Annotated in this window: 473 protein-coding genes, 10 tRNA genes, 3 rRNA genes, 1 other RNA gene, 2 pseudogenes, 2 riboswitches and 2 other annotated features (2 of these 493 only partly in view); of the genes and pseudogenes, 372 read left to right on the top strand and 117 right to left on the bottom strand. The window is 40.5% G+C overall.

Annotated elements, in window-relative coordinates; genetic code table 11:
• The 7 genes from ACZ5AE_RS21250 to spo0A all read left to right on the top strand — a co-directional run.
• Window positions 1–9: the 3' end of a polyprenyl synthetase family protein gene (locus ACZ5AE_RS21250; protein ID WP_464566553.1), read on the top strand. It extends 885 nt beyond the left edge of the window; only the last 9 of its 894 coding nucleotides appear in the window; its start codon lies beyond the left edge, outside the window; it ends in the stop codon at window positions 7–9.
• Window positions 10–167: 158 nt separating this feature from the next.
• The gene (gene dxs, locus ACZ5AE_RS21245) at window positions 168–2,063 is read left to right on the top strand and encodes a 1-deoxy-D-xylulose-5-phosphate synthase (RefSeq protein ID WP_464566552.1); all 1,896 of its coding nucleotides are present in this window, start codon (window positions 168–170) and stop codon (window positions 2,061–2,063) included.
• A 3-nt stretch (window positions 2,064–2,066) separates the two neighbouring features.
• A complete protein-coding gene (locus ACZ5AE_RS21240) occupies window positions 2,067–2,897 on the top strand; it encodes a TlyA family RNA methyltransferase (RefSeq protein WP_464566551.1) in 831 nt (276 codons plus the stop codon).
• Window positions 2,898–3,041: 144 nt separating this feature from the next.
• Window positions 3,042–3,491, top strand: coding sequence for a transcriptional regulator AhrC/ArgR (gene ahrC, locus ACZ5AE_RS21235; protein WP_464566550.1), 450 nt, complete (start codon window positions 3,042–3,044; stop codon window positions 3,489–3,491).
• Window positions 3,492–3,507: 16 nt separating this feature from the next.
• Window positions 3,508–5,196: a DNA repair protein RecN gene (gene recN, locus ACZ5AE_RS21230; RefSeq protein WP_464566549.1), complete on the top strand. Its 1,689-nt coding sequence runs from the start codon at window positions 3,508–3,510 to the stop codon at window positions 5,194–5,196.
• A 122-nt stretch (window positions 5,197–5,318) separates the two neighbouring features.
• On the top strand, window positions 5,319–6,608 hold the full coding sequence (gene spoIVB, locus ACZ5AE_RS21225) for a SpoIVB peptidase (protein ID WP_464566548.1): 1,290 nt from the start codon (window positions 5,319–5,321) through the stop codon (window positions 6,606–6,608).
• Between the two features lie 271 nt (window positions 6,609–6,879).
• Window positions 6,880–7,674 (top strand): sporulation transcription factor Spo0A, encoded by a 795-nt coding sequence (gene spo0A / locus ACZ5AE_RS21220; RefSeq protein ID WP_464566547.1) that lies wholly within the window; start codon window positions 6,880–6,882, stop codon window positions 7,672–7,674.
• Between the two features lie 130 nt (window positions 7,675–7,804).
• On the opposite strand, the gene ACZ5AE_RS21215 is transcribed toward spo0A, so the two are convergent.
• Complete coding sequence (locus ACZ5AE_RS21215; RefSeq protein ID WP_464566546.1) at window positions 7,805–7,945, bottom strand: YycC family protein; 141 nt, start codon at window positions 7,943–7,945, stop codon at window positions 7,805–7,807.
• Between the two features lie 36 nt (window positions 7,946–7,981).
• Here ACZ5AE_RS21215 and ACZ5AE_RS21210 point away from each other — a divergent pair, with 36 nt between their 5' ends.
• Entirely contained in the window at window positions 7,982–8,710 is a 729-nt protein-coding gene (locus ACZ5AE_RS21210; protein WP_464566545.1) for a glycerophosphodiester phosphodiesterase, read from the top strand.
• A gap of 10 nt (window positions 8,711–8,720) precedes the next feature.
• Here ACZ5AE_RS21210 and ACZ5AE_RS21205 read toward each other — a convergent pair whose 3' ends face one another.
• Window positions 8,721–8,969 carry a DUF2627 domain-containing protein gene (locus tag ACZ5AE_RS21205; protein ID WP_464566544.1) on the bottom strand — a complete coding sequence of 83 codons (249 nt, stop codon included), beginning with the start codon at window positions 8,967–8,969 and terminating at the stop codon, window positions 8,721–8,723.
• Window positions 8,970–9,138: 169 nt separating this feature from the next.
• Here ACZ5AE_RS21205 and ACZ5AE_RS21200 point away from each other — a divergent pair, with 169 nt between their 5' ends.
• From ACZ5AE_RS21200 to ACZ5AE_RS21125, 16 genes are all read left to right on the top strand, one after another.
• Window positions 9,139–11,214 (top strand): sigma-54 interaction domain-containing protein, encoded by a 2,076-nt coding sequence (locus ACZ5AE_RS21200; protein ID WP_464566543.1) that lies wholly within the window; start codon window positions 9,139–9,141, stop codon window positions 11,212–11,214.
• Window positions 11,215–11,345: 131 nt separating this feature from the next.
• Complete coding sequence (gene yqiS, locus ACZ5AE_RS21195) at window positions 11,346–12,251, top strand: phosphate butyryltransferase (RefSeq protein ID WP_464566542.1); 906 nt, start codon at window positions 11,346–11,348, stop codon at window positions 12,249–12,251.
• A gap of 28 nt (window positions 12,252–12,279) precedes the next feature.
• The gene (gene bcd, locus ACZ5AE_RS21190) at window positions 12,280–13,383 is read left to right on the top strand and encodes a branched-chain amino acid dehydrogenase (protein ID WP_464566541.1); all 1,104 of its coding nucleotides are present in this window, start codon (window positions 12,280–12,282) and stop codon (window positions 13,381–13,383) included.
• 94 nt (window positions 13,384–13,477) lie between these two features.
• Window positions 13,478–14,581 (top strand): butyrate kinase, encoded by a 1,104-nt coding sequence (buk, locus tag ACZ5AE_RS21185; protein ID WP_464566540.1) that lies wholly within the window; start codon window positions 13,478–13,480, stop codon window positions 14,579–14,581.
• Window positions 14,582–14,602: 21 nt separating this feature from the next.
• Window positions 14,603–16,024, top strand: coding sequence for a dihydrolipoyl dehydrogenase (lpdA, locus tag ACZ5AE_RS21180; RefSeq protein ID WP_464566539.1), 1,422 nt, complete (start codon window positions 14,603–14,605; stop codon window positions 16,022–16,024).
• Window positions 16,025–16,067: 43 nt separating this feature from the next.
• The gene (locus ACZ5AE_RS21175) at window positions 16,068–17,072 is read left to right on the top strand and encodes a thiamine pyrophosphate-dependent dehydrogenase E1 component subunit alpha (protein ID WP_464573694.1); all 1,005 of its coding nucleotides are present in this window, start codon (window positions 16,068–16,070) and stop codon (window positions 17,070–17,072) included.
• 11 nt (window positions 17,073–17,083) lie between these two features.
• Window positions 17,084–18,067: an alpha-ketoacid dehydrogenase subunit beta gene (locus tag ACZ5AE_RS21170; protein ID WP_464566538.1), complete on the top strand. Its 984-nt coding sequence runs from the start codon at window positions 17,084–17,086 to the stop codon at window positions 18,065–18,067.
• 14 nt (window positions 18,068–18,081) lie between these two features.
• Window positions 18,082–19,395, top strand: a complete 1,314-nt coding sequence (locus tag ACZ5AE_RS21165) for a dihydrolipoamide acetyltransferase family protein (protein WP_464566537.1) — start codon at window positions 18,082–18,084, stop codon at window positions 19,393–19,395.
• A gap of 141 nt (window positions 19,396–19,536) precedes the next feature.
• Window positions 19,537–21,393 (top strand): methylmalonyl-CoA mutase family protein, encoded by a 1,857-nt coding sequence (locus ACZ5AE_RS21160; protein ID WP_464566536.1) that lies wholly within the window; start codon window positions 19,537–19,539, stop codon window positions 21,391–21,393.
• A gap of 37 nt (window positions 21,394–21,430) precedes the next feature.
• The gene (gene scpA / locus ACZ5AE_RS21155; RefSeq protein WP_464573693.1) at window positions 21,431–23,572 is read left to right on the top strand and encodes a methylmalonyl-CoA mutase; all 2,142 of its coding nucleotides are present in this window, start codon (window positions 21,431–21,433) and stop codon (window positions 23,570–23,572) included.
• Complete coding sequence (gene meaB / locus ACZ5AE_RS21150) at window positions 23,573–24,697, top strand: methylmalonyl Co-A mutase-associated GTPase MeaB (protein WP_464566535.1); 1,125 nt, start codon at window positions 23,573–23,575, stop codon at window positions 24,695–24,697.
• Window positions 24,698–24,804: 107 nt separating this feature from the next.
• The gene (locus ACZ5AE_RS21145) at window positions 24,805–25,242 is read left to right on the top strand and encodes a BrxA/BrxB family bacilliredoxin (RefSeq protein ID WP_464566534.1); all 438 of its coding nucleotides are present in this window, start codon (window positions 24,805–24,807) and stop codon (window positions 25,240–25,242) included.
• Between the two features lie 255 nt (window positions 25,243–25,497).
• Complete coding sequence (locus ACZ5AE_RS21140; RefSeq protein WP_464566533.1) at window positions 25,498–26,274, top strand: transporter substrate-binding domain-containing protein; 777 nt, start codon at window positions 25,498–25,500, stop codon at window positions 26,272–26,274.
• 44 nt (window positions 26,275–26,318) lie between these two features.
• Window positions 26,319–26,978 (top strand): amino acid ABC transporter permease, encoded by a 660-nt coding sequence (locus tag ACZ5AE_RS21135; protein WP_464566532.1) that lies wholly within the window; start codon window positions 26,319–26,321, stop codon window positions 26,976–26,978.
• Window positions 26,971–27,693: an amino acid ABC transporter ATP-binding protein gene (locus tag ACZ5AE_RS21130; RefSeq protein ID WP_464566531.1), complete on the top strand. Its 723-nt coding sequence runs from the start codon at window positions 26,971–26,973 to the stop codon at window positions 27,691–27,693. Before ACZ5AE_RS21135 ends, ACZ5AE_RS21130 begins: the two co-directional genes overlap by 8 nt.
• 70 nt (window positions 27,694–27,763) lie before the next feature.
• The gene (locus ACZ5AE_RS21125) at window positions 27,764–28,276 is read left to right on the top strand and encodes a L,D-transpeptidase (RefSeq protein WP_464566530.1); all 513 of its coding nucleotides are present in this window, start codon (window positions 27,764–27,766) and stop codon (window positions 28,274–28,276) included.
• A 150-nt stretch (window positions 28,277–28,426) separates the two neighbouring features.
• Here ACZ5AE_RS21125 and prli42 read toward each other — a convergent pair whose 3' ends face one another.
• Entirely contained in the window at window positions 28,427–28,525 is a 99-nt protein-coding gene (gene prli42 / locus ACZ5AE_RS21120; protein ID WP_464566529.1) for a stressosome-associated protein Prli42, read from the bottom strand.
• Window positions 28,526–28,802: 277 nt separating this feature from the next.
• Between prli42 and mce the strand changes: the two genes are divergently transcribed.
• From mce to ACZ5AE_RS21100, 4 genes are all read left to right on the top strand, one after another.
• Window positions 28,803–29,216, top strand: a complete 414-nt coding sequence (gene mce / locus ACZ5AE_RS21115) for a methylmalonyl-CoA epimerase (protein WP_464566528.1) — start codon at window positions 28,803–28,805, stop codon at window positions 29,214–29,216.
• 4 nt (window positions 29,217–29,220) lie between these two features.
• Entirely contained in the window at window positions 29,221–30,768 is a 1,548-nt protein-coding gene (locus ACZ5AE_RS21110) for an acyl-CoA carboxylase subunit beta (protein WP_464566527.1), read from the top strand.
• 100 nt (window positions 30,769–30,868) lie between these two features.
• Window positions 30,869–31,990, top strand: coding sequence for a tripeptidase T (locus tag ACZ5AE_RS21105; RefSeq protein ID WP_464566526.1), 1,122 nt, complete (start codon window positions 30,869–30,871; stop codon window positions 31,988–31,990).
• A 74-nt stretch (window positions 31,991–32,064) separates the two neighbouring features.
• Window positions 32,065–33,333: a DNA polymerase IV gene (locus ACZ5AE_RS21100; RefSeq protein ID WP_464566525.1), complete on the top strand. Its 1,269-nt coding sequence runs from the start codon at window positions 32,065–32,067 to the stop codon at window positions 33,331–33,333.
• Between the two features lie 34 nt (window positions 33,334–33,367).
• On the opposite strand, the gene zwf is transcribed toward ACZ5AE_RS21100, so the two are convergent.
• Window positions 33,368–34,861, bottom strand: a complete 1,494-nt coding sequence (gene zwf / locus ACZ5AE_RS21095; protein WP_464566524.1) for a glucose-6-phosphate dehydrogenase — start codon at window positions 34,859–34,861, stop codon at window positions 33,368–33,370.
• Between the two features lie 169 nt (window positions 34,862–35,030).
• Here zwf and rnz point away from each other — a divergent pair, with 169 nt between their 5' ends.
• Window positions 35,031–35,972, top strand: a complete 942-nt coding sequence (gene rnz / locus ACZ5AE_RS21090) for a ribonuclease Z (protein WP_464573692.1) — start codon at window positions 35,031–35,033, stop codon at window positions 35,970–35,972.
• Between the two features lie 88 nt (window positions 35,973–36,060).
• On the opposite strand, the gene namA is transcribed toward rnz, so the two are convergent.
• The 3 genes from namA to proC all read right to left on the bottom strand — a co-directional run bounded on the left by namA (window position 36,061) and on the right by proC (window position 39,206).
• Window positions 36,061–37,080, bottom strand: coding sequence for an NADPH dehydrogenase NamA (gene namA, locus ACZ5AE_RS21085; RefSeq protein ID WP_464566523.1), 1,020 nt, complete (start codon window positions 37,078–37,080; stop codon window positions 36,061–36,063).
• 75 nt (window positions 37,081–37,155) lie between these two features.
• Complete coding sequence (locus ACZ5AE_RS21080) at window positions 37,156–38,304, bottom strand: glycosyltransferase family 2 protein (protein ID WP_464566522.1); 1,149 nt, start codon at window positions 38,302–38,304, stop codon at window positions 37,156–37,158.
• Window positions 38,305–38,366: 62 nt separating this feature from the next.
• Entirely contained in the window at window positions 38,367–39,206 is an 840-nt protein-coding gene (gene proC / locus ACZ5AE_RS21075; RefSeq protein ID WP_464566521.1) for a pyrroline-5-carboxylate reductase, read from the bottom strand.
• A 495-nt stretch (window positions 39,207–39,701) separates the two neighbouring features.
• On the opposite strand from proC, the gene ACZ5AE_RS21070 reads away from it, so the two are divergent.
• Both ACZ5AE_RS21070 and ACZ5AE_RS21065 read left to right on the top strand, forming a co-directional pair.
• Complete coding sequence (locus ACZ5AE_RS21070; protein ID WP_464566520.1) at window positions 39,702–40,664, top strand: MBL fold metallo-hydrolase; 963 nt, start codon at window positions 39,702–39,704, stop codon at window positions 40,662–40,664.
• A gap of 35 nt (window positions 40,665–40,699) precedes the next feature.
• Window positions 40,700–41,494 (top strand): SDR family NAD(P)-dependent oxidoreductase, encoded by a 795-nt coding sequence (locus ACZ5AE_RS21065; RefSeq protein WP_464566519.1) that lies wholly within the window; start codon window positions 40,700–40,702, stop codon window positions 41,492–41,494.
• A gap of 39 nt (window positions 41,495–41,533) precedes the next feature.
• On the opposite strand, the gene ACZ5AE_RS21060 is transcribed toward ACZ5AE_RS21065, so the two are convergent.
• Complete coding sequence (locus ACZ5AE_RS21060; protein WP_464566518.1) at window positions 41,534–41,725, bottom strand: YqzH family protein; 192 nt, start codon at window positions 41,723–41,725, stop codon at window positions 41,534–41,536.
• A 158-nt stretch (window positions 41,726–41,883) separates the two neighbouring features.
• Between ACZ5AE_RS21060 and ACZ5AE_RS21055 the strand changes: the two genes are divergently transcribed.
• Together ACZ5AE_RS21055 and ACZ5AE_RS21050 are read left to right on the top strand one after the other, a co-directional pair.
• A complete protein-coding gene (locus ACZ5AE_RS21055) occupies window positions 41,884–43,143 on the top strand; it encodes a Y-family DNA polymerase (RefSeq protein ID WP_464566517.1) in 1,260 nt (419 codons plus the stop codon).
• Window positions 43,144–43,205: 62 nt separating this feature from the next.
• On the top strand, window positions 43,206–43,541 hold the full coding sequence (locus ACZ5AE_RS21050) for a YolD-like family protein (protein WP_464566516.1): 336 nt from the start codon (window positions 43,206–43,208) through the stop codon (window positions 43,539–43,541).
• A 42-nt stretch (window positions 43,542–43,583) separates the two neighbouring features.
• On the opposite strand, the gene ACZ5AE_RS21045 is transcribed toward ACZ5AE_RS21050, so the two are convergent.
• The gene (locus ACZ5AE_RS21045; protein WP_213120283.1) at window positions 43,584–43,790 is read right to left on the bottom strand and encodes a CDGSH iron-sulfur domain-containing protein; all 207 of its coding nucleotides are present in this window, start codon (window positions 43,788–43,790) and stop codon (window positions 43,584–43,586) included.
• A 275-nt stretch (window positions 43,791–44,065) separates the two neighbouring features.
• Here ACZ5AE_RS21045 and ACZ5AE_RS21040 point away from each other — a divergent pair.
• Window positions 44,066–44,272: pseudogene (locus tag ACZ5AE_RS21040) on the top strand (iron-sulfur cluster biosynthesis family protein); the annotation flags it as partial.
• Between the two features lie 21 nt (window positions 44,273–44,293).
• Here the strand turns inward: ACZ5AE_RS21040 and ACZ5AE_RS21035 are convergent.
• From ACZ5AE_RS21035 to ACZ5AE_RS21025, 3 genes are all read right to left on the bottom strand, one after another.
• Window positions 44,294–45,214 carry an alpha/beta hydrolase gene (locus ACZ5AE_RS21035; RefSeq protein WP_464566515.1) on the bottom strand — a complete coding sequence of 307 codons (921 nt, stop codon included), beginning with the start codon at window positions 45,212–45,214 and terminating at the stop codon, window positions 44,294–44,296.
• Window positions 45,215–45,302: 88 nt separating this feature from the next.
• The gene (locus ACZ5AE_RS21030) at window positions 45,303–45,443 is read right to left on the bottom strand and encodes a hypothetical protein (protein WP_464566514.1); all 141 of its coding nucleotides are present in this window, start codon (window positions 45,441–45,443) and stop codon (window positions 45,303–45,305) included.
• A 61-nt stretch (window positions 45,444–45,504) separates the two neighbouring features.
• Window positions 45,505–46,410, bottom strand: a complete 906-nt coding sequence (locus tag ACZ5AE_RS21025; protein ID WP_464566513.1) for a hydroxymethylglutaryl-CoA lyase — start codon at window positions 46,408–46,410, stop codon at window positions 45,505–45,507.
• A gap of 127 nt (window positions 46,411–46,537) precedes the next feature.
• Here ACZ5AE_RS21025 and ACZ5AE_RS21020 point away from each other — a divergent pair, with 127 nt between their 5' ends.
• Both ACZ5AE_RS21020 and ACZ5AE_RS21015 read left to right on the top strand, forming a co-directional pair.
• Window positions 46,538–47,725: an acetyl-CoA C-acetyltransferase gene (locus ACZ5AE_RS21020; protein ID WP_464566512.1), complete on the top strand. Its 1,188-nt coding sequence runs from the start codon at window positions 46,538–46,540 to the stop codon at window positions 47,723–47,725.
• A 106-nt stretch (window positions 47,726–47,831) separates the two neighbouring features.
• The gene (locus ACZ5AE_RS21015; RefSeq protein ID WP_464566511.1) at window positions 47,832–48,080 is read left to right on the top strand and encodes a YqkE family protein; all 249 of its coding nucleotides are present in this window, start codon (window positions 47,832–47,834) and stop codon (window positions 48,078–48,080) included.
• A 788-nt stretch (window positions 48,081–48,868) separates the two neighbouring features.
• Here ACZ5AE_RS21015 and ACZ5AE_RS21010 read toward each other — a convergent pair.
• Both ACZ5AE_RS21010 and mciZ read right to left on the bottom strand, forming a co-directional pair.
• Entirely contained in the window at window positions 48,869–49,780 is a 912-nt protein-coding gene (locus ACZ5AE_RS21010) for an aldo/keto reductase (protein WP_464566510.1), read from the bottom strand.
• 64 nt (window positions 49,781–49,844) lie between these two features.
• Window positions 49,845–49,976 (bottom strand): Z-ring formation inhibitor MciZ, encoded by a 132-nt coding sequence (mciZ, locus tag ACZ5AE_RS21005; protein ID WP_464566509.1) that lies wholly within the window; start codon window positions 49,974–49,976, stop codon window positions 49,845–49,847.
• Window positions 49,977–50,050: 74 nt separating this feature from the next.
• Between mciZ and ACZ5AE_RS21000 the strand changes: the two genes are divergently transcribed.
• The 18 genes from ACZ5AE_RS21000 (at window position 50,051) to lysA (ending at window position 66,782) form a co-directional block, all read left to right on the top strand.
• Window positions 50,051–50,602, top strand: coding sequence for an NUDIX domain-containing protein (locus ACZ5AE_RS21000; protein WP_464566508.1), 552 nt, complete (start codon window positions 50,051–50,053; stop codon window positions 50,600–50,602).
• A complete protein-coding gene (locus ACZ5AE_RS20995; protein WP_464566507.1) occupies window positions 50,602–51,768 on the top strand; it encodes an endonuclease Q family protein in 1,167 nt (388 codons plus the stop codon). Before ACZ5AE_RS21000 ends, ACZ5AE_RS20995 begins: the two co-directional genes overlap by 1 nt.
• A 1,008-nt stretch (window positions 51,769–52,776) precedes the next feature.
• Window positions 52,777–53,418 (top strand): stage II sporulation protein M, encoded by a 642-nt coding sequence (gene spoIIM / locus ACZ5AE_RS20990; protein WP_464566506.1) that lies wholly within the window; start codon window positions 52,777–52,779, stop codon window positions 53,416–53,418.
• A 111-nt stretch (window positions 53,419–53,529) separates the two neighbouring features.
• The gene (gene fur, locus ACZ5AE_RS20985) at window positions 53,530–54,021 is read left to right on the top strand and encodes a ferric iron uptake transcriptional regulator (protein WP_464566505.1); all 492 of its coding nucleotides are present in this window, start codon (window positions 53,530–53,532) and stop codon (window positions 54,019–54,021) included.
• A gap of 221 nt (window positions 54,022–54,242) precedes the next feature.
• Window positions 54,243–54,470, top strand: a complete 228-nt coding sequence (locus ACZ5AE_RS20980; RefSeq protein ID WP_464566504.1) for a YqzK family protein — start codon at window positions 54,243–54,245, stop codon at window positions 54,468–54,470.
• A 4-nt stretch (window positions 54,471–54,474) separates the two neighbouring features.
• Complete coding sequence (xerD, locus tag ACZ5AE_RS20975) at window positions 54,475–55,368, top strand: site-specific tyrosine recombinase XerD (protein ID WP_464566503.1); 894 nt, start codon at window positions 54,475–54,477, stop codon at window positions 55,366–55,368.
• Window positions 55,369–55,631: 263 nt separating this feature from the next.
• Window positions 55,632–56,816, top strand: a complete 1,185-nt coding sequence (deoB, locus tag ACZ5AE_RS20970; RefSeq protein ID WP_464566502.1) for a phosphopentomutase — start codon at window positions 55,632–55,634, stop codon at window positions 56,814–56,816.
• 32 nt (window positions 56,817–56,848) lie between these two features.
• Complete coding sequence (locus ACZ5AE_RS20965; RefSeq protein WP_464566501.1) at window positions 56,849–57,667, top strand: purine-nucleoside phosphorylase; 819 nt, start codon at window positions 56,849–56,851, stop codon at window positions 57,665–57,667.
• 25 nt (window positions 57,668–57,692) lie between these two features.
• On the top strand, window positions 57,693–58,997 hold the full coding sequence (locus ACZ5AE_RS20960) for a pyrimidine-nucleoside phosphorylase (protein ID WP_464573691.1): 1,305 nt from the start codon (window positions 57,693–57,695) through the stop codon (window positions 58,995–58,997).
• Window positions 58,998–59,119: 122 nt separating this feature from the next.
• The gene (locus ACZ5AE_RS20955) at window positions 59,120–60,310 is read left to right on the top strand and encodes a D-alanyl-D-alanine carboxypeptidase family protein (protein ID WP_464566500.1); all 1,191 of its coding nucleotides are present in this window, start codon (window positions 59,120–59,122) and stop codon (window positions 60,308–60,310) included.
• Window positions 60,311–60,440: 130 nt separating this feature from the next.
• Window positions 60,441–60,791: an anti-sigma F factor antagonist gene (gene spoIIAA / locus ACZ5AE_RS20950; protein WP_213144969.1), complete on the top strand. Its 351-nt coding sequence runs from the start codon at window positions 60,441–60,443 to the stop codon at window positions 60,789–60,791.
• Window position 60,792: 1 nt separating this feature from the next.
• On the top strand, window positions 60,793–61,233 hold the full coding sequence (gene spoIIAB / locus ACZ5AE_RS20945) for an anti-sigma F factor (protein ID WP_213144970.1): 441 nt from the start codon (window positions 60,793–60,795) through the stop codon (window positions 61,231–61,233).
• 12 nt (window positions 61,234–61,245) lie between these two features.
• Window positions 61,246–62,004 carry an RNA polymerase sporulation sigma factor SigF gene (sigF, locus tag ACZ5AE_RS20940; protein WP_464566499.1) on the top strand — a complete coding sequence of 253 codons (759 nt, stop codon included), beginning with the start codon at window positions 61,246–61,248 and terminating at the stop codon, window positions 62,002–62,004.
• Between the two features lie 188 nt (window positions 62,005–62,192).
• Window positions 62,193–62,813, top strand: a complete 621-nt coding sequence (locus tag ACZ5AE_RS20935; protein WP_464566498.1) for a stage V sporulation protein AA — start codon at window positions 62,193–62,195, stop codon at window positions 62,811–62,813.
• Window positions 62,803–63,225, top strand: a complete 423-nt coding sequence (locus ACZ5AE_RS20930) for a stage V sporulation protein AB (RefSeq protein WP_464566497.1) — start codon at window positions 62,803–62,805, stop codon at window positions 63,223–63,225. Before ACZ5AE_RS20935 ends, ACZ5AE_RS20930 begins: the two co-directional genes overlap by 11 nt.
• A gap of 28 nt (window positions 63,226–63,253) precedes the next feature.
• Window positions 63,254–63,859 carry a stage V sporulation protein SpoVABEA gene (gene spoVAEA / locus ACZ5AE_RS20925; RefSeq protein WP_464566496.1) on the top strand — a complete coding sequence of 202 codons (606 nt, stop codon included), beginning with the start codon at window positions 63,254–63,256 and terminating at the stop codon, window positions 63,857–63,859.
• A complete protein-coding gene (locus ACZ5AE_RS20920) occupies window positions 63,816–65,303 on the top strand; it encodes a spore germination protein (protein ID WP_464566495.1) in 1,488 nt (495 codons plus the stop codon). The genes spoVAEA and ACZ5AE_RS20920 overlap by 44 nt, the downstream gene beginning before the upstream one ends.
• A gap of 174 nt (window positions 65,304–65,477) precedes the next feature.
• Window positions 65,478–66,782 carry a diaminopimelate decarboxylase gene (gene lysA, locus ACZ5AE_RS20915; protein WP_464566494.1) on the top strand — a complete coding sequence of 435 codons (1,305 nt, stop codon included), beginning with the start codon at window positions 65,478–65,480 and terminating at the stop codon, window positions 66,780–66,782.
• Between the two features lie 424 nt (window positions 66,783–67,206).
• Here lysA and ACZ5AE_RS20910 read toward each other — a convergent pair whose 3' ends face one another.
• Window positions 67,207–68,073 (bottom strand): DUF1002 domain-containing protein, encoded by an 867-nt coding sequence (locus tag ACZ5AE_RS20910; RefSeq protein ID WP_464573690.1) that lies wholly within the window; start codon window positions 68,071–68,073, stop codon window positions 67,207–67,209.
• Window positions 68,074–68,543: 470 nt separating this feature from the next.
• Between ACZ5AE_RS20910 and ACZ5AE_RS20905 the strand changes: the two genes are divergently transcribed.
• Entirely contained in the window at window positions 68,544–68,894 is a 351-nt protein-coding gene (locus ACZ5AE_RS20905; RefSeq protein WP_464566493.1) for a GNAT family N-acetyltransferase, read from the top strand.
• A gap of 22 nt (window positions 68,895–68,916) precedes the next feature.
• On the opposite strand, the gene ACZ5AE_RS20900 is transcribed toward ACZ5AE_RS20905, so the two are convergent.
• Together ACZ5AE_RS20900 and ACZ5AE_RS20895 are read right to left on the bottom strand one after the other, a co-directional pair.
• Window positions 68,917–69,555 carry a DUF309 domain-containing protein gene (locus ACZ5AE_RS20900; RefSeq protein ID WP_464566492.1) on the bottom strand — a complete coding sequence of 213 codons (639 nt, stop codon included), beginning with the start codon at window positions 69,553–69,555 and terminating at the stop codon, window positions 68,917–68,919.
• A gap of 129 nt (window positions 69,556–69,684) precedes the next feature.
• A complete protein-coding gene (locus ACZ5AE_RS20895) occupies window positions 69,685–69,786 on the bottom strand; it encodes a YjcZ family sporulation protein (protein ID WP_464566491.1) in 102 nt (33 codons plus the stop codon).
• 196 nt (window positions 69,787–69,982) lie between these two features.
• Between ACZ5AE_RS20895 and ACZ5AE_RS20890 the strand changes: the two genes are divergently transcribed.
• From ACZ5AE_RS20890 to ACZ5AE_RS20805, 18 genes are all read left to right on the top strand, one after another.
• Window positions 69,983–70,756: a segregation/condensation protein A gene (locus ACZ5AE_RS20890; protein WP_464566490.1), complete on the top strand. Its 774-nt coding sequence runs from the start codon at window positions 69,983–69,985 to the stop codon at window positions 70,754–70,756.
• Window positions 70,743–71,330 carry an SMC-Scp complex subunit ScpB gene (gene scpB / locus ACZ5AE_RS20885; RefSeq protein WP_464566489.1) on the top strand — a complete coding sequence of 196 codons (588 nt, stop codon included), beginning with the start codon at window positions 70,743–70,745 and terminating at the stop codon, window positions 71,328–71,330. The genes ACZ5AE_RS20890 and scpB overlap by 14 nt, the downstream gene beginning before the upstream one ends.
• Window positions 71,331–71,422: 92 nt before the next feature.
• Window positions 71,423–71,842: a hypothetical protein gene (locus tag ACZ5AE_RS20880; RefSeq protein WP_464566488.1), complete on the top strand. Its 420-nt coding sequence runs from the start codon at window positions 71,423–71,425 to the stop codon at window positions 71,840–71,842.
• Window positions 71,843–71,859: 17 nt separating this feature from the next.
• Entirely contained in the window at window positions 71,860–72,348 is a 489-nt protein-coding gene (locus ACZ5AE_RS20875) for a YpuI family protein (RefSeq protein ID WP_464566487.1), read from the top strand.
• 111 nt (window positions 72,349–72,459) lie between these two features.
• The gene (locus ACZ5AE_RS20870; protein WP_464566486.1) at window positions 72,460–73,356 is read left to right on the top strand and encodes a superoxide dismutase; all 897 of its coding nucleotides are present in this window, start codon (window positions 72,460–72,462) and stop codon (window positions 73,354–73,356) included.
• Window positions 73,357–73,548: 192 nt separating this feature from the next.
• Window positions 73,549–74,694 carry a D-alanyl-D-alanine carboxypeptidase family protein gene (locus tag ACZ5AE_RS20865; protein ID WP_464566485.1) on the top strand — a complete coding sequence of 382 codons (1,146 nt, stop codon included), beginning with the start codon at window positions 73,549–73,551 and terminating at the stop codon, window positions 74,692–74,694.
• On the top strand, window positions 74,687–75,274 hold the full coding sequence (locus tag ACZ5AE_RS20860; protein ID WP_464566484.1) for a nucleoside recognition domain-containing protein: 588 nt from the start codon (window positions 74,687–74,689) through the stop codon (window positions 75,272–75,274). The genes ACZ5AE_RS20865 and ACZ5AE_RS20860 overlap by 8 nt, the downstream gene beginning before the upstream one ends.
• A gap of 4 nt (window positions 75,275–75,278) precedes the next feature.
• Entirely contained in the window at window positions 75,279–75,815 is a 537-nt protein-coding gene (locus ACZ5AE_RS20855) for a spore maturation protein (RefSeq protein WP_464566483.1), read from the top strand.
• 486 nt (window positions 75,816–76,301) lie between these two features.
• On the top strand, window positions 76,302–77,045 hold the full coding sequence (rluB, locus tag ACZ5AE_RS20850) for a 23S rRNA pseudouridine(2605) synthase RluB (protein ID WP_464566482.1): 744 nt from the start codon (window positions 76,302–76,304) through the stop codon (window positions 77,043–77,045).
• A gap of 98 nt (window positions 77,046–77,143) precedes the next feature.
• Entirely contained in the window at window positions 77,144–77,668 is a 525-nt protein-coding gene (gene resA / locus ACZ5AE_RS20845) for a thiol-disulfide oxidoreductase ResA (RefSeq protein ID WP_464566481.1), read from the top strand.
• 21 nt (window positions 77,669–77,689) lie between these two features.
• Window positions 77,690–79,309, top strand: coding sequence for a cytochrome c biogenesis protein ResB (gene resB / locus ACZ5AE_RS20840; RefSeq protein ID WP_464566480.1), 1,620 nt, complete (start codon window positions 77,690–77,692; stop codon window positions 79,307–79,309).
• Window positions 79,310–80,494, top strand: a complete 1,185-nt coding sequence (ccsB, locus tag ACZ5AE_RS20835; protein WP_464566479.1) for a c-type cytochrome biogenesis protein CcsB — start codon at window positions 79,310–79,312, stop codon at window positions 80,492–80,494.
• 183 nt (window positions 80,495–80,677) lie between these two features.
• Window positions 80,678–81,394 carry a response regulator transcription factor gene (locus ACZ5AE_RS20830; protein WP_464566478.1) on the top strand — a complete coding sequence of 239 codons (717 nt, stop codon included), beginning with the start codon at window positions 80,678–80,680 and terminating at the stop codon, window positions 81,392–81,394.
• Complete coding sequence (locus ACZ5AE_RS20825) at window positions 81,391–83,172, top strand: ATP-binding protein (protein ID WP_464566477.1); 1,782 nt, start codon at window positions 81,391–81,393, stop codon at window positions 83,170–83,172. The genes ACZ5AE_RS20830 and ACZ5AE_RS20825 overlap by 4 nt, the downstream gene beginning before the upstream one ends.
• Before the next feature lie 278 nt (window positions 83,173–83,450).
• Window positions 83,451–84,023, top strand: a complete 573-nt coding sequence (sigX, locus tag ACZ5AE_RS20820; RefSeq protein ID WP_464566476.1) for an RNA polymerase sigma factor SigX — start codon at window positions 83,451–83,453, stop codon at window positions 84,021–84,023.
• On the top strand, window positions 83,998–85,176 hold the full coding sequence (locus ACZ5AE_RS20815) for a negative regulator of sigma-X activity (RefSeq protein WP_464566475.1): 1,179 nt from the start codon (window positions 83,998–84,000) through the stop codon (window positions 85,174–85,176). Before sigX ends, ACZ5AE_RS20815 begins: the two co-directional genes overlap by 26 nt.
• A gap of 169 nt (window positions 85,177–85,345) precedes the next feature.
• Window positions 85,346–86,095, top strand: coding sequence for a peptidoglycan DD-metalloendopeptidase family protein (locus tag ACZ5AE_RS20810; protein WP_464566474.1), 750 nt, complete (start codon window positions 85,346–85,348; stop codon window positions 86,093–86,095).
• A 123-nt stretch (window positions 86,096–86,218) separates the two neighbouring features.
• Window positions 86,219–86,351, top strand: a riboswitch (FMN riboswitch).
• A 166-nt stretch (window positions 86,352–86,517) separates the two neighbouring features.
• A complete protein-coding gene (locus ACZ5AE_RS20805) occupies window positions 86,518–87,081 on the top strand; it encodes an ECF transporter S component (RefSeq protein WP_464573689.1) in 564 nt (187 codons plus the stop codon).
• A 112-nt stretch (window positions 87,082–87,193) separates the two neighbouring features.
• Here ACZ5AE_RS20805 and ACZ5AE_RS20800 read toward each other — a convergent pair whose 3' ends face one another.
• On the bottom strand, window positions 87,194–87,442 hold the full coding sequence (locus ACZ5AE_RS20800; protein ID WP_042355233.1) for a ferredoxin: 249 nt from the start codon (window positions 87,440–87,442) through the stop codon (window positions 87,194–87,196).
• A gap of 247 nt (window positions 87,443–87,689) precedes the next feature.
• Here ACZ5AE_RS20800 and ACZ5AE_RS20795 point away from each other — a divergent pair, with 247 nt between their 5' ends.
• The 5 genes from ACZ5AE_RS20795 to ACZ5AE_RS20775 all read left to right on the top strand — a co-directional run bounded on the left by ACZ5AE_RS20795 (window position 87,690) and on the right by ACZ5AE_RS20775 (window position 92,107).
• On the top strand, window positions 87,690–88,736 hold the full coding sequence (locus ACZ5AE_RS20795) for a YpbB family protein (RefSeq protein WP_464566473.1): 1,047 nt from the start codon (window positions 87,690–87,692) through the stop codon (window positions 88,734–88,736).
• Entirely contained in the window at window positions 88,727–90,235 is a 1,509-nt protein-coding gene (locus ACZ5AE_RS20790; protein ID WP_464566472.1) for a RecQ family ATP-dependent DNA helicase, read from the top strand. The genes ACZ5AE_RS20795 and ACZ5AE_RS20790 overlap by 10 nt, the downstream gene beginning before the upstream one ends.
• Entirely contained in the window at window positions 90,232–90,843 is a 612-nt protein-coding gene (locus ACZ5AE_RS20785) for a lysostaphin resistance A-like protein (RefSeq protein ID WP_464566471.1), read from the top strand. Before ACZ5AE_RS20790 ends, ACZ5AE_RS20785 begins: the two co-directional genes overlap by 4 nt.
• Window positions 90,836–91,561 carry a LysM peptidoglycan-binding domain-containing protein gene (locus tag ACZ5AE_RS20780; protein ID WP_464566470.1) on the top strand — a complete coding sequence of 242 codons (726 nt, stop codon included), beginning with the start codon at window positions 90,836–90,838 and terminating at the stop codon, window positions 91,559–91,561. The genes ACZ5AE_RS20785 and ACZ5AE_RS20780 overlap by 8 nt, the downstream gene beginning before the upstream one ends.
• A 90-nt stretch (window positions 91,562–91,651) precedes the next feature.
• Window positions 91,652–92,107: a DUF2663 family protein gene (locus ACZ5AE_RS20775; protein ID WP_464566469.1), complete on the top strand. Its 456-nt coding sequence runs from the start codon at window positions 91,652–91,654 to the stop codon at window positions 92,105–92,107.
• A 29-nt stretch (window positions 92,108–92,136) separates the two neighbouring features.
• Here the strand turns inward: ACZ5AE_RS20775 and ACZ5AE_RS20770 are convergent, their stop codons facing one another.
• The 3 genes from ACZ5AE_RS20770 to ACZ5AE_RS20760 are packed head-to-tail and all read right to left on the bottom strand — an operon-like array spanning window position 92,137 to window position 93,246.
• Window positions 92,137–92,706: a manganese catalase family protein gene (locus ACZ5AE_RS20770; protein WP_464566468.1), complete on the bottom strand. Its 570-nt coding sequence runs from the start codon at window positions 92,704–92,706 to the stop codon at window positions 92,137–92,139.
• A gap of 52 nt (window positions 92,707–92,758) precedes the next feature.
• Window positions 92,759–93,019, bottom strand: a complete 261-nt coding sequence (locus ACZ5AE_RS20765) for a spore coat protein CotJB (protein WP_464566467.1) — start codon at window positions 93,017–93,019, stop codon at window positions 92,759–92,761.
• The gene (locus ACZ5AE_RS20760; protein ID WP_464566466.1) at window positions 93,016–93,246 is read right to left on the bottom strand and encodes a spore coat associated protein CotJA; all 231 of its coding nucleotides are present in this window, start codon (window positions 93,244–93,246) and stop codon (window positions 93,016–93,018) included. Before ACZ5AE_RS20760 ends, ACZ5AE_RS20765 begins: the two co-directional genes overlap by 4 nt.
• 146 nt (window positions 93,247–93,392) lie before the next feature.
• Here ACZ5AE_RS20760 and ACZ5AE_RS20755 point away from each other — a divergent pair, with 146 nt between their 5' ends.
• From ACZ5AE_RS20755 to fni, 15 genes are all read left to right on the top strand, one after another.
• On the top strand, window positions 93,393–94,025 hold the full coding sequence (locus ACZ5AE_RS20755; protein WP_464566465.1) for a CBS domain-containing protein: 633 nt from the start codon (window positions 93,393–93,395) through the stop codon (window positions 94,023–94,025).
• Window positions 94,026–94,088: 63 nt separating this feature from the next.
• The gene (locus ACZ5AE_RS20750; protein WP_464566464.1) at window positions 94,089–94,448 is read left to right on the top strand and encodes a hypothetical protein; all 360 of its coding nucleotides are present in this window, start codon (window positions 94,089–94,091) and stop codon (window positions 94,446–94,448) included.
• A gap of 21 nt (window positions 94,449–94,469) precedes the next feature.
• On the top strand, window positions 94,470–95,258 hold the full coding sequence (locus ACZ5AE_RS20745; RefSeq protein ID WP_464566463.1) for a metallophosphoesterase: 789 nt from the start codon (window positions 94,470–94,472) through the stop codon (window positions 95,256–95,258).
• A gap of 152 nt (window positions 95,259–95,410) precedes the next feature.
• Window positions 95,411–95,992, top strand: coding sequence for an adaptor protein MecA (locus ACZ5AE_RS20740; RefSeq protein WP_464566462.1), 582 nt, complete (start codon window positions 95,411–95,413; stop codon window positions 95,990–95,992).
• Between the two features lie 226 nt (window positions 95,993–96,218).
• Window positions 96,219–97,496, top strand: coding sequence for a Glu/Leu/Phe/Val family dehydrogenase (locus ACZ5AE_RS20735; RefSeq protein ID WP_464566461.1), 1,278 nt, complete (start codon window positions 96,219–96,221; stop codon window positions 97,494–97,496).
• A 102-nt stretch (window positions 97,497–97,598) separates the two neighbouring features.
• Window positions 97,599–98,570: a YpdA family putative bacillithiol disulfide reductase gene (locus tag ACZ5AE_RS20730; protein ID WP_464566460.1), complete on the top strand. Its 972-nt coding sequence runs from the start codon at window positions 97,599–97,601 to the stop codon at window positions 98,568–98,570.
• Window positions 98,571–98,577: 7 nt separating this feature from the next.
• On the top strand, window positions 98,578–99,534 hold the full coding sequence (locus tag ACZ5AE_RS20725) for an asparaginase (RefSeq protein WP_464566459.1): 957 nt from the start codon (window positions 98,578–98,580) through the stop codon (window positions 99,532–99,534).
• A gap of 83 nt (window positions 99,535–99,617) precedes the next feature.
• Window positions 99,618–100,307 (top strand): glutamic-type intramembrane protease PrsW, encoded by a 690-nt coding sequence (prsW, locus tag ACZ5AE_RS20720; protein ID WP_464566458.1) that lies wholly within the window; start codon window positions 99,618–99,620, stop codon window positions 100,305–100,307.
• A 203-nt stretch (window positions 100,308–100,510) separates the two neighbouring features.
• Window positions 100,511–101,266: a spore cortex-lytic enzyme gene (gene sleB / locus ACZ5AE_RS20715; RefSeq protein ID WP_464566457.1), complete on the top strand. Its 756-nt coding sequence runs from the start codon at window positions 100,511–100,513 to the stop codon at window positions 101,264–101,266.
• A 12-nt stretch (window positions 101,267–101,278) separates the two neighbouring features.
• Window positions 101,279–102,628: a germination protein YpeB gene (ypeB, locus tag ACZ5AE_RS20710; RefSeq protein WP_464566456.1), complete on the top strand. Its 1,350-nt coding sequence runs from the start codon at window positions 101,279–101,281 to the stop codon at window positions 102,626–102,628.
• Window positions 102,629–102,731: 103 nt separating this feature from the next.
• Entirely contained in the window at window positions 102,732–102,911 is a 180-nt protein-coding gene (locus ACZ5AE_RS20705) for a DUF5359 family protein (protein WP_464566455.1), read from the top strand.
• A gap of 199 nt (window positions 102,912–103,110) precedes the next feature.
• The gene (gene cmk / locus ACZ5AE_RS20700) at window positions 103,111–103,785 is read left to right on the top strand and encodes a (d)CMP kinase (RefSeq protein ID WP_464566454.1); all 675 of its coding nucleotides are present in this window, start codon (window positions 103,111–103,113) and stop codon (window positions 103,783–103,785) included.
• A 1-nt stretch (window position 103,786) separates the two neighbouring features.
• A complete protein-coding gene (locus ACZ5AE_RS20695) occupies window positions 103,787–104,368 on the top strand; it encodes a lysophospholipid acyltransferase family protein (protein ID WP_464566453.1) in 582 nt (193 codons plus the stop codon).
• 121 nt (window positions 104,369–104,489) lie between these two features.
• Entirely contained in the window at window positions 104,490–105,629 is a 1,140-nt protein-coding gene (rpsA, locus tag ACZ5AE_RS20690; RefSeq protein ID WP_464566451.1) for a 30S ribosomal protein S1, read from the top strand.
• Window positions 105,630–105,641: 12 nt separating this feature from the next.
• Entirely contained in the window at window positions 105,642–106,694 is a 1,053-nt protein-coding gene (fni, locus tag ACZ5AE_RS20685) for a type 2 isopentenyl-diphosphate Delta-isomerase (protein ID WP_464566450.1), read from the top strand.
• Between the two features lie 160 nt (window positions 106,695–106,854).
• Here fni and ACZ5AE_RS20680 read toward each other — a convergent pair whose 3' ends face one another.
• On the bottom strand, window positions 106,855–107,001 hold the full coding sequence (locus tag ACZ5AE_RS20680; RefSeq protein ID WP_464566449.1) for a YpzI family protein: 147 nt from the start codon (window positions 106,999–107,001) through the stop codon (window positions 106,855–106,857).
• A gap of 106 nt (window positions 107,002–107,107) precedes the next feature.
• Between ACZ5AE_RS20680 and ACZ5AE_RS20675 the strand changes: the two genes are divergently transcribed.
• From ACZ5AE_RS20675 to ACZ5AE_RS20530, 30 genes are all read left to right on the top strand, one after another.
• A complete protein-coding gene (locus ACZ5AE_RS20675) occupies window positions 107,108–107,716 on the top strand; it encodes a YphA family membrane protein (protein WP_464566448.1) in 609 nt (202 codons plus the stop codon).
• Window positions 107,717–107,876: 160 nt separating this feature from the next.
• Complete coding sequence (gene der, locus ACZ5AE_RS20670) at window positions 107,877–109,187, top strand: ribosome biogenesis GTPase Der (protein WP_464573688.1); 1,311 nt, start codon at window positions 107,877–107,879, stop codon at window positions 109,185–109,187.
• Window positions 109,188–109,207: 20 nt separating this feature from the next.
• On the top strand, window positions 109,208–110,254 hold the full coding sequence (locus ACZ5AE_RS20665; protein ID WP_464566447.1) for an NAD(P)H-dependent glycerol-3-phosphate dehydrogenase: 1,047 nt from the start codon (window positions 109,208–109,210) through the stop codon (window positions 110,252–110,254).
• Window positions 110,255–110,687: 433 nt separating this feature from the next.
• Window positions 110,688–110,873, top strand: a complete 186-nt coding sequence (locus ACZ5AE_RS20660; RefSeq protein WP_464566446.1) for a DUF2768 domain-containing protein — start codon at window positions 110,688–110,690, stop codon at window positions 110,871–110,873.
• 28 nt (window positions 110,874–110,901) lie between these two features.
• The gene (locus ACZ5AE_RS20655; protein WP_464566445.1) at window positions 110,902–111,609 is read left to right on the top strand and encodes a hypothetical protein; all 708 of its coding nucleotides are present in this window, start codon (window positions 110,902–110,904) and stop codon (window positions 111,607–111,609) included.
• A 306-nt stretch (window positions 111,610–111,915) separates the two neighbouring features.
• Complete coding sequence (gene spoIVA, locus ACZ5AE_RS20650; protein WP_464566444.1) at window positions 111,916–113,394, top strand: stage IV sporulation protein A; 1,479 nt, start codon at window positions 111,916–111,918, stop codon at window positions 113,392–113,394.
• A 342-nt stretch (window positions 113,395–113,736) separates the two neighbouring features.
• A complete protein-coding gene (locus ACZ5AE_RS20645; protein ID WP_213120357.1) occupies window positions 113,737–114,009 on the top strand; it encodes an HU family DNA-binding protein in 273 nt (90 codons plus the stop codon).
• A 259-nt stretch (window positions 114,010–114,268) separates the two neighbouring features.
• On the top strand, window positions 114,269–114,835 hold the full coding sequence (gene folE, locus ACZ5AE_RS20640; RefSeq protein ID WP_464566443.1) for a GTP cyclohydrolase I FolE: 567 nt from the start codon (window positions 114,269–114,271) through the stop codon (window positions 114,833–114,835).
• Window positions 114,836–114,863: 28 nt separating this feature from the next.
• Window positions 114,864–115,100 carry a trp RNA-binding attenuation protein MtrB gene (gene mtrB, locus ACZ5AE_RS20635; protein ID WP_464573687.1) on the top strand — a complete coding sequence of 79 codons (237 nt, stop codon included), beginning with the start codon at window positions 114,864–114,866 and terminating at the stop codon, window positions 115,098–115,100.
• 223 nt (window positions 115,101–115,323) lie between these two features.
• On the top strand, window positions 115,324–116,130 hold the full coding sequence (locus tag ACZ5AE_RS20630; protein WP_464566442.1) for a heptaprenyl diphosphate synthase component 1: 807 nt from the start codon (window positions 115,324–115,326) through the stop codon (window positions 116,128–116,130).
• Window positions 116,131–116,133: 3 nt separating this feature from the next.
• Window positions 116,134–116,838: a demethylmenaquinone methyltransferase gene (locus ACZ5AE_RS20625; RefSeq protein ID WP_464566441.1), complete on the top strand. Its 705-nt coding sequence runs from the start codon at window positions 116,134–116,136 to the stop codon at window positions 116,836–116,838.
• 38 nt (window positions 116,839–116,876) lie between these two features.
• Window positions 116,877–117,839, top strand: a complete 963-nt coding sequence (gene hepT / locus ACZ5AE_RS20620) for a heptaprenyl diphosphate synthase component II (protein ID WP_464566440.1) — start codon at window positions 116,877–116,879, stop codon at window positions 117,837–117,839.
• A 99-nt stretch (window positions 117,840–117,938) separates the two neighbouring features.
• A complete protein-coding gene (gene ndk, locus ACZ5AE_RS20615) occupies window positions 117,939–118,385 on the top strand; it encodes a nucleoside-diphosphate kinase (protein WP_464566439.1) in 447 nt (148 codons plus the stop codon).
• 163 nt (window positions 118,386–118,548) lie between these two features.
• A complete protein-coding gene (gene aroC, locus ACZ5AE_RS20610) occupies window positions 118,549–119,721 on the top strand; it encodes a chorismate synthase (RefSeq protein WP_464573686.1) in 1,173 nt (390 codons plus the stop codon).
• Window positions 119,721–120,791, top strand: a complete 1,071-nt coding sequence (gene aroB, locus ACZ5AE_RS20605; protein ID WP_464566438.1) for a 3-dehydroquinate synthase — start codon at window positions 119,721–119,723, stop codon at window positions 120,789–120,791. Before aroC ends, aroB begins: the two co-directional genes overlap by 1 nt.
• Window positions 120,792–120,811: 20 nt before the next feature.
• Complete coding sequence (gene aroH, locus ACZ5AE_RS20600; protein ID WP_464566437.1) at window positions 120,812–121,186, top strand: chorismate mutase; 375 nt, start codon at window positions 120,812–120,814, stop codon at window positions 121,184–121,186.
• Window positions 121,187–121,231: 45 nt separating this feature from the next.
• Entirely contained in the window at window positions 121,232–122,320 is a 1,089-nt protein-coding gene (gene hisC / locus ACZ5AE_RS20595; RefSeq protein WP_464566436.1) for a histidinol-phosphate transaminase, read from the top strand.
• A gap of 83 nt (window positions 122,321–122,403) precedes the next feature.
• Window positions 122,404–123,510 (top strand): prephenate dehydrogenase, encoded by a 1,107-nt coding sequence (locus ACZ5AE_RS20590; protein WP_464566435.1) that lies wholly within the window; start codon window positions 122,404–122,406, stop codon window positions 123,508–123,510.
• Between the two features lie 26 nt (window positions 123,511–123,536).
• Window positions 123,537–124,826, top strand: coding sequence for a 3-phosphoshikimate 1-carboxyvinyltransferase (aroA, locus tag ACZ5AE_RS20585; RefSeq protein ID WP_464566434.1), 1,290 nt, complete (start codon window positions 123,537–123,539; stop codon window positions 124,824–124,826).
• A 104-nt stretch (window positions 124,827–124,930) separates the two neighbouring features.
• Window positions 124,931–125,830, top strand: coding sequence for a hypothetical protein (locus ACZ5AE_RS20580; protein ID WP_464566433.1), 900 nt, complete (start codon window positions 124,931–124,933; stop codon window positions 125,828–125,830).
• Between the two features lie 23 nt (window positions 125,831–125,853).
• A complete protein-coding gene (locus tag ACZ5AE_RS20575; protein ID WP_464566432.1) occupies window positions 125,854–127,119 on the top strand; it encodes a tetratricopeptide repeat protein in 1,266 nt (421 codons plus the stop codon).
• Between the two features lie 42 nt (window positions 127,120–127,161).
• Entirely contained in the window at window positions 127,162–127,728 is a 567-nt protein-coding gene (locus ACZ5AE_RS20570; RefSeq protein WP_464566431.1) for a ReoY family proteolytic degradation factor, read from the top strand.
• A gap of 14 nt (window positions 127,729–127,742) precedes the next feature.
• Entirely contained in the window at window positions 127,743–127,892 is a 150-nt protein-coding gene (locus tag ACZ5AE_RS20565; RefSeq protein WP_464566430.1) for a hypothetical protein, read from the top strand.
• Window positions 127,867–128,331: a YpiF family protein gene (locus ACZ5AE_RS20560; RefSeq protein ID WP_464566429.1), complete on the top strand. Its 465-nt coding sequence runs from the start codon at window positions 127,867–127,869 to the stop codon at window positions 128,329–128,331. Before ACZ5AE_RS20565 ends, ACZ5AE_RS20560 begins: the two co-directional genes overlap by 26 nt.
• 140 nt (window positions 128,332–128,471) lie before the next feature.
• The gene (locus tag ACZ5AE_RS20555; RefSeq protein ID WP_464566428.1) at window positions 128,472–128,975 is read left to right on the top strand and encodes a QcrA and Rieske domain-containing protein; all 504 of its coding nucleotides are present in this window, start codon (window positions 128,472–128,474) and stop codon (window positions 128,973–128,975) included.
• 3 nt (window positions 128,976–128,978) lie between these two features.
• Complete coding sequence (gene qcrB, locus ACZ5AE_RS20550) at window positions 128,979–129,653, top strand: menaquinol-cytochrome c reductase cytochrome b subunit (protein ID WP_213120374.1); 675 nt, start codon at window positions 128,979–128,981, stop codon at window positions 129,651–129,653.
• Window positions 129,654–129,715: 62 nt separating this feature from the next.
• On the top strand, window positions 129,716–130,492 hold the full coding sequence (locus tag ACZ5AE_RS20545; RefSeq protein ID WP_464566427.1) for a c-type cytochrome: 777 nt from the start codon (window positions 129,716–129,718) through the stop codon (window positions 130,490–130,492).
• An 88-nt stretch (window positions 130,493–130,580) separates the two neighbouring features.
• The gene (lhaT, locus tag ACZ5AE_RS20540; RefSeq protein WP_464566426.1) at window positions 130,581–131,174 is read left to right on the top strand and encodes a lipoprotein heptaprenylglyceryl N-acetyltransferase LhaT; all 594 of its coding nucleotides are present in this window, start codon (window positions 130,581–130,583) and stop codon (window positions 131,172–131,174) included.
• A gap of 77 nt (window positions 131,175–131,251) precedes the next feature.
• Entirely contained in the window at window positions 131,252–132,046 is a 795-nt protein-coding gene (gene ypjB / locus ACZ5AE_RS20535) for a sporulation protein YpjB (RefSeq protein ID WP_464566425.1), read from the top strand.
• 61 nt (window positions 132,047–132,107) lie between these two features.
• Window positions 132,108–132,785, top strand: coding sequence for a zinc metallopeptidase (locus ACZ5AE_RS20530; RefSeq protein WP_464566424.1), 678 nt, complete (start codon window positions 132,108–132,110; stop codon window positions 132,783–132,785).
• Window positions 132,786–132,819: 34 nt separating this feature from the next.
• Here the strand turns inward: ACZ5AE_RS20530 and ACZ5AE_RS20525 are convergent, their stop codons facing one another.
• The gene (locus ACZ5AE_RS20525) at window positions 132,820–133,692 is read right to left on the bottom strand and encodes a YitT family protein (protein ID WP_464566423.1); all 873 of its coding nucleotides are present in this window, start codon (window positions 133,690–133,692) and stop codon (window positions 132,820–132,822) included.
• Window positions 133,693–133,910: 218 nt separating this feature from the next.
• Between ACZ5AE_RS20525 and ACZ5AE_RS20520 the strand changes: the two genes are divergently transcribed.
• The 16 genes from ACZ5AE_RS20520 (at window position 133,911) to ACZ5AE_RS20445 (ending at window position 149,002) form a co-directional block, all read left to right on the top strand.
• A complete protein-coding gene (locus ACZ5AE_RS20520) occupies window positions 133,911–134,237 on the top strand; it encodes a nucleotide pyrophosphohydrolase (RefSeq protein WP_464566422.1) in 327 nt (108 codons plus the stop codon).
• A 5-nt stretch (window positions 134,238–134,242) separates the two neighbouring features.
• Window positions 134,243–135,046, top strand: a complete 804-nt coding sequence (dapB, locus tag ACZ5AE_RS20515) for a 4-hydroxy-tetrahydrodipicolinate reductase (protein WP_464566421.1) — start codon at window positions 134,243–134,245, stop codon at window positions 135,044–135,046.
• Window positions 135,047–135,070: 24 nt separating this feature from the next.
• A complete protein-coding gene (gene bshB1 / locus ACZ5AE_RS20510) occupies window positions 135,071–135,778 on the top strand; it encodes a bacillithiol biosynthesis deacetylase BshB1 (RefSeq protein ID WP_464573685.1) in 708 nt (235 codons plus the stop codon).
• A 3-nt stretch (window positions 135,779–135,781) separates the two neighbouring features.
• Entirely contained in the window at window positions 135,782–136,909 is a 1,128-nt protein-coding gene (gene bshA, locus ACZ5AE_RS20505) for an N-acetyl-alpha-D-glucosaminyl L-malate synthase BshA (protein WP_464566420.1), read from the top strand.
• Window positions 136,910–136,921: 12 nt separating this feature from the next.
• Entirely contained in the window at window positions 136,922–138,136 is a 1,215-nt protein-coding gene (locus ACZ5AE_RS20500; protein ID WP_464566419.1) for a CCA tRNA nucleotidyltransferase, read from the top strand.
• On the top strand, window positions 138,106–139,083 hold the full coding sequence (locus tag ACZ5AE_RS20495; protein WP_464566418.1) for a biotin--[acetyl-CoA-carboxylase] ligase: 978 nt from the start codon (window positions 138,106–138,108) through the stop codon (window positions 139,081–139,083). Before ACZ5AE_RS20500 ends, ACZ5AE_RS20495 begins: the two co-directional genes overlap by 31 nt.
• A 250-nt stretch (window positions 139,084–139,333) precedes the next feature.
• On the top strand, window positions 139,334–140,170 hold the full coding sequence (gene panB / locus ACZ5AE_RS20490; protein ID WP_464566417.1) for a 3-methyl-2-oxobutanoate hydroxymethyltransferase: 837 nt from the start codon (window positions 139,334–139,336) through the stop codon (window positions 140,168–140,170).
• The gene (panC, locus tag ACZ5AE_RS20485; RefSeq protein WP_464566416.1) at window positions 140,167–141,015 is read left to right on the top strand and encodes a pantoate--beta-alanine ligase; all 849 of its coding nucleotides are present in this window, start codon (window positions 140,167–140,169) and stop codon (window positions 141,013–141,015) included. The genes panB and panC overlap by 4 nt, the downstream gene beginning before the upstream one ends.
• Window positions 141,016–141,044: 29 nt before the next feature.
• Complete coding sequence (panD, locus tag ACZ5AE_RS20480; protein ID WP_464566415.1) at window positions 141,045–141,428, top strand: aspartate 1-decarboxylase; 384 nt, start codon at window positions 141,045–141,047, stop codon at window positions 141,426–141,428.
• Window positions 141,429–141,562: 134 nt separating this feature from the next.
• Window positions 141,563–144,364, top strand: a complete 2,802-nt coding sequence (gene dinG, locus ACZ5AE_RS20475; RefSeq protein ID WP_464566414.1) for an ATP-dependent DNA helicase DinG — start codon at window positions 141,563–141,565, stop codon at window positions 144,362–144,364.
• A 48-nt stretch (window positions 144,365–144,412) separates the two neighbouring features.
• On the top strand, window positions 144,413–145,264 hold the full coding sequence (locus tag ACZ5AE_RS20470) for a ComEC/Rec2 family competence protein (RefSeq protein ID WP_464566413.1): 852 nt from the start codon (window positions 144,413–144,415) through the stop codon (window positions 145,262–145,264).
• Between the two features lie 140 nt (window positions 145,265–145,404).
• Window positions 145,405–145,881 carry a cell wall elongation regulator TseB-like domain-containing protein gene (locus ACZ5AE_RS20465; protein ID WP_464566412.1) on the top strand — a complete coding sequence of 159 codons (477 nt, stop codon included), beginning with the start codon at window positions 145,405–145,407 and terminating at the stop codon, window positions 145,879–145,881.
• A gap of 29 nt (window positions 145,882–145,910) precedes the next feature.
• Window positions 145,911–147,098 carry a pyridoxal phosphate-dependent aminotransferase gene (locus ACZ5AE_RS20460; RefSeq protein WP_464573684.1) on the top strand — a complete coding sequence of 396 codons (1,188 nt, stop codon included), beginning with the start codon at window positions 145,911–145,913 and terminating at the stop codon, window positions 147,096–147,098.
• 123 nt (window positions 147,099–147,221) lie between these two features.
• Complete coding sequence (locus ACZ5AE_RS20455) at window positions 147,222–147,920, top strand: DnaD domain-containing protein (RefSeq protein ID WP_464566411.1); 699 nt, start codon at window positions 147,222–147,224, stop codon at window positions 147,918–147,920.
• A 67-nt stretch (window positions 147,921–147,987) separates the two neighbouring features.
• The gene (nth, locus tag ACZ5AE_RS20450; RefSeq protein WP_464566410.1) at window positions 147,988–148,650 is read left to right on the top strand and encodes an endonuclease III; all 663 of its coding nucleotides are present in this window, start codon (window positions 147,988–147,990) and stop codon (window positions 148,648–148,650) included.
• Complete coding sequence (locus tag ACZ5AE_RS20445) at window positions 148,643–149,002, top strand: YpoC family protein (protein WP_464566409.1); 360 nt, start codon at window positions 148,643–148,645, stop codon at window positions 149,000–149,002. Before nth ends, ACZ5AE_RS20445 begins: the two co-directional genes overlap by 8 nt.
• A gap of 18 nt (window positions 149,003–149,020) precedes the next feature.
• Here ACZ5AE_RS20445 and ACZ5AE_RS20440 read toward each other — a convergent pair whose 3' ends face one another.
• Window positions 149,021–151,621, bottom strand: a complete 2,601-nt coding sequence (locus tag ACZ5AE_RS20440) for a transglycosylase domain-containing protein (protein ID WP_464566408.1) — start codon at window positions 151,619–151,621, stop codon at window positions 149,021–149,023.
• A 36-nt stretch (window positions 151,622–151,657) separates the two neighbouring features.
• A complete protein-coding gene (gene recU / locus ACZ5AE_RS20435) occupies window positions 151,658–152,272 on the bottom strand; it encodes a Holliday junction resolvase RecU (RefSeq protein WP_464566407.1) in 615 nt (204 codons plus the stop codon).
• 191 nt (window positions 152,273–152,463) lie between these two features.
• On the opposite strand from recU, the gene ACZ5AE_RS20430 reads away from it, so the two are divergent.
• From ACZ5AE_RS20430 to ACZ5AE_RS20420, 3 genes are all read left to right on the top strand, one after another.
• On the top strand, window positions 152,464–153,441 hold the full coding sequence (locus ACZ5AE_RS20430) for a DUF2515 domain-containing protein (RefSeq protein WP_464566406.1): 978 nt from the start codon (window positions 152,464–152,466) through the stop codon (window positions 153,439–153,441).
• A gap of 341 nt (window positions 153,442–153,782) precedes the next feature.
• Window positions 153,783–154,055, top strand: coding sequence for a hypothetical protein (locus tag ACZ5AE_RS20425; RefSeq protein ID WP_464566405.1), 273 nt, complete (start codon window positions 153,783–153,785; stop codon window positions 154,053–154,055).
• A gap of 191 nt (window positions 154,056–154,246) precedes the next feature.
• The gene (locus ACZ5AE_RS20420) at window positions 154,247–154,621 is read left to right on the top strand and encodes a DUF1798 family protein (RefSeq protein ID WP_464566404.1); all 375 of its coding nucleotides are present in this window, start codon (window positions 154,247–154,249) and stop codon (window positions 154,619–154,621) included.
• 16 nt (window positions 154,622–154,637) lie between these two features.
• On the opposite strand, the gene yppF is transcribed toward ACZ5AE_RS20420, so the two are convergent.
• Window positions 154,638–154,850: a YppF family protein gene (gene yppF, locus ACZ5AE_RS20415; protein WP_464566403.1), complete on the bottom strand. Its 213-nt coding sequence runs from the start codon at window positions 154,848–154,850 to the stop codon at window positions 154,638–154,640.
• A gap of 186 nt (window positions 154,851–155,036) precedes the next feature.
• On the opposite strand from yppF, the gene ACZ5AE_RS20410 reads away from it, so the two are divergent.
• Complete coding sequence (locus ACZ5AE_RS20410; RefSeq protein ID WP_464566402.1) at window positions 155,037–155,576, top strand: YppG family protein; 540 nt, start codon at window positions 155,037–155,039, stop codon at window positions 155,574–155,576.
• Window positions 155,577–155,629: 53 nt separating this feature from the next.
• On the opposite strand, the gene ACZ5AE_RS20405 is transcribed toward ACZ5AE_RS20410, so the two are convergent.
• Window positions 155,630–156,124 carry an Hsp20/alpha crystallin family protein gene (locus tag ACZ5AE_RS20405; protein WP_464566401.1) on the bottom strand — a complete coding sequence of 165 codons (495 nt, stop codon included), beginning with the start codon at window positions 156,122–156,124 and terminating at the stop codon, window positions 155,630–155,632.
• Between the two features lie 221 nt (window positions 156,125–156,345).
• A complete protein-coding gene (locus ACZ5AE_RS20400; protein WP_464566400.1) occupies window positions 156,346–157,044 on the bottom strand; it encodes a Crp/Fnr family transcriptional regulator in 699 nt (232 codons plus the stop codon).
• A 140-nt stretch (window positions 157,045–157,184) separates the two neighbouring features.
• Here ACZ5AE_RS20400 and ACZ5AE_RS20395 point away from each other — a divergent pair, with 140 nt between their 5' ends.
• The 8 genes from ACZ5AE_RS20395 (at window position 157,185) to ACZ5AE_RS20360 (ending at window position 166,366) form a co-directional block, all read left to right on the top strand.
• Window positions 157,185–159,464 (top strand): DEAD/DEAH box helicase, encoded by a 2,280-nt coding sequence (locus ACZ5AE_RS20395; protein WP_464566399.1) that lies wholly within the window; start codon window positions 157,185–157,187, stop codon window positions 159,462–159,464.
• A 14-nt stretch (window positions 159,465–159,478) separates the two neighbouring features.
• Window positions 159,479–160,747 carry a ribonuclease H-like domain-containing protein gene (locus ACZ5AE_RS20390; RefSeq protein ID WP_464566398.1) on the top strand — a complete coding sequence of 423 codons (1,269 nt, stop codon included), beginning with the start codon at window positions 159,479–159,481 and terminating at the stop codon, window positions 160,745–160,747.
• 378 nt (window positions 160,748–161,125) lie between these two features.
• Window positions 161,126–161,485, top strand: a complete 360-nt coding sequence (locus ACZ5AE_RS20385) for a CotD family spore coat protein (RefSeq protein ID WP_464566397.1) — start codon at window positions 161,126–161,128, stop codon at window positions 161,483–161,485.
• Window positions 161,486–161,608: 123 nt separating this feature from the next.
• A complete protein-coding gene (locus ACZ5AE_RS20380; protein ID WP_464566396.1) occupies window positions 161,609–162,169 on the top strand; it encodes an SLOG family protein in 561 nt (186 codons plus the stop codon).
• 137 nt (window positions 162,170–162,306) lie between these two features.
• On the top strand, window positions 162,307–162,609 hold the full coding sequence (gene gpsB / locus ACZ5AE_RS20375) for a cell division regulator GpsB (protein ID WP_464573683.1): 303 nt from the start codon (window positions 162,307–162,309) through the stop codon (window positions 162,607–162,609).
• 80 nt (window positions 162,610–162,689) lie between these two features.
• Window positions 162,690–163,082: RNase P RNA component class B (rnpB, locus tag ACZ5AE_RS20370), an RNA gene on the top strand.
• A gap of 158 nt (window positions 163,083–163,240) precedes the next feature.
• The gene (locus ACZ5AE_RS20365; RefSeq protein ID WP_464566395.1) at window positions 163,241–164,392 is read left to right on the top strand and encodes a THUMP domain-containing class I SAM-dependent RNA methyltransferase; all 1,152 of its coding nucleotides are present in this window, start codon (window positions 163,241–163,243) and stop codon (window positions 164,390–164,392) included.
• 48 nt (window positions 164,393–164,440) lie between these two features.
• On the top strand, window positions 164,441–166,366 hold the full coding sequence (locus tag ACZ5AE_RS20360; protein WP_464566394.1) for an ATP-dependent DNA helicase: 1,926 nt from the start codon (window positions 164,441–164,443) through the stop codon (window positions 166,364–166,366).
• A gap of 46 nt (window positions 166,367–166,412) precedes the next feature.
• Here the strand turns inward: ACZ5AE_RS20360 and ACZ5AE_RS20355 are convergent, their stop codons facing one another.
• From ACZ5AE_RS20355 to ACZ5AE_RS20340, 4 genes are read right to left on the bottom strand one after another with little or no spacing between them, the layout of a single operon-like run.
• Complete coding sequence (locus ACZ5AE_RS20355) at window positions 166,413–166,712, bottom strand: metal-sulfur cluster assembly factor (RefSeq protein WP_464566393.1); 300 nt, start codon at window positions 166,710–166,712, stop codon at window positions 166,413–166,415.
• A 14-nt stretch (window positions 166,713–166,726) separates the two neighbouring features.
• Window positions 166,727–167,971 carry a hypothetical protein gene (locus tag ACZ5AE_RS20350; RefSeq protein WP_464566392.1) on the bottom strand — a complete coding sequence of 415 codons (1,245 nt, stop codon included), beginning with the start codon at window positions 167,969–167,971 and terminating at the stop codon, window positions 166,727–166,729.
• A 13-nt stretch (window positions 167,972–167,984) separates the two neighbouring features.
• Complete coding sequence (locus tag ACZ5AE_RS20345; protein ID WP_217033501.1) at window positions 167,985–168,191, bottom strand: DUF2249 domain-containing protein; 207 nt, start codon at window positions 168,189–168,191, stop codon at window positions 167,985–167,987.
• Window positions 168,192–168,215: 24 nt separating this feature from the next.
• Window positions 168,216–168,452, bottom strand: coding sequence for a DUF2249 domain-containing protein (locus tag ACZ5AE_RS20340; RefSeq protein WP_464566391.1), 237 nt, complete (start codon window positions 168,450–168,452; stop codon window positions 168,216–168,218).
• 226 nt (window positions 168,453–168,678) lie between these two features.
• On the opposite strand from ACZ5AE_RS20340, the gene ACZ5AE_RS20335 reads away from it, so the two are divergent.
• Entirely contained in the window at window positions 168,679–171,042 is a 2,364-nt protein-coding gene (locus ACZ5AE_RS20335) for a nitric-oxide reductase large subunit (protein WP_464566390.1), read from the top strand.
• 20 nt (window positions 171,043–171,062) lie between these two features.
• On the opposite strand, the gene ACZ5AE_RS20330 is transcribed toward ACZ5AE_RS20335, so the two are convergent.
• Window positions 171,063–171,212, bottom strand: a complete 150-nt coding sequence (locus tag ACZ5AE_RS20330; RefSeq protein ID WP_464566389.1) for a hypothetical protein — start codon at window positions 171,210–171,212, stop codon at window positions 171,063–171,065.
• A 117-nt stretch (window positions 171,213–171,329) separates the two neighbouring features.
• Here ACZ5AE_RS20330 and ACZ5AE_RS20325 point away from each other — a divergent pair, with 117 nt between their 5' ends.
• The 3 genes from ACZ5AE_RS20325 (at window position 171,330) to ACZ5AE_RS20315 (ending at window position 174,151) form a co-directional block, all read left to right on the top strand.
• Window positions 171,330–171,563 (top strand): DUF2249 domain-containing protein, encoded by a 234-nt coding sequence (locus ACZ5AE_RS20325; RefSeq protein WP_464573682.1) that lies wholly within the window; start codon window positions 171,330–171,332, stop codon window positions 171,561–171,563.
• Window positions 171,564–171,755: 192 nt separating this feature from the next.
• Window positions 171,756–173,258 (top strand): carboxypeptidase M32, encoded by a 1,503-nt coding sequence (locus ACZ5AE_RS20320; RefSeq protein ID WP_464566388.1) that lies wholly within the window; start codon window positions 171,756–171,758, stop codon window positions 173,256–173,258.
• Window positions 173,255–174,151: a DMT family transporter gene (locus ACZ5AE_RS20315; protein WP_464566387.1), complete on the top strand. Its 897-nt coding sequence runs from the start codon at window positions 173,255–173,257 to the stop codon at window positions 174,149–174,151. Before ACZ5AE_RS20320 ends, ACZ5AE_RS20315 begins: the two co-directional genes overlap by 4 nt.
• Window positions 174,152–174,364: 213 nt before the next feature.
• Here the strand turns inward: ACZ5AE_RS20315 and ACZ5AE_RS20310 are convergent, their stop codons facing one another.
• From ACZ5AE_RS20310 to ACZ5AE_RS20300, 3 genes are read right to left on the bottom strand one after another with little or no spacing between them, the layout of a single operon-like run.
• Window positions 174,365–176,020, bottom strand: coding sequence for a b(o/a)3-type cytochrome-c oxidase subunit 1 (locus ACZ5AE_RS20310; protein WP_464566386.1), 1,656 nt, complete (start codon window positions 176,018–176,020; stop codon window positions 174,365–174,367).
• Window positions 176,020–176,496, bottom strand: coding sequence for a cytochrome c oxidase subunit II (locus ACZ5AE_RS20305; RefSeq protein ID WP_464566385.1), 477 nt, complete (start codon window positions 176,494–176,496; stop codon window positions 176,020–176,022). Before ACZ5AE_RS20305 ends, ACZ5AE_RS20310 begins: the two co-directional genes overlap by 1 nt.
• Window positions 176,497–176,518: 22 nt before the next feature.
• On the bottom strand, window positions 176,519–176,668 hold the full coding sequence (locus ACZ5AE_RS20300) for a cytochrome c oxidase subunit 2A (protein WP_464566383.1): 150 nt from the start codon (window positions 176,666–176,668) through the stop codon (window positions 176,519–176,521).
• 656 nt (window positions 176,669–177,324) lie between these two features.
• Here ACZ5AE_RS20300 and ACZ5AE_RS20295 point away from each other — a divergent pair.
• The 9 genes from ACZ5AE_RS20295 (at window position 177,325) to ACZ5AE_RS20255 (ending at window position 190,892) form a co-directional block, all read left to right on the top strand.
• Window positions 177,325–178,416 (top strand): type III polyketide synthase, encoded by a 1,092-nt coding sequence (locus ACZ5AE_RS20295; protein ID WP_464566382.1) that lies wholly within the window; start codon window positions 177,325–177,327, stop codon window positions 178,414–178,416.
• A 26-nt stretch (window positions 178,417–178,442) separates the two neighbouring features.
• Window positions 178,443–178,982, top strand: a complete 540-nt coding sequence (locus ACZ5AE_RS20290; RefSeq protein WP_464566381.1) for an isoprenylcysteine carboxyl methyltransferase family protein — start codon at window positions 178,443–178,445, stop codon at window positions 178,980–178,982.
• An 887-nt stretch (window positions 178,983–179,869) separates the two neighbouring features.
• Window positions 179,870–180,808 (top strand): group II intron reverse transcriptase/maturase, encoded by a 939-nt coding sequence (gene ltrA, locus ACZ5AE_RS20285; RefSeq protein ID WP_464566380.1) that lies wholly within the window; start codon window positions 179,870–179,872, stop codon window positions 180,806–180,808.
• A 749-nt stretch (window positions 180,809–181,557) separates the two neighbouring features.
• Window positions 181,558–185,235, top strand: a complete 3,678-nt coding sequence (locus ACZ5AE_RS20280; RefSeq protein WP_464566379.1) for a dynamin family protein — start codon at window positions 181,558–181,560, stop codon at window positions 185,233–185,235.
• 21 nt (window positions 185,236–185,256) lie between these two features.
• A complete protein-coding gene (locus ACZ5AE_RS20275; protein ID WP_464566378.1) occupies window positions 185,257–186,084 on the top strand; it encodes a sulfurtransferase in 828 nt (275 codons plus the stop codon).
• 69 nt (window positions 186,085–186,153) lie between these two features.
• Entirely contained in the window at window positions 186,154–187,047 is an 894-nt protein-coding gene (locus ACZ5AE_RS20270) for a 5'-3' exonuclease (protein WP_464566377.1), read from the top strand.
• A gap of 101 nt (window positions 187,048–187,148) precedes the next feature.
• Window positions 187,149–187,886 carry a protein kinase domain-containing protein gene (locus tag ACZ5AE_RS20265; protein ID WP_464566376.1) on the top strand — a complete coding sequence of 246 codons (738 nt, stop codon included), beginning with the start codon at window positions 187,149–187,151 and terminating at the stop codon, window positions 187,884–187,886.
• A 26-nt stretch (window positions 187,887–187,912) separates the two neighbouring features.
• Window positions 187,913–188,488: a serine/threonine protein kinase gene (locus ACZ5AE_RS20260; RefSeq protein ID WP_464566375.1), complete on the top strand. Its 576-nt coding sequence runs from the start codon at window positions 187,913–187,915 to the stop codon at window positions 188,486–188,488.
• An 85-nt stretch (window positions 188,489–188,573) separates the two neighbouring features.
• On the top strand, window positions 188,574–190,892 hold the full coding sequence (locus ACZ5AE_RS20255) for a YheC/YheD family endospore coat-associated protein (protein ID WP_464566374.1): 2,319 nt from the start codon (window positions 188,574–188,576) through the stop codon (window positions 190,890–190,892).
• 18 nt (window positions 190,893–190,910) lie between these two features.
• On the opposite strand, the gene ACZ5AE_RS20250 is transcribed toward ACZ5AE_RS20255, so the two are convergent.
• Window positions 190,911–192,077, bottom strand: a complete 1,167-nt coding sequence (locus tag ACZ5AE_RS20250; RefSeq protein WP_464566373.1) for a glycosyltransferase family 4 protein — start codon at window positions 192,075–192,077, stop codon at window positions 190,911–190,913.
• Between the two features lie 136 nt (window positions 192,078–192,213).
• Between ACZ5AE_RS20250 and ACZ5AE_RS20245 the strand changes: the two genes are divergently transcribed.
• Window positions 192,214–193,296, top strand: a complete 1,083-nt coding sequence (locus ACZ5AE_RS20245; protein WP_464566372.1) for a YheC/YheD family protein — start codon at window positions 192,214–192,216, stop codon at window positions 193,294–193,296.
• Window positions 193,297–193,341: 45 nt separating this feature from the next.
• On the opposite strand, the gene sspL is transcribed toward ACZ5AE_RS20245, so the two are convergent.
• Window positions 193,342–193,482: a small, acid-soluble spore protein L gene (gene sspL, locus ACZ5AE_RS20240; RefSeq protein WP_213120425.1), complete on the bottom strand. Its 141-nt coding sequence runs from the start codon at window positions 193,480–193,482 to the stop codon at window positions 193,342–193,344.
• 85 nt (window positions 193,483–193,567) lie between these two features.
• On the opposite strand from sspL, the gene ACZ5AE_RS20235 reads away from it, so the two are divergent.
• Together ACZ5AE_RS20235 and ACZ5AE_RS20230 are read left to right on the top strand one after the other, a co-directional pair.
• Window positions 193,568–194,059, top strand: a complete 492-nt coding sequence (locus ACZ5AE_RS20235) for a divergent PAP2 family protein (RefSeq protein WP_464566371.1) — start codon at window positions 193,568–193,570, stop codon at window positions 194,057–194,059.
• 41 nt (window positions 194,060–194,100) lie between these two features.
• Window positions 194,101–194,370 (top strand): DUF6123 family protein, encoded by a 270-nt coding sequence (locus ACZ5AE_RS20230; RefSeq protein ID WP_464566370.1) that lies wholly within the window; start codon window positions 194,101–194,103, stop codon window positions 194,368–194,370.
• A 110-nt stretch (window positions 194,371–194,480) separates the two neighbouring features.
• Here the strand turns inward: ACZ5AE_RS20230 and ACZ5AE_RS20225 are convergent, their stop codons facing one another.
• Entirely contained in the window at window positions 194,481–195,401 is a 921-nt protein-coding gene (locus ACZ5AE_RS20225) for a DMT family transporter (protein ID WP_464573681.1), read from the bottom strand.
• Window positions 195,402–195,577: 176 nt separating this feature from the next.
• Between ACZ5AE_RS20225 and ACZ5AE_RS20220 the strand changes: the two genes are divergently transcribed.
• Together ACZ5AE_RS20220 and ACZ5AE_RS20215 are read left to right on the top strand one after the other, a co-directional pair.
• Window positions 195,578–196,234: a reverse transcriptase-like protein gene (locus ACZ5AE_RS20220; RefSeq protein ID WP_464566369.1), complete on the top strand. Its 657-nt coding sequence runs from the start codon at window positions 195,578–195,580 to the stop codon at window positions 196,232–196,234.
• Window positions 196,155–196,442 carry a zinc-finger domain-containing protein gene (locus tag ACZ5AE_RS20215; RefSeq protein ID WP_464566368.1) on the top strand — a complete coding sequence of 96 codons (288 nt, stop codon included), beginning with the start codon at window positions 196,155–196,157 and terminating at the stop codon, window positions 196,440–196,442. Before ACZ5AE_RS20220 ends, ACZ5AE_RS20215 begins: the two co-directional genes overlap by 80 nt.
• 43 nt (window positions 196,443–196,485) lie before the next feature.
• Here ACZ5AE_RS20215 and cspD read toward each other — a convergent pair whose 3' ends face one another.
• A complete protein-coding gene (gene cspD / locus ACZ5AE_RS20210; RefSeq protein ID WP_023627628.1) occupies window positions 196,486–196,686 on the bottom strand; it encodes a cold-shock protein CspD in 201 nt (66 codons plus the stop codon).
• A gap of 286 nt (window positions 196,687–196,972) precedes the next feature.
• On the opposite strand from cspD, the gene ACZ5AE_RS20205 reads away from it, so the two are divergent.
• From ACZ5AE_RS20205 to mntR, 3 genes are all read left to right on the top strand, one after another.
• On the top strand, window positions 196,973–197,236 hold the full coding sequence (locus ACZ5AE_RS20205) for a hypothetical protein (protein WP_464566367.1): 264 nt from the start codon (window positions 196,973–196,975) through the stop codon (window positions 197,234–197,236).
• Window positions 197,237–197,398: 162 nt separating this feature from the next.
• A complete protein-coding gene (locus ACZ5AE_RS20200; protein WP_464573680.1) occupies window positions 197,399–199,561 on the top strand; it encodes a DNA topoisomerase III in 2,163 nt (720 codons plus the stop codon).
• A gap of 94 nt (window positions 199,562–199,655) precedes the next feature.
• Window positions 199,656–200,078, top strand: coding sequence for a transcriptional regulator MntR (gene mntR / locus ACZ5AE_RS20195; RefSeq protein ID WP_464566366.1), 423 nt, complete (start codon window positions 199,656–199,658; stop codon window positions 200,076–200,078).
• A gap of 109 nt (window positions 200,079–200,187) precedes the next feature.
• Here mntR and ACZ5AE_RS20190 read toward each other — a convergent pair whose 3' ends face one another.
• On the bottom strand, window positions 200,188–200,436 hold the full coding sequence (locus ACZ5AE_RS20190) for a DUF3892 domain-containing protein (RefSeq protein WP_464566365.1): 249 nt from the start codon (window positions 200,434–200,436) through the stop codon (window positions 200,188–200,190).
• A gap of 36 nt (window positions 200,437–200,472) precedes the next feature.
• A complete protein-coding gene (metA, locus tag ACZ5AE_RS20185; RefSeq protein WP_464566364.1) occupies window positions 200,473–201,381 on the bottom strand; it encodes a homoserine O-acetyltransferase MetA in 909 nt (302 codons plus the stop codon).
• Window positions 201,382–201,609: 228 nt separating this feature from the next.
• On the opposite strand from metA, the gene ACZ5AE_RS20180 reads away from it, so the two are divergent.
• The 16 genes from ACZ5AE_RS20180 to ACZ5AE_RS20105 all read left to right on the top strand — a co-directional run bounded on the left by ACZ5AE_RS20180 (window position 201,610) and on the right by ACZ5AE_RS20105 (window position 217,291).
• Complete coding sequence (locus ACZ5AE_RS20180; protein ID WP_464566363.1) at window positions 201,610–203,292, top strand: formate--tetrahydrofolate ligase; 1,683 nt, start codon at window positions 201,610–201,612, stop codon at window positions 203,290–203,292.
• A gap of 17 nt (window positions 203,293–203,309) precedes the next feature.
• Entirely contained in the window at window positions 203,310–203,843 is a 534-nt protein-coding gene (locus tag ACZ5AE_RS20175; protein WP_464566362.1) for a hypothetical protein, read from the top strand.
• A 14-nt stretch (window positions 203,844–203,857) separates the two neighbouring features.
• On the top strand, window positions 203,858–204,337 hold the full coding sequence (locus ACZ5AE_RS20170) for a glutathione peroxidase (protein ID WP_464566361.1): 480 nt from the start codon (window positions 203,858–203,860) through the stop codon (window positions 204,335–204,337).
• Between the two features lie 116 nt (window positions 204,338–204,453).
• Entirely contained in the window at window positions 204,454–205,302 is an 849-nt protein-coding gene (locus tag ACZ5AE_RS20165; protein ID WP_464566360.1) for a DegV family protein, read from the top strand.
• Between the two features lie 98 nt (window positions 205,303–205,400).
• Window positions 205,401–206,051 (top strand): HD domain-containing protein, encoded by a 651-nt coding sequence (locus tag ACZ5AE_RS20160; RefSeq protein WP_464566359.1) that lies wholly within the window; start codon window positions 205,401–205,403, stop codon window positions 206,049–206,051.
• Window positions 206,048–207,940 carry an ABC-F family ATP-binding cassette domain-containing protein gene (locus ACZ5AE_RS20155; RefSeq protein WP_464573679.1) on the top strand — a complete coding sequence of 631 codons (1,893 nt, stop codon included), beginning with the start codon at window positions 206,048–206,050 and terminating at the stop codon, window positions 207,938–207,940. Before ACZ5AE_RS20160 ends, ACZ5AE_RS20155 begins: the two co-directional genes overlap by 4 nt.
• A 248-nt stretch (window positions 207,941–208,188) precedes the next feature.
• On the top strand, window positions 208,189–209,316 hold the full coding sequence (locus tag ACZ5AE_RS20150) for a conserved virulence factor C family protein (RefSeq protein ID WP_464573678.1): 1,128 nt from the start codon (window positions 208,189–208,191) through the stop codon (window positions 209,314–209,316).
• Window positions 209,317–209,352: 36 nt separating this feature from the next.
• Window positions 209,353–209,787 (top strand): BrxA/BrxB family bacilliredoxin, encoded by a 435-nt coding sequence (locus tag ACZ5AE_RS20145; protein WP_464566358.1) that lies wholly within the window; start codon window positions 209,353–209,355, stop codon window positions 209,785–209,787.
• A 65-nt stretch (window positions 209,788–209,852) separates the two neighbouring features.
• Window positions 209,853–210,626, top strand: a complete 774-nt coding sequence (locus ACZ5AE_RS20140; RefSeq protein WP_464566357.1) for a class I SAM-dependent methyltransferase — start codon at window positions 209,853–209,855, stop codon at window positions 210,624–210,626.
• Between the two features lie 84 nt (window positions 210,627–210,710).
• A complete protein-coding gene (locus ACZ5AE_RS20135) occupies window positions 210,711–211,298 on the top strand; it encodes a YpjP family protein (RefSeq protein WP_464566356.1) in 588 nt (195 codons plus the stop codon).
• A gap of 86 nt (window positions 211,299–211,384) precedes the next feature.
• Window positions 211,385–211,966 carry a TerD family protein gene (locus ACZ5AE_RS20130; protein ID WP_464566355.1) on the top strand — a complete coding sequence of 194 codons (582 nt, stop codon included), beginning with the start codon at window positions 211,385–211,387 and terminating at the stop codon, window positions 211,964–211,966.
• 78 nt (window positions 211,967–212,044) lie between these two features.
• On the top strand, window positions 212,045–212,818 hold the full coding sequence (locus tag ACZ5AE_RS20125) for a TerC family protein (protein WP_464566354.1): 774 nt from the start codon (window positions 212,045–212,047) through the stop codon (window positions 212,816–212,818).
• 77 nt (window positions 212,819–212,895) lie between these two features.
• Window positions 212,896–214,092: an HpcH/HpaI aldolase/citrate lyase family protein gene (locus ACZ5AE_RS20120; protein ID WP_464566353.1), complete on the top strand. Its 1,197-nt coding sequence runs from the start codon at window positions 212,896–212,898 to the stop codon at window positions 214,090–214,092.
• The gene (locus tag ACZ5AE_RS20115) at window positions 214,034–215,398 is read left to right on the top strand and encodes a phosphoribosyltransferase family protein (RefSeq protein ID WP_464566352.1); all 1,365 of its coding nucleotides are present in this window, start codon (window positions 214,034–214,036) and stop codon (window positions 215,396–215,398) included. The genes ACZ5AE_RS20120 and ACZ5AE_RS20115 overlap by 59 nt, the downstream gene beginning before the upstream one ends.
• On the top strand, window positions 215,379–216,500 hold the full coding sequence (locus ACZ5AE_RS20110) for a cysteine protease StiP family protein (RefSeq protein ID WP_464566351.1): 1,122 nt from the start codon (window positions 215,379–215,381) through the stop codon (window positions 216,498–216,500). Before ACZ5AE_RS20115 ends, ACZ5AE_RS20110 begins: the two co-directional genes overlap by 20 nt.
• The gene (locus ACZ5AE_RS20105) at window positions 216,497–217,291 is read left to right on the top strand and encodes an HAD family hydrolase (protein WP_464566350.1); all 795 of its coding nucleotides are present in this window, start codon (window positions 216,497–216,499) and stop codon (window positions 217,289–217,291) included. The genes ACZ5AE_RS20110 and ACZ5AE_RS20105 overlap by 4 nt, the downstream gene beginning before the upstream one ends.
• Here ACZ5AE_RS20105 and ACZ5AE_RS20100 read toward each other — a convergent pair.
• Window positions 217,288–217,533 carry a hypothetical protein gene (locus tag ACZ5AE_RS20100; protein WP_464566349.1) on the bottom strand — a complete coding sequence of 82 codons (246 nt, stop codon included), beginning with the start codon at window positions 217,531–217,533 and terminating at the stop codon, window positions 217,288–217,290. The genes ACZ5AE_RS20105 and ACZ5AE_RS20100 overlap by 4 nt on opposite strands.
• A gap of 217 nt (window positions 217,534–217,750) precedes the next feature.
• On the opposite strand from ACZ5AE_RS20100, the gene ACZ5AE_RS20095 reads away from it, so the two are divergent.
• The 7 genes from ACZ5AE_RS20095 to ACZ5AE_RS20065 all read left to right on the top strand — a co-directional run bounded on the left by ACZ5AE_RS20095 (window position 217,751) and on the right by ACZ5AE_RS20065 (window position 223,961).
• Window positions 217,751–219,388: a YceG family protein gene (locus tag ACZ5AE_RS20095; protein WP_464566348.1), complete on the top strand. Its 1,638-nt coding sequence runs from the start codon at window positions 217,751–217,753 to the stop codon at window positions 219,386–219,388.
• Between the two features lie 3 nt (window positions 219,389–219,391).
• Window positions 219,392–220,498 (top strand): toxic anion resistance protein, encoded by a 1,107-nt coding sequence (locus tag ACZ5AE_RS20090; RefSeq protein ID WP_464566347.1) that lies wholly within the window; start codon window positions 219,392–219,394, stop codon window positions 220,496–220,498.
• 21 nt (window positions 220,499–220,519) lie between these two features.
• A complete protein-coding gene (locus ACZ5AE_RS20085; protein ID WP_464566346.1) occupies window positions 220,520–221,134 on the top strand; it encodes a TerD family protein in 615 nt (204 codons plus the stop codon).
• 18 nt (window positions 221,135–221,152) lie between these two features.
• Complete coding sequence (locus ACZ5AE_RS20080; protein ID WP_464566345.1) at window positions 221,153–221,731, top strand: TerD family protein; 579 nt, start codon at window positions 221,153–221,155, stop codon at window positions 221,729–221,731.
• A 196-nt stretch (window positions 221,732–221,927) separates the two neighbouring features.
• Window positions 221,928–222,623, top strand: a complete 696-nt coding sequence (locus ACZ5AE_RS20075) for an anthrax toxin lethal factor-related metalloendopeptidase (protein ID WP_464566344.1) — start codon at window positions 221,928–221,930, stop codon at window positions 222,621–222,623.
• A gap of 58 nt (window positions 222,624–222,681) precedes the next feature.
• Complete coding sequence (locus tag ACZ5AE_RS20070) at window positions 222,682–223,476, top strand: thymidylate synthase (RefSeq protein WP_464566343.1); 795 nt, start codon at window positions 222,682–222,684, stop codon at window positions 223,474–223,476.
• On the top strand, window positions 223,473–223,961 hold the full coding sequence (locus ACZ5AE_RS20065; protein ID WP_464566342.1) for a dihydrofolate reductase: 489 nt from the start codon (window positions 223,473–223,475) through the stop codon (window positions 223,959–223,961). Before ACZ5AE_RS20070 ends, ACZ5AE_RS20065 begins: the two co-directional genes overlap by 4 nt.
• A gap of 63 nt (window positions 223,962–224,024) precedes the next feature.
• On the opposite strand, the gene ACZ5AE_RS20060 is transcribed toward ACZ5AE_RS20065, so the two are convergent.
• Complete coding sequence (locus ACZ5AE_RS20060) at window positions 224,025–224,267, bottom strand: hypothetical protein (protein WP_464566341.1); 243 nt, start codon at window positions 224,265–224,267, stop codon at window positions 224,025–224,027.
• 298 nt (window positions 224,268–224,565) lie between these two features.
• On the opposite strand from ACZ5AE_RS20060, the gene ACZ5AE_RS20055 reads away from it, so the two are divergent.
• Together ACZ5AE_RS20055 and tatC are read left to right on the top strand one after the other, a co-directional pair.
• Window positions 224,566–224,760 carry a twin-arginine translocase TatA/TatE family subunit gene (locus ACZ5AE_RS20055; protein ID WP_213145112.1) on the top strand — a complete coding sequence of 65 codons (195 nt, stop codon included), beginning with the start codon at window positions 224,566–224,568 and terminating at the stop codon, window positions 224,758–224,760.
• 109 nt (window positions 224,761–224,869) lie between these two features.
• Complete coding sequence (tatC, locus tag ACZ5AE_RS20050) at window positions 224,870–225,601, top strand: twin-arginine translocase subunit TatC (RefSeq protein ID WP_464566340.1); 732 nt, start codon at window positions 224,870–224,872, stop codon at window positions 225,599–225,601.
• Between the two features lie 33 nt (window positions 225,602–225,634).
• Here tatC and ACZ5AE_RS20045 read toward each other — a convergent pair whose 3' ends face one another.
• On the bottom strand, window positions 225,635–226,534 hold the full coding sequence (locus tag ACZ5AE_RS20045; RefSeq protein ID WP_464566339.1) for an MBL fold metallo-hydrolase: 900 nt from the start codon (window positions 226,532–226,534) through the stop codon (window positions 225,635–225,637).
• A gap of 179 nt (window positions 226,535–226,713) precedes the next feature.
• On the opposite strand from ACZ5AE_RS20045, the gene ACZ5AE_RS20040 reads away from it, so the two are divergent.
• The 9 genes and pseudogenes from ACZ5AE_RS20040 to ACZ5AE_RS20000 form a co-directional block, all read left to right on the top strand.
• Window positions 226,714–228,228, top strand: coding sequence for a spore germination protein (locus ACZ5AE_RS20040; RefSeq protein ID WP_464566338.1), 1,515 nt, complete (start codon window positions 226,714–226,716; stop codon window positions 228,226–228,228).
• Window positions 228,229–228,240: 12 nt separating this feature from the next.
• Entirely contained in the window at window positions 228,241–229,362 is a 1,122-nt protein-coding gene (locus ACZ5AE_RS20035; RefSeq protein ID WP_464566337.1) for a GerAB/ArcD/ProY family transporter, read from the top strand.
• A complete protein-coding gene (locus ACZ5AE_RS20030) occupies window positions 229,346–230,503 on the top strand; it encodes a Ger(x)C family spore germination protein (RefSeq protein WP_464566336.1) in 1,158 nt (385 codons plus the stop codon). The genes ACZ5AE_RS20035 and ACZ5AE_RS20030 overlap by 17 nt, the downstream gene beginning before the upstream one ends.
• A gap of 78 nt (window positions 230,504–230,581) precedes the next feature.
• The gene (locus ACZ5AE_RS20025; protein ID WP_464566335.1) at window positions 230,582–231,160 is read left to right on the top strand and encodes an SCO family protein; all 579 of its coding nucleotides are present in this window, start codon (window positions 230,582–230,584) and stop codon (window positions 231,158–231,160) included.
• Between the two features lie 104 nt (window positions 231,161–231,264).
• Window positions 231,265–232,095 carry an SGNH/GDSL hydrolase family protein gene (locus tag ACZ5AE_RS20020; RefSeq protein ID WP_464566334.1) on the top strand — a complete coding sequence of 277 codons (831 nt, stop codon included), beginning with the start codon at window positions 231,265–231,267 and terminating at the stop codon, window positions 232,093–232,095.
• A gap of 5 nt (window positions 232,096–232,100) precedes the next feature.
• On the top strand, window positions 232,101–232,685 hold the full coding sequence (locus ACZ5AE_RS20015) for a YpmS family protein (RefSeq protein WP_464566333.1): 585 nt from the start codon (window positions 232,101–232,103) through the stop codon (window positions 232,683–232,685).
• Between the two features lie 141 nt (window positions 232,686–232,826).
• Complete coding sequence (gene msrA, locus ACZ5AE_RS20010) at window positions 232,827–233,363, top strand: peptide-methionine (S)-S-oxide reductase MsrA (RefSeq protein WP_464566332.1); 537 nt, start codon at window positions 232,827–232,829, stop codon at window positions 233,361–233,363.
• Window positions 233,363–233,794, top strand: a complete 432-nt coding sequence (msrB, locus tag ACZ5AE_RS20005) for a peptide-methionine (R)-S-oxide reductase MsrB (RefSeq protein ID WP_464573677.1) — start codon at window positions 233,363–233,365, stop codon at window positions 233,792–233,794. The genes msrA and msrB overlap by 1 nt, the downstream gene beginning before the upstream one ends.
• Before the next feature lie 186 nt (window positions 233,795–233,980).
• Window positions 233,981–234,941 (top strand): annotated as a pseudogene (locus ACZ5AE_RS20000) (IS1182 family transposase); the annotation flags it as partial.
• Window positions 234,942–235,099: 158 nt separating this feature from the next.
• On the opposite strand, the gene ACZ5AE_RS19995 reads toward ACZ5AE_RS20000, so the two are convergent.
• Window positions 235,100–235,699 (bottom strand): DUF502 domain-containing protein, encoded by a 600-nt coding sequence (locus ACZ5AE_RS19995; RefSeq protein WP_464566331.1) that lies wholly within the window; start codon window positions 235,697–235,699, stop codon window positions 235,100–235,102.
• A gap of 119 nt (window positions 235,700–235,818) precedes the next feature.
• Between ACZ5AE_RS19995 and ACZ5AE_RS19990 the strand changes: the two genes are divergently transcribed.
• Window positions 235,819–235,962: a YjcZ family sporulation protein gene (locus ACZ5AE_RS19990; protein ID WP_464566330.1), complete on the top strand. Its 144-nt coding sequence runs from the start codon at window positions 235,819–235,821 to the stop codon at window positions 235,960–235,962.
• 46 nt (window positions 235,963–236,008) lie between these two features.
• Here the strand turns inward: ACZ5AE_RS19990 and ACZ5AE_RS19985 are convergent, their stop codons facing one another.
• Window positions 236,009–237,370 carry a TrkH family potassium uptake protein gene (locus ACZ5AE_RS19985; protein WP_464566329.1) on the bottom strand — a complete coding sequence of 454 codons (1,362 nt, stop codon included), beginning with the start codon at window positions 237,368–237,370 and terminating at the stop codon, window positions 236,009–236,011.
• A 161-nt stretch (window positions 237,371–237,531) separates the two neighbouring features.
• Between ACZ5AE_RS19985 and ACZ5AE_RS19980 the strand changes: the two genes are divergently transcribed.
• The 10 genes from ACZ5AE_RS19980 (at window position 237,532) to ACZ5AE_RS19935 (ending at window position 246,957) form a co-directional block, all read left to right on the top strand.
• Entirely contained in the window at window positions 237,532–238,875 is a 1,344-nt protein-coding gene (locus tag ACZ5AE_RS19980; protein WP_464566328.1) for an aspartate aminotransferase family protein, read from the top strand.
• A 17-nt stretch (window positions 238,876–238,892) separates the two neighbouring features.
• Window positions 238,893–239,585 (top strand): CoA transferase subunit A, encoded by a 693-nt coding sequence (locus ACZ5AE_RS19975; protein WP_464566327.1) that lies wholly within the window; start codon window positions 238,893–238,895, stop codon window positions 239,583–239,585.
• A complete protein-coding gene (locus ACZ5AE_RS19970; protein WP_464566326.1) occupies window positions 239,570–240,235 on the top strand; it encodes a 3-oxoacid CoA-transferase subunit B in 666 nt (221 codons plus the stop codon). The genes ACZ5AE_RS19975 and ACZ5AE_RS19970 overlap by 16 nt, the downstream gene beginning before the upstream one ends.
• A 32-nt stretch (window positions 240,236–240,267) precedes the next feature.
• Window positions 240,268–241,536 (top strand): peptidase, encoded by a 1,269-nt coding sequence (locus ACZ5AE_RS19965; RefSeq protein ID WP_464566325.1) that lies wholly within the window; start codon window positions 240,268–240,270, stop codon window positions 241,534–241,536.
• A 99-nt stretch (window positions 241,537–241,635) separates the two neighbouring features.
• Window positions 241,636–242,490, top strand: a complete 855-nt coding sequence (gene ablB, locus ACZ5AE_RS19960) for a putative beta-lysine N-acetyltransferase (protein WP_464573676.1) — start codon at window positions 241,636–241,638, stop codon at window positions 242,488–242,490.
• Window positions 242,491–242,553: 63 nt separating this feature from the next.
• Window positions 242,554–243,945 (top strand): sigma-54 interaction domain-containing protein, encoded by a 1,392-nt coding sequence (locus ACZ5AE_RS19955; protein ID WP_464566324.1) that lies wholly within the window; start codon window positions 242,554–242,556, stop codon window positions 243,943–243,945.
• Window positions 243,946–244,110: 165 nt separating this feature from the next.
• Window positions 244,111–245,544 (top strand): lysine 2,3-aminomutase, encoded by a 1,434-nt coding sequence (gene kamA / locus ACZ5AE_RS19950; RefSeq protein WP_464566323.1) that lies wholly within the window; start codon window positions 244,111–244,113, stop codon window positions 245,542–245,544.
• A 12-nt stretch (window positions 245,545–245,556) separates the two neighbouring features.
• Window positions 245,557–245,838 (top strand): YokU family protein, encoded by a 282-nt coding sequence (locus ACZ5AE_RS19945; RefSeq protein ID WP_464566322.1) that lies wholly within the window; start codon window positions 245,557–245,559, stop codon window positions 245,836–245,838.
• Between the two features lie 74 nt (window positions 245,839–245,912).
• Window positions 245,913–246,155 (top strand): YozE family protein, encoded by a 243-nt coding sequence (locus ACZ5AE_RS19940; RefSeq protein WP_464566321.1) that lies wholly within the window; start codon window positions 245,913–245,915, stop codon window positions 246,153–246,155.
• Between the two features lie 106 nt (window positions 246,156–246,261).
• Entirely contained in the window at window positions 246,262–246,957 is a 696-nt protein-coding gene (locus ACZ5AE_RS19935) for a hypothetical protein (RefSeq protein WP_464566320.1), read from the top strand.
• A gap of 3 nt (window positions 246,958–246,960) precedes the next feature.
• On the opposite strand, the gene ACZ5AE_RS19930 is transcribed toward ACZ5AE_RS19935, so the two are convergent.
• Window positions 246,961–247,125, bottom strand: coding sequence for a hypothetical protein (locus ACZ5AE_RS19930; RefSeq protein ID WP_464566319.1), 165 nt, complete (start codon window positions 247,123–247,125; stop codon window positions 246,961–246,963).
• 170 nt (window positions 247,126–247,295) lie between these two features.
• On the opposite strand from ACZ5AE_RS19930, the gene ACZ5AE_RS19925 reads away from it, so the two are divergent.
• The 4 genes from ACZ5AE_RS19925 to ACZ5AE_RS19910 are packed head-to-tail and all read left to right on the top strand — an operon-like array spanning window position 247,296 to window position 249,420.
• Entirely contained in the window at window positions 247,296–247,469 is a 174-nt protein-coding gene (locus tag ACZ5AE_RS19925; protein WP_213120491.1) for a YozD family protein, read from the top strand.
• A gap of 38 nt (window positions 247,470–247,507) precedes the next feature.
• Window positions 247,508–247,849, top strand: a complete 342-nt coding sequence (locus ACZ5AE_RS19920; RefSeq protein ID WP_464566318.1) for a hypothetical protein — start codon at window positions 247,508–247,510, stop codon at window positions 247,847–247,849.
• On the top strand, window positions 247,842–248,663 hold the full coding sequence (locus ACZ5AE_RS19915; protein ID WP_464566317.1) for a serine/threonine-protein kinase: 822 nt from the start codon (window positions 247,842–247,844) through the stop codon (window positions 248,661–248,663). Before ACZ5AE_RS19920 ends, ACZ5AE_RS19915 begins: the two co-directional genes overlap by 8 nt.
• Window positions 248,650–249,420: a sporulation protein gene (locus ACZ5AE_RS19910; RefSeq protein ID WP_464566316.1), complete on the top strand. Its 771-nt coding sequence runs from the start codon at window positions 248,650–248,652 to the stop codon at window positions 249,418–249,420. Before ACZ5AE_RS19915 ends, ACZ5AE_RS19910 begins: the two co-directional genes overlap by 14 nt.
• A 54-nt stretch (window positions 249,421–249,474) precedes the next feature.
• Here ACZ5AE_RS19910 and ACZ5AE_RS19905 read toward each other — a convergent pair whose 3' ends face one another.
• A complete protein-coding gene (locus ACZ5AE_RS19905) occupies window positions 249,475–249,603 on the bottom strand; it encodes a hypothetical protein (RefSeq protein WP_213120496.1) in 129 nt (42 codons plus the stop codon).
• 178 nt (window positions 249,604–249,781) lie between these two features.
• Here ACZ5AE_RS19905 and deoD point away from each other — a divergent pair, with 178 nt between their 5' ends.
• The 3 genes from deoD to ACZ5AE_RS19890 all read left to right on the top strand — a co-directional run bounded on the left by deoD (window position 249,782) and on the right by ACZ5AE_RS19890 (window position 253,149).
• Window positions 249,782–250,486, top strand: coding sequence for a purine-nucleoside phosphorylase (gene deoD / locus ACZ5AE_RS19900; protein ID WP_464566315.1), 705 nt, complete (start codon window positions 249,782–249,784; stop codon window positions 250,484–250,486).
• 214 nt (window positions 250,487–250,700) lie between these two features.
• A complete protein-coding gene (locus tag ACZ5AE_RS19895; RefSeq protein WP_464566314.1) occupies window positions 250,701–252,200 on the top strand; it encodes a lmo1851 family serine protease in 1,500 nt (499 codons plus the stop codon).
• 127 nt (window positions 252,201–252,327) lie between these two features.
• On the top strand, window positions 252,328–253,149 hold the full coding sequence (locus ACZ5AE_RS19890; protein WP_464566313.1) for a hypothetical protein: 822 nt from the start codon (window positions 252,328–252,330) through the stop codon (window positions 253,147–253,149).
• Between the two features lie 54 nt (window positions 253,150–253,203).
• Here the strand turns inward: ACZ5AE_RS19890 and ACZ5AE_RS19885 are convergent, their stop codons facing one another.
• Window positions 253,204–253,449 carry a DNA alkylation repair protein gene (locus ACZ5AE_RS19885; RefSeq protein ID WP_464566312.1) on the bottom strand — a complete coding sequence of 82 codons (246 nt, stop codon included), beginning with the start codon at window positions 253,447–253,449 and terminating at the stop codon, window positions 253,204–253,206.
• A 95-nt stretch (window positions 253,450–253,544) separates the two neighbouring features.
• Between ACZ5AE_RS19885 and ACZ5AE_RS19880 the strand changes: the two genes are divergently transcribed.
• Window positions 253,545–254,021 (top strand): FixH family protein, encoded by a 477-nt coding sequence (locus tag ACZ5AE_RS19880; RefSeq protein ID WP_464566311.1) that lies wholly within the window; start codon window positions 253,545–253,547, stop codon window positions 254,019–254,021.
• A 25-nt stretch (window positions 254,022–254,046) separates the two neighbouring features.
• On the opposite strand, the gene ACZ5AE_RS19875 is transcribed toward ACZ5AE_RS19880, so the two are convergent.
• The 5 genes from ACZ5AE_RS19875 to ACZ5AE_RS19855 all read right to left on the bottom strand — a co-directional run bounded on the left by ACZ5AE_RS19875 (window position 254,047) and on the right by ACZ5AE_RS19855 (window position 255,955).
• Complete coding sequence (locus ACZ5AE_RS19875; protein WP_464566310.1) at window positions 254,047–254,406, bottom strand: hypothetical protein; 360 nt, start codon at window positions 254,404–254,406, stop codon at window positions 254,047–254,049.
• Between the two features lie 6 nt (window positions 254,407–254,412).
• On the bottom strand, window positions 254,413–254,877 hold the full coding sequence (locus ACZ5AE_RS19870) for an Hsp20/alpha crystallin family protein (RefSeq protein ID WP_464566309.1): 465 nt from the start codon (window positions 254,875–254,877) through the stop codon (window positions 254,413–254,415).
• Window positions 254,878–254,947: 70 nt separating this feature from the next.
• Window positions 254,948–255,424 carry an Hsp20/alpha crystallin family protein gene (locus ACZ5AE_RS19865; protein WP_464566308.1) on the bottom strand — a complete coding sequence of 159 codons (477 nt, stop codon included), beginning with the start codon at window positions 255,422–255,424 and terminating at the stop codon, window positions 254,948–254,950.
• Window positions 255,425–255,452: 28 nt separating this feature from the next.
• The gene (locus tag ACZ5AE_RS19860; protein ID WP_464566307.1) at window positions 255,453–255,695 is read right to left on the bottom strand and encodes a spore germination protein; all 243 of its coding nucleotides are present in this window, start codon (window positions 255,693–255,695) and stop codon (window positions 255,453–255,455) included.
• Between the two features lie 17 nt (window positions 255,696–255,712).
• A complete protein-coding gene (locus ACZ5AE_RS19855; protein ID WP_464566306.1) occupies window positions 255,713–255,955 on the bottom strand; it encodes a spore germination protein in 243 nt (80 codons plus the stop codon).
• Window positions 255,956–256,134: 179 nt separating this feature from the next.
• Between ACZ5AE_RS19855 and ACZ5AE_RS19850 the strand changes: the two genes are divergently transcribed.
• Together ACZ5AE_RS19850 and ACZ5AE_RS19845 are read left to right on the top strand one after the other, a co-directional pair.
• The gene (locus ACZ5AE_RS19850) at window positions 256,135–256,908 is read left to right on the top strand and encodes an SDR family oxidoreductase (RefSeq protein WP_464566305.1); all 774 of its coding nucleotides are present in this window, start codon (window positions 256,135–256,137) and stop codon (window positions 256,906–256,908) included.
• Window positions 256,909–257,020: 112 nt separating this feature from the next.
• On the top strand, window positions 257,021–257,179 hold the full coding sequence (locus ACZ5AE_RS19845) for a hypothetical protein (protein ID WP_464566304.1): 159 nt from the start codon (window positions 257,021–257,023) through the stop codon (window positions 257,177–257,179).
• A gap of 71 nt (window positions 257,180–257,250) precedes the next feature.
• Here ACZ5AE_RS19845 and ACZ5AE_RS19840 read toward each other — a convergent pair whose 3' ends face one another.
• Both ACZ5AE_RS19840 and ACZ5AE_RS19835 read right to left on the bottom strand, forming a co-directional pair.
• A complete protein-coding gene (locus ACZ5AE_RS19840; protein ID WP_464566303.1) occupies window positions 257,251–257,808 on the bottom strand; it encodes a GNAT family N-acetyltransferase in 558 nt (185 codons plus the stop codon).
• Between the two features lie 311 nt (window positions 257,809–258,119).
• The gene (locus ACZ5AE_RS19835; RefSeq protein WP_464566302.1) at window positions 258,120–259,247 is read right to left on the bottom strand and encodes an amidohydrolase; all 1,128 of its coding nucleotides are present in this window, start codon (window positions 259,245–259,247) and stop codon (window positions 258,120–258,122) included.
• A 167-nt stretch (window positions 259,248–259,414) separates the two neighbouring features.
• Between ACZ5AE_RS19835 and ACZ5AE_RS19830 the strand changes: the two genes are divergently transcribed.
• From ACZ5AE_RS19830 to dapF, 4 genes are all read left to right on the top strand, one after another.
• Window positions 259,415–259,738, top strand: coding sequence for a DUF4870 domain-containing protein (locus ACZ5AE_RS19830; RefSeq protein WP_464566301.1), 324 nt, complete (start codon window positions 259,415–259,417; stop codon window positions 259,736–259,738).
• Between the two features lie 123 nt (window positions 259,739–259,861).
• On the top strand, window positions 259,862–260,716 hold the full coding sequence (locus ACZ5AE_RS19825; RefSeq protein ID WP_464566300.1) for a patatin-like phospholipase family protein: 855 nt from the start codon (window positions 259,862–259,864) through the stop codon (window positions 260,714–260,716).
• 121 nt (window positions 260,717–260,837) lie between these two features.
• Window positions 260,838–261,629 carry a hypothetical protein gene (locus tag ACZ5AE_RS19820; protein WP_464566299.1) on the top strand — a complete coding sequence of 264 codons (792 nt, stop codon included), beginning with the start codon at window positions 260,838–260,840 and terminating at the stop codon, window positions 261,627–261,629.
• 80 nt (window positions 261,630–261,709) lie between these two features.
• Window positions 261,710–262,693, top strand: coding sequence for a diaminopimelate epimerase (gene dapF, locus ACZ5AE_RS19815; RefSeq protein WP_464566298.1), 984 nt, complete (start codon window positions 261,710–261,712; stop codon window positions 262,691–262,693).
• A gap of 608 nt (window positions 262,694–263,301) precedes the next feature.
• On the opposite strand, the gene ACZ5AE_RS19810 is transcribed toward dapF, so the two are convergent.
• Window positions 263,302–265,149 carry a DNA ligase D gene (locus ACZ5AE_RS19810; protein ID WP_464566297.1) on the bottom strand — a complete coding sequence of 616 codons (1,848 nt, stop codon included), beginning with the start codon at window positions 265,147–265,149 and terminating at the stop codon, window positions 263,302–263,304.
• 221 nt (window positions 265,150–265,370) lie between these two features.
• Here ACZ5AE_RS19810 and ku point away from each other — a divergent pair, with 221 nt between their 5' ends.
• A complete protein-coding gene (gene ku, locus ACZ5AE_RS19805) occupies window positions 265,371–266,207 on the top strand; it encodes a non-homologous end joining protein Ku (protein ID WP_464566296.1) in 837 nt (278 codons plus the stop codon).
• 230 nt (window positions 266,208–266,437) lie between these two features.
• Here the strand turns inward: ku and ACZ5AE_RS19800 are convergent, their stop codons facing one another.
• From ACZ5AE_RS19800 to ACZ5AE_RS19790, 3 genes are all read right to left on the bottom strand, one after another.
• The gene (locus tag ACZ5AE_RS19800) at window positions 266,438–266,725 is read right to left on the bottom strand and encodes a DUF6509 family protein (protein ID WP_464566295.1); all 288 of its coding nucleotides are present in this window, start codon (window positions 266,723–266,725) and stop codon (window positions 266,438–266,440) included.
• Between the two features lie 100 nt (window positions 266,726–266,825).
• Window positions 266,826–266,917: transfer RNA gene (locus ACZ5AE_RS19795), tRNA-Ser, on the bottom strand.
• A gap of 8 nt (window positions 266,918–266,925) precedes the next feature.
• Window positions 266,926–266,999 (bottom strand) — tRNA-Gly (locus ACZ5AE_RS19790).
• Between the two features lie 212 nt (window positions 267,000–267,211).
• Here ACZ5AE_RS19790 and ACZ5AE_RS19785 point away from each other — a divergent pair.
• The 3 genes from ACZ5AE_RS19785 to ACZ5AE_RS19775 are packed head-to-tail and all read left to right on the top strand — an operon-like array spanning window position 267,212 to window position 270,749.
• The gene (locus tag ACZ5AE_RS19785; RefSeq protein WP_464566294.1) at window positions 267,212–267,961 is read left to right on the top strand and encodes a DeoR/GlpR family DNA-binding transcription regulator; all 750 of its coding nucleotides are present in this window, start codon (window positions 267,212–267,214) and stop codon (window positions 267,959–267,961) included.
• Window positions 267,958–268,872 carry a 1-phosphofructokinase gene (gene pfkB / locus ACZ5AE_RS19780; RefSeq protein ID WP_464566293.1) on the top strand — a complete coding sequence of 305 codons (915 nt, stop codon included), beginning with the start codon at window positions 267,958–267,960 and terminating at the stop codon, window positions 268,870–268,872. The genes ACZ5AE_RS19785 and pfkB overlap by 4 nt, the downstream gene beginning before the upstream one ends.
• Window positions 268,873–268,886: 14 nt before the next feature.
• Window positions 268,887–270,749 (top strand): PTS fructose transporter subunit IIABC, encoded by a 1,863-nt coding sequence (locus ACZ5AE_RS19775; RefSeq protein ID WP_464566292.1) that lies wholly within the window; start codon window positions 268,887–268,889, stop codon window positions 270,747–270,749.
• A gap of 30 nt (window positions 270,750–270,779) precedes the next feature.
• Here ACZ5AE_RS19775 and ACZ5AE_RS19770 read toward each other — a convergent pair whose 3' ends face one another.
• Window positions 270,780–272,057 (bottom strand): MFS transporter, encoded by a 1,278-nt coding sequence (locus ACZ5AE_RS19770; protein ID WP_464566291.1) that lies wholly within the window; start codon window positions 272,055–272,057, stop codon window positions 270,780–270,782.
• Between the two features lie 189 nt (window positions 272,058–272,246).
• Window positions 272,247–272,503 (top strand) — a binding site (T-box leader).
• A gap of 35 nt (window positions 272,504–272,538) precedes the next feature.
• Window positions 272,539–272,788: a binding site (T-box leader), on the top strand.
• Between the two features lie 61 nt (window positions 272,789–272,849).
• Between ACZ5AE_RS19770 and trpE the strand changes: the two genes are divergently transcribed.
• The 12 genes from trpE to odhB all read left to right on the top strand — a co-directional run bounded on the left by trpE (window position 272,850) and on the right by odhB (window position 287,498).
• Window positions 272,850–274,241 (top strand): anthranilate synthase component I, encoded by a 1,392-nt coding sequence (trpE, locus tag ACZ5AE_RS19765; protein ID WP_464566290.1) that lies wholly within the window; start codon window positions 272,850–272,852, stop codon window positions 274,239–274,241.
• Entirely contained in the window at window positions 274,238–274,849 is a 612-nt protein-coding gene (locus tag ACZ5AE_RS19760) for an anthranilate synthase component II (protein WP_464566289.1), read from the top strand. Before trpE ends, ACZ5AE_RS19760 begins: the two co-directional genes overlap by 4 nt.
• A complete protein-coding gene (gene trpD / locus ACZ5AE_RS19755) occupies window positions 274,821–275,846 on the top strand; it encodes an anthranilate phosphoribosyltransferase (protein WP_464566288.1) in 1,026 nt (341 codons plus the stop codon). The genes ACZ5AE_RS19760 and trpD overlap by 29 nt, the downstream gene beginning before the upstream one ends.
• On the top strand, window positions 275,847–276,638 hold the full coding sequence (gene trpC, locus ACZ5AE_RS19750; RefSeq protein WP_464566287.1) for an indole-3-glycerol phosphate synthase TrpC: 792 nt from the start codon (window positions 275,847–275,849) through the stop codon (window positions 276,636–276,638).
• Complete coding sequence (locus ACZ5AE_RS19745) at window positions 276,635–277,243, top strand: phosphoribosylanthranilate isomerase (protein ID WP_464566286.1); 609 nt, start codon at window positions 276,635–276,637, stop codon at window positions 277,241–277,243. Before trpC ends, ACZ5AE_RS19745 begins: the two co-directional genes overlap by 4 nt.
• Before the next feature lie 12 nt (window positions 277,244–277,255).
• Window positions 277,256–278,461: a tryptophan synthase subunit beta gene (gene trpB, locus ACZ5AE_RS19740; protein ID WP_464566285.1), complete on the top strand. Its 1,206-nt coding sequence runs from the start codon at window positions 277,256–277,258 to the stop codon at window positions 278,459–278,461.
• Window positions 278,458–279,237 (top strand): tryptophan synthase subunit alpha, encoded by a 780-nt coding sequence (gene trpA, locus ACZ5AE_RS19735; RefSeq protein ID WP_464566284.1) that lies wholly within the window; start codon window positions 278,458–278,460, stop codon window positions 279,235–279,237. Before trpB ends, trpA begins: the two co-directional genes overlap by 4 nt.
• A 136-nt stretch (window positions 279,238–279,373) precedes the next feature.
• Window positions 279,374–279,781 (top strand): hypothetical protein, encoded by a 408-nt coding sequence (locus tag ACZ5AE_RS19730; RefSeq protein WP_464566283.1) that lies wholly within the window; start codon window positions 279,374–279,376, stop codon window positions 279,779–279,781.
• A 171-nt stretch (window positions 279,782–279,952) separates the two neighbouring features.
• Window positions 279,953–281,023, top strand: a complete 1,071-nt coding sequence (gene mnmH, locus ACZ5AE_RS19725; protein WP_464566282.1) for a tRNA 2-selenouridine(34) synthase MnmH — start codon at window positions 279,953–279,955, stop codon at window positions 281,021–281,023.
• Between the two features lie 689 nt (window positions 281,024–281,712).
• Window positions 281,713–283,146, top strand: coding sequence for a group II intron reverse transcriptase/maturase (gene ltrA, locus ACZ5AE_RS19720; protein ID WP_464566281.1), 1,434 nt, complete (start codon window positions 281,713–281,715; stop codon window positions 283,144–283,146).
• A gap of 226 nt (window positions 283,147–283,372) precedes the next feature.
• Window positions 283,373–286,219 (top strand): 2-oxoglutarate dehydrogenase E1 component, encoded by a 2,847-nt coding sequence (locus ACZ5AE_RS19715; RefSeq protein WP_464566280.1) that lies wholly within the window; start codon window positions 283,373–283,375, stop codon window positions 286,217–286,219.
• Complete coding sequence (odhB, locus tag ACZ5AE_RS19710) at window positions 286,212–287,498, top strand: 2-oxoglutarate dehydrogenase complex dihydrolipoyllysine-residue succinyltransferase (protein ID WP_464566279.1); 1,287 nt, start codon at window positions 286,212–286,214, stop codon at window positions 287,496–287,498. Before ACZ5AE_RS19715 ends, odhB begins: the two co-directional genes overlap by 8 nt.
• 55 nt (window positions 287,499–287,553) lie before the next feature.
• Here the strand turns inward: odhB and sda are convergent, their stop codons facing one another.
• Complete coding sequence (gene sda, locus ACZ5AE_RS19705) at window positions 287,554–287,679, bottom strand: sporulation histidine kinase inhibitor Sda (RefSeq protein ID WP_372447641.1); 126 nt, start codon at window positions 287,677–287,679, stop codon at window positions 287,554–287,556.
• Window positions 287,680–287,935: 256 nt separating this feature from the next.
• Between sda and ACZ5AE_RS19700 the strand changes: the two genes are divergently transcribed.
• Window positions 287,936–289,573, top strand: coding sequence for an AMP-binding protein (locus tag ACZ5AE_RS19700; protein ID WP_464566278.1), 1,638 nt, complete (start codon window positions 287,936–287,938; stop codon window positions 289,571–289,573).
• Between the two features lie 80 nt (window positions 289,574–289,653).
• Window positions 289,654–289,857: a DUF6501 family protein gene (locus tag ACZ5AE_RS19695; protein WP_213145171.1), complete on the top strand. Its 204-nt coding sequence runs from the start codon at window positions 289,654–289,656 to the stop codon at window positions 289,855–289,857.
• Between the two features lie 28 nt (window positions 289,858–289,885).
• Here ACZ5AE_RS19695 and ACZ5AE_RS19690 read toward each other — a convergent pair whose 3' ends face one another.
• The 3 genes from ACZ5AE_RS19690 to ACZ5AE_RS19680 all read right to left on the bottom strand — a co-directional run bounded on the left by ACZ5AE_RS19690 (window position 289,886) and on the right by ACZ5AE_RS19680 (window position 292,578).
• Window positions 289,886–290,464, bottom strand: a complete 579-nt coding sequence (locus ACZ5AE_RS19690) for a YhcN/YlaJ family sporulation lipoprotein (protein WP_464566277.1) — start codon at window positions 290,462–290,464, stop codon at window positions 289,886–289,888.
• A gap of 249 nt (window positions 290,465–290,713) precedes the next feature.
• Window positions 290,714–291,490: a membrane protein insertase YidC gene (gene yidC / locus ACZ5AE_RS19685; RefSeq protein WP_464566276.1), complete on the bottom strand. Its 777-nt coding sequence runs from the start codon at window positions 291,488–291,490 to the stop codon at window positions 290,714–290,716.
• A 629-nt stretch (window positions 291,491–292,119) separates the two neighbouring features.
• Window positions 292,120–292,578, bottom strand: a complete 459-nt coding sequence (locus ACZ5AE_RS19680; RefSeq protein ID WP_464573675.1) for a cupredoxin domain-containing protein — start codon at window positions 292,576–292,578, stop codon at window positions 292,120–292,122.
• 217 nt (window positions 292,579–292,795) lie between these two features.
• Here ACZ5AE_RS19680 and mprF point away from each other — a divergent pair, with 217 nt between their 5' ends.
• Window positions 292,796–295,336 carry a bifunctional lysylphosphatidylglycerol flippase/synthetase MprF gene (gene mprF / locus ACZ5AE_RS19675; RefSeq protein ID WP_464566275.1) on the top strand — a complete coding sequence of 847 codons (2,541 nt, stop codon included), beginning with the start codon at window positions 292,796–292,798 and terminating at the stop codon, window positions 295,334–295,336.
• A gap of 129 nt (window positions 295,337–295,465) precedes the next feature.
• The gene (locus tag ACZ5AE_RS19670; RefSeq protein ID WP_464566274.1) at window positions 295,466–296,617 is read left to right on the top strand and encodes a D-alanyl-D-alanine carboxypeptidase family protein; all 1,152 of its coding nucleotides are present in this window, start codon (window positions 295,466–295,468) and stop codon (window positions 296,615–296,617) included.
• 45 nt (window positions 296,618–296,662) lie between these two features.
• Here ACZ5AE_RS19670 and modB read toward each other — a convergent pair whose 3' ends face one another.
• Together modB and ACZ5AE_RS19660 are read right to left on the bottom strand one after the other, a co-directional pair.
• Window positions 296,663–297,325, bottom strand: a complete 663-nt coding sequence (gene modB, locus ACZ5AE_RS19665) for a molybdate ABC transporter permease subunit (protein WP_464566273.1) — start codon at window positions 297,323–297,325, stop codon at window positions 296,663–296,665.
• 104 nt (window positions 297,326–297,429) lie between these two features.
• Window positions 297,430–297,702, bottom strand: a complete 273-nt coding sequence (locus ACZ5AE_RS19660) for a hypothetical protein (protein WP_464566272.1) — start codon at window positions 297,700–297,702, stop codon at window positions 297,430–297,432.
• A gap of 148 nt (window positions 297,703–297,850) precedes the next feature.
• On the opposite strand from ACZ5AE_RS19660, the gene ACZ5AE_RS19655 reads away from it, so the two are divergent.
• Window positions 297,851–298,342, top strand: coding sequence for an Hsp20/alpha crystallin family protein (locus ACZ5AE_RS19655; protein ID WP_464566271.1), 492 nt, complete (start codon window positions 297,851–297,853; stop codon window positions 298,340–298,342).
• A gap of 85 nt (window positions 298,343–298,427) precedes the next feature.
• Window positions 298,428–298,844, top strand: coding sequence for a hypothetical protein (locus ACZ5AE_RS19650; protein WP_464566270.1), 417 nt, complete (start codon window positions 298,428–298,430; stop codon window positions 298,842–298,844).
• A gap of 150 nt (window positions 298,845–298,994) precedes the next feature.
• Here the strand turns inward: ACZ5AE_RS19650 and ACZ5AE_RS19645 are convergent, their stop codons facing one another.
• The gene (locus tag ACZ5AE_RS19645; protein WP_464566269.1) at window positions 298,995–299,237 is read right to left on the bottom strand and encodes a YkuS family protein; all 243 of its coding nucleotides are present in this window, start codon (window positions 299,235–299,237) and stop codon (window positions 298,995–298,997) included.
• Between the two features lie 100 nt (window positions 299,238–299,337).
• Here ACZ5AE_RS19645 and ACZ5AE_RS19640 point away from each other — a divergent pair, with 100 nt between their 5' ends.
• Complete coding sequence (locus ACZ5AE_RS19640; protein ID WP_213120545.1) at window positions 299,338–299,478, top strand: YuzL family protein; 141 nt, start codon at window positions 299,338–299,340, stop codon at window positions 299,476–299,478.
• Between the two features lie 44 nt (window positions 299,479–299,522).
• Here the strand turns inward: ACZ5AE_RS19640 and ACZ5AE_RS19635 are convergent, their stop codons facing one another.
• Entirely contained in the window at window positions 299,523–301,142 is a 1,620-nt protein-coding gene (locus tag ACZ5AE_RS19635) for an ABC-F family ATP-binding cassette domain-containing protein (RefSeq protein WP_464566268.1), read from the bottom strand.
• Between the two features lie 228 nt (window positions 301,143–301,370).
• Here ACZ5AE_RS19635 and ACZ5AE_RS19630 point away from each other — a divergent pair, with 228 nt between their 5' ends.
• A complete protein-coding gene (locus ACZ5AE_RS19630) occupies window positions 301,371–301,508 on the top strand; it encodes a hypothetical protein (RefSeq protein ID WP_464566267.1) in 138 nt (45 codons plus the stop codon).
• Window positions 301,509–301,563: 55 nt separating this feature from the next.
• Here ACZ5AE_RS19630 and ACZ5AE_RS19625 read toward each other — a convergent pair whose 3' ends face one another.
• Window positions 301,564–302,166: an SCO family protein gene (locus ACZ5AE_RS19625; RefSeq protein WP_464566266.1), complete on the bottom strand. Its 603-nt coding sequence runs from the start codon at window positions 302,164–302,166 to the stop codon at window positions 301,564–301,566.
• Window positions 302,167–302,590: 424 nt separating this feature from the next.
• Here ACZ5AE_RS19625 and ACZ5AE_RS19620 point away from each other — a divergent pair, with 424 nt between their 5' ends.
• Window positions 302,591–304,516 carry an endonuclease MutS2 gene (locus tag ACZ5AE_RS19620; protein ID WP_464566265.1) on the top strand — a complete coding sequence of 642 codons (1,926 nt, stop codon included), beginning with the start codon at window positions 302,591–302,593 and terminating at the stop codon, window positions 304,514–304,516.
• A 64-nt stretch (window positions 304,517–304,580) separates the two neighbouring features.
• On the opposite strand, the gene ACZ5AE_RS19615 is transcribed toward ACZ5AE_RS19620, so the two are convergent.
• Window positions 304,581–304,718: a hypothetical protein gene (locus ACZ5AE_RS19615; RefSeq protein ID WP_464566264.1), complete on the bottom strand. Its 138-nt coding sequence runs from the start codon at window positions 304,716–304,718 to the stop codon at window positions 304,581–304,583.
• Window positions 304,719–304,768: 50 nt separating this feature from the next.
• Here ACZ5AE_RS19615 and ACZ5AE_RS19610 point away from each other — a divergent pair, with 50 nt between their 5' ends.
• Complete coding sequence (locus tag ACZ5AE_RS19610; protein WP_464566263.1) at window positions 304,769–304,987, top strand: cold-inducible protein YdjO-related protein; 219 nt, start codon at window positions 304,769–304,771, stop codon at window positions 304,985–304,987.
• A gap of 62 nt (window positions 304,988–305,049) precedes the next feature.
• Here the strand turns inward: ACZ5AE_RS19610 and ACZ5AE_RS19605 are convergent, their stop codons facing one another.
• The 4 genes from ACZ5AE_RS19605 to yhfH (ACZ5AE_RS19590) all read right to left on the bottom strand — a co-directional run bounded on the left by ACZ5AE_RS19605 (window position 305,050) and on the right by yhfH (ACZ5AE_RS19590) (window position 305,914).
• Complete coding sequence (locus ACZ5AE_RS19605) at window positions 305,050–305,235, bottom strand: hypothetical protein (RefSeq protein WP_464566262.1); 186 nt, start codon at window positions 305,233–305,235, stop codon at window positions 305,050–305,052.
• Between the two features lie 104 nt (window positions 305,236–305,339).
• On the bottom strand, window positions 305,340–305,474 hold the full coding sequence (gene yhfH, locus ACZ5AE_RS19600) for a protein YhfH (RefSeq protein ID WP_464566261.1): 135 nt from the start codon (window positions 305,472–305,474) through the stop codon (window positions 305,340–305,342).
• An 85-nt stretch (window positions 305,475–305,559) separates the two neighbouring features.
• The gene (gene yhfH / locus ACZ5AE_RS19595) at window positions 305,560–305,694 is read right to left on the bottom strand and encodes a protein YhfH (RefSeq protein WP_213120552.1); all 135 of its coding nucleotides are present in this window, start codon (window positions 305,692–305,694) and stop codon (window positions 305,560–305,562) included.
• A gap of 85 nt (window positions 305,695–305,779) precedes the next feature.
• A complete protein-coding gene (yhfH, locus tag ACZ5AE_RS19590) occupies window positions 305,780–305,914 on the bottom strand; it encodes a protein YhfH (RefSeq protein WP_213120552.1) in 135 nt (44 codons plus the stop codon).
• Window positions 305,915–306,185: 271 nt separating this feature from the next.
• Here yhfH (ACZ5AE_RS19590) and ACZ5AE_RS19585 point away from each other — a divergent pair, with 271 nt between their 5' ends.
• From ACZ5AE_RS19585 to ACZ5AE_RS19575, 3 genes are all read left to right on the top strand, one after another.
• Entirely contained in the window at window positions 306,186–308,363 is a 2,178-nt protein-coding gene (locus ACZ5AE_RS19585; protein WP_464566260.1) for a PAS domain-containing protein, read from the top strand.
• A 134-nt stretch (window positions 308,364–308,497) separates the two neighbouring features.
• A complete protein-coding gene (fdhF, locus tag ACZ5AE_RS19580) occupies window positions 308,498–310,558 on the top strand; it encodes a formate dehydrogenase subunit alpha (protein ID WP_464566259.1) in 2,061 nt (686 codons plus the stop codon).
• 221 nt (window positions 310,559–310,779) lie between these two features.
• Window positions 310,780–311,628 (top strand): 3D domain-containing protein, encoded by an 849-nt coding sequence (locus ACZ5AE_RS19575; RefSeq protein WP_464566258.1) that lies wholly within the window; start codon window positions 310,780–310,782, stop codon window positions 311,626–311,628.
• Window positions 311,629–311,889: 261 nt separating this feature from the next.
• Here the strand turns inward: ACZ5AE_RS19575 and ACZ5AE_RS19570 are convergent, their stop codons facing one another.
• Window positions 311,890–313,197: a NarK family nitrate/nitrite MFS transporter gene (locus ACZ5AE_RS19570; protein WP_464566257.1), complete on the bottom strand. Its 1,308-nt coding sequence runs from the start codon at window positions 313,195–313,197 to the stop codon at window positions 311,890–311,892.
• Window positions 313,198–313,492: 295 nt separating this feature from the next.
• On the opposite strand from ACZ5AE_RS19570, the gene ACZ5AE_RS19565 reads away from it, so the two are divergent.
• Window positions 313,493–314,854 (top strand): IS1182 family transposase, encoded by a 1,362-nt coding sequence (locus ACZ5AE_RS19565; RefSeq protein WP_464566256.1) that lies wholly within the window; start codon window positions 313,493–313,495, stop codon window positions 314,852–314,854.
• 141 nt (window positions 314,855–314,995) lie between these two features.
• Here ACZ5AE_RS19565 and ACZ5AE_RS19560 read toward each other — a convergent pair whose 3' ends face one another.
• Window positions 314,996–316,486: a nitrate/nitrite transporter gene (locus ACZ5AE_RS19560; RefSeq protein ID WP_464566255.1), complete on the bottom strand. Its 1,491-nt coding sequence runs from the start codon at window positions 316,484–316,486 to the stop codon at window positions 314,996–314,998.
• Between the two features lie 455 nt (window positions 316,487–316,941).
• Here ACZ5AE_RS19560 and ACZ5AE_RS19555 point away from each other — a divergent pair, with 455 nt between their 5' ends.
• The 3 genes from ACZ5AE_RS19555 to ACZ5AE_RS19545 all read left to right on the top strand — a co-directional run bounded on the left by ACZ5AE_RS19555 (window position 316,942) and on the right by ACZ5AE_RS19545 (window position 319,001).
• Window positions 316,942–317,091, top strand: a complete 150-nt coding sequence (locus tag ACZ5AE_RS19555; protein WP_464566254.1) for a hypothetical protein — start codon at window positions 316,942–316,944, stop codon at window positions 317,089–317,091.
• Between the two features lie 36 nt (window positions 317,092–317,127).
• Window positions 317,128–317,781 carry a potassium channel family protein gene (locus tag ACZ5AE_RS19550; protein WP_464566253.1) on the top strand — a complete coding sequence of 218 codons (654 nt, stop codon included), beginning with the start codon at window positions 317,128–317,130 and terminating at the stop codon, window positions 317,779–317,781.
• 71 nt (window positions 317,782–317,852) lie between these two features.
• A complete protein-coding gene (locus tag ACZ5AE_RS19545) occupies window positions 317,853–319,001 on the top strand; it encodes an acyl-CoA dehydrogenase family protein (RefSeq protein ID WP_464566252.1) in 1,149 nt (382 codons plus the stop codon).
• 70 nt (window positions 319,002–319,071) lie between these two features.
• Here ACZ5AE_RS19545 and ACZ5AE_RS19540 read toward each other — a convergent pair whose 3' ends face one another.
• Window positions 319,072–319,233, bottom strand: a complete 162-nt coding sequence (locus ACZ5AE_RS19540) for a hypothetical protein (RefSeq protein ID WP_464566251.1) — start codon at window positions 319,231–319,233, stop codon at window positions 319,072–319,074.
• A 41-nt stretch (window positions 319,234–319,274) separates the two neighbouring features.
• A complete protein-coding gene (locus ACZ5AE_RS19535; RefSeq protein WP_464566250.1) occupies window positions 319,275–319,454 on the bottom strand; it encodes a small, acid-soluble spore protein, H family in 180 nt (59 codons plus the stop codon).
• 415 nt (window positions 319,455–319,869) lie between these two features.
• On the opposite strand from ACZ5AE_RS19535, the gene ltaS reads away from it, so the two are divergent.
• The 3 genes from ltaS to ACZ5AE_RS19520 all read left to right on the top strand — a co-directional run bounded on the left by ltaS (window position 319,870) and on the right by ACZ5AE_RS19520 (window position 326,755).
• Window positions 319,870–321,828, top strand: a complete 1,959-nt coding sequence (gene ltaS, locus ACZ5AE_RS19530; RefSeq protein WP_464566249.1) for a lipoteichoic acid synthase — start codon at window positions 319,870–319,872, stop codon at window positions 321,826–321,828.
• A 155-nt stretch (window positions 321,829–321,983) separates the two neighbouring features.
• On the top strand, window positions 321,984–325,388 hold the full coding sequence (locus tag ACZ5AE_RS19525; RefSeq protein ID WP_464566248.1) for a hypothetical protein: 3,405 nt from the start codon (window positions 321,984–321,986) through the stop codon (window positions 325,386–325,388).
• Window positions 325,389–325,594: 206 nt separating this feature from the next.
• Window positions 325,595–326,755, top strand: a complete 1,161-nt coding sequence (locus ACZ5AE_RS19520) for a cation:proton antiporter (RefSeq protein ID WP_464573674.1) — start codon at window positions 325,595–325,597, stop codon at window positions 326,753–326,755.
• Between the two features lie 38 nt (window positions 326,756–326,793).
• Here the strand turns inward: ACZ5AE_RS19520 and ACZ5AE_RS19515 are convergent, their stop codons facing one another.
• Window positions 326,794–328,272, bottom strand: a complete 1,479-nt coding sequence (locus tag ACZ5AE_RS19515) for a cbb3-type cytochrome c oxidase subunit I (protein ID WP_464566247.1) — start codon at window positions 328,270–328,272, stop codon at window positions 326,794–326,796.
• The gene (locus tag ACZ5AE_RS19510; protein WP_464566246.1) at window positions 328,269–328,811 is read right to left on the bottom strand and encodes a cupredoxin domain-containing protein; all 543 of its coding nucleotides are present in this window, start codon (window positions 328,809–328,811) and stop codon (window positions 328,269–328,271) included. Before ACZ5AE_RS19510 ends, ACZ5AE_RS19515 begins: the two co-directional genes overlap by 4 nt.
• A gap of 234 nt (window positions 328,812–329,045) precedes the next feature.
• On the opposite strand from ACZ5AE_RS19510, the gene ACZ5AE_RS19505 reads away from it, so the two are divergent.
• The 8 genes from ACZ5AE_RS19505 to ACZ5AE_RS19470 all read left to right on the top strand — a co-directional run bounded on the left by ACZ5AE_RS19505 (window position 329,046) and on the right by ACZ5AE_RS19470 (window position 337,365).
• Entirely contained in the window at window positions 329,046–329,177 is a 132-nt protein-coding gene (locus ACZ5AE_RS19505) for a hypothetical protein (RefSeq protein ID WP_464566245.1), read from the top strand.
• Between the two features lie 221 nt (window positions 329,178–329,398).
• Window positions 329,399–330,397 carry an ABC transporter substrate-binding protein gene (locus tag ACZ5AE_RS19500; protein ID WP_464566244.1) on the top strand — a complete coding sequence of 333 codons (999 nt, stop codon included), beginning with the start codon at window positions 329,399–329,401 and terminating at the stop codon, window positions 330,395–330,397.
• Between the two features lie 246 nt (window positions 330,398–330,643).
• Window positions 330,644–331,675, top strand: a complete 1,032-nt coding sequence (locus ACZ5AE_RS19495; protein ID WP_464573673.1) for an ABC transporter permease — start codon at window positions 330,644–330,646, stop codon at window positions 331,673–331,675.
• A complete protein-coding gene (locus ACZ5AE_RS19490) occupies window positions 331,650–332,444 on the top strand; it encodes an ABC transporter ATP-binding protein (RefSeq protein WP_464566243.1) in 795 nt (264 codons plus the stop codon). Before ACZ5AE_RS19495 ends, ACZ5AE_RS19490 begins: the two co-directional genes overlap by 26 nt.
• Window positions 332,445–332,669: 225 nt before the next feature.
• On the top strand, window positions 332,670–333,782 hold the full coding sequence (hppD, locus tag ACZ5AE_RS19485) for a 4-hydroxyphenylpyruvate dioxygenase (protein ID WP_464566242.1): 1,113 nt from the start codon (window positions 332,670–332,672) through the stop codon (window positions 333,780–333,782).
• A gap of 40 nt (window positions 333,783–333,822) precedes the next feature.
• A complete protein-coding gene (locus ACZ5AE_RS19480; RefSeq protein ID WP_464566241.1) occupies window positions 333,823–334,986 on the top strand; it encodes a homogentisate 1,2-dioxygenase in 1,164 nt (387 codons plus the stop codon).
• A gap of 111 nt (window positions 334,987–335,097) precedes the next feature.
• Window positions 335,098–335,718, top strand: coding sequence for an NUDIX hydrolase (locus tag ACZ5AE_RS19475; RefSeq protein ID WP_464566240.1), 621 nt, complete (start codon window positions 335,098–335,100; stop codon window positions 335,716–335,718).
• A gap of 285 nt (window positions 335,719–336,003) precedes the next feature.
• On the top strand, window positions 336,004–337,365 hold the full coding sequence (locus ACZ5AE_RS19470; RefSeq protein WP_464566239.1) for an aspartate kinase: 1,362 nt from the start codon (window positions 336,004–336,006) through the stop codon (window positions 337,363–337,365).
• 33 nt (window positions 337,366–337,398) lie between these two features.
• On the opposite strand, the gene ACZ5AE_RS19465 is transcribed toward ACZ5AE_RS19470, so the two are convergent.
• Both ACZ5AE_RS19465 and ACZ5AE_RS19460 read right to left on the bottom strand, forming a co-directional pair.
• Window positions 337,399–337,977 (bottom strand): DUF2238 domain-containing protein, encoded by a 579-nt coding sequence (locus ACZ5AE_RS19465; RefSeq protein WP_464566238.1) that lies wholly within the window; start codon window positions 337,975–337,977, stop codon window positions 337,399–337,401.
• A gap of 10 nt (window positions 337,978–337,987) precedes the next feature.
• Window positions 337,988–338,560 (bottom strand): DUF2238 domain-containing protein, encoded by a 573-nt coding sequence (locus ACZ5AE_RS19460; RefSeq protein ID WP_464566237.1) that lies wholly within the window; start codon window positions 338,558–338,560, stop codon window positions 337,988–337,990.
• A gap of 154 nt (window positions 338,561–338,714) precedes the next feature.
• On the opposite strand from ACZ5AE_RS19460, the gene ACZ5AE_RS19455 reads away from it, so the two are divergent.
• Window positions 338,715–339,332, top strand: coding sequence for a GntR family transcriptional regulator (locus ACZ5AE_RS19455; RefSeq protein WP_464566236.1), 618 nt, complete (start codon window positions 338,715–338,717; stop codon window positions 339,330–339,332).
• Window positions 339,333–339,449: 117 nt separating this feature from the next.
• Here ACZ5AE_RS19455 and ACZ5AE_RS19450 read toward each other — a convergent pair whose 3' ends face one another.
• Window positions 339,450–341,006, bottom strand: coding sequence for an ABC transporter permease/substrate-binding protein (locus tag ACZ5AE_RS19450; protein WP_464566235.1), 1,557 nt, complete (start codon window positions 341,004–341,006; stop codon window positions 339,450–339,452).
• Window positions 341,006–342,130, bottom strand: coding sequence for an ABC transporter ATP-binding protein (locus ACZ5AE_RS19445; RefSeq protein ID WP_464566234.1), 1,125 nt, complete (start codon window positions 342,128–342,130; stop codon window positions 341,006–341,008). Before ACZ5AE_RS19445 ends, ACZ5AE_RS19450 begins: the two co-directional genes overlap by 1 nt.
• A gap of 190 nt (window positions 342,131–342,320) precedes the next feature.
• On the opposite strand from ACZ5AE_RS19445, the gene ACZ5AE_RS19440 reads away from it, so the two are divergent.
• The 4 genes from ACZ5AE_RS19440 (at window position 342,321) to ACZ5AE_RS19425 (ending at window position 346,299) form a co-directional block, all read left to right on the top strand.
• Window positions 342,321–342,998, top strand: coding sequence for a M50 family metallopeptidase (locus ACZ5AE_RS19440; protein WP_464566233.1), 678 nt, complete (start codon window positions 342,321–342,323; stop codon window positions 342,996–342,998).
• A gap of 113 nt (window positions 342,999–343,111) precedes the next feature.
• Window positions 343,112–344,365 (top strand): DHH family phosphoesterase, encoded by a 1,254-nt coding sequence (locus ACZ5AE_RS19435; protein WP_464573672.1) that lies wholly within the window; start codon window positions 343,112–343,114, stop codon window positions 344,363–344,365.
• A 260-nt stretch (window positions 344,366–344,625) separates the two neighbouring features.
• Window positions 344,626–345,633 (top strand): acyltransferase family protein, encoded by a 1,008-nt coding sequence (locus tag ACZ5AE_RS19430; RefSeq protein ID WP_464566232.1) that lies wholly within the window; start codon window positions 344,626–344,628, stop codon window positions 345,631–345,633.
• A gap of 195 nt (window positions 345,634–345,828) precedes the next feature.
• On the top strand, window positions 345,829–346,299 hold the full coding sequence (locus ACZ5AE_RS19425; protein ID WP_464566231.1) for a GreA/GreB family elongation factor: 471 nt from the start codon (window positions 345,829–345,831) through the stop codon (window positions 346,297–346,299).
• 78 nt (window positions 346,300–346,377) lie between these two features.
• Here ACZ5AE_RS19425 and ACZ5AE_RS19420 read toward each other — a convergent pair whose 3' ends face one another.
• Entirely contained in the window at window positions 346,378–346,899 is a 522-nt protein-coding gene (locus tag ACZ5AE_RS19420) for a MerR family transcriptional regulator (RefSeq protein ID WP_464566230.1), read from the bottom strand.
• Window positions 346,900–346,986: 87 nt separating this feature from the next.
• Window positions 346,987–347,904, bottom strand: coding sequence for a MerR family transcriptional regulator (locus ACZ5AE_RS19415; RefSeq protein WP_464566229.1), 918 nt, complete (start codon window positions 347,902–347,904; stop codon window positions 346,987–346,989).
• Between the two features lie 245 nt (window positions 347,905–348,149).
• Between ACZ5AE_RS19415 and ACZ5AE_RS19410 the strand changes: the two genes are divergently transcribed.
• From ACZ5AE_RS19410 to ACZ5AE_RS19400, 3 genes are all read left to right on the top strand, one after another.
• The gene (locus tag ACZ5AE_RS19410; RefSeq protein ID WP_464566228.1) at window positions 348,150–348,884 is read left to right on the top strand and encodes a polysaccharide deacetylase family protein; all 735 of its coding nucleotides are present in this window, start codon (window positions 348,150–348,152) and stop codon (window positions 348,882–348,884) included.
• Between the two features lie 122 nt (window positions 348,885–349,006).
• A complete protein-coding gene (locus tag ACZ5AE_RS19405) occupies window positions 349,007–349,354 on the top strand; it encodes a hypothetical protein (RefSeq protein ID WP_464566227.1) in 348 nt (115 codons plus the stop codon).
• A gap of 127 nt (window positions 349,355–349,481) precedes the next feature.
• The gene (locus ACZ5AE_RS19400; RefSeq protein ID WP_464566226.1) at window positions 349,482–350,984 is read left to right on the top strand and encodes an aminotransferase class V-fold PLP-dependent enzyme; all 1,503 of its coding nucleotides are present in this window, start codon (window positions 349,482–349,484) and stop codon (window positions 350,982–350,984) included.
• 50 nt (window positions 350,985–351,034) lie between these two features.
• On the opposite strand, the gene ACZ5AE_RS19395 is transcribed toward ACZ5AE_RS19400, so the two are convergent.
• A complete protein-coding gene (locus tag ACZ5AE_RS19395) occupies window positions 351,035–351,568 on the bottom strand; it encodes a YceI family protein (RefSeq protein WP_464566225.1) in 534 nt (177 codons plus the stop codon).
• A gap of 376 nt (window positions 351,569–351,944) precedes the next feature.
• Between ACZ5AE_RS19395 and helD the strand changes: the two genes are divergently transcribed.
• The gene (gene helD, locus ACZ5AE_RS19390; RefSeq protein ID WP_464566224.1) at window positions 351,945–354,266 is read left to right on the top strand and encodes an RNA polymerase recycling motor HelD; all 2,322 of its coding nucleotides are present in this window, start codon (window positions 351,945–351,947) and stop codon (window positions 354,264–354,266) included.
• Window positions 354,267–354,302: 36 nt separating this feature from the next.
• On the opposite strand, the gene ACZ5AE_RS19385 is transcribed toward helD, so the two are convergent.
• Window positions 354,303–354,437 (bottom strand): BA3454 family stress response protein, encoded by a 135-nt coding sequence (locus tag ACZ5AE_RS19385; RefSeq protein ID WP_464566223.1) that lies wholly within the window; start codon window positions 354,435–354,437, stop codon window positions 354,303–354,305.
• A gap of 161 nt (window positions 354,438–354,598) precedes the next feature.
• Here ACZ5AE_RS19385 and ACZ5AE_RS19380 point away from each other — a divergent pair, with 161 nt between their 5' ends.
• Window positions 354,599–355,066, top strand: a complete 468-nt coding sequence (locus tag ACZ5AE_RS19380; protein ID WP_464566222.1) for a GNAT family N-acetyltransferase — start codon at window positions 354,599–354,601, stop codon at window positions 355,064–355,066.
• Window positions 355,067–355,091: 25 nt separating this feature from the next.
• Here ACZ5AE_RS19380 and ACZ5AE_RS19375 read toward each other — a convergent pair whose 3' ends face one another.
• Entirely contained in the window at window positions 355,092–355,322 is a 231-nt protein-coding gene (locus tag ACZ5AE_RS19375; protein ID WP_464566221.1) for a hypothetical protein, read from the bottom strand.
• Window positions 355,323–355,646: 324 nt separating this feature from the next.
• On the opposite strand from ACZ5AE_RS19375, the gene asnS reads away from it, so the two are divergent.
• Window positions 355,647–357,038 carry an asparagine--tRNA ligase gene (gene asnS, locus ACZ5AE_RS19370; protein ID WP_464566220.1) on the top strand — a complete coding sequence of 464 codons (1,392 nt, stop codon included), beginning with the start codon at window positions 355,647–355,649 and terminating at the stop codon, window positions 357,036–357,038.
• Between the two features lie 58 nt (window positions 357,039–357,096).
• Here asnS and ACZ5AE_RS19365 read toward each other — a convergent pair whose 3' ends face one another.
• A complete protein-coding gene (locus ACZ5AE_RS19365) occupies window positions 357,097–357,270 on the bottom strand; it encodes a hypothetical protein (RefSeq protein WP_464566219.1) in 174 nt (57 codons plus the stop codon).
• A gap of 216 nt (window positions 357,271–357,486) precedes the next feature.
• Between ACZ5AE_RS19365 and ACZ5AE_RS19360 the strand changes: the two genes are divergently transcribed.
• From ACZ5AE_RS19360 to ACZ5AE_RS19350, 3 genes are read left to right on the top strand one after another with little or no spacing between them, the layout of a single operon-like run.
• Window positions 357,487–357,858, top strand: coding sequence for a DUF2089 family protein (locus ACZ5AE_RS19360; protein WP_464566218.1), 372 nt, complete (start codon window positions 357,487–357,489; stop codon window positions 357,856–357,858).
• A complete protein-coding gene (locus ACZ5AE_RS19355) occupies window positions 357,859–358,245 on the top strand; it encodes an SHOCT-like domain-containing protein (RefSeq protein ID WP_464566217.1) in 387 nt (128 codons plus the stop codon).
• A 2-nt stretch (window positions 358,246–358,247) separates the two neighbouring features.
• Complete coding sequence (locus ACZ5AE_RS19350; protein WP_464566216.1) at window positions 358,248–358,517, top strand: hypothetical protein; 270 nt, start codon at window positions 358,248–358,250, stop codon at window positions 358,515–358,517.
• Between the two features lie 32 nt (window positions 358,518–358,549).
• Here ACZ5AE_RS19350 and ACZ5AE_RS19345 read toward each other — a convergent pair whose 3' ends face one another.
• Complete coding sequence (locus ACZ5AE_RS19345) at window positions 358,550–360,031, bottom strand: amino acid permease (RefSeq protein ID WP_464566215.1); 1,482 nt, start codon at window positions 360,029–360,031, stop codon at window positions 358,550–358,552.
• A gap of 103 nt (window positions 360,032–360,134) precedes the next feature.
• A riboswitch (Lysine riboswitch) is annotated at window positions 360,135–360,324 on the bottom strand.
• Window positions 360,325–360,592: 268 nt separating this feature from the next.
• Here ACZ5AE_RS19345 and ACZ5AE_RS19340 point away from each other — a divergent pair.
• The gene (locus tag ACZ5AE_RS19340; RefSeq protein WP_464566214.1) at window positions 360,593–361,408 is read left to right on the top strand and encodes a YitT family protein; all 816 of its coding nucleotides are present in this window, start codon (window positions 360,593–360,595) and stop codon (window positions 361,406–361,408) included.
• Window positions 361,409–361,484: 76 nt separating this feature from the next.
• On the opposite strand, the gene ACZ5AE_RS19335 is transcribed toward ACZ5AE_RS19340, so the two are convergent.
• Complete coding sequence (locus ACZ5AE_RS19335; protein WP_464566213.1) at window positions 361,485–362,099, bottom strand: PH domain-containing protein; 615 nt, start codon at window positions 362,097–362,099, stop codon at window positions 361,485–361,487.
• A gap of 216 nt (window positions 362,100–362,315) precedes the next feature.
• Between ACZ5AE_RS19335 and ACZ5AE_RS19330 the strand changes: the two genes are divergently transcribed.
• Window positions 362,316–363,284, top strand: coding sequence for a DMT family transporter (locus ACZ5AE_RS19330; RefSeq protein ID WP_464566212.1), 969 nt, complete (start codon window positions 362,316–362,318; stop codon window positions 363,282–363,284).
• Between the two features lie 37 nt (window positions 363,285–363,321).
• Here ACZ5AE_RS19330 and ACZ5AE_RS19325 read toward each other — a convergent pair whose 3' ends face one another.
• Genes ACZ5AE_RS19325 through ACZ5AE_RS19315 form a run of 3 tightly spaced genes read right to left on the bottom strand, consistent with a single transcriptional unit; the run spans window position 363,322 to window position 364,666 of the window.
• Window positions 363,322–364,182, bottom strand: a complete 861-nt coding sequence (locus ACZ5AE_RS19325) for a DUF421 domain-containing protein (RefSeq protein WP_464566211.1) — start codon at window positions 364,180–364,182, stop codon at window positions 363,322–363,324.
• 16 nt (window positions 364,183–364,198) lie between these two features.
• Window positions 364,199–364,405, bottom strand: coding sequence for a DUF1657 domain-containing protein (locus tag ACZ5AE_RS19320; protein ID WP_464566210.1), 207 nt, complete (start codon window positions 364,403–364,405; stop codon window positions 364,199–364,201).
• 57 nt (window positions 364,406–364,462) lie between these two features.
• Complete coding sequence (locus ACZ5AE_RS19315; protein WP_464566209.1) at window positions 364,463–364,666, bottom strand: DUF1657 domain-containing protein; 204 nt, start codon at window positions 364,664–364,666, stop codon at window positions 364,463–364,465.
• Between the two features lie 169 nt (window positions 364,667–364,835).
• Here ACZ5AE_RS19315 and ACZ5AE_RS19310 point away from each other — a divergent pair, with 169 nt between their 5' ends.
• Window positions 364,836–365,174: a YmaF family protein gene (locus tag ACZ5AE_RS19310; protein WP_464566208.1), complete on the top strand. Its 339-nt coding sequence runs from the start codon at window positions 364,836–364,838 to the stop codon at window positions 365,172–365,174.
• Window positions 365,175–365,284: 110 nt separating this feature from the next.
• Window positions 365,285–365,887, top strand: a complete 603-nt coding sequence (locus tag ACZ5AE_RS19305) for a hypothetical protein (RefSeq protein WP_464566207.1) — start codon at window positions 365,285–365,287, stop codon at window positions 365,885–365,887.
• 266 nt (window positions 365,888–366,153) lie between these two features.
• Here the strand turns inward: ACZ5AE_RS19305 and ACZ5AE_RS19300 are convergent, their stop codons facing one another.
• Window positions 366,154–366,300 carry a hypothetical protein gene (locus ACZ5AE_RS19300; protein ID WP_464566206.1) on the bottom strand — a complete coding sequence of 49 codons (147 nt, stop codon included), beginning with the start codon at window positions 366,298–366,300 and terminating at the stop codon, window positions 366,154–366,156.
• Window positions 366,301–366,454: 154 nt separating this feature from the next.
• On the opposite strand from ACZ5AE_RS19300, the gene ACZ5AE_RS19295 reads away from it, so the two are divergent.
• Complete coding sequence (locus ACZ5AE_RS19295; RefSeq protein WP_464573671.1) at window positions 366,455–367,381, top strand: YitT family protein; 927 nt, start codon at window positions 366,455–366,457, stop codon at window positions 367,379–367,381.
• Between the two features lie 107 nt (window positions 367,382–367,488).
• Window positions 367,489–367,740, top strand: a complete 252-nt coding sequence (locus ACZ5AE_RS19290; RefSeq protein ID WP_464566205.1) for a hypothetical protein — start codon at window positions 367,489–367,491, stop codon at window positions 367,738–367,740.
• 90 nt (window positions 367,741–367,830) lie between these two features.
• Here ACZ5AE_RS19290 and ACZ5AE_RS19285 read toward each other — a convergent pair whose 3' ends face one another.
• The 3 genes from ACZ5AE_RS19285 to ACZ5AE_RS19275 form a co-directional block, all read right to left on the bottom strand.
• Window positions 367,831–368,082, bottom strand: coding sequence for a sigma-G-dependent sporulation-specific acid-soluble spore protein CsgA (locus tag ACZ5AE_RS19285; RefSeq protein ID WP_464566204.1), 252 nt, complete (start codon window positions 368,080–368,082; stop codon window positions 367,831–367,833).
• Window positions 368,083–368,220: 138 nt separating this feature from the next.
• Entirely contained in the window at window positions 368,221–368,469 is a 249-nt protein-coding gene (locus ACZ5AE_RS19280; protein ID WP_464566203.1) for a hypothetical protein, read from the bottom strand.
• A 148-nt stretch (window positions 368,470–368,617) separates the two neighbouring features.
• Entirely contained in the window at window positions 368,618–369,328 is a 711-nt protein-coding gene (locus tag ACZ5AE_RS19275; RefSeq protein ID WP_464566202.1) for a class I SAM-dependent methyltransferase, read from the bottom strand.
• A gap of 117 nt (window positions 369,329–369,445) precedes the next feature.
• On the opposite strand from ACZ5AE_RS19275, the gene ACZ5AE_RS19270 reads away from it, so the two are divergent.
• On the top strand, window positions 369,446–370,018 hold the full coding sequence (locus ACZ5AE_RS19270) for a YkoP family protein (protein ID WP_464573670.1): 573 nt from the start codon (window positions 369,446–369,448) through the stop codon (window positions 370,016–370,018).
• A 105-nt stretch (window positions 370,019–370,123) separates the two neighbouring features.
• Window positions 370,124–370,489 carry a hypothetical protein gene (locus tag ACZ5AE_RS19265; protein ID WP_464566201.1) on the top strand — a complete coding sequence of 122 codons (366 nt, stop codon included), beginning with the start codon at window positions 370,124–370,126 and terminating at the stop codon, window positions 370,487–370,489.
• A 38-nt stretch (window positions 370,490–370,527) separates the two neighbouring features.
• Here ACZ5AE_RS19265 and ACZ5AE_RS19260 read toward each other — a convergent pair whose 3' ends face one another.
• Window positions 370,528–371,409, bottom strand: coding sequence for a VanW family protein (locus ACZ5AE_RS19260; protein ID WP_464566200.1), 882 nt, complete (start codon window positions 371,407–371,409; stop codon window positions 370,528–370,530).
• 171 nt (window positions 371,410–371,580) lie between these two features.
• Between ACZ5AE_RS19260 and ACZ5AE_RS19255 the strand changes: the two genes are divergently transcribed.
• The 19 genes from ACZ5AE_RS19255 (at window position 371,581) to ACZ5AE_RS19165 (ending at window position 390,721) form a co-directional block, all read left to right on the top strand.
• The gene (locus tag ACZ5AE_RS19255; RefSeq protein ID WP_464566198.1) at window positions 371,581–372,117 is read left to right on the top strand and encodes a helix-turn-helix domain-containing protein; all 537 of its coding nucleotides are present in this window, start codon (window positions 371,581–371,583) and stop codon (window positions 372,115–372,117) included.
• Window positions 372,118–372,789: 672 nt separating this feature from the next.
• A complete protein-coding gene (gene ltrA / locus ACZ5AE_RS19250) occupies window positions 372,790–374,223 on the top strand; it encodes a group II intron reverse transcriptase/maturase (RefSeq protein WP_464566197.1) in 1,434 nt (477 codons plus the stop codon).
• A gap of 199 nt (window positions 374,224–374,422) precedes the next feature.
• Window positions 374,423–374,617, top strand: a complete 195-nt coding sequence (locus tag ACZ5AE_RS19245) for a hypothetical protein (RefSeq protein ID WP_213120614.1) — start codon at window positions 374,423–374,425, stop codon at window positions 374,615–374,617.
• A gap of 357 nt (window positions 374,618–374,974) precedes the next feature.
• Window positions 374,975–375,727 (top strand): SDR family NAD(P)-dependent oxidoreductase, encoded by a 753-nt coding sequence (locus tag ACZ5AE_RS19240; protein ID WP_464566196.1) that lies wholly within the window; start codon window positions 374,975–374,977, stop codon window positions 375,725–375,727.
• 72 nt (window positions 375,728–375,799) lie between these two features.
• Window positions 375,800–377,413, top strand: a complete 1,614-nt coding sequence (locus ACZ5AE_RS19235; RefSeq protein WP_464566195.1) for a long-chain-fatty-acid--CoA ligase — start codon at window positions 375,800–375,802, stop codon at window positions 377,411–377,413.
• A 336-nt stretch (window positions 377,414–377,749) separates the two neighbouring features.
• Window positions 377,750–378,319: a TetR/AcrR family transcriptional regulator gene (locus ACZ5AE_RS19230; protein ID WP_464566194.1), complete on the top strand. Its 570-nt coding sequence runs from the start codon at window positions 377,750–377,752 to the stop codon at window positions 378,317–378,319.
• Window positions 378,320–378,504: 185 nt separating this feature from the next.
• On the top strand, window positions 378,505–378,906 hold the full coding sequence (locus tag ACZ5AE_RS19225; RefSeq protein WP_464566193.1) for an acyl-CoA thioesterase: 402 nt from the start codon (window positions 378,505–378,507) through the stop codon (window positions 378,904–378,906).
• Window positions 378,907–378,961: 55 nt separating this feature from the next.
• Complete coding sequence (locus tag ACZ5AE_RS19220) at window positions 378,962–380,038, top strand: phosphotransferase family protein (protein ID WP_464566192.1); 1,077 nt, start codon at window positions 378,962–378,964, stop codon at window positions 380,036–380,038.
• 17 nt (window positions 380,039–380,055) lie between these two features.
• A complete protein-coding gene (locus ACZ5AE_RS19215) occupies window positions 380,056–380,796 on the top strand; it encodes a 2-phosphosulfolactate phosphatase (RefSeq protein ID WP_464566191.1) in 741 nt (246 codons plus the stop codon).
• 30 nt (window positions 380,797–380,826) lie between these two features.
• Entirely contained in the window at window positions 380,827–381,597 is a 771-nt protein-coding gene (locus tag ACZ5AE_RS19210) for an SDR family NAD(P)-dependent oxidoreductase (RefSeq protein ID WP_464566190.1), read from the top strand.
• Window positions 381,598–381,639: 42 nt separating this feature from the next.
• Window positions 381,640–382,422 carry an enoyl-CoA hydratase/isomerase family protein gene (locus tag ACZ5AE_RS19205; protein WP_464566189.1) on the top strand — a complete coding sequence of 261 codons (783 nt, stop codon included), beginning with the start codon at window positions 381,640–381,642 and terminating at the stop codon, window positions 382,420–382,422.
• 176 nt (window positions 382,423–382,598) lie between these two features.
• Window positions 382,599–383,294 (top strand): winged helix-turn-helix domain-containing protein, encoded by a 696-nt coding sequence (locus tag ACZ5AE_RS19200; protein WP_464566188.1) that lies wholly within the window; start codon window positions 382,599–382,601, stop codon window positions 383,292–383,294.
• Entirely contained in the window at window positions 383,272–384,696 is a 1,425-nt protein-coding gene (locus ACZ5AE_RS19195) for an ATP-binding protein (RefSeq protein ID WP_464566187.1), read from the top strand. Before ACZ5AE_RS19200 ends, ACZ5AE_RS19195 begins: the two co-directional genes overlap by 23 nt.
• A 140-nt stretch (window positions 384,697–384,836) precedes the next feature.
• A complete protein-coding gene (locus tag ACZ5AE_RS19190) occupies window positions 384,837–386,135 on the top strand; it encodes a S1C family serine protease (protein ID WP_464566186.1) in 1,299 nt (432 codons plus the stop codon).
• 42 nt (window positions 386,136–386,177) lie between these two features.
• On the top strand, window positions 386,178–386,594 hold the full coding sequence (locus ACZ5AE_RS19185; protein WP_464566185.1) for a hypothetical protein: 417 nt from the start codon (window positions 386,178–386,180) through the stop codon (window positions 386,592–386,594).
• Window positions 386,595–386,707: 113 nt separating this feature from the next.
• On the top strand, window positions 386,708–388,033 hold the full coding sequence (locus ACZ5AE_RS19180; protein WP_464566184.1) for a Na+/H+ antiporter NhaC family protein: 1,326 nt from the start codon (window positions 386,708–386,710) through the stop codon (window positions 388,031–388,033).
• Window positions 388,034–388,143: 110 nt separating this feature from the next.
• Window positions 388,144–388,731, top strand: coding sequence for a YitT family protein (locus ACZ5AE_RS19175; protein ID WP_464566183.1), 588 nt, complete (start codon window positions 388,144–388,146; stop codon window positions 388,729–388,731).
• Between the two features lie 96 nt (window positions 388,732–388,827).
• On the top strand, window positions 388,828–389,505 hold the full coding sequence (locus ACZ5AE_RS19170) for a response regulator transcription factor (protein WP_464566182.1): 678 nt from the start codon (window positions 388,828–388,830) through the stop codon (window positions 389,503–389,505).
• The gene (locus ACZ5AE_RS19165) at window positions 389,498–390,721 is read left to right on the top strand and encodes a sensor histidine kinase (RefSeq protein ID WP_464566181.1); all 1,224 of its coding nucleotides are present in this window, start codon (window positions 389,498–389,500) and stop codon (window positions 390,719–390,721) included. Before ACZ5AE_RS19170 ends, ACZ5AE_RS19165 begins: the two co-directional genes overlap by 8 nt.
• A 22-nt stretch (window positions 390,722–390,743) precedes the next feature.
• On the opposite strand, the gene ACZ5AE_RS19160 is transcribed toward ACZ5AE_RS19165, so the two are convergent.
• From ACZ5AE_RS19160 to ACZ5AE_RS19145, 4 genes are read right to left on the bottom strand one after another with little or no spacing between them, the layout of a single operon-like run.
• On the bottom strand, window positions 390,744–391,304 hold the full coding sequence (locus ACZ5AE_RS19160; protein ID WP_464566180.1) for a ferric reductase-like transmembrane domain-containing protein: 561 nt from the start codon (window positions 391,302–391,304) through the stop codon (window positions 390,744–390,746).
• Window positions 391,305–391,308: 4 nt separating this feature from the next.
• The gene (locus ACZ5AE_RS19155; protein WP_464566179.1) at window positions 391,309–392,187 is read right to left on the bottom strand and encodes an FAD:protein FMN transferase; all 879 of its coding nucleotides are present in this window, start codon (window positions 392,185–392,187) and stop codon (window positions 391,309–391,311) included.
• A gap of 28 nt (window positions 392,188–392,215) precedes the next feature.
• Complete coding sequence (locus tag ACZ5AE_RS19150) at window positions 392,216–392,464, bottom strand: hypothetical protein (RefSeq protein WP_464566178.1); 249 nt, start codon at window positions 392,462–392,464, stop codon at window positions 392,216–392,218.
• A gap of 16 nt (window positions 392,465–392,480) precedes the next feature.
• Complete coding sequence (locus ACZ5AE_RS19145) at window positions 392,481–393,119, bottom strand: copper amine oxidase N-terminal domain-containing protein (RefSeq protein WP_464566177.1); 639 nt, start codon at window positions 393,117–393,119, stop codon at window positions 392,481–392,483.
• Between the two features lie 116 nt (window positions 393,120–393,235).
• On the opposite strand from ACZ5AE_RS19145, the gene mug reads away from it, so the two are divergent.
• The gene (mug, locus tag ACZ5AE_RS19140) at window positions 393,236–393,742 is read left to right on the top strand and encodes a G/U mismatch-specific DNA glycosylase (protein ID WP_464566176.1); all 507 of its coding nucleotides are present in this window, start codon (window positions 393,236–393,238) and stop codon (window positions 393,740–393,742) included.
• 31 nt (window positions 393,743–393,773) lie between these two features.
• Here the strand turns inward: mug and shc are convergent, their stop codons facing one another.
• Complete coding sequence (shc, locus tag ACZ5AE_RS19135; RefSeq protein ID WP_464566175.1) at window positions 393,774–395,639, bottom strand: squalene--hopene cyclase; 1,866 nt, start codon at window positions 395,637–395,639, stop codon at window positions 393,774–393,776.
• 82 nt (window positions 395,640–395,721) lie between these two features.
• Between shc and ACZ5AE_RS19130 the strand changes: the two genes are divergently transcribed.
• From ACZ5AE_RS19130 to ACZ5AE_RS19110, 5 genes are all read left to right on the top strand, one after another.
• A complete protein-coding gene (locus ACZ5AE_RS19130) occupies window positions 395,722–396,840 on the top strand; it encodes a DUF2515 domain-containing protein (protein WP_464566174.1) in 1,119 nt (372 codons plus the stop codon).
• The gene (locus ACZ5AE_RS19125) at window positions 396,773–397,219 is read left to right on the top strand and encodes a CBO0543 family protein (protein WP_464566173.1); all 447 of its coding nucleotides are present in this window, start codon (window positions 396,773–396,775) and stop codon (window positions 397,217–397,219) included. The genes ACZ5AE_RS19130 and ACZ5AE_RS19125 overlap by 68 nt, the downstream gene beginning before the upstream one ends.
• A gap of 325 nt (window positions 397,220–397,544) precedes the next feature.
• Complete coding sequence (locus ACZ5AE_RS19120; RefSeq protein ID WP_464566172.1) at window positions 397,545–397,985, top strand: peptidylprolyl isomerase; 441 nt, start codon at window positions 397,545–397,547, stop codon at window positions 397,983–397,985.
• Between the two features lie 103 nt (window positions 397,986–398,088).
• Window positions 398,089–398,874, top strand: coding sequence for a divergent polysaccharide deacetylase family protein (locus ACZ5AE_RS19115; RefSeq protein ID WP_464566171.1), 786 nt, complete (start codon window positions 398,089–398,091; stop codon window positions 398,872–398,874).
• Between the two features lie 126 nt (window positions 398,875–399,000).
• Window positions 399,001–399,753 carry an exodeoxyribonuclease III gene (locus tag ACZ5AE_RS19110; RefSeq protein ID WP_464566170.1) on the top strand — a complete coding sequence of 251 codons (753 nt, stop codon included), beginning with the start codon at window positions 399,001–399,003 and terminating at the stop codon, window positions 399,751–399,753.
• Between the two features lie 61 nt (window positions 399,754–399,814).
• Here ACZ5AE_RS19110 and ACZ5AE_RS19105 read toward each other — a convergent pair whose 3' ends face one another.
• Window positions 399,815–399,952 carry a hypothetical protein gene (locus ACZ5AE_RS19105; RefSeq protein WP_464566169.1) on the bottom strand — a complete coding sequence of 46 codons (138 nt, stop codon included), beginning with the start codon at window positions 399,950–399,952 and terminating at the stop codon, window positions 399,815–399,817.
• 488 nt (window positions 399,953–400,440) lie between these two features.
• Between ACZ5AE_RS19105 and ACZ5AE_RS19100 the strand changes: the two genes are divergently transcribed.
• The 19 genes from ACZ5AE_RS19100 (at window position 400,441) to dacB (ending at window position 417,861) form a co-directional block, all read left to right on the top strand.
• Window positions 400,441–401,990 (top strand): 16S ribosomal RNA (locus tag ACZ5AE_RS19100).
• 202 nt (window positions 401,991–402,192) lie between these two features.
• A 23S ribosomal RNA gene (locus ACZ5AE_RS19095) occupies window positions 402,193–405,127 on the top strand.
• Together the 16S and 23S rRNA genes with 8 tRNA genes alongside form the textbook arrangement of a ribosomal RNA operon.
• 340 nt (window positions 405,128–405,467) lie before the next feature.
• Window positions 405,468–405,554 (top strand) — tRNA-Leu (locus ACZ5AE_RS19090).
• 13 nt (window positions 405,555–405,567) lie between these two features.
• Window positions 405,568–405,642, top strand: a tRNA-Gly gene (locus tag ACZ5AE_RS19085).
• A gap of 5 nt (window positions 405,643–405,647) precedes the next feature.
• Window positions 405,648–405,736 (top strand) — tRNA-Leu (locus ACZ5AE_RS19080).
• A 99-nt stretch (window positions 405,737–405,835) separates the two neighbouring features.
• A tRNA-Ala gene (locus ACZ5AE_RS19075) sits at window positions 405,836–405,911 on the top strand.
• Window positions 405,912–405,932: 21 nt separating this feature from the next.
• A tRNA-Met gene (locus ACZ5AE_RS19070) sits at window positions 405,933–406,006 on the top strand.
• Between the two features lie 23 nt (window positions 406,007–406,029).
• Window positions 406,030–406,114 (top strand) — tRNA-Tyr (locus ACZ5AE_RS19065).
• A 5-nt stretch (window positions 406,115–406,119) separates the two neighbouring features.
• Window positions 406,120–406,190, top strand: a tRNA-Trp gene (locus tag ACZ5AE_RS19060).
• A 15-nt stretch (window positions 406,191–406,205) separates the two neighbouring features.
• Window positions 406,206–406,279, top strand: a tRNA-Ile gene (locus tag ACZ5AE_RS19055).
• Between the two features lie 105 nt (window positions 406,280–406,384).
• Entirely contained in the window at window positions 406,385–407,191 is an 807-nt protein-coding gene (locus tag ACZ5AE_RS19050; RefSeq protein WP_464573669.1) for an Fpg/Nei family DNA glycosylase, read from the top strand.
• 166 nt (window positions 407,192–407,357) lie between these two features.
• Complete coding sequence (locus ACZ5AE_RS19045; RefSeq protein ID WP_464566168.1) at window positions 407,358–407,993, top strand: helix-turn-helix transcriptional regulator; 636 nt, start codon at window positions 407,358–407,360, stop codon at window positions 407,991–407,993.
• Window positions 407,994–408,015: 22 nt separating this feature from the next.
• Complete coding sequence (locus ACZ5AE_RS19040; protein WP_464573668.1) at window positions 408,016–408,831, top strand: pyruvate, water dikinase regulatory protein; 816 nt, start codon at window positions 408,016–408,018, stop codon at window positions 408,829–408,831.
• 3 nt (window positions 408,832–408,834) lie between these two features.
• Window positions 408,835–411,504, top strand: coding sequence for a pyruvate, phosphate dikinase (gene ppdK, locus ACZ5AE_RS19035; protein WP_464566167.1), 2,670 nt, complete (start codon window positions 408,835–408,837; stop codon window positions 411,502–411,504).
• A 220-nt stretch (window positions 411,505–411,724) separates the two neighbouring features.
• Window positions 411,725–411,916 (top strand): YbxH family protein, encoded by a 192-nt coding sequence (locus tag ACZ5AE_RS19030; RefSeq protein ID WP_464566166.1) that lies wholly within the window; start codon window positions 411,725–411,727, stop codon window positions 411,914–411,916.
• A 106-nt stretch (window positions 411,917–412,022) separates the two neighbouring features.
• On the top strand, window positions 412,023–412,106 hold the full coding sequence (locus tag ACZ5AE_RS19025) for a putative holin-like toxin (RefSeq protein ID WP_423802648.1): 84 nt from the start codon (window positions 412,023–412,025) through the stop codon (window positions 412,104–412,106).
• Window positions 412,107–412,310: 204 nt separating this feature from the next.
• Entirely contained in the window at window positions 412,311–414,896 is a 2,586-nt protein-coding gene (locus ACZ5AE_RS19020) for a DEAD/DEAH box helicase (RefSeq protein WP_464566165.1), read from the top strand.
• Window positions 414,897–415,042: 146 nt separating this feature from the next.
• Entirely contained in the window at window positions 415,043–416,311 is a 1,269-nt protein-coding gene (locus tag ACZ5AE_RS19015; RefSeq protein ID WP_464566164.1) for a LysM peptidoglycan-binding domain-containing protein, read from the top strand.
• Window positions 416,312–416,421: 110 nt separating this feature from the next.
• Window positions 416,422–417,861 carry a D-alanyl-D-alanine carboxypeptidase/D-alanyl-D-alanine endopeptidase gene (dacB, locus tag ACZ5AE_RS19010; protein WP_464566163.1) on the top strand — a complete coding sequence of 480 codons (1,440 nt, stop codon included), beginning with the start codon at window positions 416,422–416,424 and terminating at the stop codon, window positions 417,859–417,861.
• A gap of 47 nt (window positions 417,862–417,908) precedes the next feature.
• On the opposite strand, the gene ACZ5AE_RS19005 is transcribed toward dacB, so the two are convergent.
• From ACZ5AE_RS19005 to ACZ5AE_RS18995, 3 genes are all read right to left on the bottom strand, one after another.
• A complete protein-coding gene (locus tag ACZ5AE_RS19005) occupies window positions 417,909–418,094 on the bottom strand; it encodes a cysteine-rich CWC family protein (RefSeq protein WP_464573667.1) in 186 nt (61 codons plus the stop codon).
• An 83-nt stretch (window positions 418,095–418,177) separates the two neighbouring features.
• Window positions 418,178–418,660 (bottom strand): HIT family protein, encoded by a 483-nt coding sequence (locus ACZ5AE_RS19000; protein ID WP_464566162.1) that lies wholly within the window; start codon window positions 418,658–418,660, stop codon window positions 418,178–418,180.
• A gap of 150 nt (window positions 418,661–418,810) precedes the next feature.
• Window positions 418,811–419,467: a CPBP family intramembrane glutamic endopeptidase gene (locus tag ACZ5AE_RS18995; RefSeq protein ID WP_464566161.1), complete on the bottom strand. Its 657-nt coding sequence runs from the start codon at window positions 419,465–419,467 to the stop codon at window positions 418,811–418,813.
• 159 nt (window positions 419,468–419,626) lie between these two features.
• On the opposite strand from ACZ5AE_RS18995, the gene ACZ5AE_RS18990 reads away from it, so the two are divergent.
• Window positions 419,627–420,355, top strand: a complete 729-nt coding sequence (locus ACZ5AE_RS18990) for a CBS domain-containing protein (protein WP_464566160.1) — start codon at window positions 419,627–419,629, stop codon at window positions 420,353–420,355.
• A 36-nt stretch (window positions 420,356–420,391) separates the two neighbouring features.
• Here ACZ5AE_RS18990 and ACZ5AE_RS18985 read toward each other — a convergent pair whose 3' ends face one another.
• Window positions 420,392–421,105 carry a hypothetical protein gene (locus ACZ5AE_RS18985; RefSeq protein ID WP_464566159.1) on the bottom strand — a complete coding sequence of 238 codons (714 nt, stop codon included), beginning with the start codon at window positions 421,103–421,105 and terminating at the stop codon, window positions 420,392–420,394.
• A 132-nt stretch (window positions 421,106–421,237) separates the two neighbouring features.
• Here ACZ5AE_RS18985 and ACZ5AE_RS18980 point away from each other — a divergent pair, with 132 nt between their 5' ends.
• The 3 genes from ACZ5AE_RS18980 to ACZ5AE_RS18970 all read left to right on the top strand — a co-directional run bounded on the left by ACZ5AE_RS18980 (window position 421,238) and on the right by ACZ5AE_RS18970 (window position 428,488).
• Window positions 421,238–422,224 carry a helix-turn-helix transcriptional regulator gene (locus ACZ5AE_RS18980; RefSeq protein WP_464566158.1) on the top strand — a complete coding sequence of 329 codons (987 nt, stop codon included), beginning with the start codon at window positions 421,238–421,240 and terminating at the stop codon, window positions 422,222–422,224.
• A 119-nt stretch (window positions 422,225–422,343) separates the two neighbouring features.
• Window positions 422,344–425,292, top strand: a complete 2,949-nt coding sequence (locus tag ACZ5AE_RS18975; RefSeq protein WP_464566157.1) for a PD-(D/E)XK nuclease family protein — start codon at window positions 422,344–422,346, stop codon at window positions 425,290–425,292.
• Window positions 425,285–428,488 (top strand): UvrD-helicase domain-containing protein, encoded by a 3,204-nt coding sequence (locus ACZ5AE_RS18970; RefSeq protein WP_464566156.1) that lies wholly within the window; start codon window positions 425,285–425,287, stop codon window positions 428,486–428,488. Before ACZ5AE_RS18975 ends, ACZ5AE_RS18970 begins: the two co-directional genes overlap by 8 nt.
• Before the next feature lie 78 nt (window positions 428,489–428,566).
• Here ACZ5AE_RS18970 and ACZ5AE_RS18965 read toward each other — a convergent pair whose 3' ends face one another.
• Entirely contained in the window at window positions 428,567–428,995 is a 429-nt protein-coding gene (locus ACZ5AE_RS18965; protein WP_464566155.1) for an acyl-CoA thioesterase, read from the bottom strand.
• Between the two features lie 268 nt (window positions 428,996–429,263).
• Here ACZ5AE_RS18965 and eutL point away from each other — a divergent pair, with 268 nt between their 5' ends.
• The 11 genes from eutL to ACZ5AE_RS18910 all read left to right on the top strand — a co-directional run bounded on the left by eutL (window position 429,264) and on the right by ACZ5AE_RS18910 (window position 437,756).
• Window positions 429,264–429,920: an ethanolamine utilization microcompartment protein EutL gene (eutL, locus tag ACZ5AE_RS18960; protein ID WP_464566154.1), complete on the top strand. Its 657-nt coding sequence runs from the start codon at window positions 429,264–429,266 to the stop codon at window positions 429,918–429,920.
• A 33-nt stretch (window positions 429,921–429,953) separates the two neighbouring features.
• Window positions 429,954–430,253 carry a BMC domain-containing protein gene (locus ACZ5AE_RS18955; RefSeq protein WP_464566153.1) on the top strand — a complete coding sequence of 100 codons (300 nt, stop codon included), beginning with the start codon at window positions 429,954–429,956 and terminating at the stop codon, window positions 430,251–430,253.
• 22 nt (window positions 430,254–430,275) lie between these two features.
• Complete coding sequence (locus ACZ5AE_RS18950) at window positions 430,276–431,049, top strand: hypothetical protein (RefSeq protein ID WP_464566152.1); 774 nt, start codon at window positions 430,276–430,278, stop codon at window positions 431,047–431,049.
• Entirely contained in the window at window positions 431,046–431,321 is a 276-nt protein-coding gene (locus ACZ5AE_RS18945; protein WP_464566151.1) for a EutN/CcmL family microcompartment protein, read from the top strand. The genes ACZ5AE_RS18950 and ACZ5AE_RS18945 overlap by 4 nt, the downstream gene beginning before the upstream one ends.
• 21 nt (window positions 431,322–431,342) lie before the next feature.
• Window positions 431,343–431,681, top strand: coding sequence for an ethanolamine utilization microcompartment protein EutS (eutS, locus tag ACZ5AE_RS18940; RefSeq protein WP_464566150.1), 339 nt, complete (start codon window positions 431,343–431,345; stop codon window positions 431,679–431,681).
• A complete protein-coding gene (locus ACZ5AE_RS18935; RefSeq protein WP_464566149.1) occupies window positions 431,678–432,118 on the top strand; it encodes a EutP/PduV family microcompartment system protein in 441 nt (146 codons plus the stop codon). Before eutS ends, ACZ5AE_RS18935 begins: the two co-directional genes overlap by 4 nt.
• 49 nt (window positions 432,119–432,167) lie before the next feature.
• Window positions 432,168–433,592, top strand: coding sequence for an ethanolamine ammonia-lyase reactivating factor EutA (locus ACZ5AE_RS18930; protein ID WP_464573666.1), 1,425 nt, complete (start codon window positions 432,168–432,170; stop codon window positions 433,590–433,592).
• Window positions 433,593–433,775: 183 nt separating this feature from the next.
• Window positions 433,776–435,137 (top strand): ethanolamine ammonia-lyase subunit EutB, encoded by a 1,362-nt coding sequence (locus ACZ5AE_RS18925; RefSeq protein ID WP_464566148.1) that lies wholly within the window; start codon window positions 433,776–433,778, stop codon window positions 435,135–435,137.
• 57 nt (window positions 435,138–435,194) lie between these two features.
• A complete protein-coding gene (eutC, locus tag ACZ5AE_RS18920) occupies window positions 435,195–436,007 on the top strand; it encodes an ethanolamine ammonia-lyase subunit EutC (protein ID WP_464573665.1) in 813 nt (270 codons plus the stop codon).
• A gap of 52 nt (window positions 436,008–436,059) precedes the next feature.
• On the top strand, window positions 436,060–436,197 hold the full coding sequence (locus ACZ5AE_RS18915; RefSeq protein WP_464566147.1) for a hypothetical protein: 138 nt from the start codon (window positions 436,060–436,062) through the stop codon (window positions 436,195–436,197).
• Window positions 436,198–436,220: 23 nt separating this feature from the next.
• Entirely contained in the window at window positions 436,221–437,756 is a 1,536-nt protein-coding gene (locus ACZ5AE_RS18910; RefSeq protein ID WP_464566146.1) for an amino acid permease, read from the top strand.
• 104 nt (window positions 437,757–437,860) lie between these two features.
• Here ACZ5AE_RS18910 and ACZ5AE_RS18905 read toward each other — a convergent pair whose 3' ends face one another.
• Window positions 437,861–438,205 (bottom strand): CotG/ExsB N-terminal domain-containing protein, encoded by a 345-nt coding sequence (locus tag ACZ5AE_RS18905; protein WP_464566145.1) that lies wholly within the window; start codon window positions 438,203–438,205, stop codon window positions 437,861–437,863.
• Window positions 438,206–438,399: 194 nt separating this feature from the next.
• On the opposite strand from ACZ5AE_RS18905, the gene ACZ5AE_RS18900 reads away from it, so the two are divergent.
• The 5 genes from ACZ5AE_RS18900 to ACZ5AE_RS18880 all read left to right on the top strand — a co-directional run bounded on the left by ACZ5AE_RS18900 (window position 438,400) and on the right by ACZ5AE_RS18880 (window position 443,939).
• Window positions 438,400–439,491 (top strand): CotH kinase family protein, encoded by a 1,092-nt coding sequence (locus ACZ5AE_RS18900; protein WP_464566144.1) that lies wholly within the window; start codon window positions 438,400–438,402, stop codon window positions 439,489–439,491.
• A gap of 620 nt (window positions 439,492–440,111) precedes the next feature.
• Window positions 440,112–440,723, top strand: a complete 612-nt coding sequence (locus ACZ5AE_RS18895) for a DedA family protein (protein WP_464566143.1) — start codon at window positions 440,112–440,114, stop codon at window positions 440,721–440,723.
• 307 nt (window positions 440,724–441,030) lie between these two features.
• Window positions 441,031–441,960 carry an alpha/beta hydrolase gene (locus ACZ5AE_RS18890; RefSeq protein ID WP_464566142.1) on the top strand — a complete coding sequence of 310 codons (930 nt, stop codon included), beginning with the start codon at window positions 441,031–441,033 and terminating at the stop codon, window positions 441,958–441,960.
• Between the two features lie 181 nt (window positions 441,961–442,141).
• Window positions 442,142–442,996, top strand: a complete 855-nt coding sequence (locus ACZ5AE_RS18885; RefSeq protein ID WP_464566141.1) for an ABC transporter permease subunit — start codon at window positions 442,142–442,144, stop codon at window positions 442,994–442,996.
• Window position 442,997: 1 nt separating this feature from the next.
• The gene (locus tag ACZ5AE_RS18880; RefSeq protein WP_464566140.1) at window positions 442,998–443,939 is read left to right on the top strand and encodes an ABC transporter permease subunit; all 942 of its coding nucleotides are present in this window, start codon (window positions 442,998–443,000) and stop codon (window positions 443,937–443,939) included.
• Between the two features lie 147 nt (window positions 443,940–444,086).
• Here ACZ5AE_RS18880 and ACZ5AE_RS18875 read toward each other — a convergent pair whose 3' ends face one another.
• Window positions 444,087–445,016, bottom strand: coding sequence for an endonuclease I family protein (locus ACZ5AE_RS18875; RefSeq protein WP_464566139.1), 930 nt, complete (start codon window positions 445,014–445,016; stop codon window positions 444,087–444,089).
• 351 nt (window positions 445,017–445,367) lie between these two features.
• Here ACZ5AE_RS18875 and brnQ point away from each other — a divergent pair, with 351 nt between their 5' ends.
• The 7 genes from brnQ (at window position 445,368) to ACZ5AE_RS18840 (ending at window position 454,319) form a co-directional block, all read left to right on the top strand.
• Window positions 445,368–446,738: a branched-chain amino acid transport system II carrier protein gene (gene brnQ / locus ACZ5AE_RS18870; RefSeq protein WP_464566138.1), complete on the top strand. Its 1,371-nt coding sequence runs from the start codon at window positions 445,368–445,370 to the stop codon at window positions 446,736–446,738.
• Window positions 446,739–447,072: 334 nt separating this feature from the next.
• The gene (locus ACZ5AE_RS18865) at window positions 447,073–448,512 is read left to right on the top strand and encodes a GntP family permease (protein ID WP_464566137.1); all 1,440 of its coding nucleotides are present in this window, start codon (window positions 447,073–447,075) and stop codon (window positions 448,510–448,512) included.
• A gap of 20 nt (window positions 448,513–448,532) precedes the next feature.
• Window positions 448,533–449,318: a 3-hydroxybutyrate dehydrogenase gene (locus tag ACZ5AE_RS18860; RefSeq protein ID WP_464566136.1), complete on the top strand. Its 786-nt coding sequence runs from the start codon at window positions 448,533–448,535 to the stop codon at window positions 449,316–449,318.
• Between the two features lie 143 nt (window positions 449,319–449,461).
• On the top strand, window positions 449,462–450,892 hold the full coding sequence (locus tag ACZ5AE_RS18855; protein WP_464566135.1) for a sigma-54 interaction domain-containing protein: 1,431 nt from the start codon (window positions 449,462–449,464) through the stop codon (window positions 450,890–450,892).
• 220 nt (window positions 450,893–451,112) lie between these two features.
• A complete protein-coding gene (locus ACZ5AE_RS18850) occupies window positions 451,113–451,985 on the top strand; it encodes an SDR family oxidoreductase (RefSeq protein WP_464566134.1) in 873 nt (290 codons plus the stop codon).
• Window positions 451,986–452,133: 148 nt separating this feature from the next.
• Window positions 452,134–452,715 (top strand): N-acetyltransferase family protein, encoded by a 582-nt coding sequence (locus tag ACZ5AE_RS18845; protein ID WP_464566133.1) that lies wholly within the window; start codon window positions 452,134–452,136, stop codon window positions 452,713–452,715.
• 341 nt (window positions 452,716–453,056) lie between these two features.
• Window positions 453,057–454,319 carry an MFS transporter gene (locus tag ACZ5AE_RS18840; protein ID WP_464566132.1) on the top strand — a complete coding sequence of 421 codons (1,263 nt, stop codon included), beginning with the start codon at window positions 453,057–453,059 and terminating at the stop codon, window positions 454,317–454,319.
• 60 nt (window positions 454,320–454,379) lie between these two features.
• Here ACZ5AE_RS18840 and ACZ5AE_RS18835 read toward each other — a convergent pair whose 3' ends face one another.
• On the bottom strand, window positions 454,380–456,059 hold the full coding sequence (locus ACZ5AE_RS18835; protein ID WP_464566131.1) for a multicopper oxidase family protein: 1,680 nt from the start codon (window positions 456,057–456,059) through the stop codon (window positions 454,380–454,382).
• A 217-nt stretch (window positions 456,060–456,276) separates the two neighbouring features.
• Between ACZ5AE_RS18835 and ACZ5AE_RS18830 the strand changes: the two genes are divergently transcribed.
• Window positions 456,277–457,059 (top strand): HAD family hydrolase, encoded by a 783-nt coding sequence (locus tag ACZ5AE_RS18830; protein WP_464566130.1) that lies wholly within the window; start codon window positions 456,277–456,279, stop codon window positions 457,057–457,059.
• A 154-nt stretch (window positions 457,060–457,213) separates the two neighbouring features.
• Here ACZ5AE_RS18830 and ACZ5AE_RS18825 read toward each other — a convergent pair whose 3' ends face one another.
• Complete coding sequence (locus ACZ5AE_RS18825; protein ID WP_464566129.1) at window positions 457,214–457,525, bottom strand: hypothetical protein; 312 nt, start codon at window positions 457,523–457,525, stop codon at window positions 457,214–457,216.
• Between the two features lie 117 nt (window positions 457,526–457,642).
• On the opposite strand from ACZ5AE_RS18825, the gene ACZ5AE_RS18820 reads away from it, so the two are divergent.
• The 3 genes from ACZ5AE_RS18820 to ACZ5AE_RS18810 form a co-directional block, all read left to right on the top strand.
• Entirely contained in the window at window positions 457,643–457,810 is a 168-nt protein-coding gene (locus ACZ5AE_RS18820) for a hypothetical protein (RefSeq protein ID WP_464566128.1), read from the top strand.
• A gap of 132 nt (window positions 457,811–457,942) precedes the next feature.
• Window positions 457,943–459,172: a DUF438 domain-containing protein gene (locus ACZ5AE_RS18815; RefSeq protein ID WP_464566127.1), complete on the top strand. Its 1,230-nt coding sequence runs from the start codon at window positions 457,943–457,945 to the stop codon at window positions 459,170–459,172.
• 666 nt (window positions 459,173–459,838) lie between these two features.
• Window positions 459,839–461,373: ribosomal RNA gene (locus ACZ5AE_RS18810) — 16S ribosomal RNA — on the top strand; it runs 15 nt beyond the window's last position.

Raw genomic sequence — 461,373 nt, 5'->3', positions numbered from 1 at the left:
AACCATTGAAAAACAGTGATTTGAGGCAATAGATTAAGTATGTTATAATTGTTTCCATGTGGAAAACGTTGTCATTCTGCCGTTATCACGATTGTGTTAGCGGCTATTTTATCATTATCTGTAAAGACACCTTAGAACGAAAAAGTATGAAAGTGAGTGGTCCATAAATGGATCTATTATCAATAAAAGACCCAGCCTTTTTAAAAGGGATGTCCAATAAAGAGCTGGAGGCTTTAAGTCAAGAAATTCGACAATTCTTGATTGAAAAGCTGTCTGTCACTGGTGGGCATATCGGTCCAAATCTTGGGGTAGTTGAATTAACCATTGCTTTACATAAATGCTTCGACAGCCCGAAGGACAAAATTATTTGGGATGTCGGTCACCAATCCTATGTTCACAAAATTCTAACTGGAAGAGCCTGTGAATTTGATACGTTAAGACAATTTAAGGGCTTATGCGGCTTTCCGAAACGGATTGAAAGCGAGCATGATGTGTGGGAGACGGGACATAGTTCTACATCTCTTTCGGCGGCTATGGGAATGGCAATTGCAAGGGACTTAAAAAAGGAAAAGAACTTTGTCTTACCAGTGATTGGTGATGGGGCCTTAACAGGAGGAATGGCGCTCGAGGCATTGAATCATATTGGCCATGAAAAAAAGGATATGATCGTTATTTTAAATGATAATGAGATGTCCATCGCCCCGAATGTCGGCGCGCTTCATAACATCCTTAGTCAATTGCGGACAGCGGGCAAATATCAATGGGTCAAGGATGAGCTTGAAGTCCTTTTGAAGAAGGTGCCTGCAGTCGGCGGAGTGCTGGCTGCGACAGCGGAACGCATTAAGGACAGCCTAAAATATTTACTGGTTTCCGGTATGTTTTTTGAAGAACTTGGTTTTACGTATCTTGGTCCAATTGATGGCCATAATTTCGAAGATTTATTTGAAAACTTCAGCTATGCCAAAAAGACCGAAGGACCTGTACTTCTTCACGTCATAACAAAGAAGGGGAAGGGGTTTAAACCGGCAGAGACCGATAAAACAGGAACATGGCATGGGACCGGCCCATATAAAATGGATACCGGCGATTTTGTTAAACCGAATAAAAAACAGCCGCCAGCCTGGAGCAGTCTTGTCAGTGAAACTGTGCGCAGGATGGCACGAAGCGATGAAAGGATAGTCGCGATTACACCGGCCATGCCTGTCGGCTCAAAGCTTGAAGGTTTTGCAAAGGAATTTCCAGACCGAATGTACGATGTTGGAATTGCCGAACAGCATGCCGCAACTGTCGCTGCAGGCCTGGCAACCCAGAATATGAAGCCGTTCTTAGCCATTTACTCGACCTTCCTGCAGCGGGCTTATGACCAGGTGGTCCATGATATTGCCCGGCAGAAATTAAATGTTTTTATCGGTATTGACCGAGCTGGCCTAGTCGGTGCAGATGGTGAAACCCATCAAGGTGTGTTTGATGTTGCCTTCCTAAGACATATTCCAAACATGGTGCTAATGATGCCAAAGGACGAAAACGAAGGCCAGCACATGGTTTATACGGCATTGACCTATGATGACGGTCCAATTGCTATGAGATTCCCACGCGGCAATGGTTTAGGGGTTCCGATGGACGAGGAATTACGGCGCCTTCCAATCGGGTCCTGGGAGGTTTTAAAAGAGGGCGATGACGCTGCTATTTTGACTTTTGGCACGACTGTTCCAATGGCCATGGCAGCGGCTGAAATTCTTGGAAAGCAAGGAATCTCAGTTAAGGTAGTAAATGCTCGTTTCATTAAACCAATGGATGAAAAAATGCTAAGCGGCATCTTGAACGAAAATATCCCTATTCTCACCATTGAAGAGGCGGTTTTACAGGGCGGATTTGGCAGCGCGGTCCTTGAATTTGCACACGATAAGGGATATTATTATTCGCAAATTGACAGAATGGGTATCCCTGACCAGTTTATTGAACATGGGGATGTAGGCTCCCTTCTTGAAGAAATTGGGTTAACAACAGAAGAAGCTGTTAAACGGGTTTCCGTTTTGGCTAGGAAAAAACAACAAAGGGCATAAACAATGAAAAACAAAGAGCGTTTAGATGTATTATTAGTGGAAAAAGGTTTATTTGAAACTCGTGAAAAAGCCAAAAGGGCCATAATGGCAGGTCTCGTTTATGGAAATGAAGAGAGGCTTGATAAGCCGGGTGAAAAAGTAAAAATCGATATTTCACTAAGTGTAAAGGGAAATGTGCTCCCATATGTTAGCCGAGGCGGGTTGAAGCTGGAAAAAGCCCTCAAGGTTTTTGATGTAAGTGTCAACGACAAGGTTCTGATTGATATTGGGGCATCAACTGGGGGATTTACTGATTGTGCCCTGCAAAATGGAGCCAAGATGTCATATGCCTTGGATGTCGGTTATAATCAGCTGGCGTGGAAGCTGCGCCAGGATGAACGGGTCGTTGTGATGGAAAGGACGAATTTCCGCTATGTCACCCCTGCTGATTTAAGCAGGGAAATGCCCAATTTTGCCGTAATCGATGTATCTTTTATTTCTCTAACCTTAATTTTGCCAGTATTGAAAACACTTTTAGTTCCAGAGAGCGACATTATTGCGTTAATTAAACCCCAGTTTGAGGCGGGCCGTGAACAGGTAGGTAAAAAAGGAATCGTACGTGATGAAAAGGTCCACTTACAGGTTATTGACAAAATTATTGATTTTTCGATAACTCAAGGCTATACGGCGGCCAATTTATCCTTCTCACCGATTACTGGCGGGGATGGAAACATTGAATTTCTTCTTCACCTTAAATGGGAAGGCGAACGGGGGGCGGGCGTTAACTCTCTGCCTGCAGACCCCGAGACAATAGTTAAAGAAGCACATAAAGAATTTCATACAAAAAAACAATAAAAGGATGGGCATTTGCTTATCCTTTTTCAATGCAGTTTTTGCATATTAATGTATTTTTATAAAAGAAAAAATGTACAAGTTTTTAAAAATGGGCTAACATATGAGTAGAAGTGCTCATTTTGTATTTTAAACAGGAGTGGAAGAATGAATAAAGGCCAACGTCACATTAAAATAAGAGAAATTATTGCGGGAAATGATATTGAAACGCAGGATGAGCTAGTCGAGGAACTAAGAAGTGCTGGTTATAACGTAACCCAGGCAACAGTATCTCGTGATATAAAAGAATTACATTTGGTTAAAGTTCCATTAAGTGACGGGCGTTATAAATACAGCCTGCCTGCGGACCAAAGGTTTAACCCGCAGCAAAAGTTGAAACGGGCTTTAATGGATGCTTTTATCCGCGTTGATTCGGCAGGGCATATGCTCGTAATGAAATGTCTGCCCGGCAACGCTATGGCAATTGGCGCGTTAATAGATCACCTCGATTGGGATGAAATTCTTGGAACCATCTGCGGTGACGATACAATGCTGATTATTTGCCGGACACCGGAGGATACAGAGGTTATTACAAAGCGGTTCTTAGATATGCTTTGATTTGGGGGAGAGTCTCTTGTTGTCAGAACTATCGATTAAAAATTTCGCGATTATCGAAGCCTTAACGATTTCTTTTGAAAAAGGTTTAACTGTTTTAACGGGGGAAACGGGCGCGGGAAAATCGATTATTATTGATGCCATTCATTTGCTGGCAGGAGGTAGAGGGTCGGCTGAATTTGTCCGGCATGGTGAAGATAAGGCAGAAATTGAAGGTTTGTTTCAAATTGACGAACCTCAGCACCCGGTCTACTTAAAGGCGCTTGAATTTGGTATTGATATAGAGGAAGGTATGGTCATATTGCGGCGGGATATTTCCCGCTCTGGAAAAAGCGTCTGCCGTGTAAATGGTAAGCTCGTAACCATTTCAACACTTAGGGAAATCGGTTCCGCTCTTGTTGATATCCATGGTCAGCATGAACATCAGGAACTGATGGATGAAACGAGGCATCTGCCGCTTCTCGACCAATTTGGAGCTGAAGAAATTGCTTCTTCTTTAGAAGAGTATCAGGAGGTTTTTGCGCGCTTTGAGAGGACGCGCCAGAAACTTAAAGCGTTAAGTGAAAACGACCAGCAGATGGCCCATCGTCTGGATTTGATCCTTTTTCAGCTAAACGAAATACAAAAAGCTGATTTAAAGCTTCACGAAGATGAAGAATTAGCTGAGGAAAAAAGGAAATTGGCGAATTTCGAGAAGGTCTATGGGGCTTTTCAATTATGTTATTCCGCATTAAACGGCGAGCAAAAAGGACTTGACTGGATTGGCATGGCCATGGGCCATCTCGAAGATGCCGCTTCCCTTGATACCAGCTATAAAGAATTATATGAACTAGTGTCCAATTGCTATTATCAGCTGGAAGATGCCGCCCAGTCCTTAAGAAATAAAATGGAAGATATGGAATTTGACCCGCAAAGATTACATGAAATCGAAGACCGCTTGAATGAAATCAACCAATTAAAACGAAAATACGGCAGAAGCATTAAGGAAATATTAGAATATGCGGCAAAAATAGAAGAAGAAATTGAAACATTGCAAAATAAAGAAACGCATATCAGTGAATTGGAAAAAGAGTTGGCCTCCATCAATAAGGATTTAATTCTTGAGGCAAAGGAATTATCAGCCCTTAGGCAAAAGTGGGCTAAGAACCTTACCGGTCTTATACATACAGAGCTAAAGGAATTGTATATGGAAAAAACTGTTTTTGAAATACGAATTGAAACGGAGCCTCAGCCTTTTTCAAAAACGGGAATAGACCATGTTCAGTTCTATATTTCCACCAATCCCGGCGAGCCGCTAAAGCCACTCTCAAAAGTGGCATCCGGCGGGGAACTGTCACGCATCATGCTGGCGTTAAAAAGTATTTTTTCCAAACATCAGGGCGTTACTTCAATTATTTTTGATGAAGTGGATACGGGTGTAAGCGGAAGGGTTGCTCAAGCGATTGCTGAAAAAATTTATAAAGTATCAGTTAATTCACAGGTTTTATGTATTTCTCACCTGCCGCAAGTTGCAGCGATGGCAGACACTCACCTATTTATTTCGAAACTGATTAAAGGCGGAAGGACGACCACTTCGGTTAAGCCGCTAAATGAACAGGAAAAAATAAAAGAGGTTGGCCGCATGATTTCGGGGACCGAAATTACTGAGTTAACGAAACAACATGCGAAAGAATTACTGCAAATGGCAGAAGAAAATAAAAAAATTTGAAAAGCTATCCAACTTGGGTAGCTTTTTTATATAGAACAAAGTTATAAATGATTGTCAAGGAGGCAAAATTAAAGATGTAGCCATTTCAATTGCAGAAAAAGAAGCGAGGAGAGTGAAAAGATTTGAAATTAGAAATCGTTAGAAAAATAATTGGTGGAATTCTCCTTGTTTCATTATTCAGCCTTATTTTTTTTCAGCCTATGCGTGAATATTTAAGTGTTCCGAAGAATATTACCCTTTTTGAGGGGCAGGATTTTAGCTTTAAAAAGGCTGCATTTGTTTCAGCTTCGGTCCAATCACCCAATTCTAATATCACACTTGAACAGGAAAATGACTCAGTTGCTGTAAAAGCATCGGAAAATGGTAAGAACGAAATGCTATTAGAATTTGCAGGTATCCCCATTAAAAAGGTCGATGTAAATGTCTTAAAGGACTTTCGGGTGATTCCCGGCGGACAGTCAATAGGTGTAAAATTAAATACAGTTGGCGTATTAGTGGTTGGTCACCACCTAGTCAATACTGAAAACGGAAAGAAATCTCCAGGTGAAATTGCAGGAATAAAAGTTGGCGATATCATTACAGAAATTAATGGAAATAAGATTGAAAAAATGGCCGATGTTGCGCCATTCGTTCAAAGTGCTGGGCAGGATGGAAAACCGCTTGAAATGGCAATCAGCCGAGAAAGCGGTAAATTTACAACAAAATTGACTCCTTTGAAGGATAAAGGAGAAAACAGCTATAAACTTGGTTTGTATATTAGGGACTCGGCTGCGGGCATCGGAACGATGACATTTATTCACCCTCAATCGAAGAAATATGGTGCGCTTGGTCATGTCATATCGGATATGGATACAAAACAGCCAATTGTTGTTGAAGATGGGCAAATTGTTCGCTCTACGGTTACTTCCATTGAAAAAGGGAGCAACGGTGACCCCGGTGAAAAACTGGCCCGTTTCTCATCAGATCGTGAAATTGTAGGAAATATTAAAAAGAATAGTCCGTTTGGAATTTTTGGTGAGTTGAACAAAGAATTAAAAAATGGAGTATTGGATAAGCCGCTGCCAATTGCCCTATCCCATCAAGTAAAAGAAGGGCCTGCTAAGATTTTGACAGTGGTCAATGATGACAAAGTAGAAGAATTTAATGTAGAAATTGTCAGTACAATTCCGCAAAAGTTTCCGGCGACAAAAGGCATGGTCATCAAAGTGACCGACCCGAAACTGCTTGAAAAAACAGGTGGAATCATCCAAGGAATGAGCGGCAGTCCAATAATTCAGGATGGAAAATTAATCGGCGCTGTCACTCATGTGTTTGTGAATGATCCGACCTCCGGTTACGGTGTTCACATTGAATGGATGTTAAATGAAGCCGGAATTAACATATACGAAATGCCGAAAAATAAGGCAAGTTAAATTATAAGCAAAATAGGATAATTTACCTATTTTGCTTTTTCTTTGGTATAGATTTTTCGACAAAACTTAGTTATAATTTGGAAAAATAGCGTTTTTCGTCGAATTAATGAGAAAAATTAAGAAAAGATAAGATTTTATCACTATTTTAAGAAATATTAAAAAAATGAGAGGAATTTTTGTTGCATTGTCGAATTTCTAATTTAGAATAGAATTAGAGGATTTTTGACATTTACGAAATAGAGAATTGTGATAAATTGAGGAGGAACCGGAGTTGAAGAAGATAAAAGTATGTGTCGTGGATGACAATAGAGAACTTGTAGGGTTATTGGAGGATTACATTTCTTCTCAAGATGACATGGAAGTGGCAGGTGTAGCCCATAATGGCCAGGAATGCCTGGATATGTTAAATAATACTGACCCGGATGTACTTGTTCTTGATATTATCATGCCTCATCTTGACGGGCTGGCAGTACTTGAGCGCCTTCGCGACTTGAAAAAGGGAGTATTGCCAAATGTCATTATGTTAACAGCTTTTGGCCAGGAAGATGTTACGAAAAAAGCCGTGGAGCTTGGCGCCTCCTATTTTATTCTAAAGCCTTTTGATATGGAAAATTTAGGGAGCCACATTCGTCAGGTCAGCGGCAGCAGAAGTTCATTCTCCTCACGGAAAGTTTCCGCCTCCACCTATCGTACACAGCCAGATGCAAAACCAAAGAATCTCGACGCCAGCATCACAAGCATTATCCATGAAATTGGTGTACCTGCTCACATTAAAGGGTACTTATATTTGCGGGAAGCTATTGCGATGGTATTTAATGATATTGAACTGCTTGGCTCAATTACAAAAGTGTTATATCCTGATATTGCAAAAAAATATAATACAACCGCAAGCCGCGTGGAACGTGCCATTCGGCATGCCATTGAAGTAGCGTGGAGCCGCGGAAATATCGATTCCATTTCATCCCTATTTGGCTATACCGTCAGCATGTCCAAGGCAAAGCCAACCAATTCTGAATTCATTGCGATGGTGGCTGATAAGCTGCGTCTGGAGCATAAGGCCTCTTGAAAGGAATAATAATAAAAAAGCCTCATAATTGAGGCTTTTTATTATGCAATTTTTTAGCTAATAGGAATGCATAAATTCAACTACGCCTCATGAACCGTCCTGCCGGACTTGCCAATCAGCGAGTTTTTATTTACTTTGCATTATCTTTTTCCAATTCTATTAATTTTTGAATGAGAATATGCTGTGGCATATGCATAATCTGTTCTAGTGGGACTTTTAGTTTTTCGGACAGTTTGACAGCAGTTTCAGGTGATATTTGTAAAGGTTTCATATATGACCCTCCAATCTAGTTTAAGGAAGTGAAAAAATGACACAAATATTTGCTCACCGCGGTTTTTCAGCAACGCATGCTGAAAATACAATGAGTTCCTTTATTGCGGCTGAAAAAGCGGGTGCTGACGGGTTAGAGCTTGATGTCCAATTAACAAGTGATGGCGAAATCGTTGTCATTCATGATGAAAAAGTTGATCGCACTACAAACGGGAATGGCTTTGTGAAAGACTTTTCATACAAAGAGATCAGAAAATTTAATGCCAATAACAAAGGGTTTAAAAAAGAACCAATTCCTGCTCTGGAAGAAGTTTTGGAATGGATGAAAACTAATAAGCTCTTATGCAATATTGAATTTAAAAATGGTCTTATTCCATATGAAGGAATGGAACAAAAGGTGATTGATATGGTCAGAAAATACGATCTATCAGATCGAATCGTCATCTCTTCTTTTAATCATTATAGCATTGTCAACAGTTATAGAATGGCTCCTGAAATCGAAACAGCTCCCCTTTTTATCGAAAGTATTTATATGCCATGGGTGTACTCACAATCGATAAGGGCCAAGGGAATTCATCCTAAGCATTCGACGATACCGGATCATATTATTAAAACGACGATGGAGAACGGCATTGCCGTCCGCCCCTATACCGTTAACCGGGAAGCGGATATGCGCCGGTTCTTTCAAGTTAATTGCAGTGCTATTATAACAGATAATCCGGCTAGAGCCTTAAAGGTAAGAAAACAATATGAAAAGAGACCGTAAAAGGTCTCTTTTATTTTTTTATTCTCGTATCCTTAAATCGTGTTTGCACCTTATTTCGCTTTCTGTCGCGATATAGAATAAAACCGGCCACAAAACCTAAACCGCCCAAAAATAAGATTAAACCAACGATAAATTGCAGCCATAATCTCGGGAATGGCGCCTGCAGGACCCCAAAGGTCATATCACGCATTAATTTAATTCCAACCGCTGCAAAAAATCCAGGGATGACTAAAATGATGAGGGCAATAATCCGCTTCATAAAAATATCCTTCCGCTTTTTATTTAAGCATATCACATAAAAATAATAGTACATGGTTTTAATTTGTCAAGATGCGGGTTACGGTTTACAATTAATCTGAAAAAAATTGCATAATAAACAATCTAGAATAGAAAAATTTTGCGTACTTTTATATATAGGGGCTGTTTTCATGCAAAATATCATGATAGTCGGGGCCGGAAAAGGCGGAAGTGCCATTTTAAAAATTTTAAAAGAGTCGGAAGTGCTTAATGTCTCTGTTGTAATTGATCGGAACTTAGACGCGCCCGGTATCCTTTTAGCCCAAAAGGAAGGAATCAAAACTGGTACGGATTGGCGTCCATTTTTAACGGAAAACCTTGACATCATCATTGAAGTAACAGGAGATGAGCATGTTTTTCAAAAATTACGAAACGAAAAAAGTCAAAAAACGATCTTAATCCCAGGCAGTGTCGCCTTTCTTGTCTCTAAGTTAATGGAGGAAAAAGAAGAGCTAATTGAAAAACATCAATATGAATCCTATCTTCAGGAGCTTATTTTTAATTCGACCAATGATGGAATGGTGGTTATTGACCATCAAGGATATATCATTTTATTTAATCGAAGGGCCGAAGAAATGATGGGGATCGACAAAGAGGAGACAATCGGACAATATGTCACAGAGATCATTCCCCATAGCCGGCTGCCGATTATTTTGCAAACTAGAAGAATCGAAACAAATCAGGAAATGGTACTGGGAAATGGCCGCAAAATTATCACAACTAGGATACCTATTGTTGAGGAAAATGGAACTTTAATCGGTGCTCTCGCTGTATTTAAGGATATAACCGAAGTGGTAAAGCTTGCCGAGGAAATCACCGATTTAAAAGAGATTCAGACTATGCTCCAAGCGATTATTCATTCTAGTGACGATGCTATTTCCGTCGTGGATGAAGAGGGCAGGGGAATTCTTATTAATCCCGCCTACACAAGGTTAACAGGACTCACACAGGAGGAAGTAATCGGAAAACCTGCAACAGCTGATATTTCCGAAGGTGAGAGCATGCACATGAAGGTGCTGCAAACGAGAAGGGCTGTAAGAGGAGTGCCAATGAGAGTAGGACCCAACAAACGGGAAGTCATCGTCAATGTGGCGCCGATTATCGTAACCGGGAAATTGAAAGGCAGTGTTGGGGTCATTCATGATATGTCAGAAATGAAATCGCTTAGCAGGGAATTGAACAGGGCCAGGCAGTTAATTCGTAAGCTTGAAGCAAAATATACATTTGAGGATATTATCGGAAAATCGGATGAAATGATGCTTGCCATTGAGCAGGCCAAATTGGGAGCAAAAACCCCGGCGACAATTCTTCTGCGCGGTGAATCAGGTACAGGTAAAGAATTGTTTGCCCATGCGATCCATAATGCGAGCGAAAGAAAGTATAACAAGTTTATCCGTGTGAATTGCGCGGCCATTTCCGAATCGCTGCTTGAAAGTGAATTGTTTGGCTATGAAGAGGGGGCATTTTCGGGAGCGATAAGGGGAGGAAAGCGTGGGCTGTTTGAGGAAGCAAATAACGGAAGTATTTTTCTTGATGAAATAGGCGAGCTGTCCGCCAATACTCAGGCAAAGCTCCTCCGAGTTCTGCAGGAAAATGAAATTATCCGTGTAGGTGGAACTAAACCAATTACTATCAATGTACGAATCATTGCAGCCACTAATGTCAATTTAGAAAAGGGTATTGCGAAGGGTAGCTTTAGGGAAGACTTATACTATCGTTTGAATCGTATGCCAATTCACATTCCCCCATTGAGAAAACGGAAAGAGGAGATCCCCTCGTTATCAGAACGGTTGATTCAAAAAATTAACCGTGATTACGGACGGAACGTAGAAGGAATTACGCAGGCTGCTTTACATTTTTTGATGGAATATAATTGGCCGGGGAATGTCAGAGAATTGGAGAATATACTTGGCAGAGCGATTATTTTTATGAACTATTCCGAAACGTTCATTGATGTCCCTCATTTGCCGCAATTAACAAGTAATAAGATACATAATGATTATTTCGATGATCGGATACCGGATTCAATCTCTTTAGAGGGCACATTATCAGAAATGATTGAAAAGCATGAGGCAAAGATTATCCAGAAAACATTGGCCAGCCTCAACGGAAATAAAACACAAACTGCCAAAGCCCTTGGACTTTCAGTGAGAAACTTATATTATAAGCTAGAAAAATACAACCTTGAAAAAAATAGCATGCAATAAATTTCAAGGTGTGAAATTTATTGCATGCTTGTGATCTTTAAAATAAAGCGTTTTCATAAAGAGAACTTTGGCATGATTATTGCATATTAAATATATGGAATTGCAGGAAAGGTGAAAGGGTTGATGATAGTTTGCTACTTGAAACATTGATTGACAAAGCAACCCAAAATGGTGCTAAAACAGTTGCAGTTGCGGCTGCAGAAGACGAGGAAGTAATTGATGCAGTCCTTGATTCGCTAAATTGTAACTTGGCTCATTTTTTACTATTTGGTGATCAAGAAAAAATCAAGCCCATCCTTCAATTGAAAGGAATAGATGAAAATAGCGAGACTCGTCTTACGATTATCCATACTTCCTCATTAGCGGAAGCTGCTGATTCCGCTGTTAAAGCTGTCTCAAGTAAAGAGGCTCATGTGTTAATGAAAGGGAATCTTCCTACTAATATTATTTTAAAATCTGTTTTAAATAAGGAATTTGGCTTACGGACAGGGAATGTATTGTCGCACACAGCAGTATTCGAAGTACCAGGATTTACACGCTTTATTATCGTAACAGATGCCGCTATGAATATTGCTCCAGATTTACAGCAAAAGGTTCAAATCACCAATAATGCCGTTTCTTTGGCGAAGGCTATTGGGATTGAAACACCAAAGATCGCACCGATTGCGGCTGTCGAAGAAGTAAACCCTGCCATGCAGGCAACCTTGGATGCTGCTGCCTTAACCATGATGAACAGAAGGGGACAAATAAAAGGCTGCCTTATTGATGGTCCGCTTGCCTTGGATAACGCCATTTCGGCGCTTGCTGCAGAGCACAAAGGAATTCAGAGCGAGGTTGCAGGGGAGGCTGACATTCTTTTAGTACCTGCAATTGAAGTCGGAAACGCCTTATATAAATCATTAATTTATTTTGCAAATGCCAAAGTGGGTGCTGTCATCTCAGGAGCAAAAGCACCAATCGTTTTGACTTCAAGAGCCGATTCGGCTGAGAGCAAGCTGTATTCTCTGGCATTGGCGATATGTTCGATACAACAATAAAAGGTTTATTTTAAGAGGAGGAATTAACATGGAAATTTTCAAGTACTTAGAGACTTATGACTATGAGCAGGTAGTATTCTGCCAAGATAAACAATCTGGATTAAAAGCGATTATCGCCATTCATGATACAACCTTGGGACCAGCACTTGGCGGTACACGGATGTGGACATATGAATCAGAAGAAGCAGCAATCGAAGATGCGTTAAGACTTGCTAAAGGAATGACATACAAAAATGCGGCAGCAGGTTTAAATCTTGGCGGAGGTAAAACGGTAATCATCGGCGATCCGCGTAAGGATAAAAACGAAGAAATGTTCCGTGCTTTTGGGCGATATGTTCAAGGTTTGAATGGACGCTATATTACAGCGGAAGACGTTGGAACAACTGTTGCAGATATGGACTTGATTCATGAAGAAACTGACTATGTTACTGGTATTTCTCCCGCATTCGGTTCATCGGGAAATCCTTCTCCGGTAACGGCATATGGTGTATACCGTGGAATGAAAGCCGCAGCAAAGGCGGCATTTGGATCTGATTCCCTTGAAGGAAAGGTAGTTGCAATTCAAGGGGTTGGAAATGTAGCTTATAGTCTTTGCCGTCATTTACATGAAGAAGGTGCCCAGTTAATCGTTACAGATATAAATAGGGATGCCGTTAACCGTGCAGTAGAGGAATTTGGCGCCCGTGCAGTGGACCCAAATGAAATCTATGGAGTAGAGTGTGATATTTATGCTCCATGTGCTCTAGGGGCAACGGTTAATGACGATACCATCCCACAACTGAAGGCAAGAGTAATTGCTGGTTCTGCTAATAACCAATTAAAGGAAACCCGTCATGGCGACCTCATTCATGAAATGGGAATCGTATATGCACCTGATTACGTCATAAATGCAGGCGGAGTCATCAATGTTGCAGATGAATTGTATGGATATAACTATGAGCGGGCTATGAAAAAAGTAGAAACCATCTATAACAGCATTGAAAAAGTGATTGAAATTTCTAAGCGGGATGGCATTCCAACCTACGTTGCGGCAGACCGTATGGCAGAGGAACGGATTGAAAGAATGCGCAATTCTAGAAGCCAATTCCTGCAAAATGGACACAACATCTTAAGCAGAAGAAGAACCAGATAGCAAGATTTGGCAAAGCGCTGAATGGGAAAATTCAGCGTCTTTGCCTTTAATATTCGAAAGCAAGTGTTTCAGAAGTAAATTGGAGGTTTATCCGTTGTCAAATAAAGAATATCGAATTCTCGTCATTAACCCCGGTTCCACCTCCACAAAAATTGGAGTATTCGTTAATGAAAATTCCATTTTTGAAAAAAACCTTCGGCATGACATAGAGTGTCTTAATACTTTTGCTAATATTATTGACCAGTATGAATTCAGAAAGAATATGATTTTGGAGACCCTGGATCATGAAGGAATCAATATTTCGAAATTAAACGCTGTCTGTGGGCGGGGAGGCTTGCTTCGTCCAATCGAGGGCGGAACATATGCAGTTAACAACCAAATGCTAGAAGACCTTAGGAAAGGTTATTCCGGTCAGCATGCATCTAATCTCGGCGGTATCATTGCCTTTGAAATAGCTTCAGGACTGAATATTCCTTCATTTATCGTCGACCCGGTTGTAGTCGATGAGCTTGACCCCATCGCCAGAATTTCAGGCTTTTCATTAATTGAAAGAAAAAGCATTTTTCATGCTTTAAATCAAAAAGCTGTCGCCAGACGGGCTGCCAAAAAGCTTGGAAAAAAATACAACGAATTAAATTTGATTGTTACACATATGGGTGGCGGTATTACCGTCGGAGTACATAAACAGGGCAGGGTCATCGATGTCAATAATGGCCTGCATGGTGATGGTCCCTTCAGTCCCGAGCGTGCCGGAACGGTTCCGGCTGGTGATTTAGTAGCTTTATGCTATTCAGGTGAATATTTCAGGGAAGAAATTATAAAAAAGCTGGTCGGCCAAGGCGGGCTTGTCGGGTATCTTGGTACAAATGATGCGCTGGAGGTTGAGCAACGAATTGCGGCCGGAGACCAAGAGGCAAAGCTCATTTATAAAGCGATGGCGTACCAGGTGGCAAAAGAAATCGGGGCAGCGAGCGCTGTGCTCTCAGGTAAAGTGGATGCGATTATCTTTACAGGCGGTCTTGCATATGGTAATGATTTTGTAAATTCAATCATCGACCGGGTCAAGTGGATTGCGGATTGTATCGTCCACCCCGGTGAAAACGAGCTTCAGGCATTAGCGGAAGGCGCGCTAAGGATTTTACGAGGGGAAGAAGAGGTCAAGGAATACCAAGGGGATTTTAAAACAGTGAAAATTTAGGTGAATATTGGAGGGAACCAAATGGCACAAGAATATGATTTAGTCATACTTGGCGGAGGGACTGGCGGCTATGTAGCGGCGATCCGCGCCTCACAGCTTGGTTTGAAAACCGCAATTGTTGAAAAAGGCAAACTAGGAGGTACCTGTCTTCATAAAGGCTGTATTCCCAGTAAGGCACTGCTCAGGAGTGCGGAAGTGTTTGCAACGGCAAGCCGCAGCGATGAATTCGGTGTGATCACTGGAGAAGTTTCGGTTAATTTTGGCAAGGTTCAAGAACGAAAAAACAAAATTATTGACCAGTTGCATAAAGGTGTTCAGCATCTAATGAAGCAGGGGAAAATCGATGTTTATGAAGGAATTGGCAGGATATTAGGACCTTCGATTTTTTCGCCGATGCCAGGCACTATTTCCGTTGAAATGAACAATGGATCTGAAAATGAAATGCTTATCCCGAAAAATGTCATCATTGCAACCGGGTCAAGACCGAGGACATTGCCAGGCCTTGACATTGACGGCGAATATGTCATGACCTCTGATGAAGCTCTTCAGCTTGAATCCCTTCCCAGCTCAATCATTATTGTAGGTGGTGGAGTAATTGGAATTGAGTGGGCCTCAATGCTTTCTGATTTTGGCGTAGAGGTGACAGTTCTTGAGTATGCAGACAGAATAATACCGACAGAGGATCACGAGATTTCAAAAGAAATGCAGCGATTGATGAAGAAGCGGAAGATTAATATTATTACAAGCGCCAAAGTTCTTTCTGAAACATTGGTGAAAGATAATGGCGTGGCAATCTCGGCAGAAGTAAAGGGTTCAGTGAAAGAGTTCAAAGCAGAAAAGCTGCTTGTTTCTGTAGGGCGGCAGGCCAATATAGAAGGCATTGGACTCGATAATACAGAGATTCAAATTGAAAAAGGTTTTATTAAAACGAATGAGGTTTTTCAAACAAAAGAATCCCATATATATGCCATTGGTGATGTAATTGGGGGGCTGCAGCTTGCCCATGTTGCCTCACATGAAGGAATAATTGCCGTAGAACATATTGCCGGCGAAAAAACGTCACCGCTTAATTATGATCTAGTTTCCAGATGCATATACAGCAGTCCGGAGGTTTCCAGTGTTGGCATTACAGAGAATCAAGCAAAGGAAAATGGGCATAAAGTAAAAGTGGGGAAATTTTCTTTCCGTGCCATTGGGAAAGCCCTTGTATTTGGTGAAGCAGATGGATTTGTTAAAATTATTGCCGATGAGGAGACCGATGATATATTAGGGGTGCATATGATTGGACCTCATGTTACTGATATGATTTCGGAAGCTGGTCTTGCGATGGTGCTTGATGCTGTACCATGGGAAATTGCCCACACCATTCATCCTCATCCAACCCTTTCGGAAGCAATTGGTGAGGCGGCATTGGCTGTTGATGGGAAAGCCATACATGGATAGGTTTTTTGGAAGAGAAATGATTTTAAGCGAACAAACGGGAGGAATGAAGTTAATGGTGGAAAAGCGTCATGAAGCTTTAGGCTTAAGCGATGAAAAAGTGCTGGAAATGTTTGAAACGATGCTTTTGGCCCGCCGTATCGATGAGCGGATGTGGCTGTTGAACCGTGCAGGTAAAATACCATTTGTTATTTCCTGCCAGGGGCAAGAGGCTGCGCAGGTTGGTGCTGCCTTTGCTCTAGACCGGGAAAAAGACTATGTATTGCCATATTACCGTGATATGGGTGTGGTATTAACGTTTGGAATGACTCCAAAAGAGTTGATGCTGTCAGGTTTCGCCAAAGCTGAGGACCCTAACTCGGGAGGACGGCAGATGCCAGGACATTTTGGGCAAAAGAAGAATCGGATCGTTACCGGTTCATCGCCGGTCACAACGCAAGTTCCGCATGCAGTGGGTATTGCTCTTGCCGGAAAAATGGAGAAAAAGGACTTTGTTTCTTTTGTGACCTTCGGGGAGGGTTCCTCGAACCAGGGTGATTTTCATGAGGGTGCTAACTTTGCTGGTGTTCATAAACTTCCGGTCATTTTTATGTGTGAAAATAATAAATATGCGATATCTGTGCCAATTGAAAAACAATTGGGTTGTGAGAAGGTTTCTGACCGTGCCATTGGTTATGGCATGCCCGGTTTTACAGTTGATGGCAATGACCCATTAGAGGTTTATAAAGTTGTAAAGGAAGCGGCCGAGCGCGGGCGCCGCGGCGAAGGTCCGACCTTAGTTGAAACTGTTTCTTATCGTTTAACTCCGCATTCTTCTGACGATGATGACCGCTCATACCGGGCGCCTGATGAGGTAGCAAAAGCAAAATCCCAAGATCCAATCATCACCTTTGGTGCATATCTGAAGGAAACCGGTGTGTTGAATGATGTGTTAGAGCAGGCAATCAATGACCGCGTCATGCAAATCGTCAATGAAGCCACTGATTATGCAGAAAATGCACCTTATGCAGCGCCTGAGGATGCACTGAAATATGTATACGGGGATCGTTAGGGGGAAGAAATATGGCAGTTATTTCATATATTGATGCAGTTACAATGGCCATTCGCGAGGAAATGGAGAGAGACTCACGAGTTTTTGTTCTTGGCGAAGATGTGGGTCGAAAAGGCGGCGTTTTTAAAGCAACACAAGGATTGTATGAACAATTTGGTGAAGAACGCGTTATTGATACGCCGCTGGCAGAATCAGCAATCGCCGGTGTCGGAATCGGGGCCGCTATGTACGGAATGCGGCCAATCGCGGAAATGCAGTTCGCTGATTTTATTATGCCCGCAGTAAACCAAATTATTTCCGAGGCGGCAAGGATCCGCTATCGTTCTAATAACGATTGGAACTGTCCGATTGTCATCCGCGCCCCATATGGCGGCGGTGTTCATGGCGCCTTATATCATTCACAATCAGTTGAGGCCGTATTTGCCAATCAGCCAGGCTTAAAAATTGTGATGCCCTCCACCCCATATGATGTAAAGGGACTTTTAAAAGCGGCGATTCGCGATAATGACCCAGTGCTATTTTTCGAACATAAGCGGGCCTACCGCCTAATTAAAGGTGAAGTGCCTTCTGAAGACTATACTCTGCCTATTGGTAAGGCAGATGTAAAGCGTGAAGGAGAGGACATTACTGTAATTACTTACGGGCTTTGCGTGCATTTTGCCCTCCAAGCCGCAGAAAAGTTAGCCAAAGACGGCATTTCTGCCCATATTTTAGATTTACGTACCGTGTATCCGCTTGATAAGGAAGCGATTGTCGAAGCAGCATCGAAAACAGGCAAGGTACTGCTCGTAACAGAGGACAATAAAGAAGGCAGCATAATGAGTGAGGTTGCCGCCATTATTGCCGAGAACTGTCTATTTGAACTGGATGCTCCGATAAAAAGGTTGGCCGGTCCGGATGTTCCAGCAATGCCATATGCGCCAACAATGGAAAAATTCTTTATGGTCAATCCTGATAAGGTCGAAAAAGCAATGCGCGAGCTTGCGGAGTTTTAGGAGGTCAGAACACATTGGCGATCGAACAAATTAAGATGCCGCAGTTGGGCGAGAGCGTAACAGAAGGCACTATCAGCAAATGGCTTGTCTCTGTTGGAGATAAGGTAAATAAATACGACCCTTTGGCAGAGGTCATGACAGATAAGGTTAATGCGGAAGTTCCTTCTTCTTTTTCAGGCGTGATTAAGGAACTCATTGCTGCTGAAGGCGATACAATGACTGTTGGAGAAATTATCTGTACGATTGAAACAGGAAGTGGAGCTAATGTTCCGGAGTCAGCTGTTTCTGTACCTGAACAAAAACCAATTGCAGGGACCGGTACTGGTAATGGTAATGCTGTTCCTGCGGATCAGGGGAATCGGGCCAGGTATTCACCTGCTGTCCTTAAATTGTCGCAGGAGCACGGCATCGATTTGATGCAAGTATCAGGAACCGGTGCAGGAGGACGGATCACTCGTAAGGATTTGCTGCAAATAATTGAATCAGGAAATATTCCTGCAGCTGGACAGAAGGCTTTAGTGTCAGTTCATGCTGCTGCAACACAGCATGTTAAACAGGAGACTGTTCAAACTGCGGCTTCGAGTCAGCCAGCAGCGGCCCCAGCTCCTTCGGTTCGTGTAGCATCGGGGGACATAGAAATTCCGGTTACCGGCATTCGCAAAGCGATTGCCACAAACATGCTGCGCAGCAAGCATGAAATACCGCACGCCTGGACAATGGTGGAAGTGGATGCCACAAACCTTGTTGACTTCCGCAATTCTATAAAAGATGAATTCAAGAAAAAAGAGGGCTTCAATCTAACGTTCTTTGCTTTCTTTGTTAAAGCTGTTTCACAGGCTCTAAAGGAATACCCGCAGATTAATTCGATGTGGGCCGGCGACAAGATTATTCAAAAGAAGGATATTAATATTTCGATTGCTGTGGCCACAGACGATGCCTTGTTCGTTCCGGTTATCAAAAATGCCGATGAGAAAACGATTAAGGGTATTGCCCGTGAAATCTCTGATCTTGCTGTGAAGGTGCGGTCCGGAAAGCTTCGTCCGGAGGATATGCAGGGTGGTACGATAACAGTCAATAACACCGGTTCTTTTGGTTCTGTCCAGTCAATGGGCATCATTAACTATCCGCAGGCCGCGATTCTTCAAGTCGAATCGATTGTGAAACGTCCAGTTGTCATGAATAACGGGATGATTGCGGTTCGTGATATGGTTAATCTTTGTATGTCATTAGATCACCGTATTCTTGACGGGCTTGTTTGCGGCCGCTTCCTGGCTCGGGTGAAAGAAATCATCGAGAACATGTCAAAAACAACAACCTCTATTTACTAAAAATTTGTCGGAATTTGGCCGCCATTCGAGTTTTGATTGGCGGCTGTTTATTTTTTATGATTTTAAAATGTTTGCCTGAATCGAGGTTCTACCCTAAAATAGAAATAATTGAATATTAGTTCAATAATATGCGGAAGGGGGATGAGTAGTTTGGAAAATATACGTAATCAATCTTTCCCTGTAAAAACAATAGATGATTGGAAGGAACAGGCCGAGAAATCATTAAAAGGGAAAAAGGTTGAATTATTACAAAGTGCCACCTATGAAAATATTGTTTTGAAACCGCTTTATACTGAGCAGGACGAACAACAAGTACCTGACTTTCCTGGAGGACCTGATTTTAGAAGGGGAATTAACCCATTAGGATATGTAACAGACGAATGGAAAGTTGCCCAGAAAATATCTTCTCAAACACCCGAGAAAATTAAACAAAAGCTTCAAGAGGCCGTTAAAAAGGGACAAACTGCACTGTCCTTTGAAGTTTTGAAAAACAACAGTTTTCCAGATTTATTGACAGGTTTAGAGAAAGAATACCCATTTGCTATTAACGCAAGATGGGAACTGAATGACATTTTAAAAAATCTAGCCGACCAGTATAGTGATGGGACAAACCTGACAGGCTACATAGGCAATGACCCTGTTTCCCTATTTGCAGAAGTTGGAGCAATCCAAGAGGAATTACTAAAAGAACGGACCAGTCAAATCATTCAAGTAGATGGAAAGTTTCCTGATTTACGTACTGTTCTTGTCGACACCACTCCGTACCATAATGGCGGAGCTAACGCTGTTCAAGAGATCGGGATCGCCGCAGCCACAGGAGTCTATTACTTGCAGGAGCTTCTGGATAATGGCATGACCATTGAAAGAGCTCTATCAAAAATGATTTTCCAATTTTCCATCGGCAGCAACTTTTTTATGGAACTCGCCAAGCTTAGAGCAGCCCGCGTTCTCTGGAAGCGGATAGCAGAACTTTACGGTGCCGAAGCGGAGGCAGGGGGTATGCAAGTTGCTGCAGCAACGTCTACCTTTACGAAGACGGTCTTTGATCCTCATGTTAATATCCTTCGTTCCGCCAACGAAGCATTTGCCGCCGTTTTAGGGGGGGCCCAATATTTGCATGTGGAGCCATTTAATGAATTGACCGGGCCTACTTCTTTCTCTGAGCGGATTGCTCGCAACATCCAGCTAATTTTAAAAGAAGAAGCGCACTTGCAGAAGGTGGTTGACCCTGCAGGCGGCTCTTGGTATGTGGAGACGCTGACCAATCAGCTGGCGGAAAATGCATGGGAGTTTTTTAAGGAAATTGAGGCTTCGGGAGGCATTTTGGAGGCATTAAAGTCTAACTGGCTTCAACAACAAATCGCTGCTGTTTATGAAAAAAGGACCCTCGATATTCAAATAAGAAAGCAAAGTATCGTCGGCACAAATGTTTATGCGAAATTGGATGAAGCGGTACCTAGCCCAAAGCTGCCAATGAAAATTGCCGCAGCCACCATGGACTTCGAGGCCATTCCTCAGCACAGATTAGCAGAACCATATGAGGAGCTTCGCTTCAAGGCAAACCAATTACAGGAAAAGACAGGTACTGCACCTTCAGTCGGCATGCTATGTCTTGGCGAACTAAAGAAGCATAAACCAAGGCTTGATTTCATCAAGGGCTTCCTTGCCGCCGGAGGAATCCATCCCGCTGAAAGCAAGCCGGTTCACACGATCGAGGATGCCAGACAATTTATCGAAGCCTTAAAAACTAAGTTTGTCTGCATTTGCGGAACAAATGAACAGTACGAACAAATCGGACATGAAATGCTGACAGCGTTAAAATCTGAATTTCCAAACCTAATCTTCCTTCTGGCTGGGCTTCCTGAAAAAGAACTGCAGTCCCAGTGGGTTGAAGAAGGGCTTAAGCGGTTTATTCATCTAAAAAGCAATTGCTGTGAAATCATCGATGAAATTTTATCTGACATGGAGGTGAACTCTCTTGAACAAACAAAAGCCTGATTTTCAAAACGCGAAACTATTTGAGAGCCATAATTTTATCTCGGAAGAAGCATGGCGGGAAAAAGTTGATAAAGAGATTGCCTCCTCCCTAGATGATTTACTGTTCGAAACCAATGAACAAATTGTGTTAAAACCGATTTATACAAAGGAAGACCGAGAAGGGACAGAACAGCTCGGCAGCCTGCCGGGGCTTCCTCCATATACAAGGGGACCATATCCAACCATGTATGTAAACCGTCCTTGGACAGTCAGGCAGTATGCCGGCTTCTCCACTGCAGAAGAAAGCAACGCCTTTTACCGCCGTAATCTTGCGATGGGACAGAAGGGATTATCGGTTGCTTTTGACTTGGCTACCCACCGCGGCTATGACTCCGACCATCCGAGGGTAGTCGGGGATGTTGGGAAGGCAGGGGTTGCCATTGATACCGTACTTGACATGAAAACCCTTTTTGATGGGATTCCTCTTGATCAAATGTCCGTTTCCATGACCATGAACGGCGCCGTTCTTCCCGTTCTGGCTTTCTACATCGTTACGGCAGAAGAGCAGGGAGTCAGCCAGGAAAAACTGTCCGGAACGATCCAAAATGATATTCTAAAAGAGTACATGGTCAGGAATACGTATATTTATCCTCCGGAAATGTCGATGAAGATCATTGCCGATATCTTCGAATATACGTCCAAATACATGCCTAAGTTTAATAGCATCAGTATTTCCGGCTATCATATGCAGGAGGCCGGCGCCCCTGCGGATATTGAACTAGCCTACACTTTGGCAGATGGATTAGAATATGTCCGTACTGGATTGAAAGCCGGTATAGATATTGATTCGTTTGCTCCAAGGCTGTCTTTTTTCTGGGCTATCGGTATGAACTACTTCATGGAAGTGGCCAAAATGCGAGCAGCTAGATATATTTGGGCAAAAATGATGAAATCATTCCATCCGAAAAACGAAAAATCAATGGCACTTCGCACCCATTCGCAAACATCTGGCTGGAGTTTAACTGAGCAGGATCCGTTCAATAATGTGACCCGCACGCTGCTTGAAGCGCATGCGGCGGCAATGGGCCACACCCAATCCCTGCACACAAATGCGTTGGATGAAGCGATTGCCCTGCCGACAGACTTTTCAGCGCGGATTGCCCGTAATACGCAGTTATTCTTACAAGAAGAAACTGGCATAACCAAAGTTATCGACCCTTGGGCAGGCTCCTATTATGTGGAGAAACTGACTGATGAATTAATCAAGCGGGCTTGGACGCATATCGAGGAGATTGAAAATCTCGGCGGAATGGCGAAGGCTATTGAAACCGGACTGCCGAAGATGAAAATTGAAGAGGCGGCAGCAAGACGACAGGCACAAATCGACTCTGCAAAAGAAACGATTATTGGCGTCAATCGTTACCGGCTTGAAAAAGAAGAGCCTATTGATATTTTGGACATAGATAATACTGCAGTCCGTTTAATGCAAATCGAAAAACTAAATTCCTTAAAAGCAAATCGGGACGCACAGAAAGTGGAAGAGGCTTTAATAGCTTTAGCCAATGCGGCAGCTTCAGGTGAAGGGAATCTATTAGAACTTGCCGTCAGGGCAGCCCGAGCCCGAGCCACTTTAGGGGAAATCTCTGATGCAATTGAAAAAGCGGCGGGCCGGCACAAAGCAGTCATCCGTTCTATCAGCGGCGTCTACAGTACCTCTTTTACGAATGAAGAAGAAATTGCCGAAGTTCAAAGGATGACCGAAGAATTCCTTGAAAATGAAGGCAGACGGCCGCGGATTCTGATTGCGAAAATGGGCCAGGACGGCCATGATCGCGGTGCAAAGGTCATTTCCACGGCATTTGCGGATCTTGGCTTTGATGTTGATATCGGTCCGCTCTTCCAGACACCGGAGGAAACAGCCCTGCAAGCAGTGGAAAATGACGTTCACGTGATCGGAATGAGTTCACTAGCTGCTGGTCATAAGACGCTCCTCCCGCAGCTTATTGCTGAATTGAACAAGCTCGGCCGCAAGGATATATTGGTTGTAGTCGGCGGCGTTATTCCAGCACAGGATTATCAATTCTTATATGACAATGGAGCGGCGGCCATCTTCGGTCCTGGTACGATAATTCCAGTAGCTGCGCAAAAGGTAATCAAGGAGATATATAGACAGCTTGGTTATGAGGAAGTGGGAAATTAAATGACGGGTGAACAAAGACCGGAATGGGCAAACCCCGAAGAGCCGGATAAATTTTCAACTGTCATCAGGAAAGGCAAGGAGCAGGAAACGGGAGAAGTGACTTTTCAAAAAAATGTCCGTTTTCAAAAGCGCACGTCGACTGAGCCCTCGCTAGATGAATTGTATGAAGGGGTCCTTAAAGGTGATCGAAGCCTGCTCGCCCGGGCAATAACCCTTGTGGAAAGTAACGCCGAGCAGCATTTTCAAAAAGCGCAGGCGCTCCTTCATAAGCTGTTGCTTCATTCCGGCAAAGCGATACGCATCGGCATTACCGGGGTCCCGGGGGCGGGCAAAAGTACCTTTATCGAGGCATTTGGAACGTATCTTTGTGAGCTCGGTTTAAGAGTCGCCGTTTTGGCGATTGACCCGAGCTCCAAAATAAGCGGAGGGAGTATCCTAGGTGACAAAACAAGAATGGAGAAATTGGCCCGAAACCCAAACGCGTTCATCCGCCCTTCTCCAACGGCTGGAAAGCTTGGCGGGGTTCACAGAAAAACTCGGGAAGCCATGCTGATTTGTGAGGCGGCTGGTTTTGATGTCATCTTAATCGAAACGGTCGGCGTGGGCCAAAGTGAAGTAATCATCCGTGATATGGTCGACTTTTTCATGCTGCTTGTCCTGACGGGTGCCGGTGACGAACTGCAAGGGATGAAAAAAGGCATTATGGAACTTGCCGATTGTCTCATTGTCCACAAGGCGGACGGGGCAAATAAGCAAAATGCCGAGAAAACGAAAAAAGAATATAACCGTATCCTGCATTTTCTCCAGCCGGCTACAAAGGGCTGGCAAACAAAAGCCTATACCTGCTCTTCGTTAACGCATGAGGGAATCAGCGATATTTGGAAAGTCATTCAAACCTTTGGAGAAACAGTAAAAGCATCGGGAGTCTATGATGACAGAAGGAAGAGCCAGTCCAGGGAATGGCTGTATTCTATGATTACCGATACTCTTCACTACCATTTCTTTCACCACTCAGGTGTAAAGAACCTCCTTCCGAAATTTGAAAATGAAGTGGTCACCGGAGATACGACAGTGGCAACGGCCGTCGAAAAGCTATTCCAGACATTTTTTAACCAAAACTATTAGCTGCCGATTCGTCGGCAGTTTTCTTCTTAACAGCAGGAATAATCATTTGAAATAAATACATTTTAACTGTTATGATGTAAGTATGTAAGACATAAGGAGTGAATTCAATGAGCATGGATTTTAATATTTTTATGAATGATGTTGTCCGCCAGGCGCGTCAGGAAATCTCCGCTGCCGGATACCAAGAGCTAAAGACAGCCGATGAGGTTGAAGAGGCTTTAAATCAAAAGGGTACAACTCTAGTCATGATTAACTCTGTTTGCGGCTGTGCAGGCGGTATTGCCCGTCCAGCGGCAGCTTACTCCGTTCATTATGATAAGCGCCCAGATCACCTAGTAACGGTTTTTGCCGGTCAGGATAAAGAAGCGACAGAAAAGGCAAGAAGCTATTTTACAGGTTATCCGCCATCCTCTCCTTCCTTCGCTTTATTAAAGGACGGAAAGATTTGTTCTATGATTGAAAGACATCAGATTGAAGGTTATGACCCAGCAACAGTGGTTGCCAAGCTTCAGCAGGAATTCGATAAATATTGCGAAGAAATATAATAATTTAACCCAAGAAAGGTTAAATATCTCTATTAAACACCTCTTCATACAAGAGGTGTTTTTTTATGGAAAATACACATAAAAAGATGGTTTTTGCCTATTTTAACTAGTATAAAAGGTTGGTTTAATTTTTTGAATATTTTTATATTAGAAAAATATCTTTTCAAAAACTCGGTGCTGTGTTAATATCCATTTTGTTGAATAAAAATTCAAGTCATTATATAATTTCAAATTTTAATAATCAGGAGGGACATCATGAAAAAGACATTTTTATTTCTAACTATTATTTTTTCATTAGTAGTTATGGCTGCTTGCGGCCAAAGTGATAAGGACGGAGCTAACGGTGAAAAATCGTCGGACAAAAAAGTATTAACAATGGCAACATCGGCTGATTTTGCTCCATTTGAATCTAGAAATCCATCAGGTGACATTGAAGGCTTCGATATTGACCTGGCAAATGCGGTTGCTGACGAATTGGGATATAAACTTGAAATTAAGGACATGAAGTTTGATGGCTTAATCGGAGCATTGCAGGCAAAACGTGTTGATATGGTCCTTGCTGGAATGTCAGCAACTGAGAAGCGTAAAAAGAATGTAGATTTTTCAACCGAATATAATCGTTCAGGTGAAATGTTCATTACTTTAAAGGATTCTAACATAAAAACAGTAGATGATTTAAAAGGAAAAACACTTGGTGTTCAATTAGGAACCATCCAAGAAGAAGGGGCTAAAGAACTTCAAAAGAAGATTAACTTTACAGCAAAGCCATTAGACAATGCTACAACTTTAATTCAAGAACTATTAACTAAGCGAATTGATGCAGCTTATTTAGATAAGTCAGTGGCTACAGGTTATATTAAAGAGCAAAATTTAGCGGGATTTGATGATCCTACCAGCAGTTCACCAGGAATGGCCATCGCTTTTCCTAAAGGCAGTGCGCTTGTAAAGGATGTTAATAAGGCACTTGACAAATTGGAACAAAATGGAAAGTTGCAAGAATTGAAAGATAAATGGTTAAAAGACCAACAATAATAGCATTTTTTTTAAAAGAAAATATTTGAGGTGAGGTGTAAGGCATGAATTTGGATTTTAGCCAAATTGTGCCTTATATTCCTTTTATACTAAAAGGAATATGGGTAACATTAAAATTTGTCGTTGTCGCCATTATATTTGGATTTGTTCTCGGTACCATTCTAGCATTATTGAAAATTTCCAGAGTCAAGGCATTAAATTGGCTTGCAGATATATATACATCCATTTTCCGCGGAACGCCATTGATTTTACAACTAATGTTAATTTATTTTGCGGTTCCGCAATTAACAGGTTACGATATCAATCCATTCCTATCGTCCATTCTGGCATTTGGGCTAAATTCATCTGCGTATGTGTCAGAGATTATCAGAGCGGGCATTCAAGCCGTGGATAAAGGTCAGACAGAAGCAGCCTTGGCGCTTGGTGTTCCTTATCGCCTGATGATGAAGGACATTATTTTGCCGCAGGCGTTAAAAAATATTTTACCGGCCCTTATGAATGAATTTGTTACCTTAACAAAGGAATCGGCGCTTGTATCAACAATTGGCTACTTGGATTTAATGCGCCGTGCTCAGGTTGTGGGAGCAGATACGTATCATAATTTTGAACCATTAATTTTTGTCGGATTGATATATTGGGTCCTCGTTTTCGTTTTAACAACTGCTGGCAAACTGGTTGAAAGGAGGCTGAAATATAGTGATTAAAGTAGAGAACCTCTATAAACAGTTTGGCACTAATGAAGTCTTAAAAAATATTTCAACCAATATCGAAAGCGGTGAGGTAGTCTCCATTATCGGACCATCAGGGTCAGGAAAATCAACCTTTCTTCGCTGTTTGAATTTGTTAGAGGAACCGACAAAAGGGAAAGTGTGGATAAATAATCAAGACATTACCGACCGAAAAACGGATATTTCGAAAGTTAGACAAGAAATCGGCATGGTCTTTCAGCATTTCTATTTATTCCCGCATATGACTGTTTTGCAGAACTTAACGTATGCACCGATGAGAGTTAAAGGTGAATCCAAGGAAACTGCTGAGAAAAAAGGCCGCGAGCTATTAGCCAAAGTGGGACTGTCTGAAAAAGAATCAGCCTATCCTAATAATCTTTCAGGGGGGCAGAAGCAGAGGGTGGCCATCGCCCGTGCCCTTGCCATGGAGCCAAAATTAATGCTATTTGATGAACCCACATCTGCCCTTGACCCGGAAATGGTCAAGGAAGTTCTTAATGTTATGAAGGGCTTGGCCCATACAGGTATTACGATGGCAATTGTTACACATGAAATGGGATTTGCGCGGGAAGTTTCCGACCGGATTATGTTTCTTGATGAAGGGAAATTGTTAGAAGAAGGCTCACCGGAAGAGTTTTTCAAAAATCCAAAGACCACTCGTGCAAAGGACTTTTTAGAAAAAGTTTTATAAATTAATTGTGGAAAATGAATGAAGAATGATAGATTGATGCAAACTATGGAAAAACGGCAGGAGGATGATTATGATTAAAATCTTTTCGTCAATCCTGATGGTATTTTCTCTTTCCCCCCTCTGGCCATTGGGTCCGAACCCATTGCCAGGGGATCCATTTGTGATCGTGAATAAAAGTAATAATGAACTTGCCTTTATTAATGAGAATAGAGTCCAAACAGTTGTCAGTGTCGGCACAGGCAAGACGGAGGAAATGACCCCTGAGGGACTGTTTTCTGTCACAGTAAAAGCAAAAAATCCTTATTATCGCCGCAGTGACATTCCAGGAGGCGACCCGAAGAATCCGCTTGGGTCTAGATGGATAGGTTTTGACGCAAGGGAAACAGATGGCAGAATCTACGGCATTCATGGCACCAATCAGCCGGCATCTGTTGGAAAATATGTTTCTCAAGGCTGTATCCGCGCCCAGAATGAGGTTATCACCTCATTATTCCCACTGATTCCGCTTGGGACAAAAATTTTAGTAACATCATCCAACAAATCATTTGAAGCACTGGCGGAGGAAGTCGGTGCTATCAAATAAGTGAAAGGGACTGTTCGAATTCGAACAGTCCCTTAATTGTTTAGCTAATAGGAAATTGTAAATTTACTCTAAAAAATATATTTCCTCCCGTATAATTGCAGCTGCGCCTTATGGACCGCTCTTAGGGTCTTGTCAATCGACGAGTTTTCTTTATGATAAGAACTGGGCAATTCCAATTAGAAGAGTGGAAGCCAGCATAGCAAAGAGCATTAAATAAACAATAATTTTTCTGGACTTTTTTTTATTCAAAATGAATGCCTCCTTTTGGTTAAAAGGTTTTATCTACATTGTACTTGGAAAAGCCCAAAAGGACAACGGAACAACACAGCAATTCAGGAAGGATTTATGAACTTTCTCACGAATAATGTTATTGTCGAATTTATGTTAAAATTAAATGAAAACTCGGCGATTGGCGAGTCCGATAGGACGAAGACAGAGGCGTAGTTGAATTTATGCGTTAAGAAAGTATAAAGCTTTCGACAGAAAGTTTATACTTTCTTATTGGCTGAAAAAAGGGGGATTAGTAATGATTAAAAAAATCGATCATATTGGAATTGCTGTGAAGTCTTTGGAGGCGGTCCTTCCCTTTTATACGGAAGTGTTAAAGCTCCCGCTGTTAAAGATTGAAGAAGTGGACAGCCAAAAGGTTAAGGTGGCATTTTTGAAGGCCGGCGAGACTAAGCTTGAGCTTCTCGAGCCAATGTCAGAGGAGAGCACGATTGCCAGCTTCATTGAAAAACGAGGCGAAGGTATTCACCATGTGGCGCTTGGGGTGGAATCAATTGAAGCGAGAATTGCCGAAATGAAGGAGCATGGTATTCGGATGATTGATGAGGTGCCGCGGCCCGGGGCAGGCGGGGCAGACATTGCCTTTATGCATCCAAAATCGGCGTCGGGCGTATTATTTGAGCTTTGCGAAAAGAAACAGACAAAGGGGTAACAAAATGGATATCTATGAAGTGTTAAACGATCTGTATGACAAGCGCCGGGAGGTAGAACTCGGCGGCGGTGATGAACGGATTGAAAAGCAGCATGAAAAAGGGAAGCTGACAGCCCGAGAGAGGATTGACCTTTTAGTCGATAAAGGGACATTTGTGGAATTAAATCCATTTATTGAGCACCGCACAAACGATTTTGGAATGGAAGACCAAAAGGGACCTGGCGATGGCGTTGTGACCGGCTATGGAAAAGTCAACGGCCGCCCGATCTATTTATTTTCTCAGGATTTTACCGTTTTTGGCGGTGCTTTAGGGGAAATGCACGCTAAAAAGATTGCCAATGTAATGGATTTGGCTGCCAAAAATGGCACACCGTTTGTCGGCCTGAATGATTCCGGCGGTGCCCGCATCCAAGAAGGGGTTGTATCCTTAGACGGCTACGGACAAATCTTTTACCGCAATTCCATTTACTCTGGTGTCATTCCGCAGATTTCTGTCATCATGGGCCCATGTGCCGGCGGTGCAGTTTATTCACCCGCAATTACCGATTTTGTGTTCATGGTGGAAAAAACGAGTCAAATGTTCATTACCGGGCCGAAGGTTATTGAAACCGTTACAGGGGAGAAAATTTCGGCAGAGGACTTGGGCGGTGCCGGTGTACATAATACCATCAGCGGGAATGCTCATTTCCGCGGTGCAACCGAGGAAGAGGTTTTAGAGGATGTCCGAAAGCTGCTGAGCTACCTGCCGCAGAATAATGAAGAAAAATCGCCAAAAGTCGAAGTGAAAGAAGAAGAGGATTACCGTCCTGATTTGACGGATGTGATTCCCTTCGATGCTGTCCGCCCATACGACGTACGAAAAGTAATTGAACAGGTTGTTGACGTGGATTCCTTCATGGAAATTCACAAGGATTTTGCAAAAAATATAGTTGTTGGGTTTGCGAGAATTAAAGGGGAAACAGTCGGACTTGTCTGTAACCAGCCAAAAGTAATGGCCGGCGGTCTTGACATCGATTCTTCCGACAAAGCAGCGCGATTCATCCGCACCTGCGATTCTTTTAATATTCCGATTATCACTTTTGAAGATGTAACCGGATTCTTCCCTGGTGTTAAGCAGGAGCATGGCGGCATCATCCGCCACGGGGCGAAAATTTTATTTGCATATTCAGAAGCGACTGTTCCGAAGTTGACGGTTATTCTGCGTAAAGCCTACGGCGGTGCGTATGTGGCGCTTAACAGCAAGTCAATCGGCGCGGACCTTGTCTTTGCTTGGCCGAATGCGGAGATTGCCGTCATGGGCCCGCAGGGAGCAGCCAATATTATCTTTGCAAAGGAAATCCAAAACAGTGATAACCCTGAACAGACCAGGCAGCAAAAAATAGAGGAATACCGTGAGAAATTTGCGAACCCTTATGTAGCGGCATCAAGGGGAATGGTAGATGACGTCATCGACCCGCGCGAAACTAGAATCAAGTTGATTCAAGCCTTAGAAATGTTAAGGACGAAGAAAGAATCGAGACCATATAAAAAGCACGGAAATATTCCGTTGTAAATTTTGGGGGGGACCATTTTTAATGGTCCTTTCATTTGTAGACTCGTTTTAAAAAAAGTATACTGAAAAAGTAAAGTACATATATTGGAGGGTTCAGCAAATGATTAATCAAGAACGTCTTTTAAATGAATTTTTAGAGCTGGTCCAAATTGATTCGGAAACTAAACATGAGGCCGAAATTGCTAAGGTGTTAAAGAAAAAGTTCAGCGAATTGGGGCTTGACGTATATGAGGATGATACAACTTCTATAACTGGACATGGCGCCGGCAATTTGGTCTGCACCCTCGATGCAACGAAAGAAGGGGTAGACCCAATTTATTTTACCTCCCATATGGACACTGTTGTGCCTGCAAAGGGAGTAAAGCCTTCGATTAAAGACGGTTATATTGTGACCGATGGAACGACTATTCTTGGAGCAGATGACAAAACAGGTTTGTCCGTAATGCTAGAAGTGATTCGAGTCTTGAAGGAACAAAACATAGAACATGGCCAGATCCAATTTGTGATTACCGTTGGGGAAGAATCCGGACTTGTTGGGGCAAAAGCCCTTGATCGTTCGTTAATGAAGGCAAAATATGGCTACGCGCTTGACAGCGATGGTTTGGTAGGAAACGTAGTTGTAGCCGCACCGACCCAGGCGAAGGTTAAAACGGTTATCTATGGAAAAACTGCCCATGCGGGGGTTGCACCTGAAAAAGGTGTTTCAGCAATTACGATTGCGGCAAAGTCTATTGCGAGAATGCCGTTAGGTCGAATTGACCACGAGACAACTGCCAATATTGGACGCTTTGAAGGCGGCCAAGCGACAAACATTGTCTGCGACCGGGTTGATATTCTAGCTGAAGCCCGTTCGTTAATTCCTGAAAAAATGGAAGCGCAAGTTGCGAAAATGAAGGAAGCCTTTGAAACGGTTGCTTCAGAAATGGGAGGCCGCGCTGAGGTGGATGTGCAAGTTATGTATCCGGGCTTCAAATTTGGCGAAGGTGACCAGGTCGTAGAAATCGCTCGTAAAGCAGCTGCTAAAATTGGCCGCAGCTGCGAGCTTCAACATAGCGGCGGCGGCAGCGACGCCAACGTAATCGCTGGCTTCGGCATTCCAACCGTGAACCTGGCAGTCGGTTACGAAGAAATCCACACTACCAATGAGCGCATGCCGATTGAGGAGCTTTACAAGCTTGGGGAAATGGTACTGTCGATCATTGATGAAGTGACGAATCAATAAGCTTTGTGTAGGGGGAACCTGATTTTTATGGGTTCTCCTTTTTGATATACTATAGTCAAAGGGGGTGGCTTTCAATGAAGGAAATGTACCCAAAAAACGGGCGGGTCATTTTACATGTCGATATGAATAGCTTTTACGCCTCCGTAGAGATGGCGTACGATCCTTCGCTAAAAGGAAAGCCGCTTGCCGTCGCCGGCAACGTTGAGGAGCGAAGAGGGATTATTGTCACCTGCAGCTATGAAGCAAGAAAATTTGGCGTGAAAACAACGATGCCCCTTTGGGAAGCGAAAAAGCTTTGCCCGCAGCTGATTGTCAAATCGCCCAATTTTGACCGTTACCGGGCGGCCTCGATGGGCATGTTTGCGATCCTCAGACAGTACACAGATCTAGTTGAGCCTGTATCCATTGACGAGGGCTATATGGATATTACCGAAAGCTTTGAGTTCGGCAATCCTATCGAAATCGCCCAAACCATTCAAAAAAGAATCCTTGAGCAACTCGATTTACCCTGCAGCATCGGGATTGCTCCTAATAAATTTTTAGCAAAAACAGCTTCAGATATGAAAAAACCGATGGGGATCACGATTCTTCGCAAGCGTGATATTCCCGCCAAACTCTGGCCTTTAAATACGAACGAAATGCACGGTGTGGGCAAAAAGACGGCAGAAAAACTGAAAACCATCGGCATTCATACCATTGGCGAACTGGCAAAAGCCAATGATATTCAGCTAAAGACACTGCTTGGCATCAATGGTATTCGTTTAAAAGAGCGGGCAAATGGAAATGACCACCGGCCTGTCGACCCAGAATCGATTGATGAATTTAAAAGCATCGGCAATTCCACCACCTTGCCACGAGACGTTAGTAACCAGCAGGAGCTATATCATGTTTTGGAATCGCTTGCGGAAACTGTATCAGTTCGGCTGAAACGAAAAAATGTCCTAGCGACCACCATCGGTATAACCATTCGTTACAAAGATCGAAAGACCATCACCCGAAGTAAGAAACTTGCGAATCCAATCAGTCAAAAAGAGGAACTTGCTTCATTAGCCAAACAGCTTTTTTTAAAACATTGGAGCGGAGACCCGGTTAGATTGTTAGGAATCACCGGAACTGACCTAGTGGAACATGACAACGCCTATAAACAGCTGGATTTGTTTTCCTATGAAAAGGACGCCAAAAAAGAACCGCTTCTTAAAACACTTACAAATCTTCGAGATAAATATGGAAAAAATATTATCGAAACGGCAGGCACTCACCAGCCCGATGCTAACGAAAACCGAGGTACTGCGACTAGCTTTAATAAAGATTTTTTACAAAAAAACAAAGAAAGCTCCCCTTAGCCATATAAGAAGCCAAGTGGAGCTTTTGTTTTCATTACTTACAGATATCAACATACATATCGGACACTGGCCACCAAAAAAATCCATCCTTTTCCAACAGCTCATCTGCGGCTTTAGGTCCCATTGATCCAGATTCATAATTTGGATATTCTGCTTTCTCATTTTCCCAAACTTGAGAGATTTTATCGACAAACGCCCAAGAGTAGGCAACTTCATCCCAATGAGTGAAGTTTGTGGCATCACCGCGCATACAATCGTAGAGAAGCTTCTCGTAGCCCTCCGGCGTGTTCATGGCGTGAATACCGGTATTGGCAAAGCTTAGTTTTACTTCTTGAGCATCCAAGTGGCCGCCCGCTTTTTTAGCATTCAGATGCAGGGTAATTCCTTCTTCCGGCTGAATGTGAATGACTAAAAGGTTTGGATTTAGGATTTTTTCCGTCTGATAATACAAATTCATCGGGATATCTTTAAATTGAACAACAATTTTAGTTGTTTTGGAAGTCATTCTTTTTCCAGTTCGAATGTAAAAAGGAACACCTGCCCAGCGGAAATTGTCAATCATGATTTTCCCGGCAACGAAGGTTTCGGTGTTGGACTCCGGATCCACATTTGGTTCATCACGGTACCTAGGTACCGACTTATCGGCAATTGTTCCCTCACCATACTGCCCGCGAACAAAATATTCTTTTACCTGCTCACCCTCAACGGACCGGAGTGCCCGGAAGACGCGGACCTTCTCAGACCGAATTTCATCTGTCGTTAATTTGATTGGCGGTTCCATTGCTAGTAATGCGACCATTTGCATCATATGGTTTTGTACCATATCCCTTAGTGCGCCGCTTGATTCATAATAGCGGCCCCGTTCCTCGACACCAAGCGTTTCGCTGGAGGTCACTTGAATATTGGATATATAGCGGTTATTCCAAAGCGGTTCAAAGATAGCATTGGCAAAACGAATTACCTCAATATTGCGGACCATTTCTTTGCCTAAATAGTGGTCAATCCGGTAAATTTCATTTTCAGAGAAAGCGGTTCTTATTTGCTTGTTTAATTCCTTTGCAGATTCGAGGTCATGTCCAAACGGTTTCTCAATGACAAGCCGCTTGTAGCCTTTTACATCGGTAAGGCCGTCGGACTTTAAATGAAGCGCAATTGGTCCGAAAAACTCAGGTGCCATAGCCAGATAGAATATCCGGTTGCCTTCAAGGCCGTAGTGACCGTCTATTTCATCCGCCAGTTTTTTTAAAGCGGCATATGAATTGGAATCCGCTACATCGTGACTTTGATAGTAGAAATGGGACACAAACTCATCAAGGTTTGGCTTCTCTCCTAATGCAGCAATGACAGAATCCTTAACGGACTGCTTGAATTTTTCATGTGGCTGCTGGGTTCTAGCAATCCCAATCACGGCAAATTTGTCTAAACGGCCACGTTCGAATAATCGATAAAGGGATGGAAACAGTTTTCGTTTGGATAAATCCCCGGTTGCTCCAAAAATCATGATTAATGATGACAGATTTTGATCCATTATGTATAAACCTCTTTCCTAGCGATAATAGCTTTTATATAATCTTAGATTTCGCTAATATCTAAAATAGCATGTATCATTTTTGGAGGAAACAAATAAGCATTGGTTTACACTTTATGATATAGTAACGATAATGAAAAGTGGTACGGAGAAGAGAGGAGTTTTTACTTTGGATGTCTTTTTCTTAGGAACAGGGGCAGGAATGCCGGCCAAGCTTCGCAATGTGACATCAATTGCCCTCAAGCTCTTGGAGGAGCGCGGCTCTGTCTGGTTGTTCGATGCGGGCGAAGCAACCCAGCACCAAATCTTACATACCTCCATCAAACCGCGGCGAATTGAAAAAATATTTGTTACCCATTTGCACGGTGATCATATTTACGGATTGCCCGGACTGTTATCGAGCCGATCTTTTCAAGGCGGAGAAACGGAGGTTACAGTTTACGGACCGAAAGGAATTCAAGACTTCCTTCAAGTAAGTCTTTCTACCAGCCAAACCTATTTAAAGTACCCGTTAAAAGTGGTCGAAATTGAGGAAGGAATTGTTTTTGAAGATGAGCAATTTTCGGTGGAAGCCCGCCTGCTAGACCATGGGATTATGTCTTTCGGATATCGGGTGGCTGAAAAAGACAGACCAGGAACCTTGCTGGCAGATAAATTGAAGGAAGCTGGCGTAAAGCCAGGACCAATTTTTAAAAAAATTAAAGATGGGGAAACCGTTATGCTTGAAGACGGGCGGTTGATTGAACCTAACCAGTTTCTCGGCCCTGCTCAAAAAGGCCGGGTTGTGACGATTCTTGGTGATACAAGATTCTGCAAAAATGCGATTTTCTTGGCTAAAGGGGCTGACCTGTTGGTTCATGAAGCAACGTTTGCAAAAGGGGAAGAGCAGCTGGCATCTGATTACTTCCATTCAACAACTCATCAGGCGGCCGAAGTGGCGAAATTAGCGGAAGCAAAGCAGCTCTGTCTGACGCATATCAGTTCGCGTTATGACCGGCATGCGTGGCGGGAATTAGTCAAAGAGGCAGCCGAAATCTTTCCAAATACGGATATTGCCGAGGATTTTAAGGAAATTAACATTCCATTAAAAGGAGAAAAGCACTTACTATAATCGGTAAGTGCTTTTTCTAGTGGTCTAGGAAATTTTAGATTAATCCATTGTGGGCAACTCGCTGCCAAGGCGCTTGTGCTTTTGTTCCTTAAATCCAGCCGCGTTCATACTGCTTTGGAGCATCGATGGGGACTCCGAGCTCTTTGGCTGCTTTTCTTGGCCAGTATGGATCACGCAGCAATTCGCGGGCTAAAAAGATCAGGTCAGCCCGTTCGTTTTGTAAAATTTCCTCGGCATGGAGCGGTGAAGTGATTAATCCGACCGCGCCTGTTTGGATGTTGGCACCATTTTTAATGGTTTCTGAATATTTTACTTGATAGCCCGGGTAAACATTAATCCGCGCTGGAACCACTGCACCAGAGCTGACATCGATTAAATCAACATCCTGCTCTTTCATCCAACGGGCGAATGCAATGTAATCTTCCGGAGTTAACCCGTCTTCATGATAATCATGGGCAGAAACACGGACAAACAGCGGACCTTCCCAAACGGTTTTAACCGCATCAATCACCTCGCGCAAGAAACGGTAGCGGTTTTCGGCGGATCCGCCATATTCGTCCGTCCGTTTATTGGAAAGCGGGGATAGGAATTCATTAATCAAATAGCCATGGGCCCCGTGAATTTCAATGACATCAAATCCGGCTTTTTTAATTCGCTCTGCACCTTTTTTAAAGGCTTCTACAGTTGATGCAATATCTTCTTTTGTCATTTCCTTCGGCGTTTTTGATGCCTCATTAAAAGCGAGGGCGGAAGGGGCCAATATTTCACCTTCTAATACCGCCTTTCTTCCGGCATGGGCAAGCTGGATGCCGATTTTGGCGTCATGTTCTTTAACAAGTCCGGCCAGCTCCTGGAAGCCCGCGATATGCTCATCGCTCCAGATTCCCAAATCCTGCGGCGAAATCCGTCCCTCCGGACTGACTGCGGTGGCCTCGACAATGATAAGGCCGGCCTGCCCGACGGCTCTAGATGTATAGTGGGTGCGATGCCAGTTTTGCAGATGACCATCTTCATTATTGCTGGAATACATGCACATCGGCGCCATGACAATCCGATTTTTAAAGGTAACCCCCTTAACGGTATAAGGAGAAAATAATTTTGCTGCCATTTGCGAACCTCCTATTTTTCAATAATAAGCCACTATTAGTATAGCAAATACTGGTTATTTCATGAAAAATACTGCTTACTCATGGTCCTTCAGCTTGTCTAATGGATAAATCGTTCCCCTCCAAACAATCCCGCCTCGTTTGAAGGTCAGCCAGCTTGCCCGAATGATGGAATAAATAAACAATAAGGCCGTAAGGGGCAAAACGAGAAACAAGGCAGGGGAGAATACCGTCATTCTTCTGATAATCATAAAGTAATGAAAGCCGCTGAGCAGTATATTTCCGAAACTGAGAAGGGCAATCGTTTTATTTTCGTGAAAAATGGTAATGAAGGGCAGGACATTAGTGGTAAAGACACCGAATACCGCGAAAAACACCATGCTGATCCGATAGTTTAATCCGGCAAATGTATTTTTTTCAAGACCAATGAACGCATCGTGAAGGCTGCCGTACCACTCTACTTCGATTAGTTGGAGAGCTGTAACAATTCTCTGCCGATAACCCTCCTTTTTTAAAAGCATCCCCAGTTGCAGGTCATCGTCGGGCCGCATCTTGATCCGTTCATGTGTGCCAAATGTTTCGTAAGCTTCCTTGCAAATAAGGTTAAAGGCGCCAATGCCTGTTCCGGTTTTCGATTTCGGATTATTCGCAAGCCACGGGCGTTTAAAATAGGAAAACCCAAATAGGAAAAAGGCGACGAAGGTTTTCAGCCAGAAGCTTTTTGCGGATAAATTCGGTGCGGCGGTTAAATGGTCAAGCTGGTGTCTTTCTGCATAATGGAGCGCCTTGGCGAATGCTTCCATTTCGTATTTGATATCAGCATCGGTGAACAACAGCCATTTCCCTTGTGCATTTTGCGCACCAGTGAATAAGGCGTGGTTTTTGCCAAGCCAGCCATCGGGGAGGTCGTGAACATGGATGACCTTTATTCTTGAATCCTGGTGTGCCAATTGCTCCATTGATTTTCCGGTTTCATCAGTGGAGCGGTCGTTCACCAGGATCCACTCGACGTTTTTATAGGTCTGGTCAAGCTGGCTTAAAATACTTGCTTCAATATGTTTCTCTTCATTCCGAGCTGCAACAACGACCGATAATAATGGCCCGTATTCAAGCGGCTCCTCCCGCTCTAACGAATCTAATTTTCTTAAGCCGATTATGGCATCTAAGAGAAAAACAAGCCAAACGAAGAGGCCTAATGAAAACAATAGAATAAGTATGTTTTCCATTTCCACAATCCTTTGTTTTGCGTCTTACTCTTAGTTTACCAAAATTTTAAAAAAGTCTCTTCCTAACGTTTCCCAACCTGCAGCTGGCTGCACAAGGCATCTCCCATTCTTTTAGATTGGGCTGCTGCTGCTTTAATACAAGAAATGAATGCTTGTTGTACGCCATTTTCCTCAAGGACGCTAATGCCCGCCTCAGTGGTTCCGCCTGGGCTTGTTACTTCCCGACGTAATTGCCCCGGTGATTTGGAAGAGTTTTTGACCATTTCCGCGGCGCCGATTAATGTTTGTACAATCAACTGCTTCGCCATTTCTTTTTCTAGGCCGATTTCGACTGCACTTTTTTCCATCGTTTCAATTAGGTAATAAATATAGGCTGGGCCGCTTCCGGACAGGCCTGTTACCGCATCAAGCTGGACTTCCTCTACAAACTCCGCCAATCCGACGGTCCCGAAAAGTTGTCGGGCTGTCTCAAGCTGTTCTTCTGAAACACGACCATTTACTGCAATCGCCGTTGCGGATTTCCCGACTGCTGCCGATGTATTTGGCATTGCCCTTGCTATCGAAAGCGGCTTCCCGGCAAGTGCCTCAATTGTATCCATTGAAACCCCTGCAAGAACAGATACAATCAGCATGTCACCACGCAAATGGTCACGAATATAATCGATCGCATTCGCCGCATCCTTCGGCTTCATCGCCAGCATGACAATGTCTGCCCCTGAAAAAAGAGCATTTAAATTGTACGTTCCAACTACACCATAACGATTCTCCAAGTCATTTAATCTTTCTTGGTTTGAGTTGTTGGTCACCCAAACATTTTTCCGTTCCATTAAACCATTTTCAAGTATTCCTGAAATAAAGGCTTCCGCCATCGACCCTGCACCGACAATCGCCATCTTCTTCATGAAAAAACTCCCCCTTTTCACTGTGAATAAAATAAAAAAGACCCTTCATCCGTAAAGGACGAAAGGTCTTTGCTTCCGTGGTACCACCTTCATTTGCCCGGCTGCTAGTTTTGGCAGTTGGGCTTACTCAACACCGTTAACGCCGGGATACGTTAGGTTTGCCTAAATGCTCATAAGGTAGGTTCGATGTTCAAGTGGGCGGTAAAGTCTTTCAGCCTCCGGACTTCACTCTCTTTCGCCGTTTTCCATCTACTGGCCTTAATCATTGCATGTCAACGAATCAAATTTTAATAGTGATTATGCAGGAAAAATGGCTTGTCTGTCAAGAGGTAAATTTACATAATCTTTTGTTTTTTTAAAAAAGTTATGTAAAAATAATGACAAGGGTAATAAAAATGGGTACACTTTATTTCATATATTAGACAATTTATAACTATATACAAATTATGTATATTAATTCTTTTTAGTTAAAAATAACGTTAGGGGTTTTATCAAATGACAGAATGGAAAGACGGGATTGTCAAAATCTCATTGCCGACTCCTTTTCCAGTAGGGGATGTCAATGTGTATTTAATTAAAGGAGAGCAGTTGACGTTAGTGGATGCGGGGCCAAAAACAAAAGAAGCATGGGACGCCCTTACCCAGCGGCTAGCTGAATTAGACTTGCAGCCTCAAGATATTGAACAGGTAATCCTTACTCATCACCACCCGGACCATTGCGGCCTTCTTGATTTTTTTCCGGAATCCATCGATGTGTACGGCCATCCGTTGAATGAGCGCTGGATTCAGCAAACGGAAACATTTTTACAGGAACAAGAGGCATTTTTCAAAGAGCTGTTTGAAGAGTTTGGGCTGCCAAATGAGTATGCTCCGTTGACATCTTTTTTCAGGGAAAGCCAAAAATACTTATGCAATCGACCGTTGACTGGGCGGCTTGTGGAAGGGATGAGACCGCTGGGCCTTTCTGAATGGCAAGTCATTGAAACACCTGGACACGCCCAGAGCCAGATTGCCCTTTATCGGGAGAAGGATGGCATTTTGATTGGCGGCGATTTAATCATCGCTCATATTTCCCCAAATCCATTGCTCGAACCGCCAGCACCAGGGGAAAAGGAGCGGCCAAAGCCGCAGCTGCAGCATAATCATTCGATGCAAAAGCTATTGTCATACCCGATTAACGTGGTCAAATCCGGGCATGGCGAAGATGTCCACGAATTAGCAGAGCTTATTGAGAAACGGCTCATCCGCCAGCACGAACGGGCGATGACTGTCAACAATTGGCTGAAGGAAGAGCAGTTGACCGTTTTTGACATCTGCAAACGGCTATTCCCGAGTGTTTATAAACGCGAATTGATGCTCACGATATCGGAAACCGTCGCCCAGCTTGACTATTTGGCATCCATCGGAGAAATTAGTAGTAACGATACTCATCCCGTTCTTTATTACGCCAACCTTTAAGGAGGACGGGATTTCCTTGATGAGGTGTTTAATTGATGAACGGACGATTAAAAGATAGAAATATTATAATAACTGGTGCTTCTGGTGGAATTGGGGCGGAAATTGCCAAGCTTTGTGCCGCCGGCGGCGCTAATCTTGTTTTGCTGGCACGAAGCCTCGATAAGCTCCAGCGGCTTGAAACAGAGCTTGAAAAAAAGTATTCCGTAAAGGTTGAAGTGTTTCAACTGGATGTTGCGGATACGGATCAAGTGGAGAAAGTATTTGAGCACATTTTTGAGAGATTAGGCCATGTCGACATTCTCGTCAATAATGCTGGATTTGGGGTTTTTCGCGAAGCCCATGAGGCATCGATTGATGAAGTAAAAGGCATGTTTGAGGTGAACGTCGTTGGTTTAATGGCGTGCACTAGTATGGTGCTGCCAAAAATGCGCGAGAGACGCTTTGGTCATATTATCAACATTGCTTCTCAAGCCGGAAAAATTGCCACTCCGAAATCGAGTGTTTATTCGGCTACCAAGCATGCGGTTCTTGGCTACACGAACGCGTTAAGGATGGAGTTAGATGACTTTAATATCCAAGTGACTTCGGTGAATCCAGGACCGATTGCCACGAACTTTTTTAACATCGCCGATGAACAGGGCACCTATGTAAAAAACGTCCAAAAATTTATGCTCCAGCCGGAATTTGTCGCTCAGAAAGTTGTTGGCAGCATGCTGACGAAAACGAGGGAAATCAACCTGCCCCGCTGGATGAATATGGGCAGCGTTGTTTATGTCCTGTTTCCACGGCTGTTTGAAAGGATTGGGAAGAGGATGTTAAATAAAAAGTAGATTTGTTTGGCCTCTATTGAATCAGAGGCTTTTTTTATTTTAGCCCGTTAAAAACTCATACACCACGTCATTTACAACCTCATATAAATCCACATCTGGATCTTCGTCCTTCGTTTGGAGAATCCAGTGTGTGAGCTCTTCCAATTCTTTATCGCCAATCGGTGTAGAATCCGCTTCGTAATACTGTTTAAAACAGTTCTTGATCATTTTCACAATCAGCTTTTTATCCATTCACATGCACCTCATCCTCATTATATCGTTTTTTGAACCTTAGCCATATTTGGTAAGCCTCAAAAAATTTCCATTGAATGCGAACGCATATTCGCTTAAGATAATAGATATAATATTAAAGAACAAATGTTCGAATTTTGAAACTGTGAGGGATAATCATGGTTGATTACAGCACGCTGCCGCACAATAAAATTTTATGTGTCGACATGAAGAGCTTTTATGCAAGTTGTTCGGCTGTCATGGAGGGGCTTGACCCGCTGGATTGTTATATTGCTATTGTCGGCGACAAAAAACGGCAGGGGAGCGTCGTGCTTGCCGCTTCCCCAAGATTGAAAAAAGAATTTGGCATCAAGACGGGCTCACGGCTGTTTGAAATTCCAAACGATCCGCGGATTCGGCTGGTCGAACCGAAAATGGCCACCTATTTACGTATTTCGACAGAAATTTCCCGCGTCTTTAACCGCTATGTGCCAAAGGAAGCCATTCACGCCTACAGCGTCGATGAAAGCTTTATTAAAGTGGACGGCGCTCTGCATTTATGGGGTGATGCCCAGACGATTGCGAAAAAAATAAAGGACGATATCGAGCGGGAATTCCAGCTCCCATGCGCGGTCGGAATCGGCCCCAATATGCTGCTGGCAAAGCTCTGCCTTGATTTAGAGGCTAAGAAACACGGGGTTGCCGAGTGGACCTATGATGATGTGCAGACAAAACTTTGGAAGGTGTCGCCGCTTCGGGAAATGTGGGGAATCGGCAGGCGGGTTGAAAAAACGCTCAACGGCATGGGCATTTTCACAGTCGGCCAGCTCGCCCGCTATGACTTAGAACAGCTGGAGAAGAAATTCGGCATCATGGGCAACCAGCTTTATCATCATGCCTGGGGAGTAGACCTTTCCGATTTGGGCGCGCCAATTATTGAAGGGCAAATCAGCTTTGGAAAAAGCCAAATCCTGCTGCGTGATTATAAAGATGAAGAAGAAATTAAGCATGTCATTTTGGAAATGTGCGAGGAGGTTGCCAAGCGAGCGAGAACACGGCGGAAAGCGGGGCGGACGGTCAGCCTTGGCGTCAGCTACAGCCAGGATGAATTCGGCGGCGGCTTTAACCGTTCCAGAACCATTGGGCAGCCGACCAATGTCACGATGGACCTTTACCGTGTCTGCCTCGAACTATTTCACGAGCATTATAACGGCAAGACGGTTAGGCAGATTTCCATTGCGCTTAGCAATATTGAGGACGACTGTGAGCTTCAGCTTGATCTGTTTGACATGAAGGCTTACAAGCGGCGTGAGCTCGGTTATGTAGTGGACTCGGTCCGCAGACGCTTTGGTCCGGGTTCACTGCTGCGCGCTGTGTCCTATACCCCAGGAGGAACTGCTAAACATCGGGCCACGCTTGTGGGCGGGCATAAGATGTAAAATAATCGGTTATCCGCAAGTAAAGTTCACTGAACAGTAATAAGAGAAAGAAGGCGGGGCAAATGATTCGGGACCGTGGCAGAATTAAATGGACGTCGATGATGCTGCCTGAGCATGTGAAAATGCTCAGGGATTGGGTGAAGGAAGATCAGTATGAACAGAAAAAAGAAATGGATGAGCAGCAGCTTGAGCTCATGAACGAAATCTTGGCAGAGGCCATCGAATTTAACCAGAACGTGACAATTACCCATTATCGGAACCGAAATTATGAAATTGTCATTGGAAAAATCCATTATTGGAACGAAATCGAGCACAGGCTGCATGTGATTGACCGCTTTCAAGAAGTGCATCGCATTCCCATCGATACTATTGCTGACGTTCGAATGACGGACATATAAAAGAGCGACTCCAACTAGAAAGCCGCTCTTTCTTCACCTTATTTATTCTTCCTTAGGCACCCGAACCTGAGATTCGAAATTTCCTTTATGCGAACCATCGCAGAAAGGTTTGTTTTTACTCATCCCGCACCGGCAAAGAGAAAAGGATGGTTTCGTCGTATACACATTCCCTTCTCCATCCAGCAATTCCACATCACCTGTAATTCTAAGTGACCCATTATCGTTAACTTTAATTGTAACCTTTGACATCAGAGAAGCACTCCTTTAAAAATATTCTTATTATCCATGAGAATAACTGGTTTAATAGGAAAATGCAACCAAATGGCGGCAAGCAAAATAAAAACAGCCCAAACCAACATATGCTACAATCATCATATGCCTAGATGAGGAGAGTGTTAAACGTGGAAATCATCATAACCGAAGAGGCTGCCAAAAAAATAAATGAGCGGGCTGCGGGGCGTGAAGGCTATTTAAAGCTTAAATACGATACGGATGGCTGCGGCTGAGCAGTCAGTGGTGTTGCCGCTCTGTGGTTCACAGGCGAATTAGACGGTACTGAAGTTGAAATTGAAACGAATGACAGGTCAGTGTATATCGAAAAACACAAAATGGTGTTCTTCGACGAACAAATGAAGATTGATTTTTCAAAAGAGAGCAATTGCTTTCAATTAAAAAGTCCGCAGCAAATCCTGAACGGACGGATGAGCCTCGTCCTAAAAGAAACAGACTGATCCATTATGGACAGTCTGTTTTTAGCTTAGGTAAGCATGGTGGACATATTTTTCCAAAAATTCATCCACGACCCGCTTATAGTCATCCGGGTTTTCGTTAAAGGATTGAGCATGGACACCTTCTTCTGCAATATATAGCATTTTTGGGCCCTTTTTTTGTTCGAATAAATCATGAGTCATCGATGGCAGAATATAATCATCCTTCTGGCTATGGATAAACAAAACCGGATGCTTGATGTTTTCGATAACGGAAATCGGTGAAACATGGCGGATGGAATACTTATCGCGCAGGCGAAGGAAAGCATCCCCAATCGGAAGCAACAGCCCTGGAAAAATTTTAAAATCCCTTTTAATGAGATGGGCAACCTGCTCTTTAAAGTCAGAAAATGGACAGTCGGCAATGTAAAAATCGGCCCCATCTCCAAGGAGTCCGGCATACAGCAGCATCGTTGCTGCCCCCATTGATTCCCCGTGAATCCCAAGTAGCAAGTCTGGTCCCTTTTCTTGTTTAAGCCAGTCGACCACTGCTTTTAAATCAAATTTTTCGTAATGTCCATAGCTAGTGGTTTTGCCGCCGGACTCACCGTGGCGGCGATGGTCGTAAATCAGAGTATTAAAACCGCGTTCGAGGAACAGGTTCATGTATTTCACAGAATTCATTTTGTTTTCGGTTACGCCGTGCGATATGATCACATAGCGGTTGGTCTGATGGGGTTCCACAAGCAAGGCTTTAATCGCATAGCCGAACGGTGAGGGGATATCCACATCCCGTTTAGGCAGGGACTCAAATTCATCGGGATTGAACCTGCCGGCCTCCTTTTCCCGCTTTAAAATGAAATCCTCATCTTTCTTCTTCATATACATTATTCGGTTGGTAAAAAACAAACCGATCGCGAGCCAAAAAAATAACAAAATAAACAGGGTTCGAAAGGCCTTTTTCAAACGGGGCACCTCCAGATGGTTGGTAATCCATATTTTAACATAAGAAAAGCCGCGGCATCTAATGGGCGGCTTTGAATGAAAGGCATGATTACGATTCTGCGTTTTGGCGCTTTGTTGGATGAAGGGCTTTTTCCATTTCTTCTGCCGCAATCATCCGCTTGCCGCCTCCTGCAGTGTCTGCGTAGTTTTTCCCTCGCATGCTGTTCCCTTTATCGCGCTTTTGGCTCATGAACAAATCTCCCTTCAATGGTCTTATCATCTATAAGATGCTTAAACACAGGGGCGATTATTCACGAGACGGTTTGGCTATGGAGACTGAAATAGCCGCTTGTGATTTCCCTGGAGATATAAGGACGGACGATTTCGATGGCATCGACAAGCTTTTGGAGACCAATTCCCGTTTCAATTCCCATCCGCTCCAGCATGTAAACAACATCCTCTGTCGCAGTATTGCCGCTCGCACCAGGGGCAAATGGGCATCCGCCAAGACCGCCGGCAGATGTATCAAAGCGGTCTACGCCTGCTTGGAGGGAAGCAAGGATATTAGCCAGCCCTAGTTTTCTGGTGTCATGGAAGTGGGCAGTAATAAGGGTTTCAGTAAACTCCGCTTTAATTTTTGAAAATAACGAGTAGGCTTCCTGTGGAGCGGCCATTCCAATCGTATCGGCAACGCTTAGTTCATCGGCTCCGGCCTCGACAAATTCCCGGCATAGCTTCAATGTTTCTTGCTCTTCGATTTTACCTTCATATGGGCAATAAAAAGCGGTCGAAATGCAGGCGCGGACAAAATAATTCTTTTCTTTAAGCTCTTTGATAATCGGCTTTAATTCGGCCATGCTGTCAATAGTCGATTTGTTAATATTTTTTTGGTTAAAAGTGTTGCTAACGCCAACAAATACAGCAACCGCTTGACAATCGGTGGAGTAGACCCGGTCGATTCCCCGGCGGTTTGGGGCGAGGACAATGTTTCTAGTTGTATCATCAAGGCTGTCGGCCGCAATTTCAGCTGCATCGCCCATTTGCGGCACCCACTTCGGCGATACAAAGGAGGTCAATTCCATTTCTTTAAGTCCCGCGTTTCTCAATGCGGCAATAAATTGTTTCTTAATTTCTGTTGGTACAAACAATTTTTCATTTTGCAGGCCGTCGCGCGGCCCAACCTCAATAATTGTTACTTTTTTCGGTAAAGTCAGCATTTCCTTCCTCCTCGTCCTGTCATAATTTCATTGTACCGGGGTCGATTTTTTAAAAGCAAGAATTTTAACAAAAATGATAATTTTCTGTGTTAAAATAAGTTGAGAAATTCCATAAGGGGGAGAGTTCATGAGTCAAACTGAAGTTGTAATTGTTAGCGCTGTCAGAACCGCGCTTGGCAGTTTTAATGGTGGATTAAAAAGTGTAAGTGCACCGGAGTTAGGAGGAGTAGTTATCAAGGAGGCACTTCAGAAGGCGGGCGTGAAACCAGAGCAAGTCGATGAAGTGATTATGGGGAACGTCCTTCAGGCTGGCCTTGGGCAAAATCCTGCCAGGCAGGCGGCGTTTAAAGCAGGAATCCCAGAAACTGTTTCCTCGATGACTATTAACAAAGTTTGCGGATCAGGTTTAAAAGCTGTGCATTTAGCGGCACAGGCGATTTTGGCAGGAGATGCTGAAATTGTGGTCGCCGGCGGAATGGAGAATATGAGTCAAGCACCGTACATATTAAAAAATGCCCGTGAAGGCTTTAAAATGGGTGACCAAAAGCTGATTGACACAATGACATCAGACGGACTTACTTGTGTATTTAATGACTATCATATGGGGATCACAGCGGAAAACCTAGCGGAAAAATATTCAATTACTAGAGAAGAGCAGGATCACTTTTCAGCATGGAGCCAGGAAAAAGCGGTAAAGGCGATAGAAGAAGGACGATTTAAAGACGAAATCGTTCCGGTTGTCATTCCACAGCGTAAAGGCGAACCTGTTGTGTTTGCCGTGGATGAATACCCTAAAAAAGGTACCACTGCGGAAAAATTGGCCGGGCTTCGTCCAGCGTTTAAAAAGGATGGGACGGTAACAGCGGGGAATGCATCTGGCATTAATGATGGTGCCGCAGCCTTAGTGGTGATGAGCAGGCAAAAGGCGGAGGAACTAGGGTTAAAGCCGCTTGTAACGATTAAGGCCAATGCCAGCGCTGGGGTCGATCCAAGCATCATGGGTATCGGACCTGTTCCTGCTGTTAAGAAAGCATTGGAGAAGGCGGCCGTTTCTTTGGAGCAGGTAGAACTGATCGAAGCAAATGAAGCATTTGCGGCACAGTCGCTGGCAGTGGACCGTGAACTTCAGTTTAATAAGGAAATCTTGAATGTAAACGGCGGTGCAATCGCGCTCGGTCATCCAATTGGCGCCAGTGGGGCGAGGATTCTCGTTACTCTTATCCACGAAATGAAGCGGAGAAACGCTCAGTTGGGTCTGGCAGCATTGTGTATTGGCGGCGGCCAAGGAGTGGCAACAGTCGTGGAATTGGCGTAATATAGTAAAGCAGGCTGACCTAAGAGGGGGCCTGCTTTTTATATGATTTTTGAAATAGCGGGTTGTATAATGGAATAAAAGTAGTTTTTGAAGGAGCATCAAACCTATGAAGAAAAGACAACAACCTAAACGTCAGCCGAAAAAAGACGATGCTGCAGTTACGCTTAAAGACATGATGAATCCCGATTTAATAAAAAAATTAAAAGAGCAGCAGGAGCAATTGAAGGCGGAAGAAGATAGAAAACGAGAGGAAGAAGAGCAGAGAAAGCGGGAAGAAAGAAGATTGAAAGAAAAGAACAAATCCTTTGAAGAGCTGCTAAATGAGAGCGGCATGAATTGGAAGGAATTTAAATAGAAAAGAAATATCAATTTGAAAATTCGGATAGGCTGCTATTGGTGCACAAAGCTCCGGAAATATCAAAAGTTAGGTAACCAATAAGACTTATTGGGGCCCGAAACCCGATAGATTTCAAAAGTTGGGAAGCCAATAAGCCTTATTGGCGCCCGAAACCCGATAAATTTCAAAAGTTGGGTAACCAATAAGCCTTATTGGCGCCCGAAACCCGATAAATTTCAAAAGTTGGGTAACCAATAAGCCTTATTGGCGCCCGAAACCTGATAAATTTCAAAAGTTGGGTAGCCAATAAGCTTTATTGGGGCCCGAAACTCCGGAAATGACAAAGGTAGGGTAACCAATAAGCCTTATTGGCGCCCGAAATCCGATAAATTTCAAAATTTGGGTAACCAATAAGCTTTATTGGGGCCCGAAACCCGATAGATTTCAAAAGTTGGGTAGCCAATAAGCCTTATTGGGGCCCGAAACCCGATAGATTTCAAAAGTTCGGTAGCCAATAAGCTTTATTGGTGCCAGAAACTCCGGAAATGCCAAAGGTAGGGTAGCCAATAAGCCTTATTGGCGCCCGAAACCCGATAAATTTCAAAAGTTGGGTAACCAATAAGCATTATTGGTGCCAGAAACTCCGGAAATGCCAAAGGTAGGGTAGCCAATAAGCCTTATTGGCGCCCGAAACCCGATAGATTTCAAAAGTTGGTAACCAATAAGCATTATTGGTGCCAGAAACTCCAGAAATGCCAAAGGTAGGGTAACCATTCCCCCCCTGGCACATCCCCTCCAGAAAAGAATTACCGATGCTCCAAATAAACACTACCCTTAGTCAGTTCTTTAATTACCGAAACTTCCTCATCGGTCAGCGGCTGACTCCTAACCGCAGCAGCATTGCTCCTAATCTGTTCCACACTGCTCGCACCCGCCACAACCGAGGCAACCGCAGGATTAGCCAGATTATACTGCACCGCCACCTCTGTAAATGACCGGCCAGCACCTGCTTTTTCCTTCAAAAGAGCCAGTACTTCACTCAATTCACCTAAACTATAATTGAGATACCCTTTCCCTGAAGCCTTGTCTAGCAGCTTGTCACTCAACAGCCCTTTGGCCAGCGTTCCGCGTGTGACAACGCCCACGTCATGTTCAGCCAATAGCGGCAATGCCTCTTCCTCAGGACGGCGGTCAAGGATACTGTACTGCATCATCACAGAAACAATATGTGATTTCTCCACATATTCACGGATGACATTCGGCCGGATGGAGGAAATTCCGTAATTGCGGATTACTCCTTCAGAAACTAGTTCCTCAAACGCTTCTATTGTTTCATCAATCGGGTCATCAATCGTCCCGCCATGTAATTGATAGAGATCAATATAGTCTGTTCCGAGCCGTTTCAGACTGTTTTTTACCGCTTCTTTGATATAGACCTTTGAAGGATCCCAGGTCCAGCTAGAATGATCCGGCTTCCAGCGGTTCCCGACCTTCGTAGCGATAATCACCTTGTTGCGAACACTTTTTAACGTCTTCCCAACAATTTCTTCATTAACCCCGAAATCATATAAATCCGCTGTATCGAAATAATTGATCCCTTCCTCAAGAGCCGCTTCAATAATTTCTTGGGCCGCTTTTTCATCTGTTCCAATTGACATACAGCCGAGCCCTAGTTCCGTTACATACAAATCAGATCTGCCCAATCTTCTCTTCTTCAAAAAAATCCCCCCTCATATTTCTATAATTTTAATCAAGAACGGGGGAGACTACAAACAACAGGATTCATTTTTGCTTGACGTTTTGCACCCAGTCGGAAACATTCTCAAACTCTTTCCGATATTCCTTTAGCTTTCGCAGCACTTCCCAGCCTTTGCCAACAAGGATAATCCCCTTTTCATGCACATACACCTTCATCCCATACTCCTCCCAATTAAGTATGGTAAAATGTATGACGGGAATTAACCGGACTAGAACAGGAGTTGACGATAATGAGCAAGCTTGAGGAAAAAACACTTAAAAGCGAAGAAATTTTTTCAGGGAAAATCATCAGCCTTCACTTACAGGAAGTGGAACTGCCGAACGGAAAAACATCGAAGCGGGAAATTATCAAGCATCCAGGGGCGGTAGCCATTTTAGCTGTTACCCCTGATAATAAAATCATCATGGTCGAGCAATATCGTAAAGCACTGGAACGAACAATCGTCGAAATCCCCGCTGGAAAGCTTGAAAAAGGTGAAGAACCAGCCGGCTGTGCCCGCAGAGAATTGGAAGAAGAGACAGGGTATGAGTGCGAGAGCCTTGATCTGCTGACATCTTTTTATACCTCGCCGGGTTTTGCCGATGAAATTGTCCATGTTTATCTCGCAAGAGGCTTAACGAAAAAAGAAGATTCAGCAGCTCTTGATGAGGATGAGTTTGTCAATTTGGAGGAATTGACGCTAGAAGAAGTCCTTCAATATATAAAAGAACAAAAAATATATGACGCAAAAACCATTTACGCAGTCCAATACTTACAACTACAAGAGGCGTTGAAGAAATAATGAACCGCTATTATGTCGATTTACATATTCATATTGGCCGGACCTGGACAGGCAAGCCAGTTAAAATAACCGGCGCCAAATCTCTTACATTTACAAATATAATTGAACATGCACGCCATGTAAAAGGGCTGAACATGGTCGGAATCATTGACAGCCATTCTCCGGAAGTCATTTTGGAAATGGAGAGCTTAATTCAAAGTGGAGAGGTATACGAGCATGAGGATGGGGGCTTGATATTTGGCGATTTGACTGTCATTCCGGGCTCGGAATTGGAAATTTATGATGAAAACTGCCACGGCCCGATTCATCTTCTTTGCTACTTCCCAACGCTCGCTGTCATGAGGGACTTTTCTAATTGGCTGTCGGGACATTTGAAAAATATACAGCTAAGCTCGCAAAGGATTTATATCACTGGCATGGAGCTGCAGAAAAAGGTCAAAGAAATGGGCGGTATATTTATTCCGGCGCATGTGTTTACACCTTTTAAAAGCCTATATGGAAAAGGGGTTAAAAAGTCTCTCACAGAGGTCCTTGATCCGAACTTGATAGACGGAATTGAGCTTGGTTTAAGCTCTGACACACAAATGGCTGACCAGTTAGGCGAACTGCACAATTATACATTTGTGACTAACTCGGATGCCCATTCTCTTGCAAAAATTGCCCGTGAGTATCAAGTGATGGCGATGGAGGAACCAACCTTTAAGGAATTACAAAAAGCCCTTAATGGAGAGGACGGACGCAAAATTATTGCCAACTTCGGATTGGATCCACTGCTCGGCAAATACCATAAAACCGTTTGCGCCGAGTGTCTGAATCCGCTTCAGGAAGATGACCAAATTTGTGATTTGTGTGGTCATAGAAAAATCATTAAAGGAGTGGCCGACCGAATCCTTGAACTAAAAACGGCTGAAACAAGCCCGCCAGGACGCCCGCCTTATGTTCATCAGGTGCCGCTCGAATTTATCCCAGGGCTTGGACCGCGCATGCTGGAAAAACTCGTCAACCACTTCGGCAGCGAAATGGCCATTTTACACGAGGTACCTTTTGAGGCATTAAAAGAGGTTGTTCCCGAGAAAATCGCCGACCTCATCATGAAGGCAAGAGAAGGAAAAATAAACCTAGCAGCCGGCGGCGGGGGAAAATACGGAAAAATTGCGGATCAATAACTGCAATATTGCATATGAATAATCTTTTAAGCTCGCCAATAGGCGAGCTTTCTTTTATGCAGGATTTTAACGCTCGAACGATTGAAAAAATGAAGTACCCGGTCGTTATGGGGAGCACATAACGCCCGAACGGCGGAAAGACCAAGCGCTCGGTAGTTATGAAGGGTTCATAACGCCAGAATGGCTGAAAAAATCAAGTGCCCGGTCGTTATAAAAGGTCTCATAACACCCGAACAATGGAAAAAATGAAGCGCTCGGTAGTTATGAAGGGTTCATAACGCCCGAACGGCAGAAAAGACCAAGCGCTGGGTAGTTATGAAGGGTTCATAACGCCAGAATGGCTGAAAAAACCAAGTGCCCGGTCGTTATAAAAGGTCTCATAACACCCGAACAATGGAAAAAATGAAGCGCTCGGTAGTTATGAAGGGTTCATAACGCCAGAATGGCTGAAAAAACCAAGTGCCCGGTTGTTATAAAAGGTCTCATAACACCCGAACAATGGAAAAAATGAAGCGCTCGGTAGTTATGAAGGTCTCATAACGCCCGAACGGCAGAAAAGACCAAGCGCTCGGTAGTTATAAAAGGTCTCATAACACCCGAACAATGGAAAAAATGAAGCGCTCGGTAGTTATGAAGGTCTCATAACACCCGAACGGCAGAAAAGATCAAGCTCTCGGTAGTTATGAAGGTCTTATAACACCTGAACGGCAGAAAAGACCAAGTGCCCGGTCGTAATAAAAGGTCTCAAAACACCCGAATAATGGAAAAAATGAAGTGCTCGGTCGTTATTAAGAGCTCATAACAACCGAATGTCTAAAAAACATTTACCCGGTTGTTATAAAAAATTCTACTTGCACAAATAGTTCAAGATTTTTTGCTGTTAAGGTTATAAAATAGTTTTTCCTATTTAAAAACTAAATTTTTTATCGAATCTATCAATTTTAATCATAGAAAAGCTAGACTGGCATAGAATGTATTATCATTAGCAAATGCCAGGAGGAACCGCAAATGAAAAAACGTTTGTACCCATCCAATGCAGTAAGTTTCCGTGAGCATTCCTCAATTTTCTTATTTATTGTTGTGCTGTTTTTTATGGGTGTTATTTTTGGTGCAATTGTCGTCAACAGTATGAGCTTTATGCAAAAGGAAGATCTATTCTATTATTTATCGCAGTTCTTTGGACAAGTCTCCACAGAAAAAGCAGGCGAGAACAGTGATTTGTTCTTGCAAAGCTTCCTTCATAATAGTAAATTCATAGGATTAATTTGGATTTTGGGGATTTCTATTATCGGGCTTCCTGTTATTCTTATTCTTCTGTTTGTCAAAGGGATGGTGGTAGGATTTACAGTTGGGTTCCTTGTCAGCCAAATGGGCTGGAAAGGGTTTTTGCTGGCGGTCTCCTCGATTCTGCCACAGAACTTGATTATCATTCCGGTCTTTATTATTATGGCGGCCTTGTCAGTCATTTTTTCATTGAGAATGATTAAGAAGCAATTTATGAAGCAGTATGCAAAGCCTTTAGCGCCTTTACTGAAGGGATATATTTTCGCACTCATAGCGGCGGTCGTGTTTATTTCAGCAGCGTCAGTTGTTGAAGCGTATTTATCACCATGGCTGATGAAAACAATGATTACATCAATCAGTGTATAATAATTATTAAATAATAATATGTATAAACTCCACTTTATAATAATTTTATTTTGAATCTCCTTCCTCATCTGTTATAATGTGAATTAACAGTAGCGTGGGAGGGGCTTCAGGATGGAAACTAGAATTGAGAGAATAAAGAAGCAGTTGCATTCAGCAAGTTATAAGCTAACACCTCAGCGTGAAGCAACCGTCAGAGTTTTATTGGAAAATGAAGAGGATCATTTAAGCGCGGAAGATGTGTACCTCCTCGTTAAGGAAAAATCGCCAGAAATAGGCTTGGCAACTGTTTATCGGACTTTAGAATTATTAACGGAGCTAAAAATTGTCGATAAAATAAATTTTGGTGACGGTGTGTCCCGTTACGACCTCCGTCAGGAAGGTGCAGCCCATTTTCACCACCACCTTGTTTGTATCGAATGTGGTGCTGTTAGCGAAATTCAGGAGGACTTACTGGAAGATGTCGAAGCAGTTGTAGAAAAGAGATGGAACTTTAAAATAAAAGACCATCGTCTTACCTTTCATGGTATCTGCCATCGCTGCCAGGATAAAGTCAAAGACGGAGAACAAACCAAACAGAATAAAATCAAACAGTCCTTTGAATGAAAAGGGCTTTTTTTTTAGCTAATTAAGAAAGTGTAGAATTCTTCAAATTTTACACTTTCTTAACGCATAAATTCAACTGCGTCTCTGTCTTCGACCTAACGGACCCGCCAATCGGCGAGTTTTTATATAAATGAGCATGCTAAAACCCGATGCAGCAAGGTATAAAACCTGTCCATTTTGGCATACCTTGTTAATAGAAAACTAATTTGGGGGAACGTAACATGCTCTCGTTTATGAAAGTCATTCTGCAAACCGTAAAGGTATTTATCATATTCACAGGGTGCACGATTCTTTTTTATTATGGTATCATGTGGGTATCTGAAGAATATCAAAACTATCACCGCTACGACGAACCGGAAGGAACGGCGCTTAAGGTCTCCAATACAATGAGTGAAAGCGATTCTTCTCTAGTAGACCGGCTGATATTTTTTTATTTAAATGGGGAGTAAGGCAATGGAACAGCATTTACAGGAATTCAAGCAATATATGGGCGTTGAAAAAAGACTGGCCCTAAATACGTTGCTGTCATATGAGCGCGATTTAAAAAGCTACCTGGACTATTTAACCAAGGTAGAACTGCTTCCTTCATTAAATGATGTTCAGCGTGTACATATCATTCATTTTTTGGAGTATTTAAAGGAGCAGGGAAAGTCTGCTAAAACATTGGCAAGACACATTGCTTCCATTCGCTCATTTCATCAGTTTTTATTAAGAAGTAAAGTGGTTGAAGATGACCCTTCCGTGCAGATCGAAACACCGCGGATGGAACGTTCGCTTCCGAAGGTGTTAACTCTTAAAGAAGTGGAACAGCTGTTAGATACTCCTAAAACCAATGATCATTATGGTTTAAGGGACAAGGCCATGCTCGAGCTTCTTTATGCGACAGGAATTCGCGTAAGCGAACTGATTGACTTGGATATTGAGCATGTCCAATTGACGATGGGGTTTATCCGCTGCAGGGGAAAAGCGGATAAAGAGAGGATCATCCCAATTGGCAAAACGGCTGCGGACGCCGTCAAACACTATCTTGAACAGGGAAGACCCCATTTTGTCTCCCTAAAACATGCCGTTAATGCCTTATTTTTAAATCATCAAGGAAAGCGTCTCTCTCGTCAGGGTTTTTGGAAAATTTTGAAAAAATTGGCGTTTGAAGCAGGTATTGATAAAGAGCTAACACCGCATACACTGCGTCATTCCTTTGCAGCCCACTTGGTTGAAAACGGGGCTGACCTAAGAGCTGTCCAGGAAATGCTCGGTCATGCCGATATCTCGACAACACAAATTTATACTCAAGTTACGAAGCCTCGTTTGAATGATGTTTATCGGAAATTTCACCCAAGAGCTTAATAGATTGATAGTTTCATACAATTGTCATAAGCTGCCGAAAAAATAGGCAGCTTTTTCCTTGTAATTTTCTCTGCGTTTAGTAAAATAAAAGAGGTCAGACTTCTGACGAATACTTGGTTACTTTTTAGAGTAATAGAGCCTAAGTAGGACAACATATAGTTGTGAATTGCTTCTTTTTTTGAAGATGTGTAAACGTTATCAATCCTGTGTGGCCAGTTAACAGGCGGCCATATCCGGTGAACATTAAGGAGGAAAAGAGTAAAATGACGGCTAATACATATAATCGTATTTTTATTGTCGTGATGGACTCTGTCGGTATTGGTGAAGCCCCTGATGCCGAAAAATTCGGCGACAAGGGTGCCGATACGCTTGGACATATCGCGGAAAAAATGAACGGGCTCGACATGCCCAATATGGGCAAGCTGGGGCTGAGCAATATTCGTGAACTAAAAGGAATTCAAAAGGCGGAAAAACCTCTTGCCTTTTATACAAAAATGAAGGAAGCCTCCAACGGGAAAGATACCATGACAGGGCATTGGGAAATCATGGGTTTAAATATCAAGACACCATTCCGTGTCTTCCCAGATGGATTTCCAAAGGAGCTTGTTTCAGAACTCGAACAGCGGTCAGGAAGAAAAGTTATCGGCAATAAACCGGCAAGCGGAACGGCAATCATCGATGAACTAGGCGAGGAGCATATGAAAACAGGCGCATTAATCGTCTATACGTCGGCCGATTCCGTCCTGCAAATTGCGGCCCATGAAGAAATTATTCCGATTGAAGAGCAATATCGAATTTGTAAAATAGCGCGAGAATTAACCCTTGATGAAAAATATATGGTTGGAAGAGTCATTGCGCGGCCGTTTGTAGGAGAACCGGGCAGTTTTAAACGGACGCCGAACCGCCATGACTACGCCTTAAAGCCTTTTGACAGAACCGTTATGAGTGAATTAAAGGATGCCGGCTTTGATGTGATAGCAATTGGAAAAATATCCGATATTTATGATGGGGAAGGTGTAACCAAAGCATTAAGAACGGTCTCAAATATGGACGGCATGGATAAATTGATTGAAACCATTGACATGGACTTCACTGGAATCAGCTTTTTAAATCTTGTAGATTTTGATGCCCTGTATGGCCACCGCCGGGATCCAGAAGGGTATGGCCGTGCCTTGGAGGAATATGATGCCCGTCTTCCTGAGGTGTTCGCGAAAATGAAGGAAGATGACCTGTTAATTATTACGGCGGATCATGGAAATGATCCTATTGCCCCTGGAACAGACCATACCCGTGAATATGTGCCCCTCCTTGTCTACTCGAAGGGTAAACAAACAGGCCGAGAACTTCCTTTACGGGAAACCTTTGCCGATATAGGCGCAACCGTTGCCGAGAACTTTAACGTGAAAATGCCGAACTATGGGAAAAGCTTCTTAAACGAATTGAAATAATCCATTGAATGCTTCTAAGAGGGTGAATAAGGATGAATTACCAAAATACTCAAAAGGCAGTCAGCTTTTTAAAAGAAAAATATGTGAATGTCCCGAAGATAGGTCTTATTCTAGGATCAGGTCTCGGTGTACTGGCTGAGGAAATCGAACAGCCGGTCAAAATACCATATAATGAAATTCCAGATTTTCCAGTTTCTACAGTCGAAGGCCATGCCGGCCAGCTCGTGTTTGGCTTGCTGGGCGGTGTTGAGGTTGTCGCGATGCAGGGGCGGTTTCACTTCTACGAAGGCTATAGCATGGATAAAGTAACCTTTCCAGTAAGGACGATGAAGGAACTGGGGGTCGAGATATTAATTGTCACAAATGCCGCCGGCGGGGTAAATGAAAGCTTTACGCCGGGCGACTTAATGATTATTACTGACCATATAAATAATATGGGAACAAACCCGCTGATTGGCCCAAATGACAGTCATTTCGGCGTCCGCTTCCCAGATATGTCGGAAGCCTATACAAAGGAATTGCGGACAATGGCTAAGGAGATTGCTTCCCGCTTAAACATTGATGTGAGGGAAGGTGTTTATTTCGGTAATCCCGGACCTGTTTATGAAACACCTGCTGAAATCCGAATGGTTCGGACCCTTGGCGGGGATGCGGTTGGAATGTCAACTGTGCCGGAGGTCATCGTTGCTCGTCATAGCGGCATGAAAGTGCTTGGAATTTCCTGCATTTCCAATATGGCAGCAGGGATCCTTGACCAGCCTTTGACCCATGACGAGGTTATCGAAACAACGGAAAAAGTAAAAGCAAATTTCCTTCTGTATATTAAAGAAATTGTAAAAAGTCTTGCTTAATTTTGATGGTAAAGTGGTGAGTAAAATGAGAATGGTTGATTTGATTGAGAAGAAACGTGACGGACATGAACTGTCTACTGAAGAGATTAATTTTATCATTCAAGGATATACCGAGGGAGCCATCCCGGATTATCAAGTAAGTGCTTTTACCATGGCGGTTGTTTTTCAAGGTATGACGGAAAAAGAACGGGCCGATTTAACGATGGCCATGGTGAAATCAGGTGATCAGATTGATTTATCGCAAATCGAGGGAATCAAAGTTGATAAGCATTCAACTGGAGGAGTGGGCGATACGACGACACTAGTTCTCGGCCCGCTTGTGGCATCAGTCGGTGTTCCGGTTGCAAAAATGTCCGGACGGGGGTTGGGGCATACTGGGGGAACCATTGATAAACTAGAATCAGTGGCAGGCTTCCATGTGGAAATTGACAGTTCAGAATTTACCGAGCTGGTGAATAAAAATAAAATTGCAGTCATTGGTCAAAGCGGGAATTTGACACCCGCTGATAAGAAACTGTATGCGCTGAGAGATGTAACGGGAACTGTTGAAAGTATTCCGTTGATTGCCAGCTCGATTATGAGCAAAAAAATTGCCGCTGGTGCGGACGCAATTGTTCTTGATGTAAAAACAGGAGCAGGCGCATTTATGAAGACCCTTGAGGATTCAAGGGAATTAGCTCGGGCAATGGTCGGAATCGGCAACAAGGTCGGCCGGCGAACCATGGCGGTGATTTCCGATATGAGCCAGCCGCTCGGGTTTGCCATCGGGAACGCTTTAGAAGTTAAGGAAGCAATTGACACCTTAAAAGGGGAAGGTCCGGAGGATTTAACAGAGCTGTGCTTAACCTTAGGAAGCCATATGGTGTACTTAGGAGGAAAGGCACCTTCACTAAAAGAAGCGCGCTCCTTATTAGAGGAGGCAATCCAAAATGGGGCGGCTCTTGAAACATTTAAGATATTCCTAAGCTCCCAAGGTGGAGATGCAGCTGTAGTCGATAATCAGGCAAAGCTGCCACAAGCAAAATATACATTTGAACTAGAAGCCAAAGAGGACGGTTATGTTTCCGAAATTGTTGCTGATGAAGTGGGGACGGCAGCCATGCTTCTAGGGGCAGGCAGGGCAACAAAGGAATCTGTAATTGACCTCGCAGTTGGCCTCGTCCTTAGAAAGAAAATCGGTGACCAGGTAAGCAAAGGTGAATCCCTAGTCACCATCTACAGCAATTTCGAGGATATCAAAGAAGTATCAGAAAAGCTTTATGAAAATATTAAAATCTCTTCGTCCAATGTGGAAGCACCGACCCTTATTTACGAAGAAATAACGGAATAATTAAAGTCTTAGGCGGGTGTCAGGCACCATGTGAAATTTTCACGTGGTGCCTGACACCTTTTTATGTATAAAGTTGGTAATTTTGGAAAAAATGTTGGCTATAAAGATTGGAGGGTTTTGCGATGAAGCGTCGTTTAGTCTATTTAATAGTTATGCTATTTATGTTTACAAGTTTAGGGGGGCCTCGTGCCTTTGCGGCGGAGGAGAAAAAAGCGGAGGAAAAGCAAGGGACTGAGATTGTCACGGGTGTCCGTTCTGCTATATTAATGGAAAGAGATACCGGAAAAATTCTTTATGATCAAAATGGCAGCGAGAAGTTACCTCCTGCTAGCATGACAAAAATCATGACCATGTTATTAATCATGGAGGCGATTGACAAAGGAAAGCTGAAGTGGGATGAAAAAATCCGCACAAGTGAGTATGCCGCCTCAATGGGTGGCTCACAAATTTTTCTTGAACCGGGCGAGGAAATGACCGCCAAGCAAATGCTGCTAGGGATTGCCATCGGTTCAGGCAATGATGCTTCTGTTGCAATGGCTGAAAGAATTGGCGGTTCCGAAGAAGCATTCGTTGACATGATGAACGCAAAGGCGAAGGAACTTGGCTTAAAGCAAACTTTCTTTAAAAATACGACTGGCCTGCCAGAAAGCGGTCATTACAGCTCTGCACATGACATGGCCGTCATGGCAAAAGAATTATTAAAATATGAAGACATTACGAAATTCACGGGATTGTATGAAGCTTATCTCCGTGAAAATACGGATAAAAAATTCTGGCTGGTTAATACAAATAAATTAGTTCGTTTCTATCCAGGAGTGGATGGCTTAAAAACTGGATTTACGGCTGAAGCAAAATACTGCTTAACAGCAACGGCACAAAAGGATGGGATGAGAGTCATTGCTGTAGTTTTTGGGGCTCCGACATCCAAGGACCGCAATGCCCAAGTCACAAAAATGCTTGACTATGCGTTCAGCCAATATCAAACACATCCAGTCTACAAGCGGAATCAAATTATTGGTGAAGCAAAAGTGAGTAAAGGCCAGGACAAAAAAGTCGAGGCCGTAACAAGCGAACCGCTTTCTCTTCTAACGAAAAAGGGTGAAAAGACCGAGGATGTGAAGCAAAAGATAACTCTTGAAAAGAAACTAAAGGCTCCCATTCAAAAAGGTGATCGAGTAGGAACCATTAAGCTAATTAAAGATGGCAAGATTGTTTTGGAAAGCCCGCTGGTTGCCAAAAGGACTGTTAAAGAGGCAGGGTGGTGGACCCTATATAAACGTTCCTTTGGCATGTTTACAAAGGCTGGAAAATAAATGGAATGTCGAATCCCAAAACGTAATCACTACTTTTAGCGAAAATCGTCTAGTTTTGTATGTTGAGAAGGAAATGAACGGACAAAAGGCGAATTGACTCACTATACCTGAATAAGGAGGACGAAGGATAGTGAGTCTAAACATTGAACTAGAAACAAAACACGATGTTTTGCTGATTCGTTTAAGCGGTGAATTGGACCACCATACAGCTGATGAGCTTCGCGAAAAAGCCTCAAGCGTAATTGAAAACAATGGAATCCGCCACATTGTCTTAAATCTAGCACAGTTAACCTTTATGGATAGCTCTGGGCTTGGTGTTATATTAGGCAGATATAAGCAAATTAAACAGGTGCACGGTGAAATGGTTGTTTGCGCAATTTCCCCTGCAATCCAAAGATTATTCGATATGTCGGGAATGTTTAAAATTATCAAAATGGAACCGACTGAGGAATTTGCATTGCAAAGATTGGGGGTGGCCTAACGTGAAGAACGAAATGACTCTTCAGTTTAGCGCATTAAGCCAGAATGAATCCTTTGCCCGTGTAACCGTTGCTGCCTTTATCGCCCAGCTTGACCCGACAATGGATGAGCTGACTGAGCTAAAAACGGTTGTTTCAGAGGCAGTTACAAATGCAATTATTCATGGGTATGAAAATGACCCGAATGGAATTGTTTATATTCATGTTTCAATAGAGGATAGTTTCATTGAATTGTCCATTAAAGATAATGGATTAGGTATAGCGGATGTGGAAGAAGCTCGTCAGCCATTATTTACAACAAAGCCGGAACTCGAAAGATCCGGAATGGGCTTTACCATCATGGAAAATTTTATGGATGAGTTAGAGGTCTTCACACAGCCTGGCAGCGGGACCGAGGTTAGACTACGAAAGCATTTAAAATCTAGCAAAATGCTTTGCAATTAAGGAGACTTGCCGATGGATGTGGAGGTCAAAAACGACAAAAATCAAACGTATTTAAAGGATCATGAAGTCAAGGAGCTCATTCAAAGAAGCCAAGACGGGGATCAGGAAGCGCGCGATTTAATCGTTGAAAAAAATATGCGGCTTGTTTGGTCTGTTGTCCAAAGGTTCCTGAATAGAGGCTATGACCCGGATGACCTATTTCAAATCGGCTGTATTGGTCTATTAAAATCAGTTGATAAGTTTGACCTATCTTATGATGTCAAGTTTTCTACGTATGCTGTCCCGATGATCATTGGAGAAATCCAGCGGTTTATCCGCGATGATGGTACGGTTAAGGTCAGCCGATCGCTGAAGGAAATGGGGAACAAAATCCGAAAGGCCAAGGATGAGCTGTCGAAAACACTTGGTAGAATTCCAACCGTTAATGAAATATCAGAATACCTTGAGATATCACCTGAGGACGTCATACTTGCCCAGGAAGCAGGCAGGACACCTTCATCTATTCATGAAACAGTCTATGAAAATGACGGGGATCCCATTACCCTGCTAGATCAAATTGATGATGGGAACGACAGCAAATGGTTTGATAAAATCGCTTTAAAAGAAGCCATCCGCGAGCTTGATGAGAGGGAGCGGCTAATAGTCTATTTGCGCTATTATAAGGACCAAACCCAATCAGAAGTGGCGGTAAGACTGGGAATTTCCCAGGTTCAAGTTTCGAGGCTTGAAAAAAAGATACTTCTGCAAATGAAGGACCGAATGGATCTCTAATCCATTTGGTCTTTTTTTTGGGCTAATAGAAAAGTATAAATTCAACTACGCATCTGTCTTCGTCCTATCGGACTCGCCAATCGGCGAGTTTTCATTTAAGAAAAAAGCATTCCATTTTTTGTTTTCATAAAAAGGCAGTTTTTACCCATACTACTTATACGAGAAATCTTTGTGTGGGAAGTGATGTTTTGGAAAAAACAATCTACATTCGCATGCGGAATCGTGTTCAAGTCCCTCCGGAGGGAAAGGTTTTATTAAAAGATGCTGCTCAGATGATTGCCACTGAAGAGGTCCTTCATGATTTACAATCGATGGAGATTTACCAATTAAAAAAAGAGGACGGAAATATTGTTGTGATCGATATCATGAAAGTCATTCGGTTAATTACGGCCAGGTTTGAGGATGTTGAGGTCCAAACAATCGGACCGGCGCAGACGATTATTGAAGTAGTAGCCAAGAAAAAAGGAGTTTCGATTCCTTTTTTTCTTTTAATATGGTTTCTTTTATTTTTCGGTTCGGCCATGACACTGATGAATTTTCATGATGATGTCAGTATGAAAAGTGTGCAGGAGAAAATCTACACAATCATTACTGGTAAGAAGGAAGCAAAACCGCTGCTTTTTCAAATTCCCTATTCAATTGGCTTAGGGCTTGGCATGATTCTCTTTTTCAATCATGTCTTCAAGAAGAGAATTAATGATGAGCCAAGTCCGCTCGAGGTTGAGATGTTTAATTATCAGATGGATTTAGATAATTACGTCATTCTCCATGAAAATAAAGAAAGTATGAAACGGGTTCATGACGATTAAAATTATTGCCGTTATGTTTTTGGGAATTGCCAGTGGGTTGGCCGTTGGCTCGGGATTTGTTGCATTTCTTACCGTTCTGGGGGTTATCCCCAGATTAACGCAGCTTACCAAAACGATGAAAATGATTTATCAGTATGAATGGGGAGTCGTTATCGGGGCATTAACGGGAGTTTTTGCCAGCCTAAGAGACCCCATATTAGAAATATCCGCTTATTTCTTAATTCCCTTGGGGCTTTGTGGCGGTGTTTTTGTTGGGATGCTGGCTGCAGGTCTTACAGAGGCTTTAAACGTTTTCCCAATCCTTGCTAAACGAATTCATTTAGATGGAAAGATTGTCATTTTAATAATGGCAATTGTTTTAGGGAAAATATTTGGTTCTATCTTTCAATGGCTTTACTTTGTCCATCATTAAAATTTTTAAAAGGGAAGGACATCAAAGTATGAGCAACAAAAGGAATGTTATTTTAGTAACAGATGGCGATGAACACACCAGGAGGTCTTTAGAGCAAGTTGCCAAGACCATAGGCGGACGCTGTATTACACAGTCCAAGGGAAATCCCTCCAAAATGTCGGGGCCGGAGCTTGTCAAACTTATTAAGAAAGCACCCTACGATCCGGTTCTTGTTATGTTTGATGACAGCGGAATTGTTGGAGAAGGCGCCGGGGAGAAGGCCTTAAAATATGTGGCGGAACATGATGACATCAATGTTCTCGGCGTCGTTGCTGTTGCAGCCAAATCTAGGCACGAGGAATGGACCAGGGTAGATATAAGTATTGATCGGGACGGGGAATTAACACCATACGGAGTAGATAAATATGGTATACCTGAACTGGAAATTGGGAGACTAAATGGAGATACCGTTTATTGCTTGGATCAATTAAATGTACCGATTATTGTAGGTATAGGGGATATCGGCAAAATGGCGAGACACGATTCCTATAAGCTTGGTGCACCGATAACAGAAAAAGCTGTTGAACTTATCCTTGAAAGGAGTGGTTTTTATGACGACGACACAATCCAAAGTGGAACATTGGCCGATTCCTGAATCAGTGCATGAAGTGGAAAATTACATGAAGCAGAGTGTCGGCTTAGGGATAAGCTTTGATTTGGGTGTCAGGAAATTAACAATCTTAAAGAAAGACATCCAAATCTACTATGTAAATGGTTTGTGCGATACAATGTACATTATTCAATTGATCAAAGAGCTGGTCGGCATCAATAATCGGGAAAAGCTTTCTACGGACCTTTTTAAGGTCATTGAAAATAGATTAGTAAACCAATCGGTGGAGCATATTACCCAGCTTGATCAATTGGTGGATAAGGTCTTATCCGGTTTAATCGCGATTGTCATTGACGGTGAAAGTACGGGGTTTGCGATTGATGTCAGGAGTTATCCTGGACGGTCGCCTCAAGAGCCTGATACAGAAAAGGTTGTGAGAGGCGCCCGTGATGGATTTGTTGAAAATATTATTTTAAATACAGCTTTAACAAGACGGAGAATTCGTGACGAACGGCTCCGTTTTGAAATGATTAAGGTAGGAAGGCGCTCAAAAGCAGACATTGCTTTAGGCTATCTGGAGGATGTGGCCGACCCTGATTTACTAAATATTCTAAGAAAAGAATTAAAATCAATTGATATTGATGGAATTCCCATGGCAGATAAAACGCTAGAGGAATTTATCGTAAAACAAGGATTTAATCCATTTCCGATTGTCAGATATACGGAGCGGGCGGATGTTGCTGCCGCCCATATATTAGAGGGGCATGTAATAATTTATTGTGACACCTCACCAAGTGTCATTATTACACCTACTACATATTTTCATCATGTCCAGCATGCAGAGGAATTTCGAGAATCACCTGCAATGGGAACCTTCGTCCGTTGGATGAGGTTTTTAGGAGTTTCAGCATCCATTTTTTTACTTCCGTTTTGGCTGTTAATGGTCTTAGAACCATCCTTGCTGCCGGAGAAAATTGCCTTTATTGGTCCAAATGGGCAGACTAATATTCCATTAATTGTCCAACTGTTTTTGGCGGATTTTGGGTTAGAATTTTTGAAGCTGGCTGCCATACATACACCAACACCGTTGTCAACGGCTATGGGCTTAATTGCAGCAGTGCTAATTGGACAAATTGCCATTGATGTCGGACTTTTTGTACCTGAAGTCATCCTTTATGTTGCGGTTGCCGGCATCGGAACATTCACCACACCAAGCTATGAATTAAGTGTAGCTAATAAAATTGCCAGAATGCTCTTGATGTTAGCGGTAGCATTTTTCCATGAACCAGGTTTTATCATTGGCTCAACCATCTTTTTTATCTTTCTTGTTCATATGCGGGCGCTCAACACCCCTTATTTATGGCCGTTTCTTCCGTTCGAACCAAAAGGATTTTTACAAATTGTCTTCCGGCGAGCCATCCCGGGTGCTGTGCTTAGGCCAAGTATTGTTCATCCGAGAAACCGTTACCGTCAGCCTCCAAATGGGTAAGTTTTTTCAAAACAAATTGCAGAATGTGCATAATTATGCTAAAGTGTTTAATTAAATAAAGGATTAAAGAAATAAAAATAGGCAGTTTCGAATGCGGATTCTGTCTATTTGTTTATTATTTTTACTCATTGTCTACATAGACTGTAGTGAGTCGTTACGGAGAGAGGGAAGGGAATGTATTTTTACGGTACAACAGGTGTAAATAACAATGGGCATCTGGAAATTGGCGGTGTCGACGCTGTCGAGCTCGCGAAAAACTTTGGAACTCCCTTGTATGTTTATGATGTTGCTTTGATCAGGGAACGGGCAAGGGGATTTAAACAAACCTTTGAACAACAAAATGTAAAGGCTCAAGTTGCATATGCCAGCAAGGCATTTTCGACTATGGCAATGGTGCAGCTCGCGGAGGAAGAAGGTCTATCATTGGACGTTGTTTCCGGCGGTGAATTATTTACAGCCATAACAGCTGGTTTCCCTCCCGAGAAGATTCATTTTCATGGAAATAATAAGAGCAGGGAAGAATTAGAAATGGCAGTGGACCAAAAAATTGGCTGCATTGTCGTTGATAATTTTTATGAAATGGAACTGTTAAAAGCAATCTGTTTGGAGAAACAGGTGAAGACAAATATTTTGCTGAGAGTCACTCCTGGCATCGAGGCCCATACCCACGATTATATATTGACCGGTCAGGAAGATTCAAAATTTGGATTTGACTTGCAAAATGGCCAAGCGGAAAATGCATTAACCTCCGCTCTTCCGTTTGACCATTTTAATGTTCTTGGGATCCATTGTCATATTGGTTCGCAAATTTTTGAAACAACCGGATTCATCTTAGCAGCACAGAAAATAGTTGAAAAGCTGGCAGAATGGAAAGATCGTATTGGCTTTGAGTCAGAAGTTTTAAATCTTGGCGGCGGTTTTGGAATCCGCTATACAAAAGAGGACGAGCCAATTCCACCGTCGCAATATGTCAGCGAAATCATTAAAGAGGTTAAAAAGCTGGCTGGCGAATATTCACTAAAAATGCCAGAAATTTGGATTGAACCAGGCCGCTCTCTTGTAGGAGATGCCGGAATTACTCTTTATCAGGTCGGAGCTTCCAAAGATGTTCCGGGTGTCCGGAAATATTTGGCGGTTGATGGCGGGATGAGTGATAATATCCGACCGGCACTCTACCAGGCAAAATACGAGGCAGTTTTTGCCAACAGACCGCTGGCACAAGCATCTCAAACTGTCTCGATTGCCGGCAAATGCTGTGAATCAGGAGACATGTTGATTTGGGATTTGCCATTACCGGAGCAAGAGGATGAGGATATTTTAGCCGTATTCTGTACTGGCGCTTACGGCTATTCCATGGCCAACAACTATAACAGGATTCCACGTCCGGCAGTAGTTTTCGTCGAAAACGGAAAAGCCACCCTCGTCGTGAAAAGAGAAACATACGAAGATCTTGTAAGATATGATTTACCATTAAAATAATAAAAGAAACTGACCCAAAAAGTGTTGCATAACGACTCTTTTGGGTCAGTTTTTTAATGCCAAATGGAATGATTTTCTTATTTTATTGTACAAAGTCGTTAATTAATTTTTCACTCTGTTGATTGGAGAGGAAGGGGCGACGACTCCTGCGGGAGTACGGGGCTGGGGAGACCCCGCAGGCGCTTTAGCGCCGAGGCTTCCCGGCACGCCCGCGAACCGCTCGCCCCTGGAGCGGAAATCAACAGACAAATTTAATGGAGCTATACATAAAAAAGGGGCTGCACCTAAAAGTTACACTTTTGGGACAGCCTCTTTTTGTTTGTATACATTCAACTACGCCTCATGAACCGTCCTAACAGATAATATACATGTTCTACCTCAATCCACTTTCTGAAAAATTCGTGTTTTCATTTATAGAAAAAAACTATGAGAAAAGTGCCTTAATTGTGTCAATAAGCCAAATGAAGAATTGTTTGACCTTCTCCAGAAACCCCTGCCCTTCCTCAGATTGCAGGAATTTGGAAATACGGTCTTTTGCTTTGTTCAACTGGTCACTTACCTGATTCCAGTCTATGTTCAAGCTTTTTAATTTATTAAATAAGTCAATCAGCCTTTGAATCTGGTCCTCGGTAAGTGTAACATTCAGTTCTTTTGCGGCCTGCTCGATAATGGCTCGCAATTCCTGATCATTTTTCGGCTGGTTTTTGGCAATTTCCTCTTTTATTTTTGCGATTAGGGCAGCAGCATTTTCTGCACCGATTGCGTCGCCAAGCTTGGCTGTTTCTACCATTTCCTGATTTGCCGCCTGCTTTATATCCTCAGGGATTGTTTTATCTGCGGAAATCTCATAAGCTTTAATAATCCCTGTCAGCGCTGCGGTGCCGGAAACAGAGATGGGAGCAGTTATATAGATGTCAGCATCCTTCACGCCAGCCGTGATCAGAGCATTCACATACATTTCATCTGTAACCCAGTTAATGTTTTTCGTTTTAACTTTTATGCCAGAACCGCTTGGTGCAATTGTAATCGCTGATGAAGAAATTGCCTTCGTCCCAATCAATGATATAGAGACATATTTCCCTAAATATTGATGCTCTTCTTGATTGGATACAGTCACAATTTGAACATCCTTCGGTGCGCCCATTTCCTCCAACAATTGATTTTTTTGCGTTTCTGTTAAATTTTCTCCTAATGTTACAATCATATCTCCCTCAGCCATGTCTGCAAAACTGCGGACAGGAACAAGAAATAAACAGACAGCCGTGAGGAGTATCAATAATTTTTTCATAATAGCCTCCTTGAAATAAAACGCTTTTGACAATAAAAAAAATCTTCTTTAATAATATAACCGATTCCATTATTATATAACGATAAAAACAAATTAGAAGTTTCATAGGTTCAAATTATTCATGAAAAATTAACTGATTTAGGAGAAATGGATTATTTTTGTATTTTGGTGTAGAATGTAGGACAGGTAAGTAAGTCTAATGGGGGATTTTGTATGAATAGAAATAACTGGGCATTATTTGGTATTCTTATTGCCATTTCAATTATTTGGGGAATTATCTATTGGATGTTCATTGCGCCAGGCAAGTAGAGATTTTCCATTGAAGAATGATGACGAATTCGGTATGATTGTGGTTAGTGAACATAAAGATTTTCAGATACATATACTGCATAAAGAAAATCAGTAAACCAGTTTGAAAAATACACTATTGTTAAACCAAACCATTGGTTTATTGAAAATAATGAGGGATACGTATGTTAATTCGCTATAAGAAAACATTCGAAAAAATTGCGATGGGGTTAATGTCTTTTATGCCAACCGAAAAAGATCTAAAGAAACTCCAGCAAACCATGAAGGAATACGAGACAGAAGAGAATCACAGGCTTTTCCTTTGGAAGGAAGAAGATATTATTGGACTGATTGGGGCGATTTATCATCAGGATACCAATTCTTTGGAAATTCAACATGTTTCTGTTAATCCCTCACACCGCTTCCAAGGAGTAGGCAAAAGAATGGTTAAAGCTCTAAAGGAAATGTATCCGGATAAAAATATCATTTCGAACGCGCACACAGCTTCTTTTATTGAGAAATGTGATGTTTGCTAAATATAGAAAAAAGGCAGCGGCCTTAAGCCCCGCTGCCTTTTTTTAATATTGCGTTGTTTCTTTCTGCAATGACACTTGACCGGTCCCGTAATTTGTGGCGGTGGATGATCTCTAGATCTGACAAATCACTTTCCCTTTGCCAGTTAAACCCTTTTTCATCACACAATTTAATACACGCTTGAAGCAATTCAGGATCGCTTATGGGCAGATTCATATCTTCATATTCTTTGCGATTTCTCAAACGTATTAACTGTTCATTTATGGTCTGAAGGAAAAGCTGGCCATCCAAACCCAGATCTGGCAGTAAGGAAGATTGGTTAGAAATGATGGTTATCGCCTTATTCAATGTTCTTTGTGCACCGTTAAAATTTTTGCGCCGATGGTGGTATGCTGATACCGCCAATAATATAAACCCCACCCAAATAGACTCTTTGTTGCCAGGGTCAGATCCTTTCCAAAAGTCTTCAAGTATTTCATGGCACTCAAAATAATCCCTATCGCCATGAAAATGACTTAAAAATTCGATATATTCTTTTGGGTACAAGCATTTCCCCTCCAGTTTCTTTATATATGTACAGTTTAACACATTCGGCAATTGAAGGTCATGACCTAGCTGCAAAACAATAGACCCGTTAAAAACGGGTCCTTTCTCAGTTATCAAATTGTCCAGCTCCAGCGCGGCTAGAGGCTCGGGGTCATAAGCCAATCCGTCCCGAAGGTTAAAAAGCACCTTTCATGCCGGCTTGTCTTATGTCTGTCGCCTCTGGGCAAGGCGCTTCCGCTTTTCTGTTTACCAAACCCAGGAAGCACCGATGATAATTAATAAAATGAACAGTACGACGATTAACGCAAAGCCGCCGCCGATTCCGAAGCCTGCTGCTCCATCAGCCATAATTATTACCTCCCGTCAATTTTTCTCTTTCAATGTCATCATATGTGATGAATTTGTCCATTGTTATTGGCGAACTTACCAGTATTTGGGGAAGGACAGAGTATTCGGTTGATTTTTCTATTGGATAACCATCCTGAATCCTCTATACTATTAATAGTCGTTTGTATAATATGATTTTAGAATTTTGGTGAGATGAATGCCTTATCAGGTGAAAATTGATGCATTTGAAGGGCCGCTTGATTTGCTGCTCCATTTAATAAACGGGCTTGAAATTGATATTTACGATATTCCCGTGGCACAGATAACGGAACAATATCTAATCTATATTCATACCATGAAGGAATTAAAATTGGATGTTGCCAGTGAATATTTGGTAATGGCTGCAACACTGCTGGCGATAAAAAGCAAGATGCTTCTTCCTAAGCATGAGGAAGAGTTTGAAGACGTTGACCCACTCGAAACAGCCTACGAGGAAGACCCGAGGGACGAACTGGTTGAACGATTGATAGAATACCGAAAGTACAAGGAAGCTGCTCACGATTTAAAAACGATGGAAGAAGAGCGATCCCTTATGTATACCAAACCGCCAAGTGATTTATCAGACTTTACGAAGGAAGTACAGCCTGGGAAAAAAGATATGAATGTTTCCCTTTACGATATGCTAGCTGCATTCCAAAAACTTATGAGAAGAAAGAAACTGCAGCGGCCAATGGTGACGAAAATTGCCCGGCAGGAAATTTCCATTGAGACAAGAATGACCGAGATTATGGAAGAATTAAAGCATCTTAAGGGTAAGAGAAATTTTAATGAATTATTTCCTTATCCGGCAAAGGACCATATCGTTGTTACTTTTCTAGCTATATTAGAACTGATGAAAAGAAAGGAAGTTAACGTCCATCAACAAGAAAACTTTGGGGACATTTTAATTGAAGCTGTAATAGAAGGAGCAGATGTTGTTGGATATCATTAATTGGACGAGTATATTGGAAAGCCTGTTGTTCGCCGCAGGAGACGAAGGGCTCTCCCTTAAACAAATCGCCGAGGTTCTAGAAGTGGATGAGTTTCATGCAAATGAGATTATTGAGAATTTAAAACAAGAGTATGAAACGAATGAAAATCGCGGAATTATGATGGTTCAACTGGCCGGGACGTTTCAGCTTGCGACAAAGAAAGACAACGCCCACTACTTAAAAAAGCTTGTTGATTCTCCACATACATCGACATTGTCGCAGGCTGCTTTGGAGACTTTGGCGATTATCGCGTATAAACAGCCAATCACCAGGGCTGAAATTGAGGAAATCCGAGGTGTCAAAACGGAACGGCCGTTAAACACGCTTATGGCAAAGGCCCTGATTAAAGAAGCCGGCCGTGCCGAGGGGACAGGACGCGCCATTTTGTATGGTACTACCAAAGAGTTTCTTGATTATTTTGGTTTGAAGAACTTGAAGGAACTGCCGCCTCTTCCTGAAAAAGTGGAGGATGATGTTGTTCAGGAGGAAGCCGATTTATTTTTTGAAAAATTTCAAGAAACATTGAACTCTTAATATCAGCACCGAGAATATATGATAAAATAGAGCTATCTATATTTTTTTATGCAACAATGGTTTAAGCATATTTACAAGGAGCGGGATTTAAGTTGCTGATTAAAGAATGTAAAGGGTATGAATTAGAAAAAGAAAAGTCCAATACTTCAGAGGATTTCTTTAACAGAAGTGAGATAACATTTATGGAAGATGGGATTGAAAAAACATTGCATGTTTTGTATGTCCGTTATTTTGATTCTATTTTTCAAGAATTTACTCCATTTAAGCAAGATCCCATTTTTGTCCAAGATGGACTTGAGGTGAGCTTTAAAGATATTGTTGCCCTAGTTTGTTTGTTGAAAAATCCAGGCTTACGCGGGCGTAAACGGCTTTATATTAATTCCAAGCAAGAATTTGCTGCTTATTTTCAAGGTATCAATTTTGAAAAATTGCCGGAAGTCTTTTCAAGCCTAAACCAAAAAAACGGCTATCAGCTGCATTCGCCGCTAGAGTTTATCTTGCAGCCTAATTAAACACAGGAGGGGTTAAGATGGGGAATTCATTAGTTCAATCACAATTACAAGATGTTAAAAATTTCCTTGCAAAAACTATTACAGCAATTGGGGATTTTTTAAATGAAACAACGATTTCGCAATTGCAAGTAGAAAATGATGAAGACGTTAACTATCATAAATTAATCTTTTCAACTTTAAGAAAGCTTGCTGTGTACAGCGATGAGGGTTTCGAAGCATGTACGGTTATTTTGCAGGGAGATCCATTTCAAAAAGCTGCAGCCGAGAAAACCTTGTATAAGATTTATCATCAATGCATCGAGGAATTCTTCTCACCCAAAAATGATGCCTGGTTTGAAAACAGCCGTTCTGCTTATACCGGGAAAAATTCTATCAAGTTTTACCGGACTACAGCCGAGCAAATCCAGCAATTGGTTAAAGGCTTAGAAGGTGAGTTTCAGCGTATAAGAGAAGAACTGGAATATTATGAAACAGATTATCGCACGAAAATGTTACAATCCAAATAATTATTATTTTACGGCTGTCCTTGCAAAGGTCAGCCTTTTCTCTTGTTCTTACCAGCCTTTTTTCCTCATACCTTTTAGGGAGACTCGTGCAGCGGAAAGGAAGGGGAGAAAATGAGCCGGTTTAGCGGGTATGTAAATGAATTATTTAAATGGAATGAGCAGATGCGGCAGTTCCTGCAGTCTGAACGGGTCAGCCAAAACTCTGAATTATGGGATGAACTTGATGAATTTACGAATATGATTGAAGGTTCAAGAAAAGAGCTTACAAATGAAGAACTGATCGGTCTTCAAGCAAGAGCTGAGCAAATCCACGGTAAATTGGAAAATTATTTTAGCCGAAAACGTGACCAGGAAATAGGGACCATTTGGGCCATTGAAAAACAAATCCCACCGGGAGGCCATAAACTACCTGAGCTGCCCTATCCTTATAACGCGTTAGAGCCATATATCTCTGAGGATATTATGCGGCTTCACCATGATAAGCATCACCGTGCATATGTTGAGGGCATAAACAAGGCAGAGCTAAACCTAAAATCAGCAAGGGAAAGAAACGATTTTTCCCTCGTAAAGCATTGGTCCCGGGAGCTCGCATTCCACGGATCGGGTCATTATCTTCATTCGATATTTTGGAAAAACATGAGTCCAAATGGCGGAGGAAACCCGTACGGATTAGTGCAAAAGGAAATCACCAATTATTTTGGAAGCATTACGGCATTTAAGAACCATTTCACCGAGGCTGCCAAACAGGTTGAAGGGTCAGGCTGGGCGTTATTGGTTTGGTCGCCAAGAGCACGTCATTTGGAAATTTTACAAACGGAACGGCACATGCTGCTGACACAGTGGGATACCATCCCACTGCTCGTCCTCGACGTATGGGAGCATGCTTATTATCTTCAATATAAAAACAACCGGGCCGAGTACATCAATAACTGGTGGAATGTCGTAAACTGGCACGATATAGAAATGAGATTTGAAAAAACAATTGACACAAAATGGTCTACCTTTTGACAAGGAAGCGGTGCCCCCGCTTCCTTTTTGTCCAGCTTCAGCTCCTAGGGGGCTTGCAGGGCTGCAGCCTTCTCATCTGCTTGTCTAGAGCCTTGAGCGCCCCTGTTCAAGGCGCTTCTCTTTTCTTTTTGTCATATCACACCTTGTCCTGCATAAAATTTACTAAATAAAGAGGAGGACGAGGTATATCTAATGAGAATTTTTTTAAAAATAGCCTGTTTTTGCCTCATAGTCTCACTATTTGCCGCTAATCATCCTCAGAGAGCCGAGGCTTCCTTTGATGTTAGTGCTGCTAGTGCGGTTTTAATTGAGCAAAATTCCGGCCGCATTCTTTATGAAAAAGATGCTTTTACGAAAAGACGAATCGCCAGCATTACGAAAATTATGACCGCGATTCTAGCAATCGAATCTGGAAAACTAGATCAATATGTAAAGGTAAGTGAACAAGCTGTGCGTGCAGAGGGCTCATCGGTATACTTAAAGCCTGGTGAGAAAATAAAACTTGAGGATTTAGTCTATGGGTTAATGCTGCGGTCCGGAAATGATACAGCTGTTGCTATCGCCGAATATGTCGGTGGAAGTGTCGATGGCTTTGCTTTTTTAATGAACCAAAAGGCAAAGGAAATTGGCATGTTAAACACTCATTTTGCGAATCCACATGGCTTGGATGATCATGAAAACCATTATTCAACCGCTTATGATATGGCCATTCTGACACGTTATGCAATGCATAACAAAATCTATCAAAAAATTTCCGGCACAAAGGTGCATCGGGCTCCTAATCCAACCGAAAGCTGGGACAGGGTATGGAAAAACAAAAATCGGTTATTAACAAAGTATAAATATACAACCGGTGGTAAGACAGGCTATACAAAACGGGCCAAGCGGACTCTGGTAACGACAGCGTCAAAAGGTGATATGAGTTTAATTGCAGTTACCTTGAACGACCCAAACGATTGGGATGATCATATCTCCATGTACGAAAACGGATTTAAAAATTATGATATGGCAGAAGTCTTAACAAAAGGAAAAATTGATATCAAAAGTCCGAAATATTATCAAAACCATTTGTTCTTAAAGAAATCAATTGTTTACCCGGCAACCAGTCAAGAGATGGACTTATTCAGCATTAAGTATAAGTTAACTAAGCCTGATAAAAAGTGGGATGATGAGAGTAAACAAGAGAGAGTAGTCGGAAAAGCTATTGTTTATTTGGATGGAAGGTCCGTTAAAGAATCACCTATTTACTATCAAAGCTTACCGAAAAAGGACAATAGTTTGTTTGAAAGTGTTAAAAAAATATTTTTTTCACTAATAGGTGTGAACGCGCATGGTTAATTATATCTGGGTTGGAATGACCGTTATTGGGATTGTGTTTGCCCTGTTTAATGGGACCATTGAGGATGTAAACAGGGCGGTATTTGATGGGGCAAAAGAAGCGGTTACTTTATGTATTGGCCTAATCAGCGTGCTTGTCTTTTGGCTTGGAATGATGCGGATTGCGGAAGAATCAGGACTTCTTGAAAAACTAGCTAAATTATTTCGCCCGCTTGTAAAGATATTGTTTCCGGAAGTACCAGTCCAACATCCAGCTATGGGATATATGCTGTCGAATATGATTTCCAACATGTTTGGCCTCGGGAATGCCGCGACGCCGCTAGGCATCAAAGCAATGGAGGAGCTAAAAAAGTTAAACGGCGGAAAAAACTCGGCTTCAAGGTCTATGGTCACTTTTTTGGCGATTAATACCGCGAGCATTACCATTATCCCAACAACCGTCATTGCTATCAGAATGACGTATCATTCAACATCCCCTACCGAAATTGTTGTTCCAACCATTATTGCCACTATCCTTTCGGCGATAGGGGCCGTTCTCATCGATCGTTATTTCTATTATCGTAGACGCCGAAAAGGATGATATTATGGAATTCATTTCATTGATTTCTCTGACATTTATACCATTATTAATAGGCTTTATCCTGATTTATGGCACCATTAAACAGGTGCCTACCTACGAAAGCTTTGTTGAGGGCGGTAAGGAAGGGATAAAAATCGCTGTTTCGATTATACCTTTTTTAGTCGGTATGCTGGTGTCCATTTCCATATTCCGGGCATCAGGTGCACTTGATGCCATCATGGATTGGTTTCGTCCATTTATGAAAATGATTGGCATTCCCGCGGAAATCGTCCCATTATTATTGATTCGGCCTATATCCGGTACGGCAGCCTTGGGTATGACCAGTGACTTAATCGCGGTGTACGGACCAGATTCTTTTATTGGCAGATTGGCATCGGTATTGCAGGGGAGCACCGACACGACCTTCTATGTTTTAACTGTTTATTTCGGAGCAGTCGGCATTAAAAAAATGGGTGATGCCTTAAAAGTAGGCCTCTTGGCGGACGTAGTCGGTATCATCGTATCCATCCTCGTCGTCGCCTTTATTTTCGGAACAAAATAACAAAAAGCAGGTTCTTAACAGAGCCTGCTCAGGCTGTCGAAAGCATTCGACAGCTTTTTATTTTACTCATTTTCTTTAATTATTAGTAATTAAAGGCATTCCACAAGTCTGTTGATTGGCGCTCCACTAAGGAAAGCTTCCTTGAATAATCATCGCAGGGACAGGCTGCTCTTTGCCTGTCCCGAGGCGCTTCGCTTTCCGCGGGCGTGCCAGGACCTCCCCGCGGAAAGCGAGTGCCCGGAGCGGAAATCAACAGGCCCAAAAGCATGGACAATCAAAAAAATAACCCAGATACAACAAAAAGCAGGTTCATATCTGAGCCTGCTTTTTGTATTTTATCAGGCATGCCGCTTAGACTTTGAAAAGTGGAGAATTTGTGTCATAATTCAGTAGGATAGAACAAATGCATTTTTAAAATAAGAATTATTACTATAGCGAAATTATATTTGTTCCCTATACTATTGATTGATTTTTTGAGGTGAAAGAATGGAAAGATTGCAGAAAGTAATTGCCCGCGCCGGAATTGCGTCCAGAAGGAAAGCTGAAGATTTGATCAAAGAGGGCAGGGTAAAGGTAAACGGAAAAGTTGTCACTGAGCTAGGTGTAAAGGTGTCACCATCCGATAAAGTCGAGGTAAATGAAATTCCGCTTGAGAAAGAAGAGTCTGTTTACTTCCTTTTATATAAACCAAGAGGGGTCATTTCAAGTGTAAGTGATGAGAAAGGCCGAAAGGTAGTAACTGATTTCTTTCCTGCCATAAAAGAAAGGATCTTCCCTGTAGGGCGTCTTGATTATGATACTTCCGGACTATTGCTGCTAACCAACGATGGCGAATTCGCCAATTTGCTTATGCATCCAAAGAACGAAATCGAAAAGGTTTACGTTGCAAAAGTAAAAGGTATTCCTTTAAGGGAAAATCTTAAAAAGCTAGAAAAGGGAATTCGTCTGGAGGATGGAAAAACAGCGCCGGCAAAAGTGAAGCTGCTGTCAGTAGATAAGAAAAAACAAACCTCTATCGTTGAGATTATTATTCACGAAGGCAAAAACCGTCAGGTAAGGAGAATGTTCGAGGCAATCGGCCATGAAGTTTTGAAGCTAAAGAGGGAACGTTATGGGTTTTTAACTTTAACAGGGCTAAAGGCTGGAGAAGCTAGAGAACTTACAACCCATGAGATGAAGCAGATAAGGGCACTTGCTTTAGACGTATCGAAGCGGCGAAAAAATTCATAGAATCGTCACAATTAAATAATGTGATAAACACTGTCGGTACATTGATAAATGATATAATTTGGATTAACTGTGCTCAGTAGTAAATGGAGGAGATTCAAATGAAAAAACGGCGATTGGTGATGAGAACGATTATTCTGCTTATTCTCGGTGCTGCCGTTGCTTATAGCCTATATGCCAATTTGACAAAGGATACAAAACAAAAGGTAGCAGTTGGGGAACAAGCTCCTGATTTTGTACTAACGGATATGGACGGGAATAAACATCGTTTATCCGATTACCGTGGTCAGGGAGTTTTCTTAAACTTTTGGGGAACATGGTGTCCACCTTGCAAGAAAGAGATGCCATATATCAATAACCAGTACCAGCAATATAAAGACAAAGGGGTTCAAGTTTTATCAGTTGATATACAGGAATCCGAGCTGCAAGTAAACCAATTTGCTGAGCACTATAAGCTGGATTTTCCGATTATGATCGATACCGATAAAGAAGTCATGACAGCCTATGGTATTAACCCGCTGCCAGCAACATTTTTAATCGATAAAAACGGAGAAGTTGTGAAATATCATACCGGTGAAATGACGGAAAAAATGGTAAGGGAGTTTATGGAGAAAATTAAACCTTAATGGTTGTTGGGAGTTTTTTTAATGAAAGATGTAAAATGTGAATGCGGGCATGTAAATCCGCACGGCACTGTGTTATGTGAGGCCTGCGGAAAGGTACTGGATGAAACAGACAATAAGAAAGAACTTCTTGATATGCGCTATGAAGGCAGTGCTCGCCGCTCGCAAACCTATAACAAAACTATCATTGATAAAATATGGAACTTCTTTTCCTCTGTAAAGGTCGGCGTCTGGCTGATAATTATCACGCTGGTTGCTTCTATTCTAGGCACGATTTTACCTCAGGAAATGTATATTAATCTGCCGCCGGATGTGTATTACGAGCAGGAATACGGCTGGTTTGGAAAGTTGTACTACCAGCTCGGCTTTCATGATTTGTATGGGTCATGGTGGTATTTATTATTAATCGCCATGATTGGCATTTCCCTCGTTATTTGCAGCCTTGACAGGGTAGTACCTTTGTATAAGGCATTAAAAGCACAAAGGGTCACAAGACATGAGGGATTTCTCAAGCGCCAGCGGGTGTTTGGCACCACTTCCGAGGCTGAGCAAGCGGACCTTGAAACGGTCAAAAAACATTTGCAGGCAAAACGATATCATGTCCGTGAAGAAAATGGCGATATTCTTGCAGAAAAAAATCGTTTTTCCCGTTGGGGTCCATATGTAAACCATATCGGTTTAATTATTTTCCTATTTGGCGGAATGCTCCGGTTTATCCCCGGCTTTTATGTGAATGAGGACCTATGGGTTCGGGAAGGGGAAACCGCTTTAGTTCCTGAAACGAATGAACAATATTATATTAAAAACAATCAATTTATATTAGAGAATTACGATAAAAACAATAAGACTTTCGAAAAGGCACTTAAAAGGGCAGGCGAGGTTGTGAAGAACTATCAATCAAACGTTGTTCTGTACCAGCGCGAGGGAGAGAAAATACCGGGAGAAAAGCCCAAGCTAAAGAAGTTGGAGGAATATAAGATTAGAGTAAATCAGCCGCTTTCCTTCGATGGTTACTCAGTCTTTCAATCTTCCTTTAAAACTGAATTTAAAGCGATGACTTTTTCTCTTACCAATAAGAGCACAAATCAAACCTTTGGAGATGTAAAGGTTGACTTAACAGACCCGCTGGAGAAGTACGATCTAGGTAATGGGTACTCGGTGGAACTTTTAAACTATTTCCCAGATTTTGAATTTGACGATAATGGTGAACCATCTACAAAATCGCGGGTACCAAATAACCCGGCCTTCATTTTCCGGATGAATACACCGGACAAGCCAAAAGGGGAAACCAGTTTTGTAGCCATCAGACAGACCATTGAACCGTTCGGTGATAATGCCTATAAATTGGCCTTCAAGGGAATTGAAACAAAAAATGTTTCCGGGTTTATTGTTAGAAAGGATTCCTCTTTATGGGTGTTCATTATTGGCGGAATCATTTTTATGATTGGGGTTATTCAAGGTGCCTACTGGAACCACCGTCGTATTTGGGTTCAACGCAAAAACGGGCAGGTCTGGATTGCCGCCCATACAAACAAGAATTGGTACGGCATGAAACGGGAGCTTGAAGCGATTTTAGCAAGCACCAAATTGACAATGCCGGAGGATCAGCTTCAAAGGGACAAAGAGGTTAAGGAGGTAGTATAGTTGGCAGCATTAAGCAGTAATCTATTGTTTATCGCTTTTATACTATATTTAATAGCGACGCTGTTTTTCGGCGGTTCTATCAAGGAGAAAAAAGGTACTGAAAAGAAAGAAACGAATAAATGGGGGAAAATTGCTGTATTTCTAACGATTGTGGGCTTCGTTTCCCAGCTTGGCTATTTTATCACCAGATGGATTGCGGCCGGACACGCACCGGTCAGTAATATGTTTGAGTTTACGACATTCTTTGGAATGGCCCTTGTCGGCGCGTTTATCGTGATTTATTTTATTTACAACACTACGCTGCTTGGTCTGTTTACAATGCCCGTAGCCATCCTGGTCATCGCGTATGCTAGTATGTTCCCTAGGGATATTACTCCATTAATACCTGCACTGCAAAGCTATTGGCTGCATATTCATGTTACCACTGCTGCAATTGGGGAAGCCATTTTGGCAATAAGCTTTGCCGCAGGTCTTATCTATTTAGTAAAAGCCATTGATCAAACTAAATCTAGTAAACGAACTTTTTGGCTCGAAGTGGTAATGTTTTCTTTAGTCACAGTTTTGGGCTTTGTTGCCGTTTCATCAATCTTCTCCGGAATTGGGTACCAAGAGAAATTTAATTGGGTTGATAAGCACGATAACGAGGCAGTTGTCGAATATACGATGCCTGCCATTACAGGACCTCACGAAGGGGAACTGTTGACAAAGGATGGCTTTAAACCATTTGTTGAGATGCCAGCTATTGTTAATGCCAAAAAACTAAATACGGTCATTTGGTCATTGATCGGTGGAATTATCCTATACGGGCTCATTAGACTGATTATTAGAAAGCGAATTTCTGCCGCACTTAAACCGTTAGTTAAAAATATAAACCTTGATTTTGTTGATGAGATTAGCTATCGTTCAGTTTTAATTGGATTCCCTGTTTTTACACTGGGAGCATTGATCTTTGCGATGATTTGGGCGCAAATGGCTTGGTCCCGTTTCTGGGGCTGGGACCCTAAGGAAGTATGGGCATTAATAACCTGGTTATTTTATGCCGCATTCATGCATCTTCGTCTGTCAAAGGGCTGGCATGGAGAGAAGTCCGCATGGCTTGCCGTAATCGGCTTTGTTATTATCATGTTTAACCTTGTCGCCGTCAATCTCATCATCGCTGGACTCCATTCATATGCTGGATCATAACTGCTGCCAAAATATAGCCTTCACTTTCGATAAAGTGAGGGCTTTTTTCTAATAATAGGAATAACATTTTGTCATTTATTTAGATTGTCAAATTATTGACACTTTTTAGCGGGTTTATTAGCTTTCAACATATAGCAAAAATGGAGACCATTTTGTAAAATAAACAACATGGGGGGATTAATAATGGATCAGGACGTTAAAATCTTAGTTGTAGATGATGAAGAAAGAATTCGCAGATTATTAAAAATGTATTTAGAGCGGGAAGATTTTATAATTGATGAAGCGGAGGATGGCAATCAAGCATTAGCAAAGGCATTGGCTAACGATTATGATGTCATTCTTTTGGATTTAATGATGCCTGGCAAGGATGGCATTGAGGTTTGCCGTGAATTAAGGGAGAAAAAGGCGACTCCTGTTATCATGTTAACGGCAAAGGGTGAAGAGGTAAACCGGGTACAGGGCTTTGAAGTAGGTACGGATGACTATATCGTTAAACCATTCAGCCCGCGTGAGGTAGTACTAAGGGTAAAGGCATTATTAAGACGATCATCACAAACTACCTTCCTGCAAACAGAGACAACAACCAAGGATGTCATTGTATTTCCTCATTTAACAATAGATAATGATGCCCACCGGGTATCTGCTGATGGAAAAGAGGTCAGCTTAACGCCTAAAGAATATGAACTGTTATATTTTCTTGCCAAAGCACCGGACAAAGTATTTGACCGTGAGCAGCTGTTAAAAGAAGTATGGCATTATGAATTTTTCGGAGACCTAAGGACAGTTGATACGCATGTAAAACGTCTTCGCGAAAAACTAAATAAAGTTTCCGAAGATGCTGCTAGAATGATTGTTACCGTTTGGGGAGTAGGTTACAAATTTGAGGTAGTAAATGAATGACCTTCTTAAGAAGTGTAGTCGGTAAGCTTTGGTTTACCATCATTTTATTAGTGTCATTTGTCCTGTTTATTTTAACAGTGATGCTCCTTGAGTTTTTTCAAAACTATAATATTAATGAAACAAAGAATGATTTGACCCATACAGCTGAAAAAATCGCCGCTGTGTTGGAGGAGCATCCAGCAGATAAATGGCCGCTGGGTTTGGAAATCTCGTGGGAAATCATTGATGATGTTACAAAAGTAGTCATTATAAAAGGTGAAGATGTTTATTATTCTCCAAACACAAAGGGAGGAAATAAATTATCGATAGATGATATTCGGAACGATCCTGAGTTATCAAATGTATTAGATAAAAATAAACGGGTTGAGAAAATCTCCGATCTTTCATCCGAAAAAAATAGCGCTGGGACTGCCGCAAATTATTCAATCATCGGTGTGCCGCTTATACTCTCTGGAAATCAAAATGGAGCAGTATTCATTTACCAATCCTTAAGGGTCATGCAGGAAACATCCCGGTCAGCAACCAAATTTATCTTGCTTGTGGCTGGTGTTGCCATTATTCTTACTACCATTTTCGCATTCTTTTTGTCCACAAGAATAACCGCCCCGTTAAGGAAAATGCGGGAAGCTGCATTTGAGGTGGCAAGAGGGAAATTTGACACAAAGGTCCCTATTTTGACCCATGATGAAATTGGTGAACTTGCTACTGCCTTTAATCAAATGGGCCGGCAATTAAAGTTTAACATGAACGCGCTCAGCCAGGAAAAAGAGCAGCTCGCGAGCATCCTAAGCAGCATGGCAGATGGGGTTATTACCTTCAACCGGGATGGAACGATTTTGATCACAAATCCTCCGGCAGACCGCTTTCTTCAGTATTGGTATTATGAGAAAGGGATTATCTCCGGATCAGAGGCCATCCCCTCTCAAGTCATGAATCTTTTTCAAAAAGCAGTTGATACAGAAAAAGAGCAGATTGGGGAAATCTCCCTGCAAGGGCGCCATTGGGTCATACTGGTTAGCCCGTTGTATAGCAATCGATTTATTCGTGGGGCAGTTGCAGTCTTAAGGGATATGACCGAGGAGCGGCGATTGGAGAAAATGAGAAGAGACTTCATTGCCAATGTTTCACATGAATTGAGAACACCAATATCCATGCTCCAGGGCTATAGCGAAGCAATTGTTGACGATATTGCCGAAACCCAGGAAGAGAAAAAAGAAATGGCAAAGGTTATTTATGATGAATCGCTAAGAATGGGTCGACTCGTCAATGAATTGCTGGACTTGGCGAGAATGGAAGCAGGTCATATTCAATTAACAATGGAAGAGGTTAATATCTCTACTTTCATCAAACGGATTATCCATAAATTCCAAGGGTTAGCCAAAGATAATGGAATTCAATTACTGGCTGAAATCGACAACGACATATCAACCTTTATAATGGACCCTGATCGAATTGAACAGGTACTTACGAATTTAATTGATAATGCGATTAGACATACGCCGAAAGATGGTTCTGTTACCTTAAAAGTGACTATCGAGGACAAAGGGGTCAGAATGGATGTTGTGGACTTAGGAACAGGGATTCCTGAGGAAGATTTACCGTTTGTTTTTGAACGGTTTTATAAGGCTGATAAGGCACGAACCCGCGGCAGGTCTGGAACAGGTCTTGGACTGGCTATTGCCAAAAATATTATTGATGCCCATCGTGGACATATATCCGTTCAAAGTAAAGTTGGGCAGGGAACGACATTTTCCTTCATACTCCCACGAAAATCGTAAAATGACCATAGATTTTGCCGATTTCTATTGATTCACAAGGAACATTTTAAGAGGCTGGCTGCTCGTGCCAGTCTCTTTTTAGCTAATTGAAGAGTATGAATATCAAACTTCATACTTGCCTATCGCATAAATTCAACTACGCCTCATAAACCGTCCAATCGGACAATCCAATCGGCGGGTTTTCATTTACTATTTCCATCAAATGCCTTTCTTTTCATCCCAAAACAGTCTATATTTAAGAAAGTGTAACCTTTTATACATAAACATCGACTAATATTTTGAACGGGGAGGGGAAAAAGTTGGACTCCGTTTTCGATGAACTTTATCAAAAATATCACCATGATGTGTTTCAATTTCTTTTTTATATGGTTAGAAACAGAGAGCAGGCGGAGGATCTTGTTCAAGAGGTTTATATTAGAGTGTTTAAGTCCTATAACCGCTTTGAGGGAAAAAGCAGTGAAAAAACCTGGCTTTTTTCGATTGCGAGAAATGTTGCCATTGATTATTTTCGAAAGCAAAAGGGGTGGAAAGAGAGAATCCTTGAGAAATTTGATTGGTCTTCAAATCAAGTAAAGGACGACCATCCCATCCCTGAGGAAATGGCAGTTCATAGAGAAGAAATTAAATGGGTATATAAATGCTTGGAATATTGTACCGTAGACCAAAGGGCAGTCGTTATATTAAGATTTATTCACGATTTGTCAATAGCGGAAACAGCAGAGGCTCTAGGGTGGACAGAAAGTAAAGTCAAAACTACGCAGCATCGCTCATTGAAGGTTTTAAAAAAGCATATGGAAACATTTTACGCGAAGGAGGAGGGAACTAGTGAGAAGGTCAGAGTGGAGCGATAAAGAGCTCATAGAATTGTTAAAACAAATGCCTAAAATAGAAGACTATCGCCATCCTCGTGACATTTACCAAAACCTTTCACGTAAAAAACGGAAACCTGTTTCATGGGTCCTGCCGGGTGTTGCCGCCGCAGCGGCACTATTTTTATTTTTGATTTTAGCTCCTAAGTTTATGGATACGAACCATTATTCAATCAATAATGCCAAACAAGAGTCAACAAAAGAGGCGAAAATTGCCAAGGATAATAGCGATGCGAGCGGTATGGCCAATCAGAGTTCGCAAACGGGTCAAATTTCAACATTAAAGAAAGCCGAAAAACAAAATGATTATGCGGGGAAAACAGCTGTTTATTATGACGAAATAAAAGACGGCGTCGTGCTGACCTATTGGGTCCCCGATAATCAGGCGCTAAATCTAGTACCGGTATCAACTATGGTCAAAAATACCGAAGGAAAAGACTGGCTTACTCTATTTAACGAACATATGGTAAATTTAAACGAATCTGAATGGGGCCTAAGTGAATTTTATCCGCTCCAGGCAACATTGCATTATGATAATGCTAATAAAACTGTTACTGTCGATGTACCTTCGGACCATCCATACCGCCAAGGCAGTGCTACAGAACAAATTTTTCTCGATGCGTTAAAAAATGATATTTCTTCCAATAGTAACATCAAAACACTTAAGTTTACTACAAATGGCGAACCAGGAATCGAGCTAAGCAATGACTTTTTGGAAAAATTGACCATCACTGATGTGAAAAAACACGCTTACCTGCTTTACTATCCTAATGGCAGTGACGTTCCGTTCTTGGTGCCAACTCCTGAATCATATAAGGATATTAAGGCTGCATTTGATGCGATGAAGTCAGTAATAGAGGAATATCAATTACAAAGATCTTTGTTGCCAAATTTGGCAATTCAGGATGCATCAGCAAATGATAACACGTTAACCATCACTTTTGCGAAAGATTCCCGTATAGAAGATGAGCGGTTGGCCGTCTGGTCGATGGAGGCCATCCTATTAACGGCAAAAGAATTCGGATTTGAAAAAGTGGTCGTGAGCAATCCTCCTGCTGCAAATATTGGCCCGTTTGAATTAACAAAAGAAATCAAGGTGCCAGCGGCGCCAAATCTTCGGACAATCGAGAAATGATAAAGAAATCAACCAAATCGGTTGATTTTTTTATGCATAAAATAGCAATTGACTCCAAATTATAACAAATATGGTCAGGCCGTCCCATGCTTCACCAAATGTTCTAAACTCGAGTGCAAGAACATATTGTGAGAGGTATGGACAAGATGTAAGGAGGATTAATAGTGAAATGCGTGACTATATAAAGAGGTTTTTTATTGCCATTATAATGGCGATTTGTGTAGGTTTGTTGTTTCTCGGAGGGAGACACTCGGAAGCTGCAGGATTGCCAGAGGCGAAAACGGAGAAGGAGAGATGGATTTGGCCGGCGGATGGCGTTATATCTGATACGTATGGGACAAGACAGGGTAAACATAAAGGAATCGATATCGCCGGAAAATACGGCACCCCGGTCTTGGCAGTTGAAGATGGGGCTGTGATAAAGTCATATTATTCCAATACATATGGTCAAGTTATATTTATCAAGCACCCAAGCAATTTCGTTACGGTTTATGCCCACTTAAGTAAGCGGGCGGTTGTGCCTGGTCAAATGGTTAAGCGTGGGGAGACTATTGGAACAATGGGAAGGACAGGTCAGGCTACCGGTACCCATCTTCATTTTGAATCACATCAATTAGAATGGAGATATGACAAAAGATTTGCCATTAATCCGGAACTGCTTTTAGGAGATGCCGATGTTGGCGAAGCGGTTCAAGGCGGAATTGCATCCAGTAGCAAGGATGTTTTGGAGGTAAGTACCCATCCGCAAAATATTTCTGAACCCATCGTGCTGCCGTTTGTAAACCAATATATTGTAATAAAGGGTGACAACTTGTCCTCCATAGCCAGAAAGTTTAATGTGACAGTTGAAAGATTAAAGGAAATCAACAACCTTAACACGGATGAAATCAAGCCTAATCAAGTCTTATTCGTCCAGTAAATTAAATTTTTTAACCCGCAGCCTATTGTTGCGGTTTTTTTATCTAAATATTTTAAAAACGGAAAAAACTTTAACTTAACAAAGTTTCTGATTTTCAGTATAATAAACTTATAATTTTATAAGATCTATCTTCGGGGCAGGGTGAAATTCCCGATCGGCGGTATTAGAGTATAACTCTTTAGCCCGCGAGCCTTATTAGGCAGGATTTGGTGTGATTCCAAAGTCGACAGTATAGTCTGGATGGGAGAAGATGGAGGTTCTGCATGCATTCGAAAAATTTCTTTAATCGAATGCTTATTAAGCGTACCTAAATTTACTCCCTCAAACTTCAATCTTGAGGGAGTTTTATTTTGAGCGCCTATGAAAGCTGAATCTCTCTTCCTAACGTGATGGATCAAAAAGGAGAGAGGAAGATGAAGAAAATGAAGAACACAAAGGTAAAGGCAATGGTTTCAATCGGGATGCTGAGCAGCATCGCTTATTTATTAATGCTTTTAAACTTTCCGCTGCCGATGTTCCCCAATTTTTTGTTTGTTGACTTTAGCGATATTCCAGCTTTGGTTGCTGCGCTGATTTTCGGACCAGTGGCAGGAATTTTAGTAGAGTTGTTTAAAAATATGTTGAATTATTTTGCAATGGGAAGCCCGACAGGCATTCCTGTTGGCCACCTTGCCAATTTTGCTGCAGGGATAGTATTTATCCTGCCGACTTACTATGTGTATAATAAACTGAAATCAAAAAAGGGAATGACACTTGCTCTGGTAGCTGGAACAATGATCATGGCTGTTGTGATGAGCATCGCCAACTACTTTATCATACTACCCGCCTACACGTCTTTAATGGGGTTCCCGGATATGCGGAATCTTGTCGTACCTGCGATTTTGCCATTTAATATCTTAAAGGGCGTAATGATGTCTATTATTTTCATGCTTTTATTTATACGTATGCAGGCATGGCTAAATAAATTTTCAATAAAAAATGCTTAAAACGAAACAGAGGCCCCAATTAATTGGGCCTCTGTTTTTTTATAGAAAAAAATAACCCCCCAGCTTAAGAAAAGGAGGAGGGTAGCAGCTTAAGAATATCTTCAGTCAAAGATTATTCAAATTTTGTTGGGTTACCGTCGAAAGGCTCGTCAGCGACTTTAATAGAATCTGTTGGGCAGCCTTCGAAAGCGTCCATCATGTCATCGATTAAAACATCTGGAATTTCAACGATACCTTCGTTATCGTCTAGTGTTACGAATGCGATACCTTCATCATCGTAATCATAGATATCTGGTGCAGCCGCGCCGCATGCGCCACAGGCGATGCAAGTTTCCTTGTCAACAATTGTGTACTTTGCCATGAAAAAAACCTCCCAGTAAAATAACAAGTAATATTCTTACTTATTTTCCGTTTGTGATGGAAAATACAATTCACATATCTATTGTAAAGCTGTATGAATAACTTTTCAATAGAAATTTGATTTTGGTACCTTTGGTCCCATTATTTCTTAAACTTCCACATTTTTGGACAACACAATACCTGTTTCATGTTAAAATATAATATAATTTAACTGTTTTTGTCGAATCGGGATAAGTGGTGAATCTAAAATGGAATGGGTAGAATCAGTTATTCTTTATTGTTTGAAAAAAATTAATAACGAAAGAACTATTTATTCAGTTTACCACATTTTAAAAGGAAAGAAATCGTCGCAAACCATTCAGGATATTCATTTGTATTCATTAAAAAGATTATTTGGAGTACTTGAACCGCTGACAAGAGACTCCTTTGAAGCCATAATTAATAATTTGAGAGACGACGGGTGCATCATTAAGCATGGTGAGCAAAAATACCTCCTCAGTTCTTCAGGGGAGCAACGCTTGAAAAATATCGGTATACCAATCTTTCTCAATGGCTGGAGTTATCACCAACAGACCACTATAGTTTGGGAACGGCTCTCTTTACTAGTGCAGGTAGTCTCTAACCTCATCAATCAGGAATCAAGCTATATACCGATTCAAAAAAATAAGAAGGTTCTAATCTGGGTTAAAGGTGTTCTAAAAGAAAGCCATCTCTCAAGAAACGAAATTGGCGAAAAATTATATAGAGAATTGAACCTATGTTTCGAAGGTGGGAAGGAAATTGATCCGTCTATCCTTGTCTTCCGCTTAACTGGATTCCGGCAAATTGGATTAACTGCCCAGCAAGCATCCAAAAAAATGAATGTTAATATTTACGATTATCATCTTACATTTACTAATACTCTGCATTATTTGATTGAAAAAATAGAAACAAGGGGTGCTGAATATCCGATATTAACCCATTTGCTAAAGGGCTTGGAGCATGGGGATGAATTAACCATTACGGCGCGAAAAACATGGAAATTGCTATCGCAGGGATATTCGATACAGATGATAGCCAAAAGCAGAAATTTAAAAACAAGCACCATTGAAGATCATTTAGTGGAATTTGCGCTGCAAATAGACCGGTTTTCAATCGATGCTTTTGTTGATAAAGAATTACAGTTGGAAATTTTGCAAATTGCCAATCAAGCCGCAACAAAGCAATTAAAATTAATAAAGGAAAAAGTCAGTCGTGCCAGTTATTTTCAAATCAGGTTAGTGCTGGCGAAGTATGGTGATCGGCAATGGAATTAGAAAATCTATTAAAAATGCATTTTGGCTATTTATCGTTTAAAACAGGGCAAAAGGAAGCCATTTCGGCCATCATAAATGGACAGCATACCCTGGCCATGCTCCCGACCGGAACGGGCAAATCCTTATGCTACCAGCTTCCTGGTTATGTTTTTGATGGATCAATATTAATCGTATCCCCGCTCCTATCCCTTATGCAAGATCAGGTGGAACAATTAGGGCGATTGGGCGAGAAAAGGGTTATTGCTTTAAACTCCTTTCTCTCCTTGGAGGAAAAAAATTTTGTTCTGGACCGGCTGCAGAACTATAAATTTATCTTTATATCACCGGAGATGCTTCAGTCCTCTTTCATCTTGCAAAAGCTTCGAAACCTTGCCATCTCCTTATTTGTAGTGGATGAAGCGCATTGCATTTCTCAATGGGGATATGATTTCCGGCCGGATTACTCTAAATTGGGTGAAATAAGGAAAAGCTTAGGCTGCCCCCTTACACTAGCTTTAACCGCAACCGCTACAAGAAAAGTCCGGGAGGATATTATCCAATCATTAGGCATAGAAGATGCTGTTAAAGTGGAATCGACGATTGACCGGCCTAATATAGCCATACGGATCGAGGAAATAGAAGAATATCAGAAAAAGTCAGACCGGGTTTTGGAGCTTGCAGCAAAGCTTGAAAAACCTGGAATCATTTACTTTTCAAGCAAAAAAATGGCCGAACAAATGGCTTTATTGCTAGAGGAAAAGAATATTTGCAACGCAAGTGCTTACCACGGGGGATTGGATCAGGATACAAGAATATTAATCCAGCAACAATTTATTCATAATCAGCTAGATGTTATTTGTGCTACAAGTGCATTCGGGATGGGAGTGAATAAGGAAAATATCAGATTTATTATTCATTTTCACATGCCGATGCAAATCGAGTCCTATCTTCAGGAAATCGGCCGGGCAGGACGCGATGGTCTGCCGAGTATCGCCTATCTCTTGTATTCACCCGGAGATGAACAGCTGCCTTTTCAGCTTGCAGAAAGTGAACTCCCGTCTGAACAGCAAATTGACTGGCTGTTTCATGAATTGGAATATGGACAGGGAATAAAAGGCGTTGCACTTCCATTCAATCAGGACACCCAGGAAAGAGGAGGTTTTTCAGAGGTTCAGTGGAGATTAGTGGAGAATCTTCTCCTGAAAGAAGCCAATCAAAAAAGTTCTCTTCTTGACTGCAAAGAAAGCATTAAAAGATTTGTTAATGAACGCATAACAATGAAGAAAAAAAATATTTACCAAATGTTACAATGGATTTTGTCTAATCGGTGCCGGCGCGAATTCCTTTTGACTTATTTTGAGGAACAAGTGACAAGCAGAATTGAGCAATGCTGTGATATTTGCGGAATAGATGAAAAAAACTATTCAGTCTCCCATAAAATGAGCAAGAATCATTTATGGGAAATTGAGTGGAAGGAATACCTGGCCGGATTATTACTTAATAGTGAGTTGAGGGAATGAAAAAGAAATATAATGAACTAATTAGCAGTTTAACGGATAAAGATTTACTTTTTCACTTATATATGACACAGGTTATATTGCTTGTGATTTCACTCATTTTGGGCTTGCTCCTATTTGACCATTTCTCGTTTTTAAAATCAATCGATGTAAGGGATGTTAAGATTATTTCCTTAGGCTTGCCATTGGGGATAGCGGTTGTCATCATTGACGTAATCCTAATGAAATGGCTGCCTGCATCTTTTTATAATGATGGCGGCTTAAATGAACGAATTTTTCAAAAAAGGAATATATTCCATATATTTATTATTGCCGCGATTGTTTCCTTTAGCGAGGAATTATTATTTAGAGGGATCATCCAAACGAAGGTCGGTCTTATTTCGGCTAGTTTTATCTTTGCGGTAATCCACTACCGCTACCTTTTTAATGTGTTTTTATTTATCAATATTATTACGCTTAGTTTTGTTATTGGAGCAGTCTATGAATCGACGAATAATCTGGCCGTCACAATAATGATGCACTTTATTATCGATTTCTTATTAGGTATTTATATAAAGTATAAACAATCTTCGGCAGATGATCAGCAAGGAGGGGGAGGGCGTCATGAATAGAGAAGAACCATATAGAGAGCAAGCCGAAAGATTAAAACAACGAATACAAAAGGTGAATGAAAATATTGAAGTTAACGATGAATTGCCGCCAAGGGAACTGGTCCATCGGGAAAAAAAGAAAAAGGTTAAATGGAAAATCAAATATCCAGTTATTCGCATCCTGGTATTATTCTTTATTCTTCTTCCTGTGATTATATTCAGTGTTATATCTTATCTTGATGGAAAACAAATAAATGGTTCTAAGAAAGCCTCGACGGATCATGTTGGTTATGAAACTATTAATCTAAAAAAATCAACTTCAGAAGAAGCTGACAAGGTGGAGGAAGAACAATCCGTAGATGCCGATGGAGCTGAGGCGACGAACAGTTCGGAAAGTGTAGAAGCGGGCACCTCTTTAACCCCACCTGCCGAAGAACAGCCGAATGTCATTACGGAAAAAAATGTGTCCACGGAAAGTCCTGTTTTACCTCAAGCGGCTGAAGGCAATAATGCACCAGTGCAAACTCAGAATCCACCATCACAAACAGATACAAGTAAAAGGGAACCAGCACAACAGACAATCATTCGTCATAAGGTTCAGCAGCAAGAAACATTATTTAGTATTTCGATGAAGTATTATAAATCACAAAAAGGGATGGACATTATTAAAAAAGCAAACAACATGTCCAATGAAGAAATCTATGTTGGTCAGGTATTAAAAATCCCGATAAACAACTAACCGATCGTTTTTAGGTCGGTTTTTTTGTATTTTAAATCATAAGTTTACGGACAAGTTCATATTTATTAATGGAGAAATGGAGGGATGGATATGGATTCTCCGATTAGGGAGCTTAAGCATACGGATGATGCGACCAAGCAGGTTCTAGAAAATGTCCGGAAAAAGAAGGAAAAATTTGATAAAGCAGAAAAGTTACATTATCTTTCTATCTATTCGACACTTTTATTGGCAGCCATCTTTTTTTGTTATTTTTATTTTACCATTGCGAAATATTATTCTTATTCCTTTTTTGCCATGTTTTCTGCATCGTTAAATGATTCGGTTATCATATTTTTAATGGGGATTACGATTATTGGCTATGGTTCAATGAATATTTTGAAGCAGCAAAAGGATAAGAAGGAAAAGGAATATCAGGAGTTAAGAGCTGAGATCGCGGACCGGAGTAAAGATTATTGGAAGAAAGAAGAAGAGTGGAAAAACCGCCATATCGTTTTTGCAATGATGAAAAAAAATTACGATATCAATTTATATCATGAAAAAAAATAAAGAAGCAGAATCTCTCTGCCTCTTCCTAATTAAAAAATCTTCTTCTTTCCTTTTTCTTCTTTTAAAATTTCGACCGCTTCACGGAAGCGTTGGGAGTGGATGATTTCTCTTTCACGCAGGAAACGAAGTCCGTCATTTAAGTCGGGGTCATCGCTCATATTGATAATCCATTGGTAGGTTGCTCGTGCTTTCTCCTCTGCGGCAATGTCCTCATAAAGGTCCGCAATTGGATCACCTTTTGCTTGAATATATTTGGCAGACCATGGTTCTCCCGCAGCGTTATGATAAAACAGGGCTTTATCATGATCGGCATAGTGGTCACCTAGTCCGGCTGCTTTCATCTGGTCAGGTGTAGCATCCTTTGTCAGTTTATAGACCATGGTGGCAATCATTTCAAGATGAGCAAATTCTTCGGTTCCAATATCAGTCAATAGGCCAATGACCTTGTCGGGAATCGTGTATCTTTGGTTCAAATATCGGAGCGCTGCAGCTAGCTCTCCATCTGCACCGCCATATTGTTCTATTAAAAATTTGGCTAACATCGGATTGCAGGTGCTTACACGGACAGGGTATTGCAGTTTCTTTTCATATATCCACATTATCTTTTATCCCTCCCATTGAACGTTCACTACTGCTGATCTTTATGTGAATTTATACCTGCCATGGCCAAGGTGAATCGTCCCAATTCCAAGGATGGCTCGAATAGCTGTTGCCAAACTGCTGAAGGGGACCAAATTGGCTCTCGAACGCTTTTTTTATTCTCTTTCTTTCTTTTACATAATGGTTGAATTGGTTTATTGCTTCAAGGTCATCATTGTGGGTATCCAAATAAAGGGTCAGTTCCACCAGCACAAAGTCGACGGCTTGGAGCTGTTCCATCAATTGATAATACTCGGCAGGAACTTGCTTCATGAGGGGATACCCCCTTTTGCTTTTTCATAAGGACTGTACCAGGGATCATAGAAATCTTTCCATAATGTGCCTGCTTTAAGTGCCTCAAATGGAGAAAATTGCGGGAGATTTGGGGGTTGAAACCCCATATATAAATGAGGCGGTGTGGAATATTTTTTTTCTAGAATCGGCTTACAGGGGTCGAAAGGACTTACATACGGATGAAAGGTCTTGAGATGAGTGTTCATGGTAACCCTCCCTTTATTTCAGCATCAGTTAATAATATGATAATATTCTTATGACATGACATAAAAGTTTAATAAATGAAAGGTTTTTGAGCGCTGACATAGAATTATAATGTAGTTGAAGTATTAACCTTTGAGGTGATAAGAAAATGTTCGTAAAAAATATGATGATTCCAAAGCATGCCTGTTTTACAGTTCAGGAAAACGAATCGCTTAAAGCGGCCTTGGATCGATTGGAAGAACAGCAAATTGATGGCCTTCCTGTTTTACAAGGTGATAAATATGTTGGTGTTGTGACCAGATATGGGATTTATGAAAATTATTTCCATTCAAATAAAGAAAAGGATAAGTATTTAACCGAGACGACTGTGAAAGACATCGCAACCCATCAGGAACAGTTTTTGATGGGTACCGAGCTATTTGAAAGAACGATGCTTGATTTAAAAGATTTCCCTTTGCTTGCAGTAATAGATGAGGACCGCAGTTTTCATGGGTTGGTAACCCGCTCAGATGTTCTAAGTTTCTTTGAGAGTGCTTTTGGAGTCAATCGCCCCGGGGTGAGGATTGCCTTTACATCCGTTGAGACGGAAGGACGGATCGCCCGCTTATCGGAAATCGCCCATCAATTTCACGAGCATATCATATCCCTGGTCACCTTTGACGAAACAGATAAGCTGGTCCGTAGGATTGTCATGAAAATTGAAAAGAAAGATAACATTGAGAAATTTACGAAAAAGCTTGAAGAACATGGATTCCGTATTTTAAGCATTGAAGAAGTGTAAAAATTTTGAACCGCGGAAATAATACCAATCCCTCTCATACATTGTTATGGGGGGGATTTTTGCATGCTTGCAGCAGGGAGGATTCTGTTTATATATTTATTCGGGTATTTATTCAGTATTTGGGTTTGGATTCCGAATCCATTTGTATTGGCTGATTTTTTTATCGGTTTGATTACACACCCGCTTGAGTTTTTGGCTGCTTCCTTAGCTCTGTTTTTTGGTGTGCTTCTTTCGGGTGGTTTAATGAAGGGATTCATACATACGCTAAGAGATGCACGGAAGAAACAGCTTCTCCTCTTGAAGATGTTTGAATTGGTGATTCTAATTATGGTATTTTTGATGCTTTTTCGTATTGGCTGGGAGCAGGCACTTGTCTTTTTTAGTTTAAGTATCGTTTATGGTACCATTTCATTAGAATCTTAATGTTTTAAAGGAGTATGTCAAATGGATTTAATCCCTATTATCCTGCTTGTTGTTCTCATCATTGGATTATGTCTCCTTATATATATGCTGCGAGAAGCCTTTTTAAATGATGTGGTCAGTCATGAATTACTTTTTGAGGATTTTCCTGAATCGTTTGGAAGAATGTCCATCTTTTTTATCTCCGATATTCATAAACGGACCATTTCAGATAAAGTTATTCAAATGGCAATTGGAAATGCAGATTTTGTTGTGGTTGGAGGAGATTTAACAGAAAGAAATGTGCCTTTACAAAAAGTTAGGGCCAATTTAATGAAGTTAAGACAAATTGGTCCCGTTTATTTTGTATGGGGAAATAACGATTATGAGGCCAATTTGCATCAGTTACATACGGTGTTTCAGGAAACAAATATAAATGTCTTGGATAACTCAGGCGTCTGCCTGCAGTCTAACCAAGGAGAAAAGATTATTTTACTGGGTGTTGATGATTTCACTTTAGGAAGGGATCGGCTTGAGTTGGCCATAGACGGAGCAGAAGCTAATACCTTTAAAATCTTGGTCAGCCATTCCCCGGATATTATCAAAAAAGTTGAGCCAAAGCATAATATCCGGCTCATTTTAAGTGGGCATACACACGGTGGTCAAATCCGTCTTTTTGGATTCAGTCCCGGGGAAAAAGGGGGGATAAAAAGGGTTCAGCAAACACTTCTTTTCATTAGCAACGGTTATGGAACAACTGCCATCCCCCTTAGATTGGGAGCCCCGGCACAGTGCCATTTGATTTCCGTCAGAAAAGGAACTGATGATCTTTAATTAACAAATAAGCAAGTATAAATTCAACTACGTCTTATGAACCGTCCAATCGATCTTGCCAATTTGCGGGTTTTCATTTAAGGAAGACAATTCACAACCGCCTTTCTGCTTTCATACTCTAACATAAGAGATGTCTAGCAGGGGGCAAAAACATGCGCTTAGAACGCTTAGCAGCAAACAAAATAAAAATTATTTTAACGTCCGATGACTTGTTTGAAAGAGGACTTTCCAAAGAGGATATTTGGAAAGAATCCGGTAAATGGAATCAGCTCTTTCATGATATGCTTGAAGAGGCAAGTGAAGAATTCGATGTTGATATAAGGGGTTCGGTAGCGGTTGAAATTTTCTCCCTTCATGCTCAAGGAATTATCATGATTATTACCGTCGACCATACTAGGGAAGATGAGGAAGCATTGGATGATGGTTTAATTGAAATGCAGGTAAGAGTAGGGGGCTGTGAGGACTTTTTATATGAATTTGAAGAATTTGAAGATATAATTAGTCTCGCGAAACGGCTTTCCTTATTAGGTATTTATGGTGGGAGTCTATATGTATATCGCAGCCGCTACTTTCTTTTGCTGACAAAAATAGAAACCGAACAAAGCTCTATTACCGCCTCATTGATGTCAGAGTTTGGCAATGCATCCATATTAAGTCCGTATGTCCTTAAAGAATACGGAAAGCTCATAGTCGGTCACGTAGCGATCGAAACCCTTCTCCACTATTTCAAATGAATAATACACATATCTAATAAGGAGGGGGGAAAACCGCTCCTTAAGTTTTTTCACAATGTTATTGGTTATTTTAAAATAGCAAATAATTGCGAATGGCCGCCTTTGCATAGTCACATTATATAAAAAGAAAGGTGGATTTTTGTTCTTGCATTAATTGCCTAAAGGTGTATACTTGTGACTGATAGCGGACATTAATCGTTTTAGTATTTTCTTAGGAGGTTTATAAATGTCTACCGAAAAAGGTAATGAAAAGACTAATCATGAGGGTAAGCATGATGTGTTAAAATCAACACAGACCGTTATACATAAAGCCCTTGAAAAATTAGGTTACCCTGAAGAGGTATACGAGCTCTTAAAAGAGCCGCTAAGAATGATGACAGTCAAGATTCCAGTTAGAATGGATGATGGATCTGTAAAAATATTTACTGGATACCGTGCCCAACATAATGATGCAGTAGGCCCAACAAAGGGAGGAATCCGCTTCCATCCTGGTGTAACAGAGACAGAAGTGAAAGCCCTTTCAATATGGATGAGTTTAAAATGCGGAATCGTCGATCTTCCATATGGCGGCGGTAAAGGCGGGATTATCTGTGACCCGCGCGATATGTCATTCCGTGAGCTTGAAAGATTAAGCCGTGGATATGTAAGGGCAATTAGCCAAATCGTTGGCCCAACAAAAGATATTCCTGCTCCTGATGTATTTACAAACTCGCAAATAATGGCTTGGATGATGGACGAGTACAGCCGGATTGATGAATTTAACAATCCTGGTTTTATCACTGGCAAACCGCTCGTACTTGGAGGTTCCCATGGTCGTGAGTCGGCAACAGCAAAAGGGGTCACGATTTGTATCCGCGAAGCAGCGAAAAAGAGAGGCATCAATATCGAAGGAGCTAGAGTCGTTGTCCAAGGTTTCGGCAACGCCGGCAGCTACTTGTCAAAATTCATGCATGATGCAGGTGCCAAAGTAGTAGGGATTTCAGATGCATACGGTGCACTTTATGATCCGAATGGACTCGATATCGATTACCTGCTTGACAGAAGGGATAGTTTTGGAACTGTAACAAAGCTATTCAATAATACAATAACTAATAAGGAACTGCTTGAGTTGGAATGTGACATCCTCGTTCCGGCAGCAATTGAAAATCAAATTACCGAAGAGAATGCCCACAATATTCGTGCCAGCATCGTGGTTGAGGCCGCAAACGGACCTACAACATTAGAAGCAACGGAAATTCTAACTGAGCGCGGAGTTCTACTTGTACCTGACGTATTAGCCTCTGCAGGCGGCGTAACTGTTTCCTATTTTGAATGGGTGCAAAACAACCAAGGTTACTATTGGTCAGAAGATGAAGTAGAAGAAAAGCTTGAAAAAGTAATGGTCAAATCCTTTAGAAATATATATGATACAGCCCAAACTCGCCGTGTCGATATGCGTCTTGCCGCATACATGGTCGGTGTAAGAAAAATGGCTGAAGCAAGCCGCTTCAGAGGCTGGATTTAAGTTGTTACCATTGAAATATGTACTCAAAACTCCTATCATTAACAGGTAGGAGTTTTTTATATAATAATAAAGATGCATGAATGTTTTAAGGAGTGTTCCATTGTGCAAATAGAAGACGTAATTATTATTGGCGGGGGACCGTGTGGAATGGCGGCTGCGATCGCCTTACAGGAAATCGGAAAAAGCCCGCTTATCATCGAAAAGGGCAACATTGTAAACTCTTTATATAACTATCCAACCCATCAAACATTTTTTAGTACTAGTGAAAAATTGGAAATTGGTGACGTCGCTTTTCTAACCGAAAATTATAAACCAAAAAGAAATCAGGCACTTGTCTATTATAGAGAGGTTGCAAAAAGAAAGAATCTTCGTATTAATCCCTTTGAAAAAGTGACGCAAGTGACGAAAGACAATCATTTGTTTACAATTGTAACAGAAAAAAATACTTATCATGCCAATTATGTTGTCATCGCCACCGGCTACTACGATAACCCCAATTTTATGAAGGTACCAGGTGAGGCGCTGCCTAAAGTGTTTCATTACTTTAAAGAAGCGCATCCCTATTTTGACCAGGATGTCTGCGTAATAGGCGGGAAAAATTCCAGCGTAGATGCGTCCATTGAGCTTGTAAAGGCGGGTGCGAGAGTAACTGTTTTATATCGTGGAAATGAATACTCTCCAAGTATCAAGCCGTGGATACTCCCGGAATTTGAATCCTTGGTCCGGAATGGAATCATTCACATGGAGTTTAATGCAAATGTTAAAGAAATAACAGAAAATGAAGTCATTTATGTAAAAGAAGGCCAAGAAAAGTCTATAAAAAATGACTTTGTATTTGCCATGACTGGGTACCACCCTGATCATCAATTTATTAAAAATATGGGAGTAATTATCGACCAAGAATCAGGAAGGCCGATTTTTAACTCTGAAACGATGGAAACAAACATAGAGGGGATTTATATTGCAGGGGTACTAGCGGCGGGTAACAATGCAAATGAAATCTTTATCGAAAATGGAAGATTTCATGGCGGACAAATTGCAGGTTCAATCTTAGAGAAAGAATCAAAAGGGTGAGATTACTATGAAAAAAGTCGTTTTGTTAACTACAGGCGGTACAATTGCAAGCAAGCCAAATAAAGATTCTGGAAAACTTGCATCTGGTGCATTGACAGGTGAAGAACTTACCGCTATGTGCCAATTGCCAAATGATATTGAAGTCATTGTTGAATCTGTCTTTCAAAAAGCCAGTATTCATATCACTTTTGATGATTTAGTTTTATTAAAATCAAAAATTGAGGGCTATTTTAAAGATGATACGGTTTGTGGAGTGGTCGTCACACACGGGACAGATACAATGGAAGAAACAGCCTACTTCCTTGATTTAACAATTGCCGATTCCCGTCCAGTTGTAGTAACCGGATCACAGCGTTCCCCAGAAGATTTGGGGAGCGATGTCTACATTAACCTCAGGCATGCCATCTATTCAGCCTGTTCTAAGGATTTGCGAGACGCCGGGGCAGTTGTTGTTTTTAATGAACGGATTTTTGCAGCAAGATACGTCAAGAAGGAACACGCATCCAATATTCAGGGGTTTAACTCCTTTGGATTTGGCTATCTGGGAATCATTGATAACGACCAGGTTCATATTTTTCAAAAGCCTATAAAACGGGAGTTTTATAAAGTGTTTACAGCTATCCCTCAGGTTGAAATTATTAAATGCTATATTGGTGCCGATGGAAAGTTTATTAAGGCTGCAAGAGAAGCGGGAGTAAAAGGAATCATCCTCGAGGGGGTAGGCCGTGGCCAGGTTGCTCCCAAAATGGTGGAAGAGATAGAACTATCGATAAAAGCTGGAATTAAGATGGTTGTTACAACCAGCGCTGAAGAGGGCTCTGTTTACACAACCTATGATTACGAGGGCAGTGCATATGATCTTTATAAAAAGGGAGTCATCCTTGGCAGCGATAATGACTCCAAAAAGGCCAGAATTAAACTTGCTGTTTCACTTGCAAGCGGCTTAGAGAATATCCAATTTTAGTGGAAGCTGGAATAAATCTTTCATTTTCCTTACGTCCATTTCCATGTTAGACTTAAGAAAATGGAGTTGAAAAGAGGTTCATCATGCTGGGAATCTTATCTGCCGGGATCGCCCCCGGCTTGGCCTTGCTAAGTTATTTTTATTTAAAAGATGAATATGAATCAGAGCCTATTCCCCTTGTTCTTAGAACATTTTTGTATGGTGCGCTGTTGGTATTTCCAATTATGTTTATCCAGCATGTCCTAAAGACTGAGCAATTGCTTGACTCAAGCATGATTAATGCATTTATCAGTACTGGTTTTCTAGAGGAATTTTTTAAATGGTTTATTGTTTTTTATGCCATTTATCAACATGTCGAATTTGATGAACCATTTGATGGAATTGTCTACGGTGCGGCAGTGTCCCTTGGATTTGCTACCGTTGAGAATATTTTTTACCTGATTGCCAACGGCATTGAACATGCCATATCCCGGGCTCTGCTCCCGGTTTCCAGTCATGCACTCTTTGGTGTAATAATGGGATTTTATTTTGGCAAGGCAAAGTTTACAGAAGGCAATAAAGCAAAATGGCTTTCTTTGTCATTGTTACTCCCGTTTGTTCTGCACGGTTTCTACGATTTAATCCTGCTATCTTTAGAAAATTGGCTGCTTATCATTTTTCCTTTCATGATCTTTCTATGGTGGTTTGGACTTAGAAAAGTGAAAAAAGCGAAAATGTTAAGTGCTAACCATTTTAAAAAACAATATTCACTTGAAAAGACCCTTCATCATTGATGTTGGGTTTTTTTAGCTACTACGAGGGTGTGAAATTTTCCTAAACTTTACTTTCTTTAACGCATAAGGACAACTGCGCCTCATGAACTGCCCTTACTGGCTCGCCAATCGGCGAGTTTTCTTTATTTATTTGGAATAAAAACACCATTTAAACAAAAAATAGGATTAATGCAAAAAGATTTACAAATGGGGGTTAATGTTCCATGTTGAAGAAACCGATATTAATAAATCTGCTAAGCTTATCCCTTTTAATAACGCCATTACCTTTCGTAAAAACCAATCAGGTTCAAGCTTTTTCGGGACAGGTAATCCAGCATGGTGCGGTTGGCACCGATGTCATTGAATTACAAGAAAGGCTCAAACATTTAGGGTTTTTTACAGGGAAGGTGGATGGCGTTTTCGGTTGGCGGACCTATTGGGCCTTACGGAATTTCCAGTATGAATTTGGACTGCCTATTGATGGTTTGGCAGGACCAGCTACAAAAGCGAAAATAGTGAAGGCGAGCAAAAACTATAAGGCTGGCAATAATTCTGCAGCAAAACCAAATGCAAAACCGCAAGCTCCTGCCAAAAAGCCGACCGCCGCTAACACTCCGGCCGGTTTTTCGCAAAATGATATCCGCTTAATGGCAAATGCTGTTCATGGAGAGTCAAGAGGTGAACCATATATCGGCCAAGTTGCAGTTGCTGCAGTCATCCTAAACAGGGTACAAAGTGCTTCCTTTCCAAACACCGTTTCTGGAGTCATCTTCGAACCAGGAGCATTTACGGCAGTCGCTGATGGACAGATTTGGCTGACTCCAAATGAAACTTCTAAAAAAGCAGTGATTGATGCGATTAATGGCTGGGATCCAACCGGCGAGGCTTTGTATTATTTTAATCCTGCAACGGCAACAAGCGGCTGGATTTGGTCAAGACCGCAAATTAAAAAAATTGGCCAACATATTTTTTGCAAGTAGAGGTGAAAACAGTTGATTAGAGGAATATTGATTGGCGTTCTCGCAATAGCTGTTGCGGGTACTGCTTACTGGGGTTACCAGGAACATCAAGAGAAAAACGCGGTGCTTTTAAATGCAGAAAACAATTACCAACGGGCATTCCATAATCTTACTTATCGAATGGACCTTTTAAATGACAAAATTGGCACAACACTTGCAATGAATTCAAGAAATTCATTATCACCGTCGCTAATTGAAGTTTGGAGACTTACATCTCAGGCGCATAGTGATGTCGGTCAACTTCCATTGACGTTGCTGCCATTTAATAAAACAGAGGAATTTCTTGCGAATATCGGAAATTTCAGCTATCGGACTGCCGCCAGAGATTTGGATAAGGAGCCTCTTTCTGAGCAGGAATACGAAACGTTGAAGTCCCTTTATAAGCAATCTGGACAAATCCAGTCTGAGCTTAGAAAAGTCCAGCATATGGTGTTAAAGAACAATCTGCGCTGGATGGATGTAGAGCTTGCCCTTGCCTCAGGCAAGGAAAATACAGATAACACAATTATTGACGGTTTCAAAACTGTTGAGAAAACCGTCAGCGGTTATGAAGAAACTGCACAGGGGCTTACCTTAACAAACTTGCAAAAAAAGGATGAAAACTATAAAAAAATTAAAGGGAAATCCATTACAAAGCAAGAAGCTGCAGATATTGCGAAAAAATATTTGAAAATTGACGGCAATGCGGATGTGAAGGTCACCAAAAATGGCAAAGGGTCTGACTATGGCTTTTACAGTGTTTCCGTAAGGAACAAACAAACTGGTCAAGAAGCAAGCATGGACATCACAAAAAAAGCCGGCCATCCCATTTGGTTTATGAACAACCGCCCGATCGATAAGCAAGCCATCAGTTTGAATGCTGCCAATAATAAAGCACTTGCTTTTTTAAAAGAAACTGGCTTTAAAGACTTAGAGACTTTTGAAAGTTTTCAATATGATAATGTTGGTGTCTTTAATTTTGTCACCAATACCAATGGAGTCAGAATCTATCCGGAATCGGTAAAGGTTAAGGTTGCTCTAGATAATGGTGATATTGTCGGAGTTTCTGCGGAGGATTACTTAAAGTCCTTTCAAACAAGAAATTTAGATAAACCAACCATTACACTTGAAGATGCCAGAAAGAAAGTGAATCCAAATCTAAAGGTGATGGAGGACCGTCTTGCTGTTGTCATCAATGATTTAAATGAGGAAGTCTTATGCTACGAATTCCTCGGGACAATGGGAGAAGATACTTACCGTCTCTTTATTAATGCGAAAACCGGTTTAGAAGAAAAAGTAGAGAAACTAAAGAATGCGGAAAATATGTATGAAGGTGTTTTATAAGGAAAAGCTCATGCTTTTCCTTTCTTTATTTTGGTCCGCTGCGAGAATAAAATATTGAATCAGCCCCCATAATAGGTATAACTTGGTTTTGGGGTGAATGGATTTGGAGAAAATCGAAAAAATTTTAATGAAGGTAATCATCATACAGTTTCTATTTTTACTTCTAACTCAATTTTTTCTGCATCAGCTAGATACCCTGCCGGAATTGCAGCAGCTAACCAAATACGAAGGCGTCAATGAAAATTCCATCACCGAAATACTCCAGACCTTTCAAGGAAACTAATTAATTGCCTCTGCAAACAGACTTATTGAAAGCATAAATGATTAGAATTTGAAATTTCAACACGATAATTATTAAATGAAGAAAAATATGAGCAGGCTTTGCCTGCTTTTTTTGTTTTAATGGATTAAATTAAGGAAGGATTCTGGTCTCTTATGGTAAAATAAATATAGACAACTTTAGATATTCATTAGGAGGATTTATGAAAAGAAAAATATCCATCGCAATTGACGGTCCTGCTGCTGCCGGTAAAAGCACTGTAGCAAAAATAGTGGCAGAAAACTTATCGTATATTTACATTGATACGGGTGCCATGTATAGGGCGTTGACATATAAAGCAATTGCGAACAATCTTGATCTCGAAGATGAGGACTCCCTAGTGGAAATGCTGCTCGATACAGAAATAGGACTCCTGCCTTCTGATAACGGGCAAATCGTTTTACTCGATAATCAGGATGTTACTAACGAAATCCGTACATCTGAAGTAACCAATTTGGTATCCATCCCTTCCAAACATCTGCGGGTAAGGGAAGAAATGGTGAGAAGACAGCAATCGTTTGCGAAAAGCGGAGGTGTTGTCATGGATGGGCGTGACATTGGCACTCATGTTTTACCTAATGCAGAGGTAAAAGTCTTTTTACTCGCCAGTGTGGACGAAAGAGCTGAGCGGCGTCATAATGAAAATCTTCAAAAGGGTTTCCCATCAGACTTGGAAAAACTAAAAGAAGAAATTGCGCGTAGAGATAAAATCGACTCAGAAAGAGAAGTTGCTCCTTTGAAAAAGGCCGAAGATGCCGCTGAAATTGATACTACCTCTTTGACTATTCCGGAAGTAGTCGATAAAATTATGGCTCTTGTGCACGAAAGGATTGGATGAGTTGACGTTTTATACCTTTGCAAGATCAGTAGTAAACGCAATCTTTAAACCGTGGTATCGAGTTGAAACGATTGGAGCGGAGAATATACCAAAAGAAGGTGGCGTGCTTCTTTGTTCCAATCATATTCATAATTTTGACCCCATTATTGTCGGGATTACCGGGAAAAGGCCTGTTCATTTTATGGCCAAAGAGGAAATCTTTAGAGTCCCTGTCTTAGGGAACATCGTGCGGAAATGTAACGCTTTTCCTGTAAAAAGAGGGATGAGTGATCGTGAAGCACTAAGAAAAGGGATCAACATATTAAAGGAAGGGCATGTGCTTGGACTTTTTCCAGAAGGAACAAGAAGTAAAACTGGGGAATTAGGGAAAGGCCTTGCCGGTGCTGGTTTTTTTGCTTTGAAAACGAATTGTGCAGTAGTTCCGTGTGCGATTCTTGGCCCTTACAAAAACCTGCAAAAGTTAAAGGTAGTTTATGGAAAGCCTATTCAAATGGATGACCATCGAAATTCGAAGGCTTCTGCAGAAGTAGTCACTGAATTAATTATGGATGAAATTCATAAACTTATTAAAGAGTATCGATAGGTTTCCGCTTGACAAAAGACGCGATTTATAAGAAGTTAAATAATGAGATTCAATTTTGGGCAAATCAGAATTTATAGATAATTATAGATTTTGCTAGTCAATGGATTAAGGAGGATTACATATGTCTGAAGAATTAAATCAGGTAGAAGTGAAAAGCTTTGAAGTTGGCGACAAGGTAACGGGACAAGTTACTAAAGTAGAAGAAAAGCAGGTGCTTGTTGATATCCAAGGCAGCAAACTTGATGGGATTATTCCAATCAGTGAATTATCAAGCCTGCATATTGAAAAAGCTTCTGATGCGGTTAAAGAGGGCGATGAATTAGAGCTTGAAGTAATGAAGGTTGAAGAAGAAGCATTAATTCTTTCAAAAAGAAAAGTGGATGCCGGAAAAGCTTGGGAAAGCCTAGAGCAGAAATTCCAGAGCGGCGAGGTTATTGAAACCGAAGTAAAAGATGTTGTGAAAGGCGGCCTAGTTGTCGACCTTGGAGTTCGCGGCTTTGTCCCTGCATCCCTTGTTGAGACATATTTTGTCGAGGATTTTAGCGACTATAAAGGCAGAACTATTACTTTTAAAATTGTCGAACTCGATAAAGATAAAAATCGCTTAATCCTTTCCCACCGTGCTGTTGTTGAACAGGAAAAGGCAAAGCAAAAATTATCCCGTCTTGATGCAATTCAACCGGGTGATATCATTGAAGGTACAGTTCAAAGATTGACTGATTTCGGTGCTTTTGTTGATATCGGTGGAATTGATGGACTTGTCCATATTTCCCAATTATCACACGAACATGTCAATAAACCAACAGATGTTGTGCATGAAGGCCAAAAGGTTAATGTAAAAGTCCTAAGCGTGGATCGGGACAGCGAAAGAATTTCCTTATCCATTAAAGAGACACTTCCTGGTCCGTGGTCAAACATCTCAGAAAAGGCTCCAAAGGGCAGTGTGTTAACCGGAACCGTTAAACGATTGGTTTCTTATGGAGCTTTCGTTGAGGTTTTCCCTGGTGTTGAAGGCCTTGTTCATATCTCCCAGATTGCCCATAAACACATTGGTACTCCTCATGAGGTGTTAAAGGAAGGACAAGAGGTATCCGTTAAAGTTTTGGATGCAAATGAAGCTGAACAGCGCTTATCTTTGAGCATCAAGGAGCTTCTTGAAAAAGAAGTTGAGGAAACATACGATTATGAGCTTCCGGAAGAATCAAAAGGATTCCAGCTTGGTGAAATGATTGGAGATAAGTTAAAGAATCTGAGAAAATAATGGTGATAAAACGTGTCTAGATTGGAACGTAAATGGGATCACATCCGCCTGGCTATTGAAAATGGGCAAACGCGTTCTTCAGCATTTGATGATATTAAATTTATTCACCAAAGCTTACCGAATATCGGTATTAGTGATGTTCGATTAAATCAAAAAATAGGCGAACTTTATTTAAGTTCGCCTATTTTTATCAATGCGATGACGGGCGGCGGCGGTGAAAAAACTTATTCAATTAATAAAGAGCTGGCCATTGCTGCCGGTGAACTTGGATTGGCGATGGCTGTTGGTTCTCAAATGTCTGCTGTTAAGGACCGTACTCAAAGCTATACCTATGAAGTGGCCCGTAAAGAGAATCCGAAGGGAGTTTTGATTGCCAATCTTGGCAGTGAGGCAAAGTTGGATGATGCAAAATATGCAATTGAAATGATTGAGGCCAATGCGCTGCAAATTCATTTAAATGTAATCCAAGAGCTGACCATGCCAGAGGGGGATCGTGACTTTTCCGGAGCCTTAAAAAGAATTGAAACTATCGTAAACGGTGTAGAAGTCCCAGTGATCGTCAAAGAGGTGGGCTTTGGGATGTCCCGTGAAACGATTCAAATGCTTTCCTCGATAGGGGTGAATATTGCCGATTGTGGGGGGGCCGGAGGAACCAACTTTGCGGAGATTGAAAATAAACGAAGAGAGAAATCCCTTCCTTTTTTCGCTGATTGGGGTATACCCACTCCTGTTTCAATTGCGGAAGCTTCATCCATTTCCAACATTTCCATCATTGGCTCGGGCGGTTTTGTGAATGGTTTGGATATTGTCAAAGGAATAGCCTTGGGAGCGGATGCAATCGGGATTGCCGGTCATTTCCTGAGAATTCTTCTAGAAAAAGGGACAGAAGCATTAATTGATGAAATGCAGGAAATGCTCATGGAAATCACTCTCATAATGACAGCTTTGGGTGTAAAATCCATTTCGGAATTGAAACGTGTTCCCTTGATTATTTCCGGGGATACCTATCATTGGTTAACCCAAAGAGGAATTGAAACTAAACAATACAGCCAGCGACAAGTTTAAAGCTCCTGCAAATGCAGGAGCTTTTCTTCATTGTCTGGCTTCCGCGCCTAGGGGCTTGAAGGGAGGTCTACAGCCAATCCGTCAAGAAGGCAGTGAACAGCCTTCTCGCCGTCACGTCTAATGCCCTGTCTCCCCTGGTCAAGGCGCTTTCGCTTTTCTTTTAATAATCGTCCTTCCCATCATTTAAACCTCTTGCCTCATCAGGACCTGAAAGTTTTGTTGCCCCCTTATAGTGCAAGGCCTGATCTCGATCTGACTCCACTCTTCTGCTTGCTTTTAGCTTTTTCTCTTGGCGGTCTCTTCCCATCTTTCTACACCTCCTCTTAATAAGATGAATCAGACAGGAAATATTATTCAATGAGTATAAAAGTTCGTTAGGAATATCAATAATGATAATACTAGGAGGTGTATGTATGGAAGGTGCGGCATTTTATTTGATTTTTTGGATGTTTTGGGTTTACCTTACGTTTATTTTACCTAAGGATAATCCGTATCGGCTAAGGCTTGCGGCTGCAGTATTAATCCTGATTATTTTTTCAGACTATCATTTTAATTTCGGAATGGTTGACATTTATGCAAGCGGGGTTGTCATCTTAAGTTATTCATATTTATTTATAAGCAAAGAAAAGCAGCGGGTTATCATATACCTTCTCATTTGTTCTTTAATTATCACAATCGCATACGTAACCTTCCATTTGTTCGAAATATTTGACCCGGTTTGGTTAATATTTAAGAAGGAATGGATGATGGGAATCGGTATCGGCTATTTGGCTATAATCCTGCAAAACACATTAAAGGGAAGATTGCTGATTATATTTAGCGGAACCATGCAAGGAGAATTATTGTACGCGTATATTTTAAATAAATTTCAATTTCCGCATTCGATAGGAGATTTTGCTTATTTAGATGTATGTGCGTTAATTTCCGCAGTAACGGTCGGCTGGAGCCTTTTGGAAAATGCCGGAGCAGTATTGCAAAATCATTTCCACCTTTTGGAAAAAGCGAAACAAAAATCATCTTAACAAGATTTATTCCCCCTATTCGTTGCAGGAGGAGATTAACATTTGCTAAGATAGGATAGTTAGACCCTTCTGGGGGTACCCCGAAGGGTTCTTTCATCATTTTAGAAACATTACATACTAAAAAAAGTTGATTAACGGATAAGAAAGGATGGCGATTAGAATGGTTAAACCTGTTATTGCCATTGTGGGAAGACCGAATGTCGGAAAATCCACTATTTTTAATAGAATTGTTGGTGAACGAATTTCAATTGTTGAGGATATCCCAGGTGTGACGAGAGATCGAATTTATAGCTCAGGAGAATGGCTCAACCATGATTTTAATATCATCGATACAGGTGGGATTGATATTGGTGATGAACCGTTTCTGGAGCAAATCCGGCAGCAGGCGGAAGTGGCGATTGATGAAGCTGACGTCATTATCTTCTTAACGAATGGAAGAGAAGGGGTAACGGCTGCCGATGAAGAAGTGGCGAAAATTCTTTATAAAACAAAAAAGCCAATTATCCTGGCGGTTAACAAGATTGATAATCCGGAAATGCGGGATATGATTTATGATTTTTATGCACTTGGGTTTGGGGAGCCGATCCCGATTTCGGGGTCTCATGGACTTGGACTAGGGGATTTATTAGACGCGGCGGCAAACCATTTTCCAAAAGGCAGAGAAGATGAATATGACGAAGATGTTATTAAGTTTTCTTTAATTGGCCGGCCGAATGTCGGAAAATCTTCATTGGTCAATGCGATATTAGGAGAAGACCGCGTAATCGTCAGCAATATAGCAGGCACAACCCGTGATGCTATCGATTCTCCTTATACGTACGAAGGACAAGAATATGTTATCATTGATACTGCAGGAATTAGAAAAAAAGGAAAAGTATACGAAAGCACCGAAAAATATAGTGTGCTTCGTGCACTTAGGGCAATTGAACGGTCAGACGTGGTTTTGGTGGTCATTAATGCGGAAGAAGGAATTATTGAACAAGATAAGAAAATCGCTGGCTATGCCCATGAAGCAGGAAGAGCGGTCGTCATTGTCGTCAATAAGTGGGACGCTATTGAAAAAGATGAAAAAACGATGAAAGAGTTTGAGCAGAAGATCAGAGATCATTTTCTGTTTCTTAATTACGCTCCGATCGTTTTCTTATCTGCAAAAACGAAAAAAAGAATCCATACCTTGCTGCCAATGATTAATTTGGCTAGTGAGAACCATTCTATGCGTGTCGAAACAAGCGTCTTAAACGATATTATTATGGATGCTGTTGCCATGAACCCGACACCAACCGATAAAGGTAAACGGCTAAAAATTTATTATGCAACACAGGTTGCAGTGAAGCCGCCAACCTTTGTCATTTTTGTCAATGAACCAGAATTACTGCATTTTTCTTATGAACGTTTTCTCGAAAACAGGATAAGGGATGCATTTGGCTTTGAAGGCACCCCGATTAAAATTTATGCAAGAGAAAGAAAATAGCCTTGAGGCGGTGATCTTACATGGAAGAGAAACAAAAGGCTGCTGCAGTTGTTGGTGCTGGGTCTTGGGGGACAGCACTAGCAATGGTGCTGGCGGATAATGGACTCGAGGTCCGGTTGTGGAGCCATAATGAGGAACAAGTTAAAGAAATAAATCAGTTTCATACCAACAAAAAATATTTGCCTGGAATAGAACTTCCTGAATTAATCGTTGGCTATGCTTCCTTAAGCGATGCTTTGGCAAATATTAAGCATGTTATTTTAGCGGTTCCCACAAAGGCCATTCGCGAGGTCATTCGGAAGATTCATGCTGTCATTACTTCTCCGATAACGATAACGCATGTAAGTAAGGGGATTGAGCCTGATACTTTGATGAGAATTTCAGAAATCATCAAAGAAGAAATGCCTGAAGAGCTGTTAGAAGCTGTCGTTGTTCTTTCTGGTCCAAGCCATGCAGAGGAAGTTAGCCTCAGACACCCAACAACGGTTTCGGTTACATCGGAAAATATGGAGGCAGCTGAGGAGATTCAGGATTTATTTATCAATCACAATTTCCGTGTCTATACGAATTCCGATGTAATTGGGGTTGAGATAGGCGGTGCTTTGAAAAATATTATTGCCTTGGCTGTAGGAATTACCGATGGGTTGGGCTATGGGGATAATGCCAAAGCTGCCCTTATGACAAGAGGATTGGCAGAAATCGCGCGGCTTGGCACAAAAATGGGAGCTAACCCGTTAACTTTCTCCGGCTTGGCTGGAATAGGCGATTTAATTGTCACGTGCACCAGTGTTCACTCAAGAAACTGGAGAGCAGGAAATTTATTAGGAAAAGGAAAAACCTTAGAGGAAGTACTTGATAGCATGGGCATGGTCGTGGAAGGTGTCAGAACCACGAAAGCTGCTTACCAGCTGGCCGAAAAATATGAAGTGAAAATGCCTATTACCCTTGTGCTTTATGATGTTTTGTTTAATGGCAAAAATGCAAAAGACGGGGTAGAGGTTTTAATGGGCCGCAGCAAAACGCATGAGATGGAAGATTTGGTTAATATTTTGGATGAAAGAAATTAATGATGAAAAAATGTGCCTTTTCCATCAAAAAATAGGCGTTCTTCTGATACGCTTTAACATGAAAATGCATACAATGCAACGAAGCAACTTGGTAGTATGACGCTGGAGTATGGGTTATTTAGTCTTGACCTGGCTGAAGTAAGGAATTCGCCCCTCTTTACTTCAGTTTTTTATTTTATAGGCTTTGTTAAACTGGTCTGTTGATCTCCGCTTCACAAGGAAATCTTCGGCAGCATAGTCTTCACACGGCAAAAAGCGGCAGCTTTTAGGAGGGGAGCCTCTCGGCGCTAAACGCGCCTGTGGGGTCTCCTCTGCCCCGTACTCCCGCAGGAGTCTCGCCCCTTCCGCTCCAATCAACAGTAAGTGCTAACTTAGCCTATTTTAAAAAGGACTAGCTATGTTATAATAACATTCGGACAAGGGGGGAATTACGTTGTCACCAGGTATGTTAAAAATGTGGATATCCGTTGGCGGAATGGCTTTAATGTTTCTTGCCATTATTACCATTTATTTGAGCAGGTATAAATTAACAGGAGTACTCCGTTTTGTTACAGCTATTCTTGCCTATCTGTTTATGATTGCAGCAGGGTTTACACTGCTTATCGTATTTCTGACATGATGAAAAATATACATATAAAGGTGATTATATGAAGTGGAAGATGCTGGGCTTGTGTGCAGCTATGGCTTTCCTGTTAGCTGGATGTATGTATCCTAAGGAGGAATTGGCAAAGAACCAGATCCCCTACAAGGATCAAATACAAGCAGTTCAAACGGCTGTGGACGATTTTAGAAATGATAATGGCGGTATACTGCCAATCAAAACGAAAGAGGCGGGTACCCCAATATATCAAAAGTATCCAATTGATTTTAAGAAGATTGCCCCGAAATATATAGCTGAACCACCTGGTAATGCATTTGAAAACGGAGGGATATTCCAATACGTTTTGGTTGATGTGGAAACCAGTCCTACTGTGAAACTGATTGACTTAAGAATGGCTGAAACGATCAGGGATATGAAATTAAGATTAAAGGCAATGGGGTATCCGCCCTATAAAAAACAAATTGCCAAAAATGTGTTTACTTTAGACTATAAAAAATTGGGGTATAAGGAGCCGCCATATGCAGTCAGCCCATATTCCAATCAAAATTTATCCTTTGTCATCACTGGGAATGCCGAAGTATATATAGATTACAGCCCTGACCTATATCAGGCAATTAAGAAATCAGACCAGAAAGTGAAACCCGGCGAGGATATACGTCCTATTCTAGTCAATAATTCTATGTTCGTTCCGGCTTTTTCCCTGCCTTACACCGTAGACTCCAAAACAAATGAACCGGTATTTCTAGAAGAATAAGATTTAAAGTCATAACCCTTTTCCTGCGAAATATATTGTAGGAGAAGGGTTTTTTTTCAATAAATAAATGCGGTACGGCGAATGCCTAATTCGATCGTATCGATGAACATAAATAGAAACCCTCCATCCATTTTGACTTTACAGGTACTGTAAATACCAGCTTTACATGAAATTTTTTTTGAAGGAGGTAAAAAATTTTAGAAAGGTGTCATAACTGGGTAGGACAACATCATAAACATATACTGTCCAAAAATACCCATATGGATGAAACTATCCCACTTTACTCTATGATCAGGAGGGGATCACTTGGAAAAGGTAGATATTTTTAAAGATATTGCTGAGAGAACGGGCGGCGATATTTATTTAGGAGTAGTCGGAGCAGTACGTACGGGAAAATCAACATTCATTAAAAAATTTATGGAGCTTGTTGTCTTACCGAATATAAACAGCGAAGCAGATAGATCGCGAGCGCAGGATGAGCTTCCGCAAAGTGCAGCAGGAAAAACAATTATGACAACAGAGCCTAAATTTGTTCCAAATCAGGCCGCAACAGTTCATGTTGATGAAGGCTTGGACGTCAACATAAGACTTGTGGATTGTGTTGGCTATACAGTACCTGGGGCTAAAGGATATGAAGATGAAAATGGCCCTAGAATGATTAATACGCCATGGTATGAAGAACCAATTCCATTCCATGAGGCGGCTGAAATTGGCACTAGAAAGGTCATTCAGGAGCATTCCACCATAGGTGTTTTAGTTACAACAGATGGAACCATTGGAGAGATTCCTAGAAGTAATTATATCGAGGCAGAGGAAAGGGTTATTGAAGAGCTAAAAGAAGTCGGCAAACCATTTATAATGGTGGTCAACAGTGCCCAGCCATATCATCCAAGCACAGAGACTCTTAGGTCCAACCTGGCTGAAAAATATGACATTCCCGTCATTGCCATGAGTGTTGAAAGCATGCGGGAAAATGACTGCCTAAATGTGCTCCGCGAAGCACTCTATGAATTTCCTGTTCTTGAAGTCAATGTCAATTTGCCGAGCTGGGTAATGGTTCTAAAGGAAAATCATTGGTTGAGAGAAAGCTATCAGGATGCTGTAAAGGAAACGGTAAAAGATATCAAGAGATTAAGAGATGTCGACCGGGTAGTGCAGCATTTCAGCGAGTTTGAATTTATCGACAAGGCAGGACTTGCTGGAGTGGAAATGGGTTCAGGAGTTGCGGAAATCGATTTATTCGCGCCTGATGAATTATATGATGATATTTTAAAAGAAATTGTCGGGGTCGAAATCCGCGGGAAAGATCATTTACTTGAGCTAATGCAGGATTTCGCTCATGCAAAAGCAGAATATGATCATATCGCCGATGCTCTTAAAATGGTGAAACAGACAGGATACGGCATCGCTTCGCCGACGCTTTCCGATATGAGTCTAGAAGAACCGGAAATTATCCGTCATGGCTCCCGTTTTGGTGTGAGATTAAAAGCAGTGGCGCCATCTATCCATATGATTAAAGTAGACGTTGAATCAGAATTTGCACCGATTATTGGAACAGAGAAACAAAGTGAAGAGCTTGTTCGTTATTTAATGCAAGACTTTGAAGATGACCCGCTCTCAATTTGGAATTCTGATATATTCGGCCGCAGTTTGAGTTCGATTGTCCGCGAGGGCATACAGGCGAAGATCTCCTTAATGCCGGAAAATGCTAGATATAAGTTAAAAGAAACGCTAGAAAGAATTATTAATGAAGGATCAGGCGGCTTGATTGCTATTATTTTATAATTGGACTCCTTTGGAGTCTTTTTTTTATAAGCTTCTACCCAATTATGACCAATAAAGTAGAATTCTGTAGAGGAAATGAAAAGATTCCCATAATTTCTTGAAATCTTCTTGATAAGCTTAATTGATTATGATAATCTTTTAACAGAATTACGTTAGTAGTGCATCAGTCCTTTATTTTAAAAGGTTTTTTCAAAGATTTAGAAATTGTTGCAAATGCGGTGATTTTTATAACTTTTACAATAAAACTGCGCTGTTGAACGTATAGAAATCAGAAAAAGTGTTTAGAAATGTAGATAAGTAATCTTATTTATCTCGATAAACCTTTGGGAGGAGGTGAAAGGCATGAACAAGACAGAGCTTATTAATGCAGTAGCGGAAGCCAGCGAACTTTCTAAAAAGGACGCAACTAAGGCGGTTGATGCTGTTTTTGATTCGATTTTAGATGCTTTAAAGAATGGTGATAAGGTTCAACTTATCGGTTTTGGTAACTTTGAAGTACGCGAGCGTGCAGCACGTAAGGGGCGTAATCCTCAAACTGGTGATGAAATCGAAATCGCAGCTAGCAAGGTTCCTGCTTTCAAACCAGGAAAAGCGCTTAAAGACGCAGTTAAATAATTACATAAATTAATGCTTTAAGCGAATGCTTAAGAGCAAAGGCCATGGCAAACACCATGGCCTTTTTCTTGTTCTAGAAATTATAGATGAAGTCATTGTGTATAACTTGTTACTAGGGTAGACACGTCCAGCTCCAGGCCATCGCCGCTGAACAGGGCGCTTGCGCTTTTGTTCTTTGGCACTGTTAAATTGCCTGCTAAGAAAACAATATGCTAATATGTATTTGTCATCTATTAGAGGCAAATAGGAGGAGTTAAACATGGCAGAAGTAAATCGTGCCCAAATTGAAGAGGCGGTACGTTTAATATTAGAAGCAGTTGGGGAAGACCCAAATCGGGAAGGGCTTCTTGACACCCCCAAACGAGTAGCAAAAATGTATGAAGAGGTTTTTAGCGGATTGAATGAAGATCCTAAAAAGCATTTTGAAACGATTTTCAGTGAGGATCATGAAGAATTGGTATTGGTGAAGGATATTCCCTTTTATTCCATGTGCGAACATCATCTTGTTCCATTTTTTGGGCATGCACATGTGGCTTATATCCCTCAGAATGGTCGTGTTACGGGACTAAGCAAGTTAGCGAGGGCTGTGGAAGCTGTTGCTAAAAGACCCCAGCTGCAGGAACGAATTACCTCCACCATTGCCGACAGTATAATGGAAAAATTAGAGCCGCATGGTGTAATGATTGTGGTGGAAGCAGAACATATGTGTATGACGATGCGTGGAGTGAAAAAACCGGGAGCGAAAACCGTAACAACTGCTGTTCGTGGAACTCTTGCCGAGGATGTCAACGCCCGCTCCGAAGTGCTTTCCTTAATAAAAAATTAACTTTTTCTAAACTTTAGAGGTGATGATGATGGAAAACCGGCAGCCACAAAGTAGTGACTATATTGTCATTAAAGCAAATGATGATGGGGTAAGTGTCATCGGTCTAACGAGAGGTACCGATACAAGATTCCACCATTCTGAAAAGCTTGATAAGGGTGAGGTATTAATTGCCCAATTTACAGAGCATACTTCTGCTATTAAAATTAGAGGGAATGCCAAAATTCTTACTCAATATGGGGAAATTGAAAGTGAAATGAAAAAATAGAGGACTTTTTGGTCCTTCTGTTTTTTATAAGAGTATTTTTAGTTGATAAGAAATATTATTATTTTGTGAATTCCTGCTCATGGATGTTTATATGTGTTATAATGGTGACTGCCTTGTTTATTGGCAGAGTTTTTCTAACTTAATATTTAACATGCATTTTCCTATTGGATTAGGAAATAAGAATACATAAAGATACTACTTCGGGGAACAAGGGTGATTAAAATTGCAGGATATTCGACAAAAGTTAATAAGCATTAAGGAAAAAGTCGAAAACCGTGTTTTTGACCCTTACTTGCTACAGTATATCGATGCCCCAATAGTCGATGAGGATAAACTCCTAATTTTGGTTTCCATAATGGACCGGCTGGATCTGCCTTATCACGAAATGGAAAACTATGCCCTCTCGACCATGTTGGTACAAATCGCCCTCGATACCCATGAACATATTACATCAACAAATGAGGAAAAAAACCGGCAGCTAACTGTTTTGGCCGGGGATTATTTTAGCGGCTTGTATTATAAACTCTTGGCCGATTCAGATGACATTTTCATGATAAAAGCACTTTCAGAAGGAATTAAGCAAGTAAATGAACATAAGATTTCAGTATACTTTACAGAGTCAGAGGATATCGAACAGCTGATGAAAAGTATGATGGGGATTGAAAGTTCGCTGCTTTCGAAGCTTGCCGAATATTTTAATATCGACCTATGGAATGATGTTCTAGCCTATTACTTGCTATTCAAACGGTTATTAAACGAAAAGGCTATATTCCTTCAAAACGGCAGCTCCATTTTATTTGCTGCATTGAAAAAAATAATGGTACCAATCCACGACTGTAACAAAGACTTGCCGGATAAACAGAAAGATCAGCTTTTAAAGGTATGTGACCGGTATCTTGAACTTTCAAAGCAAATAATTGAAAAAGGGATTCCTAGGCTTCCATATCTAAATCATTTGCTTGAAGGCAGGATTTCCAGTGTATTAAATCAATATCAGCCATATGCCAAAACATTTGTGGAAGAAGGGTGAAACATGCAGCAATCGAAAGAACAACGTGTTCATCAAGTGTTCGAAAAAATTTCTGATAGCTATGATAAAATGAACTCTGTTATCAGCTTTCAGCAGCATATAAGATGGCGTAAAGACACGATGAAAAGAATGAATGTACAGCCTGGCTCGAAAGCCCTGGATGTCTGCTGCGGCACTGCTGATTGGACAATTGCTTTGGCAGAGGCTGTCGGTCCATCCGGAAAAGTGATTGGTTTGGATTTTAGTCAAAATATGCTGAAGGTGGGAAAGGAAAAGGTCCGCGAGCTTGGGTTGAATCAAGTTGAACTCATCCATGGTAATGCAATGGAATTGCCTTTTCCTGATAATAGCTTTGATTACGTCACCATTGGCTTTGGTTTAAGGAATGTGCCGGATTACTTGCAGGTCCTAAAAGAAATGCAACGGGTTGTAAAACCGGGCGGAATCGGGGTTTGCCTTGAAACTTCCCAGCCAACCCTGATTGGTTATAGACAACTGTTTGTCTTTTACTTTCGTTTTATTATGCCTTTATTCGGAAAGATGTTTGCGAAAAGCTACCAAGAATACTCTTGGCTCCAAGAGTCTGCACGCGATTTTCCAGGGATGAGAGAGCTTGCCAGAATGTTTGAGCAGGCTGGCTTTCAAAATGTAAAATATAAGCCATACAGCGGCGGTGCGGCTGCCGTTCATATCGGACATAAGAAATAACATAAACAAAGACAGGATGAAAAGCTAGGTGGATACAAATGAAATTAAAAATGATGTATTCATTTTTGAATTCGGATATTAGTTTAATCGAGAAAAAACTGGAGGAGACGATTAAATCTGAGTCTATCCTCCTGCAGCAGGCTTCTTTGCATACATTACAAGCCGGAGGAAAAAGAATTCGTCCTGTTTTTGTTTTGCTTGCAGGAAAATTTGGCAATTATGATATAAACGTCATGAAGAATGTTGCGGTCGCATTAGAACTAATTCATATGGCCTCGCTTGTTCATGACGATGTCATCGATGATGCTGACTTAAGAAGGGGACAGCCTACTGTCAAAGCTAAATGGGATAACAAGACAGCGATGTATACGGGTGACTTCGTGTTTGCCCTAGCGCTTGAATTGATGACTAATATCAAGCATCCTTTAGCCCATAAAATCTTGGCGAATGCCATAGTAGAAGTAAGCGTAGGGGAAATTCAGCAAATTAAGGATAAATATCGTTTTAATCAGAACCTTCGGGACTATCTCCGCAGAATTAAAAGAAAAACAGCATTGTTGATTGCTGTCAGCTGCCAGCTTGGTGCGGTTGCAGCAGATGTTGAAGAAGCCATTCATAAAAAGCTTTATCGGTTTGGGTATTATGTGGGAATGTCCTATCAGATAATTGACGATATATTGGATTTTACCGGAACAGAAAAAGAATTAGGCAAGCCTGCTGGCGGCGACCTTCTGCAAGGAAATATTACGGCTCCGGCCCTGTTTGCAATGGAAAATGAGGCAGCCCGGAAAGAAATAGAAAAGGTCCATGCAAACAGCTCAAAAGCAGACATACAAAGAATTATTTCCTTGATCAAGCAAACCGGTGCAATTGATAAGTCACTTGCTTTAAGTGACCTTTATTTAGAAAAGGCACTGTTTATTCTAGAAGAACTGCCTGTCAACAAAGCAGGTAAAGCGCTTCGGGATATTGCCAAGAACATTGGCAGAAGGAAATTCTAGTTTTGATTACGGTCTTGCCATTTATACCAAACAATGTTAATATTTTCGTGGATTGTTTTTGCTAGCAATCATATACATAATTATTTAGGAGTGGAATAGATGGAAAGAACTTTCTTAATGGTTAAACCAGATGGCGTACAACGTAATTTAATTGGTGAAATTGTTGCCCGTTTCGAGAAAAAGGGCTTCCAATTAGTTGGAGCAAAATTAATGAATATTTCAACAGAACTTGCATCTGAACATTATGGTGAGCATAAAGAGCGCCCATTCTTCGGAGAATTAGTTGATTTCATTACCTCCGGACCAGTATTTGCGATGGTATGGCAAGGAGAAAACGTGATTGCAACTGCCCGCCAAATGATGGGTTCTACCAATCCAAAGGATGCTGCACCTGGAACAATCCGCGGTGACTTCGGCTTAACGGTTGGTAAAAATGTTATTCACGGATCTGATTCACCTGCAAGTGCACAACGGGAAATCGGCATTTTCTTTAATGAGACTGAATTAGCAGAATACACAAAATTAGTAAACGAATGGATCTATTAATCCAAATAATGAAAGCACTTGTATGAAAATACAAGTGCTTTTTTGTATACGTATTCATAAAGAAAATTTCTTTTTTCTGAATTGTCCTACTATGTTTATTTGGCTGTATATGTTATATTGATACATAATTCTTTAATGAGTTGAAGGGGGAAAGAATATGGGCATGAGGTACTTAACTGCGGGAGAATCCCATGGTCCGCAGTTAACGACAATATTAGAAGGTTTTCCAGCAGGTATGCCTTTAGAGGCAGACGATATAAATAATGATCTTTCAAGAAGGCAAAAGGGCTACGGCCGCGGAAGAAGGATGCAAATTGAAAAGGATACTGCAGAGATTATGTCAGGCGTCCGCCATGGACTGACACTCGGCTCACCGATTGCTTTAATCGTTAAAAATAACGATTGGAAGCATTGGACAAAAATTATGGGTGCTGAACCACTTGAAGAAGGTCAGGAGGACGAAGTAAAAAGAAAAGTTAGCCGTCCAAGGCCAGGCCATGCCGACTTAAATGGTGCAATTAAATATGGACATCGTGATATGAGAAATGTCCTTGAACGTTCATCCGCACGTGAAACCACGGTTCGGGTAGCTGCGGGAGCAGCAGCCAAAAAGCTGTTGTCGTTAGTTGGTGTGGACATTGTATCGCATGTTGTAGAAATTGCTGGGATTAAGGCGAACCTTGACAGTTCACTTACACTGAAGGAATTAAAAGAGCGGACAGAAAATTCACCAGTGCGGACCGGGGACCCAAATGTGGAGCAGGAAATGATGAATGCTATTGATGAGGCCAAGAAAAATGGTGATTCAATTGGCGGCGTAGTGGAGGTCATTGCAACTGGGATGCCGGCTGGCGTGGGCAGCTATGTTCATTATGATCGCAAATTAGATGCAAAATTAGCGGCGGCGATAGTCAGCATTAACGCATTTAAAGGCGTGGAAATTGGCATTGGTTTTGAAGCAGCCTCTAAACCAGGAAGTCAAGTCCATGATGAAATAGCTTGGAGTAAAGAACAGGGCTACTACCGTTTGACAAACCGGCTAGGCGGTTTTGAAGGAGGAATGACCACAGGTATGCCAATTGTTGTCCGCGGTGTAATGAAGCCGATTCCGACCCTTTATAAACCGTTGATGAGCGTTGATATTGAAACAAAAGAACCGTTTTCAGCCAGCGTTGAACGTTCCGACAGCTGTGCAGTTCCAGCGGCTGCTGTGGTGGCGGAAAGTGTCGTAGCTTGGGAGCTTGCAAATGCGCTAGTTGAGCAATTTTACAGCGACCGTTTCGACACCTTTGCGGCAGAAATCGATAAGCAGCGTGCCTATGCGAGGGAATTTTAATGGACACAATTCAAATCCATACAAAGTCAAAAAACTATCCGGTCTTTGTTGGAGAAGGTACCCTTCAAGACATAGGTGCGTTTTTAACGCATCACTTTCCTAAATTGACGAAACTATTCATTATTACGGATGAAACAGTAGCCGGGCTTCATCTAGAGAAGCTTCTGGCTGTCTTAGAACCATTCAAAACGACCGTTTTTACTGCTCCGAAGGGCGAGAAGGCTAAAACCTTTGAGGTCTATTATAATGCCTTATCAACTGCACTTGAGAACCGTCTCGACCGGAAATCAGTTGTATTAGCCTTGGGCGGGGGGGCTGTTGGTGACCTGTCTGGATTTGTTGCGGCTTCTTTTATGAGAGGAATTCCATTTATTCAGATACCAACCACGATCCTCGCACACGATAGTGCGGTAGGCGGTAAGGTAGCCATTAATCACCCGCTTGGCAAAAATATGATCGGCTCTTTTTATCAGCCAGAGGCTGTTTTTTATGACCTGACATTGCTTAAGACTCTCCCTATCCAGGAGATTCGCTCGGGATTCGCGGAAGTGATTAAGCATGCCCTTATCAATGATGCTGATTTTTATCAATGGCTTTTCTCCAATATAGATGATTTAAATTCCCTTACATTGGAAGAATTATCGAAGTCATTAACAAAAGGAATACGAATTAAAAATGAATTTGTCAGTCAGGATGAAAGGGAAACAGGCATCCGTGCCTTTTTGAATTTTGGGCACACATTGGGCCATGCCATTGAAGCGGAAATGGGCTATGGGAATTTCACTCACGGTGAATCTGTCATGATTGGGATGGTGTTTGCCTTAAAGCTCAGTATCGAGTTTAGAGGGCTTGCTTTTCCGTTGCAAGAATTCATCCAATGGGTAGAAAAGCTGGGTTATCAAACCAAGATTCCTGATCATTTATCTCTTGAGAAATTAGTAACCAAAATGAAACAGGACAAAAAGTCCGTGGGGGAAACAATTCATTTTGTATTCCTCGAAGAAATAGGGAAACCGGTGCTTCAAGAAGTAAATGAAGCTGATATTCTTGATAGACTCAGGAAGTTTTAAAGTGAAGGGGGAGTTTAGCCATGATTAGAGGGGTGAGAGGAGCGACAACGGTTGACGCCAACACGGAAGAAGCGATTGTATCTGCAACCGAGGAGCTTTTGGCAAAATTGATTGAGGTCAATCATATTGAGCCGGAATTCGTCGCATCCGTTTTTATTTCTACAACTGAGGATGTCAATGCTGTTTTTCCTGCAAAGGCATTGCGTAATTTCACTGGCTGGACATATGTTCCGGTCGTATGCATGAGAGAGATTCCTGTTCCTGGCTCTTTACAAATGTGCGTAAGAATCATGATGCACGTCAACACCTCTGTTTCCCAAAAAGACATTAATCATGTCTATTTAAAGGATGCAGTGGTACTTAGACCAGACTTAGGCAGCAGCTTGTCATTATAAGGGCTCTGCTCATTTTAAGAAAAATAAAGAAAGGATTAGATAATCATGAGATGGAAAGAACAATTATTAACTCTTACGCCATATCAACCGGGGAAATCCATTGAATCAGTAAAAAGACAATATAATTTAGAGCAAATTATCAAGCTGGCTTCGAATGAAAATCCGTTTGGATGTTCACAAGCGGCTCTTTCAGGTCTAAAAGAAAATTCGACAAGCCTTGCTATTTATCCAGATGGGTATGCGACAATTTTAAGAGAAAAGCTTGCTTCCTTCCTACAAGTGGACGAGAATGAAATTATCCTTGGAAACGGTTCAGATAACCTTATCCAGATGATTTCAAGGGCGCTCCTGCATCCAGGTGCCAGCACGATCATGTCGACACATACGTTTTCACAATACCAGCACAACGCTGTAATTGAAGGGGCTGTCATTAAAGAGGTGCCTGATATCGACGGGGATCATGATTTAGAGGGGTTTTTGACGGCCATAGATGATCAAACTAATGTTATTTGGGTGTGCAGTCCGAACAATCCAACTGGTACATATATACCGGAAAATAAACTGATCCCATTTCTTGATCAAGTACCTGAACATATTCTTGTCGTACTTGATGAAGCTTATTATGAATATGTGGTGGCGGAAGATTATTATGATTCCATCAGTCTCGCACGGAAATATCCGAACTTGATTGTACTAAGGACATTTTCAAAAATTTATGGCTTAGCAGCGCTCCGTGTCGGCTATGGAATTGCCAATAGCAGCATTATCAAAGCGCTTGAGCCAGCCAGAGAACCATTTAACGTAAACTCATTAGCGCAGCTTGCTGCAGCTGAAGCTCTTTCCGACCAAGAGTTTGTCGAACAATGCAAGCAGAAAAATAGACAGGGTCTTGCTCAATATTACGAATTTTGCGATAATAACAGCCTGAAATTTTATCCGTCCCAAACAAATTTCGTTTTAATCGATTTTCAAGTAGATGCTAATGAGGTATTTCAGTATTTGTTGGAACGAGGCTATATTGTCCGCTCTGGTAAAGCACTTGGCTTTCCAACAGCAGTTAGAATTACAGTAGGCTCTCCTGAACAAAATGAAGGATTAATAAAGGTTCTAGAGCAATTCCTTTCAGAAAAATAAACAGCAGTTCCTAAGAAAATTGTCCAGCATTTGGCGCCGATAGGTAGGCGCCTTACGCTTTTTGTTTTAGGGGGAGTGATCCATTGAAAGGCCGGGTTTTTGTTATTGGATTAGGGTTAATTGGGGGATCTCTAGCGCTTTGTATAAAAAAAGAGCATCCTGAATCGACCATTATTGGATTTGATATTAATAGGGAACAGGTCAGACTTGCCAAAATGCTGGGTGTCATTGATGAAATAGCGGAGAATATTCCCGATGGCTCACAGTATGCTGATTTAATCATCGTTTCCGCACCTGTAAATGATTCGAAAACGATACTTAAGGCTCTCTCCACATTACCATTAAAACCGGATGTCATTATTACCGATACGGGCAGCACGAAGAAGATAATCGTCGAAAATGCTGCTGAACTAAGGGAGAGGGGAATCACCTTTATTGGTGGTCATCCGATGGCGGGGTCACATAAAAGTGGAGTTTCAGCTGCAAAGGATATCTTGTTTGAAAATGCTTTTTATCTTTTAACCCCTGAAGAAATGGTTGACATTAGCAAGGTGGATGAGCTTAAGCACTGGTTAAAAGGAACAAAAGCAAAGTTTTTGACAATAACACCTGATAACCATGATTATCTGACAGGCATTGTCAGTCACTTTCCTCATATCATTGCCGCATCAATTGTCCGTCAGACAGAAAAATTGTCTGAATCGGAATCTTTAATCCCCCGTCTTGCGGCAGGAGGCTTTAGAGACATTACCAGGATTGCCTCCAGCAGTCCAAATATGTGGAAGGATATATTGCTGCACAATCGGGAAAATTTAATTGCTTTATTAAATCAGTGGCAGGAAGAAATGGAAGGGGTAAAGGAATTACTCCAAACAGGTAACGAAAAGGATATCTATCAATATTTCTATCAGGCTAAACAATATCGGGACGGCCTGCCTATCAAAGAAAAGGGTGCAATTCCAGCCTTTTATGATTTATATGTTGATATTCCAGACGTTCCCGGGATTATTTCGGAAGTGACCGGTTATTTAGCGAAGGAAAATATCAGTATCACAAATATTCGCATCCTCGAAACACGAGAGGATATTATCGGAGTCCTTGTCATTAGTTTTCAAACAGAAGGAGACAGGCAAAGAGCCGAGAAGTGTATTCTTACTTATACAAACTACTCCACCTCGTATGGGAGTTAAAAAGATTTAAATTAAAAGGTGATAAAATGACTTCATTAAAGCTAGCAACTAATAAAAAAAGTTTAACTGGTGAAATAACGATTCCGGGTGATAAATCAATTTCGCATCGTTCTGTCATGTTTGGTTCGATTGCCCATGGAGAAACGCGGGTCACGAATTTCTTGCCAGGTGATGATTGCCTAAGCACCATTTCATGTTTTCGTAAACTCGGGGTAACCATTGAAGAAAATGGCGGAGAACTCCGCATTCTGGGCAAGGGCTTTGAAGGCTTAACCGAGCCTGACGAAGTATTAGATGTCGGCAATTCGGGCACAACCATACGATTACTAATGGGAATCTTAGCCGGGAGACCATTTTTCTCTACACTTGTGGGTGATGAGTCGATTGCGAAAAGACCTATGACAAGAGTAACAGGTCCTTTATCGAAAATGGGTACGGCCATCGACGGCAGGAAAAATTCAGCATTTACTCCCATCTCCATTAGAGGCGGCAAATTAAAGGCTATTCATTACGAACTTCCAGTTGCAAGTGCGCAGGTAAAATCAGCACTGATCCTCGCCGGTCTTCAGGCCGAAGGCGAAACGACGATTTTAGAACCGGCCGATACTCGTGATCATACTGAGCGAATGATTCGTAAGTTTGGCGGTAAGATTTCTAAAGTAGGTCAAATTATTAGGGTAGATGGGGGACAAAGGCTGTCTGCAGCAAGTGTAAATGTACCCGGAGACATTTCTTCAGCTGCTTTTTTCCTAGTTGCCGGGGCTGTTGTGCCAAATAGTGAAATCGTTCTGAAAAACGTAGGTTTAAATCCGACCCGGACTGGAATCATTGAGGTTCTAAAAAACATGGGCGCTGGACTAGAGATCATCCAGACGGAGGATGATTCCTTCGAGCCAGCTGGCGACCTTGTAATCAAAACATCCAGCCTGAGCGGTACGGTAATCGAAGGAGATTTAATTCCAAAATTAATCGACGAAATTCCCATCATTGCTCTTCTTGCCACACAGGCCGAAGGTCAAACGGTCATAAAGGATGCAGAAGAGTTAAAGGTAAAGGAAACAAACCGGATTGACACAGTTGTTCAGGAGCTAAAGAAACTAGGTGCTGACATCGAAGCAACAGAAGATGGGATGATTATTCACGGCGGAACTAAACTTCATGGCGGAGTAGTGTCCAGTCACGGGGACCATCGAATCGGCATGATGCTTGCTGTCGCTTCTCTCCTTTGTGAAGGAGAAGTCACCTTGGATAATCCAGAAGCGATCGCTGTCTCCTACCCTAATTTCTTTACACATTTAGAAAGTCTAATTCACTAAAAAGCTGCCTTCCAGGGCAGTTTTTCCTTTTTAAGTCTCTTGCCCTATCATACTTTTTCAAAAATCCGCATAGCTTGTCTTAAAGAGATGAAAAGGGTGATAGGATGGCGTATATCATTGAAAATGCCAATATCCTAAAAAGGAAAGAGCTGAAAAGCTGCTCGTTATTCATACAAGACAACCGGATTGCTTCCATCCATACAAATTTTAAGTACTACCGTCATATGAAAATGGACCTAGAGTCATTTATTATGACCCCTTCATTTGTCTTGTTGAATTCAAACATCCCACTGAAAAACGCCTTTCAAGACATGAAAAAATGGATGATTGATTACTTTCTTACCAAAGGCTCCACTACCCTATTCACTTATGTACAGGCTTCCTTTGCAGAGGAAATACCCGATAAAATCAATGAACTCAAAGTTGCCCTCAACAGCAGCCCAATTGATTATCTAATCGGTGTAAAAATACCAATCCGTCTGATTACTCCTTCATTAATCCGAAAATGTAAAAAAGAAAAAGTTCCTGCCATTTTTGTTGGTTTGGATAACCCTGATGATTTAGTGAACGTACCATGGGGATGGATTAGAGAAGCGTTATTTCCCTACAATTGTCCGTTAATTCCAATTATTTCTTCAACAGAAAAGAAGGAAGCAAAGGCTGTTCTGTCGAAATGGTTAACTATAATGGAAAAGGAAAAAATGCCGGCCCTATTAGAGGAATTAGAAGAAAATATACCGCTCTCAGCAACTGTTATAAATAAAATAGGTTTATTTCCTCATAAAGGCAGCCTGATGAACGGGACAGAACTAAGCTATAATCTATATGAAAAGTCCAGGGAAATCATCAATGTTGATGAAGCTGCTTTATTTCATTATTATGGTGATAGACTAGCAATCACAGTCCACAAGGGAAAAATCGTCCGTTCTGGGAAAGAGGTATTATTTAAACCAGGATATGGAGAATATGTAAAAGTGCGAACACCATCGTTTTTTTCCTTGTAAGTAAACGGGAGAGGTATCTGTCAATGGAGCGAATCAAGAAAATTATTACGATGTTAGAAAACGGCCAACATAAAGAGGCCTTAAATGAATATAATGTTGTACTACAAAGCGGCATGCCTGAGGAGAAATTTCTTCTTGGTGAAGAGTTGTTTCAATATGGTTTTCTCGATGAAGCAAGGGCCTTGGTAGAGAATTTGTTAAACAGCTATCCAGAAGAAGGAGAACTGCTGGTTCTTCTTGGTGAGATACTGATTGAAGCAGGTGAAGAGGAAGAAGCCATTCTTGTTTTGGAAAGAATCTCCGAACTTGATGTTCATTTTGCGCAAAGCTTGCTGCTCATGGCTGACCTTTATCAGCAGCAAGGATTATATGAAGTTTGTGAAAACAAACTCTTAAAAGCAAAGGAAATCTTGCCAAAGGAAATCATTATTGATTTTGCACTAGGCGAGCTTTACAGTGAACAAGGAGAAGTTACAGCAGCATTAAATGCCTATGAAAAGGTTCTAGAGGAGACAACTGAAGTTGCCGGAGTTAACATTCATGCCCGAATGGCAGACCTGTTAAGTGCATCCGGCGTTTTTGAAGAAGCATTAGTTTATTACGACAAAGCGCTTGAAGAGAAATTAGAAATAAACACACTTTTTGGTTACGCTTTCACAGCCTTGCAGGCAGGCTATAACCGGACTGCTATCGAAAAGTTTACAGAATTAAAAGAACTAGATCCGGAATATCATTCCCTTTACCTACTTCTTGGAAAGGCTTATGAGCGGGAGGAAGAGCTTGAAAATAGTTTCCGGATTATTCAAGAGGGTATTAAACTTGATGAATTTAATAAAGATTTATTTTTCTACGGCGGCCAAATTGCCGCCAAGCTGGGTAAACTTACCGAGGCTGAGCAATATTTGCGGGAAGCACTAGTGTTGGACCCCGGATTCACTCAGGCAGTAATGGTGCTGAATAAATTATTTTTACAGGAAGAGCGCTATGAGGATGTTTTACTTCTTCTAGCTGATCTTGGATTGACCGATGACGAGGAGCCACAGCTTTTATGGGATACAGCCCTTGCTTATCAAAAGTTGGAGTCATATTCAAAAGCATTAGACAAATATGAAAGTGCATATACTTTTTTTAAGAATAACGAAACTTTTTTACAGGATTATGGATATTTTCTAATGGAAGAAGGAAAAACCACCCTTGCCGCCGAAATTTTTAAACAACTGCTCGTATTTGATCCAACCAACAGTGAGTATCTGGATGTGCTTGAACGTCTTGGTGAATTTGAAGAATAAATAAAACAAAAAAGATGAATATGCAGAGGAGGGAATACGACTATGGCAACCCCTGTTTCTGTCAACGAGAAGAAGGATTTTATACGCTGGTTTCTAAATCATTATCAATTAAAAAGAAGAGAATGTGTATGGATTCTAAATTATTTAATGAGTCACGATCAGCTCATGGAAAAAGTTCACTTTGTGGAGCAGGCCCAATATTGTCCGCGCGGCCTGATCATGTCGACTCATTGTGTGGATAAAGTGCCATTCCGCTTTTATAAAGAAAATGTGATGACAACAGATGCCGAAAAGTCCTTCCATGATATTCGCTTGAATCGGGATGAGGACATTTATATTCAATTAAATTTTCATGCTTCTAATCAAGCACACCAGTATGCAGCTGTTTTGGAGGAGAATCCATACGTCCCGAAACACCTCCAGGTAAATGAAAAAGATGGAATTGTAGCAGAGCAATTTTTGCAAAAAAGTATCGAACGCTTTCAGCGGGAAAAACTCCTCCAATTAATAGATGAGGCCCTAGATAAACAAGACCGTCCCGCTTTTGAACGATTAACCAAACAACTAAATAAATTAAAAGCAACCGAACCGAAAGGAAGCCTGCGCTAAGCAGACTTCTTTTTTTGTCTGCTGAAGCTTTTTTATGTTATTTTAAACAAATTTTTTTAGAAGTTTTATTTTCTTTTAAAGTTTTAGGAGATAATGATAATATAGGGGTAGCGATGAATAAAGGTTGGTGTAACATAGATGAAATGGATATCCCAAGAGGTTGAGACCTACTTAAATGCTAAGGAGTACGTCGATACCGCTGTTGTACCGTTATATTCGGTAGCCATTGGCGGGGAGATGAAAGAATCAGCAGAAGCCGCCGAATTTATTGGCCTGTTGACCACTCATCTCGAAAGACAATTTACAGGGAGAATTTTGCTATTCCCGCCATTTACATATTTAAAAAATGATTCAAGCGAAAAAGTTTTAGCCGAATTAAAGAATTGGGAGGTGAACATATTAGAGGCTGAATTTAAACATGTATTTTATATTACCTCGGATATCGAATGGAGAACACGTGAAGGAGAACTTGATGGTGCTGTTATCTGGGTTCCTTCAATACCGCTTGAACAGATGAATGATTCGCAAAAATTAAAAATGATGGACAGCCAAGTAAAGCAGCTTTTAGCACTATTCACACAAAAGTGGCATCAAAAAGCGTAAAAACTATGTATAAACCTTATTTTAAAACAGTATTGATATTGACCTTACTCAGAAGTTGATATATCATTGTTATGTCCTAGTTTTATATGTGTTTAATTAATGTCCGCTGGACTTACTTCGTGAATAGAGGGGGGATAATCATGAGTAAAGAGCGCGTTTCTAGACGTCAATTCTTAAGCTACACATTAACAGGTGTAGGCGGTTTCATGGCTGCCGGCATGTTAATGCCAATGGTAAGATTTGCAGTTGACCCAGTTTTAAAGGCCGAAGCTGGCGGTGATTTCATTGCAACTCCAAAAAAAGTGTCAGAACTTACTGACGAACCGGTTCGTGTTGACTTCACGTTCAAGCAGAAGGATGCTTGGTATGAGTCGGAGGTAACCGAATCAGCGTGGGTTTACAAGGACGGAGATAAGATTATTGCACTGTCGCCAGTATGTAAACATTTGGGCTGTACCGTTAACTGGAATTCTGACAAAGAACATCCGGAACAATTCTTCTGTCCGTGCCACTACGGCCGTTATACGAAGGATGGGACCAACGTACCAGGTACACCACCACTTCACCCGCTAGATGTATATCCATACAAGGAAAAAGACGGTTTCCTATACTTAGGAAAAGCAAAACCACGGAAGGAGGCGTAATCATTGTTAAACAAAATTTACGATTGGGTAGATGAACGTTTAGATATTACGCCTATGTGGCGCGATATCGCAGACCATGAAGTGCCTGAGCATGTTAACCCTGCCCATCATTTTTCTGCGTTTGTCTATTGCTTTGGCGGTCTGACATTTTTCGTTACTGTAATTCAAATTCTTTCCGGTATGTTTTTAACCATGTATTATGTGCCGGACATCAAAAACGCATGGGAATCTGTTTTTTATCTGCAGAACCAAGTAGCATTTGGACAAATTGTCCGTGGAATGCACCACTGGGGAGCAAGCTTAGTATTAGTTATGATGTTTTTACATACGCTTCGGGTCTTTTTCCAAGGAGCCTATAAAAAACCTCGTGAATTAAACTGGATTGTCGGAGTACTGATTTTCTTCGTCATGCTTGGCTTAGGTTTTACAGGCTACCTTTTACCTTGGGATATGAAAGCACTATTTGCAACAAAGGTAGGTTTGCAAATTGCTGAAGCGACGCCGTTTATCGGCAGCTATGTTAAAATTCTGTTATCCGGACATGAAACTATTGTCGGTGCGCAAACATTAACCCGTTTCTTTGCGATTCATGTATTCTTCCTGCCGGGAGTATTATTTGGGTTAATGGCAGCACACTTTGTCATGATCCGCAGACAAGGTATTTCTGGACCGCTATGATTCAAATTTTAATCTAAACTAGAAAGTTTTCATATTACGTTGAAAAAGGAGGGGAATGCTCAATGCATCGCGGTAAAGGTATGAAGTTTGTCGGTGATTCACGTGTAGTTGCACCTGAATCTAGAAAACCGAAACTTCCTAAAGACTATTCAGAATACCCTGGCAAAACAGAAGCCTTCTGGCCTAACTTCCTTTTGAAAGAATGGATGATAGGTGCAGTTTTCCTTGTTGGCTTTTTATGTTTAACCGTTGCTCATCCGGCTCCACTTGAAAGGATTGCGGACCCGACGGATACAGGTTATATTCCATTACCAGACTGGTATTTCTTATTCTTGTACCAATTGTTAAAGTATACTTACGCATCCGGGCCATATACGGTTATTGGTGCAATGATTATCCCAGGACTTGCTTTTGGAGGATTATTATTGGCTCCATTCCTTGATAATGGACCTGAACGCCGTGCAAGTAAGCGTCCAATTGCAACAGGAGCTATGTTACTGGCATTGGCTGCCACTGTGTTTTTAACTTGGCAATCTGTAGCTACACATGACTGGGCAGCTGCTGAGCGTCAAGGGAAAATTGTTGAAAAAGTCGATATTGATAAGTCTGCAGAAGGATATCAAATCGCTAAAGATAACACATGTTTAACATGTCATGGTGAAAATCTTCAAGGCGGTGCCGGTGCACCAACCTTGATCGGTACAGGTTTAAAACCTGAGGAAATCGCTAAGATTGCAAAAGAGGGTAAAGGCGGCAAAATGCCTCCAGGTATCTTTAAAGGTGATGACGAACAGCTGAAAAAGCTATCTGAATTTATCTCTGGTCTTGGCGCAAAATAATACTGCACCAAAAAAGCTGACGGGATTACGTCAGCTTTTTTGTATATTCTGTAACAAACTAAATAAAAGTAACGGAAGGGGAGTCGTTGTGCGCTGGATTTACCCTCTTTTGGCCAATCGGTCGATTCTTAAATTGCTATTAATTGTTAATATAGCTGGCACAATCTATGGATATTATTGGTATGGGTGGCAGTTGGAGAAAACCCCGGCTATATTTTTAATTTTTGTACCTGACAGTCCCACTGCAAGTCTCTTTTTTGTTTTTGTCCTTATTGCCTTTTTACTGAGAAAAAATTGGCCGCTAATGGAAGCACTAGCGATTGTCACACTTTTTAAATATGGAATTTGGGCTGTAGTGATGAATATCCTTGTTTTTGTTGTTCAAGGGGAATTGGATCCAGTTGGTTATATGTTGATTTTCTCTCATTTTGCTATGGCTGTCCAAGGGCTTTTATTCGCTCCGTTTTATCGACTAAAACTATGGCATATAGTAGTGACTGCAATTTGGACACTGCATAATGATATCATCGATTATGTTTTCTTTATGCTTCCAAGCTATCAAATGCTTGACCGCTACATCCCACAAATCGGCTACTTTACGTTCTGGTTGTCAGTTATTTCCATTGGGATTGCCTATTATCTTTGTATCCGCCAAAAAAGTTTTAAACTTGAAATTAAATAATTCTCTGTTATAAATTATGGTCTAACCTTGTCCACCCCTTCATACATTTTATTAGTAATGAGAGGGGGGACAAGTTAGTGAATATTAAGAAGTTCCTGTTTTTAGCAATTATATGTTTACTAATGCCGATATCAGTATATGCGGAAGGACAATCCCCAATGGAACGGCTTGATGACATTTCCGATGAAGCTCTTCAAATGGTCAAGTTTCATAGATATGATGACGCAAGGAAGTTACTTGATTATTTTTCTGATCAATTTAAAGGTGTTACAGTCACTGGACAGCCATTAACGATGGATGAGGTTCGAATTATTAACACTTCTCATGACGAAGCAATGGAAGCGGCAGTGAGTCCTGATATGAAACATGAGGAGCGTATTAATAAGTTGACGAAATTCAGGCTGGTTATGGATGCGATTGCCACAAGTCATCAGCCCTTATGGACGGAGATGGAAGGTCCGATCATGACAGCATTCCATCAAGCCAAGGAAGCGGCTGTAAACGGAAATTCTGCAAACTTTCATACGAGTTTTAATACCTTTTTATCCCTCTATAACGTCATTTATCCAAGTATGAAAATTGATGTTCCAGTGGAAAATATACAAAGATTAGATGCACGTATCAAATTTATTGACGAATTTCGTTCTCAAGTTTTAACTGATTCACAAGGCCGGGTTGAGCTAGATAAACTTGATACAGACCTTCAGAATTTATTTGCCAATATTGAGGATGATGAGGCCGATCCTTCCCTTTGGTGGGTAATCATTTCAACTGGGAGTATTATCATTGCGACATTATCTTATGTCGGCTGGAGGAAATACCAAGGGGAAAAGGAAGTTAGAAAAGACCGGTCCAGAGAGCATAAAGATTGACGCCTCTAATCCCTTTTACTAGAATGTAAATCATTATAGAGCTCTCTTAGGAGGTTTCATCATGTATTTGCTTTATTTTGCTTTTATCATTCTGATTCCTTTATGGGCACAGTGGAAAGTAAAAAGTACATTTACAAAATATTCTAGAGTTTCTTCTTCAACATATCGCAGAGGTGCTGAAGTAGCGAGAGAAATATTGAATGCTAACGGTTTATATAATGTTGCCGTAGAAGAAGGCCGGGGATTTTTAAGCGATCATTATGACCCAAGAAGCAAAACCGTTCGTTTGTCACCAGAGAATTACCACGGCCATTCCATTGCAGCTGCAGCAGTTGCGGCTCACGAATGCGGACATGCCATTCAGGATGCTCAAGGATATGCATTTTTGAGGTTTCGCCATGCCTTAGTTCCTGTTGCCAACCTTGGATCAAATGCCTCGTGGATTCTTATAATGATCGGCATATTTGCCCATCTTTCAGGAATGCTGCTGTTAGGAATTATTTGTATGGCAGCGGCAGTACTCTTTCAAATTGTAACTCTTCCTGTTGAATTTAACGCCTCAAGCCGGGCCATGCACCAAATTGCTTCACTAAGATTGGTCGGCGGCGGCGAAGAAAGGGAAGCCCGCAAGGTTTTAAACGCGGCAGCCCTTACTTATGTAGCAGCGGCAGCAGTAGCCGTACTGGAATTACTTAGGTTAGTATTAATTTTTACAGGGATGAATCGAAGTGAAGATTAACCAGAAAAGGCTGACTCGTTCCCGAGTCAGCCTTTTAGTCTGTTATCGGCATTTTATTTTCATCTAGCGTAAAGCCTTCCCCGTGGACATCATGAACGATAGAAATGGAGATAAATGCATACGGGTCGACAGAAGTAATTAGATTTTTTAAACGCATAATTTCATTCTTAGCGACCACACAATATAGGACGTCCCGTTCACTTTTTGTATAGGAACCGAAACCTTTAAGAGCAGTGACACCGCGTTCCATCTCCTCCATTATTTTAGCGGCGATTTCTTCGTTTTTCTCGGAAATAATCATTGCTCCTCTTGCTGAGTAGGCACCTTCTTGAATAAAATCAATTACTCTTGCCCCAACAAACACGGCTACCAAAGTATACATCGCCTGCTTGTAATTCAAATAGGTAATCAACGAGAGTGTGATGACACAGGCATCAAACAGAAACATTGTTTTACCCATATTCCAGCCAAAGAATTTTTGGACAAGACGGGCAATAATATCAACACCACCAGTAGTGCCTCCATACCTGAAAATAATCCCTAATCCAATACCAGCAAAAACTCCAGCAAAAAGGGCAGCAAGCGTTAAATCATGATTTAATGGCATGGCGATCGCGTTGCGCTGAATAATCCATAGGAAGACAGACACGCTCACCGTTCCAATTAGAGTATAAAAAAAGGCATTACGACCAAGCAGCTTCCAACCTATAAAAAATAGCGGGATATTTAAAATCAGGTTGGTATACGACGGATCCCATTTCCAAAGGAAAAATAACAAAAGCGTAATCCCCGTAAACCCGCCTTCCGCCAGTTTGTTCTGCATATTAAAATGGACTAGTCCAAATGAAAATATCGCTGCGCCAAGCAGGATAAATAGTATATTTTTTATTTTAAGGCTAAATATCATATCCTTCCTCCTCATCCATATTTTTCTTATTTATGGCGGATTTAATTATATCGAATAAATTATTTTTGGGCAATCTGGCCAGCGAATTCAAATCATTCCGGTGAAAACATTTGTAAATCAGCCATAATTTAGCTAACATAAAATAGTAAGCAGGAGCATGCCTGCCTGGCAAATAACAGCATCGTTTGGAGTGATAAGGTTTGGCAGATGGGAAGACAATGAAAGAACTTCAAGAAGAAGTTGATACATATATAAGTCAATTTAAAGAAGGATATTTTAGTCCTTTAGCTATGCTCGCAAGACTGACAGAAGAGCTAGGTGAACTAGCACGGGAAATCAACCATTATTATGGAGAGAAACCGAAGAAATCAACAGAAGGCGAGAAAGCTGTTGATGAGGAGCTTGGCGATCTTTTGTTTGTGATAATTTGTCTTGCCAATTCCCTGAACATTGATTTGGAAAAAGCGCATGATTATGTGATGAACAAATTTAATACACGGGATAAGGATCGTTGGACAAGAAAAAATCAGGAAAATATGGAGTGAGAAAAATGGAGCAGATTAATATCATTATCGCAGGTCCTAGAGGCCGAATGGGCAGTGAAGCAGTAAAGCTTGCTGCAAGAACCGAACACTTTAACCTAACAGCTGTCCTTGACCATAGAAATGATGGAATGATGCTAAGCGACATTGAAGGTTTTCAATCGATACATAATGTTCCCATTTATACCGATATTGAAAAGTGTCTACAAAATGTTCAGGCAGATGTACTAATTGACTTAACAACGCCAGAGTTTGGCATGCTGCACGCCAAAACGGCACTTAGCTATAATGTACGGCCAGTGGTAGGTACGACTGGTTTTTCAAAAGAAAATCTGGAAGACTTAGAGCTCCTTTGCAAGGAAAAGGAATTGGGCTGTATTATCGCTCCCAATTTTGCAATAGGAGCGGTACTAATGATGAAATTTTCGCAGCTTGCGGCAAAATATTTTCATGATGTTGAAATTATTGAATTGCATCATGATAAAAAGCTAGATGCTCCGTCCGGTACAGCAGTTAAAACAGCTGAAATGATTTCTGCAGTCAGGGAAGCGAAAAAACAAGGTCATGCAAATGAAAAAGAAACTATAACAGGAGCACGTGGTGCTGAATTTGACGGGATGCATATCCATTCTGTCCGCTTGCCTGGTCTAATCGCCCATCAGCAGGTATTATTCGGTTCAGAAGGACAAACCTTAACTATCCGCCATGATTCTTATAACCGTGAATCATTTATGTCCGGTGTAAAGGTAGCTGTTGAAAATGTTATGAAACATAACAGCTTTGTGTACGGACTAGAAAATATATTGGACTAAAAATAATTAAAGTTGGTGAAGGACATGCAAGGTAAATCACTGGATATTCTTGCATTTGGGGCCCATGCCGATGATGTTGAAATCGGCATGGCAGGTACAATTGCAAAATTAACAGCAGAAGGGTATCGGGTCGGAATATGTGATTTAACGGATGCTGATCTTTCCTCTAACGGCAATGTGACACTAAGGAAAGAGGAAGCGGCAAAGGCTGCAGAGATTTTAGGGGTCCCATACCGGACCTCACTCGGGTTTCCTGATCGAGGGTTATATATAAAGGATGAATACATACGAAAGATAGCTGATATCATTCGTCAATATAAGCCGAAACTCGTGTTTGCTCCTTTTTTGGAAGATCGTCATCCGGATCATGGGAATTGTGCCCGTCTCGTCGAAGAGGCGGTTTTTTCGGCGGGAATAAAAAAATATGAAACTGAATCTAGCGAGCCCCATCGAGTAAATAGATTGTATTTTTATATGATAAATGGCTTTCACAAGCCGGACTTTACTGTCGACATTTCCATTTTCATGGACAAAAAAATTTCGGCATTACAATCCTATAAAAGCCAGTTCGACCGGACAGACACAAGCTACGATACACCTCTTATCAATGGTTATGTTGAAACCGTCGAGGCAAGAGAAAGAATGTTTGGGAAACTGGTCAATGTTACATATGCGGAAGGCTTTAAAACAAAGGTTCCTATTCTATTGAAGCGTGATTTGCTGGGAGAATAATGTATGAAAAAATTAAAAATTGGCATTACCTGTTATCCAACCGTAGGGGGTTCAGGGGTTGTCGCGACAGAATTGGGAAAACTTCTAGCGGAGAAGGGTCATGAAATTCATTTTATTTCATCAAGCATCCCATTTAGGTTGAACAAAATCTATCACAATGTCTATTATCATCAGGTTGAAGTGAACCAATATTCAGTTTTTCAATTTCCTCCCTATGATATCGCTTTAGCCAGTAAGATGGCTGAAGTGGCCAATCGGGAGAAACTGGACCTCCTCCATGTCCATTATGCTATTCCGCATGCGGTTTGCGCCATTTTAGCAAAGCAAATGGCAGGAAGAGATATTAAAATAGTCACAACCCTTCACGGTACAGACATCACTGTGCTAGGGTATGATCCATCCCTCACAGATGCAATAAAATTTGGCATAGAAAAGTCAGATGCTGTGACGGCTGTTTCAAGTGCATTAGTTCAGCAGACTTATGAGGTTATCAATCCTGACAAGCAAATTGAAACAGTTTATAACTTTATTGATGACCGAGTTTATCAAAAAACAGACTCCAATCATTTAAAAGGAGAGTTTGGGATAAAGGAAGATGAGAGGGTCATTATCCATGTTTCCAATTTTCGCAGTGTCAAGCGCGTCACAGATGTGGTTAAAACATTTGCCAATATTTCCGCAGTGATGCCGGCGAAATTATTGTTAGTCGGGGATGGACCCGAAATGACCATTGTTTGCAAACTGGTCAGACAGCTTGGATTAGAGGATCAGGTCATAATTCTTGGAAAACAAGAAAACCTCGAAGAGTTATATTCCATAAGTGATTTGATGCTTCTATTGTCGGAAAAGGAAAGCTTCGGTCTTGTTGCCCTAGAAGCAATGGCCTGCGGTGTACCGGTGATTGGAACCAATGTAGGGGGCATCCCTGAGGTTATTGAGAACGGCAAAACGGGCTATACTTGTAACGTCGGTGATATCGCGGATATTTCTGATAAAGCAATTCGTCTATTGAATGATGGAGCTCTTCATCAGCAATTTGCACAGCAGTCAGAAGAAACAGTTAAAACGAAATTTAAAGCAGAGCAAATTGTCGAGCAATACGAAATGCTTTATTTTAAGCTGCTGAAATAAGGTGAGAAAAATATGAAAGAACCCTTTTTATCGGCTGTTCCAGTCATCAATAGGCTTGAGTCCGCCGGATATGAAGCCTACTTTGTGGGTGGATCGGTTAGGGATTATTTACTTGGAAATAAAATTAGCGATGTGGACATTGCGACCTCAGCCACACCTCAAGAAGTGAAAGCCGTTTTTCCTAAAACTGTTGATATCGGAATTCAACATGGAACGGTTCTTGTCCTGTTTAAAAACCATTCATATGAAATTACCACCTTCCGGACCGAAGGAGAATATCAGAATTTTCGGAGGCCGAAGGAGGTTTCCTTTATTCGGAATCTTAACGAGGATCTGATGCGCAGGGATTTTACCATGAATGCCATTGCCATGGATGCAAATGGCAGCGTTATAGATCCTTTTGAAGGCCAAACCGCCATTAAGGAAAGGGTTATTCGAACTGTAGGAAGCCCGCAGGACCGGTTTCGCGAAGACGCTTTAAGAATGATGAGAGCGGTACGCTTTGTCAGCCAGCTCTCTTTTCAAATTGAGAGTGAAACATTACTAGCTTTAAAAAAGGATGCGCACCTGCTCGATGAAATCGCAGTTGAGAGGAAGAGAGCCGAGTTTGAAAAGCTTCTCTCTGGCGACAATCGAAAAAATGCCTTCAGGGTTTTGCTTGAAACGCAGGTTTTTGAATATTTACCCGGGCTCAAGAAACGGGAATTGAAAATTGAAAAATTACTTTCTTATCCATGTGATTCGTTAAATAAGAAAGAAATGTGGGCATTGCTCCTTTATTGTTTAGAACTAAATCAACAAGATAGCGAGGCTTTTCTTCGGGAGTGGCGACTGCCTGTAAAAGAAATGAAAGAAATTCAGGACATCTTGCGATATGCCAAACAAAGACTCTTAAAAGAATGGTCCCATTACGACCTGTATACGGCTGGAAGAGAGACAATTCAATCCTCAGAAACACTATATCTTGTTTTAAAAGGCATCATTGATTATGACCCTGTAAAGTATTGGTTAAACACTTACGACAATCTTCCTATCAAGCAGCGATCTGAACTGGTTGTGACCGGAAGCGACATAATGGCTTGGCGGAATCGAGCCGGCGGCCCATGGCTGAAAGAACTGCTTACGAGAATAGAACAGGCAGTTTTGCAAAATGAAGTTGTAAACGAAAAAGAAAAGATAAAGGAGTGGCTGAAAGCGTGCAGTCAGAAATCAGAAAAAAACTGCTAGATTCCTTTACCAACGCTGGTGAATCCTATTTATCCGGCCAATTTTTAGCTGAATTAATTGGCTGCTCGCGAACGGCAGTCTGGAAGCATATTGAGGAATTAAGAAAAGAAGGCTTTGAACTTGAGGCGGTCAGGAAAAAAGGCTATCGAATTATCAAAACACCTGAAAAAATTACTGCCGACGAAATTAGACTTGGCTTGACTACACAGTTTATTGGGAAAAATATTCATTACGAAGAAACAGTGGAATCGACCCAAAAAATTGCGCACAGATTAGCATCTGAAAATGTGCCTGCGGGAACAGTTGTGATAGCAGAGGAACAAATATCCGGCAGGGGCAGAATGAATCGCCCGTGGCATTCACCAAAATATACAGGGATTTGGATGAGCCTCATCCTTCGTCCCAATATTCCATTAACAAAGGCGCCGCAGTTAACGCTTTTAACAGCCGTGGCCATTGTCCAGGCAATTGAAGAAGTTACAGGTCTTAATCCGGAAATAAAATGGCCAAATGATATTTTGCTGAATGGGAAAAAAATAACCGGCATTCTTACAGAAATGCAGGCGGAGGCTGATCAGATTCATTCCATCATCATTGGGATGGGGTTGAACGTCAATCAGACGAAGGATGATTTCCCACCTGAATTACAAAATATTGCAAGCTCTTTGTTAATTGAAAAAGGTGATGCACTTTCACGGGCCAGCATTATAAGAAGTATTTTTACCCATTTTGAAAAATTATATTTGCTCTTCCTCGAAAAAGGTTTCTACCCAATTAAACTACTATGGGAAGGCTATGCCGTAAGTATTGGAAAAATGCTCAAAGCTAGAACCTTGACGGGTGTCATTGAAGGAAAAGCTCTTGGGATAACCGATGAAGGCGTTTTAAAAATTGAAGATGCATCCGGTGTGATCCACCATGTTTATTCCGCTGATATAGAACTATAGTCATATCATTTCTTTCTGTACGGAATGGATGATATTTGTTATAATTTTTTTATGGGCAGTATCCTGAAGGAACTGCACCTTGAAAGTCTATAAAACTAAAAGGTATCTGCCTAGATCCGTCAAACGGACCGGGACAGAGGGATGGAACAAGAAGTAAAGTAACGAAAATCCTTCTGCCTTCAGAAGGATTTTTTTATTTAGCTTCTCATTTGTTTTATCTCCTCTCCCCTAATTTAAGGAGGGAATAAGGATGAAGCAAACGACAGATTTTCTGAAGATGAAAGAAAAGAATGAAAAAATTGTGATGTTAACGGCTTATGATTATCCTTCAGCAAAACAGGCGGAACAGGGCGGCGTGGATATGATTCTCGTCGGTGATTCTCTTGGAATGGTTGTTCTTGGTTATGAATCTACTATCCCTGTCACATTGAATGACATGATCCACCATGCAAAGGCTGTTAAGCGCGGGGCTAAAGAAACGTTTATTGTTGTAGACATGCCATTTTTAACCTACCATTTATCGGTCAGGGATACATTAGTGAACGCAGGCAGATTGATTCAGGAAACTGGAGCACATGCAGTTAAGCTTGAAGGGGCGGAAGAAGTCATCGAACATATTACAGCCCTGACTCGATCGGGAATTCCAGTGTGTGCCCATCTTGGCTTAACACCTCAGTCAGTCGGTGTATTAGGCGGCTACAAGGTTCAAGGAAAAGATGCAGATGCGGCAAAAAAGCTAATCGAAGACGCTAAAAAATGCGAAGAAGCAGGAGCATTCGCTCTTGTTTTGGAATGTGTTCCTAAGCAGTTGGCGGAGCAAGTAACAAAAGCCTTGTCTATTCCGGTAATTGGCATTGGTGCAGGAATTGATGTCGATGGCCAGGTGCTTGTCTATCATGACATTCTTGGCTACGGTGTTGAACGGGTTCCTAAATTCGTCAAACAGTACCATTCCGTAAGTCCATTTATGATTGAATCGATCCAAGCGTACTCCCAGGACGTGAGAAACAAACAGTTCCCTGAAGATAAACACAGCTACACTATGAAGGAAGAGCAATTGCTCGTTTTATACGGAGGTAAAGAATGAAGGTTATTACAACCATCGAAGAGATGCAGAATGAAATCAAACAACAAAAAAGTGGAGGTAAATCGATCGGCTTCGTCCCAACGATGGGATATCTTCACGAAGGGCATCTCACTCTTATAAAGCAGGCCCGACAGGAAAATGATATTGTGGTCTTAAGTATCTTTGTCAATCCATTGCAATTTGGACCAACAGAGGACTTTTCAACATATCCCCGCGATTTTGAACGGGACAAGGCGCTGGCCGAATGTGAACATGTTGACTACATCTTCCACCCAACAGTCAAGGAAATGTATCCAACTGAACCTTCGGTGAAAGTCATTGTCCAGGATCGTACCGATGTGTTATGCGGGAAATCGCGCCCTGGTCATTTTGATGGCGTTGCAACAGTTGTGTCTAAGCTGTTTCATATTGTCACGCCGACAAGGGCTTATTTTGGCAAAAAAGACGCTCAGCAGGTGGCGGTCATTGAAGGATTGGTTTCTGACCTCAATTTTCCACTAGAAGTGGTGGCGGTGGATATTGTCCGCGAAGAAGACGGGCTGGCTAAAAGCTCACGTAATGTCAATTTGCTGCCAGAAGAAAGGAAGCAGGCAGTTGTTTTGTATAAAAGCCTGCAGGAAGTACAAAAAGCAATAGATCAAGGCGAACGGAACCCTCACAGTTTAATCAATTTAATGAAGGAAATAATTATGAGTAATTCGTCTGGAGTAGTCGACTATGCGGAGATTTATTCCTATCCTCAGTTAAAACCACTGGAAAAATTAGAGGGTAGGATGATCATAGCGCTTGCAGTAAAATTTACAAAGGTTCGTTTAATAGATAATCTTATTCTTGACATAAAGTAGACACTTGAATAAAGGAGGAACCACATTTTATGTTTCGCCACATGATGAACGGAAAAATCCATCGTGCAACAGTCACAGAAGCGAATTTAAACTATGTTGGCAGTATTACAATAGATGAAAATTTATTAGACGCAGTTGGCATGGTGCCAAATGAAAAGGTGCAAATAGTCAATAACAACAATGGAGCTCGTCTGGAAACCTATATCATCCCGGGTGAAAGAGGTTCTGGTGTTGTCTGTTTAAATGGGGCAGCGGCCCGTCTTGTCCAACCTGGAGATGTTGTGATTATCATCTCCTATGCTCTTGTAGCAGAAGAAAAAGTCCCTTATCATAAACCAAAAGTAGCGATTATGGATGAACTTAACCGGATAAAAGAACTTATTCATGCCGAACCGGCCCATACAATCATGTAATTGACGCCCCCCTTTATTGGGGGATTTTTCTTTTGACGTGGACTTTATTATAATGAATAGCGAATATATAATTGTTTTCATTTTTTATTTTTTTATGTTACCGTTTAAGGAATGAAGCTTTGGGGTGTATGTAAATGTCTAATAAATTTGTTGTAATCGATTTAGAAACTACCGGAAATCTTCCGAAGAAGGGCGACAAAATTATTCAATTTGCCGCTGTTGTTATTGAAAATGGACAAATAACGGAGAAATTTTCGTCACTGATCAATCCCCAAAAATCCATTCCGATATTTATAGAAGAGTTAACTGGAATCAATGATGAAATGGTGAAAAATGCCCCTGTTTTTTCAGAGATTGCCGCGAAGGTTTTTTCCTTACTAGAGGGGGCTTATTTTGTAGCCCATAATGTGTTATTTGATTTATCCTTTCTTCAAGAGGAATTAATCCAAGCTGGATTTGAAGGATTTTACGGATCTGTCTTGGATACCGTGGAAATGTCGCGGATTCTATATCCAACAGCTGATGGATATAAACTTACCGATTTGGCTGAAATGCTAAACCTCAAACACGACAGGCCTCACCAAGCCGACAGTGATGCGGAAGTGACCGCGGAAATTTTTCTGCTGTTGGTCCAGCGTTTACAGCAGCTGCCCTTTATTACGCTTAAGCGGCTTTTACCGTTATCAGGCGGATTAAAAAGCGACCTTGAACAGCTGCTTGAAGAAATGATTGACAGCATGGCTGAAAAGTCTGTACATAATAAGAATTTTGAGGTGTATAGGGACCTGGCCATAAAAAAAGTGCTGCCAAATCCGGGAACAACGTCAGGAGAATTCCAGACCATTCATTATCCTCAAGCTGAAGAGGAGAAATTAAGGATGATGAAAAACAGCCTTAAATCTTTTGAGAACCGGACAGGGCAATTTAAGATGATGGATGTGGTCTATAAAGCCTTTGTATCCGAGCGTCATACGTTAATTGAAGCAGGAACGGGAGTAGGAAAATCGTTAGGGTATTTGCTGCCAGCTGTCTTCTTTGCTAAACAGCGGAACCTGCCGATCATCGTCAGTACACATACCACACAGCTGCAGGAGCAAATATTAAAAAAAGAAATGCCACTTCTGGAAAAGATGATTCCTTTTCCGGTAAAGGCTGTACTCTTAAAAGGCAGAAGCCATTATATCTGTTTGGAAAAATTCCATCAGTCGCTGCTGGATGAAAACGATAACTATGATACTACCTTAACAAAGATGCAGATTCTTGTTTGGTTAACCGAGACAGAAACAGGTGATAAGGATGAACTGAATCTTTCCAGCGGTGGATTCCTATTTTGGAATAAAATTAAAAATGAGCAAACCGCTTTTTCAAAACATCCTGATTGGCAAGAACGGGATTTTTATTTGCGAGCAAAAAAAGAGGCTAAAGTCTCGGATATTGTGATTACCAATCATTCTTTATTATTAAGTGATATTAAAGGGAACGGCGCTGTTTTGCCGGAATATGATTTTGCCGTTATTGATGAAGGGCACCATTTGGAAAAAGCCGCAGTTCAATTCTTTGGTACCTCCTTGGATTACTTATCTGCGAGAATGCTGGCCGGCCAATTTGGTTTATACGAACAAGAACAGCTTTTTTATGAACTAGAAAAGATTCTTGCTATTTATCCTTCCACGAAAGAATCGCTTATCCATACATTTGAGCTTAATCAAATGATGATAGACTTTTCGTACGAAATGGATGAATTTTTTAAGTTAATTGCTCTTTTTGCCAAAAAGAGGATTAATAACAATAATGGATATTACCGCACTAAAATTCCTTTTAGTAAAGCTGATAGTTCCACTGAAAGAATGGCTTTAGTGCATAGTGCGGAAAGGTTATCATTTTTAATAAAGGATTTGCATGCAGCAATTTGTAAAAGGGTGGAATGGATTATTTCCCAAAAGGCTGGGTTAACCAGAAAGCAGGAGGGGAAAATCGAGGAAGTCCATGTGTTCCTTATGGAATTAGAAGAATTAAGGGGCAGGGTAATAAACAGCTTCTTAAAAGACACCGATGATGTTAAATGGATTGAAATCGATGTACGTGCGCCGCAGAATATAACAACCTTTATCGCACAGCCGGCCAGCGTAGCCGCAGCTTTAGAAAAATATTTTTTCGCTAGTAAAAAGGCAGCAGTCATTACTTCTGCAACGTTAACCGTCAACAACACTTTTGACTATTATCTCAAGGAAATTGGTCTTGCTTCGAGTAATCCTAAAACGGTAATCATTCCCTCTCCTTTTAATTACAAGGAACAAGTACAGCTAATTATTCCTGATGATTTGCCTGAAATCAATTCGGTTTCCTTAGATGAGTTTGTGATTGCCATAACCGAGCATATCATTACGATTGCTGAGGCGACGAAAGGAAGGATGCTGCTTCTTTTTACTGCTTACGACATGCTAAAGAAAACGTACGAATTGATAAAAGAAAGCGGCTTTCTCGATGACTATGTATTAATTGCTCAAGGGATTACGAGCGGGAGCAGAACAAGGTTGACGAGAAACTTCCAGCGCTATGAAAAGGCCATTCTGTTAGGAACGAGCAGTTTTTGGGAGGGTTTGGATATCCCAGGGGAGGATTTATCATGCCTGTGTTTAGTAAGGCTTCCCTTCAGCTCACCAGATGAGCCGCTAACTATGGCGAAATGCAAAATAATTGAGGCAAGCGGCGGCAATGCCTTTTCTGAATATTCTCTGCCTGAAGCAGTACTAAGGTTTAAACAAGGCTTTGGCCGGTTGATCCGAACTGAAACTGATAGGGGGATTGTGATTGTCTTTGACAAGCGGATTATCACAACGAAATATGGAAAGGCCTTCATAAATTCCATCCCGCCAGTCACGATAAAAAAAGAATCGGCCACTGAAATAGTGAAAATTATTCAATCCTGGTTATGATAAATTTTGGAAAAAATACACATCCTATAGATGACGGGAGGAATGTGTATGCGAATTTTATTCGTTCTATTGTCCTTATTTTTTCCTGCTGTTTCTGTAGTTCATGCGGAAACTGCTATTTCAGGTAAGGTAGAAAATATTGATTTAAATATAAAGGAACACGAAATGGCCATTACGTTTATTGGTCTTTCTACTGGCGAAGCTACTTTAATCCAAGGGCCGAACAACGAGAATATCTTGGTCAATGCCGGAGGGGAAGACACCGAAGCTGAATTGGAAGAGTGGCTCAAACTTTATGATGTGAAAAGTATTCAAACCTTAATCATAACTACGGATGAAAATAGCATGCCGTTTAAAAAAGTAAATATGCTGATTGGCAAATATAACATAAAAAAACTGATTACCACTTCAAAAATAGCAGCCCAGGCAGCCTTTGGCCTTGATGATCAAAAGCGGGCAACGATATTAACATGGAAAGAAGGCACAACAGAATCACTTTTTCCTGACTTGACGGCCGAAGTCCAATTTATTGGAAATGAAAAAAACGAAGGGATGGATTTTATCCTTAAGTTTTTCAATCACCGTCTCTTTTTAATGTCATCCTGCAGCGAGAGGGCGGAGCAGGCATTACTGACAAAAAAACTTGAAGGTATTCATGTTTTAAAAATTCCGGATTATGCTAAGGCTGCTTTTTTATCAAACAATTTGATCCACTATTTGAATCCGGAGATTTCTGTATTGTTTACACCGGGGGAATATCATCCGGACCCAGATATCCTTAAAGGCCTGCACGAAACATGGTCTGAAGTTTATTTTACAAAAAGACATGGAACGGTGACGCTAAAGTTCACGGATTCCAAATATGAGGTTTTTACCATCCCAACAGAAGGAGAAGAATAAAAAAACTTAAAGAAAAATTACGATTCCTCGTTAACAATATAGGGCATTTTTTCTTTTACCTGTTATAATAATATTTGGCAGGAAACAAGTAACTAGAATTAATTGGAGGAAAAATATCGTACATAAAAGAGTGATTGAAAGTGAAAAAGTGGATAATAATTGGAGCATTTTTATTACTTGCTTTGGTGATCGGGGTTTCGATAAAAGTTTATCATAGTGCAACGGAACCATTAAAAATTGCTGAGGAACAGGCTGTTAAGAAGGCTAAAAAAAAGGTTCCATTAAAAAGCGTTGAAGATTTTCATATTTATAATGGTCAAGAAACTGTTAATGTCATTGAAGGGGAAAATAACAAGGGCGAAAAGATTATTGTCTGGGTTCCCAAAAAGAGCAAGCAGATTATTGTCCGAAAGGCCAAGAGCGGCCTTACAAAACAGGAAGCAATTCAAACATTGATTAAAGAAAAAAATCCCAAAAAAATTATTTCAGTCCGGCTTGGAATGGAACAAAATATACCTTTGTGGGAAATTTATTATCGTTCTAATAATAATTTAATAAATTATTATTATCTCCATTTCGAAACTGGCGAGTGGCTGAAGGATATAGAAAATCTTTAGGGTAGAGACAGGAGGAAAACATAATGAAAGTGGAATTGGCAAGCCGGGTGTTGTCTTTAACACCTTCAACAACATTGGCCATTACTGCGAAAGCAAAAGAATTGAAGGAACAAGGTGAAGACGTAATTGGACTCGGTGCAGGTGAACCCGATTTTAATACTCCTCAGCACATTTTGGATGCTGCAGTAAAATCGATGAATGAGGGACAAACCAAGTATACTCCTTCGGCTGGTCTTCCTGCCTTAAAAAAGGCAATTATAAAAAAATTTGAAACAGATCAAGGTTTAAGCTATAAGCCAAATGAAGTTATTGTCGGAAATGGTGCAAAACATGTCCTCTATACGCTGTTTCAGGTCCTTCTAAATGAAGGCGATGAGGTTATTATTCCTACTCCTTATTGGGTAAGTTATCCAGAACAGGTTAAGTTAGCAGGCGGGGTTCCTGTTTATATCGACGGATCGGAAGAAAACCAATTTAAAATAACTCCGGAACAACTGAAAAAGGCGATTACCAATAAAACCAAAGCTGTCATCATTAATTCTCCAAGCAATCCAACAGGGGTCTTATATACTGAAAAGGAGCTTTTGGAAATTGGTAAAGTATGCTTAGCAGAAAACATTTTGATTGTTTCTGATGAGATTTATGAAAAGCTTGTTTACGGCGGTGTAAAGCATGTTTCAATTGCGGAAATTTCGCCGGAGCTTAAAGAACAAACAATTATTATTAATGGTGTTTCCAAGTCCCATTCAATGACTGGCTGGAGGATTGGCTATGCCGCTGGTAATCCTGAACTTATTAAAGCAATGACTAACCTCGCTAGCCATAGTACATCTAACCCGACTACTACGGCCCAATATGCAGCAATCGCGGCTTACAACGGGCCGCAGGAGCCTGTTGAAGAAATGCGTAAGGCATTCGAAGAAAGATTGGAAATTATCTATGATAAGCTGGTTGCCATTCCAGGGTTCACTTGTGTCAAGCCGCAGGGTGCTTTCTATCTGTATCCAAATGTGAAAAAGGCAGCTGAGATGGCTGGCTACAGCAATGTCGATGACTTTGTTTCAGCTCTTTTGATTGAGGCAAAAGTAGCTGTTATTCCAGGTTCAGGGTTCGGGACACCTGACAACATTCGTCTATCCTATGCAACATCACTTGATTTATTAGAGAAAGCAGTATCCCGCATGCAGCAATTCGTAGAATCAAAAGTTAGGGTATAACCTTTAATAAAATCAAAAAGTCTGCGGCCTGCAGGCTTTTTGATTTCTTTACCAAAACAGGATGCCTAATTCTCTTACTTGAAATCACCTGTTCGTGATATACTCTTTAGGAGGTGTCCTAATATGAAAGATAATATAGTAGCTTGGCTGGAAGAAGGTACCATTACCGTACCGTCATTACTATTTTCAGAATATCGTAATTTGAATTTAAACGAAGCAGAATTAGTTCTGTTACTAAATATCATGACGTTTGTAGAGAAAGGGAATGATTTTCCAACCCCCGAAGAGCTTTCCTCAAGAATGACCATTTCGCAATCAGAGTGCAGTGACATGCTCAGAAAGTTGATTCAACGAGGCTTTCTTGCCATCATTGATGAATATTCGCAAGACGGCATTCGTTTCGAGAAGTACACGATTAAACCATTATGGGAAAGACTCGTGACACATTTTCTGACAAGCACACAGACTGTTCAGGAGATGCATAAGAAAACAGAGGAAACCGATTTATATACATGTTTTGAAAATGAATTTGGCCGTCCTTTGTCTCCTTTTGAATGTGAGTCTTTGGCGATGTGGATGGATGATGACCATCATGATCCTGTCATTATCAAGGCTGCACTTCGTGAAGCAGTAATGTCAGGCAAATTAAATTTTCGCTATATTGATAGGATTCTTTTTGAGTGGAAGAAGAACGGCATTAAGACACTTGAGCAGGCCAAAAATCAGGGGCGCAAATTCCGGCAGAAACAAGTTCAAAAAGGCAATCCGAGAGAGGATGCCCCGCCATCATCTATTCCATTCTATAACTGGTTAGAGCAATAATTCAAAAATAACGAGTGACAATTCACTCGTTTATTTTCTGTAATAAACATTTAGAGGGGTGAAAACCTTGCTTAATAATAAACAAATTCGGCATTGTTTAGATACAATGGGTGAAATGTTCCCAGATGCCCATTGCGAATTAAATCATTCCAATCCTTTTGAACTCGTTATCGCTGTGGCTTTATCTGCCCAATGTACCGATGCCCTCGTAAATAAGGTAACTGTTGGTCTATTTAAAAAGTACAAGACCCCAGAGGACTACTTAAAAGTCCCTTTAGAGGAATTGCAAAAGGATATCCGCTCGATCGGTCTATATCGGAACAAAGCGAAAAACATTCAAAGTCTTTGCCGCATTTTATTAGATGAATATAATGGGGAAGTGCCAAATGATAGGGATGAATTAACTAAGTTGCCAGGAGTGGGCCGGAAAACAGCCAATGTTGTTGTTTCAGTTGCCTATGGAGTTCCGGCAATTGCTGTTGATACCCATGTGGAACGTGTCAGTAAGAGGCTCGGCATTTGCCGCTGGAAGGACTCTGTATTGGAAGTTGAAAAGACGCTGATGAAAAAGGTTCCGAAAGAGGAGTGGTCAGCTACCCATCACCGCTTAATCTTTTTTGGCAGGTATCACTGCAAAGCGCAGAACCCCCAATGCCCAAGCTGCCCGCTTTTGGACGTATGCAGGGAAGGAAAGAAACGAATGAAAGGAAAGGCTCTTGTAAATGAGTAAGCCTTCAGAATCTTTAACCGATATTCTTAAAGAATGGACCAATATACAGGAGCAACTTGAGAAAGTATTTCGAAACAGGGACCAAGCAGGGGCGAAAGAATGGATGAATAAAGGAATTCAATTATACCTTCGGTTTTTGTTTATGACGAATGGATTGCCATTTGGCAGCAATGATGCCATTCCATTTGAAAGCATCGAATACAAGCCAGTCAATCTTGAGGAGCGATTTGCTTTTATCAAGTCTAGACCATCACTCTATCATTCTTATCGACAGTTATCAGAACTCATGGTAGAACAAGAAAAACAATATGCCCGGAAAATTATCCAAAAAAACAAGAGGCCGACAACATAAAGTCAGCCTCTTGTTTTTTTAATGCCCGCTGGATTGAGTTCCAGGGGGGATGATTGGCGGTATCACGACCCCGCCGGTGTTATTGCCGCTGTCATTTCCACTTCCAGTACCTGTTCCGGTACCATTTTCGTTCCCATTATTATTACCGTTTCCATTTCCATTTCCATTTCCGGTACCATTTCCATTTCCGGTACCATTTCCATTTCCGTCCCCATTGCCGTTATTTCCACTTCCTTGTTCATTATCATTTTCTGCCTGTGGAACCTCAATGGTGGTTGTTGCAGGATCACTCTTCCGGTCTCCGATAATAGCCATAACGGTAATGGTGTATTTCTCACCCGGCTTAACTGGGAATAGGAATCCTTTATCTGCCTGCACCACATGATTTGGAGTAGTGTCGTTATTAACGGTAATATCAAACTGAACATTTTGCTGTGCTGTATTTGGATAATCCCAAGTTACAGCGATTTTTTGAGAATCTTGATCATATTTTGCTGCCAAGCCGCTAGGTGCCTCAATCTTGTTAAATTTCTCGGATACTGTTTTCGGGGCATGGCCCTTTACAGCATATTCCGTAAGTACTTCACTATTAGGAGTGAACTCACTTGCAAGCACAGCAGGCATGGAGCCTTTTTCGATTCTGACTTTTTCTACACTATTCGGCATTGTAAGGTCAGGTGTTTTGATGTCTTTAGAAACATGGGCCATCAAATTCTTAAAGATTAATTGGGCAATTCGTTGGTTATTACCTTTCGCCTCAATCGGTGTTTTATAGTCACCGTAACCGGTCCAAATGGAAGCAGTATAATTAGTTGTATAGCCTGTAAACCAAGCATCAGGCACGGAACTTCCGCTAATATTCCATGCTTTTCTTTGGTCTTCGGAATAGTTTGTCGTCCCTGTCTTACCTGCAATTGCAAGGCCTGGAACTTTTGCGGCAGTCCCGGTACCAGGTGAGACTAGAACACTCTTTAGCATGTCGGTAACCATAAACGCTGTGGAATCCTTCATGGCCACCTTTGGTTCAGGTGCTGTGTCAATAATGGTACCGTCACGCAGTTTAATTTTCGTGACTGCATGAGGTTTATTGTAAATTCCTTTGTTGCCAAACGCCGCATAAGCTCCTGCCATTTCTAAAGGTGATACTCCAACGGTTTTTCCTCCAAAGCCGCCAATCGCATAGGATTCAGAGATTTCTTTTAACGGGATGCCCAGATTTAGGGCAAATTTCATTGCATTATCCAGTCCAACCTGTTGAATGGCCTGAACCGCCGGTGTGTTCCGTGATAACTGAAGGGCTGTCCTCATCGTCATCGGACCCTTATACTTGCCATCCCAGTTTCCGAATTTCTTTCCTGACGAATACGTAATTGGTTTATCCTCAATCATTTGGTAGGTGCCCCAATTTAAGTATTCAATGGCAGGGCCGTAATCTAATACAGGTTTAATGGTAGATCCGGGCTGGCGCTGGATATCAATGGCATAGTTGTAGCCGCGCTGCACCTGTTGGTTTCTGCCGCCGCCAATTGCCCTGATTTCTCCAGTCTTTGTATCGAGAAGTGCGACGCCTGCCTGGAATTGATCATCGGGATATGGAATAACGTCTTTTGAGTTTAAAAGTTCGTTTACATAGTCTTGCGCGTTTTTGTCCAGTGTTGTATAAATTGTCAAACCGTCTGAAAAAATATCAAAATCGGTCTTCTCTTTTACTTCATCGATAACTGCATCAACGAAGGCATCATATGGTTTGTCATTTATTTTACGCTGTTCCTCTTTCAGGACCGTATCTTTTACTGCAACCTTCTTTGCTTCTTCCATCTGTGCCTTTGAAATAAAACCATGTTGATACATTAAACTCAATACGATATTTCTTCTTTTTTCGGCTAAATCCGGATGGTTAAAAGGATTGTAATTATTCGGGCTTTGCGGCATCCCCGCCAGTTGGGCAGCTTCTGCTAGTGTCAACTGATCAAGTGTTTTCCCGTAATATATTTTTGCAGCAGTGGCAATACCCCAGCTATTTTCCGAGACATAGACCTTATTGACATACATTTCAAAAATTTGATGTTTAGTATATTTTTGTTCCAGTTGATAGGAAAGCCATGCTTCCTGAACTTTTCGTTTCAAGGTTTTATCGCGTGTTAAAAAGGCGTTTTTGACAACCTGCTGGGTAATGGTACTGCCGCCTTCTGAACCAAAGCCATCACGGAAATTTGCAAGAACCGCACCGCCAAGGCGAATCGGGTCGATGCCATGGTGCTGGTAAAAGCGGTAATCCTCCGTTGCCAAAATGGCGTTTTCAACCTGCTTCGGTATATCTTTATAAGTGACATATTCCCGGTTCACTGAACCGGCTTCAGATACAAGCTCTCCATCTTTATCTAGAATCTTTGAAGGGATAGGATCTTTTAATAATTTTGGATCAAGCTTGGGAGTGTCCTTTATTAAATAGGCGAAAGTGCCGACACCAGCCAATAGGCCGACAAAACAAAGCACCACTAGGGAAAGGAAAATTTTCTTTGCCATTCCGCCTTTCTTAGCCTTTGTTTTTGGTCTGGCCTTATTGTTTGACTGCTGTTTCTTTCGGCGCTCCTCTCTTGATTGGTATTGCTCAGCCATTTTGAAATTCCTTCCTTTCTGCTCTTTATCCGTTATCTAATAAAGAGGTAAAAGATTATCTAATATTTTAATATAATCAATTCTAGGATGAAAACCAAGCGGTATGAGATAACCGTTCTGTTTAATTTCTTCCTTAGTAATTGATTTTCTTCCTCCACGCATCATTCTGTCCCAAAAACCTAACATATGCTTTGCCTCTAGTAAATATACTTCATCAAATCGCGAAAAACGGATGATAACAAAGCAAATCCCACCTTGATTCATCACTTCTTCCATATGGGTAATTTGGTGCTGATGGAAATTTTTTAACGGAAATGAAGTAGGATTTTCTGTTTCCTTTGCTTCAAAATCGATATATTTTCCCTTATAAACGCCATTATAGTCAGTTGTGGAGGCAAGTTTAAAATAGGCTTCTTTAATAACTGCCGCACTTCGCTTTGGGTAATCCACTTGAACGATTTGGATTGGTGTCGGTTTCTTATGGATAACAGCGAGCTTCCTGGAGCGGTAATATTCATTACTCTCGTTTAAGTCCTCTTCAAGTGTCATTCCGCGATTACCATATGCATCATTTTTCTTGATTTTTACCGGTGCTTTTTTCTCTTGATCCGAGCGAACATACTTTTTTCCATTTGGATAATTAAAGCTCATTTCCTTCACCTCTTAAGACACTCACTATCATATCAAATCTCAGATAAAAGTGGGTGAATAAAATAGCTCTTCAGGTAAACGCTAATATTAATTGTACCGTTTTTATTATAAAAATTAATGATTCATTCATTTTAAGGGGTTAGCCAAGCGGCTAATAATCTATTAAAAACTGAAGGAACGATGCACAAAATATGAGTCTCCTTACAATACACGAACAAAATATCATTCGTCAAATTCAAACCGAAACCAGCAAAAAAAATATCGATAATATTTCAAGAACTAATGCATATTTTTCCTACTTTAAAAAAAATCCGGATATTAAATGGTCCTTTCTAGCAAGTATGGTGTCCCGAAATGGCGGCTGGAATATGTGCGATCTTGAGGGATCTATTTTTCGGCAGCTAATTTCCCCCCAGGTCAGAAGACAGCTTTTTTTTACATATGAAAGGGCTAATTGGCTAATATTTCATGATGTTTTCCCCCAATTATTGGTCTATCAATATTCGACGAAATTAGGCCGTCCTCTGTTTCATTTACTTCCCTATTTTCATGTTTCATCTTTTATTCAAAATGAGTGGCACCGCTTTTGGCAGGAAAAAGATAGTATTAGGCTCATGACCGCCCTAATTATTAATGAACAAAATGTGATTCAAACTCCTGTCATTGAACACCCTGTTTACAAGAAAAAGGTATTTCAATCACTTATATTTAATTTTCAAGATTGGCTCCATTTTAGCAGCGTGTTGTTCCCAACCTGCGGTGGGGAGGTATATGGCGCAAGCGTGAATGGCTTTAGGTCTCTTTCCAAAAGGATTAATCTTGGAAAGAGGCTGGCGAGCATTCTTTTTCATCCAAGGTTATTTCCTCATTTTTTTGAGTTTGCTGAAAAAACAACACATACTGGTTCAAGAAATGATTATGAACAGTATTTTAAAATGAAAACGGAAGGAACTTCTCCTATCTTAAGAATGACCTACCCGGTAATCAAGCACCATCGGCAGGATTATCAGGATTGGAGTAAAGTTCGAAAAGCTTCTTCCGCGTGGCTGAAATTTCCAGTCCATCATCGCCAGCCAATTCACCTAACCGATTGGTATGTGGCTAAATCCCATCAGCTGCAGCTGCTTGTTTCCTTGAATAAGGTACTGAATTTAAAGAAATGGAAATAAGAAAAAGCAAGGAGAGTGATCTCCTTGCTTTTCTCTTACTCAGCCGGTCGGTTTGGTCCTTCTAACTTTTTATCGCCGTAACCTGTTCTTTTTTCTGTATCAGATTGCCTGGGTTGGCTTTTGTTTTGTTTATTGTTGTTAGACAAAATAAACACCTCCACTACTATCATGTGCTGAATTTTGGTTTTCATACGATTCTAGATTCTGTCGAATGAAAATTGAGAATATGCCAGAATGGCACTTTCTTTGCCGAAATGCTTCTAGTTTTGTCAAGGGGGAAGGAACCATAAATTTGAAAGAGAATATTAACCTTAGGAAAAACGAGAGGGAGGTTTTAGAAAATGAATAGATCATTTAGTGATAAGGATAAGCTCCTGTCAAAGTTGGCGGGGATATATGACCAATTGGAAGAATTAGACGAGGCACTAAAAGCATCCTTTTCTGAACTTCGCATCGAGCTAAACCAGAAGGAACATGATAAACTTCTTGATTCGACTGAAAAAATCACAAACTTGGAAAGAATCGCAGACCAAATGTTTTTGAATGGAGAGATGGTCCAAAATCCGCTTTCCCACCATTCCGCCAAAGCGTTAAAGCTTGAAATGGGTTTTTAATATTCGGTATCATAGTCTTAAATTTGAAAGTGGCATTTAAAAGTGCTGCTTTTTTGCTAATAGGAAATTATAAATTTTCACAAATTTATAATTTCCTAACGCATAAATTCAACTACGCCTCTGTCTTCGTCCTATCGGACTCGCCAGTCGGCGAGTTTTCATTTATTTTGACGGGAAGGGAGTGTGCATTCTTGGACAAAGAAATAGAGCATTTAACAAAGGAGCTATTATCATTCAATCAAGAATTTTTGAGGTGTTTTCAGGAAGCGAGAGAAACGGGAAGTGTACAAAATTTTGATGAGGTAATAAAGCCATTTGCCAATAAAGTCAACTCAACAAACGGAAGGTGGAAAGAGGAGATGAAAAAATGGCTTCTGAACTTTCCATTAAAACATATCCGCATTCAGCAGGTTGAATCCGTTTCAGAACAAATCGAGCAGCTCTCCATCCAAGCTTTCTTTCCGAAAACGAGCAAATCTAGATTTCTAAATGCCCAGCGAACAGTCGGATTTTTTCTGACGGAAGTTTTAAAAGAAGTTAATAAAGAGAAAAGAGATGCGACGTAAGCATCTCTTTTTTGTTCTATCCATTATGTTCGATGAGGGAGTTTTCCTGCGCTGCCTCAGGGGGCACCGCACCTTGATTTTCAAGTTCACGGACAAGATTGCGATATTCTTTAATGCTAATTTCATTGAAGATATAGGCCTTTTTAACAAAATCCATTAGTGCATTAACATCATCAGTGGTGTAATCACGGCTTTGACTAAATCTCACTTTCAATTCGCGTATGTCCATTTTTACTCCTCCTTCATCATTTTTTCTATCGTAACATGAAATTTAAGAGATTATTATTTTTATAAAATTTAAACTTTAGACAAAATCTTTGAAATTTTGACATTTCCTTGAATCACCAATTAGGCTTTTTTTTCATAATGTGAAACAGAGATAAATACGGAGGAGATGTTTGCCGTGTTTGGAAAAATGAGACCAAATACCTTCTTTCATAATGGATATTCGGGACAAATGAGGCAATCCGGTCCAGTTGGCCAACAATGGAACCGGCATTTAGTAATGAGAAACCAACCATTTCCATATCAGCCTCCTGTTCAGAATCAGGGGTTGAACTCTTTGCAGCCGCAAGGAGGCTTTCATCCAGGCGTGTTCCAGCCGATGGGGATGCCCTTTCAGCAAGGGTATAACGGACAGAATATGCACTATCAAAATACCCAGTATCCGCAAAAGGATTCCCAATTTCTATTTCAGAATCCCCTGCAGCCAAAGGAAGATATGTATCCTGCCCCCTATATCCCGATGAATGCTTATCCGGTTATGAATCCTTATCCTAAACAAAGTTTTATACCAAAACAACCAAGCGGTATGCAGTCCTTAATTAATTCCTTTAAATCGCAGGATGGCTCAGTTGATTTTAATAAAATGATGAATACTGCGGGCCAAATGGTGAATGCGGTAACGCAGGTTTCTTCCTTAGTAAAAAACTTCAGCGGCATTTTTAAAGCGTAATAAAAAAGACGGCAAAACCTCGCCGTCTTTTTTTTATATAATAGAGAAAATTATTATTCATGTTCGTCAATTTCAATAATTTTCCCTTTTTCCCTTGGAATGCGGATTTGTAGTAATCCATCGCGGTAAGTGGCTTGAATTTTTCTGTCATTAAGCATATGAGGCAGGGAAATGGTTCTTGTGGTTTGCTGTCTTACATACCGGCGCTGATAAATTTGATTTCGCTCATCCTCTGAGGTTTCTAATTCTTTATTCTCAACAGATATGGTTAAGTAGTTTCCGGTGATATTAAGATGGATTTGGTCTCTTTTGACACCTGGAAGTTCGGCAGACACTAAATATTCATTTTCTCTCTCAACAGTTTCAACGTGGAAGCCTCCGCCGCCATCAAACGGAAAAGGTGTTTTAAAAAAATCATCGATGGACTGCAAGAATCCTCTAATAGGTTTCTCCATGAAAAAATCATTCATGGATTTCATTATATGACTGAACGGTTTGGGAACAGGCTTTTTCTCATGATTTTTATCATTCGGAAGATTAGAAGACATCCTAAAACCCTCTCTTTCCAATTTTTTACACGATATCATATGCGTTTAGTCCCGACTCGGTGCCCAATCCAAACAAAAAAACCACCGTATAAGTTTGCGGTGGCAGTTTGTCTTAGCTAATAGGAAAATGTGAATTTTTCCAAAGTTACACTTTCTAACGCATAAATTCAACTATGCCTCATGAACCGTCCTAACGAACTCGCCAATCAGCTTGTTTTCATTTATATTAAATTAATTTCTTCCATAAGGATTTGAATATCGAGGATCATGTCTCCCTCTTCATCGACTTCTATTAATTCGTCTTTTTTCATTTTTGTCAACGTTCTGCTGATAGTTTCGCGCGTTGTCCCAATCATGTTAGCCAGGTCTTTATTGGTAAATTCCGATTTTAATAATATAGTACCATCCTCTTGTTCTTTACCGTGCTTTTGGGCAAGGCGGATTAACAGCTTGACAATCTGTTCATACGTATTATTGAGTATTTGCTCTTCAAGCCGGTTTTGCAAGTCGACGATCTTTTCACCAAGTACTTTAAATACCTTAATACATAACTCCGGATTTTCAATCAGAACATTTTCAAACTTGGAAATCGGCACGGCAATCAGGGTTGAAGGCTCTAGAACCTCAGCGTAGGCCGGATAGTCACCTTTTCGGAAGAAGCCGACATGGGGAAACATTTCCCCTTTTTTCATAATAGCCACGATTTGCTCTTTCCCGTTTACATCGCTTTTATAAATTTTAAGTTTTCCATCATTGATAAAATAAACATTTTCAAGCGGATCACCTTGATGAAAAACATGGCTATTTTTCTTCCATTCTCTTGCGATAGCAATGTCGGTAATTTTGGATAATTCCGTGTCGTTTAAAGAGCGAAAGAGAGTAAATTCGGAAAGCACCCTTTTAATTTCATCGATCTTCATTACATCACCTTCAGTTTCGTTCGATATATCTCTATTGTAACAAAATTTGGCTGAATAAAAAAAAGGTATTTGTAAAATATTAATTTCCTCTTTTTCTCCGAACGTTCATTCGCTAAAATAGAAGTAATGAGGTGAGCTAAATGAAGTTGAAAAAAAATTTGCAGGCCATCCTTTCAGATATTAAAGTAAATGAGGATTTTAAAGATAATATTGCTGCGTGGCAAACAATCCCAAAGAAGGAAGCTCAAACGGTACCATTTCCTGAGAATTTACATCCGCTATTACGTGCAGCGCTGAATCAAAAAGGGATTGACGAGCTTTATACCCATCAGAAATCTGCTTACGAAAGGACTATGGCAGGAAAAAGTATTGTGGCTGTCACACCGACAGCATCAGGAAAAACACTATGCTACAATCTTCCGGTTCTTCAATCTATATTAAAAGATCCGAGCACGAGAGCGTTATACATGTTTCCGACAAAAGCGCTCGCTCAGGATCAAAAAAGTGAAATTAACGAAATCATCCAAGCTGCCGGAATGGAAATTAACAGCTATACGTATGATGGAGATACACCGGCAAATATCCGCCAGAGGGTAAGAAAAGCAGGCCATGTGGTCATCACCAATCCGGATATGCTGCACTCTGGCATCCTTCCCCACCATACAAAATGGGTTTCTTTGTTCGAAAATCTCAAATTTGTCGTGATTGATGAGCTTCATACGTATCGCGGCGTTTTTGGCAGTCATGTGGCTAATGTGATTAGGAGACTAAAACGGATTTGCCATTACTACGGAAGCAATCCTATATTTATTTGTACATCTGCCACGATCGCAAATCCGCTCGAACTTGCGGAAAACCTTACCGAGGAAAACATGGTGCTGATTGACAACAATGGGGCACCAAGCGGGACAAAACATTTTGTTTTTTATAACCCGCCAATTGTAAATAAACCCTTAAATATAAGAAGAAGTGCCACTCTCGAGGTTCGCAAAATTGCCGGAGAGCTGTTAAAAAACAAAATTCAAACGATTGTTTTTGCCAGGAGCAGGGTACGAGTTGAAATTATCTTAACTTATCTCCAGGAACTGGTGAAACACGAATTGGGAAGCAAATCGATTATGGGGTATCGCGGCGGTTATCTCCCCACAGAGCGGAGGAAAATAGAAAAAGGCTTGCGTTCAGGGGAAATTTACGGTGTTGTCAGTACGAATGCACTTGAACTTGGTGTCGATATTGGACAACTTCAGGTTTGTATTATGACAGGTTATCCCGGAACTATCTCCAGTGCCTGGCAGCAGGCCGGAAGAGCAGGGAGACGGCATGGAGAGGCTCTCGTCATCATGGTGGCAAGCTCGAGTCCATTGGATCAATATATCATCCAAAATCCTGATTATTTCTTCAATAAAAGCCCTGAAACAGCACGGATTAATCCGGATAACTTGATCATTTTGATTGACCATATGAAATGTGCGGCCTACGAGCTTCCATTTAAGGCTGGTGAAAAGTTCGGTAATGTAGGAACGGAGGAGCTTTTGGAGTACTTAACTGAAGAGAGGGTTCTCTATCAGAACGGGGATAAATGGTACTGGATGAACGACTCTTTTCCGGCCCACAATATCAGCCTGCGGTCTGCTTCACAGGAAAATATCATCATTGTGGACCAAACCGATATTGCTAGTGTACGTGTAATTGGGGAAATGGACCGCTTCTCGGCAATGACTCTGCTACACGAGGAAGCCATTTATTTGCATCAAGGTACTCAATTTCAAGTGGAAAAACTGGATTGGGACGAAAAAAAGGCATTTGTCCGTGAGGTGGATGTTGATTATTTTACAGATGCCAATTTAGCAGTTCAATTAAAAGTACTTGAGGTTGATAAGCTGCAGCCGGTCAATGAAGCGGAAATTGGTTATGGGGATGTCAGCGTCAGGGCTATGGCGACCATTTTTAAAAAAATTAAATTCGAAACTCATGAAAATATCGGATCCGGTCCCATCCATCTTCCGGAGGAAGAACTTCACACCAATGCTGCGTGGATTTCCCTTGATAGTCCGTTATCGGACTTAGGGCGGGAACGGCTCGAGCAGGGACTTGTCGGGGCGTCTCACGCATTAAGGTCAATTGCTCCATTATTTGTCATGGCTGATCCACAGGATATTCATGTCATTCCGCAGGTAAAGGCCGACCATAATGAAAAGCCGACTATCTTTTTTTATGACCGCTATCCTGGCGGAATTGGTTTGAGTGAAAAAATATATTCCGGGATGGCAAAGGTTTTGCTTGAAAGTAAAAAAATGATTGAACGCTGTCAATGTGAATCAGGGTGTCCATCTTGCATTGGTACTGATGCAGGTGGAGATACCGCAAAACATGATTCATTAATGATTCTTGATGCCTTCTTAGAATCATCATCACGGTAAGGGGGAGTGCGAGGATGTCTTTAAAAAATAAATTGAATCGCTTAAAGCCACACTTGTCGACGGGAAATTCTCCGGAAGAAAAGGCTGTTCCCTCTCCAGTAGAAACTTCCATTAAGATACCTTACAAAGAGCAATGGGAGCTAGAACATGTTTCCCCTTATTATCTAGACGAAAACTTCTGTTTAATTAGAGAGGTAAAATATCCGCTTGATCAAAGGCACGGTCATTATCGGTTTCGTGATTTTCTGACGGCAATAGAAACCTGGAACGAGCATTCTGCCGCTCATCCATTATCTGCTAAAGGGTTTCAGGCTGAAGACTTATTCTTTTTCGACACAGAAACGACGGGGCTTGGCGGCGGGACGGGCAATACCATTTTCTTATTGGGGTATGCCAGCATTAAGGGAGAAGAACTGATTTTAAGACAGCACATCCTCCCCAATCCCGGTGCGGAGGTCCCACTATATCAAAGCTTTCTGGAAAAGATTAATTATCGGACACTTGTCACTTATAATGGAAAAGCCTTTGACTGGCCGCAGGTCAAAACGAGACATACACTTGTAAGAAATCATGTTCCAAGGCTTCCGTCTTTTGGCCATTTCGATTTATTTCACGCGGCCAAAAGACTTTGGAAGCACAAATTAGAACGGTTGAAATTAGCAGTAGTAGAAAAAGAGGTTCTCGGGGTAGAAAGGATTGACGATATTCCTGGATTTTTAGCTCCGATGATTTATTTTGATTTTGTAGAAAACAAAAAGCCCGATGGCATGATTGGAATACTCAAGCATAATGAAATTGATATATTGTCGCTTGTCACTCTGTATACACATTTGACCTTTCAATTATGCGGATTAGACCACGACTCCACCAGAAGGGAAACCTTTGAAGTCGGCCGCTGGTTTGCGGCTATCGGGGAAAGAGATGAAGCAGAGAAAGTTCTCGGTAAACTCATTGACGGGCAGGATGTGACAGCTTGCCAAGCTAAGCTTACTCTAGCGTTTCAGCATAAAAAAGACCGGGAATGGGACAAAGCAAGATCTTTGTTTGTTGAGGTTGTCCAATCTGGGGAGGGGCGTCTTGTTCTTGATGCATGTGTAGAATTGGCTAAAATCTATGAGCATAGATTAAAAGATTTGGAAACAGCGCTTCAATACTGCAGCCAAGCTATCATTATAAGTAAGCGAACCCCTAATTTGCACAATCTTTCAGGGGATGTATCAATGGAACATCTACAAGCACGAAAAGAGCGTTTGAATCGAAAAATCGCTAAAAGCCCACGTTAAATTTCTTTATTTAAGGTTTATTAAAAATATGTAACAAAAAGTTCACAATTTGATGATAAAAAATTTGAAATTCCATATTGTTTACTGTCGTCTTAATAGGTACAATTATAAATTGTGTGCTGCATAAAAAAGGCGCAAAAATTTTATGGAGTGGGTAGAATGTATAAAGCAATTTTGTTTTTATTTTTCGTTGTTGTTTGTTTAACTGCTGTTGTTTTTACAAGCTTGAAAGATAGCTTTTATACCATGTTATAAGGATATAAACCCAAGAATGATAATATTACTATAAAAAATAGGTGTTTTCATTAGTACAAGAGTATCCCTTTTTTCATAGGCTGTTAATGTAAACAGAATAAAGAAAAGAAGGGAGAGCTTAATATGTTTCTTGGAACTAATTTTGCCCCGCCGGTGGTTCATCCGACGACAAACATTGTGAACCATACTTTCTCCGCAACGGTAGTGCCTCATATTCATCCGGTTCACACTACTACCGTGAATCATCACATGTTTGAGCATAAACACTACTGCCCGCAATCAGCTTCATGCTGTGAGGATGTATGTCACCAGCACATCAACTGCTGCAACCCTTGTGCACCGCAAGCAGTAATGCCTGCATCAAATGCACTGCCAAATGCGATGCCAAATGTAATGCCGAATATGCCGGGTTTTGGTATGGGAGGCCCCGGTATGGGAGGCCCTGGATTTGGACCTGGACCTTTCATGAGACCAAGACCTTAAAAGTTTGATTAATCTTACAGGGGCTTTTAGCCCTTGTTTTTTATTTTGTTACTATATAATATGCTAATGTTAATAAAATGTTTGTCCCTTTTTAGAAAATTTTTTCATTTGAGGAGAATGTTCTTGATTAAGGTATTGGCCATTTCCGGATATAAACCATTTGAATTAGGGATTTTTAAAAAGGATCATTCATCCGCAGACTTTATAAAAGAAGCTATCAAAAAATCACTTTTGCCCATGCTTGAGGATGGGCTGGAATGGGTGCTAATCAGCGGACAGTTAGGAGTGGAGCTTTGGGCTGCAGAAACTGTCTTTAACCTGCAAGAGGAATATCCAGAATTGAGGCTGGCCGTTATCACCCCTTTTTTAAATCAAGAAGCATCGTGGAATGATAACAATAAGGAATGGTACGAATCTGTTCTTATGCAAGCAGATTTTATTGATTCGGTTACGAAAAAGGGCTATGAAAAACCGTGGCAATTCCGATTGAAAAATCAATTTTTTATTGAAAAAAGTGATGGCCTTTTACTCTTGTATGATCATGAAAAGGAAGGAAGCCCAAAATATTTGTACGAACTAGCGGTCGATTATCAAAAGAAACATCCCTATTCGATTGAACTAATTACCTTTTATGATTTGCAGATGATTGTCGAAGAAGAACAGCTTAAAAAGTCCGATTTTTAATCCTGCTCGAATATCTTAGAATATACTAAATAGAATATATTGTCTCCTGATTTGCTTTACAGTAAATGAAAATTGACAAAACGGCTTATATTTGAAAAAATAATAGGTAATGATTGGCTAAACTTGAGGTGATTGGAATGCTGTCAGATAAAGTGAAACTAACTGCAAAGGATATTTTGGAAAAAGAGTTCAAAACTGGCGTACGTGGTTATAAACAAGAAGATGTTGATAAGTTTTTAGATTTGATTATTAAAGATTATGGTACTTTTCATCAGGAAATAGAAGATCTTCACCAAGAAAATCTAAGGCTTCGTAAACAGCTGGAAGATACAGCAAAAAGGCAGCCGGCAGCACAGCCTGCTGGGACAACTAATTTTGATATTTTAAAGCGCTTGTCCAATCTTGAAAAGCATGTATTCGGCAGCAAGCTTTACGAATAACAAATAATACCCTCATTTCCTTTGAATAACCATTGATAATGCTAAACGATATACATATAATAGACAATGTAACGTTAATGACGTTCGGGTAATCGCTGCAAGTTTTCTTGCAGAGGAAAGTCCATGCTCGCACGGGCTGAGATGCTCGTAGTGTTCGTGCCTAGCGAATTCATAAGCTAGGGCAGCCGGGTAGAACATTCGGTTGACGGCTGGGAAAATACCTAAGTCCTTAGGATATGGTATGAGTACCTTTAAAAGTGCCACAGTGACGATTACCTCTCTAGAAATGGGGAGGGTGGAACGGGTAAACCCCACGAGCGAGAAACCCAAATTATGGTAGGGGCACTTTCTCTATCGGAAATCAACGAGGAGAAGGACAGATTCCACGTGAGTCTGTAGATAGATGATTGCCGCCTCAGTACGAGACTTTTTGGTCGTTTGCAGTACAGAGGTACAGAACATGGCTTATAGAACGTTATTAATGGATAGTTTTGATGGAAATGAACAGCTCTCCTTAATCGGGAGGGCTTTTTATTTGTTGACTGAATCTGGAGACTATTTTTAGACCATAATGTTATTGGGAAATCAATCTTTACGATTATTTGATACATAAACGATTAAGGGTGAAAGAATGGGAAAAGGAAAATATCAAATTATTGCAACCGCAGCCATGGGTTTGGAGGCGCTTGTCGCTCAGGAGGTCCGGGCGCTTGGCTACGACTGTCAGGTGGATAATGGAAAGGTAACCTTCAATGGGGATGAATATGCCATCGCCAGAAGCAATTTATGGCTCCGTACAGCAGACCGGATTAAGATTAAAGTCGGTGATTTTAAGGCATATACCTTCGATGAATTATTTGAAAAAACAAAGGCACTTCCCTGGGAGCAGTTTTTACCGGAAGACGCTGAATTTCCGGTACTTGGCAAATCCGTGAAATCGAAGCTTTTCAGTATTTCCGATTGTCAAGCCATAGTAAAAAAGGCAATTGTGGAACGATTGAAACAAAAGTATAAAAAGAATTGGTTTGATGAGAATGGGGCTTTATACCGAATCGAAGTTGCCTTGTTAAAGGATACCGCAACTATTACCATCGATGCGAGCGGCACGGGTTTGCATAAACGCGGCTACCGCGCGGATCAAGGGGCTGCCCCGTTAAAGGAAACAATGGCAGCGGCGCTGATCATGCTAACCAATTGGCGGTCTGACCGTCCATTTATCGATCCTTTTTGCGGGTCAGGAACGATTCCAATTGAAGCGGCTCTGATTGGCCAGAATATCGCACCTGGCTTCAATCGTGAGTTTGTTTCCGAGTCCTGGAACTGGATGCCGTCCCGGGTTTGGGATGAAGTCCGGACAGAGGCGGAGGACCTGGCAAAATACGATACACCGCTCGATATTACAGGATCGGACATTGATCATCGGATGGTCAATATCGCGCAGGAAAACGCTTTTGAAGCAGGTTTTGGCGATCTGATTCAGTTTAAACAAATGCAGGTAAAAGATATTTCAACGAGAAAAGAATACGGTGTTATTATCGGCAACCCACCATACGGAGAAAGATTGGGAGAAAAAACCGAAGTGGAGCAAATGTATCGGGAAATGGGCCAGGCATTCAGCAAGCTTGACACCTGGTCGATCTACATCTTGACTTCAAATGAGGACTTTGAACAATTATACGGTAAGCCAGCCACAAAGAAACGAAAGCTGTTCAACGGATTTATTAAAACAGATTACTATCAATACTGGGGAAAACGACAGCCAAGACAGACAGACAATAGTTAAGGAATATTTTTAGCGTCTATAGGGCGCTTTTCTTTTTGGAGGGATACGATGCAAAGCCGCATACCATTTACAGTTTCAAAGACTGAAACATTTTATGATAAGCTAGGCGAATGGATTGGCGATGTTTTCTATGACATTTTGCCGGAATCCGGGTTTGAAGTCCGCGATGAACAAATTTATGTGGCGTTTCAGCTCGAAAAAGCATTTAAAGAGAAAAAGGTCATGTTTGCTGAGGCCGGAGTGGGGACAGGCAAAACAATCGTATATTTGCTCTATTGCCTTATGTATGCCCGTTATACGAACCGACCGGCTGTAATTGCCTGTGCTGACGAAACATTAATTGAGCAGTTGGTGAAGAAGGAAGGAGATATTGCCAAGCTTGAACAAGCTCTCAACTTAAATATAGATGTCCGCTTGGCAAAATCTCAGGACCAATACTTATGCTTAAAAAAGCTTGAAAATGGAAGGAATAGTAATTTTTCGGATGACGTTCTTGATATTTATGAGAATCTTCCTGATTTTATCCATATGGACGGTTCCATGCTGCAATTTGAAAAGTACGGCGACAGAAGGGATTATCCCGCTCTTTCCGATGAAGAATGGCAAACGGTCAGCTGGGATAAGCTCCAAGACTGTTTCTCATGTGAAAAGCGCCATCGATGTGGTCTTACTTTAAATCGAGAATTCTATCGGCACGCAAAGGACTTAATAATTTGCTCCCATGACTTTTATATGGAGCATATTTGGACAAAAGAGGCCCGGAAACGGGAGGGTCAGCTGCCGCTTTTACCGGATCATTCATCAGTGGTATTTGATGAAGGACATTTGCTTGAATATGCGGCACAGAAGGCGTTAAGCTACCGCTTTACAGATTACACGCTTGATACACTCTTAACTAGACTGATGGAAAATGATGTCCGCGAAAAAACACTTTATACGATAGAACAAGCGCTTGTTGATAACGATGAATTTTTCGATTGCCTTGCACAGTTTTCACAACCCACAATAGGGTCGGATAAAGAGATCATTCATAGGCACCCTATGGTCATGAAAAATTGTCGTAAACTTCTTTCGACATTGCAGTTATTGGAAGAGGAACTTGTCTTCGAAAGTGAAATGTTCGTTATCAACGAATATGATTTAAAAATTGTTGAGGAATACTTGGAGCAAATCACGTATTCTTTATCCCTCTTCCTTCAAGAGGTAAATGGAATTACTTGGCTTGAAGAAAGCAGTGGTGAGCGTACCCTTGTTATTATGCCGAAAATGGTGGAAGAGGTTTTGCGGGAAGAGGTATTTTCACAAAAAAAGCCTTATATTTTCTCATCTGCGACAATGTCTAATCAGAAATCATTTAATTATATGGCTTCCAGTTTAGGAATTGATGATTATCTATCCTGTTCGGTTGCTTCCCCATTTGATTATGACGAGAAAATGAAGGTATTCCTGCGATTCTTTATACAAGATGCCATCAATAAAAAAATCGACTATGTGATTGAAAAAATTAGATTGACAGAAGGTCGGGCTCTTATTCTTTTAAATAATCGTGATGAAATGAGGAATTTAAAGGAACGACTTAAAGAAGAGCAACAGTTTCCAATCTACTTTGAAGGTGACGAGGAGATTAGCACTCTAGTATCCAAGTTTCAAAATGAGGAACATTCGGTGCTTTGCTCTATCCATCTATGGGAGGGGCTTGACATCCCCGGCAGCTCACTGGAAAATGTTCTGATTTTTTCCCTTCCTTTCCCGCCGAACGATCCCGTCTTTACAGCAAAAAAGGAAGGGATGGCTGACCCATTTAATGAGGTGGATCTTCCTTATATGCTGCTCAGGTTACGGCAAGGAGTGGGCCGGCTGATAAGAAGCGAACAGGATCAAGGCACTGTCCATATCATGTTGGAAGAACCACTAGATCCAGATGTATTGAAAAAGATAAGAGAAGTATTGCCAACAAATGCAATTGAAGGGTAAGGAATGAAAAAAGAGGCTGATAATGAACTGTCAGCCTCTTTTTGTGCTATCTGCCAAGAACGCGGCGGCCGTCTTCTGTCATTTTATCCGGTGACCAGGCCGGCTGCCAAACAAGGTTAACGTCAACTTTGTTTACTTCCTCGATTCCTTCGACACAATAACGGACTCCGCTTGTGATACTATTGTGAAGTGGACATCCAGGAGTGGTAAGTGTCATCGTAATCGAAACATTATTGTCTTCTGTAATCCCCACACTATAAATTAAGCCTAAATCTACAACATTGATACCTAATTCCGGGTCATATACACTTTTTAATTCTTCAAAAATTTTCTCCTCTAGATTCATGGTAACTCACCTCATTATTTTTTTAGAACACTGAATATGCTGCTTGCAATAAAAAGCATCGCTACAGACAGGCCAAACTGGCCCAAATTAAAGAGAATCACTGTTTTTAATAAAAGTGCCAAAAAGACAATTAGAACGGAGCCAATGAATACTGATAAGACCGGTACAATCAACTTTTCATTCATCATTTCCTTCAACGAAGGAACTTTAACCTTTCCGATTTCTTTACTGTATTTATAGGTCCACCACAGGAATGGAACGATCTTATATAAATATCCGATAATACTTAAAACAATCCACAACAGTATATAGCAATATAGAAGCGGGCCAATAAGACTTGCAAATTTGCTGCTGAACAAGACCATAAAGGCGGCTGCATGAATCACATTCCCAAAACCAATCGCAGAAAGGGCGAAGCAAAATGGCTTATCGAGTTTTTTCTTTAACCTTTTTTTAATGATAATACTAATATGCCAGCTGAAAATAGAGAAGCCGGCCAATTGCAGGAAGAATCCAATCTTTAATAAAATACTGCTGTTAATAAAGAAAGAAATGATTGAAAGGACAAGCCCGGATACATAAATTCCGTACACATATCGGGCCTGCACCATTGGAAAACCATGGGCCAAAGAAAACATCGGCACCATCTTATAGGAAAAGCCAAAGATTAATAAAGTAAACCAACCGGTCAAGCCCAATAAAAGATGGCTTTTAAATATGCCTTGATAATGGTCGACGAGAAAGCCTGTTTTCATACTGTAGATCATCGTTATTCCCAAGAAAATGGTCATAAACAGGCAAACTAATGCCGTTCCCACAAAAGCAGTAAGAATAGTAGGGTTTGCTTGTGTTCTAAGCGTCATCAGCATCTGGAATAGGAACATAAAAATTCCAATTAGGGTAATGACACCAGGAATGACAGCATTTTGCGGTGCTGCATACAGCATCGCCGAAAAAGAGGTTATCCCTGCTGCCGTGATGAAAAATTGAACAAATCCAAATTTCTCATTCCAAATTTTCGTCAAAAAAGCAACCGGAACAAGCTGGTACATTGCACCCATGGCCACCATTAAGGCCCAGCCAAGGATTAAAAGATGGGCTGCCGACCAAAGGGCAGGAATGCGAAAAGCTCCATCCGTCAGCATATTCCCGTTTGCCAACAGCAGAATCTGTGAGGCGACAAGGGCAATTAAACTAAAAAGAATAAACGAAAAAGGCAGCTTAATATTTGTTTCAGTTCCTAGATTCTGAGGAAGCATTCGACTCACCTTCCTAGCGGAAGATTTCTATTTTAAAACTTCCGTCTGGTTGTTGTTCTGTTCTTTGTTGATATCCTAATTCTTCAAGCTGTTCATATAGAAACATCGGTCTTCTATCATTAATAATCGTTAAAACTTCCCCTTCGCCTAAACCTTCTAAAGCGGCTAAGGTTCGCATCATCGGCTGCGGCGGTTCGAGCCCGCGGTTATCTAAAATCATTGCAGATCACACTCCAAATCACTTTTAACTTTTCTTTGTAAAAACTACTTTCCAATGCTTTTTCTCTAATTCTTCTTCTTCATGGGTAAAGCCCTTTGCCTTTAGGACGGTAAATAGAGGCGACGGCTTAAAAGGTGCATGGAGGATGAATACATCTCCAGCATTATTTAATTCTTTTACTGCCTCCATAATCTTTTGAAATGGTTCGAGTTTATTCTTTATATCCTCACGTACATCTAATTCAATTATTCTTTGTTCCATACAATGAACACCTCTTTTATCGTTTGTTTAATAACATTGTAGCAGTGAAATCCCATAAGAAATGTGATTAGCGTCATATCTCGATGGATTTTAATGAAAATAATTCTCAATGTGACAAATTTGTGAAAAAGTATACATAAAGTGATATGTGTGATAAAAGTCACTATTATACGTTTTTTTTTAGACTAAAATACTTCTCGGATTGATAACAGAAAGGATGAAGGAAATGGAAATAAAGCGGGGGACTCAGCCTAAGAGCGTGGTAAAGGAAAATAGAAACGCACTTTTAAAATCCATTTTAATTATTACCATATTAATCAGCTTTACCATTTTGCTTGGCGGAGGCTATTGGATTTTTAAAGAGCAGGCGCCAAGACCATTGGAAGTAACTAATTCAAAAGGTGAAGTTATATTAACGAAAAAATCCATTATGGGCGGACAAGCTGTCTGGCAAAAGTATGGTTTAATGGACTACGGTACCGTTTTAGGACATGGTTCCTATATGGGTCCGGATTATACAGCAGAGGCTTTAAAAATCTATACTGGAGGAATGCAGGATTTTAAAGCGGAACAGCAATATGGTAAAAAATTTGCTTCATTAAGTGAAGATGAAAAGCAGATTATTAAAAACCAAGTTATTAAAGAAATGCGCAAAAATCGCTATGATGCGAGTAAAGATACATTAAAGCTGACAGACGCACAAGTAAATGGCCTTGAAAAAGTTAGGGCTTACTATAAGGATATTTTTACAAAAGGCGACGGCTGGGGGTTAAAAGCCAATCTAATCAAAGATTCTGATATACCATCAACAGACCGTGCCTATGTTGACAAAGGTGACCAAATCAAACAAATCTCTGATTTCTTCTTCTGGACAGCTTGGCTTTCAAGCACGGTTCGTCCTGGAGACAAAATCACTTACACGAATAACTGGCCATATTTTGAAGACGCCGGTAACCATCTATCCTTTTCCGCTATTTGGTGGAGCGGTGCCAGCGTTACAATCCTAATTTTAATGGTTGGGATCATCTTATATCTATTCTATCGTTATCAATTTGGTATGCAGGAAGCATATAAAGAAGGAAACTTCCCTCGTATTGATTTGCACAAGATGCCTGTAACAAGTTCACAGGTGAAAACAGGAAAGTATTTTACGGTTGTATCGGTATTATTCTTTGTTCAGTGTATGTTTGGTGCTCTCTTAGCCCACTATTATATCGAACCAGACAGCTTCTTTGGAATTAAGTGGATCCATGATATTCTTCCATTTAATATTTCCAAAGGCTATCACTTGCAGCTGGCGATTTTCTGGATTGCCACCGCATGGCTGGGCATGGGAATCTATGTAGCCCCTTTAGTTGGCGGTTATGAACCAAAGAAACAAGGTCTTTTAGTTGATATTTTATTCTGGGCATTAGTGGTTCTTGTTGGCGGAAGTATGGTTGGAGAGTGGCTTGGTGCCAATGGAAAATTGGGAAATGCCTGGTTCTTGTTTGGCCATACCGGTTGGGAATATATTGAGCTTGGACGAGTTTGGCAGCTTATCTTAATAGTAGGAATGCTAATCTGGCTGTTTATCGTATTCCGCGGTATCAAAGCAGGGCTTAAGAAAGAGTCCGACAAAGGCGGATTGATACACTTACTATTCTACTCTGCGATTGCTGTACCGGCTTTTTATATCTTTGCCTTATTTATCAACCCAGGTACAAGCTTTACATTTGCCGACTATTGGCGCTGGTGGATTATCCATTTATGGGTAGAAGGTATTTTTGAAGTTTTTGCAGTCGTTGTTATTGGTTTCTTATTAGTTCAATTAGGTCTTGTAACCAAGAAATCAACGTTAAGACAATTATATTTCCAATTAACCCTGCTTCTTGGCAGCGGCGTAATCGGTATCGGACACCATTATTATTATAATGGTTCAGCTGAAGTATGGATTGGTCTAGGTGCAGTCTTCTCTGCATTGGAAGTTATTCCATTGACATTGTTAATTCTTGAAGCTTATGAGCAGTACAAAATGATGCGTGACGGCGGTGTCGACTTCCCTTACAAAGGTACGTTCTGGTTTTTGATTTCTGTTGCGATATGGAACCTTGTCGGTGCCGGGGTACTTGGTTTCTTAATTAATCTGCCAGCGGTAGCCTATTTCGAACATGGACAATTCTTAACACCAACCCATGGACATGCTTCGATGATGGGTGTTTACGGAATGTTTGCCTGTGCAGTACTTCTTTATTCGTTAAGGAATATTGTGAAGCCTGAGGCCTGGAATGACAAATGGCTTAAGATAAGCTGCATTCTGTTAAACATTGGTCTAGCAGGAATGGTCTTATTGTCCTTGCTTCCAGTTGGATTTATGCAAATAAAAGAGGCATTTTATCACGGATATGCAGCAAGCCGCGCTTCCTCCTTCCTGCAAAAGGATCTGGTGCAAACCATTTTAACCTGGCGTGCGGTACCTGACACCATCTTCTTAATCGGTGTAATTATCCTGGTACTATTCTGTATTAAGGCCCTATTTAACCTGCGTAAACCAACGCATAAAGATGGAGAGCGACTTCCGGTTAAAGATTTATCCATTGATGAAGATTAATAGTAAAAATCCGCAAGGCTTTAGCTTTGCGGATTTTTCTCTTCTTTCATTTCTTCGTAGCAGTCAAAGCAGTAAGATTGTTTCTCCTCGGTAATCACTCCATTAAAGAATCCATCCAAACAATAAATCTCTTTCCCACAGCATTTACATAAACCAACTAATTCTTTCATTTAGACTTGCCTCCTTATGAATAAAATCATATTTCAACTGTGATGGTACTCACTAAGTCCTTACCTAAGTTTTTCTATAATAAAAAAGAAGTTAACCCAATTAAAGGAGTGATAATGATGCAAACCTACGCAAAAATTATCAATGTACCAGATTATCCACCAAGAGAAAAGCATCCAACCATCTTTAAGGCATTTGATGAATTGGCATCAGGTGAAACCATGCAGATTGTCAATGACCATGATCCAAGACCGCTGCTTTACCAATTTATGATGGAAAGACCAGAGCAATTTTCATGGGAATACCTTGAAGAAGGCCCTGAAGTTTGGAAGGTTGCCGTTAACAAGAAGTAATTTTTTAAGGCTCCTCTCTTACTAGACTTTGTGTCTACATCCAATCTAATATTTATTTCGATTTATTTTTCAGTTAAAACCTCTTTTTTCCTATAAACCTATTTTACAACAGAAATTCGTTTCTGTTGTTTTTTTATCCGCATGATTTGTCAGAAATATGTTAAAATTTATAGCGAGATAGGGGGAAAGACAATGAATATAGTGCAATTTGAAAAGGAATTCTTAGAGTATGTCAAAAAAATGACCGCTTATCACGAAGCCCTTGGTTTAATTTACTGGGACATACGGACAGGCGCTCCTAAACAGGGAGTAGGGCAGAGGTCAGAAGTGATTGGCGTGCTGTCCTCCGAGGTATTTAAAATGTCAATATCAGAGGAAATGGCAGCCTACATAGCAGGCCTTTCAAAAGCTGAATTGTCCGATAGAACAAGAAAAATTCTTGAAGAATGCAAAAAGAACTATGAGTTAAACAAAAAAATTCCTGCGGAAGAATACAGAGAATTCGTCATTCTCCAATCAAATGCCGAGACAGTTTGGGAAGAAGCCAAAGAAAAAGCTGACTTCAAACTGTTCAAGCCATACTTAGAGAAGCTGGTAGCAATGACAAAGCGATTTATCGAGTACTGGGGCTATGAAGGGAATAAATATAATGTTTTATTAGATATGTACGAACCAGGCTTGACAGTTGAGGTTTTAGATCAGGTTTTTGGAGAACTGAAGAACAAAATTGTTCCGTTAGTAAAACAGATTTCGGAATCCCCCCACAAACCCAAAACTGATTTTTTGTTTCATCGTTTCCCTAAGGAAAAGCAGCGGAAATTCAGCTTGGAAATCTTAGCGCAAATAGGTTATGACTTTAATGCTGGCAGGCTTGATGAAACCGTCCACCCTTTTGCAACTGGTTTAAATCCTGGTGATGTCCGCGTTACGACAAAGTATGATGAACAGGATTTTCGGACAGCTGTTTTTGGAACCATCCATGAAGGCGGCCATGCTTTATACGAACAGAATATTTCCAAAGAGTTAATCGGTACACCATTATGCTCTGGAACCTCCATGGGAATTCATGAATCGCAATCGCTTTTCTATGAAAATCTTCTTGGACGGAGCTTGCCTTTTTGGAAAAAGAATTTTGACCTCCTGAAAAAATACGCCAATGGTCAATTCGATCATGTAAGCATTGAGGATTTTTATCGGGCCATCAATGAATCAAAGCCTTCTTTTATACGGATTGAAGCAGACGAACTTACCTATCCGCTTCATATTATTATCCGTTACGAAATCGAAAAGGGATTGTTTAATGATGAAATAGAGGTTTCCGACCTTCCAACAGTTTGGAATGAGATGTATGAGAAGTACTTTGGAATCCGCCCTGGACATGATGGCGAGGGTGTTCTTCAAGACGTTCATTGGGCAGGTGGAAGCTTTGGCTACTTTCCTTCGTACGCTTTAGGCTATATGTATGCAGCCCAATTTAAGCATAAAATGCTTAAGGACCTTCCTAATTATGATCAGCTTCTTCAAGAAGGGAATCTCCTTCCAATCAAAGAATGGCTTACGAATCATATCCATCAACACGGCAAACTGAAAAAGCCGCTTGAAATCCTTCAGGAGGTAACAGGTGAAGGTTTAAATGCCAAGTATTTGATTGATTATCTTTATGAGAAATATGGAAAGGTCTATCAGTTAAATTGAGCAGACCATCGTCGATAATCTTCATTGCATTCAGTGCCTCTTTATGGGGTATCATCGCCATCTTTGTACGGAAGCTCGCCAGCCTAGGGTTCACTCCAATGGAAATAGTTACCATTAGGGTCGTCGCTGCTGCCATTTTGCTTGGATTGATAGGAATTTGTAAATACAGGCCCAACCTTAGAGTTGACCTTAGTGACATTAAGCTGTTTTTCGGGACGGGAATCTTTAGTATTGTGTTATTCAATTGGTGCTATTTTACTTCTGTAAATGAAATGAATCTTTCAATCGCGGTAATTCTTTTATATACTGCACCTGCATTTGTCACAGTATTATCGTTTTTGTTTTTAAAAGAGAAATTAACTGGGCTGAAGATTATGTCAGTGCTCGGTACACTTGTCGGGTGTATCCTTATAGCCGGAATAAATTCAGGTGCGGCATCATCCATTACTTTAATGGGTATTGTAACTGGCCTCGGCGCCGGCTTTGGATATGCTTTATACAGCATTTTTGGGAAATTTGCGTTAGAAAAATATTCTTCATTTACGGTTACCTTTTATACCTTTTTAGTGGCGTCCATTGGCTTAATTCCATTTACGGCGCTATGGAAAAAGGAGAGCCTTTTGCTTAGCAATGAGGTCCTGTTTTATGGAATTGGCTTAGGCCTGTTTCCAACTGTCATTGCCTATTTGTTATATACGAAGGGGCTAGAGAAAACAGATGCAAGTATTGCGGCAATTATCGCAACGGTTGAACCGATGGTCGCCACCATATTGAGCGTTTTTCTTTATAAAGAAAGCTTTGGTTTGTACCAAGCAATTGGTGCAATTATTATTTTGTTATCAGTAACCATCATCAATATACCTACAAGAAAACAAAAGGCTTCAATCGTCTAGATTGAAGCCTTTTATTCTACTAATCTGCTTTAACGATTCACTCCGTTTATTTGTTAAAATATTATTAAAATAATGCTTTTCAACAAGCCAGTTAGCAGGGATAAATAATAAAAGTTTGGAATTTTGGTTTGGTCAAAATAATAAATTGAGAGAAACTGCCTTTTTTCGACAATCTGAAAAGGCTTCAATCGTTTAGATTGAAGCCTTCTGGAATTACCAAGTCTTAAACCCTTTGGACCCAGGCGGTGCATTTTGAATAATATCAATGAATGGTATTGTGTAGGCGAACAGGATTAAGGCAGCAGTGATGCCGAGCCATAATTTCCAGTTTTCAAATACCATTGGTGCTTTTTCCTCCACATTTTCTGCTTCACCGACAGGGAATTCTTCTTCACCTTTTGGTGCAAAGAAGGCAAGATTAATGAAAATAACTAATACTAATATTATGCCAAGGAATAAAATCGTTCCGCCAACTGCCTGGGCAATTTGGTAAGGAATCCACTCAAGAGCCTGCTTGGAGTCGCCATAAGTGGAGAATGCAGAACGTCTGGGTCCGCCAAGTAAGCCTTGGAAGTGCATTGCACCAGACATAAATGCCATTCCGATAAACCATACCCATGCCTGAATAATACCTAATTTGTTCATCGCCTTAGTCAGCTTGCGGCCGGTTAAGTGCGGCACGAGCCAATATGAAATTCCGAAGAATGTAAGTACGACAGAAGTTGCTGCTGTCAAATGGAAGTGTCCTGTTACCCAAATGGTATTATGGACAACCTGGTCCATCTGGTTGGAAGCATTGATGATACCGCCCGCACCGGCAGGAATGAATGAAGCCATACCGATGAATGGAACCGTGAAACGGGCATCATTCCAAGGAAGCACTTTAAACCAGCCAAATAAACCAGTAGCTCCTTTAGAACGGCCATATCTCTCAAACGTAGCGAACAGAGAGAAGGCAGTCATTAAGGACGGGATAATTACCATGAATGTTAAGATAACCTGTATAAATTTCCAAGCCGGGTCAATACCCGGTTCTGTCAACTGGTGGTGGAAACCAACCGGAATCGAGAAAAGCAAGAATAAGATAAAAGATAAACGAGCCAGTGAATCTGAGAAAATCTTTCCGCCGATAATTTTTGGGATAACTGCATACCAGCACATATAAGCAGGCAAAAGCCAGAAATACACTAATGGGTGACCGAAATACCAGAATAACGTACGGCTGATAAGAACATCTACAGTATCTACTAAACCTAAAGACCAAGGCAACAATTGGAATAGAACAGTTGCAGCAACCCCTAATGTAGCCACAATCCACATCACAGTGTTGATAACAGCCATAAAGCTTAACAACGGGCTAGGCTTGCCAGGGTTGTTTTTCCGCCATTTCGCATAGGTCATTATTTGTGCAGCGCCATCAACCCAGCTGCCGACAACCACAAGGGTTAATCCTAAATAAAAGATCCAGTGTGCTTTAAGTGGTGCATAGAAGGTATAAAGTACAGATGCTTCATTTAATAGAATCATCGTTCCTGACATAAGGGTACCAGCAGTCATTAACCAGAAACCAATCCAGCCGGTCCGTCTGGCTGCCGGAGAATGTGTTCCTGCAGTTCTGGATACAGCCGCATATTGAAATCCCATGATAAAGAATGTTGTTAAAACTAGCCCCATTAAAACACCATGAGCTGTTAAAATTTGATAGTAGCCAATTCCCAAAGGCAGTTCAAATTTTCCGGAACGGACAAGGGTTTGTAGTAATCCCATCAGACCGCCAAGAGCGAGTGCTCCGAAAGCCACAAAGAAATGCGCCATGGATAGCTTCGCGTCACGAGGGTCAACCTTTACTTTAGCTGCAGCGTTAACCATTATTTAACCACCTCAATCTTAGAGAACATTAAATGGTGCCCAGTTCCACAGTATTCGTTACATACAACTAGAAATTCGCCGGCCTTGTCAAAGGTTGTTGTGTATTCGCTGACATATCCCGGTTCTAGCATCATATTAATATTGGTACCGGCCATTTCAAAACCATGGACAACGTCCTTGGTGGTACCGATTACTTTCACTTTTGCTCCAAGCGGAACCTCAACCTTTGCAGGGTTATAAGAGAAAGCAGATGCGACAAATACTAGTTCATAATCCCACTCTTTGCCTTCGACCTTATGAAGTCCCGGCTTATCGAAAGGTTTTGTGGTATCAACCTTTTCCGGATTTATTGTAGTTAAACAGCTTGCTGGTTTGTTCCCAAGGTAAAATGCGCTGACACCGACTACTGTTAAAAAAACAACAAGACAGCCGATTCCAAAAGTCAGCCAGATTTTTTCAAATTTATGCATATGCATATATAATTCCCCCCTTTATTTCCTAAAAACGGTCTACGAACAGAAAGTAAACTGAAACCCATGAAACAATGATAAAAAGCCCTAGAATGAATACAGACGCCAGTGTCCCCTTTAAAGAAGAACTGTCTTCAATCTCTGTTTGGTGCTTTGTCTTTAGTTCCGCCTTTGCCATCCCCCTACACTCCCTTCAGAAAATGAAAAGTAAATAAATGATTTCTCTTTCATAATACAAAACAATTGTGAAAGGAAAATATCAAATTCAAGAATTCACAAATTGTTCATTCCTTAGTTAACTACAATGGTAATGTTAAAAAGTTGGTATAACAGTGATTTTAGTCACAATTCCCCACCAGTAATTGTGACTAAAGTGTGAAACATCACACTAAGCTTGTGATTTAGATAATTGATAATTTGATTTCGTAATGATGATCGGCAGTTCATTTTTTGTCACAATACTCGGAAAGAAAAATATGATAATAATAAAAAATTTTTTCTTTGGAAGTGGTTGGTGTGGAGAAATATTATTGTGAACATTGCCGTCTTTTGTATAATAAAATTGAAATATGTAAGGTTTGCGGGAAAATGGCGGGAAATAAAATAAAAATCGAGGTTCAAAAGCAACCGGAAAAATTAGAGTCAGGTTAAATTAGATAATTGGAAAAGTTTATATAATGAAGGAATAACTATTACAAGATATAATAAAAATGCACAACAACAACAACCTTCAAAACGTTTGCTTCTCCGAATGGGGAAGTTTTTTTTGTTTCTGGAATAATATTCTTTAATTTGGCAAAAAATACCCTTACCTTTGGTTAAGGAGAATGATGTATGCCTACAATTCTTTCCGTTGCAGAAGTTATTCCTCCATATGAAATTAAACAGACTCAGGCAACAGAGTTCGCCAGGGAATTGTTTTCCGGTTCGTTTAAAGAAATCGGGCGGTTATTAAAGGCTTTTGAAAATGGACTTATTGAGAAACGACATTTTGTTAACCCCGTAGGCTGGTTTCAGCAGAATCATTCTTTTGAGGAAAAAAACAATGTCTACATCGAATCAGCCGTTACCCTCGGGAAGGAAGCCGTTGTAAAATGTCTTGATAACAATCAGTTTCTAAGGAAAAAAATCCCTTACAAAGACATTGATGCTATTTTTTATATTTCCACCACAGGGATTGCAACTCCAAGTATAGAAGCACGAATAATGAACCTTCTGCCTTTTCATCTCCACACAAAACGAATCCCAATCTGGGGATTGGGCTGTGCAGGCGGTGCTGCAGGTCTTGCGCGTGCTTTTGAATATTGCATGGCCTTTCCAAACGCTAAAGTCCTAGTTCTTTCTGTTGAACTTTGCAGTATAACCTTTCAGCGAAATGACCTATCGAAAAGCAACTTAATTGGGACATCTCTATTTGCAGATGGGGTGGCCTGTGCTTTAGTATGCGGAGATTCCTGTAATATCGAGGATTTTCGTATGAAATCCACATACCCTTCCATTTTAGCGGTTCAATCGGCACTTCTCCCTGATTCATTAGATGTGATGGGGTGGGATATAAAAAATGAAGGATTGTTTGTCCGGTTTTCTCGTGATATTCCAAAAATCGTACATAATTGGTTAAAGCCGGTGGCAGAAGAATTTTTACATGAAAACCATCTTCAAATAGATAAATTAGACTATTTCATTGCCCATCCAGGCGGTAAAAAGGTGTTGGATGCCTATGTTGAATCGCTCGGTATTCCCGAGTCGATGACAGACGTCTCGCTCGGAGTATTAAGAAAATTCGGAAATATGTCTTCTGCTACCATCCTTTATGTGTTAAAACAATATATGGAAATGGATATTCCACGTGGTTCAAATGGACTTTGTGCCGCACTTGGACCGGGTTTCAGTTCGGAAATGCTTCTATTGAGGTGGTTTGAATGAAGGACTTTCTGCCATTTATAAGCTTTATGGGTTTTATTATTTTTCAGCGTGCAGCAGAGATTTTTTTCGCGAAAAAAAATGAAAAATGGATGAAGAGTAGAGGAGCACTTGAATTTGGCACTATTCACTACCGCTGGATTGTCCTTATGCATGTACTATTTTTGCTTAGCTTTTGTGTAGAAAAGTTCATTTTAAATCACGGTTTATCACCACAATGGCTGATTATTTTTATTGTTTATATCCTCTCTCAGGCCCTGAGGGTATGGGTACTTGTATCACTGGGAAGGTATTGGAATACGAAAATACTTGTGCTTCCAAATGCAGACGTTATACGTAAAGGTCCGTACCTTTTAATCAGGCATCCGAATTATTTCGTAGTTTGTGTTGAAATCCTTGTCATTCCTTTGCTGTTTCAGGCGTATTATACTGCCTGTTTGTTTACAGTGATGAATATCATGATGCTTGCCATCCGGATTCCCGAGGAAGAAAGGGCGCTTGGATGTTACAGCGAATATGACGGAGTTTTTCAAAACTGCCGCCGTTTCTTGCCAAAGTTTGTTAAATAACTGTGACAATAATCTGTAAATGTATTGAAAATGATTATCACCTGTGCTAGAATTTTATTAACAATGAAAGTCATTCTCAACTAAGAGTCTGATTAAGGGAAGGTGTTACATATGACCTATGCTTTCGTCGGCGGAACCATTATAATCTACGCATTTGTCATGAAGCACGTCTTAAAAAATGTCACCCAATAAATATATTTAGCATTAACTGAAGCCAAGGAATATTCCTTGGCTTTTTGTGCGACGGGCAGTCGCATAGAGTGCTGGCATAGCCAGTGCTCTTCTTTTCTTTATCTGACAGAGACGTCATTTCGATGAAACGACTGAACGAGGATAATGAAATTGAATCCCAGATGGTGCAAGCCCATCCCCGAAGAACTGACCTAGTTCGGGAAGCTTAATCTAGGGCAACACCGTGAGGTGTTGTCTGAAGGAGATGCGGAATGTCGAGAGACCCGTAGGCGAATAGGTAGACCCTAATGCAATAAGTGTGAAGCACGGCGGCGGGATAAGTTGGCGACTCTCCGAAAAGTGAGGAAGCCCACTAAAGAGACAATTTTCTTTGGAAGTCAGAGCGAGAAATTGTGACTTATAACGTGATGGTGCAGGGTATGTCTAGAAGGGAAATGTGACGACCCCGTGAGGTCTCCGCCTTACCAAACAGGCAGGGTTCTAGTCTATATTATAAGGGTAAACCGAAATGACGAAGAACGGGTGGAGAAGTCAGACGTTCTCATAGTACGGAAGTAACTCGGTGACCATAACACCGAATGAACGGAAGGGGAACGACCTATGGATCCAAGCTATGAACTAGGTGTAATGTTAACAATCAAGTTACTGCGGTAAAACCGTTTGAATGTACATCAAGGAAAGGCGTGGAATACGCAATGAATCAAGAGTGGAAATTTAAATTACACAGTGTATATGGGCAACTTCTATTCGACAGGAAATTAACCCAGAGTTTTGAACAAGTTAAAGCAAATAAGGGTGCTGGAGGAATAGATGGGGAAACAATTGAAAGTTACGAAGCCAAATTAGAAGAGAATATCACGGAACTTCTTAATAAGCTAAGGACTAAAACCTATCAAGCCCATCCAGTTAAAAGGGTATACATACCGAAGAAAAATGGAAAGAAACGCCCATTGGGTATCCCTACAATAGAAGATCGTATTGTCCAACAAAGCGTAGTCAATATTCTTCAACCGAAATTTGAAGACAAATTGTTTCACAACTGGTCAGTGGGATATAGACCTAACCGCGGAGTAGAAAGAGCTTTACAAATAATCTTATGGAATATAGAGCAAGGATACAATTACATCTACGATTGTGATATTAAAGGTTTCTTTGATAACATCCCACATAAGAAACTAATTACAATTTTAAAGAAATACGTATCAGACCGTACGGTCTTAGGATTAATTGAACAATGGCTCAAAGCTGGCTTTATGGAAGAGGGGAAACTCATTCATTCTGACTATGGAACACCGCAGGGCGGAGTAATTTCTCCTTTACTTGCAAATGTGTATCTTAATGAAATGGACTGGGAATGGGACTTGAATGGATTTCGTTTTGTCCGATATGCAGATGACTTCCTGCTCTTTGCGAAATCAAAAGAAGATATTCAGAAAGCAGCCGCCCTAACGAAAGAAAGGTTATCTGAATTAGGATTAGAGATTTCTAAGGAGAAAACACGGGTAGTTGACTTCCAGAAGGATGATTTCGACTTTCTTGGGTTTACTTTTCATCATTGGAAACCAAGAAAGAAGGATAACAAACTACACTTTCAGGTCACACCCAAGAAAGAATCTATTAAGATTTTCGGATAAAAATTAAAGAAAAGACAAGGAAGTTCTTAACTTTTAGTAAAGAGGAATGGATAAAACGGGTAAACCCTATTATTCGTGGTAAGGTTAATTATTATTTGACCATCGTTAAGGCTATCAAAGCTAATGAGGAGCTTGGACAGAAAAGTCATTGTAGAACTAGAATGATTCGACGAATTCTTCAAGATATTGACGGATATATAAGGAAAAGATTGCGAGTAGCATTTATCCATAAACACCCAAACCAAAGAAAAGGACAGAAAATGAACAGTCTTTGGAACAATGCATTCTTCTTTAAAATAAAGCTTATCCCTTCCTATTGGCTATATCTAAATAAAGCTTATGGATACACCGAAGAACAATATTTAAGCGACTTGGTTAAAACATCAAAGAAGAGGTTACATAAAAGAATTAATCGAGCAAAACAAAAGCCGAGGAATATTATACACCTCACCGACTTCAAAAGATGCAAAATGCCTGGAACGCATCCTCTTGATGAACATTGTAACATTTGGTAAGCCGTATGCCTTAATAGGGCACGTGCGGTTTGATAAGGGGGAAGCCTCGAGAGAGGTTTCCCTACTTTATTTGCTAATAGGAAACTATAAATTCAACTACGCCTCATGAATCTTCTTATCGGACTCGCCAACTAGCGAGATTGCATTTATTTTTAAGTTTGTCAAGATAGGAAAAGTTCAAATTATCGTATAAAATAAACATATTATCATGTTGTTTAAGGGGAATTAGTTTAAATGGTCAAAATAGCCGATCAAAATGAAACGATACAAACATTAAAACAAAAAATAATCGCCATATATGAATATTTAATGGAGCAAAACGATATTCAAAATGCGCAAAAAATTAAGCAGCTTGCTCGAAAATTAGAAAACCGAGAATTCGCGATAGCGTTTTGCGGCCATTTTTCCGCAGGCAAATCAACCATGATCAATCGGGTCGTAGGGGAAAAACTGCTGCCCTCAAGCCCAATTCCGACAAGCGCAAACCTTGTAAAGGTAAAGTCCGGAGAGGATTATGCCAAGGTCTTTTTTAAAAGCGAGAAACCACGGCTTTATTTAGCCCCATATGATTATGAAATGGTCAAAAGGTATGCTAAGGATGGCGATAAAATCGAGGAAATCGAGATCAGCCATAGCGACTCAAACCTGCCAGCCAATACCGTCATAATGGACACACCCGGAATTGATTCAGCAGATGATGCCCACCGCATTGCCACTGAGTCTGCCATCCATTTAGCTGATTTGATCTTTTATGTAATGGACTATAACCATGTACAGGCAGAGTTGAATTTCCTCTTCACAAAGGAATTGACTGAAGCAGGTAAAGAGGTTTATTTAGTTATTAACCAAATCGATAAGCACAAGGATGAGGAGCTAAGCTTTGCCGATTTTCAAAAGAGTGTTGTCGATGCCTTCGCCTCCTGGGGAGTCAGACCAGCACGGATTTTTTATACTTCGCTAAAGGATGAAAAGAACCCCCGTAATGAATTTAAGGCATTACAGAAATTTATTGCGGATAAATTGGCAGCAAAAGATCAATTGCTTGTACCTTCCGTTTTTCATTCATTGAAAAAAATTGCCCAGGACCATATCAGTCAGGCGGCAAAGCAGGAGGAAGAAAAGCTTCTTCCATATTATGAGTTATTAAATGAATTAACCAAGGAGGAAAAAGAGGATCTGTTGAATTCCTTTCACCAGATTAAAGACAGCTTGTCTAAGCTTGCAGGAGGGACGGAAGCCAAGGAAAAGTCATTTGATGAAGAAATAGCGCAAATTTTAAAGAATTCCTATCTCATGCCTTTCCAGACAAGGGAACTGGCAGAGAAGTATCTGGAGGCATGCCAGCCAGATTTTAAAGTGGGCTTTCTTTTTTCAAAACAAAAAACGCAAGATGAAAAAAATGCGCGACTGGACAGTTTTTATCAGGATATTCTTGAAAAAACTAAATCCCAGCTGGAATGGCATTTACGTGAATTCCTGCTCAGGACATTAAAGGAAACAGAACTAGACCAGGGAGACCTGCTGGTGCTCGCCCAGGGCTATGCCCTTCCTGTTCCTAAAGATGTCCTAATTAACACAATAAAGCCTGGCGCCCGCCTATCCGGTGAATACCTGCTTCACTACACAGAAGATGTGGCGAATGAAATAAAACGGATCGCCCGAAACCGACTTGCTGAGTTTAAAGAAAAGTATCTAAATGCACTAAAGGAACAGGAGTCAAAATTAAACGAACAATTTGGCAAGGAATTCAATAAACAGGAACGCTATGTAAATGCCTTAACAGAGATTGATAAATACGAAGAAGCTATTATTGCAATAGAAAACAACCTTATGAACCAATTGAACAATCCAGAAGGAATTGAAGATGACCATTTCCAACTATTCGACCTGCAGGAAGAGGAATTTGAACTGATTAAATCTGAAGTGGAACCGGGTTCCCATAAGCCTGACGTGAAGAATGACAGCAGCCATTTGCCTGCACAGGTCAGTCTTGCAGAAACAACAAATAAAGGCTTTAAGGGTGAAGGGATCGACGAGGCGGAGGACCGTCTGCAACTCACCATTGACAAACTACTCAACGGTTCCAAGCTAATTAACGGTCTGCCAGGTTTTCAAAAGTTGGCAGGGGAATTGGCGGAAAAAGCAGGCCGGCTAGAAACACAGGGTTTTACCGTAGCCCTATTCGGTGCATTTAGTGCAGGGAAATCTTCATTTGCCAACGCGCTAATGGGGGAAAAGGTTTTACCGGTTTCCCCAAACCCCACTACGGCGGCAATTAATAAAATAAAACCAGTCACAGCTGAATATAAGCATGGGACAGTTCTTGTAAAGTTTAAAGATCGAGATGCAATGCTCGATGACGTCAACCGCTCACTTAAGGTCTTTGAATTACATGCGGTTGATTTCAAGGATGCCGCTAACATCATTGAAGGAATTATCTACGAGCAAAGCCAGGAAGGGATCGTTGAGAAGACTCATTATGCCTTCTTGCAGGCATTTCTTAAAGGTTATGCCTCTTTTGTAGAACTGCTCGGAACGGTTAAGGTTACAAGTTTAGACGAATTTCACGATTTTGTCGCCAAAGAAGAAAAATCCTGTTACGTTGAATGGATTGAACTCTATTATGACTGTGAACTAACGCGAAAAGGGATTACACTCGTTGATACGCCGGGGGCGGATTCCATCAATGCCCGCCATACTGGAGTTGCCTTTGACTATATCAAAAATTCAGATGCAATATTATTTGTAACGTATTATAACCATGCCTTTTCAAAAGCTGACCGGGAATTTTTAATTCAATTGGGACGGGTAAAGGAATCGTTCCAAATGGACAAAATGTTCTTTATTATAAATGCGATTGACCTTGCAGAAGATGAAGAGGAAAAGGAAGCGGTTGTTGACTATGTTTCGGATCAGCTGGTGAAATACGGAATCCGAAATCCGCATCTATACCCTTTATCAAGTCTTGAGGCCTTAAAGGAAAAAATAGGCTCAGCAGCGGTTTCCAGTTCAGGGATGGGCCAATTTGAAGACAGCTTTTATCACTTTATTTCAAATGATTTAACCGAAATGGCGATTTCAGCGGCACAGAATGAATTGAACCGTGTCCATGAATTGGTAGAGCGGCTCATCAAGAGTTCGCTGGAGGACAAGACCGTTAAAGAACAAAAACGCCAAGATATTGAAAGACAGAAGAATATGATTCAGGATCTGTTTGCAAAACAAACGGTCGAATCAATGGAAAACCGAATGTTCCAAGAAGCTGATGAATTAATTTATTATATTAAGCAACGTGTTTTCTTGCGGTTTAGCGATTTCTTTAAAGAAGCCTTCAATCCTTCAACCCTAAGGGATGATGGCCGCAACTTAAAGAAGGCGCTGCAAATGGCACTTGATGAATTTTTGGAAAGCCTAGGTTTTGATTTTGCTCAGGAAATGAGAGCTACAACGGTTCGAATCGAGCGGTTTATGGAAAAACTGCTTCGGGATTATCAGGCGGCACAAATTCGGACACTTCATGAAGTCAATCCAGACCTGTCCTTTTCACCATTTGAAAAAGGAACAACAGAAGAAATTGACTTCCCAATAGCGTTTGAAACCATGGACCAGCAGGCTTTTGCTAAAGCAAAATCCTATTTTAAAAATCCAAGGTCCTTCTTTGAAAAAAATGAAAAGAAATGGATGAGCGATGAACTAAATCAGGTATTAAATGGGCCAGCGGATGACTATTTGCAAAATCAAGGAAGTCGCTTAAAAGACCATTATGCAAAGAATCTCAACCGTGAATTCAACTTTCTATTAATGCAAATGAAGGATCAGACCGATGATTTTTATTTAAGTTTATTGGCCGCATTGGAAGGCGGAGTTTCAACAGAAATTTTAACAGATATACTAGTCAGGCTTGAAAATTAGGGGAAACGGAGGAGAATTCCAATGAAAAATATTATTAAGAAGGAATGGCTGGCACAAAATTTAAACAATGGCACAGTCAGAATTGTGGATTGCCGATTTTCCTTAGCCGACCCGCACAAGGGGAGACAGGAATATCTAGAAGGACATTTACCTGAGGCTGTCTATTTCGATTTGGAAAAGGATTTATCAAGCCCGGTTCAAACTCATGGAGGACGCCATCCATTGCCGGATTTGGAGGAATTGGTAAACAAGCTTGAGGCGGCGGGGATTGATGAGACGACAACAGTCGTAGCCTATGATCAGGGAGAAGGCGCATTCGCAGGACGTTTTTGGTGGCTCTTGAAATACCTTGGACACGAAAAAGCACACGTTCTAAATGGCGGATTCAAGCAGTGGGCAGAAGCAGGCCTGCCAATATCAGCAAGTATTCCAACATTTGCTAAAGCTCACTTTCAGCACCAGTTAAAACCAGAATTATTGGCATCCGTCGACGAAGTGAAAGAAGTTTCAGCAGGAAAAAAGGAAAACGTAATTTTGATTGATTCCCGCGAAGAAAAACGCTATTTAGGTATTGTCGAGCCGATTGATAAGAAGGCTGGGCATATTCCGGGGGCCGTCAATAAGCCATATACGGAAGGATTAGCAGGAGGAGAATACAAATCCTCCGAGGAACAAAAGCAGCGGTTTTCCGACGTGAATCCTGAACAGGAAATTATTGTATATTGTGGTTCTGGAATAACAGCAACCCCGAATTTCCTGGCCTTAAAGGAAGCAGGATTTCAAAAGGTCAAGCTCTATGCCGGCAGTTTCAGCGACTGGATTTCCTATCAGGAAAATAAAGTCGATTAAAATTTGAACCAAACCTATGATATAATGGAAAACGTGTTGTAATAAAACAACCATAGGAGGTTCAATTTTATGACGAATCAAAAACCTTCGCTCATGCTTGTCGATGGTATGGCCCTGTTATTCCGCGCTTTTTACGCAACAGCCGTAACAGGGCAGTTTATGATAAATTCAAAAGGGATCCCGACAAACGGGATTCATGGTTTTGTAAAGCATATGTTCACAGCCGTTTCGACCTTTAAGCCAACTCATCTAGCCGTGTGCTGGGATATGGGCAGCAAAACCTTCCGAACAGAACTTTTTCCTGACTATAAAGGAAATCGGGGCGAAGCACCGGTTGAATTAATTCCGCAGTTTGACCTTGTAAAAGAAGTAGTCGAATCCTTCGATATCCCCAATATTGGTTTGGCAGGATTTGAGGCAGATGATTGTATCGGTACTATTGCTAAACAAGCGAAGGAAGAAGCTCATGTTTCCATCTTGACCGGCGATCAGGACATTCTTCAGTTGCTTGATGACAGAATTTCGGTCATACTAATGAAAAAGGGTTATGGAAATTACTTGGTCCATACACCGCAGACCTTTAGGGAAGAGAAAGGTATTACGCCTCGACAAATGATTGACCTGAAGGCATTAATGGGTGATACTAGCGATAATTACCCTGGTGTCAAAGGAATCGGTGAAAAAACTGCTCTGAAGTTATTACAAGAGTTTGATCATGTTGAAGGAATTATCTCCAATTTGGACAAATTGTCGAAAGCGCAAAAAAACAAAATTGAGCAGGATTTGGACATGCTTTACCTGTCCAGAAAACTGGCAGAAATCAAATGTGATGTTCCGGTAAATTGCAGTCTGGAAAGTGCCAGCCTTAAAATCGAGAAAGAAAAGGCGGAAAATAAATTAATGGAATTGGAGCTTCGCGGCCTTGGCAGGCTTTTCCCTCAGGAGGAAGCGCATATTTCCTAATAACTCGGGTTGTCTCATATTGAGGCAGCCTTTTTTTTATTCACCACTATTTACGAATTTAATAGGATAGTTATTAGGAATTGACTTGGAGGCAGTGGCCCATGCGAACATATACATTTCACCGCCTTATTGAAAGCGGCGCAACCAGTCACGTTTATGAAGCGGTTGATGACATTGGAAAAAAGGTTATTGTCAAAAAGGTAAAAAATGCTTCAGATGCCGAAGATGAGGTTAACATACTTAAACGCTTGCCAGTCCATAATCAACTGATTCTGATGACCGATTTTTTTATCGACGGTTCTAATGGATACATCATTTTCGACCACCATCCTGGAGAAAAACTAGGGAATTTTAAAAAAGGTAAACCGCGTCAGCAAAAATCAGCGATCCAAATAACAATAAAAATATTACAGGGCTTAAAGACAGTTCATCAGCACGGCATCCTGCACTGCGATATTACTCCCCACAATGTGATCATTTCAGAAGAAAATCCGGAAACGGTTAAAATTATTGATTTTGGATCAGCTGTGTTGGTGAATGAACAAGGTAAATACATTGGCAGCCATAAAGGGGCGACTAAATGGTACCGGCCTCCGGAACTAAAAAAAGAAAGAAGCGGCTTCACAGCACAGCTAGATTTCTCATCAGATTTATATAGTGCTGCAAGTGTATGCCTATACCTGTTAACCGGCTCTGCCCCATACAGAAAAAAACAGGCCTGCCTGCAGATCGAGAATAAAGAACTTCAATACGTACTTAGAAAAGCAACCAACAGGAATAAAAAAAAGCGATATCAATCAACACAGGATTTTATTGACGCCTTGCTGCCATTTTCTTAAATAATATCACTAAAGGAGCAAACTAGATGGAGGACTTTAAGCAGATTGTTGTGTCACCGGGTAAACCAGTCATAATCAAGAAAAATCCAACCTCCTACCCATTAATTGGAAAAGGACAGCAGGGCGCAGTATTTAAAGTATCCGATGAGGAATGTGTAAAAATTTATTCAAAGAAAATATATTGTTCAAGGGATGCTCTTGTATTACAAGAAATAGGCAAAAAATCATCGATTGTTCCAAATGTCTATGAAATAGGAAAAAAATATATTTTAATGGAGTACTTAAATGGTTCTTCCTTACAGGAGGAGCTCGAACAGTCTGGTAAAATAACAGAACCAATTTGCAGACAAATTCTTAATATTATTCAGGAACAAATTCGCTGTCAGTTTCCAAGGATTGATTTTGCTTTAAGGCATGCGATTTATGATAAGTACGGCAGCCTTAAAGTTATTGATCATGTTAATTCTTTTCGGGTGAATAGACAGGTACCAACTCGACTATTAAAGGATTTAAACCACATTGGTTTAAAATCATCGTTTTTAAACCATGTAAAAGCGCTTGAACCGAATCTTTATCAGCAATGGATCTCTAAAAGAAATTAAAGATATTGCTCTGTAATAACTATTTTTGCGCCGCAGGAATATAAATTATTTATAAGACCTGAAAATAATTGTAGGTGACTGGGAAATGTATGAAAATTCCATCGGTATTATACTCCCAAAAAGGTTATGGAATAGTATCCTTCTCAAGAAAACAATCCAAATAGAAGGAACCGTTGCTGATCTTTTAAGTAAAAGAGGAGAAGAATTCAAGCTTAGAGTCCTATTTTTTAATATTGAAGAGATACATGTAAAAGAACGTAAGGGTAAAGCATTTATGGTCCATAACAGTGCAATAATTGACTTAGGAAATCAGGACATTCCTTCCATTGTCTACAACCCAAATCACTATCATCAACGGAGTCACAAACGGACAATCTTTCAGCTCTCGAGACAGGAGAATTGTACAGTAATCAATGAAAAAGCAAAGCTTAGAAACAAACATTTATTGGAACTAATTTCCTCAGATCAAGATATCAAAAACTTAGTCCCGGTCCCGAATGAACCAATCCAATCCCCCATTATTTTTACAATTCTTGGCCAAAAAAAATGCCGCAGTACGTGGCACTTCCCTTTTTTTTACGCAAAAGATTTCAACGGACAATTACAATCATTTGAAGAAGCCTGGCACCTGCTGCCGCAAATGCAAATGGATCAGGAACAACTAAAAAAGAAAATACATGACGCAAGCAACATCATTTTTAAATTGATTCAATTTTATTATCCAGGGATATATGAATTAGGCCTTCGATTTTTTCTAAACAAAAAGGGAGACATAAAAATCCATTCTACCGTGTCGATTGAAAAAGTCGTAAAGGATGCCGCTTTTTGGGACCCAATAAAATACGAGGAATTGCTCAGTTGGCCAATCGAACTTTCTAGTGAACTTTTAAATTCCTCTGATGAACCCGAAATGAAACATGAAAAGCTAATTTCCTTGCCTGAAGACGATGAAGCCGTTCATCGAAGTCAGGAATTACGCAGCCAAGTTGGAACCTTAAGACCTTTATGGGTAAAACTTAATGTTTTTCAAGATTCTGAGCCAGTATTGAAATTCCCTTCATCCGTTGCCGCTTTGTTAAAAAAGCTGCCTGAGGCTATGAAATACGGTGTGAAGGAGGAGGAATGCAGGTCATTCCTTTTTGAAGAAGATTCAGGGGCCGTAGATAAAAATTCTTACCATGAGCCCCATGAGTTATTCATTTCTAATTCATTGGCAGAAAAATTACGGATTCCTGAAGATCTTATTTTTCAAATTCAGGTTGTGCAAGAGAAAGTCATTTTGGGACCTACGATTGGATTGCTTTTAGGGGAAAAAAACCATCTATATAACCTAAATTACATGAAAAAATTTACGAATCGCCTTGGTGCATATAAACAGTTCGGTGGGGTTGTGTTCGCTTTTTCTACTCGTTCCATCGATTGGGATAGAAAAGTGGCCTACGGGATGATGTATGATCCTACTGGTAATTGCTGGAGGTATGCTTCAACAACAATTCCCGCTGCCATATACAGAAGGAATTTCCACCAAAATAAATCCCATTTACAAAAATTAGTAGAAATGACGGATAATCAGGTTTTCAATTCTTACCATTTTAAAAAATCAGATCTTTACTTACTAAAAAACGAACCGCTCATTGAAAAATATTTACCAGAAACCTTTTTATTAGAGGAACCAAGAGAATTAATGGAGCTGCTTGTAGAAAAGAAAAAGGTCATCTTAAAACCTGTCAGCCTGTCCCGAGGCCGGGGGATTTTTATTCTTGAAGCAGCAGAAAAAGGTCCTGGATATATTTTGTCCGATTATAACTTCTCCCCAAAAGTACAGCACCATATCAAGGACATTCAGGAGTTTGAAGGGATATTAAATAAATTGAATATTTTACAAAATGATTATTTGTATCAAACCTATATCCCACTTTTAAAAGTTCAAAACCGCTCATTTGATGTCAGAGTAGTGATGCAAAAATATAATCGGTACAGATGGCTATGTTCTGGAATTGAATGCCGTGTGGCTGGTGAAAATGAAGAATTGACGAACATTGCCAGAGGCGGGAATGCCATGACACTGGAAGAGGCCCTTAAGAAAACGGGAAAAGGCCTTTCTTTCCGGCAGGTACATCGAAGTATTCTGAATTTATGCCATAAGTTTTGTGACCTAATGGATCAAGGAGACGAGCACTTTGCTGAATTTGGTATTGATGTTGCCTTGGATGAGCAGGGATATCCGTGGCTCTTGGAAGCTAACATTTTTCCCAGCTTTAAAGGATTTAAAACATTAGATTACGATACCTTTTTGAGTATTCGATTCCAGCCGCTTTTCTATGCTGTTCAAATACAAGGGTTTAAAATAGTTGATTTTGTGCCTGTAAAAAGAAAGATTGATAGTAAAAAAATTTATTATTAATAAACTAGGGCAAGGGGGTCAGACCCCCTTACTCCTTATTTCGCTTTTGCACAATTGTAAATACCGTTCCGCGCATTTTTCCCAAGTAAATAATTGCTTTACGGTTTCAACACTATTTTCCCCTAATTCTTTTAAAAGTTGGGGCTGATTCAATAAATGAAGCACGTATTCTTTTATTTCATATTCAATCCTTTTGGCATTAAGTAAATATCCGGTTTTGCCATGCTGAACAACCTCGGGGATTCCCCCATTTTTTGATGCAATAACCGGAATACCGCAGGCCATTGCCTCAAGATTGACCAATCCAAAGGCCTCATTTCCGGTGGAAGGAACCAGAACAATATCGGCAGCGGCAAACCACTCATGAATATGTGTGTGGGGGATAAACGGAACAAAGCGAATATAATCTGTTAGCCCTTTTGCTAACTCATACAAATTCCGAACATATTTTGTTTGTTTGTCTGATCCATATGAGGAACTCCCCGCAATAATCAGCACGGTATCAGGCTTTTTTTCAATAATAGCAGGCAAGGCTTTTATAAGTTTATGAACGCCCTTGGTTCTTTTTAAACGGCCCACAAATAATAGGACTTTTTTGTCAGCAAGCTGATATTTACATTTTATTGATTTATTTATTTCATCAACCTGCTGTAACCACTTGGATTGAAATTGACGAATATCAACACCTAAATGATTGACAACAACTTTTTCTGACTTACAGCCGAATTTGGTGATGATGTATTCCTTAAGAAAATGGCTGGGAACGATAATTTTATCTGCTTGTTCCAGACATTTAACTACTTCATCCCTGTTTATCCTAGGGAAGGTAATATATCTTATCGAGTGAAGCGACAACCATATTGTCGTCTTTTTATATTTTTGCCGAACCATAGGAACAAATTTAGGGCGGTTTTCAATTTGAATGATGTCAGGGTTTACGTCATCCAGTTTTATTAGCACCCTTTCCAGATAACTTTTCCTTTTTCGGAAACGGTAATAGGTTATCTTGCCACGCTTTTCAGTATTAGGTAGTTTCTTCGTTTTTTTACCAAAAATGGTGAAGTTAATTTTGTGCTGGAGGGCATCTGTTAATCTGTCAACAACCGTTTCAACTGAGCTTGAACGTGGTGAAGGAATCGGAAAAGTACCCGGAGTAATGATAGCTATTTTTAGTTTCATGGACATACAGCATCCCGTCTCCTTTTCAAATTCATTAGTATTAAATTTATATGTTCGTTTTTGAAAACTAGGCAGTATTAAAGGTAAATGCAAATGTTTAAAAATATATTGTTCAAAGCGGGAATAAAGGGAGGGAAGAAGGTTGGAGAATCAGATTATTGGAATTGTAATAAGCAACAAGCTATACCGTGCAATGGCCAAAGGAAAGCTATCTAGAATTTTTTCTTTCTATGAGGAAGCATGCGGGGAGAATAATTTGATTCCCTGTTTTATGCGGTTCAAGGATTTACAGCCTGGCAAGATAAAGATTACTGTTTTAATGAGAAATCACAGTGGAAAATACACACAAAGATCGATTTCTAAACCAGCTATCATTCATAATCGCGGCTATCAAGGATCAAAAGCTGCAAGAAAGAAAATTAATAGTTTGCTGGAAGAGGGAATAGTTATTTTTAACAAATGGAATCAATACGGCAAATGGAAAGTCTATAAAATTTTGGCTGAAAATTGTTTTATTAAGCCACATTTACCTGAAACCGCAAAATTAACGAAAGAAAACCTATTGAAACTCCTTTTACACCATCACGAGCTAATCATAAAGCCTAATCGAGGAACATATGGAAAAAGAATTATGAAACTAACACGCTGGAGCGAAACAGAGCTGAAACTCATACGCCCTGCCGGGAAATTATTCTTGGAGGAACAGTTGTCATTGTCTGAGATAAATGAAAAACTTGAATTGATTACAAATGGAAAATATATTATCCAGGAAAGAATAGCACTAGCTGAGTATCACCAAAAACCGTTCGATATCCGGGTTGCGGTCCAAAAAAATAGGCGGGGAGAGTGGCAGGTTACCGGAATGGCAGGCAAAGTTGCAAAAAAAGGGAGATTTGTCACAAATGTTGCTAAGGGAGGGACTTGTTTTCCACTTGATAAAATTATTGGGAATCTGCCGCATCTTCAATACGAACAGGTTTATCATGATATTGAAAAACTATCTCTGATGATTGCAAGTGAATTGGGCAATCAATTAGATCTTGTTGATATAGGGCTTGATATTGGTATAACAAATGATGGGTTTCCAATGCTTATTGAATGCAATGCCAGGGACTTGCGGCTTACTTTTCGTAATGCCAAATTACTTGATATTTGGAAAACAACCTATAGAACGCCAATCGAATATGGGAAATTTCTATTGGAGAACCGAAGGACAATTTCATAAGACAAAGAAAGGCTGCCTGATGGACAGCCTTTTTTTGCTGCCATTTTATATTTTTGTATTTGATTTCTTTGCTCTATTTTCCAGTTTGCTTTTTGGCTCTTCAGCAAACTCGGCATCCTGGCCGTATCCTTGTGGATTTACACCAGGTGCTTTAGCGCCGCGGTTATTGCTTACCTTTTTGGTCATACAAGTCACCTCCACTTTTTTAGTATCTCCATCCGGAATAATTAAACTCATCTTTCTTCACAATAAAGGCAGGGGTGATCATCAAATGAACAAGGCTGTTTATTTAGCACTTTTAAGCATTGGACTCGCCCAGGGGATGAAAATTCCTATTCACTTCTTCAAAAAGAAGGAATGGCGGCCGGATGTCTTTTTTGGAACAGGTGGAATGCCAAGCTCACATTCTGCAGGAGTCGCTACTTTAACCACCTATATCGCATTAAAAAGGGGATTGCCGACCATTGATTTTGCTTTGTCCCTTATCTATGGCTTAATCGTTATGTATGATGCCCAAGGAGTCCGAAGGCAAACGGGTGAACTGACGTTAAGAGTAAATTCTATGAATGAATTAATCGACAAAATCAATGAAAAAGAAAGTGTAGAGTTTAAAGAAAAGCCGCCAAAAAAGCTGAAGGAAGTCCTGGGACATCAGCCTGAGGAAGTACTAGGCGGGGCGCTTTTAGGAGTATTGGTCGGGATAATTGGTCATAAATGCACAGAAAAAGATAGAAAAATGTCGAAATTTAAGCTAAGATTTTAAAGGGGATATTTTTAGATTTATGGGAGAGGGTTGGATCATCAGTGCGGACGGTTGAGGAATATTTGCATTACTTGAAGGGAAAAGGCTTCCAATTTCAAGAGGATGCAATCGGCTTTATTTACTTCGGGAAACATTACACAAATGCTTCCGATGAGATCATTAATACAGCAATTGAACTGACCTTAAAAGCACAGAAAAGCTTTGATGGCAGCTTTTATGTTTCCTTACTGGAAACCTTTATCCGAAATCAAATAAACAACAGAAAAGACGCCATCAGTTTTGTGAAGAATCACGAATTGTTGGGAATTTAAAAAAGGAGGCTGACCAATAAAAGTCAGCCTCTTTTTTCGCTAATAGCGCATAAAATCAACTATGCCTCATGGACAAGTCCTGTCGTGCCTGCCAATCGGCGAGTTTCCATTTAGCTTCCTATACTTTTGTTTTTTCTTATTATGAAGATTTTCTTGGCCGGAAGTTCGGCGAAAACCATTCCCATAAAAATAAGGATGCAGCCAATTAAAGCGCTGGAGGATAAACGTTCCTGCGCCCAGAAATAGCCCGTTATGGCTGCAAATACCGGCTCCATGGCAAAAATAAGGGCAACCCTTGTTGCAGACGTATACTTTTGAAAGTTCGTTTGAATAAAGAAAGCAATTGCTGTTGCAAAAATACTGGTAATTACTAAAGCAGTCAAAACATCTTGAGATAATAAAATGTCAGCCCGAAATGACTTCCGCCAATCCTCAAAAATGAAAGAAGAAATAATAGAAAGAATAGCAACAGTTGCGATTTGGATAACGGTTAGAAGTAAAGTCGGATAGCTGCTTGAAAATTTTCCTGTTAGAATAATATGCATCGCAAAGCTGATGGCACATACAAAAACAAATCCATCGCCAATATTTAATGCTGATATATCCGTCATGGTCAGCAAAAACAAGCCAACAGTCGCTGTAAGAACACCAAAAATCGCGTTTTTACCTGGAATTTGTTTCATTAAAAACATCGAAAATAAAGGGACCAGAACAACACTGAGGCCTGTGATAAAACCGGCTTTCGACGATGTAGTATACAAAAGGCCGATTGTTTGCGTAACATAACCTAAATAGAGCCAAAATCCAATAAAAACTCCGGAAATAATTAATTTTATATTTATTTGTTTAAGCTGCTTTCTTTCAAATAGGACTAAAGCGAAAATGAGCAAGACTGCGGCAATAAAGAAGCGTACACCATTAAACGCAAATGGCTCTAAAAAGTCTATCGCATTTTGCACCAAAACAAATGTCATTCCCCAAATCATTGTCACTAAAAGCAGGCTTAAGTCTGCGAACAGCGGTTTTTTCATGATGCTAGTGCCTCCGTTATCAAAATTCCCCATTATTATCTAACTGAAAGTTTATCATATATTACCTTTCCGTAGCAGGAAAATATTTTCTATGTCTATCTGGGTATGATATAAATGAATTTATATAGATGGATACATTATTTACCATAATAATCAATTAGAAAGGGTGAATATCTGTGAAATATAAGCTTGAATGGGTGCATAAATTAAAAAGTAATGAAAAAGTGAAATGTACTTCCGACTGGGCTTCCGCTGAAACAGCTGTCCAGCTTGGGGAAGAGCTCGAGCGGTCAGGGAAGGCGGTCGACTTGTATTTTTATGATGAAAAAGGGACATCTTGGATTCTAAAGGAAATGAAAAAGCTGCTGACAGAAATAGAAGAGGAACCTCAAGAAATAACCGTTTATTTTGATGGCGGATTTCACAAGGAAACTAATCAGGCTGGTCTTGGGGCAGTTATTTTTTTTCAGCAAGGAAAAAAGAAGTATCGTATCCGCGCCAATGAACTTTTTGATGAACTGGATACAAACAACGAGGCAGAGTATGCCGCTTTTTATTTTGCACTCAATATTTTAGAAGATCTCGGAGTACAGCATCAATCATGTGAATTTAAAGGTGACTCCCAGGTCGTTTTAAAACAGCTGGAAGGTGAATGGCCTTGTTATGAAGAAAACTTGAACCGTTGGCTGGATCGGATCGAGGAAAAAATTAAGCAACTTGGCATTTATCCAAAATACACAGCGATTCCACGAAATGACAATAAAGAAGCTGATAAGCTTGCAACTCAAGCGTTGGAAGGAAAAAATATCTTTGCAAAAACGATTATTCTATAATGGAGCGGGGTGTCTAATCTTTGTGAAAGAATCAGTCAGAAAAGCGCTTTTTACTCAAGTGGAACATTTGCTGAATGAATACTGTGAAGGCTGTTTTGTACATCGGCAATTAAAAAGAGAAGGGGGCCGGAGAACAGCCCACCGGTTTTGCATTTCACAATGTACCATTGGGCAAAAAATTCAGGAATATGGAAAAAAGCTGACGTAAAAAAGGCTGACAATACAGTCAGCCTTTCAACATTTATGATTGATTATAATTTAACAACATTAGCCGCTTGAGGTCCGCGGTTTCCTTCAACGATTTCGAAAGAAACTTCTTGGCCTTCTTCTAAAGATTTATAGCCGTCGCCTTGGATTGCGCTGAAGTGTACGAATACATCGTCGCCGCCTTCAACTTCGATAAATCCGAAGCCCTTTTCGTTGTTGAACCATTTTACTTTACCATTTTGCATGTACTTCTTCCTCCTAAGCCTTTCAGAACACCCTCAAACATGGTGCCAAAGAATAAATATTATCATGGAATGAAAACATGAGCATAAGCAAATGTATTCGATTTCATGATGCTTTAAATATACAATAACAAATATGGACAGTCAAGAAAGGGCGGAAGGTTTTTCCTCAAAAATCTAAATGTTTTTTAACTGAAGAAACCTGCTAACTTTTTTGCTAATGGACATAAAACAATCTTTTCTTCAATATGTTAAAGTAATAACTTTTCCATGCTGGGGTGGGGATGTAGTGTTTCGATTTTCAATTGAGGGCGAGGAATGGATATTACGGTTCTCTCCGCAGGTTTCGATTGAAGAAGCTGAAAAACAAGCTATTATTATGTCGTTGCTCCATATCGGGGAGGAGCTTGGAAAATTTCCACATGGCAGCGCCTTTATCATGTTTACGAAGAAAATAGGCGCTATTATATTTGATGTAGAACGAATGCCCTCACTTATCTTAACCGTATCAAATATCATACCGGAAGAGAATTGGTATAGTCAGGAGGGCTGAGTTAAACAAATCAGGGAAATATAATCATAAAAACCCTTTCAGATCTTTTCTAATCTGAAGGGGGTTTTTTGTGTGTGGAATTTTCGTGTACAAACTATACGGGGAAGAGCAATAGATGTAAAATGATAGGCGGAGATGTTTAAACAAAAGGGAGTAATTATGATGTATCTAATCATTGCCGAAAAACCTGATCAAGGCTCTACCCTTGCATCCATCTTTAAACATAAAAGACAAAATGGTTTTATTGAAATTTTTCCGAACGAGCTTTTTCCTGCTGGAGGCTATGTGACTTGGGCCATTGGGCATATTTGTCAATTGGTTCAACCGGAGAAATATCAGCCGGAATGGAAAAAGTGGTCCTTAACGAATCTGCCGATTATACCAGAGCATTTTGAGTATGAAGTGACGAAGGATAAAGCCAAGCAATTTGCTGTGATAAAAAAGTTGGTTTCTGACCCGCAAGTGACGGATATAATCCATGCCGGTGACGCAGGAAGAGAAGGGGAACTGATTATCCGCAATATTTTAAGGCTGACAAATTGCCGTAAACCGATGAAAAGACTATGGATATCTTCTCTTACCCCTAATTCAATACGTGAAGGCTTTAAAAAATTGTTGGAAGAAACAGACACCCGAAATCTTTATTTTGAAGCCTATACCCGGGCCTGTGCAGACTGGGTAGTGGGAATGAATGCTTCAAGGCTGTACAGCCTGCTCCTTCAGAAACAGGGCTTTTCAGATGTTTTTTCGGTCGGCAGAGTACAAACACCTACGCTAGCATTGATTGTTAAGAGGGAATTACAGATTGAAAATTTTAAATCTGAACCGTTTTGGGAAGTGGCAGCACAATTTTTGATAAATGAAAAAAAGTACACGGGCAAATGGCAAAACGACGGCGAAACACGTGTGAACACCAAAGAAATGGCAGAAAAGGTAGCAGCATTTTGCCGGGGGAAGAACGCGGAAGTCGACGATGTTCAATGTGAGCGGAAGGATTTTTTACCGCCTCTTCTCTATAACCTATCCGCGTTGCAAGCTGATGCCAATAAACGTTATAAATTTTCACCGAAAAAGACTTTGGATGTTCTCCAGCAGCTTTACCAAAAAGGATATGTATCTTACCCTCGTTCAGATTCTCGGTATGTGACGAAAGAGGAAGCAGCCAATTTCCCCGATATTCTAAAAAAATTAAGCCATCTAAAAGACTATCAAGGCTTTTTCCCATTACCTGTTGATTCGATTGCAGAGAATAAAAGGTATGTAAACGAGAAAAAAGTGACAGACCACTATGCGGTTATTCCGACTGAACAAATACCGAGTATTGAAAAGTTATCCGCTGATGAACAAAAACTATATGACCTAGTGGTTAAAAGTTTAATTGCTGCCCATTATCAAAAGGCCATTTTTGAATATACGACCGTCATTACGTTAGTAGATGGGCGGGCAAAGTTTGTCTCGAAGGGAAAAGTTCAAATTGATGAGGGCTGGAGGAAAGTCATTAATCAAAAGGAACAGGATGACGAGCCGTCGCTGCCTGCGCTGTCAAAAGGGGAACAAGGCAAAATGATCAAAGTAGAGGTGAAGGAAAGCCAGACACAGCCTCCGAAGCGATATACTGAAGGACAGCTGATTACACTGATGAAGACTGCCGGCAAGCATATTGAGGATAAAGAGCTGGAGAAAATTCTGACCAAGACCGAAGGGCTTGGAACAGAGGCGACGAGGGCCGGCATTATCACCATGCTCAAAGACAGGGCATATATCGAGGTTAAAAAAAATCTGGTTTACGCAACGGCAAAAGCTAAAATTCTCATTGAGGCGGTCGGCAAGGAAATTCTCGCATCGCCGGAAATGACCGCAAAATGGGAGCAGAAGTTGAAGGAAATTTCAGAGGGCTCAGCCTCCCCAAAACAATTTATGGAGCAAACGAAAAAGATGGTTCACTACTTAATTACGACCGGGGTTGATCAGGCGGTTAATTGGTCGTTTTCTAAGGAACTAAGTGAAAATTTCACACCAGGTAAGCGGGGAGCAAAGAAAACTCAGACTAAGCTTGGACCATGTAAGAAATGTAATGGTTCAATGGTCGACAAAGGAAGTTTTTACGGCTGTACGAACTATCAAAAAAATAAGTGTAACTTTACGATTTCGAAAAAAATTCTTGGGAAAAATATTACGCAGAAAAATATAAAGCTGCTTTTGACAGAAGGAAAAACCGAGGTCATTGAAGGTTTTACCAATAATGAGAAAACCTTTAATGCCAGACTGTATCTAGATGAAAAGGAAAACCGAGTGAAATTTATATTTGAAAACGCAACTATTTAACGTTTGGTTAAAGAGTTAGTGTGTTAAAGAATCTTGTCACTCTTATTTTTCTATAGTAAACTTTTAGGTGATTCTGTTTAATGGAGGGTATCGGATGCCAACACCCAGTATGGAAGATTATATTGAACAAATTTATAATTTGATAGAAGAAAAGGGGTATGCCAGGGTTTCCGATATTGCCGAAGCATTGTCCGTTCATCCCTCCTCGGTAACAAAAATGGTTCAAAAGCTCGATAAAGATGAGTATTTGGTGTATGAAAAATATAGAGGTTTCAGCTTAACAACAAAGGGGAATAAAATTGGCAAACGGCTAGTCTTCCGCCATGATTTGCTTGAGCAATTCCTTAAAATCATTGGCGTAAAAGAGGAAAACATCTATAAGGATGTGGAAGGAATTGAGCATCATTTGAGCTGGGATTCCATCGATCGGATCGGGGATTTGGTCCAGTTTTTTGAAGAAGACGAAAAACGGATAGACGCCTTAAGAGAAATTCAGAAATTAAATGAGAATGAATAATGAAAAAAGAGGCAGTCAAATGACTGCCTCTTTTAGCTATTTGGGAAGTATAAATTCAAACTCGCTTCATGAACCGTCCTATCGGACCCGTCATTCGGCGAGTTTTCATTTAAAACAGGTTTGGATATTGGTCAAAACTTTCAGCCTCAGCAGGGCTTAAATAGGCATTTCCGTTTCCATCATCCTGCATTTGTATGCCTGCTAGTAATCCGCTCTCTGCTTCGAGTAATGCTTTCCGATACGATATTACCCGACCCTCAGAGGTAATAAAACTAATAATTTCCCCAAAATAATTGCGGTGAAGTCCGACAATGGATTCTATTGTATTTCCCTCCTTTTCCACCTCTATTTTGGTCATAAGAATCAAAAAAAAACATCGGGAAATCCCGATGCTTTATCCCCAAAAAAATGGGGTTTCCTGATAAACATAATAATTGAGCCAGTTGGTAAAGAATAAATGGCCGTGAGAGCGCCAGCGATTGATTGGCGGCTGGGTCGGGTCGTTATTCGGAAAATAATTTTCCGGCATGTGAATTTCGAGGCCCTTAGATAAGTCTCTGTCATATTCCTGTGCTAATGTATCGGATTCATATTCTAAATGGCCGGTAATCATGACATGCTTTCGGTCTGTTGAGGCGATTAATAATGCGCCTGCATCCTCGGAAGCAGCTAATAATTTTAACTGAGGGTTGCTTTTGATGGCCTCAATTGAAACATCCGTATAGCGTGAGTGCGGTGCATAGAATTGATCATCAAAGCCCCGTAATAAAATATCATTTTGTTCAAAAATTCGATGGGAATAAATGCCGGAGCATTTCCGTGTAAGCTCGAATTTACCAATTCCATAATGATGGAAAAGCGCTGCTTGTGCTCCCCAGCAAATATGTAGTGTCGAGGTAATATTGGTTTTGGTCCAATCCATGATAGTGGTTAATTCCGACCAATATTTAACCTGTTCGAACTCTAATAACTCGACAGGAGCGCCAGTAATAATCATCCCATCAAACTTTTGATTCTTGACTTCAGAGAAAGTTGTATAAAACATCTCTAAATGCTGCTTGCTCGTATGGGTGGATTCATACGAGGATGTTTTTAGAAATTTGACATTAACCTGCAGCGGAGAGTTTCCCAATAGCCTTAGCAGCTGCGTTTCCGCTTTTTCTTTTTCTGGCATTAAATTTAAGATTAAAATGTTTAATGGCCGGATATCTTGGCTCGTCGCCCGCTCATCGTCCATGATAAAAATGTTTTCCTGGTCTAAAACTTCCCGGGCTGGAAGAAGTTTCGGAATGTTAATAGGCAAATGACCATCTCCTTAACAATTAAAAAAGTTATATTCATTAATACAATGGTTTGTAAAAGAAATCAATGAATATTTGTAAAATTTGATAATTCTATTATAAACATTATTCTAATTTCAGAAAAGATAATAATTTGTTCATAATTATCTGTCGGAATGAAGACACCTTTTTGATACAATTTAAAGGTAGTTACTCATTAAATATACAGAATGCGGGGGATTGAATTGGCAATGGAAATTCGTGTAAAATCGGACATTGAAATTGCTCAAGGCTCAAAAATGCTGCCGATTGTAGATGTTGCAAATAGGCTGGGACTTGTAGAAGATGATCTTGAACTGTATGGCAAATATAAAGCAAAGCTTTCTACCGATGCACTTGCCAAATTAAAAACAAAAGAAAGCGGGAAAATTATTCTCGTAACTGCGATTAGTCCAACCCCTGCCGGTGAAGGGAAATCGACGGTCACTGTTGGATTGGGAGATGCTTTGAACCGGATTGGCAAAAAAGCGATAATTGCGATACGGGAGCCTTCCTTGGGTCCGACGATGGGCATAAAAGGAGGGGCAGCAGGAGGAGGCTATGCTCAAGTTCTCCCAATGGAGGATATAAACCTGCATTTCACCGGCGACCTTCATGCTATAACGACGGCAAACAACGCCCTTGCTGCGTTTATTGATAACCATCTTCAGCAAGGAAATAATCTTAATATTGATCCGCGCAGAATTGTATGGAAACGAGCGGTAGATTTAAATGACCGAGCCCTCCGGAAAGTTATTGTAGGTCTTGGCGGACCACTTCAGGGAATGCCAAGGGAGGATGGCTTTGACATTACGGTTGCTTCAGAAATCATGGCTGTATTATGTTTAGCTGCAGATATAAAAGACTTGAAATCACGGTTAGCGAGAATTGTAGTCGCCTATAATTACAATAAGGAACCGGTAACGGTTGGTGATTTAGGGGTATCAGGGGCATTGACTTTATTATTAAAAGATGCGGTAAAACCAAACCTTGTCCAAACGATTGAACATTCGCCGGCCCTGGTCCACGGCGGTCCTTTTGCGAATATCGCACATGGCTGTAACAGTGTGATCGCGACAATGACTGCAGCAAAATTAGCAGATTATGTGGTCACGGAAGCCGGTTTTGGAGCCGATTTGGGAGCGGAAAAGTTTCTACATATCAAATCCAGAACAGCCGGGATTAAACCTGAGGCTGTTGTGATCGTGGCTACCATTCGGGCTTTAAAAATGCATGGCGGTATGGCGAAGCAGGATTTAGCAGAGGAAAATATTCCGGCGCTGACACTTGGTTTTGCCAATTTGCAAAAACATATTGAAACCATTAAAAGCTTTGGGCTGCCGGTTGTTGTTGCCGTAAATAAATTTATCACAGATACCGACCTTGAAATTCAGACACTACTAGAATGGTGCAAACGGGAAAACGTCTCCGCAGCTTTGACAGAGGTTTGGGAAAAGGGAGGCGAAGGCGGAATCAAACTGGCTAATACCCTTTTGTCTGTTATCAGTAAGGAGAAAAACAATTTCCACCCTTTATATGACATGGCAGACCCGATTGATAAGAAGATAAGAACAATAGTCCAAAAGGTTTACGGCGGCAAGGATGTCGAGTTCTCGCCGAAAGCGAAAAAACAAATGCAGGATTTTGAAAAAAATGGCTGGTCCTACTTAGCGGTTTGTATGGCGAAAACGCAGTATTCCCTATCGGACGATCCAGCAAAGCTTGGCAGACCATCAGATTTTACCGTTACGGTAAGGGAATTTAAACCATCAATAGGTGCAGGATTTATCGTTGCTTTAACCGGTGAGGTTATGACAATGCCAGGACTGCCAAAAAAACCTGCTGCCTTGAATATGGATATAGATGAAAATGGGAATGCAGTAGGTCTATTCTAAAGGAGTCGAAGCGCATTATGTTTGATCCAACAGCCTTTGATAACATAAAAGTCGTTATCGAAGGCGCCCTTTATGATTTGGATATCAGCGGTGAAATCGTGATTACTGACAGGGACGATTGGCTAAATCTGGCGAAAATGTCCCGCTTGTTTACGATCAGCTTTGTTTTGCCTAATAGCAGCGCACCCATTTCGGCAAAAATGGAGCTGGAAGCAAAGCTTCGTAATTTGGCGGCAGAACTGCTCCCTGAATCTCTCTCCGAAAAGCATGCTGGCTGTTATGTCAGGCTGCAATTTTTACTTGAAATGACAGATAATCATTGTGATTATTCTTCGATTAATAAAATTTTCCAAAATATTTGGGGGAAAACAAGGAAAATCACCCAGTCTGTTGAATATAACCCTTTAGAAAAGTCAAAAAATATCAGCCTCGTCATTTCCGTTGACTTTGAGAGGATTGTCAAAGAGGAGCAAATGGAGGACATTGCTGAGATGACAGAATTTATGATTGCCACTTTGCAACAACTTGAGGAGTACGGAAGTGGCAGCTAAAGGGGGAGAATGGGATGTCGATCTATCAGTTTAAGGTACAAGACATAGATGGAGAGGAAATATCACTAAAGCAATTTGACGGGAAGGTTCTGCTCATTGTCAACACTGCTAGCAAGTGCGGTTTTACACCTCAGTATCGGGAGCTTCAAGGACTTTATGAAGCGTATAAAGAAAAGGGTTTTTCTGTTCTTGGTTTTCCGTGCAATCAGTTTATGAGTCAGGAGCCTGGGACCGAAGCGGAAATTAAATCCTTTTGCGAATTAAATTACGGCGTCAACTTTCCGATGTTTGCAAAGGTCGATGTAAATGGCGTATACGCTCACCCGCTATTCGTCCATATTAGAAAGCAAACACCGGGAATCTTGGGATTTAATACAGTCAAGTGGAACTTTACGAAATTTCTTATTGACAAAAAGGGAAATGTTGTAAAACGATTTGCACCGACCGTAAAGCCAAGTGAAATAGCTAAAGATATTGAAGCACTACTCAGCTAATGACAAGCCGGCATTTTGCCGGTTTGTTTTTTTAGGCATTATCATTATTTACAATATTTCGAATTACAGTTACTATTAGTAGTAGGTACTAATTATTAAATCAAGGGGAGATTTCCGTGGTTAAAACGGCGTGGGTGACTGACAGTACGGCTTATTTAGATGAAGAATTAAGAAATCATCCTGATATATATAGCGTTCCATTATCCGTTATTCTTGACGGGGAGGTATTTGCGGATGGGATTGACTTGACCTCACATGAATTGTTTGAGAAGTTAAAGCACCTTAAAAGCCCTCCAAAGACATCCCAGCCTTCAGTTGGGGCTTTTCAGGAAGTGTTCGAAAGGCTTTCTAAAGATTACGACCAAATCGTCGCTGTCCATCTTTCCGGGAAGCTGAGCGGTACAGTATCTTCCAGTGAGCAGGCATCAAAGCTCGTGGATATCCCAGTAACAATTTTTGATTCCAATATTCTTACCCTGCCAATGTCGGCATTGATGAAAAAAGGGATGGAATTATTGGCGGAAGGTCTTAATTTGGAACATGCCATCAAACAATTGGAAGAGATAAGAGATACAAACGAGACATACGTATTGGTTGGAAGTCTCGAGCAGCTTCACCGAGGCGGCAGAATGTCAGGCGTGCAATTTTTCTTAGGGAGCATGTTAAATGTAAAGCCTGTGATTTCATTCGATAACGGGGCTTTGTATGTGAAGGAAAAAGTCCGGAGCGAAAAAAAGGCCAAGGATAAAATTCTCGAATATTTTAAACAGTCTTATGAAAAGCATCACTTTAAAGAAGTGTATTTATTGTATGGTCTACATGAAGAGCATACAGTTGATTGGCGGCAGGAAATTCAAGCACAGTATCCGGAACTGAATGTGCTTGATGCACCATTAGGTGCCGTCATCGGTGTTCATGCTGGGGAGAACACCCTCGGCATCAGCTGGTTTAATGGATTAAGATAAAAATGCTATAAAAAGATAACCTCGCTTTTTCGGGGTTATTTTTTCTTGTTTGGCTGATATTCGTGTTAAAATAGCAAGGATAAAGGCAGGTGTTAAAATTGAGATACAAAATTATTAAGCAGACGGAAGAATTTGTCCGCAATGAATTAGGTGAGGATTCAACCGGTCATGACTGGTTCCATGTGGACCGTGTCAGACGGAATGCCATACATATTAGCAAAGCAGAACAGCAGGGCGACCCATTTATCATTGAAATGGCTGCCTTGCTTCATGATATTCCTGATGAAAAGCTGAATTACAGTAAAGAAGCCGGGAAACAGAAACTTGAGAGCTTTTTGGAGACAATCCCCCTCGAGGAAGCCGAAAAAAATCACATTAGGGAGATTATTTTTTCTATTTCCTATAAAGGCGGTCATGGCAGCAAACTTATGTCGGTAGAAGCTGAAATTGTTCAGGATGCAGATCGGCTGGACGCCATCGGCGCGATTGGCATTGCAAGAGCCTTTGCTTACGGCGGCAAAAAAGGGCAATCCATCTTTGACCCCGCTATCAATGTGAGGGAAACAATGAGCCAGGAAGAATATCGAAAAGGAAAATCAACGAGCATCCATCATTTCTATGAAAAATTATTAAAATTAAAAGATTTATTGAATACCGAGACGGCAATACAAATGGCGGAGCCAAGGCAGCAAATGATGCAATTGTTTTTAGAACAATTTTACCGTGAATGGAATGGTCAACAATCATGAAAATGCTGACAGTCGAAAATGTTTCAAAAACATACGGAGAAAAGCAATTATTTTCTAATATTTCGTTTACCATCGGCGAAAAAGAACGTGCCGGACTGATTGGGGTGAATGGTACCGGAAAATCTTCATTGTTAAAAATCGTGGCAGGTTTGGATGTGCCTGATGAAGGAAAAATCATTTCTGGTAAAGATTATTCCATTGCCTACCTGTCGCAGCATCCTGATTTTGAGATGGACCGGACAATATTAGAACAAGTTTTTCACGGGGATGCGCCAATCCTTAAGCTGATGCGGGATTATGAAAATATATTAATGGAGCTAAATGCTGCACCAAATGATGCGAAACTTCAGGAGGAACTTTTCCGTTTGCAAAAGCAGATGGATGCTTTGGACGCTTGGGATGCAAGCACAAATGCCAAGTCTGTTTTAACAAAATTGGGCATTGAAGATTTTACCCAAAGAGTTGGCAGTTTGTCCGGCGGCCAGAAGAAAAGGATCGCGTTGGCACAGGTATTAATCGCTGAACCTGACTTGCTCATTTTGGATGAGCCGACAAACCACCTTGATTTTGACAGTGTTAAGTGGCTTGAGGATTACTTGAGCCGATATCGGGGCTCTATTCTCCTCGTCACCCATGACCGCTACTTTTTGGATCGGGTTACCAATAGGATGTTTGAGCTTGATGGCGGCAATTTATATAGCTATAAAGGCAATTATGCCGCTTTTCTGGAGGCAAAAGCGATCCGCGAGGAAAATGAGGCGGCCACATATGAAAAAAGAAAGAACCTGTTCAGACGAGAACTGGAATGGATTCGGCGCGGGGCAAAAGCGAGGACGACGAAACAAAAGGCTCGGATTCAGCGTTTTGAAGAGCTTGACGAAAAGCTCTCAGGCGGAAAGTCGTCAGGTGAAAAGCTTGATATTTCTTTGAATGGCAGCCGCCTAGGCAAGCAGGTATTTGAACTAAAAGATGCATCCAAGCGGTATGGTGCAAAGGCAATTCTCAACCATTTTGATTTGCTTGTCAAACCGGGCGACAGAATTGGCATTATCGGTAGGAATGGGACTGGTAAATCGACGTTATTAAATATCCTCGCTAAGCGCATCCCTCTTGATGAGGGAGAGTTTAATATGGGTGCTACTGTGAAAATCGCCTACTATACCCAAGAAGGCGAGGATATGGACGAAAATAAGCGGATGATTGATTATATCAAGGAAACAGCACAAATCGTTGAAACATCAGACGGGAAGACGATTTCTGCGGCACAAATGCTCGAGCGCTTTTTATTTCCTCCATATACACATGGGACACCAATCCGCAAGCTGTCTGGCGGGGAGAAACGCCGTTTGTATTTATTGAAAATCCTGATGACCGCACCGAATGTATTGCTGCTTGATGAGCCGACCAACGATCTTGATACGCAAACATTGACGGTTTTGGAAGACTACCTTGAGGAGTTTCCAGGTGTCGTGATTACTGTTTCCCACGACCGCTATTTCCTTGATAAAGTTGCCGAACAGCTTTTAGTTTTACAAGGTGAAGGGCAGATTGATTTCTTTTTTGGGAATTATTCGGAGTATTTGGAAAAGGAAACGGCTGCCAAGGAAGTTATTAAACCGGCATCCACTCCCACTCCTGCTTCAAAAGCCCAGGAAAAGGAAAAAAAGAAGAGATTGACCTTTAAAGAGAAAAAAGAGTGGGAAGAAATTGATGAGATTATTTCCAAAACTGAAGCGAGCCTTGAAGAAATTGCGACCGAAATGGCGGGAGCGGGCAGCGATTTTTCAAAATTGCAGGATTTAATGAAAAAGGAAACTGAGCTAAACGAAAAATTGGAGTATTTAATAGAAAGATGGTCATACTTGGCCGAAATAGCTGAAAATGAATGAGGGTGCGCCGCGAAGGCGTGCTCTTTTTTTGCTGCTCGGAAATATTACTGCGAAAATTTATAGGATATCTACAATTTTGGGAATATATCTACAAAATATAAGAAGGAATCTACAAATTTTTAATGGATATCTACAATTACCTTGTAAATGGAAAATTAGAACTAGCCATTTAGTAGGCATCTTACATGAATATACTTCCCTCATTATGTTAAACTTGTTAAAGAAAACATATGAATAAGGTGAGTATGTTGAAAATTAAGTCAATTGAACCAACGCCAAGTCCGAATACGATGAAAATCCTTCTTGACCATGAACTTCCGATGGGCAAGAGCCATAATTATAAAAAGGAAACAGCGCTGGATGCACCACCGGTTATTCAAGCCGTCTTGCAAATAGAGGGTATTAAAGGCGTGTATCATGTGGCAGACTTCCTTGCTGTTGAACGCAACGCTAAATATGACTGGAAGGAACTTCTACCAAAGGTCCGTCAGGCATTCGGTGAAGATACTGACAAAATCGCAAACACTGCAAAAGCAATCAACGACCATTTTGGTGAAATCAAAGTTGAAGTGCAAATGTTCAAGGGGATTCCTCTTCAGGTTAAGCTGACCGATGGCACTACTGAAAAAAGGTTCGGAATGCCGGACTACTTTTTAAAAGCGCGGGAAAATGCCCAGCTTCAGGAGGATAATTATATTTTACTTAGGAAATGGGATAATCAAGGAGTTAGGTATGGTGAAATGGATCAGGTTGGGCCGGAGGTTGTCGAGGAACTAATCGCGGCTTATCCAGTACAGCGCCTTGAAGAACTTGTCCAAAAAGCGCAAGCTCAATCGGAGCAAAAAACAAAGCCGATGCGCCGTAAAGTGATGGCTGACGACTTGAGTAACCCTGATTGGCAGATACGCTACCAGCTGCTTGAGCAAATGGAAGATCCAGAATTGGAGGATTTGCCAATGCTCGAAAAAGCACTCTCTGATGAAAAGCCGTCTATCCGCAGACTTGCCACTGTTTATCTTGGAATGATTAAGGACCAAGCGGTATTGCCGCTGTTATACCGCGCTTTAAAAGATAAAACCGTAACCGTCCGAAGAACAGCAGGCGATTGCTTATCGGACCTCGGCTTCCCCGAAGCACAGGACGAAATGATTGAAGCCTTAAAGGATCAAAGCAAATTGGTTCGCTGGCGGGCCGCCATGTTCCTTTACGAGGTAGGGGATGAAAAGGCGCTTCCGGCTTTGAAGTCTGCTGAAAATGACCCTGAATTCGAGGTAAGCATGCAAATTAAGATGGCAATTGAGCGAATCGAAGGCGGGGAAGAAGCAAAAGGCTCCGTTTGGAAGCAAATGACGGAAGCAAGAAAATCGGAAGAGTAAATTTGCTAATACTAAAATTTATGGAGGTTATATAATATGTCAAATGCTTATGAAGAATATATGAGGCAAATGGTCATGCCAATGCGTCAGGAGTTAACAAACGCTGGCTTTGCCGAACTAACAACGTCAGAAGACGTTGAAAAATTTATGGAAAACGCAAAAGGCACAACACTGGTCGTGGTGAATTCTGTTTGTGGCTGTGCCGCTGGATTAGCACGCCCGGCTGTAACACAGGCAGTTTTAAACAGTGAGAAAAAACCAGATCAACTAGTTACCGTTTTTGCTGGCCAAGACAAAGAAGCAACAGCAAAAATGCGCGAGTATTTCGAAGGAATTGAACCATCCTCACCATCTATGGCCTTATTAAAGGACAATAAAGTCGTACACTTCATTCCAAGACATGATATTGAAGGAATGCCGATGGAAACCGTAATGCAAAATATATTAGGAGCATTAGAAGCTCATTGCTAAAACTTTTAGTGGACGTGCGAAAGCCGTCCTTTTTTACTACTAAATACACAATAGGATGGAATACCATGTTTATTACCACTTCGGGCAGAGCGAATCAGCAAAAAAAAGAAGAAGCCATCAAGATTTCAAAGCTTTTGGATGCACCCTATATCCCCCGCAGGAAAAAATCCATTAGTCAATTACAAAAAGAAGCAAACAGCGATTGTCTTGTAGTAGGCAAAGAACGTTTGGAATTACATAAGGCAGAATTTGCTGAGCCTTTTTTCTTTCACCCGAACTCCGCAATGTTCCGCATCAAACGTCTCCTTAGAGGAGAGCATGACCCTTTTGCCGATGCTGCCAAACTGGAAAAAGGGATGAACGTTTTAGATTGCACTCTTGGACTCGCCGGAGATGCAATAGTTGCAAGCCTTCTCGTCGGTAGTGAGGGAAATGTCACAGGACTAGAAGGGCAAAAATTTTTGGCCTACGTTGTGAAGGATGGTCTCCAATCGTGGGATTCCGGCATCATGGAAATGAACCAAGCAATGAAAAGAATCACCGTCATAAATTCCAATGCCCGTGACTATTTAAAGCTGCAGGCAGAATCCTCTGTCGATTGTGTCTATTTTGACCCGATGTTTGAAGAAAGTATAAAAGAGTCTGAAGGAATTAAGGCTTTAGGGCAGTTTGCCATTTACGGCGAGCTGGGCATGGAAACAATTAACGAGGCGATCAGAGTGGCCAGACATCGCGTTGTCTTAAAAGACCATTACAAAAGCTCAAGATTTGAAAAATATGGCTTTCAAGTGATAAGAAGACAAACTGCAAAATTTCATTTTGGTTTTATTGAAAAATAAATCCGCTTTTCTATTTCTGGAAAAAAGTAGTATACTTATTAATAGAGATTACATATTTTTTTACAGGGTAAAGGTGATCCGAGGATGAAAAAATGGGTTCGTAAATCACTTTTTGTTTTTATATCGATTTTAACTTTTGGTCTCGTCACACCTGCGCAGTTAATGAATGCTGTCAATGCCGAGACGCCAAAGGATCAGGATGTTTTCGAAATTCCTGCGAGGGAGGATGGGTATTCTCAGGGTTATTTTGGTGAAACAGAGTTTAATAGACAACACTTTATGCAAGAAATAATGCAGCAGGCAGAAATCCAATCCTATCAAAAATTCGGGCAAAAAATTAAGCCGGTAATCGAAAATGAGTTTCGTGACGTTATTTTGCCAAAAATGGAGGCTGCGATTGAACAAACTGCTCTTCAATTTCCAGAGGAAGACCTAAAAAATCTTGTGATTACCGAGGAACCTGGAGCAGGATATTCTGAAAAGATTTTTCATATAAAAAATAGCCAAACAGGGAAAGATATTTTACGATTCCATGTAAGAAGAGATTTGCCGCCGCAATCCGGATACTGGTTCAATTTCCACTATCATACATTTAAAGATCATTTCCAAACCCACCATAACCTTGGAGCTATCTATTGGGCTAAAAACACACCCCCAAAATGGATGAGCTAATATCTGAAAAATTTTTTATAGTAAAATTGAAACCTTTTTAAGAAACACTCGTAAATAAACTATTACGCAATTAGGAGGAAAGAAAAATGGCAATTAGTTTAGCAAAAGGACAAAAAGTTGATTTAACAAAAACAAATCCTGGCTTATCAAAAGTTGTTGTCGGACTTGGATGGGATACCAATAAATATGATGGAGGCAATGACTTTGATTTAGACTCTTCCGTGTTTCTATTAGGTGAAAACGGAAAAGTCACAACAGAATCAGATTTTGTATTTTATAATAATCCGCAAGGTGCGGGTGGTGCAGTCGTACATACTGGGGATAACCGGACCGGTGCAGGTGATGGAGATGATGAGCAAGTAAACATTAATTTATCGGCTATTCCAGCCAACATCCAACGGATTGCCTTTACGATTACAATCCATGATGCTGCAACCCGTAATCAGAACTTTGGACAGGTTTCAAACGCATATGCACGTATTTTCAACGAAGAAACTGGCCAAGAATTAATTCGCTATGATTTAGGCGAAGATTTCTCCATCGAAACAGCCATTGTTGTTGGAGAATTATATCGTCACAATGGCGAGTGGAAATTCAGTGCAATCGGCAGCGGCTACCAAGGCGGGTTAGCGGCGCTGGCAACTGACTTTGGCCTGCAGGTCGGTTAATTATTAGAGAACAGAGACCCGGCGCTCGCTGGGTCTTTTTAACAAAAAAATAGCGAACATCCAGGAGGAATTTTTTTAATGGCAGTATTGCAAGGAATTATTGATACGTATGCTCAATTTTTTAATTGGGAAATGTGGGCAGAGGTCTTAACAGATCCGGTAGCTTGGGGACTTATCGGTACATTAGTGATTCTAGAAGGTTTGCTTTCGGCAGATAATGCCCTCGTATTAGCCGTGATGGTAAAGCATCTTCCGCCGGAAAAGCGCAAAAAAGCACTTTTCTACGGTCTGCTTGGAGCATACGCATTCCGATTCATTGCGATTGGAATTGGTGTGTACCTAATCAAATTTTGGTGGGTAAAAGTGATTGGTGCAGGTTATCTTGCCTGGCTTTCGATTAAATACTTTATGGATAAAAGAAGGGCTGCTGAAGCGGAGGATGAAGAGTCAGAAGGTATGGATCAAAGCGGCCTGTTTATTCGACTTTTTGGAACCTTCTGGGGAACGGTTGTTGCTGTTGAGTTAATGGACATTGCGTTCTCTGTTGACAGCGTTCTTGCTGCTTTTGGTGTCAGCAGCGAGGTATGGGTCCTATTATTAGGAGGAATTCTCGGGGTATTAATGATGCGGGGCGTTGCCGGTGTGTTCTTATCGCTAATTGACCGGATTCCTGAGCTTGAAACCACCGCGTATATTTTAATTCTATTAATTTCTATTAAAATGTTTTTATCAGTCTTCCATATCGATGTAGGACATGTAACGTTCTTTATCATCTTGCTGGTTACGTTTGCCGCTACATTTGTAGTTCATTTTATGAATAAAAAGAAGGAAAATAGCACAGAAAATCATTAATAAAAAATTTCGCATGAAAGAAAGGGAGCTGACGTGAGTTGTCTCCCTTATTTTTTACGATAAAGAGGAGTAAAAAAATGCGTTTTTTTACATATTTTTACGAAGATGAATTAATCAGGTATTTCTATAAAAGGCCTGAGGAATTTAATAAATATTCGGGACGTGAGCTTTTGTCCTATGGGCTGGGGGCAACACTATACATGCCGGCCGACCGCCAAAATTTTCATCAGGAAATCCTGTCAAAAAAGCTTTCTGGGTTGACATCTGTGGTTATTGACCTCGAAGATGCAGTAGGTGACAGCAGAGTTTTTGGTGCGGAGAGTCTGCTGATTGATGAACTGCAAAAACTATTCTGGGCACTGAACGATGGGTTTATAAGCATCGAGGAGCTGCCTTTGATGTTTGTGCGAGTTCGAAATCTAAAACAGCTGCAAAGGGTTAAAGAGCGGCTTGAAGATGCTGTACATCTATTAACAGGTGTTGTTCTTCCGAAATTTTCTTCGGAGAATGGGGAAGAGCTGTTACATGAGGTCCTGAAAATCCATACCAAGGAACATCCTTTTTATGCGATGCCGATTCTCGAAACGAGCCGGGTTATCCATAAGGAAACAAGAATGGAAGAGTTGGTAAGGATTAAACAAATAGTTGATCGATACAAGGAAATTGTTTTAAATATCCGTATCGGCGCAACTGATTTCTGTGGTCTTTACGGAATTCGCCGCAGTCCGGATACAACGGTTTACGATATTGCCATTTTAAGAGATTGTATATCAGATATCATTAATATTTTCGGGCGTATTGACGGTCCATATGTTGTTTCCGGTCCAGTTTGGGAGTATTTTTCCGCTAAAAACAGAATGCTAAAACCGCAGCTAAGGCAAACACCATTCCGTGAGCGTTATGGGGATGAGGGGCTTCATTGGAGAAGGCGGCTAATCGAAGAAAATCTCGATGGACTGATTAGAGAAACCCTAATGGACATTGCCAACGGAATATCCGGAAAAACGGTGATTCATCCGTCACACATAAAAATTGTCCAATCTCTAAATGTTGTCCCTTATGAGGAGTATGTTGATGCATCAAATATAATCAAAGCGGCCACAGGGGAAATAGGTGTCATGAAAAGCGATTTTTCCAATAAAATGAATGAAATAAAGCCCCATCTCTACTGGGCTGAAAAAATAATGTTAAAATCACGGCTTTACGGGGTGTTACATGAAGAATTCACAAATATTGACCTTATCAAAAAAGAGGTATACATTTCCCATTCTTAATGCGATTGAAGTTACTATTACCATTACGGAAAATCCCTATGAGCTGGCGCCGCAAGAGCTCTTTTTAATGGCTGCACGAATAAATAAGAAGAGGTCGTTTTTGTTTGTCAGCAAGGTACTTGGCAAGCATATTCCCGTTAATCCAAAAAGAAGTCTGCTAACAGCAGCTCTGTTAGGCACCCGGTTCATGGAGGTCGTAAAAGGAATAAACTGCGTGGAAAAGGGGCAAATGCTAAGAGCTTTTATTCAGAATGAGGATTATATTCCCGCTCCATTTATCTCTGAAGCTATCAATCCAGTAATAATTGGTTTTGCCGAAACTGCGACCGCCCTTGGACACTCTTTCTTTGATTGCTTTAAAGAAGCGGATTTCTTTCATACCACTAGGGAGGATATCGATGGTCTGAATCCGGACATTACTTTTGAAGAAGAGCATTCCCATGCCACCTCGCATCGATGCTATGTTCCTCTTGAAATGATGGAAAATAACCGTGAAATTATCTTGGTCGATGATGAAATAACAACAGGGAAAACAGCACTTAATATTATTCGCTCCATACATGCCCGCTTTCCAAGAAAACTGTATACAGTTGTATCCATCCTGGATTGGCGCTCGGCAGAAAACCGTCGGGATTTTGCCCGCCTAGAAATGGAACTTGGGATTACCATTCATGTGATAAGTCTGGTAACTGGAGATGTTTCGGTAAGGCAATTCAAGGAGATTACACAAGGGACGGACGCTGGGATGGATTCAAAGTATGAAGAGATGGCTGTTAAAAAATTAACATTATCTGCTCATTTTTACAAAACTCCTTATCTTGCAAAAAATGCATCCTATATTAAGGAAACGGGCCGATTTGGACTTGCTGCTGAGGAGAATCGTTCTCTCCAAGAAAAGGCAGAAGAAGCAGCAGGAATTTTAAAGGAATTAAGAACGGGAGAGAAAACCCTTTGCCTAGGAACAGGAGAATTCATGTATGTGCCGATGCGAATTTCTGCTTTCATGGGGAGCGGTGTTTCCTATCAGTCAACAACACGAAGCCCGGTACATATTGAAAATCAGGATGGTTACGGAGCAAAATTCGGAGTGGCTTTTCCTAACCCGGAGGATCACGATATTCCTCATTTTGTCTATAATATCCCTCCAGGCTATTACGATGAATTATTTGTTTTTTTTGAAAGAGAAATAGACTCTGAAAGTCTTCTTCCATTTCTAAAGGAATTGCAAAAGACGCAAATTCCTTCGGTAAAGCTTGTTTTTTTCTCTGATGCTGGGGGTGATGGTGATGTTTCAAGCAAAAAATAAACCTGCCGAAATTGGTACTTACAGTCCGGTTGATTGTTTATTTCTGTTAAAGGATTTAAGCAAGATTAAGCTTGAGGACTCAACTGAAAACAGGGAGTTGAAAATTCAATCAGGGGGCCATTACAGTGAATCCCTGCCGATTGAATACCAGCCTCCCAAAGACTATGTAGAGTTGTTTTGGAATACATTGCACGAATATAAAGAAAAAGTAGCCTTATGCATCGGTGTTGCTGCTGAGCAAATTTTTTCATTAAAAGGAGAACATACGGTGCTTGTTTCATTGGCAAGGGCGGGAACACCTGTCGGTATATTAATAAAAAGATATATCCAGAAACGCTATAATGTGTCCCTGCCACATTACAGCATTTCTATCATTCGCGATCGGGGCATTGATGAAAATGCGATTGCCTATATTTTGAGTGAACATCCTGAAGGAAGAATTCAATTTGTCGACGGCTGGACAGGAAAGGGAGCTATTTCGTTGGAGTTGACACAAGCATGCCGTCAATATAAAGAAAAATATGGAATCCAGCTTGATGATACACTTGCCGTTCTTGCTGATCCAGGCTATTGCACAAGGGTTTTTGGAACGAGAGAAGATTTTCTTATCCCCAGCGCTTGTTTAAATTCAACCGTATCGGGGCTGGTAAGTCGGACGGTGCTAAATAACACCTATATCGGAAAAAATGATTTTCATGGTGCTAAATTTTACAAGGAGTTGATGAATGCTGACGTCTCCAACACCTTTATTGACATTATTGACGGCGAGTTTTCCGCAATTTCGGAACAAGCAAGCTGTACTGCAGTGCAACGGTTCAATGAGAATATTACGGCTGAATTTCTCGGGATGCAGGCTGTCCAAAAAATCCAAGCCGAATTCGGGATTGAAAGTACCCATCATATTAAACCCGGCGTAGGAGAAACTACCAGGGTCCTTTTAAGGAGAATTCCTTGGAAAATATTAATGCGTGACAAAACAAGCCCGTTTGTCAAGCATATTCTGATGCTCGCTGAAGAAAAGGGAGTCGAGGTCATCGAGTATCCGGATATTCATTATCTTTGCTGCGGTATTATTAAATCTGTTAAGGGGAACCAGCCATGATATTTGCATCTGACCTGGACCGGACGATTGTCTACTCCACAAGGGCAGTTGAAGAACTAGGCGGTCCAAATACAATAGAATTAAAGCCAGTTGAACGAAGGGACGGGATGTGGATGGCCTACATGACGGACCCTTCATATCAGGCACTTACTGAACTTTCGCATTCAAGCCTTTTTGTCCCCGTGACAACTAGGACAACAGAACAATTTAAGCGATTTGTTATTTTTAATGAAAGCATTCACCTTCCCTATGCAATTACGACAAATGGTGCTGTTATCATGTATCAGGGTAAGCCTCTTCCAGAATGGTCTGACCATATTTCCAAGGCGATAGATGAAGAGTCTGCTGTGCCAGAGGAATTACGTGCTGTTATAGGAAGAGAAGGGATTGAGATAAAAGGGCGGTTAAAGCAGGTGGGAAATCTATTTTTCTACTATATTCTAGATTGTTTCCCAACGAACGAGGAAATAGCCATGCTAAGGACATTGGCCGCCCAGTTCGGTTGGAGAATTTCTCTTCAGGGGAGAAAGCTTTATTGTTTACCCAGTGCGATTAGAAAAGGTGCGGCCCTGGAATTTATTTGCCACCGAGAACAGAAGAAAGCGGTTGCAGGGGCGGGCGACTCTATCCTTGATTTGGATTTCCTTGAAATCTGCCAGCACCGGCTTGTTCCAGGGCATGGCGAACTGGCGAAAATGTCCGAAACCGAGGGCCTTACCTTCACAAATCAAACAGGGGTTCAAGCCGGTGAGGAAATTTTGCAGATATTTTTAAAATTACTTAAAGGTTAGTTTTCCCCATCCGAAAACCTGCTGATTATGAAATAAATACTGGAGAATAATCCGTAGGATCCAGCCAAGAACAAAATGGAGATGACAAAGGATTGGAACACTGGTCCTAGGAGGAGCGTAAAAATTAAACTGAATACAAATAAATCAAGATATATAAAAAGGTCTGAGGCCATTACCTCCATTACGGTTTCCAGTTCCTCCTGCAGCATGTTTATATGCGGCCGTTTAAATAAAGATCTCATCAAGTCACCTACTTTAGTGTGAGTACTCAAATATATGTAGGGACAAGGATAAAGGTGAAAAGACAAGAATTGTGTCCAAATCTGAAACATTTATTGACTTCATTCGTATAAACAAATGAACCATTTTGCTAACTGTGTTATGATGATAATGATAAGGGAATCTTACATAATTTGCTAACGAAGAATAAAAGTTTTTGCTTCAAAGGAAGGGACTAAGATGCATCCACCTTTAAATCATTTAAATCCCCGGCCTTTAGCCCTTTCATATGAAAATTGGCTTGGCATGCTCCAAAGGAAGCTGCCCGAGCGGCCCAATTTTTCAATCGAGAATGGGACCATTAAAATCGGCCAAGTTGTCGGGATTTTCCTTGGAATACCATTTGACACAGATGAATATTATAATCAGCTTTTCGACTACGTCCAGTCGCCAGATTTAAATTTACACTTATTAAGTGACGATTCTCTTGATAAGTCCATAAACAATGCCCACTTCCAATCCATCCAAAAGGTGATTAACATTAATCAGGAACAAAAGCTGTCAATTAACCGTTTCACCGCTTTTTTGGAGGGGGAACAGCTGTTATTAAAATCGAAAGACCCGGTCATCCATCGGAAATTGCGCGAAGCAATGATTTCTACCCTTGAATTATTTGCCTCCCTTGAAAGGGAAGGAATCAAAAATCCGGACCTGAGGCGAGTTCTCGTTGATATCGTAAAATGGACCATCAATCATCTCCGGCCGGGACTCGAAACAACAGACCCGCAACGGGAAATGCCGCGATTTTTATGGTATGGCGATTTCAAAAAGAGTCATCAGTACTTCCTATTTTATTTAATCCAGCTTGGCTGTGACATTATCTTTTTCCATCCGGAAGGCAAGAATGGTTTGGAGGGGTTGCTTAAGGAGCCCGTGTTTACTCATCAATTTGAGCAAAACCTTCCGGCCGAGCCCTTTCCTACTGAAAAGCGGACCCGTAAAGCAACCGTTGCTTACCGGGCCTCCAAAGAAATTGAAAACATTCTTAACCAGGAAGGTTCAGGTCTTTACAAGCCTTGGCAGTTAAGAGACTATACACCTTCTTCAATCACGCTTCGGACTACTTATGATGAACTGTTTATTCTCAGTAAAGAAGCGGCGATGATTCGCCCTGATTTTGAAGTCAAGGATGGAAAAGTTCAGATTCCGTCACTATTCGCAAAAATACAAGGTGTCAGCAAAAACAGAAAAGAATATTGGGACCGCCTTCATTCGTTATGTCAATTGGATAATACGCTGCTTCTCCGCAGGCTCCCTATGACCATCCCTAGCTCCAGTGATTTTCGGTTCCACTATCGTAATGCGCTGGGCAATGATAGTCTGGTTGTACCGGAAAAAATGATGCAGGCCCATTACTGGCCATATTCCTTTTTGCCAACTGGGCTGCAAAAAGGAATCGCGGCAGCGGTTAGAAGTTTGTGCGATAAGCCGGATTTGAAGCCTTTGGCAATGGAAGGTATTGAGGAAGTGAAAATATTTCTCTTCACCCAGGCGATGTTTATGCCAAAGAATATCATTCAGCTAATCGAGAAATTTGACTACTCGCAGGAGGTCCCGAAGTTAATCATTTTTAATAATGAAACAACAGGAATGCTGTCGAGATCGGATGTGGCCCTGCTGCTGCTATTGAATCAATTTGGCATTGATATCATCCTTTACAATCCAACTGGACATAATGACATTGAAAATTACCTTGATTCGATAAATTTCGATATCCACTGGCTTGATGATATGGTTTTTGACTTTGAGTATAAAGAACCGTCTTTATTTAAAAAAGGTCTTTTTCATGGCATTTTAAAAAATTTAAGGGGAGATTAAAGCATGAATTTAACACCAAATCCATCCAGTGATTTAACCCCTCAGCCTGCCGAGGACATGCTGACGGAAAAAAAAGTCTCAGACATTAAGCTTGCCCTTCGCAAGGAACCAGAAATCCAAAACCTTGCTCGTTCGATTGATGAGCGTGACCAAATTCAGGTCCTTGAATTCGGAAAAGAACCTGCTGAGCAAATTTCCAGGTTTTCCGACCAAATCTTAAGCAACATGCGGACAACTAAAGTGGAGGATTCCGGCGAACTGTTAAAACAGCTTGGACGCATTATGGATAAATTTGATCCTAAGGATTTTCAAAAGTCCTCAGGAGGCTTGTTCTCTAAGCTTTTTAAAAAGGGCGAAAAAATGGTCGAAAAGCTGTTTGGCAAATATCAGACGATGGGTTCGGAAATTGATAAGGTGTATGTGGAAATATCCAAGTACCGTTCTGAAATGGTTGATTCCACCAACATGCTTGAATCCATGTACGAACAAAACTACCAATTTTATTTAACGCTTGAGAAATATGTGGTTGCTGGCGAATTAAAGGTTGAGGATTTAAAAAATAATCAGCTGCCGCAGCTCGAAGCCCGTGCTGCTTCTGGTGATCAGCTTGCTTCCATGCAGCTGGACTCATTAAGGAATGCTATCGAATTATTGGAGCAGCGGATTTACGATTTGGAAATGGCGAAAATGGTTGCCCTGCAAACGGCGCCGCAAATCCGTATGCTACAGCGTGGGAACACGAAATTAATAGGAAAAATTAATTCTGCTTTTGTAACCACGATTCCGATTTTTAAAAATGGTTTAATTCAAGCTGTGGCAGCCAAAAGGCAAAAGCTAGTTGCTGATTCGATGAGCGAGCTTGACCGGCGCACCAATGAGATGCTGCTCAGAAATGCCCAGAATATTTCCCAGCAAAGTGCCGATATAGCAAGGCTTGCCGGCGGCCCGAGTATTAAGATCGAAACGATTGAAGAATCCTGGAATATTATTCTCAAAGGCCTGCAGGAAACAAAAGCCATTGAAGAGGAAAATAAACGTCTGCGCCAGGAAGGCACAAGGCGTTTGGAACAGCTGCAGGATAATTTTAAGAAAATTAAACAGCAATACTAAAATTTTGATGAGGTGATAGACATGGCAATTAATTTACAAAAAGGACAAAGAGTAGATTTAACAAAAGGCAACCCTGGTTTGACTAGAATCTTGGTGGGCTTGGGCTGGGACCCGGTTCAAAGCAGCGGCGGAGGAGGCGGCTTCTTCGGTTCTTTGTTTGGGGGCGGTAGTGCTCCGAATGTTGATTGTGACGCTTCCGTTATTATGCTAGGTGCGAATGACCGCCTGCAAAATAACAAAGATGTTATTTATTTTGGAAATTTAAAGAGCGCTGACGGGTCTGTCCAACACTCCGGCGACAATTTGACCGGCGATGGAGACGGTGATGACGAGCAAGTCATGATTGATTTAAGCAGAGTGCCGTCTAATATTGAGAAGCTTGTTTTCGTGGTAAATATTTATGATTGTGTTAAGCGAAAGCAGCATTTCGGCATGATCCGCAATGCCTTTATCAGAGTGGTGAATCCGGGCAATCAACAAGAATTAATTCATTATAATTTGACAGATGATTATAGCGGCAGAACCTGCCTCGTTACCGGTGAAATTTATCGCCACGGAAATGAGTGGAAGTTTGCCGCAATCGGAAATGGCACAAATGCTGCTTCCTTGAGTGAAGTCGTTCGTTCTTATAGCTAATTTTGTGGGGTGATACAAATGGGAATTAACTTAGCAAAAGGTCAAAGAATTGATTTGACAAAAACCAATCCTGGCTTAACCAAAGTGATTGTGGGCCTTGGCTGGGATACGAACCGCTATCATGGCGGCAACGATTTTGACCTCGATGCATCTGCATTTTTAACGGATGCAAACAGCCGGGTTACCAATGATTTGGATTTTGTCTTCTATAATAATTTAACGGATCCTTCGGGAGCGGTAGAGCATACTGGCGACAACCGAACTGGTGAAGGAGATGGCGATGATGAGCAAATTAAGATTGATTTCAGCAAGGTACCTGCCCACGTCCATCGGATTGCTATTACTGTAACGATTCATGATGCTGAAATGCGGAACCAAAATTTTGGTCAAGTCAGCAACGCCTTTGCCCGTGTTGTCGATGAAGAAACAGACCGTGAAATCCTACGGTTTGACCTTGGCGAAGACTTTTCGGTTGAGACTGCAGTCGTCATTTGTGAACTGTACCGTCAAAATGGCGATTGGAAATTCAATGCCGTAGGCAGCGGCTTTGCAGGAGGACTTGCTGCACTTTGCCGAAATTTTGGTTTGGAGGTATAGTTTTAAAAGCAGCCGTCGGGAAATATCCTGACGGCTATTTTTGCTAATAACCAGTATAAATCTAACTACGCCTCTGTTTTCATCGATCCGACTCATCAATTGACGAGTTTTCATCTATCCTTCATAAAATGTCCAAATATTTAACCTATTTCCATGCTATAATCCTAGTAAAATACTTGCTAGATGAGGGATGAATATGCATAAATGGGTTATATTTTTTTTTATTGTCACCTTGTCCCTAGTTTCCGTAACAACATCAAAAGCCTCGATTAATGGAATGCGGATCACTGATTTCTCGAAAAATTCGCAACTCTATAAATCTATTAAAATACATCCAAATAATGTAAACCAAATTGTTATTTTACCGCCGAAACCATTTGATGAAAAAGAGGCTGCTAAAATAATTAACAGGGTGGGCACATTACCTAAATCTTTAAAAAATAAAATATATCAAAATGGCATTACCTTAAAACTTTTTACAGGAAAGCTTACCGATAACCCAACAGCAAGACAGCTGAAAGGGAAGATTCCAAGAGGCTATCCGGCAAATACCACTTGGGATGATGTCCCTGGCACCGGCGGAGGGAAGGTTGTATTAGTCAAAATAGGTGCCAGCAATAAAGGCAAGGGGCATGGCTCCATCAACCTAGAACTGCACGAAATGGCGCACTCCATCGACCATATTATTCTAAATAATGTAAGCCAAACGAAGGAATTTAAAACACTTATGGATAACGAGCATGAGAAATTGTTCCGGGGCAATAGCTATTTTGAATATCCGGAAGAATATTTTGCTGAAGTCTTTGCGATGTATTTTTTAAATTCTGAATCTAAAGAACATTTAAAATTGAAAGCGCCAGACACATTTAATTTTATTAAAAACCTTTTTTAAGTGCCTGCTTATTGGTAAAATGAAAAAATATGAACAGCGATTAAGGGAGTGTAAAATTTTGATACAATATCTAGACCTATGCAAGCATGTGCTTGAGCATGGAACAGTCAAGGGTGACCGCACAGGCACCGGAACCATCAGCACATTCGGCTATCAAATGAGATTTAATTTAGAGGACGGCTTTCCTCTTATGACAACCAAAAAACTTCATTTAAAATCCATTATTTATGAACTCTTATGGTTTTTAAATGGTGATACAAACATTAAATACCTTCAGGATAACGGAGTTAGAATCTGGAATGAATGGGCCGATGAAAATGGTGAGCTGGGTCCAGTTTACGGTCATCAATGGCGCTCCTGGACAGGCGCCGACGGCCAAACGGTTGACCAAATAAGTGAGTTAATCGAGCAAATTAAAACGAATCCCAATTCCAGAAGATTGCTTGTCAATGCGTGGAACGTGGCTGAAATTGATAAAATGGCGTTGCCTCCATGCCATTGTATGTTCCAATTTTATGTGGCGGATGGAAAATTATCCTGCCAGCTTTATCAGCGCTCAGCCGATGTGTTTCTTGGAGTGCCTTTTAATATTGCCTCCTATGCCCTGCTGACAATGATGATTGCTCAGGTATGCGGCTTAAAGCCAGGTGAGTTTGTCCATACCTTTGGGGATGTTCATATCTACCAAAACCATCTGGAGCAAGTACAACTGCAGTTGGAAAGAGACCCGAGACCATTGCCGCAATTAAAAATCAATCCTGAAGTTAAGGACATCTTTTCCTTCAAATTTGAGGACTTTACGTTAGAAAACTATGACCCGCATCCGCATATCAAAGGAGTCGTCAGCGTATGATTTCATTTATCGTCGCAATGGATAAAACCCGGGTCATTGGTAAAAACAATCAGCTGCCATGGCACCTGCCGGAGGATTTAAAGTTCTTTAAGCGAGTAACCATGGGGCATCCGATTGCCATGGGGCGTAAGACACATGAATCAATCGGCCGAGTCCTTCCGGGAAGGGAGAACATCATTATAACCAGGCAGAAAGAATATCAACCTGAGGAATGTACAGTCTTTACCTCCGTTGATGAATTCGTTGGCTACAGCAGGGAGCTAAATGATGAAATTTTTGTCATCGGTGGGGCAGAAATTTTTAAAGAGACGTTTCCTTTTGCCGATCGTCTTTACATTACCTTTATTAATGAGGAATTTGCAGGTGACACTTTTTTTCCGGAATTCAACGAGAATGACTGGGTACTTGTTTCCTACGAAAAAGGTATAAAGGACGAAAAAAACCCCTACGATTATGAATTTAGAATTTATGAACGAAGAGATTAAGTAATCTATATAACCATTCGATTGCATTGTAAAACAAAAAAGCATCAGCTGCGGCTGATGCTTTTAATATCCGTTTAATTCATACTCTGATAGTTTTGCTAACATTCCTCGGAATTCGTGTGGATGGCAGAATTCTTCCTCATGGAAATGTGCCTTAATCCAAGTAATTAATTCTTTCGGACTGTTAAAATATTCACCGCTCCGATCACTTTTCCGAATGGTATACCTTCCATTGTCATCGTCAATTGTTACCTCGACTGGCAAGGCCCCGTCAAAACTAAAAAGAGAAAATTCCAACCCACTCACATCCTTTTTTTAAATCAATTTTTCAAAAGTATATGTTTTAATGTACCAATTATATGCAAGTTTCTAATAATTGTCAAAATATTTTAAAAATTCCATTTAAAAAAAGAACGTTGACTTCAATTGATGTTATTGTTAAATTTTTTATAGAGTTGATATATTAAATGCAAAATCACAGTCATGTTATTTTTATTGGATATTGTGAATTTAATATGAATTATTGCAAATAATTATCCCAAAATGATTAATCAATACTATAATCATGTTAAGAAGTTACTTATTTTCAAAGGGGCTGTAAATTATGTTTTCTAATATTGGTGTACCGGGTTTGATCCTTATATTAACACTTGCGCTTATTATTTTTGGACCGAAAAAACTACCGGAAATTGGCCGTGCCTTTGGACAAACATTAAAAGAATTTAAAAAGTCTACACGAGAACTTACCGACGATGTGATGGAAGACATTAAGGAAGAAAAGGAAAAATTGAGCAAATAGGGGTGTAAGATTTTGTGTCTTGCACCTTTTTCTTCTCAGTTTTTAAACTGTTTTAACGAGAGAAAACTGGTAAATTAAGAACTACCATTGAAATTGGCAGGGGAAACTCATGGAAGATAAAGAACTACAGTTAGTTGATCATTTAGAAGAATTACGAAAACGGATAATTATCTCAGCGCTGGCTTTTGTAGTCTTTTTTATAGCTGGCTTTATTTATGTTGATGATATTTATAAATGGTTTGTTGGCAGTACAAAGCTTTTGGTGCTTGGTCCAAGTGATATAATGTGGATTTATTTCATGCTTGCTGGAGTTGTTGCAATTGCTGGGACGATTCCAGTGCTGGCGCTGCAAATATGGCTGTTTGTCAAACCCGCCTTGAAACCGATTGAAAGAAAAATTACGCTATCATATGTTCCGGCTTTGTTCATTTTATTTATTGCCGGTCTGGCGTTCGGCTATTTTGCCATTTTTCCTATGGTACTTAACTTTTTGGTGAACATTGGCCAAGATATGTTTGTGACCAATTTTACTGCTGACCGCTATTTCAGCTTTATCTTGAATATGACACTGCCATTTGGAGTCCTGTTCGAACTTCCGGTGGTGGTCATGTTTTTAACCTCGCTTGGAATTATTAATCCGTTTGTGCTGGCAAAGATCCGTAAATATGCTTATTTTGTATTAATTATCATTGCGGTTGTTATTACACCACCCGATTTTATGTCTGATTTCGTCGTGACATTGCCACTATTGCTTCTTTATGAGGTCAGCATTAATCTATCTAAATTTGTGTATCGAAAAAAGATAAGGAAAGAACAAGAAGAATTGGTAGAAATTAATTAAACCTAATAAAAATAGAATGGTCCATAGACCATTCTATTTTAATTTTATAATTTCAGCAGCTTTTTCTTCCACTGAATAGCCGAGCCTCCGCAGATGCTTGCGGATGCCGATTCGCTCCCATGTATTTAAAAGTGGATTGGTGAGTGAGCTTTTTGGATAAAATATCCCAATTTTTGATATTTCTTCAAAGCTCAGTCCCTGCTGGATATATTCTTCGATAATCTCATCTCTTCGATTGATCACCGCAAGAAATTTATCCATGGCTTCTGTAAATTCTGCTTTCGTAAAAATCCCTTTTTGATGGCCTGTAATGTAAGTATCGGCGTCGAGAGCCAAAAGCCGTTTGCCTGAATTGATGAAATCTTCGATATTACCATCAGTCCCGTTATACCATGGACCAAAGGTGGTCATATCATAATCAACAGCAAACACAACGCCGAGCTCTGGAAAGTAAGGACAAGCTAGGCCGCTTGTATGTCCAGGAGTATGCAAAAACACTACTTTTACATCATCAAATACATATTCTGTCTCGTATTCATATGTTCCTGAAAATCCCCCAAGATTTTGAACCAATTCCTGTGGAAGAGTTTTTTTCCATGCTTCCACACCTTTATAACCCCACTCTTGATAGACTCCATTGGCATGGGCAATTCCTTCCACAGTCCTGGATGTTTCAAATTCAATCTTATTTATAAGTTTTGTCGCATCTCGGAATAGGTGATTATGTCGGGTATGGTCTGGATGGTAATGGGTATTGATGATGAGATCAATGCCTTTTTCGTGGTCCAGATTAAGAAGAGCTTTTGCCTCTGCTCCACTGTCAATTAGCACCTTTTCTTCGCAGTCGATATACAAGCTCCGTGAGAAAGGGACTTTGCTGCTATTTGGACCTTCCACGATGATAATAGGGCCAATTCGATTCAATAAGTTCACTCTCCTTTTATATTATTTGAAAATTCATAATTTTCACCTATGAATGAATACTCATTCATAATACCATATTATTTTGTTATTCTCAAAATTTTTTTTATCATTTAGACTGTTTTCGAATTTGGGTAAAAAATAATTAATTGGAAAAAATAAGCTAAACTGACAACAATAGGTGCTTGAATATGTTCAAATGGAAAAAAGAGAGTAAGTCACGGGAAGAATTTATAGCCCATAGCCTATATATCGATGAATTGAAAGAGCAATTAAAAAACGACCTGCTCTATTCGGATATTACCTTTCGTCATCTGAAGAAAAACGGGAATAGAATCGTCTTTTGTTTTTTAGAAAGCTTGATTGACAAGAGTAGTTTGGATGAATTTATTCTTGCGCCGATTCAAAATAATGAGAAAATCGAATGGTCAGTCCAAGAGTTCACGCAAATTTTGCCATTATCTATCTTAACAGTAACCAATCAATTAGGTGAAATTATCAGCGGACTAATAGAAGGTAATGTCTATATTTATGTAGAAGGGGACCCGTATGGTCTATTAACAAATCTCAGTAAGACAGTTGAACGTGGAGTGGAGAAGCCGGAAACAGAATCAAACGTTTATGGCCCGAAGATTTCGTTTACGGAATCCCTCCTCAGCAACATGAATATCCTAAGAAACAATTTAAAGGACCCAAACCTTTGCATGCAGGACCTGGTAGTGGGGAAAAGGGTGAAAACAAAAGCGAAACTCGTCTACATTCAGGGAATTGCCGATGAGGAACTTGTCACCACCTTTAAACAAAGGATAAGTGGACTTGAAATAGATTATGTCCCCGGAAACACTGTCCTTGGACATCTGATTGAAAATAACAGCTGGAGTGTGTTTCCTCAGCTGATTACGACTGAGCTGCCTGATCGTGTTTCCATCGCCCTATACAGAGGCAAAGTGGCTGTCCTAATGGATCGCAGCCCGGATTGCCTTTATGGTCCAACGACCTTTTTTTCCTTTTTTGAGTCTACTGAAGATGTATATATGCGGTGGAATATGGGGCTGTTCTTAAGGGTCTTGCGATTGACGGCACTTTTTTTATCCGTCCTTTTGACGCCTGCCTATGTTGCGGTTCTGACGTATCATTATGAGGTTATACCGTCGCCGATGCTGGTTACATTGGGTGAGTCAAGGTCAAAGGTACCCTTTCCACCGGTCTTTGAAACATTGCTGCTAGAATTTGTCATAGAGCTGCTTCGCGAGGCCGGCGCCAGGTTGCCAACAAAAGTAGGCCAGACCATCGGTATTGTAGGTGGTATTGTCATTGGACAGGCAGCCGTTCAGGCAGGTTTTACCAGTAACATTCTAATTATTATGATTGCATTAAGCGCTCTCGGGTCCTTTACAACTTCAAGTTATTTAATGGGTACGGCAATCAGAATGATTCGTTTTCCGATTATTATTATTGCTGGAATATGGGGCGGAATTGGGATTATGGTTGCATTTTGTTTTTTTATCATTCATCTGCTAAGACTGGAGACACTGGGCAAACCATATCTTTCGCCGGTTTATCCTTTACAATGGCGAGATCTGGGATATAGTTTTTTCCTTGTGCCTTATCAATATCTTGCCAAACGTCCTTTGACCAATAAACCAATAGACAAAGATCGTTTTTCAGAAAAACAAGCAAAGCTAAAAAAAGATATAGATGAATAGAGGGCGATGGAAATGGAGGTGAATGTTAAGCCAAGAGATGGATTGCAGGTTCATGCATTCCTGGTCATATTTATTGTTCACTCCACGCAAATTGGTGTAGGGCTTGTGGGCCTGCCTAGGGTTGTTTATTTAGATGCAGGCCATGATGGCTGGATTTCGGTCTTTTTGGCAGGGGTGCTGGGAGCCGTTGCCTTGCTGTTCATAGTAAAAATGCTTGGGAAATATGAAAGCGCCGATTTATATGGTATTCATTTTGATGTGTTTGGAAAATGGCTGGGTAACTTCCTCAGCCTGGTTTATATGACTTATTTAACGGCCGCCTTTTTTGTGATTTATATGAATTACATAGAAATTGTTCAGGTGTGGATATTTCCAAACCTTCCAACCTGGCAGCTTGGGTTAGTGTTGATTATGCTTTCTGCTTATGCTGTGTATGGAGGGATAAGGGTGGTTGTCGGAACCGCCTTTTTGTCGGTAATGGGTACCATATGGATGGTTTTCGTCCTTTTTGTTCCGTTAAAACATTCGGAAATTAATCATATACTTCCTATATTAGATGCCGATATCGGACAAATTCTAATTGGAGCCCACAATTCCTCCTTATCAATGCTTGGGATGGAATCAGTCCTATTTGTTTATCCATATATAAAAGAAAAAGAAAAAACTCAAATTTTCTCTCAAATAGGCAATGCATATACTGCCTTTATTTTCACACTTGTTACGTTTGTATCGATAATTTATTATGCAGGCGGAAGTTTGGAACAAACCATTTGGCCTGTTATATCGTTGTTCAAAATAGTCCGCCTTCCCAATTTGGAAAGATTCGAAATTATCGCTGTTTCTTTTTGGATGCTTATTATCCTGCCTAATTTGTGTTTTTATTTGTGGTCAGCCTCGAAAGGATTTTCACGCATTTTTGCCGGAAAACAAAAATGGGGGCTATGGATTATCGCTAGCTTAATATTTGGAGCATCATTTTTTATCAAAGCAAGATATCAGATGAATCTGGTTTCCGACATAATCGGAAAATTCGGCTTTTATGCGGCGATTTGTTACCCGATTATTTTATATTTTATTGTTTCTTTTAAAAAGAAGTTTTTTAGGGGGAAGAAAAATCATGCCACTGGGTCCTAAATGGAAATATGCAATATCATTGCTGGTTTGTTCTTTTTGTTTATCCGGTTGCGTGGAGGAGAGGCAATTAGAGAAATTAGGGCTTATCACGGCTGTTGGCTATGATTTAGATGGGAAAAATAAAATTAGGGGAACGGTGGTAGTTCATAAATTTGATCCGTTGGCCCGAAATGTGACCAAGGTCATTTCGGTAGATGCCCATACAAGTGGAACTATTCGTTTGAAACAAAATCTTCGTTCAGACCAAAGGCTTGTTTCAGGACAGTTGCGATGTGTCGTTTACAGCAGGGAACTTGCCGAGAAGGGGATAAATCAGCTTGTTGATACGCTCAATCGTGACCCTAACGTTGGCAATCTAGTTTTTTTGATGGTTGCGGAGAATGAAGCTTCATCCATCATCAACGTGGGTAAGAAAAATGTAAAGCTTAATCTTGGAACATATTTGTATAATTTAATCAGGCAAAATGTCCAAAGTGAGCAGATGCTCTCACCAACGCTGCAGGAGTTTAATCAGGGTTATCATGAAAATGGAAAAGATCCTGTTTTACCCCTCCTCAAATTGGAAAATGGCGATGTGTCGGTTGCGGGTACGGCCCTTTTTAAAAACGACAGGTTAGTTGGAATATTGCCGACCAATAAACTCTTTTTCTTGAAAATTTTAGCGGAAAAATATAAATCAGGAACCAAAGAATTGGGATTTAATCGTGAGGACTTCAGAAGAATTTTAAAGGAAAGAGAGGGCAGGAATTTACGGGCGGTTTATGATAAATTATTTTTAAGTATTGATAATATTCGCAGTAATACCAAAATCAAATTAGTGGATAAGAAAAACCTGCGATTTAGAATCGAGATTAAATTTGCATCAAGGCTGTTAGAATCAACCGCGCCTCTTGAATTGACAAGTGCTAATAATGTTAAATTTATCGAGAGGCAGATAGAAAAGAAAATGGAAAAGGAAATTCACGATTTGCTCATTTTTTTTCAAAAAAAGGGGGTCGACCCAGTCGGGATTGGCAATGAATATATTAGTCATATACGCGGAAAAGAAGTCACCCCAAAGGATTGGAGAAGAATTTATAAAGATGCTAAATTTGAAGTTCATGTAAAAAATACCATTGTAAAGACAGGAGTAATTGATTAATACACTCTTTTCCTTCCCTCATTTTAAAAACTTTGTTAAACTATTCACGGATGGAAAAAAGGAAGGTAGTGTGTATAAATGAATTTACGGCCAGTTATTATATTATTAGTCATTTCTAGTATGCTGCTTGCTGCTTGCGGCAAAAAAGAGATTAAGGATGCTCTAAACTGGGATACAGCTGATTTTTCTGCGGTGAACCAGGACAATAAAGCTGTTGAACTAAAGGATTTAAAGGGTAAGATCTGGATCGCCGATTTTATTTTTACTAGCTGTGCCGATGTTTGCCCACCGATGACTGCGAATATGACAAAACTGCAAAAAATGGTTAAGGATGAAAAGTTAAAGAATGTTGAATTTGTCTCCTTCAGTGTTGACCCCACTGTTGACACCCCTGAGGTACTGACTCGTTATGCAAACCAATTTGGGGCAGATTTCTCTAATTGGACCTTTTTAACCGGATATTCACAGCAATTTATTGAAAGCTATGCGATGAAAACATTTAAGACCTTAGTAAAAAAGCCGCAAAATGAAAACCAGGTCATCCACCAAACTTATGTCTATTTGGTAGGTCCAGATGGAAAAATTAAAAAATCATATAATTTATATAAAGATGTTCCGTTTGATGAAATGATTCAGGATATAAAAATATTGCAATAGGCCGTTATACAGGTCTATTTTTTTCTGGGAATATGATGGTATTATAGATTTGTTTTGAATGAGTTTTGTCATGTTATAATAAAATTAGTTTAGAAGGCAGGTGAATGGATATGAATAAATTTTTCCCCCTTCTAATTCTCTTAGTCTTTTTCCTGGGTTCTTGCAGCGAAACTGGAGAATGGGAACTACATCATGCAAAGCAAACGGCTGTGCCGGTCTATGAGCCTGTACCTGCTGATTTTATTCCACGCACCTTAACAGTTCTCTCCGCAGGAGATTCCTTAACACAAGGTGTTGGCGATAGTACAGGAAATGGCGGCTATTTGCCTTATTTAGAAACATTGCTGGAAAATGAAAAAGGCATTAAGGATGTAGATTTCTATAATTACGGGGTAAAGGGGAACCGAACCACCCAATTGCTTAAAAGGCTGAAAGCACCTGAAATAAAGCCTGTCTTAAATAAAGCCGATTTGGTTATTCTGACTATTGGCGGCAACGATATCATGAAGGTGGTCAGAGACCATCTCTCAAATCTTGAGTATTCCGTTTTTATGGATGAAAAGGAAAACTACCGTAAACATTTGATTCAGATAATAGAGACAATAGTCAAAGATAATCCCAATGCCTCCATAGTGTTGGTGGGTCTTTATAATCCTTTTTCAAAGTGGTTTAAAGATATTGAGGAATTTGATCAGATTGTTTCCGATTGGAACCAAGCAGGTCAATCGGTCATATCACAATATCCCAATGCTTACTTCGTTTCGATTGAAGATATATTTTTAAACAGCAGTGAAAACCTCCTATTCACTGATAATTTTCATCCAAATGATAAGGGCTATGAATTGATTGCCCAGCGGCTAAATGAAACAATGGAAGAACAGGTCTTGCCTGATTTGGACAGGAAGCCGTATATGGTTAGTACAGAGGAGAATTAGATTTTATGAAAAACAAATGGAAAGTTGGATTCCTAGTCTTGGCGGGAATCAACCTTTTATTCGCAATTATTATCCTATCGCTTGTGTTGGGTACGGGCTCGGATGCAGATAAAAAAAGCACTCAAATGAAGGAAATAAAAGGGGACCATGTGTCCTTTCATGTGAACTCTAACAAATACGATTTGAATAAGCTGATTAATCATTATCTAAATGAAGAGTCTTCCGATTCTCCAGTTGCTTATCGTGTTTTATTGGGAGACGAGGTGGAGTTGTATGGAAGTATTCCGGTTTTTAGTGAACAGGTCAAAATGAAATTGACATTTGAACCAGAAGCGCAAAAGAACGGAGATTTAGTTCTAAAGCAGAAATCCATGTCTGTTGGAAGTCTGCCTCTGCCGATTTCTTATGTTCTAAAGTTTATTGGAGATAATTATAAACTTCCTGAAGGTGTCGAAATTAGACCGAATGACAAATTGATTTATGTCCATATGCAGCAATTAAGGCTGAAAAGTGATTTGAAAATTAAAGTGGATCAATTTGATTTAAAAAAGGACCAAATCGCCTTTACGATCTTGGTGCCGGTTGATTAGGCATGCACTTGAACAAGAAGAAATGTTATTTTGCCGGACCAGATGAACTGGTCCGTTTTTTAATCAGCAAATTTCCTTTTTAAAGCAACATTTTGTATACTCATAACTAGCAAAGAATCTAAGAAGAACGGGGTGAAGCGCATGGAAGGTAAAGAACAATTGGCGACATTTGCAGGTGGTTGTTTTTGGTGTATGGTGAAACCATTTGATGAGCTTCCGGGCATTAAAAGTGTCATTTCGGGTTATACTGGCGGGACGGTAGAAAATCCAACCTATCAGCAGGTGTGCTCTGATACAACTGGACATTATGAAGCGGTACAAATTACGTTTGACCCGGAAATTTTTCCGTATGAAAAATTGCTTGAATTATTTTGGCAGCAAATAGACCCAACGGACACTGGAGGCCAGTTTTATGACCGCGGTCAATCCTATCAAACGGCTATATTTTATCACAATGAAAGTCAAAGAAGACTTGCAGAAGAATCAAAGCAGGTACTAGAGAGAAGCGGTCGTTTTACAAAGCCGATTGTGACCCCAATTTTGCAGGCAAAGCCTTTCTATCCGGCCGAGGAGTACCATCAGCATTACTATAAGAAAAATCCAGCTCATTATCAAAGGTATCGTATTGGATCAGGAAGAGCCGGGTTTATTCAAGAGCACTGGGGAGATAAAGAATGATGAATCAAAACAAGGAAGATTTAAAGAAAAAGCTTACACCGATGCAATTTGAAGTCACGCAAAATAACGGCACAGAACCGCCATTTAGAAATGAATATTGGAATGAAACAAGAGAGGGCATCTATGTAGATATTGTCTCAGGAAAACCACTCTTTAGTTCGCGCGATAAATTCGATGCCGGTTGCGGCTGGCCGAGTTTTACAAAGCCGATTGAAGAAGAGGAAATTACAGAAAAAGCGGATCACAGCCATTTTATGATCCGTACCGAGGTGCGGAGCAAATCAGCAGATTCCCACTTAGGACACGTATTTAACGATGGACCGGCACCAACTGGCCTGAGGTATTGTATCAATTCTGCGGCATTACGATTTATCCCGAAAGAAAAACTCGAAGAAGAAGGGTATGGGCAATTTAATAAACTATTTGAATAAGAAAAGCCGCAGTGAAGCGGCTTAGGCTGTCGAGAAACCCTCGACAGCCTCTATTTTTATTCGTATTCTTTAATAATTCACCGCGTTAATTTGTTATAATGTTACTAATACATAAGACTTTTCAACAGGTGTTAATCAAAAGACCTGTAACTCAACCAATAAATAATCAAATAAGTGGTGAAATCAATGTTTAAACCAAAAGAGTCTAGCCAAAGTGAATACGAATTTGTTTCTATTGATGAATTAGTTCCAGACAACCACCCTCTTCGCTTGATTGATAAATATATAGATTTTTCATTTCTTTTAGAAAAAGTTCGTCCATTTTATAGTGAGGATAACGGCCGCCCATCTGATCCATTAATTCTTTTTAAAATGATGTTTATTGGATACCTTTTTGGAATTCGATCTGAAAGACAACTTGAAAGAGAAATTAAAATGAACATTGCCTACCGTTGGTTTTTAGGGTTAAAATTCCACGATCCGGTTCCACATCATTCTACGATCAGTTGGAATCGCCAACATCGTTTCAAAGTTATCAATACGGAAATTGATACCGATATATTTCAGGAAATATTTGATGAGATTGTTCTGCAGGCAATGAATCATAAAATGGTTGGAGGACGAGTTTTATTTACGGATTCAACTCATTTAAAGGCAAACGCCAATAAACATAAGTTTACAAAGGAAGAGGTAGAAGTAGAAACTCGCGAATATATTGAGGATCTTAATAAAGCTATAGAAGAGGATAGAATTAATCATGGAAAAAAGCCGTTAAAGGAAAAAGAGGAAGTGAAAGAGACAAAAGGAATTCGAGTATGCACAACAGATTCCTGAATGTGGTTTTATGTCCCGTGAAAATAAGCAGGAAATGTTCTGTTATCTTGATCATCGGACTACAGTCATGAAATTCAATATCATTACTGATGTCTATGTCACTCCCGGTAATGTTCATGATTACGTTCCTTACCTGAATCGATTGGACCGTCAGGTCCAACGGTTTGGTTTTATGGTTGAAGCTGTTGCTTTAGATTCAGGCTATCTCACTAATCCTATTTGTAAGGGACTTTCGGATCGTAATATATTTGGAGTTATTGCCCATAGAAGATTCCATCCTACTACCGGCTTATTCCCTAAATGGAAATCCCGAACCGCCCGCGGAAAGCGAAGCATCTGGAGCGGAAATCAACAGGCCCATTAGCAGGAACAATTTTTCATAAAAAATGAATTCCGGATTCTGATAAAATAAAAAATTGCCGAGAAAAATATACTTTCTCGACAATCTGAGCCGCAGTGAAGCGGATTTTTTTAAATTGAACTGTTTTCCTTCTGCTTTGAACTGGACGTCATCCCGCCTGACAGGATAAATTTCATGGCATCCTCTGGTTTCACATCAATAATTTCAATCTGTTCCTTTGGAATGAGAAAGGTAAAGCCTGCCACCTGAAAGGTCTGTGGAATATATACAGCAACATGGTCCTTTAATGGACTGTAAAAATCCTCTAGCTGCTCGGATGTAATGAACCCCATACTTTTCATCTCAGTTCCGGGGATGACAACCAAAGCCACCTTGGAGAAAGATTTCTTATCCCCCAAAAAGGATTGTATAGTGTCCTTTATGACTGAATAAATTGTTTTTACTATAGGGATTTTTTCCAGCAGCCGATCAATTAGCCGAATGATTTTTCCTGAAATGTACTTAGTCGATAGCCAGCCCAACAGGGTAATCAGGATAATGGTCGTCAACAAGCCGATGCCAGGTATATAATCTTCCTTTAAGTACGGTCGTAACCGGTCACCAAGCAGCCCATCCAAAAATAAAAACGTTTTGTATATTACATAAATGACCAGTATAATCGGAACAATCGTCAAAATCCCGTTAATAAAGCTTTTTAAAATTGCTTTCATTCATCTCACCTGCCAAACTAATATCGTCTTTCATAATATAGGCGAATGCACATACAGGTCAAGCACCTACTACATAAAGTAATCTTGAAAAGATACAATTTTTGGAGGAGTGAATGCGAATGTATGGTGGATATGGTCATGACGGCTGCTGCGGCTACCCGGGTTACGGCTACGGTGGATTTGGATATGGATATGGCAGTTTTGTGTTAATAGTTGTCTTGTTTATTCTGTTGATTATCGTTGGCGCAAGCTGGACCTACTAAAAAAGTATGGCTGACTCCTAAACTGGGGTCAGCCGTTTTCATTTTTTTATCCGATAATTACCTTTTCCTTAGGATAATGGAATGTTTCTTTCCTTCCTTTACCCCTTAACATTAGAAGGCAGGTAACAATACCAACTCTTCCGATAAACATTAATATAATAATTAGCATTTTACCGAACGTTGATAAATGCGGTGTTAACCCTAGAGACAATCCGTTCGTTCCGAACGCAGAAGTGACCTCAACGATTACAGCAATTAAGCTGCTATTTTCAGTAATGGACAAGATAATGATTGACATCAAACACAGGAATGCTCCTGTTGTCATGACGATAAAAGACTTTATTACATCGTCGTGGTGTAATTCCCTTTTGAATATTTTTACAGTCCCTTTGCCTTGAGCATAGAAAAATATCGTTAAAATAATAATGGCAAAAGTAGTTGTTCTGATTCCTCCGCTCGCACTGCTTGGTGAACCGCCAATAAACATTAGCAGCGATATAAATAGCTGATTGCTTTCTGTGAATTCACCTAAATCTGTAGTCGCAAGGCCTGCACTCTTGGTTGTAACAGAGTGGAAAAAGGAATAAAAAAAAGATTGGTGCCAATTTTTATCCGCAAAAAAATGATGAATGTCGAGTAGGAAAATAATGATTCCGCCAAGGATAGTAAGAATTACAAAGGTCAAGGTTGTTAATTTTGTAAACAAGGTAAAGTGAAATTTTTTTTTGCTCTTTAAATTTAAGAAGAAATCAATTACCTCAACGATCACAGGAAACCCGATTGCTCCAATGATAATTAACAGCATAACCAAAAATTGAAGAAAGTAGTCATGGTCATAAGGAATTAGGGATGCCCCCGTAAGATCAAATCCGGCATTCGTTGTTGCGCTGATAGAGATAAAAAAACCCTGTTTAAACGCGGGTAAGATCCTGTCATAATATTTTAGTAAATGAATACCTAATATAATTCCTCCGATAAATTCGATTGTAATGATAAAAATAAATATTCTCTTAGCCAAATGGACCAATCCTGAAAGGTTTGATTGGTTGTGGTCAATCATGATCAATTGTCTTTCCTTTAATCCTACTTTTTTTCCCAGCATCACCCAAAGAAAAGTACTTAAAGACATAACGCCAAGCCCGCCTACTTGAAGAATGACGCACAGTAGAAAAATTCCAAAGTTGTTAAACGTATCCTTCAAGGTAATGACGCTTAATCCGGTAACACTGATGGCGCTGGCAGCTGTAAACATTGCATCAATAAAGCTGATTTTTACATTTGGAAGGTGGGCGAAAGGTAATTTCAATAGGAGTGTCGAAATAATTAGTGCAGATAAATAAAAGATAAAAATTAATTGAAATGTCGAAATATCCCTCGTTTTCGTCTGAAGCTTCTTCATTGAGTCCATTTAAATTCATTCCTTATATAATCTCCCTGTTATTCTATAATAAGCTTTGCAAATTGTAAAAGGCCGGAAAGAAACAAAATGGTGAATCATACAATTTCAATAAGGAAATGAATCTATTAGCTTCTTAATTTTGCATTATGCAGAGGGAAGTGGTTTATAGGGTGGAACAGTCGTATTTAATTAAGCCCATGCTTGATGGGGCATATCCAATCATCGATTATGGAAAAGGTGTCTATTTATATGATAAGAACGGAAAGAAGTATTTAGATGCCGCTTCTGGAGCTGTCACAGCCAATATCGGTCATGGAGAAAAAGAGATTATTAAGGCTATGGAACAGCAGGCCCAAAAAGTCTCGTTCGTGTACCGCTCGCAGTTTACCAGTGAAGCAGCTGAAAAACTGGCTAAAAAGATTGCTAAGCTGCTGCCGGGAGATTTAAATTGGAGCTTTTTCGTTAACAGCGGTTCCGAAGCCACAGAAACTTCCATGAAAATGGCAATTCAATATTGGCAGGAAAAAGGAATATCCACAAAACACAAGATTTTGTCCAGATGGGTCAGTTACCATGGGATTACCTTGGGAGCGCTTTCGATGTCCGGTCATCCCGGAAGAAGGGCAAGATTTGTTCCACTTTTAGAGGATTTTCCAGTCATCCATCCCCCTTATTGTTACCGCTGTCCATACCATCTTGAAGCACCTGCCTGCCAATATCTCTGCGCCCGTGAGCTAGAAACAGCCATCAACAGAATCGGAGCAGACAATATTGCCGCCTTTATCGCAGAGCCTGTCATTGGTGCTGCAGGCGGAGCCATTTCCCCGCCAAAGGATTATTTTAAAACGATTAAGAAAATTTGTGATGACCATGACATTTTGTTAATTGCAGATGAAGTAATGACAGGAGCTGGCCGGACTGGAGCGATGCTCGCATCTGAGCATTGGGGCGTCATTCCAGATATTGTCACGTTAGGAAAGGGACTTGGAGCGGGATATGCACCGATTGCCGCTGCTGTTGCCAGCGATAAAGTCATCGAGCCGATTCTGGCCGGCTCAAAAGTGGTTATGAGTGGTCATACATTGAGTGCCAATCCACAAAGCTGTGCTGCTGCTTTTGCGGTCCTTGAATATTTGGAAAAAAATCAGATTATAAGAACAGTTGAAAGCAAGGGTGAGTTTTTAAGAAAGGAACTTGAGAAATTAAAGAGCCAATTTTGGTTTATAGGGGATGTCAGAGGTATAGGCCTTCTGCTCGGAATTGAATTTGTCGAGGACCAAACATCAAGAAGACCGTTTTCAAGAAATGTGCAAGTTACGCAAAGAATAGTCGAGCTTGCCAAGGAAAAAGGACTGATTGTATATCCGGCAGGTGCTGGAATAGATGGGGTAAATGGTGACTCGATTATAATTTCACCTCCATTAACGATTACCGAAGCAGAAATGAATGAATTAATTTACTTATTAACGGAAGCATTTTCAGTCTTTTCAAAGGAAATCAATTTATCGGAATGACTGGGTGGTGTAAAAGGATGGAAAACCCATTTGGCAAGATCACAACCTTAGAGAAGACCATGGAGTTTTTTCATGACGGAATGACATTAATGTTTGGCGGCTTTGGCGGTGTAGGGACTCCGCCAGGTTTAATTGATGGGATTCTCGAAAAAGGGATTCGTAATTTGACACTAATCGGAAATGATACAGGTTTTCCCCATATTGGAATCGGAAAATTGGTCAGCCAGGAAAGGGCGAAAAAAGTGATTGCCTCGCATATAGGGTCAAATCCATTTGCCGGTCAGTTCATGCATGAGGGGAAGCTTGAGGTGGAGTTTTCCCCACAAGGCATTCTAGCTGAGAGAATTCGTGCTGGCGGTGTAGGACTCCCTGGAATTTTATCCGATATTGGCAAGGACATTGAACTGGTAGCGGAAGGTAAACAGAGGGTAACGCTGAACGGTATAGAATATTTAGTTGAGGAAGCATTAACAGCGGAGGTTTCCATCGTATTTGCGAAAAAGGCTGATGAATATGGAAATTTAATTTATGACAAGAGTGCCCGCAATACCAATCCGCTTGTGGCCATGGCGGGCGAGGTCACGATTGCTGAAGTAGAGGAAATTGTTCCCCTTGGCGCCCTTAATCCGGAAGAAATTATTACACCTGGCGTGTTTGTGGATTATATCATTCCAACTAAAGGGGTGAACTGGAAATGGGCATGGGAGTAGATATACGAAATAAACTAGCGAAACGTGCAGCCGAAGAGATTCAAAATGGGATGGTAGTGAATCTTGGTATCGGCATCCCTTCCCTTGTTCCTAATCACCTTAATAAAGGGGTAAACGTTATTTTTCATGCGGAAAATGGCATTACAGGAATGGGCCAAAGTCCGATAAAAGGTGAAGAGGACGAAAACCTATGTAATGCCGGAGGATTTCCCGTCACGTTAAACATTGGCGGTTCTTATTGTGATAGTGCGGTTTCGTTTGGCATGATTCGCAGCGGCAAAATAGATATCACGATTTTAGGCTCCCTGCAAGTAAGCCAGAAGGGAGATTTAGCGAACTGGATTGTACCTGGCAAGAAGGTCCCGGGGATGGGCGGGGCAATGGAGCTGGCCCAAAAGGCCAAGAAAGTTATTGTTTTGATGAACCACTGTGATAAACATGGCCGCTCAAAAATCGTCAAGGAGTGTACGATGCCCCTTACCTCCAGGGAATGTGTGGATTTGATTATTACTGAATTAGCTGTATTTCAAGTGACAGATGAAGGACTGCTTTTAACGGAAATATTTGCCCAAGGTAATCTTGAAGACATAGTCAATAAAACTCAATGTGAATTTGCGATTAGTGAAAAATTGAGAGAAATCCCCTATTAAATGCAGCATAGTTAATAAAGGGAGTGGTGCAGATGCAAACTCATGAAGATCAAATCAAAACATGGTTGAAGGAGAATCGGGCAAGAGGGGCAAGGCTCTTGCAAATACTTGTCAGGGAGAACTCCACAAGAGGGAACGAAAGCAGTGCACAAGCAATTCTCATTGAAAAATGCCGCCAGCTTGGCTTAACACTTGATATTTGGGAAATTGGCAGTGAAGAATTAAAAAATCATCCAGCCTACTGCTGTGATCGATATAACTTCGAGGGAAATCCCAACCTGGTTGCTGTGTTAAAAGGCACAGGCGGAGGAAAATCGCTCATCCTCAATGGTCATATTGATGTGGTTCCTGTTGGCAATGAATCAAGCTGGGAACGGGATCCCTTTAGCGGGCATATCGAATGCGGGAAGCTTTACGGCAGGGGAGCTACCGATATGAAAGGGGGAACCACCGCCCTATTAATGGCGCTTGAGTCCATAATTGCCTCTGGAATAAAACTTAAAGGGGACGTCATTTTTCAGAGTGTTATAGAAGAGGAAAGCGGCGGCGCGGGAACACTTGCTGCTGTACTAAGAGGATACTGTGCTGACGGAGCGATAATCCCAGAACCAACTAATATGAAAATTTTCCCAAAACAGCAGGGGTCTATGTGGTTTAGAATTACCGTAAAAGGCAAGGCAGCACACGGTGGAACCCGCTACGAAGGCGTCAGTGCAATTGAGAAATCGGTAAAAGTCATCCAAAGATTGCAGCAATTAGAGAAAGACCGAAATAGCAAAATTTCAGACCCGCTTTATCAGCAAATACCAATCCCAATTCCCATTAATATTGGAAAAATCAGTAGCGGTGAATGGCCTTCTTCGGTGCCTGACACTGCTGTGATTGAAGGCAGGATGGGGGTTGCCCCAAATGAAACAATGCAATCTGCTCAGGCTGAAATGGCAGCTTGTCTTAACGGGTTAAATGAGCAGGATTCGTGGTTTAAGGATCATCCTTTAACCATCGAATGGTTTGGCGGCAGATGGCTGCCTGGTAATATGGAAAGCGGCCACCCATTAATGAAGGATCTGTCTGCGAGTTTCAGAGAAGTAAATGGGGAGGACCCAGTGGTGGAGGCAAGCCCGTGGGGAACCGATGGCGGAATTCTATCAGCCGTGGGGAATACACCAGTTGTCGTATTCGGCCCGGGGACAACGGAAATTGCCCATGATGCCAATGAATATATCATACTTGATGAAATGTTTGCCGCAAGCGAGATTATCGCTTTAACAATTTTGAAATGGTGCGGAGTACAGGAATAGTGTTGTAAAATCAGAATACAGCAGGCGAAAAGTCTGGCTTCGAAAAGCCAGACTTTTTTCTGAAAAACAAAGAAATTTTTTGAAAAAGGGGTGATGATGATGAATCATTTACCAACGACAATTTTTGAAAATCATTCCACCTTCTCTATGGAAGTCTTTATTGACCCATTTAATAAAAGAATCAGAGTCGACGACTATCGCGGGAATATAAAACAGATTCTGGTAAGGGCTGAGGCGCTCGCCAAACAGCATCAAGTGGAAAAGTTAATCATTAAAGCGCGAATGGAAGATACGGTTTCTCTTTTTGAATTTGGTCTTCAGCCTGAAGCGATCGTCGACCACTATTTTCGGGGTTCGGATGCATATTTTTATACAAAATATTATATTACTGATCGGAAGAAAAACGACCATTGGATGGCCGAAGATGCAATTATTAACAGTATTTACCAATTGGATCGTGTCCAGCAAAACTTAACCCCGCCAAAAGATTATGAGATTAAAAAAGCTGATGAAAGCCTGGCTTCCAAGCTCTCTGCCCTTTACCAGCAGGTGTTTCAAATCTATCCAACTCCATTAAATGACCCGGAATATATAAGAAAGACAATGCAGGATGGGACAATCTATTATGTCTTTTTACATCTGGGGGAAATCGTCAGTGCAGCTTCAGCGGAAATTAACGATTTTTATAAAAATGCGGAATTAACAGATTGTGCGACGCTCCCGGAGCACCGGAAATATGGACTTATGAAGCTTCTCCTGAATAAGCTTGAGGGAGAATTAATTAATAAAGGGATTTTTTGCAGCTATTCAATCGCAAGGTCATTGTCATTTGGGATGAATGCAGCCCTATATCAGCTTGGCTATTCTTACCGCGGAAGGCTCATGAATAATGTCTATATTTATGACAAGCTGGAGGACATGAATATGTGGGTAAAGGATTTGGCAGGCTGCTAGCTTTTTGGCAGATGGTGCCCGTTTTTCGGCACCAGGTATACTGGCGGAGGGGCAGGTGAAATAATGGGCCAATTAATTGCTTTAACACAGGAAGTCCTAAGTGCCATCTTAAAAAGCATTGATGAAGGAATCCATGTGGTTAATATCGAAGGGAAGACTATTTTTTATAATGAAGTGGCGGCAAGGCATGATGGAATGGATGTTACAGAGGTTCTTGGAAAGCACCTGTTAGAGGCTTTCCCTTCCCTGACAGAAGATTCAAGCACCTTGTTAAAGGTCATCAAAACAGCTAAGCCAATCTATAACCAGACACAAGAATACGTTAATCTACACGGCGCCAGAATTGACACTATGAATACTACTTTGCCAATTCTTCTGAATGATGAAATTATCGGTGCTGTTGAAATTGCAAAAGATTATTCGCGGATGAAAATGCTTGCGGAAAGGCTGTTAGACCTGCAAAAGAGGCAGAACAAAAGCAAACGGAAAAAGATCCCTCCGCAGGTTCGCTATACGTTAAATGATTTAAAAACGGTAAACCGAAGCTTTATTAGAATGAAGGAGGAAGCCAGGAAACTGGCAAAATCGGATTCTCCAATCCTTGTATACGGCGAATCTGGTACAGGTAAAGAATTATTTATACAAGGAATTCATCATGAATCAAGGCGGTCAAACGGTCCCTTTATTGCGCAAAATTGCGCTGCTATCCCTGAAACCCTGCTTGAAAGCATGCTATTTGGAACGGCCAAAGGAAGCTATACGGGTGCTGTTGACAGAAAAGGGTTATTTGAGCTTGCTGATGGGGGCACGCTGTTTCTTGATGAACTTCACGCTATGCCAATTGAATTGCAGGCGAAGCTTCTTAGGGTTTTAGAGGAGGGAATGATCAGAAGGGTAGGCAGTTCTGAAACTATTACCGTGGATGTCCGTGTCATCGCTGCGGTAAACGTTCATCCAAATAAGGCTCTTCAAGAAGAAAAACTACGCTCTGACCTTTATTTTCGCCTAAATGTATTTACTTTTTCTTTGTTGCCGCTCCGAGAGAGAAGGGAAGATATCGTCTATTTATGCAAATTCTTTATACAAGAATTTAACAATAAACTTAAAAAAAATATCCTAGGAATGGAAGATAACCTGGAAATCTTCTTCATGGATTATCAATGGCCGGGTAATGTCCGTGAGTTAAAACATACATTGGAATATATGATGAATGTCTGCAATGGCAGTTTATTAACGACTGAAGACCTGCCAGTCATGTTAAAGCAGCATTCATCCCATATAAGAGGGACTGTCAGGGAATGTGTAAATATGTCACTGCGTCAACATGTTGATGACCTTGAAAGAAAACTGATCCTCGAGGCGTTGGAGCAATCCGGCGGCAATCTAAAACAGGCTGCAGAGCTTTTGGAGATCCCAAGACAAACTTTACAATATAAATTAAAAAAATTGATGTAATGTTAATTGGTGCCGATTTTTCGGCACCTTTTCATTTTCTAATAATGAAATAAGTATCCAATTCCTTCTTCCTATCGTCAGAACACAAACGGGCACCTCCGTTTTTGGCTTTGGCACGTTACTTGCATACTATAAAAAGTAAGCAAGGAGTAGGAGGAATAACGAATGAAACAATTTTTATATAAGCCTGACCGGCATTGGAAAGACATAGAACTTTGGAAAGATGTAACGGATGAACAGTGGGACGATTGGCTCTGGCAGTTAACCAATACCATTCGTACCCTTGACGATTTAAAAAAGGTAATTAACCTTACCCCCGATGAAGAAGAAGGTGTAAGAATCTCAACTAAAACCATTCCCTTAAACATTACACCTTATTACGCATCCCTGATGAATCCTGATGATCCACGCTGTCCAATCAGAATGCAATCTGTCCCGATAGGAAAGGAAATTTATAAGACAAAATACGATCTTGAAGATCCCTTGTATGAAGACGAGGATTCGCCGGTACCGGGATTAACACATCGTTATCCAGATAGGGTTTTATTTCTGGTCACGAATCAGTGCTCGATGTATTGCCGCTATTGTACTAGACGGCGGTTCTCCGGGCAAATTGGCATGGGCGTCCCGAAAAAGCAGCTTGATGCGGCCATATCCTATATAAAGCATACCCCACAGGTAAGGGATGTGCTCATTTCCGGCGGTGACGGACTGTTGATCAATGATAATATCTTGGAATATATCTTGAAAAATTTGCGCGAAATCGACCATGTTGAAATTATTCGCATCGGGACAAGAGCACCTGTAGTTTTTCCGCAAAGAATTACAGAAAACCTCTGCAGCATTTTAAAAAAATACCACCCTATTTGGCTAAACACACATTTCAATACTTCAATTGAAATAACGGAAGATTCGAAACGTGCGTGTGAAATGCTCGCAAATGCTGGTGTTCCTGTTGGCAACCAGTCCGTTATCCTAGCTGGAATCAACGACAGTGTTCCGATTATGAAAAAATTAATGCATGACCTCGTTAAAATTCGGGTAAGGCCATATTATATTTACCAATGTGATTTATCAGAAGGTATTGGCCATTTCCGTGCCCCGGTTTCCAAGGGGCTTGAAATTATCGAGGGACTTCGCGGACATACTTCTGGGTATGCTGTACCTACCTTCGTGGTAGATGCTCCCGGCGGCGGCGGAAAAATTGCTCTGCAGCCGAATTATCTGATTTCCCAAAGCCCGGAGAAAGTTGTCCTCCGCAATTTTGAAGGAGTGATTACCTCTTATCCGGAGCCGGAAAATTATCAGCCTGGCAAAGCAGATGCCTATTTCAAAGAGGTTTATCCAGATATAGATGAGAAAAAATCGCTCAATGGCATTGCCGGAATTATGAATGACCAGCATTTTAATCTTGTACCGGAAGGTTTGTCGAGATTAAATCGTCGTAAGGTATACATCGAAGATCCTGCCCACTCCACGCTAAAGGATAAGCGAAGCAAGCGGGATGAATTAAAGGAGAAAAAGTATCAAGCGTTAATCAAAAAAGAAAATGAAACGGATCAAAACACTGAAGTAAATGCAGACTCGCCAACAGATTAGGGAAAGGAGTTGATGGTCTTGGTTTGTGAGTGGTGCAGCAGTGAAAACGTAAAAAGTGTTTCCCATACAGTTTATTGGGAATTGCCCGATGGCTCGAGGGCAATTGAAATCACGGAGACACCTGCTTTCGACTGTTCTGATTGTTCTATGGTATATCAAAGCGAGGCGACCATTAAAGAAATAGAAGATCAATTATTTTTAATTGATACCAAGAAGGTAGGAAAGATCATTACTTTTAAGGAGCTTATGAGCATCCCACGCTTATTAAAAAGAAACTATTTTGATTTTTCATAAGTACTGGACACGTGAAAGTAGTTGGATTAATATTTATTGATAAAAAGAAGTCTTTTTAGAAAGGCGTTTTTTCAATGAATAAATCATTCTATCACTTTTTAATGAAATATCGGCATCCAGCTCCAAAAGACGTAATCAGCCGGTTTGCTAATCATGCCTACTTGGACCATGACTTTCCAAAATATTCACTGGATTATCATGAACTGACGGCCTATCTTGAACTAAACGGGCATTATTTGGATTCCATGTCAACCTTTGATGAGGCTTGGCAGCTATACACTTTGTCAGAGCAAAAAGACGATAAATCGCCTTCATAATGAGGCGATTTTTTCATTTTAAAATTGTCTAGCGCTTTTAAAAAGATGTGAGCATATACTATTGTAATCAAAATTTACGGTTAATCTTTAAAAGGGAGGAGAGGAAATGACAAAAAGGAAAAAACCAAAGTATAAAATAGGTGATACGGTCGTAATTACAATTTACGGGACTGTAGGCAGAGTGACAGATGTGAAATGGCTGGACGGAGATTATGTGTATGAAGTTAATAAAAGCCATGGTTTATTTAATGAATCAGCATTGGAATTGCTGTCGGAATATGATGGCAAGGTCTTAGAACAGGAGCAAATTGATATAGAATACAAGTTTTTTATCGGCGATTTGGTTCAAGTCAGCGGCTATGGTGCGGATCTTTTTAAAGTGATTGGCTTTCGGACAGAAATTTGGCGTTATAAAGAAGACGCCTGGGAAGATGTCATTTACGAATTGTCAAGGGTAAGTGATGGGGAGTGGCTGGAAGTCGGGGAAGAAGAACTGACACTTGTTGCTGATGCTGAAAGTGCAGATACATTTATTCAAAAGCTTGGTCTTTTATACTTAGTGAACAAACAAGACAAAACAACAAAAAGTTCAAATATACAGAACATGGTTAGAAAAGCAGAATTTGATGAAATTTCTCGCAAAAAAGAGAAAAAAGAATTAATTGATAATCTGTTAGATATATTTAATGACTACCGAATTCTTTATGAATTATTCCATGATCCAGAATATTATCAAGTTATGCGGGTTATCCTGAAGAAGTTGGAAAGTCTTGTTAACAACGATGGCAAAAGCCATGTTTAGCCGTCAAGTTAATATTTCAAACAATAAATAAAGAATAAATGGAATACCAGCCCATTTAATAAGAGAAAACAAGCAATCTAAGATTTTTTCGAAATATTGGAGGGTGATGCCATCCTCACGATTTACATCTTCCATCCAAGCCTCAAACTTCCAAAGTAAATTCGTCATACAATCACCTCGTAGATATCTTGTATTACATCCTATGCTTGTCCAGCAATTTCAGAACGAAAAAATTTCAATCTTCAATAAAATTCCACCTCAAACCAATTAGACATCCCAAAGTAACTAGCATGAAAAAGCTTTAACGGTCATACATTCTGTAAAAAGGGGGCGATGACTTGAGAGAAATTGAAGTATTTATTGATACAGAAGAAATTGCAGAATTTTTCTTTCACGAACTTGTCAAAAGAGGATACGTTCCTAGCGAAGAGGAATTAGAGGAAATTGCAGATATTACGTTTGAATATTTAATTGAAAAAAGCATTATTGATGAAGAAGTACAGGATGATTAAGTTATAACCGCTTTCCAAAAAAAATGATTATTATATAGATGAAAACAAAAGACGAGCAGTCCATGCTCGCTTTTTGTTTTATACGGGTAAAACGTCCTAAAAATTTAAAAAATCGCGAAACCTTTTTTTGTCCCTCTCGTATATATGAATACGAAAGATTGGGGGGATATGGATGTTCAAAAAAATCCTTAAATCAATTTTTAAGAACCAGCTTCAACATCAAAAGTATGGGTCTTCAAGTGATTATTGGAAAAAAAAGAACCATTATAAGCACAGCCAGATGGGGCATTACCACTATAAAAAGAAGCATAAAAGCGGCAGCTTCTTGTCTAGTTTCTTTAGCAGTTAACTGTGAAAAAATGGTCTGTCGAAATGTATAAAAGGTTAATTTTAGGTTTATCAAGTTTTATTGAAAAGCCGTTTTCCAAAGAAGAAATAATTTTTGGCCGCTATAAGGTGATGGAACATCTTGGGATGGGGAGTTACGGACACAGCTATTTAGTACTTGATCTTTCCTCCCAAGAATACAAAGTTTTAAAAGCATTAAGGCTTCATAAAAGAATCACCAAGACTGGCCTGAAAGGGTTTGAATTTGAAAAGGAATTGCTGAACTCCATTAACCATCCGGGTTTCCCACATTACTTTGAGGGGGGTACATATAAACATATCCCGTATTTTACAATGGAATTTATCAAGGGTAAGAATTACGAGCAGCTTATATTCTCTGAGGGATGGAAGTTAACCGAAAGAGCAGCTTTTTCAGTTGCCTATGAGCTGCTTGAGATGATCGGCTATCTTCATGAGCGGAATATTGTTCATAGGGATATCCGCATTCCAAATGTAATTTTTGACGGGGCAGCGATTAAGTTAATTGATCTGGGCTTGGCAAGATCTTTGGATGACGTCGGAGGTAAAAAATCCAAGGAATTGAACCCTCGGAAAGAGCTGAGTTTCCAGGCTGATTTTTATGGTCTGGGTCACTTTCTGCTGTTTTTGTTATATTCAAACTTCTCATTTCCTGAGAATAAGAAGGAACAAAGCTGGGAAGAGGAGTTAGACATAACAGACAATGCTAAACACATTTTACGAAAATTGCTCATGCTTGAGCCCCCTTATAAAAATTACTTACAAGTAAAAAATGATATACAAAATCTAATGAATGATTTAGGAGGATTGAACAATGTCATTCTTTAACAAAATGTTTGCCAGTGTCGGAATTGGCGCGGCGACAGTGGACACAAAGCTTGAAAAGGACACTTACATGCCAGGAGAAACAGTGAAAGGTGTTGTAGAAATAAAAGGGGGTAAGGTGGATCAACAGATCGATGAAATTTATCTTGCTTTAAATACCACCTACGTAAAAGAGTCAGATGACCGAAAGTATACGGTCACTGCCACCATCGACCGTTTCCGGATAACCACACCATTTACAATTAATGCGAATGAGAAGAAGGAAATCCCGTTTACCTTCCAGTTTCCCTATGATACTCCGTTATCTATTGGAAGGTCTAAAGTGTGGGTTTCCACTGGACTAGATATTAAAGGGGCAGTGGATCCTGGGGATAAAGACTATCTCAAAGTTGTCCCAAACCCGTTAATGTCTGCGGTCTTTGATGCTGTCGACAGTCTTGGATTTAGACTTCGAGAGGCCGATTGCGAGGAAGCGCCGAGAAGAATGCGCAGGCGCTTGCCATTTGTTCAAGAGTTTGAGTTTGTTCCGGTATCTGGACAATTCCGTGGACGCCTGGATGAGCTTGAAGTTGTGTTTTTCTCTGCCGGAAATGGCGGCCTTGACCTAATGTTCCAGGTTGACCGCAAGGCAAGAGGACTTTCTGGATTATTCTCGGAAGCACTTGGAACGGATGAAACAAACGTACGATTGACGGTCACCAATTCTGATATCCCTTCTCTAAGGCAGCAAATCCAAAATTTAATTGGCAGATATTCTTAATATTTAATATTATTTAACAAGGAAGGCTGACATGTTTTTGTCAGCCTCTATACATTAGTGCTTTCTGCCTCCAGTTGCACTATCCTCTTTTGCATGTGCTTCATGTTCAGCAATGATGGCTTCCGGCGGCACGTGATTATTTTTTTTCTGCCCGCGAATTCGGTTTCGATGTTTTTTTCCCATATTCAAACCTCCAATAGGTAATTTTCAAAATAAAAATTTGGGCCTACAAATATAATTCCCCACAATAAATAAAAAATCATGTTTTTTCTCATTTTGGTTTTTATTAAAAAAAGCTGTATGTTATAGTGACTATGGTGCAACATGTAATTGCACATACATAATAAGGAGGGTTTCATTGATGAGTGTACATATCGGCGCAAAAGAGCATGAAATTGCTGAAACGGTACTTCTTCCGGGAGATCCACTTCGTGCCAAATACATTGCTGAGACGTTTCTCGAAGGGGCAGTGTGCTATAACGAAGTTCGGAATATGTTCGGGTTTACAGGTACATATAAGGGGAAAAAAATATCTGTTCAAGGAACTGGTATGGGAGTTCCGTCCATTTCTATATATGTGAATGAATTAATCCAAAGTTATAATGTAAAAAACTTAATTCGTGTCGGTACATGCGGTGCTATCCAAAAGGATGTAAAGGTCCGTGATGTGATCTTAGCGATGACCAGCTCAACTGATTCTAACATCAATCGGCTGACTTTTGGGCATGTTGACTATGCACCTGCGGCGAATTTTGATTTGTTGAAAAAGGCCTATGATGCAGGGGTACAGAAGGGGCTTAACTTAAAAGTAGGCAGCGTTTTTACAGCAGATTCCTTTTATAACGATAATGCCGAGCTTGAAAAGTGGGCGAAATATCAAATCCTTGCTATTGAAATGGAAACAACAGCGCTTTATACTCTAGCTGCTAAGTTTGGCCGGCGAGCACTTTCTATTTTAACTGTCAGTGACCATATTTTAACCGGTGAAGAGACAACAGCCGAGGAAAGACAACTGACCTTTAATGATATGATAGAAGTCGCATTGGAAGCATCTATTAAGGAATAATGGACAAACCCCCTTTCCGACGAGAAGGGGGTTACTAGTTTTAATGAATATTTAATAATTTTTTCATTAACTTTTCTTTGTTAAATTTATTAAAAAGATGTTATTCTAAACACTAAGGGTAAATTTTTAAGATTTTATAGTGTGCATTAAGTATTATAGCGAGTCTTGACTTTGCTAGTCACGAAAGCGAGTCCGCTTCTTATTTTGATGGTTAATGAAAGTGGTGAAGGCTTTGGAAGAAGAGAAAATGGGTCAGGAAAAAGTTGAGCAGGAGCAAATGACGGATAACAATAAGCCGGGATATATTCGATTAAAAAGATTTCACTTTATTATGCTGCTTTTTTTGATTGTTTTTTTATCAGCAGGAATTACTACAGTTGCCCTATCCTTTGGTGATGAAAAAGTAGTGACAGTTAACAACGACCGAAAAGAATTTGCAAAATTATATGAAGCATTTGACACATTAAATAAGGATTATTACAAAAAAGTAAATGATCAAAAATTGATTAATGGAGCTATTAACGGAATGGTGGAATCCTTGGACGACCCTTATTCTGATTATATGAGCAAGGATGAGGCAAAGAATTTTAATAATAGTATTTCTTCATCATTTGAAGGAATTGGCGCCGAGATTCAAGAAAAAGATGGTCATATTATGATTGTCTCGCCGATAAAAGGGTCCCCGGCGGAAAAAGCCGGTTTACAGCCAAATGACATTATTCTTTCAGTTGATGGTAAAACTCTTCAGGGCATGACATCTACTGAGGCTGTAACCATTATCAGGGGGAAGAAGGGATCGAAGGTCGAATTGTCTATTAAGAGAGCAGGACAAGATACCCCGATTTCTGTACCGATTATCCGTGATCAAATCCCGATTGAAACGGTTTATGGGGAAATGGTTGATGACAAAATCGCAAAAGTGCAAATTACAAGCTTTTCAACTAATACTGCAAAAGAATTGACAAGCACATTAAATGACCTGCAAAAGAAGGGCATGAAAGGTCTTGTATTAGACCTTAGACAGAACCCGGGCGGTCTTTTGGACCAGGCTGTGAGTATATCGAGTATGTTTGTTCCGAAAGGAAAAGTGATTGTTAAGGAAGAGGACCGCAATGGAAAGGTTAAGGAAATAGCCTCCCAAAATGCCGGAGATCCTAATCTTCCGTTAGTTGTACTGATTGATAAAGGCAGCGCCAGTGCATCTGAGATCCTCGCTGCTGCGGTTAATGAATCAGCTGGTGTTACATTGGTTGGAGAAAAATCGTTCGGGAAAGGAACTGTGCAGACTGCATCCAATTTTACAGACGGCTCTAACCTCAAATTTACGATTGCCAAGTGGCTGACACCTAATGGAAATTGGATTCATAAAAAAGGGATTAAGCCTGATGTGGAAGTGGAATTACCGGCTTATGCATCCTTGTCGATCATTAATCCTGACAAAGAGCTGTCATTATCTACTTCTTCAGCTGAAGTCCAAACTGCTCAGAAAATGCTAAAAGCCATAGGTTTTGACCCAGGCCGTGAAGATGGATTCTTTGATGAAAAGACAAAAGAGGCTGTAACTGCATTCCAGACAGCAAATAACCTGCCGGCTGATGGGATCTTAAAAGGTGACTCCACTATGAAGCTGATGGAACTATTAAGGGAAAAAATCAAAACCAACGATACCCAGGTTCAAAAAGCAGTCGAAGTCTTAAAAGAAAAAATGCAATAATGAAGGGCCTGCTGCCCCGCTGCTTAAGCTTAGCAGCGGGGGCAGGCTTATTAAATTTTATGAATGAACATGACTTCTTCAGGTAACTCTTTAAATAGTATATTTTTTGTATTTAAAGGGGGATTTAATGAAGAAGATATCCATCATATGGCTATTGATCGGTATCCTCCTCGTTGGGCAAAGTGTTCAGGCCGATAGTGAAATCAGTTATAAAATCGAAATGCTTGAATGGAAACAGGTCGATGAAATACTGCCGAGGTATTCTAAATTTACCGTTATCGATCTGGAAACGGGGAAACGGTTTAAGGTGCAGCGACGGGCTGGCAGCAACCATGCTGATGTCCAGCCATTGACAGTAAAAGATACTAAAATCATGAAACAAATTTATGGCGGAACATGGAGCTGGAAACGCAGGGCGATAATCGTTATGGATCAAAACGACAATTGGATTGCTGCTTCCATGCATGGGATGCCCCACGGGGCAGGTGCTTTAAAAAATAATTTTCCAGGGCATTTTTGCATTCATTTTTATGGGAGCACAACGCATCGGACAAATTCCATGGATTTATCCCACAAGCTGATGATTCTCAAATCAGCCGGAAAATTGGACGATTATCTTGGTGAAGCCAATCCTTACGAGGTAATCAATGCTTACATAACTGGCTTTAAACAACAGGATCCAAGCATTATTTCAGAGGCTTCTGTACAAAATATCCGTTTGAGGTCAATACTAAAGAATATTGAAAATGTTAGAATTTCACGCATGGAATTATTGCCACCAGAGGATTTATTAGAAGAGATTAGCTTGGAGGTTCCCGTTGAAATAGATTGGGTGCTAAAAAAGCGCGGCCGGCAAATTTATAAAGGAGCTATTCATTTGGTGCGATTCTCTCCTGCAGACGGTTGGAAGGTTGATTCGAAGCAATTTATTAAAGCAAATAACTTATAAACAAAAAAACACCTTATGAGAGGAGCTTTCCATAAGGTGTTTTTCAGTGAAATACTAGATTGGCTGTTCGCCATGTTTGATAAATGTTCGTTCATCTTCTATTAATCCGCAGGCCCCGCATTGAACTCGATATTCAGGTCCGTTGTATGGAAGATGAAACGGTTCTAACTCATTACTGGCGTATTCTCGAATCACGGAGCCCGACTGTGGATCCATTTTTACGGAATGAGATACTTGTTGAATAATATTAAAACGGCTTCGATTGGTTTTGCAATTTGGACATCTGTATGGTGTTGTCATAGTTTTCTCCTTTCATTAACTTGTTAAAATCTATTTTTTGCAATAATATTGGTAAGTATGTAAAATTCAAGTGAAGGGACAGGAGGGGGAAATAAATGAAAAAATATCTATGGTGTGTGCTGTCTATTCTTTTTTTAATTTTCGCAGCCTCTTGTGGTAAACAGGAAAATCATAATGCAGCCAATGAGCCTCCGCAAATAATAGAGGTATCCCTTACCATTAAACCGGAAAAAGCGGAACCAAATAAGCCGGTTATATTTGAGGCGAAGGTAACTCAAGGTAATGAAGCAGTTGAGGACGCAGATGAAGTGACGTTCGAGATTTGGCGGTCTAAGGACGAAAAACATGAAAAAATTAAAGTTAAACATACGGAAAATGGAATTTACCGATTAGAAAAGTCCTTTCCAACAGAAGGTACCTACTATGTAATTTCCCATGTGACTGCAAGAGACATGCACAGCATGCCCAAAAAGGATTTCGTTGTTGGAATACCGAGTGAGCCAGAAGACCCAAATGCCAGCCACTCAAATATGGACATGAATGGTCACGACAATTCTACAAATGGACATTAAAAAAGACAGCACTTGGCTGTCTTTTTTAAACCTCAGCATCTTTTATACCACTCTTTTCAAGCTTTTCTTTTATCTTAGCCCTTATTTCTTCAGAAAAATCGCCTTCATACGATGTTCCAACTGTTAAATGTCCTGTTAGTTCATTAATATCTAACTGACCAAAATTAATGGTGCTTTCCTGCTTTCGTACCGTCATTTTTTCAATCAAAGGTTTATTTAGATTATGCCAATTTAGATTACCATTTTTTACATTCGTTTTTTTTGCCTCTGTTTCTTGTTCAAATTCCTGTATGGCTGTCTTAAGAGCAGTAATTCTTTTCTCTAATTCGGAAATTTTTTTATGCCCCTGCTTCTTGGTGAATTTTCCTGAGAAAAATTGCATCATTGTGCTTTATTCTGGATTTGTCGAATTAAAGTTAATAGGAATGTCTTCAACTTCTTCTAGATTAATGGGCATAAAAATCATTAATATCCCGTTTTTAATATCTGTCTTTATTTGTTGGCTGACCGTTGGATACGGAAGAATTAACTCCTTCTTAAACTTCCGATTAGCTCGTTCTTTAATATGATACTTGCGATTCGCCTGCAGTGATTTAAATTCCCCTTTGAGGGTAAGCACCTGCTGCTGGATGGATATATTGAGATGATCCCTTTCCAATCCAGGGACCTCGGCTTCAAGGATAAGCATATTATCTGCTTCGAATAAATCACATTTTGGAAAAAAGTCGCTGATGGTTTGTGGATTGAAGGGGGCTGCAGAAGTTTGTTTCGAATCGAAAATATTGTTCCAAAAAGCCTCAGATTGGAAGCCCTGCGCTGCATCCATCCATTTTTTTAATTTATCAATCTCCATCATATCACCCCTTGAAAATGGACCGTTAGTTCATCTTATTAATTTTATAAAAAAACATGCAAGAAATGTCGTGTTACAAAATTTCTGTTACATCAATCTGTGAAAACTGCATATCGATATTTTTCGGAATTTTAACTTCAAGGGTGCCATCTTTATAGTTTGCTGCTGCACCTTTCTTTTTGACAATGGCTGGGAGGGTGATAGTGTGTTTATCTCCGGGTTCGGGGATGTGTTCGAGAATAAGCTGATTTGACGTATGATAAAGGCGGAGTTTTTTGATCCATTCTTCATCTTTAATAGGGATCCTTACAAATACGTAATCGTGTGTCTCAAAGGCTGAGGAGTTTAATGCCCCGGTTCCAGGCTGGGATTTGGAGGATTGTGGCATAAAGCCATTAAACATTTCCTGCGGGTTCATCATCCCCTGCATATTTCCGGGTAAAACCTTGCCAATGATTTCCTGAACATATTTGTCAATCTCCTCTGGTTTCATCTTTTGCAGAGATTCCCTCACGTCTTTGTTAAAAGGGAACATATTCCATGGGAACATAACATTACATCCTTTCGACTTTGAAGAATTAGATTTGGTTCAAAATTGGAACTGCTGGGTTAGCGATTTGGTCTTGATCAGAAACATCTATATCTATATAACCGTTTGCATGACAGGAAGTGGATGGAGATAAATCACCAAAAGCCATATTCGTTCCGATTAATTTTTGGTTGGAGGTATGGCTGTTTTGTACAATCGGGCCAAAATCAATGTTGGCATTATTATTCATGGCATTTGTTTTAATGTTAAAGATATTTATTTGAAAAGGCATTTTAATATTTCAGTCCTTTATATGGGATTTGAAAAGACGTTGGATGGATTCGCGATATCTCCCATATCATTGACGTCCGGATCAATAAAGACATTCTCCATAGCGGCAGTCGGAGGTGCAAAATCTCCATAGGATGCATTTTGTCCCTGGGATTTAGTATTGGCCGTGTGAGCATTATGAAGTGCGTCACCGATGTTGACAGACCCATTGTTTGAGACACTGTTGATTTTAAAGCTGAAAATGTTGATAACAGTCTGCATGCTGTCACATCCTTTACACATTGTTACGGTATAGTATGCAGATGAATGCCCATAGGTTATTAAATCTTGGTATTACCATCGAAGGATTTTGTCCAGTGCAAAGTAAATATTTGCATAAATAGAGGATTCTTTTTAACATATAGTATAAGGTGAAAATATAATTAGAGAGGTAATTGTTTGTGGAAAAACGAACAGCTTTGATTACAGGAGGGGTATCCGGAATAGGAAAGGCAACAGCCTTCCACCTTGCAGAAAAAGGGTATCAGCTTGTAATCAACTATCGTAATAGTAATGCAGAAGCAAATTCTTTGGCAAAGCAATTAAACGATCAATTTGGAACAAAAAACCTTGCTGTACAAGGTGATGTCGCAAATGAAGGGGATTGTCACCGCATTGTAAAGGAAGCCATATCGGCATATGGATCCATCGACGTGTTTATACATAATGCAGGTCCTTATATACATGAGAGAAAAAGGCTTGCGGAATACACCTTTGACGAATGGAATTATATCCTTCATGGAAATTTAAGTTCTTTTTTTTATTTATCAAAAGAGATTATCCCTTTAATGCGAAACCAAAAATGGGGAAGAATTATTACATTGGGCTTTGACAGGGCAGAAACTGCTCCTGGCTGGATTTACCGTTCTGCCTTTGCATCTGCAAAAACTGGCCTAGCATCCTTGACCCGGACCATTGCTTTAGAAGAAAGAGAGTATGGCATTACAGCAAACATGGTCTGCCCAGGGGATATCACAAATGAATGGAAAGAAAAGAATATTATTGAAGCCACAGAAGCGAAAATCAGTGCAGCGGCATTTGAAAGACAGGGAACTGGCGAAGATATCGCTCGTGTGATCGGTTTTATCGTAGAGGAAAAGTCTGATTTTATTACGGGCAGCATAATTCCCGTAACCGGGGGTTGTGATGTTTTAGGAAAAGTTTTTAAAAGTTAATTTAGACACGGGAAAATGATTTATAATTTTTTGAACTATTAGATAGTCAAGTATGATAGCAGCTCCTTTTGTTAATAATAGTAAGTAATCATCAATGAAAGGAGCAAAGAGTATGAGTTTTAACCTCAATCGAATTAATCCTAATCAAACCCAAGTATTTTTTCATGATGGCCGCTTTGAAACGCTGACAAATGAGGAACTAGAGGAATTTTTGCTCCAAATGGGTCTCAGTGATATAAATGAATCAATGGAACAAAACGTAACGGAATAATTTGTTATCTTATTAAAAAAGGCAATCGGGTTTTTTATTAACCACGACTGCCTTTTCTTTTACAATCAGCTTTATGCTTCCAGACGCTGGGATTCTTCTAAATTTGAGCCGTTTCGCAGCAAATTAAATGTATAAAGGTCTTTAGGAATTTCATATAGATCAAAAATGTCACCATTTGAATTTATTTGTTCAAACAACGATTTTCTAGTTTCATTTGCTTTCATAACATAGGGGAGTTTTTCCGCAGCTTTTATAGAGCGAATATTAACTTTACGGATTCTCATAAAAACTGTTTCAATGCCTAATTCATAAAATAACTCTTGAAAAAATGAGTCTTTTGCTAAATTATTGTAGCCTTTTCCATGATATGGTTTTCCGAGCCACGTTCCTAGAAATCCGGCGTTGTCCTCAACATCAAATAAGCTGATGGTCCCAATTGGTGTTCCCCATTCATCAAGGATCGTCCGGGATATGATCTCCCCGCGCTCTTCGGCTTCAATGGTTTGTTTTGTCATAAATAAAAATTCCTCATAGGAAGCGGCTTTTTGGCGCACAAAAGGGAAGACATCTGGATGCGTAATTAGATCGTATAATTCGTGGCTGTCATGTACATCGCGTTTTTTTAACATGATTATCCCTCCATTTAGGGCATTCCGATCCCATGTCAAAAGAAGCGGTCCACCCTCGAAATTTTTTTAAGTTGAAAAAAAATTTCGGGGTGGGAATCGAACCCACTAGAACCAGTCATATAACTGGTGGCGCACCATTTGCCTTCCCAATTTTCAATTGTTTGTGTAAAGCAGATTTTGATTGTAAACCCCCAATGGAATTACACTTTTAAATCAGTATCACCTAGAAAATCATACAAGAAAAATTCAAAAAAATAAATAGTTATTTGTAGGATTTTTGGCGAAATTTTTTCCCATTTTTCAACAAAATTCTACGAATCCTTAAAGATGAATTCACCTCCAATCATTGTCCATAATGGTTTCGCCAAATAATGAAATGGGTGCTGGCTCCATAGGACCAAATCCGCCTCTTTTCCTGTTTCAATACTTCCTACTTTGTGATCTATTTTCAGATTTTTGGCCGGCAGGATTGTGATGCCTTCAAGAGCTTTCTGTTCCGGCAAGCCTTCCCTGATAGCGAGACTTGCGCAAATATTTAAATATTGAATGGGGACGTATGGATGGTCAGTCGTAATTGATACAGCAATGCCATGCTTGGTAAGCTCCTGATAGGTTTTCCATGTTTTATTTTTAAGTTCGATTTTCGATCTCCGGGTTAAAGTCGGGCCAACCGATACCTGTAAGCCAAGACCGGAAAGTTCACTCGCTATTAAATGCCCTTCCGTACAATGTTCAATTCGCAAATCAAGATTAAACTCTTCAGCGAGCCGTAATGCTGTAATAATATCATCTGCACGATGGGCATGGATTCTTACAGGTATTTCTCTTTTCAGTGCCATAACGAGAGGTTTAATACGAAAATCATCAGGATTCTCTGTGTTAATGGCTTGATAGAAAGCTTCTCTAAGCATCCCCATGATTCCCATTCTCGTTAAGGAATTACTGTTTCCGTGACTGTGAATTCGCTTCGGGTTTTCCCCTAGGGCAATCTTTAGCCCTGCCGTCTCATCGACAATCATTTTTTTGATATTTTTTCCGGTAGTTTTGATGATGGCGGTGGTTCCGCCAATCACATTGGCACTTCCTGGCATAATATGGGCTGTGGTGATGCCGCTTTTTACCGCATCCATAAAAGCAGGATCAAGTGGATGAACCCCATCAATAGCCCTGATGTGCGGCGTCATCGGCTCATGCGTTTCGTTGGCATCGTTTCCAGCCCAGCCAGTACCTTCATCATATAGACCTAAATGGGTATGAACATCTATAAATCCAGGAAAGAGGCAGTGCCCTTCGCAATCGATTATTTGGATGTCTTCGTCATAAGTAATGTTTTCCTTTACTTTTATTATTATTCCATTTTCAATTAATACATCACCGCAGCGTATCGGTGCAGATGTAACCGGATAAATGGCCGCGTTTTTTAAAAGTAATTTTTTCATAAATAAAACCTTTCTGAATGTGTTTTTAGTATTTCAACCATTTTAACAAGGGAAAAATGGTTATTAAAGGCTTTTTCATTATTTTTCGAGTGTTTTTTGGTACTAATGACACATTTAAATGTGCTTTGCGTAATAGTATATAGGAGTATTTATAGGGGGGTGCGCGTTTGGTTAGTAATGAGGAAAGAACAATGGCTGCTGTCATGTATGTGTTGAATTTCTTTGTACCTGTAATTGGACCGCTAATTATTTGGCTGTTAAAGAAGGAAGAATCAGCATTTATTGATTATCATGGGAAGGAATATTTTAATTTCACAATTTCTTATATCGTTTACTTTGTCATTAGCAGTATCCTTATTGTTCTAATTGTTGGGCTGTTCCTAATTTGGGTAGTCGGTATCGCGGCCGCAGTATTTAATATTATAGCGGCTGTGAAAGCATACGAAGGAAAGGAATACCGTTTCCCATGGATTTTCAGGTTAATAAAATGAAAAATGGATGAAAGGCTGTCTCTAGACAGCCTTTTTTGTGTTTAAAAGTCTTTTCATTTTGCAAATGGTCAGAGTTAATCTATAATTTCTATTGTTTAATTGGCAAAGAAGGGACGGATCTGCATGAGTCATCGAGTCGGTTTGGTTTTGGAAGGCGGAGGGATGCGCGGTGTTTATACTGCGGGTGTCCTCGAATACTTTTTAGAGCAGGAAATCTTCTTTCCCTATGTTATTGGTGTATCTGCAGGGGCATGCAATGCAGCCTCCTATTTATCGAAACAAAAAGGCAGAAATAAAACCGTCACGATTGAATATGCTTCTGACCCGCGATATATTTCGTGGAAAAACTACTTTAAGAATCGACAAATTTTTGGAATGGATTTTATTTTTGATGAAATTCCCAACAAACATATTCCTTACGACTTTGACAAGTTTTATCAAAATCCTTCAGAATTTGTCATCGGGACAACTGATTGCATGACTGGTGAACCTGTTTATTATAGTAAGAAGGATTATGCGGAAGACCTTCTGACTGTTTTAAGGGCCTCCAGTTCATTGCCGTTTATTGCACCTGAAATCCGTTTTAAGGAAAAAATTCTCCTCGATGGCGGGATCAGTGACCCCATTCCGATCAAAAAGGCAAAACAGGATGGCTATAAAAAGAATATTGTCATCTTAACCCGCAATGCCGGATATCAAAAAAAGCCATCTAAATTTCATTTTCTGGCTGACAGAAGGTACCCTGAATATAGTGGTTTGTTAAAAGCACTTCGGAATCGCTATCAACTATATAATGATACGCTCAAATACTTGGATGAAGAAGAAAAAAATGGGAGTATATTCGTCATCCGTCCTACAGTACCGCTTCAGGTAGGAAGAATTGAACGAAATCAAAGCAAACTAGAGGTACTTTATAATCAAGGCTATGAGGATGCAAAAGCATTAAAAGAATCTATTATAAAATATATAAACGAGTAAAAGAAGAGGTCAACTTGACTCTTCTTTTTCTATTTTTTTGTTTGATAGAAAATCTTCTATCATTTTTTAGAGAAAGTGAAAATAAATTAGTATAGAAAGGAAATGATAAGGAGATTTCTTAATGAGAATAGACCAACATTACCGTGCTTCCGCCAATCTTAGTTTAAACGGTAGTATTGCTGCCATACTGCCTGCCATGCTGATTGTTTCAGGGAATTTTTCCTTTTTTCAAACAAATGAAATTATGCTTTTTTCCATACCGTTTATCCTCTATAGTTTCTTTGCGTTTCAGCTCTATCTTTTTAGAATGAAGCAATCGCAGTCGATTCAGCGTAATTTGCTCCTGATAAAAGAAGAAAAACCTGACCGGTCTTTTTTTGATGCCCGCCACTTGTTACTTCTTCATGTCCAAACCTTTTCTCCCAGATTGCAGCTTTTTTTTCCAAATGGAAATTTAGCGGGCTCGATAATGAAAAAGCCTGGCGGCAGTTTTTTTAACTATAACCGCAACAAAACCTTTACTCTCTGCAACTCACATGATGAGATGATTGGTTTTTATAAGGTAAACGAAAGAAAATTTCTTAAAATTGAAGTGTTTGATAGGTATTGGAATTATTTAGGGTGCATGGAGAAAAGGAAAGTTTCCTGGAACAAATATAAAAAGGAATTGCTGAATGCTGAATGTAAATATATTGGCGCCGTTGCGGGATCCGCTTTGTACATGGATGAACTGGTTTTAAACAAAGGGGACAGATTAGTAGGGAGGCTTAGACGAGGCTGGATGCCATTGGAGTGGAGCGGACTGTTTCCTAATCCTAATACCCCTGTTCTCACATTCTCTGAAAGCTTATCAGAAAAGGACAAGCTATTAAGAATGTCATTTATAATAAATGAATATTTTATTGAAAGATAAAATTCAACTTGTTTCCCTCTTACTTATTGTTTGGTATGATATATAATAAATTTACCAAACAGCAAGACGGGGGTTTTTTTGTGGACATAACAATAATCAAAGGACATGGCTCTGGTAACGATTTTCTAATCATTGATGAAATAACGAATGGCTATACTTTCTCTGAAACTGAAAGGGCAGATCTTGCCAGGCTGCTGTGCAATCGGGAAGGCGAGCTTGGTGCAGATGGAATTCTCTATGTAATAAATAGTGAACACGCTGATGGCAGAATGCGGGTTTTTAATGCTGACGGCTCTGAAGCTTCGATGTGCGGAAATGGGCTTCGCTTGGTTGCCCGCTATGTCTGCGAGCTAAAAGGGCTGGATGAAGCCGTAATCGAAACCATGAAGGCGAATCTCAAGGTAAGCCGAAAACCGGAAATATATGATCGTGTCCCCACCTATCAGGTAGAAATTTCACCTGTATTATTTGAATTAAGTGCTTTACCGCTGAATTTGGATCAGCCAACACTTCTGAATGAAAAAATTGAAGAGCTTTCAAATGATTTATTTTTTACAGCCCTGGCAGTACCAAATCCTCATTTAGTGGCGATTGTAACTGCTGGACAGCTTGAAGGTAACCTTCAAAAAGAATTAAGTGAAAAAGTAAACGGACCAAATGAATTATTCCCTGATGGGGTGAATGTAAGTTTTGTAAAGCCGCTTGAATCTGGCGCCATTTATGTGCGGACTTTTGAGCGCGGGGTTGGCTTTACGAATGCATGCGGAACGGCGATGTCCGCTTCTTCCTTAGTAACCTGCCTGCAGGGGTTAAATGAACTTGAAACAGGTATTCTAGTTTATAACAATGGTGGAAAGGTTCAATGTATTGTTCACCAGCAGGAAGGCAAGTACCAGATTGATCTAATTGGCAATGCCACTTATTTATATAATGCCGCTGTATGCGTTAATCTAAGCAGCGGAACCTTCACAGTTTCACGCAAAGAGGAGCTCTCGGAACAGCAAACCTACGAAAAGCTGCAAGAAGAGGTGCAGGAGTATTTAAGTACAACGCTAATAGGATAAGGATCCCCCCTTATCCTCAAATTGTCGAGGAAGGTTACTTTTCTCGGCAATTTTTTATTTTGTAAAAAGTCTTATTGATTGTCTATGCAGCTGGGCCAGTTGATTTCCGCTCCGGGCACTCGCTTTCCGCGGGGAGGTCCTGAAGCCTCCTCGGCGCTAGGGCGCCTGGGGGGTCTCCAGTGACCTCTCTATCCCGTAGGAGTCGAGTGCCCTACGCTCCAATCAACTGGGAGACAAATCAACCTATATTATCGCCACTCAATTTTTCGAACCATACTAAGTATGTAGTCGCCTTTATGAGGGACATTTCCTTGTTGGATTCCATGGATTTTGTCCTTCATCGGCTTTATGAAGGACATTTTCCTCATAGATTCCATCTATTATATCCTTCATCGATCTTCTGGCAAGAAAATAGTTTCTTCATCATGTGAGTTGAATTCTTATTGGATACACCTGTTGATTGGCGCGGAAGGCGCGAAGACTCCTGCGGCAGTACGGGGCGGGCTGGGGAGACCCCGAAGGAGCTTTAGCGAGGAGGCTCCCCGGCACGCCCTAAGGTGCGCGAAGTGCCTGGAGCGCCAATCAACTGACTTATTGAAAGGTCTATATTAATATCTTTTTGCTCGTGAATTTTGTTTTAACACTTCCAGTACAGTCGCGAAGGGTTGAATGGATTTCGTTTGGAAATAGTTTTTAAATGGGTCCCCAAACTGCTTAATTCTTTCTAACGCATAGTCCAATGTAAACATCCTAGGGTTAAGCTTTTCGTCTACCTCCTCCCAAAAAAGCGGTGTAGCCACCCCTGCATGCTCGTTCCCTCGCATTGAATACGGGGCAACAATCGTTTTTCCTTCCCCATGCTGGACATAATCCACATATAACCTGTTTCCTCGTTTCTTTTTCATTCTTTCGATTGTAAAGGAGTCGGGGGCTTTTGAAATCAAATATTCGGCGATAAAGCTCGTAAATAATCTTGTATCATCATAGCTGAATTCATCTTCTGGCAATGGAAGATAAATTTGCAGCCCCTTATTACCAGAGGTTTTGATAAACCCGATCAGGTTTAACTGATCAAGGACCTCTTTTATTAATAGAGCGGCCTTTATTGCCAAATGAAATTCATCCTGTGATGGTGGATCTAAGTCAAACACAATTTCACTTGGCCCCTTGCTTATGGTAGTTTGAAATGGCACATGAAACTCAATTGCCAGCTGGTTTCCAAGCCATATCAAGGTTTTTAAGTTATTGCAAAGGATATAATCAATGTCATCAGCCATATGGGTATAGACAAAATCTGGAGCATAATCTGGACAATTCTTTTGATAAAATGCTTCCCCGAACATCCCGTGCGGAAAGCGAATGACGGTAAGTAAGCGATCTTTTAAAAATGGCAGCATATAAGGTGAAATTTCCCTTAAATACAAGATATAATCAGCTTTCCTGATATTGTATTTATCCCATAGCGGCTTGTCAGGATGTGAGATTTCTAGGTCTTCAGGCAGATTTTTTTGTTGAAAAATAAATTTGTCATATGTACAATCCTCAGGTGCCAAATCAAATCTGAAATGGTCAAAATGAGGCTCGCGAAGCTGGTTATCATAAAGCTCCAAATATTTCACTTCTAGGCAGATGGCAGGCTCCACATAAATAAATTGGGAATCCTCCTTGATCATATTTTGTTTTATAATTTGCCCAAGAGCTTGTTTTTCGTCCGGTTTAAAGCCAAACAAAACCTGTCCGACTCCATAAATGGAGTCATCCTTATAGACACCCACAAAAAAATAGCCATTTGTTTTATCATAGGAGGTGACAAAGCAGCTGACATATTTCCAATTTTTATACTTTAGCCATTGTAAAGACCGCTTTCCTTCCTCCCAAATACTTGATGCCTGTTTGGCTACAATCCCTTCGCCATCGTACAGCACTACTTTTTCCCATACTTCATTAAAATCCTCAAAGGCCATAACAGGCTGCAGTAGCTGCTTATTATATGGATCAGCATTTAATTCCAGCCCTGTCTTTTCGAATAATTTGAACAGTTCTTCTTTTCTTTTTAAAAATTCAAGGCAATTCATCGGCTTCCCATTTAGGACTAATAAATCAAAAATCATCAAGCGGCAGGGAGAATTTTTTGCTTGCTCTCCTATTTTTTTTGCTGCCTTTAAGCGGCCGCGTATTTGGATTGCTGAAAAATTGGCTTTATAGGGATTTTCAAGGGAAACAAGTTCACTATCGAGTCGTAGCGGGAGAAATGGTTTAAATTCATTTTCATGCTCTAATAAATAATCTTCAATTTCCGGAAATTGGGGTAATAGGGATTTCCCATTCCGGCTTGTCAATTCAATCCCGTTTGAATCCCAATCCAGAATGGCTCGAAATCCATCATATTTTACTTCAAAGAGCCAGCCTTTCTGAACAGGCTGATCAAAAGTCAGCGTGGGGAGCATCGGTTTCATGGAAAATGCCCTTTCTTTTTTCAGCTAATAAGAAAGTATAAACTTTCTTAACGCATAAATTCAACAACGCCTCTGTCTTCGTCCCGGCGGACGCGCCAATAAGCGAGTTTTCTTTAATTATATTGGCTGAAAATTAAACCTTTCATCCATTTCCATTTGTTTTTAGGAATGTTAGCGAAGAGAAATCAAAAAATAATAACAAAAAGATTGGAGACATGGTTATGCATACAATGTGGAAAGGCAGTATTAGCTTTGGGCTTGTTAACATTCCTATCAAGCTTCATACTGCAACTGAAGATAAAGATATTAAACTGCGCACACTGCACAAGAAATGTCATGCCCCGATTAAATATGAAAAAGTATGTACTGTTTGTGAAGAAGAGGTTAAACCTGAAGAGATTGTACGAGCGTATGAATATACGAAAGGAAAATTTGTCGTTCTTGATGAGGAAGATCTAGAAAAACTGCGGAAGGAAAATGAAGAAAAGGCTGTTGAAATTATTGACTTTGTTAAAATTGAAGATATTGACCCAATTTACTTTGAGAGAAGTTATTATATGTCACCGAATGAGGGGGGAGGTAAGGCCTACTCTCTTTTGCGAAAGGCATTAGAGGAATCCCAGAAGGTGGGGATAGCTAAAATTGTGATAAGATCGAAGGAACAGCTTGCGGTTATTCGCGTCTATGAAAACACATTAGTCATGGAAACCATTCATTTTCCCGATGAAGTTCGCAAGGCTGCGGATGTTCCGAATGTGCCTTCTGAAGATAAGGTAACAAAAAAGGAATTGGATACAGCTATTTTGCTAATTGACCAATTGACATCCGAATTTAATCCGGAAAAATATACCGATGAATATCGAACAGCCTTGCTGGAATTAATCGAATCAAAACGACAAGGAAAAGACACAGTAACCGCCGCAACGAAGGAAGTCGCGACGAATGTGACCGATTTAATGGCTGCCCTTCAGGCCTCAATAGATCGTACCAAGCCGAAAAAGGTTGCTGCAGCTCCTCCAAGAAAGAAAACAGCGGCAAAAGTCAAAAAAGAAGCGTAACAAGAACAAAAGCGAAAACCCTGAAGAGCGGCGAATGGCCTGGAGCTCCCCAACAGAGATAAAAGGAACGCAAAGGGCGTAAGCGTATTCGTGCTTGACTTATCGCAGGGCGGAGAGCAATTACACTAGCTGCTAGGGCGCTGGAGCTGGACGTATTTATTCTAGTAACAAGTTATCCTGAAAAACTTAATTTTCCTAGACCACAAGTAAAAGCAGGGGAGTCCCTGCTTTTATTCATCTCTAATTATACTTTGGCAGTAGTCAAAAACTATTTGCTCTTCGTCCTCTTCAAGAGCAAAATCAAATACTTTATCGCTCCCTTTTTCAAAAAAGTGATAATTGGAGATTTTTGTACCGTGCTCGTCCACTACAAAGAGGACCCTTAACCCAACCCCATTATCAGAAAAAAGTTCATCTTCTTCATCGATATCAAGGTCAAGAAAAATCTCGTAACGGTCCCCCGATAATAAACCAAATGGATCTTCCAATTTTTCTAATGTATGACCCGTAATATTCAACTATATCATCCTTTGCATAAATTATTGGCTTTATTATTATGGCATATTTTGATGCAATAAGAAAACGCCAGAAATCTCTGGCGTTTTAAAGTCCTATGTATGGCGGAGAAGGTGAGATTCGAACTCACGCAACGGTTGCCCGTTCTAACGCATTTCGAGTGCGCCCCCTTATAACCACTTGGGTACTCCTCCAAATAATTTGGAGCGGGTGAGGGGAATCGAACCCCCGCCGTCAGCTTGGGAAGCTGAAATTCTACCATTAAACCACACCCGCGAAATTAAAGACAAGTTAATTATAGCATAATACTATTAAAAGTGGTAGAAAAAAATTTTATGAATGCAAAAAAATGAATGTTTTTGGAAGTTTTTTTCGATTTTTACTCAAAATCAGTCGATTAAATGGGTGTTTTTGACGGAAAATGATTGATTTTTGCAATCGGTTACAGTATTATATAAACATAACAATAAAAAATGGGTGGTGATGACTTGTTAACTCCTGAACGTCATCGGCTTATTCTACAATTATTAAAGGAAAAGGGTATTGTTAAAATCCAAGAAATCATGGAGCTGACGTGTTCCTCCGAATCGACGATCCGCAGGGATTTGTCACAGCTTGAAGAACAAAAGTTTTTAAAAAGAATCCATGGTGGTGCATCAAGGCTGCAGGGTAAACTCCAGGAGCCAAGCATGATAGAGAAATCCTCCAAAAACCTTCATGAAAAACAGCAGATTGCAAAATATGCAGCTGGTTTAGTGGAAGAAGGGGATTGTATTTATTTAGATGCAGGTTCAACAATTTTTGAAATGATTGATAGCCTGCCAACCGATATTGTCGTTGTAACAAATGGTTTTATGCATTTGCCGGGGTTATTAAATAAAGGTATTTCTACTTTCTTAATTGGCGGGCTTGCAAAACAAAAAACAAATGCCCTAATTGGCCGGGGGGCCTTAGAAAGCCTCGAATTTTACCGTTTTGATAAATGCTTTATGGGTGTAAACGGTATTCATCCGCAATTCGGCTTTACCACACCTGATCAAGAAGAAGCAATGGTAAAGCAAAAAGCGTTTTTTTTATCAAGGGAGGCTTTTGTACTGGCAGACAATACGAAGTTTTCGGAGATATCATTTGCCAAAATTGCCGATATTCATGAAGCCTCGATTATTACAAATGAACTAGATGATGAAATTGGAAATCAATATTTAAATAGAACCACAATAAAGGTCGTGACAGCATGATTTACACATTAACGTTAAACCCTTCGGTTGACTATATTGTGAAACTTGATAGCTTTCAGTTGGGAGAATTACATCGAACTGTGAAAGAAGCAAAATTTCCCGGAGGAAAGGGAATTAATGTTTCAAGAGTTTTAAAGCAAATGGAAACGGACAGTAATGCCCTGGGTTTTATCGGCGGCTTTACCGGAGCATATATTGAGCAATTTCTTGAAAAAGAAAATATAAAAACAGATTTTGTGAAGGTAGTAAAGGACTCTAGAATCAATATAAAGCTTAAAACGGGCCAGGAAACCGAAATTAATGCAAAAGGACCGGATATATCAGAGGCTGCTTTTGGCTTACTGAAGAATAAAATTCGCCAGTTAAACGCCGACGATTTATTGGTTTTGGCAGGAAGCATACCAGGCTCACTTCCAAAAACAACATATGAAGAGCTGGTTAAAATCAGTAATGAAACCGGAGCGCAATTTGTTGTTGATGCGGAAGGGGACTTATTGAAGAAAGTCCTGAAATTTAAGCCGTTTTTAATTAAACCAAACCATCACGAGCTAGGAGAACTGTTTGATTCCGTAATATCAAGCCCTGAGGAAGTCATTCCGTATGGAAAAAAACTTGTCTCGATGGGAGCTGAAAATGTCATTGTTTCACTGGCCGATCAAGGAGCAGTATTTATTAATAAGGATAGTACTCTGCTCGCTAATGTTCCAAAAGGTATTGTTAAAAACTCGGTTGGAGCCGGGGATTCCATGGTGGCAGGGTTTTTGGCCGCTTATGAAAGAACAGGAGATTTAAGGGAAGCATTCCGATATAGTGTTGCCTCAGGAAGTGCCACCGCTTTCTCGTTAGGACTTTGTACTAAGGATCAAGTGGCTGAGCTTCTTCCTCAAGTTCAGATTAAGGAAATCAGGTAGAGGAGACAACCAATATGAAAATTACTGAATTGCTTACAAAAGATACAATCCTTTTAAATATTAATGGGATACAGAAAGAAGAAGCTATTGATCAGCTTGTCGATGTATTGCTGGAGGCAGGAAAAATAACAAACCATACTGATTTCAAATCCGCCATTTTAAAAAGAGAAGGCCAATCTACAACAGGAATCGGTGACGGAATTGCGATTCCACACGCAAAAACAGCTGCAGTTAAAGAAGCGGCTATTGCCTTTGGTAAATCCGTTGCCGGTGTTAACTATGAATCGTTGGACGGAAAGCCTTCCCATTTATTTTTCATGATTGCTGCACCAGAAGGTGCTAATAACACTCATCTGGAAGCCCTGGCACGTCTGTCCGGATTGTTAATGAAAGCTGAAGTTCGCTATGAGTTATTAAAGGCCGCATCTGCGGATGAAATAATAGATATCATCAACCGTTTTGATAAAGAGGAGAAAACGGAGGCAGTATCTGAGGCGAAAAAAATTTCAATTATTGCAGTAACTGGGTGCCCAACCGGTATCGCCCATACCTATATGGCAGCAGATTCCTTAAAGGCCAAGGCAGCTGAATTGGGTGTCAATATCAAGGTTGAAACCAACGGTTCAGGCGGCGCCAAAAATGTTTTGACAAAAGAGGACATTGAAAATGCAACAGCAGTTATTATAGCTGCAGATATCAATGTTGAAATGGAACGGTTTAAAGGAAAACATGTTATACAGACGGCAGTCGCAGATGGTATCCGCCGCCCGGAGCAATTAATCGAAAGGGCCTTAAAAAAGGATGCTCCAGTTTACAATGGCAGCGGCACTGAAGGTGCTCAAAAATCAGAGCAAAAAGGTTCAAAAACAGGCTTTTATAAACACTTAATGAACGGTGTGTCAAACATGCTTCCATTTGTTGTTGGAGGCGGAATCTTAATTGCAATCTGCTTTATGTTTGGCTATAACTCCTTTAAGCCTGACGATCCATCCTATAATCCGATTGCTGCAGCATTAATGACCATTGGTGGCGACAACGCATTTAAACTGATTGTACCTGTTCTAGCTGGATTTATTGCACTCAGCATTGCAGACCGCCCGGGTTTTGCAGCCGGTATGGTTGGCGGCATGATGGCGGCAAACGGCGGTGCGGGCTTCCTAGGCGGGTTAATTGCCGGATTCTTGGCTGGTTATATTGTTCTACTTTTAAAGAAAGTGTTTGCCGGACTTCCAAAGTCGCTGGAAGGGATTAAAGCAATTTTAATTTATCCACTTTTAGGAATCGCCATTACTGGGTTTATTATGCATTATGTTGTCAACAAACCAGTGGCGTGGTTAAATACGGAGATTACGCACTGGCTAACAGGCCTTGGGACTGGAAACGCCGTTCTTTTAGGGATTGTATTAGGTTTAATGATGTCGTTTGATATGGGTGGCCCGATTAATAAAGCAGCCTATGTATTCGGAACAGGCTTGCTTGCGAGCGGCGTTTACGGACCAATGGCTGCTGTAATGGCGGCTGGCATGGTGCCGCCATTAGGAATTGCACTTGCCACTACCCTATTTAAGAATAAGTTTACCACTGAGGAAAGAGATGCAGGTAAGGCCTGCTATGTAATGGGATTATCGTTTATTACTGAAGGGGCAATTCCATTTGCGGCAGCAGACCCATTCCGGGTGATACCATCCGTTATGGCAGGCTCTGCGGTAGCCGGTGCTCTATCCATGGCGTTTCATATTGGATTAAGGGCACCTCACGGCGGAATCTTCGTCGTACCATTAGTAGAAAACGGAGCTCTAATGTACGCACTGGCAATTCTTGTTGGCGCAGTTGTTTCAGCATTATTAATCGGATTCTTGAAAAAACCTGTTAAATAATTCGAAAAGCCGGCAAATCTTTGCCGGCTTTTAATTTTTTTCCGGAGGCGGCTTAATAGCGATAAGAGCTACAATAGCAGCCAGGATACTTAAACTGCTCATAATAATAAAAATCCAGTGGGATGGATATTTCATTAATAATGCGATAATCGGAGGTCCAGCAGCAACGCCGATAAACCTCATCGAACTGTAAATAGATGTAATGGTTCCCCGCTCGTTCTTTTCGACACCCTCAGTTATCAGGGCATCAAGAGAGGGAAGTCCAAGGCCGATGCCAATCCCCGCGATCAGAAACATGCTAATCATAAACCAAAGTTTAATGGAAATCCATAACGCCGCAATAGAAAGCCCTGCAGCAAGAATTCCGCCAAATGTCAGCCACTTCATTAACACTTTATTTTTTTTAATCACCTTACCGCCGATAAAGGAGGATAAGCAAAGTGCTCCAAGAGGTAATGCCAAAAAGAAGCCTTTCTTAAGATCTTTAATGCCATATTCTTTTTCAAACACTTCTGATAGGTAAAATAAAATGCCAAACAAAACAAGCATAAGAATTCCGCCAATAAAAAAGATGGCATATAGCCAACGGCCGCTATCGGCGAATGTTTTTTTTACGTTCATAAAGAAATCCCTAAATGGGATTGTTTTTTGCTTTTTTTGCGGAGTTTTAACAAGAAATATCATCATCATTACTGAAATGAAACAGAACACAGGAATCGAGAAAAACGGCAAAAACCAGATAAACCCAGCTAAAATTGCTCCGAAAATGGGACTTAGAACCTTGCCAAACGTATTGGAGGTTTCGATGATTCCTAAGCAGGTGCTCACATCATCCTCATTTTTAAACATATCACCGACTAGCGGCAGGACAATCGGAAATGCCCCAGCTGCACCAACCCCCTGAAGCGCACGGCCGACTAAAACCAGCCAGTAAGCGTCCAATTTCCAAGAAGCCCATCCCGAAAGAACTCCCCCGATCGCGGCGATAATTAAACTCGGGATAATTACTTTTTTCCTGCCGATATGATCAGATAAATAGCCGGCAACTGGTATTAAGATAATGGCTACAATCGAATAAACAGTTATAATTAAACTCGACTGAAAGGAGGAAATGGATAATTCCTTCTCTAATGCCGGTAATACCGGAATTAACATAGAATTTCCTAAAGTCATGACCAATGGAATCGAAGATATAGATAGAATAGCCCACTTCTTGTTAGTAATCTCACTTGAGCGATTTTTGCCTGCCTTTGATTGCTTCTTTTTAGCGGTCTGTGGATTATTCCACAATTGTTCTATGTGTTCCATTTATCCTCTATCCCGCCTTTTTTCTTTGTACATTTAATATTCACTATTTTGATTTAAAAAAACTTAAGGATTTTATCCTTTTAATGGTAAGGGGAATTCGAAGGCTTTTGTGAAAAATTCAATAATTCTCAAATTAATCCCTTGACAATATACTGGTTATTGTAATAATATAAAAAACAATAAAATGAAGTTACGGCAGTGATGAAGAGTAGTAACTTTTACGGATTCCACAGAGAGCTGATGGTTGGTGTAAATCAGTGATGACGTATAAGTGAATGGACTTCTGAGCCTCCAAACCGAAAACCTACCATAAAGGGGACTAGTAGGCTTTGGCGAAATTCTCATCGTTACATGAGACAGATATTAAAGAAATTTTCTTTGATATCGGTAAAGTGAGCTAATTAGTTAGCTAATGAAGGTGGCACCACGGGTTTTCCGTCCTTTTTATGGACGGGAGACCCTTTTTGTTTTCAAAAAAATAATGAAATCGATGAGCAAGAGGAGTACGCATATTTGTTTCTTTCCAGAGAGTCGGGGAATGGTGTGAGCCCGATAAGAAAGGATTTGCTGAATGGACTTGCGAGAGACATCTTGAACTATAGTAGGGATGTACGGAGTTCCACCGTTAAAAGGATAGGATATCGAGTCATTCGCTCTGTATCTGAATCAAGGAGGCAAACTATTTGCTTTAAAATGAGGTGGCACCACGATCCGAGAGATTCGTCCTCTATATTCATAACCGTGTTATGGATATAGGGGACTTTTTTTTATTTTCTGAAGGGAGTCTGAACGATGAACACTAAAATGGCTATTTTTATGAAAGAAATAAGCGGTGATACTCTAACACCCATTTCAATTTTGCAAAAAATCAGCGGAAAGAAGAAATTCTTACTGGAAAGTTCCCATAAATACAATGATTCCGGCCGCTATTCCTTTATTGGCGCAGACCCAGCCATTGAGCTTGTTTCCATTGGCAAGGAAAACCGCGTGATTAAAAGAAATGGGCAGACACAGGAAGTAAGCGGAAATCCATTAGACGTTATCGATAATCTTCTACATTCAGTAAATGTTGATGAGCTGCCATTTCCGTTTATCGGCGGGGCGGTTGGCTATGTGGGCTACGATATTGTCCGACAGTATGAAGTAATTGGGAATGAATACCCGAACAGTTTGAATATGCCGGATGTTCATCTGATGGTGTATGAGGAAGTGATCGTCTTTGATCACCTTGAGGAGAGGGTTTTTATTGTCGGTATTCCTCTTCAGGAAGAATCAGACGGAGCAAGTATTGAAATGAGAATCAACAAAAGGCTTCAGGAATTAAAAACACCTAATGTTTTTGATGAGGAGGATAGTTTTAGCTTATCAGGATTTGAATCGGAAATTTCTAAGGAAGCCTTTATCAAGAATGTTGAAACTGCTAAAGAGCATATTTTGGAAGGAGATATTTTCCAGGTTGTCCTATCGAGGAGGATGAAAGCAGACTTTGAAGGCTCTCCATTATCACTTTATCGGAAACACCGGGCTAATAACCCAACGCCATATATGTTCTACATCGACTTTGAAGGCTATACCGTGATTGGTTCATCACCAGAGAGCTTAATTAAGACGAGAGGTAAATCTGTCATAGCCAACCCGATAGCCGGAACAAAAAGAAGAGGAAAAACCGCAGCTGAAGATGAAGTAATTCAAAAGGAATTATTGGCTGATGAAAAAGAATTGGCTGAACATAAGATGCTCGTCGACCTTGGCAGAAATGATTTGGGGAAGGTTTGCGAATTTGGTTCCGTTCAGGTAGATCGGTATATGGCCATTGAAAAGTTCCGCCATGTTATGCACATCGTTTCTGAAATCAGCGGAACCCTTACCTCGGATAAAACCGCGCTTGATGCGCTTGCTGCCTGCATCCCGGCCGGGACAGTATCAGGAGCACCAAAGGTGAGGGCGATGGAAATCATTAATACACTTGAAAAATCAAAACGAGGCCTCTATTCGGGAGCAATTGGTTACTTTTCAGTGAACGGAAACATGGACTTTGCCCTTGCGATTCGGACGATGATTTTAAAAGACGGAAAGGCCTTTATTCAAGCAGGTGCCGGCATTGTCCATGACTCCGATCCTGAATCGGAATATGAGGAAACCTTAAATAAATTAAAAGCATTTTTGGAGGGAACCCCGGAATGATATTACTTATTGATAACTTTGACTCATTTACCTTCAATCTTTATCAGTATTTGGGAGAATTGGGGGAAGAAGCTGCAGTTTATCGTAATAACCAGATTAGTCTGGAGGAAATAAAGGCTTTGAACCCAAAAGCAATAATCCTCTCACCCGGGCCTGGTAAACCGGAGGATGCAGGTATCTGTATCGAGATAATTAACAACTTCTATAATAAAATTCCTATTTTAGGAATTTGTTTAGGACATCAGGCAATTGGAGCAGCCTTCGGAAGTGAAATTAACAGAGCAAAACAAATTAAGCATGGCAAAACTTCGTTCATCAATCATAATGGCGGCGGCATTTTTAATTATTTATCTTCACCATTGGAAGTGATGCGTTACCATTCTTTAAAAATTGAAAAAGATACGATGCCGCCAGAACTTGAGAGTCTTGCTCATTCCATGGATGATAACGAGGTTATGGCTATTAAACACCGAGATTACCCGGTTTATGGACTGCAGTTTCATCCAGAATCAATTGGGACTCCATTAGGAAAACAAATGCTTAAAAATTTTCTACTTGAAATAGGAAGGATGGATACAAATGAAGGAATATTTACTACAGTTAGCTGAGCAAAGGTCATTCTCAGAAGACGAGATGAAGGAAGCAGTTAATTTTATATTAGGTGAAGAAGTATCTGAATCAGAAATTGCCGCCTTTTTAATGGGACTTAAATCTAAAGGTGAAACAGTCGATGAAATCGTTGGCATTGTAAAAGCATTAAAAGGGGAGACATTGTCATTTAAAAAGAAGTTTCCGAATGCTTTGGATAATTGCGGAACTGGAGGTGACGGTTCTTCAAGCTTTAATGTTAGTACTACTTCTGCTTTTGTCCTCGCTGCGGCAGGAATACCAGTTGCTAAACATGGTAATCGAAGTGTTTCCAGCAAGACAGGAAGTGCAGACGTTCTAGAATACTTAGGCGTCAATCTTAATTTACCAGCAGAAAGTACGGAAGAGATCCTAAGCGAAATAGGGATAGCCTTTTTATTTGCACCACATGTGCATCCAAAATTGAAAAAGGTCACGATGGTTAGGAGACAATTGAAAATCCCGACAATTTTTAACTTCATCGGACCTTTGACAAATCCAATCGAATTGGATTATCAACTCCTAGGCGTGTATCGCCGAGATCTTTTGCCAATTTTTGCGGAGGTATTAAAACAGCTTGGACGTAAGCGGGCGATTGTTCTAAATGGCGCCGGCTTTATGGATGAGGCGTCCCTGCAGGGAGAAAACCATTTGACTATTTTAGAAGATGGAGTCATTACAAGCCAATCCATTTATCCTGAAGATGTTGGTCTGCCAACATATGATAATAGCTTCATAAAAGGCGGCGATGCGGTGGAAAACGGAGAAATCTTACGGAATGTATTAAGAGGTGCAAAGGGTCCATATCGAGATACCGTACTCTTAAATGCTGGCCTTGGTATTTTAACTGCCGGAAAGGCAGACACCATTAAAGAGGGTATAAAATTAGCTGCAGAAGCCATTGATTCTGGAGCAGCCTATCACAAATTAGAAGTGCTAATTGAAAAATCACGAGCTATGCAAAGAGAGGCGATATAAGTGACAACGATACTAGACCGAATTATTGAACAAAAGAAACAGGAACTGGCTCTCCTGCAGAATCAGAGTGATTTTTATCCAGCAATAGATCGTGAAAAAAGATCGTTGCTTGATAAGCTTCAAAAGGCACAGCAAATATCCATTATTGCGGAGTTCAAGAGGGCTTCACCTTCGAAAGGAATGATTAATAATGGTGTCGAACCGTCTGTACAGGCTGCCATTTACGAACAATCCGGTGCCAGCGCTATCTCCGTTTTAACTGACCAAACTTTCTTTAAAGGGTCTTTTGAAGATTTAATTGCGGTAAGGGAAACAGTGCAGCTGCCGATGCTTTGCAAAGATTTTATTATCGATCCGCTGCAAATCAATAACGCCTATGCACATGGGGCTGATATCATCCTATTGATTGTCGCTGCGCTTGAAGAAAAAAAATTAACAGAATTATATCAATATGCCACAAACTTAGGTCTAGAGGTTTTAGTGGAGGTTCATAATCAAGCTGAATTGGAAACAGCCCTAAAGACCGGGGGAAAGCTGATTGGCGTGAATAACCGTGATTTAAAGACCTTCCAAGTTTCACTTGAGGTTACTGAAAAATTAGCAGCGGCGGTGAAACAATCAGGTGCTTATTTAATAAGTGAAAGTGGGCTTCATATCCGGGAGGATGTGAACCGAGTGAGGAATGCTGGAGCAAATGGCATCCTTGTTGGGGAAGCCTTGATGAAAAGCGCAAATCTAAAGCAAATCTTTTCGGATTTCCAATTGCCGCTAATAGAAGGTGCGCGGCCATGAGAGTAAAAATCTGCGGGATTATGGATGTGAATACTGGACTTGCGGCAGTAGAGTATGGTGCTGATGCACTTGGCTTCGTTTTTGCAAAAAGCAAGCGGAGAATATCCGCTGAGAAGGCAAAAGAAATCATTTCCGAGTTGCCTAAGGATGTATTTAAGGTCGGTGTTTTTGTCAATGAACCAAAAGCTGAAATAGAACGGATTGCTGCAGTTGCCGGTCTGACTCATATTCAACTGCACGGAGAGGAATCGGAAAACTTTAGTGAATCCCTTTCGCTCCCGGTGATCAAGGCTGCCAGTTTTGAAGGAAATGAGAAATTAGCGGAACTAAGCGATTTTCCTGCTGACTATATTCTCCTCGATGGACCAAAAGGGAAATATCACGGGGGAAATGGGACAGCATTCACATGGAGTGAGGTGAATACCGGACTCCTTGAGGGGAAAAAGGTCATCCTGGCGGGAGGGCTGCATCAGGATAATGTGGTGGCAGCCATCAACACTATTCAACCATATATGGTCGATGTAAGTTCCGGGGTAGAAACCGATGGGGTAAAAGATCTGACGAAAATAAAAACATTTTTAGAAAAAGCAAAAAGCGTACGCTAGGAGGAGATTATATTGAGTACTTATACATTACCAAATGAAAAAGGCCATTTTGGCATATTTGGCGGGAAATTTGTCCCGGAAACATTAATGAAGGCTGTAACAGAATTGAATGAAGCCTACAAAGAGGCAAAAGGCGACCCGGAATTTCAAGCTGAGATTGATGGATTACTAAAGGAATATGTTGGCAGGGAAACTCCCCTCTATTTTGCGGAAAATCTGACAAAGCATGCCGGTGGGGCCAATATTTATTTAAAAAGAGAAGATTTAAACCATACTGGTGCCCATAAAATCAATAACGCGATCGGCCAGGCGCTGCTTGCCGTCCGTATGGGAAAAAGAAAAATTGTTGCGGAAACTGGTGCCGGCCAGCATGGTGTTGCCACGGCTACCGTTTGTGCACTGTTAAACCTTGATTGCATCATTTTTATGGGGGAAGAAGATATCAAGCGCCAGGCCTTGAACGTGTATCGGATGGAGCTTTTAGGAGCAAAGGTAGTCAGCGTGACATCAGGCAGCGCGACCTTAAAGGATGCCGTAAATGAGGCCCTCAGGTATTGGGTCGCCAATGTCGATGATACCCATTATCTATTGGGATCCGTGTCCGGACCACACCCATTTCCGGTCATTGTCAGGGATTTTCAAAGTGTCATCGGAATGGAAACAAAACAACAATTCTTAGCAAGGAACGGGAGCCTTCCTAATGCGGTCGTAGCCTGTATTGGGGGCGGGAGCAATGCGATGGGAATGTTCTATCCTTTTATCGAAGATGAAGAGGTCAAGCTCTTTGGTGTGGAAGCCGCCGGTCATGGCGTTGATACACCATTTCATGCTGCGTCACTGACAAAAGGGAGACCGGGAGTTTTGCATGGGGCTTTAATGTACGTTCTGCAAAACGAAGATGGCCAAATTCAAGAAGCGCATTCCATTTCTGCCGGGCTCGATTATCCGGGTGTGGGTCCGGAGCACAGCTATCTAAAGGACAGCGGGCGGGCTAGTTATCACTCGATAACTGATAAAGAAGCCCTTGATGCCTTTCAGTTATTATCGAAGCTAGAAGGAATTATACCCGCACTTGAAAGCTCCCATGCAGTTGCTTTTGCAGTAAAATTGGCTGGTCAGCTTGGAGCAGGCCAAAATATTGTAGTCTGCTTGTCAGGGCGTGGAGATAAAGATGTGGATGCAGTCAAATCAAGACTTGAAGGGGGCAGCGGAAAATGAATCGAATCGAACAAGCTTTTCAACAATTGAATAAGGAAAACAAAAAAGCTTTTGTGCCTTATATTATGGCAGGAGATGGAGGTTTGGAGAACCTGCCCGAAAGGCTGGCGCTGTTAGAAAAATTCGGAGCAACGGCGATTGAAGTGGGTGTTCCTTTCTCTGACCCGGTTGCTGATGGTCCTACCATTCAGCGCGCAGGTATTAGAGCATTGCAAAATGGAACGACATTAAAAGGTATTTTAAAAGAAATCACAAAAGCACGTGAATCAGTCACTGCTCCTATTATTCTCATGACCTATTTAAATCCTGTTTATTCATACGGAATTGAGACATTTGTCCGCGACGTTCAAACTGCAGGTGTTGCAGGCTGCATTATTCCGGACCTTCCTGTGGATGAAGAGGAAATCATTGCCCCGCTGCTAGAAGAAGCGGAAGTGGAATTGATTCGACTCGTAACACTGACTACACCAATCGAACGAATCAGAAACATTTCTAATAAAGGAAAGGGATTCTTATATACTGTTACTGTCAAAGGGATTACGGGGACAAGAAACGAGTTTAGTAATGAACTGCATTCATTTTTACAAGCTGTTAAGGAAGCAAGTCCGATTCCTGTATTAGCGGGTTTTGGCATTTCAAGTCAAGAGCAGATAAAGGAAATAACAAAGTTTTGCGATGGAGTAGTAGTCGGCAGTAAAATTGTCGAGTACTTTGCCAATAACCAGCTTGAAGAAATGGAAGAATTCATGTCGATTTATAAACAAACACTCGCATAAAATGAAGGAGGCAACTTGTGATGCCTCCTCTTTTTAAGTAAGAATGTGTCAATTGTTACATCCGTTTTGTTTTATATTGATTATAATTTGCTAAAATGGGTATTTGAAATTCAATATACTTGAGGATGAGAAAAGTATGAGAGTATCTGAAACAACCAAACAATTATATTCTTTAAGCGTTTCTTTGGAATGTTTTGAAGGAACTTCTCATCATGTCAACATAAATTTTCTTAAAGAAAGATTTGTTTATACCGAATGGAGAAACCTACCGGTGAAGCAGCCAATTTCATCTCTGCCCGTGTTCAAGCCGGGAAGTCTGGATCAATTTAAAAGAAAAATTTACTCAATGAAAATTTGGGAATGGGAGCCAACCTATCAAAAGGAAAATGGCATTGTACTTGACGGCAACTTTTGGACCGTGACCCTGAAAACACAAGAAAGAATCTACGAATTTGGTGGAATGGAAAGCTTCCCGACTAATTGGGGAAGGTTTCTAAAGGCATTGGAATTGCTGGTTGGAGTTCCGTTTGGCAAATTATTATAATGTAAAATGTTGGATGGAAATCTTAATTTCTTGATAGGCATGCTTAACTCCTATATAATTTGTATATAATTACTTTTAATGAATTGACTTTAAAAAACTTCCCAGACTGAGGAAGTTTTGTTTATTTTTCATCATTATTAGTAAAACAGTAGCTAGGAGTTTAATGTAAACATGAAGGAAATTACTGTAGAAGATTTATTGAATTTATCTAATCCAATCATTATTGACGTACGTTCACCAATTGAATATAACGATGGCGCCGTACCGGGAGCGATTAATGTGCCTTTGTTTACAAACGAAGAGCGACAGGAAATAGGTACCATCTATAAGCAAGTGGGGCAGGCAGCGGCAAAATGGCGGGCAATGGAACTGGTTTCTCCAAAGCTTCCCCAAATGTTAAATGAAATTAGATCCTATTCCGAAAAAGGAGAACTTGTTGTTTACTGTTGGCGGGGTGGTATGCGCAGTAAGGCCGTTGCTACCTTTTTAGAATTTGCCGGAATTTATGCTTGGCGTTTAATAGGCGGTTATAAGGCCCATCGTCATTATATCCTTGAGAAAATTCCAGAGATGGTTCCGCCGCAGGCTGTGGTCATTCATGGAATGACCGGGGTTGGAAAAACAGAGGTTTTAAAGCAATTAAAAAAACAAGGTTATCCCATTTTGGATTTGGAAGAAATGGCTGCACACAGGGGCTCTATCTTTGGAACAATTGGTCTTGGTGAGGGCAATAATCAAAAGGCTTTTGATTCCCTATTATTTGAAGGGCTTCGAGAAATTCAGGGTGCGGATTATTTCCTAGTTGAAGCTGAAAGTAAGCGAATTGGCAAGGCGGTACAGCCTGAAGAATTAATGGATATTAAATTTAAAGGCTTAAACATTTTTATCCATTCACCTCTCGAGCAGCGGGTAAAACATCTGGTATCCGAATATGTTTTACCATACAAGCAAGAGCCATGGTTTCATGAGAAAATTTCGCTTGGTATTGAAAAAGTCATCAAGCGTGTCAAGGATATAGAGATTAAAAACATGCTGTTGGAATTTTTAGAAACACGGAATTATCCGGATATGATTTCCATTTTGCTCGAGCATTATTATGATCCCCGTTACACTCATGCTAGACAGGACTATATAGGGGATTTTTATGATATTTATGCCGAGGATCCATCGGATGCTGCTGTGAAAATTGCTCAAAAGCTAGAAGAGCTATCTTTTTCCCCTGTAATTTCAGTTAATTCATAAGCATTTTGCTCGACTTTAGCACACGTTTTCAACGTGTGCTTTTTGTGCGACGGGCAGTCGCATAGAGTGCTGGCATAGCCAGTGCTCTTCTTTTCTTTATCTGACAGAGACGTCATTTCGATGAAACGACTGAACGAGGATAATGAAATTGAATCCCAGATGGTGCAAGCCCATCCCCGAAGAGACTGACCTAGTTCGGGAAGCCTAATCTAGGGCAACACCGTGAGGTGTTGTCTGAAGGAGATGCGGAATGTCGAGAGACCCGTAGGCGAATAGGTAGACCCTAATGCAATAAGTGTGAAGCACGGCGGCGGGATAAGTTGGCGACTCTCCGAAAAGTGAGGAAGCCCAATAAAGAGACAATTTTCTTTGGAAGTCAGAGCGAGAAATTGTGACTTATAACGTGATGGTGCAGGGTATGTCTAGAAGGGAAATGTGACGACCCCGTGAGGTCTCCGCCTTTCCAAACAGGCAGGGTTCTAGTCTATAAGAGTAAACCGAAATGACGAAGAACGGGTGGAGAAGTCAGACGTTCTCATAGTACGGAAGTAACTCGGTGACCATAACACCGAATGAACGGAAGGGGAACGACCTATGGATCCAAGCTATGAACTAGGTGTAATGTTAACAATCAAGTTACTGCGGTAAAACCGTTTGAATGTACATCAAGGAAAGGCGTGGAATACGCAATGAATCAAGAGTGGAAATTTAAATTACACAGTGTATATGGGCAACTTCTATTCGACAGGAAATTAACCCAGAGTTTTGAACAAGTTAAAGCAAATAAGGGTGCTGGAGGAATAGATGGAGAAACAATTGAAAGTTACGAAGCCAAATTAGAAGAGAATATCACGGAACTTCTTAATAAGCTAAGGACTAAAACCTATCAAGCCCATCCAGTTAAAAGGGTATACATACCGAAGAAAAATGGAAAGAAACGCCCATTGGGTATCCCTACAATAGAAGATCGTATTGTCCAACAAAGCGTAGTCAATATTCTTCAACCGAAATTTGAAGACAAATTGTTTCACAACTGGTCAGTGGGATATAGACCTAACCGCGGAGTAGAAAGAGCTTTACAAATAATCTTATGGAATATAGAGCAAGGATACAATTACATCTACGATTGTGATATTAAAGGTTTCTTTGATAACATCCCACATAAGAAACTAATTACAATTTTAAAGAAATACGTATCAGACCGTACGGTCTTAGGATTAATTGAACAATGGCTCAAATCTGGCTTTATGGAAGAGGGGAAACTCATTCATTCTGACTATGGAACACCGCAGGGCGGAGTAATTTCTCCTTTACTTGCAAATGTGTATCTTAATGAAATGGACTGGGAATGGGACTTGAATGGATTTCGTTTTGTCCGATATGCAGATGACTTCCTGCTCTTTGCGAAATCAAAAGAAGATATTCAGAAAGCAGCCTCCCTAACGAAAGAAAGGTTATCTGAATTAGGATTAGAGATTTCTAAGGAGAAAACACGAGTAGTTGACTTCCAGAAGGATGATTTCGACTTTCTTGGGTTTACTTTTCATCATTGGAAACCAAGAAAGAAGGATAACAAACTACACTTTCAGGTCACACCCAAGAAAGAATCTATTAAAGATTTTCGGATAAAAATTAAAGAAAAGACAAGGAAGTTCTTAACTTTTAGTAAAGAGGAATGGATAAAACGGGTAAACCCTATTATTCGTGGTAAGGTTAATTATTATTTGACCATCGTTAAGGCTATCAAAGCTAATGAGGAGCTTGGACAGAAAAGTCATTGTAGAACTAGAATGATTCGACGAATTCTTCAAGATATTGACGGATATATAAGGAAAAGATTGCGAGTAGCATTTATCCATAAACACCCAAACCAAAGAAAAGGACAGAAAATGAACAGTCTTTGGAACAATGCATTCTTCTTTAAAATAAAGCTTATCCCTTCCTATTGGCTATATCTAAATAAAGCTTATGGATATACCGAAGAACAATATTTAAGCGACTTGGTTAAAACATCAAAGAAGAGGTTACATAAGAGAATTAATCGAGCAAAACAAAAAGCCGAGGAATATTATACACCTCACCGACTTCAAAAGATGCAAAATGCCTGGAACGCATCCTCTTGATGAACATTGTAACATTTGGTAAGCCGTATGCCTTAATAGGGCACGTACGGTTTGATAAGGGGGAAGCCTCGAGAGAGGTTTCCCTACTTTATTCTTTATTTAAGAAATTTTTTGCTCGTGAATGACACACACTAAAATGTAAACATTACATAAAGATATAGTGATTTTGGTTCATGCTGTATTTTGCGAAGGTGAAAATTACATATGTTTTAAGGGGGATTGATGGATGAAGGGGCCTAACGAAAATGGAAAGGCTTTTTTGGATGAATTTCTTGGTCCAAATTTAGGTTATGTCATTGACCAATTTGAAAGGTATAAAGAGGACCCAACGGCAATTGAACCGGAAATGAGAATGTTTTTTGAAGAAATGAATGATGAGGAATTTTCCTCCTTAGTATCTGTTAAGCCTGTTAGTGACGAGGGTGAACCTTTACAAACAGAAAAAATACATGCTGCCATAAAACTGGCTGAAAATATCCGAACATTTGGCCATTTGGCGGCCAAAATTTATCCATTGGGGAATATCACACCTGACATTTCTCATCTGGACCTCAATAGCTACGGCCTGACAGAAGATGATTTAAGGAGTCTTCCAGGACAGATTATTTCTGAAAATGGATCGGTCTCAGGCCGAACTGCATTTGATGCATATATGAAACTAAAAGAAGTATATACAAAATCGATTGCCTATGAATTTGATCATGTCCATGATGCGGAGGAAAGAAACTGGCTGATTGAGAGGATTGAGAATGGGAAGCTTCAGTCCCCGCTGCCTAAAGAGAAACGAATAGAAATATTAAAAAGGTTAACCGAAGTGGAGGAATTTGAAAAATTCCTTCATAAAACCTTCGTAGGACAGAAACGGTTTTCCATTGAAGGACTGGACGTTATGGTTCCTTTAATAGATGAAATAATCGCAGAGTCCGTTCGGGATGGAGCGGAATTTATCAATATTGGAATGGCCCACCGCGGCAGATTAAATGTACTTGCCCATGTTCTAGGCAAACCGTATGAAATGATTTTCGCCGAGTTTCAGCACGCCCCAAATAAGGAGCTTGTTCCTTCTGAAGGGTCAGTGGGAATTAACTTTGGCTGGACTGGTGATGTTAAATACCACCTTGGAATAAATCGGCAGCTTGCAGGTGAAAACGCAGTAAGGGCAAAAATTACTTTAGCCAATAATCCTAGTCACTTGGAATATGTAGGTGCTGTGGTAGAGGGGTTCACGAGAGCTGCCCAGGATGATAGAAGTAGAGCGGGATATCCAACAGAAGATTCTAAGGCTGCGCTTGCCATTCTTATTCATGGCGATGCTGCTTTTCCTGGTGAAGGGATTGTAGCTGAAACCTTGAACTTAAGCAGTTTAAAAGGTTATCGTACCGGGGGAACGATTCATATTATCTCCAATAATATGATAGGATTCACAACTGAATCCCATGACTCCCGTTCAACGAGGTATGCAAGTGATTTGGCAAAGGGATATGAGATCCCCATCATCCATGTAAACGCCGATGACCCGGATGCCTGCATCAGCGCTGCTGTTTTAGCAGCCGAATACAGGTCCGTGTTTAAAAAGGATTTCCTGATTGATTTAATCGGTTATCGCCGTTTTGGTCATAATGAGATGGATGAGCCGATGACAACCAGCCCGCAAATGTACACTATTGTCCAAAAACATCCAACCGTAAAAGAACTTTACGGGAGGAAACTTGGCAATGAAGGGCTTGTTACGGATGATGTTCTAGCAAAAATTCAAAAGGACATTCAAGAGCGGCTTATAAATGCAAATGATAAAGTGTCAAGAATTAAGCATGAAGAAATTACGATACCGGAACCACCATTATTTAAAATTGAGAGGGCATCATATGAAACTAAGGTGCCGCTTGAAACTTTGAAAAAGATGAACGAAGAGCTGCTGCAATGGCCGCAGGATTTTAAAGTGTTTAATAAACTTGAAAAGATTTTAAAAAGACGAATAGAAGCATTCGATGAAAAAGGGAAAGTTGATTGGGCTTTAGCAGAAACACTTGCTTTTGCTGCTATTTTGGCGGATGGGATACCAATCCGGATATCAGGACAAGATACGGAACGCGGAACATTTGCTCAAAGAAACCTAGTCTTGCACGATTATCAATCAGGTGAAATGATTCTTCCGCTTCATCAATTATCAATGGCAAAAGCATCCTTCGCCGTATATAATAGTCCTTTAACTGAAGCGGCGGTGGTTGGCTTTGAATATGGCTATAATGTCTTTGCACCGGAGACTTTAGTGATTTGGGAAGCTCAATATGGCGATTTTGCTAATGCGGCCCAGGTTATGTTCGATCAGTTTATCGCAGCCGGGAGGGCGAAATGGGGACAGAAATCAGGATTGGTTCTCCTTCTCCCGCATGGATATGAAGGACAAGGGCCGGAACATTCTAGCGCGAGGCTGGAAAGATATTTACAGTCTGCTTCTGAAAAAAACTGGTCAGTTGTCAATCTTACCACAGCAGCGCAATATTTCCACCTTTTACGGCGGCAGGCTGCTATGCTCGGTAAGGAGGAGGTAAGGCCGCTTGTGGTGATGTCCCCGAAAAGCTTATTAAGGAACCCGCTTGTATCATCGTCCAGCTATGATTTAAGTGAAGGGGAATTTAAACCAGTCATTGAGCATTTTGCCCACACCAGGGATCATCAAAAGGTCGAGCGGATTGTTATGTGTTCGGGAAAAATAGCTATTGACATCGCAGAGCAAACAAAAGAACCAAGCGGATTTGACTGGCTTCAGGTGATTCGGCTTGAGGAAATTTATCCGTTTCCGACAATGGAACTGAAAAATATTATTGCAAAATATCCAAATATAAAAGAAGTGTTTTGGGTTCAGGAGGAGCCAAAAAATATGGGTGCGTGGACGTTCGTAGAACCACGGATTAATGAATTAATCCCTGATGGAATAAGAGTAGAATTTATTGGCCGCAGACGCCGGTCAAGCCCTGCAGAAGGCGAACCAAACGTTCATAAATTAATACAATCGAAAATTCTTGCCGCCGCACTTTCTCAGGCTGAAGAAGGAGGATCTAGTCATGGCTGAAATTAAAGTCCCAGAATTGGCCGAATCAATTACAGAAGGAACGATAGCTAAGTGGCTAAAAAACACAGGGGAACAAGTTGAAAAGGGTGAATATTTAGTTGAATTAGAAACGGATAAAGTAAACATCGAAATCATATCTGATTTTTCCGGCATCCTGACAGAGCAGAAGTTTTCTGAAGGAGACACCGTCCGTGTAGGAGAAACGATAGCTATTGTTGAGGAGGGCGTTGCACAGCCTGCTCCTGCTGCTATCTCAGAACAGACTCCATCACAGCCACAAGCTGTGGTCTCAACAGAGGTTCCACCTGCACCGCCTAATAATACAGCTTCTGTTGAGAAAACTGGGGTTCAGCAAGACAGGAGAGACGAATCAGGAAAGCGTCCAATTGCTTCGCCTGCTGCCCGCAAACTGGCAAGGGAAAAAGGAATCAATTTACAGGAAATACCGTCATCAGACCCACTGGGAAGATTAAGAAAACAAGATGTTTCATCATTTCAACCTGGTATGACTCCTTCTGGGCCATCAGTTCCTAAAAGGGAAAAAACTGTGGAACCGATGTATGCGGAAAATCCGGCGAAACCAATTATCAACGAGCGAATGTCCAGACGCCGCCAGACTATTGCTAAGCGGCTTCTCGAAGTAAAGCAGTCAACTGCCATGTTAACTACTTTTAATGAAATTGATATGACAGCGGTAATGGACTTGCGTAAACGCCGCAAGGATAAATTTTTTGAGGAGCATGAGGTTCGGCTTGGTTTTATGTCCTTCTTCACAAAAGCTGTAGTTGCTGCATTGAAAAAATACCCTTATTTAAATGCGGAAATTCAAGGCGATCAAATTTTAGTTAAAAAGTTTTATGATATTGGCATTGCTGTAGCTGCAGAAGAAGGTCTAGTAGTACCGGTTGTTAGAGATGCCGACAGAAAATCATTCGCTGAAATTGAAAGTAATATTATGCAGCTTGCTGAAAAAGCAAGAGCAAATAAATTATCATTAAAGGACTTACAAGGAGGCACCTTTACGATCACGAACGGTGGGGTTTTCGGTTCATTACTCTCAACCCCAATTTTAAACGGGCCTCAAGTAGGAATTCTTGGCATGCACACAATCCAGCTCCGCCCTGTAGCGGTTGACAAGGAAAAAATGGAGAATCGCCCGATGATGTATGTTGCCCTTTCTTATGATCATAGAATTGTCGATGGCAAAGAGGCTGTAAGCTTCTTAAGTACAATTAAGAAACTACTTGAAGACCCGGACACGTTACTGCTTGAAGGGTAATATGTAAAAATAAATGAGAAAAACCGCTGATGATCGGATCAGCGGTTTTTGATGTCTAACGATTTTTAAATGGCCGTAATCCACGTCGTTCAATTTCATCTTTAAGAATTTTTATCCATTCCTTTTCCTTACCTGACTTCAATGCATCCCGATACGAAAGAATTAGCTGTTCATTACTCATAATCTTCAATTAAGAATGCCCTCCTTGGAAAATGGATTGAATATTCAGTTTTTACTATTGTAATGGTTTACAATTGATTTGAGAACCCTATCTGATAAAATTTTCACGAATTTGTCATTCTTTATTGCGGGATATGTGTATAAGAATTGAAAAATTATATTCTAAAAATATTGAATATTCACAAAAATATGTTAACATACATTTTGTAAGCGTTTTATTTTATTGGATCGTGAAGTGTTTTTAGGGGGTTGTAAGGATGTCGGAATTATTAACTGTAACAGTTGGAGAGCTGTTAGAAGAAAAAGCAAAATTACACCCAGAGCATGAAGCAGTCGTGTATTCAGACCGGAATCTGAGATGGACTTACAGCAGGTTCAACCAAGTTTGCCGAACCGCTGCAAAAGGCTTAATGAAGCTTGGAATCGAAAAGGGTGAACATCTTGCAGCATGGTCGACAAACACTCCTGAGTGGCTGATAACTCAATTTGCTACCGGAAAGATGGGAGCAGTATTGGTTACGGTGAACACAAACTATCGCACAGCAGAATTGGAATATCTTTTAAAACAATCAGACTCTACTACGATTATTTTAATGGATAAAATGAAGGATTCTTCATATGTCGATATGCTTTACGAAATTGCACCTGAATTAAAAACATCAGAACCGGGCAGGTTGAAAAGCAGCAGGCTGCCATTTCTTAGGAATGTCATCGTATTGGGGGAGAAGAGATACCCAGGTACTTTTTCATGGGAAGATATTATTCGTTTAGGTGAATTGATTTCAGATCAAGAACTGGATGACAGGATGAACACGCTTGAACCGGATGATGTGATTAACATGCAGTATACTTCAGGAACAACAGGTTTCCCCAAGGGGGTTATGCTGACCCATAATAATATTGTTAATAACGCCTTAAATATTGCAAATTGCATGAAGTTGACCGTTCAAGACCGTCTCTGCATACCAGTTCCATTTTTTCACTGCTTCGGATGTGTTCTTGGCACAATGGCTTGCATGACTGTGGGAGCAACCATGGTTCCTGTACAGGAATTCAGCCCGAAAAAGGTACTTCAGACTGTTCAAGATGAAAAATGCACGGGACTTCACGGTGTGCCGACCATGTTTATTGCGGAATTGCATGATCCCGAGTTTGAAAAGTATAACCTGTCGTCCTTAAGAACCGGGATCATGGCTGGATCGAATTGTCCGATTGAAGTCATGAAAGCCGTTATCGAAAGGATGGGGGCTACAGAAATTACGATTGCCTATGGACAAACTGAGTCCTCACCGGTCATTACCCAGACACGGACAGATGACCCCATTGAATTACGGGTGGAAACAGTCGGAAAAGCTCTGCCAAATGTCGAGGTGAAAATCGTTGAACCAGGAACGAACAGGGAAGTGCCGCGTGGAGTTCAGGGTGAGCTTTGCACTAAAGGATACCATGTCATGAAAGGCTACTACAAAAATATCGAGGCAACGACACAAGCGATTGATCAAGACGGCTGGCTGCATACAGGAGACTTGGCGGTCATGGATAAAAACGGCTACTGCAAAATCACTGGACGTTTGAAGGATATGATTATAAGAGGCGGAGAAAATATCTATCCGCGTGAAATTGAAGAATTTTTATATACAAATCCCAAAATTTTAGATGTACAGGTGGTAGGAATCCCTGATGAAGTGTATGGGGAAGAGGTAATGGCCTGGATTATATTAAAAGAAGGGGAGGCGGCAGATGCTGAGGAGGTCAAGGAATTCTGCAAAGGAAAAATTTCGAAACATAAAATCCCGCGCTATATAGAATTTACTGACGCATATCCAATGACAGCCTCCGGAAAAATACAAAAATACCGGTTAAGGGAGAAGGCCAAAGAAGTAGTGAAAAGATAATATTTTCAATGTTGTTGCACGATACCAGCCCTTTTGATTATACTTAAACTTGGACAATTAAGGAAAAGGGCGGTGAAAGCATGATTCATCTGACATGGCGTGAACGCGAAACAGTTAAGAAAGTTAAATGTGTGCATACAAACGCTGAAAAATATATGGTAAAAAACATGTTGACTGTTGGAAAAGTGTACGATGTTAAAAATGAAACCGAAGAATTTTATTACATTATTGACAACTCCGGCAAGGTTGGCGGATTTTATAAGGATTATTTTCAAGATGCATAGAAAAAGCCTGGCAGTAAGCCAGGCTTTTTTATCGAGCATCCGGGAACACCCTGCGTATGGTATCCGTAAATTCATCAAAGAAACCGGAAACAGGCTTTCCTTTGCGCATATCGTTTTCATAGCGCTTCATACGTTCATAAAAATCAGGGTTAACTGAGACGTAAACATTATCAATATCCGAGTCCACTAATTTTACAGTCCGTGATATACTATCCTCGATATTGGCTGTCAGCCCATTTCTTGCTGAACGGTTCAGTTTTGCCGCAACAAACGCATTATGATTTGTGACGATAATATTGGCGTGATTTACCTCAGGCAGGTCCGATACCTTGCGGGCTGCTACCTCGGCAACACGCATCTTGGAACCCGTTGTACTACGCACTTTTGTACCACGGATATCCAATTTGTGGATATTTCTATCCAATTCTTGATCGCTTATATCAACACCAGAAATTGCAGGTCCGCCGTGATTCGGAATATTATATTTTACTTTGGCTGGATTTATTTCATTGCGGGTGACGGTATCGTCATTCACATCATTTCGCGCACAGCCAATTAAACAGAGAGTAAACATGATGGAAGCAGTAAAGAAAAGCCTTAATTTCATTTTTTGCACTCCTTTATTTAGGTTTACAAAATTAGGTTTCCAAACATAAAAATAAACTATCCGGTGAAAAAGAAAAGAAGCATCAGTGACAATGCTTCTCAGGCTGTCGAAAAAAATTGCAACGCACTTAGCAAGGTTAACAAAAAAATTTTGGTATTTAGGTTTACACAAAATAAAAAATTGCCGAGAAAAATACCCTTTCTCGGCAATTGGAAGTATATGTGATGATGCTTCTTTTATTTGAAAAGATTATTTAGCCTGCGCTTCTGCAGGTTTTTTTGCATACAGCTTTTGACTAATTAAAGTTTGAACAGTCAGGAATGTTCCCCCCACAACCCAGTAAAGCGGCAGGGCCGCTGGTGCGCTAAATGAAAACATGACAATCATTAGCGGAGACATTAACCCCATAAATTTCATTTGTTGACGCTGCTGTTCTGGCATGGTTGACTGTGAAACCCTAAATTGGAAATAATATATAACTCCTGCAATTATAGTGATGATGATATCAGGCTGCCCCAAACTGAACCATAAAAATTTATGTGAGGCAATTTCTTGGGAACCGCGAATTGCATAGTAAAAACCCGTTAAAATCGGCATCTGAATTAGAATAGGAAGGCAGCCCATATTTAATGGGTTAACACCATGCTTTTGATATAGTCCCATCATTTCAGCTTGCAGTTCTTGTTTTTTCTTTGGATCCTTTTCTGCCTTCATCTTCTTTTGAATTGTATCCATCTCAGGCTTTAAGGCATCCATTTTTTCTTTCATATGCATTTGATTTTTATATTGTCTAAGCATTAACGGCATTAACACAAGCCTGATGATTAAAGTTACAAAAATGATCGCCAGTCCATAGTTTCCACCAAAAACTTCTGCGAAGAAGTGAATAATTTTTGCAAATGGTTCAACAAAGTACGTATGAAAGAAACCATCATTCTTCCCGCTTTGCTGGGAAGAGCATGCTGATAATAGTAATACGGAAAAAGATACAATCATTAATAGTAACGAAGATTTATATTTTTTCATATTTCCTCCTAAAGATATGATTTAGTACAGATTAGCGAATAAGAAGGAAATTGGCTTTTCAGAATCATCGTCCCGGAAACACGCTTTTCTTCGGATAAATTTAACGATTCTTATTAAAATGAAACTAACCGTTAAACTACTTTTTTTCTTATAAAAAAACAGCGGGTGAATTATTTTGGTGCCGTATGGGTTCGAAAGCGAACCAATTGAGGAGTATTCTACACCCCAAGCCCACAAATTTTTCAAAACCAGTCCTAGATAAATACTCATATAAAGGGCTGTTAAGGTATTAATATCCGAATGATCGATTAATAATTGAAACAAACATTTCACCTCACATCAGGTAACCAATGATATGAGTATATAAGAGAATAGCCAAATAATCAATTATTGTTATATGTTAATGTTTGGGTCTAAATGTTCATGAAAGGTCAAGAACACTAACTCCCGGATGGAATTAGTGTTCTTTAGGTAATGCCAATGTGCAGTTAACATTGAATAGGCAAAATCAACTTTCTCTTCGCTTGGCGGTTCCACATCCTTTAAAGGGTATTCGTAGCCGAGTGTTATAAAAAGAATTCACCATTAACAGCGCATAAATATTGATAACTAGTGAAAACGCTCCTGTTTTAATTTACGATAATATCAGCAATCATCGGACCATTATGGGCACGATTGGAATGAAGTTCGCAAATTAAGCGGTAGGTACCTTCCTTTGAGAATTGAAGTGGAACGATTGTTTCTTCCCCTTTTATTACAGTCCCCTTGATATCTGTACCTTCAATATAGAACGGATGCTCTTCTCCATTAATGCCGGTTATAAACAATTTTACCTTTTCCCCTTTTTCTATATTGATTTGACTCGGGTCCCAGCGATAGGCCTCTATATCTTTCCCATTTTTCATTTTGGATTTGTATTCAACTGTCACCATATGAATTTCTCGTATTTTTCCATCCGCCTTCTGATTAAAGACCGCAGCATCACCAGCTTTTAATAGAAACCAAGATGATATTGCTGCTAGCATAATACCTACTGCTAAAACAAATAGCAGCGTTTCTTTTTTTAATATCAGAAATTTCACAAGCATATCCCCCTTTAATATTTGTCCTAGTCTATTCATATGCCGGATAGGCAGGAAAACTTGTCTACTTTTTTTTTCTGAATTTTTGAATTGCCTCTGCCTGATGGTTGAACGATCGATAAAATGTCTACACTTGTAATAAGTCACCTCAAGAAAGTAAGAAATTGCTTTGTATTTCTTTAATAAACGTTTATAGTAAAATCAGGGATGAAACGAATACTAGGTGATTATTTTGAAGGGCTATCAGAAGGATAAAATTTTTAAGATTGTAAAACTTTTATTCCCATTGCTTTTATTGATATTTGCGATATTTGAAATAAAAAAGTTTGTGGGAAATTTAGATGTTCGTTTACTAGAAAACGAATTAAATCAACTCAATTTTTTGACGCTTCTGCTTATCATTGGCGTTACCTTTTCGGCTGTTTTACCGATGCTTTTGTATGATGTGATTTTAGTTCGGATCTTAGGGGCAAATGTCCCTAAAAAAGAATTGTTAGAGCAATCGTTTATTGCCAATTCCTTTTCTAATTTAATCGGATTCGGCGGTTTAATCGGTGCAGCGTTAAGAACGTACTTTTTTCACAAACTTGAACAGGATAAGCGGCGATTACTTAGTGTTATAGCAACGGTATCCCTATTTTATTTGGCTGGCATCTCATTATTATCGTGGGCAGCGGCACTATGGTTCCGAAGGTTTCCTTTATTTGTCGATACCAAATGGCTTTATTTTGCCGTGTTGGGTGTGGCCCTTTATCTACCAGTCTTTTTAATCATACATAGAATGAATGCTAAAAAAGGCAAGCAATCTTTGATTACGGTAAAAGAGGGAACCAAGCTCATTGGGGTTTCCTTTGTTGAATGGATCGCTGTTTTTTTGGCAATTTATCTATTGACCAGAATTTTGGGCATCTCAATCCCAATCGAAGATCTCTTTCCTGTCTATATCGCCGCTGTTTGCGCCGGTATCATCAGTATGATTCCGGGCGGTCTTGGCTCATTTGATTTAGTTTTTATTTGGGGGATGCAGGAATTTAATATGGCCGAGGAAAAGGTCCTCGTTCTGCTTCTTTTGTATCGAGTAGGCTATTACTTACTGCCGTTTATCGTGAGTCTAATTTTTTTTGTAAAGCTTTATTGGGAAAGATGGAACCAGTCATGGAATAATTTACCCAACGCGATATTAGAGGTATTCAGCCACGTCATTTTGACCATGCTAGTATTTTTATCAGGGCTAATCCTGCTTTTGTCTGCTAGTGTGCCTGGGATTATGTCGAGGCTTAAAATTGCCCAAGAACTGTTATCTTTTCCGATTATTAATGTTTCCCATCAACTCTCTGTTGCTGCTGGATTCTTGCTGTTAGGATTATCGCGGGGCATTGAATATAGAGTAAAACGGACTTATGAATTAACAATGTCAGCCTTAATACTTGCAGCACTGTTTTCCATTTTTAAAGGGATTGATTATGAAGAAGCGATCTTCTTAATTATTGTCGCCATCTTACTTAGGGTTTCCAAAGGGCAGTTCTATCGGGAAAGCTATGTATTAACCTGGGGAAGAACAATCTTTGATATTGCTTTAATTGTAATAATTACTTCGATGTATATTACCATTGGCTATTTAAATTTACCCGATGCCAAATTGGCGCTGCCTGCAAAATTATTGCCATATGTCATTATCGATTATCACGATTTATTTATGAGTGCGGGAATTGGGTTGTTTATTGCAGTTTCAATCCTTTCGATTGGCTATCTGAACAGTTTATCGAAAAAATGGAAATTTGAATCATCGTTGGCACAGGAACAGGAAATCCTTGAGCATTTGCATAAATATCAGGGGAAAGTCTTGTCCCATCTCATTTTCTTGCACGATAAATATATTATCTGGAATAAAAAAAGAAATGTTATGATTTCATTTCAAAAATATGCGGATAAATTGGTAATCCTCGGTGATCCAATTGGTGAACTGAATGATCTATCCTCCGCGATTGAAGAATTTCAGGAAATTGCCGACCTACATGGATTTTCGATTGTATTCTATCAGGTTAGTGAAGAAATGTTACCATACCTTCATAGCCATGGATTTGCCTTTTTTAAATTGGGGGAAGAGGCCTTTGTGAAATTGCAGGAATTTTCATTGGCTGGAAGCAAAATGAAAAGATTACGGGCCATTAAAAACAAATTTACCCGTGAAAATTACCGCTGCGAATTGGTGAATCCGCCTCATTCCAGCGAGCTTTTAAAGGAACTGCGTGAAGTATCAAATGATTGGCTTCAGGGAAGCAAAGAAAAGGGATTTTCGCTGGGATTTTTTGATGAAGCCTACCTGGACAAGGCACCTATTGCACTTGTAAAGGATAGTAATAGTAGAATTATTGGCTTCATGAGCATGATGTATGTTTATGATCATAACCAGACTATTTCAGTGGATTTAATGAGATTCCGTCCGGATGTAGAATCTGGTACCGTGGATTTTCTGTTTCTCTCCTTAATGGATTGGGCGAAGGAACAAGGTTACCTGCGTTTTAATATGGGGATGGCACCATTGGCAAATGTAGGCCTTTCCAAGTTTGCTTTTTTAAGCGAGAAAATTGCGGCGCAGATTTTCATGCACGGCCATTTTTTCTATCATTTTCAAGGCTTAAGAAAATTCAAGGAAAAATATACAAATATTTGGGAGCCGAAATATTTGGCCTATCGCAGAAAATCTTCTTTACCATTTATAATGGCACAAATTACCCTATTGATTTCGAAAAGAAGGGCATAGATAATGAAAAGTGGCTGGAACAATGGGTCTGCCGCTTTTTTTTATAAAAATTTTCCAAAATAGGCTCTTCATATCTATAAATATTTGGTAAAATCAATTAGGTAATTAGTCATAGATTGGGTGTTGTCATTGAGTAAATGGATTTTAATTTTTATAACAGTCTTGTTCTTATTTTCAAACCAAATTCCTGCCCTTGCACAAGGGCCTGGGGAACTGCCATTAAAAAGTGAATCCGCGGTGCTTTTGGACACTGAAACGAATGCTGTTCTCTACGGGAAAAATCTGGACGAAAAAATGTATCCTGCCAGCGTTACGAAAATCGCTACAGCTATTTATGCCATTGAAAAGGGGGATTTAGACAGTATTGCGACAGTCAGTGCCAATGCTGTTAGACAAGATGGTACTAGGGTCTACTTAGTGGAAGGTGAACAGATGCCGCTAAAAAAGCTAATTCAAGGGATGCTGATTAATTCAGGGAATGACGCCGCGGTAGCGATTGCAGAACATATTGATGGCAGTGTAGATCTTTTTGCGGAACATATAAATGAATATTTAAAAACAGTTATTGGGGTTAAAAATACTCACTTTACAAATCCAAGCGGCCTTCACGATGACAATCATTATACAACTGCAATGGATTTGGCATTGATTACGAACTATGCCATGAAGAATCCTCAATTTGCCGAGATTTTTGGAACAAAAAGATTACATTGGGAGGGCAAGTCCTGGAATACTGACCTTATCACACATCATCTTATGTTAAAAGGGGAACTTCCATACGCGGGAATAACCGGGGGGAAAACAGGGTATACCACGGTATCGAAACAAACCTTGGCCACCACTGCAGATAATGGGAATTTAAAATTAACGGCGATTGTCTTAAAATCAGACCAAAAAAGAGACAAATATGATGATACAGCCGTCCTGCTTGATTATGGATTTAATGAATATATCCATTCTACCTTAAAACATGGGGAAGTTTATAAGAGTGGTGAAAAGGAATTTCTTTTGGATACAGATCTCCTTGTTACCGAGGATAAAAATGGAATTGTAAAAAACGTCGACAGTACCGGCCGGCTATCTATTGAAAATCCAAATGGGCAGGTTCTTCAGGTGGCTCAGTTAAAACAAAAGGAAGAACCAAAACCTGTGAAAACTCCTTCAAAATCTAGTAAATCCACTAATAAGCAGGTATATGCTGCATCATACTTATGGGTTATCATAGCAACCGCAGCAGCTGTTTTGATAGGTGCCGGGAAGAAAATTACCGGTAAAATGTAGATGCATATACATATACATTTAGAAAGCCATGAAATTGCTAAAGTTTCATGGCTTTCTTTGTGTCAAATTGGTTGTCAATAGCATTAAAAAGGAGATGAAGATCATTGAAATGACTAACAGCCAAGCTAATTTCATATTACCTGTTTCCATAGCAACATAAACAGCAGTGGGTGCTGTCTGGGTTTTCCCAGGGATATTACCAGCAAACATGAGCGTGGCGCCAAATTCGCCCAATGCTCTAGCAAAGCTAAGTATGAATCCGGAAACAATCGATCTTATAGATAATGGAATAGTTACTTGCAAAAAAACATTAAAATCACTTGCCCCGTCCATTTTCGCAGCCTCTTCGATATCCTTGTCCACGGCTTGAAACCCAGTTTTTACAGATTGGTACATTAACGGAAATGCAACTATAGTGGAGGCAATAATCGCTGCCAGCGGTGTAAAGATGATGGAACGATCAAAAAGAGTCTCGATAAAGGCTCCAGCCGGACTATTTTTTCCAAAAAAGAAGATTAATAAAAAGCCAATAACGGTAGGTGGTAAAACAATAGGCAGGAGCATTATGGTCTCTATGATCATTTTTCCTTTAAAATGTTTATCAGCAAATAATCTAGCGAATAAAATACCAAAAATTAGTGCCAGTAAGGCAGAAATTATGGCCACTTTTAGTGACAATAAAATCGGGGGCCAAAATTCATTAAGCATAGTAGATAAAATACTTCCTCTCGAAAGGCAGATTATTCCCTCATTATAGCGAAACCTTCCAAGTCATAAAAGATATAAAACAAAAAAACTGCCAAATTGCAGTTTTATAGATCATCTTTATCTTTGGCCAATAGCTGCTGAGCACCTGAATCAAAGGAGCTTGGTGAATCAATTTGGTCTCGGTCATCGACAAAGCTCCTATTTCCAAAGAAATCACTCTTATCACCAAAATTTTGGCCGTAGCCTTGATTTTTCTTGTCGGAATTATGCCACTCAGCCAGCAGGTTTTGGCCAATATTTACGGCAGAAGCATTTTCAAAGGAATTAATTTTTATCATGAATATATTTATATTAATATATGGAACGGGAGCCGACATGTCATCTCCTCCTTATAATTGCTTTTAAATATATGCAATTCCCTAATGTTTATGAGGAAATTAAGGATTAAAATAACATTCAGTTAAGTATGATGAAGTAAGGCTTTGTTTTTTGCTTCCCTAAACAGGGGAGAGGGGGTGTGGATTGATGGATATGGAAAAATTGAAACAATGGCTGGAGATGGCAAAAAATATGCAAGGCGGAGATTTTTGGAACAATATCTTTGACCAGGAGTTTGCCAAACAATTTATGAATGAAGCGCCTTTTAAGACACCCTATTCCCAAACAAACCGGCAGCAGCCCGGCACCGATATGAAAAGCGAGAGAACGTTCCCTGCAATAGATTTAATGGAAGGGGAAGAGGAGGTAATGCTAGTTATCGAGCTTCCCGGTGTCTTAAAAGAAAACATAGAATTAGGGCTTAATGGCAATATACTCACTGTCAAAGGAAGAGCTTTGCCCATTCATCCACATTTGAAATATACTTATTCGGAAAGGTTTTACGGTGAATTCAATCGGCAGATTACCTTACCTGATACCGTAAATCCGCAGGATATCAGTGCTAAATTCTGGAATGGCTTATTAATAGTCAGTTATCAACGTTTCGTACAAAAGGGCGAAATTATCCCAATTGAATAACAGGTTTTTATAAAAAGAGGACTTGATAAGCAGTGTTTTCCATATAAATGAAGTAAGGTTAAAAATAAGGGAGCGTTTTAGGCCAATGTCAATAAAAAATTTATTCCTTATTTTCCGCAAAAATGATTATGAAAAAGAATTCCAAAAAAAAATAACTTCCTTAGAGAGAAATATAGAAGAATTGGAACAAACACTGCGGGATTTAAAGGCACAAAACAAGCCTGATGAGACCGTGAAAACAAAGGATCCTCCGATAATAATTGAAAAAATAAATATTGAAAAGATTATTTTGGATAAATATGAATTGAATAATAATTTTGGACAGCTTGGGATTAAAGAATTGAAAGGAAAATTAAATATAGGTGCCACATACGGCAGTGAATTTACACCACATCTCAATGAGGGTGAAGAGGAAAAAGTAACTGAGGCTAAAGAGGAAAAACTCAAGAAACAAGAAAGATCTAATGGGCCTAAGGTAAATATTAAACCAAAGGATCATTAATTGAAAACTCGCCGATTTGGCGGTTGTGATAGGAATAAGGCAGAAGCGTAGTTGAATTTATGCGGCAGGAAATCACTAATTTGGAAACACTTGCAATTTTCTATTTGCTAAAAAAGACTAAAGAGGAGTCCTTTAGTCTTTGTGTTAACATTATTGAAGTCTGCTTTCTACCGCTTGGCATACTTCATCAGCAGACAAACCGTTTGCATCAATAACCGGTGCTTTCGTAACGGTATCAGCCATTCCCATAACGTTCGAATCAAGGCCGGTAACGACACAGCAATCACAACTTTGGGCGTCAGACTCCTGTTTGAGTTCGACAACATCATATCCTTTTGCACGTAGAGCATCTTGAACATTTGTAAGAGATTGTTCTACTCCAACCCTTGCCATACAAACACCTCCTCCTGTCATTTATATTGCCTAAGTTTGACAGAAATATTCCGAATAACTATGGTTTATCTTTCAAAAGCTAAAATACGGAGGTGTGATTATGGGCAAACGCAGTAAGAAAAAAGCTGATCCTTCCACAATCGGCTTGGCTTCACCGGAAGTGGAAGGGCAAGGAACAACCACAACCGAGACTGGTTCAAGAATGCAGCCATCATCAAGAAAAAAGCAAAAGCAAATGTAGTATATCAATAACGGAGGCTGGCACATATGCCAGCCTCCAAATTATTATTTATACATCTCTGCTACTTGTTTTTGAATATCAGCATTGTCTAGGTATTCATCATAAGTCATTTGCTTATCGACCAATCCAGCAGGTGTTAGTTCAAATATGCGGTTGGCAATCGTTTGGATAAACTGATGGTCATGGGAAGCAAAGAGCATAGACCCCTTAAAATTAATTAATCCATTGTTAAGAGCGGTAATGGACTCCAAATCCAAGTGGTTGGTTGGCTCATCCAAGAGCAGGACATTTGCACCGCTAAGCATCATTTTGGACAGCATGCAGCGGACTTTTTCTCCACCGGAAAGGACGCTTGCTTTCTTTAAAACTTCTTCACCGGAAAACAACATTCTTCCTAAAAATCCACGCAGGAAGCTCTCGCTGTCATCTTTTGGTGAAAACTGACGGAGCCAATCGACAAGATTTAAGTCGCTATTCTCAAAGTATTCCGAGTTATCCTTCGGGAAGTAAGCTTGAGATGTGGTTATTCCCCATTTAAAGGTACCGCTGTCCGCTTCCACTTCACCCATTAATATTTTAAAGAGTGTTGTTTTGGCTGTTTCATTTGTCCCGACGAGGGCAATTTTGTCTCCCTTGTTCATGATAAAGTTAATGTTATCAAGTACCTTTACGCCATCGATTGTTTTCGTCAGCCCTTCTACTCTTAACAAATCATTACCAATTTCCCTATCTGGGGTAAAGCCGACATATGGATATCGTCTTGAAGACGGTCTAATATCATCAAGTGTAATTTTGTCCAACAGCTTTTTCCGCGATGTTGCCTGCTTGGATTTCGAAGCATTCGCACTAAAACGGGCAATAAAGCTTTGCAACTCTTTAATTTTTTCTTCTTTCTTCTTATTGGCGTCCTGCGCCATTTTTAAAGCTAATTGACTGGATTCATACCAGAAGTCGTAGTTGCCGACATAAATTTGGATTTTGCCAAAGTCTAAATCCGCAATATGGGTACAAACCTTGTTTAAGAAGTGACGGTCATGGGATACAACAATCACTGTATTTTCAAAATTGATCAGGAATTCTTCGAGCCATTGGATGGCCTTGATATCAAGATGGTTGGTTGGCTCGTCTAAAAGTAATACATCAGGCTTGCCAAATAGAGCTTGTGCAAGAAGGACTTTTACTTTTTCAGCACCAGCTAATTCTGCCATCTTTTTATAATGAAGCTCTTCACCAATTCCTAGCCCTTTTAACAGGATGGCCGCTTCGGATTCAGCTTCCCAGCCATTTAATTCGGCAAATTCACCCTCGAGTTCAGCAGCTTTCATGCCGTCCTCATCAGTGAAGTTTTCCTTCATATAAATGGCGTCTTTTTCCTGCATTACCTGATAAAGTCTGGTGTGACCCATGATAACCGTTTTTAAAACCTCATGTTCCTCATATTCAAAGTGGTTTTGCTTTAAAACAGCCATCCGCTCGTTCGGTCCTAGTTGGACTGTTCCCGTCTGTGCTTCAATTTCTCCTGCGAGTATTTTTATAAAGGTAGATTTTCCGGCACCGTTCGCTCCGATGAGACCGTAACAATTGCCAGGATTAAACTTAATATTCACATCTTCAAAAAGCTTTCGATCTCCGTATCTTAAACTTACATTACTTACAGTAATCATTCTTGCATCCTCCAAAAAAAACATATTGCTTTATATTATACCATTAATAAGGGGAAAGAGCGAATTTCACACTAATATTTGGGGGAAATGTATCATTTTTTTGAATTTTGCGGGGGGAGTAAAGTGGTAAACAGAAAAATTTTCTAAAAAAATTTTTTTGTTTTCATACTTTATTCATATTTTTGTTGTAAAATTAACGTAAGAAGCAGTTAAAAGAAGGTGAATTGTGTGGCCAAAAAACAGCTCACAGAACTCGTAAACAAGCTTAAAAAAGCTGGTATCAAAGTGAGTTTAACGAAACCAAAGTCCAATTATCATTTATCTTTGCAGCAATTAAATAAATATCCTTCATCTGTTGTTAAATAATAATATAATGTAGTGAAAAAGCGATTAATCCTTGGGACTAACCGCTTTTTTTATACTAATTAATTTTGTCCAATATTTTATTTTTAACTTCTTTGCGATTAAAACCATCGCCCATCGGAAATTTAGCAACAAATTTATTGTTTTCGTCAATTAAATAAGTGAATGTGGTGTGGACAAATTGTCCATTTCCAGGGTCTTTATATTGGAATTGTAAGGCCTCGCCAATCTCCCTAATCTTTTTCTGCTCATTTTTAATATTTTGTTTATCCCCTGTTAGGAATGTCCAGTTTTTGCTATTTTTAATTCCAAACCCGTTCATATAATCGGATAATACTTCTGGAGTATCACGATAGGGGTCAATCGTAATCGTAATGAATTCGATATCCTTGCCGAATACCCCGCTTTTTTCTAAATCCTTTTTCAGAGCCGCCATCTTTTGTGTCGTGGTTGGGCAAACATCAGGACAGTGTGTATAAATGAATTCAATAAGCTTCAATTTTGTTTGATCCTTGCCGAATGTATATTGATCACCATTTTGATTGATTAATGTAACATTGCCAGGAATTTTAGTGTTTGCATCCCGAATTAGAAAATATGAAATCCCGGCAGCAATACCTATAAATATTGCTAAACTGCAAATAAGGTAAATTTTTTTCATCACGATTCCCTCCTAACAATAAGATAAAGAAGTTTTCACAAAAATGATATGGATATTTTGTGAACAAAAAATAGGCTATGATCATATTGACAATTCATGCAAACTATAATAATCTGAAGATGAATTATAGTTTTCTTATTAAAGGGAGTATGTTTTATGTTAGGTGTCGTTCTTAACTAATCCAACTAATTGGATACTTTCATTCCGACCGCCTTTTTGTTTTTTTGATAACAAAAAAGGTTTATTTTAGTATGGGCAAGGAATGAGGTTAAGAACAATGGGCAGACATAAGCATACATTTTATAACCAATGTAGCTGTGTACACTCGTGTAGACAGTTTTTATTTTGGTATATTTTTGTATTTTTTCTTTTGCCGCAATGACATTGTTCATTGCGGCTATTTTTATTTTGGGAGGAATATAAGTTGAATCTGCATACCTTTAATGTATTGGAATTTAATCTAGTAAAAGAAACTATTGCAAGCTTTGCAATGACAAAGGAAGGAAAAGCGAAAATTGAGGATTTGACACCTTCTTCCAATAAGAAGCAAATCGAGGCTTGGCTTGATGAGATTACGGAAGCTGTCAAGATTCTGGGAAAAAGCGCCAGTGTACCTGTTCATGGACTCGATGGGATGGAACATATGCTTTCCAACTTAAACAAAGGAGTGGTCTTCCGTCCGGATCAGTTAATGAAGCTGTACGATTTCTTGGATAGCTGCGAAAAGATGCGAAAATATATGAAGGATAAGGAATATTTTGCCCCAAGAGTTGCGTCCTATGTCCATGTAATTGAAGAACTACCGGAGCTTGCCAATGAAATTAATCGCTGTATACGTAATGGCAGAGTTGACGATTATGCCAGCAGGGAGTTATTAAAAACTAGGAAGCAAATAGCCATTCAGGAGGAACGCCTAAAGGAAAAAACCATGCAGCTGGTAAGGTCCAATAAATATAAGTCATATTTACAGGAACAAGTTGTCAGTCAGAGGAAGGGAAGATTTGTGATTCCGATAAAAAAGGAATATCGGACCAAAATTAAAGGGACCGTCTTGGATACATCAGCATCAGGAGCAACTTTGTTTATTGAGCCAGAGGATATCGCTATATTCCAAGATCAACTTACCTGGCTTATGGCTGATGAAGAGACCGAGGTACAAAAAGTTCTCAGCTGTTTAACTGGATTGGTGGAGCAAAATGAAACGCAAATTCGGCTGGCAGTTGAAACGATGGTTCACTATGATTTTTTGTTTGCAAAAGCAAAATATTCTCGTTCTATCAATGGTTCCAGGGTGGAAATAAATAACACTGGTGATATTGACCTAATGGAGGCGAAGCATCCGTTGTTGGGAGAAAAAGCTGTACCATTGAATTTTAGAATGGCAAATAATAAACGAGCCTTAATTATTACAGGTCCGAACACTGGCGGGAAAACGGTTACCATCAAAACAGTTGGGCTGCTGGCATTAATGGCCCAATGCGGACTTCATATACCTGCAGATGAAAAGAGTAATATAAGTATTTTTGAAGCCATTTTAGTTGATATTGGGGACGGTCAAAGTATAGCTGAAAATTTAAGTACGTTCAGTTCCAGAATCGTTAATATTATTGAAATCTTAAAGAATGCTAACAATCGCACATTAACTTTAATAGATGAACTTGGTTCCGGCACTGATCCGGGTGAGGGGATGGGTCTGGCAACAGCCATTCTTGAAACTCTATACGAAAAGGGGGCAGTGATATTGGCAACCACCCATTATAGTGAAATAAAAGATCTTGCTGATCAGCATCCAGGTTTTATGAATGGGTCAATGGAGTTTGATCTTAAGAGCTTAAGTCCAACCTATCGTTTAATGATAGGGAAAGGGGGTGAAAGCCAAGCATTTGAGATTGCTTTACAGTTGGGAATGCACCCAAAAATAATTGAAAAAGCCCATAACGTAACGTATAAGGAAGAAAAAACCTTTGTTTCACCTGTTTCGGACTATTGGAAGCTGAAGGATATGGAAAAGCAGGTTATCATTAACAAATACCAAGACAAAAAGGCTGCCGGAAAACCTGTCCAACAAATGCCTCTATACCAGCAGGGGGACAATGTAAAAATCACACCGGGAAATGAATTTGGGATTGTTTATAAAGGACCAGATCAGCAAGGAAATTATATTGTCCAGGTTAAGGGTGAAAAATTATTAGTTAACCATAAAAGAATGAAACTATATATCGCTGCAAATGAATTGTATCCCGATGATTATGATTTCGATATTATCTTTCAATCTAAAGAAAATCGCAAAAAAAGCAAGATTCTTTCAAAAAGACATGATGACGAAATTATTATTGAACATTCAGAATAACGATCATGTAATAAACCTCAAAGAGGATGTCTAAAAGGTACGCCTATTAGACATCCTCTTATTATCATTTTTTACTCTGTGAATATTGTTTAGCCAAAAGTTGCTTTACTTCGTTATAACTGAGGCCCGACTGACTGTTTAGACGTTTTACTTCTTCAATATCTGTTCCAACAATCGAATAACGCTTCTGATTTAATTTCATCTTAAGTCCTCCAAATGAAATAGAAAAATGAAGAAATGAAAAGGCTAATTTTGGACATACTAAAGGAAAAGGAGGCGGTTCCGATTTTTTTTGGTAAACGTGCAAAAGAAGACGAAATTGAAACAATTCTTGTTGATACTGAAATTTACTCCTGTATGGATAATTCATGTATAGGCTGGATGAGAAAGGATTTTGTATCTGACGATTTACTGTGTCCAATGTGTGGTAATGAAATGGTACAGGAAATACGTGAACTTCCGAAAATATAATACAGCTTCATGATAAAGACTGTCTTGCTGATCGACAGTCTTTATCTATTATTTTGTATCTTCTATAAATTTTCGTTTTGCTGGCCGATTTCACCGGAGGCTATAATGGTATTGGCTTCTTCAAGAAACTCATGCTCATCAACAGAATCACCAGGTACATTTTTTAAATTTGGGAAGACGGCCCCGTTATTAATAGTAAAGGTTTTTTCTTTTGGAGCTGTTGTTAAATAATCATCCTTCCTTGCCATTTCATCATCTCCTTACGTACAGCTTTTGCATTCCATAAGCCTTCTATGCTTACCTATTTCTAACCAAAACGGAAAAAACTCTCCGGTCTATCCGGAGAGTTTTTTTATTCTGCCTTCTTTGCTAGGCAGCGGTCGCATTCCATTAAGTAAGATTCAGCTTGTTCCTCCATATGCTGACCGCATTCAGGACATTCTTTTTTAGGAAGGTTACGGAAAAATTCAACAGGGCTCATTAACATATTAAGCATCTCCTTTATAGTACAGTCGTAAGATATTACTTTTTGTTATAGTACAGTATGATTAAAAATAAAAGCTTACCCTTTTTTATTCTGCTTTTTTAGATAAACAGCGATCACATTCCATTAGGTAAGACTCAGCTTGCTCCTCCATATGCTGACCGCATTCAGGACATTCTTTTTTAGGGAGGTTACGGAAAAATTCAACAGGGCTCATTAACATTATTAAGCATCTCCTTTGTAATACAGTTATTTGATAATGATGTTTGTTGTAGTACAGATTAGTCAAAAATAAAAGCTTACTTTTTTTATTCTGCTTTTTTAGATAAACAACGATCACATTCCATTAGGTAAGACTCAGCTTGTTCCTCCATATGCTGACCACACTCAGGGCATTCCTTTTTAGGAAGATTACGAAAAAATTCAACCGGACTCATTAACATTTTATAACTCCTCCTTTATTAATACAGTTTATTTTTATCCCTCTTGTTATAGTACAGTATAAACAAAAAATAAAAAAATGTGTAGCCTTTTTTTAAAAAAAGTTAAAATTTTTTAATAATAAGCTTTTATCCCGGCAAGGCAGGTTTATTAATGTTCATTCATGGAGGATATAATTTAGGGCAAATTAAACAAAAATTTATCTTTCCTAACATTTCGCTTTCCATTACAATCATAGTAGTAATAGGTATATTAATGGGGGAATGCAAGTTAATGAATGAATTTTTAGGAGATTTTCATCCTTATCTTTTTATCATTGCTATTGGACTTACCTTTATGGCTTCCTATACGGCATTAGACATGTTTTCATTAATCTGGTCCTCAGATCGAAATAAAAGGTTGCTGTATATAGGCGGCACACTATCGATGGGAATTGGAGTATGGGTAACTAATTTTATTGGGTTATTAACAACTAATAGTACGCTGTTTGCTAATTACCATATTCCATTAACAATTCTCTCCATATTTATTGGAGTAGCCTTTACCGGAATGGCGTTTTTTCCGCTGTTTGGAAAAGAAATTAAAATGTCGCATCTGCTTGCTGGCAGTTCATTACTAACCTTAGCTGTTTTTTCTATCCATATAATAGGGATTTATTCTATGAATGTGACAATTAAATATCATTTCCTTTTATTTGCTTTTTCTGGACTATTAATGTTTGCAGCCTTTTTATTTTCATTTTGGATTTTGTTTTCAGTAAAGAATATTCCTACTGAAAATCAGGTCTGGCTAAAGCCAGTTAGTTCGATTATTTTAACTGCCGCGATTGCCGAAGGACATATTTTATTAAAGAAATCGACACTATTTATCACGGATAACAATACAGTTAGTTCTGCACCAGATAGTTTGTTTTTTACCTATTTGGTGCTGTTTGTTTCAATCCTAATAATGGCGGGACTGATTGTTTCAAGTACCTTAATTAGCAAACAGCTAGCCGCATCAGATTTCAACCTAAAGGAGTCCATTAAAGAAGTAAAAGATATAACCTTTGCTTTAAATCAATCATCCATTGTAGCGATAACCAATGCAAAAGGGATTATTACATTTGTTAATGAAAAATTCAGTGAAATATCGAAATACAACCGGGATGAATTGATTGGCCAAGATCACCGCATCTTAAATTCCGGCTACCATTCAAAAGACTTTTTTAAAGATCTATGGAAAACAATTGGAAATGGTGATGTTTGGCACGGGGAAATTTGCAACCGAGCCAAGGATGGAGGCCTATATTGGGTAGATACAACGATTGTTCCCTTTCTAAATAGTCACGGGAAGCCGTATCAATATGTCGCGATTCGGACGGATATTTCAGACCGGAAACGTGCCGAGGATCATTTAAAAGAAACAATGAAGGAAAATACTGATATTAAATTTGCTTTGGATCAGTCTTCAATTGTTGCCTTTACGGATTCACGGGGGAAAATTACCCGCGTAAATGACAAGTTTTGTGAGATATCCAAATACAGCCGTGATGAGATTCTCGGAAAGGATCATAATATCTTAAATTCTGGTTACCATTCCAGTGACTTCTTTAAAAACCTATGGAAAACGATTGGGGAAGGAAAAGTTTGGAAAGGGGAAATCCGCAATAAAGCAAAGGATGGAACTTTTTATTGGGTTGATACCACAATCGTTCCATTTCTCAATGACCAAGGCAAGCCATATCAGTATTTGGCGATCCGCAATGATATAACAGAACGGAAGAAGACAGAAGAAGTCCTCCACCGGCAGGATAAGCTTGCGGCGGTTGGCCAATTAGCTGCAGGCGTTGCCCATGAAATCCGCAACCCGCTGACATCTATGAAAGGTTACACTGAATTCTTACAGCTAGATGAGCAAGACCCTGAGCGCCTCGAATTTTTGAATATTATTTTAGATGAGATAGAGCGCGTCAATACCATAGTCGAAGACTTCATGGTCCTTGCTAAACCTAAGGCAGTGGAATTGGAAGAAAAGAATGTCGTTCCGGTCATCAGAAATGTGGTTTCGCTGCTTGAGTTTGAGGCGAGGAAAAAACACGTCAAGCTGCATTTTAACTGCAATCAGGAATTAATCCAGATAGAATGTGACGAAAACCGTTTGAAGCAGGTTTTTTTAAACTTTATAAAAAATGGTATAGAGGCCATGCCGAATGGCGGGGATTTGCATGTTAAAACGATCATTCATGAGAATAATGTGCAAATCTCTATTCAAGATACCGGTGTTGGCATTCCAAAAGAAAAGCTGAAGAAGCTTGGAGAACCATTTTTCACTACCAAGAAAAATGGCAATGGACTAGGGTTAATGGTCAGCTTTAAAATTATCGAAAGCCATAACGGGAAAGTATTTGTAGAAAGTGAACCAAATAAGGGAACAACCTTCAATATTCTATTGCCTGCAAAAACAGCCTAAAACGGAAGAACTATTCTTCCGTTTTTCTTTTTTATAAAATAGACAAAATTTTTCGCGAAAAATGAAGCCGTAAATGTAATAATTAGATTAATATGATTATATAGATAGTTAAATTATTACAGGGAGGGAGCATTTTGGGTGAAGCAAATTTAGTAAAGACAATTTGCGGATATTGCGGTACGGGCTGCGGATTAGTCCTAGAGGTTCAGGATAATAAAATTGTCAAAATCCGCGGTGACAAGGAAGCACCTGTAAACAAAGGACAAACCTGTGTCAAAGGTGCATTTGCTTATGAGTATGTACATGCCAAAAACCGGCTGACAGTTCCTTTGATAAGAAGGGCCGGGGAGCTGGTGGAAACATCTTGGGAAGAAGCTTATCAATTTATAGCAAGCAAACTTTCCGACATAAAAAGCAGGTGGGGATCAAATGCAATCAGCATGTTCGCCTGTGCGAGAAGCACAAACGAATCAAATTATATAACGCAAAAATTTATGCGGACGGTTATTGGCAGTAACAATATTGACGGCTGCAACCGAACGTGACATGCACCAAGCGTTGCCGGTCTGGCAACTATTTTTGGAAGCGGTTTCCCCACAAACACTTTGGAGGATTTCGACAAAGCAGAGGTATTACTACTGATGGGTTCTAACACGACGGAGGCACACCCGATTATCGCTAATCGCATGAAAAAAGCAGCAAAAGCCGGCCTCAAAATCATCGTCATCGACCCAAGAAAAATAGAAATGACAAAAGTTGCTCACCGCCACTTGCAAATCAATGTAGGCACTGATATTGCCCTTATTAATTCCTTGATTCGTGTAATTCTAAAGGAAGGTCTTTATAATCAAAAATTTATTGATCAATTTACAATTGATTTTGAAAAGCTGACAAATCAGGTTGAGCTATTTACACCTGAATATGCGGCCAAGATCACAGGTCTTGCTGCGGAAGAGATTGTGGCCACTGCTAGGGAGTATGCCAATGCAAGCGGTTCGATGATTGCTTATACATTGGGAATTACTGAACATCACTGTGGAGTGAACAATGTCTTTGACATTGCCAATCTTGCCCTTTTAACTGGAAACATTGGAAAGCCAGGCTCCGGAATTATGCCGCTAAGAGGACAAAATAATGTTCAAGGTGCCGGTGATATGGGCTGTCTTCCAAATCAATTGGCAGGAGCAATGAGTTTAAGTAATGATGATTACAGGGCCCGTTATGAAAAGGAATGGAATACTACTCTAAATCCTCAGGCGGGCGACACTCAAACCAGAACCTTTGATAGGCTTGAGATGGGAGAACTAAAAGGACTTTATATTATTGGAGAAAATCCACTTCTCGCCGATGTAGATATGAACCATACAAAAACATTGTTCAAAAAGCTGGATTTATTAATCGTTCAGGACATTTTTCTAACCGAAACCGCGAAAATGGCTGATGTTGTGCTCCCTGCCCGTTCCTGGGGTGAAGTCGAAGGGACTTACACAAACACCGACCGGCGGATCCAACGAGTACGTAAAGCTGTCGAGCCAGGTCCGAATACAAAGGAAGATTGGGTCATTCTTTGCGAGCTTGCGACATTGATGGGTTATCCGATGCATTATAACAACAGCGAAGAAATTTGGGATGAAGTTAGGAAAATCGCATGGGAAATGTACGGGGGCATTTCGTATGAGCGGCTGGAGAAGGAGTACAGCATTCATTACCCTTGTCCAGATGAAAACCACTCAGGTACATTTATTATGCATGAAAGGTTCCATCAAAACGAAGCGTCTTCTAAAAAAGCTCCTTTTGTGCCTGTAGATTATACACCGCCTATGGAGCCGCCGGATGAAGAGTATCCCTTTACGTTGACGACAGGAAGACGTTATGAGTCATACAACACGCATACACAGACTCGGCATTATGCTGCGGGAGTGAAAATAAAACAGACAGAAGAGACTGTTGATATCCATCCTGAAGACGCCAATTCCCTAGGAATAGTGGATGGGGAAGTCGTCCAAGTCCGCTCACGAAGAGGAGAACTTCAAGTAAAAGCCAAAATTACCGAACAGGTTGTACCAGGGCTTGTCTTTATGAGTTTCCACTGGAGCGAAACACCAACTAACGTATTAACTTTAAATGAATATGATCCGATTTCGGGAACAGCTGAATATAAAGCTTGTGCAGTATCGATTGAGCGGATAAGCTAAAAACAATAAAGAATAGTGGAAATTGGCATTCCACTATTCTTTTTTATTTCCTTTAACCCCAAATCTTAGGCAGGATGGAAGTTTCTGATGCGTTAGAAATGCTATTGTAATCTAACTGCCATTCTTGTTAATGAATTAACATCTCCCTGTTCTTTTTTTGATAAAAAACCATGTTAAGATTACCTTAGACATGCTTCGGTGGGAACATAGGAGGTAGTTAAATGATTTTTAAAATAAAAACATTCATTGCAGCTATAGGATTATCAGCGGGTTTTGGGGTGCATGCACATGCTTCAGCATTAGCAGTTCCTCAAGTGGACTCCTTGAAAGAACAGCCGGAAATGAATATTACAAATGTGCAAACTTTTGAAGATTGGATGAAAATTTCAACTCTAAAAGATATTCCAATGTTACAAAGTGAAAAACAATTGATTATTAATAAAACTGATACTATCTGGGACAGTGCAAAATACATCCAGGAAACAGTCGCTAAAGCAAATGAAACGATTATTAGTCCGGAAATCCAAATTGTTACTCCAAAAGTGGCGGAGAACAATGAGCAGAAACTAGAAACTGCTGCACCAATTCAAGACAAACCTGAAATAGCCGTTAGCCAGCAGGATGACAGTAAACCACAGGAACAGCCTGTTGTCGAAAATAAGGAATCTGTCGTAACGCCTGACAATAACAATCAAAATAATAAAACCATCGAAGCTGCTACAAATGATAATAATAACAACAATAACATCGACGCACAGCCGGTTGAAAATCAAAATCAACCAAAAGAGATTACTGTAGCCGCCACTGCTTATACAGCTTCATGTGAAGGCTGCTCTGGCATTACCAAAACAGGAATAAATATTAAAGCTAACCCAAATGCAAAAGTGATTGCGGTAGATCCGGCAGTTATACCACTTGGAAGCAAGGTATATGTTGAAGGATACGGTGAAGCTGTTGCAGGTGATATTGGCGGGGGAATTAATGGACATGAAATTGATGTGTTTATCCCTTCAGAACAAGATGCACTTAACTGGGGACGAAAAACAATTACAGTCAAAATATTAAACTAAAACAAGCCTGATCAAAATCCGGCCTGTCAAATTGTCGAGAATGGGTATTTTTCTCGGCAATTTTTTTTATTAATTGATTGTTTCTGCTAATGGGCCTGTTGATTTCCGCTCCGGGCACTCGCTTTCCGCGGGGAGGTCCTTGAGCGCTAATCAACAGACTTGTCGAAAAGCCTAATATAAATTAATGCGGTGAATCGTTAAATAAAAATTAGTAAATAAAAGGCAGTCGAAAGTTTCCCGACAGCCTGACAAGCCGGACGATTATCCGGCTTGTTTTGCTAGTTCTTGGGTTTTTGCAACAGTAGCTTTTCTTTGATAGTAGTACCAGTTTAAAGCGAATGAAATAGCATAAAATCCAATAAAGAAATAAAAAGCTGTTAGTGGCGTTCCAGTAGCCTTAACAGACCAGCCGAACAGTTTTGGAATTAAGAATGATCCGTAGGCGGCAAACGCTGCTGAAAAGCCTATAACTGGTGCCGCTTCCTTTGGTATGAAAATGTTCGGAATCATTTGGAAAGTAGAACCTGAGCCAATCCCAGATGCAAGGAACAGAATTAAGAATGAAATTAAAAATCCTGCAAAATGTTTAGCATTAAGGAAATAGATTACTCCAATAGCACCGATTGTCATAACGACAAATACATAGGCTGTAACTTTTGCACCTCCCATTTTATCTGCAATCCACCCGCCTACAGGTCTTGCGGCAGCCGCTACAAGAGCGCCAAGGAAAGCAAGAGAAATGTATTCAGGGAACTGTGATTTTAATAATAATGGGAATGCTGCTGAATATCCTATGAAAGATCCGAATGTGCCGATATAAAGAATGGTCATAATCCATGTGTGTTTCCGCTTAACGATCACAAATTGATCTGCTACTGATTGTTTTGCTCCTGGAACGTTATCCATTTTAAATGCCGCAAGTAATGTTACAATCACAATAGGGATAACCCAAATAAACGCTGCATTTTGTAACCAAACTTCTTGACCGTTAGATAAAACCTGCTTACCTCCAATTAAGGCAAATGTTCCAGATGTAATGACTAATGGAGTGATAAATTGAACCACTGAAACCCCCATATTTCCTAAGCCGCCGTTAATTCCAAGAGCAGTACCTTTTTCACTCTTTGGAAAGAAAAAGCTGATATTGGCACTTGATGATGAGAAATTACCGCCGCCTAGACCGCAAAGTGCTGCAAGGAGAAGCATTACAGAGTAAGGTGTTTCCGGATTTTGAACTGCAAAGCCGATCCCGATAGCTGGTATCGCTAAAATGGCAGTTGAAATAACCGTCCAGTTTTTCCCACCTATCGTTCCGACTGCAAATGTATAAACAAAGCGAAGAGTTGCTCCGACAAGACCCGGGATAGCCGCTAAAGTAAAGAGCTGTTCCTCCGTAAAGTTAAAGCCAATATCATTTAAGCGAATGGCCACCACTGACCAAATTTGCCAAACGATGAAGGCAAGCATTAATGATGGGACAGATATCCATAGATTTCTTTTTGCGTGTTTTTTTCCTTCCGCTTTCCAGAACTTTTCGTCTTCTGGGTTCCAATACGTTATTCGAGCCATTTTTATCTCCTCCAATGTGGATTTCTATTTTTAAAATGTTAGTTTTGTTGTTTACAATGTTAATATAAACCAAAGGATAAAATGATTTTTGTGACGAACGTCACAAAAGTAGTGAAGGAACTGTGAACTCGATTAAGTTGACAAAAAGTTGTAAAAAATTTACCCTGTTGCCGAAAAGAAAGAGACCTTCTTAAACGAAGGTCTCTCAGACTGTCGACAAATTCGAAAAACTTCGGGTTTGCCGGCAGTCTTTTTTGTATAATTAAGGTATCGAGATTTTTATGGGGTGAATGAAATGCTAACTAAAAATACACAGATGAACCGTGACCAAATAGAAATGATAGCTTTAGAACAACTTGTACCTGCGAACCATCTGGTTCGTAAGATTGAAGCTGCTATCGACTTTTCTTTTATCTATTCACTTGTTCAAGATATGTATTCATCTGAACGAGGACGTCCGAGTATTGATCCTGTTGTATTGATTAAGATGGCTTTCATCCAATATACCTTCGGTATTCGCTCAATGCGTCAGACAATAACTGAAATCGAAACGAATATGGCATATCGCTGGTTTCTGGGCTTTGGTTTTTATGATAAGGTACCTCACTTCTCGACGTTTGGTAAAAACTACGAGCGCCGCTTTAAAGATACAGATTTATTTGAACAGATTTTCTATCGTATTTTGAAGGAAGCCTCAGACAAGAAATTGATTAGTAGCGAGCACGTATTTATTGATTCTACACATGTTAAGGCAAGCGCTAATAAGCATAAATTTGAGAAAAAAGTAGTTCGAAAAGAATCAAAAGCTTATGAAGCACGTCTACAAGACGAGATTAATAAAGACCGCGAAGATCACGGAAAAAGGCCATTTCCTCCAGATAAATTTGATAAAGAGGAAAATAAAGAAATCAAGGAAAGTACTACTGATCCGGAAAGTGGTTATTACGTGAAAGATGAGCGAACAAAACAGTTTGCTTACTCATTACACGCTGCTTCTGATCAAAATGGTTTTGTTTTAGGTGCAATTGTAACTCCAGGTAATATCCATGATAGTGTCATTTTTGAACCACTCCTTGAAAAGGTAATTGAAAAGCATGGAAAACCTGAAGCTGTTGCTGCTGACGCCGGATATAAAACACCTGCTATTGCTCAATACTTATTTGAAAACGATATGATCCCAGCTTTACCTTATACTCGCCCACGTACGAAGGATGGTTATATAAGAAAGCATGAATATGTATATGATGAATACTACGATTGTTATATCTGTCCGCAAGGACAAGTATTAAAATATGCAACCACGACCAAGGAAGGTTACCGTCAATACTTCTCTAATCCGATTGAGTGTAAAAATTGCCCATTACTTTCACAGTGCACGCAGAGTAAGGAACATAAAAAACTAATTCAGCGTCATGTGTGGGAGAACTATTTAGAAGAAGCCGATCATCTTCGTCACACACAAGAAAATAAAACCATTTATGCAAGACGTAAAGAAACGATTGAGCGTGTCTTTGCGGATGCAAAGGAGAAGCATGGTATGCGTTGGACAACCCTAAGGGGCCTTAAAAAATTGTCCATGCAGGCGATGCTTACTTTTGCTGCCATGAATTTAAAAAAGATGGCCAACTGGACATGGAAAGGTCCAGAAATGGCGTAACAATAGGCATAGGATAGGCATAAATTTTGCTCTTACGAGCAAAAAATCCTACAAAAAGGCATCCGAATGGGATCATTCGAATGCCTTTTGTCTACAATCTGAGAGACCTTCTTAAACGAAGGTCTCTTCAGCTTGTTAACTTTACGCACTTTCCTCTTTAAACATCCCAACGTAATTTTGGGTTTCACCTACATCATCTTTAATCGCTGTTATAGTCAGCCATTCCTTATAAATCTCATTATTTTTACGCTTATTCCAAATGTACCCTTCCCAGTAACCTGTCGATGAAAGGCTCGCCCACATTTGTTTGTAAAATTCGTTGTTATGCTCCCCGGATTGCAAGACGCTTGGGGTCTTACCAACTACTTCCTCCTGTTTAAAGCCAGTAATTTTCGTGAAAGCCGGATTCACTCTTTGAATGATTCCATTTGGATCAGTGACACAAATTCCATCGACTGCATGGTTCACGATTTGTGCAGAAATATCAAGTTTTTCATGGTAGTAAAGCCATACGACGATGACCAGACTGGCCAATGAAAATTCAGAAAGGGCCATAAATCCAATAGCATAATGGCCTGTAAGATTAAAGAGAATGGTTAGAATAACTGGAGGAAAAAATCCTCCAAGGCCTCCCATCGCAGAAACAATTCCGTTGACAATTCCTGCATGCTTTGAAAAATAGAGAGGAACCAGTTTAAAAATAGCCCCATTTCCAATTCCAGCAAAGAAAGCAACCAATAAACAGCCAAAAGAATAAATGGGCAGGGATGGTGTAAACGACAATAAAAAGCCGGCGAATGTAAGGCTGAAGAAAACTGTTGCAAGAATCAAAAAAGGATTTACTTTATCCCCTAACCATCCGCCGACTGGACGGAAAAGAGTAGCCAAAGCAATAAATCCTGCAGTACGTAAACCTGCGTCCACCTTCGATAACTCAAAGTGATTCACTAAAAAGGACGGCAGATAAATCGTAAAGGCCACAAAAGATCCAAAGGTTATAAAATAAAACAAGCTTAAAAACCAAAGCTTCGGATTTCGATAAACTTTATTAATTTGTTCCGATAATGGAAGGTTAACCTTTTGTTCCTCACGGTCACCAAAAAGGAAATTTAATAGGGCGAAAATAATCACAATGATTAGGTATATTTGTATCGTTGTTCTCCAGCCAAACTCATCGGCCAGTACTGGTGCGAGGAAGGAAGTAACAGCTGTACCGATATTGCCTGCACCGTATATACCATTAATAAAACCATGCTTTGTTTTGGCATAATATTTTGGGAGAGAGGTTACCCCGATGGAAAATATCGCCCCGCCAATCCCCAGCACAAATCCGCCTGCAATTAACATAAACATGGAATTGGCATAGCTGATGATGGCAATCGGTAACAGGAGAAGTAGAAAACTGATTGAAAATAATATTCTGGCTCCAAACCGATTAGTCCAATAGCCGATTGGAACTCTAAGGAGAGACCCTAGGATAACAGGTACAGCTGTGGCCCAGGCAATTTCCGTTGAAGAAAGTTTAATATCTGCCCTAATAAAAGGCATTAATGAAGAAATGAGCACCCAAACCATAAACCCGGCGATTAGGCTTCCTGTTTGTAAAAATAGCTGCTTTGTTCCTTGATTCATTTATATTCCTCCTCTGCATTGCAATAAATTAAAAATAAAACTTCCTAATTTATTTCATGCACCACCAACAATTTATTTCCTCCGAAGCATTATATTACATAAAACTGTCACATTCTGTGAGGAATGGCACATAAATGTTGGAAAGTTGTTGAATAAATTTGAAAATTCACCAGTATCAGCCAATGTTATAAGATGGGAAGAACGATAGTATGTCAATAGAAAATTAATAAATAATGGACGGGATGGAAAATATATGAAAGGGATTTTCGACTTTTATGCATTTTAAAGTAAGAAGGTGAGAAAGGAATGAATGAAGCGAAAAAAAGACTTTATCTTGACCCGCCACAAATACTTCGATGGGTGAATTTCATTGTTAAACAAGTTATGTAGACGCCCCAATTGTCACATTAACAGTTTGTACATTAATAGTATTGGGCGGAATTGGCTTCATCGTTATGAAAGAGCTTTACGATTATCGACTCTCCAAGAAGTTGTCCCTGCATAAAAAGATTGTTCTTGTTACCACCATTTTTTTAGTGGCACTTGGAACAATAGGAACTTTCTTCCTTGCCTTCCTTTCCGATATCCAAAAGACAAAATCATGATTGGCTAAACTGATAGCGAGGAGGATACTTCAAAACATGGAAGATCAATTTGCAGTTATTGGATTAGGCAGATTTGGACTAAGCATTGCCAATAAGTTATATGAATCCGGAAAAGATGTGCTCGGTGTCGATGTAAACGAGGAAAGGGCAGATGAGGCTCAAAGCTATGTAACCCATTCCGTTATCGCAGATTCGACCGATCCAGAAGCGTTAAAGTCGATTGGAATTCGTAATTTTGATACCGTTATCGTCGCAATTGGCAATGATATTCAGGCCAGTATCTTAAGTGTTTTGCTACTTAAGGAATTAGGAGTAAAAAAAGTTATTGCCAAAGCCTTAAATAAATTACATGGGCAAGTTTTAAAAAAGGTTGGCGCAGATTGGGTTGTCTTTCCGGAGCGGGATATGGGAATAAGAGTTGCCCATCAGTTGATATCCCCAAAGGTGCTGAACTTTATTGAATTGTCCAAGGATTACAGGGTTGAAGAAGTAAAAATACCGGAAAAAATGACGAATAAAACCTTAAGAGAACTCGATTTGCGTGCCAAGTATAATCTTAGTGTCATCGCAATTCGCCACCATAACGATATTTTTATCTCCCCTTCACCAGATAAAATCATAGACCATGGTGATGTTCTAGTGGTTATTGGAGAAAACCGAGACCTTGAGCGATTTGCTAATCTCGAATAATCTAAGTCCCCCCATTTGAATAGGGGGATTTTATTTGCGAAAATATAATTATGTTGAGAGGAGAGATCGAGATGAAATTTACTGATTTAGAAACCACAAAAGAACGGCTGGAATTAATGAAAACATTAGCAACTCGTTTCCAATTGAGAGCCCACAAGGTAGATGTGGAGGGTGGGTTTCCTTTTGATAATATTCAAGATCTGAAAGACACAGGATATACCACATTAACCGTACCTAAAAAATATGGCGGCAAGGGAATCTCTCTTTACGAAATGATTAAACTCCAAGAACTGATTGCTGAAGGGGATGGTTCAACGGCCCTGGCGATTGGCTGGCATATGGGCATTATTTATAATTTGGACGAAAAAAATTCATGGAAGGAACATATATTCAAATTTTTATGTGAACAGGTAAAGGCAGGCTCGTTAATTAACAGCGCAGCCACTGAACCAAAAACAGGCAGCCCGACACGCGGCGGCAGACCGGAGACAACGGCAGAACAAAAGAGCGGCAGGTGGATTCTCAATGGCAGGAAAACCTTTACCACCATGTCTCCAGTTCTTGATTATTTTATTGTCAGTGCAAGTCTAAAGGATACTGATGAATTTGCAAATTTTCTTATTCCTCGGTCTGCTGAAGGATTGAAAATCGAGGAAACCTGGGACGTTATAGCCATGAGGGGTACGGGAAGCCATGATTTGGTATTGGAGGATGTCATTATTCCAAGCGAGTATATGGTCGAGCCAATTAAACCGGGTAAAAAGGGGGCGATGGGGTGGCTCCTTCATATTCCGGCCTGCTATTTAGGAATTGCAAAAGCGGCGAAAAGATATGCCGTAAATTTTGCCAAAGAATATTCACCAAATAGCATCCAGGGGACAATTATTGATTTGCCAAATGTTCAGCAAAAAATTGGAGAAATGGAATTGAAAATCTTGCAGGCGGAATTTTTCCTATATGGGGCCGCTAAACAATGGGATGAATCAACTGAGGAAGAAAGAGAAAAACTCGCCCCAGTATTGGGAGCCGCCAAATTAACTGTGACAAATTCCGCCATTTCCATCGTTGACCTTGCAATGAGAATAGTCGGAGCAAAAAGTCTTTCATCACAAAACCCGCTTCAGCGATATTACCGTGACGTTAGGGCAGGGCTCCATAATCCGCCAATGGATGATATGACCATCCAGCTGCTGGCAAAGAATAGTATTATCAATAACTAACCTGTAGAAACCAACAGGCCAATTAGAGTACTACCAAAAAAAGTGTAAGGCAGGAACTAACTTTCCTGCCTTACACCATGTCCTCATTTTCCTTTTCAAGATCTGCCGGCTGCGGCTGTGCTTGTTGAGTAATTGTTCCTAGAACCTCCCTATCAAATTCACCTGGGTCTTTTCCCGCACCCGGGGCAATATTAGCCATAGGCAGTTGTTCCAATTCTTTCCCTCGAGGCATTTATAATCATTCCTTTATTTATAAAGTAATTAAGAAATATTTTACTCTTCGATAAGCTGGCTGATTTCCACAGTTGTTCTTTCTTCGAGCGGCCCGCGCAAATGGACGGTCGCAGTTCTCCCATCCTCATTTAACTGGTCAATCCATACTGATGCACCATTGTATTTAACCACGATATCAGCGGATGAAGATAGGATTTGTTTTACCCTATTGACATTCATTACTTTCACTCCTCCATTAATAATCATTTTAGTCTGTGATGAACGAAGTGATTTTATGCAATGTAACCGCTTTCTTCTATTATATATAGAAAGGGTCTATAAAAGATAAGACTAAAATCCGATTGCACACCAAGATTCGAATGTATATGCTATTTAGAAACACTACAGGAAAGCAGGAAAGAAAAATAAGGCTGTCCCAAAAAATAAATTAATAAGAAAATGCTGAAACTAAATTTAATTTAAAACGTCTTATATTATTGAGTTTGAAAATAGTCATGTCCAACTATCTTATAGCATAAGAATAAAGGGACATTCAGCAACAAGTTATGTTTTTCTTTTTATAGAAAATATGATATAGTTATTGAGGTTCGTTTACCGAAGTTAAATTTGGTAAGTGAGAGGAGAAGTTTTAAAAATGATTAAGGAAAGACTTTTAAAAAAAGTAAACAAAAGTCATATTACACTTTACGTTATTGCAGTTGTTTTATTTTGGCTAAAAACCTATGCTGCATATCAAATTGAATTTAATTTAGGAATTGATAACAGCCTGCAAGAATTTTTATTATTTATCAATCCATTGAGTTCGGCGCTATTCTTTTTTGGAATTGCCTTGCTCTTTAAAAAGCGTACTAAGCTTGTTATGATTATCACAAATTTTATATTGTCATTTTTACTTTACGCAAACATTGCTTATTATCGCTTTTTTAATGACTTTATAACCGTACCTGTTTTAATGCAGACGAAAACAAATGCCGGACAATTGGGTGACAGTGCTCTCTCACTCATGTCCCCGCTAGATATTTTTTATTTTACTGACTTCTTTATTTTGATCGCCCTTGCTTTAACCGTGTTCAAACAAGTGACAGTTACGAACAGGAAGTCATTTAAAATCGTTCTTTTGTTTTCGATTACGACATTTTTGTTTAACCTTGGTCTAGCGGAAAAGGACCGTCCACAGCTATTGACTCGTTCTTTTGACCGAAATTATTTAGTGAAATATCTTGGTGCCTATAACTTCACGATTTATGATGTCATTCAAAATATTAAATCATCGAGTCAAAGAGCACTTGCAAATTCAACGGACGTTACTGCGGTCGAAAACTATGTTAAAGCGAATCATGCTGCGCCAAATCCTGATTATTTTGGTAAGGCCAAAGGAATGAATGTGATAACTATTTCAATGGAATCATTTCAATCCTTTATGATTGATTACAAGATGCCGGATGGTCAGGAAGTTACACCGTTTCTTAATTCATTGACACATGATCAGAATACATTTTATTTTGAAAACTTTTTCCATCAAACTGGGCAGGGGAAAACCTCGGATGCCGAGTTTTTAATGGAAAACTCATTATACCCAATGGCTCAAGGTGCTGTGTTTGTCAACAAAGCCCAAAACACTTATCAGGCTATGCCGGCCATTTTAAAAGGGAACGGCTATAATTCCGCTGTCTTCCATGGCAACTATAAAACATTCTGGAATCGGAATGTAATGTATAAGGCTTTAGGGTATGATCAGTTTTTTGATGCGGAATATTACAACATGACTGATGAAAACACGAAAAACTATGGTTTAAAGGATAAACCGTTCTTTGCTGAGTCTATGCCAATGCTAAAGAGCTTAAAACAGCCATTCTATACAAAATTTATTACCTTATCAAACCATTTTCCTTTTGAAATGGATCCGGAGGACACAGACTTCCCTGCCGGTAATACTGAAGATACGGTCGTAAATCAATATTTTCAATCTGCACATTATATGGATCAGGCATTGGAACAGTTCTTTAATGATTTAAAGGCTTCAGGTTTATATGATAATACAATGGTTGTTATGTATGGTGACCATTATGGCATTTCCGAAAACCACAACGATGCCATGGCACAAGTACTGGGAGTAGATGAAATTACTCCTGCAATTAATGCTAAATTACAGCGCGTACCTTTATTTATCCATGTACCAGGAGTACAAGGCGGGATTCAAAAGCAATTCGGCGGCGAAGTAGATGTTCGTCCGACTGTTCTTCACTTGCTTGGTATTGATACGAAGGACTACCTAGAGTTTGGTTCAGATTTACTGTCGCCAAATCATCGTAATTGGGCTTTATTCAGGAATGGGGATTTTGTATCCTCAGATGTTATTCAAGTAAAAGACAAATGCTATTCAACTGAAACAGGTGAGCTTTTAGAGAATTCAGAGGCCTGCAAGGATATTGCAGACAAGGTTAGCTCAGAACTGCAAATGTCTGATGAGGTTGTCTACAAAGACCTGCTTCGTTTTTATCAGCCGGAAGGATATACGTCAATCAATCCTAACGACTATGAATACTTGGGACCTAAGACAGGCAAGACGTCCAAAACAACTGAAAGCAACTAAAACCGAGGGAAGATGAAAATCTTCCCTCTTTTTTTATTGTTTTAAAAACCTTTGAAAAAAATGTTGAAAAATCTTAATAATAGTGTAAAATTTCACTATATAGGAAATAAATGTATTTTATGGGAAAAATGTTCATTAATGGAGAAGGTGATGAAATGGAGCCGAACAAAAGAGAAGAAAGGCGAAAAATTTTTCGCCAGGAGCTTTTCACTCTTCGAGAAGAAGGATACCTTTCTGAGGCAATCGTCGAAACGGTCGCAAATGCACACCATCAATACCATTTGGATTTATTGGAACAAGACAAAATACCAAATCAAGTTGAAAAAGCGGTGCCTGTTAACAAAACCGCATCACCGAAACCAAAAAAGATTAAAAAGGTGCTGACACCGGAAGAGATCCGTGAGAAGAATATCACTTGGTCATTAAACATTGGAGTTATCTTTTTGTTGATTGGCGGATTATTTGTTGCCACAAGCAAGTGGGAATCCATGACAAGTGTGATGAGAAGCGGTTCCATTGCAGTGGTTGTATTATTGTTTTTTGGAATCGCCATGCTTGCTCAAAAAGTACTGAAGATTAAAAAAACAGCGTTTGCCTTTATTGTTCTTGGGAGTTTATTTCTGCCTATTTTTATCATATCTCTAGGATGGTTTGGACTATTAGGCGGGTATTTATCCATCAATGGAGAAGGCAGATATTTGCTTGGTATGCTGGGGAGTATTGTTCCGGTTGTTGTTTATCTCCATTTTGCAAAAAAATTGAGATCTAGACTGTTCGTTTGGTTTTCCTATATATCGGTTTCTGCTGGTGCTGCTTTTTTGCTGTCAGGACTAAAACTAAAAGTCGACTTCTTTTATTTTGGGATGATGCTTTTTAGTGCTGTTCTTATTTTTATTTATCACAAATATAAAGGCATAGAAACCTATAAATTGTTTACCAAAGAATTTGCGCCCTTTATACAGGTCAATCTCGTTCTTTGCACCTTATTCATGCTGTTTTTATATGACAATGAAGTTCTCTATAGTTTTAACCTGCTTTTGACAGCTGTGGTTTATTTATCGATGATGTATGTAAGTGGTAGAAAGGAATATCATTTCGTATTTAGCGTAATGATTGTTTATGGGGCATATCAGTTGATCGAAAACAGCTTCCTGGACTACTTTGGAGAAATTGTCTATGCCTTAATCGGTTTTGGCTTTGTGTTTATTCCAAAAGCGTTAAATAATAAGTTTCTACTTGATCGGGTATTTCAATATACAAGTGCCGTTATCTCTGGTTTTGCTTTTATTTATATTAGCTTGGAAGGCATTTTACTCCGCTCTGGAAGCCCCTCTATTGTTTTGATGTTTGCTTATTTTATCATAGCAGCAAACTTTATTTATTTATCTCATAGCAGCGGAAAAAAACTGTTTCCATATTTAAGTTCAGCTTTCATGGCATCAGGTCTTTATGAGGCGATCCATTTAGTCTTATGGAAAATCGAAGGTATTGATACTTCACTCTCAATATTTTGCAGTGGATTCCTCCTGTTCACTTTAATAGGAGTAGGAAGATTTAAATGGCTATCTAAAATTCATAAAAGTTCTAAGGATGTTGGATTGGCGATTATTGCCGCTAGCTTAATCACCGCAATTCTGTTTAACCAATGGTGGGAGCTTGGGGTTATGCTGCTTCTAACGGTTTTGGTCACTTATTTGATTTTGAAGAACGAAGCAGGCGTTATTTTTAAGGAGATGGCTCTCTGGAGTCTGCCCGTTTCGCTTGGTTTTTCAGCGATAAGCTTTGGACAGGAATTAAATATACGATATCAATATTATTCAGTTGATTTTGGAAATGCAGTCAATTTTGCGGCGGGTGCCATTTTAGTGTTGTTGTCAGCCGTACTTTGGAATAAGCGGAGTGAAAAAAAGTTAAGCAATACTTCCCTTTATTCATCATCCTGCATTTATGCGATTGCCATTGCCCATGCATTATTTGGGCAAGTTAACCCGCTATGGGTACAGCCGCTAATTATTACAATCGGTGCAGCACTTTACTTCTACCTATATAAAAGGATTGGGACGGATTGGGCACCGTTTCTTGTGAGCATCAACACAATGCTAGTTTATTTTTCGGCCATCCATTCTGTTTCCCTGAAGGTTGATTTGGGCCGCCTTACGAGCTCCTTGATGGCTGTAACAAGTGCTGTTTTCTTGCTGGGGATCGCTTTCTTAACTAGGAAAATGGACTCCGTCTTGTCATCTGCCTTTGTTTGGACGGGGCATATCTTGTATCCGATTGTGCTGGCATCTACGTTGTTTTTTTATCACACGGATGCACTTTATAATTTTGCCATTTCATTGCTTGTATACGGTCTGAGTACAAATATGGCAAAAAATGAATGGAGTATCAAAATATTCCTTTACGGTGCTTTTACTTCATTATTTTTACTAATCTCAACCGGGATGGATAAATGGCTGGATTCTGTTGTGGGATTGTATGAATTCCCAATTACAGCTGCTTTCATTTTTATATTCTCCTTACTGGTCAATGATGAATATAAAAAGAGAACCGCCTGCTACTTGATTCCATTCGCTATTTTCGGAATTGGCTGTCTCCTTTGGACGTATCCGTTTAACTTGCAGCCTTATATCGTGATGATTGCTTTCACTACGGTCACATTACTTTATTTGCATAAAATAAAATGGGATGTACTTGGTATCATTCCGTTGTTTTTCTTGTTTGCGGCAACGGCACAAATTGCTTATTTAGGTGACCTGACATCTGTCCAATATTTGCTCCTTTCAGGCGGGTTGGGGATTTCGATGTCGGCAATCGGCCATAAGGTATACGAACAGCTGATCAGCAAGGGAACAAATCTTATTACTATCAGAATAGATGGGTATACCATTATTTCCTTTTTGTTTTTTGTGATGATGTACTTCTTTATGGATGAATCACTATGGAGTCACGCTCTCCCAGGCATATTGATTGCCGGTAACTTTTTCTTGCAAAGAAAAAGAGTACCAGCAGCTATCTCAGTGTTTTTCGGGATAGCCGCCCTCGCCTATTTATTGCAGCCGTACTATGCCATTATTGGGCTTGTCGATATTCCTCTTTTATGGGAGAGGGAAGTCCAGGTGCTGCCTTTCATTGTCCTAGTGATATTCACTCGCCGACTATTAAAAGGCAAGTACACACAAATAACTAAATCGATTCAATGGACATCCCTTATCGTTGTTTCACTATTATTAATCCAGGACGGGCTGGCAAGCAATACTATTTATGATGCCATCATTCTGGGTTCACTTTCCTTACTGTCCATGCTTGCAGGAATGTATTTGCAAATAAAAGCGTACTTTTTTACTGGTGCAGGTGTGTTACTTCTGAATGTATTTTTGCAGACAAGACCTTATTGGGGGAATATGCCATGGTGGACTTATCTGTTACTCGCCGGACTTATTCTGATTACTGCAGCCAGCTTTAACGAATGGAATAAACAAAAACTCCTGAAAGGGGAAACGACTTTTATTACTATTTTAAAGGAAAAGACAATTGATCGAATCAAGAGATGGGATTAACCAGTCTGAAATTTATCTATTTTTCTTGAAAAATACCATAAAGTCTGTTATTATAGTGTTAACTTAATATTTGTCATTTAGGAGGAGTCTGTCACTTAGGGATATCTATGCCCTTTGTTGACAGGCTTTTTTTGTCTTCATTTGTAAAGAGTCTGTTTGTAAAATTCAGACTCTTTTTTTATTTTTTAGAAGGAAAGGTGATTTTGATGGAGTTATTATTTCAATTGGCGGTTATATTAATTGCCTCCAAAATAGCGGGAGATATCAGTGTCAGACTGGGCCAGCCATCTGTGTTGGGAAAACTGGTTATCGGTATTATTTTGGGACCTGCTGTTTTGGGGCTTGTAGAAGAAACAACGACATTAGAACAGATCAGCCAAATAGGAGTCATTTTGTTAATGTTCATTGCCGGCATGGAGACAGATTTGGATGAATTTAAGCGTTCAGGAAAAGCTGCTACATTTGTGGGTTTAAGCGGAATAATTGTTCCTTTGGCGGTCGGTTTTTTGGCCGGAATTCTTATGAATATGACCACGATTGAAGCCTTATTTTTAGGGCTGCTACTTTCTGCTACAAGTGTCAGTATTTCTGTCCAGGCGCTTAAAGAGTTAAATAAAATGCAGTCAAAAGAGGGAGCAGCAATTCTTGGGGCAGCAGTCATCGATGATGTTGTGGTTATTATTGCCCTGGCGTTTTTAATGAGCATGGCCGGCGGCGATGTGAATTTAAGCATGGTTATAATTAAAAAGGTCCTCTTTTTCGGTGGTGCCATTTTAGCTGCTTGGAAGCTTGTTCCATGGATTTTAAAAAAGTTTGCCCCATTAAAGGTTACCGAGTCAGTCATTTCAGCGGCATTAATTATTTGTTTTCTTTATGCCTATTTAGCTGAGGTAACTGGTGTAGCAGCCATTATTGGAGCGTATATTGCGGGTGTGGCGATCAGTTTAACAGACTTCAAAAAGGAAGTCTTTGAAAAAGTGGAAACAATCGGCTATTCCATTTTTGTTCCAGTTTTCTTTACATCGATTGGTATAAAGGCTAGCTTCGAAGGCCTTGGGCAAAATATTGGGCTTATTATTGTCCTTAGTATAATTGCTATTTTAACAAAACTTATTGGTGCAGCTGCGGGCGCTAAAATGGCCCGTTTCTCATGGAACAGTTCACTTGGAATAGGTGCAGCCATGGTTTCACGAGGTGAGGTTGCTTTGATTCTTGCCACAATTGGAATAGACTCAAAATTAATCAGCCAACAGCTATTCTCCATCCTAGTAATTGTTGTTCTTGTGACGACAATTGTAACTCCACCGATGATGAAGTTTTTCTTTCAACGGGGCGTCAAGCAAAATGCAATGAAGAGTACAGCATAAAGGAAGCGGCTGCCCTCCAGGGGCAGCCGCTTGCCGTATCAGCTGACAGATTTTAATGGACTTGACAGTTTATTGTCAGGTGTCTTTTTGCCACAATTCCGCAATCCCATTATAAATCTTGTTGTAAATATTAAGGCTGCACCAATTATGAAAACACCACATAATGCTCCAACCTGGTCGGAACCGGTCCATTCTGGTAAATGTTCGGCCCATCTTCTTGGTGCGCTGTTTTTTCCGGCATAGAGGAAGGAACCAGTCAGGCCTGTAAAGAAGATAAAATAAGTGGCAATAGCCAATTTATCAAGTTCTGTTTGTTTTTGCCTACCTTCTGTTTTATTGAAGTAATACATAAAGCCGAAAATCATCGCGATAACGCCCATTCCCATATAGGTATGGAAATGGCCTGGAACCCATTTAGTATTGTGCATTACATGGTTAACGACAATGGTTGCATCAATGATAGCTGGTACAGCGCCAGCCACCCAGCCAAACATCGCTATGAACATCATGCTTGAGGCAAAATCCCATTTCACACTAGAGCGGAAAATAATCATTAAGGCGCCATAGGCTGTTACAACCATGACAGGAAGGCCGTTTGCATAGGAAAATACTTGCCCGATTATCAGCATCCATCGCGGTACGGCAAAGTCCATTAACAGATGGTGAGTATAAATCATAAGTGTGAATAAGGTAGAGAAGTTCCAAGCAATCAAAAAGGCTTTATTTGATTTCCATGGACGTCCTGTATATTCCTGCAGGATTTCATAAACCGCAATTACAGCCATATAAATTGTACAGTTAGCGAAAATATGCCCAAACGCATAGGTTAAATGCTTGGCAAGCATCGGATTAAAGGTGAAATCTGGATTAATAATGTTGATGATTGATTCCATTAGTGCAGTAGCACCAGCAAGAATCCCAACTGAATTGGCGATAATTACCATGGTTGTTGCCACAACTGCCGCTGGCGGACCATATCCTTGTTTCCCTCTAAAGATATAATCCCAGCCCAGCGATTTTCCTAAGCCGCCGTATTCCTTGATAAGTCTAGCTGCCAAATAGAAATACATAACAAGGTAGCCGACACCAAGAATTAGAAGTCCAAACAGGAACAACAATGCGCCAGTCATCCCTTTAAATTTTGCTGAAAATGATGGAAGAGGATACAGAAATGTCCATCCATCTGAAAAGTTAAATCCGAAAATAGCAGTCAGAATTAAAACAACACCAATTAAAGACAAGGCCAAATTGGCAAAAAAGACTTTATGATTTAATTGGATATATTTTGATAGAAAGTACCACATGATGGCACTGCCGCCCAATGCAGCAATTCCAATCATTCCTGTTCCATGAATAGTCATCACCTTATAGAACAATTCCGGTGAAATTTTAACAACATTTCCTTGGTTCAACAGCATAATTACGCCGAAAATCATCATCAGAACCAGTACAATAGAGGTAACCACTAACGAAAAAACCACGCCTTTTTTAATAGATTTACGTGCATTGTTACTCATATTTGGTTACCTCCTTTTGGCTTGACGACAATATCCTTGATCATGACATGATGTCCGGTACTGCAATATTCCAAGCATAATATTTTGTAGGTGCCCGGTTTTGTAAATGTTATCTCCATTACATTGGTATATTCAGGCATTGCCTGCGTCTGGGCAATTAATTTCATTTTTGGATCATATAGTCCAAATCCATGGGTTACATCCTTGCTAGTGACACGAAACTGAACTGGTTCGCCAACTACAAAGTGGTCATCACTTAGTTCCCAGGAAAATTGCATCCCCGTAACATCCACAATCTTGTTGGTTGTATCTGCTTTGGCATGCTGGGCATGATAAGGCATTTTACTTAATGACAGGGCAGTAGCAAACCCCATCACAGCAACAAGCCCTAAAAAATAGAACTTCCGGATTTTGTAGCCTTTCTCTTGAATAGGCCCATACTCTCGTTGTTTCCTCGACTCCCCATAAACGAAAGAAAAAGCAAGTGCAATGAGGAAAACAAAGAACAGTGTAGCGTACCATGCAATTGATTGGTACATGAAATCCCCTCCCAATATTGTTTCAAAAAACAAGTCATCCCCCAACAACTTGTTTATTCCTTTTACATTTTAATGTCCTTCTTGTGACAAAATAGTGAAAAAAATCATACATTCTAGTAAAACTGAAAATTTTCCTATTTTAAATAACTTTTTTCAATAAAAACAGGAAAGTACCCCCAAGATTTACATAATGTATTCGAATAGTTTAGTAAATTACTATACTCGGGAGGTTAGATGATGGGAACCTTATTGATTGACATTGACAAATTACTAGAAGCTACTTCAGATCTAACATCTGAGAAAAATATTGGAAAACTGAAACCGGTAGAAATTGACAAGTTGCTTGACAGTACAAAAGATTGGTGAAAATTAGATCCTAGTTCCTCCGAATACTTTTTATAGATTTGCCTTCCATTATTGGAAGGTTTTTTTTTTTGAAAAAAGCACTAAAATTGTGGAACTCTTTCGATTTGCCGCTTTAAAGCAAAAAATAAATTTTGAATTTTCTATTGCTTTTGTACTAAAAAAATACTAGAATAATTTTTAATATAATAAATTTTTAGAAAAATAATTAGGGGGATTACTCTATGAAGAAAAAAGTCAAAGGCCTTTCCATTGCTTTAGCCGGAATGCTGCTTCTTGCCGGCTGTGGAAGCAAGGAAACTTCCAGCGAATCAGAAAAAGGCGGGGCAGATAAAGAATTTAAAGTCGGAATCAGCCAGTTTGCACCGCACCCCTCATTAGATGCAGCAACAGAAGGCTTTAAGAAGGCCTTAGCAGACAAAGGAATCAAAGTGAAATTTGACGAACAAAATGCTCAAGCAGATATGAACAACACCCAAACAATTGCTAAGAATTTCGTAGGTGACAAGGTTGATTTAATCTTTGCAAATGCTACTCCAAGTGCTACAGCAGCTTTGAATGCAACAAAAGACATTCCAATTATTTTCACATCTGTAACTGATCCAGTTGGCGCAGGCTTAGTTAAAGCTTTTGACCAGCCAGGAAAAAATATTACAGGAACAACTGATAATCATCCAGAAGCAACAAAGAAAACAATAAATTTCATTACAGATGAAGTAAAAGCCAAGAATGTTGGCGTCATTTATAACTCCGGGGAGCAAAATTCCGAAGTTCAAGTGAAAGAGGTTAAGAAATTAGTAGAAGAGAAGGGTGCTAAACTTGTAGAAGTTTCTGTGGCCAATACTTCTGAAGTGAAACAGGCTGCTGAATCGTTGGTGGGCCGTGTCGATGCCATTTATATTCCAACTGATAACACAGTCGTTACTGCACTTGATTCTGTTATTGCAGTCGCCAACAGCAAAAAGATTCCTCTGTTTGTCGGTGAACTTGATTCTATGAAAAAGGGTGCCGTTGCAGCAACCGGATTCAATTATTTTGACATTGGGTATCAATCTGGATTAATGGCTGCTGACATTTTATCCGGAAAGAAAAAAACTTCCGAAATTCCGGTTGAGCTGCCGAAGACTCTAAAATTGGTCATTAATAAAAAAGCTGCTGAAGCTCAAGGTCTTGAAGTAAAAGAAGAATGGAGCAAGCTTGGCGAGTTTTATGACGGGAAATAGAAAAGCGGAAGCGCCTTGTTTAGTGGCGACAGGCATAAGTCGAGCCAGCGAGAAGGCTGCCTTTTAGCCTTCCTGACGGATTGGCTGTAGACCTGCGATCCCCTAGGCGCTGGAGCTAGACAAATAAGAGTGACGAATAGATTAACAGGAGTCAATCTTTCTAGGATTGACTCCTTATGCGCTTGAAACAAAGCGATGAGGCCAAACTTATTTAGCTAAATGTCAAAAAAAGGAAGGATGAACACAATGTTTACAGCCATATTTGGATCATTCGAAGCGGGTATCATCTATGCGATTATGGCGCTGGGCGTCTATCTATCCTTTCGTATTCTAGATTTCCCAGATTTAACGGTAGATGGAAGTTTTGTTACAGGAGGCGCGATTGCTGCCGTTATGATTGCAGGGGGAGCGAATCCCTTTTTAGCAACAATAATGGCTTTATTTGCGGGTTTTCTTGCTGGATGTATGACCGGGATCCTACATACTTTTGGAAAAATTAACAATTTGCTTGCCGGTATTTTAATGATGATTGCTCTTTACTCCATTAACTTAAGGATTATGGGGCGTTCCAACATTCCATTATTAAATACGGATACAGCCTTCACGAAAATCGGAGATATTTTCGAAAAATTGGGAATTGATTCAATCCTAAACGGACTGCTTACCGCAGCAGGTTTAGGCGACAGTCTTCCTGAAACATGGGGCATTCTTATTTTCATGCTTATTGTTACCTTTATGATTAAGTTCCTGACCGATTGGTTTTTACAAACGGAAATCGGGCTTGCTGTCAGAGCGACAGGAAATAATCAGCGCATGATTCGTAGTTTTTCAGCCAATACAAATCTTTTGACTGTTCTTGGTTTGGGACTCTCCAATGCTCTAGTAGCTTTTTCCGGAGCATTGATTGCCCAGCAAGGCGGTTTTGCGGATGTCGGAATGGGAATCGGAATGATTATCATCGGGCTAGCATCTGTTATCATTGGCGAAGCATTATTCGGTACTAAAACAATTGCCAGAGCCACACTTGCTGTAATTGGGGGCTCCATTATCTACCGGATTGTAGTTTCAATGGCACTAAGAATTGAATTCCTCGATCCAGGAGATATGAAGTTGATAACCGCAATTATTGTCATTCTTGCTTTGACAACACCTAAGATTATTGAACGTTCAAAAGAGAAAAAGCGGAAAGCTCGCAGAAAAGCAGAAAAACTGGGCGTAATGCAAGCATCTGTAGAGCGGAAGGGTGAAAATCATGCTGCAGTTAAATCAGATTCATAAAATTTTCAACGAAGGTTCGCCAGATGAAAAGATTGCCATTGATCATATTAATTTAACTATGAAAAAGGGAGATTTCGTAACAGTTATCGGAAGTAACGGAGCGGGTAAATCAACCCTAATGAATATCATTTCTGGCGGCATACTCCCTGATATTGGCGAAGTTTTTATCGATGGTAAAAATGTGACCACAATGTCCGAGTATAAACGTGCAAAAATGATTGGCCGCGTCTTCCAGGATCCGATGGCCGGTACAGCACCGAGCATGACAATTGAAGAGAATCTTGCAATGGCATATTCCCGGAATAAAACAAGATCCCTTAGGAGGGGTGTTACAAAAAAACGCCGCGATTATTTCCGGGAGGTTTTAGAGTCGCTTCATCTTGGACTGGAAAATCGCCTCAGTGCAAAGGTCGGGCTCCTGTCAGGCGGAGAACGTCAAGCCTTATCATTATTAATGGCAACGTTCACAGAGCCTTCCATTCTCCTTTTGGATGAACATACCGCTGCCCTTGATCCATCTCGTGCTGAGTTAATTTCGAATTTGACAAAGGAAATCGTCGATAAGTATAAGCTTACTACCTTAATGGTTACCCATAATATGCAGCAGGCGATCGACCTCGGGAACCGCTTGATTATGATGGATAAAGGTCAAATAATTTTAGAAGTAAACGAGGAACAAAAGAAAGGTCTAACTATCGAAGGATTACTCGAGGAATTCAAAAGAATCCGCGGCGTTCAAATGGCAAGCGACCGGGCCGTCCTCTCATAAAAAATTTTTTGACTGGAAATACGGACAATATTTTATTGAAATACATTTTCCAACACCTAAATAGTAGAAACATACCGCTGTCTGGTATGTTTTTTTTTATCTTAAAAAAATTTGTGTTTAATGCCCCAAAGCGTTATTGCTTTGCACTCTATTCTTGAGGGAATAGGCGGCCCCTTTTTACAATGTATTTATAGTGTGTTTAAAAATGATAAGGGGGTTTAAAGCATGAAAGAAAAGATATCGAGAGCAGAGCGGATAGTCGAAGATTTTTTTCCCGTCCGGGACGTGGATTATATAGAAATTTATACAGGGAATGCCAAGCAGGCGAGCCATTATTTTTGTACTGCGTTTGGGTTTCGGCCGATTGCTTATTCCGGGCTTGAAACAGGAAATCGTGAAAACGTTTCCTATGTATTGAAACAGGGAAATATTCGACTCGTTCTTACCGGATCCTACACCGAAAATACCCGGACAGCCCAATTTGTTAAGAAACATGGTGACGGTGTAAAGGATGTGGCCCTGCTTGTTGACGACGTGACAAAGGCTTTTGAGGAGGCAGTAAAGAGAGGAGCTATTGCAATTGCCGCTCCATTTGAAATGAAAGATGAAAACGGTATCGTGAAAAAAGCCGTTCTCGGTACTTACGGCGATACCATTCATACGCTTATAGAACGGAAAAATTATCAAGGTGCCTTTTTGCCGGGGTATAAGTCTTATTCAAATCTGCCGGCAGAGGAAACAGGCTTAATTGGGTTTGACCATGTTGTTGGCAATGTTGAAAGTATGGAGGAATGGGTTGAGTACTATTCCAAGGTGATGGGCTTTAAGGAAATGAAGCATTTTACTGACAAGGATATTACAACCGAATATTCGGCACTCATGTCAAAAGTGATGCATAACGGCGGCAGAATCAAATTCCCAATTAATGAACCTGCTGAGGGTAAGCGCAAGTCGCAAATCCAGGAATACCTAGAATTCTATAATGGCCCGGGGGTTCAGCATCTGGCCATTTTAACTGAGGATATCGTTTCAACTGTAACGGCGTTAAAGAAAAATGGTGTGGAATTCCTATCTACACCAGGAGCCTATTATGATTCATTAGCAGAGAGGATTGGAAAGATTGATGAAGAGATTGGAAAACTACGTGAATTGAATATTTTAGTAGATCGCGATGATGAGGGATATTTGCTGCAAATCTTCACAAAGCCGATTGTCGACCGGCCAACCCTGTTTATTGAAATCATCCAGCGTAAAGGGGCAAGGGGCTTTGGTGAGGGAAACTTTAAGGCCCTATTTGAATCTATTGAACGTGAGCAGGAGAAAAGAGGAAATTTATAAAAATAGATAATTAGCTGTTTTTAAAGGGCGAGGTGAACGGATGTATTACCGTCAAATGGGGAAGCTGCCCCGCAAGCGGCATACAATGTTTAAAAAAGAGGATGGAAGTCTTTATAGAGAGCAAGTTATGGGTACCAGGGGGTTTTCCGGCACTCAATCAATTCTTTACCATCAATACATGCCGACAGAGGTTGTAAAAGCGGAACTAAAGGGGTGTTATCTGCCTGAATATGAAGAACAGCAAACGCTTAAGCATCGGCATTTTTTTACAAATAAAATTAATAGGCGCGGAGATTTCTTAAAGGGAAGAGAATACCTTTTGGGAAATCAAGATCTGTTAATCGGGACGGCAGCTGTCACAGAAAGGTTAAACAGTTTTTATCGAAATGGTGACGGCGATGAGATGCTGTTTATTCATAGCGGCACAGGAAAGCTGGAGACGATGTTTGGGACGTTATCGTACGGACCAGGTGATTACCTAATCATCCCGATTGGAACAATATACAGATTGATTCCCAAAGAGGGTGAACCAACAAAAATACTGTTTGTTGAAGCATTTAGTCAAATCACAACACCTCGGCGTTATCGGAACGAATTCGGGCAGCTGCTGGAGCATAGTCCGTTTTGCGAACGGGACATCCGCGGGCCGGAAGGGTTAGAAACCTATAATCAACTAGGGGAATTTGAGGTTTTAACCAAGTCACGCGGGGCCATCCATTCGCATATTATTGGCCATCATCCGCTTGATGTGGCAGGCTGGGACGGTTATTTGTACCCGTTTGCCTTTAATATAGAAGACTTTGAACCAATTACAGGAAGGATTCATCAACCGCCGCCGGTTCATCAAACATTTGAAGGAAACAACTTTGTTGTTTGCTCATTTGTCCCCCGTCTTTACGATTATCATCCTGAGGCCATCCCGGCACCATATTATCATAGCAATGTAAACAGTGACGAGCTTCTCTATTATGTAAAGGGAAATTTTATGAGCCGTAAAGGTATCCAGGAGGGATCAATAACCCTGCACCCAAGCGGAATTCCACATGGGCCTCACCCGGGGAAAACGGAGGCGAGCATTGGGAAGAAAGAGACACTTGAATTGGCTGTTATGATTGATACTTTTCACCCACTAAAGGTTGTAAAAAATGCTCATGAATATGAGGACCCTGCCTATATGTATTCCTGGTACGAAAGGAAAGAATAGAATGGTTGAAGCAATCCAACATTAAGGTTGGGTTGTTTTTTCATTTAAAGAGGATTATTTTTAAAAAAATGGTATGCTTTAGATAGAGGTTTTTGGCGAGAGGTGAAATTAATGAAATTGGAAGCTATATTAGCAAAATTAAAGGCGCATACTCCAGAAATACTAGGGAGCAAGAAATTTTCAAAATATGCAGTTATGGTGCCGCTTGTATTAAAAGGTGATGAGGTTCATGTGTTATTTGAGGTTCGGTCTCTTCAGTTAAAAAGACAGCCAGGTGAGATCTGTTTTCCCGGCGGCAAGATTGATTCCGATGACGTGGACGCTGAAGCTGCTGCCCTCCGTGAGACAAATGAGGAACTCGGGATTGACAGAGTAGAGATATCAAAAGTCTATCCCCTTGATTACATGGTTTCGCCCTTTGGCATGATTATATATCCTTATGCAGGGTTCATAAAAAATCCGGAAAAGGTAAACCCAAATCCAACTGAAGTTGGAGAAGTTTTTACTGTGCCGTTGTCTTTCTTTTTTGAAAAAGAGCCGGAAATTTATCAAATTGAATTTAAAATGGAACCGGAGAAAAATTTTCCGTTTGATTTAATTGTTGGCGGTGAGAATTATAATTGGCGGGCACGAGGGATGGAGGAATATTTCTATCTTTACGAAGATAAAGTCATCTGGGGATTAACAGCTAGAATCCTTGCCCATTTTATTGAGCTAATCCGCGGAGCATAAGTTTACCCTAAGGCAGTGTGTTTATCTTAAAAATATACTGTTTTTTTGGGCAAATAAGTAAGTATAAATTTCCCCTAATTTTTATACTTTTTTAACGCGTAATTTCAACTGCGCCCCATGAAACGTCCTAATGGACTCGCCAATCGGCGAGTTTTTATTTATCCGATATTTCTAAATGTCCACCTGGAATGAACAATTGTACACGTATTACGGAAAAAACACTTGAATAATTTCAAAATTGTAATAAAATTAAGTTTATATTTTTAAAAATTAGGAGATGTCAGAATGAAGGTCGTTAAGTTTGGGGGCTCCTCTTTAGCTTCAGGAAAACAACTTGAAAAGGTATTCCAAATCGTCATGTCAGATCCGGAACGCAAAGTGGTTGTTGTATCAGCACCGGGTAAGCGGAACCCGGAAGATATAAAAGTAACTGATTTATTAATAACATGTGCTGAAAAATCGTTGGCAGACAGTAATCCTGAAGAAGAAATTAACACCGTTCTAGAAAGATATCGAGGTATTGCAGAGGAGCTTTCGCTTCCAGGCGAAATCATTGCAGATATCGAAGATGATTTATTTGCAAGATTAAACGGTGACAAGGATAAGCCTGATCGTTACATAGACAGGTTAAAAGCCGCTGGCGAAGATAATAATGCCAAATTAGTGGCAGCATTTTTCCGCAAGCGTGAAGTGGAGGCCTATTATGTCGATCCGAAAGAGGCAGGGCTGGTTGTAAGCCCAGAACCGGGAAATGCTCAGGCACTGCCTGAAGCTTATGAACGCTTATTTGCACTCCGGAATCAGCCAGGCATTTTAATTTTCCCAGGATTCTTTGGCTACAGTGAAGAAGGAGAAGTCTTTACGTTTTCGCGAAGCGGCTCGGATATTACTGGTTCCATTCTCGCCAATGCTTTAAAGTCTGATTTGTATGAGAACTTTACGGATGTGGATGCCGTTTATTCCGTTAACCCTTATATTGTTGAAAAACCAAAGGAAATAAAGGAATTAACCTACCGAGAAATGCGGGAGCTTTCCTATGCAGGTTTTAGTGTATTGCATGATGAGGCGCTTGTGCCGGCCTTCCGCGCGGGAATTCCGGTTCATGTCAAGAACACTAATAATCCAAGTGCCCCAGGTACGAGGATTGTGGCTGAGCGGGAAAACACCAACGGGCCTGCAGTCGGGATTGCCAGTGATAAGGGCTTTTGCAGCATTTATGTGAGCAAATACTTAATGAACCGTGAAGTGGGCTTTGGACGTAAACTTCTCGGGATTTTAGAAGACTTCGGATTATCATATGAGCATACGCCGTCGGGGATTGATGATATTTCCGTGATTTTACGAGAAAACCAGTTTGACGGTGAAATGGAAAAGGAAATTCTGCAGCGAATTAAAACAGAACTACACGCAGATGAAGTAAAGCTTGTTCATGGACTTTCTTTGATCATGGTAGTTGGAGAGGGAATGCGCCGAAATGTAGGCACTATTGCCAGAGCCTCGAAAGCCTTGGCCAAAGCCAAGGTTAATATCGAAATGATTAATCAGGGTTCATCCGAAGTTAGCATGATGTTCGGTGTTAAGTCAGTTGACGAAAAAATAGCGGTAAAGGCGATTTATGAAGAGTTTTTTACAGCAGTGACCGTTTAAGATTAAAGCAGCCTTATTTGATTAGGGCTGCTTTTATTTTCTCTTGTTAAGTTTAATCTTTGTCCTTATCCCAGACCATATCGCAATCATTAATCCGCCAAGGGTGTCGGCAATCAGGTCCGTCATCGTATCTTTATTTCCACCGCCTTGCAGGGTCATCCCTAAAAACTGGTCACAGCTAAATTCATAAATCTCCCATAGCACACCCCCAAGAACGGCAAATGATAACGTAAATAAAAACACAAACCATGGAGAAATATCTTCACCGGCTGACCTGTGAATCAGCCGTTCATACAAGGCGATGCCGGCAAAAGCTAAAATTGCCCCGCTGACCAAATGCATAAAGCTGTCCCACCAGCCAAGCCCATACCAGCCGCGGATGGACCCTAAATATTGTGAGCCAATTAAAAAAATTAAATAAGAAATGACAATGGGCAGATTAAATTGGAGCTTTGTAAATACCGCCAAGAAAAGCGGGATTGCTCCGCAGACGATACCGCCTATAGCTACAGTTGATTTAAAAGATTGCCCTTGATAATGATAATAGTAAGCTAAAATTGCCATGAAAATTACGTACAACCCGCTTAATAAAATGACAAATTTTCGATTCATATATGCCACCCTAACCTACAAAGTCTGTTTTCCTAACTTTTGCATAAACAGCCACGAGGGTCCCCCCTGCAAGACCGAATAGCAAATCAATCATTGTATCCTTATTGCCGCCTCTTTGCATCGTGTGCGTAAAGGTAATATCCCCTAAAAACTCGTAAATCTCCCATAGTGCACTTGCCAAGACTGATAATGAGAGGACAAACAGAAAGAGAATCCAGGACGAGACCTCATTTTTTATGTTTGCTCTTATCATATTCTTAAATAAGGCAATTCCTACAATCCCCACATACACGCCTTTATAAAAATGAAGGGTGGAGTCCCACCATTTGTGATGTAAATAAAAACTTGAGATGGAGCCTAAATATAACGAGCAAAATAAAAAGAAATAATAACCTATGATTAGTGGGATGTTGAATGGATTGTTTTTAAAGCGCAATAAAAAAAGTGGAAGGGCACTGACCAAAATTCCTCCAAGGGCTACCTGCCAACGGGATGAGTCCCCCTTCATGATGTATATAATAAATAGGACAGCCATAAATAAAATAAAAATCGCACTTAAAACACCAAGAACCTTTCGCCACATAATTGCACCTCAGTACAAGAGTCCTGCCTGATATTATGCCCAGTATGCTCCGATTTTACCCGAGTATGTATCCGGCACTCGCCAACATCTTATTAAAAAGGTATAGTAATACTGGAAAAGATAACTTATATGAATAACTTTGTGGAGGCTTCTTATGCAAAGGGCACAAATACCGACATATGAACGAATCGCCATCGATTTGGCCAATCGAATTTATGATGGAGAATTTAAAGTTGGGGATAAGATTCATGGAAGATCGACATTGGCAAGTGATTACAAGGTATCCCCGGAAACAGTCAGGAGGGCCATTAAGATTTTGGAGGATGTGGAAATTGTCCAGTCCACAAAAGGAAGCGGCATTGTCATCTCATCCCGTGAAAATGCTTTTAAATATATTTCACGTTTTTCGAATCTGGCTAGTATCAAGGAATTAGAAAAACAAATGAATACACTTATGTTGGAAAGAAATAAGCTGGATGACCAATTGTTTGATACGCTCCGAAAAATATTGGATTATTCAGGAAAGCTTCGTCATACGAATCCGCTTGCACCGATTGAAGTCGAAATTCTTCCTAACTGCAGCCATATCGGCAAGACTATTTCGGATTTGAAATTTTGGCAAAACACCGGCGGCACGGTAATTGGGATCAAAAGAAAAGGAGGTCTCGTGATCTCTCCAGGACCGTACGCGCTCATTCTAGAAGGGGATGTATTGCTCGTTATTGGAAGCGAGGAAACCTACGACAGGCTGGTTCATTTTATACAGGAATAAATGAAAACTTGCCGATTGGAGAGTCCATTAGGACGGTTCATGAGGTGCAGCTGCATTATTATTTTTTATTAGCTAAAAAAGGAGGCGGCATAAATGTCCGCCTCCTTAATTCTTGATTTAATCCACTAATCCTTCTTTTTCTAAAAATTCTTTGGCAACTTTTGCCGGGGATTCTTTTAGACTATCAACCTTGTAATTTAGTTCCCTCATTTTATCTTCAGTTATCTTTCCGGCAAGGCTGTTAAGAACATCTTTTAGTTCAGGATGTTCTTTTAAAGTTTCCTCCTTGATGATTGGAACTGCATAGTAAGGAGGGAAGAAGTTCTTATCATCCTTTAACACTTTTAGCTTAAAGGCTTCAATTAAGCCATCAGTTGAGAATGCATCAATAACGTCGCTTTTGTGGTTGTCGAGTGCTGTATAACGCAGGCCGCCGTCAACGGCTTTAACATCTTTAAATTGCATATTATACGTTTTGGAAAGGCCAATTAGTCCGTCTTCCCGATTTGGGAACTCGATGGTCGGACCCATGATTAATTCGTTGCTGACTTTAGCCAAATCAGAGATGGTTTTCAGTCCGTATCGATCAGCGGTATCCTGACGGATGGCCAATGCGTAGGTGTTATTAAAACCAAGCGGCTTTAATAATCTAATCCCATATTTTTTGTTAAATTCATTTTGAACATAATCATAAACCTGATCAGGATTATTCTGTGGCGGCTGCTTTAAAATATTGACAAGTCCTGTTCCGGTATACTCAACATATACATCGATATCACCGCTGTTAAGGGCGCTGAAGGTAACCTGAGAACCGCCAAGATTAAGCTTTCTTTCAACTTCTAAATCGGTTTTATTTTCGATTAGATCCGCAAGCATATTACCAAGAATTAGCTGTTCACTGAAATTCTTTGAACCAATAACAATTTTTTCACCGGCCTGGGCCTTTGAATAAACTGTAAAAACACCGGCGATAACCAAAAGTACACTTGCAAAGGACAGAATAATTTTTTTGGTTGTTTTCCCAGTTTTTGATGCGGAAGATTGTTTTGTCTTATAAGATAGGGAAGTCTCAAGCTTTCCGACAATAAAGTCGATTAATAATGCAAGAATACAGGCCGGAATCGCACCAGCCAATATCATGGCATTATCGACCGTTTGCACACCTGAGAAGACAAGATAACCCAATCCGCCTGCTCCGACAAAGGCTGCAATCGTCATTAACCCAACAGCCGTAACGGCTGAAATTCTGATACCCGCCATAATCATCGGGAAGGCCAGCGGCAGCTGCACCTTTCTCATTGTTTGACCCTTGGTCAGACCGATACCTTTGGCGGCTTCCAGAATGTCTCGATCAATATTGGTTAATCCCGTATAGGTATTTTTGACAATTGGCAGAAGGGAGTACAATACCACCATTACAATAGCAGGGGTACTGCCGATGCCGATAAATGGAATAAGAAATCCGAGCAAGGCCAGACTTGGCACCGCCTGAATGACATTTGTAGTGCCAATGATTGGTTTAGAAAGCTTTGGCTCTCTGGAAATCAATATTCCTAGTGGAATTCCAATAACGGTAGCAATCAGAACAGACATGACACTTAAATATATATGCTGCCCTAAAAGTTCAAGGAGTTGGTTATAGTTATTACTTGCATAGTTCCATAATTCACCCATTAAAAGGCCACCTCCATATCGATTAATTGGCTGCTAAGTGCAGATAAAATACTGCTTCTCGTAATAAGACCTGTTAATTGTCCGGTACTGTTAATAACAGGAACGTAACCAATCTTATGTTCATTCATGGTTTCGAGAACGGAAATCAAATTGGCATCCTGTGATACTGACAAGACATTCTTCTCCATGACGGATTCAATTTCGGAGTTGCGGTTTAGTAATTGAATTCCTTTCAAGGTCACCAATCCGATAAGGCGGTTATTTTTGTCAGTAACCAATAAACTGTCGACTTTGTGTTCCTTCATGATTTCAATTGCCTGCAGGACGTTCCGTTTGGCAGTAATTTTAACAGGATTCGGAATCATGATGTCCTCGGCCATTAACAATTCAGGATTATTCCATACCCTGCGTTTGCCGATAAAATCGGAAACAAAATCATTAGCAGGATTTTTTAAGATGTTTTCTGGCGTGTCATACTGAAGAATATCGCCATCTTTTAAAATACAAATCTTGTCAGCTATTTTTATGGCCTCATCCATATCATGGGTGACAAAGATAATTGTTTTGTTTAATTCCTTTTGCATTTGGAAAAGTTCATCCTGAAGTGATGATCGTGTGACGGGATCGAGTGCACTGAATGGTTCATCCATTAAGATAATGTCGGAGTTTGTGGAGAAGGCTCTTGCTACGCCAATTCGCTGCTGCTGGCCACCGCTTAATTCCTTTGGATAACGGTGCAGATATTCTTTGGGATCTAACCCTACTATTTCAAGTAACTCGTTAGTTTTCTTCTCAATGGCAGCAGGGTGTTCGCCCTTCAGTTTAGGAATCAACTCCAAGTTTTCCTTAATGGTCATATGTGGGAACAAACCCGTATTTTGAATGACATAGCCAATATTCCGCCGCAGCTCAATCGGATTCACGGTGGAAATGTCAGAGCCATCTACCAAAATCTGACCTGAGGTTGGCTGTATCAGCTTATTTATCATTTTTAGCAGGGTTGTCTTTCCGCATCCGCTTGGACCGATAAAAACAACAAGCTGCCCCGCTTCAATTTTTATTGAAAAAGAATTAATAACTGTTTTGGATCGATATTTTTTTATAATATTCTTAAACTCTATCAATCTCATACCCTCCTTTTTGGAATGCAACAACTTAATCATAACATATAAGTTGTTGGTTGTCGAATTCTCTCTAAATTTGTCCAATAGATACGCAAAAATCCTAATGGCATCGTTATTGTTATTCTTTTTCAATTAATAGTGATAAAATAGAGAGAAAAATGAAAATTCTTAATATAGAGGAGAATGTCAATTGAGCTTTGTTCGTGAAAAATTCAGTGCGAAGTTTTTTCTTTTCCTCGTGACTAGCATTCTATTAATTCATATTCCGTTTATGGGGAATTATTTTCGGGTGATAAATACATTAATTCATGAGTCCGGACATGCATTCGTGGCTTTAATGGGCGGTAATGTGGAAAGAATTTCGTTATTTATGAATTCTGAAGGTGCCACGTATAGTAATCAGTCAACTTGGATTGGCAGTTTTTTTACCAGTTTGGCGGGTTATATATTTGCATCATTTTCAGCCTTTCTCTTCTTTTTATTACTTGGATGGAAAAAACAGATATTATTGATCGACATCATCCTGGGATTCATTTTTATTAACCTCCTATTTTGGGTACGAAATCCATATGGAATCTTTTGGCTCTGTTCATTTGCAGCGGGGTTCCTGTTTCTGCTCATTAAAGGGAGTCAAGGATTTAGAGATCATTTATTGATGCTAATCGCCTCCATATTACTGGTGGATTCAGTTCAAAGTGCATTTGAAATATTTTTTATAAGTTTACGAAGCCCGCAATCTGCGGGAGATGCGGCGAATTTGGCGAATTTGACCATTATTTTTCCCGCCCCATTTTGGGGAGCACTCTTTTTCTTTCAGGCACTCTGGTTTTGTTATTACGGCTTAAAAAAAGGATATTACAAAACTTAAGCTTATACTGGGGAATGGAGCTGGCTCTAATCGGGTCAGCTTTTCTAATGAATAAGAAGATAAAAGCAAAACCAAAATATACGTTATGGAGAAAATATGGGATGGTGTTTGAAATGGTCAAACTTTTTACTGATGTTGATTTAGATGGCCTTGGCAGCGGGGTGTTGGCCAAGCTCGCTTTTGGGGAACAGGCAAAAGTATCCTATTGCTCTTATCGTAATTTAAATCAGAGGGTCAAAGCATTTATAACTAACCAAGAAAATAATAATCAAGAAATGTTCATTACCGATTTAGCTGTTAATGAAGAAATTGAGAAAAAATTAGACGAAAGATTTCAGGCTGGTAAACATATTCGGGTAATTGACCATCATGTGACAGCGTTGCATTTTAATAACTACAAATGGGGCAGTGTCAAAACAGAATATGAATCCGGAAAGAAAACCTGTGCCACATCACTTTTTTACGACTATCTAATTGGGAAGGGAAGACTAGATAAAAGCGAAGCGCTCAATGAATTTGTAGACTTGATCAGGCAGTACGATACATGGGAATGGGATGAAAATAACAATATCAAGGCCAAACGCTTAAATGATTTGTTCCATATTATGAACCGGGAACAGTTTGAAGAGGTAATGATAAAAAGGTTAACGGCGAACAGGGAATCATTTGATTTTACCGAAACAGAAAACATCATTTTGGATATTGAGGAACAAAAAATTAACCGTTATATCCATTCCAAAAGCAGGCAGATGGTCCAAACCTTTGTAGAAGATTATTGTGTAGGAATTGTCCCTGCGGAACAAAACATGTCAGAGCTGGGAAATGCATTAAACACGCAAAATCCTCATTTGGATATGATTGTTCTTCTTAATTTGGGTGGGAAAAAGATCGGCTTTAGGTCCATTCATGATGAAGTTAATGTTGCGGAGTTTGCTAAAAGGTATGGAGGAGGGGGACATCCGAAAGCTTCAGGGGCAGATTTGACCAAGGAGGCCTTTGAAACATTTGTAATAGATGTATTTGATATCTTACCGCTCAAACCGGATGCTGACCGCAATGAATTTAATCTGAAGGAGTCGGAAACAGGGAGCAGTTACCAAAATCATAAAGGGGAGATTTCATATATATTCCCTTCTGGAGACGGGGAGTTTTATGTCTATCATAACGGTGAAAAGGTCCCGCCGATGTTCTCGACCTTTATGGATGCTGAGCGATTTGTTAAAAGAAACTATTCCTCATGGCTGCGGTATGACCGGGAGTACCTTGGTGAACTTGCCAAATACTTAAAGATTTCAGAGCATGAATTAAAGGAAAACTATGCGGAAATTATCAGTAATCGATTGGTGGATATCGTTGGAGGAAAATGAGGGCTGGATCGTCCAGCTCTTTTTTTGTGAAAAGTAAATTATAGGAAAATATGCACAGGAGTATTTTATCATTATTTTGAAATTGTAATTTTGGTGAAAATGAAAAGTAAATTTATAAACATATTCCTGTAATGAAAAAATGATAAAGTTTATAAAAAGGTATTTTTTATACACCAAATGGATAATTTTTATTTTAAGCAAAAGTTAATTTTACAATATTAATATACCTTTTGATTGAATCCATATGATGAGGTGATATTATGGCTAAATCAAAAAGGAGTAAGTATTTTGATAATGCAAAGTTTATCTTAATGTTCTTGGTTGTTTTTGGGCATTTAATCAGCCCGTTAAAGGAGCAAGATGGGATTCTCTTCACGTTGTATACAGTTATTTACTTGTTTCATATGCCAGCGTTTATTTTAATCTCAGGTTATTTTTCTAAGGGATTCCAAAAGAAGGGCTACTTTAAAAAACTGACCATAAAGCTATTAATCCCATATCTCCTTTTTCAGACCATCTATTCTGTGTACTATTATTTGAATGGCAAAGAAGCTGCCTTTCATGTTGATTTTTTTCACCCCCACTGGTCGCTTTGGTTTTTATTAAGTTTATTATTTTGGAACATCTTGCTGATTCCTTTTTCAAGAATGAAATGGCTGGGATTGGTCCTTGCTATTGTTCTCGGAGTGGCCATTGGCTATTTTAATGAAGCAGGCAGCTATTTGAGCTTGTCGAGAACATTTGTCTTTTTTCCATATTTCTTGCTCGGTTACTTATTAAACGAGGGGCATTTAAAAAGGATTTTGAGAGGGAAATATTCATTGCCAACGGCAATGGCCGTTCTGCTGGCCGCTGTCATTTTCTTTGGCCAGTCCTTTCCTCAAGATGCTGTTCCTTGGCTTTTGGGTGACAGTTCCTATGCTGCAATGGGGATAGAACACATTTCAGCCGGAATATACCGGGCTTTGCAATATCTCTTAACACTGCTAATGGTGTTTAGCTTTTTAACCTTTATTCCATCGGCGCAGTTCAAATTTACCGAAATTGGAGAAAGAACGCTTTATATTTATTTGTTCCACGGTTTTCTCATTAAACCGGTTCAATCCGTTTTTCCGGATCAAGGATTTAGTTCCATCTCGGGAGTCTATTTATTTCTCATTGGTTTTTCATTTATTGTCTGCTTGCTCTTGGGAAGCTTTTTGGTTAAAAAATATACAAAACCGCTGGTTGAACCCAAGCTGCCGCTTACAAATACTGGCGGCAAATAGGCTTAAAAGATAAAAAGGCCATTCTTTGCGAATGGCCTTTTTATCTTGCGACTTTCAAGTTGAAATATGGTAATATAGTGCTAAGATCTTCCAAAAATATTTTGGAGGGTTCATTTTTTATATGGGAGGAATTTAATATGAAAAGCTTAACAAAATTTTGCAGGAAGTTTAATCCAAGCATGGGGGCTATCTACTATGAACCATAGTGGTCAGGCCAACAAGCAGGACTTCCTTAGACAGCTAGTTTATATTGAGGAAAATATCAAGGATTTATCCAATCTTTACATTTCCTCGACACCTATTCAGGAGAGATTGAAACATTTTTTCAGCCTTTATGTTTTGGAGTTGGAGGAGATATTAAAACAAAACCAAAAAAATAGCTATATTGCTTCCATTCCAAAGGTTTATATTGGTACAAAGGTTACCGTAATGTATCTCGATGATCAGGAAACAGAGGACTATGTCATTTGCTTTCCGGAGAAGTCTGACCCGGACAATGGCTTTATTTCTTTTCTTTCCCCAGTCGGCAGACAGCTGCTTTTAAGAAATATCGGGGAAGAATTATCGTTGAAAATTCCGACAGGAGAACTTGGGGTCGCCATTAAGAAAATCTCGCACTTTGGGGATCTGCTTGAATTCGATACACAGCAAACAAAAGAGGCTTAAATATGAATGCTTTTGAAAACGTTTTATAAGAGAACGACCGAACGTGTGGGGACCGCGTTCGGTCAGTTAAATTGGCAATCAAAAGCCAAATAGTGAACTAACAAAATTTTTCTTTTTTCTTTTTACCTTACTGTTATCTAAAACTAACGGTTTTTCGTCAGACGCAGGTCCTTTTAAATTTGTTACCTCGGTTTGAAGCTGTACAACCTGTTTCCCCAAGCTGCTCACAAGATTTTGCAGTTCTTCAATCTCCCTGCGATGTTGGAGGAGCTGATAGGAGGCAACAGAATCCGCCTTCGAATGTAAACGAAGCTCTAAATCTTTTACTTTGGCATACAGGTTTTCCAATGTTTCACTGTTTTCGACCGCCTTCACTGTCCCTTTGCGTGGGCTTTTCTTTTCCTTTTCTTGGTTGATATCTTGCAATAAGGTTCCGTTCTGGAGCTGTTCGTGAATTTTTTTAAACAGTTCAATATCCTCATCTTTAAAATGATAGTGGCCACGCTCATTTCGTTCCATCGGCAATTCAAGCTGTTTTACCCAGCGCTGAATCGTGCTGACGGAAACACCTAATAATTTTGCAGCCTCTGCAGTATTCATGATAATCCCTCCATTTTTAAAAATGACCGAAAACCTTGATATCTAACGAAAAGAAACAGTTTTAATGAAGATTCCCGCACCTAAAGTTCAACTCCAAAACTTCCACCATTTTTTTTCCTTTGCCGCGGCAACCTCTCGATAGTTTGCTAGCATTTGTTGAAACGCGGCTTCCCTTTGCTGGACTTCATGACGGTACTGCTCACGGTCATCCATAAGGAATTCACGCTCCTTTGCGATTTCGTCAGCCAAATTGGATATTTCATTATTAGTTTGGTCGATATAATTTGAAAGCTTATCTGAGGTTTCGACAACCTGTTTGGTGAGGGAATAAACTTCATCAGCAGTTTCGAGGGTGACATTCTTGATGTTGGAAGATAGATATCTTAACTTATCTGAGGTATCCTCCGAAGCTTTCGAAATGGTCTCCGACAGTTCCTGAATATGCTCTTTTGTGTTTTCTGAAGATTTATAAATGGAATCCTGCACAGATTTAACGGTTCTAAGTGTTCCGTTTGATATCTCCTTTTTTACCTCAGTTAATATTTCTTTTCGTACAACATTTCTAATTTCCTCTTTAACCTCGTTTAAGAAGTTTTTCTTATAGGCTTCCATCACCTCAAAAAATAAATCAGCATTCGATAAGCTGTTTTCGTTATCAGGGATAGAAGGCTGTTGGGTTATTGGGGTAACCATTTCGAATGTGACTGGTTCCGGGGGAGAAATAAACTCAATTTCAGTGTCAGCGGCAGTTTCTTCAGGCTCTGTATCATGATTGGCGATGGATTGTTTTAGCAGCGCATCCCGAACTGCTTCCTTACCGATCTTTTTAGCAAATAGTTCCTTTACTTCAGTTAGTTGGTTTATCTCAACATCTGTATAAATTCTTGCCCCCTGTTTTGATCTGGAAATATGGAGTATTCCTGTTAATTCCCTCTCCCATTGGCGGATGATGCCAGGTGCAATATTTATTTTTTTGGAAACTTCTTTAAGTGTATAAGACTTCATGAGAATCATTCCTTTCTATTTATCTCGGAAAGAATTTTATGAGTTCAATACTAAGATATTCACCAACCGATATGGTTTTTTCCTGCCGCTTGACAAAAGCTATCAAAACAAGACGAAAATCTTGAAATAGCTACATATTATTGCAAATTGAGCGTAAACCTATTATTTGGATAGGGTTTTCGAAAAGGCAAATAATATTAGATGTGCATATTATGAATAAAAGAGTCTAAAGTGAGATGAGTTGTTTGAGTAGAATTTTTATTTTAGTTACCATTCTATGGATGGTTTCATTTCCCGAACAGACAGCGGCTGCTAAAAAAGTGCCAATTTTAATTTATCACTCGGTTGAGGAATATAGCGGCCATGGGCAAAAGGAGCTCTATGTAAGACCAGAAAATTTTGAAAAACAAATGACATATTTGAGGGATCACGGTTTTACCTTGCTGACCTTTGAAAGATGGGCTGATAAGGATAAAGTCAACAAGCCAATCTTTCTTACCTTTGATGATGGCTATAAAAATAATCTTAATGTTTATTACATTTTCCAAAGATTAAAAACAGAAAGATTTAACCCGACAGGTACATTCTTTATTATTTCTGATTTTATTGAGTGGCCGAATCGATTATCTCCGTCGGATTTAAAGATGTTAGTCAATTCAGGGCTCATTTCTATTCAATCACATACTGCAACACATCCTGAGTTATCAAAAATATCTCATTACGAATATGAATTAAACCTCTCTAAACAAAAAATTGAACAAATTACAGGTAAACCGGTTATTGCACTAGCCTACCCCTTTGGAGACTACGATGAAAACGTAGTGGCTGAAACAAAGAAGTATTATACTTACGGGCTAACTACTACACCTGGGCCTTATATAAAAACTGGCATAGACAATGAACTTTATCTTTTACCGCGAACGTATATTAAATATTCAACTACGCTAGAAGAGTTTGCGGAAATCGTGGAGGCTAAATAAACGGTTACGTGTAGTAATCGTCTTTTTTTTTTGCTTGAAAAGGGTTTGTAATTTTCCCGAAACTTCCATGTAAACTAATATCGCTATAATAAGTTAAATAAGGTAATAGAGAAGGTGTGTACATGGAAGAGACAATGGTCAAGTCCTATCTTCAGAAATCATTGGAAGAGTGGAAGCAAGATATCTTGGTGGTGCTTGAAGAAATCGAAAAGGAATATGAGGAAGTATCCCAGGAATTAAAAGTCTATACCTATAAATACGGGATCACCAAGCAAGTGATTCAATCAACGGTAAATGAGGAATTAATTGAAAAAATCCGTGAAATGTATCATAAGCCGTTTGAAGAAAGCTATAATCAACTCAAAGAATACATACGTGACCTTGAGGAGAAAAAACGGGTCTTTCAAATGTTTACCCAAAAAATTGATGAAGTCAATCGGAAAGAATCCACAAAGGCCACTACTTATTAACTATTAACAAGAACCCAAAAGCAGCCAATACAGGCTGCTCTTTTTTATATAGAACGAAACCAAGAACCCATGAAAAAGCTTCTCGCATATACTGATTATCAAGACTTTGTGTTGAGGTGGAAATGACATGATTACCGGCAAAATTGGCAGCAAAACCTTTCGCATTCCTGGTAACCTCGAAACCTATTTTCAAAGCTTCCGTAACCACGTAATTGGAATTGATCAAGAATTTGACTCTCCCTATGGTAAAAAGAAGATTATTTATGGTGACTGGACAGCAAGCGGGCGTCTTTACCGGAAAATTGAGGAGAAAATTACAGAAGTTTTTGGGCCCTTTATGGCCAATACCCATACAGAATCAAACATAACTAGTCTAATGATGACTGGAATGTATAAACAAGCAAAGAAAATCATCAAGGAGCATGTTCGTGCTGATAAATATGATGTGGTTCTCTTAGACGGTTTTGGGATGACCTCTGTGATTAATAAATTTCAAAGGATGCTGGGGCTGCGAATACATGAACAGTGGAAAAAACGGCTAAACCTGTCCGAAAAAGAGAGGCCGATTATTTTTCTAACCCATATGGAACATCATTCTAATCAAACATCATGGCTTGAAACAATTGCTGATGTTGTGATAATTAAGCCTGACAGAAATGGAAATGTTGATATATCCCATTTGAAGCAGCTTCTAAAGCAATATGAAGACCGTCCATTAAAAATTGGTTCGTTTTCAGCCTGTTCTAATGTAACGGGGATTCAAACGCCGTTTCATCAACTAGCCAAAATTATGCACCAGCACGGCGGCCTATGTTTTGTAGATTTTGCGGCATCTGCCCCTTATGTCTCTATTAACATGCATCCAACGGATCCTATGGAAAAATTAGATGCTGTTTTGTTTTCGCCACATAAGTTTTTAGGAGGGCCGGGGACAAGTGGTGTGATAATATTTGATTCTAGGTTATATAAGTCTAGGATACCGGATCATCCGGGCGGGGGAACAGTTACTTGGACAAATCCATGGGGGGGACATCACTATTATGATGAGATTGAAACAAGGGAGGATGGAGGTACTCCTGGAATTCTTCAGGGTATTCGAACGGCTTTATGCATAAAATTAAAAGAACAGATGGGTATTGAAAATATTTTAAAGAGAGAGAAAGAAATGCTGCATCTATTGCTGCCGCGATTAGAGGAAATCCCAGGGCTTCACATTCTAGAAGGTCATGTGAAAGAACGTTTAGGGATTGTTTCCTTTTACGTTGAAAATGTTCATTATAATTTAATTGTCCGTCTCCTTAATGACCGTTTTGGAATTCAAGTCCGCGGCGGCTGTTCATGTGCAGGAACATATGGGCATTACTTGTTTAATATTGACAAAATGTCTTCTCAGCAAATAACTGACAATATAGATCAAGGGGATTTATCAACAAAGCCAGGATGGGTGCGATTATCATTGCATCCAATTATGTCTAATGAAGAAATCATAACCTTTGTTGCAGCAATGCAGGAGATTGTTGCTAATATTGAAACGTGGAAACAAGATTATTTATATGATGCTGCCAGTAATGATTATTTTTATATGGATTTTATCCGCGAAGATTTGTCGCCGCTTTTTGATGTTGATTGATAGGTAAAAAACTCTCCAAAATACAGGAGAGCTTTTTTGTTGTGGTTAAATTATTCGGCTTTTGCTGCTTGAATTTGCAGATTGATTTTTACCTTATCGCCAACAAGCACCCCGCCAGTTTCAAGTGCCGCATTCCAAACCAAACCATAATCAGAGCGGTTTAGGGTGCCCGTTGCACTGAAACCAACTTTTTCATTTCCCCAAGGATCTTTGCCTTGCCCTTCAAAGGAAACTGCGAACGTTTCTTGTTTTGTCACGCCGCGAAGCGTTAAGTCGCCAGTTACATTGTACTCACCATCATCAGTTTTTTCTATATTTGTTGCTTTGAAATTCATAGTAGGATAATTGGCAGCATCGAAGAAATCCTCAGACACTAAGTGGCCATCACGATCTTGGTTACGTGTATCCACACTTGAAGTTTCAACCGAGAACTCAATGTTTGCCGTTGTTAAATCTGTTGGATCTGCTTCGATATTGGCGCTAAAGCTGTTGAATGTTCCTTTTACGTTTGCAATCATCATGTGACGAACAGAAAAGTCTACACTGCTGTGAGCAGGGTCTAAAGCCCATTTTGTTTTAGTCATGTTAAAATCTCTCCCTTTTTAATTTGAAATAATTTATCTCGATTTTGAAATAACTAGATTCAAGATAAATTATATGATTGGGACAATCCGATTGTCAATTGTTTTTTTTAATAAATTATTTATGAGATTTTTCAAATACTACAAAGGGATTTAAATGGGGATTGATATTGAGGAAAAGAACGTCATAAAATGAAAAAAACGCCAAAGGGGCGTTTAAATTTTAAGAAAAGAACTTGAATATAGACAAAAATACATGTTAAAATGAACTTTGGTAAGAAAAAATATAATCAGGAGTATAAATATCCTATTATAACATTACCACATTATTTCGCTGTTGTCAACTAATGCAGCCAAAATTTATTTGGGGAGTGGTTGAATGAAGGATTTACAAAATAATGACTGGGAATTAGAACAGGAAAGAGTTAATTCAGTAGTACGTGAAGTGGATAAAAAGATAGTCAAATTACAACAAAATACCGGAAGGGTTAGCTCTGATGTCCTGGAAATCCGCAAGACATTTTGGGAGGATGTTACAGTCAATCTTGATGATCCTGATGACGTCATCGAAACAGCGGCTAGTATTAAACAGCAGGCAGAACTTCTCTCAGAGCGGGAACGGACATACGGTCAACTAGACAGAACCCTCAAAACCTTGGATAAATTAAAATTTTCTCCGTACTTTGGCCGCATTGACTTTTTTGAGGATGGTGAAAAGTCGACCGATCAAATATATCTGGGGATTGCTTCATTAATGGATGAGCAGGATGAAAACTTTTTGATTTATGACTGGCGTGCACCGATTTCCAGTCTTTATTATGATTATTCACCTGGTCCGGCACATTATCAAACCCCGGAAGGGACCATACACGGTTTAATGGAGTTGAAACGGCAATTTATCATCCGGTTTTCTAAAATTAAAGGAATGTTTGATACCGGTGTCACCATCGGTGATGAAATGCTGCAGGAGGTTCTGGGAAACAATGCCAGTACCCAAATGAAAAGCATTGTCGCGACCATACAGCGAGAGCAAAACGCGATTATCCGCAATGAACGAAGCAAGCTGCTGATTGTCCAAGGTGTAGCCGGGAGCGGAAAAACCTCAGCGGCGATGCAGCGGGTGGCTTATCTTTTGTATCGCTATCGAGGTACATTGAAATCGGAAAATATTTTGTTGTTTTCTCCCAATCCTTTATTCAACAGCTATGTCGCAACAGTATTGCCTGAGCTGGGGGAAGAGAATATGCAGCAATCGACCTTCCAGGAATACTTAAATCAAAGAATGGGACGGGAATTTGATGTTGAGGATCCTTTTACCCAAATTGAATACCTGTTAAGTGCAAAGGGCAATGAGCAATACCAATCAAGGTTGAATGGCATTCGCTTCAAAGCTGGTCTGGAGTTTAAGCGATTAATAGATGAATATGCAGTGAGGTTATCATATCGAGGCTTAATCTTTAAGGATATAAGCTTTAGAGGAAATGTTTTAATTTCGAAAAAAGAAATTCACGATTATTTTTATTCTTTGAATACTAGTTTTTCAATTCCAAACAGGATGCAGTTTGTCAAGGAATGGCTTAAGAAAGAGTTAAAGAAATGGGTCAAACGGGAACAGTCCCGAAGCTGGGTTGAGGAAGAGATTCAATATTTGGAGAAAGAGGATTATTTGGAGGTTTATAAAAAACTCCAGGAAAAGAAACGGTTTACGGAGCATTCTTTTGATGATTTCGAACAGGAACAAAAGTTGTTAGCGGAAATGGTTGTGAAAGAGAAATTTAAGCCAATATTTGCGGCAGTTAAAAACCTAAAATTTATCAATCTGCCGTTAATTTATCTTGGCTTATTTAACAAGGAAAATAAAACTGAGGAACTGCCGCTAATGTGGGAAACGATATGTGCTCAAACAAAGGCGCGGTTAAGCAGCATGGTGATACCTTATGAAGATGCCACGCCGTATGTGTACTTGCAGGATTTAATAGAGGGAAGAAAATCAAATTCCTCCATTCGTCATATTTTTATCGACGAGGCCCAGGATTACACTCCTTTTCAGTTCGCATTTATAAAAATGTTGTTTCCTTACAGTAAGGTGACCTTACTTGGAGACTTTAACCAAGCTATTTTCTCAGGCGCAACGGGAATGCAATCAGTTTTCACAGATTTCCAGGCAGAAGAAAGTGAGGTTGAAACATTTGTTTTAACGAAAACGTATCGTTCGACCAAAGAGATTGTTGAATTCACAAGGAAGTTCATTGAGAATGGCGACAAAATTGAGCCTTTTAATCGGAGCGGCAGCAAGCCTTCGCTGAATGTAATTAATAGTAATTTGCTAAATAAACAGGTTTTGGAGAAAATTAAAGAACTTCAAACAAGGCATCGAACGATTGCGGTTATTTGCAGAACTGGCGAGGAAAGCAAACGGGTATATGATGCTTTAAAAGAAGATGTTCCACTTCATTTTATTGAAAAAGGAACAACTTCCTATGAAAGCGGGGTGTCGGTAATTCCCTCATATCTATCAAAAGGAATTGAATTTGATGCAGTCATCCTATATGATAGTTCCCAATATCAAAAAGAAAGCGACCGAAAGTTATTCTATACAGTCTGTACCCGAGCAATGCACGAATTGCATTTATTTGCAACGGATGGAATCAGTCCCCTTATGGTTGATGTGCCAAAAAACACATATGAAATAATCGGCTAAAAACAAAAAGGCAGCGAATTTGCTGCCTTTTCAAATTTACTTTTTCCATTGCTTTTGAACCTGTTCAAAAGCAAGGCGAAGTATTTCTTCATCAGATGTATTTTGCTCAGTGATGACATTTGTCCAATAGTTTCTTCCTTCGAAAGTAATATTTACCTCAATTTGTACCATATAAATTCACCCTTTTTATAAAATTTATGAGTAGAAAATCCTATTTTTCACAACGGTTTAAGCTTATTCGGAGAACTGATTTTTATAACATGCTTTTAAAGTGTTATTAACTGCTTTTTTGATAAAATATTCCTAAGTATGAATAAGAAAGGAGAAAAACGATGTCGATACATTTTGAAGAGATTAGGAAAGAAACGCTTTATATTGCGCTCGAGATTGTGAATTCGAATCCCGAATACAATGTTTTGGAAAATAACTTGGCGGCAAGGGAGCTAGCCGATTTGGAAAAGGAATTATTAAATCCTAAAACGATCAGTGTTTTTATCAAACTTGATGATACTTATATTGGTGTTATGGATTACGTGTTGGAAAATCCCAACGATCATTTTCCTTGGCTTGGACTGCTGATGATTCATGCTGATTATCAAGGATATGGTTTTGGTGCACAAGCTTATGCACGATTTGAAATTGAGATGGTCAAGCGGGGTTTGGAACGAGTCCGAATTGGTGTAATAAAGGAAAATACAAAAGCAAAACATTTTTGGGAATTATTAGGGTTTAACTATTATAACACAACTGACTGGGAAAACGGAAGAGTTGTTTTTTGTTATGAAAAATTTATCGGATAAAAAAGCTCCCTGTTTGGAAGCTTTTTTAAACTTCAACACTTAGGAACTCTTCAGCGAACTGCTGGACAAGATTTTTGTCTAGATTATTTTTCTTTAATGTGGATTCTGCAAGAACTAAATGGGCTTGTGTGGAAACATTTCTTTTTAAATCGCGGATCGATACATCCCCATTTAATAATTGAATAGCTTTCTCCCGGATGTCTTGATTCTTCGACGAATTGTAAAGAAGATAGGCAATACAAGTAATTTTGTCCATAACCAACACTCCTAACCAATCAAGAATCGAACACTTGTTTACTAATTCGACCTAAATTTTTATTTTCCTGCTATTTTCAGAAAATTATTAAAAATATGTCAAGGATTAGGCTATCTAAACAAAAACGAAGGCTATATTATCGAATTTGTTGAATATTGCTTATTTGTGAGGATTTTAATATAATATGGAAGGGATAAACACTAACGGTAACAACAGGGGAAATTACCTTTCATCCCACTTGGGATGGGAGGTTTTTTATTTAAATGGTCACTGCTGCCTCTGGTTGTTCAATAACTTTTACATATAAATTAGGAGGAAATTCAAGTGAAACAGGTCTTAATTAAAGATTTGTACAGAAATACTGAAAGCTTCATTGATCAAAAAGTAGTCTTATCCGGCTGGATCCGGACGATTCGCGATTCAAAAACCTTTGGTTTTATTGAATTAAACGATGGGAGCTTCTTTAAGAGTGTTCAGATTGTATTTGAAGACAAACTAGAGAACTACAAGGATATTGCCAAATTGCCAATTAGTTCATCAATTAAAGTAGAGGGAGACTTTATCCATACCCCTCAGGCGAAGCAGCCGTTTGAAATTAAAGCAACAAATATTGTGATTGAAGGGACTTCAAACGTAGATTATCCGCTGCAGAAGAAAAGACATACATTTGAATATTTAAGAACGATTGCTCATTTAAGACCGAGAACCAATACTTTCTCTGCTGTTTTTCGGGTGAGATCAATTGCAGCGTATGCCATGCATAAATTTTTCAACGAAAAAGGCTTCGTCTATGTTCACTCTCCAATTATCACTGGGAGTGACACAGAAGGTGCAGGTGAAATGTTTAGAGTAACCTCTATGGATTTAAACAACCTGCCGAAAAATGAAGAGGGCAAAACAGACGATACCAAGGATTTCTTTGGGAAAGAAACGAATTTAACGGTTAGCGGCCAGCTTTCTGCCGAATCCTTTGCCCTTGCATTTCGTAATGTCTATACGTTTGGTCCAACATTTAGAGCTGAAAACTCTAACACGGCAAGACATGCTGCTGAATTCTGGATGATTGAACCGGAAGTAGCGTTTGCTGAACTGCCAGATATTATGGACCTTGCTGAAGAGATGGTCAAATATGTTATTGGCTATGTGTTAGAGCACGCTCCTGAAGAAATGAACTTCTTTAACAGCTTTGTTGAAAAAGGTTTATTAGACCGTTTGAACAATGCATATACAGCTGACTTTGGCCGTGTTACGTATACAGAGGCTATTGAACTTTTGAAAAAATCTGGTGAGAATTTTGCTTATCCAGTTGAATGGGGGCTCGACCTGCAAACTGAGCATGAGCGTTATTTATGCGAAAAGGTATACCAAAAGCCGGTGTTTGTCACTGACTATCCAAAAGAAATCAAAGCCTTTTATATGCGCCTAAATGAGGACGACAAAACAGTGGCAGCGACCGACCTTCTTGTACCGGGGATCGGGGAATTGATTGGCGGCAGCCAGCGTGAAGAACGTGAAGAGGTTCTGGCTGCGAAAATCAAAGAACTTGGCATGAACGAAGAAGACTATTGGTGGTACCTGGAATTAAGAAAATACGGCGGCACCAAGCATTCCGGCTATGGCCTTGGCTTCGAACGCCTGATCATGTACCTAACCGGAATAACCAATATCAGAGATGTGATTCCATTCCCAAGAACACCAGGAAATGCAGATTTTTAAACTAATTAACAAAAAGAGAAGACCAACCGAGTTGTTGGTCTTCTCTTTTTGTCTGTATCTAAAATTCTTCTAATTCTTCCTCAAAATAAAATAAACTCGGCTGTTCTTTGACGATATAGGAATATCGCTTCATATTTTTTATATATTGCCACTTTAAAATCGTAACCGTCTCCCCGGTTGTTTTAATGGTCACCATTTGTCCATTTTGGTATCGATTATTGGTGTTTTTCAAATTAACACTCCTTTTGTTATCTAATTGAGTATACCACATATTTACAAAATTGTTTGGTTGTTCAGGAGGTGTTTTTTTGGTGATTTATTCAAAAAATTTAATATTAGTTTTAACAAATTTAATTTTTTATATAAATTAAATTTAAAATATTAATTTATACTTTAAATTATTATAAAAATAATGTATGATATGGTTAATAAAGGAAAGGAGGATAAAATGGCTTACCCGTTAATCACTAATTGTCCTGTATGCAGCAAACAATTAAACATTACCAAACTGCAGTGTAAACATTGCCACACGACGGTGGAAAATGAATTCGAATTATCAAAGCTTGCTTCACTCGGACAGGAACAGCTTCATTTTATTGAAATTTTCCTGAAGTGCCGCGGAAGTATTAAAGAAGTTGAAAAGGAACTGGGGATTTCTTATCCAACAGTTAGAGGGAAATTAGACGACATCATTTCAGCAATGGGCTACTCAGCAAACCGGAAGTCGGAGGTAGATAAGAAAAAGGTCGTATCCATGCTGGAAAAAGGGGAAATCACTGCCGAAGAGGCTATTGCCTTATTAAAAGAGGGGGATATGTAAATGAAAGATGAAATCTCTAGAGTGTTAACGTTGGTCGAAGAAGGAAAGCTTGATAAAGAAAAAGCGACTGAACTGATTAATGTCCTTCAAGGGAAGGAGCCAATTGTTGAACTTAAGAAAGAAGCTTCATCATATGGCAGCAAAATGCTAAAAATCCGCGTTAATTCCCATGAAGGTGACAATGTGAATGTCAATCTTCCCATTAATCTTGTAAAAGCAGTGTTGAAGGTGGGCACCAGCATTGCCGAAAGAATTCCACAAGCGGAAAAGTATGTGAAAGATATCAATGTAGATTTGTTGATAGAAGCGATTGAAAACGAACTAGACGGCCAAATTGTGGATGTTACTTCAGCAAATGGCGATAAAGTGTTTGTGGTGATTGAATAAATATGTTAAAAGTAGGCTTAAAGATAAAAGAAAGAAATTTCAATTTACCTGTTCCATATGTTGTCTTAAATCTTCTAAGTTCTGTAATCACGTCAAGACGATTTATTGGCTTTATCAATAAATCGATTGAAAAAGGCGGGGGAAAATTCGTCCTTCCACAAATAAATAAAAGCGATTTAAAGCCTTTGCTGAACGGGATGACAAGGCATAAGGGTTTAGTGCTAGTGGAAACGAAATTAAAAGATGGAACAGAAGTTACCATTATATTATAAAAAAATGGCTCCAGCTGGAGCCATTTTTACATTTAATTATTTAAATCACACTTCTCCAAAGGAATAACCTTTGTTTTCTTTGTAAATTTATACCCTAACCAAAGGATAAGGAATAATGGCAGACCAATATAGGATACTAATACACCGTTCCAATCAATATGATCGCCAATAAATGCTGAATAGTTTTGCCCAATCACGACAATACCGCAAACGACAAAAGCAAAGATTGGGCCAAATGGAAACAACTTTGATTTATATGGCAATAAATTTAGATCTTTGCCTTGAGCAACATAAGCTCTGCGGAAGCGATAATGACAAATAGCAATTCCGAGCCATGCGATAAAGCCTGACATACCGGAAGCATTTAAAAGCCAGACATAAACTGTACCATCACCAAAGAGGGATGCCAGAAAAGCAAGTGTTCCGACTAATGCTGTTACAATTAGTGCATTAACTGGCACACCATTTTTGTTCAATTTACCAAGAAATTTTGGTGCTTTCCCTTCGCGTGCCAAATCCCATAGCATACGAGTTGATGCATACATTCCTGAATTACCTGCTGATAAAACAGCTGTTAAGATGACTGCGTTCATTACAGAAGCAGCAAATGCGATTCCTGCTTTTTGGAAAACAAGGGTAAATGGACTTACAGAGACATCACCGTTAGCAAGATTTTCGTTTGTATAAGGAATAATAAGACCAATAACAAGAATAGCTAAAACATAGAATAAAAGAATTCGCCAAAAAACTTGTTTTACTGCTCGTGGGATGGATTTTTCAGGGTTATCTGTTTCACCCGCTGCAACACCTAACAGTTCAGTTCCTTGGAAAGAGAATCCAGCTGCCATAAAGATTCCAAGCATGGCCATGAATCCGCCATGGAATGGTGCATCTCCGGCTGTAAAGTTTTTAAAGCCGATTGCTTCATTGCCCATAATTCCAAAAATCATTAACGTACCAGCAATGATAAAGATCACAACGGTTACAACTTTAATTAATGAGAACCAATATTCCGCCTCGCCAAATCCCTTAACAGAAAGATAATTTAACAAGAACATGATAACTAAAAAGATGCTGCTCCATAATAGTGAAGGAGAATCTGGGAACCAGAATTTCATAATCATTGTTACTGCAGAAAGTTCTGCTGCAATCGTAATGGCCCAGTTGTACCAATAGTTCCAGCCTAGGGCAAAGCCAAGGGATGGATCCACGAATTTCGTAGCATAGGTACTAAAGCTTCCTGCAACTGGCATGTATGCACCCATTTCAGCTAAACTTTGCATTAAGAAATACACCATAATACCAATAACAAGATAGGAAAGTATTGCTCCGCCAGGTCCCGCACTATGGATAGCTCCGCCACTGGCAAGAAATAATCCGGTCCCGATGGTTCCGCCGAGAGAAATCATCGTAAGATGGCGGGACTTTAAGCTCCGTCTTAATTCATTTTTATCATTTTTCGGACTCTTGGGACTTGTATATATTTCGTCTTTTCTTACCTGCGCTGTTTGCATGTTTATGACTCCTTTTAAATTTTTTTATTAGGAAGGAGTTTGGAATAAAAAATGCCCTCGAAGCAGATTCGACGGCATTTGTATATACCCCGCATCATACCTTCCGAAAGATAGCTCAACACGTAAAGCTGGTAAGGCCAAACGTGACAGTTCTGTTCCTGTTCGGAGACAGCCCCAGCATGTTCCTCCAGAGAGAAAAACACACTTCGGCAGCTTTTCCTTTCAAACGGAGTCAAAAACATCTCTGCGTCTCGTCCATTTTACTGATAAAAACCGCGACCTCTACCTCATCGGTTTTGATGAGGATTTAATATTAAGAATGATATATTACTAGAGTATATCCATTTTAATAAATTTGTCAATATTATATTTTGGAGACTAGGGATTAAGTAGTTTTTGTAGGTGAATATTAATGTAATATGCTTTTATAATTATTCAAATTAATCCCTGATGCTATTTCCAGATAATTAATTGTTTTTTAAATATATTAATTAATTTACATCCTGGCAATGAATCGTTATCATTTTTTTTAAAAATAGTGGAAAGACAGGAGAAATATTCATGCAGATGGTTGGAATTATTATTGGCTCTTTTATAATCGTAGGTGCATTCAATCTTTTCCTCATCCCTCACGAGGTTTTAAGTAGCGGGATGAGCGGAATTTCGATGATAATAGGAATGATTACCCCCATAAACACAGGCTTGGCTAATCTTTTGTTGAACCTTCCCCTTTTAATTATTGGCTATAGAATGCTGGGAAAAAGATTTATCTTTAATTCAATCTTTTCAGTTTTTGTTATTTCCTTAGGACTTTATTTAGTACCGGTATTTCCAGTCGCAAAGGATACCATCCTCTCATCAATATTTGGCGGAGCTTTGACCGGTCTGGGGGTTGGAATCGTATTTCGATGCTCAAGTTCAACGGGAGGATTTGATATCATCGGAATGATTGTTTCCCGGAAGAAAGACTTTCCAATCGGGGTGCTCCTTTCCGGAATGAACGCGGTTGTCATTGTGATTAGCGGTTTTTTATTCAATTGGGATGCTGCCCTCAATACGTTGGTTTCGATTTTTGTTACAGGAAAAGTAGTTGACGCTATTTATACGGACCATGTCAAATTAACTTTAATGATCATAACAGAAAAGGGCGAAGAAATGAGAAATCATTTGGTGGCTAACTTATACCGTGGACTCACAATTATGGATGGTGTTGGAGGGTATACAAATGGCAGCCGTAAGATTTTAATCTCTGTCATTTCAAGATATGAGTTAAATGAGGTTAAATCACTTATTTCTGAGGTCGATCCGACAGCTTTTGTCAATATTACCGAAACGATAGAAGTAATGGGGTTGTTTCATCGGCCAAGCCCGCAATAATGCTTTGAAAAATAGAGGCTGTCTCATTAGAATGGGAGTTTATTCTCCTTTATGAGCCTGCCTCTATTTTGTATTTTTAATTGTTTATATATTTTTCAAAAACAAAGCCAAAATCTTTGACACAATATTGCTTTTTACTTTCCTCGAGCCACTGGAATGCTGCTTGATTCAACATTTTAAATTGAACAACCAAGTTGCTGTCAGGAGTTGAGACGCGCCCTAATGTTGTGGATGCGACATCGAGACTTTGCTTGGCAAACTGAAGGGAAATTTCATTTTCATGGGTAATTTCGGAAATTTTAATAAGGGCCTTGTATAAATCTTTAACTTCCTCAAGATGCTTTTTATGAACGTCGATGGAGAATGGCTGCGAGCCGATTTTGAATTTGATTTCCACGTCCAGGTCGACTGTACCGGCCGTTTCCAACATAACATCTGATATTTTATTTGTGGCATAATTGTACCGATGAAGCATCCGCTTTTTGCTTGTCGCACTAGTACCATCAAGATGAATGAGTGCATTGTTTGTAAAGCAATACTCATCAGATTTTGATTTAATTAAGAAATAAATCTTTTCATTATCCTCATGCATCACGTAATCATCGGCATCCACCTTATCATAATCAGAAGGCTTAATTACCGACCCTACATCACTTAATCCCAACAAATCTGAAGCCACTTTTCCAAACATTGTGTCAACCTCTCTCTACTTATAATATTTGCCATTCTTATGTACGAATAGGAGTCACAGAGGTTTCGTTTTTTGAATGACAATTTTAAATTTATTTTACACATTTTGAGAATATGTGTTTTTAAGGGGGAATAAATATTAACAAACTATTCAGAAATCTGTTATAATCTTGAGTATTGAAAAAATCAACGTTGACAAGAGTTAAAGGGGAAAACAATGCGTTCTATCATTTTAGGCATTTTTGCCGCTTTCTTTTTTGCATTTACATTTATTTTAAACAGGGCAATGGACCTTGCAGGCGGCAGCTGGATTTGGAGTGCATCATTAAGATATATCTTTATGATTCCTTTTCTATTGCTTATTGTAATGGTGAGGAAAAATCTGAAGCCGCTCTTGAAAGAGCTAAAAATGGCACCAGGAAAATGGATTTTATGGAGTTTTATTGGCTTTGGTTTGTTTTATGCACCGATTTGTTTTTCTGCTTCCTATGCCCCAGGTTGGCTAATTGCTGCAACCTGGCAAATAACCATTATATCAGGTTCCCTTTTAGCTCCACTTTTTTATGAAAAGGTCATGACCACTAACGGCCCTATTGTATTGAGAGGGAAAATTCCTTTTAAAGGTCTGGCAATGTCATTAATCATTTTGCTGGGAATCGTTTTAATGCAGCTTGAGCAGGCCGATACCCTTTTAGTGACGACAATCGTATTAGGAGTAATGCCTGTAATAATCGCTTCCTTTGCTTACCCGCTAGGAAATCGTAAAATGATGGATATTTGCGGTGGACGCCTTGATGTTTTCCAGCGTGTTCTTGGAATGACTCTGGCAAGCATGCCTTTTTGGCTGATTTTATCAATATATGGCCTAGTTACTGAAGGACCTCCAAGTATAGGGCAAACATTTCAATCCGGGTTAGTGGCTATATCATCCGGAGTAATAGCTACCATCCTATTTTTTCAGTCGACTGATTTGGTAAGAGGAAATATGCAAAGGCTTGCCGCTGTAGAAGCAACACAGGCAATGGAAGTTTTATTTGCTCTAGTTGGGGAAGTGTGGCTCTTAAATACCCCTTTGCCAAATGCTGTTTCTTGGCTGGGAATGCTGCTTGTAATGGGTGGTATGGTTCTCCACAGCTATGTAACTCATAAAAAGGCTCCGCTCAGTGCCAACACGGAAAGTGCTTAGCATTTAAAAAGAGGCTTGAGAGACAGCCTCTTTTTCGTTATCCATTTAAATATGGATCGAGATTGTCTATTAATCCTTGCATTAAAGCTGCATTTTCCTTATACATTTCTCTAGACTTTTCACATTCTGTCGAAAGTGAAAAAATTTCCAAATCCGCCTGAGCCTTTTTTAGACTGGCCATTAAAAGCGGCCTCTGAGTTGGGGCAGGTACTTGAATTTTATCGTCATAAAGATCAACCGTTATCTCCCCAAAAGAATCTATTTGACCGAGAAAAACATTGTCAAGGGTAACTTCAAGCTTTTCTAATTCTGTGAACAACCAGGCTCTGCTTTTTCCCGAGGCACGCAAACCTTCTTCAATAATTTTGCCATCCATAATTATCGTATTTGGTTCCTTCTCATTTGCCATTTTCATTTGCAAATCTTTAGGAGTTATTGGCTGGTTCTCTTTTTTTAATAAGGCGGTTACTTTTCCACGCGGTTCTAATATGGCGAATTCCACATCGGCCACTTTAAATATATTTTTTTCTCGCAGCAGGGTAGACAATTCGTCGATTGTAAATCGTTCCTTTTTTAAATTTTCCTCTAAAATTTTTCCATCTTTAATAAGAACAGTCCCTTTTCCTTCGACTACATCACGGAAGTACTTGCTCTTTAAGGATAGATAGTCAACTAAAATCGTGACAATACCGAATAAAACAACGGCCGCAGCCCCGTGTAGGTAGTTTTTTTCTAATCCTGTGATCGCTTCCCCAGCGATACTTCCAATAGTAATTCCAGAAACATATTCAAAAAAGGTAAGCTGGGATATTTGCTTTTTTCCAACCAATTTTGTTGTTAGGAATAAGATACCAATAAAAAGAAACGAGCGGAGGATAATTTCCACAAATCCGTTCACTTCAATTCACCCCAAATCATGAGCCCCTATATTGCGGTTCTAGTCTTTCAAGTTCTAAAACACGATATTGAAGATCTTTTTTTATTTTTCCTATCGTTAACATTGATTCATGAAATGCATCTTTCGCGCTTTGGTCCAAAGAATTTAATGCCAAGGATGCTAGCTGCGATTCAATCCCTTTTAGGGAGGCTAGACATTGTTTAACATTTGATGCAATTGTCATATATTGCTCCTCCTAGTTTAAACACAAAATGGGTTGGCGAAATCGCCAACCTTTCTTTTACTGATTGTATTGCGGTTCTTCGGTCACAATTTCCTGAAGGCGCGGTTCAACACTGTCAATGATGGTCTGCGTTTGCTGGGCTGCCTGCTGATAAATTTGCTTGGCGCTTTTGTTTTGGGTCTGTAAAGCAAAGGTTTCAAAACTAGCCTGAGCTGACTTTAATCCTGCCAAAGTCTGCTTTACTTGTGTACCTACAGTCATTCCATTTCCCTTCTTTCTGAAAAAATAATTCTTACTCTAATAGTTTGCGTAGGATAATTTGACTTATGTATAGCCAATATGTAGAAAATCTAGGAATAGTCATTTATAAATTTTAATTTTCGTGCATATAGATGGAATGAAAAAAGGACAATTTTTGGGGGTGGAGGGATTGTCGAAAATAGGAAAGGATGATTTTGCAGCAGGGTTTGTCCCACATCATAACCATGGTTCTGTTGATTATACTGGGATGAGTGTAGGGCATGTACACCAATGCTTAGATGTAACCTCGCCGCCGATTCCAACTCAGGACGGGGGACATATTCATTATACGGAGGGATATGTTTTATTTGAAGATGGGCATACCCATCATTACCGTGCCTACTCAGGTCCAGCGATACCGGTTGGAAACGGTATGCATGTTCATTATTACGATTTCCATACGAGTGAAGATGATGGGCATAGCCATCGTGTCAAAGGTGTTGACCACCCTGCACCAGGAACAAAATAATCTAAAAGGGGGGTCCTTCATAAAAGGGCCGCTCTTTTTCTTGTTTTTGCATATTTAAATGTTGTGATTATTTGTAAAATTGGGGTAAAATTGGTAAAGGGGGATTAAATGTGTTATTGAAAAAAAATACTTCAACAGATGAAACCTCAGTTAAATTGGCAGCTTATACAATTATTTTGTACATAAGCAGTTTGTTTGTCCCATTTGTTGTTGTAGCGTCCTATCAGAGCCTTGTATATTATTCGCGTTCCCAATGGCTTTTTGTAACACCTTTTTCTGCTTATATCACCTTTATGGCAGGAATGCTTTACACAGCATTGGTATTAACTGTTTACCTCATTTTTAGGCAACGGTGGGAAGGGCCGAAATTTAAATGGACTACAGTTTTACTTATTATTATTTCCCTTCCTTCATTTATCTTGAGTTTAACAACGTATTACTACATAGATGAAAAAGGAATACATAATAATTCTTTAACGAGTTTAAAGGAAAAAGAGTATAGGTGGGAGGATATTGCAAAAGTAAAGATTGTATATAGAAACCACCAAGGGACGACTCAATATTACCAATATCAATTCGAAAAAAAAGATGGCAGCGTGATTAAAATTCCTTATGATGTTAAATTTAGGGAAAACATAAGAAGAATTGAAGAGAAAATTAATAAATATAACATCACCGTTACGGATAATTTTAAGGATCCGATTGTTGATTAGAAAACTTAAAGGTCTGGTTCACTCTTGTTAGGGGGGCAGACCTTTTTTGGATGGTTTCCCCAAATGTTCATAGAAGTGCCACAAGTAATGCGTTTATGATCACCTTTCAGTGCTATAATAAAAGTGTAAAGAAAATTACAAACCTAACAACTTAGGAGACTCAACCATACGTGTTCGTTCCGCTTGTGAACGAAGTAGTAGGGTGAAAATATTCATGCAATAACGGAATAAAGAGTCATCGGTCCAAAAACGAAAATGATGTTTGTTTAAAAAGGAATTTGAATTCCATTAAACATGTGAATTAATTCCTTCAACGGAACAAACACAAAATCGGCTGATTTTTCATAGTTTCTAATTAGATTTAAAAAAGCTGATTGGAAATGAAAATTGAAAGAGTAATTGGCTGATTTCATGGTTGGGTCTCCTAAGTTGTTAATAAAAAGAAACTGCTTTAAACTGAAGCAGTTTCTTTTTTATTTATTTGTGAATAAAGATGCAAAGTATTATACATGGGCGCAATTATTCGGTATTCTATTTATAGGAATTAAAAATGAAAGGGGCAGGATAATGACAGGAATTCAAGATCTTAATCTAAATGAGCAGTCGGAAACACTTGCAGCAGAACTAGAAAAAATCCACCACCGAAAATTGACAAAAAAGAAAATTCTCCAACGCATTTTATTAATCACCCTTGGTGCCACCCTTATGGGGGTCGGACTAGAAATCTTTCTCGTTCCAAATAATGTTATTGATGGCGGCATAACCGGAATTTCCATTATGCTATCATATCTAACAGGATGGAATTTGGGAATATTCCTTTTTATTCTAAATATCCCTTTTTTCTTTATTGGCTACAAACAAATCGGAAAAACCTTTGCGCTCTCTACACTATATGGAATTATCATTCTCTCCATCGCTACAACATTATTGCATCCGGTTCCGGCTTTTACACAAGATATCCTTCTTGCGACCATATTTGGCGGAGTTGTCCTCGGAATAGGGGTCGGTATAGTTATACGTTATGGGGGATCTTTAGACGGGACAGAAATATTAGCTATTCTTTTTAATAATAAACTCCCGTTTTCGGTCGGAGAGATTATTATGTTCTTTAACCTCTTTATTCTAGGTAGTGCAGGCTTTGTTTTCACATGGGATCGCGCAATGTATTCTTTAATAGCCTATTTTGTTGCCTACAAAACGATTGATATTACGATTACCGGCCTTGATGAATCGAAATCAGTTTGGATTATCAGTGACAATGCCAGACAAATAGGCGATGCCATTATGCATCGACTTGGACGTGGTGTCACATATCTAAATGGAGAAGGGGCTTTTTCCGGAGATGACAAAAAAGTGATTTTTTGCGTCATCAATCGTCTTGAGGAAGCGAAATTGAAGGAAATTGTTACCGATTATGATGATAATGCCTTTTTAGCTGTTGCAGATATTGCTGAGGTAAGGGGCGGCAGATTCAAAAAAAGAGATATCCATTAATAAGAAAAATGATGGAAATTCTAATTTATTGCCGAAAAAGGTAATTTGTCGTTTAAGGTCTTAATACCAAGAAAACAATGTAAAAAAATTATAAATTTTGAAATTAGTTGTCGATTTATGATGAAAATGAATCTAGAGTAACTGCGCGTTTTGTCGCACTATGCGCTTACCTAGGAAATAAAGGGTGCAAAAAAAGCAGTATTTCCAAAAAAGATGGCAGAGTGATCTGCCATCCAGTTTGTCGAGAAAAGGTAAAATTCTCGGCAATTTTTCATTTTGATCAACAAATTTTTATTGATATCCCTGCTAAAGGGCCTGTTGAAAAGCCTTTTATTAATATTTTTTTTAAAAAAAATTAACACTAATTAACACTCTGAATCATCAAAGAAAGTGAATAAAATAAATGGCTATCGATAGTTTCTCGACAGCCTGGATGGCAGAATACTTGCTTATAGTAATAGTTCATAAACTTCGTTCAGCTGGTAAGCTCTTTTCTCATCTTGTTCCTCACGGGCATATTTAATTTCATCAGGCAGGATTTTATTTAAAAAGTCCATTTCATCACTGTTCAAATCACGTACAAAATCCCCTTCAGAATGGTAATGCCCTTTTACGAGTTTTTGGTATACTTGCTTGCCATTTGTATGGTTATCAGTATAATTAGATAAAATTTCACGAAGATATCCCAAGGTTTTATCCATGATTTCATCCATCCTTGCACGCCTTTATTTTTCATCGAAAGGCCAATAATATTCACTGTAATGGAGGTCAGGGAATATTTTTATAAAAGATGGGTTCTATTGTCTACAGAAAAAAGGCAAGTACATTTCGTACTTGCATTAAAAGAATAATGGAAAACCAAAGCCGAATCCAACAAATGGGAAGAAGATAGGTGGTCTAAAAAACGGACCTCCAAAAAAAGGGAAGCCATAGCCTTCACCTGAGCCTGAAGACGCGGCTAATTCCTCAATCTCAAGTCCATCTTTCCTTACCTTGCTAACTTTTCCGATTGACCATTCGCCTTCTTTATTTTTAAAGCGAATCATTTGACCTTCCAACCGACGTGCTTGTTCATAATTCAATTGCACTCTAAAATTCCTCCAATCTCCGGTACTTGCTTATAAAGTATGAGGGAAGTCCTATTTCTGTAAGGGCCAAACAACCAATTCTCGTCCCATTTTTAAGAAAAAAGAAAAGAGCCCCTTATTCAATTTTGAATTTTGGGGGCTATTTTTTTTACTTCGTACAAGTAATAATTCGGTGGCTCAAGATATCGTGGTACTTAACAAGAATGTTTCCATGCTGATTAAGAATACCAAATAGTTCGGGCTCAAAATTTGCGGAGAAATTAAATTCCTGTCCAGTATTACCATTAACGAAATCAAGGGGATGCATACTTAGCTTAGTATCGTGAAAACCGGTTTCCTTTAAAAGCTTTCTCCAATCCTCCTCTAGGAGCAGGGAATCGACAGCGTAGAACTCTTTAATTTCTGTTTCTTCCTGGGCAGTAAGCTTTTTATTTATCGTCATCTCATTAGCTAGAAAACGTCCGCCTTTTTTTAATACTCTATAGAGTTCCTTTAAGGCCTTTGGTTTTTTAACAAAGGCTAAAACAGACTCCGAAAGGACAAAATCGAATGTTTCGTCTTTAAATGGAATTTGCTCAATAGAGCCCTGAACTAATTGAATTGGAAGCTGTCTGTTTTGGAAACGGTTCTGGGCTTTTTCAATCATAATAGGATTAAGTTCCAATCCAAACACGTTTGCCTTGTATTGCTCATATAAATAGGCAGATGTCTGTCCAGTTCCGCAGCCTGCATCTAAAATATAAGAATTCTGTGTAATTTTTTCTTGCAAAAGCATATTTTTTGTTAAGCCAAATCCTCCGGGATGGGCACCACCAATGCCAAATTTGGCAAGGAAATCAATGTATGTTAGTCCCCCCATAGACACACCACCCTATTTCTTTTTTGCATCTTATGAAAAAGGGCTAGAATAGGTTCTCTTTTCACGGTATCTTTATAAAATATTAACATGGGCAAGGGTATGAATGGAGTGAAGGATATGGGGATACGCAGCACGCTATTATGGATATGGAAATTATTTGATCCGCTATTTTATCTTTTCTCCCGATTACATTATGCAGGGGATGTGAATAATAAACCTTCTGTATTCAGGGTTAGGTTAACAAAATATAAGGGAAAAAAATATATTCTTTCTGACGGAACAAAAATTGATAAAAATGATTTACTGTTAAAAATTCATTTACATAATGTCCGAATACTGACTGAGATAGGCAAGATAAAAAACGATTTAAAAAGAGCAAAGCTTACGTATAGGCTCGTTTTACATTCCATGCCGGCACTAGCAAGTTATCTCAAGGAACATCCCGATGAGAAAAAAATAAAAGGAATAATTGGCATTACATCTCTCAATCGAGGTGTTAAAACTCTAGGATTTGAATGTTTTAGACCGAAAAGCCGCATTTACCGTTTATTTAAAAAGTTTGGACAGGTGCCTATTTATTTACTCTCCAATACCTCTTTAAGAAATTTTCAAAAGTATCAGCTAACATATTTATTTTTGTCCAAAGAAACTCTTTATTCGAGATATGGGCAGGATTCTTCCGAGAAATAACAAATTACCTATGGATTCCTTCTCATACTCCTAATAAAACTGCACAAATTAAGCAAATGAAGGGTGTCAGACATTCTTCACATTTAGCGTTAAGGGGTGCATAGCATGAGAAATCTAAGCAAAATGCCGTTTTTAAATATGTTTAGGCCAAAAAGAAGGAGTAATGGAGCCATGTGGGCATCTCTTTTAGGGCTTGGTATAGGTGCATTCGTTTATCGGATAACTAAAGGAAAACAAAACGATTACGGCCTTCCATTTAAAGATGCTGTGAAAAGCATTGCACCGAATATGAATTTGGCTGGAATGAATAATGCAGCAAAAAACATTGCGCCAAAAATGAACCTCGAAGGTATGAATAATGCAGTGAAAAATTTGGCGCCAAAAATGAACCTCGATAAGATGGATAATGCTGCTTTAGCTGAGTTCTCTGAAGAGTTAATGAAGAGTGCCTTAAATAATGAACGGCACTAGTATGCAAACGAAGAGGCTGACTTAATTTCAGCCTCTTTTTAATAGCGTGGATTTGGAATCTTTCTTGGTATGTAATTGCTTGTTTCGGAAGTGAAAACCTTAATAATCAGCAAACCGCCAAGTGTTCTAGCTTGGATTAAAACAGGCTGGCTGTATTTATTTTTAAAAACAAAATCAGGTCCATACCAACTGACCGTAGCATCTCTGCCTGGAGGAATATATGGAACTTTACGACTGTGGGAAAATCGCTCAACAATCTCAAGTCCAGCGTTATCGACGGCATTAAAAAGGGTTGAGGAAACTTGGCAAATTCCGCCACCAATATCTTCTGCATATTCTCCTCTTACAATTACCTTTGCTGTTAAGTAGCCCCTTGCTTTTGTTCGTTTTCCGACCACCTTGTTAAACGAAAACGTTTCACCTGGAAAGACAACATAATTATTAATAGCTTGGGCAGCTAATTTAATATTTGTGGTTCGGTTTTTATTTGACGAATTAAATGAAGTCACATAACGGCCAATTCTTACTGTACTGATCTCATTTAAAAGTTCACTGTCTACCTTGGGATAAACAGTGAACATCGGAATTTCCATGCTGTTAAGGGTATTGTTATAAAAATAAGAATAAAACCGCTCCGTAAAGGCTTGTCGATGGATTTGAAACCCTACCTTTTCGGGTAGGATATTTCCATTTTGGTCAAAGCTTGCATTTTCGGGCTGGTCGGAAACTTTTTTATTCAGTTGGTCTAAAAATTGGTCATATTTTTTAGTATTAATGATTGGTAAATCTGTATAGGGTGAGAAAAAGTCTACTCGGCTAATCTTTGTTATGGTGCTGCCGTCCTTTGTAATTGTCAAGTAATCATGCTGAGTGACCGGTTGAACAGCCAGCCAAAAGCCGAGGACCCACGATAATACCATATTTCAAAACCTCCTCATTATAATATGAGTTGAAATTTTATCTTTCATGTACAGCTAAAAAGGAATTCTTTACAGTGATAGTTGAAAAATGAGGAATAAGGGTTTACAAAAATAATTAAATATAATATTATCATTATTGATAATGGTAATAAAATTTAGGAGTAATTATTTATGAAGAATTCCAAAGTTGATGTTATATTACACCCGGTCAGAATGAGAATCATTCAACAATTAATAAACCAAGAACTGACTGCCCAGCAATTAAAAGAAGTGCTTCATGACATTCCGCAAGCATCTCTATACCGTAATATCAAAAAATTGGCGGATGCCGAAGTGATTCGAGTTGTTGCAGAAGTGCCAATCCGCGGTACGGTGGAGAAGGTTTATTCCATTCATCAAACAGGAATGGCAGTTAGTCCAGATGAAATGAATAACATGTCTAAGGACGAACAAATGGGCATCTTTATCAAATTTTTGGCCAATTTGATGGGTGAATTTGAGCGCTATTTAAACCAGGAAAACATTGATTTAATTGCTGATGGAGTTAGCTTTCGGCAAGGGACATTTTATCTAAATGATGAAGAATTCAGGGAATTTATCAAGCAACTTACCGCTGTATACGCGAACATATCACAAAATAAACCTGAAAAAGGAAGAAGAAGCAGGATTATATCGAATATTTTCCTGCCTGGGGAGAAAACCGAGTAATGGGGACTAGGTCACTAGTCTCTTTTTGTGCGACGGGCAGTCGCATAGAGTGCTGGCATAGCCAGTGCTCTTCTTTTCTTTATCTGACAGAGACGTCATTTCGATGAAACGACTGAACGAGGATAATGAAATTGAATCCCAGATGGTGCAAGCCCATCCCCGAAGAGACTGACCTAGTTCGGGAAGCCTAATCTAGGGCAACACCGTGAGGTGTTGTCTGAAGGAGATGCGGAATGTCGAGAGACCCGTAGGCGAATAGGTAGACCCTAATGCAATAAGTGTGAAGCACGGCGGCGGGATAAGTTGGCGACTCTCCGAAAAGTGAGGAAGCCCAATAAAGAGACAATTTTCTTTGGAAGTCAGAGCGAGAAATTGTGACTTATAACGTGATGGTGCAGGGTATGTCTAGAAGGGAAATGTGACGACCCCGTGAGGTCTCCGCCTTTCCAAACAGGCAGGGTTCTAGTCTATAAGGGTAAACCGAAATGACGAAGAACGGGTGGAGAAGTCAGACGTTCTCATAGTACGGAAGTAACTCGGTGACCATAACACCGAATGAACGGAAGGGGAACGACCTATGGATCCAAGCTATGAACTAGGTGTAATGTTAACAATCAAGTTACTGCGGTAAAACCGTTTGAATGTACATCAAGGAAAGGCGTGGAATACGCAATGAATCAAGAGTGGAAATTTAAATTACACAGTGTATATGGGCAACTTCTATTCGACAGGAAATTAACCCAGAGTTTTGAACAAGTTAAAGCAAATAAGGGTGCTGGAGGAATAGATGGAGAAACAATTGAAAGTTACGAAGCCAAATTAGAAGAGAATATCACGGAACTTCTTAATAAGCTAAGGACTAAAACCTATCAAGCCCATCCAGTTAAAAGGGTATACATACCGAAGAAAAATGGAAAGAAACGCCCATTGGGTATCCCTACAATAGAAGATCGTATTGTCCAACAAAGCGTAGTCAATATTCTTCAACCGAAATTTGAAGACAAATTGTTTCACAACTGGTCAGTGGGATATAGACCTAACCGCGGAGTAGAAAGAGCTTTACAAATAATCTTATGGAATATAGAGCAAGGATACAATTACATCTACGATTGTGATATTAAAGGTTTCTTTGATAACATCCCACATAAGAAACTAATTACAATTTTAAAGAAATACGTATCAGACCGTACGGTCTTAGGATTAATTGAACAATGGCTCAAAGCTGGCTTTATGGAAGAGGGGAAACTCATTCATTCTGACTATGGAACACCGCAGGGCGGAGTAATTTCTCCTTTACTTGCAAATGTGTATCTTAATGAAATGGACTGGGAATGGGACTTGAATGGATTTCGTTTTGTCCGATATGCAGATGACTTCCTGCTCTCTGCGAAATCAAAAGAAGATATTCAGAAAGCAGCCTCCCTAACGAAAGAAAGGTTATCTGAATTAGGATTAGAGATTTCTAAGGAGAAAACACGAGTAGTTGACTTCCAGAAGGATGATTTCGACTTTCTTGGGTTTACTTTTCATCATTGGAAACCAAGAAAGAAGGATAACAAACTACACTTTCAGGTCACACCCAAGAAAGAATCTATTAAAGATTTTCGGATAAAAATTAAAGAAAAGACAAGGAAGTTCTTAACTTTTAGTAAAGAGGAATGGATAAAACGGGTAAACCCTATTATTCGTGGTAAGGTTAATTATTATTTGACCATCGTTAAGGCTATCAAAGCTAATGAGGAGCTTGGACAGAAAAGTCATTGTAGAACTAGAATGATTCGACGAATTCTTCAAGATATTGACGGATATATAAGGAAAAGATTGCGAGTAGCATTTATCCATAAACACCCAAACCAAAGAAAAGGACAGAAAATGAACAGTCTTTGGAACAATGCATTCTTCTTTAAAATAAAGCTTATCCCTTCCTATTGGCTATATCTAAATAAAGCTTATGGATATACCGAAGAACAATATTTAAGCGACTTGGTTAAAACATCAAAGAAGAGGTTACATAAGAGAATTAATCGAGCAAAACAAAAAGCCGAGGAATATTATACACCTCACCGACTTCAAAAGATGCAAAATGCCTGGAACGCATCCTCTTGATGAACATTGTAACATTTGGTAAGCCGTATGCCTTAATAGGGCACGTACGGTTTGATAAGGGGGAAGCCTCGAGAGAGGTTTCCCTACTTTATTTTAGAAAAAATGAAAAAATTGTAGAAATATGCTATATTAGCAATAGATAACAAAAGAATAGGAGAATGCTAGCAAACTGCTAACATCAGAAACGGGAGTGTCTGTTTTGGAGCAAAATGACAGAATTCAATTGAATGTAAGAATTTCGAAGGACACCGCTGCGAAACTTGATGAGATTGTCGAGTATTACCAGCAAGGATTAAAGCTTGGAAGAATTTATAAGGGGGATGTTCTGACAGATATAATTGAAAAATCGTATGAAGTGATGAACAAACAGAAAAAGATGCAAAAAAGATTTTAGCGAGGAGGGGCTGTCAAATGGGATAGCCCCTTTCCAGCTAATAAGAAAGTATAAACTTTCTGTAGAAAGCTTTATACTTTCTTAACGCATAAGTGCAACTACGCCTCTGTCTTCGCCCTTAGGGGCTCGCCAATCGGCGAGTTTTCTTTATTTTCAGTGCGAAAATTGTAAATATTTATTAGAATATTTAGAAAGAATTTGAATTATTACTTTGCGAATAGTATAATTATAGTTATTACATACCAACCGGTTAGTATAAGGATCGCGAACAATTTTTATGCGGGCATCTAAGATGATAATGTAAGCGTGTTCAAGCTAACTGTATCTAAATTTGAGAAAAGTGAGGTTTGATAGTTTATGAGATTTTCAGGTAAAACAGCCATTGTAACCGGCGGAGGAAGCGGGATAGGGCGCGCAGCGGCAATCCGATTTGCACAGGAGGGGGCAGCGGTAGCAGTAGCGGACGTTGATTCCCTTGGTGGTGAGGAAACGGTTAGCATCATAAAAAACGCAGGAGGAAATGCGATCTTCGTAAAAACAGATGTTGCAGACTCCAACCAAATAAAAGAATTAATCAGTACAACAACGAATACCTTCGGCTCTTTAAATATCATGTTCAACAACGCTGGAATTGGCAATTCCGAGGTAAGGAGCACGGATTTATCAGAAGATGAATGGGACAAAGTCGTTGATATTAATTTAAAAGGGGTTTTCCTTGGCATTAAGTACGCTGTTCCTGAGCTAATAAAAGCAGGCGGAGGGGCAATTGTTAACACGGCAAGCCTATTGGGATTAAAGGGGCAAAAGTACATGTCAGCCTATAATGCATCTAAAGGCGGAGTGGTGATTTTGACTAAAAACGCTGCACTTGAATATGGAAAAAAGAATATCCGTGTAAATGCGATTGCACCTGGTGTCATTGATACGAAAATCATTGAAAACTGGAGACAAAGCGAATGGAAATGGCCGATCATCTCAAAGGCAAATGCCCTTGGCCGAATTGGCAGTCCTGAAGAGGTAGCAAATGCCGTATTATTTTTGGCATCAGATGAAGCCTCTTTCATAACAGGTGCAACACTTTCAGTTGATGGCGGAGGTCTGACGTTCTAATCGGAAATGAGGATTGCTGCAGCTAGATAAGAAAGAGAACCGTATTTATTATTATCATTCGGAGGTATATCAATGAGTTATCAAAAAGCATGGCTAGCAAATTATCCTGAATCTATTGCAAAGACGATAGAAATTCCAAATATACCGCTAGGACAGATTTTAAAAGAAACTACAGAAAAGTTTCCAGAAAATAATGCTCTATCATTTTATGGAAGAAAAATAAGTTATAAAGAGCTATCTTCTCTAGCGTTTGCATTTACGTCTGCCATCCAGCAAAACCAAGTCCAAAAAGGGGACCGGGTTGCTATCATGCTCCCAAACTGTCCGCAATATGTGGTTGCCTATTATGGTATCCTAAACGCCGGCGGCATTATCACACAGGTTAACCCTATGTCTGTTGAAAGAGAACTCATTCATATTCTAAACGATTCCGGTGCGGAAACGATGGTTGTTCTTGACGCTTTCTATCCAAGGGTGAAGAGCGTGCAGGCGCAAACTCCATTAAAAAATATTATTGTTGTCAGCCTGCAGCCTTCAGGACAGGATTTTGCTCCGGACCGCAGCTTTGAAAGCTTCCTTAAGGAGGGCAATGGAAATGTAGTTCCGGTGGAATTTGAACCCGAACACGATGTTGCTGTTCTTCAATATACAGGTGGAACAACTGGCCGCTCCAAAGGTGCCATGCTGACACACCGAAATATTTTGGCTAACGTCCTTCAATGTCAGGAATTTTTCAAACATGAAATGGAATTTGGCAAAGAGAAGTGCTTAACGGTAATCCCTCTATTTCATGTATATGGGATGACTTCATGTATGAACCTTTCTATCTATACAGGTGCAGAGTCCATTATGCTTCCGCGTTTTGACCTTGAAGAGGTGTTGAATACGATCAAAACAGAACAGCCAACGACCTTCCCAGGGGTTCCAACTATGTACGTTGCTCTGATTAACCATCCGAAGGCAGAAGAGTACGAAATAAATTGTATTCGGACATGTAATAGCGGAAGCGCGCCGATGCCGGTTGAATTGCTTCGTGAGTTTGAAGAAAAAACTGGTGCGCAAATTTTGGAAGGTTATGGATTATCGGAAGCATCACCGACAACACACTGCAACCCTCCATTTGCTGCGAGAAAAACGGGCAGTGTTGGTATTGGAGTACCTTCAACAGAATATAAAATTGTCGACCTATCAACAGGAACGGAAGAAGTGCCGACTGGCGAGCTAGGAGAAGTAATTATTAAAGGTCCGCAGGTTATGAAAGGGTACTGGAATATGCCGGAGGAAACGGCCAATACTTTAAAGGATGGCTGGTTGTATACAGGTGATATTGCCAAAGTGGATGAAGATGGCTACCTATATATTGTTGACCGGAAAAAAGACATGATCATCGCAGGTGGATTTAATATTTATCCTCGCGATATCGAAGAGGTTCTGTATGAGCATCCTTCAGTCCAGGAGACTGTGGTCATCGGGGTGCCAGACCCATATAGAGGAGAAACAGTAAAGGCGTATATCGTCTTAAAAGCTGGAAAAACGGCAACGGAGGATGAGATTATTCAATATTGCAGAGAAAATCTGGCAGCCTATAAGGTGCCGCGCAATGTGGAATTCCGTGATCAACTACCAAAAACCGGAGTCGGGAAAATCCTCCGCCGCAGCCTGAGAGAAGAAGTTTTAAAACAGTAAGGATCAATAATAATAATTTTTGGCTCTTTTCTCAGAGATTGTTGCTTTTAACTCTATTGAAAACACAGAGTGGATTGGAGCGAAAGGTGCTTGACTCCTGCGGGAAATAGAGGAAAGGTCGAGACCCCGCAGACGGAACGTCGAGGAGGCTCGACTTCCTCCCCGCGGAAAGCAAGCGCCTGTAGCGGAAAGGAACGGACAGTATTATTCCCAAAAACAACAAACTTTACGAAAAGAGCCTAATTTTTTAAAAGTTCACGCAATCAATATTATAGCAGAGATTAAGTTTATGGTATAATCTCGAATAGATATTTACATGATTGTGAGGATATAAAGGTGAAGGAAAAAATAACGGAACAAAGCATCCGCTTATTTGAAGAAAAAGGATTTAGTGAGACGTCCATTCAAGACATAGTCGATACACTAGGGGTGACAAAAGGGACCTTTTACTATTACTTTTCTAGTAAAGAAGAACTGCTTATGGATATCCACCTTGGATATATTAGCGAAATATTGAGCCGCCAAGAGCAAATCTTAGGGGATGAGTCAAAAAACTGTAAGCAAAAATTATTTGACATTATCTTAATGCTAATTTCTGATATTAAGATTCGCGGCAGTGCTGCAAAAATCTTTTTTAGAGAATTGAAAAATTTAAGTCCGGAACATGCTGCATTAATTGTTCCGAAACGGGATCAATTTCGCTTAAATACCGAGGAGCTGATTCAAGCCGGTATGAAAAATGGCGAATTTCGGCCTGATTTAAATGCATCAATTGTTTCTTTTGCGATTCTTGGTATCGCCAACTGGAGTTATCAATGGTTTAACCCAAAGGGTGCTTATACGGATGAAGAGGTAAGCGAGATATTTGTCGATATGATTTTAAAGGGAATTCAATTGCGCGGATAGAAATAAAAAGAGGGATATTAGTGCCGATTATATCCCTCTTTTTAAACCAAGAACATACCAACCGGTTAGTATTGGTGAAAAACTCCAGAATTAATAGGTATAAATCAAAAGAATGGAGCATTTCATTTATTTGGAAAGCTTGTTTTTTCAAAATGAATGTGGAGACGGAGGTATAAAGGAAGAATATGCACGAAATACAGATAACTGTTCGTTTCGGCGAAACAGATGCATTAGGCCATATCAATAATACAAGTTATTTCATATACCTTGAAGAAGCTAGGATTCGCTTTTTCGAAGCAATTGGTTACCGAGTTGATGCACGGGATTGGAATTTCATCCTAGCTTCTACAAAATGTGATTTTATAAGCCAAGGGTATTTCAATCAACAATTAATAATAAAAACAAGCGTCTCCAAAATTGGGTCAAAAAGCTTTCACCTGGACCATGAAATCATTTGTTCGCAAACAAAGAAACAGATTGCCCAAGGGAATGCAGTAATGGTCTGCTTTGATTTTGAAAAACAATTAAGTGAGCCACTGCCTGAAGTCTTATTAGATAAGCTGAAAAGTCATCTGGTGTATTCGTAGGGTTATACGCATTAATAAAAGTCTGAATTTTTTGAATTGGAAGGAGGATGAAAACATGCCTTATCAAATGAATAAGGAAACGATTGCTGTTCGTAGAGGAGAGGAATTAAATCTAGCTATTTTAGAAACGTTTTTGCGTGAGAATATTAAGTCATTGCCGAGTGCTCCGCTGGAAATTTTACAGTTTTCTGCAGGTGCCTCGAATTTAACCTATCAAATAAGGATGGGAGACTGGGAGGCAGTGTTAAGACGTCCTCCTCTTGGGCCGGTTGCTCCAAAAGCACATGATATGGAACGGGAATTTAAAATTCTGACAGAATTAAATCCCATCTTTCCCGTAGCACCTAAGCCATATCTGTTCTCCGATCATCATGAGATTGTTGGCAGCCCATTTTTCATCATGGAGAGAAAGCATGGTATTGTCTTGGACACTTCATTTCCTGCTGGAGTAAATGTAACACCTGAACTTTGTAAACAGATTTCTGAACTAATGGTTGAAAACCTGGCGAAACTGCATGCGCTTCCATACAAAGAAACTGGACTTATGCAAATTAGCAAGCCTGATGGCTTTATGGAGCGGCAGGTTCACGGCTGGATTGGGCGTTATGAACGAGCCAAAACAGATGAAGTTGCCGAGGTGGAATCCCTGAAGAAGTGGCTTGAGAACAATATTCCAAAACATTCAGAGGCTGCCGTGATTCATTATGATTACAAGCTGAATAATGCCATGTTAAATGCAGATTTTACTGAGATGGTCGGTTTGTTTGATTGGGAAATGACTACCATAGGTGACCCCCTTGCTGATTTAGGGGCTGCGATGAGTTACTGGAGTCTCCCTGAGGATCCGCCAAACATGAAAAAAGGGATGGGCAGAGATCCGGTTACCGCTGTCTATGAAGGTTTCTTCACGAGGAAGGAATTTATTGAGTGTTATGCCAAAAAAAGCGGCAGGGATGTCTCTAACTTGCAATTCTATTTAACGTTTGCTTATTTCAAACTCGCTGTCATCTGCCAGCAAATTTATTATCGTTATAAGAAAGGTCAAACGAGCGATACAAGATTTGCAACCCTAAACAATTATGTTAAGGGATTAATCCAGCAAGCGACATTTACAGCCAATGAAAAGGTTTAACAGGGGGATAGAATGAAATGGCCAAAATTCACCTTCTTGTGAAGAAGGAAGATATCAGTGAGGAGAAAATTGTAGAAGGAAATAAAGTGGCAGTTGTTTTAGACATTCTTTTAGCGACAACAACCATTGTATCGGCATTAAAGGATGGAGCAAAAGAAGTTATACCTGTTCTTAACAGCTCTGAAGCTAGTGATTTAGCTGAAAACTTCACGCCTGGTACCTGCCTTCTTGCTGGTGAACTAGATGCGAAACCAATTGACGGTTTTTTATATCCTAGTCCAACCTTAATCAGGAAGAATGTATGCGGCAAGACGCTAATTTTATCTACCACAAATGGTACAGTAGCTTTAAGAAAGGCTGCTTCTGCCAAGAAGGTTTATGTAGCCTCAATTTTAAATAATCCTGCGGTTGCCGAAACGCTGGAGAATGTTGGGGAAGAGCAGACCATTCTTATTATTTGTTCCGGAAATTCCGGAGAGCTCAGCTTAGAAGACTTTTATGGTTCAGGGCATCTAATTGATTGCTTGGTAAAAGCAGGCCAACACGAGCTAACAGATGCAGCAAAGGCTGCCATGTATTTTTACCGCGGCCAGGAACATTCAGGATATGAAATATTCGTAAATTCCTATGTTGGCAAGCTATTAGAAAAATATGATCAACATCGAGATTTGCAACTGGCGGTTTCAAAGGGGATTACATCTATCGTACCGATTTTGAAAGATGGGAAAGTAGTAATCGAGACAGCATGCACTGTCTAGAAAATTTCAGGAGATCAGGGGGGATAACCGATGAGGTTTTTAGATACCGTTGCAGTAGTTACCGGGGCTGGAAGCGGAATAGGAAAAGCAGCTGCTATTAGGCTTGCAAGTGAAGGGGCAAAGGTCATCTTGGTGGGCAGGACAAAAAGGAAATTGGAAGAAGCGGCTGAAGAAATTAATCGCCAAAGTAAAATTCCAAGGGCTGAAATCTTTCCGGCGGATTGTACGGATGCCGAAGATGTTGAGGAGCTGGCAGAATATGTCAGGCAGCATTATGGTGACCTCCACATTCTAGTTAATAATGCAGGAGGGTCACGACACAACAAAATATTAGACATGTCGGAAGCAGATTGGGACTATGTTCAAAATGTTAATTTAAAGAGCGTATTCCTTGTCTCGAAAGCTATGGGGAAAATCATGATTGAGGGAACACAGCGTTCCGAGCACAATCGTGCGATTGTCAATATTGCCTCATTATCGGGACATCAGGCTGGGGCGGAAATTCCTCACTATAGTGCAGCTAAAGCGGCAGTAATTAATTTTACAAGATCACTGGCGTTGGATTTTTCTAAATACGGAATCCGCGTGAACTCCGTTTCGCCAGGGTTTGTCGAGACCCCGTTGACCGAACGCGGACTCCAAAATGAACGATTTGTCCGTGCCATTGAAAAAAATACGGCAATGGGGAGAGTTGGAAATCCTGAGGAAATTGCTAGTGTCATAGCGTTCGCAGCATCCAGCGATGCCTCCTATATGACTGGTACCGATTTATTAGTGGATGGCGGCTGGCTGATTAAATAATGCGAAAAACCTTAAAGTTTTAAAAAGGAAAGGGAGATTATAATGTCGCAAGAACATTTATTAGTAGAAAAATTAGGACCTGTTTTATCATTGACCTTGAACCGCCCTGAAAGTCTCAATGCCTTTAGCCCAGATATGATTTTGGGATTGAAAGATGCTCTCAAAAACGCGCAAAATGATGACGATATCCAAGCAATTGTCCTATCTGGATCAGGCCGTTCTTTCTGTGCCGGCGGTGACGTGAAAGGGATGGGAGAGCGAAGATCCGGTGTTCAAGTTTATGAAAATATTGGAAGACTGAATGAACTTATTTTATTAATGAAGGATGTAGAAAAGCCGATAATTGCCGCGGTACACGGCTATGCCGCGGGTGCTGGCTTTAATTTGGCTCTAGCCTGTGATCTTATCGTTGCAGCCGAGGATAGCAAATATGCCCTCAGCTTTTCCCAGGTAGGGCTGATTTCTGATGGAGGCGGTTCTTATTTCCTTCCTAGATTGGTTGGTCCGCATTTAGCAAAGCAATTCTTCTTTACAGCAGAGCCGATACCGGCTGAACGTCTTTATCAATTAGGCGTCATCAATTATCTTGTTCCCGCTGAGAAGCTTCAAGAGGAAACGACTAAATTAGCATTAAAATTAGCAAATGGTCCAGGATTGTCTTATGGAAAACAGAAGAAACTGGTTGATAAGGCGTTTACGTCTTCATTAGCAGAAATTCTCGAGCAAGAGCGATTAACCCAAATGATTATGGTTGAATCTGAGGATCATAAGGAAGGTACTACCGCATTTAAAGAAAAGAGAAAACCTGTATTTAAAGGGAAATAAGAGTTTATGAAGGAGGCCCACTGAGTCCGCTCGGAGGCCTCTTTTTCTATGAAAATATTAACAGAATATGAACAATGTATTAATTAATAGGGAATAATAATACTGAAGGTTTGCTATGTTAGCAAATTTGTTTACACTTATAGTATCAAGTTTCTAACTCTGGGAGTTGAGCATTAGTGAAAATATTAGTGATCGAGGATAATAAAAGTGTTTGTTCAATGATTGAAATGTTTTTTGCAAAGGAAGGAATAGAAGGAGTCTTTATTAATGATGGATTGGAAGGTTATAACCAGTTTAAAAACGGCACATGGGATGCTTTGATTGTTGATTGGATGCTGCCTGGCATGGATGGGGTGACCATATGCCGAAAGATCAGAGAAGAAAAATACACTGTCCCCATCATTATGCTAACAGCAAAGGACAGTGAGTCAGACCAGGTTCTCGGCCTTGAAATGGGAGCGGATGACTATGTAACGAAGCCGTTCAGTCCGCTGACCCTGATGGCACGGATTAAAGCAGTAACCCGGCGTGTTCAGGTTCAGGCACCAAAAGATAACGAAGGGGTACTAGAAACAGACCATTTTAAAATCAACAAAACAACTAGGGAAGTAATGGTTGACGGGACTCCGATAACTAATTTGACCCCCAAGGAGTTTGATTTGCTTTTCTATATGGCGGAGCACCCTCGCCAGGTTTTCTCACGGGAGCAGCTGCTTGAAAGGGTCTGGGGCTATCAGTTTTACGGGGATGAGCGAACAGTTGATGTGCATATCAAAAGGCTGCGGAAAAAGGTGGAAACTTCGGAACAGCCATTCTTCCATACTGTTTGGGGAGTAGGGTATAAGTTCGATGACACGCTTAAAACAGACTAAGTTCCGTTACTTTTATCAACAGTTTAGCAGTCATATCAGCATTATTATTGTGGCGTTTTTGCTATTAAGTTTATTGTTTGCCCATTATCTTGAAAACCTTGTTTATAGGAACAAGGCGGAAGAACTAATTTCCTATGGTAAAGCTATTTTGTCGGATATTAAAGAAAATCCGTATGCAACCGAAATTGTGCTTAATAAATATAGTTCTGTTTTACCAGCTCGAAAAATAAGCTTTAGTTTATTTGATCAGGATGGTAAATTGTATCTAGTTTCTAATCGCGGGCCAGAAATTAAATATCTGCCCCGCGCCGATTGGGAAAATCTAAAAAAGGGTAAGACGATAATTGTTCAAAGCGATTATAAGAGATTTGACCAGGATGGCGTAACATTTGTCGTTTTACCCTATTTGGAAAATGGGAAATTTTATGGGGGTATCTTGCTCACCTCACCGATTAGCGGTTCCCTTGAAATGATTCAAGAAATTAATAAGATTTTATTATATACTATTTTGATTGCTTTTGGCGTTTCATTCCTTCAAAGCTGGTACTTATCAAGAATTCATGTGAAAAGGATTAGAAGGCTTCGTGAGGCAACCTCTCAAGTATCTAAAGGGGATTATAATGTTCATGTTCAATCCTCGAATTATGATGAAATCGGAGAGTTAGCAAATGATTTTAATCACATGGTTGATAAAATCAATACCTCGATGGCAGAGATTGAAAGCTTGGAAAATCGCCGGCGTCAATTTATGGCTGATGTTTCTCATGAAATGAGGACACCGCTGACGACCATCAGCGGAGTGATTGAAGGGCTAAAAAACAATATGATTTCTGAAGAGGATAAAGAAAGAGGCATAAACTTAGTCAGCCAAGAGGCAAAAAGACTGATCCGTCTTGTTAATGAAAATCTCGATTTTGAAAAAATCCGTTCCAACCAGATACAGTTAATGAAGGAAGAAATTGAGCTTTTGGAAGTTCTTGAGATAATACAGGAGCAATTAAGTCTTCAGGCAGAAGAAAAAAACAATCAAATCATTGTCGAGTCCGCACCGGAAGTTTACGTAAAAGCCGATTACGACCGGCTTATTCAAATCTTAATTAATATAACAAAAAATAGTATTCAATTTACAAAAGAGGGAACCATCTGGCTTCGCGGAAGGGAAGAGCAGGACTTCGTTGTCATAGAGGTGGAGGATACCGGAATTGGGATTGATCCTGCTGAAGTAGAAAAAATCTGGCGCCGCTTCTACAAAGCTGATATTTCCAGAACCAGCAACCCTTACGGTGAGTTTGGTCTAGGACTTTCTATTGTGAAACAGCTAGTGCTTCTCCATAATGGGGAAATAAATGTTGTGAGTGAAAAAGGAAAAGGGACAAAATTTATTATTCGTTTTCCAAAATAAACGTCGCGGGAAAATTGCTTCCGCTGCTTTTTTCATAATAATTTCTAAAACACGTTAAAGTTTGTTAATAATTTCTTAAAATTTGTCAGGTATAGTAAAGACAAGATAAGAAGTTAACATACTTAAAGGAGAAGATTACGATGGAATTCAGAGATCCGAATGAAATCAATCAAACTCAAAACGATTCGTATGAAGTGACAAGAATCGAGTCCGGAACCGAGGAGGTGAGGAGCGCTCCTCCTGTTAAAAGCAAACCCAAAAAGGGTTTTGTAAAAGGACTTATTTCCACAGTAGCGGCAGGGGTGGTCGGATCTGCATTGACATTAGCAGTCCTGCCGCATACTGATTACTTTCAGAATTATTATCCCGCAGCAGCAAATCAAGACACAAGCAGTTCAGTGTCAGCCAAGGATACGGCCTCAACGGTTAGACCGGTTTCAACAAAGTCCACTTCGGATTCTGCTTCTATTGCAGATACAGTGGAGCAGGTTTCAAAGGCAATTGTCGGAATTGTTAATTACCAGCAGCAAAATGATCCGTTTTTCCGTAGTTCTAATTCATCCCAAAGTGTAGAATCTGGATCTGGCTCAGGGGTTCTTTTTCAAAAAAAGGGTGATTTTGCCTACATCGTTACCAATAACCATGTGGTAGAGGGTGCTTCAAAGCTGGAGGTTTCCTTATACAATGGTGAAAAAACGACAGCAGAAGTAGTCGGCACGGATGCGTTAACTGACCTTGCAGTTTTAAAAATCGATGCCAAAAATGTCACAACAACAGTTCAATTTGGGGATTCGTCAAACCTCCGGCCGGGTGACCAGGTTTACGCTATAGGGAACCCGCTGGGGCTAGAGCTGTCTAGGACTGTAACTCAAGGGATTGTCAGTGCTACCAATCGAAGCATACCGGTTTCCACTTCAGCAGGCAATTGGGAAACAAATGTAATCCAAACGGATGCAGCGATAAATCCTGGTAATAGTGGAGGGGCGCTTATCAATTCCCAAGGACTCGTCGTTGGTATTAATAGCATGAAAATCTCCGAAAATGGTGTAGAAGGCCTCGGATTTGCCATCCCAAGCAATGATGTTATTCCGATCGTTAATCAACTTATTCAAAATGGCAAAATCGTGCGTCCCTATTTAGGGGTTGGTCTTGCAGATTTGGATCAAGTGTCGCAAATGTATTGGCAAAGCCTTCCTGAAAATATTACCAAAGGGGTTTTGGTTATGAATATTGACCCGAATTCCGCCGCAGCCAAGGCAGGCTTCCAGCCAAAGGACGTGATTGTCTCAATGAACGGAACAGTGATTGCCAATTCATCAGACTTAAGGAAATATTTGTACTCAAAGGCTAAAGTAGGCGATGAAATTAAATTTGAAATCTACCGGGATGGAAAACAGAAGACGCTGACTGCAAAGCTTACTAATAATAATAGCGATTAGTTTTAGAAAAAATAATACCATTAACTTCTTGGATGAGGTGATATGGTGAACAGGGTCGGGAAATATGCAACATGCGAATTCGTGGATGATATTGAGCTGATGAATATGGTATTTGAACTCCCTGAGAAGGATAAAATGTTGATGTGGTCAGAAGGGTATATTGACCTAGTGATTGAAAAATTACCTGTATATGCCCGTGATATTTTGGAGAAAAGGATAGAAAAGTGGGAGGATACAAAAGCTTTTATTCAAATTCAGCTTAATGAAATTAAACAAGACCAGGAGTTTTTAGCAAAATTAAAGGGCGAGCGAAAGGAGTTCGCCCTTTTTGTCATGGAAAGGTATCCTGAGTTTCAATCATTGTTGTTTTTGTTATATGATGGCAATCTTAAAGAAAGGGATTTAAGGAAGTTTGTTTATCGTCGAAAATTTAGTTCTGGTAAAAAGTATCTGCATTAAGAATTTCATTTTATTAAGATGACCAGTGACGCTATACTAATTTTTCCCATCTTTTCGAAAGGCGAAATATTTCATATAATGGGTTTGGTCCTATTCAAAAAGGTGGTCTCCTAATGAAATATACTTTTTCCTTAAAACAAGTACTAATTGTTCTTTTGATAACCTTGCTCGGTGTGATAACGTCTGTCATTATCCACCTTCCGCTTGTTGTTGGTTTTCTTCCAGGATTCCTGATACTATATCAGCTTTCTGTTAAAAAAGGGATTCCATATCAGGAGATTATTAAAATTTGCCTGAGAGGTATAAATAAAACAAAAATCGTCATTTTGATACTATTTTTGGTGGGATTTTTATTACCCTCATGGTATCTGTCCGGGACGATTGACCAAATGGTTCAAGTTGCACTTGGTCTGATTAGCCCGGAGCATTTTTTTCTGCTATCGTTTATGGCTGCGTTAACCATCTCGATGCTGCTCGGGACAACAGTTGGAACATTAAGTGCCATCGGAGTTCCTATTCTTGGAACAGCAATGGTTCTGCATCTTCCCGTGGCGGCGGCTGCCGGCGCTTTGGTTTCAGGAGCGTTTGTCGGGGATCGGACTTCCCCGTTTTCGAGTTCGCACCAGCTGGTTTCACACACAGTCGAAATACCGGTTAAAAAGCAGGGGAAAGCAATGTTTCTAACTACCATCCTCGCGATTTTTCTTTGCTTAATCTTTTACAGTGTTCTAGACCATTATTTTTCAGCCAAGACAGTTGTCCATTCTTTGCATTTGGAATGGAGCAAGCTATCGTTGATTAAATTTATTCCGCCATTGGTCTTAATACTTTTTGTGATTTTTCGAATGAGTATCATTTATGCCTTTCTTTCTAGCATTCTATCAGCATCCATTCTAGCTGTTCTGGAAGGACATGCTTTTGGCAAAATAATCAATGCCTTATGGTACGGAATCGATGGTTTGGGCGGCGGGTTTATTCATATGTATGAACTGCTGCTATTTTTGGCTCTCGCCGGGGCCTATAATGGATTATTAGAGGAATTGAACGTCATTCAGCCTTATTTGGATAAATGGCTGCAGTCATCAAGCTCCTTAACGAGTGACACCTTTAAAGTCCTGACAGCCACTTTGATTATCAGTTTAATTGCCGCTAATCAAACGCTGCCGATTATTTTGACTGGGAGGGCGTTCCTGCCACATTGGTCAAATCATTATGGGAAGGAAGAGCTGGCTAGAGTAATGGGAGATTCGACAATGCTGTTCCCAGGAATGGTTCCATGGAGTGTATTGGCCATTATGTGCAGTACTATTGTCGGAGTTTCTTTAGTGGAATATTTGCCGTATGCCTTATTTTTGTGGATTTTGCCATTTTTAACTTTTGTGATTTCTCAAATAAAACAAAGGCGTAATAGTAATCATAACCGAACTGCCGCTGCGTAAACAGGAGCCATTTTTTGGTTCCTGTTTTTTTTACATACGTAATCCCTATGAATGAAGTCCATTTTTAAAACATATAAGTGGTAATAAGAACTTGGACAAGGGATGACGAAATGCTGAAAAAATGGGTCATAATTGGCTTTGGGACGTCGATGATTGGAATTGGCATTAACGGGTTTATCCTCCCCTTTCACCTAATAAATGGCGGATTTTTTGGGATTAGTCTGTTGGCCAATTATCTTTGGGACTTAAACCCGGGAATTATATTTATTCTATTGAATATCCCGGTTTACTTGTTTGCGATTAAATATGAACCAAACCTTTTTATTGATGGATTAATAGGTGCTATTGTTTCAGGGGTAATGATTCAATTTTGGCTGCCGCTCAACGGTGTTTTTCATATGCCTATCTTAAGCAGTATCATAATTGGTGCCATTATAATCGGGATCGGTGTTGGCGTCATGTTAAGAAATCATATCAGTCCCGGCGGCATCGACTTGCTTGCGCTGATTATTTCCAAATGGTCCAAGGTGAATGTGGGGTTGGTTGCCTTAACCATCGATGGAATGATTATTATTTCAGGTCTGCTGCTACTAAATGATCCAAAATTCTTGTATTCATTAGTCATTGTTACGATTATCGGATTGTTGATCAGCATTATTACCTCGATTGGCAGGATAGAAATTTCAAAAATAAAATAACCAAAGATGACGATGTTCACCATTTATTCACTCTTTTTTCAGAATTGATTGCTATGATAATAGCAAAAGGAAATTTTTTGAAATGGAGTGTTTAAGGTGAATATTTTACTCGCGGAAGATGATGTCCGGCTGGGGAAAATAATGACCCACTTGTTAAAAAAAGAATTTCATCGTGTTGATTGGGTTAAAGAAGGTAAAGAGGCCTATGAAAATGCCCTCATCTACCACTATGATGTTATTATTTTAGACTGGATGCTCCCCAAGGAAAGCGGAATTTCGGTCTGCAAACGGCTGCGCGAGAAGGGAATCCAAACCGGCATTTTATTTGTCACGGCTAAAGATGCCCATGAAGACATCATCACAGGTTTAGATTCAGGCGCGGACGATTACATTGTAAAACCATTTGAGTTTAATGTGCTTTCCGCACGGATTCGAGCGATTTGCCGCCGGAAGGAGAAACCTGTTGAAGAATTAATCACGTTCAATGATTTCTCCTTGAATCTGAATACCCATGAATTTAAAAGAAATGGGTATATAATTGATTTAACGAAAAAAGAATATCAACTATTGGAATTGTTGATGCGAAACGCAAATCAAGTTTTGACAAGAGAAATTCTGTTCGAAAAGCTTTGGGGCTATGATGCTGAAGTTTCGGATAATGCACTTGATGCTCTAGTGAAATTGGTGCGCAAAAAGGTTGATATTCCTGGAAAGCCTTCCTTAATTCAAAATGTTCGTGGAATCGGCTATAAGGTGAGAAATACCAATGTTTAATCAAGTGAAAAGGCGTTTAACGGTTGTTTATACCTTATCGCTGGTCAGTTTGCTTGTTTTGTTTATTGGAATCCTCTACCTCCTTATTTCGCATGAAATCAATGCAAAGGAAGAAGAGCAGCTAATGGGGTATTTTGACAAAGAAAAGTCTGATTTCCTCGAGGACCTTTATGAGAGCGAACACCATGGAATAGAGTATGATCCGAACCGAACGATATTTTATTATGTACTTAACCACCAGAAAGAGTTTGTGTATGGGGAGGAAAACATTCGGGGATTTTATCGATGGGTGGGAAATATCCCAATTACAAATGCTGACCAAGCGGAAAGGATTCAATGGGAAGACAAGCATTTACTTGTCGAGATACATCCTCTTGGTTCTAATGGCTTTGTCGTCCTAGGAATGGATATTACATCAGAAAAACACTTGATTCAAAAAATCACATGGACGTTGATTGCGTTAACGGTATTTTTTAGTTTGATTTTTGCCTATTTAGGTTATTATTTCGCTGGACAAGCGATGAAGCCTATTAAAACTGCTTATCACAAACAGGAAAAGTTTGTTTCCGATGCCTCACATGAACTTAGGACTCCATTAAGTATTTTTTACAGTTCGATTGACCTGTTAAACCGCGAAGAGAATCAGAATATGAGTCCACTTGGAAGAGAAGTCCTTCATGATTTACAAACTGAAGCCCAATTAATGAATAGACTGGTCAATGATTTACTCCTATTGGCCAGAAGTGATAAGAACCAATTAACCATGGAGATGAAAGAGGTTAATTTATCGAAATTGTTAACATCCATATACAAGCGGTTCTTACGGAAGAAACCAACCACTATCATATTTGCACAAAAAATTGAACCTGAGATTTTTCAGATGTGCGATGAAACAAGGATACAGGAATTAGTTTATATATTGTTAGATAATGCATTCAAGTATACGAATGAAGGGGAAGTGAAGCTTACTTTAAGATTAGACTCTGCTGGAAAAATTATTACCGTTGAAGATACAGGGTGCGGCATTGCGCAAGAAAATCTTCCGTTTATATTTGACCGTTTTTACCGGACAGACGCCGCTAGAGTAAAAGGTGGCTCCGGTTTAGGTCTATCCATTGCCAAGTCGATTGTAGAGGCTCACGGTGGAAAAATATCCGTACAAAGCACGCTGGGTAAAGGCAGTGTTTTTACGGTCATAATGAAAGGCAAAAATTAAAACGGCAGGATTGGCTGCCGTATTAATTTTTCAGTTTGCCTTGCTTAGACCCATGCATGATGGTTTCGATATATTTGAGGATTGATAGAACAAAAATGAGAGAAATACTGCCTACATATAAAACCAATGCCCAGCGCTCCGTTGAATCCGTTCCGATTAATAGCCCGTGCAGAACCATAAACATCCATGCCGGAAAAACAGCAAAATGGAGTTTTTTCCAATTTTTTATCCCTAATTTTTTTATGAAAAAATCCGACGAAAGCATTACGATGAAAAATAGATAAAATGATAATGTTCCAAGAGCAGAATATATAGGTTGATTCTTTGCGAGTAAAGGGACAAAAAGTTCTGGAATGGAATAAGGTACATATTGATCGCGCCAAATTAACACGAGATGAAAAATAATCGTCAACAAACCATACCAGCCGCTGATTTGATGGAGAGAAAGAAGATAGGCTTTCTTTTTCTTCATTACTGCAAAGGAACTGACCAACCCGATAGCGAGGGAAGTGGTCATGAAAAAATAGGCCAAAAATCCAGAGCTTCGAATCAATGTCCATATCGAAATGTAATCGTTAATCAAGATATCACCTTCCTTTAAAGGTAGTAATCGTTTCATCTTCATGAACCAGAAGCACGGAATAATGGGGGTTAATACCCGCTAATGCCTCCATTAATGTGCTGTCTTTTTCCATAAAGCACAGCTTGGTCATAACTTCTGCATCCAGGCAGTTTTCTGTAATGACAGTGGCTTGAAGGATGTCTGATTCAACAGGCAGACCTGTTTTTCCATTTAAGAGGTGGTGCTTTTTCTCATCCACCTGGACCCAGCTGCGATAGACGATATTAGAGGTAGCGATGCTTCCATTTTTTAAAGGAATGTTTGCCATTTCTTGCTTATCTTCAAAAGGGTGGGCTACACCGATTTTCCATTCCTTCTTTCCATCGGACCAGCATGTCATATCCCCGCCGCCATCAACAATCCCTGACTTGGCCCCGCCGATATTTTTTAGCCATCGTGCTGCAGCCTGGGCGGCATAGCCTTTACCAATACCTCCTAAATCTATTTGATTATCACTGTGTTTTTTTATCGTTAAGGTCTCAAAGTTGAAAACATATGGCGTGTGTTCTTCAGTACAATTGACGGGCACTTCGTTCCCAACTTTCAAACTAGACTGGAATGGAAAGGAGTTTGTATAGCCGTGGTATTTCATTTGGGCAAGTAAATAAGGTGAGAAGTATCCTTTCGTCTTCTTGCGATATTGTTCTGCCTGATAGAGTACGTCAAAGAGCGGAGGGGAGACCTTAGCGGTTTCTCCCGGCGCCAACCTATTCAATAATCCGAGTTCATTGTTGGGATTAAAACGAGACCATTCCTTTTCAACATACCGAATCCATCCGGTCATAATCTCCTTCCAATTTGAAATGTGAGTATTGGAGATGGCAATATAAAATGACGTGTTCATTGCCTCTAGGACCAAAAAATCAAAATTATCATGATCTTCGGGTTTGGCGGTCACTTTGTCTTACACCTCCCGAGACAGATTCTCCGTTTATGACAAAGTTAGACCAATCAAGTTTGGCATATTCCCTTTCTTCCTTGCTCATTGATTTTGTTAGAGACAGGTCATTCACAACAGACCCCTCATTTCCCGGATTTGTCCCAATTTGTGTGATGACAAAAGCTGTAAGAGCGGTTCCAGTTACGCCTAGCAGCCATTTTGATTTCGTAGATTTTGCCATTTTCCTCACCTTTCCTTTATAGTGGTTTAAAAGTGAATGCTGAATTTGTTTCATCCCACGAGACGCGAAAGCCCAACCCGCTTGCTGCTACTGAGATTGGAAGGAAAACGGAATTTTCCATATAGACAGCTTTTGTCGGCATTGGAGTTTTCCGTTGATTTTCATAGATTGCATTCGAGCCTGCTCGAACAATTAATTCCTTATCACCCTTTGTGAGGATACAAATTCTACTCTTAGGGTAAAAAACTGCTTCTGCTCCCACAGTATCAGCAAATGCCTTTGCAGAAATAAGCAGTTGCCCATTCTGAGGAATGACATAAAGGCGAGATTCTTGGTTACCATTGTTGACTGCCATTTCGGATGGAGTATCTACTGGTAAAACGTTATTGTCATTAGTTCGCGGTTCACGTGTCCAAATATTCCAAAATTCTTGTGATTGGGCTTGTGTGACGGGACTTTGGACCTGATTTTCCCACCCCTCGAAGTCGTCATCATGATCTTCCATTTCAGAGTCCTCTTCATCATCTTCATCGTAATACTGAAAATACTCACGCTTCCCATCATCGTCATCATCCGCTATAACAGCAGTTGTTCCAATTGAGAAAATCACAAATAAGCTGGCAAGTACGGTAAACAATTTTTTCTGTTTCATCATCAATCGGACACCTCCATTTATCTTATTAACTGAAGTTTAGCCCTTTTGTCTGAAAGGAATCTGAAAAGACTATGCTAAAATAAAAAAAGTTCAGTTTATAAGAAAGGGCTATGACCATGAAACCAGTTAGAGATCGAATAAAGGAAAATTTAGCTGTATTATTCGTCGGCTTTAATCCCGGGGTCCGCTCAAGTGAAACAGGCCATCATTTTGCCGGGCCCAGCAACCGTTTTTGGAAAATCCTTCATGAAGCAGGATTGACTCCAAGAAAATTGGACCCCTCGGAAGGTGATTTATTGCTGGAATTAGGGATGGGGATTACAAATATAGTGGAAAGGCCTACAAAAGCCGCTGCTGAAATCACGAAGGAAGAATTCAAAGAAGGCAGGGAAATTTTAAAACAAAAGATTGAAAGAATGATACCTCAAATTGTTTGTTATGTTGGAAAAGGTGTATATCTTGAATACAGCGGACGGAAAACAGCCCCATGGGGGATACAGAAGGAGGCCATTGTGCCGGGGACGGTAGACTTTGTAGCTCCGAACACAAGCGGATTGGTCAGAATGAAGCTCGATGAGATGGCGGGTATTTACCGGGAGCTTGCCAGGTTAGTTGCAAAATAAAACGACGGCTCTGGGAGTCCGTCAATTTTTATTATTGGTATTTTTTTTGATAGTGCGTTAGGGCGATAAGCGGAAAGATGTACCGGTAGCTGTGATAATGGATATAGAAGGAACCGCCCATTCCCTGTCCTTTTGGATATTCTGTGGTCCAGTCATCTTTATCTAATGATTTCAATAGATAGGCAATCCCTTTTTGGATGACCGCAGTTGGCTTAGGGGCAAGCGTAATCAAGGCATCAAGTGCCCATGCGGTATGTGTAAGGGTACTGGACCGGAGTGGAACATAGGTCTTTTTGGAATCGCTGTGACAGGATTCTCCCCAGCCGCCATCCGGATTTTGAATGTTCTTTAACCAGCCGGCCGCTTTTTGAATACGTGGGTCATTTTCTGGCACACCAACTGCTTGTAATCCGGTGATGGCTGCCCAGGTCCCGTACGTATAGCAAATTCCCCAGCGGCCATACCAGGAGCCGTCCCGCCTTTGGTCTTTCCAAAGCCAGTTGATACCATTCTTTATGACAGTGTGGTTTTTGGGTAGATTTGTATAATTACCGAAGAACTCTAATGTTCTTCCTGTTAGATCGGCACATGACGGGTCCTTTAGCAAAAACTCACCTTTTTCTAACGGCAATAATTTTAACAAATTTGAATCGGCTTTTCTCTCAAAGGCCGGCCAGCCGCCGTCGTCATTTTGCATCGACAAAGTCCAGCTGATTCCCCTCTCCCAAGCTGCTTTTTCAGATGAGGCAATTCTTGAAAGTGATCTAAGGGAGGCAGTAGTGTCATCCACATCCGGCAGGATTGTATTTATATTCGAAAAGCCCCAGCCTCCAGGCAAGCTGTTGGGATTATGAATCACCCAATCGCCAAATTTATGGTGCTGCCTGCTTAACAGGTAACGGTTTGCTTCTGCAGCTATTGTGTCTTCTGGAGATAATCCAGAAGATTGCAAGGCAAAGCTAATTAAGGATGTATTCCAAACAGTGGCGGTTGTATATTGCATATGTGGGAACCCGTTTATTTCACATTTCATGGACTTTAGCCCCTCGATCGCTTTTGAAATAATGGGGTCTGTTTTTTCGTAGCCCAGCGAGAGCAGGGCGAAAATCATTAAAAAGGTACAACTATAGTAACTTAAAAATGTTCCGTCAGGTTCAATCCTGTCCAGCATGTATTTTTTTGCTCGTTCAAGCGCTAATTTTCTGAGCTCTTCCGGGAAGCCAATTAAATTCTCTACCCCCTCTTCAATCAAGGATAACAACGAGCGCCATTCATCTGAGCGAATCCATTGTTCGTCTATCTCCCGGTATATGTGCAGGTCGGTTAAGTCGGGGGCATTTTTAGCTTTTATCGATAACTTCTTGGCGGCGAGAATCATTATCGGAGTCAAATTTGCCCGCCCAAACACAGAAAAGGAATAGAAATTTATCGGGAAGTTAGTCGGCAAAAGAATCACTTCAATCGGCAGCGGCGAAAACGCTGGCCACTTGTATTGGCCGGTAAGGGCAAGCATGATTTTCGTATACGTACTTACCTCTTTTAGACCGCCATGGGCCAAAATAAACTTCTTTGCCGCCTGTAAATTCTTGTCTTCTTTTGAGTAATATCCCGAGAAAAGGAGGGCGTAGTACGCCTCCAATGTAGATGATATATTTCCATTTCCCTCATCATAATAAAGCTTCCAAGCCCCGTTTTTTTCCTGCTTACTTAAAATCCGCCTGCAAAGCCCTTGGATTAATTCCTCATCATGTATCTCCAATGTTCGTAATAAAATGATGGTATAAGCATCTGTTGATATTCCTGTATCAAAAGGATAATCCCAGGAGCCATCAGGAGATTGGTCTTTTTTAAGTCTGTCAATAATCCAATCGATACCCATTTGTATATCCACCAGCATGATCACTCCTTTCTCAGGCAAAACTCCTTAGGCTATACATATTCCTATTGTGCAAGGACCATTCGTATTGGGGGGATTTGCCATGTTTTTTTGGAGAAATCGTGACAAACCGCCGTTAGAAATCATCCGGACCGAATTAAGAAAAAAAAATAAAGGGGCAGCAATAGTTCAGATCCCACTAACAGGGAGAGATCAAGTTCTTTTAGAAAAAATAAAAAAGGAAACAGCAAAACATAACCTTAATAATGTAACAAGGACAAAAGCCTACCTTGATTTCTATCTCCAGTACCCAGATATCCAATGGGCATTTTTGGGTCATATGGTTTCACGAAACGGCGGGTACAACATGACTGATTTAAAAGGGGAATTTTTAACGAAACTGCTATCAAGAAAAGAAAGAGATTCGTTTTTTGCTTTTTTGGAAAGAGGCAATTGGCTGATTTTCCAGGATGTTTATCCGCAATTTCTGATTTATGAGGAAAGTCTGCGGAGGGGTAAACCATTGTTTTATATGCTTTCTTATTTAAATGTTTCTACCTTTATGGAAACAATTTGGAATCATTTTTGGAAAAATCATGACCGTTATATTCATTGTATTGCAATGGTCATTAACGAACAGAGTTACTTGGAAAAAAGGGTGGTTCAAAATCCTGTTTACAAGAAAGAGGTATTAAATAAGTTTGAATTTGTTCTACAGGATGTACTTTCCTTCAACCATATTCTATTTCCTTATGGGGATAGCGGACTGAAGGGACAGACGCTTCATCAATTTGAATCCCTGCATGAACGAATATTATTGGGAAAAAGGTTATATTCCGTTCTATTTAAAAATAAAGATTTTCATATACAAGCTTTGGAATGGGCAAAATTGCATCCGCATACTGGTTCGCGAAAGGATTATTGGCCGCATCTTTTTAATAATGTAAATGAGGGGACACCCGGCATAGCTTATCCACTGCGCCTGAAATCCTGCAGGCTTAGAAAGGGAGCGAGAAGATTTTATAGCCCGAACCTTGAAAATGCCTGGAAAAATGTCAGCCAGCCGGAAGCAGAGCCCGGGGATTGGTTTGAAGACTGGCGTGTAGCGGATTATTTAGTGGACGATATGGAAATGATGGACGGGGAGATAAGGGATGAATACTGTAAAACACTTGAACGGCTCGAAATCGCAGCTCTTGCCAAAAAGACGATTAACTTTTAAGCATGTAATGGCTGGCGGTGTGCTCGGCTCATTAATCGGGACTTATTTGGATCTTTATTTTGTAGGGAAGGGAATGTATGAGTTTACGTTTCGTCCGCTAGCGGATGTTTTTTCCATAAATATCGGGTTTACACTGGTGGTGCTTCCGATATTTATGGTCGTTTTTTTATATGTGATTGCTGGTTTGAATAAATGGGGCAGGATAGGTGTAATTCTGTTTGTCAGTTTATTGATGCCTATTCTAGAAAAATTAGCTGAGATTCTTGGTTTGTTTAAGCATGCGGCAGAGTGGAAGCACATATACACTTTTTTTGGGTATCTATTATTTTTAACCGTGGTTTCAGGCTTTTTTCAATGGCTGGAAAAGAAAGAAAATTAAAAAAGCCGAGACAAAGTCCCGGCTTCCCCCTTCCGTCCGTACAGTGGTTAAGTGTCCCGCAACAAGCGAATGTTCGGAAGGGGTAAGATTATTTTAACACACTCTGGTAAGAAATATAAATGGGCAAAAGTGCCAATACTTTCTTTTCTTATTGTCTAGCTTCAGGCGCCATCGGCTCGAGGTCACAAGCCAATCCGTCCAAAAGGTTATAAAGCAACCTTTCGGCCGGCTCGACTTGTGCTTGTCGCCGATAGGCAGGCGCCTTGCGCTTTTCGTATTGAAAAGTGTATGATAAAGATGATTTTTTACATAAGGAGTGTTTGATATGGCTAAAAAAGGATACATATTGATGGAAAATGGTGCGAAAATCGAGTTTGATTTATTTCCAAACGAAGCGCCGGGGACAGTTGAAAACTTTGAAAAACTGGCGAACTCGGGTTTTTACAATGGAGTTATTTTTCACCGTGTAATTCCGGGCTTCGTATCTCAGGGTGGTGACCCTACAGGAACAGGTATGGGTGGTCCTGGCTACACTATTAAGTGTGAAACAGAAGGCAATCCGCACAAGCATGTTCCAGGTTCACTTTCCATGGCTCATGCGGGAAGAGATACTGGTGGCAGCCAATTTTTTATCGTGCATGAATCACAGCCGCACCTTAATGGAGTCCATACTGTTTTTGGACAAGTAACCTCTGACCTTGAGGCTGTAAGATCAATGAGAAATGGTGACACGATGAAAGAAGTATGCGTTTTTGATGAAGAATAATTTTAACGGGAGAGCTGATTTTTAGCTCTCTTTTTCATTGGGACTAATAAGGTGTAACATGGGGAAAATATCTTCAATAACTCACAAATGGGGGTCTTTTATATTGAAGAAATTCGTGGTTTTCCTCCTTTTACTATTTGTTCTTCCTATTAACACAAAAGCGATCGCAAGAGAATCAGAGGCAAAACATCTTAAAGCGGCTATTATTATTGATGATTTTGGGGGCTGCATCAAAGGCGCGAATGACTTTCTGGAAGGAGATGTACCAATTACAGCTGCAGTCATGCCTTTTACTGAAAACTCAAAAAAACACGCACAATTGGCTCATAAAAATGGCTTTGAAGTCATGATTCATTTGCCGATGGAGCCGAAAAGAGGGAAACGATCGTGGCTTGGACCCAAACCCATTACCGCCGACCTATCCCCAAAGCAAGTTAGAGAACGTGTTTTAGAGGCTGTTAAGAGCGTTCCGTATGCTGTCGGACTTAATAATCACATGGGCTCGCTGGCTGTGGAGAACAAAAATATTGTCCGCGCAATTGTCGAGGTAGCGAAGGAAAAAAATCTATATATCATTGACAGCGGCACTAGCAATAAATCAAAATTTCCAGAACTTGCAGCCGAAATGGGTGTTCCTTTATTAAAAAATGATGTCTTTTTGGATGATATTACATCCTCTGTGCATGTCCGAAAACAGATGAACCTGCTGGCAAAAAAGACAGAGATAAAAAGAAAGGCTATTGCAATCGGCCATGTTGGAGTGACAGGAAAAGTCTGCTCGAATGGAATTTTGCAGTCGATGGACGAGTTTAAAAAGAAGAATATCAGAATTGTTCCTGTATCACAGCTTTTTGACTATCAATTAATAGAAAAGAAATTTATCCCCTAATAAAGGCAGCAATTTGTTGCCTTTTTCCATTTATTTTCTGAACAAAATCCTTTCCGTGTGTCATTTAAAGCTGATACAATGACCTTTATTAAATAGAATAAAAGTCATAAGGGAGTAGGATCATAAATGAAACTAGTTTCTTGGAATGTGAACGGTCTTAGAGCTTGTGTGAAAAAAGGCTTTTTGGAATATTTTCATGAGATGGATGCGGATATCTTTTGTATTCAGGAAACGAAATTGCAAGAAGGGCAAATTAGTCTGGAGTTAGATGGCTATCATCAATATTGGAACTATGCCATTAAAAAGGGTTATTCAGGTACAGCTGTTTTTACAAAAGCTAAACCATTATCAGTTAAATATGGAGTGGGTCAGGAAGATGATGAAAATGAAGGCCGAATTCTTACATTAGAATTTCCTGAATTTTTCTTGGTCAATGTATATACACCAAACTCACAGAGAGATTTGGCAAGGCTAGGGTACCGTTTAGAATGGGAGGAGCGGATTCTTCAACATCTGCAGGAGCTGGATAAGATAAAGCCTGTTGTCTTTTGCGGCGATTTAAATGTTGCCCACATGGAAATTGATTTAAGGAATCCGAAATCAAATGTAGGGAATTCAGGCTTTACAGACGAAGAACGAGCTAAAATGACAACACTACTGGATGCTGGATTTATTGACAGCTTCCGCCATTTCTATCCGGATAAAGAGGGAGCTTATACGTGGTGGTCATATATGAATAAAGTTCGGGAAAGAAATATCGGCTGGCGGATTGACTATTTCATCGTCTCGCAAACTTTATGTGAGCGATTAAAAAATGCCGATATTCACGCTCATGTAATGGGAAGTGATCATTGCCCCGTGGTGCTGGAAATACATTAAGGATTAAGGACTTTAAAAAAACCCTTTGCCAGGAAAAGCTATGGCAAAGGGTTTTTTAACCTCAAATTTCATTAAGAGGTGTTCCCAGTTCGTCAAATTCAGGATTCTTATCTGAATCGGTTGAATTGCTTAATTGTTCTTGCGAGCTTGAGTCGACGAAATCTGTATCATTTTCTTTTTTCAGCGAATTGTAATTCATATTAACAGCCCCTTCCTAGAGAAAAATTACTTAAGTATTTTTTCCTAAGCGGAAGAAAACTAAACGTTTTTACATATAAAAATTGCTATTTGAAATGAACCTTTATCATAGTTAAAATTAGAAGTTGACGAACATTAAATTGAGTAGTAATATATTCATTGTCGCTGATGCGAGATAGTTAAAAGAAAAGTTTAGTTTTATCAATTATCTTGATGAAAGTTGACAAAAAAAAGGCATTATGTTAATATAACAAATGTCGCTAATCGATAGATTAATAGATAGTTCTTTGAAAACTAAACAAGCAAAAACGTCAACAAACAATAATATTCGTTTCGAACGAAACGAAGCCAACGTAACATTTTTGAGCTAATCAACTCAACTTTCCCCCGTATTAACGCGCAGTAATATCCTTCGGATATACTGCCCGTAAATACCCGGAAAATTCGACTAACCATCGCGTGAAAAACGTCCGTGACGGAAGTCTCATTTTTTTGGAGAGTTTGATCCTGGCTCAGGACGAACGCTGGCGGCGTGCCTAATACATGCAAGTCGAGCGAATCACTGGGAGCTTGCTCCTGGTGGTTAGCGGCGGACGGGTGAGTAACACGTGGGCAACCTGCCTGTAAGACTGGGATAACTTCGGGAAACCGGAGCTAATACCGGATAATTTCTTCCCTCGCATGAGGGAAGGTTGAAAGTCGGTTTCGGCTGACACTTACAGATGGGCCCGCGGCGCATTAGCTAGTTGGTGAGGTAACGGCTCACCAAGGCGACGATGCGTAGCCGACCTGAGAGGGTGATCGGCCACACTGGGACTGAGACACGGCCCAGACTCCTACGGGAGGCAGCAGTAGGGAATCTTCCACAATGGACGAAAGTCTGATGGAGCAACGCCGCGTGAGCGATGAAGGCCTTCGGGTCGTAAAGCTCTGTTGTCAGGGAAGAACAAGTATCGGAGTAACTGCCGGTACCTTGACGGTACCTGACCAGAAAGCCACGGCTAACTACGTGCCAGCAGCCGCGGTAATACGTAGGTGGCAAGCGTTGTCCGGAATTATTGGGCGTAAAGCGCGCGCAGGCGGTCCTTTAAGTCTGATGTGAAAGCCCACGGCTCAACCGTGGAGGGTCATTGGAAACTGGGGGACTTGAGTGCAGAAGAGGAAAGCGGAATTCCACGTGTAGCGGTGAAATGCGTAGAGATGTGGAGGAACACCAGTGGCGAAGGCGGCTTTCTGGTCTGTAACTGACGCTGAGGCGCGAAAGCGTGGGGAGCAAACAGGATTAGATACCCTGGTAGTCCACGCCGTAAACGATGAGTGCTAAGTGTTAGAGGGTTTCCGCCCTTTAGTGCTGCAGCTAACGCATTAAGCACTCCGCCTGGGGAGTACGGCCGCAAGGCTGAAACTCAAAGGAATTGACGGGGGCCCGCACAAGCGGTGGAGCATGTGGTTTAATTCGAAGCAACGCGAAGAACCTTACCAGGTCTTGACATCCTCTGACACTCCTAGAGATAGGAATTTCCCCTTCGGGGGACAGAGTGACAGGTGGTGCATGGTTGTCGTCAGCTCGTGTCGTGAGATGTTGGGTTAAGTCCCGCAACGAGCGCAACCCTTGATCTTAGTTGCCAGCATTCAGTTGGGCACTCTAAGGTGACTGCCGGTGACAAACCGGAGGAAGGTGGGGATGACGTCAAATCATCATGCCCCTTATGACCTGGGCTACACACGTGCTACAATGGATGGTACAAAGGGCAGCGAAGCCGCGAGGTGAAGCCAATCCCATAAAACCATTCTCAGTTCGGATTGCAGGCTGCAACTCGCCTGCATGAAGCCGGAATCGCTAGTAATCGCGGATCAGCATGCCGCGGTGAATACGTTCCCGGGCCTTGTACACACCGCCCGTCACACCACGAGAGTTTGTAACACCCGAAGTCGGTGGGGTAACCGTAAGGAGCCAGCCGCCTAAGGTGGGACAGATGATTGGGGTGAAGTCGTAACAAGGTAGCCGTATCGGAAGGTGCGGCTGGATCACCTCCTTTCTAAGGATATAAGCTGGACCTATGAGCCAGACAATACATGTTTGTTTGATTGTTTCTTGTTTGTTTAGTTTTGAGGGAATTATCTCTCAGAACTTTCGTTCTTTGAAAACTAGATAATCGTAAAAGAAGAAGTAACCAAGTAAGAACCGAGTAATCGCCATTTTAGTTTTTCTCTCTTATTTTTAAGAGTAAAAACCTTATAGGTTAAGTTAGAAAGGGCGCACGGTGAATGCCTTGGCACTAGGAGCCGATGAAGGACGGGACTAACACCGATATGCTTCGGGGAGCTGTAAGTAAGCGCCGATCCGGAGATTTCCGAATGGGGAAACCCACTGTTCGTAATGGAACAGTATCTTCACCTGAATACATAGGGTATTGATGGCAGACCCGGGGAACTGAAACATCTAAGTACCCGGAGGAAGAGAAAGCAAACGCGATTCCCTGAGTAGCGGCGAGCGAAACGGGAACAGCCCAAACCGAAAGGCTTGCCTTTCGGGGTTGTAGGACACTCAACATGGAGTTACAAAGGAACGGGGTAGATGAAGCGGTCTGGAAAGGCCGGCCATAGAAGGTAAAAGCCCTGTAGTCGAAACTTCGTTCCCTCCTGAGTGGATCCTGAGTACGGCCGGACACGTGAAATCCGGTCGGAAGCAGGGAGGACCATCTCCCAAGGCTAAATACTCCCTAGTGACCGATAGTGAACCAGTACCGTGAGGGAAAGGTGAAAAGCACCCCGGAAGGGGAGTGAAAGAGAACCTGAAACCGTGTGCCTACAAGTAGTCAGAGCCCGTTCATGGGTGATGGCGTGCCTTTTGTAGAATGAACCGGCGAGTTACGATTGCATGCGAGGTTAAGTTGAAGAGACGGAGCCGCAGCGAAAGCGAGTCTGAATAGGGCGAAATAGTATGTAGTCGTAGACCCGAAACCAGGTGATCTACCCATGTCCAGGGTGAAGTCCAGGTAACACTGGATGGAGGCCCGAACCCACGCACGTTGAAAAGTGCGGGGATGAGGTGTGGGTAGCGGAGAAATTCCAATCGAACTTGGAGATAGCTGGTTCTCTCCGAAATAGCTTTAGGGCTAGCCTCACGTAGTTAGAGTCTTGGAGGTAGAGCACTGTTTGGACTAGGGGCCCTCATCGGGTTACCGAATTCAGACAAACTCCGAATGCCAATGACTTATCCGTGGGAGTCAGACTGCGAGTGATAAGATCCGTAGTCAAAAGGGAAACAGCCCAGACCACCAGCTAAGGTCCCAAAGTATACGTTAAGTGGAAAAGGATGTGGAGTTGCTTAGACAACCAGGATGTTGGCTTAGAAGCAGCCACCATTTAAAGAGTGCGTAATAGCTCACTGGTCGAGTGACTCTGCGCCGAAAATGTACCGGGGCTAAACGTATCACCGAAGCTGTGGGTGGACACCATGTGGTGTCCGCGGTAGGAGAGCGTTCTAAGGGCGTTGAAGCTGGACCGTAAGGACTGGTGGAGCGTTTAGAAGTGAGAATGCCGGTATGAGTAGCGAAAGATGAGTGAGAATCTCATCCACCGTATGCCTAAGGTTTCCTGAGGAAGGCTCGTCCGCTCAGGGTTAGTCGGGACCTAAGCCGAGGCCGAAAGGCGTAGGCGATGGACAACAGGTTGATATTCCTGTACCACCTCTTTATCGTTTGAGTGATGGGGGGACGCAGGAGGATAGGGTAAGCGCACTGCTGGATATGTGCGTGTAAGCAGTTAGGCTGAGAAGTAGGAAAATCCGCTTCTCATCAGGCTGAGCTGTGATGCCGAGGGAAATATAGTACCGAAGTTCCTGATTCCACACTGCCAAGAAAAGCCTCTAGCGAGATGAATGGTGCCCGTACCGCAAACCGACACAGGTAGGCGAGGAGAGAATCCTAAGGTGAGCGAGAGAACTCTCGTTAAGGAACTCGGCAAAATGACCCCGTAACTTCGGGAGAAGGGGTGCTTTTTGGGGTGAATAGCCCCGAAGAGCCGCAGTGAATAGGCCCAGGCGACTGTTTAGCAAAAACACAGGTCTCTGCAAAGCCGCAAGGCGAAGTATAGGGGCTGACGCCTGCCCGGTGCTGGAAGGTTAAGAGGAGGGGTTAGCTCACGCGAAGCTCTGAATCGAAGCCCCAGTAAACGGCGGCCGTAACTATAACGGTCCTAAGGTAGCGAAATTCCTTGTCGGGTAAGTTCCGACCCGCACGAAAGGCGTAACGATCTGGGCACTGTCTCAACGAGAGACTCGGTGAAATTATAGTACCTGTGAAGATGCAGGTTACCCGCGACAGGACGGAAAGACCCCATGGAGCTTTACTGTAGCCTGATATTGAATTTTGGTACAGCTTGTACAGGATAGGTAGGAGCCTGAGAAACCGGAGCGCCAGCTTCGGTGGAGGCGTCGGTGGGATACTACCCTGGCTGTATTGAAATTCTAACCCGCACCCCTTATCGGGGTGGGAGACAGTGTCAGGTGGGCAGTTTGACTGGGGCGGTCGCCTCCTAAAATGTAACGGAGGCGCCCAAAGGTTCCCTCAGAATGGTTGGAAATCATTCGCAGAGTGTAAAGGCACAAGGGAGCTTGACTGCGAGACCTACAAGTCGAGCAGGGACGAAAGTCGGGCTTAGTGATCCGGTGGTTCCGCATGGAAGGGCCATCGCTCAACGGATAAAAGCTACCCTGGGGATAACAGGCTTATCTCCCCCAAGAGTCCACATCGACGGGGAGGTTTGGCACCTCGATGTCGGCTCATCGCATCCTGGGGCTGTAGTCGGTCCCAAGGGTTGGGCTGTTCGCCCATTAAAGCGGTACGCGAGCTGGGTTCAGAACGTCGTGAGACAGTTCGGTCCCTATCCGTCGCGGGCGCAGGAAATTTGAGAGGAGCTGTCCTTAGTACGAGAGGACCGGGATGGACGCACCGCTGGTGTACCAGTTGTCTTGCCAAAGGCATCGCTGGGTAGCTATGTGCGGACGGGATAAGTGCTGAAAGCATCTAAGCATGAAGCCCCCCTCGAGATGAGATTTCCCATAGCGTCTAGCTAGTAAGATCCCTGAAAGATGATCAGGTTGATAGGTCAGAGGTGGAAGCGCGGTGACGTGTGGAGCTGACTGATACTAATCGATCGAGGACTTAACCAAATCGAAAAGCGGAAGCGGCCGGTTAGCAACGTATGGCCTGGAGGACTTTGACTGAGATAAGTGTAAACTCGCCGATTGGCAAGCGGGTTAGGCGCAGACAGAGGCGTAGTTGAACTTATGCGTTCAGAATTTAGTAATAAATTCTGATTAGCTAAAGGAAACACGATGAGCGCAAGCGAATCGATGTTGACTTATCGTAGGGAAAAGACCGAAGGACACTAGTTGCTGGACGCTGGAGCTACACAATGAACAATGTAATTTGGTGAACTCGTTCTTATTTACTTCTTCTATATTATCTAGTTTTGAGGGAATGAAATCCCAATAATCATTATTATACCTTGCGGGTGTGGCGGAATCGGCAGACGCGCTAGATTCAGGTTCTAGTGGTAGTAATACCGTATGGGTTCAAGTCCCTTCACCCGCACCAAAGAGACTAAAATGCGGAAGTAGTTCAGTGGTAGAACACCACCTTGCCAAGGTGGGGGTCGCGGGTTCGAATCCCGTCTTCCGCTCCAAACATGCCGGGGTGGCGGAACTGGCAGACGCACAGGACTTAAAATCCTGCGGTAGGTGACTACCGTACCGGTTCGATTCCGGTCCTCGGCACCATTATTTCTCTATTGGGAAATAGCACAGATTGGTAGAACACTACGTTCGGGACGTACAGGTCGTTCACTAAATCCTTTTTACCCGATTATCTAAAAGTATGGGGCCTTAGCTCAGCTGGGAGAGCGCCTGCTTTGCACGCAGGAGGTCAGCGGTTCGATCCCGCTAGGCTCCACCATTTAATTTAAATATGTAATTTGGCGGTGTAGCTCAGCTGGCTAGAGCGTACGGTTCATACCCGTAAGGTCGGGGGTTCGATCCCCTCCGCCGCTATTATATTTTGCCAATTTTATAATGGAGGGGTAGCGAAGTGGCTAAACGCGGCGGACTGTAAATCCGCTCCCTCAGGGTTCGGCGGTTCGAATCCGTCCCCCTCCACCATTTATAGGGGCATAGTTTAAAGGTAGAACTAAGGTCTCCAAAACCTTCAGTGTGGGTTCGATTCCTACTGCCCCTGTTACAATTACATAATGGGCCTATAGCTCAGCTGGTTAGAGCGCACGCCTGATAAGCGTGAGGTCGATGGTTCAAGTCCATTTAGGCCCACTCTAATAGAAAACAGTCTAAAACCGAGTCCGTGTGATTCGGTTTTTTTATTTGATTTTACCGTTTTGGAAAACATAAAGGAAAAGAGTTATGGAGGAGGACATTATGCCTGAACTGCCGGAAATGGAAAACTATAAGATTCTTTTAAGTCAAAAGATTGCTGATAAAACCATTACCGATGTCCAAGTAAACCGTGAAAAATCGATAAATGTGAATCTCGAGCTTTTTAAAAGGACCGTTCTTAATCAAAAAATAACTAACATTTCTCGAAGGGGGAAGCACCTTCTTTTTCACCTCCAAAATGGTCAGCTTTTGTTATTGCATTTAATGCTCGGAGGATGGATGTTTTATGGCCAAGAAGCGGATAAACCTAAACGAACTATACAGGTTCAGCTTTCTTTCGGAAATGAACATTTATACTTTATTGGTCTGCGTCTGGGATATCTTCATTTATATTCCCGTCAGGAAGCAGAAGAAAACCTTTCCCATCTAGGGCCGGAGCCGCTGAGCAGTTTTAGATTGGAGGAATTTATGAAACGAATTGGCAGCAAGCATGGCCGATTGAAGACCACACTCTTGGATCAGGAGTTTATTGCAGGAATTGGCAACTGCTATTCTGCTGAGATCTGCTTTGATGCAGAAATTTTGCCAGCCAAAGACATTGATGACATTAGTCCATCTAGCCGTTCTCAATTGTTTCAATCGATGAAAAAAATTCTCCAAGTGGCCATTCAAAATGGAGGTTACATGGAAAATCCCACATTCAAGGGTGATAAAATAACGGGCGGTTTTAATCCATTATGCCAAGTATACGACCGTGAGGGGGAGAAATGCAGACGTTGCGGGGCCATAATCGTAATGGAAAAAATCTCTTCCCGGAACACTTTTTATTGTCCAGATTGTCAAAAGTAGTACTGTTCCCTGCCGAATTTCGGCGGGTTTTTTTATTAAACGAAAAAATTAACCAATTTGTTAAAATTATTGTTTCCGAATTTGTTTAAATGTACTATACTATATACAATTAAGTATAACACATTTAGATATATATAACATATTTATTGTGAATAAGGGGGTGTTAATGATTAAACTCACCAAGCGTCAGGACGAAATTCTGCAGATTGTAAAGGAAAACGGCCCGATAACCGGTAAAGAAATTGCGGAGAAGCTCTCTGTTACCAGAGCGGCATTAAGACCGGACCTTGCAATCTTGACCATGTCCGGCAGTCTGGATGCCAGACCGCGTGTCGGGTATTTTTTTAATGACAAATTAGAAGTAAAACGGCAGGCGAAGAAGTTTATTCAGCAAAAGGTATCCGATTTTAAGGCTCATCCAATCGTAGTTGAAAAATCAACTTCTGTTTATAATGCGATTGTCCAGCTGTTCCTCGAGGATGTTGGAACACTTTATGCGGTGGATACAGAAGGTAACCTTGCAGGTGTAATATCCAGAAAGGATTTGCTCAGGGCTGCACTTGGGAACAAAAACCTGCAGGAATTACCCGTAAGTGTCATTATGACAAGAATGCCTAATATAATCACGATTAATCCAGAGGAAACCTTGCTGGAAGCGGCCAAAAAAATGATTAATTTTCATATTGATTCCTTACCGGTGGTAAAGGAAGTCGATCATAAAAATAATACATATTTGTTGTTGGGGAGAATTACCAAAACGACAATAACAAGGGCCTATTTAGAATTTATGGAAGAAAAATAGTTTAAGGGGAGTTGCTGTGATTTTGGTACAAAAGGAAGTTGTCTACGTAGTATCTGACTCGGTTGGTGAAACGGCTGAGCTTGTTGTAAAAGCAGTGGCAACACAGTTTAATGGTGGACAGGTAGAAATACGCAGAAACTCATATGTAGACGACATTGAAGACATTGAAGATGTGATTATTTTGGCAAGAAAGGACCATTCCATCATTGCCTACACCATCGTCATTCCGGAATTAAAAGATTATTTAGATAAGCGTGCCATGGAAGAGGGGATAATGGCAGTTGACCTCCTCAACCCATTAATGAATGCATTTACAACAAGGTTTAACAAACAACCCCACCACCAGCCTGGCTTAATGAGAAAATTAGACGAAGAATATTTCCGCAAAATCGAGGCGATTGAATTTGCTGTGAAATATGATGATGGACGGGACCCAAGAGGCATTATGAAGGCTGATATCGTTTTAATCGGCGTGTCCCGGACTTCAAAAACGCCGCTGTCCATGTACCTTGCCCATAAGCGTTTTAAAGTGGCCAATGTGCCGTTGGTTCCAGAAGTGCCTCCGCCAGATGAACTTTTTAAAATACCGAGAAAAAATTGTATTGGTTTAATTATTTCACCAGATAAATTAAACGAAATTCGCACTGAGCGCCTAAAAGCACTTGGGCTGGGCTCAAAGGCGAATTATGCGAGCTTCCAGAGAATTCTCGACGAACTAGATTATGCCGAAAAAATCATGAAACGCGTAGGCTGTCCTATCATAAATGTTTCGAATAAAGCAATCGAAGAAACTGCAGGTTTAATTTTAGACGTGTTGAAAAAAGAGAGGAGCTTTTAAATCATGGAAAAATTCGTTTATTTATTTCATGAAGGCCATGGCAATATGCGGGATTTACTTGGGGGAAAGGGAGCGAATCTAGCAGAAATGACAAGAATCGGCCTGCCGGTTCCATATGGTTTTACCATTACAACGCAAGCTTGCAATGCTTATTATGAGTCTAATAAAACTATTCCAGCTTCAGTAGAATCACAGACATTAGAGGCCTTAAGACTTTTGGAAGAAAAAATGAACAAAAAACTCGGTGACCCGCAAAATCCCTTACTTGTTTCGGTTCGATCCGGTTCAGTTTTTTCAATGCCTGGGATGATGGATACCATATTAAATCTGGGGATGAATGACGAAACAGTTGTGGGCTTGGCTGCATTAACGAATAATCCTCGATTTGCTTACGACTCTTATCGCCGATTCATTCAAATGTTCAGCAACGTGGTCCTTGAAATTGATACGTATTATTTTGAACAATTTTTAGAAGAGACGCGCGAACACAAGGGGTATACCTCTGACCCTGAAATGACTGCGGAAGATTGGAAGGAAGTCATTGTTGGCTATAAGGAAATTGTCAAAAAGCATACTCGCAAGGACTTCCCGCAAAATCCAAAAGAGCAGCTTTTCCTTGCTATCAATGCGGTATTCAATTCTTGGAATAATCAACGGGCGATTGTTTACCGCCGCTTAAATAAAATCCCGGATCACCTTGGAACGGCCGTTAATATCCAAAGCATGGTGTTTGGTAATATGGGGGACGACTCAGGAACAGGAGTTGCTTTTACAAGAAATCCTTCCACCGGTGAGCATGTGCTTTATGGTGAATATTTAATAAACGCTCAAGGCGAAGATGTTGTTGCCGGTATCCGTACCCCACAGCCAATTGCAACCCTTAAGGATGAAATGCCTGGTGTTTACCAGCAGTTTTCAGAGACATGCCAACGCCTTGAACAGCATTACAAGGAAATGCAGGATATTGAATTTACTGTTGAACGCGGAAAACTATTCATCCTCCAGACACGGAACGGAAAACGTACAGCTCAGGCGGCTATCCGCATTGCTGTTGAGATGGTGAAGGAAGGAATTATCGATAAAAAGACAGCGCTGCTTCGTGTCGATCCTGACCAATTAAACCAACTGCTGCATCGCCGAATCGATGACAAGGCTGAAAGACGAATATTAGCTAAAGGCTTGCCGGCATCACCAGGTGCCGCTACGGGCCGGGTTGTTTTTGATGCCGATGAAGCGGAGCAATTAAGAAATGAAGGTAAAAAAGTTATCCTAGTTTCTCCTGAAACCACTCCGGATGACATCCACGGTATGGTTGCAGCACAAGCTATTTTAACTAGCCGAGGTGGAATGACAAGCCACGCTGCCGTGGTTGCCCGCGGTATGGGGAAAGCTTGTATTTGCGGCTGTGAAGCCCTAAAGATTGACATGAAAGCAAAACAATTCACTGTGGGTGAAACAGTTGTTAAGCATGGGGATATTATCACGGTTGATGGTTCAACAGGTGAAATTATGCTTGGCGAAATCCCAATGATCGACCCTGAATTATCAGAAGAGTTCCAGCAGCTTCTTGCTTGGGCCGACCAAGAACGCAAAATAGGAGTCCGTGCAAATGCCGATAATCCCGAGGATGCCAGGAAATCATTTGAATTCGGTGCCGGCGGAATTGGATTGTGCCGGACAGAGCATATGTTTATGGATTTAAAGAGGATTCCAATCGTTCAAAAAATGATTTTAGCAGAAACCTATAGTGAGAGAATGGAAGCACTTGAAGAACTTTTACCGATGCAGCAAGGTGATTTTGAGGGAATTTTCGAGGCAATGCAAGGTCTGCCGGTAACGATTCGTTTATTGGATCCGCCGCTTCATGAATTCTTACCGAATAAAGAAGAGCTTTTAGTAGAAGTAACAAAACTGCAAATTCTCAATCCGGATTCTGAAGAGTTAAAGCAAAAAGAACTGCTGCTGAAAAAGGTTCGCCAGTTGGATGAGTTCAATCCAATGTTGGGCCACCGCGGCTGCCGCCTTGGCATGATACATCCGGAAATTTATGATATGCAGGCAAAGGCGATTTTCTATGCTGCCGTTAGAGTAGCGGAAAAGGGCTTGGTAGTCCAGCCTGAAATCATGATTCCACTTGTAGGCCACGTTAATGAATTGAAGCAAATGCGTCAGTTGGTTGTCGATGCCGCTGTCCGTGTTCAGGAAGAAAAGGGCAAGGCCATTAACTACACGATCGGTACGATGATTGAGATTCCACGTGCAGCTTTAACTGCAGATCAAATTGCCGAGGAAGCTGATTTCTTCTCCTTCGGAACGAATGATTTGACGCAAACAACATTCGGCTATAGCCGTGATGATGCAGAAGGGAAATTCTTGCAGGCATACATTGAAAACAAGGTACTGCCAGAAAATCCATTTGCTGTTCTTGACCAGGATGGTGTCGGTAAGCTTGTGGCAACCGGCGTTAAGCTTGGCCGTGCAACAAAGCCTTCTTTAAAAACAGGCATTTGTGGGGAACATGGCGGAGAGAAAAGCTCAATTGATTTCTGTTACCGGACTGGTTTGGATTATGTCAGCTGCTCGCCATACCGCGTGCCGCTTGCACGTTTGGCTGCTGCACAGGCCACCATCCGTCATGAAGCAAATCGTGAGGAAGTGTATACAACTGCATAAGTTGATTGAGAAGGCGGCACTGCTTTAGGTGCCGTTCTTTTTTGTACCCAGAGTTAAGATATGATTCGCCGATAGAAGGTTTGGTGCATTGACAAAAGTCCTTTAAACATAAATATTTATCCTAAGAATACAATCTTTTAAACGTAACTTGATTTTTTATAAGGGTTTAGTGTTTTATTTTTTGCAAATACTATGAAAAAACTTAAAAGGGGCCATAAAAATGGGGGCAATTGAACGCAGCGGCTTTCGGTTCGTGCCGGAATATAGCGTAATCCAGCAAAATGGAGCAATTCACGTCTACAATAAGGAAGAGTTTATTGAGGAAATCCAATTTCAGTTTGCCGGGAAGTTTCCGGAATTGGACCAAATTGAAGAATTAGTGGACAAGTATTGTGAGTTACATAATATTTAGGGAACGCTTGTTCGTTTTGGTTTTTAATGGTATAATCTAAATTGCAATAGAATAGGACTTCTCAAGGGTGGGCGGCACATCTCCTAATGAAAGGGGGTGATGCTGTTTGACAGTATTTCAGGCCTTGATGTTAGCTGTCTCATTTGCCAGCCTGATTATCGCCATTCTGTCTTTTCACCAAAAAAAATAATCCACCCTTGAGCCGGCAAGCATAAGCGGTGGATTTTTGCCCTTCTTTTGCCGAATCCCCTTGATGGGAACCAGCTATTGCATGGCCGAGCTAGCACCTTGACTTCATGCTCGGTCTTTTTTACTATATGCACTTCTTACTGAACATTATACATAACATTTTTGCAAAAAGAAAGAAAATATCTATATTAAAGAAGGGATTTATATGAGCAAGCTTGAAGCCATTTACCCTCAAGCAATTGAACATACGAAACAAAAAGTATTGCAGGATATGGAACGTTATTTTGAATACAGTGAAACGCTGCCTTCTTTTGAGCAATATTTGGCTGACCGTAGTCAGTATATAGAGCAGATTTGGATTAATGTATGGCTGAACAAAGTAACAAATGATGTTTCGAAAAATGAAAAGAAACAATTTTTAAGTGAAAGAGATTATGAGGTACAGGGTGTCGATCGAAAGCTGATTAACAAACTGTTTCGTGATGAAATGAGGTTGTATCAGCCTTTCGATACACTTAGCTGGGTTATTGAAAACTTTAAAGGACATGAGGAAGATTGGCAAACTCGCTTCGAGCAGGCTAAAGAAAACTTCCTTAAAAGGGAACAGGAAAGGCTGCTTGAAGAAGAAAAGGCGGACTTTCGTGAAGAAATAGAAGACGAAGCGTCTGCCATCATCGAAGAACAGTACGCCCGTTTTTACTTATATGTACGTCAATTCACAGCTAAACAATTAGCCGCCGATTTTGAATCTAGTACGAAATTTCAATCTATAGAACCAATAGCTCTGGAGGAGAAATTGGTCTCAGAAGGTTCGTTTGATTCGTTATCATATCAAACGGTTGCTGATTTTTTCGAAGAGTTGACCGGTGACATCCATAAACCTCCTCAAGAGTGGGGACGAAGCTATTTTGAATACGAGACCTATTACTACGTATATGAAAGCTTGATTTCGGATTATCTTTCAGAATTACTGCCTAATAAAGTATTACAGGAATTACCGCTGGATTTGAAGGATAGGTTCCAGGAAACATTTGCTAAACAGCTCACGGCAGTATTTGTGAAAGAATCTATGATCAATGTGATTTATGATGTTATTGGTTATTATTTAGAGGATATCCAAGAAGAATACGTTGCCGACTTATTGAAGCTTGTTAATATCCCATTTGATGAGGAAGTTCACCGGAAGCGGCTTGATCAAGATTTAGAGGAAAGAGAAAGAAAACAGGCAGAAGAGCTTTCAGAGGTGGAGAGGAAAAGGGCAGAAGAAGAACGGATTATGAGGGATATTTTCGGTACGGAATATGACCCTTCCCTTAAAGGACGTCACATTCGCTATGTCCTGCACATTGGTGAAACCAACACTGGCAAAACACATCATGCCTTGGAGAAGATGAAGCAGGCTGAGAGCGGCCTTTATTTAGCTCCATTAAGACTTCTGGCACTTGAGGTATTTGATAAATTAAATGCTGAAGGCACACCGTGTAACCTTAAAACAGGAGAAGAAGAGAAGGTTGTCCTTGGAGCTGGCCATATTTCCTGTACGGTTGAAATGTTTCATGAAAAGGAATATTTCGAAGTCGTCGTGATTGATGAGGCTCAGATGATAACCGATAAGGATCGAGGGTTTTCTTGGTATAAGGCAATCACCAAGGCAAATGCGGAGGAAGTCCATATCATTGGCAGCCGCAATTCGAAGGAAATGCTGCTTGAGCTTTTAGGTGATTCCGATATCACGATTAATGAATATAGCCGCGATACCCCTCTTGAGGTGGAATCGAAGGAATTTCATATTAAACATATTAAAAAAGGGGATGCGCTAATTTGTTTTTCAAGAAGAAGGGTATTGGAAATGGCATCTCGGCTGCAAAATGACGGCCATTCGGTCAGCATGATCTATGGCAGCATGCCCCCGGAGACAAGGAAACAGCAAATTCAGCTTTTTAATGAAGGAAAAACAAAGGTGATTGTCGCAACAGATGCCATCGGGATGGGCTTGAACTTACCGATTCGCAGGATTGTTTTCCTTGAAAATGAAAAATTCGATGGAACGAGAAGGCGGCTTTTAAATTCTCAGGAAGTAAAGCAAATTGCGGGCCGGGCCGGACGGAAGGGGATTTATGATGTCGGTAAGGTGGCCTTTACTAATGATATTAAAAAAATGAAGAATTTGCTCTTGCAGGAGGATCGTCCGGTCCAGACGTTTGCTATCGCACCCACGTCGTCAGTCTTTGAACGTTTCCAACGCTATTATCATGATTTGGATACATTCTTTGTACTATGGGAAAAATTTGAAAGCCCAAAAGGGACGAAGAAGGCTTCCTTGTCAGAAGAGCGGTCACTATATAGAAAAATTGCCGGGAGTGAAATCGAAGCGCGATTGACACTAACAGACCTGTACGGCTTTTTGCATCTGCCGTTTTCTAAGAATGAACAAGTGCTTGTGAATCAGTGGGAAGATACAATGTATGCAATTGTTCAGGGGAGGGAGCTTCCGGAACCGGTCGTAAAGGAAGGCAGTTTGGAGGAACTGGAATTAAGCTATAAGGCAATCGGTCTGCATTTGTTATTTTTATATCGGCTGGGTGAACGGACCGAAGCTAGCTATTGGGAACGTCTGCGTGAAGAAATCAGTGACATGGTCCAGGAAAGGTTGAAAACCGACATCAAGAAATTTGCGAAAAAGTGTAAGAACTGCGGTAAAAAACTAGCCTGGGACCATCCATTTCCAACCTGTGATGCCTGTTACCGTGCTCGGTTTAAAAAATATTGGCATGATGAGGATGAGTTTTAATTTTAAAGGCCTGGTTTCGGGCCTTTTTTTTTTTTTCGACGGGGAGGAATAGGAAAGGTACTAGCAGGAGAAAATAGGCGTTTATTTTGCTGATATTAGTATTTAAATCCGAATTGCCCATATGATGTTAGAAAGGAGGGGGATTTATGACTGTTCATGTGGTTCAAACCGGAGAAGATTTATGGGGAATTTCAAACAAGTATAGTGTTCCAATTGAATCCATTCTCAATCTTAATGGGCTGGTATCCGCGTCCGCCATTGTTCCTGGCCTTGCCCTCTACCTTCCAGATAACCTTCCTCATATTAGATACTATCGAATTAAAGCGGGTGACCAAATTAGGAATTTAGCTTTTCAATTTCATACGGATCCTGCCTCTATTGTAGCTGCCAATCCAGGCATTCAACCCAATCAGCTTCATATCGGTCAAATTATTCAAATTCCATCTCCTCTTAAATTACAAATGGCTGCGCTCGGATTTATCGTGCCATCTTCTGAAAGTGCTAATTTAACAGCCTTAAATTCGGTCGCCGGTCAGCTTAGTTATCTTGCTGTTGTTGCTTATTCCTTTACTGAAGAAGGATTTGCCTATAGGGAGATTGAGGATGCAGCACTTGTCGCAAGATGTAAACAATTAAAAATAAAACCTTTATTAATGATTCGAAATTTTACACTTGCCGGCTTTAGTGCGGATTTAGCAGGCAGGGTGCTTGGAAACATAGCATTTCGGCGGAATTTAGCAGCAAGCATTCTCAACCTGGTTAGGAAACGGGGATTTGAAGGAGTGAGTATTGATTTTGAATTTATTCCTCCGGCAAGAAGGATGGATTTTATTTCTTTCTTAACAGAATTAAAAAGGGGGTTAGGGGACCTGTTTCTCCATGTGAATGTTCATGCAAAAACGGAGGATATCCCAACTAATCGAATAATTGGGGCCTATGACTATGCAGCAATCGGCCAGGTGGCCGATATGGTTGCAGTTATGACTATTGATTACGGATACCCCGGCGGCCCGCCGGCTCCCATTGCCCCTATAACATGGATGGAGCAGGTCATTCAGTATTCGATCACTCAAATCCCCCGACGAAAATTACAAATGGCTATTGCCATGTATGGATATGATAAAGTAGTCAGGACGAATGCCACAAAGGCTATGTCCGCTCTTGCCGCCCAAAATCAGGCAATCTCAACTGGTACCCCCATTCAATTTGACCTTACTGCAAAATCGCCCTGGTACCGTTATTGGCGTGGCGTAGAAGAGCGTATTGTCTGGTTTGAGGATATCAGGAGCTTGATTGAAAAGTATCGATTGCTTGATATTTATCAATTAGCTGGGACTACATTTTGGCAAATCACTCTCCCATTTCCACAAAATTGGGCTTATTTAAGGGACCATATAGATGTTATAAAAACATAATAGGCTTGTCCAGTTTGCCTATGTACATTTATTTTTAGAAAGTTTTGGACAAACTTTAAGGAAAAAGAAGGGATGGAAATTTTTTGTTCATAAGAATTCTTTTTTCCTTCATGATATTATTTTCCACTATTAATTACATCGATCGAAATAGGGTTATTGCGGAAAGTAAGTCTGTAGAAATAGAAAGTCAGATTAAGGAGCTAATGAGCAATTCCCTAACGATGCAAGGGGCAATTGCCGGAATTAGTATCCGGTCAGCAGCAGATGGGAACATGATTTACCAATATAATGGAGATGTACGGCTCCGCCCTGCCTCCAATATGAAGCTGCTAACAGCTGCTTCTGCACTGAAAGTTTTAGGGGAGGACTATACCTTTCCAACCGAAATACATATTGATGGTCCTGTAAAAAAGAAAACACTTGCCGGGAACCTTTATATAAAGGGAAAAGGTGACCCCACCTTGATAAAAGAGGATTTTGACAACCTGGCTAAAGAAATACGGAAGAATGGCATTAAAAAGATAAAAGGAAACCTAATCGGTGATGATTCCCATTTTGATGATGTCCGGTACCCCCTTGACCTGCCCTGGAGTGATGAAACGACTTATTACGGGGCACAGATTTCAGCACTGACAGCATCACCAACTACAGACTACGATTCTGGATCAGTAGAAATCATGGTGACACCTGGTTCAAAAGAAGGGGATAAGCCAGTAATTAAAATCACCCCGAAAACTAGCTATGTGAAAGTTATAAACGAGGCTGTTACTGCTCGAAAAAATGTGAAAAAACAACTCACCATTGAACGGAAACACGCAAAAAATACAATAACCATAAAAGGAAAGATTCCTTTAAATTCAAAAGGTATCAAAGAGTGGGTGGGCGTTTGGGAACCAACCAAGTATGCATTGACACTTTTTAAACAATCATTAGCAGAACAAGGTATTAAGGTTTCCGGAAAAATCAAAACAGGAACGGTACCTGACACCGCTACAATACTGACAACTCACAAATCGATGCCATTGTCAGAACTGATTATTCCATTTATGAAACTTAGCAACAATGTTCATGCTGAGGTGTTGGTAAAGGAAATGGGAAAGGTTGTTCTCGGTGAAGGGTCTTGGGAAAAGGGGCTTGAGGTTTTGGAGTCGGAAATGGTGAAGTTCGGGTTAAATCCGAAAACAATGGTCATCCGTGACGGTTCAGGCGTCTCCCATGTGGATTTAATTCCAGCAAACGAAATTTCCAAACTGCTATTTGCCGTCCAAAAGGAAACGTGGTTCTCTTCTTATCTAAATTCATTACCGGTAAGTGGTGTATATGAAAAAATGGCTGGCGGGTCGCTTCGCAATCGGATGAAAACCGCAGATGTTCAAGGAAGGGTAAAAGCAAAGACTGGGACTCTGTCTACTGTCAGTTCTTTATCCGGCTATGTTACAACAAAAAACGGTCAAACATTGATTTTTTCAATCATGTTAAACAACCTTTTAGATGAAGAAAAGGGCAAGAAGCTGGAAGATGAGTTTGTGAAAATATTGGCAAATCAATAAATAAAAAGGCAGTGATAGTGTAGATTCACTGCCTTTTAGGACCACTGCTAAATAGTATTTTTGCTAAATTGCTCTTCCCTAAATTTATCTAAACATTTCTTGCAGATGCAATCTCTTCTTATGCTCTCGGAAGGTACTAATTCTAAGATTTTGTTAGGAAAATTCTCGTTATCACACCAGCAATTTCCACGTTCACCTGCACCTGACATACATCCGTTTGCTTCCCCGCAAATCGGGCAATATTTATTAGCCAGTTAAACTCCCCCCAATTAAAAGGTCTTTTATTTCATTTTATATCATTTGGCTCATCAAAATGTTAATTTAAATCTTTTTTTAATGCTTCAATCGCGGTTAATACCCTATGTCTATTATTTTTGTCATTCATATTGTTCTGGGCATGAAGCAGGACCGGCCTCACAGACTCAACGGAACGACCAAATTCATACATCCACTCATAGCGAGGCACAAGCCAGGTATGAAAATGATGGGTTGTATCTTCATTGTAAAAGTAGTATACATATTCAATTCCAAGCGTATCTCTTTGTACTTTCCTAATTTTTGTAAGCAGGTTTATGCAATCTAGTTTTTCCTCGTCTGTAAGTTCATCAAAGCATTTAATATGTCGTTTCGAGGCTAATATGACCAAGCCTTCTATTGGGTAAGCAACATCCTGATGGGCATGAAAATGTTCGGTCTCAATAATGTCACCGCCATCTGGATGGATTAGCCCTCTCGTTAAGGCACAGCTTAAGCATTCTACTTCTACTGTTTGACCATTTGATAGAGTAATAGTTCGCATATCGGCTCCTTCGAAAAAATAGTATCCAACTAATAGCTAAACAATAAAGAGTGAAATCGTCAAGATACCACTCCTATAAACTTTGAATTAAATGGTATTTTTGATTGATGGATTCTGGTCTTCCGTTATTTTCTTAGTGAATAAAAACGATCACATATCGATGATGATATGCAGCACGATAGGGAATAGAAGAGATCCTGTTGCCAAATATGCGCGAGCCATAACAAATCCAATTAATCCAGTGAGGATAAAACCCTTCCAGCCTTGATAAATATGAGCAAAGCCAAAAATACCGGAAGAAATAATCATGAGATGGATGGCTTCAAGGTCAAATGGTAAAGTTTGCAGATAATGAATAACAAATCCCCGATAAATAATTTCCTCGCAAATGCCGGCAGTAATCGCGGCCAAAATAGACCAATTTCTATCTAATTTTGTAGTTGGGAGCAGGTAATCAATTTCCGAAACTTGTTTATTCATCAACTTTTTATAAAATGGCAGTTTCATTAAAACAAAGATTAAAAAAGCTGCTCCTGCCAAAAAGCCAACTATCATTCCAAGGATCTGTGACTGGTTTTCGTCAGGGATGGTCAGGCCAATATGCTTAAAAGTGATACTTGTAATTGTTACAACCAAAAAGATCGCAGCCGTTACTAACCATTCTGATGATATCACAAACTTATAATATTTAATTCTTGAAGTGGAATCATTTTTCTCTTTTAGTCCTTTTGTGTACTTAATATCTAGGAACGGATACATAAAAATAAGAAAAACTAGTAAAATAGAACCAAAAATTAATGTTATCATAAGAAAATGACCTCCTTTTTTACCATTTTTTCATCATCTCACAAAATGGAAAATTATTCAATAATCACTTTCTTATTCTACTAAGCAATTTATATTGATTTTATACAATTGAAAGCTTATATAATAGAAAGAGATATAGTAATCACGCGGGAGAAAATAATGAAACCAGTAAATAATCAAGGTCAACTGCTTTCAGAACGTTTTGAGGTAGCCTTTAATCAGGTCCATAATGCTCTCAGAGATATTGTGCAAATCAATGATGACCGCTTTGTTGTTTTGGTGAAGGTTGGTGCTAAGAAGTACCAAGTCATCGAAACCTTTAAGAAAGATTTAGAGCAGTATGCCAGACTTCGGAATGCAATTGTCCATGAGAAAATGGAGGTTGGATTCTATATTGCTGAACCCAACGCCAAAGTGGTTCATCATATTGAAAAAATTGCCAACATCCTAAGCAGGCCGAACTACGCCCTTACAATTGCAACCAAAAACGTTGTTTTCTTTGATGAAAACGATAGAATTCTAAAGGTAACTTCTGCAATTAAACAATTCGGATATTCCAAGTTTCCGATTTATAAAGATCAAAAGTGCATTGGCCTTTTGACCGCTGGCTCTATCATGAAATGGATGGCGCTGCATATGGAAAGCGGCATTATCAATCTGGCGGATGTTCGGATTGCAGATATTATGAAGGTTGAAAAGAAACAGTCAATAGAGTTCATTTCAAAAGAGATTAATGTATTCCAGATGGAAAACATTTTTGAAAAGGCTCATAAAAAGAAGAATAAATTAGAAGCAGTCGTGATCACGGAAAATGGAAATGCGGGTGAAAAGCCGCTTGGTATAATTACGCCATGGGATTTAATTCAGATTGATTATACGGTTGATTAAAAAAGGGTGCTCTAAAAAAGCACCCTTTTCCGAAATTTAAAAATCAAATTCGCTTAACTGGTCCATATGACTGGCAATCATCGCAATGATGGTGCCCGCCTCTTCTTTGCTGAAAATAAAATGCGATTCATCCTTGATTAACTCGTCCTCGGTTGTCCAAATTCGGTTTATCCGCTTCAGGACACCATCACCAGTTTCCTGAACCACGCCAAACTGATAAGTTACTTCCACTTCATCCTCATGTTTGAAGGCTGTTACCTCTGGGGTGGACCATTCCACGTCAATTTCTTCAAAAATTTCATCCCGGTTTATTTGTGCGCCCTCAAAATACTCCTCGTCATCATCCACTATTTCAGATTCATCGTCTTCACAATATTCATCATCTGATTGAAGATAAACCCCATCATCGGTAAAATGGTCTTCGCCGTTTATGTAATCATGGAGACTTTCATGTACCTCATCGACAATCTCCTCAATGTCTGAAAGAATGATTTTTGCAGTATGACCACTGTCCACATCGAAACTGTCAATATAAAATTCTTCGTTTTGCGGATCAAAAAACAGCGTACAAAAGTAATCTCGGTCCAGTTCCTCAGTATCAACATCTGCGGTCTCCACAAAAAACTCAACCCTAGGATGCTTGGCAGCTCTCTCAATCTTCATGTGGCCAGCCTGATCGTATTCTTCACAAATCGATTCAAGATGATCCTGTAATTCACTGCAAACTCGGTCAAACCATTCTAACGACATCAAACATCCCATCCCTTCAAGTTTAATCGAGGTTATTATGTCCGAGTTTCCAAAATATATTTCAGGAAGGTAAAATGAGTACTAACGTAGAATTCTGGTAGAAGAAATTTTTTTATAGAAAGGTGATTTTAGATGGCTAAGCCTCCAAGCGGAGAGCGTCTGCTTAAGCTGCGGGAAATTTTATTTAATGAAACAGATGAAACGAATGAGCTTTCAATGGGAGAAATCATTGAAAGACTTCGTCAGGAGTTTGGACCGGGCTTTGAATTTGAACAGCGGGCCATTCTTCGTGACATTGAGGATTTAACAAACCAGCGTTTCGAAATATTTGTTACCAGAGGAGCGGCTGGGAAGAAATATTACAGCCATAAAAATAAGCGGTTCGAGCAGTACGAATTGAGACTTTTAATTAACGCTATCCTTTCAGCACGTTTTATTACAAAAAAAGAGGCAGAACAATTGATTGAGAAGGTGAAGGGTCTGACCAGCATGCATCTTGCATCCAAGCTTCCGAATCCTACACATTATGAAAGTTCGATTCGCAGTACCTATCAGCAGCTGCGGTATGAAATTGATCAAATTCAAATCGCAATTAATGAAAGTTTAAAAATTAAGTTTCAATATGGTAAATACGATATTGATAAAAATTTTGTCCTCCAGCGCAATGGTGATTTTTATGAGGTCAGCCCGCATGCACTCATTTGGAAAAACGATTATTACTATTTGATAGGGATCTTAAACGGTGAGGAAAAGTTCCGCCACTTCAGGGTAGACCGGATGCGGAACGTCCAATGCACGGAGGAGCTTTTCCTTAAGGCTGATATTAATATCTCTGATTACATTAACAAATCCTTTAATATGTACGCCGGCAAAGAACAGTGGATTACACTGAAGTTTAAACAGTCACTGGTGAATGTCATGATCGATTACTTTGGGCTTGGTGCTGATATGAAAAAAATTGATCAGGAATTTGGCTGGCTAAGGGTAAAAGCAAACAGAAGCGAAGGCCTTGTCCGCTGGCTCCTTAACTGGGGAAGTGATGTAAAGGTGCTTGAGCCTCAGGATTTAGTGGAAGAAATAAAAGCGGAAATTCAAAAAATGAATCAAACCTATGAATAGAGGCAGGCAATAATAAAACCTGCTTCTTTTAGTTTTACCAAAAATGGTAAACCGTTTGGTAGAAAATGTGAGATAATAAAAATGTAACTAATTGTAATTTGATACAAGGAGATTTTTTTATGGAATCTTTAGTAAAAGAACTTAATGAAATATGTAAAAGAGATCCCTTTCGCGAGAAAGTTGTCATTGTCGATTCTCATACAATTGGCGAACAAATAAACGAAGCCTTCATAAAAAAAGACTTTCAGGCGGTTAATCTTAAATATCGGACGGTTTTGGATCTGGCAAAGAGCATGGTTGAATTGAATGCTAATCAGCCAATCGAATTGCTCGACCAGACTGTTGGGGTACATTTTACGTATACACTGCTCAAAAGATTAAAGGAACAGGATGCTCTCCAATATTTCTCCGGAATGGAGATTACCCCGTCTTTCAGCCATGCTGTTTTCTCGGCAATTCAAACATTGCGGCTCTCGGGTTATACCCAAGAAACTCTGAACATGAACGCCTTTGCGGCACCAGCCAAAGCCGAGGACATGGCTGAAATTCTTAACGGCTATGAAGAGCTTTTGCAAGCCAATCAATTCATCGATAGAGCTGCCCTTTTAACAAAAGCAATGGAATATGCACTTATTGATGAAAAGAAATTGTTTATTCTCCAGTCTAATTTACAACTTTCACAACTCGAAGAACAACTTCTTGAAAAAATTCTGCCCGAAAACACTGCTAAACTGCCACTAGCACCTGTTTTTGGCATCGATTTACCTGAGCGGACAAGCTTGAGTTCTGTTCGCTGGGGTGAGCCCGCACCACTTAGTTATCTTTACCAACAGGAGAAGGCATGCTTAAAGCCCGATTTGCATATTTTCACTGCCAAAACGGAAGAACTCGAAGTGAAACAAATCCTCGAGCAAATTAAAAAGAACAAATCACCGCTTAACGAAAATGTCGTCTACTATACGAGCGCTGATTCATATGTTACCCTTTTTTATCATTTGTCCCAGCGAATAGACCTACCGGTTACTTACGGGGAAGGGCTGCCGATTACCTTCAGCCGTCCAGGCCGTCTGGTTTCAGGCCTGTTAGAATGGATTCAGTCCAACTATAGTGTGCAAGCATTTCTTGATTTGTTAAATGAAGGGCTCCTCGAATTGGATGATGAGGCCCCGTCAAAAACAAGAATGGCCAAGATTTTAAGGGATTTAAAGATTGGTTGGTCAGAGGAGAGGTATGTGGCGTGTATAGCGGAGGGAATTGAAAATTTAAACTCTGATAGCCCCTATTATGAAACACGATTAAAGGAGCTTTCATGGTTAAAGCAGTGGTTCTCTTCCATTTTAAGAAAACTGCCTGCCTTTGATTTAACAATCAACTATAAAAAATGCTTAACAGGTATTGCTTATATTTTAAAAAATTTCGGTAAAGTTAGCTCAGGCTTGGATGAGATTAGTAAAACTGCATTGCTTGAGGATATTGAAAAAATTATTCCGTTTGCAGACGAAGCCTTGCCGAAATATGATGTATTTGAAAAGGTGAAGGACCTGCTGTTATCGATACGGGTTCAGCAATCACGACCGAAACCGGGACATCTACATGTAACCTCTTATAAAAATGGAATTTACAATAATCGCAATAACGTGTTTTTTGTGGGTCTCGAAAATAAAAAGTTCCCAGGTAATGTCGGTGAGGACCCGCTGCTCTTAGATTTGGAACGGAAAAAGCTAAGCAGCAGTCTGCCGCTTCAGAGCGAAAAGGGCCAGTTAAATTTATATACTTTATTGCAGGTAATGGCACAATCGACAGGAACTGTAACAGTCAGTTATTGTCATTTTGATATCAATGATAATCGTGTCATGAATCCGGCATTTGTGATCCTGCAATGTTACCGTCTCATGACTGGAGATCCAAATACAGACTTTAAAGCATTAAAGACACTTCCGTCCTCCCTCATTTCAGGAGAAATTTTGGATGATAAAGATTACTGGAATGAAAAATTAGCCAGTGAACAGCCGGTCCAATTGACAGCTGGAATTCTTGGGCATTTTGCAAATATTGAGCAGGGGGTTGCGGCGGAAATCAAACGGAATTCAAGTGGATATTCCGAATTTGACGGCCTTGTACAGATTGACGTAAATGAAGATGACCCGCTCCTTAATCAGGAGAAAACGATGAGTGCCGGCAAGTTGGAAACACTTGCCAAGTGTCCATATTCTTATTTCTTAAAAGAAGTTCTGCGCGTCAAGCCAATTGAGGAAATTTCGTATAACGCCAACAAATGGCTGGATCCAGCCACAAGGGGAAGTCTTCTGCACAGCATTTTTGAAAATTTCTATAAGCAGTTAAAAAAGGAAAATGCGAAGCCATCATATGCGCTTCATTTAGACAAGCTAATTGCGTTAGCAACTAGTTTAATGGAGCAGCAAAAGGTTGTACTGCCGCCGCCAAATGAACGCATTTTTTTAAGGGAAATGAACGATATTTTAGAATGCTGCAAAATATTTCTAAAGGAAGAGGAGCGCCATAGCGAAGACTATGAGGCGATTGACTTTGAATATTCCTTTGGAATTGGCGGGAAAGAACCTGCAGTAATCAAGCTTCCTTCAGGCAAATTGAAGATTTCCGGTATCATTGACCGTGTGGATAAGTCAAGTGATGGCACCTACCACATCATTGACTACAAAACAGGAAGCACCTACGGATATAAGAAAAATGGCGCCTTTAAAGGCGGCCGTCAGCTTCAGCATATGATTTATGCGTTGGCGATTGAGCAGCATCTTCAGCTTGGTGAGGGGGCCGTAGAAGAAAGCTCATATTATTTTCCAACCGTAAAGGGGATGGCCGAGCGATTTACCAGGAAACAGGATGCCACCCTTAGAACCAATGGGTTAGATATTTTGGAAAAATTAATTGATGTAATTAAACATGGACATTTTGAAATGACGGATGACGTAGAGGATTGCAAGTACTGTGAATTTAAGCTTGTCTGCCGCCGCCATTTTTACAATCAGGATACCCTTGAAATGAAACAATCTAACCAGAAGTTAAAGGGGGTGCGGGCCTATGACTAAAGTGATATTCGACCAGGCTGCCCGCGATAAAATAAAGCATGATCTTGGAACGAATTTCTTAGTGGAAGCAGGCGCCGGTTCAGGGAAAACGACAAGCCTTGTGGACCGGATGGTCAACCTTATTTATACAGGAAGTGCAGAAATTCACCAGATTGTTGCGATTACTTTTACTAGGAAAGCTGCAGATGAGTTAAAGGTCCGCTTTCAAGCTAAATTAGAAGAGGCTTGGAAAAAGGAAACGGACCTTGATGCGAAATTTCATTTGGGAGAGGCCTTGAAAAATATTGAACGCTGCTTTCTTGGCACGGTTCATTCCTTTTGCGCCAAGCTGCTAAGGGAACGGCCAATTGAGGCAAAATTGGATTTAACTTTTAAGGAACTTGAGGAGTCGGATGATGCCGATGTTTTGGAGGAAGCATGGCAAAAGCATCTCCAGGATTTGACGGATTACGACTTCGGTCAGCTTGAAGAAATGGAACGATTAGGCATCTCAATGGATAACCTATTTCCTTGGTTAAAGGATGTGAAAGAATATTCTGATGTCGAGTGGGTCGCGGAATCTGTACCAAAGCCTGAGTTGCTTGCGGACTATCAATCTTTTATGAATATCATCAAAGAAGCACGGAAAAGCGTGCCAGAACAGGAGCCGGAAAAGGGCTATGACTCGCTGCAAAAGGCGATTTTGCTGGCAGTACAAAGGGAACGGTTTTTTGACTCTCCGACGGAACCGGATATCATCGGAATTTTTACCTTGTTTAATAAGAATTTAAAGCCAACCTATAACCGCTGGCCGTCCAAGGAAGATGCCAAATTTTACGAGGAGAAGATCTCATCCGAATTCGCGGTGAAACTCAAGCCTCTGATCCAAGCCTGGAAGGAATATTGCCATCCTAAGATTATTGCTTTTCTAAAGGGTGCGGTTCAGACTTACGAACAGCTAAAAAAAGAACGATCCTTGTTAAATTTTCAGGATCTAATGATGCATACATCCAGGCTGCTGAAGGAAAATTCCGAAGTCCGCAGTTATTTTCAAGGAAAGTATCGTTACCTTCTCGTCGATGAATATCAGGATACCGATCCACTGCAGGCAGAGATTATGTTCTATCTAACCAGTGAGGATCCGAATGAGAAAAACTGGACAAGCTGCAAGCCAAAACCGGGTTCGCTTTTTGTCGTCGGGGACCCAAAGCAGGCCATCTATCGTTTCCGCCGGGCCGATATTGACACATATAACCGTGTCAAACAATTAATCGAAGAGCATGGCGGGGACGTGCTGCAGCTGACGACGAACTTCCGTACCTTAGATTCGGTCACAACCGAATTAAACACGGTTTTTGAACGTCATCTGCCAAAAGTGGAGACCGATTACCAAGCAGCTTACCGCCCGTTAATCTCATATCATGAAGATTCGGGAAACGTATTTTCGGGAATAAAACGTTTGACGGTCCCAGCTGATTTTTCTAAGAAAGAGGAAGTCATCCATAAGGATGCCGAAAATATTGCTTTTTCGATTCGGAATCTTATGGGGAAAGGACATCGGGCAAGGGATTTTATGGTGCTGACCAGATACAATGACGGGGTTGCTGTTTATGCAAAAATTTTAGAAGATGCTGGCATCCCAGTCAGTATCAGCGGTGAGGTCATCCTTGGTGAAACAAGAGAGTTTCAGGATTTATGGATTCTTTTAAAATCCTTCCTTGACCTGACAGATGAGGTAAGCTTTGTAGCCGTCCTTCGCGGGATTTTCTTTGGAATCAGTGATGATGAATTGTATCAGTGGAAGCAGGCCAAAGGGTGGTTTTCGCTGTATACGGATGTCCCAGCAGATTTGTCTCCAGTCATTAAAGAAAAATTTGAAACAGCCATTTCGAAACTAACCTATTATCAACGAATGATTCGCAACCTGCCGCCTGCAGCAGCGATTGAAAAAATTATCGAAGATGTCGGTTTCTACCCTTTGCTAATAATGAATGGACGTGGGAAACGAACCTATAAAAGCCTGCTGCAAATGCTTGAGGCCTTGAGAAAACAGGAGGCGGGAGGAAAGACAACCTATAAACAGGTGATAGAAACCCTTTCTGAAATGATTTTTGAAAAATCGGTTGTCGCCAATTTGGAAGAAGAAGCAGATGCCGTGCGAATCATGAATGTTCATAAGGCAAAGGGACTTGAGGCACCGATTGTCTTTTTAGCCCATCCGGCCAAATCGGTCAGCCCAGAATCGTTTTTATCAAAGCACATAAAACGCGAGGACCTGTCTTCAAAAGGGTACTTCATGTTTAAGGTGGATAACGGCTACCAGTCCCGGGAGGCGGCGATTCCCAAAGAGTGGGAGATTCATAAAGCGGAAGAGCTCAAGTACCTTACGGAGGAAGAGCTTCGGATTATCTATGTGGCAGCCACCCGTGCAGAGAAAGCTCTGATTATCAGCGCAAACGGGAATAACAAGAAAAACCCATGGAATATTCTGTTGGCAATGGAAGCGATAGAGGAACTCGAGGTTCCTGAAATAAATGTTTGGGAGAATCTGCCTGCACCAAAGGAAATCACACTCAGTGAATTCCAGGCAAAAACATCAAGTAAGCTTGCATGGCTAGAAAAAAGCAAAATAAAGACCTACGACCATTGGACGCCGACAAAGGATAAGGATTATTCAGGCCTGACGATTGAGCGCGAATCCGGAGGCGGCAAGGAATGGGGCACGGTTGTTCATGATATTTTTGAAAAAGTGGTACAGGGCCATGATGTTACGGTTTATATTCAAATTACGTTAACCAAACATGGTTTGGCTAAAGAAAAAGAGACGGAAGTCACGGCCTATTTAGACCAATTAAAAAGTTCTTCCCTTTGGGGCGAGTTACAGACCGCAGATGAGGTTCTTACGGAGGTGCCATTTACCTTTAAAGTGGATAACGGTCACCCGCTCTATTCACAGATTACAGCCCATCCCAAGGACGAGCTTCCTTTCTATGTAAAAGGGGTCATTGACCTTATTTATAAAAAGAATGACAAATGGACCATTGTCGATTATAAGACGGACCGAGCTGTCCGTGATGAGGATTATGAAAAGCTTTGTGACTTTTATAGGAGCCAGCTCGCTTTTTATAAGGGAGCATGGGAGGAACTGACTGGAGAAGCGGTTGGCCATCAATGTCTTTATTTCCTTGCACCGAACCGGATATTTTTTAATGAATAGTATTATAACGAAGTAAAAGGCGGCCGTTAAATAAAATACGGCTGCCTTTTTTTTGCATACTAGTTATTTATCTAATAATTACTGGGTCAATAAGCCGTTCTCAAATTCTTCAATTCGATTGCGAACAAGAGCTGGCACCGGGCGGGTTGTTTTCGTTTTAGCATCATAGCTGACGTAAATAATTTCAGCTAAAAGAATCGGGTCTTCCTCCCCGTCTCTAGTAATCTTGCAGTTCATGGTCATACTGCTGTTGCCTATCTTGGAGATTTTACACCAAATATTCAGCCAGTCATTCAATTCTGCCGACTTTTTAAACTCTAAAGTAGATTTTGCTAGAACAAAATCAAAATCGGCCTCATCAAAGTCTAACTTCAATCCCTCATGGAAATATTCGGTAACAGCAACATCTATATAAGTCATATAGTGAGCGTTAAAAACAATCTTCTGACCATCAATTTCAGAATAGCGGACCTTCAGACGATGTGAGAAACGAAAATCATTAACCATTGTAAACCACCTTTATTAAATTTTGATAAGGATGATTCCCTCTAATCTATTTATTATTCTGTTAATTCCGTTCATTTCCTTTTTTTGAAGGTCTTTTTATATATCAAATTATCGAGGAAATTCTAAATTAGGAATTTTTGCATAAATTGAAATAAGAATAATAGGATGTAGTAACCTAGCAAAATTGAATAGAGATTGGCATCGGTGCCTTAGATGAAGTGTCATACTGCCATCAGGGCACCCTTTTTGCTAATAGGGAGTGGAACTCATGAGGCTGCAACGATTACCTGCCCAAGCCTTGGCAAGTCAGCTGATACCAAATGTTGATGAGGGGTTAAGAGAGGCATTGAAGGTTCCGGATCACGTCAAAAGCTTGGGGCTGGTTACTAGTACGAGTGATGATGTCGGCTATACTGCGATTGATGAGGCCACGAAAATGGCCGCAGTAGAAGTCGTATATGCAAAGTCATTTTATGCTGGGGCCGCACATGCTTCAGGTCCATTATCGGGAGAGTTTATAGGAATTTTAGGAGGGGCTACACCATCTGAAGTGAAGAGCGGCTTGGAGGTCGCTGTAAGGATGATCAATACGGGTCCTGCTTTTTATGCGGTGGACGAGGCTGGTAATCACGCCTACTTTGCCCATACAGTTTCTCGTACCGGTTCGTTTTTATCGAGTTTAGCCGGGATTGAAACGGGGGAACCGCTAGCGTATTTAATAGCTCCTCCTCTTGAGGCGATGATGGGGTTGGACGCAGCGTTGAAGGCGGCAGACGTAAGGCTCTGTGTTTTTTATGGCCCGCCGACGGAAACTAACTTTGGCGGGGGGCTTCTGACAGGAAGCCAATCCTCCTGTAAAGCAGCGTCTGAAGTCTTTGCGGACACGATTCAAAAAATAGCTCAATCTCCACATAGGATGTTTTAGAAGAGATGGTTAAAAAATGAAGGAGGTTCCAAAATGGGTCGAGAAACGTCGGCATTAGGAATGATTGAAACAAAGGGATTGGTAGGGGCGGTTGAGGCTGCCGATGCAATGGTAAAAGCTGCGGATGTCAGGTTGGTTGGGAAGGTTCAGGTTGGGGGAGGGCTTGTAACGGTGTTGGTCCGCGGTGATGTTGGAGCTGTCAAGGCTGCAACAGATGCAGGGGCAGCCGCAGCGTCCAAGGTGGGAGAACTCATTTCCGTCCATGTAATACCAAGGCCACACTCCGATATTGAATTGATCCTCCCGAAATTGGAAGGGCAAAGCATAACGTAAATGGCAGTTGGGAGTGTTAAAAATGAAAAAAGGGCAGCTGCAGAAATTGGTAGAACGGATTGCCCGTGAACTTATCGAACAAGAGACTCCTAGAATAAAAGTCCTGTTTGTATTTTGTGACAGCTCAGCGCACGAGCCCTTTGTTGACCAGTTGATGGTCCTAAAAAAACATCCGATAGATTATGATTTTCTGTTACTTGACGGTGAGACGTCAGGTTGGCTTGGTGGCAGCTATATCCAAGCCACCGGAGCAGGGCAGGTTGTAGCTGCGGACGAGTATGCCAAAGCACCGATTGAGCTGCCGAAAGATTATGATGCCATTGTCATCCCGGAAATGGATTTGGATAATGCCGCTCGTGTCTGTCATGGATTAAAGGGTTCTGTAAAATCGGAAATCATTTTTGCGGCCCTCGTTCTCCAGAAACCGGTCATGATTGGCGGTGATTCTTCCGGTATCAAGCGGGCCGACCGCCGCACCCTAAAAACACTGGATTTGCCTCTCCCACTAAAGAAACGATTTGAGTCCTATAAACAGGAGCTTACCAACCTTGGTATTCGTTTTTTCAAGCAATCCTATATGCATGAAGAAATTATTAGTTTGTTTTTTAAAGAAAAAAAGGACCACCAATCCAGGGAAACTTTTATAGGAAAGGTGTTAACAGTGGAATGGCTTACTAGGAATCTGGGAAGCTCGAAGACTTTGATTATCAGGAAAGGCACGATTCTGACACCGCTGGCAAAGGATTTTCTGAAGGAAAAACGGGTTATGGTCATTGAAGAGGGGGCGGATGGATGATTCTTGGCAAGGTCATGGGCAGTATTTGGGCTACTCAAAAGGAGGATGGCATGAGCCAGCTAAAGCTGCTGATCATTGAGCCCATCAACTGGAAAGGGGAGCCGGCTGGGACTCCGATTATTGCTGCTGATCGAATTGGAGCCGGCCGTGGTGAGCGTGTAATTGTTTCACGTGGCAGTCCGGCACGGGCTATTTTTTCAAAAAATGCCCCAATCGATGCAGTTGTGGTTGGCATTGTCGATTCCCTTGAGGCAGGGGAAGGAGAAGAATAGCGATTAAAGGTGTGAAGATGGATGGAGAAAAAGCAGCGCGTCATTCAGGAATATGTACCGGGGAAGCAGCTGACATTGGCGCACATCATAGCCAATCCTGATGAAGCCCTATATACAAAGCTTGGAATTGGTCAAGCGGGGGCGATTGGAATTTTGACATTGACACCAACGGAGACCGCCATCATTGCGGCTGATATTGCTACCAAAGCAGCAGATATTGTTATTGGCTACTTGGACCGCTTTACCGGGTCGCTTGTCATCTGCGGAACGGTCTCAAATGTAGAAATGGCCATCCAAGCCATCAATCAATTCTTAAGCAGGCATTTGAAATTTGAACCAGCGGAGATCACCAGGTCATGAAAAAAGGGAAAGTGATGTTAATTGGTCCAGTGGGGTCTGGAAAATCTACCTTAACCAAACGACTGCTTGAGGACCCGGCTCCTGCTGTCAAAACACAGGCGCTAAACTATATGGATTGGATTATTGACACACCTGGTGAGTATAGTGAAAATCCATTGTTTTACCGTTCATTAATCGCAACAGCATTGGAAGCGCGGATTCTCCTAATCGTTCAAGACGCAACTCGCCACGAGCAGTTCCTGCCGCCGAATTTTGCGCAGGGGTTTCCGTTGATTCCCATTGGCGTCATCACCAAAATAGACCATCAAAGTGCTGATTTAGAAAAGGCTGAAAAACTGTTGAGGCAAGTTTTATCAAATCATCCAATTTATAAAATTTCGTCCGTTACTCTTGAAGGAATACCGACTCTGAAGGCAGCGCTATTGAATCTTATATGAATTTTTAGAAGCGGTACGGATAGCGGTCTGGAGGGGCTTTAGATTGGGCATGGAAGCAATAAAAAGTATCGGCATAGATATTGGCACAAGTACAACGAAATTGATTTTAAGCGAATTGATATTAGGAAGGGTGTCGAGCCAATTTGCCCTGCCACACTTTGATATTATTGATCGAAAGGTCACCTATCTAAGTGAGATTATTTCCACTCCTTTAAAGAATGCTGATGAAATTGACTTGATCGCATTGGCTGGCTGGCTTGAACAGGAATATCGACGAATTGGACTGTCCCTATCGGATATCAAGTCGGGTGCGGTAATCATTACGGGGGAAACGGCGATTAAGAAAAATGCCGATGCGCTGCTGCATTATTTGGCAGAACGGTCCGGTGACTTCGTAGTTGCAATTGCAGGAGCTAGCTTGGAAGGTGTTTTGGCCGGACGGGGATCTGGAGTCTCGAAGTACTCAAAAAAGACGAAGGGAGTTGTCGCCAATATCGATATTGGCGGCGGTACTGCCAACGTTGCCCTTTTTCAGCAGGGTAAAGTGGTGGGTACGATTACCTTTCATGTGGGCGGCCGGCTGATTGAAATCAATTCTACCGGCGAAATCTTGGCGGTATCCCCATCTTTACAGCCTTGGCTTTTTTCCAAAAACTTCTTCCTTGAAAAAGGGATGCGGCTTACATTAAAGCAGCTTTCTGAAATTTCTACTGTTTTGTGCAAAGACATGCTGGACTGTTTATTAGGGAAGATGCCCATTGGTGCTGTAAATTCGTTGGTTCACAGTGCTTCGTCAGAAACATTGCCCATAATTGATGAGGTCATCATTTCCGGGGGTGTAGGGAGACTGGCATTGGAAATGCCGCCTGCGACATTGGGTGAAGCAGCAAAATATAACGACATTGGCCCTATTTTGGCTGGAGTACTGATGAAAGCTTTAAAAGACTATCCTCTTACCTTGGTGGAGGCAGAGCAAACTTCGAGGGCCACGGTCATCGGGGCAGGCATGCAGACAACGAAAATCAGCGGTGCAACAATATCCATTGCTCCTGAGCATCTGCCGCTAAGAAACATCCCCGTTGTTAAAATGAGCTATTCAGACACGGCTCTGGAACGGTATATTGAACGGGCTTTATTACAAGGGAAGGAACTGTTCCTTGGAAATTCTGAAGTGCCGTTTGCGATTAGCTTAGCAGAAATGCCCTATTTGCCTTACTTAAAGCTAAAGGAACTGGCAGATGTACTCGGAAAGGTTTACACAAGGCTTTTTCCTAGCGCAGCAGTCCTTGTCGTAGTCTTTGAAAATGACATGGCCAAAGCCCTAGGGCACGTGATGCGACTGCAGTTATCTGCTGATGTAGACGTGATTTGTATTGACCAGGTGGTGGTTGAGCACGGCGACTATATCGACATTGGCAAGCCGTTGAATGATGCATTGGTGCCCGTTGTCGTGAAGACTCTTGCGTTTTCCTAACAGGGAAATAGCTGGTTGGCGAGTAAAACCGGGAAACCGGCGAGTAACAAAATCAAAGTTGACCAGTAAATCGAAAAACCCGCGAGTAAATTGGCCGAAGTGACGAGTAAATCGGAAAAGAGGAGAGTAACTCCTCATTACCCCCTTAATAATGAAAAGCAAACAGGGAGGTGAACTTAAAATTTGAAAACTAAAATTACCTTACTTAATAAAACATATCAATTTAATAGCTTAAAAGAGATTCTGGCAAAGGCGAATGAAGAAAAGTCGGGGGACCAGCTTGCGGGCATCGCCGCCAATGACGCTCAGGAGCGGCTGGCAGCACGGCATCTCCTATCTGAGTTGACTCTGAGTGATATCCGCAATAACCCCGTGCTCCCACCTGAGGAGGACGAGGTTTCCCGTATAATCGAAGAATCTATTAATGAAAAAATCTATCAATCTATCGCCAATTGGACTATCAGCGACTTGCGAGAAATCCTGCTGGCTGAATCTACAACAAATCAGGAAATTAGCCGGATCCGCAGGGGATTGACGAGTGAGATGGCCGCTGCCGCAGCTAAAATTATGTCCAACCTGGATTTGATTCAGGCTGCATCAAAAATGGAGATTGTTACCAAATGCAATTATACAGTCGGCCATAAAGGCACCCTTGCTGGGAGAGCACAGCCGAATCATCCCACAGACAGCATTCAAGGCATCAAAGCATCCCTTTACGAAGCACTTAGTTATGGAATCGGTGATGCAGTAATAGGGATTAACCCAGTTATTGATTCAGCCGAAAGTGTAAAGCAAATTTTACAAATGACCAAAGAGGAAATCGACCGCTTTCAAATTCCTACACAAAATTGTGTGCTTGCGCATGTCACGACACAGATGCGGGCCATCAAAAATGGTGCTCCGTCCGATTTGCTTTTTCAAAGCCTAGCGGGAACGGAGGCGGGGAACACAGCGTTTGGCATCAGCGTTGGACTGCTGGATGAAGCAAATGATTTAATCCAAAAAGAAGGGACAGCGGCGGGGCCGAATCTGTGGTATTTCGAAACGGGACAGGGATCGGAGCTTTCCTCAGATGCACATCATGGCATTGACCAAGTAACTCTAGAAGCGCGTTGCTACGGACTTGCGAAAAAATATAAGCCGTTTATTGTGAACACTGTGGTCGGTTTTATTGGACCGGAGTATCTTTACAACAGCAAACAGGTCATCAGGGCTGGGCTTGAGGATCATTTTATGGGGAAGCTGCAAGGAATTCCTATGGGGGTCGATGTTTGTTATACAAACCATATGAAAGCCGACCAGAACGATATGGAGAACCTTGCCGTTCTTCTTGGTTCTGCCGGGGTCAATTTCCTTATCGGTGTTCCAATGGCGGATGACTGTATGCTGAATTACCAATCGACTAGTTTTCATGACATTGCCTCAGTCAGAAGGGTTCTTGGCCTGAGACCTGCGCCTTTTTTTGAAAAATGGCTTGAGAAAATGGGGATTATGGAGAACGGAATCTTAACCGAGCGGGCCGGTGATCCAACGCTGTTTATGTAAGGAAAGGAGGGGGAGAGAGTGCAGGAGAATGAGATTGAATTTATTGTTCAAAAGGTAATGGAGGAACTTCAGAGGAAATTCCCTAATGAGGCCGGAGAAATGGCAACAACCAATGAAGAAGGACTGATATTTACTGAGAATGACTGGAAGACCTCCATTCCGTCGGCCGTTTATGAGGTGGGGGTACCTAGCTTAATTGCCTCTACACCGGCCAGGATTGGCGTTTGGCGGACCGGTACCAGACCGCTGACAAGAACGATGTTAAAGCTGCAGTTCGACCATGCCGCTGCGATTGATGCAGTCGGGGGCGAAGTACTAGAAAATACCTTGTCGGAATTTGATTTATTTAGTGTTGAAACATGCTATGAAAACAAGGAAACGTATTTAAAAAGGCCTGATAAAGGGCGTATCTTAACTGATCATGCTGTTAGGACCATTAAGGATAAATGCATCCATCGCCCGCAGGTGCAAATTGTCGTCTCAGACGGACTAAGCGCTAGTGCTGTGGAAACCAATTTAAAAGATGTTTATCCGGCCTTACTGGATTCTTTGAAAATCCATAACCTTTCCGCTGGAACCTCGTTTTTTGTCAAAGGGGGCAGGGTAGCTTGCATGGATCATATTGGCGAGATTTTGGGGCCGGAGGTGTTGGTCCTATTAATTGGCGAACGGCCTGGGCTGGTCTCGGCCAGTTCGATGAGCGCCTATATGTGCTACCGGCCACGAAAAGGAGTAGTTGAATCCGACCGCAATGTCATTTCGAATATCCACCCGCTTGGAACTCCGCCTGTTGAAGCAGGTGCCCATATTGGAACCGTCCTTAAGAAGATGCTTGAGCAAAAGGTAAGCGGAGTAAAGCTGGAATTATAGTGCTATTCTACCTTTCTATTGAAATTTTTTATAAAGAAAGGGGGGTGGGGGAATGGAGGCAGTAATCGGCTTTGCATTAGTAGTCCTTACTTTGGTTGTCGGTACGGCCATTGGCATGCATGCGAACAAAAATGTAAGAGGCTTTAAAGAAGAAGAGCATGAAATCTTTGTCGGAAGGGATGACAAATAATCAGTAAGAAAGGGGTAACACGAATGAAAAACAAAGACCAACAATTGTTGGAGGATAAGAAGCACCTGAACCGCTATGGTTATGCACAGGAACTACTGCGGGATATGGGAGGGTTCTCCAACTTTGCGATTTCCTTTTCGATTATTTCCATCTTAACAGGGGCTGTATCTCTCTATGGACATGGATTAACGTACGGCGGCCCAGGTATGATGGGTTTTGGCTGGACGATCGTGGCCTTTTTCGTGATGTTGGTGGCCGCATCACTTGCTGAGCTCGCTTCGGCCATTCCAACGGCCGGTGCTCTGTATCACTGGGCCGCTGCTTTAAAAGGAATTAGGATTGGCTGGTATACAGCCTGGATTAATTTAATCGGCCAAATTGGGATTGTGGCCGGTATCGACTACTCTTGCGCCCTATTTGCAGACCCGCTCTTAGCAACCGTTTTTGGATATACCTCTACCGATACCACCACTTTAATTGTCTTTGGCGTTATTCTCCTTTTACACGGAATCCTCAATCACGTTGGGATAAAAATCGTAGCGAAATTAAACGACTTCTCGGCTTGGTACCATATGATCGTTGTCGCCATTCTCGTCGTCAGCTTGGCTTTTTTTACAAAAAATGGCCTTCAGCCAGTTGATTATTTATTCCAAGTCGGGCAAACATTTTCTGAGAAGCCTTATATACTGGCCTTTTTAATCGGTTTGTTACAGGCACAATGGACCTTTACTGGTTATGATGCCTCTGCCCATACGATTGAAGAAACAGTCCATCCGCGCGTCCGCGCTCCATGGGGGATTTATAACTCCGTTGCGTTTTCGTTCGTATTTGGTTTTATCATGCTAGCATTTGTCACGCTTTCCATTCATGATGCAGCTGGTGCGGTGAAATCTGATAATGCTTTTATCTTTGTTATTAGCGAAGCTCTAGGCGGTACCTTTGGAGCGGTCGTCTTATGGCTGGTAACTTTTGCGATGTTCTTCTGCGGTCTTTCGTCGATTACTTCCTTTTCGCGGATGATGTATGCTTTTTCAAGGGACAATGGGATGCCGCTCAGCCGCCATTGGGCGGAAATCAGCCGGAAGTACCGGACGCCGGCAAAGGCGATTTGGCTGTCTGTTATTTTATCTTTCTTGTTAGCATTAATTGACTATGTTACAAAGATTGTGAATCCGGATGCGGGATACTCTACAATCGCTTTCTTAACGGCAGTAAGTGTTGTCGGGTTATATGTAGCTTATGGGATTCCTATTTATTTAAAGCTGGAGGCGGAGGCGAAGGGAATTTTTCTGCCAAAGCATTACGGGCCATGGAGCCTTGGGAAATGGAGCAAGCCAATTAATATTCTTAGCATCCTTTGGATTATCTTTATTTCCATCATGATGATCATTCCGCCGAACCAAATGGCCGCTTATGCCTTGGCGGGAATGTTTATCCTGTTAATTATCATGGATTTGACCTATTATAAAAAGCACTTTAAAGGCCCGCAGGCAGCACTAGAAAAATCAGTTGATGAAATTAAAAGATTGGAAGACGAATTTGAACATGGGAAACATTAATTAAAAAGAGGTCAGGACCTCGCTAACGTTGTGCCAGGGTCCTGACCGTCAAAGTGTTTCTGATTAAATAAAAAGAAAAGGCGGATCAGCCGCCTTTTGATTCTTTAACCTCTTTTACGTGATTTAAACACCCACATGTTGCCGTCTTTCCAGCAGCTCTTAGTTTGATGTCTGCCGTGACCTGTATTGCGCCATTTTGTGCATTCCAGATGATGGGTTAAGCGTCTTGAAGTTCTTTTTCTGGATGTACGGCGTCGAGTCGTATTTTTGCTTGATGTCATCATCCGACGACTAGTGTTCCGGCTAGAAGTCCGGCTAGAAGTTCTTCTGTTGCCAGAAGTGCCACGATGACGGCCTGGATCCATAAACATGAAGTCCCCGAATCCGCCGCGTCTCACATTTTCAGCCGCGCTTTGAATATCCTCTGGAGAAAATTCTCTTTCTTCCATTTGAAGCACCTCCTTTTTTCAGAAAAGGGAGTACGAAATGAATTGTGCATATTCTATAACACCCACTCCTCTTTTAACAATTTACGAATGGACGCTTGTTTTGGTCTCGGACAATAGCCTATTAAAGGAAAAAATCAATTAACCGTGACATCCCCTTTACTCCATCATAGGTATAGAAGTAGGGGGGAGAGGAAATGGACGAAGCCGTAAAACTGCCAAACTATAAAATTTTTATAAAACCGAGCGACTTAAAGGAGCTTAAAAGGGATATATGGGTGGATATGCCAATCCCCGCGCAGCTAAATATTGATGGAAAAAGACTAGAGGTAGATGTCCGTTACCGGGGTTCCCATATACGTGATTTTATGAAAAAATCCTATTATATATCCTTTTATAAACCTAAAAAATTCAAAGGATCCAGTGAAATTCATTTAAATGCCGAGTATAAGGACCCTTCGCTCATCCGAAATAAATTATCCTTCGATTTCTTTTCTGAGATTGGTGTTCTTGCACCTTATTCCAAGCATGTCTTTTTGAACCTTAACGGCAGACCGGAAGGAATATATTTGGAAATTGAATCGGTGGATGAAAACTTTTTAAGAAGAAGAAACCTTCCCGCTGGCAGCATTTATTACGCCATTGATGGCGATGCGAATTTTTCTTTGATGAGCGATTTGGATAAAGCCGTGAAAAAGTCCTTGAAATCAGGCTATGAAAAAAAGTGTGGAAAGGCATCAGAAGATAAGTTTTTAGAGAGGTTAATTTATAACATTAACACAATTCCTAGAAGCGAATTCGAGAGGGAAATTATTAAATATATTGATGTTGAAAAATACTTGCGGTGGATGGCGGGCATCATCTTCACGTCAAATTATGATGGCTTTGTCCATAATTATTCGCTTTACCGGAACGGTGAAACAGGGCTATTCGAGGTGATGCCATGGGATTACGATGCCACCTGGGGAAGGGATGTTAACGGGAAGGTGATGGAGGCTGATTATGTTCCGCTAAAGGGCTATAATACGTTAACAGCAAGAATTTTGGACGTGGCTGCGTTCCGAAAGCAGTATCAAAAGCTGCTGATCCAAATTATGAATCAGCAGTTTACGTTGCAATTTATGCTGCCTAGAGTTGAAAAGCTGCTTGGAATAATCCGGCCCTATGTCCTGCAGGATCCCTACAAAAAGGAATCGGTTTCACAATTTGACCAAGAGCTGCGGGTAATCACGGAATACATTCTTGAAAGAAGAAAATATATCCAAAACGAAATAGTAAAACTTAACTAAACTAGGCCGCAGCCTTTATGACTTCAGTTTTTAAAAAAAGCCCTTTTCAAAAAAATGTTTGTTTTTAAGGATTCGCAAATAAAAGTACTGGATTCACAAATAAAACCTAAAAATCCTTCGGAAAATGATTATATTACTCTTTGTCGTTTCAATTCTATAGAAAGAAGCAACAATAATTAAAGCATATCTAAAAAGAACCATTTTCGGATGGTTCTTTTTATGAATGGCTCTTTTCGTAAAGTTTGTTGTTTTGGGGAATAACACTGTCCGTTCCTCTCCGCTACAGGCGCTCAGCAAACCCGCGGGGAGGAAGTCGAGCCTCCTCGACGTTCCGTCTGCGGGGTCTCGACCTTTCCTCTATTTCCCGCAGGAGTCAAGCGCCTTTCGTTCCAATCCACTCGGTGTTTTCAAAATAGTTAAAAGCAACAATCTCTGAGAAAAGAGCCTTATGAATTTATAGATAAACTTTCTGTCCTTCCCTCAAGGAGAGCCGTATTGCATCAAGCACCTTTTGTGTTTCATAGAAGAAAAAATTTCCCTATTAGAACTTATGCCATTTAGCGGAACCTTTTAGGATAAAAAACGTAATACATGTGGAAATGAAAAATTGGAGGATTATAATGGAAGTTTGGATTAAAGATTTTATTGTAAGCTATGGTTACATAGGGGTATTTTTGTTGATTGCCCTTGAAAATATTTTTCCTCCCATTCCTTCGGAGGTCATTCTGACTTTTGGCGGTTATATGACCTTGGATACTAATTTGACCGTTACAGGAGTCATTATTGCCTCAACCTTGGGTTCTGTTATTGGAGCGGTAATCTTATATCGTCTCGGAAATTTTTTGGATGTGGAACGGTTTGACAGAATCATTAACAAGTACGGAAAGGTTTTACGACTAAAAAAGGAAGATTTATACCGCGCCAATGCCTGGTTTAATAAATATGGAATTTGGACGGTTTTCTTGTGTAGGTTTATTCCGCTAATTCGCAGTTTGATTTCAATTCCCGCCGGAATGGCCAACATGAATTTTTCTCTTTTCCTTATTTTCACAACCATTGGAACACTGATTTGGAATACGATCTTGATTCATTTAGGTGCAAGCCTGGGGGAAAATTGGGAACTTATTACGGAAAAAATGGACAATTACTCTAACGTAATTTACGGGGTTCTTTTCGGCCTGCTAATGGTGGGAGTCCTCACGCTAATAAGGAAAAGTTTAAAGTCTAAATAAGTATAATGGAAGTTTCCGTGAAAAATATAAAAATGACGTCGATGCCTTAACCATTCTAGGAGAATTTCAAACAGAATTAATTTATATAGAAATTACTCTGTATATAATGGTTATGTAATTTATATTGCAAAAAAGTAAGGTGGCCGACAAATGAGCCTCCTTATTTTACTGTGCAAAGAAGAAAGGAACTATTTCTTAGACTTCCTCGCCTGCTGGTGATAATTATTTATTTTCATGGGAGGAAAAAATTAACTTTTCTCGAACAATATTTATGTATGCAACTATGATATTAAAGGTGGCCGAAAAAATGACTCTTGAACCGCAAACAAAGTTTTTATTAGACCAGCTAAAAGCTTTAGGCGCACCGCCGCTCGAAACTTTAACACCGCAAATGGCAAGAATGGGTTCCAAGTTTCCCCAAGGGGAAATTGAGGAAGTAGGCAAGGTTGAAAACCGGACTATTCCTGGCCCCGCTGCAGATATTCCTGTAAGGGTTTACTTTCCCAAGGAAGAACAGTCAAGCTATCCAGCGTTAGTTTTTTATCATGGCGGAGGTTGGGTGATCTGTGATCTTGATACCCATGATAATATTTGCCGGGCTCTCACCAATAGCGCTGGCTGCGTTACGATTTCCGTTGATTATCGCTTAGCACCTGAACACAAGTTCCCTGCTGCCGTGGAAGACTCCTACGCAGCAGTACAATATGTTTACGACCGTGCCGAGGACTTTAATGTGGACCGTACACGGATTGCGGTTGGCGGCGATAGTGCTGGTGGAAACCTAGCTGCTGTTATCAGTCATCTTGCAAAAGAGAAAAACACCCCGCCAATTTGTTTTCAGCTTTTGATGTATCCAAGTACAAACACTGGCGGAGTGCCGACAGTTTCGATGGTGGAAAATGCTCATGGCTATTTTCTAGAAAAGGGAACAATGGAGTGGTTCCGCGATTGTTACTTAAACAGTGAAGAGGACAATAAAAATCCTTTAGTTTCGCCTGCTCTAAATGAGGATTTCAAAGAGCTGCCGCCAGCACTCGTGATTACAGCAGAATATGACCCGTTACGTGACGAAGGGGAAGAGTATGGTAAAAAATTAGCTGATGCAGGTGTGGAAGTGGAAACAATCCGTTACGACGGCACCATCCACGGCTTTATCAGCATGGCAGCAGTACTAAACGTAGGAAAAGCGGCCTTGGAAAAATCCGGGGAAGCTTTAAAAAAAGCTTTCAGTAAATAAAATACCTAAGAGTGTCTGGTCTTTTATTAATCCAGGCACTTTTTTAAAATTAAAAATAGCAAAATGGAAAAAGAACATTTATAATGTATTTCGCGGAATTTTGCGTAAATTTTTATAACTTACCCATGGATCAAAATGAGGCGCGAGAAGCGTCCCCAGCATCATTAGAGAGGAAGAATCTATGAACCTAAAACGTTTTGCGAAAAAAGTGGTTATTTTAGTTTTGCAGTGCATCTTAGCAGTGGAAGTGTTGATTTGGATTGGTGCTTTACCAGTATTATTTAGGGATTTGTCGTTTCATCTATCGGAACACTTTAATGCGGTTAAAGCCATGAACCTTGGTTTAATCTCCTATGATCAATTGACTCTGGACGGAAAAAACCCATTATTTCCAGTTATTATTGAAAGATACATAGAGTCAATGAAAATTCTTGGATTAAGCATTCTTACAGCTTGGGTCATCGCCCTCATCATTACATATCTTTCGTTTATACTATTTCGAAAAAAAATCCACTTCCTTAAAAATTTGATTGAATTGGCAGAGGCTGTTCCTGATTTGATGTTCATTCTCTTATTGCAGCTGGCAGTTATCATGATTTACAAGTCAACAGGAATAAAAATAGCAACTGTGGTCAGTGTACGCGAAAAGGCCGTCCTGTTGCCAGTGATCAGCTTGAGCATCCCCATTAGCTTCTATATCACGAAGGTGTTCATCCACCACCTTGAGGAAGAGCTGGAGAAACAATATATACATTTAGCCAAAGCAAAAGGATTATCTTTTTCCTATATTTTGAATATCCACGCGCTCCGGAATATTGCCGAAGGGATGTTTGGCGCTTCGAAGACCATTTTCTGGACGATGTTGTCCACTTTATTAGTAGTAGATTATTTGTTTAATATGAACGGCTTGTTAAGGGCAATGGTCACAGGACCGGATCCTTTTGTTGTCGGCTGCATTCTCATTTTTATCCCTTTTTATCTACTTTACCGCACGTATGAATGGATCAGTTTTGATTACAGAAAGGATTCCAAGTAGCATGATTCTATTTTTATTAAAAAGAAAAAGATTTGTTTTTGGCGGCTTATTCCTTGTTACACTGTTTACCTGGAGCATATTAAATACGGTACTTCATGATGGGAAAATCAGACAGGCCCTTTTTTATTATGATGATAAGGGGAACCTCATCGATGCTCCGCCATACCCGCCATTTACGGTGTTTTTGCTTGGTTCGGATAAGTTCGGGTATGATTTGGGGCAAATGATGATTGAAGGGGCAAAGTACACCATCGGAATCACTTTGATTGTTGCCGTTTTAAGGATGTTGTTGTCCTTAGTGGCAAGCTCCTTGATCTACTCTTTGAGACCAAGACTGTTTGGTTTTCTAAAAAGTCTCTTTGAACCATTTTCCGTCGTTCCGCAAACCATCATCGTTTACTTCATTTTATTTAGTGTTTTGTGGATGCCAATTGACGGATTTCAAACCCCATTTTGGAAACGGGCTTTATTTGAAACGATTATTTTAATTTTCATTGCCATTCCGAATTTAACCATCCATCTAGCGAATGAAATGAGGATTGTGGAAAAGGAAGATTTTATTGTGGCGTCCAAAACGCTTGGTGCAAGTAAACGCTACATTTATTTTAAACACATTGTACCCCATGTTTACGAAAAGTGGATTTTATTATTCGGCCAGCAATTTACCCAGGTCCTGCAGCTCCTTGCCCACCTTGGGTTTATGAAGCTGTTCTTTGGCGGTTCCTTCGTATCTTACGGAATGGTTGCGGATGACCCGCGCACTGTTTCTTATGAATGGTCTGGGGTTATCGGCGGCAGTCTTCCATACCTTTATTCCAGCCAATGGATTATCGTTGTGCCAGTTCTCTTCTTTATACTTACAGCCATCAGCGTCGCTTTTATTAATGATTCGATAAAGTCGTATTTTCAAAGAAAAGATTATACAGTTAAAAGCAGGGGATAATCAACCGATTATCCCTTTTTTTGTACGGCAGGGAAAAAGTCTAAATATATTTTATAGCCATTAAAGAGACAATCCGGTTAAAAAGGATGCCTCTTTTTAGCATTATATTATCTTCTAATCTGCCAAAAAAATGATGGGAATAACAAGTTAATGAATAGGGAATTTAATATGTTCAGTCAGTTCAGGAAAGTCAATGAATGGGTTCCGATTTCCTTGGATATGGTAAATGGTTTGATTGCGATGCATTTCATAAAGTCCAGCTGGAAAAGTCTTGTGCCACGTGATCAAAGTAGAAAGATTTATTTCAATTCGGAAAGCTTTTTTGATTGCGTTTGGATAGCGAACCAGGAAATACAGCATTGCTCTTGCTGCTGTCCCTTTGCCATGCTCAGGCTCAAATCTTCCTCCGACTGCGAGTCCGCAATTATTTTGAACCGGCTCTTCCGGTAATTCTGGATGGAAATTGGGGAAATCCGAGTAAGGGAAATTGGAACGGGTAATATTACATTCAGGGTCGCAAACAAACAAATGATGCAAATCTCCCTTCATAGGTTCGAGGGCGCCGAACCATGATTGGGGGACAATATGTTCCGTATTAACTTTTAATTTACGTTCGCAGGCTTTCAATTGGTGAAGCGTTTCGAATTCCTTTTGCTTAATTTTTCGAAGAAATTCCTGAAATTCTTCATATTTTTCTGTGATCATTTGATAATCCTGAATAATAATGGTTTCAGGATTCTTTTTTTCACTGGAGTAAATACTTTTTACGCTGCCGTCTGGGTGCAGGTCTACCCAGGTATATAGATATAAATCTTTACTGATAAAATAGGGGATTCGGTTTTTATGGGTTTTTGTAAGCAATTCATTGTATTTATAAAATAAAGTGGTGCCATCAAGGTTATGTTGCTCTATTGTTTGATAGTATTTTTCAATATCCAACAGATCTTGTGTTTCATCGTAATAAAGGTCTTTGTCTTCCCGTATTTTTCGCTTTTTATCTCGCAAAAAAGCCAATTGTTTATGCAAATCAAAAAATTCCGAAGTGCTATTATTAATGACTTTTTTCTTTTTTGACATCTAAATCTCACTCCAGAGAAAAGAATTTATTTTTCAAATTCATTATATAATGATATCTCCGGCAAAACGGGTATAATTTGAAAATTTGTGTTAACAGGGGTGGATTATGGTTCGGGTGACTGAATTTTTCTATGGTAAAATGTTATTTAAAAAAATTATTTTTGTTTTCTGAATTGAGGTTATAAAAGTAACTCCAAAAATCAATTACTGTAAATAATGAGTAAATCTGTATTTCCAGTATTTGAATGCATATTAAAATTATCAAAATAATCACGGAAATGGATTGCATTTTAATTTTGAGAATAGTAAAATTAGTATCCGTGAATAAGAAATGAAGGGGTTTAAACCTTAATGGAAAATAGATTGCCATTTTCGAAGTATTTTGTAATAGGGGTCATGTTATTTGCCTTGTTTTTTGGAGCTGGAAATCTAATATTTCCTGCATCGCTCGGGCAAAATGCCGGGACAAACGTCTGGGAGGCGGCAGCCGGGTTTCTAATAACTGGGATTGGTTTGCCGTTTCTTGGAATATTAGCGATGGGTGTTTCTGGAAGCAGAAACCTGCAGGAACTGGCAAGCCGGGTTCATCCGCTTTATGGAATCATTTTTACCTCGCTGCTTTATTTAACAATTGGACCGCTGTTTGCAGCACCAAGAACAGGTGCTGTAGCCTATGATATTGGGATTGCACCGTTTGTCGGCGGTGGCTCGGATCGCATTGGATTGTTCATATTTTCACTAATGTTTTTTGGAATAACCTTGTGGTTCTCATTAAATCCAGCAAAACTGGTTGACCGGATCGGGAAGATTCTCTCACCTGCCATCATTATTCTCATTTTTGTGTTATTGGTAATGGTGATCGCTAAACCTATGGGGGCGATTGGAGCACCACAAGAAGCCTATGCCAACGGCGCGTTTGTAAAGGGCTTTATGGAAGGATACAATACGATGGATGCACTGGCATCGCTTGTGTTTGGCATCATTGTTATCAATGCGGTTCGTGCAATGGGAGTTAAATCAACTAGCGGCATTCTTTCTGCTTCAGCCAAATCCGGATTGGTTGCGGTTGTTTTCCTAGGAATCATTTATGTTGGTGTCGCTTACTTAGGCGCGACTAGCACTGGGCGATTCGGACTATTAGAAACAGGAGGTCCTGTTCTCGGAAAAACAGCAACCTATTATTTTGGGATTGTCGGAACAGTCTTGCTTTCGATTATTATCATTCTTGCTTGCTTGACCACGAGTATCGGATTGGTTACAGCTTGCGGTGAGTATTTTCATGCCCAAATGCCGAAAATCAGCTATAAAATATGGGTTGTTTTCTTTTCGTTAGTATCTCTTATCATTGGTAATTTCGGATTAGCGAACATCATCAACTTTTCAATTCCAGTGTTAATGTTTCTTTATCCCCTGGCTGTTGTCCTAATGCTGCTGACATTTTTATCAAAGTTTTTTAGACATTCGCGGATCGTCTATGTTTCAGCAACTGTGGTAACCTTTATGGTCAGCATTATCGATGGATTTAAAACTTTCTGTCAGCTTGTAGGAAACGAAAATTTCAGTTGGATGGATCCAATCGTATCCTTTTATGAACAAGTATTGCCGTTATATAATGAAGGGCTGGGATGGCTGTTGCCAGCAATCATTGCCATTGCGATCAGTACTGGAATTGTGAAGCTGCAAAAATATTTTCGAGTTTCTCTTAGGGAAAATAACGTTTAAATCATAATTCTAAACTTTTATTAAAATGCACTGCATATTGGCAGTGCGTTTTTTTATTGTAAAAAAACCTTTTGGTGAAGGAATTTATTTTCCGGATAGGCGGAATTTCCGGATTATCGGATAAACAGCTTCCGTAGATTCGGAATTTGCATTCAGAATTATCGATATTTCCTAAGTGAATAGGTTGATTACGCCTTCACACTAAGCATTTTTAATTTTCAGAATACTTGGCATAAAACTTGCAATACTTTTTCAATGTAACGGCCTTTTTTCTGTTTGGATATGAAAGCGGTTTCTAAAAGGTCCATTACGAATTTTATGAAGGGGGATTTATATGGATTTATTGGTTATTTTATTGGCACTTGGATTATTGATGTTTGTGGCATACCGAGGTTACTCTGTTATCCTGTTTGCTCCAATCTGTGCCCTCCTGGCGGTAGTATTAATTGCACCAAGCCATGTATTGCCATTCTTTTCTGGCGTATTTATGGAAAAAATGGTCGGATTTATTAAATCTTATTTTGCTGTTTTCTTATTGGGAGCTATTTTTGGTAAAGTTGTAGAGATGTCTGGAATTGCAGAATCGATTGCCAAGACTATTGTCGGCTGGCTTGGGGCGAAACGGGCAATGTTGTCGATTGTCTTGCTTGGGGCAATTTTAACCTACAGCGGGGTTAGTTTATTCGTAGCCGTGTTTGCGATTTACCCCTTTGCTGCACAAATGTTCAAGCAGGCAGATATTCCGAAGAGGCTGATTCCAGGTACGATAGCGTTGGGTGCGTTTACTTTTACAATGGATGCGCTGCCTGGGACACCGCAAATTCAGAATGTCATTCCGATTGCTTTCTTTAAAACCGACATCTATGCCGCACCAATCCTAGGAATCATCGGGGCCATTATTGTTTTGGCTGTTGGCTTATTCTATTTGGAAACCAGAAGGAAAAAAGCTGAAAAAGCCGGTGAAGGGTATTATGGGTTTGGTTCGGAAACGGCGTCTGCGGTGGAAAAGGAAAAGCTGGATACCAATGAATCAATTCTTCCGGATTTAACAACACAGCAGTCATTATCCAGAAAGATTCTTGCCTTTGTTCCGCTCATTTTGGTCGGGGTAACGAATAAACTTTTTGTAACGAATATTCCAAAATGGTATCCGAATGGTTTTGATTTTGCAGCACTTGGCTTAGATGCTTATAAGGTTGATGTAGCAGTTTCTGCTCCGATTTGGGCGATTATTATGGCACTCCTAGTCGGAATTATCACTTCGCTCGCCTATGATTGGAAGCGGGTAACGAAAGGCTTTAAGGATGGAGTGAACATAGCGATTGGCGGGTCACTCTTGGCTACCATGAATACAGGGGCAGAATATGGATTTGGCGGCGTCATTGCTGCTCTTCCGGGATTTGCTAAAATAAGTGATGGTATATCGACTACTTTTACCAATCCGCTTGTGAACGGTGCTGTTACGACAACTACGCTTGCCGGGATGACTGGGTCAGCATCTGGAGGTATGGGGATTGCATTAGGGGCGATGGCTGAAAAGTATAATCAAGCGATAGCCGCAGCGAATATTCCTCCTGAGGTTATGCACCGCATCGTGGCGATGGCATCAGGCGGCATGGACACGCTGCCGCATAACGGGGCAGTCATCACTTTGCTGGCAGTAACAGGTTTAACCCATAAGCAATCCTACCGTGATATTTTTGCCATTACGGTCATTAAGACATTGGCGGTATTTGCGGTTATTGCTATATATACACTCTTTGGAATCGCTTAACAGTTTAGGAGGTCATGATAATGAATAAAGCATTAGCCGGAAAAACAGCATTTGTAACCGGGTCGGCAAGCGGAATCGGCTTAGAAATTGCTAGGACTTTTGCTGAAGAAGGTGCAAATATTGTTATTTCCGATTTAAATGAAGAAAAAAGCATACAAGTGGCGCTGGAGTTAAAGGAACAAGGTTTTGATGCAATTGCCGCTCCCTGTGATGTCACCGATGAGGGGGCATATAAGAATCGTCTGGAATTGGCAAGGAGTACTTTTGGAAAAATAGATATTCTGGTAAATAATGCCGGGATTCAATATGTTTCCCCAATTGAGGATTTTCCGACAGAAAAATTTGAACTAATGATTAAAGTTATGTTAACAGCACCGTTTATTGGCATTAAAAATGTATTGCCGTATATGAAGGAGCAGGGCTCCGGACGAATTATCAATATGGCTTCGATTAATGGCTTGGTGGGATTTGCCGGAAAAGCAGCCTACAACAGTGCCAAACATGGGGTGATTGGCTTGACGAAAGTTGCGGCATTGGAAGGCGCGCAGTACGGGATTACGGTCAATGCCTTATGTCCAGGTTATGTTGATACACCGCTTGTTAGGGGGCAGTTGGCTGATTTGGCCAAGACAAGAAATGTCGGATTGGAACGTGTTCTCGATGAAGTCATATATCCGCTTGTCCCCCAAAAAAGGCTCTTATCCGTATCTGAGATTGCGGATTATGCAGTATTTCTAGCAAGCGACAAAGGCAGGGGCATAACAGGTCAGGCGGTTGTTCTCGATGGAGGGTACACAGCGCAATAGACGGTATTAGCGTAAGTGTTGATAGTATAAGAGAATCCGTGTCAGCAGGATTCTCTTTTTTTTACATATTTTCCAATTTTGAAAAAACTTATTAAGATTTTGCTATAATGGATTTAATTAGTTTTTTATAAGGGAGGCAATCAATGCGGGCATTTGATAAAGTGCCAATCAGCTGGCATGAGCAAATTATCAATCTATTAGCAGAACGTGTGGTTATTGTCGATGATAACGGGATTATTTTATATATTAACGAGGGATATTGCAAGTTTATTGGCACCACGATGGAAGAGGCGCTTGGCCGGCATGTGCAGGATGTGATTGAAAACTCGCGGATGCATATTGTTGCCCAAACAGGACTGAGGGAACTGGCCTCAGTTCAACAAATCAATGGCAGTGAAATGATTGCTAATCGATTTCCAATTGTGGAAGAGGAACGGATTGTTGGTGCCGTAGGAAATGTCATGTTCCGTAATCCTGAAGAATGGCGGATGTATAAAAGTAAGATCCAAAGCCTGGTTGATGAATTAAACTATTATCAAGCAAAAGTTCAAAGAGATTTGCAAAGTAAATATAGTTTTCAGGACTTAATTGGGGACAGCCCTAATTTTCTTGCAGCCAAAACATTGGCCGAGAGAGTTGCCAGGAGCGATTCGTCGGTGTTATTGATCGGTGAATCAGGCACCGGAAAGGAATTATTTGCACATGCGATTCATCATGACAGCAACCGGACGGACGCTCCCTTTGTGGCCATAAATTGTTCCTCCATCCCGGAGCACCTGCTTGAATCGGAATTGTTTGGCTATGAGGATGGTGCTTTTACTGGTGCGAAAAAAGGCGGCAAGAAGGGACAGTTTGAATTAGCGAGCGGTGGGACGTTATTTTTGGATGAAATCGGGGATATGCCGCTTCCGATGCAAAGCAAACTATTAAGGGTACTGCAGGAAAAAGAAGTGGTCCGAGTCGGTGGTCATAAAAAGATCTGTGTAGATGTGCGGATTATTGCCGCCACCCATCGGAATTTAGAAAGAATGGTAGAAAAAGGGGATTTTCGACAAGATTTATACTACCGATTAAATGTTATTAAAATTGATATACCTTCGCTTAGGATAAGAAAAAAGGATATCCCTGCGATTGCAAAGCAGTTATTGAAGAAATTGGAGGCCAAATTTTTCCGAAAGGGTATTGCGCTGTCCTGTGAGGTAACTGAAAGATTGATGCAGCACTCTTGGCCGGGGAACATTCGTGAATTGGAGAATGTATTGGAACGTTCGATCAATGTGCTTGATGGAAAAACAATTCAATTAGTCCATCTGCCCTTGTATTTGCGCGACCTAGAGACCGAGGGGGGAAATGCAGGTAACCTGCATAATGAACAAAACGGTTCATTAAGGAATATCTCGTCAGTGGAACCAATGAATATTCTGCCATTAAAGGAGACGCTCATCCAAGCTGAAAAACGAGCAATTGAACAAGCTTTAGCGGTAACGAAGGGTAATAAACTAGAAGCGGCCAAACTGTTGGAAATCGGTAAAACCAGTTTTTATGATAAATGTAAATTATATGATATAAATTAGATTTAACCAATATAGGAACTAAAGAAATCCATCATATTACCAAGGACTTCACTCGATATTCTAATGAGTAAGTCCTTTTTTTATTTTTAGAGAATTTTATCTTAATAGAAAGAACAGGATTTATTTGTTGACAAAATAACTAAATGTAACTATTATGATTACAGGTAATTAAGGTTATTACAAGTTAACTCATTAAAAAAACTATATCGGAGGTATTTTGATGAAATTATTAGTCACAGGAGCTACAGGAAAGTTTGGCTCAAAGGTTGTTGAGACTTTATTAAAAACTGTTCCAGCAAACCAACTTGCTGTCAGCGTTCGTAATCCGGTGAAGGCAGATGGGCTTCGTGCACGTGGAGTGGAAGTCCGCCAGGGAGATTTTGATCTTCCAGAAACATTGGATACTGCTTTTGCCGGAATCGACCGCTTGTTAATTATTTCTGCAGATGGAGACAATGAAACAAGAATTCACCAGCATGCCAATGCAGTAGCTGCGGCGGAACGGGCTGGAGTTAAATTCATTGCCTATACTAGTTTAGCGAACGCCATGGAAAGTAATAACCTGTTCGCTCCTACACATCAGGCAACAGAAAAGGCAATCGTGAAAACAGGCATTCCTTATTCATTCTTACGCAACAACTGGTACTTGGAAAACGAAATCCCTAGTATTCAAGGCGTCATCACAGGCGCTCCATGGGTAACATCTGCGGAATCAGGTAAAGTTGGCTGGGCGCTGCAGCAGGATTATGCAGAGGCTGCTGCTGCAGTACTGACTGGTGAAGGACACGATAACACAATTTACGAGCTTTCAGGCAAGCTATTAACGCAGGACGAATTGACATCTGCTCTTGGCAGGGTGTTGGGTAAAGAAGTAAGCGTGCAAAAGGTAGACGACGCTGCCTATGCTGAAATTATGAAAGGTGCCGGCCTGCCAGATTTTCTAATTCCGTTGCTTGTAGACATCCAAAGAAGCATTCGCGAAGATACACTGGCAGTTGAAAGCAACGACTTTGAAAAGCTTATCGGCCGGCCAGCCACACCGATAAATGAAGCGTTGCTGCAAATCGTTAAAGGGATTAACCAAACAAAATAATTAAACGCCAATCTTAATGATATGTGGCTATAAAAGGTGCGTTTCTGTTTCAAACAGGAACGCTTTTTTTGTTTAGCAAGAAGGAAATAAACTGTGCATGGGAGTATTATAGTAAGGGCAACTAAGCAGAAAATGGAGGACAGTTTTAATGAAAGTGAATCCAACTGAATTTGAAATTAATAATTTACGTTATATTATTAGGTCTGCAAAAGAGGAGGATGCCAAAAACTTATCTGAAGTTAGAGTACAGATTGATGGTGAAACAGAAAATATGGATAGAGAAAAAGGGGAAGCTTACATAGATGAATCGGGCTTCAGACAGATTATTAAGGATGATGCAGAAAGGAAAAATAATCATTTTCTAGTAGCTGAATCAGATGGTAGAATCGTAGGTTTTTCAAGATGTGAAGGGACTCAGCTGAAAAGAATGTCACATAAAGTGGAATTTGGAATATGTGTCTTAAAAGAATTTTGGGGGCATAGCATAGGGAAAAAATTACTGGAAGAATCCATACATTGGGCAGATTCAAACGGTATTAAGAAAATATCATTGAGTGTTCTTGAAACCAATGGGAAAGCTATTAAGCTTTATAAAAAATATGGGTTTGTAGTAGAAGGCGTTTTAAGAAGGGACAAGTTTTTATCAGATGGGAATTACTATGATACTATTTTGATGGGAAGGTTTAACGAAGAATCGTTTACAAGTAATACTAAATCATTGATGAAATAAAAGCAATGGGATTAAAGTCAATGATTGTCCTTGTTCTTGAAGAAAACAATTCTCGTTAGTTTTATGAAGTCCTTGGCGGCAAAATAATTGATACGATTGAGGTTGAAATTGGCGGGAAAAAACTTTCCGAACTAGTATATGGTTGGGCAGATATTGGATTATTGTAAAAAGAATAATTTTTGTTTATAGGTACATTTCTTCTTAATTAGAAAGTACTTTTTTGTTTCTTTAAAGCGGAAAAGTGATATCATATTACAGTAAATACTATTAATATTGTGAAATTTTCGATTTGGCTGAATTTGTAGATAATGCTTAATTACTTAATAATTGAGGTGAATTCTATGAAAGCAAAGTTTCATTATGCGTGGATTATCATTTTTATTACATTTTTAGCTTTATTGGCTGTTCAAGGAGTTCGCCTAGCGTTTGGAGCATTTGTGCAGCCCTGGGAAAAAGATTTTTCCATGGATAGAGGGACGATTTCCCTTATTTCTACGCTAAGCTTTGCCGTTTATGGTCTTTCGCAGCCAGTGTTTGGGAGACTCGTAGATAAGCTGGGTCCACGATTGATTTTATCTGTGAGTACCTTATTGGTTGGAGTGAGTATCTTTTTAACCTCCTTCATCAATAAGCCATGGCAGTTGTTTGTTCTGTACGGCATCTTTGTTTCGATTGGAGTTGGAGGGGCATCCAATGTTGCGGCAACCGTACTTGTGACAAAGTGGTTCAACGAAAAACGCGGCCTAGCCTTAGGAATTATCGAGGCGGGATTTGGAGCAGGACAAATGCTTCTTGTTCCAGGGTCTTTACTGTTAATAAACTGGTTGGATTGGAAAGTAACAGTTATCATTTTAGGTATTTTTCTGGCAGTAGTTGTGTTTCCTGTGGTCATTTTACTATTGCGTAATGACCCTGAAGAAAAAGGCTTGCTGCCAATTGGCGGTAAAGTCAAAGAAGAAAAGAACATTGATCAATCCAATCAAAGTAGTAATTTTTCCATTTGGGATGCTTTCCGCCAAAGACAATTTTGGTTTTTAATTTTGCCATTCGGTGTTTGTGGGTTTACCACGACAGGATTGATGGATACGCATTTAATTCCTATTTCTAATTTATGTGGGTTTTCACCAGGTGTAACAAGTGCCGCTGTGAGCATACTGGCTGCTTTCAACATTATTGGTATTTTACTTTCAGGTATTGTTGCGGATCGATGGAGCTGCAAAAAAATACTGTTCGGGTTGTATGCGGTAAGAGCTTTATCTATTGTTATTCTTTTAAATACCTATAACCCAGCAATGATGCTGGCTTTTGCTGTTGTGTTCGGATTGGTCGACTTTGCAACGGTAGCTCCAACCCAATTGCTGGCAACTCAATTTTTTAAAAATCATTCTGTAGGGTTTATCCTGGGCATGTTGTCACTTAGCCATCAAATAGGTTCGGCATTGGGTGCTTACTTACCTGGTTTATGGTACAGCCTCTCAGGAAATTATGATCTATCTTTCTACTTTTCGATTATTATTCTTGCACTTGCAGCCATTTTCAGCGGATTGCTCCCAAAGAAAACTGATGGTAAGGAAGAGAAAGAATTAAAAACATTGCATGCTTAAATATGGAAAAACCTAGCTTTTCATGAAAAAGCTAGGTTTTTTATTTGAGGGGGGGAGAGTTTAGATACTTGACTCATCATTGCCCCCCTTTTCAAAACTTTGAGTAAACGAGTCGTCTGGGCATTGGCCAAGAATCGGAATGCGCGGGTCAAATTTGGGATTTTGGAGTACTTCATACGGCCGCATCATTTCATGGTCCTCATGTTCAAGGTTATGGCAGTGCCAAGGATAGATTCCCGTAAATGGTCCGAAGCGGGCTATAATGCGAGTGACTTCTTTGGGATTAACTCCAACGGTATCCTTCCAGCCTTTTTCATTTGCGGCAGGTACCCGTGGTGGACCGACATGTGTGATATTTTTATTCTTATCAATCGTAATTGGGGCATGATTGAGAACCTGGAAATGAACGAGATGTAAGTGAATAGGATGGTTGTCACCGGTTAAGTTGTACAGCTCCCAAACTTCTACTGCACCATTATACGGTGTTTCTGTAATGGGTAATTCACTCCAAGTCATGTCATTAAGCAATGGTTTTAAACGGCCTGGAAATTCCGGGTCATCAATTTCAGTCAAGATGTTCTGCCGTACAGGTACACCAATTGGATTAAGTCTTTCCAAACAGGATAAAGTTTCTGGAATGACACTTTTGTCAGGTTCAGTAAGGGTTTTACTGACACGGAACTCCATAATTTGCGGAAGGGCTGGATTACTTGGGACGCCGTTAGGGTATGGTGATGGTGCATCATTTGCTAGGATGATTTTCTGACCAGCATGTTTTGTAAAGTCGACAATCACATCTGCACGTTCCGCTGGGGCAAGCAGCAGCCCTTCCCGATGTGTAACAAGAACGGGCTTCTCAAGAAATCCGCCGTCCGTCCCAATTTGGATAAAATCTTGGCCAGAGCTTAATCTTAATCGATAAAACCGGGCATTGGAGCCATTTAGGATACGGAATCGGTATTTGCGCGGTTCAACTTCAAGAAAAGGCCATACTTTTCCATTCACAAGAGCAGTGTTCCCGAAAAATTCAGGTACGACAGATGGTCTAGGCAGGCTTGGATCAATCGGCCGTGAAGCATCCGGCGGTGCTGCCTGATTTGGCTGGGAAGGATAAAATAATTTTCCAAAACGCTCCCCGCTAAGATAGAACGAACGATCTTGAATTAATAACGGTATTTCATATTTTCCTCGTGGAAGGTTCATCTTTTCCTCTTCGTCATCTCTAATAAGATAAAATCCGGCAAGCCCCGCATAAACATTTAGCCGGGTAATTCCAATGGCATGATCATGATACCAGAGTGTTGCAGGGCGTTGACCATTAGGGTAGTAATAAATGTCATGCAAGAATTTGCTCCCAACGTTTTTAAAGTTTCGCGTAAACCAGGCTTCCGGATACCCGTCATTTTCCGGTCGGTTCCGTCCGCCATGTAAATGCACGACTGTCCGAACAGATGGCCGGTCGAGTTCTGCGCCATGGACGGTTCTATCTACCGGAAAGAGATGTTCGAACGGAAGTTTGTTTTCCCACTTAACATAAATAGGTTGGTTTCTGCGAACTTCAAATGTAGGTCCTGGATACATACCATTGTAACCCCAGACGGTTGTTGGTTTTAGGTCACGATGTAATTTTTGTTGGACTTGCCTCATTATTACCTCGTAGTATGGAATTCCATTTCGTTTACCCACAGGATTTGCGACCGAGGGTATAGGCAAGGCATCAACAAACTTGTCTAAAGGCATAATATCAATCCTCCTGCCTCATTTAACAGCAATTGAAGTGGCTAGACACTTTAAATATGAATACCCATATCATGATGATGAAAACATAACTGCCCACTTAAGGCATATTCAAAAACTGCCAAAAGATGCGAAAGAAATGTATTGAATAGTAATTTTTCAGTTTTCTTTTTTTTCAAAAATGGTAAACTAGTAAAAAAACAATAAGTGAGGCGCCAACATGATTAAAGCAGTTTTTTTTGATTTGGATGATACATTGCTATGGGATCAGAAGAGTGTGAAGGAAGCTTTTGTGGCTACGTGTAAGGTTGCGGAGGAACGATATGGACTAGATTTGGAGCAGTTGGAGGAGGCAGTCAGAGAGGCTGCTAGAAACCTCTACTCTTCCTATGAATTTTATCCTTTTACACAAATGATAGGAATCAATCCATTTGAAGGTCTTTGGGGCAATTTCCTAGATGATCATGATGATTTTAGAAAAATGAAGGATACGGTTCCTGGTTACCGGAAAGACGCTTGGACGGCTGGTCTTAAAGCATTGGGGGTGGATGATCCGGAATTTGGCCATGAATTGGCGGAGCGTTTCCCGGCAGAGCGGAGAAAGCTGCCGTTTGTATATGAAGAAACGTTTAAAACACTAGATTTGTTAAAGGGGAAATATCAGCTTCTTCTATTAACGAATGGATCACCAGACTTGCAAAATACTAAACTAACCATTACTCCAGAATTGGTTCCATACTTTGACCAAATTGTAATCTCAGGTGCTTTTGGCAGAGGAAAACCAGATCCAACGATTTTTGAACATGCCTTGTCACGTCTGTCCTTGCAAAAGGATGAAGTCATCATGGTGGGGGATAATCTAATGACCGATATTCTTGGGGCAAACCGTGCCGGCATCAAATCCGTTTGGATTAACCGCCACAATAAAGAGCGGAACGAAGTCATTCCTACTTTCGAGATTCACCATTTACAAGAGCTTTTTACCATATTGGAGAAGTTATAAATAAGGATCAGCTGCCTCTAATCGGGCGGCTTTCTTTATGTCAAAAGTCCAATTTCATTAAAACGGTTTAACCTCACCCCTTTTTGAGCAACTATTATGCCGAAAAACAAAGGGACAGCGATTATAGATATCACTGCCCGTTAGTTTTTAACCATCAGTCTTTCAGCTTTTTAAGTACGCGTTCTTCGAAATCTGCCCGGTCAATATCTAATTCATGTGTTTCATTGCGAAATGACTTGAACCTTCCGCCCTTAACCTCGAGGGTAAAATAGCCTCTTTCACTTGCAATATTTATATCGCCAATAATATTTTTCCTTCGGATTGGATCGAACAAATTTACCATATTTGGATTGCTGGGGTGCGGTCTGAACTGGCAGCCTTGCTCCACGCATATTTTAACAATGTTCCGGACCTTCGGATTGGCGATACTTTCAATTTTCTTGGTTGTTTCTTTACTTATGGTCATTCTTTAGTCTCCTTTCCGTCTTAACAACGATATGCCATGACGGTGCTGAATATTCAAAAATTATAAAACCTAACACAGGTGTAATGTCTTTTGATAATATTTTGGTGGAAAAGTGGAGTGGAACCAGATATTCAAACAGGTAATTTAATTGAACAATTAGCTCAAGCCGTACTGTACGGCTCAATTGACAAAGAGGATGGAACCTCGGCATTCCTTGAAAAACATCAAACTTCATTTATCGGCCAAATAGGCGGTTTCAGCTTCTGTTTTCTGTTTAGAAACTGAAGCTTTTAATGGGGGTATTCATTGTTCACACGTTGTTAATATTTCATTTGAAATGAATGATTTTAATCACAAACTAGGACCGGGATAAGTGTTATTTTTTATAAAAGCAATTAAAGAAGGAGAATCCTGGATATGAGTGAATTCATTAATAACCGTGAACAACAATCATATAAGAATACAGAGCGCCTCGAAATTTTAAAAGAAATTTTCAGAGACCTTCATAATGGAAGAAATATAAATGAAGTGAAGGCTCATTTCGATGCTTTTATTGGTAAAGTGACGATAGAGGAAATTGCTCAGTTACAACTGGAGTTTGTTAACGAGGGAAGTATGCCGGCAGAAGAACTGCAGCGCCTGTACACACAGCACACTGATATTTTTAAAGGAAGAATTGAGGAAGTTAACCGCAAAAAGCGACCTGAGGAGCAGCCAGGACATCCAATTCACACCTTTAAGCTGGAAAATAGAGAGCTTGATAAATTGGTGAAAACGCAGCTCCAAGTACATTTATGGCAGTTCGAAAAAGAGGATCATGCGGAAAATGTATTTAAGCTTTTAGAGGATATCAATTTACTGCTTGATATTGATAAACATTTCAATCGTAAAGAGCATTTGATTTTTCCGTACCTAGAAAATTACGGAATTAACGGACCGACAAATAATATGTGGAGAATCGATGACTTCATCCGCGATGCCATCAAAGAAGTGAGATACACACTGCTTCGTTATAATGGTGAGAAGAAGGTAGTGATTGAAAAACTAAACTGGGTAATCGAAGAGGTAACAGCTATGATTTACCGGGAGGAGAACATTCTGTTCCCGATGGCGCTGGCCAATTTCACTGAAGATGAATGGGTAAAGATTGCCCATGAGAGCGATGAAATCGGTTTTTGCCTAACCGAACCGGAGGCTGTTTGGAAACCGGAACGGAAGGCACTTGATGAAAATGCCATTTCCGAAGGTTATATTAAAATGGAAACCGGGATTCTTTCGTTAAAACAGCTTGAACTGTTATTAAACCATTTACCAGTTGACATTACCTTTATTGATCATGAGGATGTGGTCCGATATTTCTCGCATGGCAAGGATCGAATCTTTGCCCGAACTAAAGCAATCATCGGCCGGACCGTACAAAACTGCCATCCGCCAAGAAGCGTACATGTTGTAGAGGAATTACTAGCAGATTTTAAATCAGGAAAGAAAGACAGTGAAGACTTCTGGATTAAGTTCCGTGATAAATATGTTTATATTCGCTATTTTGCGGTTCGTGACGAAGAAGGCAATTACGCCGGTACATTAGAATTCACCCAAAACATCAATCCGATTCAGGCGATCGAAGGTGAAAAACGGATTTTATCATAATATCATAGAAGAATTTGGGATGGGCCCCCTCGGTGGATGTGGGGGTTTTTTTGTAAATGGTAAGCGGAGCCGTTCCATTAGGTGGAATTGCAGGGATAAGGAAGGGAGGGCTCTCCTCTCCTTTATTTTTCAGTTAATATTACCCTGATCTTCAAGAATCAGTATTGTGATTGGATAAAGTTCTCTCTTGTTACCGGAAGGTTGTTCGTGTTAAGATAACAAATGTTGACGGCGAATAAGTCGTTAACATATTTTTTTCTCATAAAAAACTGGCAAATCTTTCTATTGTATCATTTCTGTAAAGATGGTATTATATGAATCCAGTTGCAAAACTAGTTTATCAATTTAATAGTTTTCTTTAAAACGAAAAACTTTTTGTTGATATAATATAGTTTTTATGATACAATATTCATTGTCGCTTCTTTAAAAAGTGATGTTGAATAGATAGTTCTTTGAAAACTAAACAAACAAAAACGTCAACAAACAATAATAATCATGTTTCTTCTATATAAATAGAAAACATGAGCCAACGTAAATTTATGAGCTAATCAACTCAACTTTCCCCCGTATTAACGCGCAGTAATATCCTTCGGATAAACTGCCCGTAAATACCCGGAAAATTCGACTAACCATCGCGTGAAAAACGTCCGCGACGGAAGTCTCATTTTTTTGGAGAGTTTGATCCTGGCTCAGGACGAACGCTGGCGGCGTGCCTAATACATGCAAGTCGAGCGAATCACCGGGAGCTTGCTCCTGGTGGTTAGCGGCGGACGGGTGAGTAACACGTGGGCAACCTGCCTGTAAGACTGGGATAACTTCGGGAAACCGGAGCTAATACCGGATAATTTCTTCCCTCGCATGAGGGAAGGTTGAAAGTCGGTTTCGGCTGACACTTACAGATGGGCCCGCGGCGCATTAGCTAGTTGGTGAGGTAACGGCTCACCAAGGCGACGATGCGTAGCCGACCTGAGAGGGTGATCGGCCACACTGGGACTGAGACACGGCCCAGACTCCTACGGGAGGCAGCAGTAGGGAATCTTCCACAATGGACGAAAGTCTGATGGAGCAACGCCGCGTGAGCGATGAAGGCCTTCGGGTCGTAAAGCTCTGTTGTCAGGGAAGAACAAGTATCGGAGTAACTGCCGGTACCTTGACGGTACCTGACCAGAAAGCCACGGCTAACTACGTGCCAGCAGCCGCGGTAATACGTAGGTGGCAAGCGTTGTCCGGAATTATTGGGCGTAAAGCGCGCGCAGGCGGTCCTTTAAGTCTGATGTGAAAGCCCACGGCTCAACCGTGGAGGGTCATTGGAAACTGGGGGACTTGAGTGCAGAAGAGGAAAGCGGAATTCCACGTGTAGCGGTGAAATGCGTAGAGATGTGGAGGAACACCAGTGGCGAAGGCGGCTTTCTGGTCTGTAACTGACGCTGAGGCGCGAAAGCGTGGGGAGCAAACAGGATTAGATACCCTGGTAGTCCACGCCGTAAACGATGAGTGCTAAGTGTTAGAGGGTTTCCGCCCTTTAGTGCTGCAGCTAACGCATTAAGCACTCCGCCTGGGGAGTACGGCCGCAAGGCTGAAACTCAAAGGAATTGACGGGGGCCCGCACAAGCGGTGGAGCATGTGGTTTAATTCGAAGCAACGCGAAGAACCTTACCAGGTCTTGACATCCTCTGACACTCCTAGAGATAGGAATTTCCCCTTCGGGGGACAGAGTGACAGGTGGTGCATGGTTGTCGTCAGCTCGTGTCGTGAGATGTTGGGTTAAGTCCCGCAACGAGCGCAACCCTTGATCTTAGTTGCCAGCATTCAGTTGGGCACTCTAAGGTGACTGCCGGTGACAAACCGGAGGAAGGTGGGGATGACGTCAAATCATCATGCCCCTTATGACCTGGGCTACACACGTGCTACAATGGATGGTACAAAGGGCAGCGAAGCCTCGAGGTGAAGCCAATCCCATAAAACCATTCTCAGTTCGGATTGCAGGCTGCAACTCGCCTGCATGAAGCCGGAATCGCTAGTAATCGCGGATCAGCATGCCGCGGTGAATACGTTCCCGGGCCTTGTACACACCGCCCGTCACACCACGAGAGTTTGTAACACCCGAAGTCGGTGGGGTAACCGTAAGGAGCCAGCCGCCTAAGGTGGGACAGATGATTGGGGTGAAGTCGTAACAAGGTAGCCGTATCGGAAGGTGCGGC

This window comes from Neobacillus sp. S1227 (genome assembly GCF_055385255.1).
Note: the sequence above shows the minus strand (reverse complement) of the source record. Positions and strands in the feature narration are given on the sequence as shown.

Excerpts from the sequence above, each read along its gene's own strand:
- ltrA (WP_464566281.1), top strand. The coding sequence starts at position 281,713 with ATGAATCAAGAGTGGAAATTTAAATTACACAGTGTATATGGGCAACTT.
- ACZ5AE_RS20555 (WP_464566428.1), top strand. The coding sequence starts at position 128,472 with ATGAGTAAAGAGCGCGTTTCTAGACGTCAATTCTTAAGCTACACATTA.
- ACZ5AE_RS20735 (WP_464566461.1), top strand. The coding sequence starts at position 96,219 with ATGTCTACCGAAAAAGGTAATGAAAAGACTAATCATGAGGGTAAGCAT.
- ACZ5AE_RS19505 (WP_464566245.1), top strand. The coding sequence starts at position 329,046 with ATGATGGGAACCTTATTGATTGACATTGACAAATTACTAGAAGCTACT.
- ACZ5AE_RS20400 (WP_464566400.1), bottom strand. The coding sequence starts at position 157,044 with ATGAAGATCGATGAAATTAAAAGGGTGCTTTCCGAATTTACTCTCTTT.
- ACZ5AE_RS18865 (WP_464566137.1), top strand. The coding sequence starts at position 447,073 with ATGGATTTATTGGTTATTTTATTGGCACTTGGATTATTGATGTTTGTG.
- resB (WP_464566480.1), top strand. The coding sequence starts at position 77,690 with ATGAAAGATGTAAAATGTGAATGCGGGCATGTAAATCCGCACGGCACT.
- ACZ5AE_RS19150 (WP_464566178.1), bottom strand. The coding sequence starts at position 392,464 with ATGGCAAAATCTACGAAATCAAAATGGCTGCTAGGCGTAACTGGAACC.
- ACZ5AE_RS19770 (WP_464566291.1), bottom strand. The coding sequence starts at position 272,057 with ATGGAACACATAGAACAATTGTGGAATAATCCACAGACCGCTAAAAAG.
- ACZ5AE_RS20305 (WP_464566385.1), bottom strand. The coding sequence starts at position 176,496 with ATGCATATGCATAAATTTGAAAAAATCTGGCTGACTTTTGGAATCGGC.
- mnmH (WP_464566282.1), top strand. The coding sequence starts at position 279,953 with ATGAAGGAAATTACTGTAGAAGATTTATTGAATTTATCTAATCCAATC.
- ACZ5AE_RS19575 (WP_464566258.1), top strand. The coding sequence starts at position 310,780 with ATGATTTTTAAAATAAAAACATTCATTGCAGCTATAGGATTATCAGCG.
- ACZ5AE_RS19565 (WP_464566256.1), top strand. The coding sequence starts at position 313,493 with ATGCTAACTAAAAATACACAGATGAACCGTGACCAAATAGAAATGATA.
- dapB (WP_464566421.1), top strand. The coding sequence starts at position 134,243 with ATGGAGCAGATTAATATCATTATCGCAGGTCCTAGAGGCCGAATGGGC.
- ACZ5AE_RS19975 (WP_464566327.1), top strand. The coding sequence starts at position 238,893 with ATGGAAAACCCATTTGGCAAGATCACAACCTTAGAGAAGACCATGGAG.
- ACZ5AE_RS19175 (WP_464566183.1), top strand. The coding sequence starts at position 388,144 with ATGCTGAAAAAATGGGTCATAATTGGCTTTGGGACGTCGATGATTGGA.
- ACZ5AE_RS21215 (WP_464566546.1), bottom strand. The coding sequence starts at position 7,945 with ATGAAACCTTTACAAATATCACCTGAAACTGCTGTCAAACTGTCCGAA.
- yhfH (WP_213120552.1), bottom strand. The coding sequence starts at position 305,694 with ATGTTAATGAGCCCTGTTGAATTTTTCCGTAACCTCCCTAAAAAAGAA.
- ACZ5AE_RS19030 (WP_464566166.1), top strand. The coding sequence starts at position 411,725 with ATGGGGGCAATTGAACGCAGCGGCTTTCGGTTCGTGCCGGAATATAGC.
- ACZ5AE_RS19225 (WP_464566193.1), top strand. The coding sequence starts at position 378,505 with ATGCACGAAATACAGATAACTGTTCGTTTCGGCGAAACAGATGCATTA.
- yidC (WP_464566276.1), bottom strand. The coding sequence starts at position 291,490 with ATGAAAAAATATAAATCTTCGTTACTATTAATGATTGTATCTTTTTCC.
- recU (WP_464566407.1), bottom strand. The coding sequence starts at position 152,272 with ATGAGCTTTAATTATCCAAATGGAAAAAAGTATGTTCGCTCGGATCAA.
- ACZ5AE_RS18935 (WP_464566149.1), top strand. The coding sequence starts at position 431,678 with ATGAAAAAAGGGAAAGTGATGTTAATTGGTCCAGTGGGGTCTGGAAAA.
- ACZ5AE_RS20170 (WP_464566361.1), top strand. The coding sequence starts at position 203,858 with ATGTCGATCTATCAGTTTAAGGTACAAGACATAGATGGAGAGGAAATA.
- ACZ5AE_RS19520 (WP_464573674.1), top strand. The coding sequence starts at position 325,595 with ATGGAGTTATTATTTCAATTGGCGGTTATATTAATTGCCTCCAAAATA.
- ACZ5AE_RS19650 (WP_464566270.1), top strand. The coding sequence starts at position 298,428 with ATGTCAATAAAAAATTTATTCCTTATTTTCCGCAAAAATGATTATGAA.
- ACZ5AE_RS20250 (WP_464566373.1), bottom strand. The coding sequence starts at position 192,077 with ATGTCCATGAAACTAAAAATAGCTATCATTACTCCGGGTACTTTTCCG.
- ACZ5AE_RS19490 (WP_464566243.1), top strand. The coding sequence starts at position 331,650 with ATGCTGCAGTTAAATCAGATTCATAAAATTTTCAACGAAGGTTCGCCA.
- ACZ5AE_RS20100 (WP_464566349.1), bottom strand. The coding sequence starts at position 217,533 with ATGAGATCTTTATTTAAACGGCCGCATATAAACATGCTGCAGGAGGAA.
- ACZ5AE_RS19255 (WP_464566198.1), top strand. The coding sequence starts at position 371,581 with ATGAAGAATTCCAAAGTTGATGTTATATTACACCCGGTCAGAATGAGA.
- bcd (WP_464566541.1), top strand. The coding sequence starts at position 12,280 with ATGGAAATTTTCAAGTACTTAGAGACTTATGACTATGAGCAGGTAGTA.
- ACZ5AE_RS19375 (WP_464566221.1), bottom strand. The coding sequence starts at position 355,322 with ATGGACAAAATTACTTGTATTGCCTATCTTCTTTACAATTCGTCGAAG.
- ACZ5AE_RS19450 (WP_464566235.1), bottom strand. The coding sequence starts at position 341,006 with ATGGGTGAATTATGGAACTATGCAAGTAATAACTATAACCAACTCCTT.
- ACZ5AE_RS19845 (WP_464566304.1), top strand. The coding sequence starts at position 257,021 with ATGAGTTTTAACCTCAATCGAATTAATCCTAATCAAACCCAAGTATTT.
- ACZ5AE_RS19835 (WP_464566302.1), bottom strand. The coding sequence starts at position 259,247 with ATGAAAAAATTACTTTTAAAAAACGCGGCCATTTATCCGGTTACATCT.
- ACZ5AE_RS20095 (WP_464566348.1), top strand. The coding sequence starts at position 217,751 with ATGCATCCACCTTTAAATCATTTAAATCCCCGGCCTTTAGCCCTTTCA.
- ACZ5AE_RS19810 (WP_464566297.1), bottom strand. The coding sequence starts at position 265,149 with ATGAAACCGATGCTCCCCACGCTGACTTTTGATCAGCCTGTTCAGAAA.
- ACZ5AE_RS21000 (WP_464566508.1), top strand. The coding sequence starts at position 50,051 with ATGAGCAAGCTTGAGGAAAAAACACTTAAAAGCGAAGAAATTTTTTCA.
- meaB (WP_464566535.1), top strand. The coding sequence starts at position 23,573 with ATGACGGGTGAACAAAGACCGGAATGGGCAAACCCCGAAGAGCCGGAT.
- eutL (WP_464566154.1), top strand. The coding sequence starts at position 429,264 with ATGAGGCTGCAACGATTACCTGCCCAAGCCTTGGCAAGTCAGCTGATA.
- ACZ5AE_RS20080 (WP_464566345.1), top strand. The coding sequence starts at position 221,153 with ATGGGAATTAACTTAGCAAAAGGTCAAAGAATTGATTTGACAAAAACC.
- ACZ5AE_RS19855 (WP_464566306.1), bottom strand. The coding sequence starts at position 255,955 with ATGCAGACTGTTATCAACATTTTCAGCTTTAAAATCAACAGTGTCTCA.
- ACZ5AE_RS21015 (WP_464566511.1), top strand. The coding sequence starts at position 47,832 with ATGAAGAAAAGACAACAACCTAAACGTCAGCCGAAAAAAGACGATGCT.
- ACZ5AE_RS20500 (WP_464566419.1), top strand. The coding sequence starts at position 136,922 with ATGAAAGAACCCTTTTTATCGGCTGTTCCAGTCATCAATAGGCTTGAG.
- spoVAEA (WP_464566496.1), top strand. The coding sequence starts at position 63,254 with ATGAGCAACAAAAGGAATGTTATTTTAGTAACAGATGGCGATGAACAC.
- deoD (WP_464566315.1), top strand. The coding sequence starts at position 249,782 with ATGAGTGTACATATCGGCGCAAAAGAGCATGAAATTGCTGAAACGGTA.
- ACZ5AE_RS19190 (WP_464566186.1), top strand. The coding sequence starts at position 384,837 with ATGGAATTCAGAGATCCGAATGAAATCAATCAAACTCAAAACGATTCG.
- trpA (WP_464566284.1), top strand. The coding sequence starts at position 278,458 with ATGAATCGAATCGAACAAGCTTTTCAACAATTGAATAAGGAAAACAAA.
- ACZ5AE_RS19480 (WP_464566241.1), top strand. The coding sequence starts at position 333,823 with ATGTATTACCGTCAAATGGGGAAGCTGCCCCGCAAGCGGCATACAATG.
- ACZ5AE_RS20320 (WP_464566388.1), top strand. The coding sequence starts at position 171,756 with ATGAATATAGTGCAATTTGAAAAGGAATTCTTAGAGTATGTCAAAAAA.
- ACZ5AE_RS18815 (WP_464566127.1), top strand. The coding sequence starts at position 457,943 with ATGAGTGAATTCATTAATAACCGTGAACAACAATCATATAAGAATACA.
- yhfH (WP_464566261.1), bottom strand. The coding sequence starts at position 305,474 with ATGTTAATGAGCCCTGTTGAATTTTTCCGTAACCTTCCTAAAAAAGAA.
- ACZ5AE_RS20930 (WP_464566497.1), top strand. The coding sequence starts at position 62,803 with ATGACGATTAAAATTATTGCCGTTATGTTTTTGGGAATTGCCAGTGGG.
- ACZ5AE_RS21160 (WP_464566536.1), top strand. The coding sequence starts at position 19,537 with ATGAGTAGTTTGGAAAATATACGTAATCAATCTTTCCCTGTAAAAACA.
- ACZ5AE_RS20135 (WP_464566356.1), top strand. The coding sequence starts at position 210,711 with ATGAAAAAATGGGTTCGTAAATCACTTTTTGTTTTTATATCGATTTTA.
- ACZ5AE_RS20340 (WP_464566391.1), bottom strand. The coding sequence starts at position 168,452 with ATGGAACAAAGAATAATTGAATTAGATGTACGTGAGGATATAAAGAAT.
- ACZ5AE_RS19655 (WP_464566271.1), top strand. The coding sequence starts at position 297,851 with ATGGATATGGAAAAATTGAAACAATGGCTGGAGATGGCAAAAAATATG.
- helD (WP_464566224.1), top strand. The coding sequence starts at position 351,945 with ATGAAGGATTTACAAAATAATGACTGGGAATTAGAACAGGAAAGAGTT.
- panD (WP_464566415.1), top strand. The coding sequence starts at position 141,045 with ATGTTTCGCCACATGATGAACGGAAAAATCCATCGTGCAACAGTCACA.
- ACZ5AE_RS19455 (WP_464566236.1), top strand. The coding sequence starts at position 338,715 with ATGCAAAGGGCACAAATACCGACATATGAACGAATCGCCATCGATTTG.
- ACZ5AE_RS19430 (WP_464566232.1), top strand. The coding sequence starts at position 344,626 with ATGGCTAAATCAAAAAGGAGTAAGTATTTTGATAATGCAAAGTTTATC.
- ACZ5AE_RS21070 (WP_464566520.1), top strand. The coding sequence starts at position 39,702 with ATGACAGAATGGAAAGACGGGATTGTCAAAATCTCATTGCCGACTCCT.
- ACZ5AE_RS20310 (WP_464566386.1), bottom strand. The coding sequence starts at position 176,020 with ATGGTTAACGCTGCAGCTAAAGTAAAGGTTGACCCTCGTGACGCGAAG.
- ACZ5AE_RS19880 (WP_464566311.1), top strand. The coding sequence starts at position 253,545 with ATGAAAAAATATCTATGGTGTGTGCTGTCTATTCTTTTTTTAATTTTC.
- ACZ5AE_RS19165 (WP_464566181.1), top strand. The coding sequence starts at position 389,498 with ATGTTTAATCAAGTGAAAAGGCGTTTAACGGTTGTTTATACCTTATCG.
- ACZ5AE_RS18975 (WP_464566157.1), top strand. The coding sequence starts at position 422,344 with ATGGAATCTTTAGTAAAAGAACTTAATGAAATATGTAAAAGAGATCCC.
- trpD (WP_464566288.1), top strand. The coding sequence starts at position 274,821 with ATGAAGGAATATTTACTACAGTTAGCTGAGCAAAGGTCATTCTCAGAA.
- ACZ5AE_RS19635 (WP_464566268.1), bottom strand. The coding sequence starts at position 301,142 with ATGATTACTGTAAGTAATGTAAGTTTAAGATACGGAGATCGAAAGCTT.
- ACZ5AE_RS20140 (WP_464566357.1), top strand. The coding sequence starts at position 209,853 with ATGTTTATTACCACTTCGGGCAGAGCGAATCAGCAAAAAAAAGAAGAA.
- ACZ5AE_RS20395 (WP_464566399.1), top strand. The coding sequence starts at position 157,185 with ATGAAGTTGAAAAAAAATTTGCAGGCCATCCTTTCAGATATTAAAGTA.
- ACZ5AE_RS20995 (WP_464566507.1), top strand. The coding sequence starts at position 50,602 with ATGAACCGCTATTATGTCGATTTACATATTCATATTGGCCGGACCTGG.
- ACZ5AE_RS19145 (WP_464566177.1), bottom strand. The coding sequence starts at position 393,119 with ATGATGAAACAGAAAAAATTGTTTACCGTACTTGCCAGCTTATTTGTG.
- cmk (WP_464566454.1), top strand. The coding sequence starts at position 103,111 with ATGAAAAGAAAAATATCCATCGCAATTGACGGTCCTGCTGCTGCCGGT.
- ACZ5AE_RS19215 (WP_464566191.1), top strand. The coding sequence starts at position 380,056 with ATGGCCAAAATTCACCTTCTTGTGAAGAAGGAAGATATCAGTGAGGAG.
- kamA (WP_464566323.1), top strand. The coding sequence starts at position 244,111 with ATGAAACAATTTTTATATAAGCCTGACCGGCATTGGAAAGACATAGAA.
- ACZ5AE_RS20765 (WP_464566467.1), bottom strand. The coding sequence starts at position 93,019 with ATGAAGCAAGTTCCTGCCGAGTATTATCAATTGATGGAACAGCTCCAA.
- pfkB (WP_464566293.1), top strand. The coding sequence starts at position 267,958 with ATGATTTACACATTAACGTTAAACCCTTCGGTTGACTATATTGTGAAA.
- ACZ5AE_RS20520 (WP_464566422.1), top strand. The coding sequence starts at position 133,911 with ATGAAAGAACTTCAAGAAGAAGTTGATACATATATAAGTCAATTTAAA.
- ACZ5AE_RS20780 (WP_464566470.1), top strand. The coding sequence starts at position 90,836 with ATGAATAGAGAAGAACCATATAGAGAGCAAGCCGAAAGATTAAAACAA.
- ACZ5AE_RS19395 (WP_464566225.1), bottom strand. The coding sequence starts at position 351,568 with ATGACTAAAACAAAATGGGCTTTAGACCCTGCTCACAGCAGTGTAGAC.
- ACZ5AE_RS21080 (WP_464566522.1), bottom strand. The coding sequence starts at position 38,304 with ATGGAAAACATACTTATTCTATTGTTTTCATTAGGCCTCTTCGTTTGG.
- ACZ5AE_RS19045 (WP_464566168.1), top strand. The coding sequence starts at position 407,358 with ATGATTAAACTCACCAAGCGTCAGGACGAAATTCTGCAGATTGTAAAG.
- ACZ5AE_RS20445 (WP_464566409.1), top strand. The coding sequence starts at position 148,643 with ATGAGTAAGCCTTCAGAATCTTTAACCGATATTCTTAAAGAATGGACC.
- ACZ5AE_RS20525 (WP_464566423.1), bottom strand. The coding sequence starts at position 133,692 with ATGATATTTAGCCTTAAAATAAAAAATATACTATTTATCCTGCTTGGC.
- yppF (WP_464566403.1), bottom strand. The coding sequence starts at position 154,850 with ATGGACATACGCGAATTGAAAGTGAGATTTAGTCAAAGCCGTGATTAC.
- ACZ5AE_RS19690 (WP_464566277.1), bottom strand. The coding sequence starts at position 290,464 with ATGAAATTAAGGCTTTTCTTTACTGCTTCCATCATGTTTACTCTCTGT.
- ACZ5AE_RS20440 (WP_464566408.1), bottom strand. The coding sequence starts at position 151,621 with ATGGCTGAGCAATACCAATCAAGAGAGGAGCGCCGAAAGAAACAGCAG.
- ACZ5AE_RS19295 (WP_464573671.1), top strand. The coding sequence starts at position 366,455 with ATGACAGGAATTCAAGATCTTAATCTAAATGAGCAGTCGGAAACACTT.
- ACZ5AE_RS19240 (WP_464566196.1), top strand. The coding sequence starts at position 374,975 with ATGAGATTTTCAGGTAAAACAGCCATTGTAACCGGCGGAGGAAGCGGG.
- zwf (WP_464566524.1), bottom strand. The coding sequence starts at position 34,861 with ATGGATCAAAATCTGTCATCATTAATCATGATTTTTGGAGCAACCGGG.
- prsW (WP_464566458.1), top strand. The coding sequence starts at position 99,618 with ATGCTGGGAATCTTATCTGCCGGGATCGCCCCCGGCTTGGCCTTGCTA.
- ACZ5AE_RS20800 (WP_042355233.1), bottom strand. The coding sequence starts at position 87,442 with ATGGCAAAGTACACAATTGTTGACAAGGAAACTTGCATCGCCTGTGGC.
- ACZ5AE_RS18985 (WP_464566159.1), bottom strand. The coding sequence starts at position 421,105 with ATGTCGTTAGAATGGTTTGACCGAGTTTGCAGTGAATTACAGGATCAT.
- aroC (WP_464573686.1), top strand. The coding sequence starts at position 118,549 with ATGAGGTACTTAACTGCGGGAGAATCCCATGGTCCGCAGTTAACGACA.
- ACZ5AE_RS19105 (WP_464566169.1), bottom strand. The coding sequence starts at position 399,952 with ATGAATTACAATTCGCTGAAAAAAGAAAATGATACAGATTTCGTCGAC.
- odhB (WP_464566279.1), top strand. The coding sequence starts at position 286,212 with ATGGCTGAAATTAAAGTCCCAGAATTGGCCGAATCAATTACAGAAGGA.
- msrB (WP_464573677.1), top strand. The coding sequence starts at position 233,363 with ATGAATCAAAACAAGGAAGATTTAAAGAAAAAGCTTACACCGATGCAA.
- ACZ5AE_RS19000 (WP_464566162.1), bottom strand. The coding sequence starts at position 418,660 with ATGCGAACTATTACTCTATCAAATGGTCAAACAGTAGAAGTAGAATGC.
- ACZ5AE_RS19990 (WP_464566330.1), top strand. The coding sequence starts at position 235,819 with ATGTATGGTGGATATGGTCATGACGGCTGCTGCGGCTACCCGGGTTAC.
- ACZ5AE_RS18830 (WP_464566130.1), top strand. The coding sequence starts at position 456,277 with ATGATTAAAGCAGTTTTTTTTGATTTGGATGATACATTGCTATGGGAT.
- ACZ5AE_RS20560 (WP_464566429.1), top strand. The coding sequence starts at position 127,867 with ATGAAATGGATATCCCAAGAGGTTGAGACCTACTTAAATGCTAAGGAG.
- ACZ5AE_RS21240 (WP_464566551.1), top strand. The coding sequence starts at position 2,067 with ATGAAAAACAAAGAGCGTTTAGATGTATTATTAGTGGAAAAAGGTTTA.
- ACZ5AE_RS19555 (WP_464566254.1), top strand. The coding sequence starts at position 316,942 with ATGAAAGAGCTTTACGATTATCGACTCTCCAAGAAGTTGTCCCTGCAT.
- bshB1 (WP_464573685.1), top strand. The coding sequence starts at position 135,071 with ATGCAAGGTAAATCACTGGATATTCTTGCATTTGGGGCCCATGCCGAT.
- ACZ5AE_RS19470 (WP_464566239.1), top strand. The coding sequence starts at position 336,004 with ATGAAGGTCGTTAAGTTTGGGGGCTCCTCTTTAGCTTCAGGAAAACAA.
- ACZ5AE_RS20575 (WP_464566432.1), top strand. The coding sequence starts at position 125,854 with ATGGAGCGAATCAAGAAAATTATTACGATGTTAGAAAACGGCCAACAT.
- ACZ5AE_RS19020 (WP_464566165.1), top strand. The coding sequence starts at position 412,311 with ATGAGCAAGCTTGAAGCCATTTACCCTCAAGCAATTGAACATACGAAA.
- ACZ5AE_RS18950 (WP_464566152.1), top strand. The coding sequence starts at position 430,276 with ATGAAAAAAGGGCAGCTGCAGAAATTGGTAGAACGGATTGCCCGTGAA.
- ACZ5AE_RS18840 (WP_464566132.1), top strand. The coding sequence starts at position 453,057 with ATGAAAGCAAAGTTTCATTATGCGTGGATTATCATTTTTATTACATTT.
- ACZ5AE_RS20190 (WP_464566365.1), bottom strand. The coding sequence starts at position 200,436 with ATGACCAAAATAGAGGTGGAAAAGGAGGGAAATACAATAGAATCCATT.
- ACZ5AE_RS20020 (WP_464566334.1), top strand. The coding sequence starts at position 231,265 with ATGGATATGAATAAATTTTTCCCCCTTCTAATTCTCTTAGTCTTTTTC.
- ACZ5AE_RS18995 (WP_464566161.1), bottom strand. The coding sequence starts at position 419,467 with ATGATAACATTAATTTTTGGTTCTATTTTACTAGTTTTTCTTATTTTT.
- ACZ5AE_RS19930 (WP_464566319.1), bottom strand. The coding sequence starts at position 247,125 with ATGACGAATTTACTTTGGAAGTTTGAGGCTTGGATGGAAGATGTAAAT.
- ACZ5AE_RS20570 (WP_464566431.1), top strand. The coding sequence starts at position 127,162 with ATGGCAACCCCTGTTTCTGTCAACGAGAAGAAGGATTTTATACGCTGG.
- lysA (WP_464566494.1), top strand. The coding sequence starts at position 65,478 with ATGTATTTTTACGGTACAACAGGTGTAAATAACAATGGGCATCTGGAA.
- ACZ5AE_RS18885 (WP_464566141.1), top strand. The coding sequence starts at position 442,142 with ATGAACCTAAAACGTTTTGCGAAAAAAGTGGTTATTTTAGTTTTGCAG.
- ACZ5AE_RS20810 (WP_464566474.1), top strand. The coding sequence starts at position 85,346 with ATGCGTGACTATATAAAGAGGTTTTTTATTGCCATTATAATGGCGATT.
- ACZ5AE_RS20290 (WP_464566381.1), top strand. The coding sequence starts at position 178,443 with ATGGGTTTTATTATTTTTCAGCGTGCAGCAGAGATTTTTTTCGCGAAA.
- namA (WP_464566523.1), bottom strand. The coding sequence starts at position 37,080 with ATGGCAGCAAAATTATTTTCTCCTTATACCGTTAAGGGGGTTACCTTT.
- ACZ5AE_RS19050 (WP_464573669.1), top strand. The coding sequence starts at position 406,385 with ATGCCTGAACTGCCGGAAATGGAAAACTATAAGATTCTTTTAAGTCAA.
- ACZ5AE_RS19910 (WP_464566316.1), top strand. The coding sequence starts at position 248,650 with ATGTCATTCTTTAACAAAATGTTTGCCAGTGTCGGAATTGGCGCGGCG.
- ACZ5AE_RS21170 (WP_464566538.1), top strand. The coding sequence starts at position 17,084 with ATGGCAGTTATTTCATATATTGATGCAGTTACAATGGCCATTCGCGAG.
- ACZ5AE_RS20105 (WP_464566350.1), top strand. The coding sequence starts at position 216,497 with ATGATATTTGCATCTGACCTGGACCGGACGATTGTCTACTCCACAAGG.
- ACZ5AE_RS19605 (WP_464566262.1), bottom strand. The coding sequence starts at position 305,235 with ATGGCAAGGAAGGATGATTATTTAACAACAGCTCCAAAAGAAAAAACC.
- ACZ5AE_RS20125 (WP_464566354.1), top strand. The coding sequence starts at position 212,045 with ATGGCAGTATTGCAAGGAATTATTGATACGTATGCTCAATTTTTTAAT.
- ACZ5AE_RS19405 (WP_464566227.1), top strand. The coding sequence starts at position 349,007 with ATGGAAGAGACAATGGTCAAGTCCTATCTTCAGAAATCATTGGAAGAG.
- ACZ5AE_RS20905 (WP_464566493.1), top strand. The coding sequence starts at position 68,544 with ATGTTAATTCGCTATAAGAAAACATTCGAAAAAATTGCGATGGGGTTA.
- ACZ5AE_RS19465 (WP_464566238.1), bottom strand. The coding sequence starts at position 337,977 with ATGAATCGAAAATTTGTCATTTTATTAAGCGGGTTGTACGTAATTTTC.
- ACZ5AE_RS20960 (WP_464573691.1), top strand. The coding sequence starts at position 57,693 with ATGAGAATGGTTGATTTGATTGAGAAGAAACGTGACGGACATGAACTG.
- sspL (WP_213120425.1), bottom strand. The coding sequence starts at position 193,482 with ATGACCAAAAAGGTAAGCAATAACCGCGGCGCTAAAGCACCTGGTGTA.
- mug (WP_464566176.1), top strand. The coding sequence starts at position 393,236 with ATGAAACCAGTTAGAGATCGAATAAAGGAAAATTTAGCTGTATTATTC.
- ltrA (WP_464566197.1), top strand. The coding sequence starts at position 372,790 with ATGAATCAAGAGTGGAAATTTAAATTACACAGTGTATATGGGCAACTT.
- ACZ5AE_RS18855 (WP_464566135.1), top strand. The coding sequence starts at position 449,462 with ATGCGGGCATTTGATAAAGTGCCAATCAGCTGGCATGAGCAAATTATC.
- ACZ5AE_RS19510 (WP_464566246.1), bottom strand. The coding sequence starts at position 328,811 with ATGTACCAATCAATTGCATGGTACGCTACACTGTTCTTTGTTTTCCTC.
- hepT (WP_464566440.1), top strand. The coding sequence starts at position 116,877 with ATGAAATTAAAAATGATGTATTCATTTTTGAATTCGGATATTAGTTTA.
- ACZ5AE_RS20275 (WP_464566378.1), top strand. The coding sequence starts at position 185,257 with ATGAAAAATATTATTAAGAAGGAATGGCTGGCACAAAATTTAAACAAT.
- ACZ5AE_RS19180 (WP_464566184.1), top strand. The coding sequence starts at position 386,708 with ATGAAATATACTTTTTCCTTAAAACAAGTACTAATTGTTCTTTTGATA.
- ahrC (WP_464566550.1), top strand. The coding sequence starts at position 3,042 with ATGAATAAAGGCCAACGTCACATTAAAATAAGAGAAATTATTGCGGGA.
- ACZ5AE_RS20345 (WP_217033501.1), bottom strand. The coding sequence starts at position 168,191 with ATGATTTTAGATAACCGCGGGCTCGAACCGCCGCAGCCGATGATGCGA.
- ACZ5AE_RS20405 (WP_464566401.1), bottom strand. The coding sequence starts at position 156,124 with ATGTCTTCTAATCTTCCGAATGATAAAAATCATGAGAAAAAGCCTGTT.
- shc (WP_464566175.1), bottom strand. The coding sequence starts at position 395,639 with ATGCTGGTGGATATACAAATGGGTATCGATTGGATTATTGACAGACTT.
- ACZ5AE_RS20410 (WP_464566402.1), top strand. The coding sequence starts at position 155,037 with ATGAGACCAAATACCTTCTTTCATAATGGATATTCGGGACAAATGAGG.
- ACZ5AE_RS19820 (WP_464566299.1), top strand. The coding sequence starts at position 260,838 with ATGAGAATAGACCAACATTACCGTGCTTCCGCCAATCTTAGTTTAAAC.
- ACZ5AE_RS20545 (WP_464566427.1), top strand. The coding sequence starts at position 129,716 with ATGCATCGCGGTAAAGGTATGAAGTTTGTCGGTGATTCACGTGTAGTT.
- ACZ5AE_RS19425 (WP_464566231.1), top strand. The coding sequence starts at position 345,829 with ATGAACCATAGTGGTCAGGCCAACAAGCAGGACTTCCTTAGACAGCTA.
- sleB (WP_464566457.1), top strand. The coding sequence starts at position 100,511 with ATGTTGAAGAAACCGATATTAATAAATCTGCTAAGCTTATCCCTTTTA.
- ACZ5AE_RS20265 (WP_464566376.1), top strand. The coding sequence starts at position 187,149 with ATGCGAACATATACATTTCACCGCCTTATTGAAAGCGGCGCAACCAGT.
- ACZ5AE_RS18825 (WP_464566129.1), bottom strand. The coding sequence starts at position 457,525 with ATGACCATAAGTAAAGAAACAACCAAGAAAATTGAAAGTATCGCCAAT.
- ACZ5AE_RS21125 (WP_464566530.1), top strand. The coding sequence starts at position 27,764 with ATGATTAAAATCTTTTCGTCAATCCTGATGGTATTTTCTCTTTCCCCC.
- ACZ5AE_RS18990 (WP_464566160.1), top strand. The coding sequence starts at position 419,627 with ATGAAACCAGTAAATAATCAAGGTCAACTGCTTTCAGAACGTTTTGAG.
- ACZ5AE_RS19210 (WP_464566190.1), top strand. The coding sequence starts at position 380,827 with ATGAGGTTTTTAGATACCGTTGCAGTAGTTACCGGGGCTGGAAGCGGA.
- ACZ5AE_RS20025 (WP_464566335.1), top strand. The coding sequence starts at position 230,582 with ATGAATTTACGGCCAGTTATTATATTATTAGTCATTTCTAGTATGCTG.
- ACZ5AE_RS19205 (WP_464566189.1), top strand. The coding sequence starts at position 381,640 with ATGTCGCAAGAACATTTATTAGTAGAAAAATTAGGACCTGTTTTATCA.
- ACZ5AE_RS19300 (WP_464566206.1), bottom strand. The coding sequence starts at position 366,300 with ATGAAATCAGCCAATTACTCTTTCAATTTTCATTTCCAATCAGCTTTT.
- ACZ5AE_RS19545 (WP_464566252.1), top strand. The coding sequence starts at position 317,853 with ATGAAATTTACTGATTTAGAAACCACAAAAGAACGGCTGGAATTAATG.
- ACZ5AE_RS21020 (WP_464566512.1), top strand. The coding sequence starts at position 46,538 with ATGAGTCAAACTGAAGTTGTAATTGTTAGCGCTGTCAGAACCGCGCTT.
- mtrB (WP_464573687.1), top strand. The coding sequence starts at position 114,864 with ATGGAAAACCGGCAGCCACAAAGTAGTGACTATATTGTCATTAAAGCA.
- ACZ5AE_RS19955 (WP_464566324.1), top strand. The coding sequence starts at position 242,554 with ATGGGCCAATTAATTGCTTTAACACAGGAAGTCCTAAGTGCCATCTTA.
- ACZ5AE_RS21110 (WP_464566527.1), top strand. The coding sequence starts at position 29,221 with ATGGATATCTATGAAGTGTTAAACGATCTGTATGACAAGCGCCGGGAG.
- ACZ5AE_RS20890 (WP_464566490.1), top strand. The coding sequence starts at position 69,983 with ATGCCTTATCAGGTGAAAATTGATGCATTTGAAGGGCCGCTTGATTTG.
- ACZ5AE_RS21030 (WP_464566514.1), bottom strand. The coding sequence starts at position 45,443 with ATGAGCCAAAAGCGCGATAAAGGGAACAGCATGCGAGGGAAAAACTAC.
- resA (WP_464566481.1), top strand. The coding sequence starts at position 77,144 with ATGAAAAAACGGCGATTGGTGATGAGAACGATTATTCTGCTTATTCTC.
- ACZ5AE_RS19315 (WP_464566209.1), bottom strand. The coding sequence starts at position 364,666 with ATGACTGTAGGTACACAAGTAAAGCAGACTTTGGCAGGATTAAAGTCA.
- ACZ5AE_RS19985 (WP_464566329.1), bottom strand. The coding sequence starts at position 237,370 with ATGGACTCAATGAAGAAGCTTCAGACGAAAACGAGGGATATTTCGACA.
- ACZ5AE_RS21060 (WP_464566518.1), bottom strand. The coding sequence starts at position 41,725 with ATGGATAAAAAGCTGATTGTGAAAATGATCAAGAACTGTTTTAAACAG.
- ACZ5AE_RS20260 (WP_464566375.1), top strand. The coding sequence starts at position 187,913 with ATGGAGGACTTTAAGCAGATTGTTGTGTCACCGGGTAAACCAGTCATA.
- ACZ5AE_RS20775 (WP_464566469.1), top strand. The coding sequence starts at position 91,652 with ATGGATTCTCCGATTAGGGAGCTTAAGCATACGGATGATGCGACCAAG.
- ACZ5AE_RS20895 (WP_464566491.1), bottom strand. The coding sequence starts at position 69,786 with ATGGCTGATGGAGCAGCAGGCTTCGGAATCGGCGGCGGCTTTGCGTTA.
- ACZ5AE_RS20870 (WP_464566486.1), top strand. The coding sequence starts at position 72,460 with ATGAGCCGGTTTAGCGGGTATGTAAATGAATTATTTAAATGGAATGAG.
- ACZ5AE_RS20155 (WP_464573679.1), top strand. The coding sequence starts at position 206,048 with ATGAAAATGCTGACAGTCGAAAATGTTTCAAAAACATACGGAGAAAAG.
- aroA (WP_464566434.1), top strand. The coding sequence starts at position 123,537 with ATGACTTCATTAAAGCTAGCAACTAATAAAAAAAGTTTAACTGGTGAA.
- ltaS (WP_464566249.1), top strand. The coding sequence starts at position 319,870 with ATGATTAAGGAAAGACTTTTAAAAAAAGTAAACAAAAGTCATATTACA.
- ACZ5AE_RS19700 (WP_464566278.1), top strand. The coding sequence starts at position 287,936 with ATGTCGGAATTATTAACTGTAACAGTTGGAGAGCTGTTAGAAGAAAAA.
- ACZ5AE_RS20580 (WP_464566433.1), top strand. The coding sequence starts at position 124,931 with ATGGCGTATATCATTGAAAATGCCAATATCCTAAAAAGGAAAGAGCTG.
- mntR (WP_464566366.1), top strand. The coding sequence starts at position 199,656 with ATGCCAACACCCAGTATGGAAGATTATATTGAACAAATTTATAATTTG.
- ACZ5AE_RS19120 (WP_464566172.1), top strand. The coding sequence starts at position 397,545 with ATGGCTAAAAAAGGATACATATTGATGGAAAATGGTGCGAAAATCGAG.
- ACZ5AE_RS20365 (WP_464566395.1), top strand. The coding sequence starts at position 163,241 with ATGGGAAAAGGAAAATATCAAATTATTGCAACCGCAGCCATGGGTTTG.
- modB (WP_464566273.1), bottom strand. The coding sequence starts at position 297,325 with ATGCTTAATGAATTTTGGCCCCCGATTTTATTGTCACTAAAAGTGGCC.
- ACZ5AE_RS19285 (WP_464566204.1), bottom strand. The coding sequence starts at position 368,082 with ATGGATAAAACCTTGGGATATCTTCGTGAAATTTTATCTAATTATACT.
- ACZ5AE_RS21025 (WP_464566513.1), bottom strand. The coding sequence starts at position 46,410 with ATGCTGACTTTACCGAAAAAAGTAACAATTATTGAGGTTGGGCCGCGC.
- panC (WP_464566416.1), top strand. The coding sequence starts at position 140,167 with ATGAAGGTTATTACAACCATCGAAGAGATGCAGAATGAAATCAAACAA.
- ACZ5AE_RS19360 (WP_464566218.1), top strand. The coding sequence starts at position 357,487 with ATGGCTTACCCGTTAATCACTAATTGTCCTGTATGCAGCAAACAATTA.
- ACZ5AE_RS19865 (WP_464566308.1), bottom strand. The coding sequence starts at position 255,424 with ATGTTCCCATGGAATATGTTCCCTTTTAACAAAGACGTGAGGGAATCT.
- ACZ5AE_RS18835 (WP_464566131.1), bottom strand. The coding sequence starts at position 456,059 with ATGCCTTTAGACAAGTTTGTTGATGCCTTGCCTATACCCTCGGTCGCA.
- ACZ5AE_RS19640 (WP_213120545.1), top strand. The coding sequence starts at position 299,338 with ATGGGCAAACGCAGTAAGAAAAAAGCTGATCCTTCCACAATCGGCTTG.
- ACZ5AE_RS19995 (WP_464566331.1), bottom strand. The coding sequence starts at position 235,699 with ATGAAAGCAATTTTAAAAAGCTTTATTAACGGGATTTTGACGATTGTT.
- ACZ5AE_RS19435 (WP_464573672.1), top strand. The coding sequence starts at position 343,112 with ATGGTCAAACTTTTTACTGATGTTGATTTAGATGGCCTTGGCAGCGGG.
- ACZ5AE_RS19895 (WP_464566314.1), top strand. The coding sequence starts at position 250,701 with ATGAAAGTGGTGAAGGCTTTGGAAGAAGAGAAAATGGGTCAGGAAAAA.
- ACZ5AE_RS20425 (WP_464566405.1), top strand. The coding sequence starts at position 153,783 with ATGAATAGATCATTTAGTGATAAGGATAAGCTCCTGTCAAAGTTGGCG.
- ACZ5AE_RS20055 (WP_213145112.1), top strand. The coding sequence starts at position 224,566 with ATGTTTTCTAATATTGGTGTACCGGGTTTGATCCTTATATTAACACTT.
- ACZ5AE_RS20015 (WP_464566333.1), top strand. The coding sequence starts at position 232,101 with ATGAAAAACAAATGGAAAGTTGGATTCCTAGTCTTGGCGGGAATCAAC.
- ACZ5AE_RS19775 (WP_464566292.1), top strand. The coding sequence starts at position 268,887 with ATGAAAATTACTGAATTGCTTACAAAAGATACAATCCTTTTAAATATT.
- ACZ5AE_RS19535 (WP_464566250.1), bottom strand. The coding sequence starts at position 319,454 with ATGAATGTCAATAGGGTAAAACAAATCCTATCTTCATCCGCTGATATC.
- ACZ5AE_RS19460 (WP_464566237.1), bottom strand. The coding sequence starts at position 338,560 with ATGTGGCGAAAGGTTCTTGGTGTTTTAAGTGCGATTTTTATTTTATTT.
- ACZ5AE_RS20200 (WP_464573680.1), top strand. The coding sequence starts at position 197,399 with ATGTATCTAATCATTGCCGAAAAACCTGATCAAGGCTCTACCCTTGCA.
- ACZ5AE_RS19940 (WP_464566321.1), top strand. The coding sequence starts at position 245,913 with ATGAATAAATCATTCTATCACTTTTTAATGAAATATCGGCATCCAGCT.
- bshA (WP_464566420.1), top strand. The coding sequence starts at position 135,782 with ATGAAAAAATTAAAAATTGGCATTACCTGTTATCCAACCGTAGGGGGT.
- spoIIM (WP_464566506.1), top strand. The coding sequence starts at position 52,777 with ATGAAAAAACGTTTGTACCCATCCAATGCAGTAAGTTTCCGTGAGCAT.
- ACZ5AE_RS20090 (WP_464566347.1), top strand. The coding sequence starts at position 219,392 with ATGAATTTAACACCAAATCCATCCAGTGATTTAACCCCTCAGCCTGCC.
- ACZ5AE_RS18850 (WP_464566134.1), top strand. The coding sequence starts at position 451,113 with ATGAAATTATTAGTCACAGGAGCTACAGGAAAGTTTGGCTCAAAGGTT.
- ACZ5AE_RS19500 (WP_464566244.1), top strand. The coding sequence starts at position 329,399 with ATGAAGAAAAAAGTCAAAGGCCTTTCCATTGCTTTAGCCGGAATGCTG.
- ACZ5AE_RS21100 (WP_464566525.1), top strand. The coding sequence starts at position 32,065 with ATGAAGGAAATGTACCCAAAAAACGGGCGGGTCATTTTACATGTCGAT.
- sigF (WP_464566499.1), top strand. The coding sequence starts at position 61,246 with ATGGATGTGGAGGTCAAAAACGACAAAAATCAAACGTATTTAAAGGAT.
- ACZ5AE_RS20865 (WP_464566485.1), top strand. The coding sequence starts at position 73,549 with ATGAGAATTTTTTTAAAAATAGCCTGTTTTTGCCTCATAGTCTCACTA.
- mciZ (WP_464566509.1), bottom strand. The coding sequence starts at position 49,976 with ATGAAGGTGTATGTGCATGAAAAGGGGATTATCCTTGTTGGCAAAGGC.
- ACZ5AE_RS19715 (WP_464566280.1), top strand. The coding sequence starts at position 283,373 with ATGAAGGGGCCTAACGAAAATGGAAAGGCTTTTTTGGATGAATTTCTT.
- ACZ5AE_RS19760 (WP_464566289.1), top strand. The coding sequence starts at position 274,238 with ATGATATTACTTATTGATAACTTTGACTCATTTACCTTCAATCTTTAT.
- ACZ5AE_RS20750 (WP_464566464.1), top strand. The coding sequence starts at position 94,089 with ATGCTTGCAGCAGGGAGGATTCTGTTTATATATTTATTCGGGTATTTA.
- ACZ5AE_RS19330 (WP_464566212.1), top strand. The coding sequence starts at position 362,316 with ATGCGTTCTATCATTTTAGGCATTTTTGCCGCTTTCTTTTTTGCATTT.
- ACZ5AE_RS20335 (WP_464566390.1), top strand. The coding sequence starts at position 168,679 with ATGGAAATAAAGCGGGGGACTCAGCCTAAGAGCGTGGTAAAGGAAAAT.
- ACZ5AE_RS20255 (WP_464566374.1), top strand. The coding sequence starts at position 188,574 with ATGTATGAAAATTCCATCGGTATTATACTCCCAAAAAGGTTATGGAAT.
- ACZ5AE_RS18895 (WP_464566143.1), top strand. The coding sequence starts at position 440,112 with ATGGAAGTTTGGATTAAAGATTTTATTGTAAGCTATGGTTACATAGGG.
- ACZ5AE_RS19185 (WP_464566185.1), top strand. The coding sequence starts at position 386,178 with ATGGTGAACAGGGTCGGGAAATATGCAACATGCGAATTCGTGGATGAT.
- ACZ5AE_RS20215 (WP_464566368.1), top strand. The coding sequence starts at position 196,155 with ATGACAATAAAGAAGCTGATAAGCTTGCAACTCAAGCGTTGGAAGGAA.
- ACZ5AE_RS20295 (WP_464566382.1), top strand. The coding sequence starts at position 177,325 with ATGCCTACAATTCTTTCCGTTGCAGAAGTTATTCCTCCATATGAAATT.
- ACZ5AE_RS19270 (WP_464573670.1), top strand. The coding sequence starts at position 369,446 with ATGGGGATACGCAGCACGCTATTATGGATATGGAAATTATTTGATCCG.
- ACZ5AE_RS19540 (WP_464566251.1), bottom strand. The coding sequence starts at position 319,233 with ATGCCTCGAGGGAAAGAATTGGAACAACTGCCTATGGCTAATATTGCC.
- ACZ5AE_RS20805 (WP_464573689.1), top strand. The coding sequence starts at position 86,518 with ATGAAGAACACAAAGGTAAAGGCAATGGTTTCAATCGGGATGCTGAGC.
- ACZ5AE_RS18875 (WP_464566139.1), bottom strand. The coding sequence starts at position 445,016 with ATGTCAAAAAAGAAAAAAGTCATTAATAATAGCACTTCGGAATTTTTT.
- ACZ5AE_RS21210 (WP_464566545.1), top strand. The coding sequence starts at position 7,982 with ATGACACAAATATTTGCTCACCGCGGTTTTTCAGCAACGCATGCTGAA.
- ACZ5AE_RS18905 (WP_464566145.1), bottom strand. The coding sequence starts at position 438,205 with ATGGAAGAAAGAGAATTTTCTCCAGAGGATATTCAAAGCGCGGCTGAA.
- ACZ5AE_RS19825 (WP_464566300.1), top strand. The coding sequence starts at position 259,862 with ATGAGTCATCGAGTCGGTTTGGTTTTGGAAGGCGGAGGGATGCGCGGT.
- ltrA (WP_464566380.1), top strand. The coding sequence starts at position 179,870 with ATGAATCAAGAGTGGAAATTTAAATTACACAGTGTATATGGGCAACTT.
- ACZ5AE_RS20825 (WP_464566477.1), top strand. The coding sequence starts at position 81,391 with ATGACCTTCTTAAGAAGTGTAGTCGGTAAGCTTTGGTTTACCATCATT.
- ACZ5AE_RS20180 (WP_464566363.1), top strand. The coding sequence starts at position 201,610 with ATGGAAATTCGTGTAAAATCGGACATTGAAATTGCTCAAGGCTCAAAA.
- ACZ5AE_RS19385 (WP_464566223.1), bottom strand. The coding sequence starts at position 354,437 with ATGGTACAAATTGAGGTAAATATTACTTTCGAAGGAAGAAACTATTGG.
- ACZ5AE_RS20680 (WP_464566449.1), bottom strand. The coding sequence starts at position 107,001 with ATGGGAAGAGACCGCCAAGAGAAAAAGCTAAAAGCAAGCAGAAGAGTG.
- ACZ5AE_RS18930 (WP_464573666.1), top strand. The coding sequence starts at position 432,168 with ATGGAAGCAATAAAAAGTATCGGCATAGATATTGGCACAAGTACAACG.
- ACZ5AE_RS20270 (WP_464566377.1), top strand. The coding sequence starts at position 186,154 with ATGACGAATCAAAAACCTTCGCTCATGCTTGTCGATGGTATGGCCCTG.
- ACZ5AE_RS21065 (WP_464566519.1), top strand. The coding sequence starts at position 40,700 with ATGAACGGACGATTAAAAGATAGAAATATTATAATAACTGGTGCTTCT.
- ACZ5AE_RS20115 (WP_464566352.1), top strand. The coding sequence starts at position 214,034 with ATGAAGAATTCACAAATATTGACCTTATCAAAAAAGAGGTATACATTT.
- ACZ5AE_RS20530 (WP_464566424.1), top strand. The coding sequence starts at position 132,108 with ATGTATTTGCTTTATTTTGCTTTTATCATTCTGATTCCTTTATGGGCA.
- ACZ5AE_RS20790 (WP_464566472.1), top strand. The coding sequence starts at position 88,727 with ATGGAATTAGAAAATCTATTAAAAATGCATTTTGGCTATTTATCGTTT.
- ACZ5AE_RS20330 (WP_464566389.1), bottom strand. The coding sequence starts at position 171,212 with ATGAAAGAATTAGTTGGTTTATGTAAATGCTGTGGGAAAGAGATTTAT.
- rpsA (WP_464566451.1), top strand. The coding sequence starts at position 104,490 with ATGTCTGAAGAATTAAATCAGGTAGAAGTGAAAAGCTTTGAAGTTGGC.
- ACZ5AE_RS19350 (WP_464566216.1), top strand. The coding sequence starts at position 358,248 with ATGTTAAAAGTAGGCTTAAAGATAAAAGAAAGAAATTTCAATTTACCT.
- ACZ5AE_RS21055 (WP_464566517.1), top strand. The coding sequence starts at position 41,884 with ATGGTTGATTACAGCACGCTGCCGCACAATAAAATTTTATGTGTCGAC.
- ACZ5AE_RS20855 (WP_464566483.1), top strand. The coding sequence starts at position 75,279 with ATGGAATTCATTTCATTGATTTCTCTGACATTTATACCATTATTAATA.
- ACZ5AE_RS18890 (WP_464566142.1), top strand. The coding sequence starts at position 441,031 with ATGACTCTTGAACCGCAAACAAAGTTTTTATTAGACCAGCTAAAAGCT.
- ACZ5AE_RS20235 (WP_464566371.1), top strand. The coding sequence starts at position 193,568 with ATGAACAAGGCTGTTTATTTAGCACTTTTAAGCATTGGACTCGCCCAG.
- ACZ5AE_RS18970 (WP_464566156.1), top strand. The coding sequence starts at position 425,285 with ATGACTAAAGTGATATTCGACCAGGCTGCCCGCGATAAAATAAAGCAT.
- ACZ5AE_RS19680 (WP_464573675.1), bottom strand. The coding sequence starts at position 292,578 with ATGCTTGTGAAATTTCTGATATTAAAAAAAGAAACGCTGCTATTTGTT.
- ACZ5AE_RS21175 (WP_464573694.1), top strand. The coding sequence starts at position 16,068 with ATGAAGTTAATGGTGGAAAAGCGTCATGAAGCTTTAGGCTTAAGCGAT.
- ppdK (WP_464566167.1), top strand. The coding sequence starts at position 408,835 with ATGGAAAAATTCGTTTATTTATTTCATGAAGGCCATGGCAATATGCGG.
- ACZ5AE_RS20325 (WP_464573682.1), top strand. The coding sequence starts at position 171,330 with ATGCAAACCTACGCAAAAATTATCAATGTACCAGATTATCCACCAAGA.
- ACZ5AE_RS19125 (WP_464566173.1), top strand. The coding sequence starts at position 396,773 with ATGAATACTGTAAAACACTTGAACGGCTCGAAATCGCAGCTCTTGCCA.
- ACZ5AE_RS19380 (WP_464566222.1), top strand. The coding sequence starts at position 354,599 with ATGTCGATACATTTTGAAGAGATTAGGAAAGAAACGCTTTATATTGCG.
- ACZ5AE_RS20430 (WP_464566406.1), top strand. The coding sequence starts at position 152,464 with ATGAGTCTCCTTACAATACACGAACAAAATATCATTCGTCAAATTCAA.
- ACZ5AE_RS20830 (WP_464566478.1), top strand. The coding sequence starts at position 80,678 with ATGGATCAGGACGTTAAAATCTTAGTTGTAGATGATGAAGAAAGAATT.
- ACZ5AE_RS19130 (WP_464566174.1), top strand. The coding sequence starts at position 395,722 with ATGTTTTTTTGGAGAAATCGTGACAAACCGCCGTTAGAAATCATCCGG.
- ACZ5AE_RS19415 (WP_464566229.1), bottom strand. The coding sequence starts at position 347,904 with ATGAAGTCTTATACACTTAAAGAAGTTTCCAAAAAAATAAATATTGCA.
- ACZ5AE_RS19560 (WP_464566255.1), bottom strand. The coding sequence starts at position 316,486 with ATGAATCAAGGAACAAAGCAGCTATTTTTACAAACAGGAAGCCTAATC.
- ACZ5AE_RS20665 (WP_464566447.1), top strand. The coding sequence starts at position 109,208 with ATGGAAGAGAAACAAAAGGCTGCTGCAGTTGTTGGTGCTGGGTCTTGG.
- hppD (WP_464566242.1), top strand. The coding sequence starts at position 332,670 with ATGAAAGAAAAGATATCGAGAGCAGAGCGGATAGTCGAAGATTTTTTT.
- ACZ5AE_RS20385 (WP_464566397.1), top strand. The coding sequence starts at position 161,126 with ATGTTTCTTGGAACTAATTTTGCCCCGCCGGTGGTTCATCCGACGACA.
- ACZ5AE_RS19890 (WP_464566313.1), top strand. The coding sequence starts at position 252,328 with ATGAAGAAGATATCCATCATATGGCTATTGATCGGTATCCTCCTCGTT.
- ACZ5AE_RS19550 (WP_464566253.1), top strand. The coding sequence starts at position 317,128 with ATGGAAGATCAATTTGCAGTTATTGGATTAGGCAGATTTGGACTAAGC.
- ACZ5AE_RS19885 (WP_464566312.1), bottom strand. The coding sequence starts at position 253,449 with ATGACAACACCATACAGATGTCCAAATTGCAAAACCAATCGAAGCCGT.
- ACZ5AE_RS20675 (WP_464566448.1), top strand. The coding sequence starts at position 107,108 with ATGGAAGGTGCGGCATTTTATTTGATTTTTTGGATGTTTTGGGTTTAC.
- panB (WP_464566417.1), top strand. The coding sequence starts at position 139,334 with ATGAAGCAAACGACAGATTTTCTGAAGATGAAAGAAAAGAATGAAAAA.
- eutS (WP_464566150.1), top strand. The coding sequence starts at position 431,343 with ATGGAGAAAAAGCAGCGCGTCATTCAGGAATATGTACCGGGGAAGCAG.
- ACZ5AE_RS20745 (WP_464566463.1), top strand. The coding sequence starts at position 94,470 with ATGGATTTAATCCCTATTATCCTGCTTGTTGTTCTCATCATTGGATTA.
- ACZ5AE_RS19920 (WP_464566318.1), top strand. The coding sequence starts at position 247,508 with ATGAAAACAAAAGACGAGCAGTCCATGCTCGCTTTTTGTTTTATACGG.
- yhfH (WP_213120552.1), bottom strand. The coding sequence starts at position 305,914 with ATGTTAATGAGTCCGGTTGAATTTTTTCGTAATCTTCCTAAAAAGGAA.
- ACZ5AE_RS20145 (WP_464566358.1), top strand. The coding sequence starts at position 209,353 with ATGTCAAATGCTTATGAAGAATATATGAGGCAAATGGTCATGCCAATG.
- ACZ5AE_RS20065 (WP_464566342.1), top strand. The coding sequence starts at position 223,473 with ATGATTTCATTTATCGTCGCAATGGATAAAACCCGGGTCATTGGTAAA.
- ACZ5AE_RS19840 (WP_464566303.1), bottom strand. The coding sequence starts at position 257,808 with ATGTTAAAAAAACGCGATGTACATGACAGCCACGAATTATACGATCTA.
- ACZ5AE_RS20740 (WP_464566462.1), top strand. The coding sequence starts at position 95,411 with ATGCGCTTAGAACGCTTAGCAGCAAACAAAATAAAAATTATTTTAACG.
- ACZ5AE_RS20120 (WP_464566353.1), top strand. The coding sequence starts at position 212,896 with ATGCGTTTTTTTACATATTTTTACGAAGATGAATTAATCAGGTATTTC.
- ndk (WP_464566439.1), top strand. The coding sequence starts at position 117,939 with ATGGAAAGAACTTTCTTAATGGTTAAACCAGATGGCGTACAACGTAAT.
- ACZ5AE_RS19355 (WP_464566217.1), top strand. The coding sequence starts at position 357,859 with ATGAAAGATGAAATCTCTAGAGTGTTAACGTTGGTCGAAGAAGGAAAG.
- dxs (WP_464566552.1), top strand. The coding sequence starts at position 168 with ATGGATCTATTATCAATAAAAGACCCAGCCTTTTTAAAAGGGATGTCC.
- ACZ5AE_RS21050 (WP_464566516.1), top strand. The coding sequence starts at position 43,206 with ATGATTCGGGACCGTGGCAGAATTAAATGGACGTCGATGATGCTGCCT.
- ACZ5AE_RS19615 (WP_464566264.1), bottom strand. The coding sequence starts at position 304,718 with ATGAAATTAAATCAGAAGCGTTATTCGATTGTTGGAACAGATATTGAA.
- ACZ5AE_RS18955 (WP_464566153.1), top strand. The coding sequence starts at position 429,954 with ATGGGTCGAGAAACGTCGGCATTAGGAATGATTGAAACAAAGGGATTG.
- ACZ5AE_RS19870 (WP_464566309.1), bottom strand. The coding sequence starts at position 254,877 with ATGATGGAGATTGATAAATTAAAAAAATGGATGGATGCAGCGCAGGGC.
- ACZ5AE_RS19915 (WP_464566317.1), top strand. The coding sequence starts at position 247,842 with ATGTATAAAAGGTTAATTTTAGGTTTATCAAGTTTTATTGAAAAGCCG.
- ACZ5AE_RS19935 (WP_464566320.1), top strand. The coding sequence starts at position 246,262 with ATGACAAAAAGGAAAAAACCAAAGTATAAAATAGGTGATACGGTCGTA.
- ACZ5AE_RS21135 (WP_464566532.1), top strand. The coding sequence starts at position 26,319 with ATGAATTTGGATTTTAGCCAAATTGTGCCTTATATTCCTTTTATACTA.
- ACZ5AE_RS19475 (WP_464566240.1), top strand. The coding sequence starts at position 335,098 with ATGAAATTGGAAGCTATATTAGCAAAATTAAAGGCGCATACTCCAGAA.
- ACZ5AE_RS19235 (WP_464566195.1), top strand. The coding sequence starts at position 375,800 with ATGAGTTATCAAAAAGCATGGCTAGCAAATTATCCTGAATCTATTGCA.
- ACZ5AE_RS20175 (WP_464566362.1), top strand. The coding sequence starts at position 203,310 with ATGTTTGATCCAACAGCCTTTGATAACATAAAAGTCGTTATCGAAGGC.
- ACZ5AE_RS20860 (WP_464566484.1), top strand. The coding sequence starts at position 74,687 with ATGGTTAATTATATCTGGGTTGGAATGACCGTTATTGGGATTGTGTTT.
- ACZ5AE_RS19220 (WP_464566192.1), top strand. The coding sequence starts at position 378,962 with ATGCCTTATCAAATGAATAAGGAAACGATTGCTGTTCGTAGAGGAGAG.
- ACZ5AE_RS20470 (WP_464566413.1), top strand. The coding sequence starts at position 144,413 with ATGCGAATTTTATTCGTTCTATTGTCCTTATTTTTTCCTGCTGTTTCT.
- aroB (WP_464566438.1), top strand. The coding sequence starts at position 119,721 with ATGGACACAATTCAAATCCATACAAAGTCAAAAAACTATCCGGTCTTT.
- ACZ5AE_RS20760 (WP_464566466.1), bottom strand. The coding sequence starts at position 93,246 with ATGAACACTCATCTCAAGACCTTTCATCCGTATGTAAGTCCTTTCGAC.
- ACZ5AE_RS19335 (WP_464566213.1), bottom strand. The coding sequence starts at position 362,099 with ATGTTTGGAAAAGTGGCTTCAGATTTGTTGGGATTAAGTGATGTAGGG.
- gpsB (WP_464573683.1), top strand. The coding sequence starts at position 162,307 with ATGCTGTCAGATAAAGTGAAACTAACTGCAAAGGATATTTTGGAAAAA.
- ACZ5AE_RS19260 (WP_464566200.1), bottom strand. The coding sequence starts at position 371,409 with ATGGTATTATCGTGGGTCCTCGGCTTTTGGCTGGCTGTTCAACCGGTC.
- ACZ5AE_RS20225 (WP_464573681.1), bottom strand. The coding sequence starts at position 195,401 with ATGAAAAAACCGCTGTTCGCAGACTTAAGCCTGCTTTTAGTGACAATG.
- ACZ5AE_RS19265 (WP_464566201.1), top strand. The coding sequence starts at position 370,124 with ATGAGAAATCTAAGCAAAATGCCGTTTTTAAATATGTTTAGGCCAAAA.
- ACZ5AE_RS18915 (WP_464566147.1), top strand. The coding sequence starts at position 436,060 with ATGGAGGCAGTAATCGGCTTTGCATTAGTAGTCCTTACTTTGGTTGTC.
- ACZ5AE_RS18965 (WP_464566155.1), bottom strand. The coding sequence starts at position 428,995 with ATGGTTAATGATTTTCGTTTCTCACATCGTCTGAAGGTCCGCTATTCT.
- ACZ5AE_RS19320 (WP_464566210.1), bottom strand. The coding sequence starts at position 364,405 with ATGACAATTGCATCAAATGTTAAACAATGTCTAGCCTCCCTAAAAGGG.
- mce (WP_464566528.1), top strand. The coding sequence starts at position 28,803 with ATGATTAAAAAAATCGATCATATTGGAATTGCTGTGAAGTCTTTGGAG.
- ACZ5AE_RS19110 (WP_464566170.1), top strand. The coding sequence starts at position 399,001 with ATGAAACTAGTTTCTTGGAATGTGAACGGTCTTAGAGCTTGTGTGAAA.
- ACZ5AE_RS20455 (WP_464566411.1), top strand. The coding sequence starts at position 147,222 with ATGAAAGATAATATAGTAGCTTGGCTGGAAGAAGGTACCATTACCGTA.
- ACZ5AE_RS18860 (WP_464566136.1), top strand. The coding sequence starts at position 448,533 with ATGAATAAAGCATTAGCCGGAAAAACAGCATTTGTAACCGGGTCGGCA.
- ACZ5AE_RS19155 (WP_464566179.1), bottom strand. The coding sequence starts at position 392,187 with ATGAACACGTCATTTTATATTGCCATCTCCAATACTCACATTTCAAAT.
- eutC (WP_464573665.1), top strand. The coding sequence starts at position 435,195 with ATGGAGGAACTTCAGAGGAAATTCCCTAATGAGGCCGGAGAAATGGCA.
- proC (WP_464566521.1), bottom strand. The coding sequence starts at position 39,206 with ATGAAGAAGATGGCGATTGTCGGTGCAGGGTCGATGGCGGAAGCCTTT.
- ACZ5AE_RS20390 (WP_464566398.1), top strand. The coding sequence starts at position 159,479 with ATGTCTTTAAAAAATAAATTGAATCGCTTAAAGCCACACTTGTCGACG.
- deoB (WP_464566502.1), top strand. The coding sequence starts at position 55,632 with ATGACGGCTAATACATATAATCGTATTTTTATTGTCGTGATGGACTCT.
- ACZ5AE_RS20280 (WP_464566379.1), top strand. The coding sequence starts at position 181,558 with ATGGTCAAAATAGCCGATCAAAATGAAACGATACAAACATTAAAACAA.
- ACZ5AE_RS19660 (WP_464566272.1), bottom strand. The coding sequence starts at position 297,702 with ATGTCGGCTCCCGTTCCATATATTAATATAAATATATTCATGATAAAA.
- ACZ5AE_RS19905 (WP_213120496.1), bottom strand. The coding sequence starts at position 249,603 with ATGGGAAAAAAACATCGAAACCGAATTCGCGGGCAGAAAAAAAATAAT.
- ACZ5AE_RS19695 (WP_213145171.1), top strand. The coding sequence starts at position 289,654 with ATGATTCATCTGACATGGCGTGAACGCGAAACAGTTAAGAAAGTTAAA.
- xerD (WP_464566503.1), top strand. The coding sequence starts at position 54,475 with ATGGAACAGCATTTACAGGAATTCAAGCAATATATGGGCGTTGAAAAA.
- ACZ5AE_RS20875 (WP_464566487.1), top strand. The coding sequence starts at position 71,860 with ATGGGGAATTCATTAGTTCAATCACAATTACAAGATGTTAAAAATTTC.
- ACZ5AE_RS19400 (WP_464566226.1), top strand. The coding sequence starts at position 349,482 with ATGATTACCGGCAAAATTGGCAGCAAAACCTTTCGCATTCCTGGTAAC.
- ACZ5AE_RS19730 (WP_464566283.1), top strand. The coding sequence starts at position 279,374 with ATGAGAGTATCTGAAACAACCAAACAATTATATTCTTTAAGCGTTTCT.
- ACZ5AE_RS21140 (WP_464566533.1), top strand. The coding sequence starts at position 25,498 with ATGAAAAAGACATTTTTATTTCTAACTATTATTTTTTCATTAGTAGTT.
- ACZ5AE_RS19275 (WP_464566202.1), bottom strand. The coding sequence starts at position 369,328 with ATGGGGGGACTAACATACATTGATTTCCTTGCCAAATTTGGCATTGGT.
- ACZ5AE_RS18880 (WP_464566140.1), top strand. The coding sequence starts at position 442,998 with ATGATTCTATTTTTATTAAAAAGAAAAAGATTTGTTTTTGGCGGCTTA.
- sda (WP_372447641.1), bottom strand. The coding sequence starts at position 287,679 with ATGAGTAATGAACAGCTAATTCTTTCGTATCGGGATGCATTGAAGTCA.
- der (WP_464573688.1), top strand. The coding sequence starts at position 107,877 with ATGGTTAAACCTGTTATTGCCATTGTGGGAAGACCGAATGTCGGAAAA.
- ACZ5AE_RS19745 (WP_464566286.1), top strand. The coding sequence starts at position 276,635 with ATGAGAGTAAAAATCTGCGGGATTATGGATGTGAATACTGGACTTGCG.
- ACZ5AE_RS19015 (WP_464566164.1), top strand. The coding sequence starts at position 415,043 with ATGACTGTTCATGTGGTTCAAACCGGAGAAGATTTATGGGGAATTTCA.
- trpE (WP_464566290.1), top strand. The coding sequence starts at position 272,850 with ATGAACACTAAAATGGCTATTTTTATGAAAGAAATAAGCGGTGATACT.
- ACZ5AE_RS20085 (WP_464566346.1), top strand. The coding sequence starts at position 220,520 with ATGGCAATTAATTTACAAAAAGGACAAAGAGTAGATTTAACAAAAGGC.
- ACZ5AE_RS20030 (WP_464566336.1), top strand. The coding sequence starts at position 229,346 with ATGCCACTGGGTCCTAAATGGAAATATGCAATATCATTGCTGGTTTGT.
- ACZ5AE_RS19340 (WP_464566214.1), top strand. The coding sequence starts at position 360,593 with ATGCAGATGGTTGGAATTATTATTGGCTCTTTTATAATCGTAGGTGCA.
- msrA (WP_464566332.1), top strand. The coding sequence starts at position 232,827 with ATGGAAGGTAAAGAACAATTGGCGACATTTGCAGGTGGTTGTTTTTGG.
- ku (WP_464566296.1), top strand. The coding sequence starts at position 265,371 with ATGCATACAATGTGGAAAGGCAGTATTAGCTTTGGGCTTGTTAACATT.
- ACZ5AE_RS19525 (WP_464566248.1), top strand. The coding sequence starts at position 321,984 with ATGGAGCCGAACAAAAGAGAAGAAAGGCGAAAAATTTTTCGCCAGGAG.
- dinG (WP_464566414.1), top strand. The coding sequence starts at position 141,563 with ATGTCTAATAAATTTGTTGTAATCGATTTAGAAACTACCGGAAATCTT.
- ACZ5AE_RS19585 (WP_464566260.1), top strand. The coding sequence starts at position 306,186 with ATGAATGAATTTTTAGGAGATTTTCATCCTTATCTTTTTATCATTGCT.
- ACZ5AE_RS20965 (WP_464566501.1), top strand. The coding sequence starts at position 56,849 with ATGAATTACCAAAATACTCAAAAGGCAGTCAGCTTTTTAAAAGAAAAA.
- ACZ5AE_RS20655 (WP_464566445.1), top strand. The coding sequence starts at position 110,902 with ATGAAGTGGAAGATGCTGGGCTTGTGTGCAGCTATGGCTTTCCTGTTA.
- ACZ5AE_RS19495 (WP_464573673.1), top strand. The coding sequence starts at position 330,644 with ATGTTTACAGCCATATTTGGATCATTCGAAGCGGGTATCATCTATGCG.
- tatC (WP_464566340.1), top strand. The coding sequence starts at position 224,870 with ATGGAAGATAAAGAACTACAGTTAGTTGATCATTTAGAAGAATTACGA.
- ACZ5AE_RS19945 (WP_464566322.1), top strand. The coding sequence starts at position 245,557 with ATGGTCTTGGTTTGTGAGTGGTGCAGCAGTGAAAACGTAAAAAGTGTT.
- ACZ5AE_RS20955 (WP_464566500.1), top strand. The coding sequence starts at position 59,120 with ATGAAGCGTCGTTTAGTCTATTTAATAGTTATGCTATTTATGTTTACA.
- ACZ5AE_RS20725 (WP_464566459.1), top strand. The coding sequence starts at position 98,578 with ATGAAAAAAGTCGTTTTGTTAACTACAGGCGGTACAATTGCAAGCAAG.
- ACZ5AE_RS20645 (WP_213120357.1), top strand. The coding sequence starts at position 113,737 with ATGAACAAGACAGAGCTTATTAATGCAGTAGCGGAAGCCAGCGAACTT.
- ACZ5AE_RS20755 (WP_464566465.1), top strand. The coding sequence starts at position 93,393 with ATGTTCGTAAAAAATATGATGATTCCAAAGCATGCCTGTTTTACAGTT.
- ACZ5AE_RS18980 (WP_464566158.1), top strand. The coding sequence starts at position 421,238 with ATGGCTAAGCCTCCAAGCGGAGAGCGTCTGCTTAAGCTGCGGGAAATT.
- ACZ5AE_RS20350 (WP_464566392.1), bottom strand. The coding sequence starts at position 167,971 with ATGCTTCCTCAGAATCTAGGAACTGAAACAAATATTAAGCTGCCTTTT.
- ACZ5AE_RS20355 (WP_464566393.1), bottom strand. The coding sequence starts at position 166,712 with ATGAATCTAGAGGAGAAAATTTTTGAAGAATTAAAAAGTGTATATGAC.
- ACZ5AE_RS19570 (WP_464566257.1), bottom strand. The coding sequence starts at position 313,197 with ATGGCTCGAATAACGTATTGGAACCCAGAAGACGAAAAGTTCTGGAAA.
- ACZ5AE_RS19645 (WP_464566269.1), bottom strand. The coding sequence starts at position 299,237 with ATGGCAAGGGTTGGAGTAGAACAATCTCTTACAAATGTTCAAGATGCT.
- lpdA (WP_464566539.1), top strand. The coding sequence starts at position 14,603 with ATGGCACAAGAATATGATTTAGTCATACTTGGCGGAGGGACTGGCGGC.
- ACZ5AE_RS19420 (WP_464566230.1), bottom strand. The coding sequence starts at position 346,899 with ATGAATACTGCAGAGGCTGCAAAATTATTAGGTGTTTCCGTCAGCACG.
- cspD (WP_023627628.1), bottom strand. The coding sequence starts at position 196,686 with ATGCAAAATGGTAAAGTAAAATGGTTCAACAACGAAAAGGGCTTCGGA.
- ACZ5AE_RS18945 (WP_464566151.1), top strand. The coding sequence starts at position 431,046 with ATGATTCTTGGCAAGGTCATGGGCAGTATTTGGGCTACTCAAAAGGAG.
- ACZ5AE_RS20035 (WP_464566337.1), top strand. The coding sequence starts at position 228,241 with ATGGAGGTGAATGTTAAGCCAAGAGATGGATTGCAGGTTCATGCATTC.
- folE (WP_464566443.1), top strand. The coding sequence starts at position 114,269 with ATGGCAGAAGTAAATCGTGCCCAAATTGAAGAGGCGGTACGTTTAATA.
- ACZ5AE_RS21105 (WP_464566526.1), top strand. The coding sequence starts at position 30,869 with ATGATTAATCAAGAACGTCTTTTAAATGAATTTTTAGAGCTGGTCCAA.
- ACZ5AE_RS21200 (WP_464566543.1), top strand. The coding sequence starts at position 9,139 with ATGCAAAATATCATGATAGTCGGGGCCGGAAAAGGCGGAAGTGCCATT.
- ACZ5AE_RS20980 (WP_464566504.1), top strand. The coding sequence starts at position 54,243 with ATGCTCTCGTTTATGAAAGTCATTCTGCAAACCGTAAAGGTATTTATC.
- ACZ5AE_RS20300 (WP_464566383.1), bottom strand. The coding sequence starts at position 176,668 with ATGGCAAAGGCGGAACTAAAGACAAAGCACCAAACAGAGATTGAAGAC.
- brnQ (WP_464566138.1), top strand. The coding sequence starts at position 445,368 with ATGGAAAATAGATTGCCATTTTCGAAGTATTTTGTAATAGGGGTCATG.
- ACZ5AE_RS20040 (WP_464566338.1), top strand. The coding sequence starts at position 226,714 with ATGTTCAAATGGAAAAAAGAGAGTAAGTCACGGGAAGAATTTATAGCC.
- ACZ5AE_RS19965 (WP_464566325.1), top strand. The coding sequence starts at position 240,268 with ATGCAAACTCATGAAGATCAAATCAAAACATGGTTGAAGGAGAATCGG.
- fur (WP_464566505.1), top strand. The coding sequence starts at position 53,530 with ATGGAAACTAGAATTGAGAGAATAAAGAAGCAGTTGCATTCAGCAAGT.
- hisC (WP_464566436.1), top strand. The coding sequence starts at position 121,232 with ATGAGATGGAAAGAACAATTATTAACTCTTACGCCATATCAACCGGGG.
- ACZ5AE_RS21145 (WP_464566534.1), top strand. The coding sequence starts at position 24,805 with ATGAGCATGGATTTTAATATTTTTATGAATGATGTTGTCCGCCAGGCG.
- ACZ5AE_RS18845 (WP_464566133.1), top strand. The coding sequence starts at position 452,134 with ATGAAAGTGAATCCAACTGAATTTGAAATTAATAATTTACGTTATATT.
- ACZ5AE_RS19195 (WP_464566187.1), top strand. The coding sequence starts at position 383,272 with ATGACACGCTTAAAACAGACTAAGTTCCGTTACTTTTATCAACAGTTT.
- ACZ5AE_RS19860 (WP_464566307.1), bottom strand. The coding sequence starts at position 255,695 with ATGCCTTTTCAAATAAATATCTTTAACATTAAAACAAATGCCATGAAT.
- ACZ5AE_RS20360 (WP_464566394.1), top strand. The coding sequence starts at position 164,441 with ATGCAAAGCCGCATACCATTTACAGTTTCAAAGACTGAAACATTTTAT.
- ACZ5AE_RS20785 (WP_464566471.1), top strand. The coding sequence starts at position 90,232 with ATGAAAAAGAAATATAATGAACTAATTAGCAGTTTAACGGATAAAGAT.
- ACZ5AE_RS20130 (WP_464566355.1), top strand. The coding sequence starts at position 211,385 with ATGGCAATTAGTTTAGCAAAAGGACAAAAAGTTGATTTAACAAAAACA.
- rluB (WP_464566482.1), top strand. The coding sequence starts at position 76,302 with ATGGAAAGATTGCAGAAAGTAATTGCCCGCGCCGGAATTGCGTCCAGA.
- ACZ5AE_RS21045 (WP_213120283.1), bottom strand. The coding sequence starts at position 43,790 with ATGTCAAAGGTTACAATTAAAGTTAACGATAATGGGTCACTTAGAATT.
- dacB (WP_464566163.1), top strand. The coding sequence starts at position 416,422 with ATGATATTATTTTCCACTATTAATTACATCGATCGAAATAGGGTTATT.
- aroH (WP_464566437.1), top strand. The coding sequence starts at position 120,812 with ATGATTAGAGGGGTGAGAGGAGCGACAACGGTTGACGCCAACACGGAA.
- ACZ5AE_RS19625 (WP_464566266.1), bottom strand. The coding sequence starts at position 302,166 with ATGAAAAAAATTTACCTTATTTGCAGTTTAGCAATATTTATAGGTATT.
- ablB (WP_464573676.1), top strand. The coding sequence starts at position 241,636 with ATGAATCATTTACCAACGACAATTTTTGAAAATCATTCCACCTTCTCT.
- ACZ5AE_RS20110 (WP_464566351.1), top strand. The coding sequence starts at position 215,379 with ATGTTTCAAGCAAAAAATAAACCTGCCGAAATTGGTACTTACAGTCCG.
- ACZ5AE_RS20920 (WP_464566495.1), top strand. The coding sequence starts at position 63,816 with ATGACGACGACACAATCCAAAGTGGAACATTGGCCGATTCCTGAATCA.
- ACZ5AE_RS21205 (WP_464566544.1), bottom strand. The coding sequence starts at position 8,969 with ATGAAGCGGATTATTGCCCTCATCATTTTAGTCATCCCTGGATTTTTT.
- ACZ5AE_RS19515 (WP_464566247.1), bottom strand. The coding sequence starts at position 328,272 with ATGAGTAACAATGCACGTAAATCTATTAAAAAAGGCGTGGTTTTTTCG.
- ACZ5AE_RS19345 (WP_464566215.1), bottom strand. The coding sequence starts at position 360,031 with ATGCAAACAGCGCAGGTAAGAAAAGACGAAATATATACAAGTCCCAAG.
- ACZ5AE_RS20625 (WP_464566441.1), top strand. The coding sequence starts at position 116,134 with ATGCAGCAATCGAAAGAACAACGTGTTCATCAAGTGTTCGAAAAAATT.
- ACZ5AE_RS20770 (WP_464566468.1), bottom strand. The coding sequence starts at position 92,706 with ATGTGGATATATGAAAAGAAACTGCAATACCCTGTCCGTGTAAGCACC.
- ACZ5AE_RS19875 (WP_464566310.1), bottom strand. The coding sequence starts at position 254,406 with ATGATGCAATTTTTCTCAGGAAAATTCACCAAGAAGCAGGGGCATAAA.
- ACZ5AE_RS20075 (WP_464566344.1), top strand. The coding sequence starts at position 221,928 with ATGCATAAATGGGTTATATTTTTTTTTATTGTCACCTTGTCCCTAGTT.
- ACZ5AE_RS18910 (WP_464566146.1), top strand. The coding sequence starts at position 436,221 with ATGAAAAACAAAGACCAACAATTGTTGGAGGATAAGAAGCACCTGAAC.
- ACZ5AE_RS19970 (WP_464566326.1), top strand. The coding sequence starts at position 239,570 with ATGGGCATGGGAGTAGATATACGAAATAAACTAGCGAAACGTGCAGCC.
- ACZ5AE_RS20795 (WP_464566473.1), top strand. The coding sequence starts at position 87,690 with ATGGAATGGGTAGAATCAGTTATTCTTTATTGTTTGAAAAAAATTAAT.
- ACZ5AE_RS18900 (WP_464566144.1), top strand. The coding sequence starts at position 438,400 with ATGGACGAAGCCGTAAAACTGCCAAACTATAAAATTTTTATAAAACCG.